This is a genomic window from Leclercia sp. AS011, from assembly GCF_037152535.1.
GTDB lineage: Bacteria > Pseudomonadota > Gammaproteobacteria > Enterobacterales > Enterobacteriaceae > Enterobacter.
Genome location: NZ_JBBCMA010000001.1, coordinates 686,424 through 1,147,796 on the forward strand (window position 1 = coordinate 686,424; position 461,373 = coordinate 1,147,796).

General features: G+C 57.6%; 417 protein-coding genes, 2 tRNA genes, 1 other RNA gene, 6 pseudogenes and 1 other annotated feature (2 of these 427 running past the window's edge). Of the genes and pseudogenes, 260 read left to right on the plus strand and 166 right to left on the minus strand.

Annotation, left to right across the window (positions count from 1 at the left end; translation table 11 throughout):
- From WFO70_RS03210 to rlmA, 5 genes and pseudogenes are all read left to right on the plus strand, one after another.
- On the plus strand, positions 1-311 hold the 3' portion of the coding sequence (locus WFO70_RS03210) for an MBL fold metallo-hydrolase (protein WP_337014633.1). It extends 679 nt beyond the left edge of the window; the window shows 311 of its 990 coding nt (coding positions 680-990); its start codon lies beyond the left edge, outside the window; its stop codon occupies positions 309-311.
- 527 nt (positions 312-838) lie between these two features.
- Positions 839-983: pseudogene (locus WFO70_RS03215) on the plus strand (DUF2627 domain-containing protein).
- Positions 984-995: 12 nt separating this feature from the next.
- Positions 996-1,205 carry a transcription antiterminator/RNA stability regulator CspE gene (gene cspE / locus WFO70_RS03220; RefSeq protein WP_001062678.1) on the plus strand — a complete coding sequence of 70 codons (210 nt, stop codon included), beginning with the start codon at positions 996-998 and terminating at the stop codon, positions 1,203-1,205.
- A 217-nt stretch (positions 1,206-1,422) separates the two neighbouring features.
- The gene (gene ftsI, locus WFO70_RS03225; protein WP_337014634.1) at positions 1,423-3,141 is read left to right on the plus strand and encodes a peptidoglycan glycosyltransferase FtsI; all 1,719 of its coding nucleotides are present in this window, start codon (positions 1,423-1,425) and stop codon (positions 3,139-3,141) included.
- Between the two features lie 63 nt (positions 3,142-3,204).
- Positions 3,205-4,020, plus strand: a complete 816-nt coding sequence (rlmA, locus tag WFO70_RS03230) for a 23S rRNA (guanine(745)-N(1))-methyltransferase (protein WP_337014635.1) — start codon at positions 3,205-3,207, stop codon at positions 4,018-4,020.
- Here rlmA and mntP read toward each other — a convergent pair.
- From mntP to manX, 5 genes are all read right to left on the minus strand, one after another.
- Positions 4,017-4,580: a manganese efflux pump MntP gene (mntP, locus tag WFO70_RS03235; protein ID WP_337016583.1), complete on the minus strand. Its 564-nt coding sequence runs from the start codon at positions 4,578-4,580 to the stop codon at positions 4,017-4,019. The two genes, rlmA and mntP, sit on opposite strands and share 4 nt — an antisense overlap.
- A 389-nt stretch (positions 4,581-4,969) precedes the next feature.
- Positions 4,970-5,428, minus strand: a complete 459-nt coding sequence (locus tag WFO70_RS03240) for a DUF986 family protein (RefSeq protein WP_337014636.1) — start codon at positions 5,426-5,428, stop codon at positions 4,970-4,972.
- Between the two features lie 57 nt (positions 5,429-5,485).
- A complete protein-coding gene (locus WFO70_RS03245) occupies positions 5,486-6,337 on the minus strand; it encodes a PTS mannose transporter subunit IID (protein ID WP_039030789.1) in 852 nt (283 codons plus the stop codon).
- A 12-nt stretch (positions 6,338-6,349) separates the two neighbouring features.
- Positions 6,350-7,147, minus strand: coding sequence for a PTS mannose/fructose/sorbose transporter subunit IIC (locus tag WFO70_RS03250; RefSeq protein WP_032611504.1), 798 nt, complete (start codon positions 7,145-7,147; stop codon positions 6,350-6,352).
- A 46-nt stretch (positions 7,148-7,193) separates the two neighbouring features.
- On the minus strand, positions 7,194-8,162 hold the full coding sequence (gene manX, locus WFO70_RS03255; RefSeq protein ID WP_337014637.1) for a PTS mannose transporter subunit IIAB: 969 nt from the start codon (positions 8,160-8,162) through the stop codon (positions 7,194-7,196).
- 317 nt (positions 8,163-8,479) lie between these two features.
- On the opposite strand from manX, the gene WFO70_RS22460 reads away from it, so the two are divergent.
- Entirely contained in the window at positions 8,480-8,638 is a 159-nt protein-coding gene (locus tag WFO70_RS22460; protein WP_442913346.1) for a protein YoaL, read from the plus strand.
- Entirely contained in the window at positions 8,626-10,185 is a 1,560-nt protein-coding gene (gene yoaE, locus WFO70_RS03260) for a CNNM family cation transport protein YoaE (RefSeq protein ID WP_337014638.1), read from the plus strand. The genes WFO70_RS22460 and yoaE overlap by 13 nt, the downstream gene beginning before the upstream one ends.
- Here the strand turns inward: yoaE and WFO70_RS03265 are convergent, their stop codons facing one another.
- The 4 genes from WFO70_RS03265 to pabB form a co-directional block, all read right to left on the minus strand.
- Positions 10,186-11,778: an EAL domain-containing protein gene (locus WFO70_RS03265; protein WP_337014639.1), complete on the minus strand. Its 1,593-nt coding sequence runs from the start codon at positions 11,776-11,778 to the stop codon at positions 10,186-10,188. It abuts the gene before it with no gap.
- Between the two features lie 163 nt (positions 11,779-11,941).
- The gene (gene sdaA, locus WFO70_RS03270) at positions 11,942-13,306 is read right to left on the minus strand and encodes an L-serine ammonia-lyase (protein ID WP_333849163.1); all 1,365 of its coding nucleotides are present in this window, start codon (positions 13,304-13,306) and stop codon (positions 11,942-11,944) included.
- Positions 13,307-13,489: 183 nt separating this feature from the next.
- A complete protein-coding gene (locus tag WFO70_RS03275) occupies positions 13,490-14,068 on the minus strand; it encodes a CoA pyrophosphatase (RefSeq protein ID WP_337014640.1) in 579 nt (192 codons plus the stop codon).
- Between the two features lie 3 nt (positions 14,069-14,071).
- Positions 14,072-15,424 carry an aminodeoxychorismate synthase component 1 gene (gene pabB, locus WFO70_RS03280; RefSeq protein WP_337014641.1) on the minus strand — a complete coding sequence of 451 codons (1,353 nt, stop codon included), beginning with the start codon at positions 15,422-15,424 and terminating at the stop codon, positions 14,072-14,074.
- Positions 15,425-15,485: 61 nt separating this feature from the next.
- Between pabB and WFO70_RS03285 the strand changes: the two genes are divergently transcribed.
- The gene (locus WFO70_RS03285; protein ID WP_142489930.1) at positions 15,486-15,671 is read left to right on the plus strand and encodes a YoaH family protein; all 186 of its coding nucleotides are present in this window, start codon (positions 15,486-15,488) and stop codon (positions 15,669-15,671) included.
- A gap of 5 nt (positions 15,672-15,676) precedes the next feature.
- On the opposite strand, the gene WFO70_RS03290 is transcribed toward WFO70_RS03285, so the two are convergent.
- Positions 15,677-16,021, minus strand: coding sequence for a RidA family protein (locus WFO70_RS03290; RefSeq protein WP_337014642.1), 345 nt, complete (start codon positions 16,019-16,021; stop codon positions 15,677-15,679).
- Positions 16,022-16,148: 127 nt separating this feature from the next.
- Between WFO70_RS03290 and WFO70_RS03295 the strand changes: the two genes are divergently transcribed.
- The 5 genes from WFO70_RS03295 to rnd all read left to right on the plus strand — a co-directional run bounded on the left by WFO70_RS03295 (position 16,149) and on the right by rnd (position 22,545).
- Positions 16,149-18,059 (plus strand): ATP-dependent DNA helicase, encoded by a 1,911-nt coding sequence (locus tag WFO70_RS03295; protein WP_337014643.1) that lies wholly within the window; start codon positions 16,149-16,151, stop codon positions 18,057-18,059.
- Positions 18,060-18,125: 66 nt separating this feature from the next.
- Positions 18,126-18,821 (plus strand): tRNA (adenosine(37)-N6)-threonylcarbamoyltransferase complex dimerization subunit type 1 TsaB, encoded by a 696-nt coding sequence (tsaB, locus tag WFO70_RS03300; protein ID WP_337014644.1) that lies wholly within the window; start codon positions 18,126-18,128, stop codon positions 18,819-18,821.
- 38 nt (positions 18,822-18,859) lie between these two features.
- A complete protein-coding gene (locus WFO70_RS03305) occupies positions 18,860-19,453 on the plus strand; it encodes a Slp family lipoprotein (protein ID WP_337014645.1) in 594 nt (197 codons plus the stop codon).
- 204 nt (positions 19,454-19,657) lie between these two features.
- Positions 19,658-21,343, plus strand: a complete 1,686-nt coding sequence (gene fadD, locus WFO70_RS03310; protein ID WP_337014646.1) for a long-chain-fatty-acid--CoA ligase FadD — start codon at positions 19,658-19,660, stop codon at positions 21,341-21,343.
- A 74-nt stretch (positions 21,344-21,417) separates the two neighbouring features.
- Positions 21,418-22,545 (plus strand): ribonuclease D, encoded by a 1,128-nt coding sequence (gene rnd, locus WFO70_RS03315; protein ID WP_337014647.1) that lies wholly within the window; start codon positions 21,418-21,420, stop codon positions 22,543-22,545.
- Between the two features lie 57 nt (positions 22,546-22,602).
- Here the strand turns inward: rnd and minE are convergent, their stop codons facing one another.
- The 3 genes from minE to minC are packed head-to-tail and all read right to left on the minus strand — an operon-like array spanning position 22,603 to position 24,404.
- Positions 22,603-22,872, minus strand: a complete 270-nt coding sequence (gene minE / locus WFO70_RS03320) for a cell division topological specificity factor MinE (RefSeq protein WP_032611475.1) — start codon at positions 22,870-22,872, stop codon at positions 22,603-22,605.
- Between the two features lie 3 nt (positions 22,873-22,875).
- Positions 22,876-23,688, minus strand: a complete 813-nt coding sequence (minD, locus tag WFO70_RS03325) for a septum site-determining protein MinD (protein ID WP_142489923.1) — start codon at positions 23,686-23,688, stop codon at positions 22,876-22,878.
- A 23-nt stretch (positions 23,689-23,711) separates the two neighbouring features.
- A complete protein-coding gene (minC, locus tag WFO70_RS03330) occupies positions 23,712-24,404 on the minus strand; it encodes a septum site-determining protein MinC (protein WP_337014648.1) in 693 nt (230 codons plus the stop codon).
- Positions 24,405-24,529: 125 nt separating this feature from the next.
- Between minC and WFO70_RS03335 the strand changes: the two genes are divergently transcribed.
- The 3 genes from WFO70_RS03335 to WFO70_RS03345 all read left to right on the plus strand — a co-directional run bounded on the left by WFO70_RS03335 (position 24,530) and on the right by WFO70_RS03345 (position 26,046).
- Complete coding sequence (locus WFO70_RS03335; RefSeq protein ID WP_142489921.1) at positions 24,530-24,805, plus strand: YcgL domain-containing protein; 276 nt, start codon at positions 24,530-24,532, stop codon at positions 24,803-24,805.
- A gap of 47 nt (positions 24,806-24,852) precedes the next feature.
- Positions 24,853-25,512 (plus strand): fumarylacetoacetate hydrolase family protein, encoded by a 660-nt coding sequence (locus WFO70_RS03340; RefSeq protein WP_337014649.1) that lies wholly within the window; start codon positions 24,853-24,855, stop codon positions 25,510-25,512.
- Between the two features lie 93 nt (positions 25,513-25,605).
- Positions 25,606-26,046 carry a YcgN family cysteine cluster protein gene (locus WFO70_RS03345; protein WP_337014650.1) on the plus strand — a complete coding sequence of 147 codons (441 nt, stop codon included), beginning with the start codon at positions 25,606-25,608 and terminating at the stop codon, positions 26,044-26,046.
- Between the two features lie 64 nt (positions 26,047-26,110).
- On the opposite strand, the gene dsbB is transcribed toward WFO70_RS03345, so the two are convergent.
- Positions 26,111-26,641, minus strand: a complete 531-nt coding sequence (dsbB, locus tag WFO70_RS03350; protein ID WP_337014651.1) for a disulfide bond formation protein DsbB — start codon at positions 26,639-26,641, stop codon at positions 26,111-26,113.
- A gap of 142 nt (positions 26,642-26,783) precedes the next feature.
- On the minus strand, positions 26,784-28,322 hold the full coding sequence (gene nhaB / locus WFO70_RS03355; RefSeq protein ID WP_337014652.1) for a sodium/proton antiporter NhaB: 1,539 nt from the start codon (positions 28,320-28,322) through the stop codon (positions 26,784-26,786).
- Between the two features lie 197 nt (positions 28,323-28,519).
- On the opposite strand from nhaB, the gene fadR reads away from it, so the two are divergent.
- Positions 28,520-29,239, plus strand: a complete 720-nt coding sequence (gene fadR, locus WFO70_RS03360; protein ID WP_337014653.1) for a fatty acid metabolism transcriptional regulator FadR — start codon at positions 28,520-28,522, stop codon at positions 29,237-29,239.
- 89 nt (positions 29,240-29,328) lie between these two features.
- Here fadR and WFO70_RS03365 read toward each other — a convergent pair whose 3' ends face one another.
- The gene (locus tag WFO70_RS03365) at positions 29,329-30,861 is read right to left on the minus strand and encodes a SpoVR family protein (RefSeq protein WP_337014654.1); all 1,533 of its coding nucleotides are present in this window, start codon (positions 30,859-30,861) and stop codon (positions 29,329-29,331) included.
- 323 nt (positions 30,862-31,184) lie between these two features.
- Between WFO70_RS03365 and WFO70_RS03370 the strand changes: the two genes are divergently transcribed.
- Together WFO70_RS03370 and dadX are read left to right on the plus strand one after the other, a co-directional pair.
- Positions 31,185-32,483 (plus strand): D-amino acid dehydrogenase, encoded by a 1,299-nt coding sequence (locus WFO70_RS03370; RefSeq protein ID WP_337014655.1) that lies wholly within the window; start codon positions 31,185-31,187, stop codon positions 32,481-32,483.
- A gap of 12 nt (positions 32,484-32,495) precedes the next feature.
- Complete coding sequence (gene dadX / locus WFO70_RS03375; RefSeq protein WP_337014656.1) at positions 32,496-33,566, plus strand: catabolic alanine racemase DadX; 1,071 nt, start codon at positions 32,496-32,498, stop codon at positions 33,564-33,566.
- Positions 33,567-33,640: 74 nt separating this feature from the next.
- On the opposite strand, the gene WFO70_RS03380 is transcribed toward dadX, so the two are convergent.
- Entirely contained in the window at positions 33,641-35,374 is a 1,734-nt protein-coding gene (locus WFO70_RS03380; protein WP_337014657.1) for a potassium/proton antiporter, read from the minus strand.
- Positions 35,375-35,472: 98 nt separating this feature from the next.
- On the minus strand, positions 35,473-36,387 hold the full coding sequence (gene ldcA, locus WFO70_RS03385; RefSeq protein WP_337014658.1) for a muramoyltetrapeptide carboxypeptidase: 915 nt from the start codon (positions 36,385-36,387) through the stop codon (positions 35,473-35,475).
- Between the two features lie 113 nt (positions 36,388-36,500).
- Between ldcA and emtA the strand changes: the two genes are divergently transcribed.
- A complete protein-coding gene (emtA, locus tag WFO70_RS03390) occupies positions 36,501-37,112 on the plus strand; it encodes a membrane-bound lytic murein transglycosylase EmtA (protein ID WP_337014659.1) in 612 nt (203 codons plus the stop codon).
- Between the two features lie 36 nt (positions 37,113-37,148).
- On the opposite strand, the gene ycgR is transcribed toward emtA, so the two are convergent.
- Positions 37,149-37,880, minus strand: a complete 732-nt coding sequence (ycgR, locus tag WFO70_RS03395) for a flagellar brake protein YcgR (protein ID WP_337014660.1) — start codon at positions 37,878-37,880, stop codon at positions 37,149-37,151.
- Between the two features lie 206 nt (positions 37,881-38,086).
- On the opposite strand from ycgR, the gene WFO70_RS03400 reads away from it, so the two are divergent.
- Positions 38,087-38,341, plus strand: coding sequence for a GlsB/YeaQ/YmgE family stress response membrane protein (locus WFO70_RS03400; RefSeq protein WP_337014661.1), 255 nt, complete (start codon positions 38,087-38,089; stop codon positions 38,339-38,341).
- A 101-nt stretch (positions 38,342-38,442) separates the two neighbouring features.
- Here the strand turns inward: WFO70_RS03400 and treA are convergent, their stop codons facing one another.
- Positions 38,443-40,260: an alpha,alpha-trehalase gene (treA, locus tag WFO70_RS03405; RefSeq protein WP_337014662.1), complete on the minus strand. Its 1,818-nt coding sequence runs from the start codon at positions 40,258-40,260 to the stop codon at positions 38,443-38,445.
- A 228-nt stretch (positions 40,261-40,488) separates the two neighbouring features.
- On the opposite strand from treA, the gene WFO70_RS03410 reads away from it, so the two are divergent.
- The 3 genes from WFO70_RS03410 to WFO70_RS03420 all read left to right on the plus strand — a co-directional run bounded on the left by WFO70_RS03410 (position 40,489) and on the right by WFO70_RS03420 (position 43,013).
- Positions 40,489-41,277 (plus strand): OBAP family protein, encoded by a 789-nt coding sequence (locus WFO70_RS03410; protein ID WP_337014663.1) that lies wholly within the window; start codon positions 40,489-40,491, stop codon positions 41,275-41,277.
- Positions 41,278-41,298: 21 nt separating this feature from the next.
- Entirely contained in the window at positions 41,299-42,135 is an 837-nt protein-coding gene (locus tag WFO70_RS03415) for an MBL fold metallo-hydrolase (protein WP_337014664.1), read from the plus strand.
- Positions 42,136-42,263: 128 nt separating this feature from the next.
- Positions 42,264-43,013: a phage antirepressor KilAC domain-containing protein gene (locus WFO70_RS03420; RefSeq protein WP_337014665.1), complete on the plus strand. Its 750-nt coding sequence runs from the start codon at positions 42,264-42,266 to the stop codon at positions 43,011-43,013.
- Positions 43,014-43,029: 16 nt separating this feature from the next.
- On the opposite strand, the gene WFO70_RS03425 is transcribed toward WFO70_RS03420, so the two are convergent.
- On the minus strand, positions 43,030-43,986 hold the full coding sequence (locus WFO70_RS03425; RefSeq protein ID WP_337014666.1) for an AraC family transcriptional regulator: 957 nt from the start codon (positions 43,984-43,986) through the stop codon (positions 43,030-43,032).
- 115 nt (positions 43,987-44,101) lie between these two features.
- Here WFO70_RS03425 and WFO70_RS03430 point away from each other — a divergent pair, with 115 nt between their 5' ends.
- Positions 44,102-45,298 carry an MFS transporter gene (locus WFO70_RS03430; protein ID WP_337014667.1) on the plus strand — a complete coding sequence of 399 codons (1,197 nt, stop codon included), beginning with the start codon at positions 44,102-44,104 and terminating at the stop codon, positions 45,296-45,298.
- A 92-nt stretch (positions 45,299-45,390) separates the two neighbouring features.
- On the opposite strand, the gene hpaX is transcribed toward WFO70_RS03430, so the two are convergent.
- On the minus strand, positions 45,391-46,776 hold the full coding sequence (gene hpaX / locus WFO70_RS03435; RefSeq protein WP_337014668.1) for a 4-hydroxyphenylacetate permease: 1,386 nt from the start codon (positions 46,774-46,776) through the stop codon (positions 45,391-45,393).
- A gap of 278 nt (positions 46,777-47,054) precedes the next feature.
- Here hpaX and WFO70_RS03440 point away from each other — a divergent pair, with 278 nt between their 5' ends.
- The 17 genes from WFO70_RS03440 to catA all read left to right on the plus strand — a co-directional run bounded on the left by WFO70_RS03440 (position 47,055) and on the right by catA (position 60,985).
- Positions 47,055-47,519 carry a MarR family winged helix-turn-helix transcriptional regulator gene (locus tag WFO70_RS03440; protein ID WP_337014669.1) on the plus strand — a complete coding sequence of 155 codons (465 nt, stop codon included), beginning with the start codon at positions 47,055-47,057 and terminating at the stop codon, positions 47,517-47,519.
- A gap of 335 nt (positions 47,520-47,854) precedes the next feature.
- Positions 47,855-48,979 carry an amidase gene (locus tag WFO70_RS03445; RefSeq protein ID WP_337014670.1) on the plus strand — a complete coding sequence of 375 codons (1,125 nt, stop codon included), beginning with the start codon at positions 47,855-47,857 and terminating at the stop codon, positions 48,977-48,979.
- A 106-nt stretch (positions 48,980-49,085) separates the two neighbouring features.
- Complete coding sequence (locus tag WFO70_RS03450; RefSeq protein ID WP_337014671.1) at positions 49,086-50,213, plus strand: acyl-CoA dehydrogenase family protein; 1,128 nt, start codon at positions 49,086-49,088, stop codon at positions 50,211-50,213.
- A 21-nt stretch (positions 50,214-50,234) separates the two neighbouring features.
- Positions 50,235-50,591, plus strand: a complete 357-nt coding sequence (locus WFO70_RS03455; RefSeq protein ID WP_336997108.1) for an IacB protein — start codon at positions 50,235-50,237, stop codon at positions 50,589-50,591.
- A gap of 11 nt (positions 50,592-50,602) precedes the next feature.
- Positions 50,603-51,154, plus strand: coding sequence for a nuclear transport factor 2 family protein (locus WFO70_RS03460; protein WP_337014672.1), 552 nt, complete (start codon positions 50,603-50,605; stop codon positions 51,152-51,154).
- Positions 51,144-52,457, plus strand: coding sequence for an aromatic ring-hydroxylating oxygenase subunit alpha (locus WFO70_RS03465; RefSeq protein WP_337014673.1), 1,314 nt, complete (start codon positions 51,144-51,146; stop codon positions 52,455-52,457). The genes WFO70_RS03460 and WFO70_RS03465 overlap by 11 nt, the downstream gene beginning before the upstream one ends.
- Entirely contained in the window at positions 52,457-52,936 is a 480-nt protein-coding gene (locus WFO70_RS03470; RefSeq protein ID WP_337016585.1) for an aromatic-ring-hydroxylating dioxygenase subunit beta, read from the plus strand. The genes WFO70_RS03465 and WFO70_RS03470 overlap by 1 nt, the downstream gene beginning before the upstream one ends.
- 10 nt (positions 52,937-52,946) lie before the next feature.
- Positions 52,947-53,687, plus strand: a complete 741-nt coding sequence (locus tag WFO70_RS03475; protein WP_337014674.1) for an SDR family NAD(P)-dependent oxidoreductase — start codon at positions 52,947-52,949, stop codon at positions 53,685-53,687.
- Positions 53,688-53,696: 9 nt separating this feature from the next.
- Positions 53,697-54,629, plus strand: coding sequence for a PDR/VanB family oxidoreductase (locus tag WFO70_RS03480; protein ID WP_337014675.1), 933 nt, complete (start codon positions 53,697-53,699; stop codon positions 54,627-54,629).
- Positions 54,630-54,639: 10 nt separating this feature from the next.
- Positions 54,640-55,134 (plus strand): flavin reductase, encoded by a 495-nt coding sequence (locus tag WFO70_RS03485; RefSeq protein WP_337014676.1) that lies wholly within the window; start codon positions 54,640-54,642, stop codon positions 55,132-55,134.
- Between the two features lie 24 nt (positions 55,135-55,158).
- Complete coding sequence (locus tag WFO70_RS03490; protein WP_337014677.1) at positions 55,159-56,484, plus strand: MFS transporter; 1,326 nt, start codon at positions 55,159-55,161, stop codon at positions 56,482-56,484.
- The gene (locus WFO70_RS03495) at positions 56,481-57,167 is read left to right on the plus strand and encodes a 3-oxoacid CoA-transferase subunit A (protein ID WP_337014678.1); all 687 of its coding nucleotides are present in this window, start codon (positions 56,481-56,483) and stop codon (positions 57,165-57,167) included. Before WFO70_RS03490 ends, WFO70_RS03495 begins: the two co-directional genes overlap by 4 nt.
- A gap of 9 nt (positions 57,168-57,176) precedes the next feature.
- Positions 57,177-57,839, plus strand: a complete 663-nt coding sequence (locus WFO70_RS03500) for a 3-oxoacid CoA-transferase subunit B (RefSeq protein ID WP_337014679.1) — start codon at positions 57,177-57,179, stop codon at positions 57,837-57,839.
- A complete protein-coding gene (gene pcaD, locus WFO70_RS03505; RefSeq protein WP_337014680.1) occupies positions 57,840-58,613 on the plus strand; it encodes a 3-oxoadipate enol-lactonase in 774 nt (257 codons plus the stop codon).
- Positions 58,597-59,712: a muconate/chloromuconate family cycloisomerase gene (locus WFO70_RS03510; protein WP_337014681.1), complete on the plus strand. Its 1,116-nt coding sequence runs from the start codon at positions 58,597-58,599 to the stop codon at positions 59,710-59,712. Before pcaD ends, WFO70_RS03510 begins: the two co-directional genes overlap by 17 nt.
- 11 nt (positions 59,713-59,723) lie before the next feature.
- Positions 59,724-60,011 (plus strand): muconolactone Delta-isomerase, encoded by a 288-nt coding sequence (gene catC / locus WFO70_RS03515; protein WP_337014682.1) that lies wholly within the window; start codon positions 59,724-59,726, stop codon positions 60,009-60,011.
- Between the two features lie 47 nt (positions 60,012-60,058).
- Positions 60,059-60,985 (plus strand): catechol 1,2-dioxygenase, encoded by a 927-nt coding sequence (gene catA / locus WFO70_RS03520; RefSeq protein WP_337014683.1) that lies wholly within the window; start codon positions 60,059-60,061, stop codon positions 60,983-60,985.
- A gap of 130 nt (positions 60,986-61,115) precedes the next feature.
- On the opposite strand, the pseudogene WFO70_RS03525 reads toward catA, so the two are convergent.
- Positions 61,116-61,208: pseudogene (locus WFO70_RS03525) on the minus strand (glyoxalase); the annotation flags it as partial.
- 731 nt (positions 61,209-61,939) lie between these two features.
- Between WFO70_RS03525 and WFO70_RS03530 the strand changes: the two are divergent.
- The 9 genes from WFO70_RS03530 to WFO70_RS03570 all read left to right on the plus strand — a co-directional run bounded on the left by WFO70_RS03530 (position 61,940) and on the right by WFO70_RS03570 (position 82,478).
- On the plus strand, positions 61,940-63,127 hold the full coding sequence (locus WFO70_RS03530) for a TolC family protein (RefSeq protein WP_337014684.1): 1,188 nt from the start codon (positions 61,940-61,942) through the stop codon (positions 63,125-63,127).
- A complete protein-coding gene (locus WFO70_RS03535) occupies positions 63,127-65,352 on the plus strand; it encodes a peptidase domain-containing ABC transporter (protein WP_337014685.1) in 2,226 nt (741 codons plus the stop codon). Before WFO70_RS03530 ends, WFO70_RS03535 begins: the two co-directional genes overlap by 1 nt.
- A complete protein-coding gene (locus tag WFO70_RS03540) occupies positions 65,342-66,592 on the plus strand; it encodes an HlyD family efflux transporter periplasmic adaptor subunit (RefSeq protein ID WP_337014686.1) in 1,251 nt (416 codons plus the stop codon). Before WFO70_RS03535 ends, WFO70_RS03540 begins: the two co-directional genes overlap by 11 nt.
- Before the next feature lie 59 nt (positions 66,593-66,651).
- Positions 66,652-76,671 (plus strand): beta strand repeat-containing protein, encoded by a 10,020-nt coding sequence (locus tag WFO70_RS03545; protein ID WP_337014687.1) that lies wholly within the window; start codon positions 66,652-66,654, stop codon positions 76,669-76,671.
- Positions 76,668-79,358 carry a sulfotransferase gene (locus WFO70_RS03550; protein WP_337014688.1) on the plus strand — a complete coding sequence of 897 codons (2,691 nt, stop codon included), beginning with the start codon at positions 76,668-76,670 and terminating at the stop codon, positions 79,356-79,358. The genes WFO70_RS03545 and WFO70_RS03550 overlap by 4 nt, the downstream gene beginning before the upstream one ends.
- A gap of 344 nt (positions 79,359-79,702) precedes the next feature.
- On the plus strand, positions 79,703-80,770 hold the full coding sequence (locus tag WFO70_RS03555) for an FUSC family protein (protein WP_337014689.1): 1,068 nt from the start codon (positions 79,703-79,705) through the stop codon (positions 80,768-80,770).
- A 167-nt stretch (positions 80,771-80,937) separates the two neighbouring features.
- Positions 80,938-81,672, plus strand: coding sequence for an AzlC family ABC transporter permease (locus WFO70_RS03560; RefSeq protein ID WP_337014690.1), 735 nt, complete (start codon positions 80,938-80,940; stop codon positions 81,670-81,672).
- Between the two features lies 1 nt (position 81,673).
- Positions 81,674-81,997, plus strand: a complete 324-nt coding sequence (locus WFO70_RS03565; RefSeq protein WP_337014691.1) for an AzlD domain-containing protein — start codon at positions 81,674-81,676, stop codon at positions 81,995-81,997.
- Between the two features lie 79 nt (positions 81,998-82,076).
- Positions 82,077-82,478, plus strand: coding sequence for a YybH family protein (locus tag WFO70_RS03570; RefSeq protein ID WP_337014692.1), 402 nt, complete (start codon positions 82,077-82,079; stop codon positions 82,476-82,478).
- Positions 82,479-82,487: 9 nt separating this feature from the next.
- Here WFO70_RS03570 and WFO70_RS03575 read toward each other — a convergent pair whose 3' ends face one another.
- From WFO70_RS03575 to WFO70_RS03590, 4 genes are all read right to left on the minus strand, one after another.
- Positions 82,488-83,177 (minus strand): RES family NAD+ phosphorylase, encoded by a 690-nt coding sequence (locus tag WFO70_RS03575; RefSeq protein ID WP_337014693.1) that lies wholly within the window; start codon positions 83,175-83,177, stop codon positions 82,488-82,490.
- The gene (locus tag WFO70_RS03580; RefSeq protein WP_337014694.1) at positions 83,174-83,581 is read right to left on the minus strand and encodes an MbcA/ParS/Xre antitoxin family protein; all 408 of its coding nucleotides are present in this window, start codon (positions 83,579-83,581) and stop codon (positions 83,174-83,176) included. The genes WFO70_RS03575 and WFO70_RS03580 overlap by 4 nt, the downstream gene beginning before the upstream one ends.
- A gap of 94 nt (positions 83,582-83,675) precedes the next feature.
- Positions 83,676-85,949 (minus strand): FdhF/YdeP family oxidoreductase, encoded by a 2,274-nt coding sequence (locus WFO70_RS03585; RefSeq protein ID WP_337014695.1) that lies wholly within the window; start codon positions 85,947-85,949, stop codon positions 83,676-83,678.
- On the minus strand, positions 85,942-86,514 hold the full coding sequence (locus WFO70_RS03590) for a HutD/Ves family protein (RefSeq protein WP_337014696.1): 573 nt from the start codon (positions 86,512-86,514) through the stop codon (positions 85,942-85,944). The genes WFO70_RS03585 and WFO70_RS03590 overlap by 8 nt, the downstream gene beginning before the upstream one ends.
- A gap of 267 nt (positions 86,515-86,781) precedes the next feature.
- Between WFO70_RS03590 and WFO70_RS03595 the strand changes: the two genes are divergently transcribed.
- A complete protein-coding gene (locus WFO70_RS03595; RefSeq protein ID WP_337016587.1) occupies positions 86,782-88,167 on the plus strand; it encodes a purine-cytosine permease family protein in 1,386 nt (461 codons plus the stop codon).
- A gap of 45 nt (positions 88,168-88,212) precedes the next feature.
- Here WFO70_RS03595 and WFO70_RS03600 read toward each other — a convergent pair whose 3' ends face one another.
- Complete coding sequence (locus WFO70_RS03600; RefSeq protein ID WP_337014697.1) at positions 88,213-88,608, minus strand: rhodanese-like domain-containing protein; 396 nt, start codon at positions 88,606-88,608, stop codon at positions 88,213-88,215.
- A 109-nt stretch (positions 88,609-88,717) separates the two neighbouring features.
- On the opposite strand from WFO70_RS03600, the gene ftrA reads away from it, so the two are divergent.
- Positions 88,718-89,680 (plus strand): transcriptional regulator FtrA, encoded by a 963-nt coding sequence (gene ftrA / locus WFO70_RS03605; protein WP_337014698.1) that lies wholly within the window; start codon positions 88,718-88,720, stop codon positions 89,678-89,680.
- A gap of 35 nt (positions 89,681-89,715) precedes the next feature.
- Here ftrA and WFO70_RS03610 read toward each other — a convergent pair whose 3' ends face one another.
- Positions 89,716-90,729 carry a LacI family DNA-binding transcriptional regulator gene (locus tag WFO70_RS03610; protein ID WP_337014699.1) on the minus strand — a complete coding sequence of 338 codons (1,014 nt, stop codon included), beginning with the start codon at positions 90,727-90,729 and terminating at the stop codon, positions 89,716-89,718.
- 318 nt (positions 90,730-91,047) lie between these two features.
- Between WFO70_RS03610 and WFO70_RS03615 the strand changes: the two genes are divergently transcribed.
- A complete protein-coding gene (locus WFO70_RS03615) occupies positions 91,048-92,280 on the plus strand; it encodes an oligosaccharide MFS transporter (RefSeq protein ID WP_337014700.1) in 1,233 nt (410 codons plus the stop codon).
- An 11-nt stretch (positions 92,281-92,291) separates the two neighbouring features.
- A complete protein-coding gene (locus WFO70_RS03620; RefSeq protein ID WP_337014701.1) occupies positions 92,292-94,352 on the plus strand; it encodes a beta-galactosidase in 2,061 nt (686 codons plus the stop codon).
- Between the two features lie 68 nt (positions 94,353-94,420).
- Here WFO70_RS03620 and gap (WFO70_RS03625) read toward each other — a convergent pair whose 3' ends face one another.
- Both gap (WFO70_RS03625) and WFO70_RS03630 read right to left on the minus strand, forming a co-directional pair.
- Entirely contained in the window at positions 94,421-95,431 is a 1,011-nt protein-coding gene (gene gap / locus WFO70_RS03625) for a type I glyceraldehyde-3-phosphate dehydrogenase (RefSeq protein ID WP_337014702.1), read from the minus strand.
- Between the two features lie 78 nt (positions 95,432-95,509).
- The gene (locus WFO70_RS03630) at positions 95,510-96,481 is read right to left on the minus strand and encodes a GlxA family transcriptional regulator (protein WP_337014703.1); all 972 of its coding nucleotides are present in this window, start codon (positions 96,479-96,481) and stop codon (positions 95,510-95,512) included.
- Positions 96,482-96,646: 165 nt separating this feature from the next.
- On the opposite strand from WFO70_RS03630, the gene WFO70_RS03635 reads away from it, so the two are divergent.
- Together WFO70_RS03635 and WFO70_RS03640 are read left to right on the plus strand one after the other, a co-directional pair.
- On the plus strand, positions 96,647-97,606 hold the full coding sequence (locus tag WFO70_RS03635) for a fatty acid desaturase (RefSeq protein ID WP_337016589.1): 960 nt from the start codon (positions 96,647-96,649) through the stop codon (positions 97,604-97,606).
- On the plus strand, positions 97,599-98,399 hold the full coding sequence (locus WFO70_RS03640; RefSeq protein ID WP_337014704.1) for a phosphate/phosphite/phosphonate ABC transporter substrate-binding protein: 801 nt from the start codon (positions 97,599-97,601) through the stop codon (positions 98,397-98,399). Before WFO70_RS03635 ends, WFO70_RS03640 begins: the two co-directional genes overlap by 8 nt.
- A gap of 56 nt (positions 98,400-98,455) precedes the next feature.
- On the opposite strand, the gene ychF is transcribed toward WFO70_RS03640, so the two are convergent.
- Together ychF and pth are read right to left on the minus strand one after the other, a co-directional pair.
- The gene (gene ychF / locus WFO70_RS03645) at positions 98,456-99,550 is read right to left on the minus strand and encodes a redox-regulated ATPase YchF (RefSeq protein WP_032611353.1); all 1,095 of its coding nucleotides are present in this window, start codon (positions 99,548-99,550) and stop codon (positions 98,456-98,458) included.
- Positions 99,551-99,676: 126 nt separating this feature from the next.
- Positions 99,677-100,261, minus strand: coding sequence for an aminoacyl-tRNA hydrolase (gene pth, locus WFO70_RS03650; RefSeq protein ID WP_333849247.1), 585 nt, complete (start codon positions 100,259-100,261; stop codon positions 99,677-99,679).
- A gap of 274 nt (positions 100,262-100,535) precedes the next feature.
- Here pth and ychH point away from each other — a divergent pair, with 274 nt between their 5' ends.
- Positions 100,536-100,811 (plus strand): stress-induced protein YchH, encoded by a 276-nt coding sequence (ychH, locus tag WFO70_RS03655; RefSeq protein ID WP_337014705.1) that lies wholly within the window; start codon positions 100,536-100,538, stop codon positions 100,809-100,811.
- Positions 100,812-100,932: 121 nt separating this feature from the next.
- On the plus strand, positions 100,933-101,976 hold the full coding sequence (locus WFO70_RS03660; RefSeq protein ID WP_337014706.1) for a MerR family transcriptional regulator: 1,044 nt from the start codon (positions 100,933-100,935) through the stop codon (positions 101,974-101,976).
- Here the strand turns inward: WFO70_RS03660 and dauA are convergent.
- The 4 genes from dauA to lolB form a co-directional block, all read right to left on the minus strand.
- Complete coding sequence (dauA, locus tag WFO70_RS03665; protein ID WP_337014707.1) at positions 101,962-103,638, minus strand: C4-dicarboxylic acid transporter DauA; 1,677 nt, start codon at positions 103,636-103,638, stop codon at positions 101,962-101,964. The two genes, WFO70_RS03660 and dauA, sit on opposite strands and share 15 nt — an antisense overlap.
- Positions 103,639-103,758: 120 nt before the next feature.
- Positions 103,759-104,706, minus strand: a complete 948-nt coding sequence (prs, locus tag WFO70_RS03670; RefSeq protein ID WP_003856663.1) for a ribose-phosphate diphosphokinase — start codon at positions 104,704-104,706, stop codon at positions 103,759-103,761.
- A gap of 123 nt (positions 104,707-104,829) precedes the next feature.
- Positions 104,830-105,699, minus strand: a complete 870-nt coding sequence (gene ispE, locus WFO70_RS03675; RefSeq protein ID WP_337014708.1) for a 4-(cytidine 5'-diphospho)-2-C-methyl-D-erythritol kinase — start codon at positions 105,697-105,699, stop codon at positions 104,830-104,832.
- Positions 105,696-106,307 carry a lipoprotein insertase outer membrane protein LolB gene (gene lolB, locus WFO70_RS03680; RefSeq protein ID WP_337014709.1) on the minus strand — a complete coding sequence of 204 codons (612 nt, stop codon included), beginning with the start codon at positions 106,305-106,307 and terminating at the stop codon, positions 105,696-105,698. Before lolB ends, ispE begins: the two co-directional genes overlap by 4 nt.
- A gap of 221 nt (positions 106,308-106,528) precedes the next feature.
- Between lolB and hemA the strand changes: the two genes are divergently transcribed.
- From hemA to kdsA, 6 genes are read left to right on the plus strand one after another with little or no spacing between them, the layout of a single operon-like run.
- Positions 106,529-107,785, plus strand: a complete 1,257-nt coding sequence (gene hemA / locus WFO70_RS03685; RefSeq protein ID WP_337014710.1) for a glutamyl-tRNA reductase — start codon at positions 106,529-106,531, stop codon at positions 107,783-107,785.
- A 42-nt stretch (positions 107,786-107,827) separates the two neighbouring features.
- Positions 107,828-108,910 carry a peptide chain release factor 1 gene (prfA, locus tag WFO70_RS03690; RefSeq protein WP_337014711.1) on the plus strand — a complete coding sequence of 361 codons (1,083 nt, stop codon included), beginning with the start codon at positions 107,828-107,830 and terminating at the stop codon, positions 108,908-108,910.
- Positions 108,910-109,740, plus strand: a complete 831-nt coding sequence (gene prmC, locus WFO70_RS03695; protein WP_337014712.1) for a peptide chain release factor N(5)-glutamine methyltransferase — start codon at positions 108,910-108,912, stop codon at positions 109,738-109,740. Before prfA ends, prmC begins: the two co-directional genes overlap by 1 nt.
- The gene (gene sirB2, locus WFO70_RS03700; RefSeq protein WP_337014713.1) at positions 109,737-110,129 is read left to right on the plus strand and encodes an invasion regulator SirB2; all 393 of its coding nucleotides are present in this window, start codon (positions 109,737-109,739) and stop codon (positions 110,127-110,129) included. Before prmC ends, sirB2 begins: the two co-directional genes overlap by 4 nt.
- A gap of 3 nt (positions 110,130-110,132) precedes the next feature.
- Complete coding sequence (gene sirB1 / locus WFO70_RS03705; RefSeq protein ID WP_337014714.1) at positions 110,133-110,942, plus strand: invasion regulator SirB1; 810 nt, start codon at positions 110,133-110,135, stop codon at positions 110,940-110,942.
- A 35-nt stretch (positions 110,943-110,977) separates the two neighbouring features.
- On the plus strand, positions 110,978-111,832 hold the full coding sequence (kdsA, locus tag WFO70_RS03710) for a 3-deoxy-8-phosphooctulonate synthase (RefSeq protein ID WP_337014715.1): 855 nt from the start codon (positions 110,978-110,980) through the stop codon (positions 111,830-111,832).
- Positions 111,833-112,016: 184 nt separating this feature from the next.
- On the opposite strand, the gene chaA is transcribed toward kdsA, so the two are convergent.
- The gene (gene chaA, locus WFO70_RS03715; protein WP_337014716.1) at positions 112,017-113,117 is read right to left on the minus strand and encodes a sodium-potassium/proton antiporter ChaA; all 1,101 of its coding nucleotides are present in this window, start codon (positions 113,115-113,117) and stop codon (positions 112,017-112,019) included.
- A 327-nt stretch (positions 113,118-113,444) separates the two neighbouring features.
- On the opposite strand from chaA, the gene chaB reads away from it, so the two are divergent.
- Both chaB and WFO70_RS03725 read left to right on the plus strand, forming a co-directional pair.
- Complete coding sequence (gene chaB, locus WFO70_RS03720) at positions 113,445-113,675, plus strand: putative cation transport regulator ChaB (protein WP_337014717.1); 231 nt, start codon at positions 113,445-113,447, stop codon at positions 113,673-113,675.
- 185 nt (positions 113,676-113,860) lie between these two features.
- Positions 113,861-114,556, plus strand: coding sequence for a gamma-glutamylcyclotransferase (locus tag WFO70_RS03725; protein ID WP_337014718.1), 696 nt, complete (start codon positions 113,861-113,863; stop codon positions 114,554-114,556).
- Between the two features lie 33 nt (positions 114,557-114,589).
- On the opposite strand, the gene WFO70_RS03730 is transcribed toward WFO70_RS03725, so the two are convergent.
- From WFO70_RS03730 to ychN, 3 genes are all read right to left on the minus strand, one after another.
- Complete coding sequence (locus tag WFO70_RS03730; protein WP_337014719.1) at positions 114,590-114,832, minus strand: hypothetical protein; 243 nt, start codon at positions 114,830-114,832, stop codon at positions 114,590-114,592.
- Positions 114,833-115,043: 211 nt separating this feature from the next.
- Positions 115,044-116,828 carry a methyl-accepting chemotaxis protein gene (locus tag WFO70_RS03735; protein WP_337014720.1) on the minus strand — a complete coding sequence of 595 codons (1,785 nt, stop codon included), beginning with the start codon at positions 116,826-116,828 and terminating at the stop codon, positions 115,044-115,046.
- A gap of 106 nt (positions 116,829-116,934) precedes the next feature.
- Complete coding sequence (ychN, locus tag WFO70_RS03740; protein WP_032611323.1) at positions 116,935-117,288, minus strand: DsrE/F sulfur relay family protein YchN; 354 nt, start codon at positions 117,286-117,288, stop codon at positions 116,935-116,937.
- A 71-nt stretch (positions 117,289-117,359) separates the two neighbouring features.
- On the opposite strand from ychN, the gene nasR reads away from it, so the two are divergent.
- The 7 genes from nasR (at position 117,360) to WFO70_RS03775 (ending at position 129,764) form a co-directional block, all read left to right on the plus strand.
- Positions 117,360-118,514 (plus strand): nitrate regulatory protein NasR, encoded by a 1,155-nt coding sequence (nasR, locus tag WFO70_RS03745; RefSeq protein ID WP_337014721.1) that lies wholly within the window; start codon positions 117,360-117,362, stop codon positions 118,512-118,514.
- A gap of 227 nt (positions 118,515-118,741) precedes the next feature.
- Positions 118,742-119,989: a CmpA/NrtA family ABC transporter substrate-binding protein gene (locus tag WFO70_RS03750; protein WP_337014722.1), complete on the plus strand. Its 1,248-nt coding sequence runs from the start codon at positions 118,742-118,744 to the stop codon at positions 119,987-119,989.
- Position 119,990: 1 nt separating this feature from the next.
- The gene (gene ntrB, locus WFO70_RS03755) at positions 119,991-120,869 is read left to right on the plus strand and encodes a nitrate ABC transporter permease (protein WP_337014723.1); all 879 of its coding nucleotides are present in this window, start codon (positions 119,991-119,993) and stop codon (positions 120,867-120,869) included.
- 9 nt (positions 120,870-120,878) lie between these two features.
- Positions 120,879-121,667: an ABC transporter ATP-binding protein gene (locus WFO70_RS03760; protein WP_225758598.1), complete on the plus strand. Its 789-nt coding sequence runs from the start codon at positions 120,879-120,881 to the stop codon at positions 121,665-121,667.
- Positions 121,668-121,678: 11 nt separating this feature from the next.
- Positions 121,679-125,659, plus strand: coding sequence for a nitrite reductase large subunit NirB (gene nirB, locus WFO70_RS03765; protein WP_337014724.1), 3,981 nt, complete (start codon positions 121,679-121,681; stop codon positions 125,657-125,659).
- Positions 125,656-128,166, plus strand: a complete 2,511-nt coding sequence (locus WFO70_RS03770) for a nitrate reductase (RefSeq protein WP_337014725.1) — start codon at positions 125,656-125,658, stop codon at positions 128,164-128,166. Before nirB ends, WFO70_RS03770 begins: the two co-directional genes overlap by 4 nt.
- Before the next feature lie 194 nt (positions 128,167-128,360).
- Complete coding sequence (locus WFO70_RS03775; protein ID WP_337014726.1) at positions 128,361-129,764, plus strand: YchO/YchP family invasin; 1,404 nt, start codon at positions 128,361-128,363, stop codon at positions 129,762-129,764.
- Positions 129,765-129,766: 2 nt separating this feature from the next.
- Here WFO70_RS03775 and narL read toward each other — a convergent pair whose 3' ends face one another.
- Positions 129,767-130,417, minus strand: a complete 651-nt coding sequence (gene narL / locus WFO70_RS03780; protein WP_039030700.1) for a two-component system response regulator NarL — start codon at positions 130,415-130,417, stop codon at positions 129,767-129,769.
- Positions 130,410-132,206: a nitrate/nitrite two-component system sensor histidine kinase NarX gene (gene narX, locus WFO70_RS03785; RefSeq protein WP_337014727.1), complete on the minus strand. Its 1,797-nt coding sequence runs from the start codon at positions 132,204-132,206 to the stop codon at positions 130,410-130,412. Before narX ends, narL begins: the two co-directional genes overlap by 8 nt.
- A 309-nt stretch (positions 132,207-132,515) precedes the next feature.
- Here narX and WFO70_RS03790 point away from each other — a divergent pair, with 309 nt between their 5' ends.
- From WFO70_RS03790 to narI, 5 genes are all read left to right on the plus strand, one after another.
- On the plus strand, positions 132,516-133,910 hold the full coding sequence (locus tag WFO70_RS03790) for a NarK family nitrate/nitrite MFS transporter (RefSeq protein ID WP_337014728.1): 1,395 nt from the start codon (positions 132,516-132,518) through the stop codon (positions 133,908-133,910).
- Positions 133,911-134,290: 380 nt separating this feature from the next.
- Complete coding sequence (locus tag WFO70_RS03795) at positions 134,291-138,034, plus strand: nitrate reductase subunit alpha (protein WP_337014729.1); 3,744 nt, start codon at positions 134,291-134,293, stop codon at positions 138,032-138,034.
- Entirely contained in the window at positions 138,031-139,566 is a 1,536-nt protein-coding gene (narH, locus tag WFO70_RS03800; protein WP_337014730.1) for a nitrate reductase subunit beta, read from the plus strand. Before WFO70_RS03795 ends, narH begins: the two co-directional genes overlap by 4 nt.
- On the plus strand, positions 139,563-140,273 hold the full coding sequence (gene narJ, locus WFO70_RS03805) for a nitrate reductase molybdenum cofactor assembly chaperone (protein WP_337014731.1): 711 nt from the start codon (positions 139,563-139,565) through the stop codon (positions 140,271-140,273). The genes narH and narJ overlap by 4 nt, the downstream gene beginning before the upstream one ends.
- Complete coding sequence (gene narI / locus WFO70_RS03810; protein ID WP_337014732.1) at positions 140,273-140,950, plus strand: respiratory nitrate reductase subunit gamma; 678 nt, start codon at positions 140,273-140,275, stop codon at positions 140,948-140,950. The genes narJ and narI overlap by 1 nt, the downstream gene beginning before the upstream one ends.
- Here narI and WFO70_RS03815 read toward each other — a convergent pair.
- The gene (locus WFO70_RS03815) at positions 140,947-141,843 is read right to left on the minus strand and encodes a DMT family transporter (protein WP_337016591.1); all 897 of its coding nucleotides are present in this window, start codon (positions 141,841-141,843) and stop codon (positions 140,947-140,949) included. The genes narI and WFO70_RS03815 overlap by 4 nt on opposite strands.
- A gap of 107 nt (positions 141,844-141,950) precedes the next feature.
- Between WFO70_RS03815 and WFO70_RS03820 the strand changes: the two genes are divergently transcribed.
- Entirely contained in the window at positions 141,951-142,394 is a 444-nt protein-coding gene (locus WFO70_RS03820; protein ID WP_337014733.1) for an Lrp/AsnC family transcriptional regulator, read from the plus strand.
- 160 nt (positions 142,395-142,554) lie between these two features.
- On the opposite strand, the gene WFO70_RS03825 is transcribed toward WFO70_RS03820, so the two are convergent.
- The 5 genes from WFO70_RS03825 to WFO70_RS03845 all read right to left on the minus strand — a co-directional run bounded on the left by WFO70_RS03825 (position 142,555) and on the right by WFO70_RS03845 (position 144,438).
- Positions 142,555-142,639, minus strand: a tRNA-Tyr gene (locus WFO70_RS03825).
- A gap of 35 nt (positions 142,640-142,674) precedes the next feature.
- Positions 142,675-142,806, minus strand: a non-coding RNA gene (locus WFO70_RS03830) — RtT sRNA.
- Positions 142,807-142,849: 43 nt separating this feature from the next.
- Positions 142,850-142,934 (minus strand) — tRNA-Tyr (locus tag WFO70_RS03835).
- 156 nt (positions 142,935-143,090) lie between these two features.
- Positions 143,091-143,933 carry a formyltetrahydrofolate deformylase gene (gene purU / locus WFO70_RS03840; RefSeq protein ID WP_142489837.1) on the minus strand — a complete coding sequence of 281 codons (843 nt, stop codon included), beginning with the start codon at positions 143,931-143,933 and terminating at the stop codon, positions 143,091-143,093.
- A 46-nt stretch (positions 143,934-143,979) separates the two neighbouring features.
- Entirely contained in the window at positions 143,980-144,438 is a 459-nt protein-coding gene (locus tag WFO70_RS03845) for a YchJ family protein (RefSeq protein WP_337014734.1), read from the minus strand.
- 115 nt (positions 144,439-144,553) lie between these two features.
- On the opposite strand from WFO70_RS03845, the gene rssA reads away from it, so the two are divergent.
- From rssA to galU, 3 genes are all read left to right on the plus strand, one after another.
- The gene (gene rssA / locus WFO70_RS03850; RefSeq protein WP_166182707.1) at positions 144,554-145,456 is read left to right on the plus strand and encodes a patatin-like phospholipase RssA; all 903 of its coding nucleotides are present in this window, start codon (positions 144,554-144,556) and stop codon (positions 145,454-145,456) included.
- 92 nt (positions 145,457-145,548) lie between these two features.
- A complete protein-coding gene (gene rssB, locus WFO70_RS03855) occupies positions 145,549-146,562 on the plus strand; it encodes a two-component system response regulator RssB (protein ID WP_337014735.1) in 1,014 nt (337 codons plus the stop codon).
- A 201-nt stretch (positions 146,563-146,763) separates the two neighbouring features.
- Positions 146,764-147,672 (plus strand): UTP--glucose-1-phosphate uridylyltransferase GalU, encoded by a 909-nt coding sequence (gene galU, locus WFO70_RS03860; protein WP_337014736.1) that lies wholly within the window; start codon positions 146,764-146,766, stop codon positions 147,670-147,672.
- A 204-nt stretch (positions 147,673-147,876) separates the two neighbouring features.
- Here the strand turns inward: galU and hns are convergent, their stop codons facing one another.
- Positions 147,877-148,290, minus strand: a complete 414-nt coding sequence (gene hns, locus WFO70_RS03865; RefSeq protein WP_337014737.1) for a histone-like nucleoid-structuring protein H-NS — start codon at positions 148,288-148,290, stop codon at positions 147,877-147,879.
- Between the two features lie 548 nt (positions 148,291-148,838).
- Between hns and tdk the strand changes: the two genes are divergently transcribed.
- A complete protein-coding gene (tdk, locus tag WFO70_RS03870) occupies positions 148,839-149,453 on the plus strand; it encodes a thymidine kinase (protein WP_285111319.1) in 615 nt (204 codons plus the stop codon).
- Between the two features lie 82 nt (positions 149,454-149,535).
- Here tdk and adhE read toward each other — a convergent pair whose 3' ends face one another.
- The gene (gene adhE, locus WFO70_RS03875) at positions 149,536-152,220 is read right to left on the minus strand and encodes a bifunctional acetaldehyde-CoA/alcohol dehydrogenase (RefSeq protein WP_337014738.1); all 2,685 of its coding nucleotides are present in this window, start codon (positions 152,218-152,220) and stop codon (positions 149,536-149,538) included.
- Between the two features lie 477 nt (positions 152,221-152,697).
- Between adhE and WFO70_RS03880 the strand changes: the two genes are divergently transcribed.
- The 6 genes from WFO70_RS03880 (at position 152,698) to oppF (ending at position 159,704) form a co-directional block, all read left to right on the plus strand.
- Positions 152,698-153,345, plus strand: coding sequence for a YchE family NAAT transporter (locus WFO70_RS03880; protein ID WP_103179918.1), 648 nt, complete (start codon positions 152,698-152,700; stop codon positions 153,343-153,345).
- 772 nt (positions 153,346-154,117) lie between these two features.
- Positions 154,118-155,749, plus strand: coding sequence for an oligopeptide ABC transporter substrate-binding protein OppA (gene oppA, locus WFO70_RS03885; RefSeq protein WP_337014739.1), 1,632 nt, complete (start codon positions 154,118-154,120; stop codon positions 155,747-155,749).
- 85 nt (positions 155,750-155,834) lie between these two features.
- Positions 155,835-156,755 carry an oligopeptide ABC transporter permease OppB gene (gene oppB, locus WFO70_RS03890; protein ID WP_032611266.1) on the plus strand — a complete coding sequence of 307 codons (921 nt, stop codon included), beginning with the start codon at positions 155,835-155,837 and terminating at the stop codon, positions 156,753-156,755.
- Positions 156,756-156,769: 14 nt separating this feature from the next.
- Positions 156,770-157,678, plus strand: coding sequence for an oligopeptide ABC transporter permease OppC (gene oppC / locus WFO70_RS03895; protein WP_337014740.1), 909 nt, complete (start codon positions 156,770-156,772; stop codon positions 157,676-157,678).
- 11 nt (positions 157,679-157,689) lie between these two features.
- Positions 157,690-158,703 (plus strand): ABC transporter ATP-binding protein, encoded by a 1,014-nt coding sequence (locus WFO70_RS03900; protein ID WP_337014741.1) that lies wholly within the window; start codon positions 157,690-157,692, stop codon positions 158,701-158,703.
- Complete coding sequence (gene oppF, locus WFO70_RS03905) at positions 158,700-159,704, plus strand: murein tripeptide/oligopeptide ABC transporter ATP-binding protein OppF (RefSeq protein ID WP_106993178.1); 1,005 nt, start codon at positions 158,700-158,702, stop codon at positions 159,702-159,704. Before WFO70_RS03900 ends, oppF begins: the two co-directional genes overlap by 4 nt.
- A gap of 56 nt (positions 159,705-159,760) precedes the next feature.
- Here the strand turns inward: oppF and WFO70_RS03910 are convergent, their stop codons facing one another.
- Together WFO70_RS03910 and cls are read right to left on the minus strand one after the other, a co-directional pair.
- Positions 159,761-160,090 (minus strand): HI1450 family dsDNA-mimic protein, encoded by a 330-nt coding sequence (locus WFO70_RS03910; RefSeq protein WP_337014742.1) that lies wholly within the window; start codon positions 160,088-160,090, stop codon positions 159,761-159,763.
- Between the two features lie 37 nt (positions 160,091-160,127).
- Positions 160,128-161,588, minus strand: a complete 1,461-nt coding sequence (gene cls / locus WFO70_RS03915) for a cardiolipin synthase (RefSeq protein ID WP_337014743.1) — start codon at positions 161,586-161,588, stop codon at positions 160,128-160,130.
- A 142-nt stretch (positions 161,589-161,730) separates the two neighbouring features.
- Here cls and WFO70_RS03920 point away from each other — a divergent pair, with 142 nt between their 5' ends.
- Together WFO70_RS03920 and leuE are read left to right on the plus strand one after the other, a co-directional pair.
- The gene (locus WFO70_RS03920; protein WP_098946243.1) at positions 161,731-161,904 is read left to right on the plus strand and encodes a YciY family protein; all 174 of its coding nucleotides are present in this window, start codon (positions 161,731-161,733) and stop codon (positions 161,902-161,904) included.
- Positions 161,905-161,974: 70 nt separating this feature from the next.
- On the plus strand, positions 161,975-162,610 hold the full coding sequence (gene leuE, locus WFO70_RS03925) for a leucine efflux protein LeuE (RefSeq protein ID WP_337014744.1): 636 nt from the start codon (positions 161,975-161,977) through the stop codon (positions 162,608-162,610).
- 35 nt (positions 162,611-162,645) lie between these two features.
- On the opposite strand, the gene WFO70_RS03930 is transcribed toward leuE, so the two are convergent.
- Entirely contained in the window at positions 162,646-162,942 is a 297-nt protein-coding gene (locus WFO70_RS03930) for a YciI family protein (protein ID WP_337014745.1), read from the minus strand.
- Positions 162,943-163,163: 221 nt separating this feature from the next.
- On the opposite strand from WFO70_RS03930, the gene tonB reads away from it, so the two are divergent.
- Positions 163,164-163,895: a TonB system transport protein TonB gene (gene tonB / locus WFO70_RS03935; protein WP_337016593.1), complete on the plus strand. Its 732-nt coding sequence runs from the start codon at positions 163,164-163,166 to the stop codon at positions 163,893-163,895.
- A gap of 44 nt (positions 163,896-163,939) precedes the next feature.
- Here the strand turns inward: tonB and yciA are convergent, their stop codons facing one another.
- The 4 genes and pseudogenes from yciA to WFO70_RS03955 all read right to left on the minus strand — a co-directional run.
- On the minus strand, positions 163,940-164,335 hold the full coding sequence (gene yciA, locus WFO70_RS03940; protein WP_337014746.1) for an acyl-CoA thioester hydrolase YciA: 396 nt from the start codon (positions 164,333-164,335) through the stop codon (positions 163,940-163,942).
- Between the two features lie 55 nt (positions 164,336-164,390).
- Positions 164,391-164,930 (minus strand): septation protein A, encoded by a 540-nt coding sequence (locus WFO70_RS03945; protein WP_337014747.1) that lies wholly within the window; start codon positions 164,928-164,930, stop codon positions 164,391-164,393.
- A 56-nt stretch (positions 164,931-164,986) separates the two neighbouring features.
- Positions 164,987-165,730: a YciC family protein gene (locus tag WFO70_RS03950; protein ID WP_337014748.1), complete on the minus strand. Its 744-nt coding sequence runs from the start codon at positions 165,728-165,730 to the stop codon at positions 164,987-164,989.
- A gap of 25 nt (positions 165,731-165,755) precedes the next feature.
- Positions 165,756-165,836: pseudogene (locus WFO70_RS03955) on the minus strand (YkgJ family cysteine cluster protein); the annotation flags it as partial.
- Between the two features lie 234 nt (positions 165,837-166,070).
- Between WFO70_RS03955 and ompW the strand changes: the two are divergent.
- Entirely contained in the window at positions 166,071-166,703 is a 633-nt protein-coding gene (gene ompW / locus WFO70_RS03960) for an outer membrane protein OmpW (protein WP_337014749.1), read from the plus strand.
- Between the two features lie 31 nt (positions 166,704-166,734).
- Here the strand turns inward: ompW and WFO70_RS03965 are convergent, their stop codons facing one another.
- The 9 genes from WFO70_RS03965 to trpL all read right to left on the minus strand — a co-directional run bounded on the left by WFO70_RS03965 (position 166,735) and on the right by trpL (position 175,383).
- Positions 166,735-167,007, minus strand: coding sequence for a DUF883 family protein (locus tag WFO70_RS03965; protein ID WP_337014750.1), 273 nt, complete (start codon positions 167,005-167,007; stop codon positions 166,735-166,737).
- Positions 167,008-167,112: 105 nt separating this feature from the next.
- Positions 167,113-167,346 (minus strand): sulfurtransferase-like selenium metabolism protein YedF, encoded by a 234-nt coding sequence (gene yedF / locus WFO70_RS03970; protein ID WP_039030671.1) that lies wholly within the window; start codon positions 167,344-167,346, stop codon positions 167,113-167,115.
- Positions 167,343-168,554 carry a selenium metabolism membrane protein YedE/FdhT gene (gene yedE, locus WFO70_RS03975; RefSeq protein ID WP_337014751.1) on the minus strand — a complete coding sequence of 404 codons (1,212 nt, stop codon included), beginning with the start codon at positions 168,552-168,554 and terminating at the stop codon, positions 167,343-167,345. Before yedE ends, yedF begins: the two co-directional genes overlap by 4 nt.
- Positions 168,555-168,711: 157 nt before the next feature.
- The gene (gene trpA / locus WFO70_RS03980) at positions 168,712-169,521 is read right to left on the minus strand and encodes a tryptophan synthase subunit alpha (protein WP_337014752.1); all 810 of its coding nucleotides are present in this window, start codon (positions 169,519-169,521) and stop codon (positions 168,712-168,714) included.
- Positions 169,521-170,714: a tryptophan synthase subunit beta gene (gene trpB / locus WFO70_RS03985; protein WP_337014753.1), complete on the minus strand. Its 1,194-nt coding sequence runs from the start codon at positions 170,712-170,714 to the stop codon at positions 169,521-169,523. Before trpB ends, trpA begins: the two co-directional genes overlap by 1 nt.
- A gap of 10 nt (positions 170,715-170,724) precedes the next feature.
- Entirely contained in the window at positions 170,725-172,083 is a 1,359-nt protein-coding gene (gene trpCF / locus WFO70_RS03990; RefSeq protein WP_337014754.1) for a bifunctional indole-3-glycerol-phosphate synthase TrpC/phosphoribosylanthranilate isomerase TrpF, read from the minus strand.
- A 3-nt stretch (positions 172,084-172,086) separates the two neighbouring features.
- Positions 172,087-173,682 (minus strand): bifunctional anthranilate synthase glutamate amidotransferase component TrpG/anthranilate phosphoribosyltransferase TrpD, encoded by a 1,596-nt coding sequence (gene trpD, locus WFO70_RS03995; protein WP_337014755.1) that lies wholly within the window; start codon positions 173,680-173,682, stop codon positions 172,087-172,089.
- The gene (locus WFO70_RS04000) at positions 173,682-175,244 is read right to left on the minus strand and encodes an anthranilate synthase component 1 (protein ID WP_337014756.1); all 1,563 of its coding nucleotides are present in this window, start codon (positions 175,242-175,244) and stop codon (positions 173,682-173,684) included. Before WFO70_RS04000 ends, trpD begins: the two co-directional genes overlap by 1 nt.
- A gap of 23 nt (positions 175,245-175,267) precedes the next feature.
- Positions 175,268-175,362 (minus strand) — a sequence feature (Trp leader region).
- On the minus strand, positions 175,339-175,383 hold the full coding sequence (trpL, locus tag WFO70_RS22465; RefSeq protein WP_442913365.1) for a trp operon leader peptide: 45 nt from the start codon (positions 175,381-175,383) through the stop codon (positions 175,339-175,341). Its footprint overlaps the feature before it by 24 nt.
- 138 nt (positions 175,384-175,521) lie before the next feature.
- On the opposite strand from trpL, the gene rnm reads away from it, so the two are divergent.
- The 3 genes from rnm to rluB all read left to right on the plus strand — a co-directional run bounded on the left by rnm (position 175,522) and on the right by rluB (position 178,001).
- The gene (gene rnm / locus WFO70_RS04005) at positions 175,522-176,403 is read left to right on the plus strand and encodes an RNase RNM (protein ID WP_337014757.1); all 882 of its coding nucleotides are present in this window, start codon (positions 175,522-175,524) and stop codon (positions 176,401-176,403) included.
- A complete protein-coding gene (locus tag WFO70_RS04010; RefSeq protein ID WP_337014758.1) occupies positions 176,400-177,020 on the plus strand; it encodes an L-threonylcarbamoyladenylate synthase in 621 nt (206 codons plus the stop codon). The genes rnm and WFO70_RS04010 overlap by 4 nt, the downstream gene beginning before the upstream one ends.
- Positions 177,021-177,122: 102 nt before the next feature.
- Complete coding sequence (gene rluB / locus WFO70_RS04015) at positions 177,123-178,001, plus strand: 23S rRNA pseudouridine(2605) synthase RluB (protein WP_337014759.1); 879 nt, start codon at positions 177,123-177,125, stop codon at positions 177,999-178,001.
- A 32-nt stretch (positions 178,002-178,033) separates the two neighbouring features.
- On the opposite strand, the gene cobO is transcribed toward rluB, so the two are convergent.
- Both cobO and WFO70_RS04025 read right to left on the minus strand, forming a co-directional pair.
- A complete protein-coding gene (cobO, locus tag WFO70_RS04020) occupies positions 178,034-178,624 on the minus strand; it encodes a cob(I)yrinic acid a,c-diamide adenosyltransferase (RefSeq protein ID WP_337014760.1) in 591 nt (196 codons plus the stop codon).
- Entirely contained in the window at positions 178,621-179,382 is a 762-nt protein-coding gene (locus WFO70_RS04025; RefSeq protein WP_337014761.1) for a YciK family oxidoreductase, read from the minus strand. The genes cobO and WFO70_RS04025 overlap by 4 nt, the downstream gene beginning before the upstream one ends.
- 249 nt (positions 179,383-179,631) lie before the next feature.
- Between WFO70_RS04025 and sohB the strand changes: the two genes are divergently transcribed.
- Positions 179,632-180,678 carry a protease SohB gene (sohB, locus tag WFO70_RS04030; protein ID WP_337014762.1) on the plus strand — a complete coding sequence of 349 codons (1,047 nt, stop codon included), beginning with the start codon at positions 179,632-179,634 and terminating at the stop codon, positions 180,676-180,678.
- Between the two features lie 34 nt (positions 180,679-180,712).
- Here the strand turns inward: sohB and WFO70_RS04035 are convergent, their stop codons facing one another.
- Positions 180,713-180,964, minus strand: coding sequence for a YciN family protein (locus WFO70_RS04035; protein WP_337014763.1), 252 nt, complete (start codon positions 180,962-180,964; stop codon positions 180,713-180,715).
- Between the two features lie 396 nt (positions 180,965-181,360).
- Here WFO70_RS04035 and topA point away from each other — a divergent pair, with 396 nt between their 5' ends.
- The 6 genes from topA (at position 181,361) to acnA (ending at position 188,771) form a co-directional block, all read left to right on the plus strand.
- Entirely contained in the window at positions 181,361-183,955 is a 2,595-nt protein-coding gene (gene topA / locus WFO70_RS04040) for a type I DNA topoisomerase (protein WP_337014764.1), read from the plus strand.
- Between the two features lie 187 nt (positions 183,956-184,142).
- A complete protein-coding gene (gene cysB / locus WFO70_RS04045; protein ID WP_106993152.1) occupies positions 184,143-185,117 on the plus strand; it encodes an HTH-type transcriptional regulator CysB in 975 nt (324 codons plus the stop codon).
- Between the two features lie 268 nt (positions 185,118-185,385).
- A complete protein-coding gene (locus WFO70_RS04050) occupies positions 185,386-185,526 on the plus strand; it encodes a YmiA family putative membrane protein (RefSeq protein WP_337014765.1) in 141 nt (46 codons plus the stop codon).
- 2 nt (positions 185,527-185,528) lie between these two features.
- Positions 185,529-185,699: a hypothetical protein gene (locus WFO70_RS04055; protein ID WP_337014766.1), complete on the plus strand. Its 171-nt coding sequence runs from the start codon at positions 185,529-185,531 to the stop codon at positions 185,697-185,699.
- A 129-nt stretch (positions 185,700-185,828) separates the two neighbouring features.
- Positions 185,829-185,927, plus strand: coding sequence for a small membrane protein YmiC (ymiC, locus tag WFO70_RS04060; protein ID WP_337016595.1), 99 nt, complete (start codon positions 185,829-185,831; stop codon positions 185,925-185,927).
- Between the two features lie 168 nt (positions 185,928-186,095).
- On the plus strand, positions 186,096-188,771 hold the full coding sequence (gene acnA / locus WFO70_RS04065) for an aconitate hydratase AcnA (RefSeq protein WP_337014767.1): 2,676 nt from the start codon (positions 186,096-186,098) through the stop codon (positions 188,769-188,771).
- A 45-nt stretch (positions 188,772-188,816) separates the two neighbouring features.
- Here acnA and ribA read toward each other — a convergent pair whose 3' ends face one another.
- Positions 188,817-189,407, minus strand: coding sequence for a GTP cyclohydrolase II (gene ribA / locus WFO70_RS04070; protein WP_106993149.1), 591 nt, complete (start codon positions 189,405-189,407; stop codon positions 188,817-188,819).
- A gap of 197 nt (positions 189,408-189,604) precedes the next feature.
- Here ribA and pgpB point away from each other — a divergent pair, with 197 nt between their 5' ends.
- The 5 genes from pgpB (at position 189,605) to yciH (ending at position 193,252) form a co-directional block, all read left to right on the plus strand.
- Positions 189,605-190,369, plus strand: coding sequence for a phosphatidylglycerophosphatase B (pgpB, locus tag WFO70_RS04075; protein WP_337014768.1), 765 nt, complete (start codon positions 189,605-189,607; stop codon positions 190,367-190,369).
- 151 nt (positions 190,370-190,520) lie between these two features.
- Positions 190,521-190,829: a LapA family protein gene (locus tag WFO70_RS04080; protein WP_032611172.1), complete on the plus strand. Its 309-nt coding sequence runs from the start codon at positions 190,521-190,523 to the stop codon at positions 190,827-190,829.
- Positions 190,830-190,835: 6 nt separating this feature from the next.
- Complete coding sequence (gene lapB, locus WFO70_RS04085; protein ID WP_337014769.1) at positions 190,836-192,005, plus strand: lipopolysaccharide assembly protein LapB; 1,170 nt, start codon at positions 190,836-190,838, stop codon at positions 192,003-192,005.
- A 183-nt stretch (positions 192,006-192,188) separates the two neighbouring features.
- Positions 192,189-192,926: an orotidine-5'-phosphate decarboxylase gene (gene pyrF, locus WFO70_RS04090; RefSeq protein ID WP_337014770.1), complete on the plus strand. Its 738-nt coding sequence runs from the start codon at positions 192,189-192,191 to the stop codon at positions 192,924-192,926.
- Entirely contained in the window at positions 192,926-193,252 is a 327-nt protein-coding gene (yciH, locus tag WFO70_RS04095; RefSeq protein ID WP_337014771.1) for a stress response translation initiation inhibitor YciH, read from the plus strand. The genes pyrF and yciH overlap by 1 nt, the downstream gene beginning before the upstream one ends.
- 115 nt (positions 193,253-193,367) lie before the next feature.
- On the opposite strand, the gene osmB is transcribed toward yciH, so the two are convergent.
- From osmB to yciZ, 3 genes are all read right to left on the minus strand, one after another.
- Complete coding sequence (osmB, locus tag WFO70_RS04100; RefSeq protein ID WP_032611163.1) at positions 193,368-193,586, minus strand: osmotically-inducible lipoprotein OsmB; 219 nt, start codon at positions 193,584-193,586, stop codon at positions 193,368-193,370.
- A 261-nt stretch (positions 193,587-193,847) separates the two neighbouring features.
- Entirely contained in the window at positions 193,848-194,603 is a 756-nt protein-coding gene (gene yciT, locus WFO70_RS04105) for a DNA-binding transcriptional regulator YciT (protein ID WP_337014772.1), read from the minus strand.
- Positions 194,604-194,671: 68 nt separating this feature from the next.
- Positions 194,672-194,854 (minus strand): protein YciZ/DeoL, encoded by a 183-nt coding sequence (gene yciZ / locus WFO70_RS04110; protein WP_337014773.1) that lies wholly within the window; start codon positions 194,852-194,854, stop codon positions 194,672-194,674.
- 192 nt (positions 194,855-195,046) lie between these two features.
- Between yciZ and WFO70_RS04115 the strand changes: the two genes are divergently transcribed.
- Positions 195,047-195,916 (plus strand): crotonase/enoyl-CoA hydratase family protein, encoded by an 870-nt coding sequence (locus tag WFO70_RS04115; protein WP_337014774.1) that lies wholly within the window; start codon positions 195,047-195,049, stop codon positions 195,914-195,916.
- On the opposite strand, the gene pdeR is transcribed toward WFO70_RS04115, so the two are convergent.
- The 10 genes from pdeR to pspF form a co-directional block, all read right to left on the minus strand.
- The gene (gene pdeR / locus WFO70_RS04120) at positions 195,913-197,904 is read right to left on the minus strand and encodes a cyclic di-GMP phosphodiesterase (protein ID WP_337014775.1); all 1,992 of its coding nucleotides are present in this window, start codon (positions 197,902-197,904) and stop codon (positions 195,913-195,915) included. The two genes, WFO70_RS04115 and pdeR, sit on opposite strands and share 4 nt — an antisense overlap.
- Positions 197,905-198,228: 324 nt before the next feature.
- A complete protein-coding gene (locus tag WFO70_RS04125; protein WP_337014776.1) occupies positions 198,229-200,166 on the minus strand; it encodes an exoribonuclease II in 1,938 nt (645 codons plus the stop codon).
- Between the two features lie 88 nt (positions 200,167-200,254).
- Positions 200,255-201,262: a CMD domain-containing protein gene (locus WFO70_RS04130; RefSeq protein WP_337014777.1), complete on the minus strand. Its 1,008-nt coding sequence runs from the start codon at positions 201,260-201,262 to the stop codon at positions 200,255-200,257.
- Between the two features lie 161 nt (positions 201,263-201,423).
- Entirely contained in the window at positions 201,424-202,212 is a 789-nt protein-coding gene (gene fabI, locus WFO70_RS04135) for an enoyl-ACP reductase FabI (RefSeq protein ID WP_337014778.1), read from the minus strand.
- 122 nt (positions 202,213-202,334) lie between these two features.
- Positions 202,335-203,141 carry a putrescine export ABC transporter ATP-binding protein SapF gene (gene sapF, locus WFO70_RS04140; RefSeq protein ID WP_333849328.1) on the minus strand — a complete coding sequence of 269 codons (807 nt, stop codon included), beginning with the start codon at positions 203,139-203,141 and terminating at the stop codon, positions 202,335-202,337.
- Position 203,142: 1 nt separating this feature from the next.
- Positions 203,143-204,135 carry a putrescine export ABC transporter ATP-binding protein SapD gene (sapD, locus tag WFO70_RS04145; RefSeq protein WP_333849329.1) on the minus strand — a complete coding sequence of 331 codons (993 nt, stop codon included), beginning with the start codon at positions 204,133-204,135 and terminating at the stop codon, positions 203,143-203,145.
- Positions 204,135-205,025 (minus strand): putrescine export ABC transporter permease SapC, encoded by an 891-nt coding sequence (sapC, locus tag WFO70_RS04150; protein ID WP_337014779.1) that lies wholly within the window; start codon positions 205,023-205,025, stop codon positions 204,135-204,137. The genes sapD and sapC overlap by 1 nt, the downstream gene beginning before the upstream one ends.
- Positions 205,012-205,977: a putrescine export ABC transporter permease SapB gene (gene sapB, locus WFO70_RS04155; RefSeq protein WP_337014780.1), complete on the minus strand. Its 966-nt coding sequence runs from the start codon at positions 205,975-205,977 to the stop codon at positions 205,012-205,014. The genes sapC and sapB overlap by 14 nt, the downstream gene beginning before the upstream one ends.
- Positions 205,974-207,614, minus strand: coding sequence for an ABC transporter substrate-binding protein SapA (gene sapA / locus WFO70_RS04160; RefSeq protein ID WP_337014781.1), 1,641 nt, complete (start codon positions 207,612-207,614; stop codon positions 205,974-205,976). The genes sapB and sapA overlap by 4 nt, the downstream gene beginning before the upstream one ends.
- Positions 207,615-207,702: 88 nt before the next feature.
- On the minus strand, positions 207,703-208,695 hold the full coding sequence (pspF, locus tag WFO70_RS04165; RefSeq protein ID WP_337014782.1) for a phage shock protein operon transcriptional activator: 993 nt from the start codon (positions 208,693-208,695) through the stop codon (positions 207,703-207,705).
- A gap of 151 nt (positions 208,696-208,846) precedes the next feature.
- Here pspF and pspA point away from each other — a divergent pair, with 151 nt between their 5' ends.
- The 7 genes from pspA to tyrR all read left to right on the plus strand — a co-directional run bounded on the left by pspA (position 208,847) and on the right by tyrR (position 214,610).
- Complete coding sequence (gene pspA / locus WFO70_RS04170) at positions 208,847-209,515, plus strand: phage shock protein PspA (RefSeq protein WP_337014783.1); 669 nt, start codon at positions 208,847-208,849, stop codon at positions 209,513-209,515.
- 54 nt (positions 209,516-209,569) lie between these two features.
- Positions 209,570-209,794: an envelope stress response membrane protein PspB gene (pspB, locus tag WFO70_RS04175; RefSeq protein ID WP_337014784.1), complete on the plus strand. Its 225-nt coding sequence runs from the start codon at positions 209,570-209,572 to the stop codon at positions 209,792-209,794.
- Positions 209,794-210,153, plus strand: a complete 360-nt coding sequence (gene pspC, locus WFO70_RS04180) for an envelope stress response membrane protein PspC (protein ID WP_337014785.1) — start codon at positions 209,794-209,796, stop codon at positions 210,151-210,153. Before pspB ends, pspC begins: the two co-directional genes overlap by 1 nt.
- A 14-nt stretch (positions 210,154-210,167) precedes the next feature.
- Positions 210,168-210,386 carry a phage shock protein PspD gene (pspD, locus tag WFO70_RS04185; RefSeq protein ID WP_285125832.1) on the plus strand — a complete coding sequence of 73 codons (219 nt, stop codon included), beginning with the start codon at positions 210,168-210,170 and terminating at the stop codon, positions 210,384-210,386.
- Between the two features lie 111 nt (positions 210,387-210,497).
- Positions 210,498-211,895 (plus strand): YcjX family protein, encoded by a 1,398-nt coding sequence (locus tag WFO70_RS04190; protein WP_337014786.1) that lies wholly within the window; start codon positions 210,498-210,500, stop codon positions 211,893-211,895.
- Positions 211,892-212,941: a YcjF family protein gene (locus tag WFO70_RS04195; protein ID WP_337014787.1), complete on the plus strand. Its 1,050-nt coding sequence runs from the start codon at positions 211,892-211,894 to the stop codon at positions 212,939-212,941. The genes WFO70_RS04190 and WFO70_RS04195 overlap by 4 nt, the downstream gene beginning before the upstream one ends.
- A gap of 127 nt (positions 212,942-213,068) precedes the next feature.
- Positions 213,069-214,610: a transcriptional regulator TyrR gene (gene tyrR, locus WFO70_RS04200; RefSeq protein WP_337014788.1), complete on the plus strand. Its 1,542-nt coding sequence runs from the start codon at positions 213,069-213,071 to the stop codon at positions 214,608-214,610.
- Between the two features lie 38 nt (positions 214,611-214,648).
- Here the strand turns inward: tyrR and tpx are convergent, their stop codons facing one another.
- Positions 214,649-215,155: a thiol peroxidase gene (gene tpx / locus WFO70_RS04205; protein ID WP_032611112.1), complete on the minus strand. Its 507-nt coding sequence runs from the start codon at positions 215,153-215,155 to the stop codon at positions 214,649-214,651.
- Between the two features lie 105 nt (positions 215,156-215,260).
- On the opposite strand from tpx, the gene ycjG reads away from it, so the two are divergent.
- Positions 215,261-216,226 (plus strand): L-Ala-D/L-Glu epimerase, encoded by a 966-nt coding sequence (gene ycjG, locus WFO70_RS04210; RefSeq protein WP_337014789.1) that lies wholly within the window; start codon positions 215,261-215,263, stop codon positions 216,224-216,226.
- Here the strand turns inward: ycjG and mpaA are convergent.
- Positions 216,217-216,930, minus strand: a complete 714-nt coding sequence (gene mpaA, locus WFO70_RS04215; RefSeq protein WP_337014790.1) for a murein tripeptide amidase MpaA — start codon at positions 216,928-216,930, stop codon at positions 216,217-216,219. The two genes, ycjG and mpaA, sit on opposite strands and share 10 nt — an antisense overlap.
- Positions 216,931-217,115: 185 nt before the next feature.
- On the opposite strand from mpaA, the gene WFO70_RS04220 reads away from it, so the two are divergent.
- From WFO70_RS04220 to WFO70_RS04370, 31 genes and pseudogenes are all read left to right on the plus strand, one after another.
- The gene (locus WFO70_RS04220) at positions 217,116-218,732 is read left to right on the plus strand and encodes a peptide ABC transporter substrate-binding protein (protein ID WP_337014791.1); all 1,617 of its coding nucleotides are present in this window, start codon (positions 217,116-217,118) and stop codon (positions 218,730-218,732) included.
- A 355-nt stretch (positions 218,733-219,087) separates the two neighbouring features.
- A complete protein-coding gene (tssB, locus tag WFO70_RS04225; RefSeq protein ID WP_337014792.1) occupies positions 219,088-219,579 on the plus strand; it encodes a type VI secretion system contractile sheath small subunit in 492 nt (163 codons plus the stop codon).
- Between the two features lie 41 nt (positions 219,580-219,620).
- Entirely contained in the window at positions 219,621-221,156 is a 1,536-nt protein-coding gene (gene tssC / locus WFO70_RS04230) for a type VI secretion system contractile sheath large subunit (RefSeq protein ID WP_337014793.1), read from the plus strand.
- A 13-nt stretch (positions 221,157-221,169) separates the two neighbouring features.
- Positions 221,170-222,510, plus strand: coding sequence for a type VI secretion system baseplate subunit TssK (gene tssK, locus WFO70_RS04235; protein WP_337014794.1), 1,341 nt, complete (start codon positions 221,170-221,172; stop codon positions 222,508-222,510).
- Entirely contained in the window at positions 222,507-223,181 is a 675-nt protein-coding gene (gene tssL / locus WFO70_RS04240) for a type VI secretion system protein TssL, short form (RefSeq protein WP_337014795.1), read from the plus strand. Before tssK ends, tssL begins: the two co-directional genes overlap by 4 nt.
- Positions 223,181-224,854 (plus strand): OmpA family protein, encoded by a 1,674-nt coding sequence (locus WFO70_RS04245; protein WP_337014796.1) that lies wholly within the window; start codon positions 223,181-223,183, stop codon positions 224,852-224,854. The genes tssL and WFO70_RS04245 overlap by 1 nt, the downstream gene beginning before the upstream one ends.
- A 5-nt stretch (positions 224,855-224,859) precedes the next feature.
- A complete protein-coding gene (gene hcp, locus WFO70_RS04250) occupies positions 224,860-225,351 on the plus strand; it encodes a type VI secretion system effector Hcp (protein ID WP_337014797.1) in 492 nt (163 codons plus the stop codon).
- A gap of 169 nt (positions 225,352-225,520) precedes the next feature.
- On the plus strand, positions 225,521-228,163 hold the full coding sequence (gene tssH, locus WFO70_RS04255) for a type VI secretion system ATPase TssH (protein ID WP_337014798.1): 2,643 nt from the start codon (positions 225,521-225,523) through the stop codon (positions 228,161-228,163).
- Positions 228,160-230,562: a type VI secretion system Vgr family protein gene (locus tag WFO70_RS04260; protein ID WP_337014799.1), complete on the plus strand. Its 2,403-nt coding sequence runs from the start codon at positions 228,160-228,162 to the stop codon at positions 230,560-230,562. Before tssH ends, WFO70_RS04260 begins: the two co-directional genes overlap by 4 nt.
- 9 nt (positions 230,563-230,571) lie before the next feature.
- Positions 230,572-232,917: a glycoside hydrolase family 19 protein gene (locus tag WFO70_RS04265; RefSeq protein ID WP_337014800.1), complete on the plus strand. Its 2,346-nt coding sequence runs from the start codon at positions 230,572-230,574 to the stop codon at positions 232,915-232,917.
- Positions 232,917-233,636 (plus strand): hypothetical protein, encoded by a 720-nt coding sequence (locus WFO70_RS04270; RefSeq protein ID WP_337014801.1) that lies wholly within the window; start codon positions 232,917-232,919, stop codon positions 233,634-233,636. Before WFO70_RS04265 ends, WFO70_RS04270 begins: the two co-directional genes overlap by 1 nt.
- 983 nt (positions 233,637-234,619) lie before the next feature.
- Positions 234,620-234,976, plus strand: coding sequence for a lysozyme inhibitor LprI family protein (locus tag WFO70_RS04275; protein WP_337014802.1), 357 nt, complete (start codon positions 234,620-234,622; stop codon positions 234,974-234,976).
- Between the two features lie 204 nt (positions 234,977-235,180).
- Positions 235,181-236,584 (plus strand): hypothetical protein, encoded by a 1,404-nt coding sequence (locus WFO70_RS04280; RefSeq protein ID WP_337014803.1) that lies wholly within the window; start codon positions 235,181-235,183, stop codon positions 236,582-236,584.
- A gap of 285 nt (positions 236,585-236,869) precedes the next feature.
- A complete protein-coding gene (locus tag WFO70_RS04285) occupies positions 236,870-237,133 on the plus strand; it encodes a PAAR domain-containing protein (RefSeq protein ID WP_337014804.1) in 264 nt (87 codons plus the stop codon).
- Positions 237,134-237,135: 2 nt separating this feature from the next.
- Positions 237,136-238,341: a hypothetical protein gene (locus WFO70_RS04290; RefSeq protein WP_337014805.1), complete on the plus strand. Its 1,206-nt coding sequence runs from the start codon at positions 237,136-237,138 to the stop codon at positions 238,339-238,341.
- Positions 238,334-241,705: an ImcF-related family protein gene (locus WFO70_RS04295; RefSeq protein WP_337014806.1), complete on the plus strand. Its 3,372-nt coding sequence runs from the start codon at positions 238,334-238,336 to the stop codon at positions 241,703-241,705. Before WFO70_RS04290 ends, WFO70_RS04295 begins: the two co-directional genes overlap by 8 nt.
- Positions 241,706-241,724: 19 nt before the next feature.
- Positions 241,725-243,332, plus strand: a complete 1,608-nt coding sequence (gene tssA, locus WFO70_RS04300) for a type VI secretion system protein TssA (RefSeq protein ID WP_337014807.1) — start codon at positions 241,725-241,727, stop codon at positions 243,330-243,332.
- Positions 243,333-243,363: 31 nt separating this feature from the next.
- Positions 243,364-245,133, plus strand: a complete 1,770-nt coding sequence (gene tssF / locus WFO70_RS04305) for a type VI secretion system baseplate subunit TssF (protein WP_337014808.1) — start codon at positions 243,364-243,366, stop codon at positions 245,131-245,133.
- Entirely contained in the window at positions 245,097-246,179 is a 1,083-nt protein-coding gene (gene tssG, locus WFO70_RS04310; protein WP_337014809.1) for a type VI secretion system baseplate subunit TssG, read from the plus strand. Before tssF ends, tssG begins: the two co-directional genes overlap by 37 nt.
- A gap of 35 nt (positions 246,180-246,214) precedes the next feature.
- Positions 246,215-246,739, plus strand: a complete 525-nt coding sequence (tssJ, locus tag WFO70_RS04315; RefSeq protein ID WP_337014810.1) for a type VI secretion system lipoprotein TssJ — start codon at positions 246,215-246,217, stop codon at positions 246,737-246,739.
- Positions 246,740-246,743: 4 nt separating this feature from the next.
- The gene (locus WFO70_RS04320) at positions 246,744-249,065 is read left to right on the plus strand and encodes a type VI secretion system Vgr family protein (RefSeq protein ID WP_337014811.1); all 2,322 of its coding nucleotides are present in this window, start codon (positions 246,744-246,746) and stop codon (positions 249,063-249,065) included.
- Positions 249,062-249,565 carry a DUF4123 domain-containing protein gene (locus WFO70_RS04325; RefSeq protein WP_337014812.1) on the plus strand — a complete coding sequence of 168 codons (504 nt, stop codon included), beginning with the start codon at positions 249,062-249,064 and terminating at the stop codon, positions 249,563-249,565. Before WFO70_RS04320 ends, WFO70_RS04325 begins: the two co-directional genes overlap by 4 nt.
- On the plus strand, positions 249,559-249,903 hold the full coding sequence (locus WFO70_RS04330) for a hypothetical protein (protein ID WP_337014813.1): 345 nt from the start codon (positions 249,559-249,561) through the stop codon (positions 249,901-249,903). The genes WFO70_RS04325 and WFO70_RS04330 overlap by 7 nt, the downstream gene beginning before the upstream one ends.
- Positions 249,903-250,673, plus strand: a complete 771-nt coding sequence (locus WFO70_RS04335; RefSeq protein ID WP_337014814.1) for a Tox-REase-5 domain-containing protein — start codon at positions 249,903-249,905, stop codon at positions 250,671-250,673. The genes WFO70_RS04330 and WFO70_RS04335 overlap by 1 nt, the downstream gene beginning before the upstream one ends.
- On the plus strand, positions 250,670-251,443 hold the full coding sequence (locus WFO70_RS04340) for a hypothetical protein (protein ID WP_337014815.1): 774 nt from the start codon (positions 250,670-250,672) through the stop codon (positions 251,441-251,443). The genes WFO70_RS04335 and WFO70_RS04340 overlap by 4 nt, the downstream gene beginning before the upstream one ends.
- Before the next feature lie 13 nt (positions 251,444-251,456).
- Positions 251,457-252,235: pseudogene (locus WFO70_RS04345) on the plus strand (contractile injection system protein, VgrG/Pvc8 family); the annotation flags it as partial.
- Positions 252,236-252,912: 677 nt separating this feature from the next.
- The gene (locus WFO70_RS04350; protein ID WP_337014816.1) at positions 252,913-253,293 is read left to right on the plus strand and encodes a hypothetical protein; all 381 of its coding nucleotides are present in this window, start codon (positions 252,913-252,915) and stop codon (positions 253,291-253,293) included.
- Between the two features lie 13 nt (positions 253,294-253,306).
- Positions 253,307-253,698, plus strand: a pseudogene (locus WFO70_RS04355) (type VI secretion system tip protein VgrG); the annotation flags it as partial.
- Between the two features lie 871 nt (positions 253,699-254,569).
- Positions 254,570-255,022, plus strand: coding sequence for a type VI secretion system baseplate subunit TssE (gene tssE / locus WFO70_RS04360; RefSeq protein ID WP_337014817.1), 453 nt, complete (start codon positions 254,570-254,572; stop codon positions 255,020-255,022).
- Positions 255,023-255,044: 22 nt separating this feature from the next.
- Positions 255,045-256,268 carry a VasL domain-containing protein gene (locus WFO70_RS04365; protein WP_337014818.1) on the plus strand — a complete coding sequence of 408 codons (1,224 nt, stop codon included), beginning with the start codon at positions 255,045-255,047 and terminating at the stop codon, positions 256,266-256,268.
- A gap of 27 nt (positions 256,269-256,295) precedes the next feature.
- A complete protein-coding gene (locus tag WFO70_RS04370) occupies positions 256,296-256,775 on the plus strand; it encodes a hypothetical protein (RefSeq protein ID WP_337014819.1) in 480 nt (159 codons plus the stop codon).
- A 27-nt stretch (positions 256,776-256,802) separates the two neighbouring features.
- On the opposite strand, the gene WFO70_RS04375 is transcribed toward WFO70_RS04370, so the two are convergent.
- Both WFO70_RS04375 and WFO70_RS04380 read right to left on the minus strand, forming a co-directional pair.
- Positions 256,803-257,369 carry a DJ-1/PfpI family protein gene (locus WFO70_RS04375; protein WP_337014820.1) on the minus strand — a complete coding sequence of 189 codons (567 nt, stop codon included), beginning with the start codon at positions 257,367-257,369 and terminating at the stop codon, positions 256,803-256,805.
- A gap of 43 nt (positions 257,370-257,412) precedes the next feature.
- Complete coding sequence (locus WFO70_RS04380; protein WP_337014821.1) at positions 257,413-258,645, minus strand: sensor domain-containing diguanylate cyclase; 1,233 nt, start codon at positions 258,643-258,645, stop codon at positions 257,413-257,415.
- Between the two features lie 499 nt (positions 258,646-259,144).
- Here WFO70_RS04380 and WFO70_RS04385 point away from each other — a divergent pair, with 499 nt between their 5' ends.
- The 4 genes from WFO70_RS04385 to dbpA all read left to right on the plus strand — a co-directional run bounded on the left by WFO70_RS04385 (position 259,145) and on the right by dbpA (position 263,125).
- Entirely contained in the window at positions 259,145-260,113 is a 969-nt protein-coding gene (locus WFO70_RS04385; RefSeq protein ID WP_442913347.1) for a methyl-accepting chemotaxis protein, read from the plus strand.
- Between the two features lie 169 nt (positions 260,114-260,282).
- Complete coding sequence (gene zntB, locus WFO70_RS04390; protein ID WP_337014822.1) at positions 260,283-261,266, plus strand: zinc transporter ZntB; 984 nt, start codon at positions 260,283-260,285, stop codon at positions 261,264-261,266.
- Positions 261,267-261,547: 281 nt separating this feature from the next.
- The gene (ynaL, locus tag WFO70_RS04395; RefSeq protein ID WP_333850480.1) at positions 261,548-261,721 is read left to right on the plus strand and encodes a proline-rich small protein YnaL; all 174 of its coding nucleotides are present in this window, start codon (positions 261,548-261,550) and stop codon (positions 261,719-261,721) included.
- A 30-nt stretch (positions 261,722-261,751) separates the two neighbouring features.
- Positions 261,752-263,125 (plus strand): ATP-dependent RNA helicase DbpA, encoded by a 1,374-nt coding sequence (gene dbpA / locus WFO70_RS04400; RefSeq protein WP_337014823.1) that lies wholly within the window; start codon positions 261,752-261,754, stop codon positions 263,123-263,125.
- Between the two features lie 45 nt (positions 263,126-263,170).
- Here dbpA and ttcA read toward each other — a convergent pair whose 3' ends face one another.
- Positions 263,171-264,106, minus strand: a complete 936-nt coding sequence (gene ttcA / locus WFO70_RS04405) for a tRNA 2-thiocytidine(32) synthetase TtcA (protein WP_337014824.1) — start codon at positions 264,104-264,106, stop codon at positions 263,171-263,173.
- Between the two features lie 212 nt (positions 264,107-264,318).
- Between ttcA and WFO70_RS04410 the strand changes: the two genes are divergently transcribed.
- From WFO70_RS04410 to WFO70_RS04420, 3 genes are all read left to right on the plus strand, one after another.
- The gene (locus WFO70_RS04410; RefSeq protein WP_225759512.1) at positions 264,319-264,396 is read left to right on the plus strand and encodes a hypothetical protein; all 78 of its coding nucleotides are present in this window, start codon (positions 264,319-264,321) and stop codon (positions 264,394-264,396) included.
- Between the two features lie 239 nt (positions 264,397-264,635).
- Positions 264,636-265,142 carry a hypothetical protein gene (locus tag WFO70_RS04415; RefSeq protein WP_337014825.1) on the plus strand — a complete coding sequence of 169 codons (507 nt, stop codon included), beginning with the start codon at positions 264,636-264,638 and terminating at the stop codon, positions 265,140-265,142.
- Positions 265,143-265,239: 97 nt separating this feature from the next.
- Positions 265,240-265,662, plus strand: a complete 423-nt coding sequence (locus WFO70_RS04420) for a GFA family protein (protein WP_337014826.1) — start codon at positions 265,240-265,242, stop codon at positions 265,660-265,662.
- Here WFO70_RS04420 and WFO70_RS04425 read toward each other — a convergent pair.
- The 4 genes from WFO70_RS04425 to nifJ all read right to left on the minus strand — a co-directional run bounded on the left by WFO70_RS04425 (position 265,659) and on the right by nifJ (position 271,180).
- Positions 265,659-265,784 (minus strand): hypothetical protein, encoded by a 126-nt coding sequence (locus WFO70_RS04425; RefSeq protein WP_337014827.1) that lies wholly within the window; start codon positions 265,782-265,784, stop codon positions 265,659-265,661. The two genes, WFO70_RS04420 and WFO70_RS04425, sit on opposite strands and share 4 nt — an antisense overlap.
- A 29-nt stretch (positions 265,785-265,813) precedes the next feature.
- Complete coding sequence (locus WFO70_RS04430; protein WP_337014828.1) at positions 265,814-266,026, minus strand: KTSC domain-containing protein; 213 nt, start codon at positions 266,024-266,026, stop codon at positions 265,814-265,816.
- A gap of 112 nt (positions 266,027-266,138) precedes the next feature.
- Entirely contained in the window at positions 266,139-267,257 is a 1,119-nt protein-coding gene (gene ompC / locus WFO70_RS04435; protein ID WP_337014829.1) for a porin OmpC, read from the minus strand.
- A 398-nt stretch (positions 267,258-267,655) separates the two neighbouring features.
- On the minus strand, positions 267,656-271,180 hold the full coding sequence (gene nifJ / locus WFO70_RS04440; protein WP_337014830.1) for a pyruvate:ferredoxin (flavodoxin) oxidoreductase: 3,525 nt from the start codon (positions 271,178-271,180) through the stop codon (positions 267,656-267,658).
- Between the two features lie 267 nt (positions 271,181-271,447).
- On the opposite strand from nifJ, the gene WFO70_RS04445 reads away from it, so the two are divergent.
- The gene (locus WFO70_RS04445; RefSeq protein ID WP_337014831.1) at positions 271,448-271,714 is read left to right on the plus strand and encodes a putative hemolysin; all 267 of its coding nucleotides are present in this window, start codon (positions 271,448-271,450) and stop codon (positions 271,712-271,714) included.
- Here the strand turns inward: WFO70_RS04445 and hslJ are convergent, their stop codons facing one another.
- Both hslJ and WFO70_RS04455 read right to left on the minus strand, forming a co-directional pair.
- A complete protein-coding gene (gene hslJ, locus WFO70_RS04450; protein ID WP_337014832.1) occupies positions 271,715-272,128 on the minus strand; it encodes a heat shock protein HslJ in 414 nt (137 codons plus the stop codon).
- A 136-nt stretch (positions 272,129-272,264) separates the two neighbouring features.
- The gene (locus WFO70_RS04455; protein WP_337014833.1) at positions 272,265-273,254 is read right to left on the minus strand and encodes a 2-hydroxyacid dehydrogenase; all 990 of its coding nucleotides are present in this window, start codon (positions 273,252-273,254) and stop codon (positions 272,265-272,267) included.
- A gap of 406 nt (positions 273,255-273,660) precedes the next feature.
- On the opposite strand from WFO70_RS04455, the gene WFO70_RS04460 reads away from it, so the two are divergent.
- The 4 genes from WFO70_RS04460 (at position 273,661) to WFO70_RS04475 (ending at position 277,181) form a co-directional block, all read left to right on the plus strand.
- On the plus strand, positions 273,661-273,825 hold the full coding sequence (locus WFO70_RS04460; protein WP_166182623.1) for a hypothetical protein: 165 nt from the start codon (positions 273,661-273,663) through the stop codon (positions 273,823-273,825).
- Positions 273,826-274,025: 200 nt separating this feature from the next.
- Positions 274,026-276,665 carry a YdbH family protein gene (locus WFO70_RS04465; RefSeq protein ID WP_337014834.1) on the plus strand — a complete coding sequence of 880 codons (2,640 nt, stop codon included), beginning with the start codon at positions 274,026-274,028 and terminating at the stop codon, positions 276,663-276,665.
- On the plus strand, positions 276,662-276,853 hold the full coding sequence (locus tag WFO70_RS04470) for a YnbE family lipoprotein (protein WP_337014835.1): 192 nt from the start codon (positions 276,662-276,664) through the stop codon (positions 276,851-276,853). The genes WFO70_RS04465 and WFO70_RS04470 overlap by 4 nt, the downstream gene beginning before the upstream one ends.
- 7 nt (positions 276,854-276,860) lie before the next feature.
- On the plus strand, positions 276,861-277,181 hold the full coding sequence (locus tag WFO70_RS04475) for a YdbL family protein (RefSeq protein ID WP_337014836.1): 321 nt from the start codon (positions 276,861-276,863) through the stop codon (positions 277,179-277,181).
- Here the strand turns inward: WFO70_RS04475 and feaR are convergent, their stop codons facing one another.
- Entirely contained in the window at positions 277,182-278,087 is a 906-nt protein-coding gene (gene feaR / locus WFO70_RS04480; RefSeq protein WP_337014837.1) for a transcriptional regulator FeaR, read from the minus strand.
- A 235-nt stretch (positions 278,088-278,322) separates the two neighbouring features.
- On the opposite strand from feaR, the gene WFO70_RS04485 reads away from it, so the two are divergent.
- Entirely contained in the window at positions 278,323-279,822 is a 1,500-nt protein-coding gene (locus tag WFO70_RS04485; RefSeq protein WP_337014838.1) for an aldehyde dehydrogenase family protein, read from the plus strand.
- A 114-nt stretch (positions 279,823-279,936) separates the two neighbouring features.
- Here WFO70_RS04485 and WFO70_RS04490 read toward each other — a convergent pair whose 3' ends face one another.
- From WFO70_RS04490 to paaZ, 3 genes are all read right to left on the minus strand, one after another.
- Positions 279,937-280,659 (minus strand): DUF6216 family protein, encoded by a 723-nt coding sequence (locus WFO70_RS04490; RefSeq protein ID WP_337014839.1) that lies wholly within the window; start codon positions 280,657-280,659, stop codon positions 279,937-279,939.
- A gap of 194 nt (positions 280,660-280,853) precedes the next feature.
- Positions 280,854-283,121 carry a primary-amine oxidase gene (gene tynA / locus WFO70_RS04495; protein ID WP_337014840.1) on the minus strand — a complete coding sequence of 756 codons (2,268 nt, stop codon included), beginning with the start codon at positions 283,119-283,121 and terminating at the stop codon, positions 280,854-280,856.
- 176 nt (positions 283,122-283,297) lie between these two features.
- The gene (gene paaZ, locus WFO70_RS04500) at positions 283,298-285,343 is read right to left on the minus strand and encodes a phenylacetic acid degradation bifunctional protein PaaZ (protein ID WP_337014841.1); all 2,046 of its coding nucleotides are present in this window, start codon (positions 285,341-285,343) and stop codon (positions 283,298-283,300) included.
- 282 nt (positions 285,344-285,625) lie between these two features.
- On the opposite strand from paaZ, the gene paaA reads away from it, so the two are divergent.
- The 13 genes from paaA (at position 285,626) to paaY (ending at position 296,808) form a co-directional block, all read left to right on the plus strand.
- Positions 285,626-286,555 (plus strand): 1,2-phenylacetyl-CoA epoxidase subunit PaaA, encoded by a 930-nt coding sequence (gene paaA, locus WFO70_RS04505; RefSeq protein WP_231600397.1) that lies wholly within the window; start codon positions 285,626-285,628, stop codon positions 286,553-286,555.
- A gap of 11 nt (positions 286,556-286,566) precedes the next feature.
- Positions 286,567-286,854: a 1,2-phenylacetyl-CoA epoxidase subunit PaaB gene (paaB, locus tag WFO70_RS04510; protein ID WP_032611057.1), complete on the plus strand. Its 288-nt coding sequence runs from the start codon at positions 286,567-286,569 to the stop codon at positions 286,852-286,854.
- Positions 286,855-286,862: 8 nt separating this feature from the next.
- On the plus strand, positions 286,863-287,609 hold the full coding sequence (paaC, locus tag WFO70_RS04515; RefSeq protein WP_337014842.1) for a 1,2-phenylacetyl-CoA epoxidase subunit PaaC: 747 nt from the start codon (positions 286,863-286,865) through the stop codon (positions 287,607-287,609).
- A gap of 14 nt (positions 287,610-287,623) precedes the next feature.
- The gene (paaD, locus tag WFO70_RS04520) at positions 287,624-288,118 is read left to right on the plus strand and encodes a 1,2-phenylacetyl-CoA epoxidase subunit PaaD (RefSeq protein ID WP_337014843.1); all 495 of its coding nucleotides are present in this window, start codon (positions 287,624-287,626) and stop codon (positions 288,116-288,118) included.
- 7 nt (positions 288,119-288,125) lie between these two features.
- A complete protein-coding gene (gene paaE, locus WFO70_RS04525; RefSeq protein ID WP_337014844.1) occupies positions 288,126-289,196 on the plus strand; it encodes a 1,2-phenylacetyl-CoA epoxidase subunit PaaE in 1,071 nt (356 codons plus the stop codon).
- Positions 289,193-289,960, plus strand: a complete 768-nt coding sequence (paaF, locus tag WFO70_RS04530) for a 2,3-dehydroadipyl-CoA hydratase PaaF (protein WP_337014845.1) — start codon at positions 289,193-289,195, stop codon at positions 289,958-289,960. The genes paaE and paaF overlap by 4 nt, the downstream gene beginning before the upstream one ends.
- A 2-nt stretch (positions 289,961-289,962) precedes the next feature.
- Entirely contained in the window at positions 289,963-290,748 is a 786-nt protein-coding gene (gene paaG / locus WFO70_RS04535; protein WP_337014846.1) for a 2-(1,2-epoxy-1,2-dihydrophenyl)acetyl-CoA isomerase PaaG, read from the plus strand.
- A gap of 1 nt (position 290,749) precedes the next feature.
- Entirely contained in the window at positions 290,750-292,174 is a 1,425-nt protein-coding gene (gene paaH, locus WFO70_RS04540; RefSeq protein ID WP_337014847.1) for a 3-hydroxyacyl-CoA dehydrogenase PaaH, read from the plus strand.
- On the plus strand, positions 292,164-292,586 hold the full coding sequence (gene paaI / locus WFO70_RS04545) for a hydroxyphenylacetyl-CoA thioesterase PaaI (RefSeq protein ID WP_337014848.1): 423 nt from the start codon (positions 292,164-292,166) through the stop codon (positions 292,584-292,586). The genes paaH and paaI overlap by 11 nt, the downstream gene beginning before the upstream one ends.
- Positions 292,586-293,791 carry a 3-oxoadipyl-CoA thiolase gene (gene pcaF, locus WFO70_RS04550; protein ID WP_337014849.1) on the plus strand — a complete coding sequence of 402 codons (1,206 nt, stop codon included), beginning with the start codon at positions 292,586-292,588 and terminating at the stop codon, positions 293,789-293,791. Before paaI ends, pcaF begins: the two co-directional genes overlap by 1 nt.
- A 70-nt stretch (positions 293,792-293,861) precedes the next feature.
- Positions 293,862-295,178 carry a phenylacetate--CoA ligase PaaK gene (gene paaK, locus WFO70_RS04555; RefSeq protein WP_337014850.1) on the plus strand — a complete coding sequence of 439 codons (1,317 nt, stop codon included), beginning with the start codon at positions 293,862-293,864 and terminating at the stop codon, positions 295,176-295,178.
- Between the two features lie 87 nt (positions 295,179-295,265).
- A complete protein-coding gene (paaX, locus tag WFO70_RS04560) occupies positions 295,266-296,201 on the plus strand; it encodes a phenylacetic acid degradation operon negative regulatory protein PaaX (RefSeq protein ID WP_337014851.1) in 936 nt (311 codons plus the stop codon).
- Positions 296,202-296,211: 10 nt separating this feature from the next.
- Positions 296,212-296,808: a phenylacetic acid degradation protein PaaY gene (paaY, locus tag WFO70_RS04565; protein WP_333849407.1), complete on the plus strand. Its 597-nt coding sequence runs from the start codon at positions 296,212-296,214 to the stop codon at positions 296,806-296,808.
- A 636-nt stretch (positions 296,809-297,444) separates the two neighbouring features.
- Here the strand turns inward: paaY and nadS are convergent.
- The 9 genes from nadS to WFO70_RS04610 form a co-directional block, all read right to left on the minus strand.
- Entirely contained in the window at positions 297,445-297,729 is a 285-nt protein-coding gene (gene nadS, locus WFO70_RS04570; RefSeq protein WP_337014852.1) for a NadS family protein, read from the minus strand.
- A gap of 1 nt (position 297,730) precedes the next feature.
- Positions 297,731-298,063, minus strand: coding sequence for a type II toxin-antitoxin system RelE/ParE family toxin (locus tag WFO70_RS04575; protein WP_337014853.1), 333 nt, complete (start codon positions 298,061-298,063; stop codon positions 297,731-297,733).
- Between the two features lie 241 nt (positions 298,064-298,304).
- Positions 298,305-300,509, minus strand: a complete 2,205-nt coding sequence (locus WFO70_RS04580; RefSeq protein WP_337014854.1) for a glycoside hydrolase family 2 protein — start codon at positions 300,507-300,509, stop codon at positions 298,305-298,307.
- On the minus strand, positions 300,499-303,174 hold the full coding sequence (locus WFO70_RS04585; protein ID WP_337014855.1) for a hybrid sensor histidine kinase/response regulator: 2,676 nt from the start codon (positions 303,172-303,174) through the stop codon (positions 300,499-300,501). The genes WFO70_RS04580 and WFO70_RS04585 overlap by 11 nt, the downstream gene beginning before the upstream one ends.
- Before the next feature lie 2 nt (positions 303,175-303,176).
- Positions 303,177-303,611, minus strand: coding sequence for a globin (locus WFO70_RS04590; protein ID WP_337014856.1), 435 nt, complete (start codon positions 303,609-303,611; stop codon positions 303,177-303,179).
- Complete coding sequence (locus tag WFO70_RS04595; RefSeq protein ID WP_337014857.1) at positions 303,608-305,002, minus strand: DUF3131 domain-containing protein; 1,395 nt, start codon at positions 305,000-305,002, stop codon at positions 303,608-303,610. The genes WFO70_RS04590 and WFO70_RS04595 overlap by 4 nt, the downstream gene beginning before the upstream one ends.
- A complete protein-coding gene (locus WFO70_RS04600; RefSeq protein ID WP_442913348.1) occupies positions 304,987-306,534 on the minus strand; it encodes a DUF3131 domain-containing protein in 1,548 nt (515 codons plus the stop codon). The genes WFO70_RS04595 and WFO70_RS04600 overlap by 16 nt, the downstream gene beginning before the upstream one ends.
- Positions 306,531-307,862, minus strand: a complete 1,332-nt coding sequence (locus WFO70_RS04605; protein WP_337014858.1) for a DUF3131 domain-containing protein — start codon at positions 307,860-307,862, stop codon at positions 306,531-306,533. Before WFO70_RS04605 ends, WFO70_RS04600 begins: the two co-directional genes overlap by 4 nt.
- On the minus strand, positions 307,859-309,673 hold the full coding sequence (locus WFO70_RS04610) for a glycosyltransferase family 2 protein (protein ID WP_337014859.1): 1,815 nt from the start codon (positions 309,671-309,673) through the stop codon (positions 307,859-307,861). Before WFO70_RS04610 ends, WFO70_RS04605 begins: the two co-directional genes overlap by 4 nt.
- A 285-nt stretch (positions 309,674-309,958) precedes the next feature.
- Here WFO70_RS04610 and opgC point away from each other — a divergent pair, with 285 nt between their 5' ends.
- The 5 genes from opgC to WFO70_RS04635 are packed head-to-tail and all read left to right on the plus strand — an operon-like array spanning position 309,959 to position 314,096.
- Positions 309,959-311,176, plus strand: coding sequence for an OpgC domain-containing protein (opgC, locus tag WFO70_RS04615; protein WP_337014860.1), 1,218 nt, complete (start codon positions 309,959-309,961; stop codon positions 311,174-311,176).
- A 10-nt stretch (positions 311,177-311,186) separates the two neighbouring features.
- Positions 311,187-312,086: a hypothetical protein gene (locus tag WFO70_RS04620; protein WP_337014861.1), complete on the plus strand. Its 900-nt coding sequence runs from the start codon at positions 311,187-311,189 to the stop codon at positions 312,084-312,086.
- 9 nt (positions 312,087-312,095) lie between these two features.
- A complete protein-coding gene (locus WFO70_RS04625) occupies positions 312,096-313,304 on the plus strand; it encodes a PP2C family protein-serine/threonine phosphatase (RefSeq protein WP_337014862.1) in 1,209 nt (402 codons plus the stop codon).
- The gene (locus WFO70_RS04630) at positions 313,301-313,639 is read left to right on the plus strand and encodes an STAS domain-containing protein (RefSeq protein WP_337014863.1); all 339 of its coding nucleotides are present in this window, start codon (positions 313,301-313,303) and stop codon (positions 313,637-313,639) included. The genes WFO70_RS04625 and WFO70_RS04630 overlap by 4 nt, the downstream gene beginning before the upstream one ends.
- A gap of 1 nt (position 313,640) precedes the next feature.
- Positions 313,641-314,096: an ATP-binding protein gene (locus tag WFO70_RS04635; RefSeq protein WP_337014864.1), complete on the plus strand. Its 456-nt coding sequence runs from the start codon at positions 313,641-313,643 to the stop codon at positions 314,094-314,096.
- Between the two features lie 12 nt (positions 314,097-314,108).
- Here WFO70_RS04635 and azoR read toward each other — a convergent pair whose 3' ends face one another.
- A complete protein-coding gene (azoR, locus tag WFO70_RS04640) occupies positions 314,109-314,714 on the minus strand; it encodes an FMN-dependent NADH-azoreductase (protein WP_337014865.1) in 606 nt (201 codons plus the stop codon).
- A 203-nt stretch (positions 314,715-314,917) separates the two neighbouring features.
- On the opposite strand from azoR, the gene hrpA reads away from it, so the two are divergent.
- Positions 314,918-318,820 (plus strand): ATP-dependent RNA helicase HrpA, encoded by a 3,903-nt coding sequence (hrpA, locus tag WFO70_RS04645; RefSeq protein ID WP_337014866.1) that lies wholly within the window; start codon positions 314,918-314,920, stop codon positions 318,818-318,820.
- A gap of 81 nt (positions 318,821-318,901) precedes the next feature.
- On the opposite strand, the gene WFO70_RS04650 is transcribed toward hrpA, so the two are convergent.
- The 5 genes from WFO70_RS04650 to WFO70_RS04670 all read right to left on the minus strand — a co-directional run bounded on the left by WFO70_RS04650 (position 318,902) and on the right by WFO70_RS04670 (position 325,274).
- Positions 318,902-319,561 (minus strand): O-methyltransferase, encoded by a 660-nt coding sequence (locus tag WFO70_RS04650; RefSeq protein WP_337014867.1) that lies wholly within the window; start codon positions 319,559-319,561, stop codon positions 318,902-318,904.
- 96 nt (positions 319,562-319,657) lie between these two features.
- Positions 319,658-321,037, minus strand: coding sequence for an efflux transporter outer membrane subunit (locus tag WFO70_RS04655; protein ID WP_337014868.1), 1,380 nt, complete (start codon positions 321,035-321,037; stop codon positions 319,658-319,660).
- Positions 321,034-322,113 carry an HlyD family secretion protein gene (locus WFO70_RS04660; protein WP_337014869.1) on the minus strand — a complete coding sequence of 360 codons (1,080 nt, stop codon included), beginning with the start codon at positions 322,111-322,113 and terminating at the stop codon, positions 321,034-321,036. The genes WFO70_RS04655 and WFO70_RS04660 overlap by 4 nt, the downstream gene beginning before the upstream one ends.
- Positions 322,114-322,146: 33 nt before the next feature.
- Positions 322,147-323,799: an MFS transporter gene (locus WFO70_RS04665; RefSeq protein ID WP_442913349.1), complete on the minus strand. Its 1,653-nt coding sequence runs from the start codon at positions 323,797-323,799 to the stop codon at positions 322,147-322,149.
- Between the two features lie 152 nt (positions 323,800-323,951).
- Positions 323,952-325,274 carry an MFS transporter gene (locus WFO70_RS04670; protein WP_337014870.1) on the minus strand — a complete coding sequence of 441 codons (1,323 nt, stop codon included), beginning with the start codon at positions 325,272-325,274 and terminating at the stop codon, positions 323,952-323,954.
- A gap of 390 nt (positions 325,275-325,664) precedes the next feature.
- On the opposite strand from WFO70_RS04670, the gene WFO70_RS04675 reads away from it, so the two are divergent.
- Together WFO70_RS04675 and aldA are read left to right on the plus strand one after the other, a co-directional pair.
- Positions 325,665-326,468 carry a YdcF family protein gene (locus WFO70_RS04675; protein WP_337014871.1) on the plus strand — a complete coding sequence of 268 codons (804 nt, stop codon included), beginning with the start codon at positions 325,665-325,667 and terminating at the stop codon, positions 326,466-326,468.
- A 198-nt stretch (positions 326,469-326,666) separates the two neighbouring features.
- Positions 326,667-328,106, plus strand: a complete 1,440-nt coding sequence (gene aldA / locus WFO70_RS04680) for an aldehyde dehydrogenase (protein ID WP_337014872.1) — start codon at positions 326,667-326,669, stop codon at positions 328,104-328,106.
- Between the two features lie 603 nt (positions 328,107-328,709).
- On the opposite strand, the gene WFO70_RS04685 is transcribed toward aldA, so the two are convergent.
- Both WFO70_RS04685 and gap (WFO70_RS04690) read right to left on the minus strand, forming a co-directional pair.
- Positions 328,710-329,636, minus strand: coding sequence for an alpha/beta hydrolase (locus WFO70_RS04685; RefSeq protein ID WP_337014873.1), 927 nt, complete (start codon positions 329,634-329,636; stop codon positions 328,710-328,712).
- Between the two features lie 103 nt (positions 329,637-329,739).
- Complete coding sequence (gap, locus tag WFO70_RS04690; protein ID WP_337014874.1) at positions 329,740-330,741, minus strand: type I glyceraldehyde-3-phosphate dehydrogenase; 1,002 nt, start codon at positions 330,739-330,741, stop codon at positions 329,740-329,742.
- A 183-nt stretch (positions 330,742-330,924) separates the two neighbouring features.
- Here gap (WFO70_RS04690) and cybB point away from each other — a divergent pair, with 183 nt between their 5' ends.
- Both cybB and WFO70_RS04700 read left to right on the plus strand, forming a co-directional pair.
- A complete protein-coding gene (cybB, locus tag WFO70_RS04695) occupies positions 330,925-331,452 on the plus strand; it encodes a cytochrome b561 (protein ID WP_337014875.1) in 528 nt (175 codons plus the stop codon).
- Positions 331,453-331,461: 9 nt separating this feature from the next.
- Positions 331,462-332,730 (plus strand): MFS transporter, encoded by a 1,269-nt coding sequence (locus WFO70_RS04700; protein ID WP_337014876.1) that lies wholly within the window; start codon positions 331,462-331,464, stop codon positions 332,728-332,730.
- A 66-nt stretch (positions 332,731-332,796) separates the two neighbouring features.
- Here the strand turns inward: WFO70_RS04700 and WFO70_RS04705 are convergent, their stop codons facing one another.
- The 3 genes from WFO70_RS04705 to WFO70_RS04715 form a co-directional block, all read right to left on the minus strand.
- The gene (locus WFO70_RS04705) at positions 332,797-333,015 is read right to left on the minus strand and encodes a hypothetical protein (RefSeq protein ID WP_337014877.1); all 219 of its coding nucleotides are present in this window, start codon (positions 333,013-333,015) and stop codon (positions 332,797-332,799) included.
- Between the two features lie 117 nt (positions 333,016-333,132).
- Entirely contained in the window at positions 333,133-333,315 is a 183-nt protein-coding gene (locus WFO70_RS04710; RefSeq protein WP_039028538.1) for a general stress protein, read from the minus strand.
- Positions 333,316-333,603: 288 nt separating this feature from the next.
- Positions 333,604-334,938: an aminotransferase-like domain-containing protein gene (locus WFO70_RS04715; protein WP_337014878.1), complete on the minus strand. Its 1,335-nt coding sequence runs from the start codon at positions 334,936-334,938 to the stop codon at positions 333,604-333,606.
- A gap of 90 nt (positions 334,939-335,028) precedes the next feature.
- On the opposite strand from WFO70_RS04715, the gene WFO70_RS04720 reads away from it, so the two are divergent.
- From WFO70_RS04720 to WFO70_RS04730, 3 genes are all read left to right on the plus strand, one after another.
- On the plus strand, positions 335,029-335,907 hold the full coding sequence (locus WFO70_RS04720) for a DMT family transporter (protein WP_337014879.1): 879 nt from the start codon (positions 335,029-335,031) through the stop codon (positions 335,905-335,907).
- A 466-nt stretch (positions 335,908-336,373) separates the two neighbouring features.
- Positions 336,374-336,835: a hypothetical protein gene (locus WFO70_RS04725; protein WP_337014880.1), complete on the plus strand. Its 462-nt coding sequence runs from the start codon at positions 336,374-336,376 to the stop codon at positions 336,833-336,835.
- Between the two features lie 233 nt (positions 336,836-337,068).
- Complete coding sequence (locus tag WFO70_RS04730; RefSeq protein WP_337014881.1) at positions 337,069-337,488, plus strand: translesion error-prone DNA polymerase V autoproteolytic subunit; 420 nt, start codon at positions 337,069-337,071, stop codon at positions 337,486-337,488.
- 101 nt (positions 337,489-337,589) lie between these two features.
- Here WFO70_RS04730 and WFO70_RS04735 read toward each other — a convergent pair whose 3' ends face one another.
- Positions 337,590-338,519 carry a LysR substrate-binding domain-containing protein gene (locus tag WFO70_RS04735; RefSeq protein WP_337014882.1) on the minus strand — a complete coding sequence of 310 codons (930 nt, stop codon included), beginning with the start codon at positions 338,517-338,519 and terminating at the stop codon, positions 337,590-337,592.
- Between the two features lie 159 nt (positions 338,520-338,678).
- Here WFO70_RS04735 and WFO70_RS04740 point away from each other — a divergent pair, with 159 nt between their 5' ends.
- Positions 338,679-339,455, plus strand: a complete 777-nt coding sequence (locus WFO70_RS04740; RefSeq protein WP_337014883.1) for an SDR family NAD(P)-dependent oxidoreductase — start codon at positions 338,679-338,681, stop codon at positions 339,453-339,455.
- A 40-nt stretch (positions 339,456-339,495) separates the two neighbouring features.
- Here the strand turns inward: WFO70_RS04740 and WFO70_RS04745 are convergent, their stop codons facing one another.
- Positions 339,496-340,389, minus strand: coding sequence for a dihydrodipicolinate synthase family protein (locus WFO70_RS04745; protein WP_337014884.1), 894 nt, complete (start codon positions 340,387-340,389; stop codon positions 339,496-339,498).
- Between the two features lie 180 nt (positions 340,390-340,569).
- On the opposite strand from WFO70_RS04745, the gene WFO70_RS04750 reads away from it, so the two are divergent.
- Entirely contained in the window at positions 340,570-341,007 is a 438-nt protein-coding gene (locus tag WFO70_RS04750) for a GNAT family N-acetyltransferase (protein ID WP_337016601.1), read from the plus strand.
- A gap of 10 nt (positions 341,008-341,017) precedes the next feature.
- On the opposite strand, the gene bdcA is transcribed toward WFO70_RS04750, so the two are convergent.
- Positions 341,018-341,731, minus strand: coding sequence for an SDR family oxidoreductase (gene bdcA / locus WFO70_RS04755; protein WP_337014885.1), 714 nt, complete (start codon positions 341,729-341,731; stop codon positions 341,018-341,020).
- Between the two features lie 37 nt (positions 341,732-341,768).
- Between bdcA and WFO70_RS04760 the strand changes: the two genes are divergently transcribed.
- Complete coding sequence (locus WFO70_RS04760; protein ID WP_442913350.1) at positions 341,769-342,398, plus strand: TetR/AcrR family transcriptional regulator; 630 nt, start codon at positions 341,769-341,771, stop codon at positions 342,396-342,398.
- A 17-nt stretch (positions 342,399-342,415) separates the two neighbouring features.
- Here the strand turns inward: WFO70_RS04760 and WFO70_RS04765 are convergent, their stop codons facing one another.
- Complete coding sequence (locus tag WFO70_RS04765; RefSeq protein ID WP_337014887.1) at positions 342,416-343,171, minus strand: SDR family NAD(P)-dependent oxidoreductase; 756 nt, start codon at positions 343,169-343,171, stop codon at positions 342,416-342,418.
- Between the two features lie 158 nt (positions 343,172-343,329).
- Here WFO70_RS04765 and WFO70_RS04770 point away from each other — a divergent pair, with 158 nt between their 5' ends.
- Positions 343,330-344,208: an AraC family transcriptional regulator gene (locus WFO70_RS04770; protein WP_337014888.1), complete on the plus strand. Its 879-nt coding sequence runs from the start codon at positions 343,330-343,332 to the stop codon at positions 344,206-344,208.
- A gap of 22 nt (positions 344,209-344,230) precedes the next feature.
- On the opposite strand, the gene WFO70_RS04775 is transcribed toward WFO70_RS04770, so the two are convergent.
- Complete coding sequence (locus tag WFO70_RS04775; protein ID WP_337014889.1) at positions 344,231-345,160, minus strand: aromatic alcohol reductase; 930 nt, start codon at positions 345,158-345,160, stop codon at positions 344,231-344,233.
- A 139-nt stretch (positions 345,161-345,299) separates the two neighbouring features.
- Here WFO70_RS04775 and WFO70_RS04780 point away from each other — a divergent pair, with 139 nt between their 5' ends.
- A complete protein-coding gene (locus tag WFO70_RS04780) occupies positions 345,300-346,199 on the plus strand; it encodes a LysR family transcriptional regulator (RefSeq protein ID WP_337014890.1) in 900 nt (299 codons plus the stop codon).
- Here the strand turns inward: WFO70_RS04780 and WFO70_RS04785 are convergent.
- Entirely contained in the window at positions 346,184-347,125 is a 942-nt protein-coding gene (locus WFO70_RS04785) for a LysR family transcriptional regulator (RefSeq protein ID WP_337016602.1), read from the minus strand. The two genes, WFO70_RS04780 and WFO70_RS04785, sit on opposite strands and share 16 nt — an antisense overlap.
- A gap of 80 nt (positions 347,126-347,205) precedes the next feature.
- Between WFO70_RS04785 and WFO70_RS04790 the strand changes: the two genes are divergently transcribed.
- Positions 347,206-348,060: an MBL fold metallo-hydrolase gene (locus WFO70_RS04790; protein WP_337014891.1), complete on the plus strand. Its 855-nt coding sequence runs from the start codon at positions 347,206-347,208 to the stop codon at positions 348,058-348,060.
- On the plus strand, positions 348,060-348,971 hold the full coding sequence (locus WFO70_RS04795) for an NmrA/HSCARG family protein (protein ID WP_337016604.1): 912 nt from the start codon (positions 348,060-348,062) through the stop codon (positions 348,969-348,971). The genes WFO70_RS04790 and WFO70_RS04795 overlap by 1 nt, the downstream gene beginning before the upstream one ends.
- Here the strand turns inward: WFO70_RS04795 and WFO70_RS04800 are convergent.
- Positions 348,961-349,863 carry an SDR family oxidoreductase gene (locus WFO70_RS04800; protein ID WP_337014892.1) on the minus strand — a complete coding sequence of 301 codons (903 nt, stop codon included), beginning with the start codon at positions 349,861-349,863 and terminating at the stop codon, positions 348,961-348,963. The genes WFO70_RS04795 and WFO70_RS04800 overlap by 11 nt on opposite strands.
- Positions 349,864-349,963: 100 nt before the next feature.
- On the opposite strand from WFO70_RS04800, the gene WFO70_RS04805 reads away from it, so the two are divergent.
- Positions 349,964-350,830 (plus strand): helix-turn-helix transcriptional regulator, encoded by an 867-nt coding sequence (locus tag WFO70_RS04805; protein WP_337014893.1) that lies wholly within the window; start codon positions 349,964-349,966, stop codon positions 350,828-350,830.
- Here WFO70_RS04805 and WFO70_RS04810 read toward each other — a convergent pair.
- Entirely contained in the window at positions 350,769-351,674 is a 906-nt protein-coding gene (locus WFO70_RS04810; RefSeq protein WP_337014895.1) for an AraC family transcriptional regulator, read from the minus strand. The genes WFO70_RS04805 and WFO70_RS04810 overlap by 62 nt on opposite strands.
- 97 nt (positions 351,675-351,771) lie before the next feature.
- On the opposite strand from WFO70_RS04810, the gene WFO70_RS04815 reads away from it, so the two are divergent.
- A complete protein-coding gene (locus tag WFO70_RS04815) occupies positions 351,772-352,518 on the plus strand; it encodes an SDR family oxidoreductase (protein WP_337014896.1) in 747 nt (248 codons plus the stop codon).
- 77 nt (positions 352,519-352,595) lie between these two features.
- Entirely contained in the window at positions 352,596-353,072 is a 477-nt protein-coding gene (locus WFO70_RS04820; RefSeq protein ID WP_181368352.1) for an SRPBCC family protein, read from the plus strand.
- Positions 353,073-353,095: 23 nt separating this feature from the next.
- Here WFO70_RS04820 and WFO70_RS04825 read toward each other — a convergent pair whose 3' ends face one another.
- A complete protein-coding gene (locus tag WFO70_RS04825; protein WP_337014897.1) occupies positions 353,096-353,473 on the minus strand; it encodes a RidA family protein in 378 nt (125 codons plus the stop codon).
- Positions 353,474-353,753: 280 nt separating this feature from the next.
- Complete coding sequence (locus WFO70_RS04830) at positions 353,754-354,548, minus strand: AraC family transcriptional regulator (protein ID WP_337014898.1); 795 nt, start codon at positions 354,546-354,548, stop codon at positions 353,754-353,756.
- Between the two features lie 87 nt (positions 354,549-354,635).
- On the opposite strand from WFO70_RS04830, the gene WFO70_RS04835 reads away from it, so the two are divergent.
- Positions 354,636-355,826, plus strand: coding sequence for an MFS transporter (locus WFO70_RS04835; protein WP_337016606.1), 1,191 nt, complete (start codon positions 354,636-354,638; stop codon positions 355,824-355,826).
- A gap of 77 nt (positions 355,827-355,903) precedes the next feature.
- On the opposite strand, the gene WFO70_RS04840 is transcribed toward WFO70_RS04835, so the two are convergent.
- Positions 355,904-356,836 carry a LysR family transcriptional regulator gene (locus WFO70_RS04840; protein WP_337014899.1) on the minus strand — a complete coding sequence of 311 codons (933 nt, stop codon included), beginning with the start codon at positions 356,834-356,836 and terminating at the stop codon, positions 355,904-355,906.
- 128 nt (positions 356,837-356,964) lie between these two features.
- Here WFO70_RS04840 and WFO70_RS04845 point away from each other — a divergent pair, with 128 nt between their 5' ends.
- The 10 genes from WFO70_RS04845 (at position 356,965) to pgaD (ending at position 369,992) form a co-directional block, all read left to right on the plus strand.
- Positions 356,965-358,362: an amidohydrolase family protein gene (locus WFO70_RS04845; protein ID WP_337014901.1), complete on the plus strand. Its 1,398-nt coding sequence runs from the start codon at positions 356,965-356,967 to the stop codon at positions 358,360-358,362.
- A gap of 14 nt (positions 358,363-358,376) precedes the next feature.
- Positions 358,377-358,841, plus strand: coding sequence for a DMT family transporter (locus WFO70_RS04850; protein ID WP_337016608.1), 465 nt, complete (start codon positions 358,377-358,379; stop codon positions 358,839-358,841).
- Between the two features lie 60 nt (positions 358,842-358,901).
- Entirely contained in the window at positions 358,902-359,762 is an 861-nt protein-coding gene (locus WFO70_RS04855) for an SMP-30/gluconolactonase/LRE family protein (protein ID WP_337014903.1), read from the plus strand.
- Between the two features lie 352 nt (positions 359,763-360,114).
- A complete protein-coding gene (locus WFO70_RS04860; protein WP_337014904.1) occupies positions 360,115-360,729 on the plus strand; it encodes a hypothetical protein in 615 nt (204 codons plus the stop codon).
- A 469-nt stretch (positions 360,730-361,198) separates the two neighbouring features.
- Positions 361,199-361,942 (plus strand): Slam-dependent surface lipoprotein, encoded by a 744-nt coding sequence (locus WFO70_RS04865; RefSeq protein WP_337014905.1) that lies wholly within the window; start codon positions 361,199-361,201, stop codon positions 361,940-361,942.
- Between the two features lie 52 nt (positions 361,943-361,994).
- Positions 361,995-363,410, plus strand: coding sequence for a porin family protein (locus tag WFO70_RS04870; protein ID WP_337014906.1), 1,416 nt, complete (start codon positions 361,995-361,997; stop codon positions 363,408-363,410).
- A gap of 326 nt (positions 363,411-363,736) precedes the next feature.
- Positions 363,737-366,202 carry a poly-beta-1,6 N-acetyl-D-glucosamine export porin PgaA gene (gene pgaA / locus WFO70_RS04875; RefSeq protein ID WP_442913351.1) on the plus strand — a complete coding sequence of 822 codons (2,466 nt, stop codon included), beginning with the start codon at positions 363,737-363,739 and terminating at the stop codon, positions 366,200-366,202.
- 9 nt (positions 366,203-366,211) lie between these two features.
- On the plus strand, positions 366,212-368,227 hold the full coding sequence (pgaB, locus tag WFO70_RS04880; RefSeq protein ID WP_337014908.1) for a poly-beta-1,6-N-acetyl-D-glucosamine N-deacetylase PgaB: 2,016 nt from the start codon (positions 366,212-366,214) through the stop codon (positions 368,225-368,227).
- Positions 368,224-369,558, plus strand: a complete 1,335-nt coding sequence (gene pgaC, locus WFO70_RS04885) for a poly-beta-1,6-N-acetyl-D-glucosamine synthase (protein WP_337014909.1) — start codon at positions 368,224-368,226, stop codon at positions 369,556-369,558. Before pgaB ends, pgaC begins: the two co-directional genes overlap by 4 nt.
- Complete coding sequence (gene pgaD / locus WFO70_RS04890) at positions 369,555-369,992, plus strand: poly-beta-1,6-N-acetyl-D-glucosamine biosynthesis protein PgaD (RefSeq protein WP_337014910.1); 438 nt, start codon at positions 369,555-369,557, stop codon at positions 369,990-369,992. The genes pgaC and pgaD overlap by 4 nt, the downstream gene beginning before the upstream one ends.
- A gap of 197 nt (positions 369,993-370,189) precedes the next feature.
- On the opposite strand, the gene WFO70_RS04895 is transcribed toward pgaD, so the two are convergent.
- Together WFO70_RS04895 and WFO70_RS04900 are read right to left on the minus strand one after the other, a co-directional pair.
- Entirely contained in the window at positions 370,190-370,522 is a 333-nt protein-coding gene (locus tag WFO70_RS04895) for an EmrE family multidrug efflux SMR transporter (protein ID WP_337014911.1), read from the minus strand.
- 136 nt (positions 370,523-370,658) lie between these two features.
- Positions 370,659-371,711 carry an NAD(P)-dependent alcohol dehydrogenase gene (locus WFO70_RS04900; protein WP_337014913.1) on the minus strand — a complete coding sequence of 351 codons (1,053 nt, stop codon included), beginning with the start codon at positions 371,709-371,711 and terminating at the stop codon, positions 370,659-370,661.
- Between the two features lie 112 nt (positions 371,712-371,823).
- Here WFO70_RS04900 and WFO70_RS04905 point away from each other — a divergent pair, with 112 nt between their 5' ends.
- Together WFO70_RS04905 and WFO70_RS04910 are read left to right on the plus strand one after the other, a co-directional pair.
- Positions 371,824-372,210: a winged helix-turn-helix transcriptional regulator gene (locus tag WFO70_RS04905; RefSeq protein WP_337014914.1), complete on the plus strand. Its 387-nt coding sequence runs from the start codon at positions 371,824-371,826 to the stop codon at positions 372,208-372,210.
- 132 nt (positions 372,211-372,342) lie between these two features.
- Positions 372,343-373,608, plus strand: coding sequence for a Y-family DNA polymerase (locus WFO70_RS04910; protein ID WP_337014915.1), 1,266 nt, complete (start codon positions 372,343-372,345; stop codon positions 373,606-373,608).
- 438 nt (positions 373,609-374,046) lie between these two features.
- Here WFO70_RS04910 and WFO70_RS04915 read toward each other — a convergent pair.
- Positions 374,047-374,166: pseudogene (locus tag WFO70_RS04915) on the minus strand (SOS response-associated peptidase); the annotation flags it as partial.
- A gap of 73 nt (positions 374,167-374,239) precedes the next feature.
- On the opposite strand from WFO70_RS04915, the gene WFO70_RS04920 reads away from it, so the two are divergent.
- On the plus strand, positions 374,240-374,539 hold the full coding sequence (locus WFO70_RS04920; protein WP_337014916.1) for a type II toxin-antitoxin system MqsR family toxin: 300 nt from the start codon (positions 374,240-374,242) through the stop codon (positions 374,537-374,539).
- Positions 374,540-374,541: 2 nt separating this feature from the next.
- Positions 374,542-374,943: a type II toxin-antitoxin system MqsA family antitoxin gene (locus WFO70_RS04925; RefSeq protein ID WP_337014917.1), complete on the plus strand. Its 402-nt coding sequence runs from the start codon at positions 374,542-374,544 to the stop codon at positions 374,941-374,943.
- Positions 374,944-374,986: 43 nt separating this feature from the next.
- Here WFO70_RS04925 and WFO70_RS04930 read toward each other — a convergent pair whose 3' ends face one another.
- A complete protein-coding gene (locus WFO70_RS04930) occupies positions 374,987-375,664 on the minus strand; it encodes an SOS response-associated peptidase (protein ID WP_337014918.1) in 678 nt (225 codons plus the stop codon).
- Positions 375,665-375,744: 80 nt separating this feature from the next.
- On the opposite strand from WFO70_RS04930, the gene WFO70_RS04935 reads away from it, so the two are divergent.
- Entirely contained in the window at positions 375,745-376,575 is an 831-nt protein-coding gene (locus tag WFO70_RS04935) for a DMT family transporter (RefSeq protein ID WP_337014920.1), read from the plus strand.
- Here WFO70_RS04935 and WFO70_RS04940 read toward each other — a convergent pair.
- Positions 376,550-378,352 carry a glycoside hydrolase family 15 protein gene (locus WFO70_RS04940; protein ID WP_442913352.1) on the minus strand — a complete coding sequence of 601 codons (1,803 nt, stop codon included), beginning with the start codon at positions 378,350-378,352 and terminating at the stop codon, positions 376,550-376,552. The genes WFO70_RS04935 and WFO70_RS04940 overlap by 26 nt on opposite strands.
- A gap of 206 nt (positions 378,353-378,558) precedes the next feature.
- Positions 378,559-379,146 carry a DUF4142 domain-containing protein gene (locus WFO70_RS04945; RefSeq protein ID WP_337014922.1) on the minus strand — a complete coding sequence of 196 codons (588 nt, stop codon included), beginning with the start codon at positions 379,144-379,146 and terminating at the stop codon, positions 378,559-378,561.
- Between the two features lie 242 nt (positions 379,147-379,388).
- On the opposite strand from WFO70_RS04945, the gene WFO70_RS04950 reads away from it, so the two are divergent.
- Positions 379,389-379,880 carry a DinB family protein gene (locus tag WFO70_RS04950; protein WP_337014923.1) on the plus strand — a complete coding sequence of 164 codons (492 nt, stop codon included), beginning with the start codon at positions 379,389-379,391 and terminating at the stop codon, positions 379,878-379,880.
- Between the two features lie 94 nt (positions 379,881-379,974).
- Positions 379,975-380,499: a GNAT family N-acetyltransferase gene (locus WFO70_RS04955; protein ID WP_337014924.1), complete on the plus strand. Its 525-nt coding sequence runs from the start codon at positions 379,975-379,977 to the stop codon at positions 380,497-380,499.
- Positions 380,500-380,529: 30 nt separating this feature from the next.
- On the opposite strand, the gene WFO70_RS04960 is transcribed toward WFO70_RS04955, so the two are convergent.
- Positions 380,530-380,928, minus strand: a complete 399-nt coding sequence (locus WFO70_RS04960) for a helix-turn-helix domain-containing protein (protein WP_337016610.1) — start codon at positions 380,926-380,928, stop codon at positions 380,530-380,532.
- A gap of 78 nt (positions 380,929-381,006) precedes the next feature.
- Here WFO70_RS04960 and WFO70_RS04965 point away from each other — a divergent pair, with 78 nt between their 5' ends.
- On the plus strand, positions 381,007-381,486 hold the full coding sequence (locus WFO70_RS04965; protein ID WP_337016612.1) for a DUF2938 domain-containing protein: 480 nt from the start codon (positions 381,007-381,009) through the stop codon (positions 381,484-381,486).
- 57 nt (positions 381,487-381,543) lie between these two features.
- Here WFO70_RS04965 and WFO70_RS04970 read toward each other — a convergent pair whose 3' ends face one another.
- The 4 genes from WFO70_RS04970 to WFO70_RS04985 all read right to left on the minus strand — a co-directional run bounded on the left by WFO70_RS04970 (position 381,544) and on the right by WFO70_RS04985 (position 384,709).
- Entirely contained in the window at positions 381,544-382,566 is a 1,023-nt protein-coding gene (locus tag WFO70_RS04970) for a methionine synthase (protein ID WP_337014925.1), read from the minus strand.
- 27 nt (positions 382,567-382,593) lie between these two features.
- Positions 382,594-383,577 (minus strand): DUF1852 domain-containing protein, encoded by a 984-nt coding sequence (locus WFO70_RS04975; protein WP_337016613.1) that lies wholly within the window; start codon positions 383,575-383,577, stop codon positions 382,594-382,596.
- A gap of 153 nt (positions 383,578-383,730) precedes the next feature.
- Positions 383,731-384,510, minus strand: coding sequence for a hypothetical protein (locus WFO70_RS04980; protein WP_337014927.1), 780 nt, complete (start codon positions 384,508-384,510; stop codon positions 383,731-383,733).
- Between the two features lies 1 nt (position 384,511).
- Positions 384,512-384,709, minus strand: coding sequence for a hypothetical protein (locus WFO70_RS04985; RefSeq protein WP_142489601.1), 198 nt, complete (start codon positions 384,707-384,709; stop codon positions 384,512-384,514).
- A 175-nt stretch (positions 384,710-384,884) separates the two neighbouring features.
- Here WFO70_RS04985 and WFO70_RS04990 point away from each other — a divergent pair, with 175 nt between their 5' ends.
- From WFO70_RS04990 to WFO70_RS05025, 8 genes are all read left to right on the plus strand, one after another.
- Positions 384,885-386,258, plus strand: a complete 1,374-nt coding sequence (locus tag WFO70_RS04990; RefSeq protein WP_337014929.1) for an FAD-binding oxidoreductase — start codon at positions 384,885-384,887, stop codon at positions 386,256-386,258.
- A 315-nt stretch (positions 386,259-386,573) separates the two neighbouring features.
- Positions 386,574-386,816, plus strand: a complete 243-nt coding sequence (ycgZ, locus tag WFO70_RS04995) for a regulatory protein YcgZ (protein ID WP_337014931.1) — start codon at positions 386,574-386,576, stop codon at positions 386,814-386,816.
- Between the two features lie 40 nt (positions 386,817-386,856).
- Positions 386,857-387,189 carry a hypothetical protein gene (locus WFO70_RS05000; RefSeq protein ID WP_337014933.1) on the plus strand — a complete coding sequence of 111 codons (333 nt, stop codon included), beginning with the start codon at positions 386,857-386,859 and terminating at the stop codon, positions 387,187-387,189.
- Between the two features lie 18 nt (positions 387,190-387,207).
- A complete protein-coding gene (locus tag WFO70_RS05005; protein WP_337014934.1) occupies positions 387,208-387,486 on the plus strand; it encodes a biofilm development regulator YmgB/AriR family protein in 279 nt (92 codons plus the stop codon).
- Between the two features lie 183 nt (positions 387,487-387,669).
- A complete protein-coding gene (locus tag WFO70_RS05010; RefSeq protein WP_032610935.1) occupies positions 387,670-387,945 on the plus strand; it encodes a metal/formaldehyde-sensitive transcriptional repressor in 276 nt (91 codons plus the stop codon).
- Positions 387,946-387,974: 29 nt separating this feature from the next.
- Positions 387,975-389,093 (plus strand): S-(hydroxymethyl)glutathione dehydrogenase/class III alcohol dehydrogenase, encoded by a 1,119-nt coding sequence (locus tag WFO70_RS05015; RefSeq protein ID WP_156263865.1) that lies wholly within the window; start codon positions 387,975-387,977, stop codon positions 389,091-389,093.
- Positions 389,094-389,266: 173 nt separating this feature from the next.
- Positions 389,267-390,958, plus strand: a complete 1,692-nt coding sequence (locus WFO70_RS05020; protein WP_337014935.1) for a methyl-accepting chemotaxis protein — start codon at positions 389,267-389,269, stop codon at positions 390,956-390,958.
- Positions 390,959-391,118: 160 nt separating this feature from the next.
- Positions 391,119-391,568: an energy transducer TonB gene (locus WFO70_RS05025; protein ID WP_337014936.1), complete on the plus strand. Its 450-nt coding sequence runs from the start codon at positions 391,119-391,121 to the stop codon at positions 391,566-391,568.
- A 41-nt stretch (positions 391,569-391,609) separates the two neighbouring features.
- Here the strand turns inward: WFO70_RS05025 and WFO70_RS05030 are convergent, their stop codons facing one another.
- Together WFO70_RS05030 and WFO70_RS05035 are read right to left on the minus strand one after the other, a co-directional pair.
- Entirely contained in the window at positions 391,610-393,988 is a 2,379-nt protein-coding gene (locus WFO70_RS05030) for a glucose/quinate/shikimate family membrane-bound PQQ-dependent dehydrogenase (protein ID WP_337014938.1), read from the minus strand.
- 280 nt (positions 393,989-394,268) lie between these two features.
- A complete protein-coding gene (locus WFO70_RS05035; RefSeq protein WP_337014940.1) occupies positions 394,269-395,192 on the minus strand; it encodes a LysR substrate-binding domain-containing protein in 924 nt (307 codons plus the stop codon).
- Between the two features lie 274 nt (positions 395,193-395,466).
- Between WFO70_RS05035 and hglS the strand changes: the two genes are divergently transcribed.
- The gene (gene hglS, locus WFO70_RS05040; protein WP_337014941.1) at positions 395,467-396,810 is read left to right on the plus strand and encodes a 2-oxoadipate dioxygenase/decarboxylase HglS; all 1,344 of its coding nucleotides are present in this window, start codon (positions 395,467-395,469) and stop codon (positions 396,808-396,810) included.
- Between the two features lie 42 nt (positions 396,811-396,852).
- Positions 396,853-398,361 (plus strand): carboxylesterase/lipase family protein, encoded by a 1,509-nt coding sequence (locus WFO70_RS05045; RefSeq protein WP_337016615.1) that lies wholly within the window; start codon positions 396,853-396,855, stop codon positions 398,359-398,361.
- On the opposite strand, the gene WFO70_RS05050 is transcribed toward WFO70_RS05045, so the two are convergent.
- Complete coding sequence (locus WFO70_RS05050) at positions 398,348-399,190, minus strand: LysR substrate-binding domain-containing protein (RefSeq protein ID WP_337014942.1); 843 nt, start codon at positions 399,188-399,190, stop codon at positions 398,348-398,350. The genes WFO70_RS05045 and WFO70_RS05050 overlap by 14 nt on opposite strands.
- A 110-nt stretch (positions 399,191-399,300) precedes the next feature.
- Between WFO70_RS05050 and WFO70_RS05055 the strand changes: the two genes are divergently transcribed.
- The 4 genes from WFO70_RS05055 (at position 399,301) to rimL (ending at position 403,776) form a co-directional block, all read left to right on the plus strand.
- A complete protein-coding gene (locus tag WFO70_RS05055; RefSeq protein WP_337014943.1) occupies positions 399,301-400,470 on the plus strand; it encodes a pyridoxal phosphate-dependent aminotransferase in 1,170 nt (389 codons plus the stop codon).
- Between the two features lie 11 nt (positions 400,471-400,481).
- Positions 400,482-401,255 carry an ABC transporter substrate-binding protein gene (locus WFO70_RS05060; protein WP_285111808.1) on the plus strand — a complete coding sequence of 258 codons (774 nt, stop codon included), beginning with the start codon at positions 400,482-400,484 and terminating at the stop codon, positions 401,253-401,255.
- Between the two features lie 251 nt (positions 401,256-401,506).
- Positions 401,507-403,162: a glucan biosynthesis protein D gene (locus tag WFO70_RS05065; RefSeq protein WP_337014944.1), complete on the plus strand. Its 1,656-nt coding sequence runs from the start codon at positions 401,507-401,509 to the stop codon at positions 403,160-403,162.
- 65 nt (positions 403,163-403,227) lie between these two features.
- Complete coding sequence (gene rimL, locus WFO70_RS05070) at positions 403,228-403,776, plus strand: 50S ribosomal protein L7/L12-serine acetyltransferase (protein WP_337014946.1); 549 nt, start codon at positions 403,228-403,230, stop codon at positions 403,774-403,776.
- Here rimL and ydcK read toward each other — a convergent pair.
- Positions 403,771-404,751, minus strand: coding sequence for a YdcK family protein (ydcK, locus tag WFO70_RS05075; RefSeq protein WP_337014947.1), 981 nt, complete (start codon positions 404,749-404,751; stop codon positions 403,771-403,773). The two genes, rimL and ydcK, sit on opposite strands and share 6 nt — an antisense overlap.
- A gap of 122 nt (positions 404,752-404,873) precedes the next feature.
- Between ydcK and tehA the strand changes: the two genes are divergently transcribed.
- Positions 404,874-405,878, plus strand: coding sequence for a dicarboxylate transporter/tellurite-resistance protein TehA (gene tehA / locus WFO70_RS05080; protein ID WP_337014948.1), 1,005 nt, complete (start codon positions 404,874-404,876; stop codon positions 405,876-405,878).
- Positions 405,875-406,471 carry a tellurite resistance methyltransferase TehB gene (gene tehB / locus WFO70_RS05085; RefSeq protein WP_337014949.1) on the plus strand — a complete coding sequence of 199 codons (597 nt, stop codon included), beginning with the start codon at positions 405,875-405,877 and terminating at the stop codon, positions 406,469-406,471. Before tehA ends, tehB begins: the two co-directional genes overlap by 4 nt.
- An 80-nt stretch (positions 406,472-406,551) precedes the next feature.
- Here tehB and pepT read toward each other — a convergent pair whose 3' ends face one another.
- A complete protein-coding gene (pepT, locus tag WFO70_RS05090; RefSeq protein WP_337014950.1) occupies positions 406,552-407,781 on the minus strand; it encodes a peptidase T in 1,230 nt (409 codons plus the stop codon).
- A gap of 114 nt (positions 407,782-407,895) precedes the next feature.
- On the opposite strand from pepT, the gene WFO70_RS05095 reads away from it, so the two are divergent.
- A complete protein-coding gene (locus tag WFO70_RS05095) occupies positions 407,896-409,488 on the plus strand; it encodes an ABC transporter substrate-binding protein (protein ID WP_337014951.1) in 1,593 nt (530 codons plus the stop codon).
- Between the two features lie 140 nt (positions 409,489-409,628).
- Positions 409,629-410,300: a DUF3313 domain-containing protein gene (locus WFO70_RS05100; protein ID WP_337014952.1), complete on the plus strand. Its 672-nt coding sequence runs from the start codon at positions 409,629-409,631 to the stop codon at positions 410,298-410,300.
- A gap of 37 nt (positions 410,301-410,337) precedes the next feature.
- On the opposite strand, the gene WFO70_RS05105 is transcribed toward WFO70_RS05100, so the two are convergent.
- Positions 410,338-411,234, minus strand: a complete 897-nt coding sequence (locus WFO70_RS05105) for a DMT family transporter (protein WP_337014953.1) — start codon at positions 411,232-411,234, stop codon at positions 410,338-410,340.
- A 186-nt stretch (positions 411,235-411,420) separates the two neighbouring features.
- On the opposite strand from WFO70_RS05105, the gene WFO70_RS05110 reads away from it, so the two are divergent.
- Positions 411,421-412,293 (plus strand): AraC family transcriptional regulator, encoded by an 873-nt coding sequence (locus tag WFO70_RS05110; RefSeq protein ID WP_337014954.1) that lies wholly within the window; start codon positions 411,421-411,423, stop codon positions 412,291-412,293.
- On the opposite strand, the gene WFO70_RS05115 is transcribed toward WFO70_RS05110, so the two are convergent.
- Complete coding sequence (locus tag WFO70_RS05115; protein WP_337016617.1) at positions 412,273-413,460, minus strand: benzoate/H(+) symporter BenE family transporter; 1,188 nt, start codon at positions 413,458-413,460, stop codon at positions 412,273-412,275. The genes WFO70_RS05110 and WFO70_RS05115 overlap by 21 nt on opposite strands.
- 68 nt (positions 413,461-413,528) lie before the next feature.
- Between WFO70_RS05115 and WFO70_RS05120 the strand changes: the two genes are divergently transcribed.
- Together WFO70_RS05120 and WFO70_RS05125 are read left to right on the plus strand one after the other, a co-directional pair.
- The gene (locus WFO70_RS05120) at positions 413,529-414,056 is read left to right on the plus strand and encodes a helix-turn-helix domain-containing protein (RefSeq protein WP_337014955.1); all 528 of its coding nucleotides are present in this window, start codon (positions 413,529-413,531) and stop codon (positions 414,054-414,056) included.
- 80 nt (positions 414,057-414,136) lie between these two features.
- Positions 414,137-416,101: a peptidase U32 family protein gene (locus tag WFO70_RS05125; protein ID WP_337014957.1), complete on the plus strand. Its 1,965-nt coding sequence runs from the start codon at positions 414,137-414,139 to the stop codon at positions 416,099-416,101.
- On the opposite strand, the gene WFO70_RS05130 is transcribed toward WFO70_RS05125, so the two are convergent.
- From WFO70_RS05130 to WFO70_RS05145, 4 genes are all read right to left on the minus strand, one after another.
- Positions 416,102-416,332 carry a DUF2554 family protein gene (locus WFO70_RS05130; RefSeq protein WP_337014958.1) on the minus strand — a complete coding sequence of 77 codons (231 nt, stop codon included), beginning with the start codon at positions 416,330-416,332 and terminating at the stop codon, positions 416,102-416,104.
- Between the two features lie 522 nt (positions 416,333-416,854).
- Positions 416,855-416,983 carry a DUF2474 domain-containing protein gene (locus WFO70_RS05135; RefSeq protein ID WP_032610877.1) on the minus strand — a complete coding sequence of 43 codons (129 nt, stop codon included), beginning with the start codon at positions 416,981-416,983 and terminating at the stop codon, positions 416,855-416,857.
- Complete coding sequence (gene cydB / locus WFO70_RS05140; RefSeq protein ID WP_337014959.1) at positions 416,983-417,993, minus strand: cytochrome d ubiquinol oxidase subunit II; 1,011 nt, start codon at positions 417,991-417,993, stop codon at positions 416,983-416,985. Before cydB ends, WFO70_RS05135 begins: the two co-directional genes overlap by 1 nt.
- Complete coding sequence (locus tag WFO70_RS05145) at positions 417,993-419,387, minus strand: cytochrome ubiquinol oxidase subunit I (RefSeq protein ID WP_337014960.1); 1,395 nt, start codon at positions 419,385-419,387, stop codon at positions 417,993-417,995. Before WFO70_RS05145 ends, cydB begins: the two co-directional genes overlap by 1 nt.
- A gap of 340 nt (positions 419,388-419,727) precedes the next feature.
- Between WFO70_RS05145 and WFO70_RS05150 the strand changes: the two genes are divergently transcribed.
- From WFO70_RS05150 to WFO70_RS05160, 3 genes are read left to right on the plus strand one after another with little or no spacing between them, the layout of a single operon-like run.
- Positions 419,728-420,744 (plus strand): iron ABC transporter substrate-binding protein, encoded by a 1,017-nt coding sequence (locus WFO70_RS05150; protein WP_337014961.1) that lies wholly within the window; start codon positions 419,728-419,730, stop codon positions 420,742-420,744.
- A 22-nt stretch (positions 420,745-420,766) separates the two neighbouring features.
- Positions 420,767-422,341, plus strand: a complete 1,575-nt coding sequence (locus WFO70_RS05155) for an ABC transporter permease (RefSeq protein WP_337014963.1) — start codon at positions 420,767-420,769, stop codon at positions 422,339-422,341.
- A 1-nt stretch (position 422,342) separates the two neighbouring features.
- Positions 422,343-423,380, plus strand: coding sequence for an ABC transporter ATP-binding protein (locus tag WFO70_RS05160; protein ID WP_337014964.1), 1,038 nt, complete (start codon positions 422,343-422,345; stop codon positions 423,378-423,380).
- 74 nt (positions 423,381-423,454) lie between these two features.
- On the opposite strand, the gene WFO70_RS05165 is transcribed toward WFO70_RS05160, so the two are convergent.
- Complete coding sequence (locus WFO70_RS05165; protein ID WP_337014965.1) at positions 423,455-424,480, minus strand: LLM class flavin-dependent oxidoreductase; 1,026 nt, start codon at positions 424,478-424,480, stop codon at positions 423,455-423,457.
- 373 nt (positions 424,481-424,853) lie between these two features.
- Here WFO70_RS05165 and ymcF point away from each other — a divergent pair, with 373 nt between their 5' ends.
- The 8 genes from ymcF to WFO70_RS05205 all read left to right on the plus strand — a co-directional run bounded on the left by ymcF (position 424,854) and on the right by WFO70_RS05205 (position 433,884).
- Positions 424,854-425,042 carry a cold shock small protein YmcF gene (ymcF, locus tag WFO70_RS05170; RefSeq protein WP_142489569.1) on the plus strand — a complete coding sequence of 63 codons (189 nt, stop codon included), beginning with the start codon at positions 424,854-424,856 and terminating at the stop codon, positions 425,040-425,042.
- Between the two features lie 113 nt (positions 425,043-425,155).
- Positions 425,156-426,574 carry an aminotransferase-like domain-containing protein gene (locus WFO70_RS05175; RefSeq protein ID WP_337014966.1) on the plus strand — a complete coding sequence of 473 codons (1,419 nt, stop codon included), beginning with the start codon at positions 425,156-425,158 and terminating at the stop codon, positions 426,572-426,574.
- A 293-nt stretch (positions 426,575-426,867) separates the two neighbouring features.
- A complete protein-coding gene (gene ydcS / locus WFO70_RS05180; protein ID WP_337014967.1) occupies positions 426,868-428,013 on the plus strand; it encodes a putative ABC transporter substrate-binding protein YdcS in 1,146 nt (381 codons plus the stop codon).
- Between the two features lie 17 nt (positions 428,014-428,030).
- Positions 428,031-429,044 carry an ABC transporter ATP-binding protein gene (locus WFO70_RS05185; protein ID WP_337014968.1) on the plus strand — a complete coding sequence of 338 codons (1,014 nt, stop codon included), beginning with the start codon at positions 428,031-428,033 and terminating at the stop codon, positions 429,042-429,044.
- A gap of 1 nt (position 429,045) precedes the next feature.
- Positions 429,046-429,990: an ABC transporter permease gene (locus WFO70_RS05190; RefSeq protein ID WP_337014969.1), complete on the plus strand. Its 945-nt coding sequence runs from the start codon at positions 429,046-429,048 to the stop codon at positions 429,988-429,990.
- Positions 429,980-430,786: an ABC transporter permease gene (locus WFO70_RS05195; protein ID WP_337014970.1), complete on the plus strand. Its 807-nt coding sequence runs from the start codon at positions 429,980-429,982 to the stop codon at positions 430,784-430,786. The genes WFO70_RS05190 and WFO70_RS05195 overlap by 11 nt, the downstream gene beginning before the upstream one ends.
- Before the next feature lie 24 nt (positions 430,787-430,810).
- Positions 430,811-432,235: an aminobutyraldehyde dehydrogenase gene (gene patD / locus WFO70_RS05200; protein WP_337014972.1), complete on the plus strand. Its 1,425-nt coding sequence runs from the start codon at positions 430,811-430,813 to the stop codon at positions 432,233-432,235.
- 200 nt (positions 432,236-432,435) lie between these two features.
- The gene (locus WFO70_RS05205) at positions 432,436-433,884 is read left to right on the plus strand and encodes a flagellin N-terminal helical domain-containing protein (protein ID WP_337014974.1); all 1,449 of its coding nucleotides are present in this window, start codon (positions 432,436-432,438) and stop codon (positions 433,882-433,884) included.
- Positions 433,885-433,894: 10 nt separating this feature from the next.
- Here WFO70_RS05205 and WFO70_RS05210 read toward each other — a convergent pair whose 3' ends face one another.
- Both WFO70_RS05210 and WFO70_RS05215 read right to left on the minus strand, forming a co-directional pair.
- A complete protein-coding gene (locus tag WFO70_RS05210) occupies positions 433,895-434,077 on the minus strand; it encodes a DUF1869 domain-containing protein (RefSeq protein WP_337014975.1) in 183 nt (60 codons plus the stop codon).
- Positions 434,078-434,096: 19 nt separating this feature from the next.
- Positions 434,097-434,423: a DUF1971 domain-containing protein gene (locus WFO70_RS05215; protein ID WP_337014976.1), complete on the minus strand. Its 327-nt coding sequence runs from the start codon at positions 434,421-434,423 to the stop codon at positions 434,097-434,099.
- A gap of 387 nt (positions 434,424-434,810) precedes the next feature.
- Between WFO70_RS05215 and WFO70_RS05220 the strand changes: the two genes are divergently transcribed.
- Positions 434,811-434,984, plus strand: a complete 174-nt coding sequence (locus tag WFO70_RS05220) for a GhoT/OrtT family toxin (RefSeq protein WP_032610845.1) — start codon at positions 434,811-434,813, stop codon at positions 434,982-434,984.
- 124 nt (positions 434,985-435,108) lie between these two features.
- Positions 435,109-435,870, plus strand: coding sequence for an alpha/beta fold hydrolase (locus WFO70_RS05225; protein WP_337014977.1), 762 nt, complete (start codon positions 435,109-435,111; stop codon positions 435,868-435,870).
- Between the two features lie 72 nt (positions 435,871-435,942).
- Here the strand turns inward: WFO70_RS05225 and WFO70_RS05230 are convergent, their stop codons facing one another.
- The 3 genes from WFO70_RS05230 to WFO70_RS05240 are packed head-to-tail and all read right to left on the minus strand — an operon-like array spanning position 435,943 to position 442,428.
- Positions 435,943-438,105, minus strand: a complete 2,163-nt coding sequence (locus tag WFO70_RS05230; protein WP_337014978.1) for a virulence factor SrfC family protein — start codon at positions 438,103-438,105, stop codon at positions 435,943-435,945.
- A complete protein-coding gene (locus WFO70_RS05235) occupies positions 438,102-441,083 on the minus strand; it encodes a virulence factor SrfB (RefSeq protein WP_337016619.1) in 2,982 nt (993 codons plus the stop codon). Before WFO70_RS05235 ends, WFO70_RS05230 begins: the two co-directional genes overlap by 4 nt.
- A gap of 4 nt (positions 441,084-441,087) precedes the next feature.
- Positions 441,088-442,428 carry an SrfA family protein gene (locus WFO70_RS05240; RefSeq protein ID WP_337014979.1) on the minus strand — a complete coding sequence of 447 codons (1,341 nt, stop codon included), beginning with the start codon at positions 442,426-442,428 and terminating at the stop codon, positions 441,088-441,090.
- Positions 442,429-442,709: 281 nt separating this feature from the next.
- Between WFO70_RS05240 and WFO70_RS05245 the strand changes: the two genes are divergently transcribed.
- The 4 genes from WFO70_RS05245 to WFO70_RS05260 all read left to right on the plus strand — a co-directional run bounded on the left by WFO70_RS05245 (position 442,710) and on the right by WFO70_RS05260 (position 446,116).
- Positions 442,710-444,308 (plus strand): ABC transporter substrate-binding protein, encoded by a 1,599-nt coding sequence (locus tag WFO70_RS05245; protein ID WP_337014980.1) that lies wholly within the window; start codon positions 442,710-442,712, stop codon positions 444,306-444,308.
- Between the two features lie 96 nt (positions 444,309-444,404).
- The gene (locus WFO70_RS05250; protein WP_337014981.1) at positions 444,405-444,638 is read left to right on the plus strand and encodes a YdcY family protein; all 234 of its coding nucleotides are present in this window, start codon (positions 444,405-444,407) and stop codon (positions 444,636-444,638) included.
- 763 nt (positions 444,639-445,401) lie between these two features.
- Complete coding sequence (locus WFO70_RS05255; protein WP_337014982.1) at positions 445,402-445,716, plus strand: hypothetical protein; 315 nt, start codon at positions 445,402-445,404, stop codon at positions 445,714-445,716.
- 64 nt (positions 445,717-445,780) lie between these two features.
- Positions 445,781-446,116, plus strand: a complete 336-nt coding sequence (locus WFO70_RS05260) for a hypothetical protein (RefSeq protein ID WP_337014983.1) — start codon at positions 445,781-445,783, stop codon at positions 446,114-446,116.
- A 687-nt stretch (positions 446,117-446,803) separates the two neighbouring features.
- Here WFO70_RS05260 and WFO70_RS05265 read toward each other — a convergent pair.
- Positions 446,804-447,253, minus strand: coding sequence for a DMT family transporter (locus WFO70_RS05265; RefSeq protein ID WP_337014984.1), 450 nt, complete (start codon positions 447,251-447,253; stop codon positions 446,804-446,806).
- Entirely contained in the window at positions 447,250-447,768 is a 519-nt protein-coding gene (locus WFO70_RS05270; protein ID WP_337014985.1) for a GNAT family N-acetyltransferase, read from the minus strand. Before WFO70_RS05270 ends, WFO70_RS05265 begins: the two co-directional genes overlap by 4 nt.
- A gap of 152 nt (positions 447,769-447,920) precedes the next feature.
- On the opposite strand from WFO70_RS05270, the gene WFO70_RS05275 reads away from it, so the two are divergent.
- From WFO70_RS05275 to WFO70_RS05285, 3 genes are all read left to right on the plus strand, one after another.
- Positions 447,921-448,496 (plus strand): helix-turn-helix domain-containing protein, encoded by a 576-nt coding sequence (locus WFO70_RS05275; protein ID WP_337014986.1) that lies wholly within the window; start codon positions 447,921-447,923, stop codon positions 448,494-448,496.
- A gap of 65 nt (positions 448,497-448,561) precedes the next feature.
- Entirely contained in the window at positions 448,562-449,602 is a 1,041-nt protein-coding gene (locus tag WFO70_RS05280) for an NADP-dependent oxidoreductase (RefSeq protein ID WP_337014987.1), read from the plus strand.
- Between the two features lie 252 nt (positions 449,603-449,854).
- The gene (locus WFO70_RS05285) at positions 449,855-450,523 is read left to right on the plus strand and encodes a GntR family transcriptional regulator (RefSeq protein ID WP_337014988.1); all 669 of its coding nucleotides are present in this window, start codon (positions 449,855-449,857) and stop codon (positions 450,521-450,523) included.
- A gap of 151 nt (positions 450,524-450,674) precedes the next feature.
- Here the strand turns inward: WFO70_RS05285 and pqqU are convergent, their stop codons facing one another.
- Positions 450,675-452,789, minus strand: a complete 2,115-nt coding sequence (gene pqqU / locus WFO70_RS05290; protein WP_337014989.1) for a TonB-dependent receptor PqqU — start codon at positions 452,787-452,789, stop codon at positions 450,675-450,677.
- 264 nt (positions 452,790-453,053) lie between these two features.
- On the opposite strand from pqqU, the gene yncE reads away from it, so the two are divergent.
- A complete protein-coding gene (yncE, locus tag WFO70_RS05295) occupies positions 453,054-454,115 on the plus strand; it encodes a 7-bladed beta-propeller protein YncE (protein ID WP_337014990.1) in 1,062 nt (353 codons plus the stop codon).
- A 111-nt stretch (positions 454,116-454,226) separates the two neighbouring features.
- Here yncE and ansP read toward each other — a convergent pair whose 3' ends face one another.
- Both ansP and WFO70_RS05305 read right to left on the minus strand, forming a co-directional pair.
- Complete coding sequence (gene ansP / locus WFO70_RS05300; RefSeq protein ID WP_337014991.1) at positions 454,227-455,723, minus strand: L-asparagine permease; 1,497 nt, start codon at positions 455,721-455,723, stop codon at positions 454,227-454,229.
- 302 nt (positions 455,724-456,025) lie between these two features.
- Complete coding sequence (locus WFO70_RS05305) at positions 456,026-456,931, minus strand: LysR family transcriptional regulator (RefSeq protein WP_337014992.1); 906 nt, start codon at positions 456,929-456,931, stop codon at positions 456,026-456,028.
- A gap of 111 nt (positions 456,932-457,042) precedes the next feature.
- Here WFO70_RS05305 and WFO70_RS05310 point away from each other — a divergent pair, with 111 nt between their 5' ends.
- Positions 457,043-457,441: a (R)-mandelonitrile lyase gene (locus WFO70_RS05310; protein ID WP_337014993.1), complete on the plus strand. Its 399-nt coding sequence runs from the start codon at positions 457,043-457,045 to the stop codon at positions 457,439-457,441.
- Here WFO70_RS05310 and WFO70_RS05315 read toward each other — a convergent pair.
- The 3 genes from WFO70_RS05315 to WFO70_RS05325 form a co-directional block, all read right to left on the minus strand.
- Complete coding sequence (locus WFO70_RS05315; protein ID WP_337014994.1) at positions 457,413-458,720, minus strand: HdeD family acid-resistance protein; 1,308 nt, start codon at positions 458,718-458,720, stop codon at positions 457,413-457,415. The genes WFO70_RS05310 and WFO70_RS05315 overlap by 29 nt on opposite strands.
- 2 nt (positions 458,721-458,722) lie before the next feature.
- On the minus strand, positions 458,723-459,970 hold the full coding sequence (locus WFO70_RS05320; protein WP_337014995.1) for an MASE1 domain-containing protein: 1,248 nt from the start codon (positions 459,968-459,970) through the stop codon (positions 458,723-458,725).
- Positions 459,971-460,045: 75 nt separating this feature from the next.
- Positions 460,046-461,373 carry the 3' portion of a methyl-accepting chemotaxis protein gene (locus tag WFO70_RS05325; RefSeq protein WP_337014996.1) on the minus strand. It continues 208 nt past the right edge of the window, so 1,328 of the gene's 1,536 nt are visible here — the last part of the coding sequence; its start codon lies beyond the right edge, outside the window; it ends in the stop codon at positions 460,046-460,048.

The following is a 461,373-nucleotide window of genomic DNA, read 5'->3' on the forward strand; positions in this document are numbered from 1 at the left end:
ATACTGGCTACACGCCGGAGCTGCTGACCATCCCGCAACGGCTGGGGAAACTGGATACCATCGCGATACCCGTCGGGGCCTATGCGCCACGCTGGTTCATGTCGGTTCATCATATGGATCCGCAGGCGGCGGTGTCACTGTGGCAACAGCTCGGCATGCCGCGCGCGATCCCGATCCACTGGGGCGTGTTTGAACTGGCAGATGAGTCGTTGGATGAGCCGGTCAGAGAGCTTTCTCAGGCGCTGAGGGATTTATCGCTGCCGGGCGAAAACTTTCAGCCTTTGCGTATTGGTCAATATTTATCCATATAAACTATTCTTTGTTCGGTTAGTACTTATTCCTTATTAAACCGAGGTTGATCATATTTTATTTTAATCGAAACGTTTTGATTGCTTTTTTTTGAGCCAGGTTCATAAAAATATCATTATTTTGGTGCATGGCGACAATCAGGGTTGCGGTGTATATAACTTAAACAAGCGAAGCGCTGAATGTTGTTTTTTTTCAAAGAAACACATGCCTGCCGTTGCGATTAAATCAGCATAACTTTGTACCAAATGTTCTAACGGAAATAACCGCCGCACGAAATCGTCTTCGCTTGCTGGACGACATGAAGTTATTGGTCTAAGGTAAAAAAGTCTTTGATAACAGCGTCTACCCTGACGGTTACTGATCGAGCAACATACGGGCTATGTATACACGTAAGTGCATTACTGTGCAGATTGTGGCAAATCAGTCCCTGAATTTGTGCGGCTGATCGAGACACGTTTAAAAATGGCTTGCCATTATTTAAGTTGTGTGTGATAACACGGTTTGGGTCAAACGAGGTACAGTTCTGTTTATGTGTGGCATTTTCAGTAAAGAAGTCCTGAGTAAACACGTTGTCGTTGAATACCGCTTCTCTGCCGAACCTTATATTAGTGCCTCATGCAGTAATGTCTCAGTTTTATCTCAGTGAATGCCCGCGGGCTAAGAAAACATTCTAAGGAATTTTGCAAATGGCAAAGATTAAAGGTCAAGTTAAGTGGTTCAACGAGTCTAAAGGTTTTGGTTTCATTACCCCTGCTGACGGCAGCAAAGATGTGTTCGTACACTTCTCTGCAATCCAGGGTAACGGCTTCAAAACTCTGGCCGAAGGCCAGAACGTTGAGTTCGAAATTCAGGACGGCCAGAAAGGTCCGGCTGCTGTTAACGTAACCGCTATCTGATCGAACCCCTGCCTGGTCTGAAGCGTTCCGACGTTTCAGTTGCAGAGTTAAAGCCTCGCGATTGCGGGGCTTTTTAATGCAATTTTTTCAAAGTGTTACCACCTGCGTCTCTGTTTGCAGTTTGTTGCAAAGCTGCGAGAGTATTAGCATTGTTTTCCCCCTCAGCAATAAGATTTGCCGTTAAATCAGGGCGTTGTTATTGAGCCCTGGAGCCCTGGTGAAAAAGAAACCCGTCAATCCCGCAGCAAACTTCACTCCGATACGTTTTGCACTTCTGTGTGCGGCCATTTTAGGTAGCCTGGTCTTTCTGTTGGGGCGTGTCGCCTGGCTACAGATTGTGAAACCGGACCCCCTGGTCAAGCAGGAGGATATGCGTTCGCTGCGCGAGGTAGCGATAAACGCCCCGAGAGGGATGATTGTTGACAGGGAAGGGCGGCCGCTGGCGGTGAGCGTGCCGGTGCAGGCGGTATGGGCCGATCCGAAAACGGTGCTGGCGAAAGGCGGGGTCGGGTATGACGATCGCTGGCAGGCGTTAGCCAGCGCCCTGCATCTGTCCCTCACCAATCTGGCCGCGCGGATTAACAGCAATCCGCAGGGACGTTTTATCTATCTGGCCCGCCAGGTGGATCCCGCTCAGGCCCAGTGGATCGAAAAACTCCATCTGCCGGGTATCAGCCTGCGCGATGAGTCACGGCGTTTCTACCCGGCCGGACACGTGGCGGCCAACCTGATTGGCTTTACCAATATCGACGGCCAGGGTATCGAAGGGATCGAGAAAAGCTTTAACGCGCAGCTCACCGGCAAACCCGGCCTGCGGCGCGTCCGCGAAGACCGTTACGGACATGTGATCGAGAATATTACCGAGGTCCCGCCCGTTCCTGCCCACAACATTCAGCTGAGCATTGACGAGCGGCTGCAGACGCTCACCGAGGATGCGCTGGATAACGCCGTGGCATGGAACAAAGCGGAGTCGGGCGCGGCGGTGCTGATCAACATCCAGACCGGGGAGATCCTGGCGATGGCCAGCTTCCCGGATTTCAACCCGAATAACCGCGACGGCGCTACCCTGAATGATTTCCGTAATCGCGCCATCAGCGACACCTTTGAACCGGGCTCCACCGTCAAGCCGCTGGTGCTGATGACCGCCCTCCAGCAAGGGCTGGTGCAGCCCGACAGCGTAATCGACACCCATCCCTACACCCTGGCCGGACACCGCATCCGCGACGTGGGTTACTATCCGGAGCTGACCCTGACCGGCATTCTGCAAAAATCGAGCGACACCGGGGTGTCCCGCCTCTCGCTGGCGATGCCGATCCAGCGGCTGCTGGATACCTATCACGGCTTCGGCTTTGGCCATTCTACCGGCCTCGGGTTAACCGGGGAGAGCAGCGGTCTGCTGCCTGAGCGTAAATTCTGGAGCCAGCTCGATCGCGCCACTTTTGCCTTTGGTTATGGTCTGATGGTGACTCCGCTCCAGCTGGCTCATGTCTACGCCACCATTGGCAGCTATGGCCTGGAGCGTCCGCTCTCCATCACCCGCATTGATCCGCCGGTCATTGGCACCCAGGTGATGCCCGCCTCTATTGTGCAGGAGGTGGAGCACATGATGGAGAGCGTGGCGCTGCCGGGCGGCGGCGGGGTGAAGGCGGCCGTGCGTGATTACCGGGTAGCGGTGAAAACCGGCACCGCGAAGAAAATCGATGATGCCGGTAACTATGTCGATAAATATGTGGCCTATACCGCCGGCGTTGCGCCCGCCAGCCGTCCGGTATTTGCCCTCGCGGTGGTGATCAACGATCCGCAAAACGGAGCCTATTACGGCGGGGCGGTTTCGGCGCCGGTGTTCAGCCAGATTATGGGTGACGTGCTGCGCATCGAAAACATCAAGCCTGATGGCTTACCGGCGGATTCCAGCCATCTCATCGTAATGCGTTAAGGCCGTTTTATAGCGGGGCGATTAGCGGTACACTTTCGCCCTTTATGATTGCCCGGAGTTACCATGACATTCTGCTGTCCTCTTTGCCACGCGCCCCTGACGCACACGGATAAAAGTTACGCCTGCCCGCAGGGGCATCGCTACGATATGGCGAAAGAGGGCTATGTCAATCTGCTCCCGGTGCAGCATAAGCGTTCCCGCGATCCGGGCGACAGCGCGGAGATGATGCAGGCCCGCAGAGCCTTTCTCGATGCTGGCCATTATCAGCCCCTGCGCGACGCGGTTGCCGGTAAGCTGGCGGCCTTACTCCCTGACGGGGCGACGTCGATCCTCGATATCGGCTGCGGGGAAGGGTATTACACCGCCGCCTTTGCAGACACCGCACGGGAAAAGGGGGCCGCGACCTTTGGTCTGGATGTCTCTAAATCTGCCATCCGTGCTGCAGCCAAACGCTATTCGCAGGTGACCTTTTGCGTGGCATCCAGCCACCGTCTGCCGTTCGATGAAAGCAGCATGGATGCGGTGATCCGCATTTACGCGCCGTGCAAAGGGGAAGAGCTGGCCCGGGTGGTGAAAGAGGGCGGCTGGGTGATCACCGTCACGCCAGGTCCGCGTCACCTGATGGAGCTGAAGGGGCTGATTTACAGCGAGGTCCTGCTGCATGCGCCGCACTCGGAGCAGCTGGCAGGCTTTGCGCTCCGGGAGGAGCAATCGCTGGCGTATAACATGTCGTTGAGCGGAGCAGAGGCTGTGGCGCTGTTGCAGATGACACCGTTTGCGTGGCGGGCAAAACCGGAGGTGTGGGAGACGCTGGCGAAACAGGAACTTTTCAGCTGCCAGACCGATTTTAGCCTCCACTGCTGGCAGCGCGTCGGTTAACCGGCGAAGTGGCTCCACATAATTTGCGCGCCGATACCGATTAACACCAGGCCGCCGAGGATCTCGGCGCGTTTGCCTAACAGCGGGCCGATAAACCGGCCAATCATCATCCCGAGGGTGGACATGATTAAGGTCGCGCAGCCAATCGCCAGCGCGGTGGCAATGATGTTTACCTGCAGGAATGCCAGCCCTACGCCAACGGCCATCGCATCAAGACTGGTGGCGATGGCGGTAGTGACCAGCAGCCAGAAGCCGTGACGGTGGACGGGCTGGTCCTCATCGACATCATTACGAATGCCTTCGATAACCATACGGCCGCCGAGGAAGGTCAGCAGGATAAAGGCGATCCAGTGGTTCCACTCCAGCACGAACTGGCTGGCAAGCATCCCCAGACCCCAGCCGATCAGCGGCGTCAGGGTTTCGATAGCACCAAAGATAAGACCGGTACGCAGGGCTTCAGAGAACTTAGGTTTATGCAGCGTGGCGCCTTTACCCATGGAAGCAGCAAATGCATCCATCGACATACCAAAGGCCAGAAGAAGTGTTGCAGAGAGGTTCATCAGCGCGTCCAGACCGGGAATATCCATATGACACATCACTGCCCCCAGTAAACAGCAGTTGATGCGTCTATGGTCTCGCCTGATCGCTCTGCCTGATGCAGAAACAATCCGTACGTGCCACGTTTTGCAACGAGTATGTTGACACGTACATTTCCGGCAAACCGGAAATCGGCTACTCCCCAACGACGGGCGCAACCTTAACATATTTTGAGAAGTTAAAACAACAACCGGAAAGTATTATTCTGCAGGTTAGTTGATAACGATTTTCATTTAGATTTTAGTGTGAAAATAACGTTAATAATATGGCGTGTATTCGCGAAGAAATATAGCTTTGGCTATATGACAGGGTGATTTTCCCATCAAAATATAGCCAATGCTATTATTTTATCTTATTGAGTTTTAACGAGTAATTTGTATATCTTCTCCAGGTCGTCAATATTTTTCACCCGGACAAGCAGGCGACGCTGCTCTAATTGCATGACCAGCACACCGTCTTCCGATAAATTCATCTCTTTAATACGGTTATATTCTATCCAGACATTGGCGAAAAAGAATCCACTGGCTTTGAAGATTATTTTTGGCACCCGCATCCAGAACAGATAAAACGCCATTAATGCCAGGGCACATAATAGCCAGGTGGTTAATAACGCACCCTGGCTCATCACGTTGTTATAAATCAGGATCATCAGCAGGCCGGCAAAGATGACGGCATCGACGCGGCCGCGGCGCAGCAGGGGGATCGTCAGCAAGGTCTTGCCGTTGCGGCGGGGCATGATCAATTCGTCGTAGATGGCATACGCCAGAAGGGCAACAATAAAGACAACCAGTACGATGTCCGTGACCGTCATTCATCCTCCGGATAAAAAAACGGGGGCTTACATGCCCCCGGTGTATTCAGTAAAACCTTACAGACCCAGCAGACCGATAGCGTAACCCACGATACCGATAACGAAGAAGCCGACGATGATCCACAGCGCATTGACCTTCTTACGCAGCAGCCACATACAGGCGAAGGTTAACAGCAGCGGCACCAGGCCTGGCATCAGCTGGTCAAGGATGGTTTGCACGGTGGTGACGCGCGTCTGACCATCCTGGCCGGTGATGGTGGACACCACCAGCGGGATGTTGACGTGCGTCCACTTGTTCACCAGCGCCCCCATCACAAACAGGCCGAGGATTGACGCCCCCTCAGTCAGTTTCTGCAGGAAGCCGCCGCCCATATCCTGAACGATATCCACGCCTTTACGATAGCCATACGCCACGCCGTAGTAACGGGTCGCCAGACGCACCACGTTGAACAGAATAAAGAACAGCAGAGGACCGAGCAGGCTACCGCTCATGGCGATACCCGCACCCAGCGCCGCGAAGACCGGACGCACGGTACCCCAGAAGATTGGGTCACCGACGCCTGCCAGCGGCCCCATCAGACCCACTTTGATACCGTTGATGGCACCATCGTCGATCTCGGCCCCGTTTGCACGCTGCTCTTCCATCGCCAGGGTTACGCCCAGTACCGGGGCCGCAACGTAAGGATGGGTGTTAAAGAATTCCAGGTGACGCTTAATCGCCTGACGACGCGCTTCGTTATTTTCCGGATACAGGCGTTTGATCGCCGGTACCATCGAGAAGCAGAAGCCCAGCGCCTGCATACGTTCGAAGTTCCATGAACCCTGGAACAGGTTTGAACGGATGAACACGCCACGAATATCCCCTGGAGTCAGTTTTTTCTGAGGGGTAGTTTTAGTCATATCAACCATGTCGCTCACCTGCTAGTCCAGTTCGTTATCGAGATCGTTATTACCAGCAACCTGTGCACCACCGGCTACGCGATTATATTTCGGGCTCAGCTGGATGTAGAGGATAGCCATTACCGCACCAATCACACCCAGGGCGACCAGGTTGAAGTTGGTAAATGCCGCGGTAACAAAGCCGAGGTAGAAGAACGGCATCAGGTAGCCTGCGCGCATCATGTTGATGACCATCGCATAACCCACCACCACAATCATGCCGCCTGCGATGTTCAGACCACCGGTAACCACCTCAGGGATGGCGTTCAGCATGCTCTGGACTTCGCTGGTACCGACAGAAATCGCCACGATCACCGCCGGGATAGCGATACGCATCGCCTGCAGGAACAGGGACGAGACGTGGATCCAGGAGAGTGCGGTCAGGTTGCCATTCTCCGCCGCCTTGTCAGCCGCATGCTGGAAGGCCACGGTGATGGTACGCACGATGATGGTCAGCACCTGGCCTGCCGCGGCCAGTGGGATAGCCAGCGCGATACCGGCACCGATATTCTGATGACCCGCAATAACCAGAACGGTAGAGATAATGGAGGCGAGCGCCGCATCGGGTGCAACCGCAGCACCGATGTTCATCCAGCCGAGGGCGATCATTTCAAGGGTACCACCGATGATGATACCGGTTTTCATATCCCCGAGAACGGCGCCGATTAACGTACAGGCAACCAGCGGACGGTGAAACTGAAATTCATCAAGTACGGATTCCATACCCGCTATACAAGCGACGACGAACACCAGCACAATCTGAAGAGTGGTAATCTCCATTGTACTTCTCCTATGACATAAGCTTTATGTGAAAATCAGCGCAGGGTTATTTCCCGACTTTGCCGATCAAATCCATCATTTTCAGTTTCGGGTCGGTGGAAACCTTACGGGCTTCCAGTTCAATGCCGCGTGCATTCAGCTTTTTAAAGGCTTCGATATCCTTCTCATCGACTGAAATCGCGTTGTTCACCTGAGTTTTCCCCTGGCGGAACGCCATGCCCCCAATATTGACGGACGTGATGTTCACGCCGCCTTCGACAACGCGTTCCACGTCGGTCGGATTGGTAAACAGCAGCATGATGCGTTCGCCGGCATATTTCGGGTTGTTATACACGCGGATCATTTTGGCGACGTCCACCACGTGGGCGGTGACGCCCGGAGGGGCGACCTGAGTAAGAAGGGTTTTACGGACCGTGTCGGCAGCCACTTCATCGCTGACCACAATGATGCGCTGGACGTTGGTCTCTTTGGTCCAGCGTGTCGCGACCTGACCATGGATCAGACGGTCATCGATACGCGCAAGGCCAATCTGCATGTAATCGTTCGGGCCCATCGGCTTAAGCGGGGCGGCGGGTTTCGCAGCCGCAGCAACCGGGGCGGGTTTTGCCACTTCAACCGGTTTCGCTTTCAGCGCTTTCACACCTTCACGCCCGGTTTCGACCGCCAGCGCCACCAGCTCGTCAAAGCTCGGGTTGTCGTCGCGTGCCATCAGGGTCTCGACCAGCATCGGAATATTGACCCCGGCGACCACTTCATACCGATCTTTATCGACCACAATGCGGCTGGCGGCGTTAAACGGGCTGCCACCCCATGTGTCAACAAGGAACAATACGCCGCTGCTGGTATCCAGTCTGGACAGTTGAGCCGTGTATTTCTCTATCAGTGTCTCGGCGTTTTCACCGGGAACGAAATCGATCCAGCCGACGTTTTCCTGTTCGCCTAAAAGCATTTCTGCGGTTTTAAGTAACTGCTCTGCAGCCCAACCATGTGTGCCTATAACAATAGCAATAGTCACTTGCTACCTCCTTTTATTATCGTTAATGCCCAAAACGCGTCAGGACATTAGTGATCTTCTTCGAAAGAACGAATCGATTCAGATAAGGGTTAGAGTTCAATTAACGAATTCTTACGCGATTTATTTTAGACAGTGAAAAAATAATTTATGTGATGAAGATCCGTAATTTAGCCTAAGCCAATGAGATATTTCTGTGATCAAAAAAAGCGCTGAAACATCTGTTTGCAAAGGAAAGTAAATCTTTGCCATAAAGCCCAGGTCTCTGATATGTTTAGCGTCCGTTTACTTGTCAGGAGTATTGGGCAGTAGCCCACTGTATGGACCGTCACCGACGCCAGTCACACACCCGGCCAACTCTGGCCAGCCTTACCGGCGATTCGCGCCACTCACTGTTTACGCCTTTTACCGTTTCGCCCGATATTACCGCGGCGCCGTTTTGCCATTCCTTTAGCAGGAGCTTGTCATGGAATTCTTAATGGACCCGCAGATCTGGGTGGGATTGCTTACGCTTGTCGTGCTTGAGATCGTACTCGGCATCGATAACCTGGTGTTTATTGCCATCCTTGCGGATAAATTGCCCCCTAAACAACGGGATAAAGCACGTTTAATCGGTCTGTCACTGGCGCTGATCATGCGTCTTGCGCTGCTGTCGGTCATCTCCTGGATGGTGACGCTGACCCAACCGCTGTTCACCGCATTCGATTTCACCTTCTCAGGGCGTGACCTGATCATGCTGCTGGGGGGGATATTCCTGCTCTTCAAGGCCACAACCGAGCTCCATGAACGGCTGGAAAACCGCCAGCATGACGATGGACACGGTAAAGGCTACGCCAGCTTCTGGGTGGTAGTGCTGCAAATTGTGGTGCTGGATGCCGTCTTTTCCCTCGACGCGGTGATTACCGCCGTCGGTATGGTGAACCATCTGCCGGTGATGATGGCCGCCGTGGTCATTGCGATGGCGGTGATGTTGCTCGCCTCGAAGCCGTTGACACGATTCGTCAATCAGCATCCGACCGTGGTGGTGCTCTGTCTGAGCTTCCTGCTGATGATTGGTCTCAGCCTGGTAGCAGAAGGTTTCGGCTTCCATATTCCGAAAGGCTATCTGTACGCCGCAATTGGTTTCTCGATCATTATAGAGATGTTTAACCAGATTGCCCGCCGCAACTTTATCCGCCAGCAGTCGAACCAGCCGCTGCGTGCCCGTACCGCTGATGCGATTCTGCGTCTGATGGGCGGCCGCCGTGAAGCCAAAGCGCAGCAGGACAGCGAGAACCATGTTCCGGTGCCGGTTCCGGAAGGCGCCTTTGTGGAAGAAGAGCGCTATATGATCAACGGCGTGCTGTCGCTGGCCTCGCGCTCCCTGCGCGGGATCATGACGCCGCGCGGTGAGATAAGCTGGGTAGATGCCCGCCTGAGCATGGAAGAGATCCGCCAGCAGCTGCTCTCCTCTCCGCACAGCCTGTTCCCGGTCTGTCGCGGCGAGCTGGATGAGATCATCGGCGTGGTGCGTGCCAAAGAGATGCTGGTGGCGCTGGAAGAGGGTGCTGACGTTGAAGCCATTGCGGCCGCGTCGCCTGCCATCGTGGTGCCGGAAACGCTTGACCCGATCAACCTGCTTGGCGTGCTGCGCCGTGCCCGGGGTAGCTTTGTCATCGTCACCAACGAGTTTGGTGTGGTGCAGGGCCTGGTCACGCCGCTGGACGTACTGGAAGCCATTGCCGGTGAGTTCCCGGATGCCGATGAAACGCCGGAGATCGTCAACGATGGTGACGGCTGGCTGGTAAAAGGCACCACCGACCTGCATGCGCTGCAGCATACGCTGGGTCTGGAGCATCTGACCAACCACGACGACGATATCGCGACGGTGGCCGGTCTGGTGATTGCCGTTAACGGGCAGATCCCGCATACCGGTGACGTGCTTGAAGTCCCGCCGCTGAAGATAACGATCGTCACCGCCAATGACTACCGCGTGGATCTGGTGCGCATTGTCAAAGAGCAGTCTGACCACGACGAAGAAGAGTAATCAGGGTAACGACGGCATCATGTTCCCGTTGTGAGGGGGTGGCGGAGGTGAACTCTCCGCCAGCCACCGCGGGAAATCCCGCAGCGGCATCGGCCGCGCATACAGGAACCCCTGCAGAATTTCGACGCCATGCAGGCGCAGATGCCTCGCCTGATCGCAGGTTTCCACCCCTTCGGCCACCAGCTCGATGTTCAGGCGCTGAGCCAGAGCAATAATAATATCCGTCACCGTCGAGTTAACGGCATCGGTGCCAATCGCGGCGGTGAAGGATTTATCAATTTTCAACACTTCCGGATTGAGTTTCTCCAGCCACGACAGCGAGCTGTTGCCGGTGCCGAAATCATCGATCGCCAGCTTGACCCCCTTCTGATGCAGGGCCTCCACAATGTTGTAATCCATCTCCAGCAGGGTATCGCGCTCGGTGAGTTCAATCACCAGCTGCTGTGCGGGCTCGGCGCTGAACCAGACGTGGTTCAGGTCATGGAGAAGCATCCCGTCGCGAAAATGTTTGGCCGCCACGTTGATACCAATATGGAACCCCGATGCGGTGGGAAACATCGCCAGATGGCTGACGGTTTCGATCAGCACGTAGCGGGTCAGGGGAACTATCAGGTTGTGCTCCTCCGCCAGCGGGATAAAAATATCCGGCGCGATCCACCCCTGACGCGGGTTATTCCAGCGCAGAAGAATTTCCACCCCCACGCAGTCCTGCCTTTTGGCATCGATCAGCGGCTGGCAGAACAGCTCGAACTCACCGGCAGCAAGCCCGTAATTAATCTCGTGGGTGAAACTCATGCGGCTGGCGGTGGCAAGCCAGGCGATATAACCCACCAGCATGGTAAATATCACCGCCAGCGGCAGCTGGGAGGGCAGCTCTCTCAGTGCCAGCGCCGCCGGGCCGGGACCATTAACGGTAATGGTGAACGGGAAATTACTGGAAGCCTGCTGATACACCGCTTCGTCGCGGTCAAACACCAGCGCATCCGTTAGCTGGCGGTCATGGTTCAGATGTTTGCCGCCCACGCTGAGGTTAACGTCGTTGATGATTGGCTGTTGGGGCTCAAGCAGCAGCCTGGCAATGAGATCGATATTCACAATCTCCATCACCCCATCGTCACCCTCGCCGGGCACCGGATACCACTGGATAAGCACCGGACTACCTTTCAGCAGCGCCTGGTCAGTGGTCAGGAGCAGTAACGGCTCAGGGGTAGGGAGTTGAGGCTGGAACTGGCTGATGGGGATATCGCGATTACCGAACATGCTGGAGCAGTAGAGAATACCGTCCTTAATCAGGCCAATGGATCGCACGGTTTGCAGGGAGGCGGCCTGTTTACGCAGTAAAAAATTGACCTCCACGCAGGGCAGGCCGATCAGCGACTGAACCACGTCGCGCCCGGTCTCCAGCGGCTCCAGGATTTTATCCAGCGTCTCGACAGCGTGCGACACGAAGGCGGCGGTGGACTGCTGATTTAAATTTCGCTGTGAAATAAAGCCAATAATAAGCGTGCAAACGAGGGTAGAAAGTGACAGCGCCAGGCAGACGATAATCCGTTTGCGGCGATAATTGGTAATCATCCTGTGAGCTGTTTGCATGCCACGGCCACCCGAAAAGCCACTGGCGCGAATGCCCGTGGCAACTCAGGTAGTGTAGTGGGCATTATTTCAGCTAACGAGAAAAGTTCATAAAATTCGCCCATCCTTATCAGATGGGCGAAAGAGGTATGAAAGACGAAAGTCGCAGAGGACAGTCAGAGGATTAGTCGCACTGCACCTTGATCGCCAGGCCGCCGCGGGAGGTCTCGCGGTATTTGGCGTTCATGTCTTTGCCGGTTTCGTACATGGTTTCGATGACCTTATCCAGCGAGACGCGCGGTTCGCTGGTACGGCGCATCGCCATACGTGAGGCGTTAATCGCTTTCACCGAGGCGATGGCGTTACGCTCGATGCACGGCACCTGCACCTGACCGGCAACCGGGTCGCAGGTCAGACCGAGGTTATGCTCCATGCCGATCTCCGCCGCCACGCACACCTGCTCCGGGCTCGCGCCCAGCAGTTCTGCCAGACCGGCCGCCGCCATTGAGCAGGCCACGCCCACTTCACCCTGACAGCCAACTTCGGCACCGGAGATGGAGGCGTTCATCTTATAGAGCGCGCCCACCGCGCCCGCGGCGAGGAAGTAGCGAATATAGATATCCGGGCTTACCGATTCGATGAAGTGATCGTAGTAGGCCAGCACCGCCGGAACGATCCCGCAGGCACCGTTGGTCGGGGCTGTCACCACGCGACCACCGGCGGCGTTCTCTTCATTCACCGCCAGCGCAAACATGTTGACCCAGTCGATGACGTTCATCGGATCGTTGGAGTACTTATCGGTCGTCACCAGCATCCGGCGCAGGGCAGAGGCACGACGCGGCACGCGCAGCGGGCCAGGCAACACGCCTTCGGTGTTGATGCCGCGATCGATACAGGCGCGCATGGTCTGCCAGACGTTGGCGAAATAGTCTTCAATCTCTTTCTTGCTGTGCAGCGCCAGCTCGTTCTGCATCACCATGCCGGAGAGGGACAGGCCGGTCTCGTGACAGTAATCCAGCATCTCTTTCGCCGATTTGAACGGGTAAGGTACCTGCACGTCGCCCGTCGCATCCTGGCCGAAGTGCTCTTCGTCGACAATAAAGCCGCCGCCGATGGAGTAATAGGTTTTGCTGTAGACCACTTTGTCGCCGCTGAAGGCGTGGATCTGCATCCCGTTTTCATGCAACGAGAGGTTGTCGCTGCGAAAACGCATGCCGTCGTCCTGTGGGAAATCCACTTCCTGCCGGCCATTCGCCAGCAGCAGACGACCGCGCGTTTCCACGTCGCGGATAAACGCCGGAATGGCGTCAATATCTACGGTGTCCGGCATATTTCCGGCCAGACCCATAATAATGGCGATATCGGTGTGGTGGCCTTTACCCGTTAATGACAGTGAACCGTAAACGTCCACCGCCACGCGGGTAATGCTGTCCAGTAATCCTTTTTCGACCAGGTCATCGACGAACTGTTTACCGGCCTTCATCGGCCCTACAGTGTGGGAAGAAGAGGGACCAATCCCCACTTTGAACATGTCGAATATACTAATCACTTTAACACTCCTGACAGGGTTACCGGGTTTCCAGTAACGATGTAATAACTTCGCATAGTGTAAGAGGGAAGCCCGCCGTCAGCTTAACTATTCACATGAATTAAACTAATGCCTGAGGCGGGATAAACTAATAGCGGGAGGCAGATCGCAAAGGCGCAAAAAAGAGGCGAATGTAAAGTATAGTCAAGGTTTCAGGCCGATCTGCAGCGCCAGCTCGCGAATAATTCCCGCGGTCATGCCCCAGACAAAATAATGCTGATACCAGGAAAGCCACACCCGATGATCGTGGCCACGGCGTTGAATATCCAGCGGATGATAACGGCCCAGACGCAGGGCTTCCGCCAGCGGCATTTCGAACACCGACTCCACTTCGTCCACGCTGGCGTGATAGTGCAGATCCGGCGGGATAATACCCACCACCGGCGTCACCTGAAAACCGGTCACGCTGTCCACCGGGGGCAGGACGCCAATCACCTCCACCTTGTGCGGCGGGATCGCTACCTCCTCCTCGGCTTCCCGTAGGGCGGCGGCAATTAACGAGGCGTCGGTGCTGTCCACCGCGCCGCCGGGAAACGCCACCTGTCCGGCATGCTTACGCAGCGTCGCCGAGCGCCGGGTCAACAGCAGGCCCGGCTGCTCCCGACGCACCACCGGGATCAACACCGCCGCCTGACGCTGGTTCAGGGACGTGCTGTTCACCTGCGGACGCAGAAGCTGAAAACGCGATAAAAAGTTGTCGAGAGTCAGGTCGCGGGTATTCATTCGTTAGTGCTCCAGTTGGTGCAGAATACGATTCACTTTATCAAAGGTTTCCTGATATTCCGCCGCGGCCTGGCTGTCAGCCACGATCCCGCCGCCTGCGGAACAGTAAATGTGTCCGGCCACCGCCGTCAGGGTGCGAATAGTGATGCTGGTATCCATCCCGCCACACAGGCTGAGATAGCCGATGCTGCCGCACCAGGCGTTGCGACGATGGGGCTCCAGCTCGTCGATAATCTCCATCGCCCGCACTTTTGGCGCACCGGTGATCGACCCGCCCGGGAAGGCAGCACGCAACAGATCGCACGCGGTCTGCGTGGGCGGCAGACGGGCGGTAATGGTGCTCACCAGGTGGTGCACGGCAGGGAAGGGCTCCACCACGAACAGCTCCGGTACCCGCACGCTTCCCGGCTCCGCCACCCGACCAATGTCATTGCGCATCAGATCGACAATCATCAGGTTCTCGGCTCTGTCTTTCGGTGAGACAGCCAGTTTCTCTGCCTGCTGGCGATCGGCATCCGCATCTGCCAGCCGCGGCAGGGTGCCTTTGATGGGCCGGGTCTGGATGGTGCCTTCCGCCAGATGGATAAAACGCTCCGGCGACAGGCTCAGGATAGCCCCCTCCTCAAGACGCAAAAAGGCGCTGAACGGGGCGCGGTTGTTGGCATTCAGGCGGGTAAAGGCCTGCCACTCGTCACCCTCATAGCGGGCCTGAAAACGCTGGGCCAGATTGACCTGATAGCAGTCCCCGCTGTGCAAAAACGCCTGCACGCGATCGAATTTTTCATGGTACTCCGCCGCGGTCATATTGGCCTGCCAGCCGGAGGTGAGGCGGAACGCAGGCTGATTGTCGGGCGCGCGCTGCGCTTCGAGCCACGCCAGCCGGGCCTCTGCATCGCCATGACAGACCAGCGACACCTGCTGCTTGTGGTGATCGACCACCACTGCCCAGTCGTACAGACCCACGGCCATGTCCGCCAGAGTGATGTCGCGCCCGGCCCGTTCCGGCAGCTGTTCGAAGCGGCGACCGAGATCGTAGCCGAACAACCCCAGCGCCCCGCCCTGGAAGGGCAGATCCGGGTCTGGCGTGCAGGGCAGGCCCATCGCATCAATGGCCTGCCGGAGCAGACTCAGCGGACAGGCGTCAGAATGAACCCCGTCGATCAGCGTATCCGTCCCGTGGGTCACCAGCGTGGAACGCGGGTCGGCCACCAGAATGTCAAAGCGGCTGTAGGGGTGATCCGCATGGCCGGAGTGCAGCAGCATCGCCCAGGGCAGATGGCTGATTGGCGCAAACCAGAATTCTGCGGCGTCAGGACGCCAGGGTAATGTCAAAACAGTGGGGGATAACGGGTTCATGGGTGGTAGACTACCGGGCAGCGTGAAATAATTAGCGCTGATAATTTAGCAGGAGTTGACGATGTTTGCAGGTTTACCTTCACTGAGCCACGACCAGCAGCAAAAGGCCGTCGAGCGCATTCAGGAGCTGATGTCCCAGGGGATGAGCAGCGGACAGGCTATTTCCCAGGTGGCAGAAGAGCTGCGCGCCACCCATACCGGCGAGCGGATCGTGGCGCGTTTTGAAGATGAGGATGAAGAGGAGTAACGCCCTTACACCGCGGCGATAATCTTAATCTCAACCTTATACTGCGGTTTCATCAGCGTCGCCTGTACCGTGCAGCGTACAGGCGCGTGACCTGCGACCACCCACTCATCCCAGGCTTTATTCATTGCCGCGAAATCCTCTTTATTGGCCAGGAAGAGAGTCGCATCCAGAATGCGCGACTTGTCGCTGCCCTGTTTTTCCAGCACCGCGTCGATCTGCGCCAGGGTATTGGCGGTCTGCTCATACGCGTCAGCCTCCAGATTGGCCGGTACACCGGTGTAGTACAGGGTCTGGTTGTGGATCACCACATCTGACCAGCGGGCTTCGGCATCAATGCGCACAATTGTCATTTACGTTTCCTCGTGAGTGTCTGTTTCAGCAGGAAAGACTGCCATATTGTTTTGCCTGCGTCACTCTCGACTGGCGCGAGGAGCAGCGGCCTGACATAATCCCCTGTGCAAAAATACAGGGGGCAGAGTGGCAGACGATTTCGCAGCAGACGGACAGTTAGCAAAGGCAATTCCCGGCTTTAAGCCGCGCGAGCCGCAGCGCCAGATGGCGCACGCGGTGGCCGAGGCTATCGACAGCGCCCAGCCGCTGGTGGTGGAAGCCGGTACCGGCACCGGTAAAACCTATGCCTATCTCGCGCCCGCACTGCGCGCCAAAAAGAAGGTGATCATCTCCACCGGCTCGAAGGCGTTGCAGGATCAGCTCTACAGCCGTGACCTGCCCACCGTCGCTAAAGCCCTGAAATACAAAGGCCGTCTGGCCCTGCTGAAAGGGCGCTCCAACTACCTCTGTATTGAACGTCTCGAACAGCAGGCGCTGGCGGGGGGCGATCTGCCGGTGCAGACCCTCAGCGACGTCATCATCCTGCGCAGCTGGGCCAACCAGACCCTCGACGGGGATATCAGCACCTGCGCCAGCGTGGCCGAAGACTCCGCCGCCTGGCCGCTGGTCACCAGCACCAATGACAACTGCCTCGGCAGCGACTGCCCGCTGTACAAAGACTGTTTCGTGGTCAAAGCGCGTAAAACGGCGATGGATGCCGACGTGGTGGTGGTCAACCACCACCTGTTCCTCGCGGATATGGTGGTGAAAGAGAGCGGCTTTGGCGAGCTGATCCCCGAGGCCGACGTCCTGATCTTCGATGAAGCCCATCAGCTCCCGGATATCGCCAGCCAGTACTTTGGTCAGTCTCTCTCCAGCCGCCAGCTGCTGGACCTGGCGAAAGATTTCACCATCGCCTACCGCACCGAACTGAAAGACACCCAGCAGCTGCAGAAGTGTGCCGACCGCCTGGCGCAAAGCACGCAGGATTTCCGTATGCAGCTCGGCGACCCGGGCTATCGCGGCAACCTGCGCGAACTGCTGGCCGATCAGCATATTCAGCGCGCGCTGCTGTTGCTCGATGACGCCCTGGAGCTCTGCTACGACGTGGCGAAGCTCTCCCTCGGCCGCTCGGCGCTGCTGGATGCCGCCTTCGAGCGCGCCACGCTCTACCGCGCTCGCCTCAAGCGACTGAAAGCCTTTAACCAGCCGGGCTACAGCTACTGGTACGAATGCAACTCGCGCCATTTTACCCTCGCGCTGACGCCGCTCACCGTGGCCGATAAGTTCCAGGAGGTGATGGCGCAAAAACCGGGCAGCTGGATCTTTACCTCCGCCACGCTGTCGGTTAACGACGATCTGCATCACTTTACCGAACGCCTTGGCATCACAGAGGCCAAATCCCTGCTGTTGCCGAGCCCGTTTGATTACGCCACCCAGGCGCTGCTCTGCGTGCCGCGTAATCTGCCGCTGCCTAATCAGCCCGGTGCCGCCCGCCATCTGGCGGCGATGCTCAAGCCGATGATCGAGGCCAACAACGGCCGCTGCTTTATGCTCTGCACCTCCCACGCCATGATGCGCGACCTGGCGGAGCAGTTCCGCGCCACTATGACCCTGCCGGTGCTGTTACAAGGTGAGACCAGCAAAGGCCAGCTGTTGCAGCAGTTTGTCTCCGCGGGGAATGCCCTGCTGGTGGCGACCAGCAGCTTCTGGGAAGGGGTGGACGTGCGCGGCGACGCCCTGTCGCTGGTGATCATCGACAAGCTGCCCTTTACCTCCCCGGACGATCCGCTCCTGAAGGCGCGGATGGAAGACTGCCGCCTGCGCGGCGGGGATCCCTTTGACGAGGTGCAGCTTCCGGACGCGGTGATCACCCTTAAACAGGGGGTAGGCCGTCTGATCCGCGACGTGGACGATCGCGGGGTGCTGGTGATCTGCGATAACCGGCTGGTGATGCGCCCGTACGGGGCCACCTTTATCGCCAGCCTGCCGCCAGCACCGCGTACCCGGGATATCGATCGCGCGGTGCGTTTCCTGGCGGCGTCTGAGGCGGAGTAATTTGCGCACGGGTGTGTTAAAATGCGCGCCTTTTTGTGACTGACCCTTGCGAGAGCGCGACAACACATGCGAATTCTGGCTATTGATACCGCCACAGAGGCCTGCTCTGTTGCCCTGTGGAACGACGGTAAACTCTGTGCTCATTTCGAAGAGTGCCCCCGGGAACATACCCAACGTATCCTGCCTTTGGTGAAGATGATCCTCACCGAGGGCGACACCTCCCTGAATAACCTCGATGCCCTGGCCTATGGCCGCGGCCCGGGCAGCTTTACCGGCGTTCGCATCGGGATCGGCATTGCCCAGGGGCTGGCGCTGGGCGCGGAACTGCCGATGATCGGCGTCTCGACCCTCGCCACTATGGCTGAAGGCGCGTGGCGCAACACCGGCGCCACCCGCGTGCTGGCCGCCATCGACGCCCGGATGGGCGAAGTCTACTGGGCGGAATACACCCGGGATGAGCAGGGCGTCTGGCACGGGGAAGAGAGCGAAGCCGTGCTCACGCCGGACGCAGCAGGCGAGCGCATGAAGCAGCTTACCGGCGAGTGGGCCACCGTCGGCACCGGCTGGCCAGCCTGGCCAGCGATGGCAAACGACAGCGGTCTGACCCTGGTGGACGGTAAAGTTCTGCTGCCTGCCGCGGAAGATATGCTACCTATTGCCCGCCAGCTGCTGGCCGCAGGTAAAACCGTGGCGGTCGAGAAGGCCGAGCCGGTTTATTTGCGAAACACCGTAGCGTGGAAGAAACTTCCGGGCCGGGAGTGAATCTCAGTATCAGAATCTGAGAAAAAAGGAGTCGCATCATGGCGGTTCAAAAATATGTTGTTCGCCTGCTGACCGTCGGGGCGCTGGCCCTGGCATTGACAGGATGTGTCTCTGTGCCTGATGCCATCAAGGGCAGCAGCCCAACGCCGCAGCAGGATCTGGTCCGGGTGATGAACGCCCCGGAACTGTACGTCGGCCAGGAAGCGCGCTTCGGCGGCAAAGTGGTGGAGGTGATGAATCAGCAGGGGAAAACCCGTCTGGAGATCGCCACCGTTCCGCTGGACAGCGGCGCGCGGCCTGTTCTTGGGGAAGCCTCACGTGGGCGCATCTATGCCGATATTAACGGTTTCCTCGACCCGGTGGATTTCCGTGGTCAGCTGATCACCGTGGTCGGTACTATCACCGGCACGGAGCAGGGCAAAATTGGCAACACGCCCTATAAATTTATGATCCTGCAGACCAACGGCTACAAACGCTGGCATGTGGTGCAGCAGGTTGTGATGCCGCCGCAGCCTATCGATCCCTTCTACTGGGGTCCGCATCCGTGGCGCTATGGATACGGTTACGGCTACGGCGGCTGGCCAGGTTACGGTCCCGGACCGGCTCAGGTTCGGACGGTGGTAACAGAGTAACTCCCTGTTATAACTGAAGAAGAAACAGCGGCTCTGCCGCTGTTTCGTTTTTTTTACCGCTATAACAAAAATAAATAGTGACGCGCTTCGCAACCTTAAATCCGGACAATTAATAAACTGGTACGCTGAGTTAATATTATGTTAACGACTTGTTTATTAACCGGGGCTGTGATGACGACGAACACGCATTTCAGAGGTGATGTAGTGAAGAAGGTTTGGCTTAACCGTTATCCTGCGGATGTTCCTGCAGAGATCAATCCTGACCGTTATCAATCCCTGGTTGAACTGTTTGAAAACTCTGTGACCCGCTACGCCGATCAGCCGGCGTTCGTGAACATGGGCGAGGTGATGACCTTCCGCAAGCTGGAAGAGCGCAGCCGGGCATTTGCCGCCTACCTGCAACAGGGTTTGGGCCTGAAGAAAGGCGACCGCGTGGCACTGATGATGCCTAACCTGCTGCAATATCCGGTGGCGCTGTTTGGCATCCTGCGCGCCGGGATGATCGTGGTGAACGTCAACCCGCTCTACACCCCGCGTGAGCTGGAGCACCAGCTGAACGACAGCGGTGCCTCGGCAATTGTGATTGTCTCCAACTTTGCGCACACCCTGGAAAAAGTGGTCGACAAGACCCAGGTGAAACACGTCATTCTGACGCGAATGGGCGATCAGCTCTCCACCGCCAAAGGGACGCTGGTTAACTTTGTCGTTAAGTACGTCAAACGTCTGGTGCCGAAATACCATCTGCCGGACGCCATCTCCTTCCGCCGGGCGCTGCATAACGGCTACCGCATGCAGTACGTGAAACCGGAAGTGGTGCCGCAGGATCTGGCCTTCCTGCAGTACACCGGCGGCACGACCGGGGTGGCGAAAGGGGCGATGCTGACCCACCGCAACATGCTGGCGAACCTCGAGCAGGTGAATGCCACCTACGGCCCGCTGCTCCATCGCGGCAAAGAGCTGGTGATCACCGCGCTGCCGCTCTACCACATCTTCGCCCTGACCATGAACTGCCTGCTGTTTATCGAGCTTGGCGGGCAGAACGTGCTGATCACCAACCCGCGCGATATTCCGGGGCTGGTGAAAGAGCTGGCGAAATATCCTTTTACCGCCATGACCGGGGTGAACACCCTGTTCAACGCCCTGCTGAACAACAAAGAGTTCCAGCAGCTCGACTTCTCGACCCTGCATCTGTCGGCGGGCGGTGGGATGCCGGTGCAGCAGGCGGTAGCCGAGCGCTGGGTCAAACTCACCGGGCAGTATCTGCTGGAGGGCTATGGCCTGACCGAGTGCGCCCCGCTGGTGAGCGTCAACCCGCACGATATCGACTACCACAGCGGCAGCATCGGCCTGCCGGTGCCCTCCACCGAAGCCAAACTGGTCGATGACGACGATAACGAAGTGCCGCACGGCGAGCCGGGCGAACTGTGCGTGCGCGGGCCGCAGGTGATGCTGGGCTACTGGCAGCGTCCGGATGCTACCGACGAAATCATCAAGGACGGTTGGCTGCACACCGGGGACATCGCGGTGATGGATGACGAAGGCTTCCTGCGCATCGTCGATCGTAAGAAAGACATGATCCTGGTCTCCGGGTTCAACGTCTATCCGAACGAGATTGAAGACGTGGTGATGCAGCACAACGGCGTGCTGGAAGTGGCCGCGGTGGGCGTTCCGGCGGGCAGCAGCGGCGAAACGGTGAAGATCTTTGTGGTGAAAAAAGATCCGTCCCTGAGCGAAGAGGCGCTGATCACCTTCTGCCGTCGCCAGTTGACCGGCTACAAAGTGCCGAAACTGGTGGAGTTTCGCGATGAACTGCCCAAATCAAACGTCGGGAAGATATTACGACGAGAATTACGTGACGAAGCGCGCGCCAAAGTAGACAATAAAGCCTGAGCTTCGTGTTAGTCACCCAAAGACGCTGGCCACGCCGGCGTTTTTTTATGGGCGCAAACCAAAGAGAATATGATTTGAATTACCAGATGATCACTACCAACGACGAGCTGGCTTCGCTGTGTGAAGCCACCCGTGACGCAACCGCCATCGCGCTGGATACCGAGTTTGTCCGCACCCGCACCTACTACCCGCAGCTGGGTCTGATCCAGATGTATGACGGAAAAAATGTGTCGCTTATCGACCCGCTGGGGATCACCGACTGGGAGCCGATGCGCGCGCTGCTGCTGGATACCGCCATCACCAAATATCTGCATGCCGGAAGTGAAGATCTGGAAGTTTTCCTCAATACCTTCGGCATCATGCCGGAGCCGCTGATCGACACCCAGATCCTCGCCGCCTTCGCCGGACGCCCGCTGTCATGGGGCTTTGCCGCCATGGTGGAGGAGTACACCGGGCTGGCGATCGACAAGAGCGAATCCCGCACCGACTGGCTGGCGCGCCCGCTGACGGAGCGTCAGCTCGACTACGCGGCGGCAGATGTGTTCTACCTGCTGCCGATTGCCGGTCAACTGATGAAAGAGGCCGAAGCCTCCGGCTGGCTGCCTGCCGCCCTGAATGAGTGCCGGATGACGCAGCTGCGTCGTCAGGAGACTACCGATCCGAAAGAGGCGTGGCGCGACATCAGCAACGCCTGGCAGCTGCGCACGCGTCAGCTGGCCTGTCTGCAACTGCTGGCCGAGTGGCGACTGCGTAAGGCGCGCGAGCGCGACCTGGCGGTGAACTTTGTGGTGCGTGAAGAGCATCTCTGGGCCGTGGCGCGCTATATGCCGGGCAGCCTGGGCGAGCTGGACAGCATCGGCCTTTCCGGCTCGGAGATCCGCTTCCACGGTAAAACCCTGCTGGCGCTGGTGGCAAAAGCGCAGGAGCTGCCGGAAGAGGCATTGCCGCAGCCGCTGTTGAACCTGATGGATATGCCGGGTTATCGCAAAGCCTTTAAGGCGATTAAAGCCCTGGTGCAGGAAGTGGCAGCGGAGAGTAAAGTCAGCGCCGAGCTGCTGGCCTCACGTCGTCAGATCAACCAGCTGCTGAACGCGCACTGGAAGCTGAAACCGCAGAACGGTACGCCGGAACTGGTGGCAGGCTGGCGCGGGGAGCTGATGGCCGATCGCCTGAATGCGTTACTGGCAGAGTATCCGCAGTAATCACGGTGAGAAATCCGTAGGCCGGGCAAGCATAGCGCCGCCCGGCAACAACCACGGTTAAGAACGCGACTCTTCCGCTTCCGGCAGGGTCACGTTGAGCTCCAGAATCGAGATATCCCCGTCCTTTTGCTCCAGCTGTACGGTCACCATTTCCGGGTCAATCTGCACGTACTTGCAGATCACTTCCAGAATGTCTTTACGCAGCTGCGGCAGATAATGCGGTTCCGCATCGCTGCGGCGGCGTTCTGCCACGATGATCTGCAGACGCTCTTTTGCGATGTTGGCGGTGCTTTTTTTCCGTGAGAGAAAAAAGTCCAGTAATGCCATAACTTATCCTCCGAACAGGCGTTTGAGGAAACCTTTCTTCTCTTCTTCGATGAAGCGGAAAGGACGTTCTTCTCCGAGCAGACGATCTACCGTATCCGCATACGCTTTACCGGCGTCTGCGTTAGCGTCGAGGATAACCGGTTCACCCTGGTTAGAGGCGCGCAGCACGGATTGATCTTCCGGGATGACGCCAACCAGTTTGATGCGCAGGATCTCCAGCACGTCTTCCATACTCAGCATATCACCTTTATTGACGCGACCCGGATTATAACGGGTCAGCAGCAGGTGCTCTTTAATCGGTTCTTCGCCATTTTCCGCACGACGGGATTTCGAGGCGAGGATCCCTAAAATACGGTCGGAGTCGCGCACGGACGACACTTCCGGGTTGGTGGTGATGATCGCTTCATCGGCGAAGTAGAGCGCCATCAGCGCGCCGGTTTCGATGCCTGCCGGTGAATCGCAGACCACGAAATCGAACTCCATCTTTTTCAGCTCATCGAGCACTTTTTCCACGCCTTCACGGGTCAGCGCATCCTTGTCGCGCGTCTGTGAAGCGGGAAGAATGTAGAGATTGTCGGTACGTTTATCTTTAATCATTGCCTGATTCAGCGTGGCATCACCCTGAATCACGTTCACAAAATCGTACACCACACGGCGTTCACAACCCATGATCAGGTCAAGGTTACGCAGGCCGATATCGAAATCGATAACGACGGTTTTCTTTCCCTTCTGGGCCAAACCAGTAGCGATGGCCGCGCTGGAGGTGGTCTTGCCAACGCCTCCTTTACCCGAAGTAACAACAATAATGCGTGCCATAGAAATTCCTTGTTAAAAAGGGATCAATTCAACGGTTGAACGGTCAAAGCGTTGTCTGCCAGCCGCAGACGGGCCGCTTTGCCAGAAAATTCGGCCGGGATGTTATCACTCAGCCAGTAAACACCTGCGATGGAGACCAGCTCCGCCTCCAGATGGGTACAAAAAATTTGCGCATCGCGATCGCCGCTGGCCCCCGCCAGCGCGCGGCCTCGCATTGAGCCATAAATATGGATATTGCCATCCGCGATCAGCTCAGCCCCCGCGCTGACGTGGTTGGTCACAATCAGGTCACAGTTTGGCGCATAAATACGCTGACCGGAACGCACCGGCAGATCAATCAATCGCGTTTTTGTGACAGGGGTAACAGGAACTTCTGGCGGGGCAGGGGGCTCTGCGCGTGGGGCTTTGTCTTTGCCTTCGTTCAGCAGCGGAAGACCCGCCCGGTCGATTTCGGCTTTCAGCTCAGCGTCTTTGCAGCCGCTGATGCCCACAATCCGCAGGCCGGTGGCGGTGACCGCCTGTTGCAAATGGTGCCAGTTAACCGGCGCGTCGAGGTCGCTTACGTTAATGACCACGGGCGCATGTTTCAGAAATGCGGGTGCCTGGGCGATTTTGTCTTCTAACGCCTGACGAATAACCTCGGGTTTTGCTTCATGCAAATGAACCACTGATAAGGTGAAGCTACTGCCTTTAAGCTCGATGGGCGTGTTTGACATCCTGGCCTTACTCAATTTGCTTTTACCACGACCTGTGCGCCGTGATATTCCGAAGAGTATCAGGCATGTTATAGTCACAATTATATTGAGGCAAGTCACCCTCCCGCTTAATTCAGAGTAAATATATGTTTTGTGTGATCTACAGAAGTACCCAACGCGACCAGACCTACCTGTATGTCGAAAAAAAGGACGATTTTTCCCGCGTGCCTGAAGCGCTGCTGAAAAGCTTCGGTAAGCCGCAGCTGGTGATGCTGATGCCCCTCGACGGGCGCAAGCAGCTGAGCAACGCCGATCTGGAAAAAGTCAAAACCGCCTTAACCGAACAGGGCTATTATTTACAACTCCCGCCGCCGCAAGAGAATTTACTCAAACAGCATCTTGAGGCGCAGGGGAAAAAATAGTTTAAGAATTATCTGTCAGCGTCACATTAACCGTTCAGGGGACGTATATGTATCAACATCATAACTGGCAAGGAGCCTTACTGGATTATCCGGTAAGTAAGGTCGTCTGCGTAGGAAGTAATTACGCAAAGCATATTCAGGAAATGGGAAGTGCGGTCCCGGATGAGCCGGTGCTGTTTATTAAACCGGAAACGGCGCTCTGCGATATCCGCCAGCCGCTGGCGTTACCCCAGGGGCTGGGCTCGGTTCACCATGAAGTGGAGCTGGCGGTGCTGATTGGCGCCACGCTGCGCCAGGCCTCTGAAGATCATGTACAGAAGGCGATTGCCGGTTATGGTGTGGCGCTGGATCTGACCCTGCGCGACGTGCAGGGCAAAATGAAGAAAGCGGGCCAGCCGTGGGAAAAAGCTAAAGGCTTCGATAATTCCTGCCCGATCTCCGGGTTTGTCCCGGTGGCGGAATTCCATGACGATCCGCAGAACACCACCCTGAGCCTGAAGATCAACGGCGAGGTGCGCCAGCAGGGCTCTACCGTCGACATGATCCACAAGATTGTGCCGCTGATTGCCTATATGAGCCGTTACTTCACTCTGAAGCCGGGCGACGTGATCCTCACCGGCACCCCGGAAGGGGTAGGCCCACTCTCCGGCGGCGACGAACTGGAAGTGGCCGTTAACGGCCTGTCACTGAAAACCCGCGTGCTGTAATCCCCGCTTGCCGCCCCTTTTGGGCGGCAAAACTTGCATCGAGGTGCCAGACTGGTTATAAGGTGCGCTTTATTTTGACGTGTGGACATCCTTATGAGCGAAATCCCTTTCTGGCAAAGCAAAACTCTCGACAACATGACCGACGCCGAGTGGGAATCGCTGTGCGATGGCTGCGGGCAGTGCTGTCTGCATAAGCTGATGGATGAAGACTCGGACGAAATCTATTTCACCAATGTTGCCTGCAATCAGCTGAACATCAAAACCTGCCAGTGCCGCAACTACGAGCGCCGTTTCGAGTTAGAGCCGGACTGCATCAAGCTGACCCGCGACAACCTTCCCACCTTCGAATGGCTGCCGCCGACCTGCGCGTATCGCCTGCTGGCGGAAGGGAAGGATCTGCCGAAGTGGCACCCGCTGCTGGCCGGTTCGAAAGCATTGATGCACGGAGAGCGGATCTCGGTGCGCCATATAGCGGTGCGTGAATCTGAGGTGCGGGACTGGGAAGACCATATTCTGAATCATCCCAATCGCTGATATTAAAAAACCCGCCGAGGCGGGTTTTTTATTGCCGGGTAAGCGCAGCGCCACCCGACGTTTTTTATCTGCCGAACAAATCGCGTTTCTTGGGTTTAAACGGCTGGGCAATCACCACCAGCAGCGCCACGATCAGGTAGGCCGCAAAAATGCCCACCAGCCACTGGGGCATCTCGAGGGACAGGAACTCCCACTGACGCACAGAGCAGTCGCCGGTTGCCACGAAGACCTGCGGCAGCCACTTGTCCAGCGGCAGCCAGCTCGGGAAGCGGGCGGCGAAATCACAGGTCTGAAACGGCGATGGATGCAGCTGGATCATGGTGTGCTCCCATGCCAGCTGGAGGCCTTTTCCGGCGCTGTAGAGCCAGATCGCCATCGCGCCATAGCGCAGCGGACTTTTCGGCGCGATGGCACCGACCAGACCTGCGCCCATCACGCCAAACAGCGCGCTGCGTTCATAGATACACAACACACAGGGCTTCAGCAACATCACGTGCTGGAACCACAATGCCACCATTTCGAGCGCGAAGGCGGTGAGGGCCAACAGCAACCACGCTCCGCGTCCACGCGAGCACTGGTTCAAAAATTTCAACATAATCATTTCCCTGGAACAGGTATAGAAAGCGCAGTGTAAACGAAAACAATTCGCGCGCCAGCCTCAGCGCGCAAAATATAACGTAATCGGATATTTATCATTCGAAAGTACAACCGGGCAATAAACTACCCGGTTGCCTCACTTAATGCGCCGTCAGTATACCCGTCTGCAACATCCATTGGGTAAAAGGAATGAGGGTAATTTTGACGCACAGCAAACCGACGCAGGTTAATACTACCGTGTAGGGCAGCGCCATCCACACCATCCGGCCATAAGAGAGTCTTATCAGGGGGGCCAGCGCCGAAGTGAGCAGGAACAGGAACGCCGCCTGGCCGTTTGGCGTGGCGACGGAGGGCAGGTTAGTCCCGGTGTTGATCGCCACCGCCAGCAGCTCAAACTGCTGCTGGTTTATCGCGCCGCTCTGTAGCGCGGATTTGGCTTCATTGATATAGACCGAGCCGACAAACACGTTGTCGGAGATGGCTGACAGCAGGCCGTTAAACAGATAGAACAGCGACAGCTGGGCATCCGGTTCGGCCTGTAGCACGTAGCGGATGATCGGTGCGAACAGCTGCTGATCGACAATTACCGCCACCACCGCGAAAAACACCGCCAGCAGGGCCGTAAAGGGTAGCGCTTCGGTAAAGGCTTTGCCGATGGCGTGCTCGTCCGTCACCCCGGTAAAGGAGGTCGCCAGGATAATGACCGACAGACCGATTAACCCCACTTCCGCCAGATGAAAGGCGAGGGCGAAAATCAGCCAGACGCCAATCAGCCCTTGAAAAATCAGCCCCAGCTTCTGTTGCCGGGTCCGCTTGCTGCGGCTCTCATCATCATACCGCCGCAGTACCTCGCGCACCTGGCCCGGCAGCTGCGTGCCGTAGCCAAACCATTTGAACTTCTCCACCAGCCAGCAGGTCAGCAGGCCGCACACCAGCACCGGCACGCTGACCGGGGCAATGCGCAGGAAGAAGTCGGTAAAATTCCAGCCGACGGCTTTAGCGATGATCAGGTTCTGTGGCTCGCCGACCATGGTCATCACCCCGCCCAGCGCGGTGCCTACACCGGCGTGCATCATCAGGCTGCGCAGGAAGGCGCGAAACTGCTCCAGCACTTCGCGCTGTTGGGTATCGACCTGGCTGTCATCATGCAGGTTATCTTCCGGCTGCGCGGAGGCCACCCGGTGATAGATCCCGTAGAAGCCGACGGCGACGCTGATGACTACTGCCACCACGGTCAGTGCATCGAGGAAGGCCGATAAAAAGGCGGCCGCGATGCAGAAGGCCAGCGACAGCAGCGTTTTCGACGGGATGCTCAGCAGCAGGCGGGTAAAGATAAACAGCAGCAGCTGCTTCATAAAGTAGATCCCGGCCACCATAAACATCAGCAGCAGGAGCACTTCCAGATTGGTCGCCAGCTCTTCCTTCACATGTTCGGCGCTGGTCATGCCGATCGCCACCGCCTCGAAGGCCAGCAGGCCGCCCGGCAGCAGGGGATAACATTTCAGCGCCATCGCCAGGGTAAAGATGAACTCCGCGACCAGCAGCCAGCCCGCGGCGAAGGGATCGATAACGAAGATAAGCGGGTTAAGAACCAGAAAAACAACCAGGGTGACTTTGTACCAGTCGGGGGACTGGCCTAAAAAATTGCGCCACAGGGCGCGGCTATAAGACATTTCCACAACAGATTTCCTTGCCCGTCACATAATTACGGCATAAGTATACGCAAACCGTGCCGGGCAAGGGGCGCAGGCCCGACTTTTAAATGATAAAAATAAAACGGCGATCCCTTTTTTCTCGTCTCGCTGCGCTATCTGCCTCTGTCTGCCTCTGGTATGATGAGTGAATTTTGTAAAAAGCAGTTAATGGAAAACTCACTATGGTCATAAAGGCGCAAAGCCCGGCGGGTTTCGCGGAAGAGTACATTATCGAGAGCATCTGGAATAACCGTTTCCCGCCTGGCTCGATTCTTCCCGCAGAACGCGAACTCTCTGAACTGATTGGCGTCACACGTACCACCTTACGTGAAGTGTTGCAGCGACTGGCCCGCGATGGCTGGCTGACGATCCAACACGGCAAACCGACCAAAGTGAATAACTTCTGGGAAACGTCGGGTCTGAATATTCTTGAAACGCTGGCGCGCCTCGATCACGAGAGCGTACCGCAGCTGATCGATAATCTGCTCTCCGTGCGTACCAATATCGCTACCATTTTTATCCGTACGGCGTTCCGCCAGCACCCGGACAAGGCGCTGGAAGTGCTGGCCCGGGCGACAGCGGTGGAAGATCACGCCGACGCTTTTGCCCTGCTGGATTACAACGTCTTCCGCGGCCTGGCCTTTGCCTCCGGCAACCCGATTTACGGCCTGATCCTCAACGGCATGAAAGGGCTCTACACCCGCATCGGTCGTCACTACTTTGCCAACCCGGAAGCCCGCAGCCTGGCGCTCGGTTTCTACCATAAGCTGAGCGAGCTCTGCGCTGAAGGGTTGCATGACCAGGTGTACGACACCGTGCGTCGCTACGGTCGTGACAGCGGCGAGATCTGGCACCGGATGCAGAAATCCCTCCCGGGCGACCTGGTGATCCAGGGGCGCTAAAATAAAAAACCTCTCAAGCGAGAGGTTTTTTTTCGTCCGGTATGTGGGTTTTGTAGGCCGGGTAAGCGCAGCGCCACCCGGCAAACAGGCTACAACATATTCCCCTTCACCGGGCACCGTTCCAGCAGCTCCACGCTGCCGTCTTCGTTCTGCTGCTCAAGCATAATGTCAAAGCCCCACAGGCGATGGACATGCTTCAGCACTTCCTTGCGTCCTTTATCCAGCGGCGCGCGGTTATGCGGGATATAGCGCAGCGTCAGGGAGCGATCCCCGCGCAGATCCACATTCCAGACCTGAATATTCGGCTCCAGATTGCTTAAGTTGTACTGGGCCGAGAGGCGGGAGCGGATCTCACGATACCCCTCCTCATTGTGGATCGCCGAAATCTCCAGATAGTTGTTGTGATCGTCATCCAGCACCGTGAACAGGCGGAAGTCACGCATCACTTTCGGCGACAGGAACTGGCTGATAAAGCTCTCGTCCTTGAAGTCGCGCATGGCGAAGTGCAGGGTTTCCAGCCAGTCGGATCCGGCAATATCCGGGAACCAGTATTTATCCTCTTCCGTCGGGTTCTGGCAGATACGCTTGATGTCCTGGAACATGGCAAAGCCCAGCGCATACGGGTTAATGCCGCTGTACCACGGGCTGTTGTAAGGCGGCTGGAACACTACGTTAGTGTGGCTGTGCAGGAACTCCAGCATAAAGCGTTCGGTCACTTTGCCTTCATCATACAGGTGGTTCAGGATGGTGTAGTGCCAGAAGGTCGCCCAGCCTTCGTTCATCACCTGCGTCTGTTTCTGCGGATAGAAGTACTGGCTCACCTTGCGCACGATGCGCAGGATCTCACGCTGCCACGGCTCCAGCAGCGGGGCGTTCTTCTCCATAAAGTAGAGCAGGTTCTCCTGTGGCTCAGAAGGATAGCGGCGCGCTTCCACGACCGTTTTTTCCTCTTCGCGTTTCGGCAGAGTACGCCAGAGCGTATTCACCTGGCTCTGCAGATACTCTTCCCGGCTTTTCTGCCGGGCTTTCTCCTCCTGCAGGGAGATTTTCTGCGGACGTTTGTAGCGATCCACGCCGTAGTTCATCAGCGCATGGCAGGAGTCGAGCAGCTTCTCCACCTCATCCACCCCATAGCGCTCTTCGCACTGGGTGATGTAGTTACGGGCAAAGATCAGGTAATCGACAATCGAACTGGCATCGGTCCAGCTGCGGAACAGGTAGTTATTTTTGAAAAAGGAGTTGTGTCCGTAGCAGGCGTGCGCCATCACCAGCGCCTGCATGGTGATGGTGTTCTCTTCCATCAGATAGGCAATGCAGGGGTTGGAGTTGATGACGATCTCATAGGCCAGCCCCTGCTGCCCGTGCTTGTACAGCCGTTCGGTTTCAATGAATTTTTTGCCAAACGACCAGTGGGTATAGTTAATGGGCATCCCGATGCTGGAGTAAGCGTCCATCATCTGTTCGGAGGTAATCACTTCGATTTGATGGGGATAGGCATCCAGACGGTAGAGTTTCGCCACCCGGTCAATTTCTGCCAGATAGGTGTCCAGCAGCTCAAATGTCCAGTCGGGTCCATCGCTCAGACGTGTGGTGTCCTTATTCATGGAATCAATAGTAGCCATTAGCGCGCCCTCATTGTTGGTAGCTCTCTCTGTCTGGAGAACCTCTTTTCAAGCATAGAACACGCCATTCAAAAGCGTGCTGGCACGCTATTTTTTTCTTTGCGATTTCCCGTTTTTCCCGTGGCGAAAAAGGGGTGTCTCGCAGAATAAAATGCTGGTTAAAAATGCCGCGCAGCAGGAGATGCCAAAACCGCGCTACCCGCGTCAGCAGGGGAAGGTGTGAGATATGTCACCATAAAAAAGGCCTATGTTGAATAATATTTTCGGCTGGGTTATCAATATGTAATCAGAAGATTGTTCTTTTGCTTATTAAGGGAGTGGCTATGCGTGTTGTCATACTGGGAAGTGGCGTCGTTGGCGTAACCAGCGCCTGGTACTTAAGTCAGGCCGGGCACGACGTGACCGTCATCGATCGTGAGCCGGGTCCGGCGCTGGAGACCAGCGCCGCCAATGCCGGGCAAATATCACCGGGCTATGCGGCGCCCTGGGCGGCACCGGGTGTCCCGCTTAAGGCGATTAAATGGATGTTCCAGCGCCATGCGCCGCTGGCGATCAGTCTCGACGGCACGCCGTTCCAGCTCAAGTGGATGTGGCAGATGCTGCGCAACTGCGACACCTCGCACTACATGGAAAACAAAGGGCGGATGGTGCGCCTGGCGGAGTACAGCCGCGACTGCCTGAAAGCGCTGCGCGCCTCCACCGGTATTCAGTATGAGGGCCGCCAGGGGGGCACCCTGCAGCTTTTCCGCACCGCCCAACAGTACGAAAACGCCACCCGGGATATCGCCGTTCTCGAAGATGCCGGGGTGCCGTATCAGCTGCTGGAGGCCAGCCAGCTGGCGCAGGTCGAACCGGCGCTGGCGGAAGTGGCTCACAAGCTGACCGGTGGTCTGCGCTTGCCGAATGACGAAACCGGCGACTGCCAGCTCTTCACCCAGAATCTTGCCCGGATGGCGGAGCAGGCGGGGGTAAAATTCCGCTACAACACCTCAGTCGATAAGCTCCTGTACGAAGGGGAGAATATCTACGGCGTGCTGTGCGGTGACGAGGTGGTGAAAGCCGACGCCTACGTGATGGCCTTTGGCTCCTATTCGACCGCCATGCTGAAGGGCATTGTGGATATTCCGGTCTACCCCCTTAAGGGGTACTCCCTGACAATCCCGGTGAAAGAGGACAGCGGTGCCCCGGTTTCAACTATCCTTGATGAAACATACAAAATCGCGATCACCCGTTTTGACAACCGGATCCGCGTGGGAGGGATGGCGGAAATCGTCGGCTTTAACACCGAGCTGCTGCAGCCGCGTCGGGAGACGCTGGAGATGGTCGTTGGTGACCTGTTCCCGCGGGGCGGCTTTATCGAACAGGCGACCTTCTGGACCGGGCTGCGCCCGATGACCCCGGACGGCACGCCGGTCGTGGGCCGCACGCCGTTTAAGAACCTGTGGCTTAACACCGGACACGGCACGCTGGGCTGGACGATGGCCTGCGGTTCAGGGCAGTTACTCAGTGATTTGATCTCCGGGCGCACACCCGCTATTCCGTTTGATGATTTAAGCGTCGCGCGCTACCGTCCGGGGTTCACTCCGTCACGTCCACAACATTTACACGGCGCGCATAACTAACAAGGAGTCGTCATGTCCCGTCCTGTTCTGGCTCAGCTGGATCTGCAGGCCCTGAAGGATAACCTGCAAATTGTCCGCCGCGCTGCGCCAGCTTCACGCGTCTGGGCGGTGGTCAAAGCCAATGCGTATGGCCACGGTCTGGATCGCATCTGGAGCGCCTTAAGCGCGGCAGATGGCTTTGCGATGCTCAATCTGGAAGAGGCGATCCTGCTGCGCGAGCGCGGCTGGAAAGGGCCGATCCTGATGCTCGAAGGCTTCTTCAACAGCGATGAGCTGCCGCTGTTTGATAAGTACCGCCTGACCACCAGCGTGCACAGCAACTGGCAGGTCAAGGCGCTGCAAAATGCGAAGCTGCACGCTCCGCTCGATATCTACCTGAAAGTGAACAGCGGTATGAACCGCCTCGGTTTCCAGCCGGAGCGGGTGCATAGCGTCTGGCAGCAGCTGCGGGCGGCGAAGAACGTCGGCGGGATGACGCTGATGGCCCATTTTGCCGATGCGGAAAAAACCGACGGCATCCAGGAGCCGATGATGCGCATTGAGCAGGCGGCGGAAGGGCTGGACTGCCCGCGCTCGCTCTCTAACTCGGCGGCTACTCTCTGGCATCCGGAGGCGCATTTCGACTGGGTCAGACCGGGGATCGTGCTGTACGGTGCGTCACCGTCCGGGCAGTGGCAGGATATCGCCAACAGCGGCCTGAAGCCGGTGATGACCCTGCGCAGTGAGATCATCGGCGTCCAGACCCTGAAAGCGGGGGATACGGTGGGCTACGGCAGCCGCTATCGCGCTTCGGGCGAGCAGCGGATCGGTATTGTTGCCGGTGGGTATGCGGACGGTTATCCGCGTATCGCCCCGTCGGGTACCCCGGTGTGGGTGGACGGCGTGCGCACCGGGACGGTGGGCACCGTATCGATGGATATGCTGGCGATTGACCTGACCCCCTGTCCGCAGGCCGGGATCGGTACGCCAGTTGAGCTGTGGGGCAACGAGGTGAAAGTGGACGATGTCGCCGCCGCGGCGGGGACCATCGGATACGAGTTATTAACCGCGTTAGCCCCGCGCGTACCGGTTATTACGGTGTAGGCCGGGTAAGGCGAAGCCGCCACCCGGCATGAACTCCGGAGCCAAACGCCGGGTAGCGTTAACGCCTACCCGGCTTACTCTTCGCTATCCTCCGCTACGCGGACGCCCACTTTGCGCACCGCGTTATCCTCTTTCTCCGCCACCGTCCAGATCATCCCGGCAAACTCCACCTGGTCACCGACCACCGGCGCGGCACCGAGCAGCTTCTGGACAATCTCGCCCAGGGTCTGCTGGTTATCCCGGTACTCCAGCCCTTCATCCAGGCCGTAGATCAGGGCTACGTCGGCAAACTTGGCGCTGGCCTCCAGAATAAAATCACCAAAGAAGCGCTGGTCCAGCGCTACCGGCGGCGACTGGCTGAACAGCTTGCCCAGCGCCGGGAGGTCACGCTCGCGACCAATCACGCAGAGAATATCCCCCTCGCGCAGCCGGGTGCTCCCGGTCGGGTGCAGCAGGGCGTTATCGCGGAACAGGGCGGCAATGCGCGTCTCTTCAGGCATATGCAGATCGCGCAGCGAGGCACCCACGCACCATTTGTCGGCGCTGAGCTGGTAGACAAACTGCTCCCACGGATTTTCCGGGTGAAGGTCCAGCCCCACGCGCGAGACCGGCCAGCCCACCGGGGGGATCACCACTTTGGCCTTTTTCGCCGCCCACGACAGGGACGTGCCCTGGAACAACAGCGACACCAGCACCACGAAAAACGCCACGTTAAAGAACAGCCGCGAGTTATCCAGCCCGGCCATCATCGGGAACACCGCGAGGATGATCGGCACCGCGCCGCGTAACCCCACCCAGCTGATAAACACCCGCTCGCGCAGGTTAAACCCCTTGAACGGCAGCAGGCCGGCAAACACCGACAGCGGACGGGCAAAGAAGATCATCCACAGCGACAGCAGCAGCGCCGGAACGGCAATCGGCAGCAGGTCCGACGGCGTGACCAGCAGCCCCAGCACCAGGAACATGCCGATCTGCGCCAGCCAGGCGAGGCCGTCAAAGTTTTGCAGAATGCCAAAGCGGTTGCGGATCGGGCGATTTCCCAGCAGGAAGCCGCACAGGTAAACCGCCAGAATGCCGCTGCCGTCCATCGCGGTGGTCAGGGCGAAAATCAAAATCCCGCCGCTCAGGGCCAGCAGCGGGTAGAGCCCGGCCGGCAGCGAGATACGGTTGATCATCTGTTGCAGCAGATAGCCCCCGGCGAGACCGATGATGATCCCAAGGCCGAACTGCTGAATGATGTGCCAGGCAAACATCCAACTCAGGCTGGTCTCATGCTGCTGGATCATCTCAATCAGAGTAATGGTCAGAAACACCGCCATCGGGTCGTTACTGCCGGATTCGATCTCCAGCGTCGAGCCGACACGTTCGTTCAGCCCTTTGCCGCCCAGCAGGGAGAAGACCGCCGCCGCATCGGTGGAGCCGACAATGGCACCGATCAGCAGCCCTTCCATGATGTCCAGATGGAACAGCCATGCCGCCATCATCCCGGTCAGGCCGGAGGTGATAAGCACCCCGACCGTCGCCAGCGACAGGGCCGGACCCAGCGCCACGCGAAACGAGCTGGCCTGGGTACGCATGCCGCCGTCCAGCAGGATCACCGCCAGCGCGAGGTTACTGATCATGTAGGCAAAGGGGTAGTTATCGAAGGGGATCCCCCCGACGCCATCAACCCCCGCCAGCATGCCGATGGCGAGGAAAATAACCAGAATGGGGATGCCAAGACGAGAAGAAAATGAACTCAATAAAATACTGCAGGTTACAAGAACTGAACCCAGGATAAAAAGACTGATTATTGCTGCGGCATCCAATGTGTGCGTACTCCCTGCGTGACGCGGTGACTGTTACTAAAACCCTACCATATTAACGCCCCTTGCAGCGTGCTAATCCGGCGCTTAAGGGGCTTTTTTTATGCCTGCAGCACCGGATGACCGCTCAGAGTTAAAGAGGTCTTACCTGCGGCGTGAACAAGCGAAGCCTGCGCGCCAAGGGGCAGGGTGACGGTTCTTTGCTCATGACCGAAATCGAGCCCGCTGATAATCGGCACCGCGACCCGGGATCGCAGGTAGTCGATCATGGTCGCCAGATCGTATCCGGCATCGTAATCATTGGCCGCCGATCCGCTAAAACTGCCGAGCACGATCGCCTGCTGGCGGTCGAGAATGCCTGCGTGGTGCAGCTGCAGCAGCATGCGCTCCACGCGGAACGGGTGCTCGTTGATATCCTCCAGCACCAGAATGCCGTTCTCAATAGCGGGCAGCCAGCGGGTGCCGATCAGCGACACCACCATCGCCAGATTGCCGCCCCACAGCTGGCCTGCACGTTCACAGGCCGGGCCTTCGCCCTGCCACGCCACCGAGTAGGTGCTGTTTTGCAGCGCGCGCCAGAAATGATCCAGGGTGAAGGCGTTCAGCTCGGGTGCGCCAAAGTTACCCGCCAGCATCGGGCCGCTAAAGGTGATGACGTTATGCAGCGCCAGCAGGCCGAGCTGGATGACGGTGAAATCGCTGTGGCCGCAGATCAGCAGCGGATCCTGCTGCTGGCGCTCGGCCAGTCCCTGCCAGTCGATCTGCTCCAGCAGACGGCTGGCACCGTACCCCCCGCGCACCGCGAGTACAATCTGATTAGCACCCGGCAGCCGGGCGAGGGCGTTAATATCGTTCAGGCGCTGCGCCTCGGTACCGGCAAACCGCTGCTGGCGGCGGGGTATAATCGTCTGATTTTGCACCTGATGCCCGTCGTCCAGTATACGCGCAACGCCCCGTTGGGCCGCTTCCTGGTTAGTGCAGTAACCTGATGGTGCGATGAGATGAAACTGAGACATGGCATTTCCTTGCTGACTTATAAATCTAAATGTATATATCATGCCGCCTGAGCGCATCCTTCATCAAGCGGAGGATAGGGTAACAGCGATGAATGACCATAAGGACAGATGACGTGAAATTGAGATGGTTTGCTTTTTTGATTGTGTTGCTTGCAGGATGCAGTTCAAAGCAGGATTACCAGAAACCGGAATGGAACCCGGAAGTCCCGGTGAAACGGGCGATGCAGTGGATGCCGATCAGCGAAAAAGCCGGTGCCGCCTGGGGCGTCAGTCCGCGTCTGGTGACCGCCATCATTGCGGTGGAGTCGGGTGGGAACCCGAACCTGGTCAGTAAATCGAACGCGGTGGGGCTGATGCAGCTGAAAGCCTCTACCGCCGGACGGGAAGTCTACCGGCATATGGGCTGGAGCGGACAACCGTCTACCAGCGAGCTGAAGAACCCGGAGCGCAATATCTCGATGGGTACCGCTTACCTGAGCATTCTGGAGCACGGGATCCTGCAGGGGATTGAGGATCCGGAAGTGATGCAGTATGCGCTGGTGGTCTCCTACGTTAACGGGGCAGGCGCGCTGCTGCGCACCTTCTCCTCCGATCGCAAAAAGGCGATTGCCGAGATCAACGACATGGACAAAGACGAGTTCTTTGAGCACGTCGTTAATAATCACCCGGCCCCGCAGGCACCGCGCTATATCTGGAAAGTACAGAAGGCGATGGACGCCATGTAATCCGTTGCCGGGCAGCCACGCGCTGCCCGGTCGCGATTAACGCACCTTGTTGGCGCGCTCCCGCGCTTCACGCTCCAGCGAGTAGATAATCCGCTGCAGTTCCCGCTCCGGGCCCGGCCCGACATTGAGAAAACGGAAGCTCAGACGCGGCGTGGTGATGGTTTCGTTTTTGCTGTCCACCACCTTACGCTCGCTCACCGTGACCAGCTGCGCGTCGAAGAAGAAGCGACCCCAGCCGCCCATATCCAGCTCGATTTGCGAGAAACGCATCCCCTCGACCAGCCCCTCTGGCCTGGCGCTATCCATCAGCGCGCCCATGCCGCCCAGCGACAAATCGTGGAGGCGAAAACGGAGCACGCTCTTGTCCGGCATTTTGGCTTTGCAGAAGTAGGCTGGATGCAGCGGGGCGTTGATACGGAAAAATTCCCGGCGCTGGATACACCATACCGATGCCGGCAGCGCGGTGATAAAGGCGGGCAGCCCCTGGTAAGTTCCCTGTTCCAGCTGCGGCAGGTCGAACTCTACTTTCGCCCCCTGGGTATCGGCGGCGACGGTGATGATTTCTGCGCGCAGTACCGAGCGGTTATCGTACTCCTGACTGCCCAAATCCATCACCAGCCGCTCCGGCGTTGCTTCCAGAATTTTACTGATGAACTGGTTGTTCCCCCAGCTGATACGCACGGGAACGTCCTGCTTTTGCAGATCGCGTATGACCCCTAATACAGCCAGCGGATTAGTTTTCAGGAACTGCTCACTGTAATTACTCACGCCCCAAGGCTCCTGGATAGATGACAGTCTGTGGATGCGTTATCGGCACCGGCCTGCGGAACTTAATACAAACCAGCAATTATTTTTTTGTCAGAGCCGCAATTAAGTCAGTGTACGCAAAATGGTTTTCCGGCTATTGCCTATACTTATATAACTCGCGCGGACAGGTGTTCTGCGCAAGCTTAACTCTGCAAGAGGGCATCGCTATGGGTATCATCGCCTGGATTGTATTTGGTCTGATTGCTGGTGTTATCGCCAAGTTCATCATGCCTGGACGGGATGGTGGCGGCTTTATTGTGACCTGTATCCTTGGGGTCGTAGGTGCGGTTGTCGGCGGCTGGCTGGCAACGATGTTTGGCATCGGCGGCAGTGTATCCGGATTTAACCTGCAAAGTTTTCTGGTCGCCGTGGTTGGCGCCATTCTCGTGCTTCTTGTCTACAGGATGGTACGACGCGCCTGACAGGCGTAAAAACGGCTCTTATAAAGAGCCGTTTTTTTTGGCCGGTTTCGGTACTGCCGGGTGGCGGCTACGTCTTACCCGGCCTGCGAAACGTCAAAACCTTACTGCCCGACACTCTTCTGGGTTTGTGCCGGTTCATCATTCGCCGCTGGCTGTGACGTGGACGGGGTACTGGCCGCCGGTGGCGTGGTTACCGCTGGCTGGTCACTGGTAGCCGGAGGTGTTGTTGCCGCCGGTTGATTACCGGTGGCCGCTGGGGTCGTGGTCGCCGGTTCATCGTTGGCCGCAGGCTGCTGGGCCGGTACTTTGTCGCAAGGGTTGGCCTGCGGGCAAACCAGGTCCAGCATCTTCAGCGTCACGCCGTTGGTCCAGCCAAAGCCGTCCTGCAGCGGATATTCGCCACCTCCGCCGCCCGTGCCGGTAGTGGAAACATCATATTTCTCCACCAGCTTCTGCTCGCGATCGTAGGTGTGCTGCACGTTGGTGAGGAAGCGCCAGGTGACGTCCATCGCTACTTTTTTATGACCGTAGTTCTGCAGGCCTTCGGTAGCTACCCACTGCAGCGGTGCCCAGCCGTTGGGTGCATCCCACTGCTGGCCGCTGTTGACGTTGGTGGTCGCAATCCCACCGGCTTTCAGCAGCTGCGCTTCGGCGGCAGAAGCCGTTTTATCCGCACGCTCCTGCGAGGCCGCCTGCACGTACAGCGGGAACAGCGCCGCGGCGGTCAGCTGATCGCGCACCTGTTTGGTTTTCAAATCGTAGTCCGCATACCAGCCCTGTTTGTCGTTCCACAGATAGCGCTCCATCGCTTTCTGACGGTCGGCTGCCAGGCCCTCGTAACGGCTGGCCGCCGCGCTGTCCCCGCCGTCCTGGCTGGCTTTCGCCAGCAGTTTTTCCATCTTGAACATCAGGGCGTTCAGATCCACCGGTACGATGCTGGTAGTGCGGATCGTTCCCAGCTGCTGCGGATCGTCCATCCAGCGCGAGCTAAAGTCCCAGCCGGAGGCTGCAGCGGAGCGCAGATCGCGGTAGATCTCTGTTGCCGGGCGGTTCGGGTATTTTTTCGCGGTGTTGATGTCATCCAGCCAGGATTCCGGGCGCGGCGTGTCGCGATTGTCCCAGTAGCGGTTAAGCACCGCACCATCGTCCAGCTTCACCACCCGCTGGCTGGCCTGACCCGGCTGGAGGGCATCCACCCCTTCCATCCAGTAGGCGTACTCTTTTTCCATCTGCGGACGGTATTTTTTCAGCGCCTCGCTGTCGTGGGTCGCCAGCAGTTCAACCATCAGAGAGAAGAACGGCGGCTGGGAGCGGCTCAGGTAGTAGCTGCGGTTGCCGTTAGGAATATGGCCCCAGCTGTCCAGCTCCCAGGCGAAGTTAGCCACCATATCGGCGACTTTGTCCCAGTGGCCGCTTTCAGCCAGCCCCAGCATGGTGAAGTAGCTGTCCCAGTAGTAGATCTCACGGAAACGCCCGCCCGGCACCACGTAAGGTTTTGGCAGCGGCAGCAGCGAATCCCACTTCCCGGCGGAAGAGGTGGTGCGGGTCAGCACCGGCCACAGGCCGTCGATATGCGCCCGCAGGCTCTGCCCGGCAGGCGGAACGTATTTTTCTTTTTCCGTCGGCAGGGTGAAGTTCATGTCCACAAAATGCCGCAGGTCGAAGCCGGACTGTTTGCGCTGCATGTGGTAGTCGGCAAGGATCGCCTGGGGATCGTTTTTCGGTACCGCATCGGCAAAGGTTTTCTGGTCAGGGAAAAGTTTGGCGCTTTGCACATCGTTAAACAGCGGGCCGAACAGAATATCCGGGGGCTGTTTCTGGCTGCTGGACGTGTCGTCCGCATAGCTGAAGGCGGTGATCCCAAGCAGGATGCCGCCAATCGCCAGCCGCAGTGTAGGGTGGCGTTGAGGTCTCATCATGGTTGTTCTCCTAAGTTCGCTGGGCAGCGTGGCCGCTGTCATCAATCACCTGAAAACCTTAGACGAATCTTAGCCACTTAGCGTGTCGGATAGCGCATTTTGCGCATAACCAGACAATTTACCGTTGCGAACGAACCACAGCGAAGCCGCTGTTTTTTCTGATATATGCCGGATCAATCCCGGCATCTGCACTACCTTCATAACCAGGCTAAGTGAAAGGGAGTGCCAATGAAATCCTTACCGTTGATCGTTCCAGCTATCCTGCTTCTTGTCGGCTGCGGGGCAAACAACACCCCGCCGCAGACACCTCTCCCCGGTGAAAGCACCTCCGCCAAAATGCGCACCCTGGAGACGGGTGCCCAGGTGATTCAGTCCCGTCCGCCGGTGGAGGCCATCAGCGCCTATCTCGACGGCTTTCATTTCTACAGCGGGGATAAAAACGGGCAGATGGAGGCCCACCACTACGTGACGGTGCTCAATGAAGAGGTCATGCAGGCGGTCATTTATGACGGCAATACGAAGGATGCCCGGCTGATGGGCGTCGAGTACATCATCAGCGAGCGCCTGTTTAACACCCTGCCACCGGAGGAGAAAAAGCTCTGGCACAGCCACCAGTACGAAGTGAAATCGGGCAGCCTGGTCGCGCCCGGCCTGCCAGCGGTGGCGGACAAGGCGCTGATGAGCAAAATCGTCAACACCTACGGCAAGACCTGGCACACCTGGCATACGGATCGCGACAAAACCCTGCCGCTCGGCATCCCGGCCCTGATGATGGGCTTTACCGGGGAAGGGCAGCTCGATCCCGCGCTGCTGGCAGATCGCGATCGCCGTCTGGGGATCGATACTCAGGAGATAAAACGCCAGCGCGCGGATATTGTTGCCCACCCGGTAGCGAAGGGTGCCAATGCCTGGCAGCAGGGCGAGGTGATTCAGCTCCGGCGCGGGCAGGGCAGCGGTGAACACGGTCACGGCGACACCGCCCATTTTGGCACCTCCGAGCAGAGCCAGCAGAAGTAATCACGTTGATGAGGAGGCGAGATGAAGATCCATCACCTTAACTGCGGGTGCATGTGCCCGCTGGGCGGCGCATTTTACGACGGTTTCAGTAAGGGGCTGCATGCGCACCTGGTCTGCCACTGCCTGCTGATTGAAACCGAGCGCGATGGACTGGTGCTGGTGGATACCGGCTTCGGGCAAGGGGACGTGCGCGAGCCCTCCCGGCTGTCAGGCTTTTTCCGGGTGTTGAATAACATTCAGCGCCGGGAGTCGCTGACGGCGCGCGCGCAGGTTGAGGCGCTGGGCTTCAGCGTGGCGGACGTCCGCCATATCATTCTGACGCACCTGGATTTCGACCACGCGGGCGGGCTGACCGACTTCCCTCACGCGCGCATCCATTTAATGCAGCAGGAGATCGACACGGCGCAGCAGCGCCACAGCTGGCTGCAGCGGGAGTGCTATCGCCCCGGGCAGTGGAGCGCCACCTCCGGCTGGGAGGGGTATCAGGTGCAGGGCGAGCGCTGGTTTGGCTTCGACGCGGTGACGGCCCTGAACGGACTGCCGCCGGAGATCCTGCTGGTGCCGCTGGCCGGACACACGCCGGGTCACGCCGGGATTGCCATCCAGCAGCCGCAGGGCTGGCTGCTCCACGGTGGCGACGCCTGGTTTTACCGGGATGAGATGCGTCAGCCGCAGCGCCACTGCACCCCCGGTCTGCGCTTTTATCAGTGGATGATGGCGATGGACAACGATGCCCGGCGTCGCAACCAGCAGCGGCTGCGCGAGCTCTCCTGTTCGCACGCCAACGACATCACTTTTTTCTGTAGCCACGATGCGCGGGAACTGGAAAGCCTGGCGACGGTGCCAAAACCGTCCTGATTACCGGAACTTAGGCGTGGCCTGCTTTTCAAGGGAGACGCTTAAAAATTATACTGGATATTTGAACAGGTATTTGTATACTATTAGAGCAAATTACCCGAGTAATGTATGAGTGAGGGGTGAAACCTATGGTAATTCCTGTTCAAACTTTCCAGTCCAACAACCCGCTTGCCACTATCAGCAGCCGCGAAATCGCGCAGATGACCGGTATTGCCCATACCGAGGTGAAGCGCATGGTGAAAAGCCTGGAAACAGCGCAGCGTCTTTCGCAGCCGGTAACGGCCAGTCTGTACGAGCGCGAAGGTGAAACGCGGCAGGAGTTTTTGCTCAACAAACGAGACTCCCTGCTGACGGTTTCACGCATCTCCCCGGGCTTCACGGCTGCCATGCTGGATCGCTGGCAGGAGCGTGAAAGAAACGCCAATCTCCCGGATTTCACCAACCCGGCAGCGGCGGCCCGCGCCTGGGCCGAGCAGTATGAAAAATGCCACCGGGCGGAGGAGCAGCTTGCGCTCTGGGCCCCAAAGGCGGTCTTTTTTGACCAGTTCGTCAGAGTGAAAGAGGCGATGGGTTTCCGTCAGCTCTGTAAAATGCTCAAGGCCAAAGAGCCGCAGTTCCGCGAGTTCCTGCTGGAGCGCAATATCATGCAGCGCGTCGGCGGCAATCTGGTGCCACCGCAGCACCATATCGACGCGGGCTACTTTACGCTGCACAGCGGCGTGGGCGAAAACCAGCACACCTGGTCTCAGGCGCGCTTTACCGCCCGCGGTGTGAAATGGGTGGCCGATCTCTGGTCAAAACACCTCTCCACGCTCACCATCGAGCTGCCGCGTGAGGAGCGCAGCGAGGGAACCCCCTCGCAGCAGAGCTGGCTTTAACCGCGCATCAGTCCGGTCAGATCTCCTGTGGGATCTGACCGGCTTCGCGTAACGCCCCCGGCGACTGGCCGACAATCCGCTTAAACGCCCGGCTGAACGCCGCCAGCGAGCCGTAGCCAAGGCGCAGCGCCACGCTCTCAATCGCCTGATTCTCTTGACTGATATACTGGATCGCCAGCCGCATCCGCAGCTCGGTCAGGTATTTTGCCGGCGTCGTGCCGGTGGCCGACAGAAACCGCTCGGCAAACACCGACCGCGAGGTGCCGGCCTCTTTTGCCAGCTCCGCCACGCTCCAGTTCACCCCCGGCTGCTGGTGCATGGAGTAGATCGCCCGGCTGAGGCGCGGGTCGCGCAGGACCTGGATCCAGCCGGTGGCTTTTCCGCACCCGGCTTCCACCCAGCCGCGCACAATCAGGGCTGCCACCACGTCCGCCAGCCGGGCGAGGATCCCGGCAAAGCCTACCTGACGGGTCATGGACTCGCGCTCCATCGCCTCCAGCAGAGGGTGGATCTCCGGCCAGGTGCTCATCAGGCGGCTGACCATCATCACCTCCGGCATCGCCTTGATCAGCGGCTGCATCCCGCCGAGATCGAAATCCATACACCCACTGAATATCACCACGTTGTCGCTGTCCGGGCAGGCGTCGCAGTGGATATCGCTGACGCTGCCGCAGATGGGCTCGCTGGGAAAGGCGGAGACCGGCGCTACCGTCGCGTCATCCCCGGAGAGCAGGGCGTGGGCATCGCCGTTGGGGATAAACACCGCATCGCCGCTGTTCAGCGCGAACCGCGCCCCGCTGTGCATCCGCAATACCGCCGGACCGCGACTGATAAAGTGGAACTGGGCTTTTCCCGCCGCCGCGCTGAAGGCCACGCCAAAGGGCGCGCTGGCCTCAATCCGGCGGTACTTCACCCCTGACAGGCGCATTCCGCGCAGCAATTCACTGATCAAATCAGGCGACTGGAGCGTCATTTCTCTATTCCCGGACGAATAATCAATAAGTGGAGATTATATGTCATAGATCGTCCGCGGTGAACTGCCTATGCTTTGCGACATACGTCACATTTTCCTAACGGGAGTATTACAAATGCATTCATCCATCGCCGCAAACGAGGCCAGCGCCCCGGCCAGACCCGCCTGGCGCGCGGTCTGGTCGCTGGGGCTGGGGGTATTCGGCCTGATCGTTGCCGAGTTTCTGCCAGCCAGCCTGCTGACCCCCATGGCCGCCAGTCTCGGCGTCACCGAGGGGGTTGCCGGGCAGTCGGTGACTGCCACCGCGCTGGTGGCGCTGGTCACCGGCCTGCTGATCACCTCCGCCACCAAAAGCATCGACCGCCGCTGGGTGCTGATGTTCTTCTCGGTGCTGCAAATTGTCTCCAGCCTGCTGGTCGCCTTCGCCCCCTCGCTGCATGTCCTGCTGATGGGACGCCTGCTGCTCGGCGTGGCGATTGGGGGCTTCTGGGCGATGTCCACCGCCACCGCCATGCGCCTGGTTCCCGCCAGCGACGTGCCTAAGGCACTGGCGATTATCTTCTCCGGGGTGTCGATTGCCACCGTGGTGGCAGCCCCGCTGGGCAGCTATCTCGGCAGCCTGATCGGCTGGCGCAACGTCTTTATTCTGTGCGTCGTGCCCAGCACGCTGGCCCTGCTGTGGCAGCTTTGGGTACTCCCGTCGATGCGCCCGGAGAACAGCGGCAGCCTCAGCACTCTGTGGCGCGTCCTGCGTCGCCCGGGAATGGTGGGTGGCCTGCTGGCGACCATTCTGATCTTCAGCGGCCATTTCGCCTTCTTTACCTATCTGCGTCCCTTCCTTGAGACGGTGGGGCAGGCGAGCGTTGAAACCATCTCGCTGATCCTGCTGGGCTTTGGCGTGGCGAACTTCGTCGGGACCTCTATCGCCGGGCATCTGCTGGCGCGCAACCTGCGTCTGACCCTGGCGCTGGTGCCCTTTGCGATGGGGATCCTGGCCCTGCTGATGGTGGCCTTTGGGCATCTGGCGCTGGTCGACGCTCTGCTGGTGAGCCTGTGGGGCTTTGCCTTCGGTCTGGTGCCGGTAGGCTGGTCAACCTGGCTGGCGACCACCGTCACCGATGAGGCCGAAAGCGCGGGTGGCCTGATGGTTGCGGCGATCCAGTTGGCGATCGGTGCCGGTGCGGCAGGGGGCGGGGCGGTGTTCGATCTCAACGGGGCGAGCGGCGTATTCACCGCCAGCGGCGTGCTGCTGGTGGCGGCGATGGTGATGGTCTTTGCCGGGGTACGGGTGAAACCGGTAGCCGCTGAGTAAATTAGTCTGCCCGACGGCGCTAACGCTTGCCGGGCCTACGATTTTTGTTATTCGTAGGCCGGGTAAGGCGAAGCCGCCACCCGGCAATGTTGCTACTGCTGCGCTGCTTTTTGCATCGGAATCAACGAAATCACCACCGCGCCCAGCACCAGGAACCCGGCGACCATAAAGATCCCGGCGTTGAAGTTGCCGGTGATATCTTTCATCAGCCCCATCAGCAGCGGCCCCAGCGCGGCACCGGTCATGCCGGTGGCGTTGATCACCGCAATCCCCAGAGCACGCGCCCGGAGCGAAATCGCGCGGTCCGGCGTTGTCCAGAAGATCACCATCGCCGCAAAGGCACCCGACGAAGCCATCACGATCCCGGTGAACTGCAGCATCGGATCCTGGCTGGTGGCCGTCAGGATCCAGCCTGCGGCGGCAAACAGGTACGGCAGCAGGGTGTGGACTTTGCGCTCGTTGCGCTTGTCGGAACGCTTACTCCACCAGACCATCGCCACAATGGTACAGACCTGCGGGATGGCGCTGAGGATCCCGATGGTGACGTTGCTGCTCTCCTCGCTGATGCTGCGCAGGATCAGCGGCGTCCAGACGCTCAGGGCGCTCAGGGTGTTGGTCAGGCAGAAGTAGGCGAGGGTGTAGAGCATGATGGTTGGGGTGAACAGCTCCCGCATCAGGCTGCCCTGCTTCGGTGCCAGCGCCGCGGCCTGCTCCCGCTCCCGGGTGCTGATAGCGTTCAGGCGATCCGCCTCCAGCATCTCCTTCAGGCAGGCTTTGTCGTCCTGGGTCAGCCAGCGGGCTTTATCCGGGCTGTCGTCCAGCCAGAACCAGACCACGAAGCCCAGGATCACCGACGGGAAACCCTCCAGCAGGAACAGCCACTGCCAGCCCTTCAGGTTCATCACCCCATCAAGGTTCAGAATATACCCCGACGCCAGCGAGCCCAGCGCCATCGTCACCGGCATGGCGATCATAAACAGGGCGTTGGCGCGGGCGCGGTAGTGCGCCGGGAACCAGAAGGTTAAATAGAGCAGCAGGCCCGGCAGGAAGCCCGCCTCGGCGATCCCCACCAGCATACGCAGCACATACAGACTACCAGGGCCGGTGGCGAACATGGTGGCGGTGGAGGCAATCCCCCAGATCACCATCAGAATGGCGATCCAGCGCCGCGCCCCGACCATGCTCAGCATCATGTTGCTGGGGATCCCGCAGATAACATACATCACGTAAAACAGGGTGGTCGCCAGGCCAAACATGGTGCTGGTGAGGCCCAGATCTTTGCCCATCGTCAGCCCGGCAAAGCCGATATTGATACGATCCAGGTACGAGAAGACGAACAGGATGAACAAAAAAGTGATCAGCCTGCGAAATAACTTTTTGATCACCCGCTGTTGCCGCGGGTCGAGCGTGGCGTCAGCAGGCGAAGGTGGAGCCAGCACGTCGGTGCGTGTCTGTTCCAGCGATGGACTCTCGTTCATGAAAAGCTCCACATTGCGGTTATCGGTATTGTTGTATCGTGCAACCTGAACACGTGCGCTAACGTATAGGAAATCGCACATATAAACGTCAATGTTATGTTTGAAAAATGATACGCAATTGTTAATCACGTAGCGTTTTCGAATCATATTGCGATATCGATCGGCTTTCGTGGCGCAGAGGTAATAAGAGAAGACATCGTGGGAAGTGAAGAGGCTATAGCGGGGGGAGAATAGCGGGTATAATTGCCGCCATTGCTTCACTTTCGGAACCTCATTTCATGAGTCAAACCACTACATCGTCAGACAGCGGCTCCTCTTTTCATCGCGAAGAGTTCCCGTTCTACTGGATCGTTAATGTCTATGCGCGTTACACGCAAGTGATGGAAATCACACTGAAAAAGGTGCAGCTCGATGTATCCCGCTTTCGGGTGCTGATGATTACCGAGCAGTACGGTAAGGCCAGCATCTCGCAGATCTCCGAATATGCGATGACCAAGATGCCAACCGTGACCAAAATTGTCGGTCGCCTGCGGGATGACGGCCTGGTAACCACCGCCAGCAGCGTCCAGGACGCCAGAGTCACCCAGGTGATGCTCACCGAGGCCGGACGTGAAAAAGTGGCCGAGGCGCACCGCCTTACCAGCAAGGTTTTTGAGAAGGGTTTTAAGGGCATGACCGCCGCCCAGATGGAAAAAATGAACCTCTCCCTGGCGAAAGTGCTGGATAATCTCAACGAGCTTTGAGACCAGCGTCGGGAGAATTGCGGTTTTGTGACAGCCTTAAAAATTCCAGATAAAACATTTTAAAACAACAACTTACCAATCAGCCGCCCTGAACCCCAGCGCGGCTTTTTTTTCATTTCCGTACCCTGTTTATTGTTATTTATCATCATCATAACCCTCCCTTCCGCAAGTGTTACAAAAATGTTTCCATGTTATTTTTACGTAAAATTAACGTGAAAAATTACTTGAATATTCATCTAAATCTTCCATGATTGACCTGAGTTCACGTGGGTCGAATCGCAGCGAAGACTGCTCCGCCCGAATATGATTCGTTTTTTCTGGTTAAGGTGCGAATTATGCAACCTGTTACTGAGAGCAATGGTTACGTAGAACGGTTTACCCTCGGCGAGGGCGACCTCCGCTTCGCGGTAAAAGATACCCTCGACATCGCAGGCTACCCGACCCGTGCCGGCTGTCCGGCGCTGGCCGCCAACCCGGCGGCGGAACAGCATGCCGACGTGGTGGCGACCCTGCTCGGACAGGGCTGCATTCTGACCGGAAAGACCACCCTGCACGAACTGGCGTTTGGCGTTACCGGGATCAACCCCTGGAGCGGCACGCCGGTTAACCCCCGATTTCCTGAGCTGATCCCCGGCGGCTCCTCCAGCGGCTCGGCCGCGGTGGTGGCCTCCGGTGAGGTGGATTTCGCCCTCGGCACCGACACCGGCGGCTCGGTGCGAATGCCCGCCGCCTGCTGCGGCATTCCCGGCCTGAAACCAACCTACGGCACGCTGAGCCGGGCAGGGGTGATGCCCGCCCACAGCTCGCTGGACTGCGTGGGCATCTTCGCCCGCAGCCCCGGCGTTCTGCGCCAGGTGCTGACCCGTCTGGCTATTCCGGTCGACGCGCCGCTGACCGCGCTGCCTGCCGTCGGCTTTGTCACGACCGCCACCGTCGAAATAGACTCCCTGCTGCTGAGTGCCCTGGCACAGCTCGACCTCTGCCCGCAGCAGACGGATCTGCCCCTGCTGGGGGACGCCCACCGCGCCGGGCTGACCATTATCAGCCATGAGAACTGGCAGGCCTTTAACCCGTTATTACGCGATGGCCGGGTCTCTGACGACGTGGCAACCCGCATTCGGGCAGGGGCCGATATCGGGGCTGACGCCCTGAATCGCGCAGAAGATATCCGCCGTCAGTTTACCGCTCAGGTCGATGCCCAACTGGCGAAAACCCCGCTGCTGGCGCTGGCAACCCTGCCGGAACTGCCCCCGACCCTGGAAGAGGCGCAGGATCCGCTTACTGTGGTCAACCTGACCCGGCTGGTACGCCCGTTCAATCTCAGCGGCCATCCGGCGCTGACCCTGCCGATGGGTGAGCTTCGCGGTCGCCCGGTGGCGCTGCAACTCGTCGCCGCCAAAGGCCAGGAGGGGCTGCTGGTGCAGGTCGCCGAATGGCTGGCTGAACGACGACGCCGCTGACCATCCCGCTTTAGCGAATACCGTTTCAACACTAACTCAGTGAGTACCACTCATTGCGGCAGCGCTCGTCTTGCTGCGGGCCGCACACTCTTTTCGGGAGAAAGCTATGTCAGCCGTTCATGTTCGTGAGGAGCTCGTTCCACTGCTGAATGAGGTTGCGGCCCGCAGCGCCGATTTTGAGCAACAGCGTCATATCTCTGACGACATCATCGCCCGGTTTAAGCAGGTCGGCGTCTACCGCGCGCTGGTCCCCAAAATCTACGGCGGGGAGGAGTGCTCCCCGGCGCAGTTCTGCGAGCTGATCGAGCAGATCGCCACCGCCGACGGCTCCGCGGGCTGGGTCGCCAGCTTCGGCATGAGCCCGTTTTATCTCGGCGCGCTGCCGCCTGACACCCTGAAAGAGCTCTACCGTGACGGCCCGGACGTGGTTTTTGCGGGGGGCATCTTCCCGCCGCAGAAGGCGGTGCTGGCCGACGGCGGCTACCGCGTCAGCGGACGCTGGGGCTTTGCCAGCGGCAGCATGGGGGCGTCGGTGTTTGGCGTTGGCATCCTGCCGGAGAGCGGCGAGCCGTTGCCGCGGATGGCGGTCCTGCCGCGCGAGAGCGTGCAGATCGACCCGGTATGGAACACCGTCGGCCTGGCCGGAACCGGCAGTCACGACCTGGTGGTCAACGACGCCTTTGTCCCCCGGGAGTGGACCTTTGTCCGCGGCGGCGCGTTAAACCTCGAGGGGGCGCTCTATCGCTACCCGGTACTGTCTCTCGCCACCCAGGTGCTGTCGGTGGTGGCGCTCGGCGTCGCCCGCGCCGCCCTGAATGAAATTTATGCCATCGCCCATCGTCAGCAGTCGGTGACCGGTGCTCCGCGACTGGCCGACCGGCCGCAGGCGCAGATGCAGATTGCCCGCTGCGAAGCGGATCTGCGCTCCGCCCGGGCCTGGTTCTACGATGCCATCGACGATGTCTGGCAGAGCATCCTCGCCGGGGATGAACCCGCCAGCCAGCAGATCAACGCCCTGCGGCTCTCCTCCACCCACGTCACCCGCGTGGCTGCCGAGGTCACCCGTCAGGCGCTGGCGCTGAACGGCATGGGCGGCATCACCATGAAGAGCCCGCTGCAACGCTACGTGCGCGACACCATGGTGATCACCCAGCACGCCTTTATGGGCGACCTCTCTTATTTCAACGCCGGTACGGTCTATTTCGGTGGCCAGCCTCTGCCGGGTTATTTGTAATTTTGACGAAAGGAGCAACAGATGAGCCAGACAACAACCTTACGCGTGCTGTTTTGCATCGGCGTGAACCAGAACTTCTTTGATGCCACCCCGGCGGAAGCCAAACAGGTATGGGGCGCGTTCGGCGTGATGATGAAAGGCATCGACGAAACCCAGGGCATCCGCGTCATCGGCAACATGGATGACGACCGTCTGATGGTCGGCCCGTCCACCACCTCCCCGTGGACCACCTACGTGCTGGCGGATGCCGACAGCCTCGACAGCGTGGTGGCCGCCTGCAACCTGTTCCGCACCACCCCGGTGGGCGACGGCGAGAGCAAGCTGTGGAAGTACTGCAAGATCGAAGCCCGCGTCGGGCGTGAACTGATCATTCAGTAGCGGAGCCCATCATGAGCCCACAGGATGCGCTGCGTTTACAGCAGCTTGAAGATCAGCAGGCAGCCCGGGTCTGTATCAGCAACTACATGCGGCTGTGCGATCGGCTGGACAGCATGGAGACGGTGCAGGCTATCGGGGCCCTGTTCAGCGCAGACGCCTGCTGGGAAGGGGTGGGTGAGCCCTACGCCACCCGGCTGGGCAAGCATCAGGGGCGCGAGGCGATTAAAGCGATGATGGCGGGCTACGTCCGCCAGCCCGCGCACTTTGCCCTCAATGCCCATTTTCTCTGTTCCGAAGCGCTGTATCAGGATGCCGACGGCGAGCTGCATGGCCGCTGGCTGATGCTGCAAACCTCCGAATTTACCGCCGGAGGCGCGCACCTGAACGCGGCAGAGATCCAGATTACTTTCCGTCGCGAGGCGGGGGAGATGACCATGCACCATTTCGCCACCCGCAACCTGTTCAGCAGGCCGGTAAGCCACTGGCATGCGGCGGATGTGCTCCCGGTACCTGACAACAATGAGAACCTCGACGACGAGCAGGAGACAGATTATGCAGTGTGACCACCTCATCAATGTCAAAAATATCGATACCACGGCGCAGCCCGTCCCGAGCCGGGAAGAGATTGCGGCCCTGGTCAAATCTGACCGCGTCCATACCTCGCTCTACACCTCCGAGGCGCTGTTCCAGCTCGAGCTGGATCGTATTTTCACCAAAACCTGGGTCTGGGTGGCGCACGTCAGCGAGATCCCGGAGACCGGCAGCTTCAAAACCACCGAGATCGGCACCCAGCCGGTGATTGTGGTCCGCGACCGCAAAGGGGCGATTCACACCCTGCTGAACCGCTGCCGCCACCGCGCGGCCACCGTCTGCGAACACCGCAGCGGCAAAACCAACAGCTTCGTCTGCCCGTACCACGGCTGGGGCTATGCCCTCGACGGCAGCCTGCGCGGCGTGCCGCACCCGGAAAGCTACGCCGACCAGCTGGAGAAGAACGAACTGGGGCTGGTATCGCTGCGTACCGAGCAGTACGCGGGCATGGTCTTCGCCACCTTTAACGAAGAGATCGAACCGCTGGAGGATTTCCTCGGCGCGGCGAAGAAGTGGATGGATCTGTTTATGAAGCAGGGGGCGGGCTACCCGATCAAGACCGGGCCGGCCCACCGCTTCCGCTTCCCGGGCAACTGGAAGATCCAGCTGGAGAATACCACCGACGGCTACCACTTCCCGGTGGTTCACCGCTCCTTCCTGAGCTCCGTCGATAAGCAGACCGAAGAGATGCTCAATTTCGTCGACGGCAGCGGCTATGTGGAAGATCTCGGCAACGGCCACAGCGTGATGGTGATGATCCCCGAGCTGGTGGATCTGGAGGCTAACCTCGATGCGCCGATCCCCGAGCGCTTTGTCGAGCTGGCGGACGAACTGCGCAAAGAGCACGACGAGCAGCAGGTGCGGCGCATCGTGCGGGCGGTGGGCGGCTCCGGCTTCAACCTCAACCTGTTCCCGAACATCGCCTGCTCGATGGCCTTCTTCCGGGTGCTGCAGCCGATCTCGGTGATGGAGACCGAAATTCACCACGCGGTGATCACCATGGACGGCGGGCCGGAGATTGCCAACCAGGCGCGTCTGCGTCTGCACGAACACTTCCAGGGGCCGATGGGCTTTGGCACGCCGGATGACTCCGAAGCCTGGGAACGCGTCCAGCGCGGAGCCACCGCCGGGGATGACCTGTGGATCATGCTTAACCGCGGCCTGGCCGGGGAGTACCGCACCGACGACGGCCTGCGCAGCGACGTCAGCGCCGAAACCGGGATGCGTGCGGCTTACCAGCAGTGGAAAACGTTAATGACGGAGAGCGAAAAATGATGACGCCAGATTCTGCGCTGTTTGCGGCGATGTCCGTAATTAATCTTGAAGGCGATCTGCTGGACCAGGGCGAGTTCAACGCCTGGCTGGATCTGTGGCAGCGCGACGGCCTGTACGTGGTGCCCATCGACCCGAACGAGAACGATTTCAAAAACACCCTCAACTATGCCTGCGACGATCACCACATGCGCGAGCGCCGGGTGAAGCGCCTCTACAGCGGGGAGTCGATCTCCACCACCCCGCGCGCCAGAACCCTGCGCACCCTGTCGCGCTTCCGCCTGCTGGAGTCCAGCGAGGATCTGATCGTGGTGCGCGGGGCGCAATCCCTGTGGGAGCACCGCAAAGGCCACAGCCGCCACTATGCGGCGGACATCACCTGGCACCTGAAGTCGCAGGACGGCAGGTTGCTGATTACCCGGAAGGTGATCCGCCTGGTCAACAGCGACGATGTGCTGCACAGCATCGGCTACATCCTCTGAGGAGCTGTCCATGACGCAAACCGTATTAGTGACCGGCGCGGCCGCCGGTCTGGGCAACGCGATAGCCGCTCATCTGCTGAAGCAGGGTTATCAGGTGGTGCTCACCGATGTCGATGTGGCTCGCGCCCGGGAAGCTGCAGATCGTCTCGATGACGGTCAGGGCAGGGTGCTGGCGCTGGGGCTGGATATCTGCCAGCCGCAGGATTTCGCCCGCGCGCTCGACGCCACCCTTGAGCGCTTCGGCAGCCTGCAGGTGCTGGTTAACAACGCCGCCCTGACCCTCGCTACTCCGGTGATGGAGATAGCGGTGGAGGAGTTTGACCGGGTGATTGCCACCAACCTGCGCGGCACCTTTGTCGGCTGTCAGACCCTGGGCCGTTACTTCACCACCCGCGGCTACGGCCGGATCATCAACCTCGCCTCCCTGGCCGGGCAGAACGGCGGCACCGCCTCCGGGGCGCACTACGCGGCCTCGAAGGGCGGGATCCTGACCCTGACCAAAATCTTTGCCCGCGAGCTGAGCAAATCCGGCGTGACGGTCAACGCCATCGCCCCGGGGCCGCTGGATCTGCCGATGGTTCACGCCCTGGTGCCGGAAGAGAAGATGGCCGGGCTGCTGGCGATGATCCCGGTAGGCCAGTTAGGTGAAGCCGAATTTGTCGCCCAGGCCGTGGCCCTGCTGGCATCTGAGCAGGCGTCGTTTGTCACCGGGGCCACCTGGGACATCAACGGCGGTCTGTTTATGCGTTAAGGAGTCAACATGTTGACATTACAGGTTATCAGGCGGGAGTTGCAGGGCGAAGTGGTCCTGCTGACCCTGGCGCATTCTGAGGGTATCGACCTCCCGGCCTTTAGCGCGGGGGCACATATCGATCTGCATCTGGCAGACGACCTGGTGCGTCCGTACTCCCTGTGCGGCGACCCGCAGGATCGCCGCCATTACCAGCTCGGCATTCTGAAAGAGACACAGTCTAAGGGCGGTTCGCTGGCCGCCCATACCCTGAACGTGGGGGATCGGATCCAGGTCAGCGTTCCGCGCAACCTGTTTGCGCTGGACGAGACGGCCAGCCACAGCCTGCTGATTGGCGGCGGGATTGGTATCACCCCGATGCTGGCGATGGCCGCCGAGCTGCACGCCGCCGGGCGCTCCTTCAGCCTGCACTACTGCACCCGCACCCGCGAAGGGGCGGCCTTTATTTCTCAGCTGGAGCAGGCGGCCTGGGCCGACCGCGTGCAGCTGCACTTCAGCGACACCCAACGCCTGAACCTGGCGGCGGTACTGACCGACGTTCCGGCCAATACCCACGTCTACACCTGCGGCCCGACCCGGCTGATGGAGGCGGTTACTGCGCAGGCCACGGCGAGCGGCTATCGGCCGGAGCAGGTGCATCAGGAGTGTTTCAGCGTCGACGTGGACACCGGCGGCGCGGCCTTTGAGGTGTTTGCCGCTGCCAGCGGCATCACCGTGCAGGTGCTGGAGAACCAGAGCATCGTCGAGGCGCTGGCGCAGGCCGGGCTGAAGGTATGCGTCTCCTGCAAACAGGGGATCTGCGGCAGCTGTTTGACCGACGTGCTGGAAGGCGAGCCGGACCATCGCGACAGCTACCTGACCGACGAAGAGAAAGCCGACGGCGACCAGATTTTGTTGTGTTGTTCCCGGGCCAAGAGCGCCCGTTTAGTTATCGATCTGTGAGGAAAACCTTATGACACTGCAAACCGAATTTCGTAATGCCATGGCGCAGTTGGGGAGTGCGGTCTCGGTGATCACCACCGACGGCCCGGCGGGCAAGTTTGGCTTTACCGCCTCCGCCGTGTGCAGCGTTACCGACTCGCCGCCGACGCTGCTGTTCTGCATGAACCGCAACTCCTTTGCCCACGCCCCCTTCAGGCAGAACGGCGTGCTATGCGTCAACGTGCTCTCTAGCGACCACCAGGATCTCTCCGGGGTATTTGCCAACGCCAGCCTGCGCTCCGAGGAACGCTTTGGCTATGACTCCTGGCAGGTGATGGCCAGCGGCGCGCCGGTGCTCAGCTCGTCGGTCGCCAGCTTCGACTGCCTGATCGACACCTGTCATGAAGTGGGCAGCCACAGCGTGTTCTACTGCCAGGTGCAGGCGATCCGCATCAGCGACGCTCCGCGCGGGCTGGTCTACTTCAACCGTCGCTACCATGCCGTCGGGCATGACCTGGAAGCGTAACACCCACAATAAAAGGTAACGCGGATGAGCCATGTTGAGACTCAAACAACCGCCGCTCCGGCGGCGGGTACGCAGGATGCCGGGCAGCTGCGCAAGCTGGTGATCGCCTCGGTGCTGGGCAATGCCCTGGAGTGGTATGACTTCTTCCTCTACGGCACCGCCGCGGCGCTGGTCTTCGGCCCGCTGTTCTTCCCGGTGGGCGGCGACCCGATGCAGGGCACGCTGCTGGCCTTCTCCGGCTTTGCGGTGGGCTTCCTCGCCCGTCCGCTGGGGGGGATCGTCTTCGGCCATATAGGGGATCGCTACAGCCGCAAGATGACGCTGATCATGACCCTGACCCTGATGGGGGCCACCACCTTTATCATCGGCCTGCTGCCGACTTATGCGCAGATTGGCATCTGGGCACCGATCTCGCTCATCACCCTGCGCTTTTTACAGGGCGTGGCCTCCGGCGGGGAGTGGGGCGGCGGGGTGCTGATGCTGAGCGAGAACGCCCCGGCGTCGCGTCGCGGCTACTTTACCGCCTGGAGCCAGATGGGGGTCTCCGGCGGGTTTGTCCTCTCGGCCTTCGCCTTTTACCTGGTGCAGAAGCTGCCGGAGGACGAGCTGATGAGTTGGGGCTGGCGCGTGCCTTTCCTGCTCAGCATCCTGATCTTCCTGGTCGGGGTCTATATCCGCAAAAACATCCGCGAGAGCAAGGCCTTCAGTCAGGCGAAACCGGAGGCGAAGCACGAGAAGATCCCGCTGATGGTGCTGATCCGCGAGCACCCGAAGGCGCTGTTGCAGGCCATCGCCCTGCGCCTGCCGGAGAACGGGGCCTCCTATATCTTCTTCACCTTCTCGGTGGTGTACGCGAAACACATCGGCATCGGCACCGGGGAGATCATCAGCGCCGTGACCCTGGCGATGCTGGTGGAGTTCTTCTCGATCCTGTTCTGGGGTGCGCTCTCGGATCGCATTGGCCTGAAGCCGGTCTACTACATCGGCGTGATTGGCCTGCTGGTGATGGCCTTCCCGTTCTTCTGGCTGCTCTCCACCGGGGAGTACGGCTGGATCATGCTGGCAATGTTCCTCGGCCTGCCGTTCTGCCACGGGGCGATGATCGGTACCCAGCCCTGCATCATGAGCGATCTGTTCCCGGTGCGGGTGCGCTACTCCGGCCTGGCGCTGGGGCATGAGGTGGGCTCGATCTTCTCCGGCGGTCTGGGGCCAATGCTGGCGGTGGCGCTGCTGATGCATTTCGACGCCTCCTGGCCGGTCTCCCTGCTGCTGATGGCCTATGCGTTGCTGGCGTGGATCGCCCTGCGCAGCCTGCCGTCCACCAATAAAAACAACGAGGTAAGCAAATGATTGATAAACGGTTTTCCGCCACCGATGCCGCCGTGGCCGATATTTTCGACGGCGCGGTGGTGATGGTGGGCGGCTTTGGCGCGGCCGGACAGCCCGCTGAGCTGCTGGATGCCCTGATCCGCCGCCAGCCGCGGGATCTGACCCTGATCAGCAACAACGCCGGGAACGGTGACTACGGCCTGGCGGCGCTGCTGAAGGCGGGCTGCGTGAAGAAGGTGATCTGCTCCTTCCCGCGCCAGACCGACTCCTGGGTGTTTGACGACCTCTACCGCCGGGGCGATGTGGCGCTGGAGTTGGTCCCGCAGGGCAACCTCGCGGCACGTATTCAGGCGGGGGGCAGCGGGCTGGGGGCGATCTTCACCCCTACCGGGTTCGGCACCGAACTGGCGGCGGGCAAAGAGACCCGCCATATCGACGGCAAAGACTATGTTCTCGAGTACCCGCTGAAAGCCGATTTCGCCCTGATCAAAGCCCTGAAGGCCGACCGCTGGGGCAACCTGGTGTATGACAAAACCGGGCGCAACTTCGGGCCGATCATGGCCGCTGCTGCCAGCTGCACCATTGCCCAGGTCAGCGAAATCGTCGCCCTCGGCGAGCTCGACCCTGAAGCGGTGGTCACGCCGGGGATTTTTGTGCAACGCGTGGTGACGGTCGCCCCCGCTCGCCTGCCGCAAACGGCATAAGGAGATCCCGTGAATAAACTGACCCATCAACAGCTGGCCGAACGCATCGCCCGGGATATCCCGGAAGGGGCCTACGTGAATCTCGGCATCGGCCTGCCGACCCGGATCGCCAACTACCTCCCGGCGGATCGCGAGATCTTCCTCCACAGCGAAAACGGCATTCTCGGCATGGGGCCTGCGCCTGCGCCGGGAGAAGAAGATCCCGAGCTGATTAACGCCGGCAAACAGCCGGTGACCCTGCTTCAGGGCGGCTGCTATTTCCACCACGGCGACTCCTTCACCATGATGCGCGGCGGTCACCTGGATATCTGCGTGCTGGGGGCCTATCAGGTCTCCGAACGCGGTGACCTGGCGAACTGGAGCACCGGCGAACCCTCCGCCATTCCGGCCGTCGGCGGGGCGATGGACCTGGCGATTGGCGCGAAGCGGGTGTATGTGATGACCGAACATCTGACCCGCCAGGGCGAGTGCAAGATCGTTAAAGCCTGTACCTATCCGCTGACCGGCATGGCCTGCATCGACCGGATCTACACCGACATGGCGGTGATGGATATCACGGCGGACGGCATTGTGGTGCGCGAGCTGTTTGGCGACGTGACGGCGGAATACCTCCAGTCCGTCACCCCGGTGGCGCTGACCTTTGCCCTTAACCCCGAAACCGAGGAGGCGTGAATGGATCTGGAATATCGCCTCGATGGCCCGGAGCAGGCCCCGGTGCTGGTGCTTTCTAACTCGCTGGGCACCCGCTGGCAGATGTGGCAGCCGCAGATGGCCGACTTCACGCAACACTTCCGCGTGCTGCGCTACAACACCCGCGGGCACGGGCGCTCGCCGCTTCCGCCAGGGGGCATCACCCTCGAGTCGCTGGGTAAGGACGCGATCGCTCTGCTGGATCATCTGGATATCGAGCGCGCCTTTTTCTGCGGCATCTCCCTGGGCGGTATGACCGGGATGTGGCTCAACCGCCACGCCCCGTCACGCTTCCCGCGCATCGTGGTCGCCAATACCGCGGCGAAGATCGGCGAGGCGAAAGGCTGGTTGCAGCGCGCCGCCACCGTGCGTCAGCAGGGGATGGCCCCGGTGGCCAGCACCGCGGCGGATCGCTGGTTCACCCCGGCTTATCGCCAGCAGAACCCCGGCACAGTTCAGCTGCTGATTGACGATCTCGCCGATACCTCACCCGAAGGCTACGCCGCCTGTTGCGAAGCGCTGGCCGCGGCGGATCTGCGCGATGAGGTCGCCGCCATGCTGCGCCCGATGCTGGTGATTGCCGGAGCAGAGGATCCGGTCACAACCGTGCAGGATGCCGGGTGGCTTGCCGCCCAGGCGAAGCAGACCGAATGCGTCGTCTTGCCCGCCTCACACCTGTCGAACCTGGCCTGCCCGGACGCCTTTAATCAGCATGTGCTGACCTTTTCAGGAGCATTACATGACCATCACCATTGAATCCCTGGCCTGCTGGCTGGTGGATATCCCGACCATTCGCCCGCACAAGCTGTCGATGGCGACCATGGGGTGCCAGACGCTGACTATCGTCCGCATGGCGTGCGCGAACGGCATCACCGGCTGGGGCGAAGCCACCACCATCGGCGGCCTGAGCTACGGCGCCGAAAGCCCGGAGGCGATCAAATCTGCCATTGAAACCTATCTGTCCCCGCTGCTGTGCGGCCAGTCGTTCCACGGCGTGGCCGACCTGGCGGAGAAGATGAACGCCAGCGTGAAGGGCAACACCTTTGCCAAATCCGCCCTCGAAACCGCGTTTCTTGATGCCCAGGGCAAGGCGCTCGGCCTGCCGGTGAGTTCGCTGCTGGGCGGGGCGCTGACTCAGCGCCTGCCGGTGCTGTGGACCCTGGCGAGCGGCGACACGCAAAAAGACATCGAAGAGGGCCAACGCCTGCTGGCGGAAGGGCGGCACAACACCTTCAAGCTGAAGATCGGGGCCCGCGGGCTGGATGTGGACGTTCGCCACGCCCTGGCGATCAAAGCCGCGCTGGGGGATGAGGTTAGCGTACGGGTCGACGTCAACCAGGCCTGGGATCTGACGACCGCCATCAAAGGGATGACCCGGCTACAGGACGGCGGCATCGACCTGGTGGAACAGCCGATACCGCTGTGGGATCGCCAGGGGCTTATCACCCTCAGCCAGCGTTTTGCGGTGCCAATTCTGGCCGACGAAGCGGTGGCGACCAGCCATGACGGCTACGCCCTGGCGAGCGGCGGTTTTACCGGCGCGTATGCCCTGAAGATCGCCAAAGCGGGCGGCCCGGCGCAGGCCCTCAAGCTGGCGCACGTGGCGCAGGCGGCGGGCGTGGCGCTGTATGGCGGCACCATGCTGGAGGGCACCCTCGGCACGGTGGCCTCGTTGCACGCCTGGTCGACGGTGAAAATGCAGTGGGGCACCGAGATGTTCGGCCCGCTGCTGCTGAAGGATGACATCGTGGTACGTCCGCTGGCGTTCAGCCAGGGCGAAGTGACGTTACCGCAGGGGCCTGGATTGGGCGTCGATATCGACGAAGACAAGCTGCGTCATTACGCACGTAACTAAAGGAAAACGCGATGCTTTTTAAAGTGGAAATGACGGTCAACATCCCGTCGTCGCTGCCTGCGGCAGAAGTTGACGCGATCAAAGCGAAAGAGAAATCCTACTCCCAGCGCTTACAGCGCGAAGGCAAATGGCCGCACATCTGGCGCGTGGTCGGGCAGTACGCCAACGTCAGCATTTTTGACGTGGCGGACAACCAGGAGCTGCACGACATCCTGACCGCGCTGCCGCTCTACCCGTGGATGGAGATCAGCGTGCAGCCCCTGTGCATGCATCCGTCCTCCATTCATAACGAACACTAATCGTCGCAATAACTACAACAAACGTACCCTACAAAGAGGAAGATGCAATGTCTCAGAATCCTGTACACCAGACCGAACTGGACACCTTACTGGCGATCAGCAGCGGCTTAAACTCCACCGGCGGCAACGATCGGCTGAAAAACATCATGCACCAGTTGCTGAGCGACCTGTGCAAGACCATCAAGCAGTTCGACGTGACCGACGAAGAGTTCTGGGTGGCGGTGAACTACCTTAACGAGCTGGGCGGACGCCAGGAAGCGGCGCTGCTGGCAGCCGGTCTGGGCCTGGAGCACTATCTGGATATGCGTGCCGACGAGAAAGAGGCCGCATCCGGCGAGAACCAGGGTACCCCGCGCACCATCGAAGGCCCGCTGTATGTGGCGAATGCGCCCCTGAGCGAGGGTTTTGCCCGCATGGACGACGGCAAGGAGCAGGCGGAAACCATGTGGCTGCAGGGCCAGGTGACCGATCTGCAGGGTAAGCCTGTCGCCGGGGCGATCGTGGACATCTGGCACGCCAATACCCTCGGCGGCTACTCGTTCTTCGACCAGTCCCAGAGCGAATACAACCTGCGCCGCCGCGTGCGTACCGGTGATGACGGTCGCTATGCGGTGCGCAGCATCGTGCCGTGCGGCTACGGCTGTCCGCCGGATGGCCCAACCCAGAAACTGCTGACTGCCATTGGTCGCCACGGCAACCGCCCGGCACACGTGCATTTCTTCGTGTCGGCACCGGGGTATAAACACCTGACCACCCAGATCAACCTGAACGGCGATGAGTACCTGTGGGATGACTTTGCCTTTGCGACGCGTGCGGAACTGATTGCGGATCCGGTGAAGATTACCGATGCGGCGGTGGCGAGGGCGCGGGATCTTGACGGGGAGCATACGGAGGTGAACTTTAGTTTTACGCTGGTGGAAACTGCTGAAAGTAATGAAGAGCAGAGAGGGAAGCGGGCACGGGTTATGGAGTGATCGTTAGAGATTGATTGGGTCGGGACCGCCTGGCGGTCCCGATTTTTTATTTCAAAGTCGTATCCCGGATATTACCGAGTGTTGAAATGTCTGGTTTGACAATCTGCTTTGTGCCAGGGGCATACATTGTTTAACCACGAAGCCAGGGAGTTTTCGTAAGCCCTGTGAGCAACCTTTCAGGGCTAAGCAGACGAGTAACTGTTTGTCCCCAGGGCTCTATGCGAATAACTTCCGCTCCTCGCCCATATGGGACAACCATAATTACATCTCCTGACCCGATGGAGAGTGAACATGACAATAACCACCGGAACAAAAGCCGCATTATCGGCCAGAAACGGCCTGTTCACTTTGAACTGACTAAGTGAACCAGAGAGTCTGCCATCCGCCAGAAAACGCTTTATAACAGTCTTGCTTTGCCATACATCGTCATTTCCTTTCAGGACAACGACATTCTCTTGAGTCACCGAACAATCAACACCTCCCTCTGCCACTTTTCGCTAGTGAGATATTATCCACTGCCTTATCGAATATTCCGTCAATAATGTTTTTACCTACTCAGCCTGTATTTGAGTTAAGTGAATTTATCGTCTCAATTAATGATGTTTTACAGCTTTTATTACACGATTACACATATTGACATGAATGTTGCCTATCGGTAATTATTACGTAAAACAATAAGTATTTTCTTATTTGTACTTGCTATTCCGGCCGTGCCATTTATCAAATCATTGTTATGTCGGGATAACCTGAGAAAAATCGTGATCGGTGGGCCTTTTACTCTTTCTTAAATACAGGGCTCTTCAGACAATGGGGTTTCTTCCAGGTCGACACGTTTGTCACATCCTTTCGGCATTCATACTTTCTTTACCCTTTGTCATTCCTGCAACGATGGCTCAGGCGAGGGAACCTTCGTCTTCCTCGCCGGGCGGTTTGTTTGCCGCACTGCGGAGCACAATGCTCCATCACCCCGGTCTGGCCAGTCAGCAGGCTCTTGTGCGTTCCAAAGAGGCCAGCGCCGACAGCGCCCGTGCGGCACGTTTGCCCACGCTTGGGGCCAGCGCAGGGACGGGGCAAATCTCGGGTTACAATGATTCCAGTACGACCACGCTGAGCGTATCGCAACCGCTATGGGCTTTTGGGCGTATCGACAGTGCCATTGACTACGCCGACAACGACACCCTCGCTCAGCAAGCCACGGCCTGGGCTACCCGTCGTGAATTGCTGGAAGAGACCGCAGTGGCCTACGCCAATGTGCAGGGTGTTCGCGAACGTCTTGCCGTTGCTGAATCGAACGTTAGCAACCATCAGGCGTTGCAGGAACAGATCCAGCGCCGTGCGCAGGGGGGACTGGCGTCTTCGGCTGATGTCAGCCTGGCGAAGGCCCGGTTGTTACAGGCACGTTCCTCGTTCGAACAGGCCAAATCGGACCTGATTACCGCCGAGTCCACGCTGTTATCTTTAACTCAGGAGCCGATCGCCAGCGAACTGCCGGTTCCTGTGAGCGTTCTCCAGTTACCTGCCGACCGGTCTGTACAGGAACAAATCCTTGCGCAGAGTGCTACCGTGCGTGCCCGCGAAGCGGGGGTCACGCTTGCCGAAACGGATGTAGAACGTCAGCGCACCTCATCGATGCCGACCGTGTCCCTGCAAGCCTCGCGCAACGACTACTCAGGTATCCCCAACCAGAGAAATAACAATACGATCAATGTCGTCGTGACCGGCACGATGGAAGGACTGGGGCTGGTGACCCGCGGCCTCCAGAACGCGGCACTGGAGCGCGTGGAGTCCGCACGACAGGATCTGGCCCAACAACGCCACAGCGAAGACATTCAGACCCGCCAACTGCTTGATCAGCGTGATGCTAACCAGACGCTGATAGCCGGTTATGAGCAGTCCGTCATTGAACTCAGCGACACGCTGGCATCGTTCCGACGCCAGTACGAATCAGGTTACAAGAGCTGGCTGGATGTCCTCAACGCCGTGCGCGAATTAACCGAACAACAACAAGCGCTGGTATCGGTACGATCGGCATGGCGGGTGGACTCTCTGCGCCTGGCCGCCCGCACGGGACGTATGGACGATACCTCTGGCGCCCTGCCCACGGGCACACAATTAGCTAACACGTCTGCGAGCCATCCCTGATGAAACCTGTTCCTCTCTCTGAATTACTGGCTTTGCTGGACACGCTACGCGCCCCGGTGAATAAAGCGGCATTAACGCAGGCGTATGCCCGCGCGCAAACCGTTCCTCCGTTAACCGAACGCCCCCAGGACCATGTGCGTAATTTACTGTCGGACGCGGGGATGAAAGACGTCCGGCTGGCGTTGCTTCCCTGGCGGCGTTTTGATCCCCGCCATCTCCCGGCTCTGATGTGGCACGAACAGACATGGTGGCTGGCCGAACGACACAGTGAGGGAGGGAACACCGATACCCTGACGCTGACCCGTGAAGGTGCCGAATCCCGAACGCTGTCGGTAGACGACATTGTGACCGGTGCGCCGGGTACGGTTACGGGTGACGAAACGGCTGTGCTGTGGTTCAGCCTGCCTTCACACGTACAGTCAGAGAACCTCGCTGAAAGCGAAAACCCGGCCATGCGCCTGGTCTGGCGAGAACTGTTGCGCGACCGCCGCTGGGTATTCCGGGTCGTCGCCGCCACGCTGCTGGTGAACATCCTGGCTATTCCCACCTCGCTCTTCGCGATGCAGGTCTACGATCGCGTGGTTCCCACTCTGGCCTGGGCAACACTGACCACGCTGGTGGTGGGGATGGTGCTGGTTGTCGGACTGGACTGGCTGCTCAAAACACTGCGTGCCCGCGTCATGGACAGCGTTGCCAGCAGTGTCGATAAACGCCTTTCCCAGCATGTTTATGAACACCTGCTGCACCTGCAACTCGACCAGCAGCCCGGCAGTCTGGGCACGCTGGCCGCCCAGGTGGGAGCTCTGGATTCGGTACGGCAGGTTGTCTCTGCCGGCCTGGTCTTCGGTATCGTGGATCTGCCGTTTGCCATTCTGTTTATCGGGCTTATTGGTTTGATCGGTGGACCCGTTGGCTGGGTTTACCTCGGAATGTTACCTGTCGCGCTGGCGCTTGGCCTGTTCACTCGTCTGCGCTTACGTCGTCTCACGCGCCAACAGATGCTTCGCAGCAATGAGCGTCTGGGCCTGTTGGTGGACAGTATTCGCGGTGCCGAGACGCTGCGCGCCAGCCATGCTGGCTGGCGTTTTGCCCAGGACTGGCAGACGCTCAGCAACTCCATCGCGGGCTACAGCATTCAGCAAAAATCGCTCAGCCAGTTCTGTATCACCACTACCGGCAGTCTGTCGACGCTGGCCTATGTCATGGGGATTGTGGTAGGGGTCTGGGGCGTCGAGGCTGGCTATTTGACCACCGGGGGGATGGTCGCGTGCAGTATTCTGGGAGGACGCGTCATCGGGCCGGTGAGCCAGGGCGTTCAGTACCTGATGCAGTGGCAGCAGGTCAGAGAAGCGCTGGATATGGTGAACAACCTGCTGCGTAAACCGACGGAGCGTCGCCCGGGACAGACTCTGTTGTTGCCCGATCGCCTGCCAGAACATATCAGTGTGGAAAAGCTGCGCTTCGCCTTTCCGCAGTCTCCGGTTCAACAACTCAATATTCCCGCACTTCACTTTCACGCCGGTGAACGCGTGCTGCTGTTAGGGCCCGTTGGCGGCGGTAAATCGACGTTGCTGAAGATGCTGGCTGGGCTGTATCGCCCCAGTGAGGGCCGCGTTCGCCTGGGCGATGTCGATTTATGGGAGATTGATCCCCAGTTGGTCAGTGCTCAGGTTGGCTATCTGCCCCAGGCGGTGCAGCTCTTCAAAGGTACGCTGCGAAGCAATCTTATGCTGGCAGGTGCAGTCAGTGATACCACGTTGACGGATGTCACCCGCGATCTGGCACTGGATCAGGTGGCTGCCAGTAATCCGCTGGGTATGGATATGGCGATCAGTGAAGGTGGCTCGGGTCTTTCTGGCGGTCAGCGCCAGCTGGTAGGCCTGGCGCGTGTGCTGATGTCGCGTCCACGTATCTGGCTTCTGGATGAACCGACGGCCTCGCTTGATGGCGAAGCGGAGGCCCGTGTCTGGAAAGCATTACAAGCCAGGCTGCAGCCAGAAGATATCCTCATCGTCGCCACACACCGTCCGATGGCTGCCGTTAATTTTGCTACCCGCGTACTGGTGGTGCAGGAAGGCACCATCGTACGTGATGGCACTCCTGACAAGCTGTTGCCAGGCCTGATGGCCCGCACTACCGGCTCGCGGCCCACCGTTGAGGTAATGAACGTGAAAACACGTATGGCAGAAGCATCAAATACAGCAGGAGCACTTAATGGCCGTTGAACTGTTTGACGATGAAGTCGCTGACGCCGCTCGCGTGCAACGGCTGGAAAACTACCACCGTAGCCGAATTTCCGCCGGACTGATCTGGAGCAGCGTCGTACTGATCCTGGGTTTTGTCATATGGGCGATGTATTTTCACATTGATGAAGTCGCCCGGGCACACGGGGAAGTTATCGCCAGCAGCCGGGTGCAGATAATCCAGACCGTGGACGGTGGCGTGCTTTCCGAGCTGCATGTCAAAGAGGGTGACCATGTTAAGGCGGGGCAGATTCTGGCTCGCCTCGACCCAACCCGCGTTGAAGCCGCGGCGGGTGAAGTGGACGCCCGTATCATCGGTCTCAGGGCGCGTATTGCCCGACTTCGCGCAGAATCAACGGGACAGTCGACTCCGCGGTTCCCCTCAGATCCCGACCCGGCATTGCGCGAGCAGGCAGACATTGAGCGCGCACTGTTTGTGCAACGTCGTCAGAGCCTGCAGGAAGATATCACCGCGCTGCAAACCGCCGTGAATTTAGCCAATCAGAAGCTCAACCTGGTGAACGGGCTTGAACGCTCCGGCGATGTCAGCACCAGCGAGCGGCTTAACGCCCAGCGCGATCTCAATGAAGCCCGTGCCCGCCTGCTGGGTCGGCGCAATAAGTTTTTGGATGACGCGCGAGCCGATCTCACCAAGGCTGAAGATGACCTGGGCCAGACACTGCAACAGATGGCCGGTCGGCGCCAGCAGGTGCACGATACGGTCTTTACAGCAATGGGGCCGGGGATAGTCAAAAACGTCCGCGTCACCACGCTGGGCGGGGTATTACGTGCCGGGGATGAGATCATGCAGATTGTCCCGTCAGATGATGCCCTCATCATCGAGGCAAAGGTTCTGCCTGCTGATATTGCCCGCGTTCAGGTTGGGCTGCCGGCCACCGTACGCCTTGATCCCTTCGATTACACCATTTATGGCGCATTGCAGGGGGAGGTGATTTATGTGTCGGCCGACACTCTTAAGGAAAACACACCTCGTGGCGAGGAGATTTACTACCGCGTCCATGTTCGTTTGAAAAGCCATGCAGAAGGCCAGTCAGACCCTCAGGAAGAAGGGCAGTTTGTGCGCAGTACGACGGGGCGTCAGCTTGACATCCTGCCGGGCATGACATCCCAGCTCGACATCCGTACCGGCGATCGCACGCTGATGGACTTCTTATTAAAACCTTTACGTAAAACACTCAGTGAATCATTCCAGGAGCGATGACACCGCAGGTGGTCGTTGCAACCCGATTTTCCTGTTCGCCCAAATGGATACAACACACAATGAACTCCGAGACCCAGATGAAGCCACGCCAATACACGCTTAATACCGGTAAAACCCGTATCACCCTGCAGGCCGGGCAGACCAACATTCACAAGGCCGCGCCGGGTGAAACTTACCGGGTGCTCAAGCGCCAGGGCGAAGACGATCGGGAGAAGCTGGCCGATGACGTCGTGGCTTCGCGTCACGGACAAGATCTGCACCTGGACTATGCCGATGGCACCACCCTGACCCTGCAGGACTGGTTTACGCAGAGCGATACCAGCGTAACCCTGCCTGCTGATGGTACCTCTACACAGGTGATGACGCCCGGTAGCACCGAAGGGGCGGCGTTGGCCGACGGCAGTCATGTTTTCTATGCGCACGGTTCTCCGGATGCGCTGGCCAGCATGACCTCAGGCCACCCGGGGCTGGAAAGTCTCTTATCCGGCCTCCAGAATGGGTCGGTAGTGTCTGGCCATCCGATCACCTATCTGCCTCAATCGCACTCTTACGTGGGCTACCTTGCCGGCGCCCTCGGACTGGGGGGGGTGATCGGGGTTGCCGCGGCGAGTGGCCATAGTGGGAGTGACAATGGCAGCAAGCACGATAATGGTGGAGGAGAACCCGCTGTACAGAACGCCGTCGAGCTTAATTTTGTCGGGGGCCCGGCGCTCAGCACTAACGATTTGAATGTGGAAATTTATCAGGCCGATGGCAAAACGCTGATTGGCACGGGAACGCTGGGGCCCAACGGCTCGGTAACTGTGTCTGCTGGCAGTTACAGCGGCGTGGTGATTGTTAAGCTCGTCAACAGCGGCAGTGCTGCTGACTACATGGACGAAGCGACTGGCGTGGGCAAAGACCTCTCTGCTCAACTCTGGAGCATGGGCGTGATCTCCGGCGATAACAGTACCCTCGTTCTCAATATTAACGTGTTGACCACCCTCGCATATCACAAAGCCCAGGAAGCCCTCGGCGGCACGACCGACAGTCCAGCCACCCTGAGCGCGACGCAGGTGGCTGACACCTCTGCCGCCATCAGCAGCCTGTTTGGTGTGGATGACATTCTGAACACCACGGTCGTCGCAACCAACGGCGGCAGCTATGATGCGACCGATGGCCTGAGTGCCGGTGAAAAATATGGCCTCCTGCTGGCGGCATTCTCCGGCGCGGAAGCCAACGCCGGCGCATCCACCCAGACCATCCTTGACGCCGTCACTGCTGGAATTACACTCGGCGGCAGTAGCGGTCTGTCCGATGAGGTGCAGTCGTTGCTGATTAAAGGCGCCGCGGCCGCCAGTGACACCTCCGGTGGTCTCAGTCACATTATTGACACCCATGCTCCTGTCTTCACCAGCGCCACTACGGCCAGCGTGGATGAGAACATCGGGGCAGGTCAGGTGGTGTGGACTGCTGTCGCGACCGACCCCAGCCAGTTTAGTTACAGCCTGAGCACCACCGGTGATAGCGGGCTGTTCAGCATCAATGCCTCCACCGGTGCGGTCACCCTGACCGGCAACCCGGATTTTGAGAGCAAAGCCAGCTACAGCTTCACCGTTGTCGCCACCGATGCGGCGGGTAATGCCAGTAGTCAGACGGTTACGCTGGGGATCAACAACCTCGACGATGCCGCCCCGACCATCACCAGCGGCGCGACGGCCACGGCGATCGACGAAAACAGCGGCGCGGGTCAGGTGATTTACACCGCCACGGCCACCGACACGGCGGATATCAGCGGGGGCGTCACCTTCTCGCTCAAGGCGGGCAGCGACGCGGGTCTGACCATCGACCCAATCACCGGTGCGGTCACCCTGACCGGCAATCCGGATTATGAGAGCAAGGCCAGCTACAGCTTCACCGTTGTCGCCACCGATGCGGCGGGCAATGCCAGCAGCCAGAAGGTGACCCTGGATATCAACAACCTCGACGAGGTTGCTCCAACCATCACCAGCGGCGCGACGGCCACGGCGATCGACGAAAACAGCGGGGCGGGTCAGGTGATTTACACCGCCACGGCCACCGACACCGCGGATATCAGCAATGGTGTCACCTTCTCCCTGAAAGCGGGCAGCGACGCGGGCCTGACTATCGACCCAATCACCGGCGCGGTCAAACTGACCGGCAACCCGGATTATGAGAGCAAGGCCAGCTACAGCTTCACCGTTGTCGCCACCGATGCGGCCGGTCACGCCAGCAGCCAGAAGGTTACCCTGGGGATCAACAACCTCGATGAAGTCGCTCCGACCATCACCAGCGGCACAACCGCCCCGGCGATCGACGAAAACAGCGGTGCAGGTCAGGTGATTTACACCGCCACGGCCACCGACACGGCGGATATCAGCAACGGCGTCACCTTCTCCCTGAAAGCGGGCAGCGACGCGGGTCTGACTATCGATCCGATCACCGGCGCGGTCACCCTGACCGGCAACCCGGATTTTGAGAGCAAGGCCAGCTACAGCTTTACCGTTGTCGCCACCGATGCGGCCGGTCACGCCAGCAGCCAGAAGGTGACCCTGGGGATCAACAACCTTGATGAGGTTGCCCCGACCATCACCAGCGGCGCAACGGCCACGGCGATCGACGAGAACAGCGGGGCGGGTCAGGTGATTTACACCGCCACGGCCACCGACACCGCGGATATCAGCAATGGTGTCACCTTCTCCCTGAAAGCGGGCAGCGACGCGGGCCTGACCATCGACCCGATCACCGGCGCGGTCACCCTGACCGGCAATCCGGACTTTGAGAGCAAGGCCAGCTACAGCTTCACCGTTGTCGCCACCGATGCGGCCGGTCACGCCAGCAGCCAGAAGGTTACCCTGGGGATCAACAACCTCGATGAGGTTGCCCCGACCATCACCAGCGGCGCAACGGCCACGGCGATCAACGAGAACAGCGGTGCGGGTCAGGTGATCTATACCGCCACGGCCACCGACACCGCGGATATCAGCGGGGGCGTCACCTTCTCGCTCAAGGCAGGCAGCGACGCGGGTCTGACCATCGACCCAATCACCGGCGCGGTCAAACTGACCGGCAATCCGGACTTTGAGAGCAAGGCCAGCTACAGCTTCACCGTTGTCGCCACCGATGCGGCCGGTCACGCCAGCAGCAAGGCGGTCACGCTGGGGATCAACAACCTCGATGAAGTCGCCCCGACCATCACCAGCGGCACAACCGCCCCGGCGATCGACGAAAACAGCGGGGCGGGTCAGGTGATTTACACCGCCACGGCCACCGACACCGCGGATATCAGCAATGGCGTCACCTTCTCGCTCAAGGCGGGCAGCGACGCGGGTCTGACTATCGATCCGATCACCGGTGCGGTCAAACTGACCGGCAATCCGGATTATGAGAGCAAAGCCAGCTACAGCTTTACCGTTGTCGCCACCGATGCGGCGGGCAATGCCAGCAGCCAGAAGGTAACGCTGGATATCAACAACCTCGATGAGGTTGCCCCGACCATCACCAGCGGCGCGACGGCCACGGCGATCGATGAAAATAGCGGCGCGGGTCAGGTGATTTACACCGCCTCGGCCACCGACACCGCGGATATCAGCGGGGGCGTTACCTTCTCGCTCAAGGCGGGCAGCGACGCGGGCCTGACTATCGATCCGATCACCGGTGCGGTCACCCTGACCGGCAATCCGGATTATGAGAGCAAGGCCAGCTACAGCTTCACCGTTGTCGCCACCGATGCGGCCGGTCACGCCAGCAGCCAGAAGGTTACCCTGGGGATCAACAACCTCGATGAAGTCGCTCCGACCATCACCAGCGGCACAACCGCCCCGGCGATCGACGAAAACAGCGGTGCAGGTCAGGTGATTTACACCGCCACGGCCACCGACACCGCGGATATCAGCAACGGCGTCACCTTCTCCCTGAAAGCGGGCAGCGACGCGGGTCTGACTATCGACCCAATCACCGGCGCGGTCACCCTGACCGGCAATCCGGACTTTGAGAGCAAAGCCAGCTACAGTTTCACCGTTGTCGCTACCGATGCGGCCGGTCACGCCAGCAGCCAGAAGGTTACCCTGGGGATCAACAACCTCGATGAGGTCGCCCCGACCATCATCAGCGGCGCGACGGCCACGGCGATCGACGAAAACAGCGGCGCGGGTCAGGTGATCTACACCGCCACGGCCACCGACACCGCGGATATCAGCAACGGCGTCACCTTCTCGCTCAAGGCGGGCAGCGACGCGGGCCTGACTATCGATCCGATCACCGGTGCGGTCACCCTGACCGGCAATCCAGATTATGAGAGCAAGGCCAGCTACAGCTTCACCGTTGTCGCCACCGATGCGGCGGGCAATGCCAGCAGCCAGAAGGTGACCCTGGATATCAACAACCTCGACGAGGTCGCCCCGACCATCACCAGCGGCGCGACGGCCACGGCGATCAACGAAAACAGCGGGGCGGGTCAGGTGATTTACACCGCCACGGCCACCGACACGGCGGATATCAGCGGGGGCGTCACCTTCTCGCTCAAGGCGGGCAGCGACGCGGGTCTGACCATCGACCCAATCACCGGTGCGGTCACCCTGACCGGCAATCCGGATTATGAGAGCAAGGCCAGCTACAGCTTTACCGTTGTCGCCACCGATGCGGCGGGCAATGCCAGTAGTCAGACGGTTACGCTGGGTATCAACAACCTTGATGAGGTTGCCCCGACCATCACCAGCGGCGCGACGGCCACGGCGATCGACGAGAACAGCGGGGCGGGTCAGGTGATTTACACCGCCACGGCCACCGACACGGCGGATATCAGCAACGGCGTCACCTTCTCCCTCAAGGCGGGCAGCGACGCGGGTCTGACCATCGACCCGCTCACCGGTGCGGTCACGCTGATCGCCAACCCGGATTTTGAGAGCAAAGCCAGCTACAGCTTTACCGTTGTTGCCACTGACGCTGCGGGTCACGCAACCTCGCAGACCGTTACCGTCAATGTCACCGATGTGGACGAAATCGCACCGACTGTCACCCTCGACGGCAGCTCGTCGGGGCCAGTAATGTTAAGCCCGGCGACCTACTCGACTTACCCCAACGGTTTTGACACCACCGCGCTGGGTGACGGCAGCTTCCTGGTGACATGGGCAGGCAACAACAATGGCAGCTACGGGATCTATGCGCAGCGCCTTACCGCTCAGGGTGTGGCGCTGGGTGAACCGGTACAGCTCGCATCAGGTGCGACCAACACGATCTACAACTGGTCAGACAGTGTTGTCAGCGTGACGGCCATTAATGATGCCGGGGCTTACGCCGTGGCCTGGATCGGCCAGGACGATGGCAGCAATGACACCAGCATTTATACACAGTTGTTCAACGCTGACGGCATCTCATTATCCGCAGCCGTGAAACTTGATGGGTTCGCTTCTGCGCAGGACATCGCTCCGCAGATCGCGACGCTGGCCGATGGCGGCTATATCGTGACCTGGTACATTAGCGGCGGCGACGGCATCTACGTGCAGCGCTTTGACAATACTGGTGTTGCAGTGAGCAACACCCTGCCACTGGCTGTGCCTGGCTCTTATAGCAATGCCAGCCCGCAGATCACCGTGCTGGACAACGGCGGCTACGTGGTGACCTGGCAGGCCTATACCTCCGGCGATTACCACATCTACGTGCAGCAGTTCGACGCTACCGGCACTGGTTCCTCCCCGGTGGTGCTGGATGGCATCACAGGAAACAGTTCCAGCTACGAAACCCAGCCGCAGATCACGGCGCTGACTGGCGGCGGCTATGTCGTCACCTGGTCGGGCTTCGACTACAACAGCTCGAATTACGACAGCAGCACCTGGGTGCAGCAGTTCGATGCCACTGGCGCTAAAGTCGGCACCGCCGTCGAACTGGACGGCTTGAGCAACGGCAGTAACGGTGGCAACTATACCTATCCGTATGTTGCAGCGCTTGCCGACGGTGGCTACGCCATCACCTGGATGGAATACGACACCACCAACGGCTCCTGGGATTACACTGTCTATGTGCAGCAGTTCACTGCGGGTGGCAGCAAAGTGGGCGCTGCCGTGCAACTGGATGCACCGCACAACAATACGAGCAATAACTACGACGAAAACCCGCGCATCACGGCGCTGGGCGATGGCGGCTACGTCGTCACCTGGATGGGTAATAACGGCTCAAGCCCGGACATCTATGTGCAGAAATTCAATGCCAGCGGTGTCGCGGTAGGCGATATCGTGCGTATGGAAGCTTCCGGCGGCGCGATTGACCAGTTCCCACAGGTCACCGCCGTCGGTGTAGACGGCGAATATATGGTGACCTGGTACGCATTCAATCCTGCCAGCGGTATGTTTGACTTCCGCCTCTACGTGCAGAAATTTAATGCCGACGGCAGCACCTACGAAAACCTCGTCGTGCTGAATCATGACGGTCACGCCACCGTGCAAAGCAGCGAAAGCGGCACCGTCTACCTCGTCAACGACAATGTGGTGGTTAGTCAGCTCAGCGACATTACCGGCGCCGCCAGCGATAAGTGGGCTAGCACTGTTGTCGCAGCAAATACTCCTGCAGCGATCTCCGCTGCCAACCTCGCTGAAGGCACCTACCATGCCTGGGCTGTTGATGCGGCAGGTAATATGTCCGTCATTTCCGGCAGCAGCGTGATGGTGGACAACACCGTGCCGGTCTTTACCAGCGCGACCACCGCTGCCGACATTACGGACAGCACCGTCGCTGGCGACAGGGTCTACACTGCTGCCGCCACCGACGCGCACGGCGTCACCTATAGCCTGGACGACACCGCGCACTTCCGAATCAACGCCAGCACTGGCGTCGTGACGCTGATTTCCAGCCCGGGCCAAGCCAGCGGTGCGCAATTTATTGTCACCGCCACCGACGCTGCCGGCAATCAGACCACCCAGACCGTGACCTACAACGTCGTCGACACCACGCCGCCAGGCGTCACGCTCGTCAGCGACGCGGATGGCGTGGAGCACAACGGCCAGACTATTATCGTGCAGAGCTCCGAGGCGGGTACGGTATACCTGGTCAGCGACAGCGTGACGGTGACGGATCTGAACAGCCTGATCAACGCTGCCGACAACCTGGCGAACAGCGTTGCCGTCACGGCTAACGCCGGCACCGTGCTGGCGCTGAACGGCCTTGACGAAGGGACTTACCACGCTTACGCCGTGGACGCGTCCGGCAATGTTTCCGCAATCTCCGGCAGCAGCGTGATCGTGGACAACACCGCGCCCGTCATCTTAAGCGGCGCCACCGGCACCACCCTCACCAGCGGCGCAGCGGCGGGCACCCCGGTGTACGACGCCAACGCCAGCGATGCCCACGCCATCACCTACAGCCTGGACCCGGATAGCCTCGGCTTGTTCAACATCAACGCCACCACCGGTGTCGTTACGCTGAACAGCTCTGCCGTCGCCGGTAGCTACAACTTCATCGTGACCGCCACCGATGCGGCGGGTAACCACAGCAGCCAGACCGTTACCGTTGAGGTAGCAGTCGGTAACAACCTTGATGGCAGCGCGATGGTTTCGGGCAGCACCACCGACACCGCCACCGAGATGACCGTCAACGTCGGTCTTGAGAAGCTGAGTAACGGCTACACGGTCGTCGAGTACATGAGACAGACCGGCGGCGACAATCTCACCTGGGATCCGACCGGCGCGCTGTACGACGGCGTCGTCAGGGTGCTGGACGCGAGCAATAACGTCGTCAAGACCCTGGATATCAGCGTTCCTGCTGGCTACACCATGCTGGATACGCAGATCAAGGCGTTGGCCAACGGCGGCTTCGTCGTGGCCTGGTCGCAGGTGGATACCCTTAACTGGAATGACTATAGCGTCCACTACGCTATCTATGACAATAGCGGCAACCTGCAATCCAGCGACACGCTGGCGTCGCCGGGATCCGGTGTCACCATTGCCGCGCAGAGCAGTGCGAATGGCGGTGATTTCGCGATCGCCTACCAGACGATGGGCCCAGGGACCGACCAGCAGGAAGCCATCTCTGTCTTCCACTACAACGGCAGCGGATCCAGTTTCACACCGGGCACGCAGACCCTGATCGGCGGCAACAGCGCGAGTCAAAACTTCGGCGGCGTCGCCAGCCCGGCAGTTCAGTTGCTGAAATTCCAGCTGACACCAGGTGTGCTGACGGCACTGAGCGATGGTAGCTATGTCCTGGCCTCCGAGGTCTACGACTGGATAGGCACGCCGGGTCAGGCCGCGACAAGTACGCCTATCGGTGCCTTTATCTTCAAGCTCGACGCCACCGGCACGCTGGCCAATTTCGACAGCGGCACCACCTGGGCGCGCGTTAACTGGAATGACGAGCAGGGCTCTCCGACCAACGTCATTGCTTTCGACGGCGGTTTTGCCGTCTTTAGCCAGGAATACCGCTCCGCGACCTGGGAAGTCACGCTCTACAACAACAACGGGACGCTGATCACCACCAACATCCAGAGCAATACCGTTTACGGCATGGGGAGCCAGAGCTATCACGCCGTGGACGTTGGCGCGATGGACAAAACGCTCCATGACGAGTTGGCGTGGATCGGCAACGGCTCTGTAGCGGCATCGGCTACGGCCTATGACAACGGCACCGATCTGGTGTTTGTGTTCCCTGACGGCAACGGCGGCCTGAGCCAGGTCACCCTCTCCAAAACCACCGGCGAGCTGACCAGTGCCGTGACCGACAGTGGTATCACGGTGCCTCAGGGCGGGCAGCTGTATAACCCGCGAATCGTCTCCGATGGCGCAGGGGGCTATGACATCACCTATTCTGTGCTGTTTGATTCCGATACCAGCGATGGTGGCAAAAGCGGCTACGCAGTCGGTGGTATCTACCAGATTGGCCTGACTGCGCCTGCGGCACCGACAGTGACCGATGCCCATATCGCCATCACCTCCATGCCAGGTGGCGCAGACGGCAATACCTACAAGGTCGGCGACACCGTTACCGCCGTGTGGGACAACTCGGCCAGCGGCGATGCCAATACCAGCACCGTGACCAGCGTCACCATGGATTTCAGCCAGTTTGGTGCCAGCACGCCGACGACCGCCTGGGACGACGGCACCCACGGGGATGCCATCGCGGGCGATGGGAAATACACGGCGCAATACACCCTCACCGCCGGTGCCATTAACAACGTAGACAGTCGTAACGTCGCCGTCACGGTCACCACGGCGAACCACGGCATGGCGACTACGGCGGACAGCACCGGACTGACGGTAGACAACACTGCACCTGTGCTCACCGGCAGCACGCCGCAGGACAACGGCTTCAGCGTTGCCGCAGGCGATAACCTGACGCTGACCTTCAGCGAGAACGTGCTGGCCGGCAGCGGCCATATCACCCTCGTTAATGAGAGCAACAGCAGTCTGAACAAGGTTATCGACATCACTGACAGTTCGCAGATCAGCATCAGCGGCAACACGGTGACGGTTAACCCGACAACGGATCTGGCGGCTGGCGCAAACTACCACGTCCAAATCGACAGCACCGCGCTGCATGACACGGCGGGAAATAACTATGCCGGTATCAGCACCTCGACGGGTCTGAACTTCACCACGGCGTCTGCCGGGATGGGGGATCCGTCCATCGTTGTGTTCGATCTGACAACGGGCCAAAGCTCCGATCACAACGGGCGCGTCTTTGATGCCAATATCTCGTATACCCTCTATATCCAGATCGCCAGCAATTATGGCCCGCTGGTTGGGCTGGATAGCAATGAGATGTGGTCGGGTGCGCAGAATCTGGGTCTGGACGACAAGATTGTGCTGGTGGGCACGGGCAGCGATGTTCGGGGACAGTATGGCGACCCAGTAATGGATATGAATCACGGTGGGAATGCCGTTAACTGGCTGGCGGGGTTCTCTATTTCGTTTTCTTCTTACAACGTCGCCGGCGTTGACGCAAACGGCCAGTTCACTCGTGGAGGTAATAATGTGGATCTCTGGAACGGCAACTGGACAGTAAACCCGAATGGGGACAATACGTTTGCTCAGGCCTATCTGCCGGCGATGCCTGCAGGCATCCTCACCTCGCAAGGGCTGGCGATGCCATGACAGGTTCTCTGACATTGCTACGCCGTCTGGTGGAAATGCAGCAGTTCGACGCGCTGCAAGAGGCCTGTTATAGCCTGCCGGTGATTTCACCAGCAGAACAGGTGCTGCTTGGCCTGGCCCAGGCCCATCTGGGTCAGCCAGAGGCGGCGCGCCGGGCGCTGATGTTGCTGGACCCGGTGGCACTGGAGGTCGACGTTCGCGTCGACCTGGCCGCCATACACCTGTTTCTTGGGGAATTTGACGCGGCGCAGGCGCTGCTGGAAGCCACCCGCACAGCGGCACCAGACGACCCGCTTCTGCTGGCCCGTCTGGCTGCCTGTTATGTGGAGCATCAACGGGGGGAGGAGGCTATCTCCCTGTATGAATCCAGTCTGCGCCTGCAACCCGCTATCGCAGTCTATCAACAACTGCTGCGTCTCTACCTGCAACGAGCGGACTTGCCGCAGGCTGAAGAGACGCTGGCCGCCGCCGACCTCTTCTGGGCAGGCGAGCGGGAGCACTGGCCCGTACGGCTGGCGGCCCTGCACGACCAGCAGCTGCGCGGCCTGCGCCTGGAACTGTGGCTGGCCCGTGACGACTTCGCCCGCGCTGATGCCTGGCTGGACTCACGACATGCTGAACTGGCTGAGGAGGATTACTGCGGCCTGCTGACTGGTTATGCACAGCGTCTGGCCGAGCGTGGACGCCATGCTCAGGGCGAGGATGCGCTGCGTCGTGGTCTGCGCTATTACCCGGATCATCCGGGCCTGTACCAACAGCAGGCTGAGCTGGCGGAGTTACAGGGGCACCTGCCTCAGGCCATCTCGTTGCTGCACCGAGCCATCTATCTGGCAGGGCAGCAGCACAACAAGACGATCCCTTTGCGCCTGAAGCTGGCCAGCCTTGCCACCCAGGGCTATCCGGCGCTGGCACGTCAGATGGCCGAACAGGCTATCGAGGAGGCCGGGGCGTTGACGCCATCACCCGCTATGGACGCCGCGCAGATTGGCCAGTGGCTGGCCCAGGCGCAGGTGGCACTCGCCGGAGCGGATGCGCAGGAGCAGAACTACACCGAAGCAGAGGCACGATACGTCGAGGTACTGGAAGCACATCCGCGCCTTGTACTTGCCCTGCAGGGGCTGGGGCAGTTGTATATGCAACTGGGGCGTATCGACGAGGCCGTCGCGCTATTCGAGCAGGTTTTGGCTGTCGACCTTGCCCGCGGTCATGCGGCCCTGATCAACGCCCGGCGTTTTCCGCAGGACGAAGAGACGTTGATTCGCCTGGAAACCCTGGCGCGGCGGCCGAGCCTGTCCGGCCCGGTGCAGCCTGGATTGCTGCTGCAACTGGCTGCGGCCTGGGAAAAGCGCAAGGACTACACCAAAGCTTTCACCCTGGCCAACGAAGCCAATGCCGCCAGCTGCGCGCTTCTCAGCTATGACCCGGTTGCACACCGACAAAGCAGCGCGCGTATCCGTCATGCGTTCAGCCGTTCGCTATACGAGCATCGACGCGGTATCGGCAACGATTCAACGCTGCCCGTGTTCGTACTGGGGATGCCGCGTTCCGGTACCACGCTGGTCGAACAGATCCTGGCAGGACACAGCCAAATCCACGGCGCAGGCGAGCTGGGGGTGATCCCCAGCACCATCGCCCGGCTGGAACGCTGGGAACGTCATACCGGGTCTGGGCGCCATTACCCGGACTGTGTGGACGATCTGTCGGCCGATGTCGTGGCGGGCATCACCACCAGCCTGCTCAAGGAGCTGCGGGAAACCGTGCCAGACAACGCGCCTGAGATCCGTCATGTAGTGGATAAGCTGCCACACAATTTCGAAAACATTGGTCTTATCAAGCTGCTGTTCCCGAACGCGCGGATCATCTCAGTGCGTCGTGACCCACGCGATATCGCGATCTCCAATTACTTCACCGACTACGCGGCGAAGCACGGCGGGATGGGCTTCGCCTATGATCTGCAGTGGATTGGCGAACAGCTGGCTGACCACAACCTCATGATGCACCACTGGAATCAGCTGTTCCCTGGCGACATTCTTGAGGTGCGCTATGAGGACGTGGTCTCTGATCCGGAGCGAGAGGCGCGTCGCATGCTGGATTATGTCGGTGTGCAGTGGGAGCCGCAGGTGCTCGACACCGCTGAACTGGACAGGCCGGTCAAGACCGCCAGCGTGTGGCAGGTGCGTCAGCCTATCTATCAGACTGCGCGCGAACGCTGGCGGCGTTACGCGGACTTTCTGACGCCACTGATCGCGGGGACGAATGGGAAGATCGTGCATGAGCCTGTGGAGATGGTGAGCCTGCCAGTACCCGGCATGCAGACCGATGGCATCGCCCGCTATCGTCAGGGGAAACTTGATGACGCCGAGATGCTCTTCAAGCGCCTGTTGCACCACGTGCCCGAACACGCTACCGCGCATTTTATGGTGGGCCTGATTTACGTGCGTAAAGGACACCTGGCTGATGGCATTGAGCACATGGAAAAAGGACACCAGGCCTGCCCGTGGAATGGCAACTGGCGACGCGATCTGGCGCAGGCATACGACTTAGCGGGGCAACCGGAAAAAGCACAGAGGTTAAGGGGGCGTCACGTCGGTACGAATGACAGAGTGGTGAGCGCAATGGATATTGACAAGGCTGATGCACTTCCTCTTGGCTATTCCATTCGCACCTCCGCGACGAGGGTGTTTTAGTCAGCATCGGCATTAGCGGGCAGGGAGGCCCGCAAACGTCTAAACGGGCCATACTCGTAGGCGTTATCAACACTGCAAACGCTCTTTAATCCTGCGGTTCAGGGATTTTTGGTCAATGCGTTTTCATATAATCCAGACCATCTCATTTCCAACATTTCGAACCCCATCTAGTGCTACAAGGGCAACGCGATCTTCAGGTAAAAGAAACAGATGCAAGACTGCTTATTACATAAGGTTACTTGAGGCTTTGCGAGGCGGCTTCCAGAAAGGTCATACCGGGTGATTGGCTTGCCCTGTGCGTATTACTACACTCCCCAGTAGCCAGATAAAAAAAGGGGTAGATCGTGAACACCAGCTTTCCTTCACCGACCGCTCAACGCAAACATTGGCTGAGTCGTCTGGCTGCCGCCACCCTGAAAGAACTCTTCGCAATCCAGGTTATCGCTGCCGTGCTGGTGTCGGTAATTTTATCGGATCTGGCGGGATTTGATTACCCGGGCTGGGCAGCACTGAGTAGCTATGCAGTCATGAATACCTCAGTAAAGGCCTCGACGGTTCGGGCGTTCAACCGGGTGACAGGCACGGTGCTCGGCGGCGTGCTGGCGCTCTTGCTCTCTACATATCTCATCCAGGATGCGGCGTTTCTGGTTCTGTTCTGCACGATTGTCGGGGGAGTAGCGGTATGGCGGGCAGACGTCTCCCGCTGGTCCTACTCCTGGGTGCTGGGGGCGGTCACATCCATGATGGTCATGGCTGAAGCGCAGAAGAACAGCGCGTTGCGCCATCTGCTGCGGTTTACCTTTGAGCGCATCGAGGAGGTGGTCCTGGGTTGCGCGGTCTGTATTGCGGTGACTGTATGCTTTTATCCGTTTAACAGGCGCAGACAGGTTGATACGCTGCATCAGAATGGTCATCCTGAGCCACCCCGACGACCGCTGTTACCTTTACAGGCCGGGATCACGCTGTTACTGGTGACGCCGGTATTGCTCGCTTTCCAGCTGACGGGGTTCTGGCAGGCGATGATGACTGTACTGGCGGTTTTTATCCTTCCGGCCTCCGCTCAGCCCGCACAGCCGCAGATCGGCCAGCGAATGCAGCAACGTTTGTACGGCTGCCTGGCCGCCACGCTGCTGAGTTTGATCCTGTTACCTGTCCTGCACCATTATCCCCCGGTTTATCTTGCCGCGCTGGTCGCGGGGTTATGGCTGGGGTGTCATCTGCAACAGCGAAAACCGGCCATCAGCTATTTTGGTCGGCAGTTTACCGTGGCCTGGATTATCGTTTTTATCCAGGAGACGTTATGGCTGACCGCGCCAACTCAGGCGGTTATGCGCTGTGTCAGCATACTGATCGCCATTATGATCATCGGTATGGTTATGACGGTATTTCGCTGGTTAAAACTGAGTTTTTGATGCTGTGGCACGGGCAGTGCCGGGGGCGCTTCGCTGGCCCGGCCTACAACGCTCCCTGACTCCCCCCGCAACCTGAGTAAATTTCACGGCTGAGCAGGATTTTACTGTAGCTATCGTTATTGATTATTAAGATGATTATCGGACTAAGACATTTAAGGGAAGAAACGATGTTGACGAAGATAAATACCGGGCACCCCGCGTCCGCGACGGGCGAATTTCGGGCCGGTATTGCTGCCTGTATTCCGACCATTGCGGGTTACTGGAGCATTGGCTTTGCCGCTGGCGCGATTGGTACGCTCTCGGGTTTTACCCCCGGACAGATAGCCCTGCTGGCCAGCGCCCTCTACGCCGGGTCGGCGCAGTTTCTGTTTTACTCCCTGTGGGCGGCAGGGGCAGAGATGGCGTCCGTGGTGCTCAGCGTGCTGCTGGTTAATCTGCGTTACCTGCTGATGAGCTCATCCATGAGTGTATTTTTTCGCGACTACACCACGCTGCAAAAAGTGGTCAGCGGGCTGCTGCTGACGGACGAAACCTTCGGCGTGGCGGTTCAGCGCGCCAGCCCGCAGGGCAAAATCAGCTATGCCTGGATGCTGGGTCTGAACGTGACCGCCTGGCTGAACTGGATCATCGCCTGCGTCACCGGGGCCTGGCTGGCGACCACGCTGCCCGCATCGCTGATGGAAGGTTTAGGCTTCAGTCTGGTGTCGATGTTTATCGGCCTGATCCTGATGATGTGGTTCGCCAGCCGCAAAAAGGTGCTGGAAACCGTCAATATTGCCGTCGCGGTGGGGATCACCCTGCTGATGGCCGGGAGTGGCTCGCTCAGCCTGGTGGTGATTGTGGCCGCTTCCCTTGCCGCCACCCTGGCAACGCTGCTGTTACGCACCCGGAAAGGACAATAAGATGGAACGACATATTCTGCTGACCATTCTTGCCTCGGCGCTTGTCACCGCCCTGATGCGTACCGTGCCGGTGCTGCTGCTGTCCCGCTTTCGTCTGCCGGAGGTGCTGCTGCAGTGGCTGAGCTTTATCCCCACCGCCATCATGGCCGCCCTGGTCGCCGCCGAACTGCTGAGTAAGCCCGCGATGACCGACTCCGGGATCAGCATCTCGCTGCTGGCGGCAGGGGTTGCCACGCTGGTGGGGATCCTGACCCGCGGGCTATTTGCGACGGTGATTGCCGGAGTAGTAGCGTTCTGCGCGGCGGGGTATTTTTTGGTGCACTAATCTTCATAGAGCAAAGGCATGCCGGGGGCGCTGCGCTTGCCTGGCCTACAAATTCAGTCACTCATCAGGAGAAATACGCATGAACGACCATCCGCTGCACCAGATCATTAAGGCCTGTGACCGGGCGATCTCCGCCAAAGATTTTGACTCGCTGATGGAGTATTACGCTGAAGACGCCGTGCTGGTGGTCAAGCCCGGGACGATTGTCAGAGGCAAAAACAATATCCGCAGCGCGTTTATCTCCATCTCTGACTATTTTCAGGATCGACTGATCGTGAAGCAGGGCGAAATGCAGATTATCGAAGGCGGCGGAGATGCGCTGGTGATCATGGAAACCCAGCTTTTTTATCCGGACGAACAGGGTGGAACCGCTGAGTTAACGCGTCGGGCAACCTATGTTTTCCGCCAGGAAAACGACCGTTGGCTCTGCACTATCGACAACTCTTACGGCACTTCGCTGTTAGATGGTGAAAATACCTGAAGGTCGTGCTCAGGTGGGGGTCACCAGGCCGATGCTGACAATGCCTTTGTCCCAGATGATCTGGTGCAGGGAGGTCTGAATAATGCTGGTGATGGTTTTCGGGGTTAACAGCGCCCAGCAGATGCCCTCCTGGTGGCGAACCGAGCGGTAAGTCACTCCGGTCTCACCCGCCACGCGCAGGCTCGCGCCCAGCCGTTGCGGTTCACTGTAGTCCGTCGGATGGTACCAGGGGTGCGTATCCGGCAGGCCGGTGATATCGGCAAATGACGAGCCGCTCAGCTCCGTCTCCAGACAGCGGTACTCGAATCGTTCGAACTTCAGTTCAGGCACGTTCCGCCAGTAGCGCTGGCAGTGGTAGACCACTTCCGCCAGCGCCGTTTCCCGGCTGTCGCCAAGGTAATAGACGCCAAAATCGCCATTCGAAAAGCGGCTGCCGTCGGGGTTGATATGGGTGAAAGCCGCCATCGCATAATGCGCGCCGCGGATCCCCAGCACCCACTCTTTGCGGGGCAACAGGTCCAGATTACCCACTTCCTGCGTCAGGCGCGGGTTGGTTAATTTCTGAATGTCATAGAGAACGTCAAACTCCTCCGGGGTGGCAACGTCCTCGAACACGTAAATGGCAGGGTACTTGGTATGCAGCAGGCGGTAGCCGGTGACGGGCGTCAGTGCCGTTCTGGGGATCCCGGGATAGATCATCCGGACAGGCCTCCGCGCAGCACGTCCACCCGCTTGGCGACTTCATGCAGATTGCCAAACTCGCCATCCTCAATCAGGGATAACGGCGTGGCCCCATTGAAGTAAGCATTGTGGTTTGCCATGGACATAAACCCGTAGACGTTCTCCGGATTGCTGAAGACGATCCGCAGTGCTGAGTGCATATTCAGCAGGTAGCTGATGCGGGTTAGCTGATCGTGGGTCAGCGAGGCCGTCTTCGTCTCTTTCTGGCGGTATTTGTACAGCGCTGCTCTGGAGAGTTGCAGAATGTTCTGCTGTTGCTCCGTCGAGCAGCCCCATTTATCCAGAATGTTCATGGCGGCTCTGATGGCGATCAGATCGCGATCGCCCCGGGCTTCAGCGTCAAGGTTCAGGTGCTTCGTCATGTGATTACTCCCTCGGCTCTGCGTGACTACTATTGTCTTAGCATGAACCAAATAAGGTAATTTGTCTATGCGAAGACAGCTTCACACTGCCGCGCTATACCATGCGGATCTCTTTTGAACGCAGGGTGATGCGTACGGGCACCGATTTATACGACGGCGTGCCGCTCTCCTTATCAAGATAATTCAGCGGCACCAGCACGTTAGCCTCCGGGTAGTAGGCGGCCACCGTGCCCGGCGCAATGCAGTAGGCCACCAGGGTGATGTCGTCGAGGCGCTGCTGGCTGTCGGGCAGGGCGGTGGTGATGTCCACCCGATCGCCATGCTCCAGCCCCAATTGCTGCATGTCCTCTTCGTTCATAAACAGCACGTCGCGACGGCCAAATACACCGCGATAGCGGTCATCGAGGGCGTAGATGGTGGTGTTGTACTGGTCGTGGCTGCGCAGGGTGACCAGGCGCAGGACGTTTTCACCTTCCCCCGGGCTGTTCTCCGCGACGCCGTCAAACAGAGAGAACATCGCCTTACCGCTGGCGGTCGGCCAGACCCGCTCGGTCGGCGGCAGCGGCATGCGGAACCCGCCGGGCACCCGGATGCGGGCGTTGAAGTTCTCAAAGCCGGGTAGGGTCTGTTCGATGCGTTCCCGGATGCGGTCGTAATCGTCAACCAGCGCCAGCCAGTCGGTGTTGCTGTTGGTCAGGGTGGCGTGGGCAATCCCGGCGACAATCGCTGGCTCTGAGCGCAGCCACGGCGAGGCCGGTTTCAGCTTCCCGCTTGAGGCGTGCACCATCGACATGGAATCTTCGACGGTGATCGACTGCTGGCCGCCGCGCTGCATGTCCAGCTCGGTGCGGCCGAGGCAGGGCAGCAGCCAGGTCTCTTTGCCCACCAGCAGGTGAGTGCGGTTGAGCTTGGTGGCGATATGCACGCTGAGATCCAGCGTCTTCAGGGCCGGGAAGGCTTTATCGTGATCGGGCATCGCCACGGCAAAATTGCCCCCGAGACAGAGCAGCGCTTTGGCCTCGCCGTCGATCATCGCCTGAGCGGCCTGCACCGCGTCGTGACCAGGTGCAGCGGGCGGGGTAAAGCCAAACACCGAGCCCAGCCGGTCGAGGAAGGCGGCGGTCGGTTTTTCGGTGATCCCCACCGTGCGGTTGCCCTGCACGTTGGAGTGGCCGCGCAGCGGGCAGATGCCCGCCCCGGGCTTGCCGATATTGCCGCGCAGCAGCAGCAGGTCAGCAATCAGGCGTACGTTGGCGGTGCCCTTGTTGTGCTGGGTGATCCCCATCCCGTAGGTGATGATGGTGGCGCTCGATTTGGCGTAGATCTGCGCCACCTTCTCCAGATCGGCGCGGGTGAGTCCGGACTCGCGTTCAATGTCTTCCCAGGAGGTGGCGGCGATATCGGCGGCAAACGCCGCGAACCCCTGGGTCTGGCTGGCGATAAAGTCGTGATCCAGCGCGTCCAGCACCAGCAGATGCTTCGCGATCCCTTTTAACGCGGCGGCATCGCCCCCGGCTTTCACCTGGTAATAAGTAGAGGCGATGTCGGTGGCGCTGTATGTCGCCATCTCTCGGACGTTTTGCGGGTCGGCAAAGCGCTCCAGGGCGGTTTCACGCAGCGGATTAAAGACGATAATCGGTACGCCGCGGCGGGCAAGTTCGTGCAGGGTGCCCATCATCCGCGGGTGGTTGGTGCCCGGGTTGTGGCCGATAGAGATCACCAGTTCGGTGTGGTCAAAATCCTCCAGCGAGACGGTGCCTTTACCAATGCCGATGGAGCGGGGCAGACCGACGCTGGTGGCCTGATGGCACATGTTGGAGCAGTCAGGGAAGTTATTGGTGCCCAGTTCACGGGCAAACAGCTGATACAGGAATGCGGCTTCGTTCGAGGCGCGCCCGGATGTGTAGAACTCCACCTGATTCGGTGCCAGGCCGCGCAGTACCTCCCCGATTTGGGCAAAAGCCTCATCCCACTCCACCGGGCGGAAGGTGTCGCTCTGCGGATCGTACTTCATGGGATGGGTCAGACGGCCATAGCCCTCCAGCTCAAAATCGCTCTTCGCCCACAGGGTACTGACGCTGTGCTCCGCGAAAAATGCCGGGGTGACGCGCTTCGTGGTCGCCTCCCAGGTCACCGCTTTGGCACCGTTCTCGCAAAACTGGAAGGTGGATTTGTGCTCTTTGTCCGGCCAGGCGCAGCCGGGACAGTCAAAGCCGTCCGGCTGATTGGTACGCAGCAGGGTGGCAGGGGCGTCAAATGCGTCCATCTGCGTGCGCACGGCAATCGCCGTGGCTTTTAAGGCTCCCCAGCCGCCTGCCGGCCCGGCGTAATGGTGGATCCCCGGAACCGCTCTTCTGTTGTTACTCATCTGAACTCCTGTGTGGTATCTCGTCATGGCGGTGGATCTCCGCCAGCAGCAGCGACGCCTGCTCAGAGTGTGGCACAAGCTCGCCCGGCGTCTCCCCCTGCCACCAGATCCCGCTGGCGGGTGAATAGTTTTTTCCGGCTAACCGCCAGTGGCCATTAAGCACATACGCGATGCCTTCCGCGCCGGGCCGCAGAGTACTGCTGGCAATACTCACCTGCGCGCTGGCCCGGCTGCGCTGGGTCATCACGTTAAAGTCCATGCCCGGCCCGGTGCTCCCCTCGCTGGCAAGCGGCCACTCCCCCGGAAAAGCCCAGGGCACGCCGGGCTCAAGGCGGTGGAGCAGATCCTCGCCGCGCAGCCACAGCCCGGACCCGGCGAGCAACATAATCACCCGGTCAACGCCGGGGAAGAGGGAGAAGGGGCCATCCTGGCCGAGCGTGGCGATGCTGGCTCGCCACAGAAAGGGGGCATCCGCCGAGGGGATGCGGAGGATCTCCCGGGTTTCGCCCGCCCCGTTTTTCCACGGAGTGACCGGCAGGGAAGCAAGCGTAAAGGGGGTAATCATATCCGTTTGACCCTGATTGTGGGGGGTTAAGGATTCATCTGTGCTACAGATGCTTTTCAAAATAATTACAAATTATTCACAGTTCAGTTCACAAATCCATCATCAGATCCGTGTCGGCAGATGTCAATGGTTGTATATACATGAGCTGTCAGGTGGCATTTCCTGACGCAGGCAGGGTGTCTGACGGCCATTAATCATCCATTCAGAGAGGAAACTATGTCGTCTTTTTCGTCTTCAGAAGCGCAGTCAAAGAAAAACGGGACGCGGTTGTCGGAAACCCGCTCCATCGATTACATCCCGGATAATGAACGCCACGGCCACCCTTTCAGTCAGTTTACACTGTGGTTTGGCGGCAACCTGCAGATCACCGCCATTGTGACCGGGGCGCTGGCAGTGGTGCTGGGCGGCGATGTGGTGTGGTCGATTATTGGCCTGCTGGTGGGGCAGATACTCGGGGCGACGGTGATGTCGTTCCATGCCCTGCAGGGGCCGCGTCTGGGTCTGCCGCAGATGATCATCAGCCGCGCCCAGTTTGGCGTGCTCGGCGCGGTGATCCCGCTGGTGCTGGTGTGCGTGATGTACGTCGGTTTCTCCGCCAGCGGCACGGTGCTGGCCGGACAGGCGATGGCGAAACTGCTGTCGGTGTCCAACGTGGCGGGGATGATCCTGTTCAGCGCGATCATTATCGTGATTGCGGTGCTGGGCTATCGCGTGATCCACAAGCTCGGCAAGGTGGCGAGCGTGGTGGGGGTGCTGGCGTTTATCTATCTGTTTATCGCCCTGCTGATGTCCAGCGACCTCGGCGCAATTGCGCAGAATAACCACTTCTCAATGCCGATGTTCCTGCTGGCGGTGTCGCTCTCTTCCTCCTGGCAGATCGCCTTTTGCCCCTACGTGTCGGACTACTCACGCTATCTGCCGTGCGACGTCTCCGGGGTGAAAACCTTCTTCTCGGTCTTCAGCGGCACGGTGCTGGGCACCCAGGCCTCGATGACCCTCGGGGTGATCACCGCCGCGATTGCCGGCAGCGCCTTCAAAGGGCATGAGGTGAGCTATATCGTCGGGCTGGGTAAAAGCGAAGCCATGGCGATGGTGATCTATTTTGCGATCTGCTTCGGCAAAATCACTTTCACCACCCTCAACGCCTACGGCAGCTTTATGTCGCTGACCACCATCGTGTCGGGTTTCCGCAACCAGACCACCCTGAGCCAGAGAAGCCGGGTGATCTTTGTGGTGCTGATGGTGACTATCTCCTGCGTGATTGCGCTGCTCAGCGAACCGGCATTCCTGAAACACTTCACCCATTTCCTGCTGTTCCTGCTGGCGTTCTTCGTGCCCTGGAGCGCCATCAGCCTGACCGACTACTTTATTATCTCCCGTAAAGCGGTGGATATTCCGGCGCTGTTCGACCCGCGGGCACGCTACGGTTACTGGAATATGTTTGGTATCACCGTCTATGCCATCGGGGTGCTGATCCAGCTGCCGTTTATTGAGAACCCGCTCTATCACGGTTCCCTGACGTGGATTTTTGCCGACAACGACGTGTCGTGGATCATCGGCTGGTTCTGCACGGCGGCGCTGTACTATGCGTTCCGGCGTTTTGACCGTCGGGTGCTGCCGGCACAGACGATCTATCCGGCGACGGGCAGGTAAGGGGAGTGCCCGCGACCCCACAGGTTATACGGGGTCGCGGTTGTTTTACCGATCGTTAAACGCAAAACCTTCGTCGGCCCATCCGGTCATGCCACCAATCATGATTTTCACCGGGCGACCCAGCTGCGCCAGCTTCAGCGCTGCCCGATCGGCGCCGTTGCAGTGCGGCCCGGCGCAGTAGACCACAAACAGGGTATCGGCTGGCCACTCTGCCATCCGCTGGGCGGTGATCTCCCGATGGGGCAGATGCAGGGCTCCGGGGATATGGCGGCGGGCGAAGGTTTCCGGGCTGCCCACCACGTGCAGCAGCACAAAATCCCTGTCCCCCTCCTGGAAGGCGCTCCAGACATCGGCGCAGTCGGTCTCCACGCTCAGGCGTTGTAAAAAATGGTTCGCTGCAATCTCTGCTGTCGCCGCCGGGTAATCAGTCACATAGCTCATAATTTCCTCCTCGATTGAGGTTTTACTCTACGGCGGCAACGCGGTTTTGACAGCTGGCAGAAATGCCATATACCATCGAGATCATGACAAAAATCCTCTGAGAGCGGTGATGAATAATCCTCTGGTGGTGGCGCTGGCCTATGACGGCTTATGTACGTTTGAATTCGGCATTGCGGTAGAAATCTTTGGCCTGGCCCGCCCTGAAATGGGGGATAACTGGTATCGCTTCGCGGTGGCGGGTGTCGAGCCGGGAGAGTTGCGCGCCACGGGGGGCATCCGGCTGATGGTCGACGGCGGGCTGGAACTGCTGGATCAGGCCGGAACCATAATCGTTCCCGGCTGGCGGGGCGCGGATGTCCCGGTGCCCGCCGCGCTGTGCCAGCAGCTTGTTGCGGCCCATCAGCGTGGGGCGCGGATCCTGTCCATCTGCTCTGGGGTCTTTGTGCTTGCCGCCGCAGGGTTACTCGACAACCGTCAGGCCACTACCCACTGGCGCTACACTGACCTGCTGCGACAGCGTTATCCCGCCATTCAGGTGACACCTGACGTGCTGTATATCGATAACGGGGATGTGCTGACCTCCGCCGGGAGCGCGGCGGGTATCGACCTGTGTCTGCATCTGGTGCGTCGGGATTATGGCAGCGTGGCGGCAAACCAGGTGGCGCGTCGGCTGGTGGTGTCGCCGCATCGCGATGGCGGCCAGGCCCAGTTTATTCAGCAGGCGGTACCCGTTGCCTATGAAGGCCACCGGCTTGGCGCGCTCTTTGATTATCTGCTTGAAAACCTTGCAACTCCGCACAGCGTCGAGTCGCTGGCGAAATTTGTTGGCATGAGTCCACGTACCTTTTTGCGCCGTTTTGCGGCGACCACCGGTAAAACCCCTGCCCAGTGGCTGTTGAACGCCCGCCTGAGCCGCAGCCAGGATCTGCTGGAGAACAGCCAGCTGTCGATAGAGCGGATTGCTGAGCAGGTGGGGTTTGGCAGCGTGGCGACCATGCGCCATCACTTCAGAAATCAGCTGGCGACGACGCCTGCAGCGTACCGGAGAGGGTTTGCTGAACCCGCGCGGTGAACCATTGAGACAGGGCAGCCGCAGGCGCGGCTGTTTTATCCCTTTCCATTCACCGTCACCGAATCACGTAAAATAAACTCCGCAGGCATAACGCAGCTGTCGGGAGTGCTATCCGGGGTTGCCGCGAGCACTCTCGCCACCGCTTCCTGACCCTGGGCATCTAAATCAAGCCGCACCGTGGTGAGCGCAGGAATAAAAAACGCGCTTTCATAACTGTCATCGTAGCCAATGACGGAAACCTGCCGGGGGACCGCGATGCCCGCCTTATTCAACGCGCTTAGCGCGCCCAGCGCCATCTGGTCGTTCCCCACCAGCAGGGCGCTAAATGCCGTTTTATCGTCGAGGAGCTCGCGTGCACCGTCGTAACCGCTTTGGGCATCCCAGGTACCGAAAATAACGGCCGCAGGCGTTATGCCGAAAGTTGCCAGGCTGCTCAACCAGTTTTCCAGACGCAATGTAGCCGAAACAGAATTCTGCGGGCCAGGCATCAGCGCAATGTTGCTGTGTCCCAGTTCGCATAGGCGTTTAACGCTCTCCTGAGTGCCGTTGGCGGGATCAAAGATGACATGAAACACCCCGCTGTCCGGTGCCACATCGAGAAACAGGCAGGTAACATCGCAATTATGCTCAGCCAGCTCCCGGGCGGGCGGGGTCTCCAGCGGAACGTTAATCAGAATTTTTTCGATAAACTGCGATTTGAAGTCGTTAATGGATTGCTGAATGGCCGTGGGGTCAGCGTCATCAATCATCGAAATCAGAACCTGGTAGCCCGCCTCACGGGCGTGCTTTTTCACGGATGCGGCGATTTGCGATGGCGCATGCAGCGCAAGGGAGGTGGTCACTAACCCCAGCGTCTGGGTGCGTTTCCCCACCAGCTGTTGCGCCAGGCGATTTGGAACGTAGCGCAGATCTTCAATCGCCTGTTCAACCCGGATACGCGTTTTCTCAGCCACGTTCACCGATTTATTAAGAACCCGGGAGACGGTCTGATAAGAAACCCCCGCCTGGCGAGCGACATCTTCCAGCGTCGCATTTCTGTTTTTGTTCACCCTCAATCCTTTCTCATAACCACCCTGTGAGCGAACAGTATATCAAAATGTCATACGTTCACATGGCGTAATTTGGCGACATTGATCACCTTTTCCCGCTTTAAAAATTGCGTTCTGTGATGTTGATTGCAGTTTTCAGCAAGGAGAGTTGTTCGCGTCTTTTGTCAGGTATTGTATGTAACGCATTGATGTGAACGTCATACATTTTAAGGGCGACAACCCTGCGTCCTGCATAACTGTATTGAGATGAACTAAAACAACGCCACTCGCTGAGCCTTCAGCGAAGCACCGATCCTGTTCCTTGTTGAGGAAGAAAATATGGTTACCGGTAAAAGGAACTACATCCTTTTAAGCATTTTCGATTTTCTCTACCTGTTTGCCTGGTCGTCAACGATGGCCTTTTTTGTTATCTGGACGACCCAGCATTTAGGCATCAGCGCCACCCAGACGGGGTGGTTATATGCGATAAATGCCTTTATTGCGCTGACCATGCAGCCGTTCTTTGGTTATATCTCTGATAAATTTGGCACCAAAAAATCGCTCATCTTTTTAATTATTGCGCTGCTGCTGCCGGTCGGACCCTTCTTTATTTATGTCTATGCTCCCTTGCTGGTGAGCTCATTCTGGCTGGGGGCAATTCTGGGCGGCATCTATCTGGGGGTGATTTTTAACTCCGGGTGCGGCGTTATCGACTCCTATATCGATAAAATATCCCGCCGTTATTCCTTCGAATATGGACGGGTGAGAATGTGGGGCTCCCTGGGTTGGGCCGCCGCGGCCTATATTGTCGGGCGAAATATTAACGACAATCCTGATCTCTCGTTCTGGCTGGCCAGTATTGCCATCGTCTTAGCGGCTGGCTGCTTTATGCTGACCAAAATTACGGTCACGCTGGAAGAAGAAAAAATGACCTCGTCATTAAAAGCGGGTCATGTTCTTGAATTGATGAAAGACAAGCAGTTCTGGATGCTGATTATTTTTACGCTGTTCGTTACGCAAATTTATGACACCTACGACCAACAGTTTGCGCAGTATTTCTCTCTACAGTTCCCCACCGTTGACGAGGGCAATAAATGGTATGGCACCCTGGCATCAATTCAGGTGTGTGGCGAAACCTTATTCCTTGGGCTGATGCCATGGTTTGTGAACCGCGTCGGCGCGAAGTGGGCGCTGGTAATTGCCGGGACCATTATGTCGGTGCGTATTCTGGGATCTGCAATTCCACTGGGTCCGGTCTGGATCGCCGCAGTCAAAATGATGCACGCCATTGAGAAACCCTTAATCCTGATCTCCGTCTTCAAATTTATCGCGCAGAATTTTGACCATAAGCTGTCGTCCACCATCTATTTACTGGTGCTGTTTGCGGCTTCTATTGCGACAACGGTCTACTCCCCGGTGGTCGGGCATTTATATGACACTATTGGCTTTGCCAATACCTATATCATTCTTGGCGTTGTCTCAGGACTCTTTACGCTGTTCTCCGTATTTTCTCTGCGGAATAAAAAAGACAAGGTTATTGCGCTTTCTCCAGAGAGAGAGTCTTTAGCATAAGGGAGGTGGTGATGGGCAGGTTATTTACGCAACTCAATTTTCTGCACGGTGCGGACTATAATCCGGATCAGTGGCTCGGTCAGCCCGATATTCTTGAGAAAGATATCGCGATGATGAAGGAAGCCAAATGCAACGTGATGTCAGTAGGGATATTTAGCTGGTCTAAACTTGAGCCTGCTGAAGGGGAATACCAGTTTGGCTGGCTGGATAGCGTTCTGGATACGCTTTATGCCAACGGAATATATATCTTTCTGGCAACACCCAGTGGGGCAAGACCTGCCTGGGTATCGGAAAAATACCCTGAGGTGTTACGGACCAATAGCGATTTAACGAAAAACCTGCACGGGGAACGCCATAATCACTGTGTTTCATCCCCCGAATATTTACGCCTGACCGGTAAAATTAACACCCAGCTGGCGAAACGTTATGCGCATCATCCTGCGGTACTGGCCTGGCATATCTCCAATGAGTATGGCGGCGACTGCCACTGTGAGATCTGCCAGCAGGCCTTCCGTGACTGGCTGAAAAAGAAGTATCAGACGTTAGAGAACCTGAATCAGCGCTGGTGGAGTGCATTCTGGAGCCACGAATATTCCAGCTGGAGCCAGATCCATTCCCCAGGGCCGCTGGGGGAGCAGTCCGTTCACGGGCTGAACATTGACTGGCGGCGCTTTATGAGTGAGCAGGTGGCGCTATTTTGTCGCCATGAGATTGAGGCGGTCAAACCCTTCAATCCTGCGTTACCCGCCACCACAAACTTCCATGGGGCGTTCAGCGATTACGATTACTGGCGTCTTGCGCAGGAGGTGGATTTCATCTCATGGGACAGTTATCCGGAGTGGCACAAGCCGCAAAAGCAGCAGGAAACCGCAGGCTACACGGCCTTTACCTTTGACCTGATGCGAAGCCTTAAACCCGGGCTGCCGTTCCTGCTGATGGAGTCCACGCCCGGCACTACCAACTGGCAGGCCGTCAGCAAGTTGAAAAGGCCCGGGATGCACCTGCTCTCGGCGATGCAGGCGGTGGCTCACGGTTCCGACTCGGTGCAATATTTCCAGTGGCGAAAAAGCCGCGGTTCGGTCGAAAAATTACACGGCGCGGTTGTGGATCATGTCGGCCATCTCAATACCCGCGTCGGGCAGGATGTGAAGCAGGTAGGGGCGGCGCTGGAAAAACTGGCACCTGCAGCAGGGGCGGATTACCGGGCTGAAGTGGCGATGGTCTATGACTGGGATAACCGCTGGGCGGTAAACGACGCCGCCGGGCCGCGTAACTGTGGCATTAAGTTTGAAGAGACGGTGCAGCAGCACTATCAGGCGCTCTGGCAGCAGAGTATCCCGGTGGATATCGTTTCCCAACAGTCCGATCTCAGCCCATACCGGGTGATCGTCGCCCCGATGCTCTATATGGTGAATGAGGCTTTCGCCGAACGTGTGAGCCAGTTTGTGGCGGCGGGCGGGGTATTTATCGCCACCTACTGGACCGGTATCGTCAACCCGGATGACCTGTGCTTCACCACCGGGTTCCCCGGTCCTTTACGGGATGTATTAGGTATCTGGTCGGAAGAGATCGACGGTCTGTACGAAGGCGAAACGAATCAGATCGCTATCACGTCATCCACCTGGAGCCGCACGGGACGGGCGTATGAATGTCGGGAACTGTGCGATCTCATTCACGCGGAAACGGCAGACGTGCTGGGCGTATATCAACAGGATTTTTATGCGGGCAGGCCAGCCGCCACCCGTAACCTGTATGGCAAAGGGCAGGCGTACTATCTCGCGGCCAGAACCGGAAGCGACTTCCTGCAAGATTTTTATCAGATGATTGCGCATGAGTACGGTATTACTGCCTCCACCACTATGCAGCTGCCGGAAGGGGTGGTCGCCACAGCAAGATACCGCGAAGGGCAGGCGTATATTTTTGTACAGAACTATAGCGACCAGGCCGTCACGCTTGATTTGAGCGAAGAGAGTCGGGAGCTGACACCCTTACTTAAGGGCGACGTGCTCAGGGATCATCGCTATCCACTGCCTGGGTTTGGCGTTGAGGTGTTTATGGCGGGAAACAAATAAGCGGCTTCCCTGTAACAAAAAAATCCACGCTTAGGCGTGGATTTTTAGTGGGGCGCAGGTGCGTCAAATTATACGCCTTTGCGGTCCATCAGCAGGGCCAGATCAACCAGCCGATTCGAGAATCCCCATTCGTTGTCATACCACGCGAGGATCTTCACCATCTTGCCGCCTATCACCAGGGTGGATAGCCCATCGATAATGGAGGAGCGCGGATCGCCCTGGTAATCGCTGGAGACCAACGGCTCATCGCTGTAGCCCAGGATCCCTTTCAGTGGCCCGCTCGCCGCCGCGCTGCGAAAGGCATTGTTAACCTCGTCGACAGTCACGTCCCGGCTCAGGGTAACGGTCAGATCGACGATGGAAACGACCGGTACCGGCACGCGCAGCGAATAGCCCGTCAGTCGGCCATCAAGCTCCGGAATCACTTTACCCAGCGCCTTCGCCGCCCCGCTGGAGTAGGGCACAATCGACAGCGCCGCCGCACGGGCACCGCGAAGATCTTTTTCCGGCTGGTCGTGCAGCGCCTGGCTGTTGGTGTAGGCGTGGGTGGTATTCATCAGCCCGTGCTCAATGCCAAACTGCTGGTGCAGCACCTGCGCTGCGGGTGCCAGGCCGTTAGTGGTGCAGCTCCCGTTACTGACCACGTAATGTTGCGCCGGATCGTACAGGGTGTCGTTGACTCCCATGACTACCGTCAGATCGTCGTTTTTACCCGGTGCGGAGATGATGACGCGCTTTGCACCGCCGCTGTGAATATGGACCGCCGCCTTCTCGCGCTCGGTGAAAAAGCCCGTGGCCTCGATAACTACCTCTACGCCTGCCTCAGCCCAGCGGATGTTTGCCGGGTCGCGTTCGCTGAAGACGGTGATACGTTGACCATCCACCTGCAGCGCCCCTTCACCGGCTTCGACGGCTACCGGCAGGGTGCCGAGCAGGGAGTCGTATTTCAACAAGTGGGCGAGGGTTTTGCTGTCCGTCAGATCGTTAATCGCTGCAATATGAATATCCGGATTGCCCAGCGCAGCGCGTAAGAAATTACGTCCGATCCTGCCGAAACCGTTAATACCGACCTTAACCATGATTCACTCCTTCTCTGTGATCTCTGGAGTTACTGTAGGCGGCAGGTGTAATGGCGTAAATGACAAAAAAGGATCACATTACGCCATTTTGCGGCTATGAAAACGCTGGCGGTACTCGCCCGGTGTCAGGTGGAGCTGTTTTTCGAATACCCGCCGCAGGTTGATGCTGGTGCCAAACCCGCTCTGCTCTGCGATGCGCTCCAGCGGCTCTTTGGTTTGCTCCAGCAGGTGTCGCGCCGCAGCCAGACGCGCCTCGGTGACGTAGCGGGCCGGGGATGCGCCGGTGTCGCGGGTGAATACCCGGGTAAAATTACGCGGACTCATCGCGGCCTTTTCCGCCAGCTTTTCCACGCACAGATCCGCCGTGAGGTTTTGCAGGATCCAGCCCTGCAGCTCTGCAATCGGGCCAGAGGCACCGGGCTGCGGCAGATGATAGCGGCTGAACTGCAGCTGTCCGCCGGGGCGGCGCAGATACATCACCATGTCCTGCGCGACGTCCCGGGCGAGGCTAAAGCCGTAGTCCTCCTCAACCAGCGCCAGCGTCAGATCGAATCCGGTGCTGACGCCACCGGAGGTCCAGATCGGGCCGTCCTGGATATACAGCGGGCCGCTTTCCACTTTTACCTGCGGCCAGCTGTTTTGCAGGGTTTCCAGCAGACGCCAGTGGGTGGTTGCCCGTCGGCCATCCAGCACGCCGGCCTGCGCCAGAAGCAGTGCGCCTCCGCAGACCGAAGCAATACGCCGCGCGTGTGGCGCAGCGAGATGCAGCCAGTCGACCACCGCCGTGCTCTCCTGCGCGTTGAGCCCGCGTCCGGTAATGATGATGGTGTCGAGCGGCTCGCGCGGATCAAGCTCCGGCAGGCGATAGTCGGCCAGCAGGTTCAGGCCGGACTGACCGTGGATCACCTGATGGGGCTGGGTTGTGGCGATAATTATCCGATAGCAGGGGCCTTCCGGACGCAGCAGGTTGGCCTGGGTCAGAATGTCGGCGATACCGGCGGCCTCAAACAACATGCCGCCGTCGGGTACGATAATCAGGATCTTCTTCATGTCCTGAAAAGTACCTTTATTACAGAATAAGTCAATCTCTGTTGTGCAGGCCTGGGCTTGTCGTGCCTGTTTTGTGGCAAAGCAATGCGATTTAAGTTCGTTGTCATTTCAGGCGGGATGCCGGAGGGTTACAACATCTTATCTATGACGGTGGCGTCTGAAGGAATGGCCCTCTATTTACACTCACAACAGCGCGAGCAGATCCGTCGCCTTTCCACCAGCCTGCTGTGGCGCAGCGAAATGCCGACCTGGCTGCTGATGGTGGCGATTTATGGCGGCTGGTTTACCACGCTGGCGTACTGGCAGACGCTCGGTCTGCTGCCGGCGACCCTGCTGCTGATCCTTTTTAGCACCTGGTACATGTCGCTCCAGCATGAGCTAATCCACGGCCATCCCACGCGTTTTCCCTGGCTTAACCAGCTGTTTGGCACCTTGCCGCTGGCGGTCTGGTACCCCTATGGCCTCTATCGGGATTCCCATCTGGCGCACCATCGTCAAGACAGTCTGACCGTACCGGTGGATGATCCCGAATCCTATTACTTTACCCCGGCGAGCTGGGCGCGCATTTCACCCTGGCACAGGCGGGCGATCCAGGCCCGCAATACCTTTGGTGGTCGGCTGCTGCTGGGGCCGCTGATGGATATTGGCCAGACGCTCGGCAGCGCGCTGTCGGCATTTCGCCAGCTGCAGTATGCGGCGATGACGATGTGGCTGGTGCACGGGGTACTGCTTGCTGCGCTTTTCTGGTGGATGGCGCATCAGGGATTCTCGCCGCTCTGGTTTGTGCTGGCGGTAAGCTACCCGGCGCTGGCCCTGACCAAAGTGCGTTCTTTTCTCGAGCACCGGGCGGCGGACGATCCCCTCGCGCGTTCGGTCATTAACGAGGCCGGGGCGTTCTGGCAGCTGCTGTTTTTAAATCTCAACTACCATTCAGTACATCACGATCTGCCCGGCGTGCCCTGGTACGGACTGAAAGCCATCTATCGGCAACATCGTGAGGCGTATCAGCAGCGAAACCAGGATTTTGTGGTCCAGGGCTACGGCCAGTGGTTGCGCCATTTCTGGCGGACACCGGTGGATGTCACGGTCCATCCCGGCATTGAAGGAGGTGAAGGCCATGAGTGAGACGCTGGCGTTTCCCATGTATGACATTAACCACGCGGACACAGAGGCCCTCTACCGGGCGGTGCAACAGCTGCTGATAGCCCACGGCGTGGCGGTAACCGAACAGGCACCCTCGTTTCCCGGGGACGAGCTGCTGGCGCACTGGCGAAATCCCGGCCTGGTGCTGAGTCAGACCTGCGGCTTTCCGCTGGTGACTGCGTTGCCGGAGGTGCAGGTTGTGGGCTGTTTTCACTACACTGCGCCAGGCTGCGAGGGAGAGTTTTATCGCAGCCTGCTGGTGGCACGGGCACAGGATAGCGCTAAAACGCTGGCCGATTTTCGCGGCCAGCGGGTGGTGTGCAACGCTCCTGATTCGCAGTCAGGGTACAACGTACTGCTGAAGATGGTGGCTCCGCTGGCAGAGCAGGGCCGTTTTTTCTCCGGCGTAACCTTTAGCGGCAGCCATCGCCAGTCGCTGATCGCGCTCCGGCGCGGTGAGGGCGATATCGCCGCCATCGACTGCGTGACCTGGGCCCTGTTGCAGCGCCATGAACCTGAGCTGCAGGCCGGGCTGGCGGTTATTGGCCGCAGCCCGCTGGCACCGGGTCTGCCTTTGATAACCGCTGCCAGTACCTCATCGGATACCCTACGGGCCATACGCGCCGCGCTTACGGACCTGGTGAGCGCGCCGCACTATCGGGAGATCTGTTCGGCCCTGTTTATTGGTGGCTTTAGCGAAGCGACACGCCAGTTATGGGAGGTATTGCTGGACTGGCGTCGGCAGGCCGCAGAGGCGGGTTTGCATCAGCTTTGAGCGCGATATAAAAAAATCCACGCCGGGGCGTGGATTTTTTGTCTGTCTGGCAGCGATTAGACGTTAAACAGGAAGTTCATCACATCGCCATCTTTAACGATGTAGTCTTTCCCTTCAGCACGCATCTTGCCCGCTTCTTTCGCGCCTTGCTCACCCTTGTAGGTGATGAAGTCTTCAAAGGCGATCGTCTGCGCACGGATAAAGCCTTTCTCGAAGTCGGTGTGGATCTTGCCTGCGGCCTGTGGAGCAGTCGCGCCAACAGGGATGGTCCATGCACGCACTTCTTTCACGCCCGCGGTGAAGTAGGTCTGCAGGTTCAGCAGTTCGTAACCGGCGCGGATCACGCGGTTCAGACCTGGCTCTTCCAGACCCAGCTCGGCCATGAACTCTTCACGGTCGGCATCGTCCAGCTCGGCGATATCAGATTCCACCGCGGCACAAACCGCTACCACCACAGAACCTTCGGCAGCTGCGATCTCACGCACTTTGTCGAGGTACGGGTTGTTTTCAAAACCGTCTTCGTTGACGTTAGCGATATACATGGTTGGCTTCAGGGTCAGGAAGCTCAGGTATTTGATCGCCGCTTTGTCTTCTTCGGTCAGGTTTTTCAGGGCGCGCAGCATGCCGGCGTTTTCCAGCTGTGGCAGACATTTTTCCAGCGCAGCCTGTTCCGCTTTCGCGTCTTTGTCGCCGCCTTTGGCTTTCTTCTGCACGCGGTGCAGAGCGCGCTCGCAGGTGTCGAGGTCAGACAGCGCCAGCTCGGTGTTGATCACTTCGATATCGTCAGCCGGATCCACTTTGTTGTTCACGTGGATGATGTTGTCGTTTTCAAAGCAACGAACAACGTGGCCGATGGCTTCGGTTTCACGGATGTTGGTCAGGAACTGGTTGCCCAGGCCTTCACCTTTGGACGCGCCTTTTACCAGACCGGCGATGTCCACGAACTCCATGGTGGTGGGCAGAATACGCTGCGGCTTAACGATCTCCGCCAGCTGGTCCAGACGCGGATCGGGCATTGGCACGACACCGGTGTTTGGCTCGATGGTGCAGAACGGGAAGTTAGCCGCTTCGATGCCCGCTTTAGTCAGCGCGTTAAACAGGGTGGATTTGCCAACGTTAGGCAGACCAACGATACCGCATTTGAATCCCATTTCTGAATCACCTTAATGTCTTGATATTCAACACGTTAACATTAACGAGTCGAAGAAAAGTAAATAACTTCGCCTATTATACACGTAACCCGCAGCCTGCGGGGCAAAAAAGGCGTGACGCGCCGGTTATTGCGCTTTGAAAGCGTGCAGACGGTTGGTGGCTTTGGTTAAGCCATCCTGCAGCCAGATTTCAGTGCAACGCACCGCTTCGTCTACCGCTTCGTCGATCAGTTTCTGTTCCGAAACCGGCGGCTTACCCAGCACAAAGCCGACAACTTTGTTTTTATCGCCCGGATGACCAATACCGACGCGCAAACGGTGAAAATTGGGGTTATTGCCCAGCTTGCTGATGATGTCTTTTAAACCGTTATGCCCGCCGTGACCGCCGCCGAGTTTGAATTTTGCCACGCCCGGCGGCAGATCCAGTTCGTCGTGGGCGACCAGGATCTCGTCCGGGTTGATCCGGTAGAAGGTCGCCAGGGCAGCAACGGCTTTGCCGCTTAAGTTCATAAACGTGGTCGGCACCAGCAGACGCACATCGGCTCCGGCCAGGTTCACGCGGGAGGTATAGCCGAAGAACTTCGGTTCCTCGCGCAGGGGCGCGCGCAACCGCTCGGCCAGCAGATCAACATACCAGGCACCCGCATTGTGGCGGGTCGCCGCATATTCCGCGCCAGGGTTGGCCAGGCCGACAATCAGTTTAATCGTCACGTTTTTGTTCCTGAAAGTGCTAAGTCTGGCGCGTAGTGTACTGTCTGCCGCGTCGCTTGACAAAATTCTGCGCGCCGTCGCGTTGAATCTGAATAATACCGTGCCTGAACCATTAGAATTTCATGCTACTCAAAGGCTTATTTGTAAAGTTTTGTTGCCCCGATGTGCGTAAATGTGATCCCTCACGCAATCACTAAAAGGGGTGGTGTCTATACTTTACACACAAGGATTAGGGAGATTATTTCCCTGCAACCCAAAGCTCCGGAGGTGACACATGAAACGCAGAAACGCTTCGTTACTCGGTAACGTGCTAATGGGGTTGGGATTGGTGGTCATGGTTGTTGGCGTCGGTTACTCCATTTTAAACCAGCTGCCGCAGCTTGACCTGCCGCAATACTTCGCACATGGTGCGATCCTGAGCATCTTCCTGGGGGCCGTATTGTGGCTGGCGGGTGCCCGCGTCAGCGGTCATGAGCAGGTTTGCGACAGATACTGGTGGGTACGCCACTACGATAAGCGCTGTCGTCGCGATCAGCATAAACACAGTTAATGCGCTGACCCAAAGAACACCGAAACGGCTCCCTCTGGAGTCGTTTTTTTTTGCATCGCGTATTGACCCTCACGTAACGTAAGGCTCCAGAGTGACGCCACTGGCATAAGAAGGAGCCGTTATGTTAATTCAGGTCGGGGAACTGGCGAAACGCGCCGGGATCACCGTGCGCACCTTGCACCATTATGAGCAAACAGGATTGTTGCTGCCTTCTGCCAGAAGCGCGGCAGGGTACCGGCTTTACAATCTGGCCGATGTACAGCGTCTTCATATGATACAGGCGCTGGCAAAGGCAGGGCTGGAACTTGCTGAAATCAGGGATTTTCTGGAAAAAGATTCACTGTCGTTATCGGAACTGATCGGGGCGCAAATCCGTCTGCTGGATAAGCAGGTGCGCAGCATCACCACGCTGCGCGACCGGCTGGTGGATTTACGCGCCGGGCTCGATGCCCATGAGGATCTGGATCTGGAATCCTGGCTACAGACTCTGGAGTTAATGAATATGTACGATCGCTGGTTTAGCAAAGAAGAGTTACAGCAGTTGTCCTTTGCGACGGATAAAGAGGCGCTGGCCGATATCTGGGACGCTCTGGTTAAGGAGGCGAAATCCCTGCTGGAGAACAACGTTGCGGTCTCCGATCCCCGGGCACTGGATTTGGCCACGCGCTGGATGGTGCGTCTCGAGCAGGACACGGCGGGCAAACCGGAGTTTCTCACCCGACTCAACGAGATGCACAGCGTTGAGCCGCAGATGCGCGAACAAACGGGCATCACGGCGGAGATGACGGATTACATCACCCGGGCGTTTGCCGAATCGAAGCTTATCATCTGGGAAAAGTACCTCTCGCCGGAGGAGATGGCCTTTACCCGGGCGCACTATTTTGATCGCATGATGGAGTGGCCGCCGCTGGTGGCGAAGCTGCATCAGGCCCTGTCACAGGGGCTGGATCCTGCCTGCGATGCCGCACAACAGCTGGCCGAAAACTGGCTGGCGCTGTTCCAGTCTTACGCCGGAACCAGCCCGGCGACGCAGCAAAAATTCCGTCAGGCGATGCAGCAGGAGCCGCATCTGATGAAGGGAACCTGGATGACGCCTGCTGCGCTCGGGTGGCTCCAGCAGGCGATTGGTATCATGATGCAGCGGCGGATGTCACAGATCCGCTAATGCTGCCTCGCGGTTTGGATAGAACGCCAGACGACCAGGAATAGGTTGCACCCCTGCGCGCGCCATGGTGCGCAGGGGCTGGAACTCGAGATTGCTCACCCGCAGTTCACAGCCTTCCGGCAGACGTTGTACAAAGCGCTGGAAGGCGTCCAGCCCGCCCGCGTCCAGCACCGGGACCGCGTCCCACTTCAGTACCACGATCCGTTTACCCGCAATACGCGACTCCAGCTCGCTGAACAGCCCTTCGGCGGCGGCAAAGAACAGCGGGCCGATCACCCGCAGCACCAGCACATCGTCCGGCACCGCGACGTTGACCGTCGCCAGACGCGTCATGCGGGCAATGCGGCGCATAAACAGCAGCGAGGCCAGCACAATCCCGACGCTGATGGCAATCACCATGTCAAACAGCACGGTCAGCGACATGCAGATCAGCATCACGATGATGTCGTCTTTCGGCGCGCGACGCAGCAGGTTGACCACTTTATGCGCCTCGCTCATGTTCCATGCCACCATCAGCAGCAGAGCGGCCATAGCCGACAGCGGCAGCCACGAGAGCAGGGGAGCCAGCACCAGCAGGGCGAGGATCACCAGCACCGAGTGAATGACCGCTGAAACGGGCGAGGTCGCCCCGGCGCGAACGTTCGCCGCCGAGCGGGCAATGGCCGCGGTGGCGGTAATGCCGCCGAAGAACGGGGCGATGATATTCCCCAGCCCCTGGCCGACCAGCTCGCTGTTGGCTTTGTGTTTGGTGCCGGTCATACCGTCCAGCACCACCGCGCAGAGCAGGGACTCAATCGCCCCCAGCATCGCCATCGAAAAGGCTGCTGGCAGCAGCGCGCGCAGGGAATCCCAGCTTAAAGTGAAACTGGAGCCGGGCAGATTCCAGGGCAGCACCAATTGGGGCAGAAGCTGCGGGATACCGTTCCCCTGGGAGCCATCCGCCAGCACATAGTGGAACTGGGAGCCGATAGTGGCGACGTGGCCGCCCAGCAGGTTCACCACGCCCATTACCGCACAGCCCAGCAGCAGGGCGGGCAGATGCCCCGGCAGGCGAATGCCCAGACGCGGCCAGAGGATCAGCGTGCCCAGCGTCACCACGCCGATTGCCGCATCGCCCAGGTTTGCCGTCGGCAGCGCCATCACCAGCGCCCCCACTTTTTGCAGGTAGTGCTCCGGCACATGGGTCATCTGCAGGCCGAGGAAATCCTTAATCTGCATCGTCCCGATGGTGATACCGATCCCCGAGGTAAAGCCCAGCGTCACGGAGAGCGGGATGTACTCAATCAGCCTGCCAAAGCGCGCCAGACCGAACAAAATCAAAAATACCCCTGACATCAGGGTCGCCACCAGCAATCCGGCGAGGCCGAACTGCTGGGAAACCGGATAGAGGATCACCACAAAGGCCGCGGTCGGCCCGGAGACGCTAAAGCGCGATCCGCCGGTCAGGGCAATCACAATCCCGGCGACGGCGGCGGTGTACAGGCCGTACTGCGGTGCCACGCCGCTGCCAATCGCCAGCGCCATCGCCAGCGGAATGGCAATGATGCCAACGGTGATCCCGGCGATCAGGTCACGGGTAAAGCGTGACAGGGTATATTTCTCTTTCCAGCAGGCGTCGATGAGGGCGCGGAAGGGCAGAACATGAGAGGAAGCGTTTTTCACAATCATCATCCATGTGCGCATCATCTGTCATATCAATGGCAGGTGAAGGAGGCATTAATCATACAAATACATTTCACAGACAAAAAAACCCGCCGTAGCGGGTTTTCAGACTGCGTCCGATTAGTGTTCGAACATTGCAGAGATGGATTCTTCGTTGCTGATACGACGAATCGCTTCGGCCAGCATCCCGGAGAGGGTCAAAGTACGCACGTTTGGCAGCGCTTTGATTTCGTCGCTCAGTGGGATGGTGTCACACACCACAACTTCATCAATGACGGAGTTGCGCAGGTTGTTCACTGCATTGCCGGAGAAGATCGGGTGGGTGGCGTAAGCGAATACGCGTTTTGCACCACGCTCTTTCAGCGCTTCGGCGGCTTTGCACAGAGTGCCGCCGGTGTCGATCATGTCGTCAACCAGCACGCAGTCACGGCCAGCAACGTCACCGATGATATGCATCACCTGAGAAACGTTAGCGCGTGGACGACGTTTGTCGATGATCGCCATGTCGGTATCGTTAAGCAGTTTGGCGATAGCGCGTGCGCGAACCACGCCGCCGATGTCCGGAGAAACTACAATCGGGTTGTCCAGGTTCAGCTGCAGCATGTCTTCCAGCAGGATTGGGCTGCCGAATACGTTATCAACCGGAACGTCAAAGAAGCCCTGGATCTGCTCGGCATGCAGGTCAACCGTCAGAACGCGGTCAACGCCAACACTGGAGAGGAAGTCAGCGACAACTTTAGCGGTAATTGGCACACGTGCGGAACGGACGCGACGGTCCTGACGGGCATAACCAAAGTAAGGAATAACAGCAGTGATACGGCCAGCGGAAGCACGGCGCAGGGCATCGACCATAACAACCAGTTCCATCAGGTTGTCGTTAGTTGGAGCACAGGTGGACTGGATGATGAAAATATCACCACCGCGTACATTTTCGTTAATTTGTACGCTGACTTCGCCATCGCTAAAGCGACCTACGGCGGCGTCGCCAAGAGAAGTGTACAGGCGGTTGGCAATACGTTGTGCTAGTTCCGGGGTGGCGTTACCAGCAAAAAGCTTCATATCAGGCACGAGAAGAACCTCAGGCATGCGTCCAGTGGTGGATAGTTCGCCGTAAACTGTGCGGGCCAGGCGAATGCTATCCAGGCGGTGTATTAAAGAGCGCGATGCAACGTCTGGAACAGGGTGACGTTGTCACCGAAACTCAGATTGCGCCAGAATGGCCTGCTGCAGCGGGGAGACGTTCATACCACGCGCTACGAAACCATGCAGCCACTCTGGAGCCAGCTCGAGCACCTGACGTGCAGCGGATTCCGTATCAAATTCAGCAAAGACACAGGCCCCTGTGCCAGTCAGGCGCGACGGCGCGTATTCTAACAGCCAGGAAAGCGCGACATCAACCTCGCGAAAACGTTTTCTTGCGATATCCTCGCAATCGTTGCTGAATTCACAGTTTAATAACGTTTCTATTGACCTTACTGGGGTATCGCGCGGCAGGTCCGGATCCTTAAAGATAACCGGGGTCGGAATGCTGACGCCCGGATGGGCTACCAGATACCATTTTTCCGTCGGTTCTGCCGGAGAGAGGATCTCGCCCACACCCTCGGCAAACGCCGCATGTCCACGGACAAACACCGGCACGTCGGCCCCGAGCGTCAGCCCGAGGGCGGCCAGTTCATCCACCGACAGGCCACATCCCCACAGGTGGTTGAGCACCACCAGCACGGTGGCGGCATTCGACGACCCGCCGCCGAGCCCGCCGCCCATCGGCAAGCGTTTCTCGACGCGGATATCCGCGCCGCTGCCGGCCGGCAGACGCCCGGATCCTTCTGCGGCGCACATCAGCAGGCGGGCGGCGCGCACAATCAGGTTATCCTCATCGGCCACACCTTCGACCGGCGTCAGGAGCCGGATCTGCCCATCGTTGCGCAGCTCAATGGAAATAGTGTCGCCATAGTCAACAAACTGAAACAGCGTCTGCAGGGTGTGATATCCGTCAGCACGCTGGCCGGTGATGTATAAAAACAGGTTCAGTTTCGCGGGCGAAGGCCAGTGGGTCATCATTTGACGATCCAGTTATCCATTTTCAGCTTGATGCGCTGGCTGCCTTCGGTCAGTTCCAGGCTGGACGGCAGGGCTGGCTTGCTGTCGCTGTCGTAGCCGCCGTACACCACTTTCCAGTTTTTGCCGTTCTGGCTGTAGTTCACTTCGCTCAGGCGATACTGGTCGTCGAGTTTATAGTCGGTGGCATCGCCCGGCAGGCCGAGGATCCACTGGCGCAGGCTGGTAATCGGAATAGGCATCCCGGTCAGCTTGCCGATCATCTCCTCGGCGTCGATACCGGTATATTTCTTACCTTTATTGTCAGTGACCTGGGCGCTGCCCGGCTGGGCAATCAGCTCCATCTCGGTGCTGCCAAGCGGGTTCAGCAGCAGCAGGCGATAGCGATCCTGGCCAGTCTGCTGCCAGAAGAAGCGGGCGTAGACTTTCTGCTGATCGGACAGATAAGCAAAGGCCCCGCGGGTCTGATACTGATTTAATGCGCGCACGTCTTGCTGATGCTGACGCCACTGTGGCGCATCCGGGCTTTTGCCTGGCCCTTTAGGCGGCGTAATGGAACATGCGGTCAGCACCAGCGCGGCCAGGGGCAGCAGGCGAATGAGTCTGGTCATAATGAGGACAAATCCTTGAGATACGTGGCAGTTATATCGCTTAATGCTAGCGTCGGTATGAAGCAGCGTCTACGCTCAAGTTGTCCTAAATCATCAAATTAGCGGTTAATAACAATTGATAACCTATTACTCCGAAAGGGGGCAGTCTCTTTTATTGATCTCGTGCATCCTGTATGATGCGGCCTGCTAACCTTATTAACGCTGGTACTACTCCCGCTCATATGACCCTTTTAGCACTCGGTATCAACCACAAAACAGCCCCGGTATCACTGCGAGAACGCGTGACGTTTTCGCCGGACACGCTCGACCAGGCGCTGGAAAGTCTGCTTGCCCAGCCGATGGTGCAGGGGGGCGTGGTGTTGTCAACGTGCAACCGTACTGAGCTCTATCTCAGCGTTGAAGAGCAGGATAACCTGCACGAAGCGCTGGTCCGCTGGTTATGCGAGTACCACAATCTGAACGAAGAAGAGCTGCGCAACAGCCTGTACTGGCATCAGGATAACGATGCGGTCAGCCATTTGATGCGCGTGGCCAGCGGGCTTGATTCGCTGGTGCTGGGCGAGCCGCAGATCCTCGGCCAGGTGAAAAAAGCCTTTGCCGATTCGCAAAAAGGCCACCTTAAGGCCAGCGAACTGGAACGCATGTTCCAGAAATCCTTCTCCGTCGCCAAGCGAGTGCGAACCGAAACCGACATTGGTGCCAGTGCCGTTTCAGTTGCTTTCGCTGCCTGTACCCTGGCGCGACAAATTTTTGAATCATTATCGACGGTTACTGTGCTGCTGGTGGGCGCAGGTGAAACCATCGAGCTGGTCGCACGCCATCTGCGCGAACACAAAGTTAAAAAGATGATGATCGCCAACCGCACCCGCGAGCGTGCTCAGGTGCTGGCGGATGAAGTGGGGGCGGAAGTGATCGCTCTGAGCGACATCGACGCCCGTCTGAGCGAAGCGGATATCATCATCAGCTCCACCGCCAGCCCGCTGCCGATCATCGGCAAAGGCATGGTGGAGCGCGCCCTGAAATCCCGCCGTAATCAGCCGATGCTGCTGGTGGATATCGCCGTTCCGCGCGATGTCGAACCCGAGGTCGGTAAACTGGCGAACGCCTATCTTTACAGCGTGGACGACCTGCAAAGCATCATTTCGCACAACCTTGCCCAGCGTAAAGCGGCGGCGGTGCAGGCCGAAACGATTGTCGAGCAGGAAACCAGCGAATTTATGGCCTGGCTGCGCGCGCAAAGCGTCAGCGAGACTATTCGCGAGTACCGCGGTCAGGCGGAACAGGTCCGTAATGAACTGACTGCCAAAGCGATGGCGGCCCTTGAACAGGGCGGCGATCCGCAGGTCATCATGCAGGAACTGGCATGGAAACTGACCAATCGCCTGATCCATGCCCCAACCAAATCACTTCAACAGGCCGCCCGTGACGGGGACGACGAACGCCTGAATATTCTGCGCGACAGCCTCGGGCTGGAATAGCGCGCCATACCCATTTTATTATTATAAGGTGCACTTACGCCTATGAAGCCCTCTATCGTCGCCAAACTGGAAGCATTGCACGAGCGCCATGAAGAAGTTCAGGCGCTGCTCGGCGATGCCGCAACCATTGCCGACCAGGAACGTTTTCGCGCCCTGTCGCGCGAGTATGCCCAATTAAGTGATGTTTCAAAATGCTTTACCGACTGGCAACAGGTTCAGGAAGATATTGAAACCGCGCAGATGATGCTCGGCGACCCGGAAATGCGCGAGATGGCGCAGGAAGAGTTACAGGACGCCAAAGTCCGTGCGGAAGAGCTGGAGCAACAGCTACAGGTGCTGCTGCTGCCAAAAGATCCGGACGATGAACGCAACGCCTTTGTCGAAGTTCGCGCCGGGACCGGCGGGGACGAAGCGGCCCTGTTTGCCGGGGATCTGTTCCGCATGTACAGCCGTTATGCCGAATCCCGCCGCTGGCGCGTGGAGATCATGAGCGCCAACGAAGGCGAACATGGCGGCTATAAAGAAGTGATCGCCAAAATCAGCGGCGAAGGCGTCTATGGCCGCCTGAAGTTCGAATCCGGCGGCCATCGCGTACAGCGCGTCCCGGCTACCGAATCTCAGGGGCGTATCCACACCTCCGCCTGCACCGTGGCGGTAATGCCCGAGCTGCCGGAAGCCGAGCTGCCGGACATCAACCCGGCGGATCTGCGCATCGATACCTTCCGCTCCTCCGGCGCGGGCGGTCAGCACGTTAACACCACCGACTCCGCCATCCGTATTACCCACCTGCCAACCGGCATCGTGGTGGAGTGCCAGGACGAACGTTCCCAGCACAAAAACAAAGCCAAAGCGCTGTCGGTGCTGGGCGCGCGTATTCACGCCGCGGAAATGGCGAAACGCCAGCAGGCGGAAGCCTCGACCCGTCGTAACCTGCTGGGCAGCGGCGATCGCAGCGACCGTAACCGCACCTATAACTTCCCGCAGGGCCGCGTCACCGATCACCGCATCAACCTGACCCTCTACCGTCTGGATGAGACCATGGAGGGCAAGCTGGACTCCCTGATCGAACCTATCGTGCAGGAGTACCAGGCCGATCAACTGGCGGCGCTGGCAGAGCAGGATTAATGGATTTTCAGCACTGGCTACAGCAGGCGATAAGCGCGCTGGCGGGAGGCGAAAGCCCCCGTCGCGATGCGGAGATCCTGCTCGGTCATGTGACCGGCAAAGCGCGCACCTTTATTCTCGCCTTTGGCGAGACGCCGCTGACCCCCGACCAGCAGGCGCAGCTTGATGAACTCCTGGCCCGCCGCAAAACCGGCGAGCCGGTGGCGCACCTGGTGGGCGAGCGCGAGTTCTGGTCGCTGCCGCTGTATGTCTCCGCAGCCACCCTGATCCCCCGTCCCGACACCGAATGTCTGGTGGAGCAGGCCCTGGCGAGACTGCCCGCCACGCCCGCGCGTATTCTCGATTTAGGCACCGGCACCGGGGCCATTGCCCTGGCGCTGGCCAGCGAACGCCCGGATTGTCAGGTCACCGCGGTGGATGTGATGCCCGATGCGGTAGCGCTGGCACAGCGCAACCTTGAACGTCTGGCGCTGACTAACGTGACGGTGCTACAGAGCAGCTGGTTCTCCGCCCTTGGCGACCAGCAGTTTGAGACGATCGTCAGTAACCCGCCCTATATTGATGAAGCCGATCCGCATCTCGCTGAAGGCGACGTGCGCTTCGAGCCGCGCAGCGCGCTGGTTGCCGCCGAACAGGGTCTGGCCGATCTCAGCCATATCATTACTCAGTCTCGTCAGCATCTGGTGAGCGGCGGCTGGCTGCTGCTGGAGCACGGCTGGACGCAGGGTGAAGCGGTGCGCGCACTCTTTTTGCAGGCCGGTTTTGAAGGCCTCGAAACCTGTCGTGACTACGGCGGCAATGAGCGCCTGACGCTGGGCAAACTGCCATGAACAGCTTCCAGGTGCTGATCACCCTGCATGTGGCTGCCGTCACCCTGACCATCAGTTTTTTCGCGCTGCGTTACTGGTGGCGTTACAGCAATAATCAGCTGATCAACGCCCGCTGGGTGCGGGTGCTGCCGCACTGCATCGATACCCTGCTCTTTGTCTCGGGGGCGGGGTTGATGTGGGTGACCGGCTATCTGCCGTTCACCGATGACGGTGCATGGCTGACTGAGAAGCTGTTTGGCGTTATCATCTACATCGTTTTGGGTTTTATTGCGCTGGGACGACATCGTCCGCGCAGCCAGCAGGTGGGGTTTATCGCCTTTCTGCTGGGGCTGGTGGTGCTGTACATCATCATTAAACTCGCCACCACAAGAATACCGTTACTGGGGTAAGTCATGGAGTCCTTGGCCGATTTCGAATTTAACAAAGTGCCGTTGTGCGATGGAATGATCAAAGTATCAGAGATGATCCGCGATGATTTCGTTTCGCAATACGTCTACGACGAGCTGGAGAATCTGGTGAGTCTGGCGCGTGAAGAGATAAGTCAGGCGCGCCCGCAGGACTGGCAACTGGAGAAACTGATTGAGCTGTTCTACGGCGAATGGGGCTTTTGCGATACGCGTGGCGTGTATCGACTCTCCGATGCGCTGTGGCTCGATCAGGTACTGAAAAACCGTCAGGGTAGCGCTGTCTCCCTGGGGGCCATTTTATTATGGGTGGCGCACCGCCTGGATATTCCGCTGGTGCCGGTCATCTTCCCGACGCAGATGCTGCTGCGCGCCGAGTGGCTGGACGGTGAAATGTGGTTAATCAACCCGTTCAACGGCGACACCCTCGACGATCACACGCTGGATGTCTGGCTGAAAGGCAACATCAGCCCGATGGCGGAGCTGTACAACGAAGATCTGGACGAAGCGGATAACGCCGAAGTGGTACGTAAGCTGCTGGACACCTTAAAATCGGCGCTGATGGAAGAGCGGCAGATGGAGCTGGCGCTGCGTGCCAGCGAGGTGCTGCTGCAGTTTAACCCGGAAGATCCGTATGAGATCCGCGATCGCGGTTTGATCTACGTCCAGCTTGAGTGCGACCACGTCGCGCTGACCGATTTGAGCTATTTCGTTGAGCAGTGTCCGGAAGACCCCATCAGCGAGATGATCCGCGCGCAGATTAATTCCATCGCGCATAAACAGATTACACTGCATTAATCTTAACTCCGATTCACCCTGAATAAGGCGATCCTATGAAACAAAAAGTGGTTAGCATTGGCGATATCAACGTGGCGAACGACCTGCCGTTCGTGCTGTTCGGCGGCATGAACGTTCTGGAATCCCGCGATCTCGCGATGCGTATCTGCGAACATTACGTGACCGTGACCCAGAAGCTGGGGATCCCGTATGTGTTCAAAGCCTCTTTTGACAAAGCCAACCGCTCCTCTATTCACTCTTACCGTGGCCCGGGCCTGGAAGAGGGGATGAAGATTTTCCAGGAGCTGAAGCAGACCTTTGGCGTGAAAGTGATCACCGATGTCCACGAAGCAAGCCAGGCACAGCCTGTGGCTGACGTTGTCGACGTGATCCAGCTGCCAGCGTTTCTCGCCCGTCAGACCGACCTGGTCGAAGCGATGGCGAAAACCGGCGCGGTTATCAACGTGAAAAAACCGCAGTTCGTGAGCCCTGGCCAGATGGGGAACATCGTCGATAAGTTTATCGAAGGCGGTAACGACAAGGTGATCCTGTGCGACCGTGGTGCCAACTTCGGTTACGACAACCTGGTGGTGGACATGCTGGGCTTCAGCGTGATGAAGAACGTCTCTAACCAGTCGCCGGTGATCTTCGACGTGACCCACGCCCTGCAGTGCCGCGACCCGTTTGGCGCAGCCTCCGGCGGCCGTCGTGCCCAGGTTACCGAACTGGCGCGTGCCGGTATGGCAACCGGTCTGGCCGGTCTGTTTATCGAAGCGCACCCGGATCCAGCCAACGCGAAATGCGACGGCCCATCTGCACTGCCGCTGGATAAGCTGGAGCCGTTCCTGAAACAGATCAAAGCGATTGACGATCTGGTTAAGAACTTCGAAGAGCTGGATACCAGCAACTAAGCCAGTAAATAAAAAACCCGCGAAATAAAAGCAAAAAGGCAACGTAAGTTGCCTTTTTTTGTATGTGCTCCCTATTCCAGTGGGAGAGGGGCATCATGCCGCACCGTGCAATGCCCAGCGGCGCTGCGCTTGCACGGGCCTACGGGTTCTGTAGGCCGGGTAAGCGACAGCGCCACCCGGCAATTTACGCAAATATCGTCATCAAATACGCTGCAAACAGCGCCATATGCGCCGCGCCGTTAAGCACGTTGGTGCGCCCGGTTGAAAACGAAATCTGGCACAGCAGCAGCGACGCCACCATCACAATCATCTCCGGAGCGCCCAGACTAAACACCAGCTCATTGCCAGTGAGGAAGGCAATCAGCGTCACTACCGGAACGGTCAGGGAGATGGTTGCCAGCACCGAACCAAAGAACAGGTTCATCGCACGCTGCACCTGATTGTTCAGCACCGCACGCAACGCCCCCAGCCCTTCCGGGGAGAGGATCAGCAGCGCCACCAGGAAGCCGGTAAAGGCCACCGGCGCGTTCAGCTCGGTCAGCAGGGCTTCCAGCGGGTTGGCATTCATCTTGGTGACCGCGATAACCGCAATCAGATGCACGATCAGCCAAATGGTATGCCATACGCTGCTGTGCGCGGACGGTTTGCCGTGGTGCGGGTCGTCGTCGTCACCCTCGTCTTCATGCTCATACACGAACAGGCTCTGGTGCGTTTTGGTCTGGATCAGCAGGAACACGCCATACATCGCCGCGGAGATCAGCGCCACCAGCAGGGCCTGACCGGTGGTGAAGTTGGCACCCGGCAGCGCCATCGGGAACACCAGCACGATAATCGCCAGCGGGAAGAGGGCGATCAGGTACTGCTTAATACCAAACAGGTTCATGTACTGGGTAGCGAATTTGCGCCCGCCGAGCAGCAGCGAGAAGCCGACCAGCCCTCCGGTCACAATCATAATGATGGAGTAGAGCGTATCGCGCATCAGGGTAGGAGCCGCGTCACCGGTCGCCATCAGCGCGGAAATGAGGCTTACTTCGAGAATAACGACGGAAAGACTTAAAATCAGCGAGCCGTAGGGCTCTCCCAGACGGTGGGCCAGCACGTCGGCGTGACGGACAACGCTGAAGGCGCTGCTGAGAATACCCACAAGTGCCAGAATATTAATGCCGATGACCACTGGCAGTGACTGACTACTTCCCCAGAAGAGCAGCACGGCCAGGGCCAGCACCGGGAAAATGAGAGACGTCTCCTTATGACGGGTTTTCACCGTCTCATGTGCAGTTGTCATATGGTTCTCCAGAGTTGCAGGTGCTTATAATTGTATACGCTTCATCCTTCAAGCAGCCTCTGCGCTGGCTGCAACATGAATGATTTTGCGTAAAGATAGAAAAAGAGGACGTTAAATTAACAGATTAGAATTACATTCTGATGATATTTTACTTAATTTTACGGTATCTAGTAATTATTGTCTGAGAGCACCATAATAGCCACTCTTTGCTAAATATATCCTTAATAACAGTCAATTAAGAAAAATCATTATCCGATAATCAATTTGACTGGAAGCCTCCGGCATTGTCTACCACACTTACTAATTGATTAAAAAGAGGGGTTTGCTATGCCATACAAATCGAAAACTGATTTACCAGACAACGTTAAGCACGTCCTGCCAGCCCACGCGCAGGATATTTATAAAGAAGCCTTCAACAGTGCCTGGGATCAGTACAAAGATGAAGAGGACCGCCGGGGCGATGCCAGCCGGGAGGAGACCGCACACCGCGTGGCCTGGGCGGCCGTGAAGAATGACTACGAGAAGGGCGATGACGACAAGTGGCACAAGAAGAAATAGCGCTTGCCTGTGCTTAATAGTTTGCACCCTGCGCTTTGACTTTTGTGGCGGTTGATCCGTCGTTCTGTTGCACCCGGCGAAATTATTGCATATCGTCACGGTACTGCTTTCTAATTGAGCAGCAAAAAGACCCGGAAGGTTCAAAAAAGCGTGAGCAGGGAAGCAGGCAGTGGCGGAGGTGCAATATGTTAACGCGTGATTTTCTTATGAAGGCCGACTGCAAAACGGCCTTTGGTGCGATTGAAGAATCGCTTCTGTGGTCAGCCGAGCAGCGGGCGGCATCGCTGGCTGCCACGCTTGCCTGCCGTCCGGACAGCGGTCCGGTGTGGCTCTTTGGCTACGGTTCGTTGATGTGGAACCCGGCGCTGGAGTTCGTCGAATCGGCAACCGGCACCCTGCCGGGCTGGCACCGCGCTTTCTGTCTACGCCTTACCGCCGGTCGCGGCAGTGCCTGTCAGCCTGGACGCATGCTTGCACTAAAAGAGGGCGGACGCACCACGGGCGTGGCCTATCGCCTGCCGGATGCGACGCTGGAAGAGGAGCTGGCTCTGCTGTGGAAGCGTGAGATGATCACCGGCTGCTATATGCCGAGCTGGTGCAAGCTGGAACTCGATGACGGACGCACCGTTAACGCGCTGGTGTTCATCATGGATCCCCGCCATCCGCTGTTTGAAGCCGATACCCGGGCGCAGGTCATTGCCCCGCTGATTGCTGCGGCCAGCGGCCCGCTTGGCACCAACGCGCAGTATCTCTTCTCCCTCGATCAGGAGCTGACGCGGCTGGGTATGCAGGATGATTGTCTGAATGAGCTGGTATCGCGCGTGCGGGCCTTGCTTGATGGATCTCAGCCCGATAGCCCGCTGAACGCGAGCTTTGCCTGAAAAAACGCCCGGCGACCGCCGGGCGTTTTAATCTTATGCTGCAACGTAGCTGATGGAGTGCTCAAGCGACTGGCTGTGGCTGTCGATGAGTACCTCCCAGGTGCCGGTGTAGGGCACCGTGAGCCAGGCGCTGTCCCGGTTCTGTACGCTCAGAATATCCGCCTGCGTTTTACGCGGCGCTTTGTTATTCATCAGATGAATATGACAACGCTCTGAGCAGCGCACCACCACCGTATCCCCGCCAAACAATGTCAGACTTGCTTTTACCAGTGCCATTTTTTACCCCGTATCCAGAAACAACGCTCTCCCTGCGGCCAATCCTGAGCGTGATGTTGTTCACAATTCACTCATGGCATAACATCAAAGGGGAAGGTCAGGGGTGCTGATTTTGATCAAAAAATGGCATAAGCCTTAAACAAAAATGACAATATGCCTGAAAGCGTTCAGCGAACGTCGCTTTACACCGCGTTCAGGCACCGGGTTAACATTAAATGCGGAAATGTCCGGCGGTTTCAGCCAGCTCGCCTGCCTGACCCTGCAGGGCGCTGGCGGCGGCGGCGGACTGCACCACCAGCTCGGCGTTCTGCTGCACCATGCTGTCGAGGGTCGTCACCGCGCGGTTGATCTCCTGAATGCCTTTCATCTGCTCGCTGGTCGCTACGGTGATCTCGCGCATGATCCCCGACATGCTGCCGATGCTGGTGACAATCTCATCCATGCTCTGGCCGGCCAGGTGCACATAGCGTGAACCGGTCGCCACGCTGTCGGTGGTGGAGTCGATCAGGCTTTTGATCTCTTTTGCCGCCTGGGCGCTGCGGCTGGCGAGGCTGCGCACTTCACCGGCGACAACCGCAAAGCCACGACCCTGCTCACCCGCGCGCGCCGCTTCAACCGCCGCGTTCAGGGCCAGGATATTGGTCTGGAAGGCAATACCGTCAATCACGCTGGTGATATCGCCAATTTTGGTTGAGGCAGCTTCGATGGACTGCATGGTGGTGATCGCCTGAGAGACCACGCTCCCGCCGCGGGTGGCGGCCTCGGAGGCCTTGCCCGCCTGTTCGTTGGCGATAGCGGCCGATTCGGTCGACTGGGCGACGGAGGCGGTGATCTGCTCCACGGCGCTGGCGGTTTCGCGCAGGCTGGAGGCGGCCCGCTCGGTGCGGCCAGAGAGATCCTGGTTCCCGGCAGCGATCTCCTGGGCGGCGTTTTTCACCGAGGCGCTGGCGTCGCGGAGCTGCACCATCACCACCGAGAGTTTGTCGCTGAAGGCGTTAAAGGCATGGGCGATCTGCGCCACCTCATCCTCACCTTTCTCCGGCAGACGCTGGGAGAGATCGTTGGTGCCGTTGGCGATGGCATGCATCGCGTCGCGGATATCCGACAGGCGTTTCAGCAGTCGGGCAATCACGAAATGCACTACCACAGCGCTGAGCAGAACCAGGATCACCAGCGACAAGGAGGAGGCCTTCAGCAGGGTGCGCATCCCGGAGGTGGCGTCATCGCTGTCGAGGGCGACAATCAGCTGCCACTGGGTCCCGGCAATCGGGGTGGCGGCAAAGGTTTTGGCCGCGTCGTTAAACTGGCCGTCGGCGCTCTTGCCGCGCTTCAGGACGTTCAGATCCACGCCATGAATGACATCGGTAAAGGCTTTCAGGGTCAGGGCAGGGTCGTTGGCGGCGATCACCGTCCCGTCGCTGTCAATCAACAGCCCGCTGCTGGCCGGGGTTGGACGAATACCGCGCACGTTGGCAATCACGCTGTCCATCGCCACGTCACCCGCCAGTACCCCTTTCAGCTCGCCGTTCTCTTTCACCGGGACCGCAAAGGTGACCACCAGCTTTTTGGTGCCGGTATCGACATAAGGCGCGGTGACGATGGCGCGATCCTCTTTCACCGCCTGCTGATACCACGGGCGCACCGTTGGATCGTAGTCGGCAGGTACGCCGTCAGGATTGGAGAACTTCGCGGTTTTGCTGGCATAGCCCATATAGACGTTAATAAAGCCCCCCGCCTGGGCGAGCTGTTTGAACATCGGCACCGGATCCTCGCTCAGGGCGACGCTCTGCAGGGAGTTGATAATGGTGGTTTTGCTGTTGACCCAGTCAGCTATCGCCAGGCTGTGGCTGGCGCTGGTGCTGGCCAGCATGTCGCGTTGCGACTGTTGATTGTCCTGGCGCGTGACCTGGAAATTAATCACGGTATTCAGAAGAAGCGCGGCGATCAGACATCCGACCGTCGCCGCAATAATACGAGCGCGAATTGACCTGAACATAATGTAATACCTGCTGTGTTGTTGTAAGAAGCCTATCGGCATCGGGCAGGCAAACTTGATGCTGGAACCGCGCTCATAAGAAAAAAATATTTCAGTTAAATCATTATTAGAAAGTTAATAGTTTATCCGCGGACAGCGTCCATTGCGCCAGTTCCACCAGCGTGCCGATTTCCACCCCGTCGATCAGCGGCAGGGCGCTGATGCCGCGGCCGTCGGTGCAGGTCTTGCACAGCTTGACCGGCACGTTCTGTGCGGTGAGGATCTCCAGCATCTGCTGAATGTTATAGCCTTCGGCGGGCTTCTGGCCGCGCAGCCCGGCGGTGACCGCATCGGACATTAAAAACAGGCGCAGATCCAGCTCGCTCTCCTGCTCGCGTAAGGCAATCGCCAGCCGCAGGCTGTTAAACAGGGATTCACTGCCATAGGCCGCGCCGTTGGCGACTATCACGATCTTCTGCATCTTGACTCCTGAAAGGTATAAAGGCATGAAAATTGCTTCTCTCTGTCAAACACTGACCCGGGAGAGGAAGCATGACCAACATCACCGGTGCCACCAAATGGTTTCAGCACGCCAGACTGATGCGTAAACAGCAGCTGTGCAAGCTGGCGCAGCTGGGCCAGCTTGTCAGCCGGATAAGCCATCTTGCGCACATGCTACAGTGCGAGCGCGGGGCTTCCAACATCTGGCTCTGCTCGCAGGGCACCTTGTACGCCCTGGAGTGTAGAGCCAGCCGCGCGCTGGTGGACGATTGTCTTCAGGGGCTGCACCAGGCGCTCGGCACCCCGCTGACGGCCAGCGGTGCCCTCAGCGAGCGGGTGGCAAATGCCCTGCACAGCCTGGAGCAACTCCCCGCGCTGCGCGAGGAGATCAGCGCCTGCACGCTCTCCGCCGATGCGGCGATGGCGCGCTACAGCCGCACCCTGCGCAACCTGCTCAGTATCGTGCCCCAGCTCAATGACAGCATTGACGATCCGCAACTCGCCGGCAGGTTTGTTGCCCTCTACAGCCTGATGCAGGGCAAAGAGCTGGTCGGCCAGGAGCGGGCGCTGGGGGCAATCGGCTTTACCCAGGGCTTTTTCAGCGATGAGATGCGCCAGACCCTGGTGGATCGGATCGACGGACAGCAGGCCTGCTTTGAGGTCTTTCTCTCCCTGACCCCCGCCAGCGTGCACGATCATTTCAGTCTCAGCGTGCCGGGTGCTGAAACCGAACAGCTCCGGCGGCTGGCCTGTACCCGGCAGCCCGCTGCCGATAAGGGCGTGCTGGCCCTGCACTGGTTCTCGCTGCAAACCGAACGTCTGGAACATCTGCGCGGTCTGGAAGAGATGCAGATTGCCGATCTGATGCTGGCCGTGGAGGCGTTGATAAACCGGGCCGACGACGACCTGCCGGAGGATCCCTCCACAGAAGAGCCGCTGGCCCTCTATCCGCAAAAGCCGCTCCTGCCGCTGGTGCGCCAGCAGGCGCGGGAGATCGAACAGCTCTCCCGCCAGCTGGCCTCGATGCGCGACACCCTGGAGGAGCGCAAGGTGATCGATAAAGCCAAAAGCGTGCTGATGACCCATCAGCAGATGAGCGAGGAGCAGGCCTGGTGCCAGCTGCGTAAGATGGCGATGGACAAGAACCAGCGGATGGTGGATATCGCCCGGGCCCTGCTGACGGTGAAAGCACTCTGGCAGCAGTAGCTGCACCTCAGACGGGCAACGCCTGCATGGTTGAGGTGCGTTTTAACGGCGGGCTAATAGAAAAGGCCTGCAAACCAGGGCCTTAAAAGCTGGCATTCCCTTTGCATTAATACATTCACAACGTGAGACGACGCGCCAACGGCGGTGCGATGGTCTTCTGGATAAAGGCGTCCTGCAGTGCTTCGGCACTGCCGGGCGCTTTTTTTTGGCTTTTTTCAGGAGTGAGCATGGTGGAATGGACAAGGCGGCGTTTTTTACAGGCCAGCGCGCTGGCCGGCGGGGCGCTGATGTTGCCGGGCGTCATGCAGGCCGCATGGGCCGCAGGCTCCGATAAACCGGAACTCGATACGGTGCGGGTGGGCTTTATCCCGCTCACCGACTGCGCGCCGCTGGCGATCGCCGCGTACAAAGGGTTCGACAAAAAATACGGCTTTACCCTGGTGCCCACCAAAGAGGCCAGCTGGGCCGCGGTGCGCGACAAGCTGGTGGCCGGAGAGCTGGATGCGGCGCACATTCTCTATGGCCTGCTCTACGGCCTGGAGCTGGGCATCGCCGGGAAGCCTAAGCCGATGGCTAACCTGATGACCCTCAACCAGAACGGTCAGGCGATCACCCTGTCGAGCGATCTGGCGGAGCAGGGCGTGCGCGACGTCGAGGGGCTGAAAAAGCTGATCGGCCAGCAGCCTCCGGGCACTTACACCTTCGCCCACACCTTTCCCACCGGCACCCACGCCATGTGGCTCTACTACTGGCTGGCCAGCGCGGGCATCAACCCCTTTGACGACGTGCGCACCGTAGTGGTGCCCCCGCCGCAGATGGTGATGAACATGCGCATTGGCAATATGGTCGGTTTCTGCGTCGGCGAGCCGTGGAACGCCAGGGCCATCAATGATCGTATCGGCTTTACCGCCGCCACCTCCCAGTCCATCTGGCCGGAACACCCGGAAAAGATCCTCGGCACCCGCAAAGAGTGGGTGGATGCCCATCCCAACACCGCCCGGGCGCTGGTCAGCGCATTGCTGGAGGCCCAGCGCTGGATCGACGCCTCGCCGCAGAACAAACAGGAGACCGCTCAGCTGCTGGCCCGTCGCGCCTGGCTCAACACCAAAGAGCAGTACCTCACCGGCCGTATGCTCGGCGAGTACGACAACGGCGTGGGCCAACGCTGGCAGGATGCCCATCCGATCCGCTTCTTTGCGGACGGGGCGGTCAGCTACCCCTGGCACTCCGACGGGATGTGGTTCTTAACCCAGTTCCGCCGCTGGGGATTGCTGAAAACCGACCCGGACTACGCCGCCATCGCCCGGCGCATCAACCGCACCGATATCTGGCAGGACGCCGCCACCGCGGTAGGCGGCATTACCGCGCCTGCCTCGCCGCTGCGCAGCAGTCGGCTTATGGACGGCACCGTCTGGAACGGCACCGATCCTGAGGGTTACGCCAACCGTTTTGCTATTCACCGTACAGGGGTCTGATATGAAAAAAGTGAACACCAAAGCAGCTCCCGCCGCGCCGGTCAGCGGGGAAGTGATAACGCTGCCGCCGGTGCAGGTGCGCCGCCGCACGCCGGCGTTTGCCCGCCGGATCAACGACCTGCTGCAGCGCCTGATCCCGGCTCTGCTCGGCCTCGGGCTGCTGGTCATCGCCTGGCAGCTGGCGGCCATCAACAGCAAGGGCTTCCCGACGCCGCTCAGCACCCTGGATTCGGCCATCACGTTGTTTGCCGATCCCTTCTACCGCGACGGCCCGAACGATATGGGGGTGGGCTGGAACGTGCTGGCCTCGCTCCAGCGCGTTGCCATCGGCTTTGGCCTGGCGGCGCTGGTGGGGATCCCGCTGGGCTTTATGATTGGCCGCTTCACCTTTCTGGCCCGCATGTTTAACCCGCTGATTGCGCTCCTGCGCCCGGTCAGCCCGCTGGCCTGGCTGCCGATTGGCCTGCTGCTGTTTCAGAAGGCAGAACCCGCCTCCAGCTGGACCATTTTTATCTGCTCGATCTGGCCGATGGTGATCAACACCGCCGAAGGGGTGCGCCGCATTCCGGAGGACTACCTCAACGTGGCGCGGGTGCTGCAGCTCTCCGAGTGGACGGTAATGCGCCGCATTCTGTTCCCCGCCGTGCTGCCCGCGGTCCTGACCGGGGTGCGCCTCTCCATCGGCATCGCCTGGCTGGTGATCGTCGCCGCCGAGATGCTCACCGGAGGCCTGGGGATCGGCTTCTGGATCTGGAACGAGTGGAACAACCTCAACGTTGAAAACATTCTCATCGCCATCGTCATTATCGGCGTGGTGGGTTTGCTGCTGGAGCAGGGGCTGATGCTGATCGCCCGTCGTTTCAGCTGGCAGGAAAAATAAGGAGCGCACATGAAACCCTTAATTCAGGTCCAGGCCGTCAGCCAGCGTTTTTCCACCGCCAGCGGCGAGTTTCTGGCGCTGCAGAACGTCTCTTTTGATATCCACGAGGGGGAGACAGTCAGCCTCATCGGCCACTCCGGCTGCGGCAAATCGACGCTGCTGAACCTCATCGCCGGTATCACTTTGCCGACGGAAGGCGGGCTGATCTGCGACAACCGCGAAATCGCCGGACCGGGCCCGGAGCGGGCGGTGGTGTTCCAGAACCACTCCCTGCTGCCCTGGCTCACCTGCTTCGACAACGTGGCCCTGGCGGTGGATCAGGTCTTCCGCCGCAGCATGAGTAAAGCCGAGCGCCGGGAGTGGATCGAACACAATCTCGACCGGGTGCAGATGGGGCACGCCATCCACAAGCGCCCGGGGGAAATTTCCGGCGGCATGAAGCAGCGGGTCGGCATCGCCCGCGCCCTGGCGATGAAGCCGAAGGTGCTGCTGATGGATGAACCCTTCGGCGCGCTCGACGCCCTGACCCGCGCCCATCTGCAGGATTCGGTGATGAAAATCCAGCAGGAGCTGAACACCACCATCGTGCTGATCACCCACGACGTCGACGAGGCGGTGCTGCTCTCGGATCGGGTCCTGATGATGACCAACGGCCCGGCGGCGACGGTGGGCGAGATCCTGCGCGTCGACCTGCCGCGCCCGCGTAACCGGGTGCAGCTGGCAGAGGAGAGCCGCTATCACCATATGCGCCAGCAGATCCTCCATTTCCTCTACGAAAAACAGCCGAAAGCGGCCTGAGGAGTAGCCCTATGCGCCTGGTCATCATTGGAAACGGTATGGCGGCAACGCGGCTGATTGAGTCGTTGACCGACCGCGCTCCCGGGCGCTTTGTCATCACCGTCATAGGTGATGAGCAGGCACCGGCCTACAACCGTATTCAGCTCTCCCCGGTGCTCGGCGGCGAGAAACAGGCCGCCGCCACGCAGCTCCATGATGAGGCCTGGTACCGTGCGCGCGGCGTGACGGTGCTGAGCGGCGAACGGGTGCTGGCGGTGGAGTGCGACGCGCGGATGTTGCGCACCGATAAACGTCTGATGGGGTGGGATGAGCTGGTGTTTGCCACCGGATCCCAGCCCTTCGTGCCGCCGATCCCCGGCGTGGGTCTGCCCCACGTCTTTACCTTCCGCACCCTCGATGACGTCAACGCCATTCTGGCTACCCCCGGCCCGGCGGTGGTGCTGGGGGGCGGGGTGCTCGGCGTGGAAGCCGCTGCGGCGTTACAACGTCACGGTGACAACGTCACGTTAGTCCATCGTGGCCCCTGGCTGATGGAGCAGCAGCTGGACCAGCAGGCCGGGCTGTTGCTGGAGCAGGCGCTGGCGGAGCGGGGCATTGGCTGCGAGCTGAACGGCGGCCTGACGGCGATTGCTGCCGACCGCATCACCCTCAGTAACGGCCGCACGCTGGCCGCCACGCGGGTGGTGCTGGCAACGGGCGTGACGCCAAACATCGCCCTCGCTCAGGCCAGCGGCGTGCCCTGCGGGCGCGGCATCCGGGTGGATGGCCAGATGCGCACCGCCCTGGAGGGCATCAGCGCCATCGGCGAGTGCTGTGAAATTAACGGCCAGACCTGGGGGCTGGTGGCTCCATGCCTGGCCCAGGCGGAGATCCTCGCCGCCCGTCTGGCCGGAGCAAACGTCACCCCCTTTACCCCGATGCAAAACGGCATGCGCCTGAAGGTGACCGGCGTGGAGCTGTTCAGCCTCGGAGAGGTCACTGCGCAACCGGATGATACGGAATGGACCAGCTGGGATCCGCTCACCCGCCACTACCGCCGCCTACTGGTTCGCAACGGCACGCTGGCAGGCGTACTGCTGATGGGGGAGTGTCGCAGCGCGGCCACCCTTACCGATTTACTGACGACGTCAGCACCCGCCCAGGCGGACTGGCTGTTCGATCGATTCACTACGCAGCCGCAGGTTGCAGGACAAAACGCGATGACAAAACCTACTCTGATTGTGGTTGGGCACGGTATGGTCGGCCACCATTTTCTTGAAGACTGCGTGAACCGCGGTTTGCATCAGCAATACCAGATTGTGGTCTTCGGGGAAGAGCGCTATGCCGCCTACGACCGCGTCCATCTCTCGGAATACTTTGCCGGACGCAGCGCCGATTCGCTGTCGATGGTGACCGGGGATTTCTTTGCCGATCACGGCATTGAGCTGCGCCTGTCGCAGCAGATTGTCGCCATCGATCGCGATGCGAAAGTGGTGCGCACCGCCAGCGGGCATGAAACCCACTGGGATAAGCTGGTGCTGGCTACCGGGTCGTACCCCTTTGTGCCCCCGGTGCCGGGGCGTGAGCTGCCGGGCTGCTTTGTCTATCGCACCCTTGACGATCTGGACCAGATTGCCGCCCACGCCAGAGGATCCCGCACCGGCGTGGTGATCGGCGGCGGCCTGCTGGGGCTGGAGGCGGCGAACGCCCTGAAACAGCTCGGGCTGGAGACCCACGTGGTGGAGTTCGCCCCGAACCTGATGGCGGTACAGCTGGATAACGACGGGGCGGCCATGCTGCGGCGCAAAATCGAAGCCCTCGGGGTGGGGGTGCATACCAGCAAAGCCACGACTGAGATTGCCGACACCGGCGCGGGCAAGATCCTGCGCTTCGCCGACGGCAGCGAGCTGGCGACCGACATGGTGGTCTTCTCTGCCGGGATCCGCCCGCAGGATGCGCTGGCCCGGGGCTGCGGCCTGGCGCTGGGCGAGCGGGGCGGGATCGCCATCGACAACCAGTGTCGCACCTCCGACGAGGACATCTTCGCCATCGGGGAGTGCGCCCTCTGGGAAGGCAAAATCTACGGCCTGGTAGCCCCCGGCTATCAGATGGCGCGGGTGGCGAGCGCCGCGCTGGCCGGGGAGGCGAACGCCTTCACCGGGGCAGACATGAGCACCAAACTCAAGCTGCTCGGCGTGGACGTGGCCTCGTTTGGCGATGCGCACGCCCGCACCCCGGGGGCGCAGAGCTACCAGTGGACCCACGGCCCGCAGCAGATCTACAAGAAGATCGTGGTTAGCGCCGACAACAAAACCCTGCTCGGCGGGGTGCTGGTGGGGGATGCCAGCGAATATGCCACCCTGGTGCAGATGATGCTCAACGACATCCATCTGCCAAAAGATCCCGAGACCCTGATCCTGCCCGCGGTGGCAGGTAGCGCCCCGAAAGCGCTGGGCGTGGCGGCCCTGCCCGAGAGCGCGCAGATCTGCTCCTGCCACAACGTCAGCAAAGGCGATATCTGCCAGGCGGTGAGCAACGGCGCTACCGACATCGGGGCGGTTAAACAGTGCACCAAAGCGGCTACCGGCTGCGGCGGGTGCAGCGCGCTGGTGAAGCAGGTGATGGAGTTCCAGCTGGCGGCCCAGGGCGTGGAGGTGAAAAAGGACATCTGCGAGCACTTCGCGTATTCGCGTCAGGAGATCTACCACCTGGTGCGCGTCAACCGCATCCACACCTTTGAGCAGCTTATCAACCGCTACGGTCAGGGCCACGGATGCGAAATCTGTAAGCCGCTGGTGGGCTCGGTGCTGGCCTCCTGCTGGAACGAATACCTGCTGAAACCAGCCCATCTGCCGCTGCAGGATACCAACGACCGCTACTTTGCCAACATCCAGAAAGACGGCACCTACTCGATTGTGCCGCGCATGGCCGCCGGAGAGGTGACTGCCGACGGGCTGATCGCCATCGGCCAGATCGCCAAACGCTACCAGCTGTACAGCAAAATCACCGGCGGGCAGCGCATCGACCTGTTTGGTGCCCGGCTGGAGCAGCTTCCGGAGATCTGGCAGCAGCTGATCGACGCCGGGTTTGAAACCGGCCACGCCTACGGCAAATCCCTGCGCACGGTGAAATCCTGCGTCGGCTCAACCTGGTGCCGCTACGGCGTGCAGGACTCCACCGGGCTGGCAGTGGTGCTGGAGAACCGCTACAAGGGGCTGCGCGCCCCGCACAAAATCAAGATGGCGGTGTCGGGTTGTACCCGCGAGTGCGCCGAAGCCCAGAGCAAGGACGTGGGGGTGATCGCCACCGACAAGGGCTGGAACCTCTACCTGTGCGGCAACGGCGGCATGAAGCCGCGCCACGCGGATCTCTTTGCCAGCGATCTCGATGACGCCACGCTCCTGCGCTACGTCGATCGCTTCCTGATGTTCTACATCCGCACCGCCGATCGCCTGCAGCGCACCAGCACCTGGCGGGACAATCTCGAGGGCGGGCTGGAGTACCTGCGGGAGGTGATCATCGACGACAGCCTCGGCATTGCCGACGAGCTGGAGCAGGAGATGCAGCGGGTGGTGGACAGCTATCAGTGCGAATGGCAGACCACCCTGCAGGATCCTGGCCGGCTGGCGCAGTTCCGCACCCTCGACGCCGCGCCGGTGGCATCGAAACGCTGGCAGGCGGTCTGTAACCTGGAGGAGATCCCCGAGGAGGCCGGGATCGGTGCCCGTCTGGGCGAGCAGCATATTGCGCTGTTCCGCTTTGGCAAATCGGTCTATGCCCTCGAAGACCGGGAGCCGGGCGGCAGCGCCAGCGTGCTCTCCCGCGGCATCCTCGGCGATGCGGGCGGCGAGCCGGTGGTGATCTCCCCGCTGTACAAAACGCGGATCCGCCTGCGCGATGGGCGGCAGGTCGACACCGGCGAAGTGGCGGTCCGCGCCTGGCCGGTGAAGCTTGACGGCGACCGGGTGCTGGTGGGCAGCGAGGAGCTGGTGATGCGTGCGGAGGCCTCATGAGTGAAACCCAAACCACCTGTCCTTACTGCGGCGTCGGCTGCGGGGTGATCGCCCGCGTCGAAAACGGCGAGGTGAGCGTGCGCGGCGACGACAACCATCCGGCCAACTTCGGGCGGCTGTGCGTCAAAGGTTCGGCATTAGGGGAGACCACCGGCCTGGCGGGCCGCCTGCTGCAGCCGGAGGTGGACGACCAGCCGGTGAGCTGGGCGCTGGCGCTGGACACGGCGGGGGCGCGCCTGCGGGAGATCGTCGATACCTACGGGCCGCAGGCGGTGGCCTTTTATGTCTCCGGCCAGCTGCTGACCGAGGACTACTACGCCGCCAACAAGCTGATGAAGGGCTTTATCGGCGCCGCCAATATCGACACCAACTCCCGGCTCTGCATGTCCTCGGCGGTGGTGGGCTACAAGCGCGCATTCGGGGAGGACATCGTTCCGTGCAGCTACGAAGACGTGGAGCAGACCGACCTCGTGGTGCTGGTGGGCTCCAATGCCGCCTGGACCCATCCGGTGCTCTATCAGCGGCTGGTGCAGGCCCGCGCCGCTAACCCGGCGATGAAGGTGGTGGTGATCGACCCCAGACGCACCGCGACCTGCGATATTGCCGATCTGCATCTGGCCCTGACGCCGGGCAGCGATGCCGGGCTGTTTGTCGGCCTGCTGAACGCTATCGACCCTGCGCAGGCCAGCGACTGGCCGCTGGAGCGGGTGGCGGCGTTCTGCGGCCTGCCGCCCGACGAGATTGCCACCTTTTATGCCTGGTTTAACGCCGCCCCGCGGGCGGTGACGCTCTACACCATGGGGATCAACCAGTCCACCAGCGGCAGCGACAAATGCACTGCCATTATCAACGTCCACCTGGCGAGCGGCAAAATCGGTCGCGAAGGCTGCGGGCCCTTTTCGCTGACCGGTCAGCCCAATGCGATGGGCGGGCGCGAGGTGGGCGGGCTGGCGAATCAGCTGGCGGCGCACATGAACTTTACCCCGGACGATCTCAGCCGGGTGGCGCGCTTCTGGGGGACGGAGCGGCTGGCGCAAACGCCGGGGCTGATGGCGGTGGAGCTGTTCGACGCCATTGCCCGCGGCGCGGTAAAGGCGGTGTGGATCATGGGCACCAACCCGGCGGTGTCGCTCCCGGACAGCCATGCGGTCTGTCAGGCCCTGGCCGCCTGTCCGCTGGTGATGGTCTCGGAGGTGATGCGCGACACCGACACCAGCCGCTTCGCCCACATCCGCTTTCCGGCGCTCGGCTGGGGGGAGAAAGAGGGCACCGTCACCAACTCCGAACGCCGCATCTCGCGCCAGCGCGCCTTTCTGCCCGCGCCCGGCGAGGCGAAACCCGACTGGTGGATCATCGCCCGTATGGCGGAGCGGCTGGGCCACGGCGCAGCCTTCGCCTGGGATCATCCCCACGCCATCTTTGCCGAGCACGCCGCGCTGACGGCGTTTGAGAACCACGGCGAGCGGCAATTGAATCTTGCGGCATTGTCGCAGCTGACCCGCGCGGAGTGGGACGCCCTGACGCCCTGGCAGTGGCCGATTAACCGCGAGGCATTAACCCGCGCCCGGCAGGTGCCGGTCATCCCGCAGTCGCACGGCGCAACGGTGGATCTGCTCTATCCCTTTCTGCTCAACAGCGGCCGACTGCGCGACCAGTGGCACACCATGACCCGCACCGGCTATGTCCCGCGCCTGATGCAGCACTGCGCCGAGCCGACGGTGGAGATCTCCCGGCAGGACGCCGCCCGGCTGGGGGTACAGGACGGACAGCTGGCGCGCATCAGCGCCCCGCGCGGGGTGATGGTGGCCCGGGCACGAATTAACGACGGGCAGCGCGCCGGGGAGCTGTTTGTCCCGATGCACTGGAACAGCTGCTTTTCGCGTCAGGGCAAGGTGAATGCCCTGGTGGCGGGGCGCTGCGATCCCGATTCCGGCCAGCCGGAGAGCAAGCAAACCGCGGTGCGGCTGATGCCGTGGCAGCCGGCGTGGCAGGGGGAGCTGTACAGCCGGGAGGCGCTGAGCCTGCCGACGCACGTGCACTGGTGGCGCAAGGCAACCGCCGGGGCGTTGCGCCTGACCCTGGCGGGAGACAAGCCGCTGATGGAGTGGTTGATGGCGCACTGCGCCGGGCAGGGCTGGCAGCTGCAAATCGCGCAAACCGACGAGCGAAGCAGCGTCCTGGCCTGGCATGACGGGGCATTGATGCTGGGGTTCTGGCAGGGCACCGGGTTGCCGACGCTGGCGCATGGGGTTATCGAAGAGGCGTTTCGCACCGCGCCGACGCAGCTGGCCGAACGTCACGCGTTGCTCAACGGGCAGAGTCCTGGCGAGCGTGTGGAGCCCGGGCGCATCATTTGCAGCTGTTTCAGCGTCGGCGAAAACGCCATCCGTGGGGCGATAGCGGAAGGGTGCGACTCGGCGGCGGCGCTGGGGGCGAAACTGCGCTGCGGGACTAACTGCGGCTCCTGCGTCCCGGAGCTGAAGGAGATGCTTTCGGTGCGGGTGTAAACGCCTGATGGCGCTGCGCTTATCAGGCCTGGGAAGGCACGGACCCCAGGTCGGGTAAGCGCAGCGCCACCCGGCAATCAGGCACCCTATTTCAGGTTATTCCTGAAATTTCCCTTAGGGCTGAAATTTTTCCTCAATCAGGCTAAGGTGTTAACTCTGTTTTCATTCAACACAGGCGCCCTTTCACGACGGTGATGGTTGTTTCTCCCCGCATTCGCTGGCTGTTCCTCCTCCTCTGTACCCCCGGAGCCGTTCATAGCGCCCCGAATTCCTTTATCCAGCAGGCGCAAAACCCCTTCGACAATAACGGCGACAGCCTGCCGGACTTAGGCATGGCGACCCCGACGGGGGAGGGTGAAAAGCATCTGGCGGAGATGGCGAAAGCCTTCGGTGAAGCCAGCATGACCGACAACGGCCTCACCACCGAGGAGCAGGCCCGGCAGTTTGCCCTGAGCCAGGTGCGGGACGCGGTCAGCCAGGAGGTTAATCAGCACATCGAGTCGTGGCTCTCCCCCTGGGGCAACGCCAGCGTCGATCTGCTGGTCGACGACGAAGGGCGATTCACCGGCAGCAAGGGTAACTGGTTTATCCCCTGGCAGGATAACAATCGCTATCTGACCTGGAGCCAGCTCGGGCTGACCCAGCAGGAGGACGGCCTGGTCAGTAACGCGGGCATCGGCCAGCGCTGGGTGGCGGGCAAATGGCTGCTGGGCTACAACACCTTTTACGACAATCTGCTGGATGAAAACCTGCAGCGCGCCGGGCTGGGGGCCGAAGCCTGGGGCGAATACCTGCGCCTGTCGGCCAACTACTATCAGCCCTTTGCCAGCTGGCGCGACAGCTCGGCGGTCGAAGAACAGCGCATGGCGCGCGGCTACGACGTCACCGCCAAAGCCTGGCTGCCGTTCTGGCATCATCTCAATACCAGCGTCAGCTTCGAGCAGTACTACGGCGACAACGTCGATCTGTTTCACACCGGGACCGGCTATCGCAACCCGCTGGCGGTCAATCTGGGGCTCGATTACACCCCGGTACCGCTGGTGACCTTCTCCGCCGCGCACAAGCAGGGAGAGAGCGGGGTGAGCCAGAATAACCTCGGCCTCAAGCTCAACTACCGCTTCGGGGTGCCGCTGAAAAAACAGCTCTCCGCCAGCGAAGTGATGGACAGCCGCTCCCTGCGGGGCAGTCGCTACGATCCGCCGGAACGCGAGAGCCTGCCGGTGCTGGAGTTCCGCCAGCGCAAGACCCTGTCGGTGTGGCTGGCAACGCCGCCGTGGGATCTTAAGCCGGGTGAGACGGTGGTCCTGAAACTGGATATTCGCAGCCGTCACGGGGTGAAGACGCTGCACTGGCAGGGCGATACCCAGGCGCTGAGTCTGACCTCACCGGCGCAGGCCAGTGACAGCGATGGCTGGAGCATTATTCTGCCGGCGTGGGATAACCGCGAGGGGGCGAGCAACCGCTGGAAGCTGTCGGTGGTGGTGGAAGATAAAGCCGGGCAGCGCGTCTCTTCCAATGAGATCACGCTGGCGCTGACGCAGCCGCTACTGGCCCTGCCGGAAGAGGATCCGCGCTGGGCGTTGCTGCCGGACGAGTAAACTCAGAAAATGCGTTCCTGATGCACCCACACCGCGGCTTCTACGCGGGATTTCAGCTTCATCTTCTTCAGCATATGTTTCACATGCACTTTGACCGTGCTCTCGGTGATGTCCAGACGACGGGCGATCATCTTGTTCGGCAGGCCCTGGGCAATCAGCTTGAGGATGTCGCGCTCGCGCGGGGTCAGCTGGCTGACGTCGCGGTCGGAGGTGGCGCGGTTGGCCCGCAGGCTGGCCGCCAGCACCGGGGTGAGGGCTTCGCTCAGCACCATGTCACCGGCCGCCGCCTGTTGCAGGGATTTCAGCAGCTCTTCCGGCTCCATGTCTTTCAGCAGGTAGCCATCCGCGCCGCGTTTCAGGGCGGTAACGACATCCTCTTCATGGTTGGAGACGCTGAACACCACCACGCGCCCGGAGAGCGATTTCTCGCGCAGCTTATCGAGGGTCTCGAGGCCGTTCATGCCGGGCATATTCAGGTCGAGCAGGATCAGATCGGGATCGAGCGCCTCGGCCAGCTCAATGCCCTGTTCGCCGTTGCTGGCTTCGCCCACCACGGTGATATCCGAGGCCATGCTGATAAGTTGTTTTACGCCGGTGCGCAGCATCGGATGGTCGTCGATCAGCAGGATTGTGGCTGGCTCCTGATTAGACATGGTGTTCTCCTTGGGCAGTGAAAAGAGGCTTTTCGGGAATAAAGGTGACGATGACGTCCGTTCCGCCTGATTCGCCTGGGCGAACCTGGCAATCTCCACGCAGACTTTGTGCGCGGTCGCGCATAATAATCAGACCATAGTGGTTACTTCTTTCGGCGTTGGCCGGTAGCCCGCAGCCGTTGTCGCGCACTACCAGTTTGACCTGGTTATCGTGCTGGGTGACGGTGAGCGAGACCGCCGTCGCCCCGGAATGTTTCAGCGCGTTGCTCAACGCTTCGCGGGCAATCTGCAGCAGATGGATGGCCTGGTGCGAGGGCACGAACCGCGGCGGCAGCTGGTAGTCCAGGGTTACGGTAAAGCCGAGCCGGGCGCTGAACTCCTGGCAGCTGGCCTCCAGCGCCGGACGCAGGCCGGGCTCGGTGAGCTGCAAACGGAAGGTGGTCAGCAGCTCGCGCAGCTGCACCCAGGAGGTGTTCAGCTCGTTGCGGATCTGGCTCAGCAGCTGCTTGTGGCTCTCGGGCAGGTCGGCGTCCTGCATCTGCAGACAGCTGACCTGCATCTTCATGCAGGAGAGCGACTGGGCGATGGAGTCATGCAGCTCCCGGGCAATGGTGGCGCGCTCTTCCATCACAATCAGCTGCTGCTGTTTTTCCTGATGGCGGTCGAGCGCCAGGGTGGCGGTCAACTGCTCGACAAGGGTATCGACCAGCTGCTGCTGATCGTGGCTCAGGTGGCGTCCGGCGGGCAGAGTGGCCAGTAAAATGCCGTATTGCGTCAGATTATCCGCCAGCCGCCATTTCAGGGTCGTGCCGCTGGTGGTCAGCGGCGGCAGGCCGCGTGGACAGAGGTGGCAGCCGATCTCATCGCAGCTCATATCTGACTGACAGGTAAATTCCTGGTGATTATCTTCATCTTCCTGGTCATACACCCGCAGCTCGATATCGTGCAGCAGGGTCAGATTCTGCAAACCGTTAAGCACCGGCGAGAGCCGCTCGCACAGCGGCACCTGGGAGTGCAGGCGGCGGTTGGCCTGCCAGAGGAAGGAGAGGATCTCGTTTTTCTGCTCCAGCCCGGCGGTTTTCTCCCGCACCCGCTGCTCCAGCACCGCATAGCTTTCGGCCAGCTCGCCGGACATGGTGTTCAGCGCTTCGCCGAGCATCGCCATCTCATTGCGGCCGTTGATATGCGTGCGTTGGCTAAAATCACGTTGGGACACGGCGCGGGCCATCGCCAGCAGTTGCCGCCAGGGGTGGAGCAGCCTGGCGCGTAGCCACAGGATGGTGAAGACCAGCAGCAGCGCCATAAATACCGCCATCAACTGTTGCAGCACCACCACCCGCTCAATACGTTGTTCGGTGCTACTGTCAAAGGCGGTGACCAGATTATCGATGCGGGTGACGAAACCGGAGATATCACTGGCGACCGCGTCAGGGTTTTGCGCCTTACGCAGCCCCGGTGCCAGCTGGTTTTGCCAGTAATCCTGCAGGGCTTTTAGCTGCGCCTGCTGATGATCGCGCTGTGCCGCGCTCTGCAGCACCGGGCTGAACGCCGTGGCGTTCATTTCGTCGAGCAACGCCTCATCTTTGGCTTCCAGCGGGATCGCCGCCAGCAGACGATAGCTCTGCATACGCAGCGAGCCGGCTTTATTAATCGCGTGGGCGCTGCCCTGAACGCCCTGCACCAGCCAGCCGGAAATTGCCATTCCCGTCACCCCGATGGCGGTAGACAGCATGACAATCAGCACCAGTTGGTTAACCAGCGTTAGCGGTGAAAAACAGCGTTTAAACATAGGGCAGTCTGGCTCCTGACAATGCCTGAACTCGGCAAGGGCTCCATTCTCAGGCATACCCTGGAGTATACCCATACCCCAAAAGGATTACCTCCTAATTGCCATATGTCGGATGAATGGGAGGAGGGGGTAGACGGGGCGTAGCAGCACAGTGAAAAACCACACCTTTTTTAGAGAATTTAGCTACTCATCAGGGAGTATGGCAACTTTTGCCCGCGGAATTTGCCCGCCTTCCCCTTGATTTATATCAACTTCCTGTCTGCTTAAAACCCTGATCTTTGTAGCATCTTTTAAGAATCAGAGGTGTCTATGAGTCACTCAACTACCCCCGAAAGGGATTCCGGCCCGGTTATTACGGAGTGGCGTCCGGAAGATCCGGCGTTCTGGCAACAGCGCGGCCAACGTATAGCCAGTCGTAATCTATGGATCTCCGTTCCCTGTCTGCTGCTGGCGTTCTGCGTCTGGATGTTGTTCAGCGCCGTCGCCGTCAACCTGCCAAAAGTGGGCTTCAAATTTACCACCGACCAGCTGTTTATGTTAACGGCGCTGCCGGCACTCTCCGGAGCGCTGCTGCGTGTGCCTTATGCCTTTATGGTGCCGCTGTTCGGCGGTCGCCGCTGGACGGCGTTCAGTACCGGGATCATGATTATCCCGTGTGTGTGGCTGGGCTTTGCGGTGCAGGATACCTCCACGCCGTTCAGCGTCTTTGTCATTATCTCTCTGCTGTGCGGCTTTGCGGGGGCGAACTTTGCCTCCAGCATGGCGAACATCAGCTTCTTCTTCCCGAAACAGAAGCAGGGCGGGGCACTGGGGATCAACGGCGGTCTGGGCAACATGGGCGTCAGCGTGATGCAGCTGATTGCGCCGCTGGCGATCTCGGTCTCCATCTTTGCCGCCTTTGGCGGTGCAGGCGTTGAGCAGGCCGATGGCTCGTACCTGTTCCTGCAGAACGCGGCCTGGATCTGGGTGCCGTTCCTGGTGGTCTTAACCCTGGCCGCATGGTTCGGCATGAACGACCTGGCGGCGTCGAAAGCCTCCCTGAGCGAACAGCTCCCGGTGCTCAAGCGTGCCCATCTGTGGATCATGGCGCTGCTCTATCTGGCAACCTTCGGCTCCTTTATCGGCTTCTCCGCCGGGTTTGCGATGCTGTCGAAAACCCAGTTCCCGGACGTGCAGATCCTGCATTATGCCTTCTTCGGCCCGTTCATTGGTGCCCTGGCGCGCTCCACCGGGGGGATGATCTCTGACCGCCTGGGCGGGACCCGCGTCACGCTGGTGAACTTTGTGGTAATGGCGATCTTCTGCGCCCTGCTGTTTATGACCCTGCCGGTTAACGGCGTGGGCGGCAACTTTGGTGCCTTCTTCGCAGTGTTTATGGTGCTGTTCCTGACCGCCGGGCTGGGTAGCGCCTCGACCTTCCAGATGATCTCGGTGATCTTCCGTAAGCTGACGATGGATCGCGTCAAAGCGCAGGGCGGAAGCGAAGAGCAGGCGATGCGTGAAGCGGCCACCGACACCGCCGCCGCGCTGGGCTTCATCTCTGCAATTGGCGCAATTGGCGGATTCTTTATCCCGAAAGCGTTCGGTATCTCTCTGGACCTGACCGGCTCACCGGCGGGAGCCATGAAAGTGTTCCTTGTTTTCTATATCGCCTGCGTGTTTGTCACCTGGCTGGTATACGGACGGAATTCTAATAAAAAATAAGTAAGTTGATTATCCGTTTGCGCGGCCCGGTGCCGCGCTTTTTTTGCCCGGTATTTAGTTACAACATACTCTTCACGATGGCCCCGTCGCCGCCTGGACACTGCGATCGCCATCGCTAAACAGGAGGCTCTACCCCTTAATACCCCTCTGCGTCTCTTCCCCACACTCTTTTGTACGATAATTTAAAAATATCCATATAAAACAATATATTGAAATGATACGTCTTGTACCGCTTTAGGGGTAGTGACGTATTAGCCACCCTTAACATCCCCTGTTCCTCTTGATCGTTATCAATTCCCACCATCTTTCATGGCGTTACCTTCGCTGCAAATCAGCAATGTCGATTTAGAGAGCCACAGGCTCCACACAGGAGATACCCGATGAGCAAATTTTTGGACCGGTTTCGCTACTTCAAACAGAAGGGTGAAACTTTTGCCGATGGGCACGGCCAGGTTCTGGAGACCAACCGGGACTGGGAAGACGGATACCGTCAGCGCTGGCAGCATGACAAAGTCGTCCGTTCCACCCACGGCGTAAACTGCACCGGCTCATGTAGCTGGAAGATTTTCGTGAAAAACGGTCTGGTGACCTGGGAAATGCAGCAGACTGACTACCCGCGCACCCGTCCGGATATGCCGAACCACGAACCGCGTGGCTGCCCGCGTGGCGCCAGCTACTCCTGGTATCTCTACAGCGCTAACCGCCTGAAATATCCGCTGATGCGTAAACGCCTGATGAAAATGTGGCGCGAAGCGAAAGTACAGCACAGCGATCCGGTTGAAGCCTGGGCCTCTATTATCGAAGACGCCGACAAAGCCAAAAGCTTCAAGCAGGCCCGCGGTCGCGGCGGCTTCGTCCGCTCCTCCTGGCAGGAAGTGAACGAGCTGATTGCCGCCTCTAACGTCTATACCGTCAAAACCTATGGCCCGGACCGCGTGGCGGGCTTCTCGCCGATCCCGGCGATGTCGATGGTCTCCTATGCTTCCGGCGCACGCTACCTGTCGCTGATCGGCGGGACCTGCCTGAGCTTCTACGACTGGTACTGCGACCTGCCGCCTGCCTCCCCGCAGACCTGGGGCGAGCAGACCGACGTGCCGGAATCGGCTGACTGGTACAACTCCAGCTACATTATCGCCTGGGGCTCTAACGTTCCGCAGACCCGTACCCCGGACGCCCACTTCTTTACCGAAGTGCGTTACAAAGGCACCAAAACCGTAGCGGTCACCCCGGACTACGCCGAAATCGCCAAGCTGTGCGATCTGTGGCTGGCACCGAAACAGGGTACCGATGCGGCGATGGCGCTGGCGATGGGCCACGTCATGCTGCGTGAGTTCCACCTCGATAAACCAAGCCAGTACTTCACCGACTACGTACGCAAATACACCGACATGCCGATGCTGGTGATGCTGGAAGAGCGTGACGGCTACTACGCCGCGGGCCGTATGCTGCGTGCCGCCGATCTGGTGGATGCCCTGGGTCAGGAAAACAATCCTGAGTGGAAAACCGTTGCCTACAACAGCAATGGCGACATGATTGCGCCGAACGGCTCCATTGGCTTCCGCTGGGGCGAGAAGGGCAAGTGGAACCTCGAGCAGCGTGATGGCACCACCGGCGCTGAGGCCGAGCTGCGCCTGAGCATGCTGGGCAGCCAGGACGAGATCGCCGATGTCGGCTTCCCGTACTTTGGCGGCGAAGGTTCTGAGCACTTCAACAAGGTTGAACTGCAGAACGTCCTGATGCACAAACTGCCGGCGAAACGCCTGCAGCTGGCCGACGGCTCCACCGCGCTGGTGACTACCGTTTACGACCTGACCCTGGCGAACTACGGTCTGGAGCGCGGTCTGAACGATGAAAACTGTGCCACCAGCTATGACGACGTAAAAGCCTACACCCCGGCCTGGGCTGAGCAGATCACCGGCGTACCGCGGGCGCACATCATCCGTACCGCACGTGAATTTGCTGATAACGCGGATAAGACTCACGGCCGGTCGATGATCATTGTGGGTGCCGGTCTGAACCACTGGTATCACCTGGATATGAACTACCGTGGCCTGATCAACATGCTGATCTTCTGCGGCTGCGTTGGTCAGAGCGGCGGTGGCTGGGCACACTACGTGGGCCAGGAAAAACTGCGTCCGCAGACCGGCTGGCAGCCGCTGGCGTTCGCCCTCGACTGGCAGCGCCCTGCGCGCCACATGAACAGCACCTCCTACTTCTATAACCACTCCAGCCAGTGGCGCTATGAGACAGTGACTGCCCAGGAACTGCTCTCCCCGATGGCGGATAAATCCCGCTATAGCGGTCATCTGATTGACTTCAACGTGCGCGCAGAGCGCATGGGCTGGCTGCCGTCTGCACCTCAGCTGGGCACCAACCCGCTGCGCATCGCGGAAGAGGCGAAGAAGGCGGGCATGTCCCCGGTGGATTACACCGTTAAATCCCTCAAAGACGGCTCAATCCGTTTCGCGGCAGAACAGCCGGAAAACGGTAAAAACCATCCGCGCAACCTGTTTATCTGGCGTTCCAACCTGCTGGGCTCGTCCGGTAAAGGCCACGAGTACATGCTGAAATACCTGCTCGGTACCGAAAACGGTATCCAGGGTAAAGATCTCGGCAAGCAGGGCGGCGTGAAGCCGGAAGAGGTGGAGTGGAAAGACAACGGTCTCGACGGCAAGCTGGATCTGGTGGTGACCCTCGACTTCCGTCTGTCCAGCACCTGCCTGTACTCCGACATCGTGCTGCCAACCGCGACCTGGTATGAAAAAGACGACATGAATACCTCGGATATGCATCCGTTTATTCATCCGCTGTCTGCGGCCGTTGACCCGGCGTGGGAATCGAAAAGCGACTGGGATATCTACAAGGACATCGCGAAGAAATTCTCTGAAGTCTGCGTGGGACACCTCGGCAAAGAGACCGACGTGGTGACGCTGCCTATTCAGCACGACTCCGCTGCCGAACTGGCGCAGCCGCTGGACGTGAAGGACTGGAAAAAAGGCGAATGCGACCTGATCCCGGGCGTGACCGCGCCGCACATTATTCCGGTGGAACGTGACTACCCGGCAACCTACGAGCGCTTTACCTCTATCGGCCCGCTGATGGAGAAAATCGGTAACGGCGGGAAGGGCATCGGCTGGAACACCCAGACCGAAATGGATCTGCTGCGCAAGCTTAACTACACCAAAGCGGACGGCCCGGCCAAAGGCCAGCCAATGCTGAACACGGCGATTGATGCGGCAGAGATGATCCTGACCCTGGCGCCGGAAACCAACGGCCAGGTGTCGGTGAAAGCCTGGGCGGCGCTGAGTGAGTTTACCGGGCGCGACCATACGCATCTGGCCTTAAACAAAGAAGACGAAAAGATCCGCTTCCGCGATATTCAGGCCCAGCCGCGCAAAATCATCTCCAGCCCGACCTGGTCTGGCCTCGAAGATGAGCACGTGTCCTATAACGCCGGCTATACCAACGTGCACGAGCTGATCCCATGGCGCACCCTGTCCGGCCGTCAGTCGCTGTATCAGGATCACCAGTGGATGCGCGACTTCGGTGAGAGCCTGCTGGTGTACCGTCCACCAATCGACACTCGCTCGGTGAAAGCCGTGATGGGCAAGAAATCCAACGGCAATCCGGAGAAGGCGCTGAACTTCCTGACGCCGCACCAGAAGTGGGGGATCCACTCCACCTACAGCGACAACCTGCTGATGCTGACCCTGTCGCGCGGTGGCCCGATTGTCTGGATGAGCGAAACGGACGCTAAAGATCTGGGTATTGAAGATAACGACTGGATCGAAGTGTTCAACAGCAACGGTGCCCTGACGGCGCGAGCGGTGGTGAGCCAGCGTGTCCCGGCCGGGATGACCATGATGTACCACGCGCAGGAACGTATCGTTAACCTGCCGGGTTCAGAGATCACCGAGCAGCGCGGCGGGATCCACAACTCCGTGACCCGTATTACGCCGAAGCCGACCCATATGATCGGCGGTTATGCCCAGCTGGCCTACGGCTTTAACTACTACGGCACCGTAGGATCGAACCGCGATGAGTTCGTGGTGGTACGTAAGATGAAGAATATTAACTGGTTAGACGGCGAAGGTAATGACCAGGTACAGGAGAGCGTAAAATGAAAATTCGTTCACAAGTCGGCATGGTGCTGAATCTGGATAAATGCATCGGCTGTCATACCTGCTCGGTCACCTGTAAAAACGTCTGGACCAGCCGCGAAGGTATTGAGTACGCCTGGTTCAACAACGTGGAAAGCAAGCCGGGCACCGGCTTCCCGACCGACTGGGAAAACCAGGAGAAGTGGAAGGGCGGCTGGATCCGTAAAATCAACGGCAAGCTGGGGCCGCGCATGGGTAACAAAGCGCTGCTGCTGGGTAAAATCTTCGCTAACCCGCATCTGCCGGGCATCGACGATTACTACGAGCCGTTTGATTTTGACTACCAGAACCTGCACAACGCGCCGGAGAGCAAACACCAGCCGATTGCCCGTCCTCGCTCGCTGATCACCGGTCAGCGGATGGACAAGATCACCAGCGGGCCAAACTGGGAAGAGATTCTGGGCGGCGAGTTCGAAAAACGCGCCAAAGACCAGAACTTCGAGAACATGCAGAAGGCGATGTACGGCCAGTTCGAAAACACCTTCATGATGTATCTGCCGCGTCTGTGCGAGCACTGCCTCAACCCGGCATGTGTGGCGACCTGCCCGAGCGGTGCCATCTACAAGCGTGAAGAGGACGGTATCGTCCTGATCGACCAGGACAAGTGCCGCGGCTGGAGGATGTGCATCACCGGTTGCCCGTACAAAAAGATCTACTTCAACTGGAAGAGCGGCAAGTCTGAGAAGTGCATCTTCTGCTATCCGCGTATTGAAGCCGGTATGCCGACCGTCTGCTCCGAGAGCTGCGTAGGCCGTATCCGCTACCTCGGCGTGCTGCTGTACGACGCGGACGCGATTGAAAACGCCGCGAGCACCGAGCACGAGAAAGATCTCTATCAGCGTCAGCTGGACGTGTTCCTCGATCCGAACGATCCGAAAGTGATCGCTCAGGCGCTGAAGGACGGCATTCCGCAGAGCGTCATTGACGCCGCGCAGCAGTCTCCGGTGTACAAAATGGCGATGGACTGGAAGCTGGCCCTGCCGCTGCACCCGGAATACCGCACCCTGCCGATGGTCTGGTACGTGCCGCCTCTGTCACCGATTCAGTCAGCCGCGGATGCGGGCGAGCTGGGCAGCAACGGCATTCTGCCGGACGTGGAAAGCCTGCGTATCCCGGTTCAGTACCTGGCAAACCTGCTGACCGCAGGCGATACCCAGCCGGTACTGCTGGCGCTGAAACGTATGCTGGCGATGCGCCACTTCAAACGTGCCGAAACCGTGGACGGCGTGACCGATACCCGCGCGTTGGAAGAGGTTGGTCTGACCGAAGCCCAGGCGCAGGAGATGTACCGCTACCTGGCGATTGCAAACTACGAAGACCGTTTCGTGGTACCGAGCAGCCACCGTGAGCTGGCGCGTGAAGCCTTCCCGGAGAAAAGCGGGTGTGGCTTTACCTTCGGCGACGGTTGCCACGGCTCAGACAGCAAATTCAACCTGTTCAACAGCCGCCGCATCGACGCCATGGATGTGACCAGTAAAACGGAGCCGCACTCATGATTGAACTCGTCATTGTTTCGCGTCTGCTCGAGTACCCGGATGCTGCCCTTGTGCAGCATCAACAGGAACTCTTTGATGCACTCGCGTCATCGGAAAACCTGGATAAAGAGGATGCCCAGCGGCTGGGCATTTTCCTCCGCGACCTGTTAGCGCGCGATCTTCTGGATGCGCAGGCGGACTACAGCCAGCTGTTTGACCGCGGTCGCGCCACCTCGCTGCTGCTGTTTGAACACGTTCACGGCGAATCCCGCGATCGTGGTCAGGCGATGGTTGACCTGATGGCGCAGTATGAGCAGCACGGCATGCAGCTCGACAGCCGCGAGCTGCCGGATCACCTGCCGCTGTACCTGGAATATCTGGCGCAGTTGCCGAAAGAGGAGGCGCTGGGTGGTCTGCATGACATCGCGCCGATCCTGGCGCTGCTCGGCGCACGTCTGCAGCAGCGCGAGAGCCGCTACGCGGTGCTGTTCGATCTGCTGGTGAAGCTGGCCAACGCGTCGGTCGACAGTGAAAAAGTGGCGGAGAAAATCGCCGATGAAGCCCGGGATGATACCCCGCAAGCGCTGGATGCCGTCTGGGAAGAAGAGCAGGTGAAGTTCTTTGCTGACCAGAGCTGCGGCGAGTCGGAAATCTCGGCTCACCAGCGTCGTTTTGCCGGTGCCGTGGCCCCGCAATATTTGAATATCTCTAACGGAGGACAGCAATAATGCACTTCCTGAATATGTTCTTCTTCGATATCTATCCGTATATTGCGGGTTCGGTCTTTCTGATTGGTAGCTGGCTGCGTTATGACTACGGCCAGTACAGCTGGCGCGCCGCCTCCAGCCAGATGCTGGATCGCAAAGGGATGAACCTGGCCTCGAACCTATTCCACATCGGGATTCTGGGGATCTTTGCCGGTCACTTCCTCGGAATGCTGACCCCGCACTGGATGTATGAATCCTTCCTGCCGATGGACGTGAAGCAGAAGATGGCGATGATTGCCGGCGGTGCCTGCGGCGTGATGACCCTGGTGGGCGGCCTGCTGCTGCTTAAGCGTCGCCTGTTCAGCCCGCGCGTGCGGGCCACCACCACCGGGGCGGATATTCTGATCCTCTCCCTGCTGATGGTGCAGTGTGCGCTGGGTCTGCTGACTATTCCGTTCTCCGCGCAACACATGGACGGCAGCGAAATGCTGAAGCTGGTGGGGTGGGCGCAGTCGGTTGTCACTTTCCACGGCGGGGCGTCTGAGCATCTGGACGGCGTGGCCTTTGTCTTCCGCGTGCACCTGGTGCTGGGTATGACCCTGTTCCTGCTGTTCCCGTTCTCCCGTCTGGTGCATATCTGGAGCGCGCCGGTGGAGTACCTGACGCGCAGATATCAGATTGTTCGCGCCCGTCGCTAATCCGCTGTTTTAATCGTAACCCCGCTCTGGCGGGGTTTTTTTTCGCCCCAGCCGAGGTTGTTGCCCGCCGCTGCCAGCAGAATCAACGCCCCGCCCGCCAGCTGAGTGAGATTCAGGGCGTGGCCAAACACCAGATTATCGACAATTAGCGCCACCACCGGATAGATAAAAGACAGCGAGCCGATGATGGGGGTAGGGAGCTTCTGAATGGCGCTGTACAGTAGCTGATACATGATCCCGGTGTGAACAATGCCCAGCGTCAATAAAATCACCCACGGGAAATCACCTGATAAAGCGGGCAGATGCGCCAGTGGCAGAAGCATCACCACGCCGGTCAGGACCTGAATAAAGGCGATATGCTGCGGCGCGATTGTTTTTAACTTCCGGGTGATGATGGCGGTGAGGGCATAGAAGAAAGCCGCGCCCAGCGCCAGGCCGATTCCCGCCAGCCATCCTGTTTCATGCCCGCCGGTCAGCTCGCTGGAGAGCAGAATCACCACGCCGCCAAAGGCGATGAATAACCAGCCCCATTTCACCAGGCTCACTCGCTCGCCCAGCAGCATGCCCATCAGCACCAGCATAAAGGGCTGGGTGTTATAGACCACCGTCGACAGGCCGATAGAGATACGCTCAAAGGCGGCAAACAGCAGCAGCCAGTTCACCACCAGCGCGACGCCGCCGAGAACGGCGAGGCCCAGCGTGACTTTGGTTAACGGGCTGAAAGGCTGTTTACTGAAACGAATAAAAACAAACAGCGCCAGGGCACCGATCAGACAGCGCCAGAACACCACTTCCGTTACCGGTAAGCCCGAGAGCAAAACAAACGCGCCGATAGAACCGGATATCAGCATCGCCAGGCTCATTTGCCAGACGCCCTGTTGAATGTCACGCATCATACACCTCCTGATTAATGGCCTTATTGTTGAAAAAAAGTGTCCGGTTTTACAGCGCTGAATTAAGGTAGGAGGGGTAAATGGCTTTTATAAATTAGGTGAAGGTGATGAATTACCTTATCGATGAGATCGACCGTGCGATTGTGGCCTGTCTGGTGGAGGATGCACGCATGTCGCTGAAGGTTTTGAGCGGTCGGGTGGGACTTACGTCACCCAGCACGGCAGAGCGCCTGAAAAGGCTGGAAGAGCGCGGTGTGATTCAGGGGTATGGCGCACGGATAAACCTGGCAGCGTTAGGCTATAGCCTGCAGGCCCTGGTGCGCGTGCGGCCGTTGCCGGGGTTATTGCATAAGGTGGATAAATATATCCAGGCGATGCCCGAGTGCATCGAGAGCGACAAAGTGACCGGCGAGGATTGTTTTGTTATCCGGCTGGTGGTGCGCTCGATAGAGCAGTTGGATGTGTTGCTGGACGGGCTGGCGGAACACGCCCAGTGCAATACGTCGATTGTGAAGAGTTCACCGGTGACGCGTCGGTTGCCACCGTTGTAGCGTTTTTTGCCGGGTGGCGGCGATGCCTTACCCGGCCTACAAATGTGGCGCGGTTTTGTCGTTTTGTAGCCCCGGTTAGCGCAGCGCCACCGGGGAAAACAAGTGCGCGGAATCGGAGGGATTTGTCTTTATCTGGAATTGATTTTTTACTAAGAAGAGATGGTGGTGGGGGAAGGATTCGAACCTTCGAAGTCGATGACGGCAGATTTACAGTCTGCTCCCTTTGGCCGCTCGGGAACCCCACCAGGGGTAATTCACATTTTGAGGTAAAGCTTGAAGATGGTGGTGGGGGAAGGATTATTCGTCGCTTCGCTCCTCACCCTGCGGGCCGTTGCCTTTGGCAACGTTGTCTCGCTTTCGCTCGACCCGAACCTTAATCGAAGGTTCTCACCCTTCCCGATAAGTGCAAACTTCACGACATCTTATCGGTATTACCACATCGCTGTGGTGAATAATGGTGGTGGGGGAAGGATTCGAACCTTCGAAGTCGATGACGGCAGATTTACAGTCTGCTCCCTTTGGCCGCTCGGGAACCCCACCACGGGGTAATGCTTTTACTGGCCTGCTTCCTTGCGGGAAGCGGGGCGCATCATATCAAATGACGCGCCCCTGTAAAGCCTTCCTTTGCTAAATTGAATCGTTTGCCTGATTTTTACGCATAAAGACGCAAAGCTAATCGATTCATTTTATAAAGGATTAAAGAATAATGGTTCGGTTGCCGTAAACGAATACCCGCTGCGCCAGTACCTGATACAGCGCCCGGCTTAACACATTCTTCTCGACGTCGCGTCCGGCACGCATCATATCTTCCGCCGTGTAGGTGTGATCCACATGAATCACGTCCTGCATGATGATCGGACCTTCGTCCAGATTGTCATTCACGTAGTGCGCAGTTGCCCCGATGATCTTCACGCCGCGCTCGTACGCCTGATGATACGGACGCGCACCAATAAAGGCCGGCAGGAACGAGTGGTGAATGTTGATAATCTTATTCGGGAAGCGGGCAACGAAAGATGGCGTCAGGACGCGCATGTATTTCGCCAGCACCACGTAATCCGGATTGTGCGCTTCGATGGCCTGCGCCATTAAATTGTCATGCTCTTCGCGGGTATGGCCTTCATGACTGACCAGCTCAAACGGAATATCAAAACGTTCAACCAGGGTGCGCAGCGTCTCGTGGTTGCCAATGACCGCGGCGATCTCCACATCCAGGCCGCCGTAGTTGGCTTTCATCAGCAGGTCGCCCAGGCAGTGCGCCTCTTTGGTGACCAGAATTACGACCCGGCGACGACCGGCAGGGGTCAGCTCGCGGACGGATCCTTCCGGCAGCGCACCGTCCAGATCGGCCAGCAGCGTCACGTCGTTGAAAATCCCTTCCAGCTCTGTACGCATAAAGAAGCGACCGGTACGGTGATCAACAAACTCGTTGTTCTGCACGATGTTCAGTTCATGCTTGTAGCAAATGTTGGTAATACGGGCGATCAGCCCTTTCTGGTCGGGACAAATGGTGCGCAGCACTTTGCGTTGTGTTGATTGCATTGCCGGAAAATCCTTTGCGAGTTTGCTAAAACGGTGTTGTCAGGCCTTATTGCCCGCAACACTTTTTAAATTTTTTACCTGAACCACAGGGGCAGGGGTCATTACGACCGAACTGCGGACGTGTACCGTCAATATAGTACCACCGTCCCCCTTCCTTTAAGAAACGCGAGCGTTCGATGATGGCACCCGTTTTCCCCTGCTCGGTAAAGCGGGCAACAAAACTGACGAACCCTTCGTTCTCATCTTTGCCTGCTGCAGTTTCGTACTGGGTCAGCCCGGCCCATTGCGTGTTCGCAAATCCGGCCTCGATCTCCTGACGAAAATCAGCAGCCTGACACGACGGATGCCAGGTCTTAATCAGGTAGTCTGCGTCCCGCATCACAAAAGCGGTGTATCGGGACCGCATAAGTGAGGCCGGGTCCGGTGCAACCTGTTCTCCAGTAAGATATCGCAGGCAACATAGGCTATACTCGAGAGCGCTACCGCAGGGACAGAGTTGAGACACGATTCTCTTCCTGAAACTAAAAAATGAATGGCGCGTAACGCCAGGGTGGCACTATGTTAACTGAGCGGTTGCAATGACGCTATGCCAGGAATCCAGGGGACTATAAACAGGGCTAATGAGAAAAGTTAAAATCGGACTGGCGTTGGGCTCAGGAGCAGCCCGGGGCTGGTCGCATATTGGTGTGATCAACGCCTTACAACGTTTAGGTATCGAAATAGACATTGTCGCAGGCTGTTCAATAGGTTCTCTGGTGGGGGCCGCCTACTCGTGTGGCAAACTCCCCGAGCTGGAAACCTGGGTACGATCCTTTAGCTACTGGGACGTCCTGCGCCTGATGGATCTCTCCTGGCAACGTGGCGGGTTATTACGTGGTGAACGCGTATTCAACCGTTTCCGCCAGGTCATGCCCCTGACCGAATTCTCCAGCTGCCAGATGCCTTTCGGTGCGGTTGCTACCAACCTCAGCACCGGTCGGGAAATCTGGTTTACCGAAGGCGATATCCATCTTGCCGTGCGCGCCTCCTGCAGCATGCCGGGCCTGATGGCACCGGTGCCGCACAATGGCTACTGGCTGGTGGACGGCGGCGTTGTCAACCCCGTGCCCATTTCTCTGACCCGCGCGATGGGGGCCGATATCGTGATTGCGGTCGATCTCCAGCATGATGCCCATCTGATGCAGCAGGACCTGATGCCGGTGAATACCCAAACGGATGACGGCGCACTCGACGATCTCGCCTGGCATGAAAAGCTGCGCGGACGTCTGAGCCGGGTGGCGACGCGTAAACGGGTCGCCGCGCCGACCGCCATGGAGATTATGACCACCTCGATTCAGGTGCTGGAAAATCGCCTGAAACGCAATCGAATGGCGGGAGATCCGCCTGATATCTTGATCCAACCATTTTGTCCACAGATTTCAACGCTCGATTTCCATCGCGCTGAGGCGGCGATAACCGCAGGTGCGCAGGCGGTCGAAAAGAAAATGGATGAATTATTACCTTTGGTGCGGGCTTCTGCCTGAGCACCCTTTTTTTGATTACTTCAGCAAAATCTGACAGGCGATAGTACCGATAGCATGCCACTATTGATCTATTGTCAGCGCCGGGAGAGACCATGACACAGCCATTAGCCGGGAAACAAATTCTGATAGTTGAAGACGAGCCTGTTTTCCGCTCACTACTGGATTCGTGGCTTTCATCACTGGGAGCAACAACAGCACTCGCGGGGGATGGTGTAGACGCCCTCGAAAAAATGGCGGGCCTGAAGCCCGATCTGATGATTTGCGATATTGCCATGCCGCGGATGAATGGCCTGAAGCTGGTGGAGCATCTGCGTAACGCCGGGGACCAGATCCCTATCCTCGTTATTTCCGCCACCGAGAATATGGCCGATATCGCCAAAGCGTTACGTCTGGGCGTGCAGGATGTCCTGCTCAAGCCGGTCAAAGATCTTAACCGCCTGCGCGAAACCGTTCTCGCCTGCCTCTATCCCAACATGTTTAATTCGCGGGTAGAAGAAGAGGAGCGACTCTTTCAGGACTGGGATGCGCTGGTTAATAACCCTACTGCCGCAGCGAAGCTTCTGCAGGAGCTACAGCCGCCGGTGCAACAGAACATCTCCGGGTGCAAAGTGAATTACCGTCAGCTGGTTGCTGCCGATCAACCTGGCCTGGTGCTGGATATTGCCCCGTTATCCGATAACGATCTGGCGTTTTATTGTCTGGACGTGACCCGGGCGGGGGATAATGGCGTGCTGGCGGCGTTATTATTACGCGCCCTGTTTAATGGTTTGCTTCAGGAACAACTTTCTCATCAGGGACAACGCCTGCCAGAGTTAGGGAGTTTACTTAAACAGGTTAACCAGCTGCTGCGTCAGGCAAGTTTGCCCGGGCAATTTCCGTTGCTGGTCGGTTATTATCACAGCGAGTTGAAAAATTTGATTCTGGTCTCTGCCGGACTTAATGCCACGCTTAATACTGGCGAACACCATATTCAGGTCAGTAACGGCGTTCCGTTAGGAACCTTAGGCAACACCTATCTTAATCAAATAAGCCACCGCTGCACCTCATGGCAATGCCAAATTTGGGGGACAGGCGGGCGGTTGCGCTTAATGTTGTCCACGGAATAATCAGTTGGAATTTAAACGGTAGATAGCTTTACCGCCGTTTCCGCGGCAATGCTACTATCGTTGCAAGTTATCATTCGTATTTATCCTAATTAAGCGGTAGCGCGTCCTTTTCAGACCCGGACTTCATCCTCCGACTGATATACTGAACGCGTTATTAATGCAGACTAAAGTTCAAAACATGAACAGTTCAGGAGAGTTTCAATGGCTGCCGTAAATTCGAAAGTGACAAAGGCCGTTATCCCGGTTGCCGGGTTGGGAACCAGGATGCTGCCCGCAACGAAGGCAATTCCAAAAGAGATGCTGCCACTCGTTGATAAGCCTTTAATCCAGTATGTGGTCAACGAATGTATTGCCGCCGGTATTACTGAAATTGTACTGGTAACGCATTCATCCAAAAACTCTATCGAAAACCATTTCGATACCAGTTTTGAACTCGAAGCCATGCTGGAAAAACGTGTTAAGCGTCAGCTTCTGCAGGAAGTGCAGTCTATTTGCCCGCCGCACGTGACTATTATGCAGGTCCGTCAGGGTCTGGCTAAAGGTCTGGGTCATGCGGTGCTGTGTGCCCATCCTGTTGTCGGTAACGAGCCGGTGGCCGTTATTTTACCCGACGTTATTCTCGATGAGTTTGAATCCGATCTGTCCCAGGATAACCTGGCAGAAATGATTAAACGTTTCGACGAAACGGGCAGCAGCCAGATCATGGTTGAACCCGTTGAAGACGTAACCGCATACGGTGTTGTCGACTGCAAAGGCGTCGAGATGAAGCCTGGCGATAGCGTGCCTATGGTAGGCGTGGTAGAGAAGCCAAAAGCCGACGTAGCGCCATCTAATCTGGCTGTAGTAGGGCGTTATGTCCTGAGCGCAGAGATTTGGCCGCTGCTGGCGAAAACGCCTCCAGGCGCGGGCGATGAAATTCAGCTGACCGACGGCATCGATATGCTGATCGAGAAAGAGACCGTTGAAGCTTACCATATGAAAGGTAAGAGCCATGACTGCGGTAATAAACTCGGTTACATGCAGGCTTTTGTTGAATATGGTGTTCGCCACCAGACCCTGGGTGAAGAATTTAAAGGCTGGCTGAAAGAGACGCTGGGCATTAAAAACTAACCAGGCGCTGATGCGCTAAGCAAAAAAACCGGTGATAGCCTGGCTACCACCGGTTTTTTTATGGGCCTTTTCCGCGAAGCTGGCTAGACAGGGGAATAAGGGCGCCTGAAGGTTATATGACAGCATGTTACTGAATGTCACACCGTATAAAATACAGGCATAAAAAATCCCGCATTAAGCGGGATTTTCGAATAACGCTCTGGCTTATTCCTTAATCAGGAAGTCGTCCAGTTGTTTACCTTGCTCTTCCATGGCTTTTTTGATAACAGCTGGGGTGCGACCCTGGCCGGTCCATGTTTTAGATTCGCCGTTCTCATCGATGTAGCTATATTTAGCCGGGCGCGCAGCGCGTTTAGCTTTGGTGCCGGTTTTAGCAGCAGCCATGCTGTTCAGCAATTCGTTAGGATCAATACCATCAGCGATCAGCATTTCACGATATTGCTGCAGTTTACGAGTACGTTCTTCGATTTCAGCAGCCGCGGCGTTTTCTTCTTCACGACGCTCGTTAACAACGACTTCTAATTTCTCCAGCATTTCTTCAAGCGTTTCCAGAGTACATTCTCTCGCCTGGGCACGAAGAGTACGGATGTTGTTCAGAATTTTAAGTGCTTCGCTCATTGTAGTAATCTCAAACTTATAATGTGGGGGGTTTGTTGAAGTAATAATAGAGGCATAAATTGATATATGCAATAGGTCATAATGTAAGGAATTCAAAAAATACCTAATATTTGGCATTATTATTTATAACGCTAACTTAAATTCCGGCGGCGAAAAGCGGGGCTGGTTATCAAAAGATGTGCCATAAACCTGACGGCGAACTCATTTTTTGTGGGCAATTTTCTCCAGGATTATTGTTAGCCAGGATAAATATCAACCTTTCGTATTAGTAATGAAAACAGGGTTTCTTGCCGAAAGTGTTAATTATTCCTGCTCCATTCCTGACCTCGTTGCGGCAATAAAATAACAGATTTTTCCTGAACTTACCGTTATGAAACCATAATTCATTTCATCATTTTATCTGCGGTCATCACCGCAGAATCTATATCCTGACAGAGGAGTGAGTGGCCTGGAACCGCCGTAAAGCGCGCTACAGCACGGAAGACCAGACAAAATATGGTACAATCGCGCATCGGTAATAATACACATTGATTAGGGTTTAACGGCCAATGGCACAACTGTATTTCTACTATTCAGCAATGAACGCAGGTAAGTCGACCGCATTACTGCAATCCTCCTACAATTACCAGGAGCGCGGGATGCAGACCCTCGTTTACACCGCAGAGATCGATGACCGTTTTGGTAGCGGCAAGGTTAGCTCGCGAATTGGTCTGTCATCACCGGCAAAGCTATATAACCCGCAAACCAATCTGCTGGAAGAGATCCGCGCCGAGGTTGCCACTCAGGCTGTGCATTGCGTGCTGGTAGATGAGAGCCAGTTTTTAACGCGTCAGCAGGTGCATGAGTTATCAGAAGTGGTCGATGAGCTGGATATTCCGGTGCTCTGTTATGGCCTGCGGACGGATTTTCGCGGCGAGCTGTTTATTGGCAGTCAGTATTTACTGGCCTGGTCAGATAAACTGGTTGAATTGAAAACCATCTGTTTCTGCGGGCGTAAAGCGAGTATGGTGCTGCGCCTGGATCAGGCAGGTAAACCCTATGCGGAAGGCGAGCAGGTGGTAATTGGCGGCAATGAGCGCTATGTCTCCGTGTGTCGTAAACATTATAAAGAGGCGCTGGTGGTAGGCTCTCTGACGGCCATACAGGACGCCTGTCGTCGTTAAGGACGCTATTTCCGCTCTCTGTTCAGCCTTTATCACAGACATAAAAAAACCCGCCGGAGCGGGTTTTTTATTGAGCGATTAATTAAGCGCTTTTCTTCGCTTTCTTATCCGCTTTTACCGGCACCACTACAGCAGCAGGTGTTGCTGATGCAGGTACGCCTTCAGAGTATTCACGGCCGTAGTAGGTATCCAGCAGAATCTGTTTCAGCTCTGCGATCAGTGGGTAGCGCGGGTTCGCACCAGTACACTGGTCATCAAAGGCATCTTCAGACAGCTTGTCTACGTGTGCCAGGAAGTCAGCTTCCTGAACGCCCGCTTCGCGAATAGACTTCGGAATACCCAGCTCAGCTTTGATGCTTTCCAGCCATCCCAGCAGTTTCTCGATCTTCGCAGCAGTGCGGTCACCAGGTGCGCTCAGGCCCAGGTGGTCAGCGATTTCTGCGTAGCGACGGCGAGCCTGCGGACGGTCGTACTGGCTGAATGCAGTCTGCTTGGTCGGGTTGTCGTTAGCGTTATAACGGATAACGTTGGAGATCAGCAGGGCGTTCGCCAGACCGTGAGGAATGTGGAACTGAGAGCCCAGCTTGTGCGCCATGGAGTGACACACACCCAGGAAGGCGTTAGCAAACGCGATACCGGCGATGGTGGCAGCACTGTGCACACGCTCACGGGCAACCGGGTTTTTAGAGCCTTCGTTATAGGATGCTGGCAGGTTCTCTTTCAGCAGTTTCAGCGCCTGCAGAGCCTGACCGTCAGAGAACTCAGACGCCAGTACAGAAACGTAAGCTTCCAGGGCGTGAGTTACCGCATCCAGACCACCGAACGCACAGAGTGATTTCGGCATATCCATCACCAGGTTGGCATCAACAACGGCCATGTCTGGAGTCAGGGCATAGTCAGCCAGTGGGTATTTCTGGCCGGTGGTGTCGTCGGTTACAACGGCAAACGGCGTAACTTCTGAACCAGTACCGGACGTGGTGGTGATCGCCACCATTTTGGCTTTGACGCCCATTTTCGGGAACTTGTAGATACGTTTACGGATATCCATAAAGCGCAGCGCCAGTTCTTCGAAGTGAGTTTCCGGGTGCTCGTACATGACCCACATGATTTTGGCTGCATCCATTGGGGAGCCGCCGCCCAGGGCGATGATCACGTCTGGTTTGAAGGAGTTAGCCAGCTCTGCACCTTTGCGAACAACGGACAGGGTTGGGTCAGCTTCAACTTCGAAGAACACGTCCACTTCTACGCCAGCAGCTTTCAGCACAGAGGTGATCTGGTCTGCATAGCCGTTGTTGAAGAGGAAACGGTCAGTCACGATGAGCGCACGTTTGTGGCCATCAGTAATCACTTCATCCAGCGCAATTGGCAGAGAGCCACGGCGGAAGTAGATAGATTTCGGAAGTTTATGCCACAACATGTTTTCAGCTCGCTTAGCAACGGTTTTCTTGTTGATCAGGTGCTTAGGACCAACGTTCTCAGAGATGGAGTTACCACCCCATGAACCACAACCCAGAGTCAGGGAAGGCGCGAGTTTAAAGTTATACAGGTCACCGATACCACCCTGAGAAGCAGGGGTGTTAATCAGGATACGTGCGGTTTTCATCATCTGGCCGAAGTGCGCCACACGCTCAGGCTGGTTATCCTGGTCGGTGTACAGGCAAGAGGTATGACCGATACCGCCCATGGCGACCAGTTTTTCTGCTTTGATGACCGCATCGTCGAAATCTTTCGCACGGTACATGGCCAGCGTTGGAGACAGTTTCTCGTGAGCAAACGGCTCGCTTTCATCGACATCGGTCACTTCACCAATCAGGATCTTGGTGGTTACCGGTACGGTGAAGCCTGCCAGTTCAGCGATTTTATACGCTGGCTGACCTACGATGGCTGCGTTCAGTGCGCCATTTTTCAGCAGGATGTCCTGAACGGCTTTCAGTTCCTGGCCCTGCAGCAGATAGCCGCCGTGGCTGGCGAAACGTTCGCGAACGGCATCGTACACGGAGTCAACAACGACAACGGACTGCTCGGAAGCACAGATAACGCCGTTGTCGAAGGTTTTAGACATCAGTACGGAGGCAACGGCACGTTTGATATCGGCAGTTTCGTCGATAACAACCGGCGTGTTACCTGCACCTACGCCGATAGCCGGTTTACCGGAGCTATAAGCGGCTTTAACCATGCCTGGACCACCGGTCGCGAGGATCAGGTTGATGTCAGGGTGGTGCATCAGGGCGTTAGACAGCTCCACAGAAGGCTGATCGATCCAACCGATCAGATCTTTCGGTGCACCTGCAGCGATTGCCGCTTGCAGAACGATATCGGCCGCTTTGTTGGTCGCATCTTTAGCACGTGGGTGTGGAGAGAAAATGATTGCGTTACGCGTCTTCAGGCTGATGAGCGATTTGAAGATAGCAGTAGAAGTTGGGTTGGTTGTTGGAACGATACCGCAGATGATGCCGATAGGCTCTGCAATGGTGATGGTACCGAAAGTGTCATCTTCAGACAGGACGCCGCAAGTCTTCTCATCTTTATAGGCGTTGTAGATATACTCAGAAGCAAAGTGGTTTTTGATCACTTTATCTTCAATGATACCCATGCCGGATTCGGCAACGGCCATTTTAGCGAGAGGGATTCGAGCATCTGCAGCAGCCAGAGCGGCGGCGCGGAAGATTTTATCAACCTGTTCTTGGGTGAAATTGGCATATTCACGCTGGGCTTTTTTTACGCGCTCTACAAGTGCGTTAAGCTCTGCGACATTAGTAACAGCCATAATGCTCTCCTGATAATGTTAAACTCTTTTAGTAAATCAGCTGCCCGACAAGAAAGTAGTATAGTCAGCGTCATTGCCACGTGCTTAACCTACATAAAAACAAGGTGTTAACGTTTCTTTCGTTCCCCTGATTTACTAAAAGAGCCTCCAATCAGTAGCCTGGGTTCAGATACTGAATCTCCGTGGTGGCGTAATCAAGATTACTCACTTCTGAGTACGGAAAACATGATCTGTATCAATTTATCCATAAGCTGATACCTTTCAGCAGGGGTATTTTGGGGTGTTTCATCAAATGTTAAATAATTGCAAAAGCAATTGAACCACAGGAAGGTATTTAGTACACAAATATTTTACATCGTCAAATCACCATAATTCGCAATATTGTGATGAAGTGCATGCGTAAAAAGCGTATCTTCTGCGCGGTTATTGGCATTGCCATCTCTTTATCCTGATTCTTGTTTATCAGCGGAGCTAACTGTGAGCCTATCGCTCTTTGATTTCCCAACCTATTTCAAATTCTTTATCGGTCTGTTCGCGCTGGTCAACCCGGTGGGGATAATTCCCGTCTTTATCAGTATGACCAGCTATCAGACCGCGCTTGCCAGGAATAAGACCAACCTGACGGCAAACCTGTCGGTCGCTATTATCCTGCTGACCTCTCTCTATCTTGGCGACTCTATATTGCAGATTTTTGGCATCTCTATTGATTCGTTCCGCATTGCCGGTGGGATCCTGGTGGTGACCATCGCCATGTCGATGATCAGCGGCAAGCTGGGTGAGGACAAACAAAACAAGCAGGAAAAATCAGAGACTGCTATCCGCGAAAGCATTGGCGTGGTGCCCCTGGCGTTGCCTCTAATGGCCGGGCCGGGTGCCATTAGTTCTACCATCGTCTGGGGGACGCGCTACCACAACCTGATGCATTTGATTGGCTTCTCGATCGCCATCGCGCTGTTCGCATTCTGCTGTTGGGGGGTATTCCGCATTGCCCCCTGGCTGGTGCGACTGCTTGGCCAGACCGGAATCAACGTCATCACCCGTATTATGGGTTTACTGCTCATGGCGTTAGGAATTGAATTTATTGTGACCGGCCTGAAATCAATATTCCCGGGGTTGTTGGGGTAATCATTTCAAATGAAAGCGCGGCGCCAATGGCGCCGTTTTTTTTGTCATTATCAGCAAATCATATAATGAAAGTTGAAAATCGCTTTAACTATAATAAATTTTACTAATAATTTTGTTTTGTTAACTATCAAAGACTTGCCGCATACCCTCGCATCATGCTGTTCACATTCCGCCCAACAAAACTGTTATTTTACTCACACCATACTCTGGGGCTTGCTGCGGGATAACTGAGATGATATTAGTAATTTGGTGAATGATTTAGATGAATGTGCTAAATAATAGACAGTTGTTAATTTTTTGTACAAACAACGCCTGGTCTCCAGCACAACAACGTCATCGTTAAGGACATTTTCTACATCCCATTGAATAGCGGATACATTTTCCGCTTTTGATGCGCGGCAGGGTAGCCCACATCGTTACGGTAACTTCCGTAAAAGAGAATTGGTTAACAAATTTGCAAAATGTATTGGCACCCAGGAAAGCCATTTGATACTTTCCGGCCTTATATTTTCCGCAGAAATTTTTTAGATGAGAATCTTTTTCATTAACGGTTCTGACCTAAAAGAATTAAGACAGGCCTCGACAGGGGAGGACTGTTAAGAATCGACGCAAGGCGGCCAGACGAGCCGTTAGTAATAGTAAAGTCGGTGATAGCGAGAAGTAAAAACGCCTGACAGCAGCATAAACTCCTACGTTGTCAGGGAACCCCAAAAAGGGGAATTAAACAGGCTGGTAAAAAACCAGTAATTATAAAGAGTGGAGTATCAACACAATGTCCATCATCACAAAAAAAAGTCTGGTCGCGGCGGGGATTTTAACTGCGCTAATCGCGGGCAACGTTGCAATGGCTGCTGACGTACCTGCTGGAGTACAGCTGGCGGAGAAGCAAACGCTGGTGCGTAATAACGGTGCTGAGGTTCAGTCTCTGGATCCGCACAAAATTGAAGGTGTACCGGAGTCGAACGTTAACCGCGACCTGTTCGAAGGTCTGCTGGTAACTGACGTAGACGGCCACCCGGTTGCCGGGGTTGCTGAAAAATGGGAAAACAAAGACTTTAAAGTCTGGACCTTCCACCTGCGTAAAGACGCAAAATGGTCTGACGGTTCTCCGGTGACCGCACAAGATTTCGTTTATAGCTGGCAGCGCCTGGCGGATCCAAACACCGCTTCTCCGTATGCGAGCTATCTGCAGTATGGCCATATCGCCAATATCGATGACATCATCACCGGCAAAAAACCGGTTACCGACCTCGGCGTAAAAGCGATTGATGACAATACCTTTGAAGTCACCCTGAGCGAGCCAGTTCCTTATTTCTACAAACTGCTGGTGCACCCGTCCGTTTCCCCTGTTCCAAAAGCAGCGGTTGAAAAATTCGGCGAGAAGTGGACTCAGCCTGCCAATATCGTCACCAACGGCGCTTATAAGCTGAAAGCCTGGGTGGTAAACGAACGTATCGACCTGGAGCGTAATACCAACTACTGGGATAACGCGAAAACCGTTATCAACCAGGTCACTTACCTGCCAATCTCTTCTGAAGTGACTGACGTTAACCGCTACCGCAGCGGCGAAATCGACATGACCTACAACAACATGCCGATCGAACTGTTCCAGAAGCTGAAAAAAGAGATCCCGACTGAAGTTCACGTTGATCCGTATCTGTGTACCTATTACTACGAGATCAACAACCAGAAAGCGCCATTCACTGACGTTCGCGTCCGTACCGCGCTGAAGCTGGCCCTCGATCGCGACATCATCGTCAATAAAGTGAAAAACCAGGGCGACCTGCCGGCTTACAGCTACACCCCGCCGTATACCGATGGCGCGAAGCTGACCGAGCCAGAATGGTTCAAAATGACCCAGGAACAGCGTAACGCTGAAGCGAAGAAACTGCTGGCCGAAGCCGGTTATACCGCTGACAAGCCGCTGACCTTCAGCCTGCTGTACAACACCTCCGATCTGCATAAAAAACTGGCTATCGCCGTCTCCTCCATCTGGAAGAAAAACCTGGGTGCGAACGTGAAGCTGGAAAACCAGGAGTGGAAAACCTTCCTGGACAGCCGTCATCAGGGCACCTTTGATGTGGCGCGTGCTGGCTGGTGTGCGGACTATAACGAACCGACCTCCTTCCTGAACACCATGCTGAGCGACAGCTCGAACAACACCGCGCACTATAAGAGCGCAGAGTTCGATAAGCTGATCGGCGATACCCTGAAAGTCACAGACGAAGCGCAGCGCGCTGAGCTGTATTCGAAAGCAGAACAGCAGCTCGATAAAGACTCTGCGATCGTGCCGGTTTACTACTACGTGAACGCCCGTCTGGTGAAACCGTGGGTAGGTGGCTATACCGGTAAAGACCCGATGGATAATATCTACGTTAAAAACTTGTATATTATCAAGCATTAATGGCAATGAGTGGGGCGGGCAATGCTCGCCCCACGGTGTCTACTCATCGTAATACTATATAGGCACACGCCAGAAGGTACGGGCAATGTTGAAATTTATCCTACGTCGCTGTCTTGAAGCGATCCCAACGCTATTTATTCTCATAACGATCTCCTTCTTTATGATGCGTCTCGCGCCGGGTAGTCCATTTACCGGTGAACGTACGCTGCCGCCAGAAGTGATGGCGAATATCGAAGCGAAATATCATTTAAACGATCCGATCTCCACCCAGTATTTCAATTATCTGAAACAGCTGGCCCACGGCGATTTTGGACCGTCATTTAAATATAAAGATTATTCCGTAAACGATTTGGTGGCCTCGAGCTTCCCCGTTTCGGCTAAATTAGGCGCCGCGGCATTTTTACTGGCCGTTATTCTTGGCGTCACGGCGGGCGTGATTGCCGCGCTGAATCAAAATACAAAATGGGATTACGCTGTAATGGGGGTGGCAATGACCGGGGTCGTCATACCGAGTTTTGTCGTCGCACCCTTGCTGGTAATGATATTTGCCATCACCCTGAAGTGGCTGCCCGGGGGCGGCTGGAACGGCGGGGCGCTGCAATACATGATCCTGCCGATGGTGGCGCTGTCCCTGGCCTATATTGCCAGCATCGCGCGTATCACCCGTGGTTCGATGATTGAAGTGCTGCACTCTAACTTCATCCGTACCGCACGCGCGAAAGGGCTACCAATGCGGCGGATTATTTTCCGTCACGCGTTAAAGCCTGCGTTATTGCCGGTTCTCTCTTATTTAGGCCCGGCGTTCGTCGGTATCATTACCGGTTCAATGGTTATCGAAACCATCTATGGTCTGCCGGGTATTGGCCAGCTGTTCGTTAACGGCGCGCTGAACCGCGACTACTCCCTGGTATTGAGTCTGACCATCCTCGTCGGTGCGCTGACCATTTTCTTTAACGCGATTGTTGACGTGCTCTATGCCGTTATCGATCCGAAAATCCGCTACTGACACTGGAGCTCGCCATGATGTTAAGTAAGAAAAACAGCGAGGCGCTGGAAAACTTCAGTGAGAAACTGGAAGTCGAAGGACGCAGTCTCTGGCAGGATGCCCGCCGTCGCTTTATGCATAACCGCGCGGCGGTTGCCAGCCTGATTGTGCTGGTAATTATCGCCCTGTTTGTGACCTTAGCGCCTATGCTGTCGCAGTTCAGCTACTTCGATACTGACTGGAGCATGATGTCCAGCGCGCCGGATACCGAATCGGGCCACTATTTCGGCACCGACTCCTCCGGGCGTGACCTGCTGGTGCGCGTGGCCATCGGCGGACGTATCTCGCTGATGGTGGGCATCGCCGCAGCCTTCGTGGCGGTGATCCTCGGGACACTGTACGGATCGCTGTCCGGCTATCTCGGCGGCAAAGTGGATTCGGTCATGATGCGTATCCTGGAGATCCTCAACTCCTTCCCGTTCATGTTCTTCGTGATCCTGCTGGTGACCTTCTTCGGTCAGAACATCCTGCTGATCTTCGTGGCTATCGGCATGGTCTCCTGGCTGGATATGGCGCGTATCGTGCGCGGTCAGACCCTGAGCCTGAAGCGCAAAGAGTTTATCGAAGCGGCGCAGGTCGGCGGGGTCTCTACCGGCAGTATCGTGGTACGTCATATCGTGCCGAACGTGCTGGGCGTGGTGGTGGTGTATGCCTCCCTGCTGGTGCCGAGCATGATCCTGTTTGAATCCTTCCTCAGCTTCCTTGGTCTCGGTACCCAGGAGCCACTGAGTAGCTGGGGTGCGTTGCTCAGCGATGGTGCGAACTCGATGGAAGTATCACCGTGGCTGCTGCTGTTCCCGGCAGGTTTCCTGGTCGTGACACTGTTTTGTTTCAACTTTATCGGCGATGGCCTGCGTGATGCCCTCGATCCGAAAGACCGTTAAGGAGTGCCGCCATGACCATTATTGAAACGGCTTCTGCGCCACAAACCCATCAGCAGGGCAATGCGCTGCTGGATGTGAAAGATCTGCGCGTCACCTTCAAAACACCGGATGGCGACGTAACTGCGGTAAACGATCTCAACTTCAGCCTGCGGGCGGGTGAGACGCTGGGGATCGTAGGGGAATCCGGTTCCGGTAAATCCCAGACGGCCTTCGCGCTGATGGGCCTGCTGGCGCAAAACGGCGTCATCGGGGGTTCCGCCACCTTTAACGGCAGACAGATCCTCAACCTGCCGGAGAACGAGCTGAACAAGCTGCGCGCCGAGCAGATCTCGATGATTTTCCAGGATCCGATGACCTCCCTGAACCCCTACATGCGTGTGGGCGAACAGCTGATGGAAGTGCTGATGCTGCATAAAGGGCTGGGGAAAGCCGCCGCTTTTGAAGAGTCGGTGAAGATGCTGGATGCGGTGAAGATGCCGGAAGCGCGTAAGCGCATGCGCATGTTCCCGCACGAGTTTTCCGGCGGCATGCGCCAGCGTGTGATGATCGCCATGGCCCTGCTGTGCCGACCAAAACTGCTGATTGCCGATGAACCGACCACCGCGCTGGACGTCACCGTTCAGGCACAGATCATGACCCTGCTGAACGAGCTGAAGCGCGAGTTCAACACGGCGATCATCATGATAACCCACGATCTGGGCGTGGTCGCCGGGATCTGCGACAAAGTGCTGGTGATGTATGCCGGTCGCACCATGGAGTACGGTAAAGCGCGCGACGTGTTCTATAACCCGGCGCACCCATACTCTATCGGCCTGCTGAACGCCGTTCCGCGTCTGGATGCGGAAGGGGAGTCGCTGCTGACTATTCCGGGCAACCCACCGAACCTGCTGCGTCTGCCGAAAGGCTGCCCGTTCCAGCCGCGTTGTCCGCACGCGATGGAGATCTGCAACAGCGCGCCACCGCTGGAAGAGTTTGCCCCAGGCCGTCTGCGTGCCTGCTTTAAGCCGTACGAGGAGCTGGTATGACTGTCATTGACGAAAAACGTAATGTCCTGCTCGAAATCGCGGATCTGAAAGTCCACTTTGATATTAAGGATGGCAAGCAGTGGTTCTGGCAGCCGGCAAAAACTCTGAAAGCGGTAGATGGCGTAACCCTGCGCCTCTACGAAGGGGAGACCCTGGGCGTGGTGGGAGAGTCGGGCTGCGGTAAGTCCACCTTTGCCCGCGCGATTATTGGCCTCGTAAAAGCCACCGACGGCAAAGTGGCCTGGCTGGGTAAAGATCTGCTGGGCATGAAGCCTGACGAGTGGCGCGCTGTGCGTAGCGACATTCAGATGATTTTCCAGGATCCGCTGGCCTCCCTGAACCCGCGCATGACCATCGGGGAGATTATCGCCGAGCCGCTGCGCACCTATCATCCTAAGATGCCGCGTACGGAAGTGCGTGACCGCGTCAAAGCGATGATGATGAAGGTGGGCCTGCTGCCTAACCTGATCAACCGTTACCCGCATGAGTTCTCAGGCGGCCAGTGTCAGCGTATCGGGATTGCCCGCGCGCTGATCCTCGAGCCGAAACTGATTATCTGTGACGAACCGGTCTCGGCGCTGGACGTATCCATCCAGGCACAGGTGGTTAACCTGCTGCAAAAACTGCAGCGTGAGATGGGGCTGTCGCTGATCTTTATCGCCCACGACCTGGCGGTGGTGAAGCACATCTCCGATCGCGTGCTGGTAATGTATCTCGGCCATGCGGTAGAGCTGGGCACCTATGATGAGGTGTACCACAATCCGCTGCATCCTTACACCAAAGCCCTGATGTCTGCGGTGCCGGTCCCGGACCCGGATCTGGAGAAGAATAAACAGATCCAGCTGCTGGAAGGGGAACTGCCGTCGCCGATCAATCCGCCGTCCGGTTGCGTGTTCCGTACCCGCTGCCCGATTGCCGGGCCGGAGTGCGCGAAAACGCGTCCGGTACTGGAAGGCAGCTTCCGCCATGCGGTCTCCTGCCTGAAGGTCGATCCGCTCTGAGGGGATAACAGGTAATAAAAAAGGCTGCATTCGCAGCCTTTTTTTCGCGCCAGATATTATTCACGCCAGAGTATGTGGCACAGCTTATGGTCTTTCTCACGACACATCAGCACGCGGGCGAAGATGTCATTAATCTCACCGCCGTCGGTATCCGCCAGACCAATCACCACCTCAGCGAAGAAGTCCGGGTTCAGGTCATAATCGACGTGCTCTTCCCAGTCTTCGGACGGGTCGAACAGCTCGGCACCGCCGCGCTCTTCAAACTGGAGGTTGAAGAGGATCACATCTGCCGGATCGAGATTATCGACGGCCAGTTCAAGAAAGATATCGTAGGCCTGCTCGAGCGTTTCGTCTTCGGTCAGGCGATTGTTCAGATCCATTTCCATGATGACTACCTGTTTAACATCGTTGGTTGGGCACGTTTTACAGCAACGGACTAAAGAAGTAAAACAGTCGTTCGGTAATTCGCTGCCACAGCGGCCGTTTCACCCACAGTTGCGCGTCCAGCAAGCGGGAGCGGGAGATATAGTCGTCCTGTACGGCGGCCAAATCGCCACCAAAACCGGCGTCATCGATCACCAGGGTGATCTCAAAATTGAGCCACAGGCTGCGCATGTCCAGGTTAACCGTTCCTACCAGACTCAGCTCTCCGTCCACCAGCACGCTCTTGGTGTGCAGCAGCCCACCTTCGAACTGGTAGATCTTCACCCCGGCGGCCAGCAGTTCGCTGAAGAAGGCCCGGCTGGCCCAGCCCACCAGCACCGAATCGTTCTTGCGCGGCAGGATGATGCTGACGTCCACCCCACGCTGGGCGGCGGTACAGATGGCATGCAGCAGATCGTCGCTCGGCACAAAGTAGGGGGTGGTCATGATCAGGTATTCCCGGGCGGAATAGGCCGCGGTGAGTAGCGCCTGATGAATGAGGTCTTCCGGGAAGCCAGGACCGGAGGCAATGGTGTGGATGGTGTGTCCGCTGGCCTGCTCAAACGGCATAATGTTAGCATCAGGCGGCGGGGGCAGAATGCGCTTGCCGGTTTCGATCTCCCAGTCGCAGGAGTAGACCACGCCCATCGCGGTGGCGACCGGGCCTTCCATACGCGCCATCAGATCGACCCACTGGCCGACACCGGCATCCTGTTTAAAGAAGCGCGGGTCCACCATATTCATACTGCCGGTATAGGCGATGTAGTTGTCGATCAGCACCATTTTGCGGTGCTGGCGCAGGTCCATCCTGCGCAGGAACACACGCAGCAGATTAACCTTTAACGCTTCGACCACCTCTACGCCAGCATTGCGCATCATCGACGCCCAGTTGCTGCGGAAAAAGGTCACGCTGCCGGCGGAGTCGAGCATCAGACGGCAGTGAATGCCCCGACGTGCGGCGGCCATCAAGGACTCTGCCACCTGATCGGCCATCCCACCCGGTTGCCAGATGTAGAACACCATCTCAATGTTATGCCGCGCCAGCTGAATATCGCGGATCAGCGCATTCATCACGTCATCCGACGTCGTCATCAGCTGCAGCTGATTGCCCTTAACCCCGGCAATGCCCTGGCGGCGCTCGCAGAGCTGAAACAGGGAGGCGGCGACGTCGCTGTTCTCTTCGGCAAAGATATGTTTGCAGGATTTCAGGTCGTTCAGCCATTTAGCCGTTGAGGGCCACATGGCGCGGGCACGTTCTGCCCGACGTTTACCGAGATGTAGTTCACCAAAAGACAAATACGCAATAATGCCAACCAGCGGCAGGATAAAAATAATCAACAGCCATGCCATGGCGGAGGGAACGGCCCGACGCTTCATCAGGATGCGTAATGTCACCCCCGCGATAAGCAGCCAGTATCCCAGAATGAGCAGCCAACTCACCACGGTGTAGAAGGTTGTCATAATAAAAAATCCTTTTGAAAGCGTATTGTTAAGAGTTTACGCGTCAGGATTTTTCTGGCAAATAAAAACGCCAGATAAAAGCGCTGGTTTGCCGCAGGCAAGGGTCTATAATGAGCGCTCTGTTTTGGGAAGAGTTGTTAACATGAAGCGCAGTAGAACAGAAGTAGGGCGCTGGCGCATGTTGCGACAGACAGGTCGTCGCAAAGCGCGTTGGCTGGAAGCACAATCCCGCCGTAATATGCGTATCCACGCCATCAGAAAATGCAGTATGAACCGTCATCGCAATGCGTTACTGTTCGCCGTTCAGGATTACTGAATGACACAAGGGCACCCTCTGAGGTGCCCGATGTTTTTTAAAGATTCGCTATTTCAAAAAGGAGGATGAGGTGTTTGCGGATTTTGGTGTACTTAATTTCTGGACCTATGTAGTTGGGGCCATTTTCATCGTTCTGGTTCCGGGTCCCAATACCCTGTTCGTCCTGAAAACCGGTATTGGTCACGGCGTGAAAAAAGGCTACCTGGCGGCCAGCGGCGTGTTCATTGGTGATGCGGTGCTGATGTTTCTCGCCTGGGCAGGCGTGGCGGCGCTGATTCAGACCACCCCGGTGCTGTTTAATATTGTTCGCTATCTCGGGGCGTTTTATCTGTTATGGCTGGGCGGCAAGATGCTCTGGTCCGTGATCCGGCATAAACAGCAGGGTGAAGCGGGCGGTATCGAACCGGCAAAAACCATCATGAAACGTTCGCTGGTACTGAGTATGACCAACCCGAAAGCGATCCTGTTTTATGTCTCGTTCTTTGTGCAGTTCATTGACGTTCAGGCTAATAACACCGGCGTGGCCTTTATGATCCTCGCTATCACGCTGGAGATTATCAGCTTTATCTATATGAGCTTCCTGATTTTCTCCGGGGCGTTCGTCACGCGCTACCTGAAGACTAAAAAGAAACTGGCGAAGCTGGGAAATGGCTTGATCGGTTTGTTGTTTGTCGGGTTCGCGGCGCGGCTGGCGTCGCTGCACTAACGAAAAAGGCTCCTGATAAGGAGCCTTTTTTTATCCTAGAAAACTTTTTTAAACGGCTTCACCACGACGTTATCATACACGCCTGCCGCCACATACGGGTCGTCCTGCGCCCAGGCCTGTGCGGCTTCGAGCGATTCAAACTCAGCAATCACCGTTGAGCCGGTAAAGCCGGCCGCACCCGGATCGTTGCTGTCGACGGCAGGCATTGGCCCTGCGGTCAGTAATCTGCCTTCGTCATGCAGCAGTTGTAAGCGCGCCAGATGGGCAGGGCGAACGGAAAGGCGTTTTTCAAGAGAATCAGCAACATCTGTAGCAAAAATCACGTAAAGCACAGCGGAGCTCCTTAACCGATAAAAGTGTGAATTACGTTATGTGAAAGTGCAGGTGACTGCAATGCAAAGATGGCAACATTGTTAAAACCCTGCTCGTTGCGGGTCTTTTTTCGCCTGATGGACGGTTAATTGGGGCGAAGTGTAACTGGCTTATTGAATATGATTGCTATTTGCATTTAAAATCAGGGCCTGGCTTTTTAACTGAAACGATTATGACTTCAATGACCCTTGAACTCCCTCGCCGCTTTCCCTGGCCGACGCTGTTATCCGTCGGAATTCACGGAGCCGTCGTGGCGGGTCTGCTTTACACATCGGTACATCAGGTTATTGAAATGCCAGCGCCCGCGCAGCCGATTTCTGTGACCATGGTAACGCCTGCGGAGCTGGAGCCCGTGCAGGTCGCGCCACCACCGGAACCTGTTGCAGAACCCGAGCCGGAACCGGAACCAGAAATCGTTCCTGAGCCGCCAAAAGAAGCGCCTGTGGTGATCCATAAACCGGAGCCCAAGCCAAAACCGAAGCCGAAGCCAAAGCCGAAGCCAGAGAAAAAGGTGGAAGAGCGTCCGAAGCGTGAAGAGCGCCCGGTCGAGCCTCGCACCACCCAGCCGGTTGAGAGAGCGGCCCCGACTCGTCCGGTGATGAATACTTCCCCGACGACCACTAAGCCGGTCGCCGCTGCCCCTGCGGGTCCGCGCGCGCTGAGTCGCAACCAGCCACAATACCCGTCCCGTGCGCAAGCACTCCGCATCGAAGGGCGTGTTCGCGTGAAATTTGACGTGACCGCAGACGGGCGGGTGGATAATGTCCAGATTCTTTCCGCCCAGCCATCGAATATGTTTGAGCGTGAAGTAAAAAATGCGATGCGTAGATGGCGTTACGAAGCCGGTAAGCCAGGCAGCGGGCTGGTGGTGAATATTGTTTTCCGCATGAACGGCGGGGCGCAGATGGAATAAATAAGAAAGCCTCCTGACGGAGGCTTTTTTTTGCGGCCTGTATCTCAAATCTGAGGCAGGGGACGAGGCTTCCCGTCGTTATCCACGGCGACATAGATAAACAGTGCTTCGGTCGCTTTGTAACGCTGACCGATAGGCTCAGAAGAGACCTTTTTCACCCACACCTCAATGTTAATCGACACCGAGGTATTGCCGCGCTTTACGCAGCGCGCGTAACAGCAGACGACATCCCCCACCGCGACAGGGCGCAGGAAGGTCATGCCATCGACCCGGACCGTCACCACCCGTCCCTGAGCTATCTCTTTGGCGAGGATCGCCCCGCCCATATCCATCTGCGACATCAGCCAGCCGCCAAAAATATCACCGTTCGCATTGGTGTCGGCGGGCATTGCAAGCGTGCGTAAAACCAGTTCGCCCTGAGGAGCGTCTTGAGTTGTCATTATTATCTCAGCTTATAACGAAGTGGCCAGCGCCTGAGGTGCGCTGGCCGGGGGATCAATTCTTGTCGTCCTGCGGCATGTGGCGGTAAATGTAGACGCCGCTCAGCAGGGTGAAAATCAGCGTTAAGGCGGTCAGGCCAAAGACTTTGAAGTTGACCCAGATATTCTGCGGCAGCCAGAAGGCGATATAGATATTCGCCAAACCGCAAAGAATAAAGAACACCGCCCAGGCAATATTCAGGCGCGACCAGACGCTCTGCGGCAGGGCCAGCTCTTTACCCAGCATGCGCTGAATGAGCGGCTTTTTCATCACCCACTGGCTGAACAGCAGGGCCCCGGCAAACAGCACGTAGATAACGGTCACTTTCCACTTGATGAACTCGTCGTTGTGGAAAAAGATGGTTAACCCGCCAAAGAAGGCCACCAGCACGAAGGTGATCAAGGCCATCTTTTCGACCTTGCGGTAGCGCACCCAGCTGTAGATCAGCACTATTGCGGTGGCGACGATCAGCGCGGTGGTTGCCGCATAGATGTCATAGAGCTTGTAGAAGGCAAAAAAGACAACCAGGGGTAAAAAATCAAGAAACTGCTTCATTCTTCGATTCCATCATCTGCGACGGCCTGGGCGTGGTGCTCAGGCCATCAGAAAAATTACTGACGAATTAGCGTATACAGGCGGAACAAGTAGACGAGCAATACCGCTGAGATCAGGTTGCTCACCGTATTTGCCACTACGGCACCGACGTTCGGGGTCAGTACGGCCAGGTTCGGGGCAAACAGCAGCAGCAGGGTTTTAGCCAGCAGCCAGCTCATTACCGCCGGGGCAACCAGACGCATATTAGACCATGCCAGGCGGATGCTGCTACGCATGGCGACAAAAATGCCCATTCGGTCCTGTACGACCATAATCGGCGCGAAGGCGAGCACAATCGCTAACAGTACCCCCGGCACCACGACCAGCATAATCCCTAACTGCACCAGCATGGTGGTTAAAAAGATCAGGATGAACAGCTTCGGCAGCAGCGGTGCGCTGGCACCAATCGCCCGCAGGGCGCTGACGCGATGGCCGGCCGAGACCAGCTGGATCATTAACAGCACGCCACCCGCCAGAATGGCATTGCCAATCAAACCGGAAAAGGTGGTGGCGGCAGAGGCGCGCAACAGGATCTGCTGCTGCTCTGGCGTCATATTCTGCACCATCTCAAACAGCCCGACGCTGCTGGCGATCTGGTCGCCCTGGCTCAGGCTGGCAATCTGCTCCTCACTCGGCGAAAAGGCATGACCAAGTACCACCGTGATTAATGCGCACAACAAGGCGATCAGTAAAAAGGTAATGAACTGATTGCGGAAGAAATTCCCCGTGTCACGGTAGACAGACTTCGCCGTGATAGACATGCACTCTCCTTGAGTATTGCAGGTATTAATTAGCGGGCAATTGTACCCTGGATAACTCCCCGGTGGCAGTATCAAGCCTTGTATGGAAAAGCATATCTTTGTAAAGCACCCGCAATGCCCCGCTGTAATTTTGTGCGGTTGCTATCCCGCTGCGCTGTATTGACCCGAAACGGCAAAATTGATCCAGATGACCACTACCAATTTTTGCCGTTTGTTGGAAAAATTAATTTAGATCAATGAATGTTAAATTGCTGAATCTAATGTGATCCCAACGAGATCACTTAGTAATCATTTATAGGTATATTCCGTTCCTCAATAAAACCATAACGAGGGAATGGATATGAAAAAAGCAGCGATGGCAGCCCTGATTCTGAGCACGCTTTCCGGCGGCGCAATGGCCCACGAAGCAGGCGAGTTCTTTTTCCGTCTGGGGACCGCCACGGTACGTCCTACCGAAGGCTCGGACAATGTTCTGGGGCTGGGCGGTTTTAACGTCAGTAACAATACCCAGGCCGGAATGACCTTTACCTGGATGGCCACCGACAACGTCGGCGTTGAACTGCTGGCGGCCACGCCGTTTCGTCACAAGGTAGGTACGGGCCCGACCGGGGATATCGCCACCGTACATCATCTGCCCCCTACGCTGATGGCCCAGTGGTATTTTGGCGATGCGGGCAGCAAGGTTCGCCCCTATATTGGTGCCGGGGTTAACTACACCACCTTCTTTGATGAAAAGTTTAACGATACCGGTAAAGCGGCGGGTCTGTCCGATCTGAGCCTGAAAGATTCATGGGGCGCAGCGGGGCAGGTGGGGCTGGATTATCTCATCAACCGCGACTGGCTGATTAACATGTCGGTCTGGTATATGGATATCGACACCGAGGTGCGCTTTAAGGCGGGGGATCAACAGCAAAATATCAGCACCCGTCTGGATCCGTGGGTGTTTATGTTCTCGGCGGGGTACCGCTTCTGATGAAAAGAAGGCCCCGAGGGGCCTTCTGTATTTATCGACGACCCAGCAGCAGGCCGAGGACAATGCCCACTGCGCCTGCGGCAATAAGGCCGGTAAGAGGATTATTTTTTACCGCGTCGGTAACATCAGTCACTACGTCACTGGCCTGCGCGGCATATTTGCGCCCGGCACCTTTCAACTGATGTTTTGGTGAATCAACAAATTCGCCAAACTGCTGCTGGGCAGCACCAGCCGCTTCGTTCAGCTTGTTCTTCGCTTTATCACCAGCATATTGTGCATCATTATCAAGATTTTGTTCTGACATAACGTTCTCCTTTTGTAGTCAATGTAAAGCATAGACTCCATAGAGATATCCTGAAGAAAATGGGATTAATACTTAAGAAACGGGTGGCCAGTCGCCACCCTGGTGTTACTTCTGGATCAGATAACGGATGGTGGGACCATCCTGCTGAATATCCAGCACTGTATAGCCGTGGTTTTTGGCATCCAGCGGAATATTGTTGATGGATTGCGGACAGTCACTCACCACCTCGAGGATCTCGCCTTTTTTCAACTGCGGCATCGCCTCAAGGGTTGCGACGGCCGGGTAGGGGCAAGGTTCACCCACCATATCGAGGCGGTAATCGGGAACGATCTCTTTCATGCGGCTTCCTCACGTCTTTCAGTATTCACGGCAGCGCGACGGAAGAAGCGTTTCTCCTGCGCCAGCACCAGTAAAAAGGCGATCAACAGCAAAAGGTAGGTCACCAGCAGCCCGCCCAGCGGACCGAAGGTATTGAGAAGATTGACCTTATCCCAGTTGGTTGCCAGCGCCGGGGCAAAATCATCCCAGTAATATGCCAGCAGGGTTGAGCCAATCACGTTACCCAGACCGACCCACCAGTAGTGAACCTGACCTTCAACCGCACGGTACATCCAGCCCGTTTCGCAGCCGCCCGCCAGTACAATCCCGAAGCCAAACAGCAGCCCGCCGATAATAGCGTTCGGCCCGGCCCACATGATTTTGGGGGCCACGCCCAGCTGGACGTAGCTAAAAATGCCGATGGCGCTCACCGCCATCCCGGCGATGATCGCTTTCGCCATCATGGTGCGCCCGGTGATCCACATATCCCGGAAGGCCGAGGTAAAACAGATCTGCGCCCGCTCAATCAGCAGACCAAAGCCGACCCCGAACAGCATCGCCAGCCCGAGTTTGGGCTGATCCAGCGCGGTACAGAGCGCCCAGGCCAACATCCCAAAGAGCACCAGCATCCCGAAACGAAAGCGGCGGCGGGCCTGATCGGGCTTCTGGGTCAGCGGCGAGGCGGCGCTCACCTTTTGCATGTTGACCGGGATACGGAACAGCGGCAGCAGCGTGAAGCGTGCGCCAAAGTACGAGCCCACGGCGGTAGCCAGGGCGAAGAACCAGGCGTGCAGGGAGAACTGGGGAATGCCGGTGAAGAAGGCGGCCAGGTTACAGCCCATCGCCAGACGCGCGCCAAACCCGGCGATGATGCCCCCGATGACCGCCTGAGCGATGCGGATCCGGCTCTTCGGCATGCGCAGTTTGACGTTGTTGGCCCACAGTGCGGCAGCGAAACAGCCGCCGAACATACCGATGATCATCATCCCGTCGATACGGGTGAGCGGTGTGCCTTCGAGATGGATCAGTTTGAAATAGCCCCACTCTTCGGTATGCACGCCCGCCAGCTGCAATAGCTGACCGCCCCAGCGGGTGAATTCGCCAGTGACGGCCCAGAAGGTGCCGGTGATGCCGAAGTAGTAGGTAGAGAGGATGCCTGCTGCAATAACCGCAGGAACGGGGGACCAGAACTTAATCAAATAAGTCTGTTTAAAGTGTTGCCACGACATAGATAAGCCTCTGAACTCAGAAGGTTTAAGGAGTAAGAATGAAAATACGGGGGGGATAATACGCCGGGAAACACATTTGAACAGCGTTAAATGCACGAAAGCTCGAAGGGATCAATTTACGCAAGATGCCGCCTGGCAAAACCAGACGGCGGTTGTCTTACTGCGGACGGGTCGCCGCTTTCATGGCGCTAGCGAAGGTTTTCAGCTCGCTCAGCATCTGCTCAGGCTTATCGACGTTGTTTTCGATAATTTTCACGATCGCCGAACCGGAAATCGCCCCGGCAGCACCGGCCCCCAGTGCCGCAGAGACCTGCTCCGGGGCCGAAATACCAAAGCCCTGCAGCGGTGGTGCGGCATTGTACTCTGCCAGTTTCTCTACCAGATGGTGCAGCGGCAGGGCGGCTTTGTTCTCCGCGCCCGTCACCCCGGCGCGGGACAGCAGGTAGGTATACCCGCGTCCGTGGGAGGCGATCTGACGCAGCAGTTCGTCGTCGGCGTTCGGCGGGCAGATAAAGATCGGCGCGACGTTATGACGCATCGCCGCCTGGCGGAACGGGGCTGACTCCTCGACCGGCACATCGGCCACCAGCACGGAATCCACCCCCACGCGCGCGCACTCGGCGTAAAACTCGTCGATGCCGCGGTTAAACACCAGGTTGGCGTACATCAGCAGCCCAATGGGAATGGTCGGGTATTTCTGGCGAATCGTCGCCAGCATCTCAAAGCACTGGGACGGGGTCACGCCTGCGGCAAACGCGCGCAGGGTGGCGGCCTGGATGGTCGGGCCGTCGGCCAGCGGATCGGAGAAGGGAATACCCAGCTCCAGCGCATCGGCACCGGCTTCAATCAGGGTGTCGATAATTTTCAGCGACTGCTCCGGAGAGGGATCCCCCAGGGTAACGAAGGGAACAAAAGCGCCTTCCTTGCGAGCCTTCAGCTCAGCAAACACGTTATCGTAACGTTCCATCAGATTTCCCCTCGTGCTTTCAGAATATCGTGAACGGTAAAGATGTCTTTATCACCGCGACCGGAAAGGTTCACCACCAGCAGCTGCTCTTTTTCCGGGTTGTCTTTGATCATTTTCAGGGCATGGGCCAGCGCGTGCGAGGACTCCAGCGCAGGAATAATCCCCTCTTTACGGCACAGGGTTTTAAACGCTTCCAGCGCTTCGTCATCGGTGATCGATACGTATTCGGCGCGACCGATGCTGTTCAGATAAGCGTGCTGCGGCCCGACGGACGGGAAGTCCAGCCCGGCAGAGATGGAGTACGACTCTTCAATCTGGCCTTCGTCGGTCTGCATCATTGGCGCTTTCATACCGAAGTAGATCCCCACGCGGCCATGCTTCAGCGGCGCACCGTGTTCACCGGTTTCAATCCCGTGACCGGCCGGCTCCACGCCAATCAGGCCCACGCTGGTATCGTCGATGAAGTCAGCGAACATACCGATGGCGTTAGATCCGCCGCCCACACAGGCGATAACTGCATCCGGCAGACGCCCCTCTTTTTCGAGGATCTGCGCTTTGGTCTCTTCACCGATCATCCGCTGGAATTCACGCACGATAGTCGGGAACGGGTGCGGACCCGCGGCGGTACCCAGCATATAGTGGGCGTTTTCATAGTTACCGGACCAGTCGCGCAGCGCCTCGTTACAGGCATCTTTCAGCGTGGCAGAGCCGCTGTAAACCGGGATCACTTCCGCGCCCATCAGACGCATACGGAAGACGTTTGGCGACTGACGCTCAACGTCCTTGGCACCCATGTAGATACGGCATTTCAGGCCGAGCAGGGCGCTGGCCAGCGCCGAGGCCACACCGTGCTGACCGGCACCGGTTTCGGCGATGATTTCAGTTTTACCCATCCGTTTTGCCAGCAGCGCCTGACCCAGCACCTGGTTGGTTTTATGTGCGCCGCCGTGGAGCAGATCTTCACGCTTAAGATACAGCGTGGTGTTGGTGCCCTCGGTCAGGTTACGGCATTTGGTCAGGGCCGTCGGACGACCGGCATAGTTTTTCAGCAGGTCGGTAAATTCAGCCTGGAAGAGCGGATCTTTTTGCGCGCTCACGAACGCCTCTTCCAGCTGGCGCAGGGCGGGCATCAGGATCTGCGGCACATACATGCCGCCGAATTCGCCAAAGTAAGGGTTTAATAATGTGGTCATCTTCTCTTCCTTAATATGCACGCAGCGTTTTAAACACCGAAGCCAGCTTGCCGGCATCTTTGATGCCCGGCTGCGACTCAACGCCTGAATTGAAATCGAGACCTGCGCAGCCAGATTTGGCGGCTTCAACGCAGTTGTCCGGGCTTAAGCCCCCGGCGAGCAGGACGTTATCCAGCGTCTCACCGTTGAGCAGCGACCAGTCAAAGCGCTGCCCGGTTCCGCCCTGGCCATTATCCAGAACATATTTATCAACATGATTAAGCGTGCGCGGCGGCAGGGTGTCGGCCACGCTCAGCGCTTTCCAGATCTGCACCTGCGGAGGCAAGGTTTCACGCAGGGTATCGATATAGCGCTGGTCTTCGCTGCCATGGAGCTGAACGGCGGCAAGAGAAAGGGCCTCTGCCGTGGCAACTACCTTGTCGATGGCCGCATTGCGGAATACGCCCACGTACTGCAGCGGTGCGGCAGCGATCACCTCGCGCGCCTGGGTTTCGCTGACGTTGCGCGGGGAGGATTCAACAAAGATCAGCCCGCCGTAAATAGCACCCGCTTCATGGGCCGCCGCGGCATCCTGAGGACGGGTCAGGCCGCAGACCTTGTTTTCACCCAGCAGGACGCGACGCACTGCCGCGCTGAGATCGGCCTGCTCCATCATCGCCGAACCAATCAGGAAGCCGTTGGCGAAGTGGCTCAGCTCGCGAACCTGGGCATAAGAATTGATGCCGGACTCGCTGATCACCGTTACGCCTGCGCCCAGACGCGGCGCCAGCTGGCGGGTGCGGTTGAGGTCGATAGAGAGGTCGCGCAGGTCGCGGTTATTGATCCCCACCACTTTCGCCTCCAGGGCGATGGCGCGCTCCAGCTCCTCTTCGTTGCTCACCTCGGTCAACACGCCCATGTTCAGGCTGTGCGCCACCGCGGCAAGCTGGCGGTACTGCTCATCATCCAGCACCGAGAGCATCAGCAGGCAGGCGTCGGCCTGATAAAAGCGTGCCAGCCAGATTTGATACGGGTCGATAATAAAGTCTTTGCACAAAATCGGCTGCGGGGCGATCCCGCTGACGATCGGCAGAAAATCAAAGCTGCCCTGGAAATACTTCTCATCGGTCAGCACCGAAATGGCCGAAGCGTGGTGCTTATAGATGGCGGCAATTTGTGCCGGGTCGAAATCATCGCGGATCACCCCTTTCGACGGAGAAGCCTTTTTGCACTCCAGGATAAACGCGGTTCGCGCGCCCCGCAGGGCCTCATAGAAACGACGGCTGCTCGGCACCACCTCATTCTGGAAACTGGCGAGCGGTTGCTGCGCTTTACGGGCTTCAACCCAGATGGCCTTATCGGCAACGATTTTCGCTAATACGGTCTGCATTGTTTACCCTCTTGCCGCAAGTGCGGTCACTCGGTCGTAGGCTGCGCCAGAGCGCAACACGTCCATCACTTTTTGTGCATTAACCTGGAGATTTTCTTCGCCGTGCAGACGCATCAGCATGGCGACGTTAGCGGCCACGGCGGCCTCATGCGCAGGCTCACCTTTACCTTGTAACAGGCGCGTCAGAATGTCACGGTTTTCTTCCGGGGTGCCGCCTGCCAGCTGCTCCTGGTGATACGGCGTCAGGCCAAAGTCGGCGGCCTCAAGCTGATAGCTTTTGATTTCGCCGTTATTCAGCTCGGCCACCAGGGTCGGCGCATGCAGGGAGACTTCGTCCATCCCGCCGCTGTGCACCACCGCGGCGCGCTGATAGCCGAGCACGCGCAGGGTTTCGGCAATCGGCAGCACCAGCTCCGGGCTGTAGACGCCAATCAGCGCCAGCGGCGGGTGCGCCGGGTTGATCAGCGGGCCCAGCACGTTAAACAGGGTGCGGGTTTTCAGCTGCTGACGCACCGGCATCGCGTGACGGAACCCGGTGTGATACTTCGGGGCGAACAGGAAGCAGACCCCCAGCTCGTCCAGCGCATCGCGGGATTTCTCCGCGTTCATGTCCAGATTGATGCCGAAAGCGGCCAGCAGATCCGACGATCCGGAACGGCTGGAGACGCTGCGGTTGCCGTGCTTCGCCACCTTCAGCCCACAGGCTGCGGCCACGAAGGCGCTGGCGGTAGAGATGTTGATACTGTTGCTGCCGTCGCCACCGGTGCCGACGATATCCGCGAACAGATAGTCCGGACGCGGGAACGGGGCGGCGTTTTCCAGCAGGGCGGTGGCGGCCCCGGCGATCTCCTGCGGCTGCTCGCCACGCACTTTCATGCTCACCAGCGCGGCGGCCAGCTGCTCCGGCTTCAGCTCGCCGCGGACCACGGCGGAGAAGAGCTGGTGGCTCTCCTGCTGGCTCAGGGTTTGCGCCTGATAGAGTTTTTCCAGAATCGGCTGCAGGGTGTTGGTCTGCTCCAGCTTCTGCAGCGCCCAGTTGAGGGTCTGCTCCAGCAGGCGTGCGCCCTGGGAGGTGAGAATGGATTCCGGGTGGAACTGCATGCCGCACACCCGGTCTGCATCGTGACGCACCGCCATCACCATCCCGTTGAAATGGGCGTTGATAGTCAGGCCTGCCGGAATATTACTGCCCACCAGCGAGTGATAGCGTGCCACCGGCAGCGGGTTCATCAGCCCGGCAAACATCGCCTGGCCGTCATGTTCAATACTGGAGGCTTTCCCGTGCAGGATCTCACCGGCCTGACCAACGTAACCGCCGTAGGCCTCGACAATCGCCTGATGACCCAGACAGATGCCGATGATCGGCAGCTTGCCGCGCATGCGGGTCAGCAGCTCCGGCATACAGCCCGCTTCACTTGGCGCGCCCGGGCCCGGGGAGAGCATCAGCACCGGGTTTTGCATGGTCGCCAGGCGGTCGATTAAGGTCTGGGCCGGAACATGGTTACGGTAAATCACCACGTTGTGACCGTTTGCACGCAGCTGATCCGCCAGGTTGTAGGTAAATGAGTCGATATTATCGAGCAGCAGAATGTCAGCCATCAGAAAATCTCCTGTGCGTGATGGGCAGTCGCAATTGCGCGCAGTACCGCGCGGGCCTTATTGCGGGTTTCGTCAGCTTCAGACTGCGGAACCGAGTCGAGCACGATGCCTGCGCCCGCCTGGACGGTGGCAATGCCTTCTTCAACGTAGGCGGAGCGGATCACAATGCAGGTGTCCAGATCGCCATGGGCGGTAAAGTAACCCACCGCACCGCCGTAGCTGCCGCGGCGGCGGCCTTCGGCCTGAGCGATAAGCTGCATGGCGCGGACTTTCGGCGCGCCGCTCAGGGTGCCCATGTTCATGCAGGCGCGGTAGGCGTGCAGCACATCCAGATCCTGACGCAGCTCGCCCACCACGCGGGAGACCAGGTGCATCACGAAGGAGTAACGGTCCACTTTGGTTAAATCCGCCACGTAGCGGCTGCCCGGAGTGCAGATGCGCGCCAGATCGTTACGCGCCAGATCTACCAGCATCAGATGCTCAGACATCTCTTTCTGGTCGGTGCGCATCTCCAGTTCAATGCGGCTGTCGAGATCGCGGTCCAGAGAACCGTCGGCGCGGCGACCGCGCGGGCGGGTTCCGGCAATCGGATAGATTTCAATCTGACGGCTGGTGGCGTCGTACTTCAGGGAGCTCTCCGGCGACGCGCCGAACAGCGTAAAATCGTTATCCTGCATAAAGAACATGTACGGGCTGGGGTTGCTCTTCTTCAGCACATCGTAGGCTGCCAGCGGCGAAGGGCAGGGCAGGGAGAAGCGACGGGACGGTACCACCTGGAAAATCTCGCCCGCGCGAATCGCTTTCTGCATCTGGCGAACCACCACGCCGTACTCATCGTCCGTCTGGCTGACGTCGCAGCGCATCTGCTCTACGCGCTGCACCGGCAGTTCTGGTGGGGCTTCATTCATCTGCGCCTGCAGCTGGGCGATACGTTGCTCCAGACGCTGTTTTTCTGCCAGCAATGGCGTAAACAGGCTGGCCTGAATGCGGGTGTATTTTTTCTGGTGGTCGATCACCAGTAAGGTTTCCGCCAGGTAGAAGCAGTAGTCCGGGCAGCGGTTGCCCTGTTCAAGCTCCGGAAGCTCTTCAAAGCCGGCGACCAGGTCATAGGCAAACAGCCCGCCGAAGAACATCGCTTCGCGCTCATGTTCCGGGACATTCACCAGGCCCTGTAACAGACGGAAGGCATCAAATACCGACAGCGAGCAGAGGCGGGCATCTTCGTCCAGCAGCTGGCTGACCGGCGGGAAGTGCAGGATCCGCTGGTCCGGGCGATGTTCATTCTCAATGCCTGCCGGCAGCACGCCATCCAGTAAACAGAGCAGCGCTGCGCCATTTTCAGAAAGCGCCTGCAGGGTGACGGTGTTACCCATAGCGGTGATGCGCAGCGCACTGTCGACCAGCAGCAGGCTTTTCAGGTCATCCTTACTGTCGATATCCGCCGACTCCAGCAGCAGCGTGGCAGGGCGTGCGCCGCAGACCTGATGGAACAGGGCGGTAGGGTTGTGGCGATACGCCGCCTCACGGGTCAGCAGTTCAAGGGTCGGTTTGGCTGTTTGCATTTTTTGTTCTCTTTATTCTGTTCATAAAAAAGCCCGCTCAGTGGCGGGCCAGGTATCTGTTTGCATGACGCAGACGTACGACACTGCCCGATAATCAGGAAGTGCGCCACCATCTGTGCAGAGTGAAATGTGCAGTCATTTTCAGATACCTCGTTGAGTGAACTTGCGTACTAGTTAACTAGTTCGATGGCGTAATGTCAACCCCCCGATTTCAGAATTTCACCACATACCGCTATTATGGCGGCGCAGATATTGAAGATGAGTGACGGGAGCCGCTTTGAGCGACACGAATTACGCAGTGATTTACGACTTACACAGCCATACTCAGGCCTCTGACGGCCTGCTTACGCCCGAAGAACTTGTCCATCGCGCCCATGAAATGCGTGTCGGGACGCTGGCGATCACCGATCACGATACCACCGAGGCCATTGCGGCCGCGCGGGCGGAAATTGCCCGCAGTGAATTGCCGCTTACACTGATAGCAGGGGTGGAAATTTCCACCGTCTGGGAAAATCATGAGATCCATATCGTCGGGCTGAACATCGATATTGAGAACCCGACCATGTGCGCGTTTCTGGATGAGCAAAAGACGCGTCGCGTTTTGCGCGCAGAACTGATAGCCGAGCGGCTGGATAAAGCCCATATCCCCGGTGCCTGGGAAGGGGCGCTGCGTCTGGCTAACGGCGGTGCGGTAACCCGGGCGCACTTTGCCCGTTTTCTGGTCGAGGCCGGGAAGGCGAATAACATCGCGGATGTATTTAAAAAATACCTTGCACGGGGGAAAACCGGATACGTTCCTCCCCAGTGGTGTACAATAGAACAAGCTATTGATGTCATTCATCATTCTGGCGGTAAGGCAGTGCTGGCCCATCCCGGGCGGTATGATCTTTCTGCCAAATGGCTGAAACGTCTGCTGGCATACTTCGCCGAACACGGCGGAGACGCGATGGAAGTCGCGCAGTGCCAGCAGGCACCCAACGAGCGCAGTCAACTGGCTGAGTATGCCCGCCAGTACGGCCTCCTTGGCTCCCAGGGCTCTGATTTTCATCAGCCTTGCCCCTGGATCGAGCTGGGACGCAAGCTCTGGTTACCCGCAGGCGTCGAGCCGGTGTGGGGACTCTGGGAGCAGCCAACGTCAATTGAAGAGAGGGAAGTATGAGTCAATTTTTCTATATCCATCCTGACAATCCGCAGCCGCGTTTGATTAATCAGGCCGTGGAGATCGTGCGTAAGGGCGGAGTTATCGTCTATCCAACCGATTCGGGTTATGCGCTGGGTTGTAAAATCGAAGACAAAAGCGCGATGGAACGTATTTGCCGGATCCGTCACATCCCTAACGGGCATAACTTTACCCTGATGTGCCGCGATCTCTCTGAGCTATCGACCTACTCCTACGTGGATAACGTGGCGTTTCGGTTGATTAAAAATAACACGCCGGGTAACTACACCTTTATCCTCAAGGGGACGAAAGAGGTGCCGCGTCGCCTGCTGCAGGAAAAGCGCAAAACGATCGGGATGCGCGTGCCGTCGAACCCAATAGCGCAGGCGCTGCTGGAGACGCACGGCGAGCCGATGCTCTCGACGTCGCTGATGCTGCCGGGCAGCGAGTTCACCGAATCCGATCCGGATGAGATCAAAGAGCGCCTGGAGAAGCAGGTGGATTTGATAATTCACGGCGGCTATCTCGGCCAACAGCCGACTACGGTCATCGATTTAACGGAAGATGCGCCAGTGGTGCTGCGTGAAGGGGTGGGTGACGTAAAACCTTTCTTGTAACGATGTAAGCCGCTATACTACGCGGCCATCAGTTTAGCGGTAATTTCTCCGCTATAATGACCCTATTCGACGCCTGTGAAGGCGACACCTGAAGGAAGCTCAATGAGCGAGAAATTACAGAAAGTGCTGGCCCGCGCCGGCCACGGCTCACGCCGTGAAATCGAAACCATCATCGAAGCAGGTCGTGTCAGCGTGGACGGTAAAATCGCCACCCTGGGTGACCGTGTGGAGATCGTGCCAGGCCTGAAAATCCGTATCGATGGCCACCTGATCTCAGTGAAAGAGTCTGCCGAGCAAATTTGCCGCGTGCTGGCCTATTACAAGCCAGAAGGCGAGCTTTGTACCCGTAACGATCCGGAAGGCCGTCCGACCGTGTTCGACCGTCTGCCAAAACTGCGCGGTGCGCGCTGGATCGCCGTCGGTCGTCTGGACGTTAACACCTGCGGTCTGCTGCTGTTCACCACTGACGGTGAGCTGGCAAACCGTCTGATGCACCCAAGCCGTGAAGTCGAGCGTGAATACGCGGTTCGCGTATTTGGTGAAGTGGACGAGAATAAAATCCGCGATCTGTCTCGCGGCGTGCAGCTCGAAGATGGCCCGGCCGCCTTTAAAACCATCAAATTTACCGGTGGTGAAGGCATTAACCAGTGGTACAACGTGACCCTGACCGAAGGCCGTAACCGCGAGGTGCGTCGTCTGTGGGAAGCCGTTGGCGTGCAGGTTAGCCGTCTGATCCGCGTGCGTTACGGTGACATTCTGCTGCCGAAAGGGCTGCCGCGTGGTGGCTATACCGAGCTGGATTTAACCCAGACCAACTACCTGCGTGAGCTGGTGCAGCTGACCCCGGAAACCACCTCGAAGGTGGCGGTAGAAAAAGATCGTCGTCGCATGAAAGCGAACCAGATCCGCCGGGCGGTCAAACGTCACAGCCAGGTCAGCAGCAATAATCGCCGCTCTGGTAGCCGTAACAACAACGGCTAAAAAAACAAAACCCGGCATCGCCGGGTTTTTTCTTAATAGTCGATACCGATTTGCGCCTTCACGCCAGCATCAAAGGCATGTTTGACCGGGCGTAACTCGCTCACCGTATCCGCCATCTCCAGTATATCCCGATGACAGCCGCGCCCGGTGACAATCACCGTCTGGTGCGTCGGACGGTTGTTAAGCGCATCCACCACCTCCTGCAAGGGCAGGTAGTCGTAAGCCACCATGTAGGTGATCTCATCCAGCAGCACCAGGTTGAGCGACGGGTCTGCCAGCATGCGCTTCGCCTGCTCCCAGACGGTCAGACAGGCGGCGGTGTCGGTGTCGCGGTTCTGGGTATCCCAGGTAAAACCGGTCGCCATCACCTGAAACTCCACTCCATGAGGCTCGAGCAGATTACGCTCACCATTCGGCCACTCACCTTTGATGAACTGGATCACGCCCACCTTTTGCCCGTGACCGACGGCGCGGGTCGCCGTACCAAAGGCGGCAGTGGTTTTGCCTTTACCGTTGCCGGTAAAGACAATAATAATCCCACGCTCATCCTGTGCGGCGGCAACGCGGGCATCGACCTGCTCTTTCAGGCGCTGCTGGCGCTGCTGATGACGTTCATCACTCATTGCGATATTCCTGGTTTACGGCCGGGTTGGGCATCAAAGGTCATGCCGGTTTTGCGGCGACTGTCATCGCCCATCAGCCACAGATAGAGCGGCATGATATCGGCAGGGGTTTTTAGTTTAAGCGGATCTTCTGTCGGGAACGCGCTGGCGCGCATGCCGGTGCGCGTGCCGCCAGGATTAATGCAGTTCACGCGCAGGTGGCGGCTTTGATACTCCTCGGCCAGCACCTGCATCATCCCTTCGGTGGCAAATTTCGAGGCGGCATAGGCACCCCAGTTGGCCCGTCCCTGGCGCCCTACGCTGGAGGAGGTGAACACCAGCGAGCCGGAATCGGACTGCAGTAATAAAGGAAGCAGTGCCTGGGTGAGGAAAAAGGTGCCATTGACGTTGACCTGCATCACCTGCTGCCAGATCTCCGGAGTCTGCTCCTCCATCGGGCGCACTTCACCAAGGAATCCGGCATTGTGCAACACCCCGTCCAGACGCGGATACTCTTCGGCGATACGCCGGGCAAGCTGCTGGCACTCCTCCGGAGTACAGTTTAACAGGTCGAGAGTATATTCACGCGTCGGTGCACCGCCCTCGCTGGCGATCGCCTGCGCGACGTCGCGCAGTTTTTCTTCATTACGCCCCAACAGAATGACGCGAGCGCCATGGCGGGCGTAGGTCAGCGCCGCCTCACGGCCTATACCATCGCTGGCACCGGTGACCAGGATGATACGGTTTTGCAGTAAATCTTTTTTGGGTTGATAGTGCAAGGTCACTCCTCGGGCGCGCGTTGGCGCGGCCCATGCTGTGCGGTCTCTTTTCGGCTTTATGCCCGAAAGCGCGCCTGATTACAATCAGTCTACCGGTGAGTTCGCTGTAAAATTAACAATTTGCAAAGATTTCATTCATAAATAAACATTCCTGAAGACGCCTCGCAAGGTTATCGTCAGGTGCGAGACGCCTGGCGGAGGCTGTTGTACACTGGGTGAGAAAACAAGTGGTTAAACCAAGGTGGATGCGTGGAATTACTTTCTGAATACGGTTTATTTCTGGCCAAAATTGCAACGGTAGTGATTGCCATTGCGGTGATCGCCGTGCTGATTGTCAACCTGACGCAGCGCAAACGTCAGCGCGGCGAGTTGCGGATTACCCGGTTAAGCGAGCAGTACACGGAGATGCAGGAAGAGATGTCGGTGGCGCTGCTCGACCCACATCAGCAAAAACTGTGGCACAAAGCGCAGAAGAAAAAGCACAAGCTGGATGCCAAAGCCGCAAAGCAGAAAGCAAAGCTGGAGCAAAGCCCGGAGGCGGCAAAACCGCGGGTCTACGTGCTGGATTTTAAAGGCAGCATGGATGCGCATGAGGTCTCATCCCTGCGCGAAGAGATCACCGCCGTGCTGGCTGTGGCCAGAGCTGAAGATCAGGTTGTGCTGCGTCTCGAAAGCCCCGGTGGGGTGGTGCACGGCTACGGGCTGGCTTCCTCGCAGCTGCAACGTCTGCGTGATAAGCAGATCCCGCTGACGGTGGCGGTGGATAAGGTCGCGGCCAGCGGTGGCTATATGATGGCCTGCGTGGCCGATAAAATCGTTGCCGCGCCTTTCTCTATTATTGGTTCGATTGGCGTAGTGGCTCAGATCCCGAACTTCAATCGTTTCCTGAAAAACAAAGATATTGACGTTGAGCTGCATACGGCGGGTCAGTACAAGCGTACCCTGACGCTGCTCGGCGAAAATACTGAAGAAGGGCGGCAGAAGTTCCGCGAAGATCTTAATGACACCCACCAGCTGTTTAAAAGCTTTGTGCACCAGATGCGTCCTTCGCTTGATATTGAGCAGGTGGCAACGGGTGAACACTGGTACGGCACTCAGGCGCTGGAGAAGGGGCTGGTGGACCAGGTCGGGACCAGCGACGATCTGCTGCTGGGGCTGATGGAGGGCCGCGAGCTGGTGGGCGTGCGCTATACCCGGAAGAAAAAGCTGATGGATCGCTTTACCAACAGTGCCGCGGAGAGTGCGGATCGGCTGCTGCTACGCTGGCTACAGCGTGGACAAAAACCCCTGCTGTAACTAAAAACGCGAGGCCAGTGCCTCGCGTTTTGTTTTAATCGACCAGGTGATACTTTTCTGAGAGCGCATGGGCCAGGTATTTAAACATGTTGAATACCGCCGTGCTGCGTGGGGTAGGTAACCCCTGCTCATCAAGAAAGTACTCGCCGCTGAACACCAGCACGCCGTTGCGCTGTTCCACTCCAGTGGCTTCGATCCCTGCAAGGGTGTCTTCGTGTTCACGAATGAGTTTATTTGCTTCAACAAGCAGCGTTGCGCGGTCAATGGGTTGGGTAGTTTGCTGCATTATCCCCTCCTTAAACAGTGATATTAGTCTACGCCGACGCGGTCCCGGGAGCAAATTTTCCCCGTTTTCAGGCATGCAGGGCAAGACGGACAGCGCTGGCGTGATTTGCTTTTGCATGCTAATAAAGTTGCGTAACGGATTTTATCAGGTAGAGTGTGCGCTTTCGTCATTCTGGCAATAGATTTGCTTGACATTCGACCTAAATCTCGTCGTGCAGTCACACCGGAGCGAGAAAAAGCCCGTAAACTCAACCACCTGGCTGAGGTCGTTTTTGGCGACTGGTTCGAATGGGGGTTGATATCCACTGATGGCGTCGTTATATAGATGTCTCGTCGCCAGTGGAAGGTGAACTCACGCGACGTATTCCTGGAAGAAACAAATTAGGTAAAGGTGAATATGGGTAAAGCTCTCGTTATCGTTGAGTCCCCGGCAAAAGCCAAAACGATCAATAAGTATCTGGGTAGTGACTACGTGGTTAAGTCCAGCGTCGGTCATATCCGCGATCTGCCGACCAGTGGCTCAGCCAAGAAGAGCGCCGACTCTACCTCCACCAAAGGGGCCAAAAAGCCTAAAAAGGATGAACGTAGCGCGCTCGTAAATCGCATGGGGGTTAACCCGTGGGATAGCTGGCAGGCACAGTACGAAGTGCTGCCGGGTAAAGAGAAAGTCGTCTCCGAGCTGAAACAGCTGGCGGAAAAAGCCGACCACATCTATCTCGCAACCGACCTTGACCGCGAAGGGGAGGCCATTGCATGGCACCTGCGGGAAGTGATCGGGGGAGATGACACCCGCTACAGCCGCGTGGTGTTTAACGAAATTACTAAAAACGCGATCCGTCAGGCTTTTGAAAAGCCAGGCGAGCTGAATATCGACCGCGTTAACGCACAGCAGGCGCGCCGTTTTATGGACCGCGTCGTGGGTTACATGGTCTCTCCACTGCTGTGGAAAAAGATTGCCCGTGGCCTGTCTGCAGGCCGCGTACAGTCTGTGGCCGTGCGTCTGGTGGTGGAACGTGAACGCGAAATCAAAGCGTTTGTGCCAGAAGAATTCTGGGAAATTGACGCCAGCGTGACCACTCCGGGTGGCGATACCCTGCCGCTGGAAGTGTCGCACCAGAACGATAAGCCGTTCCGCCCTGAAAACCGTGAGCAGACGATGGCTGCGGTGGCACTGCTGGAGAAAGCCCGTTATCAGGTGCTGGATCGTGAAGACAAACCGACCAGCAGCAAGCCGGGCGCGCCGTTTATCACTTCCACGCTGCAGCAGGCGGCAAGCACCCGTCTGGGTTACGGCGTCAAGAAAACCATGATGATGGCTCAGCGTCTGTATGAAGCGGGTCACATTACTTATATGCGTACTGACTCCACCAACCTGAGCCAGGACGCAGTGAACATGGTGCGCGATTACATCGGCGATAACTTCGGTAAGAAATATCTGCCGGAGAGCGCCAACCAGTACAACAGCAAAGAGAACTCGCAGGAAGCGCACGAAGCGATTCGTCCTTCTGACGTGGCTGTGCTGGCGGAATCCCTGAAGGATATGGAAGCCGATGCGCAGAAGCTGTATCAGCTGATCTGGCGCCAGTTTGTCGCCTGTCAGATGACGCCAGCGCAGTACGACTCCACCACGCTCACCGTCGGTGCGGGTGATTTCCGCCTGAAAGCGCGTGGCCGTATTCTGCGTTTCGATGGCTGGACCAAAGTGATGCCAGCGCTGCGTAAGGGTGATGAAGACAAAACCCTGCCAGCGGTCAACGCCGGAGATGAACTCTCCCTGGTTGAACTGACGCCGGCCCAGCATTTCACCAAGCCGCCGGCACGCTTCAGCGAAGCCTCGCTGGTGAAAGAGCTGGAAAAACGCGGTATCGGTCGTCCGTCCACCTATGCGTCGATCATTTCGACCATTCAGGATCGTGGCTATGTACGTACGGAAAACCGCCGTTTCTATGCCGAGAAAATGGGTGAAATCGTTACCGATCGTCTGGAAGCTAACTTCCGCGAGCTGATGAATTACGACTTCACCGCGCAGATGGAAAACAGCCTTGACCAGGTGGCTAACCACGAAGCCGAGTGGAAGAAGGTGCTCGACAGCTTCTTCGGCGACTTCACCAAGCAGCTGGAAAAAGCAGAGAAAGACCCTGAAGAGGGTGGCATGCAGCCGAACCAGATGGTGCTGACCAGCATCGACTGTCCGACCTGCGGTCGCAAGATGGGTATCCGTACTGCCACCACCGGCGTGTTCCTCGGCTGCTCAGGGTATGCCTTATCGCCGAAAGAGCGCTGTAAGACCACCATCAACCTGGTGCCGGAAAACGAAGTGCTGAACGTGCTGGAAGGCGACGATGCGGAAACCAACGCATTACGCGCTAAGCGCCGCTGTAATAAATGCGGCACAGCAATGGACAGCTACCTCATCGATCCGAAACGTAAGCTGCATGTCTGCGGTAACAACCCGACCTGCGACGGTTACGAGATCGAAGAGGGCGAGTTCCGCATTAAGGGCTATGACGGTCCGATCGTGGAGTGTGAAAAATGTGGTTCTGAAATGCACCTGAAGATGGGGCGTTTTGGTAAGTACATGGCCTGCACCAACGAAGAATGCAAAAACACGCGTAAGATCCTGCGTAACGGTGAAGTGGCACCGCCGAAGGAAGATCCGGTTCCCTTGCCGGAGCTGCCGTGCGAGAAGTCCGACGCCTACTTCGTCCTGCGTGACGGTGCGGCGGGGGTCTTCCTGGCGGCTAACACCTTCCCGAAATCGCGTGAAACCCGTGCACCGCTGGTAGAAGAGCTGTTCCGCTTCCGCGATCGCCTGGCTGAAAAGCTGCGCTATCTGGCCGATGCGCCACAGCAGGATCCGGAAGGTAATAAAACGGTTGTGCGTTTTAGCCGTAAAACCAAGCAGCAGTATGTTGCTGCTGAAAAGGACGGTAAAGCGACCGGTTGGTCAGCATTTTATGTTGACGGGAAATGGGTTGAAGGCAAGAAATAAGCCTTAATTACCGCGACTTACCTTTGAAAGGGCCGGACTTCCGGCCCTTTTTTATTGCCCTGTTATTATTTTTTGTTACGGGCTATACAGCAATGATATAAATGATATAGTGGTTATAGTTAACCCTTTTCTTATTATCAAATCGTCTTAAGCGATTGCCCGTGTGCGCTCAATCGGATGGTCCGGCATGAAACTACAGCAGCTTCGCTATATCGTTGAGGTGGTCAACCACAACCTTAACGTCTCTTCGACCGCAGAAGGTCTTTATACTTCGCAACCCGGTATCAGTAAGCAGGTTCGTATGCTTGAAGATGAGCTGGGGATCCAGATTTTCGCCCGCAGCGGTAAACATCTTACCCAGGTAACGCCAGCGGGGCAGGAGATTATCCGTATCGCCCGCGAAGTGCTGTCGAAGGTTGATGCCATCAAATCCGTGGCGGGTGAGCACACCTGGCCTGACAAAGGCTCGCTCTATATCGCTACCACTCACACCCAGGCGCGCTACGCTCTGCCAGGCGTGATTAAAGGGTTTATCGAGCGCTACCCTCGCGTTTCGCTGCATATGCATCAGGGCTCGCCGACGCAGATTGCTGAAGCGGTCTCCAAAGGCAATGCGGACTTCGCTATCGCCACCGAAGCGCTGCATCTTTACGACGATCTGGTGATGCTGCCTTGCTATCACTGGAACCGTTCGATCGTGGTGACCCCGGAACATCCGCTGGCGGCCAAAACCTCGGTGTCAATCGAAGAGCTTGCTCAGTATCCGTTGGTGACCTACACCTTTGGCTTTACCGGCCGTTCGGAATTGGATACCGCCTTCAATCGCGCAGGCTTGACGCCACGCATCGTCTTTACCGCCACCGATGCCGACGTGATCAAAACCTACGTGCGGCTGGGGCTGGGAGTAGGGGTGATTGCCAGCATGGCAGTGGATCCGATAGCCGATCCCGACCTGGTGCGCCTGGATACCCAGGGTGTGTTTGGCCACAGCACCACCAAAATAGGTTTCCGCCGCAGCACCTTCCTGCGTAGCTATATGTATGATTTCATTCAGCGATTCGCACCGCATTTAACCCGCGATGTGGTGGATACGGCAGTGGCGCTGCGCTCTAACGAAGACATCGAAGCGATGTTTAAAGATATTAAGCTGCCAGAAAAATAATCCCATCCGGTATCTTTCCTGCGGGAAAGATACCGTTATTGCCGTTTTGTCAGACCCGGTAACAAAAAGGCAACTAAAATAGAAAATAAATAGCCGCTACGCAAATCCCTCGTTTCATTTATATATATCCGCTCAAAAGATTAAATATTTCCCCGTATACGATTCGTAAATTCGCTGGATTTTCAACTAAAGTTTCTTTAGGATTTATCTCAGTGATGATTACTTATACCAATTGTTTGGTAGCCAAATGATAAGCAAAGTCGATTGTATGGGGTTAGCAATGCCGTCAGGAAGTCATGAGCCGCAACGGGATCCAGGGCTCAAGCGCAAAGCCTGGCTGGCGGTGTTTCTCGGTTCCACGCTGTTTTGGGTGGTAGTGGCGTTACTGATCTGGAAATTCTGGGGTTAACTATGACGGTACAGGGGCGCAGTGAAGCAGTGAAACCTATGTGTCAGCAACGTGACACTCGCCGCAAAGTCCGTAAAGAAGTCACCGCTCAGGTACCTGCTTCCTGGACGCTGTCACCGCAGCAGCAAGCTTTCATTGATTCGTTCGCAGAAGACGATAGTAAAAAACAATAATTATGCCGTTCGGGCGTAGTGCATTAATAATCCGGTGCGCTTTTGTACTCTTTAATAAATACACTTCAGCAATACCGAACTGAGCCAGACTCAGCCGTAAACAAATAAATAAAGACGGGTGTCACAATGATGAATAATATATCCGGAGTCAAATACTGGTCGTGGATCGCCGCCTTCTCTCTGTCGATTCTCTTCTGGTACCAGCTTATCTGGCTCACCCTACACTGAAAAATACAGCCTCGCGAATGCGGGGCTTTTTCTTTTTGACCTCTCCTTTTCTCTGCAAATTTGTCCATTTGGGTTGTTATCAAATCGTTACGGTGACGATGTGTTATCTTTAATTACGGCCCTGATAAAGGTCAGGGTATCGCAATCCCGGTAATTAAGGAGGAGCTTATGTCGTTAACCTTACGCGAAGCCAGTAAGGACACACTGCAGGCCGAGAATAAAACCTATCACTACTACAGCCTGCCGCTGGCCGCCAGGGAACTTGGAGACATCGACCGTTTACCCAAGTCGCTTAAAGTGTTACTGGAAAATCTCCTGCGCTGGCAGGACGAGGTCTCTGTCACCGCTGAGGACATTCACGCCCTCGCCGGATGGCTGCAAAATGCCCATGCCGACCGGGAGATAGCCTATCGTCCGGCCAGGGTCCTGATGCAGGATTTTACTGGCGTCCCGGCGGTGGTCGACCTGGCGGCGATGCGCGAGGCGGTCAAACGTCTTGGCGGGGACACCGCCAAAGTCAATCCGCTTTCCCCAGTGGATCTGGTGATTGACCACTCGGTGACCGTGGACCACTTTGGCGACGATGAGGCGTTTGAAGAGAACGTTCGCCTGGAGATGGAGCGTAACCACGAGCGTTATGTCTTTCTGAAGTGGGGCCAGCAGGCCTTCAGCCGCTTCAGCGTTGTTCCACCCGGCACCGGCATTTGCCACCAGGTCAATCTTGAATACCTCGGCAAGGCGGTGTGGAGCGAACTGCAGGATAAAGAGTGGGTGGCCTACCCGGATACGCTGGTCGGCACCGATTCGCACACCACCATGATCAACGGGCTTGGCGTGCTGGGCTGGGGGGTAGGGGGTATCGAAGCCGAGGCCGCCATGCTTGGCCAGCCGGTGTCGATGCTGATCCCTGATGTGGTCGGCTTTAAGCTGACCGGCAAACTGCGCGAAGGGATCACCGCCACCGATCTGGTGCTCACCGTAACCCAGATGCTGCGCAAGCACGGTGTGGTGGGCAAATTTGTTGAATTTTACGGTGACGGGCTTGATTCGTTGCCGCTGGCGGATCGGGCCACCATCGCCAACATGGCGCCGGAATACGGTGCGACCTGCGGCTTCTTCCCGATTGACGGCGTGACGCTGGAGTATATGCGCCTCAGCGGGCGCAGCAGCGAACAGGTCGAGCTGGTCGAAGCCTATGCTAAAGCGCAGGGAATGTGGCGTAACACCGGTGATGAACCGGTATTCACCAGCACTCTGGCACTGGATATGGGAGAAGTTGAAGCCAGCCTCGCCGGGCCGAAGCGTCCTCAGGATCGGGTAGCCCTGCCGGACGTGCCGAAGGCGTTTGCCGCCAGCAATGAGCTTGAGGTTAACAGCGCGCAGAAAGATCGTCGGCCTATTGATTATGTTATGAACGGCCATCAGTATCAGCTCCCGGATGGCGCGGTGGTGATCGCGGCCATTACCTCCTGCACCAACACCTCTAACCCCAGCGTGCTGATGGCGGCCGGGCTGCTGGCGAAAAAAGCCGTTACCCTCGGCCTGAAACGCCAGCCGTGGGTCAAAGCCTCGCTGGCCCCGGGCTCCAAAGTGGTCTCAGATTATCTGGCCCAGGCCCGATTAACACCCTACCTGGACGAGCTGGGCTTTAACCTGGTCGGCTACGGCTGTACTACCTGTATCGGTAACTCCGGGCCACTGCCGGATCCTATCGAGACGGCGATCAAGCAGGGCGATCTGACGGTCGGGGCGGTGCTGTCGGGCAACCGTAACTTTGAAGGCCGTATTCATCCGCTGGTGAAAACCAACTGGCTGGCGTCACCGCCGCTGGTCGTGGCTTATGCGCTGGCCGGTAACATGAATATCAACCTCGCAACCGAGCCGCTGGGTCACGATCGCAAAGGGGATCCGGTTTATCTGAAAGATATCTGGCCGTCGGCGCAGGAGATCGCGCTCGCGGTGGAAAAAGTCTCCACGGACATGTTCCGCAAAGAGTATGCCGAAGTGTTCGAAGGTACGCCGGAGTGGAAAACCATTGAGGTGGCGCGCTCGGATACCTACAGCTGGCAGGATGATTCTACCTACATCCGCCTGTCGCCTTTCTTCGACGAGATGCTGGCAGAACCCAAACCGCTGGAAGATATCCATGGCGCGCGGATGCTGGCTATCCTGGGGGACTCGGTGACCACCGACCACATCTCCCCGGCGGGCAGCATTAAAGCGGACAGCCCGGCAGGACGGTATCTGCAGAGCCGTGGCGTGGAGCGACGTGACTTCAACTCCTACGGTTCCCGTCGCGGTAACCATGAGGTGATGATGCGCGGCACCTTTGCCAATATTCGCATCCGCAACGAAATGGTTCCCGGCGTTGAAGGTGGGATGACCCGTCATCTGCCGGGCACGGAAGTGATCTCGATTTACGATGCCGCCATGAAGTATCAGCAGGAAGGCACCCCGCTGGCGGTGATTGCCGGGAAAGAGTACGGTTCCGGTTCCAGCCGCGACTGGGCAGCAAAAGGGCCAAGGCTGCTGGGCGTGCGCGTGGTGATCGCCGAGTCGTTTGAACGTATTCACCGTTCGAACCTGATCGGGATGGGGATTTTACCGCTGGAGTTCCCGCAGGGGACATCACGTAAAACGCTGGGGCTGACCGGGGAAGAGCGTATTGATATTGCGGATCTGCAAAATCTGACGCCTGGCGCCACCGTGCCGGTCAAACTGACGCGAGCGGATGGGCAAACTGAAGTCGTGAACTGTCGCTGTCGTATTGATACCGCGACGGAGCTGACCTACTACCAGAACGACGGCATCCTGCACTATGTCATTCGTAATATGCTGAATTAAGGCTGTGACCAGCCCGGCACGCGTGGCGCTGCCGGGCTGTTTTTTTTACTCGCTGAGCAGATGCCCAAGCTTCGCCGCTTTGGTATCCAGATAGTGCTCGTTGTTTGGGTTACGACCTACGATCAGCGGCACACGTTCGACGATGTTGATCCCCGCTTCGGTCAGGATCTCGACCTTACGCGGGTTATTGGTTAGCAGACGCACTTCGTCCACGCCCAGCAGCTTGAACATATCGGCGCAGAGGGTGAAATCACGTTCGTCGGCAGCAAAGCCTAACTGATGGTTAGCTTCCACGGTGTCGTACCCCTGATCCTGCAGGGCATAGGCGCGGATCTTGTTCAGCAGGCCGATATTACGCCCTTCCTGACGGTGATACAGCAGAATGCCACGGCCTTCTTCCGCAATGTGCGACAGGGCGGCTTCCAGTTGAAAACCACAATCGCAGCGCAGGCTAAACAGGGCGTCACCCGTCAAACACTCGGAATGGACGCGGGCAAGCACTGGCGTCTGCCCGGAGGTATCCCCGAACACTAACGCAACGTGATCCTGCCCGGTTGCCAGTTCTTCAAAACCCACCATCAGGAAATCGCCCCAGGGGGTTGGCAGATTAGCTTCTGCCACACGTTTAAGCTGCATGTGATTCTCCAGAAAATGCTGACACGCCTTGTGTCTGTTGCCTGTTTGGCTGTCGGTATTGTCTTATTTTGCCACAAGCTTCACAGGTTCACCTAATCACCGCCGGCTTAACGAACGTTAAACGCACAATCCGACATTTTTACGCAGGGCTGATTTTTCGGTTATGATTGTGAGGCTTATCGAAAAAAGGAGATGACATGCTTTCAATTGCCCGCCGTACGGCGGTTGGCGCAGGGGTACTGCTCATTATGCCTGTCGCTGTGTGGATATCCGGCTGGCAGTGGCAGCCGGGCGCAAATAGCGGATGGTTGAAGGCGCTGTTCTGGATCACGGAGACGGTCACCCAGCCCTGGGGCATCATTACGCACACGCTGTTGTGCGGCTGGTTTTTGTGGTGCCTGCGTTTTCGTCTGCGGGCGGCCATTATGCTCTTTGCTATTCTTGCGGGGGTGATCCTGATCGGCCAGGGCCTTAAATCTCTGGTGAAAGATCGGGTTCAGGAGCCGCGTCCGTTTGTCGTCTGGCTGGAAAAAACGCACCATGTCCCGGTCAACGACTTCTACAATTTAAAGCGTAAAGAACGCGGTGAGCTGGTAAAAGAACAGCTTACTGAACAACAGGCTGTGCCGACATTTTTACGTAAGCACTGGCAAAAAGAGACTGGTTTTGCCTTCCCCTCCGGACACACGATGTTTGCCGCCAGTTGGGCATTACTGGGGGTAGGGCTGCTGTGGCCGCGTCGGCGCACCTTGACCATCGCCTTCCTGCTGGTCTGGGCGACGGGGGTGATGGGGAGCCGCCTGCTGCTCGGCATGCACTGGCCGCGTGACCTGGTGGTCGCCACTCTGATGTCATGGCTGCTGATCACCTGCGCCACCTGGCTTGCTCAGCGCGTCTGCGGACCACTTACGCCGCCGACAGAAGAGAAGCGGGAAATCGCCGACAGAGACCAGGAAAGCTGACAGCGGTTGAAAATCTCATATTTAGCCGCAGATCTAAGGGCGGCGCGATGCTTTTTCCGTTTCGCGCCCGTCCTGAAAATGGTAGTTTATAAGGCTGGCTACGCTATGTTGAACACTCTTTATTCGCTCAAACCACATAACGGGAAGTAATGTGAAATATTTACTCATTTTCTTACTGGTGCTGGCGATTTTTGTCATTTCCGTCACATTGGGTGCGCAAAACGATCAACAGGTAACCTTCAATTATCTGCTGGCGCAAGGCGAATATCGGATTTCCAGCCTGCTGGCAGTACTCTTTGCGGCAGGATTTGCGATCGGCTGGCTCATTTGCGGCCTGTTCTGGCTGAAAGTTCGGGTATCACTGGCCCGCGCCGAACGTAAAATTAAACGTCTTGAATACCAGATTGCGCCTCCGACCGACGTTCCGGTAAGTTCAGGTGTGCCGGTAGCGAAGGAATAATCGAAGATGCTGGAGTTGTTGTTTCTGCTTTTGCCTGTAGCCGCAGCCTATGGCTGGTATATGGGCCGCAGAAGTGCGCAACAAACAAAACAGGATGAAGCTAACCGCCTTTCACGCGACTATGTCGCCGGGGTTAACTTCCTTCTGAGCAACCAACAGGATAAAGCGGTAGATCTGTTCCTTGAGATGTTGAAAGAGGACACCGGCACCGTTGAGGCCCATCTCACTCTCGGCAATCTGTTCCGTTCCCGCGGGGAAGTTGACCGCGCCATTCGCATCCACCAGACCTTAATGGAAAGCGCCTCATTAACCTATGAGCAGCGTCTGCTGGCCGTACAGCAGCTCGGTCGTGACTACATGGCGGCAGGGCTGTACGATCGCGCCGAAGAGATGTTTAACCAGCTGGTGGATGAAACCGATTTTCGCATCAGCGCCCTGCAACAACTCCTGCAGATTTACCAGGCCACCAGTGAATGGCAGAAAGCAATCGACGTTGCCGAACGTCTGGTGAAACTGGGCAAAGACAAACAGCGCGTTGAAATCGCCCATTTCTACTGCGAACTGGCTCTGCAGCAGATGGGCAATGAAGACATGGATAAAGCCATGGCGCTTCTGCGCAAAGGCGCTGCCGCCGATCGCAGCAGCGCGCGCGTCTCCATCATGATGGGGCGCGTGTACATGGCGAAAGGCGATTACCAGAAAGCGGTAGAGAGCCTGCTGCGGGTTATCGATCAGGATAAAGAGCTGGTCAGCGAAACCCTTGAGATGCTGCAAACCTGCTATCAGCAACTGGGCATGGCGGAAGAGTGGGTAGCCTTCCTGCGTCGCTGCGTGGAAGAGAATACCGGGGCCTATGCGGAGCTGATGCTGGCGGATGTGGTCCAGCAGCACGAAGGCAGTGACACGGCGCAGGTCTACATCACGCGCCAGCTGCAGCGTCATCCCACCATGCGCGTGTTCCACAAGCTGATGGATTACCACCTGCACGATGCGGAAGAGGGGCGCGCCAAAGAGAGCCTGATGGTGCTGCGTGACATGGTCGGCGAGCAGATCCGCAGCAAGCCACGCTATCGCTGCCAGAAGTGCGGTTTTACCGCCTATACGCTGTACTGGCACTGTCCGTCATGCCGCGCCTGGTCCACCATTAAGCCGATTCGCGGCCTCGATGGGCAATAATTTTTAAAAAAAACTCATTTTAGTTACAACATACTGATGGGTGGGCTTTAAGCCTGGACGGTGCGCGCTGCGGTCTGGCAGGAATGTAAATGGAACCTGTTCATTTCGGTGACGCACAGGTAGAATGCACGCCGTTTACCATTCCCGCGCCGATGCGGCGCCCATCGACGAGAAGGTCCGGTCATGACGTCTGTAGCTCCCTCTTCTTCCCGCGCAGTTACTGAATCTCCTGTTGTAGTCGCTCTGGATTACAACAATCGCGATAACGCGCTTGCGTTCGTTGATCGTATTGACCCGCGCGACTGCCGCCTGAAAATCGGCAAAGAGATGTTCACGCTCTTTGGCCCGCAAATTGTGCGTGACATGCAGCAGCGCGGTTTTGATGTCTTTCTTGATCTGAAATTCCACGATATTCCTAACACCACCGCCCATGCGGTTGCCGCGGCGGCCGAGCTGGGCGTGTGGATGGTCAACGTTCATGCTTCTGGTGGGGCGCGGATGATGACCGCAGCCCGTGAGGCTCTGCTGCCCTTTGGCAACGATGCGCCGTTACTGATTGCTGTTACCGTGCTTACCAGTATGGAAGCCAGCGACCTGCTGGATCTTGGCGTGACGTTGTCACCGGCAGAGCACGCCGAGCGTCTGGCGCGCCTGACGCATAGCTGCGGGTTGGATGGTGTGGTGTGCTCAGCTCAGGAAGCGGTGCGCTTCAAAAGCGTTATCGGTCAGGACTTCAAGCTGGTTACGCCAGGCATTCGTCCCCAGGGTAGCGATGCCGGCGATCAGCGCCGCATTATGACCCCGGAGCAGGCGCTGGCGGCGGGTGTGGATTATATGGTTATTGGTCGCCCGGTGACCCAGTCTGCGGATCCGGCACAAACTCTGAAAGCCATCAACGCATCACTGCAAAAGGGGGCGTAATGCGCGATACCAATAGTCGCCTGGTCTACTCGACCGACACCGGGCGCATCGATGAACCAAAAGCAGCCCCTGAGCGCCCGAAGGGCGACGGCATCGTACGCATTCAGCGTCAGACCAGCGGACGTAAAGGGAAGGGCGTATGCCTGGTGACCGGCATTGATGCTGACGATGCTACCCTGGCTTCTATTGCCGCCGAGCTGAAGAAAAAATGCGGCTGCGGTGGGGCAGTTAAGGATGGCGTCATTGAAATCCAGGGCGACAAACGGGATCTGATTAAATCCCTGCTGGAAGCCAAAGGGATGAAAGTGAAATTAGCGGGCGGTTAACGCGGCTCAGAAACGAATAAGCCACGGCCTGAGCCGTGGCTTAATAATCTATTTTCTGCTAAGACCAGATACTACAAGTGTCTTATAAAGGATTGCAGTGGCAATCGGTATTTATTTACTTACTCACCTCGTGACCGATAATACCACCCACAGCGGCACCACCTAAGGTCCCCAGAGCACTACCATCAGTTAAAACAGAACCACCAATTGCGCCAGCACCGGCACCAATCGCGGTGTTACGACTCTGTTTGCTCATGCCAGAACATGCGCTCAATGATAGCGCCAGCGTGACAGCCAGCATAGCAGCGGATAATTTTTTGCTGTTAATAGACATAACTCATTCTCCTGAAATAGTGATCCACGGAAATAGCTCTGCTTAATAAGTGTAAAACTCTTAAGCCAGTTTTCCATGAAACTGTTCGCGCAGGCGTTACGAAATCACGCAGGTGATAGTCACTTCCTGTTATATCGCTAACATTAATTCTACGTCTTTATCACTGATCCAACAGGTAAATAGTCTTAAAGGAATGGTCAGAATAATCTCAGAGCGGCAGAGCAGGGGAGAACGCCCGACGAGGCGGGCGTAGGAGACGTTTCAGGCAGGTTTTTTGACAATATCGACGATCAGGCCGTCGCGCTGCAGCGTCTCGCTGTGAGCCGCTTTGATGGCCTCGTCGGTGATCACCCGGCTGAAGCGGGAGAGAGGCCCCATGGTATAAGGATGCACTGCGCCAAATTTGGTGCTGTCGGTCAGGACAATGGCCTCTGCGCCTTTCTCAAGCACCGCGTTCACCACGTCCGAACGCATCATATCCCGTCCGGTAAAACCGGTCTCCGGCTGCCAGCCATCGATACCGATAAAGGCTTTGCTGAAATGAACCTGCTGAACATACTGGCGCGTCAGCGGGCCAACCATGCTTTCGCTTTTTTTCTGATAGATGCCGCCCAATAAAATCACTTCGCTGCGCGTCTCTTTCAGAAGATGAGCGATATAGCTGCTCACTGTCACGATGGTGACATCCTCTTTCTGCTCGGCCAGGGTACGCGCCAGCAGGGCGTTGCAGCTGCCGTTCTCGATAAACACCGTTTCGCCGCTGTTGACCAGGGATGCAGCGAACTCCGCCAGTTCACGTTTCAGGGCGTAGTTATTCATCATGCGCGTTTCGACATCTTCGCTGTCGAGCGGCACGGCATACCCATGCGCGCGGCGCAGATAACTCATTTTTTCCAGAAGATTAAGGTCCTGGCGGATGGTGACTTCAGACACGCCGGTGCTTTTAGCCAGATCAACGACGCTCACACGTCCTGTGTCGATCACCATCTGTAATATTATTTGTTGTCGGGAATTCATAGCATCCATATTAAAACGGCTGAGCCGTTAGTTGAAAACTGACATAACCACGCGAGCAGCAGCGACCTTTAAACTTCCCACGGCGATTTAGAACGATCTGCACCGACGTTTTTCTGCGCGCCAGCCTGAGCCAGTAATTCTGATTTTAATATCTCAAGATTACGCAGAGCAGAGTTCACATCACCTGCAACCAGAATATCCAGCACAGTATCAATACGTTGGGCAACTTGCAGTGCATCGATATCAGACATAATCTCATCCCTAAATGAAAAGTGAATAAATTCAATGATGCAGAAATTACGGGCAAAAGAGAAGGGAAAAAGTGTGCTAACGAAAGTACATTAATAGTAGTGATATTTTCATACATCTTTATACAGAGGACTTGGGTAGTGGATTAGTCTACTTCTGCGCGCAAGGCGCTTTTTTCTATGAGGAATTAGGCTATGACAATTATCAATCAGGCTACCTGTAAACTGTTCACTGATTCTGTACGATTCACCCAACTCGCAGCTTACTATGAAGAGGAAAGACGCACCGTGTGGATGATGCTGCGAGCTCAGCCACGCCCATGCTTCAATCATGCCTTGATTGAAGAGATCATGAACCTCTCCTGGCTGGTAAGACAGTCCGGGTTTGAGGTCGATTTTTGGGTAACCGGATCGCTGGTACCGGAGATGTACAACGCCGGCGGCGATCTGCGCTTCTTTGTCGAGTGTATTGAGAATGGTCGTCGCGAAGCGCTTCGGGCCTATGCCCGCGCCTGCGTGGACTGTGTCCACGCTGCGTCACGTGGCTTCGATACCGGGGCAATTACCCTGTCGATGGTGGAGGGCAGTGCGCTTGGCGGCGGATTCGAGGCCGCGCTGGCGCACCACTTCCTGCTGGCACAGCGTGATGCGCGTATGGGCTTCCCGGAAATCGCCTTTAATCTCTTCCCGGGGATGGGAGGTTACTCGCTGGTGGCCCGCCGTTCAGGCATGAAGCTGGCCGAGGAGCTGATCTACAAAGGGGAGTCACACACGGCGGAGTGGTATCAGCAGCAGGGGCTGGTGGATGTGCTGTTTGAACCCGGTCAGGGATACGTCGCCACACGAACCTTCATCGACACGTTACAGCCTAAAATGAACGGCGTCAGGGCCATGCTGCGCGCCCGTCAGCGGGTGTTGCAACTGCCGCGCAGTGAGTTGATGGACATCACGGAAGACTGGGTGGACGCCGCATTCTGTCTGCAGGCGAAGGACGTGGCCTATATGCAGCGGCTGGTTCAGCTCCAGGATCGCCACACCGCATCAGGCCTGCGTAAAGCCAGCTAACGCGCGTTGCGTGACTGATAGCGTTTAAACCATCGCTCGAATGCGACAGCGGGCATGGGCTTAGCAAAAAGAAAACCCTGTCGTTCGTTGACGCCATTCTTTGTCAGAAAGGCGTCTTCTTTCGCGCTTTCGACCCCTTCGGCAATCACCTGTAAATTAAGCGCCTGGGCAACGGCAACAATCGCGCGCACCAGAGACTGCGACACCGACTGCTTATGAATATCCCGGACAAAAGCCTGATCGAGCTTGATGGCATCGATGGGGAATCGGGCCAGTTGCGACAGGGACGAATAACCGGTACCGAAGTCATCAAGATGGATCTGCGCCCCCAGCTTGCTAAACTGCTGGATGACCGACAGCGCCAGCTCTTCGTTTTCAATCAGACAGCTTTCCGTCAGCTCAACATCAACCGGGCAGTACTCAAAATTGAGATCTTTCAGCGCCTGTTTCAGATCGCTGAATATGGTCTGATCCGCCAGCTGGCGGGCAGAGACGTTGACCGCCACGCGCAGGTTGATGCCTTTATCACGCCATTTCGCCACCTGGCGCACCACATCCAGCATTACCCAACGGCCCAGCGGCACGATGAGCCCCGACTCTTCGGCATAAGAGATAAACTCCAGCGGCGGGATCAGGCCGCGCTCTGGCGACTGCCAGCGAACCAGCGCTTCGAGGGTTTTCACCTCGCCCCGCCAGGTAATTTTCGGCTGGTAGTGGATCACCAGCTGGTCATTATCCAGCGCCTTGCGCAGGTTGGTGTCCAGCCACAGGTATTCAAAGACGCGCTGATTCATCTCCGGGGAGAAGACGCAAAAGGTGCCGCGCCCGTTCTCTTTGGCGGTATACATGGCGGTATCGGCATTGCGGATCACGCTTTCACGATCGGTCCCGTGCTGCGGGGCGAGGGAGATCCCTAGCGAACAGCCGGTATAGACTTCGATTAAACCAATCCGGAAAGCCTGGCGCAGCCGGGTGAGAATGCGCGAAGCCATCGCTTCCAGCGCGCCCTGCGAGGTGCCGGTGGCCAGCACGATGAACTCATCCCCGCCCAGACGGGCCAGCACCTGACCATCTTCCAGACAGCTGAGGATCGCCAGCGCCACGGCCTGTAAAAGCTGATCGCCAAACATATGCCCGTAGGCGTCATTCACTTTTTTGAAGTTATCGAGGTCAAGATAGACCACGCCGACCTGGGTGTCGCCGCGCGAGTCGATCGCTTCGCTGATCATATCGTGGATGGCGTTGCGGTTTGGCAGCCCGGTGATGGTATCAGTATTGGCGAGCACCCGGAGTCGTTCCTGAGCGCGACGCTCTTCGGTGATATCCGTCCCGGAACAGATAAGGAAAATTTCATTTTTGCCGCTGCCGCTGTGCACAAATTTGTTACGAAACAGAAACAGTCTTTGGCCTTTACGGGTTTTGATCCAGCGCTCCACTTCATAGGAGCTACCGTCCCGGAAAAAACCGCTGATATTGCGGCGCGAGGCAGCGGCTTCGCTGCGGCTCATAAAGAGTTTGAACACGTTCTGGCCGATAACCTCGTGCTCTTTCATCCCGGTGTATTCTTCGCTCAGGCGGTTAAAGCGTTGAATGTTGCCGTGCCGGTCGAGGATGACGATAACCGAGTTGGCTTCAGAAACCACCTGCTCGGCAAAGGAGAGACCCTGCGCCAGGTCGCGGGCGACAGCGGAGGTGTCGTGCCAGGCGGAGGCGGTGCCGGCCCACTCTTTTTTCGTGATTTTACGGCCCACCAGATGCACGGGTACCTCGGTACCATACAGGGAGAGCGTCATGGTAATGCTGGAGGTGATCACCGTCATCTGGCGGATATGACTGGCCTGCTCGTCGGTCAGAGCGACAACTTGCGTCGTATCGGCGCTTTCACTGGCCGCAAGATGGAGAGCATTGCTGTCCGCCGTCAGCCGCCACCAGGGACTGTGGGTGCCCATGTAACGAAACAGCAAATTTTGCTCCAGATCGTCAATCATGCTCTCTCCCAGGCGCACTTAATTGCACAGATTGTGCATTTCCAGTCGGTTAAATCGCGCTAAAACGGCGGTGATGCCGAGCTAAACTTATTGTTTTTTCCCGGTATTCTTATATTAGAACGAGAATGGCTAAAAAGGATACAGACGAATGAATATTCCTGTAACCCATTATGACGGCTATCGGCCCGTCGCTAATAATTGTGATCGCTTTTTGCCATTTGTGGGAGGAAAAGGTAAGGAAAAATAATGAGTGGGAGGTTTCAGCAGTAATAAAAAAGTCGGATCGCCCGTGAGGGCGAATCCGACGTGTATTGCAGGGGACAATCAGACGGCAGGGCGGGCAATAACGCTGCGTGTTTCCATGCGTACTTCAGCGATAGTGACGTCGATAACTTCTGTCACCTTATAAGCCACTTCGCCTTTGATCTGAACGGTGCCGTTCTCCTGGCTGCAAACCAGTTCGTCACGCACGGCGTGCAGGAACGGGGCCGGAATGAATGCCACGGCGCCGTTATCCACCAGGCGAACGCGCATCCCGCCACGGCTGATATCGATGATCTCGGCCGCGAAACGGGTGTCAGTCCCGGCTTTGTCTTTCAGGAAGCGGGCATACAGCCAGTCACCCACATCGCGCTCCGCCATGCGGTTAAGACGACGACGCTCCGCCATCTGCATGGTGGTCTCGTCCTGCGGACGGGCGATGGTTTCACCCTTGACGATCGCTTTCAGCAGGCGGTGGTTAACCATATCGCCATACTTACGGATCGGGGATGTCCAGGTTGCATAGGCTTCCAGACCCAGACCAAAGTGCGGACCCGGTTCGGTGCTGATCTCAGCGAAAGACTGGAAACGACGAATGCGGCTGTCGAGGAAACCGGACGGCTGTGCATCCAGCTCACGGCGCAGCTTGCAGAAGCCGTTCAGGGTCAGGACTTCCTGCGGATCGACGTGCACGTCGTGGGTCTTCAGCAGGGCAGCCAGCGCTTCGCTGTTGGCCGGGTCGAAGCCGGTGTGCACGTTGTAAATACCGAAACCGAGTTTGTCGCGCAGCACGCGGGCCGCGCAGATGTTCGCCGCAATCATCGACTCTTCAACAATGCGGTTAGCAATACGACGCGGTTCGGCAACGATATCCAGCACTTCGCCTTTTTCACCGAGAATGAAGCGGTAGTCAGGGCGATCCTTGAACACCAGCGCGTGGGTCTTACGCCACTCGCTGCGGCTCAGACAGACGCGCTGCAACAGACGGATCTGTTGGGCGATGGCGTCGTTTGCAGGCTGCCAGCTACCGCTGTTTTCCAGCCAGTCAGACACCTCGTCATACACCAGCTTGGCTTTCGATTCGATAGTGGCAGCGAAGAATTCGATGTTCTCTTCGATGGTGCCATCGGTGGCAATGGTCATGCGGCAGGCGAGAACCGGACGCACTTCATTGGCACGTAGCGAGCACAGGTTGTCAGACAGTTCGCGCGGCAGCATCGGGATGTTGAAGCCCGGCAGATAGTTGGTGAAAGCGCGGATTTTGGCAGACTCGTCCAGCGGGGTGCCTTCAGCAATCCAGGCCGTTGGATCGGCAATCGCCACGGTTAACAGCAGCTTGCCGTCAGCCTGCTCCTCCACATACAGCGCATCGTCCATATCTTCGGTGCTGGCGCTGTCGATGGTCACAAAATTGAGGGCGGTGAGATCGCGACGCTCCAGACCTTCGTCCAGCATCTCAGCAGCCGCGCCTTCCGGAGCTTCTTTTTCCAGATTATGGCGTGCCAGGGTGACCCACCATGGCACGAAGTGGTCGTCGCCAAAGGTAATAAACTGGGTCAGCTCGGCATAGAAACCGCGGTCGCCCTTCAGCGGGTGACGGCGCATTTCAGCCACGGCCCAGTCACCTTCTTTAAAATCATGCGCAACGCCGCGCTCGGCGCGGCAAGGGATGGCGTCTTTCAGCAGGGGATGGTCCGGGATGATGGACAGACGGTCATCTTTATTACGCAGCACCTTACCCACAAAGCGGGTCAGGAAAGGTTCGATCAAGGCTTCAGGCTCGGCAGATTCACGATCCTTTTCGCTGTGGATCACGGCGGTAATACGATCGCCGTGCATCACTTTCTTCATCTGCGGTGGCGGAATGAAGTAACTTTTCTGTGCATCGACTTCAAGGAAGCCAAAGCCTTTTTCCGTGGCTTTTACGACCCCTTCAGCACGTGGCGTCTGGGAATGCAGTTGCTGTTTAAGCTGCGCTAGCAGCGGGTTGTCCTGGAGCATAGTGATCTATTTTCGTAGCCATTGAGCGGCTGACAGTTTTACGCGAATCTCACTGCTACAGCAAGCGCTCTTTAGGTAATGAGTAGGGTTATTCGCCTTTGCCGATGGCAATTTTGAGACGGGTCAACCAGCCGCAAAAAGCGCTCCAGGTCAGCAGGTTGATAGCCTGATCCGTGGGAAGACCCTCCTCCGTCAGCGGGGTAAACTGCGCGGCGCTGAACCGATCCGGGGAGCGTGCCAGCTGCTCTACGGCGCGTCTCACCGCCTCATCCGGCGCATCGGCTGGCTGCGCAGCATGGAGCCCGCTGACCAGGATTTCACCGGTGTAATCGAGGATCGCCGGCTCATGGCACAGCACCGGTGTGAGCTGCTGCAATAGCGGCTCGGCCTGCCAGCGCTCAAGCGAGGCCAGCTGTTGCGCGCTGGCGTTCCGTTGCTCAACGCCCGGCACTGCAGCTTCCCAGGTGTCCATGTTCAGCGCGTTATCGTCAATCAGGGCGTGCGGTGGGATGTGGTGGCCGGGCAGCCAGCGAACAGGGTGTCCGAGCAGGGCCTGGAACACGGCCACCACCCGCGCCTGAAAACCGACAAAGCCGATAATCTGGTTAATGGTCACGATGTCATACACGGTCAGGCCGACCTCATCGAGCTCCTGCTGCGCCTTGCTGTCGATGACGTCGGGTGAACTGGCAAGCTGGCGGGCATACTGGGTGATCTGGGCGAGGCGGCGATTACTTTCCCGGGAGGAGTCAGGACCGGGGAGCGGGGCGAGAAGGGCAGCGTAGTGATTACACAGACGCTGCACGCCACACACCTGGGCGACCGTCAGGGCGGTGCTGAAACGGTCATACGCGCTCAGCGTGCGCAGGCGATTTACCGGTACGGCGCGCGGGAAAAAGAGGTCACACAGCGCCCGGGCGGGGGTTAACCAGCGCTCACAGGCCGCCAGCAGCGATGCCGGTAAAGTGAGGTTCAGCAAAAAACGATCCGCAACCTGTGCGGCTTCGGGAACCAAAGGCAGGACTTCCGTCGGGCTGCTACTGGACTGGGTCTCATGATACCAGTGGCCTTTGCCAGAAATACGGCGTTGTTCCATGTGCTTTCCTTGATCTCAAAATGGCGATCAATATCCTGGCGTAAGGCGGATAAGCGGAAAAATATTGTTAGGTGATAACAAATAGCGGAACGGAATAACGAGGGCAAAAACGGGACGGAACGGCAGGCAAACCTTCCCGCCGCAGCGGGAAGGTAACGAACTTATTTGATTTCCAGCTCGTTCATTGCAGCGATGTTGAAACCGCCGTCAACGTGAACCACTTCGCCGGAGATGCCCGCAGAGAGGTCAGAGCAGAGGAAGGCCGCAGAGTTACCCACGTCTTCGATGGTGACGGTACGACGGATTGGAGTAACCGCTTCGCAATGCGCCAGCATTTTACGGAAGTCTTTGATGCCGGACGCGGCCAGGGTACGGATTGGACCCGCAGAGATCCCATTTACGCGCACGCCTTCCGGACCCATCGCGTTCGCCATGTAGCGCACGTTAGCTTCCAGAGAGGCTTTCGCCAGACCCATCACGTTGTAGTTCGGGATGGCGCGCTCAGCACCCAGATAAGAGAGGGTCAGCAGGGCGGAGCCCGGGTTCAGCATGCTGCGGCAGGCTTTTGCCATCGCCACGAAGCTATAGGAGCTGATGTCGTGAGCAATTTTGAAGCCTTCACGGGTGACCGCATTCACGTAGTCGCCATCCAGCTGATCGCCCGGAGCAAAACCGATTGAGTGAACGAAACCGTCAAATTTCGGCCAGGTTTTTGCCAGCTCAGCGAACATGCCATCGATGCTTTCATCTTGCGCAACGTCGCATTCCAGAACAATGCTGGAACCCAGTTGCGCGGCAAACTCTTCTACACGGCCTTTCAGCTTGTCATTCTGGTAGGTGAATGCCAGCTCAGCGCCTTCGCGATGCATCGCCTGTGCGATACCGTAGGCGATAGACAATTTGCTGGCAACGCCAGTCACCAGAATGTGCTTACCGGAAAGAAAACCCATAGCTCTAATCCTTTTATTCATTGTTGTGGCGGTCGTCACCTGCGCGGACAACCGTCGTTAAATCGCGGCGATAATAGCATGTGTCGCGTAGGGTGCAATCCGACCACTCTGTGTAGGGCAGGTCAGCGATCTTTGCGCCATGCATCGGCGGTTAAGGCTTCGCCAAAATGGCCGGCGATTAAGCGTTTGGTCAGATCGTGCAGCGGCGAGGCCAGCACCGACGCGGTACTGCCGCGCTCTACCACCGAGCCTTCATGCATCACCATCACCTGATCGCTGATGTGCTTCATCATCCCCAGATGCTGGGTCACGTAGATATACGAGATACCCTGTTTCTCCTGCAACTCCAGCATCAGGTTGATTAACTGTGAACGCATCGACATATCCAGCGAGGCCAGCGCTTCGTCAGCGATAATCACTTTTGGTCGCAGGATCAGGGCGCGGGCAAGGCCGAGACGCTGTTTTTGCCCGGGGGCCAGCATGTGCGGATAATAGCTGACGTGATCCGGCAGCAGCCCGACCATCCGCAGGGTTTCAATGATCTGCTTACGTCGCGCTTCAAACTCGAGATCGGTATTCAGACGCAGCGGGAAATCGAGGATCTGTGAGATACGCTGGCGCGGGTTCAGCGAGGTCGAGGGATCCTGAAAAATCATGCGGATCCGCTGACTGCGGAACGAATAGTCGCCAAATTTCAGCAGATGGTCGTCAATCAAGACTTCGCCATCGGAGGGTTCGATCATCCCCGCCAGCATTTTCGCCAGCGTCGATTTCCCGGAGCCGTTTTCACCGATGATCGCCAGGGTCTGCTTTTCCCGCAGGGTAAAGCTCAGCGGCTTTACCGCTTCGACGGTCTGGCGATGGAACAGACCGGTGCGATAGCGAAAGGTCTTACTCAGGTTGCGCACTTCCAGCAAGGTTTCGACCATGTCACTCTTTCTCCATGTTCAGCGGGAAATGGCAGGCAAACAGATGGTTTCTCGGGCCGGCAAGGCGCGGGGTTTCGATACATTTCCGCTGCGCATAGGGGCAGCGCGGCCCCAGGCGGCAGCCGATCGGTAACTGCTCCAGCAGCGGGATCGCCCCCGGCAGGGTGTTAAGACGGCTTTTATGCGGCATGGAGCTGCCAAAATCGGGGATCGCACGGATCAGCGCCTGGGTATAGGGGTGATGCGGCATGGTCACCAGCTCCTCGCTACCGGCGGTTTCGACGGTCTGACCGCAGTACATCACATCGATCTTATCCGCCCACTTGCTCAGCATCTGCAGGTCATGGCTGATCAGCAAAATGGTGGTGTTGTTGTTCTGATTAAGGCGCGTGAGCAGGCGGAAAATTTGCGCCTGGGTGGTGGGCTCCATTGCGTTGGTCGGTTCGTCGGCAATCAGCAGGCGCGGCTGGTTGGCGAGCGCAATGGCGATCATCACTTTCTGGCACTCGCCGTCGGTCAGCTCGTAGGGGAAGCTGCGCATGGCGTCTTTATGATCCTTGATCCCCACCCGGTGCAGCAGCTCGATGGCGCGACGTTTACGCCAGCCAAAACGCTGCCACCAGCGACCTTTATAGGTCCAGGCGGGGATGTTCTGCATCAGCTGTTTGCCGACCCGTTCTGACGGATCGAGACAGGACTGCGGCTCCTGAAAAATCATCGACACGTTGTGGCCCACCAGCTTGCGTCGCTCGCGGACCGAGAGGCGCAGCAGGTCGATATCATCAAAGCGCATGCGGTCGGCGGTGACGCGCCAGTTATCTTTTGCCACGCCGCAAATGGCTTTGGCGATTAAGCTCTTGCCCGAGCCCGACTCGCCCACCAGGCCGCGGATCTCGCCTTCGCTCAGGGTGATGCTGACCCGGTCCACCGCTTTCACCCAGCCTTCGCCGGTTTTAAATTCAATCGTCAGATTGCGAATATCCAGTAACGGCATTATTCCACCCCCGCCACAATGGCGCGACGAATGCCGTCGCCAAGCAGGTTAACCAGCAGCACGCTGATCATGATCGCCGCCCCCGGCAGCATTACCGTCCAGGGCGCCACGTAGATCAGCTCCAGCGCGTCGCCCAGCATTGCTCCCCACTCCGGGGAAGGAAGCTGCGCGCCCAGATCGAGAAACCCGAGGGCGGCAATATCGAGGATCGCCATCGACAGGGCGCGGGTGATCTCGGTGACCATCCCGGAGGCGATATTGGGCAGCACCGCGAACCACAGAATATTTAAGGTGGTGGCACCATCCAGACGGGCGGCGACCACGTACTCTTTTTCCAGCTCATCGTGAACCAGGCTATAAACCGAGCGCACCATGCGCGGCAGCAGCGCCAGCCATACCGCGAACATGGCGTGGATCAGGTGCGGCCCGGAGAAGGCCACCACGATGATGGCCAGCAGCAGCGACGGGATCGACAGCAGGGTATCGAGAATATGGTTTGTCACCGCCGAACGCAGGCCGTGGGTTGACCCGGCGACAATGCCCAGCAACAGACCGCACAGCGTCGCCGCCAGGGTGACAATAAAGGCACCGCCTACCGTGGGGGCTGCGCCGCTCAGCAGGCGGCTCAGGACATCGCGCCCGAGGTCATCGGTGCCGAGGAAGAAGGAGACTTCGCCGTAACGCGACCAGGAGGGCGGTAACAGCTGATAGCCGAGGAACTGCTGGTCGATGCCGTAAGGGGCAAACCAGGAGCCCAGCAGGCACAGCAGCACCAGGCCGCCGCAGCCATACAGGCCGATCATCGCCGTGGTGTCACCATAGAAATTACGCCACGCGGTGCGCAATGCCCCGGGTGTGCGCTTTTCACTGTATACGCTATCGTAAGGCATACCATTCCTTATGTTTCAGCGGGTTAGCCATAGCGCCCAAAATATCTGATATCACGTTCACAATAATCACCAGCGCGCCAATGACCATCACCCCAGCGGAGATGGCGGCGTAGTCCTGCTGGCGGATGGCGTTGATCAGCCAGCGCCCCAGCCCCGGCCAGCTAAAGACCATCTCGGTGATCATCGCCAGGGTCAGCATGGTGGAGAACTGCAGGCCAAGACGCGGGATCACCGGCGGCAGGGCATTATGCAGGACGTGGCGACGTAAAATCGTCAGCCGCGACAGCCCGCGCGTGGCGGCGGCTTTGACATAGTTCTGATCGAACACCTCGATGGTGCTGATGCGCATCAGGCGGATCACTTCGGTGGTCGGCGCAACGGCCAGCGCCAGCACCGGCAACACCATGTGGCGCACGGCGCTGATAATCATCTCATGGCGCCAGACCGAATCTGAGAGCCAGGCGTCAATAATCGCGAAACCGGTGACCGTCTTTACCGCATACAGCAGGTCGAAGCGTCCGGATACCGGCAGCCAGCCAAGCGTCAGCGAGAAAAAGAGCGTCAGCAGCAGCGCCAGCCAGAATACCGGCACCGAAAAGCCAAGCAGGGCGAGGGCGCTGATGAGCTTATCCTGCCACTTGTTGCGGGTGATCCCGGCGAGCATCCCTACCGGGATCCCCACGACCAATGCAAAGCCGAACGCCAGGATGCACAGCTCCATGGTGGCGGGGAACACCTCCTTCAGCTGCTCGGCGATGGGCTGGCCGTTAATGCTCGAGACGCCAAAGTCCCAGTGCAGCACGCCTTCAAACCAGAACCACCAGGCATTCCACAGAGAGGCGCCCTGCAGCGGCGCATGGGGCGTGAAATAGCTCAGACTGAAGCCGACAAAGGTCAGAAAGAAGAGGGTGATCAGCAGCAACAGCAGCCGACGTAAGGTAAAAATAATCATGGTTTTTTCACCTCTTCTTGCGGCTCGCGGGAGACGCCGGCAAAGGACGCGTTACCAAACGGGCTGAGCACCAGGCCTTTAATGTCGTAACGGTAGGCCTGCAGACGCAGGGAGGAGGCCAGCGGCAGCACCGGCAGCTCTTTGGCCAGAATAACCTGCGCTTCGTCATAGGCATCAATGCGCGCCGCTAGCTGCTGCGTCGACAGCGCTTTACGCAAAATGTCGTCAAACTCGCGGTGGCACCAGTGGGCGTAGTTGGTCTGGGAGTCGATCGCCGCGCAGCTCAGCAGCGGCCGGAAGAAACTGTCCGGGTCGTTACTGTCGGTTGCCCAGCCTGCAAGCGTTAAATCATGATTCATGTCCATCAGGCGCGCCTCCTGAAAACGGCCTTCTACCGGGATGATCACCACCTTGACCCCCACCTGCGCGAGGTCGGCCTGCAATAGCTCGGCGGTCTTCAGCGGACTCGGGTTCCAGGCCTGGGAGCTGGTGGGCACCCACAGCTGCAGGGTAAGGTTCTCCGCCCCCAGCGCCTTGAGCTGCTCCCGTGATTTATCCGGATTGTATTCGGTAATTTTAGCCTCGCTATCGTAAGCCCACGAGGCGCGGGGCAGGATGGAGGCGGCGGTTTCTGCGGTACCGTAATAGATGGACTGCATCAGACGCTGGTTATTGATCGCCAGCGCCAGAGCGTGACGCACCGCCGGGTTGTTCAGCGGCGGCTTATTGGTGTTAAACGCCAGGTAGGCGATGTTCATCCCCGGACGCAGGGTCAGGCGCAGGCGCGGATCGTCGCGCAGGATGGTCAGCTGGCTGGCGGCGGGCCAGGCCAGCACATCGCACTCGCCGGTGAGCAGCTTCGACAAACGACCTGTGCCGCCGGAGCCTAAATCCACCACCACCTGCGGCATCAGCGGCTTGCCGCGCCAGAATTTTTCATGACGCTGCAGGCGCACATACTGCCCGGCGCGATACTCTGCCATCTGGAAGGGGCCGGTACCTACCGGCTGTCGATCCATCAGCTCCTGCTTATCCTGCAGGGTCAACTGGGTGGCATATTCGGAGGACATCACCGAGGCGTAGTGCGTCGCCAGATGCCACAGGAAGGAGGCATCCGGACGGGCGAGGGTAAACTCCACCGTGCGGTTGTCCAGCTTGCGTACGTTTTTTACCGTATCGGCAAACTGCAGACTGTCGAAGTAGGGGAAGCTGCCGCCGTTAACGTAGTGCCACGCATGGTCGCGGTTAAAAATACGCTGGAAGGTGAAGACCACATCGTCCGCATTGAGTTTGCGGGTAGGTTTAAACCACGGCGTGGTCTGGAAGTTCACATCGTCGCGCAGACGGAAACGGTAGGTGGCACCGTTGTCCAGGACTTCCCAGCTCTCGGCCAGCTCCGGCACCAGGCGGTACGTGTAGGGGTCGACATCCAGCAGACGGTCATACAGCTGTGCGGCGAGGGTATCGACGATCAGGCCGCTGCTCGCTTTTTGCGGGTTGAAGGTGTTGACCTGCCCACTGACGCAGTAGACAAAGCCGCTGTCGCGAATATCGGCGCGATCTGCAGGCGTGGGCGCAGCAAAAGCCTGGCTACTTAACAGACCGAGCGCAATCAGGGACGAGAAAACCAGACGCATAATTTTTAAGGTTTTTAGTGACGATCTGCAAAGTGTATCGCACTTACACCTGCTTCGTAAAAATGTCTGCGGATAAGTGCTGATATTGTCAGCGCATTTGATGCTTTTTGAGCAATGCCCTTAACTGATGGTAGGTCAGCCCCAGCAGCTCAGCCGCGCGTTTCTGATTAAATTTCGCCTCCCGCAGACTCTGCTCCAGCAGCTGCTTTTCCTGCTCATGCTGGAACTGGCGCAAATCCAGCGGCAGGGCAGGCGAAGCTGCGGCGCGGGGCTTCTCCACGGGCGAGTGGGTGGGACGATTAAAGGGATCGATTACAATCTCATCCAGCTCGGTCTCGCTGCTGCCGTGGCGATAGACGGAACGCTCCACCACGTTTTTCAGCTCACGAATATTGCCCGGCCAGCGGTAGTCGAGCAGCGTTTCGCGGGCGCGCGGGCTGAAGCCAGGGAACAGCGGCAGGCCCAGCTCGCGGCACATCTGGATGGCAAACTGCTCCGCCAGCAGCATGATATCGCTGCGCCGCTCGCGCAGCGGCGGCAGGTTGACAACGTCAAACGCCAGCCGATCCAGCAGGTCGGCGCGAAACCGCTCCTGCTCGACCATCTCCGGCAGATTGGCATTGGTGGCGCACACCAGCCGCACATTCACCTGTAGCGGCTGACTGCCCCCCACGCGTTCCAGCTCGCCATACTCAATGACGCGCAGCAGTTTTTCCTGCACCAGCATCGGGGCGGTGGCCAGCTCGTCGAGGAACAGCGTCCCGCCGTCGGCGCGCTCGAAGCGCCCGGGGTGACGCCGCTGTGCGCCGGTAAAGGCCCCCGCCTCATGGCCGAAAAGTTCGGTATCAAGCAGATTCTCGTTCAGTGCCGCGCAGTTCAGGGAGATAAAAGGCCCATCCCAGCGGCCAGATAAATAGTGCAGGCGGTTGGCAATCAGCTCTTTCCCGGTGCCGCGCTCGCCGATGATCAGCACCGGTTTATTCAGCGGTGCCAGGCGTGAAACCTGCTCCAGTACCTCGAGAAAGCTATTAGCTTCCCCGAGTAATGTATCTTTAAATTCAGCCATGATGAAATTAACCATTTATTGGTGTGATTCACTAAGCGAGAGTAGGGTGTAACGGGCGAAAAAGCAATCACCTTACGTAAAATCAATAAGATAAAAACCTGGCACGGGATTTGTATTAGCTAAACAGCAGGGCTTAGCCCGATAACAGAAATGTGAGGATTCAATTATGGGTATTTTTTCTCGTTTTGCCGACATCGTGAACGCCAACATCAACTCGCTGCTGGAGAAAGCAGAAGACCCGCAGAAGCTGGTACGTCTGATGATTCAGGAGATGGAAGATACGCTGGTCGAAGTGCGTTCCACCTCTGCCCGTGCGCTGGCGGAGAAGAAGCAGCTCTCGCGCCGCATTGAACAGGCTACCGCTCAACAGAACGAATGGCAGGAAAAAGCCGAACTGGCGCTGCGTAAAGATAAAGACGATCTGGCCCGCTCTGCGCTGATCGAAAAGCAGAAGCTGACCGACATCGTGGCAACCCTGGAGCAGGAAGTTACGCTGGTGGATGAAACTCTGGCCCGCATGAAGAAAGAGATCGCGGAGCTCGAGAACAAACTGAGCGAAACCCGCGCCCGTCAGCAAGCCCTGACCCTGCGTCATCAGGCGGCTAACTCTTCCCGCGACGTGCGCCGTCAGCTCGACAGCGGCAAGATTGACGAGGCCATGGCCCGTTTCGAATCCTTTGAGCGCCGGATCGATCAGATGGAAGCGGAAGCCGAAAGCCACAGCTTTGGCAAACAGAAGACGCTGGATCAGCAGTTTGCCGATCTGAAAGCGGATGATGAAATCAGCGAGCAACTGGCCGCGCTGAAAGCCAGAATGAAACAAGACAATCAATAATAATACCTGCGGCGTCGGCTGGCGCCGCCACTCATCGTAAGACAAGGAGTAGACATGAGCGCGCTTTTTCTTGCCATTCCGCTGACCATTTTCGTGCTGTTCGTATTGCCGATCTGGCTGTGGCTGCATTACAGCAACCGTTATTCCCGGGGGGAGTTGTCCCAAAGCGAACAGCAGCGTCTGGCGCAGTTAACCCAGGACGCGAACAAAATGCGTGAACGTATTCAGGCGCTGGAAGCGATCCTGGATGCAGAACACCCGAACTGGAGGGAGCGTTAATGGCCAAACTGAACCTGAATAAAAAATTGTGGCGTATCCCCCAGCAGGGGATGGTGCGTGGCGTCTGTGCCGGGCTGGCGCACTACCTCGACGTGCCGGTTAAGCTGGTGCGCGTGGTGACGGTGCTCTCCATTTTCTTTGGCCTGGCCTTTATTACCCTCGTAGCCTATATCATTTTATCCTTCGTGCTGGACCCAATGCCGGACAGCGCGATGGGGGATGAAAATGCTCCGACCAGCAGCGAACTGCTGGACGCGGTGGATGCCCAACTGTCAGCAGGCGAGCAACGTCTGCGTGAGATGGAGCGGTATGTCACCTCTGATACCTTCTCGCTGCGAAGCCGTTTTCGTCAGCTTTAATAGAGAGATCTGATATGAATCAACGCTGGCAACAGGCCGGGCAGCAGGTTAAGCCGGGCCTGAAATTCGCAGGGAAGCTGGTGTTACTCACCGCACTGCGTTACGGCCCGGCAGGCGTGGCGGGCTGGGCGATCAAATCCGTTGCGCGTAAGCCGGTCCGGATGCTGCTGGCGGTGGCGCTGGAGCCGATGCTGAAAAAGCTCGCTAACCGGCTCTCCGGTAAACTGAAATAGACCGCAACGGCACAGCGCTGAACGTGCCGTCGCGGCGCTTTTATTCCCTTCTCCTTGTCCCCATGTCATATTTCTCAGAATAATAATTCCTTCAGGCAGAACAGGATGGCGATGAAGCGATTTAAAAACGAACTCAATTCTCTGGTTAACCGTGGGGTTGACCGTCATTTGCGCCTGGCGGTCACCGGACTGAGCCGCAGCGGCAAAACCGCCTTTATCACGGCGATGGTCAATCAACTGCTTAACCTGCATGCCGGGGCGCGTTTACCCCTGCTGAGCGCCGTGCGCGAAGAGCGTCTGCTCGGCGTGAAGCGCGTGCCCCAGCGCGATTTTGGCATTCCCCGTTTTACCTACGACGAAGGGCTGGCCCAGCTGTATGGCTCCCCGCCCACCTGGCCGACGCCGACCCGTGGGGTGAGCGAGATCCGCCTGGCGCTGCGCTATCGTTCTAACGATTCGCTGCTGCGTCACTTTAAAGAGACCTCCACCCTCTATCTGGAGATCGTCGATTATCCCGGCGAATGGCTGCTCGATCTGCCAATGCTGACGCAGGATTACCTGACCTGGTCCCGGCAGATGACCGGCCTGCTGCAGGGGCAACGCGCTGAGTGGTCTGCCCGCTGGCGCGCGCTGTGTGAAGGGCTGGATCCGCTGGCCCCCGCCGACGAAAACCGGCTAGCGGCCATCTCGGAAGCCTGGACTGATTACCTGCATCAATGCAAAAAAGAGGGACTCCACTTTATTCAGCCTGGCCGCTTTGTGCTCCCGGGGGATATGGCGGGGGCCCCGGCGCTGCAATTTTTCCCCTGGCCGGACGTGGATGCTTTTGGCGAATCGAAGCTGGCTCAGGCGGACAAACACACCAACGCCGGGATGCTGCGCGAGCGTTTCAACTACTACTGCGAAAAAGTGGTCAAGGGGTTCTACACCAACCACTTTTTACGCTTCGATCGCCAGATTGTGCTGGTGGATTGCCTGCAGCCGCTCAACAGCGGGCCGCAGGCCTTTAACGACATGCGTCTCGCGCTTACTCAGCTGATGCAGAGCTTCCACTACGGGCAGCGCACGCTGTTCCGTCGCCTGTTCTCCCCGGTGATCGACAAACTGCTGTTTGCCGCCACCAAGGCGGATCACGTCACGGTGGATCAACACGCCAATATGGTGTCGCTCCTGCAACAGCTGGTGCAGGATGCCTGGCAGAACGCGGCCTTTGAGGGCATCAGCATGGACTGTCTGGGGCTGGCCTCGGTGCAGGCCACCCAGAGCGGGCTGATTGACGTCAACGGGGATAAGATCCCGGCGCTGCGCGGCCACCGTCTGAGCGATGGTGCCCCGCTGACGGTCTATCCCGGCGAAGTCCCCGCCCGGCTGCCCGGTCAGGCATTCTGGGAAAAACAGGGTTTCCAGTTCGAAGCCTTCCGTCCGCAGACAATGAATGTTGACCAGCCGCTGCCGCATATACGCCTCGACGCCGCGCTGGAGTTTTTAATTGGAGATAAATTGCGATGACTGAACCCTTAAAACCGCGCATGGATTTTAGCGGTACGCTGGAGCAGGAGCAGCATGAGGCCTTTAAGGCGGCTCAGACTTTTGATTCAACTCAGGCCGGGCAGTTTTCCCCGGTGGTCACCGACATGCTCCCCGCCGAAGAGGGGCAGGCCGAAGCGGTGGTTGAGGCCGCCCTGCGCCCTAAACGCAGCCTGTGGCGCAAAATGGTCAGCGCCGGGCTGCTGCTGACCGGCGTCACGGTAGTGGGGCAAGGCGCGCAGTGGGCGATCAATGCCTGGCAAACCCAGGACTGGGTGGCGCTGGGCGGCTGCGCGGCCGGGGCCCTGATTGTCGGGGCGGGCGTGGGCTCCATCGCCACCGAATGGCGTCGCTTATGGCGACTGCGCCAGCGCGCGCACGAGCGTGACGAAGCCCGGGATCTGCTCCAAAGCCACGGTACCGGCAACGGGCGGGCGTTTTGCGAAAAGCTGGCGAAACAGGCCGGGCTCGATCAGTCGCACCCGGCGCTGCAGCGCTGGTATGCCGCGATCCATGAAACCCAGAACGATCGTGAGGTGGTCTCGCTGTATGCCCATCTGGTGCAGCCGGTGCTGGACAGCCAGGCGAGGCGGGAGATCAGTCGCTCGGCGGCAGAATCGACCCTGATGATCGCCGTCAGCCCGCTGGCGCTGGTGGACATGGCCTTTATCGCCTGGCGCAATCTGCGTCTGATCAACCGCATCGCCACCCTCTACGGCATTGAGCTGGGCTATTACAGCCGCCTGCGTCTGTTCCGCCTGGTGCTGCTGAACATGGCCTTCGCCGGTGCCAGCGAGGTGGTGCGCGAAGTGGGGATGGACTGGATGTCGCAGGATCTTGCCGCGCGGCTCTCGGCCCGTGCAGCCCAGGGGATTGGTGCCGGACTGCTCACCGCACGACTGGGGATCAAAGCCATGGAGCTGTGCCGTCCTCTGCCGTGGACAGCGGACGATAAACCGCGGCTGGGGGATTTCCGTCGTGAATTAATCGGCCAGCTAAAAGAAACCCTCAACAAAAAACCGCAGTAGCTATTTTGCCTCGCACATAATTCCGCCACTCGCTTCACAGGCTGTCAATATTTGTTGACAGCCTGCTTCCCGATTGCCGATATCTGGCTTATCATTTCAGAGTTACTGTTTATAGAGTGATTTTCCCATGCGTCTGGAAGTGTTTTGTAAGGACCGTATCGGCCTGACTCGCGAGTTACTCGATCTCCTTGTTTTGCGTAGCATTGATCTGCGCGGGATTGAGATCGACCCTATCGGGAAGATTTACCTGAACTTTGCTGAAATTGCTTTCGATACATTCAGCAGCTTAATGGCTGAAATCCGCCGTATCGCTGGCGTTACGGACGTGCGCACCGTCCCCTGGATGCCCTCCGAGCGTGAGCATCTGGCCCTGAGCGCGCTGCTGGAAGCGATGCCGGAGCCGTTCTTATCCCTGGATCTGAAGGGCAAAATTGACCGGGCCAACCAGGCAAGCTGCCAGCTGTTTGCCCAGGAGCCGGACAAGCTGAGCAGCCAGAATGCCGCCCAGCTGATCCCCGGCTTCAACTTCCCGCGCTGGCTGGAGAGCAACCCGCAGTCGACCCACAGCGAACATGTGATCATCAACGGGCAGAACTTCCTGATGGAGATCACCCCGGTCTACCTGCAGGGCGACAACGACGACCGCACCCTGACCGGGTCGGTGATTATGCTGCGCTCGACGGTACGTATGGGGCGTCAGCTGCAAAATCTGTCGAGCCAGGATGTGGGTGCCTTTAGCCAGATTATTGCCGTCAGCCCGAAGATGCGCCACGTGGTGGAGCAGGCGCGCAAGCTGGCAAACCTGGCGGCACCTCTGTTGATCACCGGCGATACCGGCACCGGGAAAGATCTGCTGGCCCATGCGGTACATCAGGCGGGGCCGCGCGCGGCGAAACCTTATCTGGCGCTGAACTGCGCCTCTATTCCGGAAGATGCCGTCGAAAGCGAGCTCTTCGGCCACGCGCCGGAAGGGAAAAAAGGCTTCTTTGAACAGGCCAACGGCGGTTCGGTGCTGCTGGACGAGATTGGCGAAATGTCGCCGCGCATGCAGGCCAAACTGCTGCGTTTCCTCAACGACGGTACCTTCCGTCGGGTGGGGGAAGATCATGAGGTCCATGTGGATGTGCGGGTGATTTGCGCCACCCAGAAGAATCTGGTGGAGCTGGTGCAGAAGGGCGTCTTCCGCGAAGATCTCTATTATCGTCTCAACGTGCTGACGCTGAATATCCCGCCGCTGCGCGATTGTCCGCAGGACATCATGCCGCTGACCGAGCTGTTTGTGGCGCGCTTTGCCGATGAGCAGGGGATCCCGCGACCGAAGTTCTCAGCCGATCTCAATACCGTGCTCACCCGTTACGGCTGGCCGGGCAATATCCGTCAGTTGAAGAATGCGATCTATCGGGCACTGACTCAGCTTGAAGGCTATGAGCTGCGGCCGCAGGATATCTTGCTGCCGGATTATGACGCCGGTACGGTGGCAGTAGGCGAAGAGGCGATGGAAGGGTCGCTGGACGACATCACCAGCCGCTTTGAACGCTCGGTGCTGACGCAGCTCTATCGTAACTATCCCAGCACGCGTAAGCTGGCGAAAAGGTTGGGTGTTTCGCATACCGCTATCGCCAACAAGCTGCGCGAGTACGGTCTGAGCCAGAAGAAGGGTGACGAGTAAAAAAAAAAAGCCTCCGCAGGGAGGCTTTCTTTTTGCGCTTACGCTTTCAGCGCTTCAAGCGCCGCAGCGTAATCCGGCTCGGTGGTGATTTCATTCACCAGGTGGCTGAACACGACGGTGTCGTTTTCGTCGATCACCACAACCGCACGGGCGGCCAGGCCTTTCAGAGCACCTTCAGCGATACCCACACCGTACTGCTCCAGGAATTCCGGGTTGCGCAGGGTGGAGAGGGTGATAACGTTGCTCAGACCTTCAGCACCGCAGAAACGGGACTGGGCGAACGGCAGGTCGGCGGAGATGCACAGCACAACGGTGTTGTCCATTTCAGTCGCCAGCTGGTTGAATTTACGCACAGATGCGGCACACACGCCGGTATCGATGCTTGGGAAAATGTTCAGCACTTTACGCTTGCCGGCAAACTGGCTCAGCACGACGTCAGACAGATCTTTTGCCACGAGCGTAAACGCCTGCGCTTTGCTGCCAGTCTGAGGAATGGATCCTGCAACAGAAACCGGGTTGCCCTGGAAATGAACGAGTTGTGACATAGTTATCTTCCTGTTTACATATAGTTAACGTCGCCGTTAGTGTATGTCATCAGCCAATAACACAGCAAACCCTATTTACGCGAAGCCGCTATACAGGAGTGAGTGATGAGAACCCTCAAGGTATATGAAGAAGCCTGGCCATTGCATACGCCGTTTGTGATCTCCCGGGGCACCCGGAGCGAAGCCTGCGTGGTGGTGGTGGAAATAGAGGAAGAGGGTGTCAAAGGGGTCGGGGAATGTACTCCTTATCCGCGGTATGGTGAGAGCATTGCCTCGGTGATGGCGCAGATTATGGCGCTGGGGCCGGAACTTGAGCAGGGGCTTAGCCGGGAAGCGCTACAGACGCTGCTGCCCCCCGGGGCGGCGCGCAACGCCATTGACTGCGCCCTGTGGGATTTAGCCGCGCGCCAGCAGGGGATCCCGCTGGCTGCCCTGACCGGCGCGACGCTGCCGCAAACGGTAGTGACCGCGCAGACGGTGGTGATCGGCGAACCCGCCCAGATGGCCGCCAGTGCCAAAGCCCTGTATGCCGCCGGGGCGCGCTTGTTGAAAGTGAAGCTGGACGATCATCTCATCAGCGAACGTATGGTCGCTATTCGCAGTGCGGTTCCTGAGGCCACACTGATTGTCGATGCCAATGAATCCTGGCGTAGCGAAGGGCTGGCTGCCCGCTGTCAGCTGCTGGCGGATCTGGATGTCGCGATGCTCGAGCAGCCTTTGCCGGCGGGCGACGATGCCGCGCTGGCGAATTTTATCCACCCGCTGCCCATCTGCGCTGACGAAAGCTGTCACACGCGTGAGAGCCTGCCCGCCCTGAAAGGGCGCTACGAGATGGTGAATCTTAAGCTGGATAAAACCGGGGGGATCACCGAAGCGCTGGCGCTGGCTACCGAGGCGCGGGAGAAGGGTTTTGCGCTGATGCTCGGCTGTATGCTCTGCACCTCGCGGGCAATTAATGCGGCGTTGCCGCTGGCGAGCGAGGTGCAGTTTGCCGATCTGGATGGCCCGACATGGCTGGCGGTGGATGTCTCACCGGCGCTGCATTACACCACCGGTGTGGTTCATCTCTGAGGTTCCCAGCGCAGCAGATCGGTCATTGCTCTCAGGTACTTCTCGCTGGCCTCGTCTGACGAGATCGGCGGGAACTCGGCGGTGATGCAGTGCAGGCTTAAATCCGCGCACCAGCTGCCGAACGATCCCGGGGTCTCATAGCCGACGCTGGTCACCAGCGGCAGCGAAAAGGCCTCCGCCAGCCAGCGCCCCAGTGCGGTATGGTCAGGGTCTTCGATGCAGGCCAGCGGATCGTGAAACGACACCACCCATGCCGGATGCAGCTTGTGGATCAAATGACACAGCGCTTCCGTTTCCGGTTCTGAGCCGGGTTTATCCCCGGTCAGCAATACCACATCCCGATCCTGTGCAGCACTGTTCCAGCGATAGACCGTCTCGCCCTCTCGCCAGTTGGCCGCCGGGAAGTTACGGTTCAAATCCACGCCACGGGCATTGGCGCGCAGCCCCAGCTGACAGCCGTCCGGATTGACGGTTAACACCACATGGTGACGACGCAGCTCAGGTGCCAGGGTGCGCAGGGCGCAGGAGAGGGTCACAATGGAGGAGTTTTCATCGCCGTGGGTGCCGGCAATGATCAGGCCGCTGTTGCGATCGGCCTGCGGCGCAGGGAACCAGATCAAGGGCGCGCCGAGGAATGACCGGCCATAATGTTCGGTTCCAGGCGGGAAAGCGCCACGCTCCGTTCTTGGGCGAGTGAGGGACATAGACGTTCCTGAATCAGAGTTATACTACTGGCAGTGTTGTGCAAAACACGCGGTTAATCAAATAGTTTCAGCGCCGGGGCAAAACCGGCAGAGTTCAACTTTCCGACGGAAGTTGTTTGCATTTCCCTGTTCTGAAACAAATAATTACGCATCTGCTCGTTACCCATCATTTTAAAGGGGATCTCATGAAGCATCCGGTTTCGTTGATTTGTTCTGCCCTGTGGTTGTGTGGCCTCTCTTCTTACTCCTTTGCTGCGGATGTTCCCTCCGGGACGACCCTGGCACCAAAGCAGGAGCTGGTGCGTCATATTAAAGATGAACCTGCTTCACTGGATCCCGCCAAAGCGGTGGGGCTGCCCGAGATTCAGGTGATCCGCGATCTGTTCGAAGGCCTCGTTAACCAGAACGAAAAAGGTGAACTGGTGCCGGGCGTTGCCACCCGCTGGCAGAGTAACGATAACCGCGCCTGGACCTTCACCCTGCGCGAGAACGCCCAATGGTCGGACGGCACCCCTGTCACGGCGCAGGATTTTGTCTACAGCTGGCAGCGCCTGGTTGATCCGAAAACCACGTCGCCATTCGCCTGGTTTGCCGCGCTGGCGGGGATCAGCAACGCCCAGGCCATCATCGACGGCAAGGCTACGCCGGATAAGCTGGGCGTGACCGCAGTGGATGACAGAACCCTGCGCGTCCAGCTGGATAAACCGCTGCCGTGGTTTGCCAACCTGACGGCCAGCTTCGCCTTCTACCCGGTACAAAAAGCCAACGTCGAGAGCGGCACGGAGTGGACCCGCCCCGGTGCGCTGGTGGGCAATGGGGCATACATCCTGAAAGACCGCGTGGTCAACGAGAAGCTGGTGGTTGAGCGCAACAGTCATTACTGGGATAACGATAAAACGGTGCTGCAGAAAGTGACCTTTATCCCGATCAACCAGGAGTCATCCGCCACCAAGCGCTATCTGGCGAACGATATTGATATCACCGAATCATTCCCTAAAAACCTCTATCAGAAGCTGCTGAAGGACATTCCGGGCCAGGTCTACACTCCGCCGCAGCTGGGTACCTACTATTACGCTTTTAACACCCAAAAAGGGCCGACGGCGGATGCCCGGGTGCGTCTGGCGCTGAGCATGACCATCGACCGGCGGATCATGGCCGAGAAAGTGCTGGGTACGGGCGAAAAACCGGCATGGCACTTCACGCCGGACGTAACGGCAGGCTTCACCCCGGAGCCATCACCCTTTGAACACATGAGCCAGGAAGAGATGAACGCGCAGGCCAAAACGCTGCTGCAGGCGGCAGGCTATAACGCGCAGAAACCACTCAAGCTGACGCTGCTGTACAACACCTCGGAGAACCACCAGAAGATCGCCATCGCGGTGGCATCAATGTGGAAAAAGAACCTCGGTGTCGACGTGAAGCTGCAAAACCAGGAGTGGAAAACCTATATCGACAGCCGTAATACCGGTAATTTCGATGTGATCCGCGCCTCGTGGGTGGGAGACTATAACGAGCCGTCGACCTTCCTCTCGCTGCTGACCTCCACGCACACCGGCAATATCTCCCGCTTCAACGATCCGGCGTATGACAAGGTCATGAATCAGGCGTCGCTGGAGACTACCGTCAAGGCCCGCAATGCGGACTACAACACGGCAGAGAAAATCCTCGCGGAGAAAGCACCGATCGCGCCGATCTATCAATATACCAACGGGCGCTTGATTAAACCCTGGGTGAAAGGCTATCCGATAAACAACCCGGAAGACGTGGCGTACAGCCGCACGATGTATATCGAGAAGCATTGACAGCGTAAGGCTCTGCTAACACTCTCACTGGCGCGGTTCTCCGCGCCAGTTTTCATTTCTCCGGCTGTAAATTCATTACTGTCATTTATTTCAGTTAAAAGAATGATTGGATATTAATATAGTATTCGTCCCGCAAACAAATGCATTTCATTTTATTTGGGTGCGAATGATCAGAATTACGAATGTATTTTGGTGTTTAATATTGTTCGCTGGCGGTAATAAAAGATAACTCTTTGAGTGAAGTCTACTTTTGGACCATCTGTTAGTTGATCCATTGCAATTGTTTGTTTTAATATCGCCTTTGCAAAAAATGTAGTTTTACTTAATAACTCTTCCTTAAGGAAAAGGGACTGCTATGGCTGATACATTTCAGAATGAAGTGCCCAAGGCACGCATAAATTTAAAGTTGGCTCTGCATACGGGGGGTGCACAAAAGAAAGTTGAATTACCGCTTAAGCTCCTTTCCGTGGGTGATTTCAGTAATGGCAAAGAAAATCGGCCGTTATCGGAACGCGAAAAGGTTAACGTCAATAAAAATAATTTCGATAGTGTACTTTCAGAATTTAACCCGGAAATTAATCTCGCCGTACAAAATACGCTGGCTGGCGAGGTTTCGGAAGAAAATATCCGACTGCAATTTTCCAGCCTCAAAGATTTCGAACCTGAACAGGTTGCCCGCCAAATTCCTCAACTCCGCGCCATGCTGGCGATGCGTAATTTATTACGCGATCTGAAATCCAATCTTCTTGATAACGCCACTTTCAGAAAAGAACTCGAGAAAATCCTTAGGGATCCGGCGTTGTCTCAGGAATTACGTGACGAAATGAGTGCGCTTGCCCCGAAATAAATACGGGCATCTCTTTTAATGGATTAACCGGGAATATGCTGATGTCTGTAAATACTGAAACTGGCTCTGCGCAGGGGCAAACTACTGTACTGGAAAAAGAGGGCGTTTACGCCTCCCTGTTTGAAAAAATCAACCTTACCCCGGCGTCCAGCCTTGGGGATATTAATGCGTTTCTGGATGATGCTGCACTGGCTGATGCGCCGGCCGGCGAGCGCCTGACGGCTGCGATGCAGGTCTTTATGGACTGTATCCGTAAATCCGGCCAGCAGGTGGAAAAGCTCGACAAAACGCTGATTGATCACCATATCGCCGAGCTGGATTTTCAAATCAGCCGCCAGCTGGATGCGGTGATGCATCATCAGGAGTTCCAGAAGGTCGAGTCTCTCTGGCGCGGCCTGAAACAGCTGGTCGACAATACTGACTACCGCCAGAACGTGAAAACCGAAATTCTGGATGTATCCAAAGATGATTTGCGCCAGGACTTCGAGGACGCGCCGGAGCTGATTCAGAGCGGTCTTTACTGGCACACCTATACCGCGGAGTACGACACCCCGGGCGGTGAACCTATTGGCTCGGTGATCTCTGCCTATGAGTTCGATGCCAGCCCGCAGGACGTGGCGCTACTGCGCAACATCTCCAAAGTCTCAGCTGCGGCGCATATGCCGTTTATCGGAGCGGTCGGACCAAAATTCTTCCTGAAAGAGTCGATGGAAGAGGTGGCGGCCATTAAAGATATCGGCAACTATTTCGACCGGGCCGAGTACATCAAATGGAAATCCTTCCGCGACACCGACGACTCCCGCTATATCGGTCTGGTGATGCCGCGCGTGCTTGGACGCCTGCCGTATGGCCCGGACACTGTGCCGGTACGCAGCTTTAACTACGTTGAGCAGGTGAAGGGCCCGGATCACGAGAAATACCTCTGGACCAGCGCGTCTTTTGCCTTTGCCTCCAACATGGTGAAGAGCTTTATCAATAACGGCTGGTGCGTGCAGATCCGCGGTCCGCAGGCCGGTGGCGCAGTGAAAGATCTGCCGATCCATCTGTACGATCTGGGTACAGGCAACCAGGTGAAGATCCCGTCTGAGGTGATGATCCCGGAAACCCGCGAGTTCGAATTCGCCAATCTCGGTTTCATTCCGCTGTCGTACTACAAAAACCGCGACTACGCCTGCTTCTTCTCCGCTAACTCAACCCAGAAACCGGCGCTATACGACACCGCTGATGCGACAGCTAACAGCCGCATTAACGCGCGCCTGCCTTATATCTTCCTGCTGTCCCGTATCGCGCACTATCTGAAGCTGATTCAGCGCGAAAACATCGGTACGACCAAGGACCGTCGCCTGCTGGAGCTGGAACTGAATACCTGGGTACGGGGTCTGGTGACCGAAATGACCGACCCGGGCGATGAACTACAGGCCTCCCATCCGCTGCGCGACGCGAAGGTGGTGGTGGAAGATATCGAGGATAACCCGGGCTTCTTCCGTGTCCGACTGTACGCGGTGCCGCACTTCCAGGTCGAAGGGATGGATGTGAATCTGTCCCTGGTTTCCCAGATGCCGAAAGCGAAAGCGTAAGGCGGGCGCAGGGATGAAAATTTATCGTCCGCTGTGGAACGAGGGGGCATTGTTGTCCCCTCAGCAGTTCCAGCAACAGTCAGAATGGGAATCCTTCCGAAGCACAGGCGTTGCGGCGCTCGCCTCACCGTTTGCGTGGGGCGTAGAGCGGGCAGAGTTTGATGAAAGGCTGCTGGGATCGGGCCTTCTTCAGATTACCCGACTGCGACTCTGGCTGCCTGATGGCACGCTGGTAGATACAGGCACCAGCGATCTGCCGCCGGAACCACGCGAACTGGAGTTATCACAACGTTCAGACGTGGTTACGGTGATGCTTGCCCTGCCGCTTATGCAGTCCGGGCTGAATAACGTGCAGCAGGAATCCGTCATGGCGGATCGGCCGCTTCGCTACCGTGAGGAGTGGGTCAGTATTCAGGATGCGTTTGGGAGTGAGGAGGAATCTGTCGCTGTCGCGCGCTTTAACCTGGCGATCCGTTTTGAACATGAGGATAACGCGTCGTGGCAGTGCTGCCCGGTTGCGCGTTTGATCCGTGACGGACAGGAATGGCGTCAGGATCCGTCATTTATTCCGCCGATGGCATTATTTTCGGCAAGCCCGGCGATGCGGGAACGACTGGTTTTACTGAACCGCCAGCTTCGCTCCCGTCGACAGCGCCTGATGTCCATGCGCCGCGAAAGCAACGAGCGTCTGGCCGATTTCGCGGTGGCAGACGTCTCTCTTTTCTGGCTGCTCAATGCGCTGAACTCCCATGCGCGGGTATTAACGGAGTTTGAACGTTTCCCGGACCGACATCCAGAGCAGGTGTGGGCGGAGCTCGCGCGTCTGGCCGGCAGTATGCTGACGTTTTCTCTCGACAGCGATCTGGATGTTATTCCCGGTTATGACCATGCCGAACCAGAAAAAACATTTCCGCCACTTTTTGAACTGATTACCGTCTTACTGGAAGCAAGCCTGCCTTCCCGCGTGATCGCCCTGGAGATGTCTCGCCCGGACGATCAGACATGGAAAGCCTCTCTGCATGATATCCGTCTGCGCGAAGAAGCCGACCTCTACCTTTCCGTCAGGTCTGATGTTCCCGCCTGGCAGGTAGCAGACAAGTTCCCAGCCTTATGTAAAGCAGGTTCACCGGATGATGTGAATTCGATTTCCACCGTCGCATTGCAGGGGATCCCGCTAATTGCTGTTAACCGCGTTCCGGCAGCGCTGCCGGTGCGGATGGAAAACCAGTACTTCGCGCTGGATATGGACTGTGCTGCAGCTCGCGACATGGTGGATCAGGGAGTCTGCATGTTTTACGTGCCTGCGCTGCTGGGACGGCTTGAACTCGAACTGTTTGCGGTACTGCGATCATGACAAAAGACATTGATATTGATGAATTAATGGCGGAAACCTGGCTCATCGTCACCTTGCTAAAGCAAGGTGCGACAACGACCGATGGCGATGTGCTGTATGCCACCTGCTGTAAACACGTAGAGCGCGTGCGCGAGGCGCTTGGTCGTGCCGGATATGATGAAGCCAGTATTGATCATATCTCTTATGCGCAGTGCGCGCTGCTTGACGAAGTGGTGATGAGCGGAACGCCGCGAGAAGGCGCCCAAGCTGACGCGGGTCGGGCAGCGTGGCGAAAGGTGCCGTTGCAGGCGAGCTATTTCGGGTCGTTACACGCAGGCGAAGCGCTCTGGGATCGTATTGCCGAGGTCTTACGCCAGCCTGCGCCGAATATGGCCGTTCTGACTTGCTACCACCGGGTGATCGCGCTGGGTTTCCGCGGGTTATACAGCATGAGTTCTGTCAGCCAGTCTCAGCGCGAAGAGGTGATTAAAGCCCTTGCCGAGCGAGTCCCCCCTCTGGATGCGGACATCTCTCTGGTTGTGCACCGGACCGGAAAGCATCGCAATAGCCTGCTGCGTTCCGTCTGGTTCTGGATCGTGGCGGCGGTTGTGGTTACTGGCATTGCCTGGTGGGGAGGGCACCTCTGGCTTCAGGCACTGTTGTCAGAGCAGTTACTGGAGCTACCCCACTAATGCGTAAATCAGCCCTGGTCTCTCTGATATTTCACGTTCTGGCGGTTGTCGCGGCGCTTGTATGGCTACTGTGGGGATTCATTCCGGCTGGCACACTGTTTAAAGGGATGATGACGGCAGGTATTGCCGCACTGACTGTCTGGTGGGTCCGGAGAAAAAACCGTTCCAGCCAGATAAAGGCAGAGGGAGAAACGTCCGTCGGCGAACTGCAGCTTTTTGATGCCGGGGGGCCTGTTGTTCTCGTCTGCGGGGATGAACTGGACGCCTTATTCGTGGGGCAAACCCTGCGCAAAACCGCACAGGGTTGGTGGCTGCGGGTGAACGACGTCAACAGGCTGAGCGAGATGGTTCGAGATATTCACGAACAGCAGCCGCGCCAGACCGGACAGCTGGCGGTGATGTATGTCTGCCAGCCCGAAAGACATCAGGATGAAGCGGTGCTGCGCGCCTCCCTGAAAACGTTGCGCCAGCAGATGAAGCAACTGAGCCAGATTGCCGGATTCTCTTTGCCGTTGATGCTGAGCGGCGAGTTTTCCGGCCCCTCCACCCCTTGGCTGGTTGTGCGTGGCGATAAAACGGTGGTTTATCCGACTGATGCAACGCCACAGGCGCTGGATGACTGGCAACAGGACGAACATCTGGCGCTGATGCCCGTCCTGCGGGAGGCCTTTTCTTTTATGCGTACTGTTCTGGTGGATGAGCTGGCAAAAGAGGACCGGTTATTCCCGGCGGTTCATCCATTTGCGGTGGCGTTCAGAAGCGCTTTAGCACATGCCGACACGGCTTCGCTTTGGTCGCAGCACCTGTATCGGCTGACGCATCTGATTTTACCGCAGGCAGCCAGCGCGACAGAGGTATCAGGGCGTTTTCCGGATGCGGTATTACCGATGCTCGCGCCTTACTGCGCGCCCGTACAGGGGGGGCAGCGCTCCCGACGTCTCGTCATATGGATTCTGGCATGTGTTCTGACCGCGCTGGCTTTTTCTGCCCGGAATAACGCTGTGCTTATCCGTCACGTAGGGATGGATTTGCAGCGCTGGTATGCCATCCCTGAGAACCATTATGAGCCAAAAGCGCAGTCGCTGGAGACGCTGAAACAGGATGCCCTGCTGCTGGAGCGCTGGCAGCGTCAGGGGGAGCCGCTCAGGTATGCACTGGGTTATTACCCGGGACAGCGCCTGTGGCTGGCGTTACAGAAAGCGATTGATTCCTATGTTCCCCCTCCGGCTCCAGCGACTAAAACGCAACCGAAAATCATCAGCCTGGACAGCATGTCGCTATTCGATACCGGCAAATGGGCGCTGAAACCGGGGTCGGTAAAACTGCTGGTCAACTCGCTGGTCGGTATCAGGGCGAAGCCCGGCTGGCTGATAGTAGTAACGGGCCATACCGACAGCACGGGGGATGACAAATCCAACCAGGTGCTCTCCCTTAAACGCGCCGAATCGGTGCGCGACTGGATGCGTGACACCGGTGACGTGCCGGAAAGCTGTTTTGCGGTGCAGGGCTATGGCGAAGGCCGTCCTGTCGCCACTAACGACACGGCAGAAGGCCGCGCGCTGAACCGCCGTGTCGAAATCAGTCTGGTGCCGCAGGCGAATGCCTGCCGGCTGCCGGGCAACACCCCCGCGTCATCGCAGGATGATGGCGCGTCAAAAAATGAAATGGAGTAATTAACATGGCAATTCCTGTTTATCTGTGGCTGAAGGACGACGGCGGCGCGGACATTAAAGGTTCCGTGGACGTGAAGGACCGTGAAGGCAGCATCGAGGTGGTGGCGCAGGAGCATAAGCTGTACATACCGACCGACAACAACACTGGCAAGCTGACCGGCACGCGTATTCACACGCCGTTCCTGTTCACTAAAGAGATCGACTCCTCCAGCCCGTATCTGTACAAGGCTGTGACCACTGGGCAGACCCTGAAATCTGCGGAATTCAAGTGGTACCGAATCAACGACGCGGGTCAGGAAGTGGAGTACTTCAATACGAAGCTTGAGAACGTGAAGCTGGTGAAAGTGAATCCGAAGATGCACGACATCAAGGATCCTGCTTTCGAGAAGCACAACCACCTTGAGCAGATTGAACTGCGCTACGAAAAAATCACCTGGACCTACAAAGACGGCAACATCATTCATTCCGATTCCTGGAACGAACGTACCACCGCGTAATCCTGATGCGGGCAGGTTTTTCCTGTCCGCAGTTTTTTGCTGAGCACCTGAAATGCGGGTGTTCAGCAAAGAGAAAACACAATCTGCCTGCCTGACCCAGTGCGCTTTGGGTTCCTTTATGGAAAAGCGATGGGCGGTAGCGTGTCCGGAACTAATAAGAGAATATCTCATGGAAAATCCAGCCATCCTGTTACGTCGACTTAATCCTTATTGTGCCCGTGCGATGGAGAGGGCGGCTTTCCTTTGCCAGACTCGCGCGCATGCGGAAATTATGCCCGAGCACTGGCTACTGAAACTGCTGGAGCAGGGTGAGGGCGATCTGACGGTGTTGGCCCGTCGCTATGAGTGGGATATGGATGCCATATGGCAGGACTTACTGGCGTTTATGGACGCATTACCCCGCTCTGTACGCAACCGCCCACAACTCTCGGATAATATTCAGACACTGATGCAGGATGCGTGGCTGACAGCCTCGCTGGCAGGCGAAGAACAGATCCGCAGTATTCACCTGCTAATGGCGCTGGCAGATAAACCAAAACTGGCGCGTTGCGACGGCCTGTGGCCACTACTGACGCTGGCGCAGAGCCAGCTTGAGCGCCTGCGCGGGCTTCTCGACGCCCAGTCGGACGAGCGTCCGGAGATACAGCAGGAGGCGGAACTGGCGCATGGCGGTGAGGTGGAGTTTGTGGGCCGGCCAGTGGGTGTTGAGATAAAGGAAGGGGAGCTGAGTCCTGCACTTCAGAACGCGCTGGACAAGTTCACCCTCGACGTCACCGCCCGCGCCCGGGACGGCAAAATCGACCCTGTTTTTGGCCGTGACACCGAAATTCGCCAGATGGTGGATATTCTTTCCCGTCGCCGTAAGAACAACCCGATTCTGGTCGGCGAACCCGGTGTCGGCAAAACCGCGCTCGTGGAAGGTCTGGCGCTCAGAATCGCCGAAGGAAATGTACCGGACGCGCTAAAGCCAGTATCTGTGCGCACCCTGGATCTTGGCCTATTGCAGGCGGGCGCAGGAGTAAAAGGTGAGTTTGAACAGCGCCTGAAAAACATCATTGAAGCGGTGCAGCACTCACCGCTGCCGGTGTTGCTGTTTATCGACGAGGCGCACACTATCATCGGGGCAGGCAACCAGGCGGGTGGCGCAGATGCGGCCAACCTGCTGAAACCGGCACTTGCCCGCGGTGAACTGCGGACCATCGCCGCCACCACCTGGAGCGAATACAAGCAGTACTTCGAGCGTGACGCCGCGCTGGAGCGCCGGTTCCAGATGGTGAAGGTCGACGAGCCGGACGACGAAACCGCCTGCCTGATGCTGCGTGGCCTCAAGTCACGCTACGCTGAGCACCATGGTGTACACATCACCGACGAGGCCGTTAAGGCCGCCGTCACGCTTTCAAGGCGCTACCTTACCGGACGGCAACTGCCGGATAAAGCGGTGGACCTGCTGGATACCGCCTCTGCCCGCATCCGCATGAGCCTTGATACCGTGCCTGAGCAACTGACCCGCATGAAGGCGCAGCTAACGGCGCTGGATATGGAGAAGCAGGCGCTGCTAAAAGATATTGCGCTGGGTAGCAATACCCACGGTGAGCGTCTGGCGAGCATCGAACAGGAAGAGATCCATATTATCCTGGAGCGCGATACACGGGAAACCCAGTATGGGCAGGAACTGAAGCTCACTGAAGAACTGCTGGCCTGCCGCGCGGACATATCCCGTCAGGCAGACATTGTTAATTTGCAAAACCAGCTAAGCACCGTTCAGCAAAATAACCCTTTACTGGGTTTGGATGTGGATGCGCGCACTGTCGCCACCGTTATCTCCGACTGGACTGGGGTGCCACTCTCTTCCTTGATGAAGGATGAGCAGACAGAGCTGTTGAGCCTCGAACAACACCTGGCGAAACGCGTGGTGGGTCAGGACGGGGCGCTTAATGCCATTGCGCAGCGACTCAGGGCCAGCAAAACCGGGCTTGCGCCAGAGAACGGCCCGCAGGGCGTGTTCCTGCTGACCGGCCCGAGTGGCACCGGTAAGACCGAAACCGCACTCGCACTGGCCGATGAACTGTTTGGTGGCGAAAAATCGCTGATTACCATCAACCTTTCCGAGTATCAGGAACCGCACACTGTTTCTCAGCTAAAGGGTTCGCCGCCGGGCTACGTCGGCTACGGCCAGGGCGGCATTCTCACCGAAGCGGTGCGCAAGCGCCCGTATAGCGTGGTGCTGCTCGACGAAGTGGAGAAGGCGCATCGCGACGTGATGAATCTGTTCTACCAGGTCTTTGACCGGGGCTTTATGCGCGACGGCGAAGGGCGTGAGATTGATTTTCGCAATACCGTTATTCTCATGACTTCCAACCTCGGTAGCGACCACATCATGCAGATGCTGGACGAACAGCCGGAGGCGACGGAGCCGGACCTGCAGGAACTGCTTCGTCCGCTGCTGCGCGACCACTTCCAGCCAGCCTTACTCGCTCGTTTCCAGACGGTAATTTATCGTCCATTGGCACAGGAGGCCATGCGCACGATTGTCGGAATGAAGCTGAAACAGGTGAGCCAGCGCCTGGCGCGTCACTACGGTATGCAAACCACTATCGATGAATCCCTGTACGTCCAGCTCACGGATGCCTGCCTGCTGCCGGATACCGGGGCGCGAAACGTCGACAGCCTGCTGAACCAGCAGATACTACCGGTGCTGAGCCAGCAGTTGTTAAGTCATATGGCGGCGGGGTTGAAACCGCAGCATCTGCAGCTGGGCTGGGATCAGAGCGAGGGGATTGTGATGTCATTTGACGAAGGTGCGGACGTATGAGCGATTCTTTGTTAACTGATACGCTGAACCAGGTGCAGAAACTCCTGGGCCAGTCCCGCTACCGGCTGGACGTTCATGACTGTAGTGAGTTTTTTGATGTGCTGAAATTCAGCTCGGTGGAGTCGCTGAGCAAGCCCTGGCGATATGATATCTCCGTGACCTGTGCCACGCCGGATATCGCCAGTACCGCCGTACTGTTAAAACCAGCGTCCTTTACGTTCCAGAACCCGGTATATGACGGGACGCCGGCTATCCCTGTGCGTACCGTCTATGGAGTGGTGGCGTCATTTGAACGTGTTTCAACCTCAAAAGAGGACACGGTCTACACTCTGGCGCTGGTGCCGCGTATTGCCCTGTTAGCGAAAACGAAGGGCTGCGATATTTTTCTTAATCAGTCCGTGACGGAAGTCGTGGAAAAGGTGCTGCGCAGGCACGGCCTGGAAGGCGCTGACTTTGAGTTCCGTCTATCCCGCGAGTATCCGGCGCGGGAGCTGATTACCCGGTGGCGTGAAACCGACCTTGAGTTTATTGAGCGCCTGCTGGCTGAGGTAGGGATTTTCTGGCGGTTCGAGATGGACAACCGCCTTGAGCAGGATGTCATCATTTTTCAGGACTCCCAAGAGCATTACCAGTTTGGTGTGAACCTCCCGCTACGAAATCCTGCCGGAATGAGTGACAACGGCAGGGAAAGTGTCTGGGATATTCACACCGCTTACCACGTTGTTAGCGGCAGTGTTTCGACCCGGGATTACAATTACCGGGAAGCACTGACGCCGCAGGATAGCACGGTAAGTCTTGGCGGGCTGGAAGACATCACAACCGGTGAAACCTACCACTACGCAGAGCCGTTTCTAACAGCCGGTGATACGGAAAGTCCTGAGTCCGGCGCGTTCTTTGCCCATCTGCGCCACGAGCGCATCCTGAATGAGCAGTACACCGTCAGCGGGCGCACCTCTAGCGCGCATCTGACGCCGGGACAGGTGCTGGAAACCGATGCCGGCCTGCCGGATGTGGTGAAGGACGGCATAGTTATCGCCACGGTAAAAGCCAGTGGCTCGCGCCAGGACAGCTTTCAGATGGCGTTCAGGGGTATCCCCTATAGTGAAACCGTCTGTTTTCGCCCTGAATCTCTTAATCGCCCGGTGATTTCCGGTGCTCTGCCTGCGCGCGTGGAGAGCATGCAGAAAGGGGATACCTATGCCTGGCTTGACCCGCAGGGTCGTTATCGGGTGAAGCTGGACTTTGACCGCAACCACAGCGAACAGGGATACGCTTATCTGTGGCTGCGGCTGGCGAAACCGTATGCCGGTGACACTTACGGCTGGCATGCGCCGCTGATTGACGGCACGGAAGTGTCGGTGATGTTTGAAAGCGGAGACCCTGACCGACCGTATATTGCGTATGCGCAGCATGACTCTGAACACCCTGACCACGTCACCAGTGATAACCACACGCGTAATATCCTGCGCACCCCGGCGAATAACAAACTGCGGCTGGAAGACAAACGCGGTGAGGAGCATATCAAGCTCGCCACGGAATACGGGAAGAGCCAGCTCAATATGGGGCATCTGGTTAACGAGCATCGCGAACGTCGCGGTACCGGTTTTGAACTGCGTACGGATGAGTATGGTGCCGTTCGTGCAGCCAGGGGTCTTTTACTGACCGCGCATGTACAGCCAAAAGCCCAAGGGCAGGTGCTGGAAATGACTCCGGCGGTGAATCAGATTACTCAAGCCAACAACCAGATGCAGGCGCTGAATGGTGCCGCCGAAGCGGCCGGGGCGCTGGTCTCCGATATTAGTACCCAAGTGAACCTGGTCAGGGACAGGCTGAAAGATTTGCAATCCTCTGTGCTGCTGGCAAGTGCCCCGCATGGCGTAGCGCTGACTTCTGGCGAGCACCTTCAGCTGACCAGTACGAAGAACACCATGATTAACGCCGGTGAGCATCTCGATATTGGGGCAATGCAGAATCTGTCCGTGACGGTTGAAAAGGCGCTGGGGCTGTTTGTGCATAAAAAAGGGGCGAAGCTGGTTGCGAATCAGGGGGATGTTGAGATTCAGGCACAGCACAACACAATGGCGTTGTTCTCTGAAAAGCAAATGACCGTGACGAGCAGCGAAGACGAAATCATTATTTCCACGCCGAAAATCTTAACGCTAAACGGCGGCGGGTCATATCTGAAGCTGAGCAAGAACGGGATAGAGCATGGCTCTGAAGGGATGATGATAATGAAAGTAGCTGATTACCTGGTGCCTGGAACCGGAGCGTCAATGAAAAATGTCACGCAAGTGTTCGAGAGAACCAGCCTCAGACAGGTCCCTGTTTCCCCGGTGGAAAAACAGCAAGGTGAAAATTCACAACCACCACTGCAGCGGCGCGGAAAATTTTCCCGATAAGGAGTATCTATGAAAATTTGCTATCCCATCAGGAACACCAATGGCCAGGAGTTTCGCTCGCTGGATGAAGTCATGCGTCTTGTCGACGATGAAGCTCACGGAACATGGCTACTGGGTGCAAATAGACTGTGGCATGGCGGGATCCATATCAGTGATGTCTCTAATCCCTTTTCGGCCCTGAACCCGGATGCACTCAATACCGGAGAGCTTGTACCACTCCAGTTTATGGCTGACGGTACTGTGGTTGCGTACCGATTAAATAATGAGTATCTCACTGCCCCATACTGTGGGCAACAGCTACGTTACAGCAGCAGCTTTGTGCTGGTTAAATCGCTGTGTAAACCGGATCCGCAAAAAGAAAAAAGCTGGCTGGAATTTTACAGTCTGTACATGCATCTTGCCCCGGTTGCCGATTATCCGGCTTCTCCCTGTTATAAAGTCAGGGACGGGCACAGCGGCATATTGTTACGTCAGTATAAAAACGGGCAGAACGGTTTGCCGGAGGGGGAGCCGGACAACGGTGAGGCCGAAAAATATCCAGCGCCAGTCAAAACGAAGAAGATCCTGAAGGCAGATGACCGTTTTTTCTCTTCCCGGACGGGGCGTTTTTATGTCACGAAGAAGGGAAAAACAACCCTGACAACTTTTGGGCTGGTCCGTTTACTGAAAAATAATATTCCGGGAAAAGAGCAGTACTGGGTAACGCTGGATCCTGAACTGATGGAACCGGACGGAGAAATACAGGGGCTGATGCCTGAATGGATGCAGAAGGCGAAGCAAAAAGGTGTTTTTGATTCTGTAGAACTGACAGGGGAAACGGAAGAATGGAAGGTCAGCGCCGGAGCGCCTGTCGGATTTATGGGGTGTACGGAATCCCCGGGAGAGGGAAGTCGGCTTGTGGACAGGGAATGGTTTGTTCATCTGGAAGTGCTGAGTACAGACAGCAGGATGCCCGGTTTTTTGGCCAATCCGGAATGCGTGAAGGGCGATAAAAAGTCAGTTCTGGCATCAAAAGGAAAGCTCCTGTTTACCCGGCAGGATGCAACAGGCCAACCGGTATTTACCCCGATATCAGCCAGACTGAGCGCGCAGTGCCTGCTCACACGGGGAGCAACAACACCCGTTGCGGATGAATCACAGAAATGGTGGTACAAAATTACCGGGAGTGGCTGGTTACCGCAAAGTGATGTTGAAGAAGTGAATCAGTATGATTTACTGAAGCTCGGGTTTCAGGCGCTGGAGGAAGACTGCGGCGGTGATGTGATGGACAGCCCGTATGAAAGCTGGGTGCCTCAGTCCTTTGAGGCAATAAGCCGTTCAGCAGAACAGGGCGCGGGATATCAGTACGGTCTGGTGCCGCCGTTTTATCGTGATCTGATGGCGGAGATGGACAGCAACTGTGACGGGAAAATTACTGCAGAAGAAATCAGACAGGCGCTGGCAGTGCGCGATCCGCTGGTGAAGAATGTGGTGAATCGTCTGGCGGTAAAACATCACAGCGAATGGAGTAAGGGGCGTTCAACCGGACGCTGGGAAGGCTTTTATAAAGATCTGGATACGTTGGAAGTGGAGTACTGTGAAAAATGGCAGGCGGATCTGGAGTGGATGAGCAGGGTGCCACCGTTTGATAAAGATGAGGCGGTATGGCATTTTCATCCGATGGTGTTTTTGGATGCGATCAAGGATGTATCAGAGTATGAGATCACTGTAATATTAATTGAAAAATTGCTTGGGCATACAGGGCCTTGGTTTACAGGCAAGCGTGGTGGGAAATTTTTTGCTGAAAACTTTAGAAAAAATTATTCTAATGTTTTTGAATTTGATAAACAAAATTTTGTCAACCTGCTTAATAATGAGCTTATGTTTTACGGAATAACAGGGCCTTATCATAAAGCTCATTTTCTTTCTCAATGTTTACATGAGTCAGCACATCTTGACACTACACTAGAATTTGGTTCGGGGGAGAACTATGATCCAGGTAGACATAAAGATGCTATTAAAAATGGAAACACTGCAGTCGGCGACGGTCCAAAATATAAAGGTCGGGGCTTGATTCAACTTACATGGAAAAATAATTACAAGCGTTTTAGTACGTTCTCAGGTGTCAATTGTTTAGCAGATTCAGATTTGATCGCTTCTGACATGAGTAATGCAATTAAAGCTTCATGTTGGTACTGGCGCAATAATGGTACTATTCATACGAAATATAGCGCAAAAGGGGATATTAATGTATTGATTGATAACGAGAGGGATAATGTCCAATTAATAACCCTTGCAGTTAATGGGGGGGGGAATGGTTTGTCGGAGCGAGAGGGTTATTTTTCTGCCATTAAGAAAGAATGGGGGTTGACGTAATGAAGTCTAAGTTTAATTATGTTTCAATAATGTTATTTATTACGGTGCTTAGTGGTGATAGCCTTGCTGGAACATGTGATATCCATACTTGCAATGGCTATGATATACCAGAGTCAGCGAAAAACTTCATTATCAATGGATATTCTGAAATAAAAGTTGCACATTTGCAAAAAGAAACTTTTTTGTTTTTAAATAGTGTGGGGGATATAAATAACTGCTTTGTATTGTTCAAAATCGAAGATGAAAAGATTGATAAAGAACCTGTAATAGGTCAGAATGGGAATTTTTGCAATGTTACTCAAGTGGGTGATGCTATAATAAGTACTTGGCGAGAGCAGGGAGTATGGAATAGTAATGTATATCGGATCAATTCATTAGGTAAATTTGAGTTACTTTATAATGATTCGTGTATAGATTGCCAGCAAGTGAAAAGAACATATTTCAATAATGGGGATGTAACAAGAAAAATCCTTTTATCCAAAGGCGATGGATACTTGTCGAGGAAGGAGCTTGAAGGATATATAGTCATCCCAAAGGCTTCGTTATATCAGAAACCTGATGTAAGACAAAAAACAAAGGCATACCTTATTAAAGGCGATTCTTTTTTTCTGATTGATATGTCTAATGATGGTTTTTTTTATGAAATAGATTATAAATCTTCATCTGGAAATTGGGCGCAATATTGGATTAAATCTGACGATTTTGAGATTAAAAAATAAAATAATACATTATCCCTGTCCTGATGTTTATTACAGGTTAGTGCAACAGGGGAAGATAACGTAAAGATTATTCTTTGTACAACTCAATGACTGCGTATGGAACGATTCGTAATGGTGGAACCAGAGAAAATGCTGCACGTGATCTATATACTAAACCTTATGGGAAAGTGGTAGCAATTTGTGATGATAAGGTTTTTGGTGAAAATTCCTTATACAATGGAATGAGTGAGATAGTTATTATTCATATGACAACAGACCGGCGTAAATTTATTGTCAGATAAGGAGGGTTTGATCCACGGAGCATTTAAGTAAATGTTGGGTTAGTAAAACAAGGGCAACATATAGGTAATACAGGCAAACTAATAAATCCGATGGCTAGTCAACCAACATACTTATCCAGACGTCCACACGTGCCAAATAACAATGGTGTTGTTATTGTTATTTCTGATGTGACATTTGGACGAAGCATAGACCTTGGGCAACAATCGAGAATATATAAATAGTCCTTTTTTAGAATTGGAAAAAGATGCCAAGCCATTATCTGACTCATTGAAATAGTGGCTTTTAGACAGCATGATGAAACAAAGTCCCTCAGTTTTACATCTTGCAATGAAATAAACTATAAAGTACCTAAATATGAAAAAACACTCACCCGAAAGCAACAGTACTTTCTTTTTAAAACAGTATGCGAGCATCAATATAAGGCTAAAAAACGAGTTCTTGCCAATGGGGTAGATATTGACAATGTATGAATCACAGTCGATCTCGATTCTTTTGAACAAAAATTACACATCATTCACAGTTCCATCAGTAGCAGCTAGGGTTGAAATGAAAAATATACAAACAGATTTTAAACAAGGTAATTTCGCTGATATTCCTGTGCGGATTAGGTCAATGAAGAGACTTTTGGTAGGGAAAGAATTGGACGGGTTAATTAAGCGGAGATAAGGTGAGTCGAAACTATTTGAAGAAGGATTGGCGCAATGAAAGTTTTTGTTTTACTTATCTTAACTAGCTTTTCTGCCTTCTCATTTGAGAATTGCAAAAGTGAAAATATTAAAATTTTAGAGCGATGCGCTTTTGATAACTATAAAAAGGAATATGCGTATTTGAATTATTTGTATAACACCATAATTACGACATATCCTGAACTAAAAGAAGATATGAAAAACACGCAAAGATTCTGGGTTAATTCTAGAGATAGTATGTGCACATATACGTCAGTAGATGGTGAGGAATTACCAATTTATAAAAACTCTTGTCTGTACGAACAGACATATGAACGCAATCGAGAATTAAAAGCTATCTTATCAAAACAGGAAGTTGCAATTTCACATTAAAGTAGCACCTCAAACTCCTTTTGGGATGAGTATGTGAAACAGCATTGTACCTTTATGAAGGGCAAATTTTCTGATAATGATTGTATGAAAAGAAATGAATTCCTTCATTATCATGAGTGAGATTAGTTGTCACAATGGATATAAGCCATATATCTGGCGCCCTATGTTGCTTATAAACAACAGGGAAGTTAGTCAGACAGAAATGTGGCAGGCATCCAGCGTTACTACACCAGCGCGGAAGATTTGCAGGCGGGGCGCGCAGCCGGAAAACTGGCTAAAGACACGCCCGTCACACTGAGTGACACCATAGTGACCCGCAGTCGCGATCAGCGTCAGTTTACTGAAGTGGCCATTACCAGTGACACGAAAAATGCTGCAGGAGAAACGCTTACAGCAGGGACGAAAATCTGGACAGTGTCTGACCGGGGCTCACTGAAAGCGGCGGCGTCAGCGCCCGTTCCCTCCTGGTGGGCAAAATGCGCGCCGGCTTACACCACTCAGTCAGAAGGAATGGTGAACTGCACCTCGCGTACAGACTGGTCATACTATCTGAGCCGTGAAGACGTACTGCAATATAAAAATGCAGGCAGACTGACGGCAGATTTCCCGCTTTCTTACGAGCCCGGTAATACCGCACAGCAGGTCATTCGCCCCGGTAAGAACGCCGGCGATGCAGCAAGAACATTCAATTTGGTCACTCTGGGCCGGGATAAAGATAAGCTGAAAAAGGGCGACCGGGTGTGGGTGGTGTCAGATGGTGAGAGCCTGACGGCTGCCCCAACGGCATCAGGTAGTGAGCCTGTTTTCAATGATGTGCATGTCCCCTCCACGCCTGTGCCCGTCAGTGCCGGAGACAGTCTCGGGCATATGGGCTTTTACCAGCTACCGGAAGAAAATGGCAAACGCTCGCGCTACCAGGTGCACATCGAGTGCCTGAGCATGGATGATATGGAGACGTTTATCACCAATCCCGTAAAGGCGGGAGAGGATGCCCCAGCATACCTGACCTGGCAGAAGGATGCGCCATTATCTGACAAGAGCGATACCGGAATAACAGCCGGCAGCCGTAAAACAAAGGCCCCGGGTATTCTGACGCTTGCAAATGTGCCCGGTGCTGATGCAGCAGGAAATACGCTGACCGGTAATCAGGACGCGGCGTATTATCAGATACGCCCTGAGGGTGGATGGTTGTCCGCAGCCAGTGTGAAGAAAGTGTCGCAGTATGCGTTAGGCGAGCTCGGGTTTGTCACGCTGGACAAGGCATCTGCAAGTTTTGAACTGATTGATGGCATTCAACAACCGAACAACGTGGTGAAGGGCATTCTGGAGCAGCTGTATAAAGCGGCGCAGGATGAAACGCGTACGACTCACGCACTGAACAAATATAACTACCAGCGGTTGCTGGAGTTGATTGACAGCAACCATGACGGTTGTTACTCGGAGCAGGAGTACCTTCAGGCGGTGCATAATGTCTCCTACCGCGACCGCTTATACCGTGTGATTGCGAAGCACGGGAGTGAATGGTACTACGTCAAAGATGACCCACCGTGGAAGAAGTATCTGCGTAAGATTCCGGGGATGAATATGACAGTACAAAAGGGCATTTAGTTAGCGTTCGAGTCATAGCATATGCATCTGGCGGTAATTTAAATACCGTCTCTAACGAACAAAGAGTGATTGTATTTCCGCTTGAGGATAAATCGAACGCTAATATTAGCGAGATGTGAAGTGATTATTACCAGGATGCCATCTTCAAATAATGGCTTTTTCATTATCTCATTTTGAAGTTTTAAAAAGCTTACGAAGAATAAGTGTGGATACCAATTTTTTTTGCGACATAGTCGATTGATGTGTTGTTATTTTTTTTTTAACAATTAATTACTGAGGTTGTAAATGCAGCAAATAATTCGAAAAGGCGACAAAACTACTCACGGTGGTTCAGTAATGACCGCTTCCGAAACGATGAAATTCGGCGGTATCGGTGTTGCCCGCAAAGGCGATAAGGTTTCCTGCCCAATTCCGGGACATGGTCCAACAACTATCATCGAAGGCAACCCAAATTATCTTGATAACGGGATCCCGGTTGCCTTTCATGGGCATAGATGTGGGTGTGGCTGCACATTGATAAGTTCTTTTACTCCTGCAAAGGTTGCCTGATTATGCCCGTCTGGCTGGATGCCATTCCTGAAAAGGCTGAAAAAGTTGTACGGCCAAATACCCGCCGCTGGTTACTATTCCTGGCGTTCATAATGCTGGCTGGTATTACCCTGACGCTCTGGGGATGGACCTCTGAGCGTACGGGGTTTGTATTCTGGTTTACTGCACTGGGTCTGCCATTCTGCTCATGGGGGCTTATTTTTGGGCTTCGCCGGTTCGCCTATAAGGCGGAACAGACTGGAGCGGAATCCCGCAATGTAGAGCGTGAGCTTTTGATTGAGAGTGAAATTCAGCGGGGTCAGCGCTGTGCGTGGATACTGGGTACCTGCGTTCAGCATATTGCCGGAAATAAAACGAGTGTACTGATTAAAGCTGTAGCGAACTCTACCCCAGCGGTACAGATTTCAACCCCTCGGGGGAGTGTTTCTGCTGTCAGGTATGCAGCTTTGAACGCCTTCCAGACTGATCCAGATGCAGAAATCATCTCTTCTACGTCAACACTTGTCGCCCGGATACAGAAGATAACGGAAAGGCTCCCAAAAGATATTCCCTGCTGTCTCATGCTGGACTGTGACGATGATATTCGCCCCAGGGTTGCTGAACACTTTAGAAATGAACTCTCAGCCCAAACTGGACGCTTTTTCAGGCTTCTGGCTGGCAAAGACCTGGCGGCATTTGATGTCTGGCTCGACCAGTGTTGGGAGCAACCGGGCATTTTTGTGGCAGTGACGTTTTCGTTGCCAGCGCAACCAGATGAAGGAGATGCCGATGCCATCACGATGCTGGTACTCAGCAACCGAAAGGCTGTCGCCTGGCCTGAGGCTGTGTGTCTCCATCGTCCTGAAAAGGGGCAGGAAGCCGGGCTTGAAAAAACCCTAAATCGGGCGCTGTTATGGGCTGCAACAAGCGCTGAGACATTGAAGGCAGGCTGGCATACAGGCCCAGCGATAGCCAGCGGAAGTGGCTGGAATATGGCCTGTGAGAATAATGGGGTGGCATTCAGTTTGTCGAAAGATAACCGCAGTATTGATATTGCGCTGGGATATGCCAGGCGTGCTGCGCCATGGCTTGCCATTATTCTTGCTTCTGCTGCCTGTAACGACAATGGCCCGCAGGTTATCGCGGCGCAGCCTGCCTCAGATGAAGATGATGTCTGGGTCACCATAATCACTAAAGAAGTTCGCAAGGGATCATCAGGGAATGTCTAAGGTCAAAGTCAAAACACTCATCGGCTCTGTTGTTACTGTCATTTTTTTCCTGACAGTCATCGTTGCATTTTTGTTTTATGCCTTTCCGGAAAATGTGGCGTCGTCCACTGGGTTGGGTCCATATGACGGACAACGGATCCTCTCATTTTGTGCGGTGCTGGTGGCGGCATTGTTACTCCTGGGCTGGCTGGTCGAAAGGGCATTCGATTTTGCGGGTAAATCAGGTCTGTACCTCCAATGGAATCAGAATAAAAAGCAGATTATCACCCCTGTAGCGCAGGTTATTGCAGGGGCAGAGGATGACAGTGAGCCTGTTTTCCAGCATGAACCGGTAGCAGAGCATCTTCGCCTGCGGTACGGCCGTCGCTGGCAGCGTCAGGTCAGGATACTGCTCGTTATGGGAAATAAAGATGAGATTCATAAGGTGGCTCCAGGGCTCTCCTGCGATCTCTGGCAGGAAGGTGACGGCAATGTGCTTATCTATGGTGGCGATGCGCAGTCACAGCCGGATGAACTTTTCCTGACTCAGGTAAAATACCTGCGTTCGCGTAAACCCGTTGACGGCATCATCCAGGTAATAAACACCTCAGCGTTACCAACCGACGCTGAGCGTGACGCCTTCTTACGTTGTCGCCAGAAGGCCGATCATCTCCTGGGCTGGCAGGCTCCCGTCTGGTTATGGCTGACCGACAAAGAAACGGCTACCGATGATAAGAGTGAACCGGTAGCCACCGGCGCGCTGTTCGGTCCCGGCGCCACCCCGCAGAATGCATTCGCTACACTGGATACGTTGATACCGCATTTACGTCAGGCCGGGATGTCTCAGGTGCTCAATAATCCGCAGCACAACTGGTTGCTGCAACTTTCCTCCCACCTACAGGGCGAGCTGAAAGCTGGTCTGAACGTGCTGTTGAATGGGCTGATGCAGGGAACGGCGGCATACCGTTTGCGGGGAATGATGTTCAGTCCTGAACTGGCGGTTGCCGGTTCGGTGCCTAATACCCGGATCGATACGTCTGGCTGGAAAACCGTTATTGATGACTGTACCGCCGTGCGCGCCAGAAAATTGACCTTCGACTGGCTTAAGGGGCTGCATTTGCTGCTGCTTACCTTGATTATCCTCTGGGGGACCGGAACGTTCGTGTCTCTCGCCGTCAACCGGGCGCAGATTTACCAGGCGCAGAGTACCGCCCGTCTTGCCGCCGATACAAAACAACCGTTGACTGAACGTCTGCGTAACCAACTCGTGCTCCAGCAGGCCATTGCCCGGCTGCAGAACCGAGAGACGACCGGTGCACCCTGGTACACCCGCTTTGGACTTAATCAGGACCGCGACACGCTGGCGGCGTTCTGGCCGTTATATGCCCGCAACAATGCCCTGTTAATGCGTGATGCCACCGCAGCACACCTTAAGCAGCAACTGAACATCTATGTGCAACTCCCACCAGCCAGTGACGCCCGCGCGCAGGGAACACAACGGGCTTACGATGTGCTGAAAAGCTATCTAATGCTGGCCCGGCCAGACAAAGTAGATGCCGGATGGCTGGCGAAAAGTGTGCTGAAGGCGTGGCCGAAGCGTCAGGGTGTACCGGAAGGTGCCTGGCATCAACTTGCCCCAAAACTGCTGGGCTTTTATGCCCAGAACCTTCCGGAGCATCCTGAATGGAAAATTAAGCCCGATGCTGAACTTGTCACGACCGTGCGACAGATCCTGCTCAAACAGATTGGCCAACGCAATGCTGAGTCCGGGCTGTATCAGGACATGCTGAAGCGTGTGGCCAGTAACTGGCCGGATTTAACGCTGGCGGATATGACCGGCGACACAGATGCTTCGACGGTTTTCAGCACGGACGAAGTAGTGCCTGGGATGTTTACCCGCCAGGCCTGGGAAGAACAGGTACAGGATGCGATTAACGACGTGGTCAAAACCCGCCGGGATGAGATCGACTGGGTACTGACGGATAAAACACGTCAGCCAGGGAGCGATATCGCACCTGAAGCCCTGAAAGCCCGGCTGACCGAACGATACTTTACCGATTTTGGCAATGCCTGGCTGAATATGGTCAACAGTATTCAGTGGCAGGATGCAACCTCGCTGTCAGAAGCCATAGCTCAACTCAATTTGATCGGCGATGTTCGCCAGTCGCCGCTGGTGGCGCTAATGAACACCCTTAACTACCAGGGCAGCACGGGAGAGAAGGGCGAAGCGCTGGCGGATTCGATAGTGGATTCGGCGAAAAAACTGGTTGGCCGAAAAAAATATGCCCGACAGTTCATCGAACAGGCGCGGGGGCCGAAAGGACCGCTGGATGACGTGTTTGGCCCGCTGACGGGATTTATGGAGGGAAAAGAAGGCACCGGACGTAACGGTAACCTGAGCTTCCAGTCGTGGCTTGCCCGCGTGACGCAGGTGCGACTCAAACTTCAGCAGGTCACCAGCGCGCCGGATCCTCAGGCGATGTCTCAGATGCTGGCCCAGACGGTCTTCCAGGGCAAGGCTGTCGATCTGACCGACACGCGTGATTACAGCAGCCTGGTGGCGGCGAGCCTGGGGCAGGAGTGGAATGGATTCGGTCAGTCGCTGTTTGTGCAGCCGCTGGATCTGGCCTGGCGGCAGGTACTGGCTCCGGCGGCGGGAAGTCTTAATACCCGGTGGCAAACGACCATTGTCGATCAATGGAACAAAGCCTTTGCCAGTCGCTATCCGTTTAAAGCCACCGGCAGTGATGCTTCACTGCCTCTGCTGGCGCAGTTCCTGCGCAGCGATTCTGGACGCATTGCTACGTTTCTGAAAACCAGCCTTGGCGGCATTCTTCACCAGGAAGGGAACCGCTGGGTGGTTGATCCTTCAGCAAGTCAGGGGATGGAAGTGAACCCTGACTTCCTGCGGGCAATCAACCAGTTAGCTGAACTGTCGGACATCGTTTTTGCCCAAGGTGATGCGAATATTCACTTCGAACTGATGGCGCGTCCTTCCCGTGATGTGGCCCGCATGCAGCTCACAGTAGACGAGCAAAATCTGGACTTTTTTAATCAGATGGAAAGCTGGCAGAGCTTTACCTGGCCGGGAAACACGTACTACCCGGGGGTGAACCTCCGCTGGCGCAGCGTTAACAGCGGGATGCAGCTCTATGACAGTAACCAGGGGAACTGGGGATTCATTCGGCTACTGGATAAAGCCCAGATCACGCCACTTGACGCAAGCCGAACGCAGCTGGTGTGGATAGCGGCGGACGGTAATCCCCTGAAGTTTGTGATGCGCAGCGAGCTGGGCGACGGTCCGCTCGCCCTATTGAAGCTTCAGGGATTTACGCTGCCTGACGCCATATTCACGGTCGCGGCCAGCGCTCAAGACGCCGAATAATGATGAGATAAGGAATAATATGAGTTCACCGGAAGCCCTGTTATCGGCATGCACCACAAATCAGGAAGAACAGCAGCAACTTATCGAAAAAGCCTCGAGTGCCCTGTCACTGTGGGATAACTGGTTAAAGCCCATCAATCCCGAAACGGAAGCGGGCGATGATCCGGCTTATGACGACAATTTCCAGCTGATGCGCGAAGAGATCAATAAGCTCTCGGGAACCGATCCAGACCTGCTCTGTACGCTGGCGGAAAAGCTACTCTGCGAAACCGCCAAGGATATCCGCGTCGTTACCTGGTATACCCTGGCCCGGCTGAGCCGCGACGGTGAGAAAGGTCTGGCAGAAGGGCTGTTACTGCTGATCGCAATGATTTCCCGCTATGGCCAACATTGTCATCCGCTGCGCGCTAATGCGCGAAAGGCCGCCCTGGAATGGCTCAATGGTACAAAGATCCAGGATACGCTTTCGCTCTGGCCAGAAGTGGAGCGGGATGATGCCGGTCTGACTGCGGGAGCCATTAGCCTTCTGGCAAAACGCGTTGCCGGGTGGGCTGAAAATGAAAAACCTGCCTTTGCAGGTCTCTGTTGCGCACTGGAAAACCGCCTGGCGCGATCTGGCGGGGTGGATGCACTGATCCCCCAGAACAGCAGCGCGCAGGAAACCGGGCGCGACGCCATCCTTTCTCCGTCGCCACAGCTGACCGCTGTGAAGTCCGGGCGTGATTTGCTCGATCAGGCAAAATTACTTTCCGGCTGGCTGGGTGAGCAACCGCAGGGATGGCTGGCCTCTCACCGGCTGATGAAAACCATTCGCTGGGATACGGTCGATCAGATTCCGCCGCTGGACAGTGTTGGCCGTACCCGTTTGCTTCCCCCTAAACCTGAGTACAGGGCGCAGCTTAAGCGTCTGTATCTGCAGAAAAACTGGACTGAGCTGGTCGAGCAGGCCAGCCAGATGTACTGCGAAGCGGTGAACCATTTTTGGCTCGATCTCCAATGGTATCTGTGGCAGGGGCTCAGCCATGCTGGGCAGCCGTGGGAGAACCTGGCGGAATCAATCCTGTTGGATCTCCGGCTGCTCCTCAAACGTCTGCCAGGACTTGACGGTCTGGTATGGAATGATGGTACCCCGTTTGCCGATGAAGTGACCACGGGCTGGATAGCAGAAAAGGTGAATGAGGAGGGACTGTCATTTGGCAGTGAGCCGGTCAAACTTCCCCCCGGACACGAAAACGACGTGTTGTCGCTGGAAGCCGAAGCGATGGAAAAGGGGGACAGGGAAGGGCCAGAAGCCGTGCTCGCCTGGCTCCAGTCTCGACCAGGAATGGATACCCCGCGTCAGCGCTGGCTGGTTCGTCTGCTGATGGCCAGAGTAGCCGAGCAGTATGGTCGCAACGACATGGCGCTGCATCTGCTGGGAGAGCTGACGACTTCCGCCCCGCGAATGACGTTGGGGGATTGGGAGCCGGGCCTTCTGTTCGAAGTCCAGGCCCGCCGCCTGAAGCTTCTGCGCATGAAAGCCAGCCGCAGCGAGTCCGATAAAACGCGGCTGATGCCCGAGATGGATGCGCTGCTGGCGGGGCTGATTGCCATCGACCCGGCCCGGGCCATGGTGCTGTGTGGCTAAAATATATTGTTAACAATCAGGACGACCGTACATGGATGACCTAACACTGCGTTATTACGAGGCCGAAATGCGCTATTTGCGCGAAGCGGGTAAAGAATTTGCCCGGGCCCACCCGGATCGCGCGGCGATGCTCAACCTGGATAAACCCGGTGCGCGTGATCCCTACGTTGAGCGTCTGTTCGAAGGCTTTGCCTTCCTGATGGGCCGGCTGCGTGAAAAGCTCGATGACGATCTGCCGGAGCTGACCGAAGGGCTGGTTAGTCTGTTATGGCCGCACTACATGCGGACTATTCCTTCGCTTGCCATCGTTGAGTTTATGCCAGACTGGCGGAACCTCCGGCAGGCAGAAACGCTGGCTGAAGGGTTTTCGGTGTTGTCGCGCCCTGTAGGGCCGCACAAAACCGTCTGTCAGTACCGTACCACGCGAGATGTTCCCTTACAGCCCCTGCACCTTACCCGCGTGCATCTGCATACCGAAACGGACGGGCGTTCTGCCATTCGCCTGCGTTTTGAATGCCCGGAAAAAGTTGACTGGAGCAAGGCCGGACTCGAGAAAGTCGCCCTTTTTCTCAATGCCGAAAGCCCGGTCAGCTCAGCCTTGCATCTGGCGATGACTCGCCATGTACACGCGATATATGCCCGTCACGCCGAAACCGGAACTGAACGTCATAAGTTTGATGGCTGGTGCAGGCCGATGGGCTTTGATGACCATGACGGCCTGTGGAAGAAAAGTGACACGGCTTTTAGCGGCTACCAACTGCTACTGGAGTACTTCAGTTTCCGTCCGAAGTTTATGTTTGTGGAACTGTGCGGTCTCGACGCTATAGGGCTTACTGCGGCCAGTAGCTGGTTTGAGGTAGACATGGTGCTCAGCGAAGCATGGTCACCCGATCTGCCGTTTGAGACGGATAATTTTCGCCTGCACTGTGCACCGGTGATCAACCTCTTCACGCTTGAGGCGGACCCACTGACGCTCAGTCCGCTGGAGAATGAGTACCTCCTACGGCCGCTGCGCCTTCAGGACGGGCACACCGAGATTTACAGCGTGGATAATATCCATGGTGCGGTGAAACTCGGTAAGCACCAGTATGTCCCGTTCGCCAGCTTCCGGCACCGGGGTGGCATGATGCGCCACGATGCGCCAGAGCGTTACTATCACACGCGTGTGAAGCGCGGCGCATCCGGTCTCTATGACACATGGCTTATCCTCGGCGGACGTTCATTCGAGCTGGATCAGTTGTCTGAAAAACCGGAATCCCTCTCAATGCGGATCACCGGCACTAACGGCCAACTGCCGCGTAAAGCTCTGGAAAGTACCCTCCTGGACAGGGTGGTTAAAGCAGGCAAGGTTCCGGTCAGGATACTCAACGTCACGGCTCCCACGATGCCCCTTTATCCCCCGGCTAATGATCGGTTCCACTGGCGAGTCATGAGCCATCTTGGCTCAAACTTCCTCAGCATGATGGATAATCCGGAAGTGCTGCGCGGAACGCTGGCGCTTTACGACTGGACTGATGATGAGATGAACCGACGTCGCCTTGAAGCCATCGTTGCAGTGAAACACACGCTGGTCCGCCGCTTTGAGAAAGGCTTTATGTTACGGGGTGTGGATATCGAGGTCACGCTGAATATGGACAACTTTGCAGGCGAGGGCGACGTGAACCTGTTCGGTGAGATGCTGCACCGGTTCTTCGCGCTCTATGCCGATATTCACCTCTTTAACCAGCTCACGCTGGTGCTGCAACCTACAGGGAAACGACTGAGATGGCGCGAGAATCACAGCCAGCACGTACCGGGCTGACGCTGGCTCTTAACAAAGATATCTGGCGAGCCAATTTCTATCGATTCTGCCAAATGCTGGAACAGGAAAATCCGGACGCACCTAAACTAGGTTCCACCAGTTATCCGGGCGACGATCCGATACGATTCAGGCCCTGGCCAGGTATGGGCTTCCCGGTCAGTACCCTGAAAACGGTTGAGATCGACGAAGACCATCCGTCATTACCACCAACTGTCCGCACGACATTTCTCGGGATGTATGGGGTGGACTCCCCTCTGCCGACGTCCTACCTGGATGACATTGCGCAGCGCCGTGAAGGACACGAGGCGATCACTTCGTTTCTGGACATTTTCAGCCACCGGATCACCACGCAGTATTACCGGATCTGGCGAAAATACGCGTATCCGGCGACCTTCGAGGCTGGTGGTCGCGATGCCACATCACAGTGTCTGTTGGGGCTGGTGGGACTCGGTATACCTGGCACGGCGGAGCAAGTAGCCACGCCGGTTTCCCGTTTCCTGGCTCTGCTGGGCACCATGCGATTACCCACCCGTAATGCCGAAGGCATTCGGGCCCTGGTGAGCCTGCTGGCGCCGAATACCCGGGCAATAATCACCGAACCCGATCCGGTTAAGGTCCATATCGATAATCGCAATGGGCTGGGGGCCGGAAGCCGTATCCGCCTTTCGCAGCGAGCCACGCTGGGTAAAACGGCAAAGGAAGCATGCAGCCGGGTACTGATGACGCTGCAAACAGAGGATCCGTGCGAGGCGGAAGGCTGGTTACCCGGTGGTGTCCTCCATACCGATTTGCTGGTTCTGCTGCGTGTCTATCTCGGCTACCGCAGTGACACCCGACTGCGTCTCACTGTACCCGTGCGGTTATTGCCTGAGCCTCGCCTTGGCAAAGGTAGGCGTATCCAACTGGGCCGTACCGGTTTGCTGGGCCTGAAAGCAGGCAAGCTTAGCAATGGCCGGGATAGTCTGACCGTCATCCTGGGCTGCTATGAAGGGCTGCAATGTTCTGCATTAACCCCTGCTGAAGACGCCCATTACCGCTTCGAATAATCACGTACACCCACTCTCAATAAAGGAACTTTTGAATGGCAACAGTAACCCGCTGTCGGGCGCTGACGCTTATTGCCTGCGGTCTGCTCGCAGGCTGCGGTCTGACCCAGACCGTCACGGACGGTACGGTCAGCATCACAAAATCCCTCTTCTACAAGAAAATTAAAACGCTGCATCTTGATTTTACCCCGCGCACGGCCATTAACGCCGATGGCGCGCAGACGCCACTGGCGACAATGGTGCGGGTTTATCAGCTCAGGGATCGTAAAGCGGTTGATGCCACCGATTACCAGACGCTGCTGCGCAACGCCGATAAGGCACTTAAGGACGACGTGCTGGCATCAAAAGAGCTGCTGGTGATGCCCAACGGTAGCGTGACGCTCAACGTGCCCATGGATGAAGACGCTCAGTTCGTGGCTGTGGCGGGGTTGTTTAACCGACCTGATCTGCAAGACAACCGCTGGCGTCTGGTATTGACGCGTGATGACCTCGATCCGGACAACCCCCGCACTATTGAGCTGGGTGATGGCTGGCTCAGACTTGTGCCGGTAAAGGAGTGACGTGATGGATAACTGGTCAGCGCTTTTTGACGGACAGACGCGCTATTTTCTGGATATCAATGACAGCACAGTGAAACCGGATGTTTTGCGCTTTCGCGGCAGGGAAGCGCTGAGCAGGCCATTCAGATGGGACATCGAGTTCACCACGCCGCAGGCGAACATTGCCCCGGAACAGGTGCTGATGAAATATGCGTCGTTGCGAATGCGAAGCGGCAAAAATGTCCACGGCATAGTGACCTGCCTGGAATGGCTGTCCACATCAAAGGACCAGTCCCACTACCGCCTCACGCTCAGTTCCCGCCTGGCGCTCCTGGGATACACCCGGCAGTGCGCCGTATTTCAGAACCAGTCCGTCCCGGAGGTGGTGGAGCAGGTGCTGCGCAAACACGGGCTGGAGGGGCCTGATTTTGAATTCAGACTGGAGCGCACCTACCCGTCGCGTGAAATTATCACCCAGTGGCAGGAAACGGACCTGCAGTTCATCCAGCGCATTCTGTCTGAGGTGGGAATTTACTGGCGCACGGAAATGGATGACACCCGCGAACTGGATGTGTACATCCTGGCCGACAGCCAGCTGAACTACCAGTTTGATGTGCGCCTGCCGTACAGCGAGCCATCGGGCCTGTTCGACGGCGCGGCAGAATCGGTCTGGGATGTGCGGACCTGGCACAACGTTGCCACCGGCACCGTCGCCACGCGGGATTACAACTACCGGACTGCCAGTGCGCCGATGGATTCGACGGTCAGCGTGCGTAATGATGCGGTCACCACCGGGGAGCATTACCGCTACGCGGCACCGTATCGTGAAGCGGGTGATGACGCGAACCCGGAGCCGGAAACCGAATCCGGCGCGTTCTACGCCCGAATTCACCATGAGCGGGAGCTCAACAGGTCGGCCCGCATTCACCTGTTCAGCAATGCTTCCGGTCTGACGCCCGGGCAGGTGCTGGAGCCGCAGGGCGATGTCATTACGGCCCTGAAAGAGGGCGTTATCCTAACGCTCGTGACCTTTCGGGGGGCCCGTGATTCTCGTCTGCACGTGTCGGCCTGGGGAATGCCTTACACCGAACGTTACTGTTTCCGCCCGGCGGAACTGCCGCGTCCGGTCATCCCGGGTACGCTTCCGGCGCGGATTGAGAGCCGGGAGAAAAACGATATCTACGCTCACCTGGATGAGCAGGGGCGCTACCGGGTGAAGCTGGATTTCGACCGGGAAGGAACAGCGCCGGGCTACGGCTACCTGTGGCTGCGGATGGCGAAACCTTATGCCGGTGAAACGCTGGGCTGGCACACGCCGCTCATCGACGGCACCGAAGTGGCGATAGCGTACAGCAACGGTGATATCGACCTGCCGTACATCGCGTATGCGCTGCACGACTCTGAGCACCCGGACCATGTCGCCCGCGACAACCACACCCGCAACGTGCTGCGCACGCCCGCGAACAACAAGCTGCGGATGGAAGACAGGCGCGGTGAGGAGCATATCAAGCTCGCGACGGAGTATGGTAAGACACAGCTTAACAGCGGGAATCTGGTGGACAGCAAAGGCCAGCTGCGCGGTAAGGGCACAGAGCTGCGCACCGATGAGTGGGGAACCCTGAGAGCCGGGAAGGGGCTGTTTGTCAGCGCGGATGCGCAGGCGAAAGCACAGGGTGAGGCGCTGGATATGAGCGCCGTGCTGAAGGAAATCGACCGGCTTAACCAGCAACTGCAGCAGCTGGAAATCGCGGCGGAGCAGGCGCAGGCGCTGAAGGCGGATGTTGACAGCCAGATAGCGATGTTTGAGCAGCGGCTGAAACCGCTCAATGAAGCCGTGCTGTTCTCGGCACCTGAAGGCGTGGCCCTGACCAGCGGGGAGCATATGCAGATGACAGCCACAAAAAACGTTGCCATGAATGCCGGAGGCGATTTCAGTGCTGGCGTCATGGGTAACATGACCGCCCTCGCTGGAGAAAAGCTCGGTCTGTTTGCCCGCACCGGCCAGTTGAGTCTGAAGTCCGGAGAGGGACCGGTAGAAGTGCAGGCGCAGAACGCCAGTATGCGTCTGTTCGCGGAGAAGAAAATGACACTGAGCTCGGCGAGTGACATCTCGTTTGCCGGTAAGAAACGCATCACGCTGATTGGCGGCGGGAGTTACCTGCGACTTGAGGCGGGAAGGGTTGAGTACGGCACGACAGCGACGTATATACGCAAAGTGAAGCGGACGATGGCGGCGGGTGCTGCATCAATACCAGTTAAGGCGACAACGGGTGGCGGTATCTGCCTCAGTTGTCTGATGAAAGCGGCGATGAATGGTGACACTTTTGTTGTAAGAGGTGAATCATGAGCAGTGTCAGCTTTTGCCTCGCAATGCAGTTCCTGATTCATTCATCAGACGTCTCAGTGTTTGCTTTAGTTGATGGCCTGCAGTATGAGCGCTTCACCGGTTATGAACTGAAAATAAAACAGGATGTTTGTTTGCCCTTATTTGATACCTGGCCGGATTCGCGTATTGCCTTTGCCGGACCGTGGCTAATCAGGATGAATGAAACAATGGCAATGAGGGAGCAACTGGAAGCTCTGGAAATCGCATTACCCGGCGTGTCCTGGATAGTGTCAGACTCCCCGCCGGAGGAACTGGTTGCGCATTTACAGAGATATATGAACACAGGACTTCCGGACGGACAGGCTGCTTTACTGCGTTTTCAGGATCCGCGTGTTCAGGTTCGTCTGGGGACGATGCTGAACAGTCAGCAGCACCGGGAAATGACAGGTTTAATGCGTGAATGGCTGACAACAGTGAACGGGAAAGTATGGTCATTTAAACAAAGGGAATTCATATGCTGAAGCTGTCTGAAGAGCAGTGTGCCGGTGTGGACAAAATGGAAGATGATGATTTTGTTCGCGATACCGCGCAAAGACTGAAGAGGAAATTTCCTGGGATTAACGAACCGGATGGCACGTTCCATGTTCGCCTGAGAAAGGCACTGGATCATGCCAATACTCTTCCGCTGAAAGAAAAGAATGTGAAGCGAGATTTTTTGTTTCTGGAAGCGTTCTGGCCGGGTTTTTATCTGAAGCCCGAAGTGGATAAATGGCTGAGAACCCCGAATGGTTATTCAGTTGATCAGCGGGTTGAAGATTATATGCATGTGATGATAAACAGGGAAAGGAGGGGACTCTGATGGTTATGATCCCACCGGTGGTGACAGGGGGAATGGGCGGGGCTGCAACCGGAAGTGTCGGTGTGGCTGGAGGTTCAACCGGAACAGCAACATTTCCCGGAGCAGGAGGCAGCCGTGGCGGCTGGGAAGATGAGAATATGTCATATCCAGGTTCAGGAAATGCGCAGTCCCGGAGCCTGGGGGGATTTGATTATCAGGGAAAACAGTATGATCCGATACTGAATGACCCCATGGCGGTCAGTGCAGAGACGCACGGTGATTTCTGGGAAGATGATATGGATTACTCAGAAACGGTAAGTTATGAGGGCGTCGATACCAGAGCAGGAGCACAGGCGAAGACGGATGAAAAAACCTGTGAGAACTGCCCTCCGGAAGGGAAGGTGATGCCGATGATCAGGCGTTGTTCGCGATGGAGTATGGTGACAATCAGCTACCAGACGCGTATCTGCGGTACATTTTATAATCCGGAAACGCAGCAGATCCAGGAGTTTAAATACTGCGGTGTATCGTTTGATGGGTGGAAAAATAAACTTTGCCAGTTCTGGGAGGCCAAAGCGCGGTATGATCAATTTTTGATTAGCTCTCGACAAAAAAAACATTGGTGGAAAGGTGATAGGAGTGCAGTGAAACAGGCTGCCCGACATCAGGCTGTTGCAACAATAAATCAACCATTAAAAGTGGTTTGGATTTTTATGCAACCGATTAGCTTTGCCTACTTTCAAAGGATATTTATTGGATTTAAAGACATAATTGTAAGGTATCAGCCATGAAGTTAGATTTCAGAATAGAACATGAGTTTGACCGCTGTGAATCAATAAAACCAGTAGAACTTGCAACTCTTTTTCAAGGAGTTACCAAACAATTAGATGAACTTTTAGGGACTAAAAGATCATGGTACGAACAAGGATATTCAAGAAAGCAGGCCCTGCAATACAAAATATTCACTGAGGATGGGCTATCCGAAGATGTTCTTAGCCGTTGGGAGAATGAGTATAAAAAAGACTATCCGAATTGGACCGCTGGTATTTGGGATGGTGGGTCTGATGAAGATAGTGCAGGAGTGGATTGTTATCAGTCATATTCAAGTACTCACCGCAGGAAAAATCCTCTAAGCTTGGTTGTCAGTTTTTCTGTAGAGTTGAATCAAACAAGTATTAACGCTGAAAAAATGATTGATTTTTTAACTTTTTTGTTACATTCATCCGAAGGCTGTACTTATTCTTGTGTGGAATCTGGTGGTTATAGTTTTACCGAAATAATCCCTAAAGAAAATGGATACGATGAAGTATATAAAAAAGTATTTCCTGACAGGATATCTTGCGGGTGGATGTTATTCATGCCTGCCATTATTTTACCTGACTTGATTCCAGATGCTGCCAGAGTTGTTCCTGTCCGAAAGGGTGGTAAACAGATTGGAACAATCGTTGTTTCCACGGAACAAATATTTGATGGAAATAACAAAGAACACATAGGCAAAGCTAACGATATTGAAATTAAGCTTCTGGATCTTGGCTTGTTGCCACTGATGACAGAGCTTTAATTCTGACAGTCGCGAAGTAGGAATTTACTGGCGCACGGAGATGGACGACACCCGTGAACTGGACATGTACATTTTTACCGACAGCCAGTTTAACTACCGGTTTGACGTACGCTCCCCTACAGCGAGCCATCAGGCCTGTTTGACGGCGCGGCAGAATCGGTCTGGGACGTGCGGACCTGGCACAACATCGCCACCGGGACCGTCGCCACGCGGGATTACAACTACCGGACAGCCACTACGCCGATGGATGCGACGGTCAGCGTGCGTAATGATGCGGTCACCACCGGGGAGCATTACCGCTACGCAGTGCCATATCGTGAAGCAGGTGATGACGCGAACCCGGAGCCGGAAACCGAATCCGGCGCCTTTTATGCACGCCTTCACCACGAGCGGGAGCTCAACAGGTCGGCCCGCATTCATCTGTTCAGCAACGCGGCACTCCTCGCACCCGGGCAGGTGCTGGAGTCGCAGGGTAATGTCATTGCAGCCCTGAAAGAAGGTATCGTCCTCACGCTGGTGACCTTCCGGGGAGCCCGTGATTCCCGTCTGCACGTGTCGGTATGGGGCATGCCCTACACCGAACGGTACTGTTTCCGCCCGGTGGACATCCCGCGCCCGGTAATTCACGGCACGCTTCCGGCGCGGATAGAGAGTCGGGAGAAGAACGACATTTACGCTCACCTGGACGGGCAGGGGCGCTACCGGGTGAATCTGGATTTCGACCGGGAAGGAACAGCGCCGGGCTACGGCTACCTGCGACTTGAGGCCGGGAAGGTCGAGTACGGTACGACAGCGATGTATGTGCGCAAAGTGCGGTGGACTATAGCGGCAGGTGCAAACGGCCTACCAATTGCGTCATTGAAGCAGTTGATAATGATCATTTAGTTTTACGACAGAACGTTTAGTTTCTCTTCAAATGTCAACTATCGTGTTGAAACAGTGGATGGAGAGGAATTACTTTTTGGCTCGGGTACAAATGGATATATCAAGCCGGACGTCATCAAGCTGTTGCGGCAGTAAATAAACCATTAAATGTAGTTTGGATTTTTATGCAGCCAATGAGTTATTACTATTTTTCAAAAATATTCATAAGGTTTAAAGCTATTATTGTTAGATGGGAGCCTTGATTATGGGTACACGTTTTGTTGTAAACTTTGATTATCGTACCAAAAATGATGACATTCAGTTTTCACAAATAATTGAACACTTTACATTTATCATAGCGCAACTTGATAAGTTAACTCAGGTGAAAAAGAATTGGTATGAAACGGGTTATTCCAGAAAAGAAGCTATAAATCAGATAGCTTTTCAGAATGGAAGTATCACGGATACCACTCGTTTGAAATGGGAACGCCGATATAAAAAAATATGCCGATGTTTGTAGATAGCGTTTGGGATGCCAATGATGATGAACATAGCTGTGACATCTCTTATAGAAAAATGTTCTACGAGGAAAAAATAGAGTTTCCGTGGAGTTAAATTTAGTTTTAAATAATGAAGAGAATTCATTGCTCCGATTTATAACGCTCATATCAAGTTTGGCTCTGTCTTTTGATTGTTCACATATAAGCATCGATTCAAATGGATATAATTTGTTTGGGCGAAACGTATTCCCTGACAGATTGGCTGTAGGTTGGATGCTATACGTCCCCCACATAGTCTTAACTGAATTAATTCCAGAAGCAGCCAGAGTTGTGCCAGTAAAGGATGGCGAGAATCAGAAAGGCACCATTATTGTGTCTACTGAGGAAATATTCGATGGAAAAAAAAGAGAACACATTGGTAAAGCTAACGACATTGAAATTAAACTTCTGGACCTTGGCTTATTGCCTCTTATGACCGAACTTTAATTTTAGCAGTTAAGAAGTTGGGATTTACTGGCGTAAGGAGATGGACGACGTGCGTGGTCTGGATACCTACATACTCGCCGGGTCCGTCACCACGTGTGATTACAACTACCGGATTGCCAGCGTGCCATTGGATGCAACGGTCAGCGTGCGTAACGATGCTGTTACCACCGAAGAGCATTACCGCTACGCGGCACCCTATTGTGACGCGGGTGATGGCGCCAGCCCGGAGCCGGAAACCGAATCTGGCGCGTTCTACGCCCGAATTCACTATGAGCGGCAGTTCAAAGGTCGGCCCGCATTCATCTGTTCAGCAACGCAGCGCACCTCGCACACGGACAGGTAATGGAGCCGCAGGGTAATGTTATAACAGCCCTTAAAAAAGATGTTATCCTTACGCTCGTGACCCCGTTAATATTCCGTATTGGACTGATGCAGTAGGCCAAATTCCGTTCGTGGTTGGTACCTATCGAACTTTCCGCACGATAAAAGCAACAGTTGAAACAGGAATGACATGGGCTACGGGAGAACCGTTGGATGCATTAAAGCAGAAATCGGATTCAACTAATGAGTACGATAATTTCTTTGTGCCTCGAGGGGCTTTGTATTCTAGCCAAAAATTTACATATAGTGTTAACCCTACAGGTAAAACCTATCCAGCCGTTGAAGTTACAGAATCATCGGTTGATGTAAATGCTTAAATGCCAAGGAGAAGCATAACCAAAGAGGAGTTGGAACGGTGTGGAGTTTGCAATAAACAGTTAAATTGCTTTAAAGATATTTATCTTCATTTGTTCGGTCATTGTAATAAAGAAGGTTGTAAATCATGATAAATTTCTCATTTGTTATAAGTTTAAGGGGTTTGGACAAGATATAGTAAGGGTTATCACAAATGATAATGAATTTATTAAATGTCTTTGTGAGGAAGGTTTAGAACCTACAGGGCCAGAAAGTGTATTTCCTGATAAAAGTTTCAGTGATTATGCTAGTCTGCAAGGAAAGATGTCGTTCTGGTGGGATGTATATTGGGAACCATTTTGGAGAGTTTGAAAGTGATCTGAATGAAAATAAACGCTGAGCAACTCGCATTGTTTAGAGCGTATGACGGTAAATAATTCTAGTGCGGTGATAGCCATTCTTTATTTTTCCAGGACCGATTGGCTATGGTACATACGAATTTACTAAGCGACAAAACCCCATAGGCATTAAAATCATAGGGTAAAACACATGAATTCTAAAAATATAAGCCAATCATTTCGGTAAGATTCCTGAGGTCAACATGCCCGATAGAACATCACCATCTTTATACGAAATTCTTACAGGCAACTTCACAGGGGACCTTCCCGTTGAAGTTGTAAACGAAGCAGACCAGGTCATTCTGTCCGTGCTGGATAATATCCAGCGTATTTTGAACGCCCGGGCCGATACCGTATCCCATCTTCCAGATTATGGTTTACCGGATATGACCAAAATTTTACAAGGCATGCCTGGGACAGCCCATGAGTTGATTGATACGCTAGCCAGCGTAATACTCAAGTATGAACCCCGTTTGCAGTCACTCAATATCACTTTACTCGAACAGAAAGTGCCCGGCGAGCTGCGTTACGCCATAGACGCGGAACTCAAAGGCATCGGCCTGGTGCGTTACGGCACCGAATTTATGCCCGAAGGCCGGGTGCTCATCCGCCATTTAAAACAGCAGCAGTATCTGGACGCCCGCTCCGCAATCTAGTCTTTATTCTGGCAGAACCCTCATGACAACACTCTCTGAACGCCGCCTTAAAACCGGCGATGACCCGCGCACGCTTGCGGATTATGCTGCGCTGCGTAATGAAACCAACAAGCTGACCCATCCCGCGCGTCCGGACGTGAACTGGCTGCTGGTGGAAAATCTCTCCCTGTCGCTGTTTGAACACAACGGCGTGGAACTCCAGACCGCCGCGTGGTACTGCCTTGCTCGCACGCATCTGGCCGGACTGCCTGGACTGAATGAGGGCCTGGCGATTTTGACCACGCTGGTCACTCATCAATGGAGCAGCCTGTGGCCGCAACCGGTACATGCCCGAATAGAAATCTTCAGTGCCCTCAGCAAACGACTGCAGCAGGTCCTGCGCGCCCGGACTCTGACACCCGCCGATCTCAGCCAATTGAAGCGGATGCAGGAGTACCTGCACGTTCTGGACGAGGTATTACAGCGCATGGAATTAAAGCCTGTCAGCCAACTCGATACGCTACGCGCCCAGATAGATAGCGCGGCGGTCCGACTGGAGGAGAGCAAAAGCGGGCGGGATCAGCCGGCTGAAATGTTGCCCCCCCTCAGTGACGCTCCCGGTGAGGCAGTTGAGTGCGTTAAAAGGGTGTATGTGCCGGAGTTTAAACCGCTGCAGGCGTACCCGCCGCGAGCAAAACCCTGGAGGCCTTTTGCCGCCGGTATGGCGAGCATGCTGGTGCTGGTCGGGATCCTGGCGGGAGGATGGCTGGCAATGCAACAACCCCATCCATCGCCTGAAACTGATATTCCCCAGACGCAGCAGCAGCTAGCGAAACTATTGCATTTGAAGCCAGACTGGGCTCTCAGCGATGGCGATCGCCTGGTCCAACAAACACTCAGGATGTGGCCCGAGCAGAGCAAACCTATGGCGCAGCAGTGGCAACGGCAGAAGGCGGCCATTGCCCTGGCGCCAGAAAACCTGAACGGCTGGCATGAGGGAGTGACGCAGCTTGAGCAGCTGGCGAACCGGCTAAACGCTCTGGATGAGCAGAAGGGTAAGTACATGACCGTCAGCGAACTGAAATCGGCGGTTTTCGCTATCCTGCAGTCGCTTAATCGCACCGTGCCGGTGGAGGAGCAGTTGCGCCAGCTCTCGGTTATCCCCGCAGAGCAAGAGGGTAAGACCGTCCGGCAGCGCCAGGTGGAACAGCATCTACAGCAGTTAATAGCCACCTATTCGGCGCTGAAACACTCCCCGACGGAATAATCGTTAAAAGATCACAGGGACCACAACGTGTCAGCCAGAGAACGCTTTTTTAACAAAGTACAGCACAATAACAACAGAGACTCTTCCGGCATAAAATCCGCTGACGCAGAAGTCAGGGCATTCAGCTCAAGAATGGATGAACTGGCGCAGCAAATCAGCATGTGGTTTGCGGGATCCGGCATTGAGGTGACGTTATCCACCAGACATCTCCACGATCTGAGCGCGGTGGGTTACAGCCTGAACAGCGGCATATGCCGTTATGACATCACCGCCATTCGGTTGCAAAACGGCGACCGTAGCGTCCGTGTTCTTCCGGAGCAGCTCTGGAATGGCACCGAGACAGGTATTGTGACCCTGCATGTCGATGTGCCCGGAATCAGGCAGGTATTTTATCTGAGCATGGCGCCTGAAACGGGCTGGTTTATCCGACGTGATTATCAGAACGCAAAAGAGAACGCGATCATGACCGAAGATCGCTTTTTTGATGCAGTGGACAGGCTGGCGTAAAAACACCCAGCCTGTTCACTATCTGCCTTACTTCTGCAACAGTTCGGCAAATTTCGCCAGCCACTGCGGATGCGCAGGCCAGGCGGGAGCCGTAACCAGATTGTCGTCAACGTACGCCTCATCAATACCGATCTCCGCATAGTATCCGCCGCTGAGCCGGACTTCAGGCGCACAGGCAGGATAGGCACTGCAGGTACGTCCTTTCAGAACATCAGCAGCGGCAAGGAGTTGTGCGCCGTGGCAAACAGCGGCAATCGGCTTACGCGCCTGGTCAAAAGCCCGTACCAGTTCGAGTACCTTTTCATTCAGGCGCAGATATTCCGGTGCCCGTCCGCCCGGAATTAACAGGGCGTCATAATCCTCTTCTTTCACCTCAGTGAAATCGGCGTTGAGAATAAAGCGGTGGCCGGGTTTTTCGCTGTAGGTCTGGGCACCGTCAAAATCATGGATCGCCGTCATGATAAAGTCGCCTTTGGCTTTATCAGGACAGACCGCGTCCACCTGATGACCAATCATTTGCAGAGCCTGAAACGGCACCATGGTTTCGTAATCTTCAGCGTAATCCCCGACCAGCATCAAAATCTTCTTGCTCATCTTATCCACTCCTCAAGGAATAAATTGGAAGACAAAGGCGGCATCACGCCGCCAGCACTTTATTACGACCATCATTCTTTGCGCGATACAGCGCATCGTCCACGCGCTTAAACAGATCGTCGATACTTTCCTCCGGGTTATGCCTCGCCACTCCGATACTCACGGTGAAGCGGGGCAGGCCGGAGATGGCAATGCGGGCGATAGCCGCTCGCAGGGTTTCTGCGATCTGCATTGCTGCGTCCAGCGACGTGCGGGGCAGCAGCAGCACAAATTCCTCGCCACCCCAGCGGAAAACGTAATCGTCTTTCCGGCAACAGCTCTCCAGCATCCGCGAGAGGGCAATCAATACCTCATCACCTTTCTGATGGCCAAATACATCGTTAATGCGCTTAAAGTGGTCCGTATCCACCAGCAGCAGGCTGAACTCCTGCTGGGCCGGAAGATGATTCGGCGAGGCCCGATCGGTAAGGTTATAAAACTGACGGCGATTGAGCAGACCGGTTAACGAATCACGCAGCGCGGCGTGCTCAAGTTCCTGTTCCAGCCGTTTTTGCTCGGTAATATCGTGAATGATGCACAGCATCAGTTTATCGCCGTAAATCTCAATCGGGCCGGCATAGGTCTGTACATGTCGGGTAGAGCCGTCAGCCAGGCGATGAACAAAGTTGAGCGGCTTATGGCCGCCGGGCAGACGCGCGATCTCCGTCATCACCGGCAGAATATTGCGCCCGAGGGTGTTGATCTCCCAGGTATGCTTGCTGCACATCTCCTCATGGGTATAGCCATAAAAAGTGAGCGCCGCGAGGTTGGCATCAACTATCTGACCGTCCCGGGCGGGATCGATTAACAGCATGGGGGCACTGTTGGTCTGGAAGAAACGGGCGTAGAACCCCTGTTTTTTGCGCTGGTAGGTGCCAGAGCTGGTGGCTTTGAGGCCGGATACCGGCTGTCGGGCAATGCCCTCAAAAATAATGACCTCGCCGCAGGTGTCAAAAGCGGCCAGCGAGAGCCGACAGCTGAGGCTACCCGGCTGATTATTTACCGGCACGCTCCAGATTTCGATAATCTCTTGTTGGGTTTTCAAGTCGGGTATATACATCGCAAGCCTGGCCTGCGCATGTGCCGAGCAGACGCCTTTACGCAGATCGTCCAGCGTCGCGTCCTGCATAATCTTTTTTGCTGCTGTATTGGCGTACAGAATATCCTCCGGGATCGGGGATACGACCCAGACGGGCGTTTTAAGCATATCCAGCGCAGCAAACCCTGTAGGCGACATAGCTCAGTCTCATTTATCGGCACATCAAATGTCTGAGATCCACGACGAAGCGGCACGCGTGGGCTTCTTTGAACATACTCTACTTCCCACCGTCAGGCAGAATTTTTTTGTGATACTCGTATGAAATTCGTATTAATTTTACCAACTGGAATAGTTTTATTCTTCACTGGCGCAACAGCAATTAATGAATCATTTTTACCATCCGATCAGCGGTGAAGAAGCACTGTTTTGAGCGAAAATGTGTTTAGTATCGGATTAACGATGAAAAACATGAGCGCTTTTTTTAATAAAATCTAAAAAAACTAATCAATATTGATTCATTTAAGCCCGGCTAAAGAATACCGGCTCAGAGAGGGTCTGTAGCTTAACTTTGAAATTTTTCGGTGCAACGCTTTTTCTTTTAATCGATGGGTTAGTCATTTTTTTAGCACCACAAACCTTTCTGTTAATTTTACTTAATAGTTTATTTGTCATCGCATTCCTGTTCCTGCTGTTCTACATGACCCAATACCTGGTTGTTCCCATCAATACGGTAAAAAGAAGCATCGAAGAGGTGGTCTCGGGCAATCTGGGCGTCACCATCCCCGAATTTGGTGATAACTGCGCGGGGCGACTGATCCCAGGTATTAACACTCTGTCGAGCAACATCGCCACCCTGGTGCGTGAGATCCGCTCCTCCTCCGCAACCGCCATGAGTCTGTCTGACCAGCTGGCTGCCCGCAGTACGGCGCTGGCGGCGAAAACAGAGCTCCAGTCCGCATCGCTGATCCAGACCTCAGCCAGCATGGAGCAGATGGCCGCCACCACGAAAAACACCGCTGACAACACCCGCCTTGCCAACGAGAAGGCCAACGTGGCGACCCGGCAGGCACAAAAGGGCGGCGAACTGATGGGCCAGGTTGCCAATAACATGCACTCCATTACGGAATGTGCCCAGCAGATGACCGAGATCATTACCATGATTGACGGTATCGCCTTTCAGACCAATATTCTGGCGCTCAACGCAGCGGTCGAAGCGGCCCGGGCGGGCGATCATGGCAAGGGCTTCTCGGTCGTGGCCGGGGAAGTGCGCAGCCTGGCGCATCGCAGTGCCGAGGCGGCAAAAAGCATCAAATCCCTGATCGCGGTGACCAGCAGCAACGTCAGCCAGGGGGCGATGGTGGTGGCGGAAGCCGAGAAGAATATGCAGGAGATCGTCAGCGGATCCGGCCAGGTCAGCAGGCTGATGGATGAGATCTCCACCTCAACCTATGAACAGGAGAAGGGCATCGCGCAAATAACTCAGGCGTTGTCCGATCTGGAAAACGTCACCCAGAGTAATGTGGGGATGGTGGAAGAGCTGTCCGGCTCTTCGGCAGTGCTGAAAAATCAGGTGGTTGAGCTACAGACCCGCACGCGTAACTTCCATCTGGAACCAGCATCCTCTGCGCCTTTATACGACGGGCAATCTTTCCCGGCGCGTGCCTGACCCGCCTTCAACCCTGAAAGCCTGGTTCGCCAGGCTTTTTTATGCGCCGCGTTTGCGTCAGGAATAGTCTCTTTTATGAGCAAATTCAGCGCGATGGCGGGGGAAATGGTTGCTTAACCTGCCAGGGTGGCTAGACTGACTGCAAAGAACAGCTACTGGCGGAGGCGCTGTGGAAGGCATAAAAGGATCGGAAGTTAACGTTCCTGACGCAGTTTTTGCGTGGTTACTCGACGGGAAGGGCGGGGCAAGACCCCTTACCAACGACGATATTATCGATCAGCAACATCCCTGCTGGCTGCACCTGAACTATACCCAGCCGGAGAGCGCCCACTGGCTGGCCTCGACCCCCTTATTGCCCAACAACGTGCGCGACGCGCTGGCCGGAGAAAGCCTGCGCCCGCGCGTGACCCGCATGGGGGAAGGGACACTCATTACCCTGCGCTGTATTAATGGCAGCACCGATGAGCGGCCGGATCAGCTGGTGGCGATGCGCCTCTATATGGATGAGCGGCTGATCGTCTCGACCCGTCAGCGAAAGGTGCTGGCGCTGGACGACGTTGTCGGGGATTTGAAAGAGGGCACCGGGCCGGAGGATTGCGGTAGCTGGCTGGTGGACGTCTGCGACGCGCTCACCGATCACGCCAGCGAGTTTATCGAAGAGTTGCACGATAAGATTATCGATCTGGAAGATAACCTGATCGATCAGGTTATTCCGCCTCGCGGATTTCTGGCGCTGCTGCGTAAACAGCTGATCGTGATGCGCCGCTACATGGCCCCACAGCGCGATGTTTATGCCCGTCTGGCGAGCGAACGGCTCCCCTGGATGAATGACGATCAGCGTCGCAGAATGCAGGATATCGCCGACCGGCTTGGGCGCGGTCTCGATGAAATTGACGCCTGTATTGCCCGTACGGCGATCCTGACCGACGAGATCGCCCAGGTCATGCAGGAGTCGCTCTCCCGCAGAACCTACACCATGTCCCTGATGGCGATGGTCTTTCTGCCCAGCACCTTCCTGACCGGGCTGTTCGGCGTCAATCTGGGCGGGATCCCCGGGGGAGATTTCCGCTTCGGCTTTTCGCTGTTTTGCATCATGTTAGTGGTTTTAATCGGCGGTGTTGCGTGGTGGTTGCATCGCAGTAAATGGTTGTAAATTTGCGCTATTTTGACGTTCTGTTGCGCCTGAAACGCCATTTTAATTGAGCGAAGTCAATAAACAGTTTAGCCATAAGGTGCACTATCTCTCCCGCAGGTGAATGCAACGTCAAGCGATGGGCGTTGCGCTCCATATTGTCTTACTTCCTTTTTTGAATTACTGCATAGCAAAATTGATTCGTACGACGCCGACTTAAATAAGTCGGCTTTTTTTTGCCTGCAACCCAGCAGCGACTACCCTAAAAGAGACAACCTGATGCCCAGGAGGGTAATATGGCCATGCTCTTAACACTGCTGCTGCAAACGCGGCAATCGGACCCGGTACCTACCGATCCGGTGCCCGTTCCTGAACCGATCCCACGCCCGCAGCCGATGCCGGATCCGCCACCTGATGAAGTCCCGATTAAAATGTCGCATCAGAGGCGCAGATCTGCGAGGATACGCGCCTGCTGACTGTGAGCCTTTTTTACCGCGAGAATAACTGTGACTGCTTTTTCAACGCTGAACGTACTGCCTGCCGCCCAACTCGATAACCTTAACGAGTTGGGTTATCTGACGATGACCCCTGTACAAGCTGCCGCGCTGCCAGCGATCCTGGAAGGACGTGACGTCCGCGTGCAGGCTAAAACCGGCAGTGGCAAAACGGCGACCTTCGGCCTTGGGCTGTTACAGCATATTGACGCCACCCTTTATAAGACCCAGTCGCTGGTGCTTTGTCCGACGCGCGAGCTTGCGGATCAGGTGGCTGCTGAGCTGCGTCGTCTGGCGCGTTTTCTGCCGAACACCAAAATTTTGACCCTCTGCGGTGGCCAGCCGTTTGGTGCCCAGCGTGACTCTTTGCAGCATGCGCCGCATATCATCGTCGCCACGCCGGGCCGTCTGCTCGATCACCTGCAAAAGGGCACGGTCTCTCTCGATGCGCTGCAAACTCTGGTGCTGGACGAAGCCGATCGGATGCTGGATATGGGCTTTAGCGAGGCCATCGACGAAGTGACCCGTTTTGCCCCGCCATCGCGTCAGACCCTGCTCTTTTCTGCCACCTGGCCAGAGGCGATTGCCGCTATCAGCGGTCGCGTACAGCAAAACCCGCTTGCCATTGAAATTGATACCGTCGACGCGCTGCCAGCGATTGAACAGCAGTTCTTCGATACCACCCAGCGTGGCAAAATCCCGCTGCTGCAGAAGCTGCTCAGCGTCCACCAGCCCGCCTCCTGCGTGGTGTTCTGTAACACGAAAAAAGATTGTCAGGCAGTGTGCGATGCCCTGACCGAGGCGGGACAGAGCGCCCTGTCGCTGCATGGCGACCTCGAGCAGCGCGATCGCGATCAGACCCTGGTGCGTTTTGCCAACGGCAGCGCCCGCGTGCTGGTCGCGACCGACGTCGCCGCCCGTGGTCTGGACATTAAATCTCTGGAGCTGGTGGTCAACTACGAGCTGGCCTGGGATCCGGAAGTACACGTTCACCGTATCGGCCGTACCGCTCGTGCCGGTAACAGCGGCCTGGCGATCAGCTTCTGTGCCCCGGAAGAGGCCCAGCGCGCCAACATTCTGGCGGAAATGCTGCAAATCAAACTCAACTGGGTGGATGCTCCGGCTAACGTCGGCATTGTGCCGCTGGCTGCCGAGATGGCAACGCTCTGTATCGACGGCGGTAAAAAAGCCAAAATGCGTCCGGGTGATGTGTTAGGGGCGCTGACGGGTGATATTGGTCTGGATGGGGCTGATATTGGCAAAATTGCGGTGCATCCGGCGCACGTGTATGTGGCGGTGCGTCAGTCTGTGGCGCAGAAAGCGTGGAAACAGCTGCAAAACGGCAAGATTAAAGGCAAAAACTGCAAGGTTCGTCTGCTGAAATAAGCGGGCTGAAGAGCGTCTCAGCGGCATCGCCGAGACGCTTTCAAATTACTTCACTTCAATCACGTTCAGACGCATCTCGTCCAGCTGAGTGTCATCTTCTTCCGGCTGCCAGCCCGCAGGTTGCATCGGGATCTCTTCACGATCGAAGGCCAGATCGCCGCCATTCACCACTTCCGAACCGTGCTTAATGCCTTTGAAATCAAACAGGTTGATATCGCTCAGGTGAGAAGGCACCACGTTCTGCATCGCGCTGAACATGGTCTCGATGCGGCCCGGGTAGCGTTTGTCCCAGTCGCGCAGCATGTCGCCAATCACCTGACGCTGCAGGTTCGGCTGGGAGCCGCACAGGTTGCACGGAATGATCGGGAAGGCTTTCGCCTCGGAAAAACGCTCAATGTCCTTCTCGCGGCAGTAGGCGAGGGGACGGATCACGATATGTTTCCCGTCGTCGCTCATCAGCTTCGGCGGCATGCCTTTCATTTTGCCGCCGTAGAACATGTTCAGGAACAGCGTCTGTAAAATGTCATCGCGGTGGTGGCCGAGGGCGATCTTGGTCGCGCCCAGCTCGGTGGCCGTGCGGTACAGAATGCCACGACGCAGGCGAGAGCAAAGCGAGCAGGTGGTTTTCCCTTCCGGGATCTTCTCTTTAACGATGCCGTAGGTGTTCTCTTCGACAATTTTGTACTCAACGCCCAGCTGCTCAAGGTATTCCGGCAGGATATGCGCCGGGAAGCCTGGCTGCTTCTGATCCAGGTTGACGGCCACTAACGAAAAGTTGACCGGCGCGCTCTGTTGAAGATTGCGCAGGATCTCGAGCAGGGTGTAGCTGTCTTTGCCGCCAGACAGGCAGACCATGATGCGGTCGCCTTCTTCAATCATGTTGTAATCCGCAATGGCTTCACCGACGTTGCGGCGCAGACGCTTTTGCAGTTTGTTGAGGTTGTACTGGTCTTTCTTGGTAATTTCTTGATTTTGCGACATTTAATAGTGGCTCAATTCGTTTGTGGCTACTGCCGCCCAGGCGGCCCACCGTTAAGATGGGGGGCAGCGGGTCAACATGAAAAAGTATGGCGTGTATGGTACGGATTACGGCGGTGAATGTCAGCACGTTTTACAGCAAACGCCTGCCGCCTGGCTGGTTTTCAGCAACACCGTCTATAGTTGTAGTCCATCCATAAAAACGGGAGGTAGTCATGCAGTATGTTGAAAAAGATGACCCGCGCGAGGCCCCGGAGTCGGGCGATAAAAAGCCCCAACCCGTGAAAAAATAGCTGACCGTGCGTCATGCCCACGCCACCGGCAGTCGCTGGTGGCTTTTTCATGGCTTTATCCCGGTCCGTTCCACCCTAACATCGTTCCTTGCTGGCTCAGTAAGTAGTGCTGTATCAGCCTTGCGCACTCACCAAAAAGGCGCATGTGTTGTTGAAGATCAATTCTGTACGATAAAGACGAGACAGGTACTGAAGACGATGGTCAGCAAAAACAAGACTGATACGATGAGGTGCTAACGATGAGTAAACAGTGGCAATTACTACTGGGTATGTTTGTTTTAATGGCAGTGTTTTCCTCTGCCAGAGCGGACACTACGGCGATGGGGCTGACGTTAGGGAAAACCACGCTGCCGCAGTTCACCAAAGCCTATCCTTCCGCCCAGCATGAGGGGCGCAGTAAGTGGAGCGACGGCGATATTTTCTCAATCCCGAATAACGAGTTGGGATTAGAGGGCGCAAAAAATAACGCGGTTATCTTCAATCAGTCGGGAAGGATCACCGCCATTATGCTTGAGCTGGATAAGAACCGCTTCGATGAGATTCAGAGCATGCTGGAGCATAAATATGTGGCGGTTAAAAAACAGATCTCCTTCGCCGGTGATAAATACGCCAAATACCAGAACGAAAATGATTTAATTGAACTCGATGCCCCGTATCTGTCGCCGGTAATGAAACTCACCTACTCGGAACAACTTTTTCAGGAAGCCTGGCTGAAAAAGAGTGCCGAGGAATTTAGCCGCCGCTGATGGCTGCGCAGAGGGAAAGGCTGATTTACACTTAGCCGGTACGCGGCGTGCTGACGCGCCGCCCGTTTGGGTTATCCCTTTCGAAAAGGAGCCTGTTATGGCGAATAAACTCTCTGCCCAGTGTCACTGCGGTGCGGTCAGGTTTACCGTTGAACTGTCGGATGGATTTAACACCATCCGGCGCTGCAACTGCTCATTTTGCCGGATGCGCGGGGCAATTGCGGTCTCTGCGCCGTTAGCCGGGATCGACATTATTCAGGGCAAATCACTGCTGACCGAATATCGTTTTAACACGCAGGCGGCGGTGCACTATTTTTGTTCAGTCTGCGGAATTTACACCTTCCACCAGCGACGTTCCCGTCCGGATCAATATGGCGTTAACGTCGCCTGTATTGAGGGCGTCTCGCCGTTTGATTTTCCGGAGGTGCTGGTGATGGAGGGAAGGCATCATCCCAATGATGGTGGTGGGGGCGTGGCCGGGGTGTTGAGCTATCGTGCTACGGATACGTCAGAGAACTAATCGGTATCCAGATGCAGCAGGATATCTCCAAGATGGCCGACGATGTTGGCAACATCAAAAATAAGGGCGAACCACAGGCAGGTCAGGAGAGCCAACGCAAAAAGTGCGAAACGATTGATCATTGGATTCTCCTCCTGTATGGGATGCGCAATCAGGCAATTTTTCTCTCTTTAAATTTGCCTTTTACCACGCCGTCATAAAAACGCCCTTTTGAAACCACATTCAGGAAGTCATTAAAGATACGTGCAGGGACGGGCTGATATTGCCAGGCACTATGGTCACGAAAACGCACTTCAAGCGTTTCGTTGCAGGTGTCGTAGGCAATCGAGGCGATGCGCGAAGATTTAACAGCATGATGGTTCACGATAGCGAATCCTCTACAGCCGGGCAAACATAAGATTTATCTTGTATCAGATCCTCCGGTTGGCGCAACCAAAATAAAGCGTTAGCCCGCGCCGAAGCGCGGGCTAATTGCATCAGAACTGGTAAACCAGACCGAGCGCAATGGTGTCATCGGTGCCGATGCCATTGTCTTTGTAGAACTGGTCGTCTTCATCCAGCAGGTTGATTTTATAATCAACGTAGGTGGACATGTTTTTGTTGAAGTAGTAGGTCGCACCCACTTCAGCGTATTTAACCAGATCCTGAACGCCCTGGCCGTTCAGGTCTTTCCCTTTAGACTGCAGGTAAGAGACCACCGGACGCAGACCGGAATCGAACTGGTACTGAGCCGTTACTTCGAAGTTCTGGGTTTTGTCAGCAACAGTATTTTCTTTATCACCGTTACCGTAAGGGGTCATATTACGGGTTTCAGAGTACATGGCCGCCAGATAGATATTGTTGGCGTCATACTTCAGGCCGGTGGTCCAGGCGTCCGCTTTGTCGCCGTGAGCCGTTGTATTTTTCACCTGATCGTTGGTACGGTCAGAAGAGGTGTAAGCCGCCGCGGCGCTGAAGCCCATGCCGAAGTCGTAAGAGGTGGAGATACCGAAGCCGTCACCGTTCTCATTACGCACGCCACGACCATTGCTGTTGTTGGTGCCTTCGTTGCCGTTACCGGTGCCTTCGTTGTTGCCCTGATACTGCAGGGCGAAGTTCAGGCCCTGAACCATGCCGAAGAAGTCAGTGTTACGGTAGGTCGCCACGCCGTTCGCACGGCCGGTCATGAAGTTGTCTGCTTTGGTGTAGGAGTCGCCGCCGAACTCTGGCAGCATATCGGTCCAGGCTTCCACGTCGTACAGCACGCCGTAGTTACGACCATAATCGAATGAACCGTAGTCACCGAATTTCAGACCGGCAAACGCCAGACGGGTCCAGGACTGGTTAGAAGACCCTTCGGTGTTGTTTGCCTGAATATTATATTCCCACTGGCCGTAGCCGGTCAGCGTATCGCTAATCTGGGTTTCGCCTTTAAAGCCGAGACGCATATAGGTCTGGTCGCCGTCAGCGCTGCTGTCGTCAGAGAAATAGTGCAGACCGTCAACTTTACCGTAGAGATCTAATTTGTTGCCGTCTTTATTATAAATTTCTGCGGCATGTGCAGCGCCCGCCATTAACAGAGCAGGGATCATTAAAGCCAGTACTTTTCTTTGCATTGTGACTATTCCTTATGCTGTTTTTATATTAAATATTTTTAAACTTTCCGTGGAACTTTCTACGTTGGAAAGAGGTCTCATGCTAAATCACTCTTCCTTGCGGAGATAAAGCATAATTGTTACCAATTAAGTAAAATCTAAAGGATTTACTGCCAGCGAAACAGTCATAATTTTGGTGAATGTATTAATTAAATCTATATAAAACAAAAATTACTCATTTCCTCATAAAATCAGTAGACTCAGCCTTGTTATATGCCTGTAGTATTTTAATCCGTATATTTAATGATCAGGTTTGAAATTCGCAACTGTTATTTATTGCTGAACAGGATTGCCCGCCAGAATATTACTGGCGGGTTTTTTTATGCCCAAAGAAAAGCCCGGACATGCCGGGCTAGACGCTATTCGCTGGCGGTTTTTTCCGCCTTTCCGGCTAATTGCGCCAGGAAATCGTAGCGTTTTTGCAGATCGGCCGCGGCATCTTTCCACAGCTGCTCTGCCACTTCGGGCTGCTGGGCATTGAGGCGACGGAAGCGTTGCTCCTGCATCAGCGTCTCGGCCAGCGCATCTGACGGCGGACGGGAATCCAGCGCCAGCGGCAGTTTACCCTCATCGGCACGACGCGGGTCGAAGCGGTACAGCGGCCAGAAGCCGGTCGCCGTCAACTGGCGCATCTGATCGTGGCTCAACGCCAGATCGTAGCCATGCTCCTCGCACGGGCTGTAGGCGATGATCAGCGATGGGCCAGGGTAGGCTTCCGCCTCCTGAATCGCTTTCACCGTCTGGTTCAGCTGCGCCCCCAGTGAGATCTGCGCCACATAAACATGACCGTACATCATCATGCTCACGCCCAAATCCTTGCGCGCCTTGCGTTTGCCGTGCTCGCCAAACTTGGTTACGGCCCCCAGCGGGGTGGCTTTAGAGGCCTGGCCGCCGGTATTGGAGTAGCACTGGGTATCCAGCACCAGAATATTGACGTTCTCGGTCAGGCTAAGGACATGATCGAGGCCGCCAAAGCCGATGTCATACGCCCAGCCGTCACCGCCAATCAGCCAGATCGATTTCTCGACCAGCGCATCGGCATCGGTTAACAGCTGTTCAGCGCCTTCAACGCCCGTCAGATGCTGACGCAACTCCGCCACCTGCTGACGGCGCACGTCCGGGGTTGCCTCGCTGTGCAGGGCGCTGTTCAGCTCTGCCGGGATCTTATCGGCAAACTGCTCCAGCAGGCGCATCACGCGGACCCGGTGCTGATCCACCGTTAAGCGGAAGCCCAGGCCAAACTCGGCGTTATCCTCGAACAGTGAGTTCGCCCAGGCCGGGCCGCGGCCGTTGGCGTCGGTGGTATACGGCGTGGACGGCAGGTTGCCGCCGTAGATCGACGAACAGCCGGTGGCGTTGGCAATCAGCATCCGGTCGCCGTAGAGCTGGGTCAGCAGCTTGATATACGGCGTTTCGCCGCAGCCGGAACAGGCACCTGAGTATTCGAACAGCGGGGTAATCAACTGCGAGGTACGGATATCAATACGCTCAAGGCTGTTGCGGTCGATCTCCGGCAGGTCGAGGAAGAAGTCGTAATTCACTTTCTCTTCTTCCACATGGTCAAGGCGCGACATCATATTGATGGCCTTGATCTCCGGGTTCTGGCGATCTTTCGCCGGGCAGACTTCCACGCACAGGTTACAGCCGGTGCAGTCTTCCGGTGCCACCTGCAGGACATATTTCTGGCCGCGCATGTCGCGGGATTTCACATCCAGCGAGTGCAGGCTGGCCGGGGCGTTCTCCATCGCCTCAGGAGAGACAACTTTGGCGCGGATCGCCGAGTGCGGGCAGGCCGCCACGCAGTGGTTACACTGGGTGCACAGCTCCTCTTTCCAGATCGGGATGGCTTCGGCGATGTTGCGTTTTTCCCAGCGGGTGGTGCCCATCGGCCAGGTCCCGTCCGGCGGCAGGGCAGAGACGGGCAGGGCATCCCCCAGACCGGCAAGCATTGCGGCGGTCACGGTTTTGACAAAGTCCGGGGCGGCATCGGAGACCACCGGCGGACGGTTCGGGCTCTGCGCGTTCACCGGCTGCAACGGCACCTCTGCCAGCGACTCCCGGGCCAGCGCCAGGGCCTGCCAGTTACGCTCCACCAGCTCCTGACCTTTGCTGCTGTAGCTTTTGGCGATCGCCCCTTGCAGCTCAATCAGGGCGCTATCGCCCGGCAGGATCTGCGTCAGGTGGAAAAACGCCATCTGCATGACGGTATTGATACGCGCCCCCAGGCCGCATTCGCGGGCGATTTTCGCCGCGTTCACAACATAGAACTTCGCTTTTTTCTGGTTCAGCACCGCCTGCACTTCCTGCGGCAAACGTCCCCAGACCTCATCGGCGCTGTACGGGGTATTGAGCAGGAAAATCCCGCCCGGCTTCAGGCGCTCGGCCATCTGGTACTTGTCGATAAACTGCAGCTGGTGGCAGCCGACGAAATCGGCCTGAGAGACCAGATACGCCGAACGGATCGGTTGCTCGCTGACGCGCAGGTGCGAAACCGTCAGACCCCCGGCTTTCTTCGAGTCATAGACGAAATAGCCCTGGGCATACCACGGGGTGGAGTTACCGATGATCTTGATGTTGTTCTTGGTGGCCGACACGCTGCCGTCGCTGCCCAGGCCGTAGAACAGCGCTTCCAGCTTCGCGGTGGAGGGCAGGGTATTTTCCGGCAGCGACAGAGAGAGATTGGTCACGTCGTCATAGATGCCAACGGTGAAGCGCGGCTTCGGCTTCGCAGCGCTCAGCTCGTTGAAGATGGCCAGCACGCACTCGGGGCCAAACTCTTTGGACGACAGGCCATAACGTCCGCCAATCACCCGCGGCAGGGTTTCGCGCTCGCCGCCGTTAAAGGCCTCGGCCAGCGCGGTCATCACATCCAGATAGAGCGGCTCGGCCTGAGCGCCAGGCTCTTTGGTACGATCCAGCACCGCCACTGATCGGGCACTCTCCGGCAATACCGCCAGCAGGTGTTTCGCGGAGAAGGGGCGATAGAGGCGCACTTTCAGCACGCCCACTTTCTCGCCCCGGCTCAGGAGTTCATCCACCACCTCTTCACAGGTGCCAATGGCCGAACCCATGATCACAATCACGCGCTCTGCCTGCGGATGGCCGTAATACTCGAAGGGTTTGTACTCGCGTCCGGTGGCGGCGGCAAAATCAGCCATCGCCTGCTCAACATGGTCATACACCGCGTTGTACCAGGGGTTGGTGGCCTCACGGGACTGGAAGTAGGTGTCCGGGTTGGCGGAGGTGCCGCGGATCACCGGATGTTCCGGGTTCAGCGCCCGGGCGCGGTGGGCGTCGATCTCCGCTTGCGGAAGCAGGCTGCGGATGGTGTCATCGGAAATCGACACAATCTTATTAATTTCGTGCGAGGTGCGGAAACCGTCGAAAAAATGGATAAACGGCACCCGGCTTTTCAGGGTCGCCATGTGGGAGATCAGGGCAAAATCCTGCGCCTCCTGCACGCTGGCAGAGCAGAGCAGGGCGCAGCCGGTCTGGCGCACGGCCATCACGTCGGAGTGATCGCCAAAAATCGACAGCGCATGGGTGGCGATGGTGCGCGCCGCAACGTGCAGTACGAACGGAGTCAGCTGTCCCGCCAGCTTGTACAGCGTCGGGATCATCAGCAGCAGACCCTGGGACGAGGTAAAGGAGGTGGACAGCGCCCCGGTCTGCAGTGCGCCGTGAACGGTGGCAATCGCCCCGGCTTCAGACTGCATTTCGACCACGCGAGGCACATCACCCCAGACGTTTTTCAGCCCGTTTCCGGCCCAGGCATCGGCCTGTTCAGCCATCGTGGAGCTGGGGGTAATGGGATAGATGGCGATCACTTCACTGGTGCGAAACGCGACGGACGCGACTGCGCCATTCCCGTCAATAGTTTGCATATGACACCCTTACATTGCGCAAAGAAAGAGGGACCCGTGATACATCGACGAGTCCTGTAATTATCTTTTTATTTTAGCAAAGGCCCGCTGAAACGATTTTCGCTTTTGTGTCCTGCTTATTAATGCCATCAATGGTTTGATCAAACTTTTGCCTGAAAATAGTCGGTAAATGTTTTGACAGCGCAGAAAACCGCGCTTCGGATCTCGACGGCAGGGCGTGGGATGCCTATTATGCATAGGTTTTGCAATTCAACATGGGGAGAGATTATGCGCGCAGCATTTTGGGTTGGGTGTGCCGCTTTGTTACTGTCGGCCTGCAGCAATGAACCTGTTCAGCAGGCCACCGCCGCGCACGTCGCGCCGGGGATGAGGGCGGCAATGTCCAGTTCCGGGCAGGCAAATTGCGCCATGGTGGGCGGGTCGCTGTCCGTTGCGCGTCAGCTGGATGGCTCGGCCATCGGCATGTGTGCGCTGCCTAACGGCAAACGCTGCAGTGAACAGTCGCTTGCCGTAGGATCCTGCGGAGCTTACTGATTACTCTGCGCGTTTAAAGACCAGCGTCGTCTCAGCCGTCGCCAGGGTTAACACGTCTTCCGTCAGGTCGACCTGCGTCCCGTTACGCAGCATGGTGCCGATCGCGTGATCGAGGTCATTGAGCTGTGGCTCGGTACACAGCTTGCGCGTCATGGCGAGCGCTTTCACCTTAAGCTCGCCGTCAGATAGCTTGCCCTGGCCGCTGAAGCGGTTACACATTACGCCTGATACCGCCAGGTCTTCACCAAAGGCGATCTCCGGCGGCGTGGTCGCCGGGTTGATGGCGGTGCCGTTCATACTTTGCAGCACAAAGCGGTGCTGCTCGAGCTGTTCTTCCTGAACAGAGGCCTTTCCTGGATTAACACAGCCTGCCAGCGCCATGCTGAGGATCGTTACTGCGACGAGCGTTTTCATGGTTCTTCTCAATTATTCACTTCATAAATAGCTTATGCATAGTCTATTGCGCTGGCGGGGATTGTCTTGCGGGATAATCTGAAAACAGGGCGGGCTTAATTCCCTCTCCCATCAGGGAGAGGGGAAATGACGTCAATCAGAACAGCGCGTTCGGGCACGCTTCGCCTTTTTCGATCTGGCTGAGGTTACCCAACGTGGTCTCCGAAATGCTGATCAGCGCCTCGGCGGTCAAAAACGCCTGGTGCCCGGTAAACAGCACGTTGTGGCAGGCGGACAGGCGACGGAACACGTCATCCTGAATTACGTCGTTCGACTTATCTTCAAAGAACAGATCGCGTTCGTTCTCGTACACGTCCATCCCCAGCGCCCCGATTTTTTGCGTTTTCAGGGCCTCAATAGCCGCCTGGGAATCCACCAGGCCACCGCGGCTGGTATTGACGATCATCACGCCATCTTTCATCTGGTCGAACGCGCTCTGGTTCAGCAGATGGTAATTGTCTGCGGTCAGCGGGCAGTGCAGGGAGATCACGTCTGACTCGGCGTACAGGGTTTTCAGGTCAACATACTCCACACCCAGCTCCAGCGCGGCGGCGCTCGGATAGGGGTCAAACGCCAGCAGGCGCATACCAAAGCCCTTCAGGATCCGCAGCGTCGCGACGCCGATTTTACCGGTGCCGATCACCCCGGCGGTTTTGCCGTACATGGTGAAACCGGTCAGCCCTTCCAGCGAGAAGTTGGCGTCACGGGTGCGTTGATAAGCACGGTGAATACGACGGTTCAGCGACATCATCATGCCGATGGCATGTTCCGCTACGGCTTCCGGGGAGTAGGCCGGGACGCGCACCACCTGCAGACCCAGCTCTTTGGCCGCGTCGAGATCGACATTGTTAAAGCCCGCGCAGCGCAGGGCGATGTACTTCACGCCCTGTTTTTTAAGTTCTTCCAGCACGGGACGACTGCCGTCGTCGTTAACGAAAATACAGACCGCATCAAAGCCATGCGCGGTTTTGGCCGTTTTCTCGTTAAGCAGAAAGTCGAAAAATTCAAGTTCGAAGCCATAGTCCTCGTTAACATGTTGCAGATACTTTTTGTCGTACTGCTTTGTGCTATATACCGCGAGTTTCATAAGACTTTCTCCAGTGATTTTGGAACTACGTTAGCATGATTAAAATAATCATACAAATATTAAAATATTATTGAATTCAATAAGTTCTGAGAATGATTCTACACTATCCCGCCTGCCGAAGGTGAGTCAGAGAGAGTGTGCTTTTCATCTTGCGATAAACCGATATAAAACATCAGCATAAAATTAATCTGTTGCCGTCCCGCTCGATATAACTATAAGCGTAACTTATAGTTTCAGGGTGGCGATTTGCTGCATCTACAACCGGAGTTTCAACATGAAATCCACCGTACAGAACGTCTCAAAAGACCAACCTAAGCAGCCGCAAAAAAACCAAAAAGATGACCAGAGCAAACAGAAACCGGGTAAATCGAAATAACCTCTCTTAACGCAGTTTGACGGAGGCTTTATGGCTGATCGTCCAGATTATATTGATCCCATTCCTGATGATGAACCGCTTCCTGGTGGCAGCGATCCCCTTCCGGGTGACACAGATCCTCTTCTCCCGGGTGATGACATACCTGATGTGAATGACCCGCTGGATCCTGATGACCCCGACGTGATCAGAAGATAGGGTTAGAACGACTTTTTTAAACCGCCTTCGGGCGGTTTTTTGTTGCCCTGAAGAAGGGTAAGCGCACAATAAAAACGCTTACATTCAGCAGCATCACATCTATCCTTAAACAGGCCTTCGCTTCACCTGCCAGACGAAACATGCCACACTATTCGATACTATCGGCTAATTTTTTCGCTAAATCAGGATATTAACTGCCCATGAGGGGTAAATACAAAGCCGCCATCGCGCTACTGCTGCTGATCGTTCTATTGCCGCTGACGCTGCTGCTGACCCTTGCGCAGTGGGTACCCACCCTTGCCGGTATCTGGCTCCCCGCAGGGACCCGGATCGCCTTCGAAAAAAGTCCGCGTCTGACCCGTAATGCCCTGGTGATCGCCGATCTGCGCTACCTGGTGGACGACTGCGAAATCGCCCGCATCGAGGACGCCACGCTCAGCCACCCGAGCCGCTGGAAAATCGACATCGCCGGGCTGGATCTCAACAGCGCCTGCCTGAGTAAAATCCCTGCCAGCGAGCCCACGCCCGCGGCACCGCGTACTCTGGCGGAATGGCAGTCGCTGCTGCCCAATACCTGGCTGACCATCGATCGCCTTACGCTCTCGCCCTGGCAACAGTGGCAGGGGAAGTTAACCGCCTCGCTGACCCCGGCGCGACAGGACATTAGCTATCATGGGGATCAGTTTAGCCTGCGCGGCACACTTCGTGGGCGTTCCCTGACCGTCAGCGACGTCACGCTCAACCTGCCCGATAACCCGCAGCCGGTAACGCTGGTGGGGGATTTTACCCTGCCGCTGGTGCCGGACGGCCTGCCGGTGCAGGGACATGCGGTGGCGACCTTCTCGGTGCCGCAGCTTCCATCGCTGGTGGATGCCGATCTGGCGTGGCAGGACAATCAGGGCCAGCTGGTATTGGTTGAGCGGGAGAGCCGCGAACCGCTGCTGGATCTCCCCTGGCAGATCACCGCCCAACAGCTGACCATCAGCGACGGGCGCTGGCGCTGGGATCAAGCTGGTATTCCCCTGAGCGGACGCGTGGGGATAAAGATCGACAACTGGCAGCAGGGCACGGAAAACGCCGTCATCAGCGGGCGCATGAATGTCCTTACCCAGGGCGATGCCGGGAAGGGTAACGCGGTACTGACCTTCGGCCCGGGCAAGCTGAGCGTGGATAACAGCGCCATGCCGCTACAGCTTACTGGCGTCGCCAAACAGAACGATCTCATCCTCTATGCCGGGTTGCCCGCTATGCTGACCGGCAGCCTCGCCGAGCCCCGGCTGGCGTTTGCGCCGGGGGCGCTGCTGCGCTCCCGCGGACGGATCATTGATTCTCTCAATATTGACGAGGTGCGCTGGCCGCTTGCTGGCGTGGCCCTCACCCGCAAGGGTATCGATGGTCGTCTGCAGGCCATTTTGCGCGCGCATGAAAAGGAGATGGGTGATTTCACCCTGCACCTGGATGGCCGGGCGAATGACTTCCTGCCGGATAGCGGCCTGTGGCAGTGGCGCTACTGGGGAGAGGGCAACTTTACGCCGATGCAGGCCCGCTGGGACGTGGCGGGCAGGGGCGAGTGGCGCGATAGCGTGATTGAACTGAAGGCGCTCTCGACCGGATTTGACCAGCTGAAGTACGGCACTATGCATGCCAGCACGCCGCGGATGGTTCTGGACAGCCCGATCCGCTGGCAGCGCGATCCCGCCCACCCACACTTTAGCGGCGCACTCTCTTTTGACGCCGGAGAAACCACCTTCACCGGCGGCAGCGTATTACCGCCCTCGACGGTCAAATTCAGCGTCGAGGGCAGCGATCCGACCCTGTTCCAGTTCAAAGGCACCCTCAATGCCAGAGCGATCGGCCCGGTGCAGCTGAACGGGCGCTGGGACGGGGAGCGTCTGCGCGGCCAGGCCTGGTGGCCGAAGCAGTCCCTGACGGTCTTCCAGCCGCTGGTCCCGCCGGACTGGAAGATGACCCTGCGCGACGGGGACTTGTATGCTCAGGTGGCCTTCTCCGCGGCGGCCGATCAGGGCTTTGAGGCCGGAGGCCACGGGGTGGTGAAAAGCGGCAGCGTCTGGATGCCGGATAATAAAGTGAATGGCGTCGATTTTGTCCTGCCGTTCCGCTTCAGCCAGGGCACCTGGTCGCTGGGGACCCATGGCCCGGTGACGCTTCGCATTGGGGAGGTGATCAATCAGGTCACGGCCCGCAACATTACCGCCGATCTGCAGGGGAACTACCCCTGGAGCGAGGCGAACCCGCTGCTGCTGACCGACGTCAGCGTGGATCTGCTGGGCGGCAAAGTGTCCATGCAGCAGCTGCGGATGCCACAGCACGACGCGGCCCTGCTGCGGGTGAGCAATATCTCCTCCAGCGAGCTGATTAGCGCCGTGAATCCGAAACAATTTGCGCTGTCCGGGCCGTTCAGCGGGGCGCTGCCGTTCTGGCTGGACAACGACAAGTGGATCATCAAAGATGGCTGGCTGACCAACGCCGGGCCGATGACCCTGCGCCTCGATAAAGATACCGCCGATGCCTTGGTCCAGGAAAACCGCTCGGCGGCGGGGGCGATCAACTGGCTCCGCTATATGGAAATTACACAGTCGTGGACGACACTCAATGTAGATAACCTGGGGGAATTAACCCTGGCGTCAACCCTGCGTGGCGCCAGCCGCGTCGAGGGCCAGACGCAGGCCGTTAACCTCAACTACACCCATCAGGAGAACCTGTTCACCCTCTGGCGCAGCCTGCGTTTTGGCGACAATCTGCAGACCTGGCTGGAGCAACATGCAGCATTACCGGATAACCGCTGCCCGACAGGCAAGGAATGTAAGGAACAACCATGAAAAAGCTGGCCGGTGGTTTCACCGCGATTGTCATACTGACGCTGACAGGCTGCACGCCAAGGATCGAAGTGGCGGCGTCGAAGGATCCGATCACCATCAACATGAACGTCAAAATTGAACATGAGATCCATATCAAAGTGGATAAAGACGTGGAGACGCTGCTGAAATCACGCAGCGATCTGTTCTGAGGCTGCCATGAGAAAACGCATTTTACTGATGATGTTAACGCTGGTGCTCTGTGCGCCCGCGCTGGCGCTGACCCTCAACGAGGCCCGCAGTACCGGGCGGGTCGGTGAAACCCTGAGCGGCTATATTGCCCCGCGGAGCCAGGATCGCGAGACCCTGGCGCTGGTGGAGCAGATCAACAAAGCCCGCACCGACAGCTATCAGAAGCTTGCCGACAGCAATAACATTCCGGTTGATGAAGTGGCAAAAATGGCCGGGACAAAGCTGGTCGCGCGCGCCAACCCCGGGGAGTATGTCCAGGGGATCAACGGCAGGTGGATGCAGAAGTGATCAGCGGTGGCGTTTACGGTATTCGCCGGGTGAGACGCCAAAACGCTGCTTGAACGCCGTGGAGAAGTGGCTGTGATCGGTAAACCCCCAGCTATAGCCAATACCGGCCAGCTTCTCATCGTCCCGGGCACCGCGCAGCATCTGCGCGCACAGATCCAGACGCCGATTTTTAATGTACTGCGCCACCACCAGCCCTTTCTCGGCAAACATCCGGTACAGGCTCCTCACTGACATCCCACACTCCGAGGCGATCCACTCCGGGCGCAGGTGTTCGGCCTGAATATGGTCGTCGATCAGGGCCAGCACATTGGTAAACTGTCGCGCCTTGCGCGGCTGCACGCTTTCCCGCTGCTGCAATACCGGGCGTAGCAGGCAGACCATCGCCTCCAGCGCGGCTTCGCTTTCCGTTTCGCTTAATGCCGGGTTGTTCATGCTGTCCTGCAGCAGACGGTAGCTGAGCTGGACGGTGGGCAGACTGTGGGAGAGTTTTTGCGCGCAGGTCACTTCCTGAAAACGAAAGTGCTGCTCGAGGATCTGACGCGGCAGCAGGAGCGAAATCTGACGTGATTTTTCCGGCCAGTAGATCGAGCAGGGGCGGGAGGCGTCAATCAGGGTGATATCCCCGGCGTTGAGTACAATCTGCCTGTCGTCCTGCTCCAGTCCTGCTTCTCCTTCAAGCTGGAACACTGTGTAGAACCAGGCGTCGTTGCTGGTTTTGATCTCCTGACGGGTACGAAACAGGTTCACGCCGCCGGCGGTGACGGTGCTCAGTTTCAGATTGCCGGTCCAGGTGGATTCCAGCTCGCCATAAAACTCGCCGCTCATGGGGCGGGCGGCAAAACTGCCGCAAACCTGGTTAATCTGCGCCAGCCAGTGCTGATATTTGTCCTGTTCGTTTGCACACATGTCTTACCCGCTACGTCACCAATGTTTAAACATTGTTGCATTTATGTTGCTAATTGCCCGTGACCTGGGGCGAAATCCTGCAAAAAACTCCGCCGGACACCAGAGCGAAACGGCGTTATTGTCGCGTTTTGCGGCGCCTGTCACAGCGGGCAAAGCGAATGTCACAGAGATAAAAGCGCATTCGGCAAAGCCATCTTAGACTGCGTTGACACCCTGCGAATAATAAGGAATCGCTATGTCTGATACACAGGTCGCCGTACTGCACAGCGTGCAGCAATTTCTGGATCGCCAACATGGCCTCTGGATTGAGGGACGCCAGTCCGCCTCCGACAGCGAAAAGCGTCTGGAGATCTTTAACCCGGCCACCGGTCAGGTGATTGCCTCGACGGCCGATGCCAGCGCGCAGGATGTGGACCGCGCGGTGATGTCCGGCTGGCGCGCCTTTGTTGCCCGTAGCTGGTCAGGCAAGCTGCCTGCGGAGCGTGAACGCATTCTTCTGCGCTTTGCCGATCTGGTGGAGCAGCACACCGAGGAACTGGCCCAGCTCGAAACCCTGGAGCAGGGTAAATCCATTAACATCTCCCGCGCCTTTGAAGTGGGCTGCACCCTGAACTGGATGCGCTACACCGCCGGGCTAACGACAAAAATCGCCGGTAAGACGCTGGATCTCTCCATTCCGATGCCGCAGGGGGCCCGCTATCAGGCGTGGACCCGCAAAGAGCCGATTGGCGTGGTGGCCGGGATCGTGCCGTGGAACTTCCCGCTGCTGATCGGCATGTGGAAAGTGATGCCCGCCCTGGCCGCGGGTTGTTCTATCGTGATTAAACCGTCGGAAACCACGCCGCTGACGTTGCTGCGGGTGGCGGAGCTGGCTAGCGTCGCCGGGATCCCGGACGGCGTCTTCAACGTGGTGACCGGCAGCGGGGCGGTGTGTGGGGCCGCGCTGACCAACCATCCGCATATTGCCAAAGTGAGCTTCACCGGCTCCACCGCCACCGGGAAACAGATTGCGCGCTCCGCCGCCGACCGCCTGATGGGCGTCACCCTCGAGCTGGGCGGTAAAAATCCGGCCATCGTCCTGAAAGATGCGGATCCGTCATGGGTCATCGAAGGGCTGATGACCGGCAGCTTCCTTAACCAGGGCCAGGTCTGTGCGGCAAGCTCGCGGATTTACATCGAAGCGCCGCTGTTTGATACCGTCGTGAGCGGTTTTGAGCAGGCGGTGAAATCCCTGAGCGTCGGGCCGGGTATGTCCCCGGAGGCACACATCAACCCGCTGGTCTCCCGCGCCCACTGCGATAAGGTGCAGACCTTCCTCGACGAGGCGCAGTCGCGTCAGGCCGAGCTGATCGCCGGTAATCGCGGTCCGAACGGTGAGGGTTACTACGTGTCGCCGACCCTGGTGGTCAACCCGGACGCCAGCCTGCGTCTGACCCGCGAAGAGGTGTTTGGCCCGGTGGTGAACCTGGTGCGCGTCGCCGACGGCGAAGAGGCTCTGCGCCTGGCGAACGATACCGAATACGGTTTGACTGCCAGCGTCTGGACGCAAAACATCAGCAAAGCGCTGGAGTATACCGATCGCCTGCAGGCCGGCACGGTGTGGATCAACAGCCACACCCTGATCGACGCCAACCTGCCGTTCGGCGGCATGAAGCAGTCCGGCACCGGCCGTGATTTCGGCCCGGACTGGCTGGACGGCTGGTGCGAAACCAAATCGGTATGCGTACGGTATTAATGCCCGGCGGCGCTGCGCTTGCACGGGCCTGGGGTTTTGTAGGTCGGGTAAGCGCAGCGCCACCCGACGTAATCTCCCGACTGACGCTTATCCTGACCGTACTGGTACCCTAATCTACGCAACATAACTTAATGCGATTTGGTGTTCATTAATAATATATTTGCGAATCCTTGCTTTGTAGATAATGGTTATAATTAAGCTCATTAAAATCCATAAAAAAGAAAATTCCAGCACACCTAACAGGACATAAATGACAGGCTTGTCTTTCTTGAACTTCTCAATAGATTTAATAATCTCACTTTTATACTCTTCATTGTTAAATGCTTCGCACAGAAATTTTACTAAACCTACAGACGGCGTTAAGGGCAGATCCTGAGGGGCGGTGCATTTTTCAGGTGTGACGGTCCATGCTTTTTCTTTGTTAATGGCAACAGCTTCTGAGGCGGCCTGAAGCGATAAATAAAAATTTTCACCTGTTGCTTTAAAGTAGAGCGACGTTGAGTGTTCAGGGGTATTAGCAACTTTCAGGAACATATTCCCGCAAAATAGCGTGGCTGTTAAAGATGTTATTCCTATGAATAATAAAAATATAATATCGACTTTTGTTATATCAGGAGTTTTGTTCAAAGGGATCTTGATGGCAAAGAAAGACATAATCCGTGTGCTGATACCATTTTTTATGAAAATGTCATCAGGGGCGTTGACTTTCTTACCAACAGAGGCCCTTATCAGAAGGATAATTTGTGCCAGGATAGTAATGGCGGCTGCAATGGTGGCAATTGGCGAGTCAACCATTTCTTTGATAATGAGTTCGGTGACGGGAAGATTATTCATCATATAGACCTTATATATTTTCTTAATATAACCTTCCTTTATTTTGTACCAGTGGTCGTAAGTATTTCAAAGTTTTTATTGCATACCCATAATTAATAATGAGAACCCTATCCAAATTTAAGCGCAGCGCCGCCACCCGACAATACAAACCGCACAGGCCAAAAAAAAGCCGGGCAATCTGCCCGGCTTTTTAACGCTTACTGCGCCTCTTTCTTCTTACCTAACGACGGGGTTTCGTCGAAGAAGTTCCAGGGCTTGAGCAGGGTATGCACCCATTCGGTAGGCATGATGGGCCACTCTTCCGCACGCGCCACGTGGGTGGTGCCGGTGGTCATCCACACCACGTTATCCTGATTATCCAGCGACTCGTTATCCTTGCTGAACTGGCCCAGACCAGTGTCCTGGGTAGAGCGGTTCGGGAATTTCCCTTCCGGGTACATCTCGTTCGGATGGTAGCGGGTCACCCACAGCTGCTTGTCCATAAAGCTCAGGCGGTGGTAGATCCACTCGTCCGGGGCGAATTTCGCGCCGGTCGCCACCGGGTGCGTACCGCCCGCGTACGGGATGATCTGATAGGAGACCGGGTTGCCCATGCGGTTCTCTTTGCTGGTGTTGCTCAGCAGACGAATAGTACCCGGGTCAAATTTCTGCGCCGCCTGCTGCTCGGTATCAATATTGTACTGGTTGATCTGCAGGCTACTGGTGCGCGGGCCCCCGGCGGTGTTCGGTTTGACCTCCGGATCCATCGCCACCAGACTGTTACTGGTGCCATCCACGTCCATATCCAGACGGAAGTTATAGATGTGCTGGTGGGTGGTGCCGACGATGTTGTGGTCGATCAGGGTCCCGTACTTCGTATCCTCTTTCGCACTCGGATCGTGCATGGTTTTCGCCGTCACCCCTTTCACCGCTTCGATACCGGTCGCCCCGGCATCGATGCCGATGGTACCGTTTTCGTGGAAGATCCAGTCAAAGATATAATCGTAGTTCCCGACGGTACTGATCCAGCGCACCACCAGCTCGCGACGTTCGGTGCTGACGTTCGGCTGATTCATCTCCTGGTGCTTATACTCCGGCCCGGCGTAGCGTTCGAAAATCGCTATCGCCCGCGGGATCTCCATCGGCGCACCGGTGTAATCCGGGATGGTCTGATTCAGCAGCACGGCGTTGGACGGCACATCTTTGCCGCGCACCAGCGGGGAGGTCAGGGTGCCCATACCGTAATCGCCCGAGTCCAGATAGGCCTTGAAGTACCAGCCCACGTCCGGGTCGCCGTAAGGGACGATCATTCCGCCGAGCGATCCCTCGTACATCACCTGGCGTTTTTTGCCGTTGTCGTTAAAGGTGACGGTGGAGATGATCGGCCCGACGCGGGAGTCGAGGCTCAGGTGGAAGTCCCAGTTCTGCCAGTGGATCATATTGCCGGTGATGGTGTAGTTCTTGCCCTCAGGCTCAACGATCTCCAGCGGCTTATGGGCGACCGGCTCGCGGTCGCGGCCGTCATACGGACGGGGCTCCATTGGCACCGGAACGATGGCCCCTTCTTCGATTTTGATGATTTTCTTCCCGACCAGATCCACCACTGCGACCAGGTTTTCAATCGGATGCGCCCAGTAGTTACCGTCGCCGGTATCCAGATAGCTCACCACTTTCAGCAGGCGATCTTCCTGTTTCAGGCCATCTTTGCCGTCAAAGTAGCCGACGGTCAGCGGGGTGGTCATCACCTTGCTCGGGTCGTTGATGCCGCGCTTTTTCAGCGCGTCAATATACTCCTGGCTGCCGATGACGATCTTCTGCACCGCCATAAAATCATCCAGCAGCACCATGCCGTGGGCGTCCTTGATCGGCTCCCAGTGCATGATTTTCTTATCCTTCAGATCCACCAGCGCTTCGATCACGAATTTGCCGTCCAGCATGGTGATACTGGCCTGACGCGGCGCATCCACCGCCGTGCCGTTGAGCACAAAGTCCCACACTTTGGCTTTATCCGGCTCGGCCAGCGCGATCTGGGTAAAGCGGGTGTTCGGTTTGAAGTCCGGCGAGGCTTTCACAATCTCGACGGCCTGTTTAATTTCATCTGCGGACAGGGCGTTCAGCGGGTGTGGGGTCTTCTCTACCTGGAAGGTCTGGTCGAGGCCGAACTGGAACACATCGTTAACAAAGGTATCGGAGATCCAGGCCTTGTTGTCTTTCATCACCACCGGCACCTGCAGGGTCAGGGATTTGCCGTTGACGATGGCGGTTTTGGCACCCGGCTTCACTTTGATGAAGGCCCCGTCTTTGGTGATGGTGTAGATCTGGGCGTAGTCGTCCCAAGCCACATCCGCACCAAACTCGGTCAGGGTTTTATCCATCTCGACCATATGCGCTTCACCACCGTGAGCCTGCACCTGACCGGAAAAGAGACAAGCAACGGCCAACGCCAGCACCGTTTTACGTGGAGAAAATATTGAGGAGCTTCCCATGATTAACCTCTGTTGTATGTGTTGTTATCCACTCGGGACCGCTGTTCTGCGCGCGGTTTATTCATTGCCAACATAGCAATAACGCTGTGCGTACCGTTTGCCTGCATTTGCCAGATGTTTTGTCAGATGTGCCAGAAGCCGGGTAACGTGCGCGACGTTACCCGGAGGGAGGGGGATCAGGCGTCAAAATCTCCGTGCTGACGGGAGACGAGGGTCAGGATCGAGTAGAGGGCTACCGGTTGCTGATGCTGGTTGAAGATCTCCACCGACCATTCCACCACGCCGGTCGGCTTCTCTTCCGCCGTGCGCTGCTTCTTCAGAGTCTTGCGCTTACAGGTCAGACGCACCTGAATGGTATCGCCCGGTTTCACCGGCTCGATAAAGCGCAGGTTCTCCATGCCGTAGTTGGCGATCACCGGCCCGACGCCCGCGTCAACGAACAGCCCGGCGGCAGCGGAGATCAGGAAGTAACCGTGCACCACGCGCTCGCCAAAAATCGACTCCGCTGCACCAATCTTGTCCATGTGGGCGTAGAAATGATCTCCACTCAGGCAGGCAAAGTTAACGATGTCGGTCTCGGTCAGGGTGCGGCGCGGGGTCAGCAGGCTGTCGCCCGGCTGCAGCTCCTCGAAATATTTACGGAACGGATGGACGCGATCCTCCTGCACCTGCGCACCGCGCACCCACTGCTGGCTGATGGCGGCCAGCATGCTCGGGCTGCCCTGAATTGCGGTGCGTTGCAGATAGTGTTTCACCGCCCGCAGGCCGCCCAGCTCTTCACCGCCCCCGGCGCGACCCGGCCCGCCGTGCACCAGCTGCGGCAGCGGGGAGCCGTGGCCGGTGGACTCTTTGGCCGACTCTTCGTTAAGGATCTGGATACGCCCGTGGGCCCGCGCGGCCCCGGCGATAAACTGTCGCGCCAGGCGCAGATCGGCGGTGACCAGGGTTCCGGCGAGGCTACCTTCCCCGGCGCGGGCCAGGGCCATCGCGTGTTCGCGGGTCTGATACGGCATCAGGGTGGCGACCGGGCCAAAGGCTTCGGTGGCGTGTACGGCCGGGGTTTCGTCCGGCTGCGGGCAGAAGAGCAGCGTCGGCGGGAAGAAGGCCCCGGCGGCGTTCAGATCGGCTTTGCCGCCCAGACGGACCTGACAGCCCGCCGAGACTAAGGCATCCACCTTCTCCTGCACGTCGGCACGCTGATCGGCATTGACCAGCGACCCCATCTTGATCCCTTCCTGAGCCGGGTCGCCATAGGGCACTTTTTCCAGCCGGGCGATCAGCGCCTGGCTCACGGCCTCTACCTGCGCCTGCGGCACAATGATGCGACGGATGGCGGTGCATTTCTGTCCGGCTTTGGCGGTCATCTCCCGCACCACCTCGCGGATGAACAGGGCAAACTCCGGCTGCTCCGGGGTGACGTCATCCCCCAGCACGCAGCAGTTCAGGGAGTCGGCTTCCATGGTGAACGGAATCGAGCGGGCGACGATGTTCGGATGGACGCGCAGCATCTGGCCGGTGACGGCGGAACCGGTAAAAGTCACCACGTCCTGGCTGTCGAGCTGGTCGAGCAGATCTCCCGCACCGCCGCAAATCAGGCTGATGGCACCGTCCGGCACCAGGCCGCTGTCGACAATCGCTTTCACCATCGCCTGGGTCACCTGGGCGGTGGCGGTGGCCGGTTTGATGATTGCCGGCATTCCGGCAAGCCAGGTTGGGGCCAGTTTTTCCAGCATCCCCCAGCAGGGGAAGTTAAAGGCGTTGATATGGACCGCCACGCCGGACTTCGAGGTCAGAACGTGACGCGCGGCAAAACCGCCCTCTTTCGACAGGGGGATCAGCTCATCTTCCGGCCACAGGGTGTCGTCCGGCAGTTCGCGGCTGCCGAGACTGGCGAAGGTGAAGAGGGTGCCAATCCCACCCTCGATATCCACCCAGCTGTCGGCGCGGGTCGCGCCGGTCTGCGCGGAGAGGGCATAGAACACCTCTTTCTGGCTCAACAGATGTTTTGCCACCGCTTTCAGCATCGCGGCGCGCTCGATGAAGGTCATGGCGTGAAGGGCTTCACCGCCTTTCTCAATGGCGTAACGACGCGCGGCGGCCATATCCAGCCCTTCGCTGGTGACCTGCCAGAGGGTTTCGCCGCTGATGGCGTGCTGAATTGTGCGCTCACGGCCCCGGCCAGACTGCCAGGTGCCGGACAAGAAGCTGGCTAACTGCTGCATCTTTCTCTCCAGATGGTTCGTGATTTCACTATAGATAGTTCGTTTGTGAATCATAAAAAGCAAGTTTCTTGTTAATGATTTATTAACATTGTGATCTCGCCATATCTTCTTCTGTGCGACATGCCGCGCCACATCGGGGCTTGAGAAATGTCTTGCGAGCCGCATCACAAAATAAACAAACACTCCTTGGGGTTATATTTAACCTTTGTGTAACTTTTAAGAAACGAAGTGATTCATCATTGAATGAAATTTACGAGTTAAACGAATCATAAGGGTGATGACGTGACCGAAGAACAACGCTTTGAACAGCGAATCGCGCAAGAGACGGCCATCGAGCCGCAGGACTGGATGCCTGACGCGTACCGCAAGACGCTGATCCGCCAGATTGGTCAGCATGCCCACTCCGAAATTGTCGGCATGCTGCCGGAAGGCAACTGGATCACCCGCGCCCCGACGCTGCGCCGCAAGGCCATTCTGCTGGCGAAAGTGCAGGATGAAGCCGGACACGGTCTCTATCTCTACAGCGCGGCCGAGACGCTGGGCTGCGCCCGGGAAGACATCTATCAGAAGATGCTCGACGGCAAGATGAAGTACTCCTCCATCTTTAACTACCCGACCCTGAGCTGGGCCGATATCGGCGTGATTGGCTGGCTGGTGGATGGCGCGGCCATCGTTAACCAGGTGGCGCTGTGCCGCACCTCCTACGGCCCCTATGCCCGGGCGATGGTGAAAATCTGTAAAGAAGAGAGCTTCCACCAGCGCCAGGGCTTTGAAGCCTGCATGGCGCTGGCCCAGGGGAGCGAGGCCCAGCGTCAGATGTTGCAGGACGCCATCAACCGTTTCTGGTGGCCGGCACTGATGATGTTTGGCCCGAACGACGACAACTCCCCGAACAGCGCCCGCAGCCTGGCCTGGAAGATCAAACGTTTTGGCAACGACGAGCTGCGTCAGCGCTTTGTCGACAACACCGTCCCGCAGGTGGAGATGCTGGGGATGACCGTCCCGGATGCGGATCTGCACTTCGATGCCGAAAGCGGTCACTACCGTTTTGGCGAGATCGACTGGCAGGAGTTTGACGACGTCATCAATGGCCGCGGGGTCTGCAATCACGAGCGCCTGGCCGCCAAGAATAAAGCCTGGGAAGAGGGGACGTGGGTGCGCGAAGCCGCCCTGGCGCACGCAGAAAAACAACACGCCCGCAAGGTTGCGTAAGAGGAATCACGATGAGCAAAACATACTGGCCGTTATACGAAGTTTTTGTCCGCAGCAAACAGGGACTGTCCCACCGCCACGTGGGCAGCCTGCATGCCGCTGACGATCGCATGGCGCTGGAAAACGCCCGCGACGCTTACACCCGTCGCAGCGAAGGCTGCTCCATCTGGGTGGTGAAGGCGAGCGAAATCGTCGCCTCACAGCCGGAAGAGCGCGGTGAGTTTTTCGATCCGGCGGAGAGCAAGGTCTACCGTCACCCCACTTTCTACACCATCCCTGATGGCATCGAGCACATGTGAGGTCAGGGATGAAAACGTTAACGCAATATGTTCTGCGCCTCGGTGATAACGGCCTGGTTCTCTCCCAGCGTCTGGGGGCCTGGTGCGGCCACGCTCCGGAGCTGGAGATCGACCTCGCGCTGGCCAATATCGGCCTCGACCTGCTGGGCCAGGCGCGCAACTTCTTAACCTACGCCGCCGAGCTGGAAGGGGTGGGCGACGAAGATACCCTGGCTTTCCAGCGCGACGAACGCCAGTTCAGCAACCTGCTGCTGGTGGAGCAGCCGAACGGCAACTTCGCCGACACCATCGCCCGGCAGTACTTTATCGACGCCTGGCACGTGGCGCTGTTTACCCGTCTGACGAACAGCCGCGATCCGCAGCTTGCCGCCATCGCCGCCAAATCCCTTAAAGAGGCCCGCTATCACCTGCGCTTCAGCCGCGGCTGGCTGGAGCGCCTCGGTAACGGCACCACCGTCTCCACGCAGAAGATGCAGCAGGCGGTTAACGACCTGTGGCGCTTCACCGCCGAACTGTTCGAGGCCGACGAGATCGACCTGACCCTGGCGGCGGAAGGTATCGCCGTCGATCCGCGCAGCCTGCGCGAGGAGTGGGAAGCGGAAGTCTTTGCCGGGCTGAACGCGGCGACGCTGGGCGTGCCAGAGGAAGCGGCCTACCGCAGCGGGGGCCGTAAAGGGCTGCATACCGAACATCTGGGTCCGATGCTGGCAGAGATGCAGTATCTGCAGCGCGTTTATCCCGGACAGCAGTGGTAACCCAGGAGAGCACCATGCAACACGTCGAACTCGCACCCGCCGCCGTCCCGCAGATCTGGTCCCTGTTGAGCCAGATCCCGGACCCGGAGATCCCGGTGCTGACCATTACCGATCTGGGCATGGTGCGCAGCGTAACTCCGCAGGGTGAAGGCTGGGCCATCGGCTTTACGCCGACCTATTCCGGCTGTCCGGCTACCGACCATCTGATGGGGGCGATCCGCGACACGCTGACCGCCCACGGCTATGCCCCGGTGCAGATCACCATCCAGCTCGACCCGGCGTGGACCACCGACTGGATGACCCCGGATGCCCGGGAGCGCCTGCGCCAGTACGGCATCAGCCCTCCGGCCGGACACAGCTGCCATGCGCATCTGCCCGCCGAGGTGACCTGTCCACGCTGCGCCAGCACCCGCACCACGATGATCAGTGAATTTGGTTCTACGGCCTGCAAAGCGCTATATCGCTGCGACAGCTGCCGGGAACCCTTCGACTATTTCAAATGTATCTGAGGTCGCCATGACAACGTTTCATTCCTTAACGGTGGCAAAAGTAGAACCCGAAACCCGCGATGCGGTGACCATCACCTTCGCGGTTCCCCAGCCTTTGCAGGAGGCGTATCGCTTCCGCCCGGGCCAGCACCTGACCCTGAAGGCCCATCTCGCGGGCGAAGAGCTGCGCCGCTGTTACTCCATCTGCCGCAGCGTACAGCCCGGTGAGATCAGCGTGGCGGTGAAAGCCATCGACGGCGGGCGCTTCTCACGCTATGCCCGGGATGAGATCAAACAGGGGATGGCGCTGGAGGTGATGGTGCCCCAGGGCCACTTTGGCTATCAGCCGCTGGCTGAGCGTGAAGGCTGCTACCTGGCGATTGCCGCCGGTTCTGGCATCACCCCGATGCTGGCCATCATCTCCAGCACCCTGAAAACCGAACCCAACAGCCAGTTCACCCTGATTTACGGCAACCGCAGCAGCCAGAGCATGATGTTCCGCCAGGCGCTGGCCGATCTGAAAGACAGCTATCCGACGCGTTTACAGGTGGTCAACATCTTCAGCCAGGAGACGCTGGACAGCGAGCTGCTGCACGGGCGCATCGACGGCGAAAAACTGCAGGCGCTGGCAAAACACCTGATCGACTTCAGCCAGTTTGACGAAGCCTTTATCTGCGGTCCGGCGGCGATGATGGACGAAGCCGAAAACACCCTGAAAGCGCTGGGGATGCCGGAAAAATCCCTGCATCTGGAGCGCTTTAACACGCCGGGCACCAGCGTTAAACGCGCCCACAGCGTGCAGGTAGACGGGCAAAAAGTGACGGTGCGCCAGGACGGACGCGACCGTGAGATCACCCTTACCGCCGACGACGAAAGCATTCTCGACGCCGCCCTGCGGCAGGGGGCGGATCTGCCCTACGCCTGTAAAGGCGGAGTCTGCGCCACCTGCAAATGCAAAGTGGTGCGCGGAAAAGTGGACATGGTCACCAACTACAGCCTCGAGCCGGATGAGCTGGCGGCGGGCTACGTCCTGAGCTGTCAGGCGCTGCCGCTGACCAGCGACGTGGTGGTGGACTTTGACGCGAAGGGGATGGCATGAGCGATCTGATTGTCACCCGTCAGGGTCGGGTGCTGCTGCTGACCCTCAACCGCCCGGCGGCCCGTAACGCCCTGAACAATGCGCTGCTCGGCGAGCTGGCCACCACGCTGGAAGCCGCGGCAACCGATAGCGAGATCTCGGTGTGCGTGATCGGCGGCAACGAACGTTTCTTTGCTGCCGGGGCCGATCTCAACGAGATGGCCGAAAAAGATCTCGCAGCCACCCTCAACGACATTCGCCCCCAACTGTGGGCGCGGATCAACGCGTTCAGCAAACCGCTGATTGCCGCCGTCAACGGCTACGCGCTGGGCGCGGGCTGCGAACTGGCGCTGCTGTGTGATGTGGTGATTGCCGGGGAGAACGCCCGTTTCGGCCTGCCGGAAATCACGTTAGGCATTATGCCGGGCGCGGGCGGCACCCAACGCCTGATCCGCAGCGTCGGCAAATCCCTTGCCAGCAAAATGGTGCTGACCGGGGAGAGCATCACCGCCCGTCAGGCGGTGGCCGCAGGCCTGGTGAGCGACGTTTACCCCGAAGCCCTGACGCTGGAATATGCCCTCCAGCAGGCGGCGCTGATGGCGCGCCACTCGCCGCTGGCATTGCAGGCGGCGAAGCAGGCGTTACGCCAGTCTCAGGAAGTGACTTTGCAGGCCGGGCTGGCCCAGGAGCGTCAGCTCTTTACCCTGCTGGCGGCCACCGAGGATCGCCGGGAAGGGATCGATGCCTTCCTGCAAAAACGTACCCCCGAATTCAAAGGACGCTAACCATGGATTTCATTCTGAGTCACCTTGAGCAGGGCGTAATGACGATCACCCTGAATCGCCCGGAGCGTCTCAACAGCTTTAACGAGGAGATGCATCTGCAGCTCGCCGAGTGCCTGAAACAGGCCGAGCGCGACGACAGCGTGCGGTGCCTGCTGGTCACCGGGGCCGGTCGCGGGTTTTGCGCCGGGCAGGATCTCAACGACCGCAACGTCGACCCGAACAGCCCCGCGCCGGATCTGGGGATGTCGGTGGAAAAATTCTACAACCCGCTGGTTAAGCGCCTGGCAAAACTGCCGAAGCCGGTGATCTGCGCCGTCAACGGCGTGGCCGCCGGAGCCGGGGCCACCCTGGCGCTGGGGTGCGACATCGTTATTGCCGCCCGCTCGGCGAACTTCGTGATGGCCTTCAGCAAGCTGGGTCTGGTGCCGGATTCCGGCGGGACCTGGCTGCTGCCGCGCCTGACCGGCCGCGCCCGGGCAATGGGCCTGGCCCTGCTGGGGGAGAAGATCGGCGCCGAGCAGGCCCACGCCTGGGGGATGATCTGGCAGGTGGTGGATGATGCCGAACTGACCGACACCGCCCGCCAGCTGGCCGTGCATCTGGCCGCGCAGCCGACCTTTGGCCTGGGCTTAATCAAGCAGGCGATCAACGCCGCCGAAACCAATACCCTCGATGCGCAGCTGGATCTGGAGCGCGACTATCAGCGCCTGGCCGGACGCAGCGCCGACTACCGCGAAGGCGTCAGCGCCTTCCTCAACAAACGCGCGCCGCAGTTTACGGGGAAATAAGATGACAACCATTCATACCGTGGCGGTGATTGGCAGCGGCATCATGGGGGCCGGGATCGCCGAAGTGGCGGCCAGCCACGGCCATCCGGTGCTGGTGTATGACATCAATGCCGACGCCATCTCCCGCGCCATCGACGGGATCCGCACCCGTCTTGAATCCCGCGTGACGCGCGGCAAGCTGAGCGCGCAGACCTGCGAACAGACGCTCCAGCGTCTGCTGCCGGTGACCGACATTCACGCCCTGGCGGCAGCCGACCTGGTTATCGAAGCCGCCTCCGAGCAGATGGCGGTCAAAAAGGCGCTGTTTGCCGAGCTGGCGGCGATCTGCCCGGCAACCACGCTGCTGACCAGCAACACCTCCTCGATCTCGATTACCGCCATTGCCGCCGACCTGAGCCACCCCGAGCGGGTGGCCGGGCTGCACTTCTTTAACCCCGCGCCGGTGATGAAGCTGGTGGAAGTGGTGAGCGGGCTGGCGACCTCCGGGGAAGTGGTGGAACAGCTGAGCCAGCTGGCGGTGAGCTGGGGTAAACAGCCGGTGCGCTGCCAGTCCACGCCGGGCTTTATCGTTAACCGCGTGGCGCGTCCTTACTACGCCGAAGCCTGGCGCGCGCTGGAAGAGCAGGTTGCCGCCCCGGAAGTTATCGACGCCGCGCTGCGCGAAGGCGCGGGCTTCCCGATGGGGCCGCTGGAATTGACCGACATGATCGGCCAGGACGTCAACTTTGCCGTTACCTGTTCGGTATTTAACGCCTTCTGGCAGGAGCGCCGCTTCCTGCCGTCGCTGGTACAGCAGGAGCTGGTGCTGGCCGGGCGCTTCGGCAAGAAGAGCGGGCAGGGCGTCTACAACTGGCGCAGCGAGAAACCCACCGTAAGCTGGCTGGAGCCCGTTGGTGACAGCTGGAGCGCCATGAACGTGCAGAGAAGAAGTGACGGTGTCACTGAAATCGACGGTCTGCTGCTGATCGAGACCCAGGGCGAGACCGCCCAGGCGCTGGCGAACCGTTACGGTCAGCCGGTGGTGGTGTGCGATCGCCAGGAAGGGGATGTGGCCGTTATTGCCCCCGCGGCCAGCAACCCGGCCTCCGCCACCCTGAAAGCGGTCCGTCACCTGCAACAGCAGGGCAAGCGCGTGTTGCAGGTAGCGGATTATCCCGGCCTGCTGATCTGGCGCACGGTGGCGATGATCGTCAACGAAGCCCTCGACGCCCTGCAAAAAGGGGTCGCCAGCGAACAGGATATCGATACCGCCATGCGCCTCGGCGTGAACTACCCCCGCGGTCCGCTGGCCTGGGGAGAACAGCTTGGCTGGCAGCGTCTGCTGCGCCTGCTGGAAAACCTGCAACGCCATTACGGCGAAGAGCGTTACCGTCCGTCATCCCTGCTGCGCCAGCGCGCGCTTCTGGAGAGTAGCTATGAGTCATAACGCCTGGCGCAACGCCCGCGCCATGTATGAAAACGATGCCTGCGCCCAGGCCTATGGTATCGACATTATTGAGATGGACGAGGGCGTGGCCGTGTTGACCATGACCGTCACGCCGCAGATGCTCAACGGCCACAAAAGCTGCCACGGCGGCCAGCTCTTTACCCTCGCCGACACCGCTTTCGCCTACGCCTGCAACAGCCAGGGGCTGGCGGCGGTGGCCTCGGGCTGCACCATTGATTTTGTCCGTCCGGCCTTTGCCCACGACAAGCTCACCGCCACCGCGCAGGTGCGCCATCAGGGGAAACAGACCGGCGTGTACGACATTGAGATTGTTAACCAACAGCAAAAAACCGTTGCCCTGTTCCGTGGGAAATCCCACCGCATCGGCGGCACTATTACAGGAGAAGCATAATGCGTGACGCCTTTATTTGTGACGGGATCCGTACCCCCATTGGCCGCTATGCCGGGGCCTTGTCCGGCGTACGCGCGGACGATCTGGGCGCTATCCCCCTGCGCGAGCTGCTGGTGCGTAACCCGGGTCTGGATGCGGAACGCATTGATGACGTGATTTTTGGCTGCGCCAATCAGGCGGGTGAAGACAACCGCAACGTGGCGCGCATGTCCCTGCTGCTGGCCGGGCTGCCGCAGACCGTTTCTGGCACTACCCTGAACCGCCTGTGCGGCTCCGGCCTCGACGCGCTGGGCTTTGCCGCCCGCGCCATCCGCGCCGGTGATGGCGATCTGATGATCGCCGGTGGCGTGGAGTCCATGTCCCGCGCCCCCTTCGTGATGGGCAAAGCCACCAGCGCCTTCCAGCGTCAGAATGAGATTTTCGATACCACCATCGGCTGGCGTTTTGTGAACCCGCTCATGGCCCAGCAATTTGGTTCTGACAGCATGCCGGAAACGGCAGAGAATGTAGCGGAATTGTTAAATATTTCCCGCGAAGACCAGGACGCCTTTGCGTTCCGCAGCCAGCAGCGCACCGCCCGGGCTCAGGCCAACGGCATTCTGGCGCAGGAGATCGTCCCGGTGATGATCAAGGGCAAAAAAGGGGCGGTGACCGAAGTGGTGCATGACGAGCATCTGCGTCCGGACACCACCCTTGAGATGCTGGCGGGGCTGAAAGCGCCGTTCCGCGCCGGTGGCGTGGTCACCGCAGGCAATGCCTCTGGCGTGAACGACGGTGCCGCAGCGCTGATTATCGCCAGCGAAGAGATGGCAGCAGCGCAGGGCTTAACCCCGCGGACCCGCATCGTGGCGATGGCGACTGCCGGTGTTGAACCGCGTCTGATGGGGCTGGGCCCGGTGCCTGCCACCCGTCGTGTGCTGGAGCGTGCCGGGCTGAGCATCAACGATATGGACGTTATTGAACTGAATGAAGCCTTTGCTTCGCAGGCGCTGGGCGTGCTGCGCGAGCTGGGGCTGCCGGACGATGCTGCGCATGTGAACCCCAACGGTGGGGCCATTGCTTTAGGCCATCCGCTGGGCATGAGCGGAGCCCGTCTGGCGCTGGCCGCCAGCAACGAGCTGCACCGTCGGAAAGGGCGCTATGCGCTCTGCACGATGTGCATTGGTGTCGGTCAGGGCATTGCCATGATCCTTGAGCGTGTCTGAACAATTATAAAAATGTGAGTACCCTACTATGACAACGACAACGACAACGACAACGACAACTGCAACGACAATGACATCGACAACAGCGCTTGATGCCATCGAAACCGCGTCCCTGGATGAACTGCAGGCCCTGCAAACCCGGCGCATGAAGTGGACGCTGGAACACGCTTATAACAACGTCCCGATGTATAAACGCAAGTTTGATGCCGCGGGCGTGCATCCTGACGATTTCAAAGAGTTAGCGGATATTCGCAAGTTCCCGTGCACCACCAAACAGGATCTGCGCGACAACTATCCATTCGACACCTTTGCGGTGCCGATGGAGCAGGTGGTGCGTATTCACGCCTCCTCAGGTACCACCGGAAAACCGACCGTGGTGGGCTACACGCAAAACGACATTGATAACTGGGCCAACATTGTGGCCCGCTCCCTGCGTGCCGCCGGTGGCAGCGCGAAGGACAAAATTCACGTTGCCTACGGCTACGGGCTGTTCACCGGCGGGCTGGGTGCCCACTACGGTGCCGAGCGCTTAGGCGCGACGGTGATCCCCATGTCCGGCGGCCAGACCGAGAAACAGGCCCAGCTGATCCGTGATTTCCAGCCGGACATGATCATGGTGACGCCGTCCTACTGCCTGAACCTGATCGAAGAGCTGGAGCGCCAGATGGGTGGCGATGCCAGCAAATGCTCCCTGCGCGTCGGCGTCTTTGGTGCCGAACCCTGGACCCTGGCGATGCGGCGTGAAATTGAGAAACGTCTCGGGATCACCGCCCTCGACATCTATGGCCTGTCCGAAGTGATGGGGCCGGGGGTGGCGATGGAGTGTATCGAAACCGCCGACGGCCCGACCATCTGGGAAGATCACTTCTACCCGGAGATCGTCAACCCGAACGACGGCACGCCGCTGGCCGACGGCGAGCAGGGCGAACTGCTGTTCACCACCCTGACCAAAGAGGCGCTGCCGGTGATCCGCTATCGCACCCGCGATTTGACCCGCCTGCTGCCGGGCACCGCCCGCACCATGCGCCGGATGGATCGCATCAGCGGCCGCAGCGACGACATGCTGATCATCCGCGGGGTGAACGTCTTCCCGTCCCAGCTGGAAGAGGAGATCGTCAAGTTCGAGCACCTGTCGCCGCACTACCAGCTGGAGGTCAACCGCCGGGGCCATCTTGATTCACTTTCGGTGAAAGTGGAGCTGAAAGAGAGCAGCTTAACCCTGACTCACGAACAGCGTTGCCACGTATGCCATGAACTGCGCCACCGCATCAAATCAATGGTGGGGATCTCCACCGACGTGACGATCGTCAACTGCGGCAGTATCCCCCGTTCCGAAGGTAAAGCCTGCCGCGTCTTTGACCTGCGTAAAGTTGCCGCCAACGGCTAACCCCGTCCTGCTGACCCTCTCCGTATTGGGGAGGGTCGCGCCTGGGGTGCTATGCTATGATTCATCCGGAAAAATAATCACAACAGAATGAATCACATGAGTAAACTCGACGCCTTTATTCAGCATGCGGTCAGCTCCGTTCCCATCAGCGGCACCTCGCTGATCTCCTCCTTGTACGGCGATGCGCTCTCCCATCGCGGCGGCGAAGTCTGGCTGGGCAGCCTGGCGGCCCTGCTGGAAGGGATGGGATTTGGCGAACGCTTCGTGCGCACCGCGCTGTTCCGCCTCAACAAAGAGGGCTGGCTGGACGTGGTGCGTATCGGCAGACGCAGCTTTTACCGGCTGAGCGACAAAGGGCTGCGCTTGACCCGACGGGCAGAGGCGAAAATTTATCGCGCGGAGCTTCCGGCCTGGGACGGTAAATGGCTGCTGCTGCTCTCCGAGGGGATGGATAAAGCCACACTGGCGGATGTGAAAAAGCAGCTGGTCTGGCAAGGCTTCGGCACGCTTGCCCCCAGCCTGATGGCCTCGCCGTCGCAACAGCTGGCGGACGTTCAGACCCTGTTACACGAAGCGGGTGTGGCCGAAAACGTCATCTGCTTTGAGGCGTATTCGCCGCTGGCGCTCTCCCGCGCCGCGCTGCGCGCCCGGGTGGAGGAGTGCTGGCAGCTCAGCGAGCAGAACCTGATGTATGAATCCTTTATCGACTCCTTCCGTCCGCTGCTGCCCCTGCTGCGGGAAGCCACCCCGGAGGAGCTGACGCCGGAGCGCTGTTTCCAGATCCAGCTTTTGCTGATCCATTTTTATCGCCGGGTGGTGCTGAAAGATCCGCTCCTGCCGGAAGAGTTACTCCCGTCGCACTGGGCAGGCCAGACGGCCCGCCAGCTGTGCATCAATATTTATCAGCGCGTCGCGCCGGGTGCGCTGGCGTTTGTCAGTGAAAAAGGGGAGACCAGCGTCGGGGAGTTACCTGCGCCGGGCTCCTCCTGGTGGCAACGCTTTGGCGGCCTGACGCCTCCCTGAAGGAGATAATATGCCTGTGTATCAAATCGATGGAATGACCCCGGTTGTTCCGCCTGAGAGCTATGTTCACCCGACTGCGGTGCTGATTGGCGATGTGATCCTCGGCAAGGGGGTCTACGTAGGCCCCAACGCCAGCCTGCGCGGCGATTTTGGCCGGATTGTGGTCAAAGACGGGGCCAACATTCAGGATAACTGCATCATGCACGGTTTCCCGGAGCAGGACACGGTAGTGGAGGAAGAGGGCCATATCGGTCACGGCGCCATTCTGCATGGCTGTATCATCCGCCGGAATGCGCTGGTGGGGATGAATGCGGTGATCATCGACGGGGCGGTGATTGGCGAGAACAGCATCGTCGGCGCGGCCGCGTTTGTGAAAGCGAAAGCGGAAATGCCGGCGGATCATCTGATCATCGGCAGCCCGGCGAAAGCGATCCGCGTGCTGAGCGAGCAGGAAAAAGCGTGGAAGCAGCAGGGCACCCGGGAGTACCAGACGCTGGTGGAACGCTGCAAACAGACGATGCATCAGGTCGAGCCGCTGCACGAGGTAGAACCGGATCGCAAGCGGCTGGTGTTTGACGAAAACCTGCGGCCAAAGTCGTCCAGCTGAGCGGCAAACCCGCTCGAAAACGAGATCGCGATCACCTAATTATCTGTTTTCATGATATTAAACAATAAAATATAACAGTGCCTGATTAGAGTGTTGACAGTGCAGCTATAATGAGTAAATTAGAACTCAGCACCACAGAGAAATAAATGTTTCACGGTGCGGTAATAAAGCAGTAAAGAGATGCGATAAAGGCCACGAAGTAGTGTAGTTTGGGTCCTGGTAATAAGTAAACGCCAGTGTGAACACGCTTTCAGGCCATGCAGTAAATCAGTACGATCGCATAATGGGGAAGTCAACGCGATGATGTAAGGCCTTGTTTCAAAGAGTAATGGTCGCGATCTGGGGACGTAAGTATGGCGTTAAGAAAATCGCGACGCAATTAAGGCAACGCATCAAGAGTATATATCGCGTGGGTGATGTACACGACAGGAAATGATGTTATTTCACATACTTATCAAAGGAGGTAGCGTTAACTTGTTTTATCGGTAATCCTGTGAGAATACGTACATCTTAGAAGTTGTAGTGTAATTAAGTTGATGAATGTTAAATATTAAATCGGTAGTACCCTAAAAGCCCCGGCAAAATATATTGCTGGGGCTTTTTCATTTCCGCTGTTCGCTGCGTTAAAACAACCATTTAATGCGCAGCCAGCTCGTAAAAGAATGCCGGGTTCGCCTGGATCGTGGCCAGCACTTTTGCCGCCAGGCCGGTTGGGTTACGCCGTCTGGATTCCCAGCTTTTGATGGTGTCCACGCTGGTGCCCAGCGCTTTTGCCATCTCAGCCTGGGAAACGTTGAGCTGCTCTCTGATCGCTTTCACATCAGCAATCTCATAGCGGGTCATGCGGGCAGGGGCCTTTTTCCCGCTTTTGATCTCCACCGCCTCTTCGAGGGAGGTTTTGAGTTCGTCAAAAAAATCCATTTCACACCTCGTTTTTTAGTAACGTTGTCAGCTTTTTAAGTTCAGCTTTTTCCGCATCAGTCAGATTCTCTTTGGCGCTTTTCGGATAAGCGAGCACCAGCCAGATAATCTCGCGTGTCGCCAAAAGGTAAATCACCCTGGCGCTGCCGCTTTTACCCTGGGTACCCGTTGCCATCCGGATTTTTCGAAGCCCTCCAGTATGTTGGATGACATCGCCTTTGTCCGGAAATGCAATTAGCTCTCTCTGTAGCGCCAGGAGTTCATCATCAGTGGCGATCTGTTTAATCTGCCGCGTAAAGAGTGATGTCTCGATAAATTCTATCGCATGGCACACTGTTCTCTCTCCATGTAAGGTACCATGTACACCTGTTGGTGTACATAGTACAGGTCCGTAATTTTTCCGCTGCCAGAAAACGCATCAACTGAAATGGCCTCTGGTATCCGTCGGCATTGTATGAAGTGTGGGGATATCGTGCTGTAAAGCGTGCTGAATCTACGAGGCGTCCCGTAAAGTTCCAGGCTATGACCTGAGGAGTAGCCCTCTCAGTCGAGAGGGCTGGCAAGAAGAGGGTTGTTTACTTCCCGGCTGACGACGCGACGACAGGCTCTTCGCGCCGGTTTTTACCCACCGTTTTCCCGGCTTTATTCTCAATACGATACTCGATAGTCACCGGTTCGCGGCTGGATGGCGTGACGGTAATTTCCTTCACCCTGTTGCCCGAGTCGGGCGGCAGGGTCATGACCATCCTGCCTTCAGCAAGCCGCTGTCCGCTTTGCTTCACCCGCCACGTCAGTTGGCAATCCTCGCAGGCGGACCAGGTATCGTTGATAGCCCACAGGCGTACCGTCGCCTCGCTTCCCTGACGCCAGACGGCGGTCACGGGCTCGATGGAGGGCAGGATCGGCTGATAGGCTTGTTGCAGAGCGTAGTAGCCCGCTTTTGGCTTGCGCAGGTAATCTACCACCCCCCAGTTGATCGAGGGCCAGGTCTCGACAAACATAAAGTGGAAGAGGGCGGTGACGGGCTGATAGCGCTGGCGGCGATAGCTCTCTGCCGCCGTAGCAACCAGCTCCGCCTGATAGCCCTGGGTATTCTCAATCATCTCCTGAATGTTCTTACCCCGCGGGATATTGGCGAACTTAAAGGTCTGGAAAGGCTGAAAGTTGTGGTACTTCCAGAGCGTCCAGCCGGGGTCGTCTGCCGCGGTACTCTTCGGCCATATCAGATGCGGGGGCACAATGGTTTTTAGCGTCGACAGGCGCGGCAGCGCCTGGGCACCAAACTCGGTGATAATGCCGGTTTTGGCCGGGCCGAGCAGGTCGCGCAGGGTGCCGAAATACCACCCCGCCCAGTAGTGCTCTTCCACTGCGGAAAAGCGATGCACGATCCGGGAGGTGTCTTCCGCCAGGGTATCGCCTACCCGTTTCGTCAGGGACTGGTTTAAGTTTTTATTCCAGTCGGGGAAGCGTTTCTCCATCCACGGCGAGTTCCAGGGCGGCTCGTTGTGTCCGCCCCAGACAATAATGGCCGGGGAGTTACCGAACTGATCCATCATTTCACGGGTCTGCCGCACCGCATTGTCGGCAAAGGCGACGCTGTCATCGTAGCCCCACTGGAGGGGGACATCCTGCCAGATCATCAGCCCCATCTCATCCGCCACCTGATAAAGGGCGCGGCCTGCCACATGCCCGTGAACCCGGATCGCGTTGGCGTTCATCGCCTCTACCAGCTCAAAATCCCGACGATACTTACTTCGCGTCATGGTCCCGAGCCAGGGGGAGCCGATGTAGTTGCTGCCCTTAATAAACAGTCGCCGGTCGTTGATGCGCCAGCCTTTGTTGTCCGGCTGCTCTTCCAGCTTGCGTAAGCCGGTTCGCGTCACTGCGGTATCCATCACTCCACGATCGTCCACGAGAGTGGCGCGGATCCGGTACAGGTTCGGCCTGCCATAACCCACCGGCCACCAGAGTCTGGCTTCTTTCATTGGCAGCGTGACGCGCAGGCTCTGCACCTTATCGTCGGTCTTCACCAGGTTAACCGGGAATTCCTGCTGAAAGCGCTGGCCGTTAAAATTATCCGGCGCAGCCGACAGGCGCAGGGTCGCGGGCCCGGTGGCCCGCGCCCGGTAGCGGATTTCGGCGTGAAGGGCCGGGTTTTCCAGCCCCCCGCGCCAGTCAGGGCGCAGGATCACGTCGTCGACAGTCACACCGCGGCTCAGGTGCAGCTTCACCGGGGCCCAGATGCCGCCCGAGTTGGCATCCTGGCCGTGCTCCGACCAGGCTCCGCCGGGGCGGGTATCGTGTTGGTTAAGCACCCCTTTAACCAGCGTTTTGTGCAGTGGCCAGATGGTTTTGGGATCTTCCCAGGGGCTGTCTACCCGAACGGCGAGCTGATTGTGACGGTGTAACGCCTCGCTGACGTCCACAGCGAAGCGCTGGAAATAGCCCTCGTGGCGGCCGAGAGGGGTGCCGTTGAGCGTCACCTCCGCAAAATAGTCCACGCCGTCAAATACCAGGGTTGCCATGGTGTCCGGCGCGCGTTCGGGCAGCGTAAATTCGTGCCGGTACCACAGCGCCCCCTGATGATCGTATCCGGCGCTGTACCAGTTGGCAGGAACCCGAAGCGTACGCCAGTCGTGGTCCGGAGCGCTGGCACCGTTAAAGGCCGTGTCGTTGGCGTCATGTACCCGCCACTGCCCGGCCAGAGACCAGCTTACCGGCTGGCTCGCCAGCGCCAGCGGCGTGGTGAACAGCAGCAGCAGACCCAGTTTAGGGATCATACTTTACCTCCTGCGCTCTGCGGCGTAGCCAGGCTGCGCTGCGGTCGACCTCAGCGAAAAGCGCGCGGCGCAGCATGTTAAGCCCGGCCTGGTCCAGGGATGTCGCCTCACTTTCCAGCTGCTGTAACTGCCCGGCAAGATCGCTGAAACCAAGGGTAATGGCTTCACCGCGCAGCCGGTGCGCAGCCCGGCGCAGGGCCTCGCGGTCGTCATGATCGATGGCCCGGGCGAGGGTCGCTGTTGCCTCGTCGAGCCCCTCCCCGAACAAGGCCAACAGCTCCTGAACCAGGCTGGGATCGTCCGCGCACTGTTGTAAAAGACGCGCTTCGTCCGGCAGGCCCCGGTCTTGCGGCTGACCGACGCGGGTAATTTCATCCTGCAACGCCGCCTGGCTTACCGGCTTGGCAATATAGCCGTCGAAGCCCATCGCCAGACAGCGCTCTTTGTCGCCCTGCATGGCGTGAGCGGTCATGGCAATGGCGGGCTGGTGGCTAAGACCCCGTGCCAGCGTCTCCTCCCGCAGCAGGTGGATGGCGGTTTCCCCGTCCATCTCCGGCATTTGCAGGTCGATGAGCAGCACATCCCAGGGCTGCTCACGCCAGCGCTCCAGCGCCTCACGGCCGTTGTTCACCACCTCGCACTGGTGGCCGAGCCGCTCCAGCAGGCGTCTGGCAACTTTCTGATTCACCAGATTATCCTCGGCCAGCAGCACGCGCAGCCCGGCCTGAGGTGTGGCAGGGGTAATGAGGGGAGCAGGTACCGGGTCCGGAAGCGGGGCGGGTGCAAGGACGCTGGCAATGGTCTGGTGCAGTTCGCGCTGGGCAACCGGCTTGTGCAGATAGTGGTCGATGCCAATACGTTTGAGCATGTTGGCGTCAAAATGGCGGCTCATGGAGCTGAGCATGATGATATGGCTCTGCCCGGCCTGGGGCAGAACCGAAAGCTCAAGGGCGAGCGAAACACCGTCCATATCCGGCATCTGGGCATCCAGCAGGATCAGCGGCCAGTGCGCCCCTTCGGCGACACGCCGCAACACCTCCCCGGCGTTGTTTACACAGGTCGGGGTCAGGCCCATCTGGCGAAGCATGGTATCAAGCAGGCGCAGGTTGGTGCTGTTGTCATCCACCACCAGCACCGGTTCGCCGTTGAAGCGAACCATCGGGGTGCCTGCCGCTGCGGCTGTCTGCTGGTTCTCCAGCGGCAGGGTGAAGGCAAACTCGCTGCCGGTTCCGGGCTCGCTCTGCACCCTCAGTTCTCCGCCCATCAGGCTGACCAGCCGGGCGGAGATGGTCAGCCCCAGGCCGGTGCCGCCGTAGCGGCGGGTGGTGGAGCTGTCGGCCTGGCTGAAGGCCTCGAAGATGGCCTTTTGCTTCTCCGGCGGGATGCCGATGCCGCTGTCGCGGATGCGAAAACGCCACTGCCCCTCGCCGTCGGCGGGCTCTATCGCCAGCAGGACTTCGCCCTGATGGGTAAACTTGAGGGCGTTGCCCAGCAGGTTGGTGAGGATTTGACGCAGCCGGGGGCCATCCACGATGAGCACCTCCGGCACCGCAGGCGAGATATCCACCAGCAGCTCGATACCTTTTTCGCTGGCGGCGGGCATATGCGGGCGGATCAGTGACTGAACGAAGGGGCGGATCTCCAGCGGCTCTACGTCCATCGACATCTTGCCCGACTCGATGCGGGAGAAGTCGAGAATGTCATTGATAATGTGCATCAACGACTGGGCCGAGTTCATCACCAGGGAGAGATATTCCCGCTGCTCCGGGCTGAGCTGGGTGTCCAGGCACAGCTGGGTCATGCCAAGGATCCCGTTCATCGGGGTGCGGATCTCATGGCTCATATTGGCCAGGAAGGCGCTTTTGGCTTCGTTGGCCTCGCGGGCGACCTTCGCCGCCTCGATGGCCAGCAGTTCGGCCTCCTTGCGGCGGGTAATATCCTGCAGGGTGCCAATCACCCGTTCGGCCTGCTGCTGCATACTGAGGGTCACCACCTGACCCGAGATCAACATCCAGCGCCAGCCCTGGGTCGGGTGCTGGACGCGGATCTCACACTCAAACACCGGCATATGATCCTGCTTGGAGGCGACCATCGCCTGGCGCAGGGTTGTGCGATCCTCCTCGTGAACCAGATTGAGCAAAAAGCGTAGCGGATAGTGCAACTGCACACGCGGCTGGCCCACCATCGCCAGCAGGGTATCGTTCACCTGCAGGCTGTCGTGAGAGACCTGCCAGTCCCAGATGCCGATCTGGATCGACTCCGCGGTCAGTAAAAAATCGTCATGCAGCTGGTGGCGGGAGCGCTGCGCCTCATCAAGCTCGGTAATGTCCGTATGCAGGCTGACAATGCCGCCGTCCGCCAGCCGTTGATGCTGCACGTAGAGCCGCCGTTTTCCCGAGTGGCGCACTTCACGATGGTTCGCCTGACGGCAGTTGCGGATAATCGCCTCGCGCAGCGTCTGGCGACGGGCCGGGTCGATGTTATAGCCCGCATCAATAAATTTCTCCGCCAGACTCTCCAGCGTTGCACCGGCAGCCAGCCAGGGGGCAATCACCGGATAGAAGCGCGTCACCTGGTCATTCCAGGCCAGCAGGCGCTCGGCCCGATCGTAGATCATCACGCCCATCGGCAGCGCGTTAAGGTCGAAATGGGATGAGGATGGCATAGCTAATCGCCTCCGGGCTGATAGTGCAGCTCTGCCTGGCGACGCAGATACTCCAGGCCGGGCGCAATCGCCATCGCCCAGGCGGTGAGGATCTCCTCATCGCAGAGCGGATCGCAGGTGCGGACGGTTCTGAGCATCGCCTCCCGCCAGAGGGCAAAGAATCGGGGCGGCAGACGCAGACCTTCATCGCTCTGCTCCCGCGCCAGGCGCTCAAGGAAGTCCGGCACGAACAGCACGCCGTCAACGGTGAGCATGGCGAAAAAACTCTTGAAGATCATCTGCTGGCCTTCTTTACCCGGACGCCGGGCGAAGTGCTGCTCTGTTTCGGGGGAGATATGGCTAAAGGTGTCCCAGAAGGCATCGAAAAAGCGCGTTTTGTCGTGCCCGGGGATCACGCGGTTCAGGCTTGCCTCGAAGAGATCGCGATAAAATTTCATGGTGCGGTCCTCACGGCTCGTTCGCCCGGCAGGCAAAGACCCGGCGGGTTAAATTGATCCGTCGTGCGGCGGGAGAAATAGCTGTTGTCATCCGCCAGACCCTTTTCAAACAGCGGCCCGGCGTTGTGTTTGTACAGCAGGGCTTCCAGCACCATGGCGTTGGTGGAGAGGGTAAGGGTTGGGTTGATGTCCCCGGTCGCCTCCACCCGTCCCTCAAACCAGCCCTGCTCCGGGTTGTTCAGATGGGTGGTCACCGCCATCAGGGCGTCGGTGTAGTCGGTATCCCACAGCGTCCAGAGGACAAACACCGCTTTGGTGGAGACCTGCGCCAGCCGGGGATAATATCGACCATCGTCGCCCAGCGTATTCCACGCATAGCCATTCCCCCAGACGGTGTCCTCCACGTGCCAGGGTGCCTGCGGGAGATAAAAATCGGCGCGCGCGGTCAGCACTTTGTCACGCTCCCAGCGCGTTTTCTGACTGAGCCAGACCCCTTCAGCCCGCTCGCGTAACGTCTTTTGTACCTCCGGAGGCACGCCGGGCGGCTGCCAGCCGAACTCCAGCCCTGGCAGCATGGCGGGCAGGGTGGTCAGCAGCGAGGGCTGCCAGGTGGTGCGCGGATCCCGGGCGTCAACGGCCAGGCTGCGCTGATAGATAATGACGTTGCGGGAAGGGGGAATAATCGCCTTACCCACCGGAAAACCCCACAGGCGGAAGGCGCTGGCGGCGTACTCGCTCTCACCCAGCCGCAGCTCGTCGCGTACCACCGGCTGGCCGTCCTGTAGCGATGCGGATCGCAACTCCCCCTCGTTATCCATCACCGGGCAGAAGTTCCAGCGCAGGATAATTTTATCCAGGTACTCCCGATACTGGGGAGCACGTTCCGCGGTGAGGCGCAGGGCCAGCATCAGCCGCGCCATATCCTTTGCTGACCAGCCGCTTTTCGCCGGTTTGCCGCTGAAGTCTATGGGGGTTGCCGTCCGGCTGGAGTAAAGCCGCCCCGGGGTGCGGGTGTCGGTGAGCGTCAGGCGATTCAGGGTGCCGAGCAGGCGGGTCAGCCGGGCATCAAACTCGGCCTCGTTGATCAGATCCATCTCCCGGGCGGCGAGCAGGGCGATCAGGGTATCGCCCATTTGCCACAGGGTTACGCGCGGCTGCTTGTCGCTGCCGTTGACCAGCCCGGTCTGCGGCTGGGTGTTGTTCTCGAAATAGCGCCAGGCGGTGCGCGCCCACGCCTGCTCCTGTGGCGACAGGCTGCTGATGCGTGCGGTGGTGTGCCAGCCGCCCTGGGTCAGCCAGCGCCACCCGGCACCTTCCCGGCTGAACAGGGCGAAGGCGACGAGCAGCAGGAGTGCGGCGACGGCCAGCCAGCGGGCTAGGGTTTTAAGCATTGCGCGGTCACCGGCGGCAGTTTAACGGGCTCATCCGCGTTGCAGGTGGCGCACTGGCAGGCCTGGCAGGCCGGTCTGGTGCGCTGCGTGGTCCCGGTCTGTTCACACCAGGTTTTAACGGCTGGCGTGCTGTTCAGGAAAGGACGGTTACGCGGGGTGTTATTCGGCTCAAAAAGATCCACCAGCTTTTTGTCCCACAGGGAAGGGGCGAAATCGCGGTTTTTGGGATTGTCGGTGTTGAAGCGCAGCAGCTTGCCCCCTTTTTTGAACAGCAGCGCTTCCAGCATGATGCCGTTGTTATTGGCGGTGAACTCTTTGATCGGGCCGTCGCCGTTTTCATACAGCCCCTCGTAGTAGCCTTTCCCCTCCTCGTTGGCGTTTTCGATGGCGTCCAGCAGACGGTCAGTGTAGGGCGAATCCCATAGCACCCACATCCCCAGCGCGGCTTTCAGCGATACGGCGGCGGTATTAGGTACAAACTGGCCTTTATCGGTGATGGTGTTCCAGTTAAAGCCGTCGCTGAACACGGTGTCATAAACGAAGTAAGGAGACTTATCGAGCTGGTGCTCGGAGCGGGCAGTCAAAATACCGGTGATGGCGTAGCGATTCTCCTGAGCCTGATAGACCCGGTCGGCGAAGTTTTTCATCCACGGATGGGAGTAGTCGCGCGGGCTGTTATCCCGGTCTGTCGGATTATCAAAACCAAACTCCATGCCGTACAGGACGTAAGATTCGCTCACCACGTAGTTATGCTGGCTGGTCTGGCGCGGATCGCGCGAATCATAGGGCACCATCACGCAGTAGATTTCCGCCAGCTCATAGGGCTGGGGGCGGCTGGCCTGGCAGGTGCTGAACCCCCACAGGGAAAAGCCCGCCGCGCCATACTCCTCATAGCCCAGACGTCCCTCCTGCACGTACTTCGGCTGGCCGTTTTCCAGATAAGCGCCGTACAGCGTGCCGCAGGGATCGACCGCGTGGCTAAAATCCCAGCCCAGCACCACGTTGTCGATGCTGTTGCTGTACTCGGGATAGCGCTCTTTTATTACCTTCAGCCATACCAGCATCCTGCCGATGTCCAGCGCCGAAAAACCGATCTCGCCAGGCTTGTTCTGGTAGTTCACCTTCTGGCCGGACATGGTGTTGTAGGCTTTGTTGGGCAGCTCGTTGCGGAACAGATCCAGCTTGTTCAGGGTGGCGAGTAATTTCAGCATCCTGCGGTCAAACTCGGCTTTATCAATAATCCCCAGCTCCCGCGCCGCGGTCATGGCGGCCATGTAGGAGGCACTGTCCCACATGGTGGTGGAGGGGTATTTGTTTACCGCGTTGACCAGCCCGGTGGTGGGCTGAAAGTTAGAGACGAAGTATTGCCAGGCATTTTTGGCAATCGCCATCTCCCTGGGACTGAGTTCGCCGCTGCGCGGCTCGTACCCGGAGGCTGGCAGCCCGGTTGCGGCCTCCGCCGCAGTGAGCGAAAGCCAGATCGCCATGAGCCCGGCCAGAAGAGGAAAAAAGAGTAGCGATTTCAGCTTCATGGCTTAGCTCCTGCTGATGAAGTGGGTGGGGTTGTGGGGCCGAGGCAGGCCAGACACAGCATCTGCCCCCGGGCGATATAGGCCAGGCTTTCGAGGACGATGGCGTTGGTATCGGCGTCGACCACGTCGTTGACGCTGCTGTTAAGGTTCAGCCCGCGCTGCCAGCCCTTGCCGGGAACCTGCAGTTTCTGAACCTGCAGGCGCAGCGCTTCGCTCCAGCCGTTGCGGAACAGGGCATACCAGGCAAAGGCGGTGCGGGTGGAGGTGATGGCCGACTGCTCCGGCGGGTCATCGCGCAGGGCGCTGGTTTGCAGCGGCTGACGGTCAGGCAGATCGTTGACGTAATCCGGCGCGGGCTCGGCGTAGTCGGTGCTGATGGGGGGCTTGCTGACCCGAAGACCGTGGCGGCGCTGCTGGATCTGCATTATGCGCCAGGCGACCTCCGCGCTCTGGGCGTCAAAGCCCAGTTCAAGACCGGTCAACAGCCAGGGAAGGCTGATCAGCGAGGGCTGTCGGCCCCATGGCGTACGCAAACCTTCGTCAGGCACCATAATGCCGTCGATATCGATCATCTGTTGCCCTTCCAGCGGGTTAGTGACCGCCAGGCCCGCCGCGCTGTCGATCAGCCGAAGGGTGTGGCTGGCATACAGGCGATAACCGAAGCTGTTGCGCGGTTCGTCCACCGCCAGCGCCCAGTGGTGGAGCGGGGCCGCGGCCTGAGTGGCCGTGCTGCTGGTGACAAGAGCGCCCAGTGTCCACTGATTAAAAAGATCCCGCACGGCGGGAGCATGCTGAGGGTAACGCCACAGCAGGGTTTGCAGGGCGTTGAGCAGGCGGCCCATTCCGATAGCGGAGGAGTCGGCTTTACCCAGAATTTGCAGGGTATCCGCGTGGTAATAGGCGGCGGGCAGCCCCTCGGCATTGAGCGGGAGCCGTCCCAGGGTATAAAGCGCGGCGGTGATCCGCTCGTCAAACTCGTCGGTTGTCAGAATAGTGAGCTGTTTTGCCGCCACCAGCGCAAACAGGTAGCTGCCGGTGCTCCACAGGCTGAGCCAGGGCTCGCCATCCTGGGCGTTAGCCAGCCCGTTCGGCTGGGTATTGTTGACGTAGTACTGCCAGGCCACCCGCGCCCAGATCGCCTCGTCGAAGGTCAGCTCGCGCGAGGCGGGCAGGGGCGGGAAATCCTGACTTAACGTCATGCCCGTGGTGCTCTCTACGCGCGTGGGCATCTGCTTCTCGACCCAGACGACGATGGCGAAACCCAGCAGAAAACCGATCAGAATAGTGAGATAGCTGCGGGCCGACAGCAGCGCGTCGCGGGTTCTCATTGGCTCGCCTCCTCTTCGGCTGGCGTCCAGATAGCGGCGAGGATCAGCGGCAGCATGGCGGCGATATTTACCGCCCCCCAGAAGATATTGATGACGTAGCCGGAAGGGTCATCAACCTGCCCGCGCGCCACCTGGATGCCACCCCAGATCAGCCCCGCCAGGGTGAGCACGACGATGGCGATCTGCGGTTTGACGAGATAGAGAAAACGGCCCGTCTGGCGCTCTTTCGGGGTCACGTGAAACTTGATCTGCTCCCCTCGCAGAACGGTGTCCAGCGCCTTCAGGTTCATGGAGAAGAAAGAGAGATAAGATGCCCTGCCATCCCAGGCTGAAATCCCCCAGGTACCGAACATAAAGGCCAGCTCGGACACTATAAAAAAGGGCAGAAAATGCAGGTAAAAGGGCTCGGACCAGGCCGACACCGGGGGAATACCGGTGAACAGGTAGATAATGGGCGAAACGAGGAAAATGGTATTCCATACGCAGGCCATATAAGACCAGAAGGTGGTGGCGTACATCAGCGTCTGCGGCAAAGAGAGCTTAAAGCGACGACGGCTGAAAATGTTGTCGTGGAACAGAATATCCAGCGACCCTGCGGCATATTTAAAACGCTGGATCATCCAGGTCAGCATATCCTGCGGGGAGAGCATTTTGGATTCGATCCGCGGGTGCATCACCGAGCGCCAGCGGCGGGCGGCATCCCCGTGTAGCAGGATCGAGGTATAAATATCTTCCGAGACGTGAAACTTATAAGGGGTCAATTCGGTGTCGAAGGCCACATGAGGACGCATGGCGTCCTGCAGGCTTTCGCGCATGGCAGGGTCGCGAATGTCCCGGGTATGGCGGTCGATCTCCTCTTCGACGGTCCAGACGTAGCTGCGCAGGGCCGCCTGCATCACCGCCTCGCGCCGGTGAATGGAGGCCGCGCCGCAGCAGAAGGCGGCGTTAGCCCAGTTGCGGCGGCGTAAAATGACGTCGTAGAACATGCGCGGATCGTTGAAGAAGGGATCACGCCCGAGGGTCACCGGCCCGATGAACTTCTGGGCCAGCCAGCCCAGCCCGTATCCCGCTTTGCCCGCCCTGCGCCCGAGCCAATGCGGCAAACTTTCCCCTTCTGGCAGGTCGAAAAACCACTGCGGAGTCTGGACCCAGGCTACGTCCGGGTCGCGGAAATAGCCCAGCGTATGGCTGAGCAGCGTGGGGAAGACGCGGGTATCGGCATCGCAGATCACCAGGAAGTCACCGTCGGTCTGCTCCAGCCCGTTACGCAGGTTGCCCGCCTTGTAGCCGATGTTGGTCTGGCGGGTAATGTAGTTGGCACCTTCCTGCTCGCAGACGGCTTTCATCTCCGGGCGGCGACCGTCATCCAGCACGTGGACCTTAAAGTCCAGCGGCCCGGGGTAGGCCATTTTCATGGCGTCGCGAATGGAGAGCCTGACCAGCTCCACGTCTTCGGAATAGGTGGCGATAAAGAGATCGACCTTTATCGGCCTCGACTCCTCCGCGTCCTCCGGTCTCAGACAGTCGTTGATCTCCGTCGGGGGCGGGTTTTGCGGCGGATCCTTTTCCTGCCACAGATTGATGGTGAACAGCACCGTGCCGATCCAGGCCAGGGTTTCCGCCAGCACCAGCGGAATGGCATACCACAGCGCGTCGGTATTTAACGATGCGGTCCAGCGCCAGTAAATATAATTGGCACCCAGAATCAGGGCCGCAACCGCTAATACCTGCCAGGTCATCATTACCCAACGCGGCGTCTTTAGCGGTTCAGGCGGCTGCCGGTGTTCAAAACGGGAAAAATAAAAATCCATAGTGAAGGATATCCTGATTCCACGATGACAATTAATTAAAAGCCTGCTACCGGCGGTGAAGGCGTCACGGAAAATAACGTCCACAAAAACATAATTTAAGGTAAGTGTAGAACGCGTAAAAAAATATTCCAGCAGGTTAAATTGCGATAGTTTAGGGCGGCTTAAATAAAACTTAATTAATGGTAAGGTTTATTCACGGATGCCGCAATAATTGCCAGATGAATGCATTTACGCTATCTAAATAATTGGCACGATGCTTTTTCAGGATCATTAACAGGACTCACCATGAGCCAGATTGCGACTGATATACCGCAGAAAGAGAGCGTAAAATCAACGGCATGGCGCTATTCCCTGGCCGGGAATCGCGATCTGCGTATTGATTTTATGCGCGGCATTGCGCTGGTGATGATGGTGGTGGCGCATACGGAAGTGATGTCGATATTTAATATATTTACCTGGGAGCGTTTTGGCCTGACGACGGGTGCGGAAGGCTTTGTTATTCTTTCCGGATTTATGCTAGGGATGTTAAATCGCGCCAGATTACAAAAGGCCGTATTACTCACTATTTCCTGGGGGCTTTACCTCAGAGCATGGAAAATATACCGGGTTAATATTATTATCATTGTGTCCTTTCTGTTGTTGGGGTATTTGCCTTTTATTAACGTCTTTGAGGTGACCCATTTTACCGATCGCTTTTCCGGGACAAGCTGGTCGCTCTATCCGGTAACGCCGCAAATAAAAGAGACCTGGTTTAACATTATTCTCTACCTGCAAATTGGCCCTCACCAGACGCAAATCCTCGGTCTCTATATTTTTCTGCTGCTGTTAAGCCCCCTGTTTTTAGGGATGCTGCAAAGGGGCTACGTCTACTGGCTGCTGGGCTTATCGCTGCTGGTTTACGGCTGCTGGCAGCGCTGGCCGGTGCGGGTCACCCCCTCCGAATTCGAGTTCGCCTTTCTGCTGATGGCGTGGCAATTTATTTTTGTGCTGGGCATGGCCTCCGGCTGGTACAAAGAGGAGCTGCTCTCCTTCGCCCGCACGCCCCCGGGCAAAGTCGTGGTGATAGCGCTGGTGATCGTCGCGCTCGTCCTCGGCTTTGTCGCGCAGAACCATACCAACCCCTTTATGCCGCCCGCGCTCCTGATGCACGTTATCCCGCCGGCAGAGTTTAATGCCTTTTACCATACCTGGGCGGGGAAGAACGGCCTCGGGCCGATACGCGTCCTGAACGATATCTGCCTGATGGTGACGGTCTACCTGCTGCTGACCTGGTTCTGGCAGCCCCTTTACCGGCTGGCAGGCTGGTTTCTCATCCCGCTCGGCCAGCGCTCGCTTTATACCTTTATTTTGCATGTCTACATCGTGCTCGCGGTCAGCCAGTTCGTGACCTTCGATCTCTGGCGGCAGGACTGGATTGTGAACACCTTCGTTCACGCGGCAGCGCTGGGCGTACTGTGGTTACTGGCGAAATATAACGTCGCCGCACGCTGGATACCTAACTAAGGAAAGGCAAATGCGGGAGAAACATTTACTGGCCTGCGTGCTGTTATGCGCCGCCGCGGGTGCCCAGGCGGCTCAGAAAGAGGGGGAGGAGCCGCTACGGGACAAAAACGGCGAGCCGGTGCAGGCGGGGGTCTTCACCAGCCGCTGGGGACGGCTTTTCTCGGGCAATGACGATGTCTTTTCCGGTGCCCTGAGCTTTAGCTCTGGTTTGAAGGAGCAGTGGATGTCCATCCCCAACAGCTCCGATAGCGCAGAGCAGAAGCGCAAATATAACCAGACGCTGAACCTCAGCCTGCAATATTCCCCCTACAGCTACTGGTTTGCCAACGTCACATCGCGCCTGCCGGTGACCGACACCAGCCGCTACACGGCCGATTTCCGCTACAGCTTCGGCTACGATGACTGGCATGCCAACACCCTGAGTCTGGTTTACAGCAACTACGGCGATAACCGTTTCTGGACCTCCGGTAACCAACGCCACACCTACTTTGAGCAGGGGGCCGTGACCCTGGCGTACAAGTTCTCGCTGCCGAAGCCCCTGGAGAACAGCCTGCTGATCAACAAAGGTGACTCTATCATCTGCCAGGTGGGCTACAGCTGGGTTCCGCGCTATTACGATCTGGAGAGCAACGATATTCGCAGCAATAAAAACCTGATGCTGGGGGGATGTGGGTACACCTTCAAGCAACATTTCTTTGTGCGTGCCACGGCCTTCTGGTACCCGGACAGCAGCCAGCAGCAGCCCTGGAACGGCGACTACAGCTACAGCTTTGGCTACGCGGGCTATACGCCCGGATCCTTCTCCGTTCAGTACGCCAACTACTCAGGCACCCGTTATCCCGGCCACCAGAGCGGCAACGGCAAGTTTCGTGAAGGCACGGTCAGCCTTATCTGGTTCTTACCGCTTTAGGGGGGCGTTATGTCAGCACAGCACGTCCTGATTGTTGAAGATTCGCCGGTCTACCGGCGGCTGCTGGCGCGGATGCTTGCCCAGTGGGGCTATAGCGTCAGCGAGGCGGAAAACGGCGTCGCCGCGCTGCAGATCCTGGCAAACCAGCCGGTAAGCCTGGTGATCAGCGACTGGGAGATGCCGGAGATGGACGGCCTTACCCTGTGCCGGGAGATCCGCAGCCGTCAGTTTGGGCACTATGTTTACGTCATTCTGCTCACCGCCCGTGAAGCGCCGGACGATTTGACGCTGGGGTTTGACGCCGGGGCAGATGATTTTCTCAGCAAGCCCGTGGAGCAGAGCGAGCTGCGGGCGCGGCTGCACGCGGGGGCGCGGGTGCTCTCCCTCGAGGCGACGCTTGCCGCGCGTAACGCGCGTCTGAGTGAGGCCCTGCGCCAGATTGAACAGGATCTGGAGGTGGCGGCGCGTATCCAGCAGTCGGTATTGCCTGCGCACCAGCAGCGCTACCGGGACTACTTTTCCGACTGGATCTTCCTGCCGTCGGCCTGGGTTTCCGGGGATATTTTTAACGTCTTCCCGCTGGATAACCATCTGGGGTTCTACTGCGTGGACGTCTCCGGTCACGGGGTCGGCGCGGCGATGATGTCCCTCGCCGTGGCCCGCCAGTTTCTGCACGGCAGGGCGGTGGAGCGTTTTCTGTTTACGGCTGATAACGAGGTGGCGTCTCCCGCCGAGGTCGTGCGGATCCTTAACGGCCGCTTTTGCAGCGATGAAGTGGAGATCGTCAGCTATTTCACCATGATTTACGGCGTCATCGATCTGGCGACCGGCCAGGGCAAGCTGTGCCAGGCGGGGCACCCGACTCCCTTTATTGTCACGCCGGACGGCGAGGCAAGGACGGTGGGCAATGGCGGCGCGCCGGTGGGGCTGATGCCGGATCTCGGCTGGGCGGATGTCAGCTTCTCGCTGGCCCCCGGCGAGCGGCTGTGCCTGTTCAGCGACGGGATTACCGAATGCGAAAACCTGGCTGGCGAACAGTTCGGCCAGATGCGGCTCCAGGCGGCGCTACAGGCTGGATCGGGCCTCGCGCTGAACGCGCTTCTGCCGCAGTTCGCCCGGCATCTCATTCACTGGCGCAGTGGGGAAAACAGCGAACCCCATGCGATGGCCGATGATGTCTCACTTTTAGTCATTGAGCGTACAGGAGAAAAACAATGAATATTGCTACAGAGCGGCAGCCCAACGTGAATATTATGACACCCTCGGTGCGCCGACTGGATGCCTCGGTGGCGGCGGCCTTTAAGGAGGCCATCACCCGCGAGACGGGTGAGGATCGCAAAGCCCTGATTATCGACTTCAGTAAAATTGATTTTATCGACAGTAGCGGGCTGGGGATGCTGGTGTCCCTGCTAAAAATGATGAACGGTAAAGGCGACATGGTGCTCTGTGCCCTGAACCCGGGGATCCGCAATATGTTCACCCTGACCCGGATGGACCGCATTTTCCGTATCTGTCCGGATCGCGCCGCGGCGCTTGCGCAGCTGAATCCGTGATATGTCCGTGACTAACGATATCGCGCTCCCGGCCACCTTAACCTCGCTCTCGCCGCTGGCGGAGTGGCTGGCACACCAGCTTGATCCGCTGCCCGTCGACGAGGCGTGGCGCTTTGCGCTGGATCTCGCCGCCTGCGAGACGGCGACCAATATTATTCGCTATGCGCTGCACGAGGATACGCGCGCGCTTTTCAGGGTGGAATTTATCGCCAGCGACGCGGGGGTGCGGCTGCGCTTTACCGATGCGGGGGCGATCTTTCCGGCGGAACGCCTTGCTGCGGCGCGTAATGAGGCGTTTGAGGACGACGCGCTACTGGCGGAAAGCGGCCGGGGGCTCAGGCTGATCCTGCTGTCGGTGGACCGTTTTGATGTACAACGTCGGGACGGGCAGAATATAGCTACCCTGGAAAAAGGGTGGTCAGAGCAGAAAAGCAAAAACCCTCCCACCGGGCGGTGAGAGGGGGAAATCTTATGCAGCCACCAGGCTGTCGATTGCTGCTTTCGCGTCGGACTGCGCTTTGGTCGCCACTTCCGGACCGTAAGCGATACCTTCAGCGAACACGAAGTTCACGTCGGTGATGCCGATGAAGCCCAGGAACAGGCTCAGGTACGGAGCAACCAGGTCGGTTGGGGTATCTTTGTGAATACCGCCGCGGCTGGACAGCACGATAGCGCGTTTGCCTTTTACCAGACCTTCAGGGCCGTTCTCGGTGTAGCGGAAGGTTACGCCCGCACGCGCCACCAGGTCGAAGTAGTTTTTCAGCTGCGTCGGGATGTTGAAGTTGTACATCGGGGCGTTAATCACGATCACGTCGTGCGCCTGCAGCTCGGCAATCAGCTCATCGGACAGCGCCAGGGCTTCCTGCTGACGTGGGGTCAGTGGCGCATCGCTCGGACGCAGGGCACCAACCAGTTCACCATCCAGTACCGGGATTGGCTGAGCGGCCAGATCGCGGACGGTGATTTCGTCACCGCTGTGCTGTTCACGCCACTGCTCAACGAAATAATCAGACAGCTGACCAGACTGAGAGTACCCTGCCAGAATACTGGATTTAAGAACTAATACTTTGCTCATGGGTGATTCCTTTTATGTATTTGATGAGGGGGGTTGCCCCGTTGCTTGCTGACACTCTATTCACAATCCTGCCGCAGGGATAGCGCAATATATCGAAGCCTATGTTCGAAATTTTTGAATAAGGCGCAAAAACCATCGATGTGGTACTCTATATCAATCATTAAAAAGAGATTTTATCCGGCAGTGCACTGCCCGTTAACGCTATGACAGAACAACAGAAATTAACCTTCCCGATGCTGATGCAACAGCTGGATCCGCTGATGCTGCGTGACAAACAGCGGTTTGCCCGCCGTCTGCACGGGGTGAAGAAGGTTAAAAATCCTGATGCACAACAGGCCATTTACCAGGAGATGGCGAAAGAGATTGAACAGGCAGCGGGTAAGGTTGTGCTGCGCGAAGCCGCGCGTCCGGCTATCACCTACCCGGAAAACCTGCCCGTCAGCCAGAAGAAACAGGAGATCCTCGAAGCCGTGCGCGATCATCAGGTGGTGATTGTGGCGGGGGAGACTGGCTCCGGTAAAACCACGCAGCTACCAAAAATCTGTATGGAGCTGGGGCGCGGGATCAAAGGCCTGATCGGCCATACCCAGCCGCGGCGTCTGGCGGCGCGTACCGTGGCGAACCGTATTGCCGAAGAGCTGCAAACCGAGCCGGGCGGCTGTATCGGCTATAAGGTGCGCTTCAGCGATCACGTCAGCGACAACACCATGGTCAAGCTGATGACCGACGGTATTCTGCTGGCCGAAATTCAGCAGGACCGTCTGCTGATGCAGTACGACACCATCATCATCGATGAAGCGCACGAGCGCAGCCTGAACATCGACTTCCTGCTGGGCTATCTGCGGGAGCTGCTGCCGCGTCGTCCGGACCTGAAAGTGATCATCACCTCGGCCACCATCGACCCGGAACGTTTTTCGCGCCACTTCAACAATGCGCCGATCATCGAAGTCTCCGGCCGTACTTATCCGGTGGAAGTGCGTTACCGTCCGATGGTGGAAGATGCCGACGACACCGAGCGCGACCAACTGCAGGCCATCTTCGACGCGGTAGACGAGCTGGGCAATGAAAGCCCGGGCGATATCCTGATCTTTATGAGCGGCGAGCGCGAAATCCGCGATACCGCCGACGCGCTCAGCAAGCGCGACCTGCGCCATACCGAAATCTTGCCGCTGTACGCCCGTCTGTCCAACAGCGAGCAGAACCGCGTGTTCCAGTCCCACAGCGGCCGCCGCATCGTACTGGCGACCAACGTGGCGGAAACCTCCCTCACCGTGCCGGGCATTAAATATGTGATTGACCCCGGCACGGCGCGCATCAGCCGCTACAGCTACCGCACCAAGGTGCAGCGTCTGCCGATTGAGCCGGTGTCGCAGGCCTCGGCGAACCAGCGTAAGGGCCGCTGCGGGCGTGTATCGGAAGGGATCTGTATTCGTCTCTATTCTGAAGACGATTTCCTGTCGCGTCCGGAATTTACCGACCCGGAAATTCTGCGCACCAACCTGGCGTCGGTCATTCTGCAGATGACGGCGCTGGGGCTGGGCGATATCGCCGCCTTCCCGTTTGTTGAAGCGCCGGATAAACGCAATATCCAGGACGGCGTGCGCCTGCTGGAAGAGCTGGGGGCGATCACCACCGACGAGCAGGCCACCGCCTACAAGCTGACTCCGCAGGGGCGTCAGCTCAGCCAGCTGCCGGTGGATCCGCGTCTGGCGCGGATGGTGCTGGAGGCACAAAAACACGGCTGCGTGCGCGAGGCGATGATCATCACCTCGGCGCTCTCCATTCAGGATCCGCGCGAGCGCCCGATGGACAAACAGCAGGCCTCCGACGAAAAACACCGTCGCTTCCACGATAAAGAGTCCGACTTCCTCGCCTTCGTGAACCTGTGGAACTACATCGGCGAGCAGCAGAAGGCGCTGTCGTCGAACCAGTTCCGCCGCCAGTGCAAGCTGGACTTCCTCAACTATCTGCGGGTCCGCGAGTGGCAGGATATCTACACCCAACTGCGCCAGGTGGTGAAAGAGCTGGGCATTCCGGTGAACAGCGAACCGGCGGAGTACCGCGAAATTCACATCGCGCTGCTGACCGGGCTGCTGTCGCATATCGGGATGAAAGATGCCGATAAGCAGGAATTTACCGGCGCGCGTAACGCCCGTTTCTCCATCTTCCCGGGTTCCGGTTTGTTCAAGAAGCCGCCGAAGTGGACGATGGTGGCCGAGCTGGTTGAGACCAGCCGCCTGTGGGGCCGTATTGCTGCGCGTATCGATCCGGAGTGGGTCGAGCCGGTGGCGCAACACCTGCTGAAACGCTCGTACAGTGAACCGCACTGGGAGCGGGCGCAGGGCGCGGTGATGGCGACCGAAAAGGTCACCGTCTACGGCCTGCCGGTGGTGGCCGCGCGTAAGGTCAACTACAGCCAGATCGACCCGGCGCTTTCACGCGAGCTGTTTATCCGCCACGCGCTGGTGGAGGGGGACTGGCAGACCCGTCACGCCTTCTTCCGGGAAAACCTGAAACTGCGCAGCGAAGTGGAAGAGCTGGAGCACAAAACCCGTCGCCGCGACATCCTGGTGGATGACGAGACGCTGTTCGAGTTCTACGACCAGCGCATCAGCCACGAGGTGGTCTCGGCCCGCCACTTCGACAGCTGGTGGAAAAAGGTCAGCCGCGACACCCCGGATCTGCTCAACTTTGAAAAGAGCATGTTGATCAAAGAGGGGGCGGAGCAGGTCAGCAAGCTCGACTACCCGAACTTCTGGCATCAGGGCAACCTCAAGCTGCGCCTGAGCTACCAGTTTGAACCGGGTACCGATGCCGACGGCGTGACCGTCCACATTCCGCTGCCGCTGCTCAACCAGGTGGAGGAGAGCGGGTTTGAGTGGCAAATTCCCGGCCTGCGCCGCGAGCTGATTATTGCCCTGATCAAATCCCTGCCGAAGCCGGTGCGCCGCAACTTTGTACCCGCCCCGAACTACGCCGAGGCGTTTTTAGGCCGCGTCACGCCGCTGGAGCTGCCTCTGCTGGATTCGCTGGAGCGTGAACTGCGCCGGATGACGGGCGTGACCATCGACCGGGAAGACTGGCACTGGGATCAGGTGCCCGATCACCTGAAAATCAGCTTCCGCGTCGTCGACGAGAAGAATAAGAAATTGCAGGAGGGCCGTTCCCTCACCGAGCTGAAAGACGCCCTGAAAGGCAAGGTGCAGGAGACGTTGTCTGCCGTGGCCGACGACGGTATCGAGCAGAGCGGGCTGCATATCTGGAGCTTTGGTCAGCTGCCGGAAAGCTACGAGCAGAAGCGCGGCAACTACAAGGTGAAAGCCTGGCCGGCGCTGGTGGACGAGCGCGACAGCGTGGCGATCAAGCTGTTCGATAATCCGCAGGAGCAGCAGCAGGCGATGTGGCGCGGGCTGCGCCGTTTACTGCTGCTGAACATCCCGTCGCCGATCAAGTATCTGCACGAGAAGCTGCCAAACAAAGCCAAGCTGGGGCTCTACTTTAACCCGTACGGCAAGGTGCTGGATCTGATTGACGACTGCATCTCCTGCGGCGTGGACCAGCTGATCCACGCCGCGGGCGGCCCGGTGTGGACCGAAGCGGGCTTTGCCCAGCTGCACGAAAAAGTGCGTGCTGAACTCAATGAGACGGTGGTCAACATTGCGAAGCAGGTCGAGCAGATCCTCACCGCGGTGTTCAATATCAACAAGCGCCTGAAAGGGCGGGTGGATATGACCATGGCGCTGGGGCTGTCGGACGTTAAAGCCCAGATGGCCGGGCTGGTCTATCGCGGATTTGTCACCGGCAACGGCTACAAGCGTTTAGGCGATACGCTGCGTTATTTGCAGGCGATTGAAAAACGTCTCGAGAAGATGGCCGTCGATCCGCACCGCGACCGGGCGCAGATGCTGAAGGTGGAGGCGGTGCAGCAGCGCTGGCAGCAGTGGCTCAACAAGCTGCCGCCAGCCCGCCGCGATGACGAAGACGTGCAGGAGATCCGCTGGATGATCGAAGAGCTGCGCGTCAGCTTCTTTGCCCAGCAGCTCGGGACGCCGTATCCCATCTCCGACAAGCGTATTGTGCAGGCGATGGAGCAGATTTCGGCCTAGAAAAACGCCGGGCGGCGCATTCGCTTGCCCGGCCTATGGCGTCCTGTCGGTCCGGTAAGCGCAGCGCCACCGGGCGTTTCCTCAGCCGTTGACCATCGCCAGCGTAAATCCATCCCACCCCTTCACGCCCACCGTTTGCAGCGCCGTTGCGGTGAGGCGTGGGTTCTCGCCAATCATCTCGATAAACCGCCGCACCCCGTGTACCCGGGCATCGTCGCTCTGGCCGTTAACCACCTCCCCGTCACGCACCACGTTGTCGCCGATAATCAACGTCCCTGGCCGGGAGTAGTGCAGCGCCCACTCCAGATAGCCCGGATTATTCGGTTTGTCGGCATCGATAAAGATCAGATCGAAGGGCGGGATGTTATCTAAACGTTCAAGGGAGAGCAGGGCCGGGCCTTCAATCAGCTCAATGCGCTGATCCAGTCCCGCCAGATGGATGTTCTGACGCGCTACTTTCGCGTGAACCGGATCGGCCTCAAGGGTAATCAGCTCTCCGTCCGGCGGCAGGGCGCGCGCCATCCAGATGCTGCTGTAGGCTCCCAGGGTGCCAATCTCCAGAATGCGCCGGGCCTGGGTCATGCGCACAAACAGCGCCAGCAGCTGGCCCTGATTGGCGGCGACGTCGTGCGCCGGTAAACCCGCCCGCTGGTTATTCTCAAGCACCTGCTGGAGCACCTCATCCTGAGGAATAAGCTCGGAAATCATGTAATTATCGACGGCAGACCACTGTTGTTGCATAGATTGACCCCTTAGTGAGAGCGTTGCCCGGCGGCGCTACGCTTGCACGGGCCTACGAAACCTGTAGGCCGGGCAAGCGCATGCGCCGCCCGGCGTTTACGATGCCGACCAACCCCCACCCAGCGCCTTGTACAGATCGATCTGCGCCAGCAGCAGGTTGTTTTTCGCCTGCACCACGCTGGTCTGCACCGAGAACAGTGTGCGCTGGGCGTCCAGCACGTCAAGATAGGACGAATAGCCGTTGTTATAGCGGTTCTGAGCGATCCGCAACGTCTCCTGGGCGACCTCCTGCTGGGCCACCAGCTCGGTCAGCTGCTCGCCGTAGCGGGTGATGGCATCCAGGCTGTCATTTACCTCTTTGAAGGCGTTGCGCACGGTTTTTTCATAGCTGTAGAGCGCCTGATTACGCTGCGACTGGCCGATATCCACCTGGGCGTTCAGCGCCTGCCGGTTCAGCAGCGGGGCCAGAATACTGCCGCCGATGCTCCACAGCTCCAGCGGGTTGTCCAGCAGGCCGGGCAGGGTGCGATCCTGGATCGAGCCGGTGGCGGTCAGGTTGATCGACGGCAGCAGGCTGGCGCGCGCGGAGGCCAGCGAGGCATCGGCGGCGATCAGCTGGCGTTCCGCCTGCACAATGTCCGGACGGCGATTAAGCAGCGAGGAGGGCAGCTGCGACGGAATACGCAGCGGCGTCAGGCTGTCGAAATCCGCGCTGCGGGCGATGGCTCCCGGGGTGCCCCCCAGCAGCAGAGTGAGCGCATTCTCCTGACGGGCAATCTGATTCTGCACCTGCGGGATCTGCGCCCGGGTCGAGCGCAGCTCGGAGTCGGACTGCATCAGCTCCAGGCGCGAGCTGTACCCGGTCTGATACTGCCGCTGCGCCAGGTTAAAGGCCTCCTCCCGCGCGTTGAGGGTCGACTGCGTCACCCGGAGCTGCTCGTCCAGCGCCAGCAGGGTGACGTACCCCGAGGCCACCGACGAAGCCACGGTCAGATCCGCAGCGGCCGCGGCGGCTTTTTGCGCCTCGAGGGTCGCCTGGGCGGCATCGGTGGTACGGCGGTTTACGCCCCAGATATCCACGTCATAGCTGGCGGTCAGGCTGCCTTTGTACAGCGCCCCGTAGGTGGGCAACCCGGTAGCCGCCGACTGGGAGCGGGCGCGTCCGGCACTCAGATCGGCATCGAGGCTGGGAAACAGGTTGCCCTCGCTGGCATAGACCCGCGCCTGATACTCGTTGATGCGCTCCCGGGCGATCAGCACGTCGCTGTTGTTGCGCAGGGCCTGATCCACGTAAGCGTTGAGCTGGTTGTCGTGAAAATTACGCCACCACAGCTGTTCTGCCGGGCTGGCGGGGCCGGTGCTGGCCCGCCACTGGGCGGGGATCTGCAGGGTCGGTTTGGCTGGCGTGACATCCACCGACTGGCAGGCGCTCAGGGCGGCGGCAATCAGCAGGGCGGTAAGCGGGCGGCGGATCATTCTGCCTCCCGGGTATCAATCGTCACCTGCACCGACATCCCCGGGCGCAGTAGCGCTGCGTCCTCTGCCTTACCCAGCACCTCAATGCGCACCGGAATACGCTGGGCAATCTTGACGAAGTTGCCCGTGGCGTTATCCGGGGTAATGGCACTGAACTCCACCCCGGTGGCCGGGGAAATGCTCTGCACCCGGCCTTCATAGGCTTTATCGTTCAGGGCATCGACGGTGAATTTCACCGGCTGGCCGACGCGCAGGTTCGCCAGCTGGGTCTCCTTGATATTGGCAATCACCCAGTGCTGCGGCGGCACCAGGGTGGTGAGGTGAGTCCCGGCGGTGACGTAAGCCCCCAGACGGACGGCAATCTGTCCGAGCTGGCCGTCGCGCGGAGCCACGATGCGGGTGTTTTGCAGGTCGATCTGCGCCAGCTCCAGCGCCGCCTTCGCGTTTTTCACATCGGCCTCCAGCGCGGCGCGGTTGACGATGGCGGTCTGCAGATCCTGGCGCGACATCTCCAGCGTGGCTTTCGCCTGCTCAATATTGGCGCTGCCCTGGGCGGCGCCCGCCAGGGCGGCATCCCGCTCGCGGATCGACAGGGAGCCGTCGGCGGTTAAATCTTTCACCCGCTTCAGGTCGGCCTGGGTTTTCAGGCTCTGGGCGCGGGCGTTTTTCAGCGCCGCATCGTTACGCTGGATCACCGCTTCGGCGCTTTTACGCTGTTGCAGGTTGTTGTTCAGGGCGGCGATTTTCATCGCCAGCTGGGCCTCGGCCTGGTGCACCCGCTGGCGGTAGATACGGTCGTCGATCTGCAGCAGCAGGTCGCCTTTCTTTACCTGTTCAAAATCCTGCACCTTCACCTCGGTGATGTAGCCGTTCACCTGGGGGCTGATAAAAGTGGTCTGGCCGCGCACGTAGGCGTTATCGGTAAACTGCACGTGGCGGGTAAAGGGCGGTAGCTGCCAGGCGTAAAGGATCACCAGCACCCCAACGATGCCGATCGCGGCGGCGGCGAATATTGACACCACGCGCAGATTATTACGGGTATGGGCCTGCTCTTTGGCGGCATCCTGCTGACTCATAACTTCTCCAGAAACATCATTAATTATTATCCGTTACTGATTGCCGGTGGCCTTTCTCAGCGCCAGACGGGCAGTAATGCGCAGGCGCAACAGGCGCCATAAGATCCAGACCAGCGTGGCGGTGGCAATCCCCGCGGTCAGAAGATAAGTATCATTGTAAGCGAGAATATTTGCCTCCAGCGTGCTGACGGTCTGCAACTGGAGCGCCGACTGGGTGCTCAGCAGGGCGCTGTCGCCAATCTGGCTCTGGTACATCTGGCTGTAGAGCTGCAACCGCTCATTGACCAGCGGGTTGAGGCTGGTGAGCTGCTCGGCCAGCAGGCTGGAGTGGTACTTCTCGCGCCAGGTCTGAAAGGTGCCAAGAATGGCGGAACCCAGCAGGCCGCCGATGTTCTGGCTCATGCCGAACAGTACCGAAAAGCTGACCAGGTTGCGCGGGTCGGCAATGACCCCGCCAATCCCGGCCAGCATCGCCGGGGCGAGGAAGAAGGCGCTGCCGAACCCGAGCAGGAACTGGCTCAGCATCAGCTGATCCGGGCGAGTGAGGCTGGTGGACTGGCTGTCCAGCAGCGAGGCGATAATCATCAGCACCAGCGAGGTGACAATCGGCCAGGCAAGTTTAGTCGGTTTGATGGTCAGGCAGCTGGCAACGATACCGCAGAGGATCCCGGCAAAAATCGCCCACGCCAGATGGGTCATCTGCTCATTTTGCAGGCCGACATACTGTAGCCAGCCGATCACCCCGGTGTTCTGCTCCGCCAGCACGATGCGGATCAGCAGCATAATCAGCCCCAGGCGCAGGATACTGCCGCTGGAGAGCCAGCGGGTATTCAGCAGCGGGTTGCTGCGGTTGTGCTCAAAGACTACCGCCGAGACAATCAGCACCAGCGAACCCGCCAGCGCCCAGCCGATCCACGGCGCTTCAAACCACCAGTCGAGCCGCCCGAGCGACAGCACCGCGCACAGCAGCGCCATCCCCGGTGCCAGCAGGATGAAGGTGATGAAATCTTTCTTCTCGAACACCTTACGCCGATCGCCGGGGGGCAGCTTGAGGGCGATCACGCAGCCCAGCGAGATCAGGGCCAGGCCCAGCTCAAAGAGGTAGAGCCCGCGCCACTCGTCGAGCTGCAACAGCTCGGTGGAGAACAGCCGCGCAATGGGGATCGCCAGCGACGAGCCGGTGATGCCGATGGTCAGGGCTTTCAGGCGATGTTTCGCCGGCCAGGCCTGGATCTGATAGTAGATCCCCAGCGAACTGAGGGCCGCAGCGACCATGCCGTGGGCGGCGCGTACCATCAGGGCCGAGCTGAGATCGTTGACGAACAGGTGAAAGAAGGTCACCAGCACATACAGCACCAGGAAGCCTTCGGTGAAGGCGCGCAGGCCAAACTGCTGGCGAAACTTCACCAGCAGCAGGTTGATCGACACGTTGGTCATCACGTACACCGCCGGTAGCCAGGCGATCTCGGTGGACCAGGCGGAAAAGGTGCCCTGCAAATTTTGCAGGTTGGCGGCGACCATCGCATTGCCCAGCGCCCCGGTCAGACAGACCAGCAAACCCACCACCCCGTAGGCGATGCGTTTCGGGGTGCTGTGCACCGGCGTGGACGGGGAGCCTAACAGCATCGGCTTTTCGTGAGGCTGCCACTCGCGAGGAGCATAGGGGTCGCGTTGAGGCAGGCGCATAGCTGTCATTACCTATTGAATTAATGAATAGTTAGAGGGCTAACGATTCTACTTCTGCCGCAAAGTATCTTTCAAGTGAATATGATAATAGCCGGTTAAGCAAATGTGAGCGGTAAGCAGGAGAGCGGCCAGCGATGCTGGCCGCCTGGGGATCAGCGTTCGCTGGTCTGGGCGTTGATGACCGGGGCGCGTTTCACCCGGCTGGCGCAGAAGATGGCAATCAGGGAGATGGTCACCGTGACCGCCAGATACCAGGCCACCGGCACCCAGTCGCCGTGATATTTCGCCAGCAGGCCGGTGGCAATCAGCGGCGCGGTGCCGCCCGCCAGCGCCGCGCCCAGCTGATAGCCGAGGGTGATGCCGGTGTAGCGCACGTTGGCAGTGAAAATTTCTGAACAAAGCGTGCCGAGCACCGCGGTCACCGGCGCCCAGAGCACGCCGAAGGCGATTACGGTCGCCAGCACGATGCCCCAGGTGGTGCCGGTGTTGAGCAGCATAAACCAGGGCACGATAAACAGGCCGAGGACAAAGACGCTGACGGCATACATCCGCTGGCGACCAACCTTATCCGACAGCAGCCCCATCAGCGGGATCATGATGGTCGCCACCAGCGCCCCAAGGGTGACCGCCTCAAGCGCCTGGGATTTTTGATAGCTGAGCGTGGTGGTGGCGTAGCTGACCACAAAGGTGGAGAAGATATAGAACGGCGCGGTCTCAACCACCTTCAGCCCGGCGGCGATCAGCACTTCGCGCCAGTGGTATTTCAGGGTGTCGCGCAGCGGGGCTTTCGCCACCTTGCCGGAGGATTTGACCTTTTTAAACTCCGGCGTTTCGTCGATATCCTTGCGGATCCACAGGCCCAGCAGCACCAGCACCGAACTCAGCAGGAAGGGAATACGCCAGCCCCAGGAGAGGAAATCCTCCTCGCTGAACAGGGTCATCAGCGAGACGATAAAGGTCGCCATCAGCATGCCGATCGTTACCCCCGCCTGCGGAATACTGCCGAAGAACCCTTTGCGCTTCTCCGGCGCGTACTCATAGGCCAGCAGCAGGGCACCGCCCCATTCGCCGCCGATCCCCATCCCCTGAATAATGCGCATCAGGATCAGCAGGGCCGGAGCCCAGAGGCCAATCTGCTCATAGGTGGGTAACAACCCAATCATCACGGTTGCACCTCCCATCAGCGACAGGGTTAACACCAGCGTTTTTTTGCGCCCGATACGGTCCCCGATGTGGGCGAAAATCACCCCTCCGATGGGGCGGATAAAGAAGGTTAATGAGAACGACAAATAGGACAAAATCAGGCCGATGACCGGGTCGACCATCGGGAAGAAGATCTTGTTAAAGACCAGCGCGGCGGCCGTGCCGTAAAGAAAATAGTCAAACCATTCAATGGCGCTGCCGGTGAGGCTGGCGACCAGCACCTTCTTATTTTTGCGTAAAACTGCGGTACTGCTTTCGTGTTGTTGTGTCATACCCGTGATCCCGCCCAGTGGATGATGAAGCGGGTGACACCCGGCGCGCTTCGGGTGCAACCCAGAAACGAAAAAGGTTGTCGAATTGTTAAGCAACTTAGGGAGGGCTGTTACTTTTGGCAAGCAGGGAGCGGCAAAAACTGGTCAGATCACGCTGAAATAAGCAGCAATCGCTGCTTTTTCTGTGGATTTTTCTGGCGCTTAATTTTTTTAATGGCTTAAATTGCAGCACATAATGCAGGTGCAACCGCCTGATTTTTGGACGTTTCTGGTTATTTCAGTTTAATGGCTATTCTTATAAGGTAACTGCCGATTTGGCTTTCAGAGGGATCCTCTGTTAACCGACGGTCCCCGCGTTACCCTGAACATCACTGCTGGAAGGAGGTAACGATGAGTCTCACAATCTTCCCGTCTCTGCCCGATAAAACCCTGGCCGCGGTTAATACCCTTGGAGCCTGGCTCGCTGAAGATAATCTGCCCTACAATCCGCCCGCGCTGCAGGCGGATCTGGTGGTGCTGGCCGGTAATGCGGTGATCCCGGCCATCGAAGCGGCCTGTCGTCTGGCGTCGACGCTCGCCATTCCCTTGCTGATTAGCGGCGGCATCGGCCATTCGACCACCTTTTTATACGCCGCCATAGCGCGACACCCGCGCTACAACCGGGTGCGTACCACCGGCAAAGCCGAAGCCACCATCCTGGCGGAGATCGCCCGGGAGTTCTGGCACATTCCGCCCGAGCGCCTGCTGGTGGAGGATCAGTCCACCAACTGCGGGGAAAATGCCCGCTTCAGCGCTGCGACCCTCCACCATCATCAGCTGCGGGTGAAACGCGGGATTGTGGTCCAGGACCCGACCATGCAGCGCCGCACCATGGCGACCTTTGCCCGGGTCTGGCGCGATAAGCCGGATGCCCCGGCATGGACCAGCCATCCGGGCATCGTCCCGCTGCTGCAAAACAGCGAGGACGGGCTGGTGTTTCGCGGCGGCGGCGAGGGGCTGTGGCCGGTGGAACGCTACCTGTCGCTGGTGCTGGGTGAGCTCCCGCGCCTGCGCGATGACATCAACGGCTATGGCCCGCAGGGCCGCGATTTTATCGTTCATGTGGATATTCCTGCCGAGGTTGAGGCCGCCTGGCAGATCCTGCGTAACGACGCCATCCTCACCGAGGCCCTGACCAGCCGCTCTCTGCTGTAGTCTCTTGCCCGTTTGCGATGACTTTCCCGCAAACGGGCACTCTTTGTTGTGGAAATGTAATTATTTCCGCCTGCTGACCCGTTTCTTTTATGAGATGTCTCACAAAAACAGCGCGATAGGCTGGGATTGCGGATCGGGAACTGTAGTTTTTAACAATAATTTTACTTGTTAAAAACAGTGCAATTACAGGAGCAGGTCATGACAGTACCCGTACAACATCCTATGTATATCGATGGACAGTTTGTAGCCTGGCAGGGTGATGCCTGGATTGATGTGATCAATCCGGCCACCGAAGAGGTCATTTCCCGTATTCCCGACGGCAGCGCCGACGATGCCCGCAAGGCCATCGACGCCGCCGAGCGTGCCCAGGCCGACTGGGAGGCGCTGCCCGCTATCCAGCGTGCGGGCTGGCTGCGCAAAATTTCCGCCGGTATTCGTGAACGCGCCAGCGAAATCGCCGCCCTGATCGTGGCCGAAGGCGGCAAGATCCAGCAGCTCGCGGAGGTGGAAGTGGCGTTCACCGCCGACTATCTCGACTACATGGCCGAGTGGGCGCGTCGCTATGAAGGCGAAATTATCCAGAGCGATCGTCCGGGCGAAAACATCCTGCTGTTCAAACGCGCGCTCGGCGTGACCACCGGCATTCTGCCGTGGAACTTCCCGTTCTTCCTGGTTGCCCGCAAGCTGGGCCCTGCGCTGCTGACCGGCAACACCATCGTCATTAAGCCGAGCGAGTTCACCCCGAATAACGCCATCGCCTTTGCCAAAATTGTCGACGAGATTGGCCTGCCGAAAGGGGTCTTTAACCTGGTGCTGGGCCGCGGCGAAACCGTGGGTCAGGAGCTGGCGGGTAACCCGAAAGTGGCCCTGGTCAGCATGACCGGCAGCGTGGGGGCAGGCGAGAAGATCATGGCCGCGGCGGCGAAGAACATCACCAAAGTGTGCCTGGAGCTGGGCGGTAAAGCCCCGGCTATCGTGATGGACGATGCGGATCTGGAGCTGGCGGTAAAAGCCATTGTCGACTCCCGGGTGATCAACACCGGGCAGGTCTGTAACTGCGCCGAGCGCGTCTATGTGCAGAAGGGGATCTACGACCGCTTTGTGAACCGTCTGGGCGAGGCGATGAAGGCGGTGCAGTTTGGCAACCCGGCCGAGCGCAACGACATCGCCATGGGGCCGCTGATCAATGCGGCGGCGCTGGAGCGCGTGGAGCAGAAAGTGGCGCTGGCGGTGCAGCAGGGGGCAAAAGTGGTGCTGGGCGGTAAGGCGGCCGAGGGGAAAGGCTATTACTATCCGCCGACGCTGCTGCTCGACGTGCGTCAGGATATGACCATCATGCACGAAGAGACCTTCGGCCCGGTGCTGCCGGTGGTGGTGTTTGATACCCTGGAAGAGGCGCTGAAGATGGCCAATGACAGCGACTATGGCCTGACGTCATCCATCTACACCCGGGATCTGAACGTGGCGATGAAAGCCATCAAAGGGCTGAAGTTCGGCGAAACCTACATCAACCGCGAGAACTTTGAAGCGATGCAGGGCTTCCACGCGGGCTGGCGGAAATCCGGGATCGGCGGGGCGGATGGTAAGCACGGCTTGCATGAGTACCTGCAGACCCAGGTGGTCTATTTGCAGTCCTGAGCCTGAAGATGCCGGGTGGCGGCTACGCCTTACCCGGCCTACCACACCCACACCGAACACGTAGGTCGGGTAAGCGCAGCGCCACCCGGCGATGCGGTGCGGCCTGATGCCCTTACCCACAGGGCTGTGGTATCCCCGGTAATCGCTTGCTCTTAACGCAATGAAATAATTACAGGATTATAAAAGACTTACCGCGGCTCCCTGGTCCGGCTGAAAATCGCTGAGGCGTTGACCGCAGGCCGGGGCGAGGCGCACGGATGCGCCGAGAGGGCGTGACCTACATGGATGTAGGATCACGCCCGACCCGAAAGCCGAAGGGAATAAGCCGAAGGCACCGCGAAGCGGCGATTTTCTTTGCCGGGAGCCGGGATTGTTAAGGGGCGGCGGCAAGCCCCTTAACACGTTCACGGGTGACGCGGTTGACAGAGAAGCACAAAACATAAAGTGAACGGAACCACCTCCACAGCCGCATGTTCCCCCTCACCCCAGCCCTCTTCCTGAATGGAGAGGGGGCCGATCGTGCCAATATTTTTTGTGGGGGTCCCTCAACCCACAGGGAGAGGGTGCAAACACTAAAAATGGCAACCCGGGTTGCCGTTTTGCTTATACCTTTGTCTCAATCCAGTTCATCATCAATTCCGGCCAGAGGGCGACCGGCAACCCCTGGGCATCGCGGATGCCAAATCCGTGCTTTCCACGCTCGAAGATATGCATCTCAACCGGCACCCCCAGGCGGCGCAGGGCGCTGAACATCGCCAGGCTGTTCTCGACTTTTACGGCCGGATCGTCGGCGGCATGCAGCAGGAAGGTCGGCGGCGCGTCGCGGGTCGCGCGCTCCTCCAGCGAGTAGTGGCGGATCTGCGCTTCAGTCGGGCTATCGCCGATCAGTTCATGGCGCGAACCCGAATGATGATGCGCATCGCCCATGGTGATCACCGGGTAGACCAGCGCCATAAAGGCCGGACGGGCAGGGAACTCGTCGGCGGCGTCCTCCGGGGCATACACTGCTTCATCGTGCCGGGTGCCGAGGCTCGCCGCCACGTGCCCACCAGCGGAGAATCCCAGCACGCCAATGCGGGCCGGATCCAGCTTCCACTCCGCTGCACCGGCGCGGATCACGCGCATCGCCCGCTGAACGTCGGCCAGCGGCGCGTCGGCTCCCTCTTCATGACCGTCTCCCGGCATGCGGTAGGTCATCACAAACAGGGTATAGCCGCGGGCATTAAAGAAGGAGGCCAGCGCGCTGCCCTCTTTATCCAGCACCACACGACGGTAGGAACCCCCAGGTGCCACCAGAATACCCACGCCGTTCGGGCGGGCAGGGGCGTAAACGGCGATCTCCGGCGCGCGGATGCCGGTGACGGCGCGATCGTAGTCTGAGGTGCCCGTGTGACGGGGTTCTGGGGTAAAAACGGCGTCGCTGGTGCGTGCGCCAGGGGCTTCAGGATCGGGCCAGATGGCAAAGGTGGTCGAGCGGCCAACGGCGTGCGCCATCTGTTGTTCTAGTGTTTCGCGGCTCAGTGCTTCCATGATAACGCTCCCTCTCTGGAAAGCGTTTGTTATAACAGGGTTAACAACATGAAAACCTGTGCCGATTCACAGGTTGCGGACAGCAGGGCTGTCCGCGGTGAGATTACAGGGCAGCGAACTTATCCAGGGTGCGCACCAGCTGGGTAACGAACCCGTACTCGTTATCGTACCAGGCCACGGTTTTCACCAGCTGGACGTCGCCCGCGTCGGTCACTTCCGTCTGGGTGGCATCGAAGATCGAACCAAAGTGCGAGCCGATCACATCTGACGAGACAATCTCTTCGTCGGTATAGCCAAAGGACTCATTGCCCTCGGTGGCCTTTTTCAGCGCCTGGTGGATCTCATCCACGCTCACTTTCTTCTCCAGAATCGACACCAGCTCGGTCACGGATCCAGTTTTGACCGGCACGCGCTGGGCGTGACCCTTCAGCTTGCCGCTCAGTTCCGGGATCACCAGCCCGATGGCCTTCGCCGCGCCGGTAGTGTGTGGGATGATATTTTCCGCTGCGGCACGGGAGGCGCGCAGATCTTTGCCGCGCGGACCATCCACCAGCGCCTGGGTGCCGGTGTAGGCGTGGATCGTGGTCATGGTGCCCGCCCGGATGCCAAACGAATCGTGCAGCACCTTCGCCAGCGGTGCCAGGCAGTTGGTGGTGCAGGAGGCGACGGAGATAATGGTGTCGCTGGCGTCGATGGTGTCGTCATTGACGTTAAAGACGATGGTTTTCATCTCGCCCGCTGGCGCGGAGATAAGCACTTTTTTTGCCCCGGCATCCAGATGCGCCTGCGACTTCTCCTGGGAGGTATAGAACCCGGTGCACTCCACCACCAGATCCACTCCGGCCGCTTTCCACGGAATGTGTTTTGCCTCTTTTTCGGCATACACCGAAATGGATTTGCCGTCGACAATCAGGGCGTCTTCCGTAAAGTCCACGCTCCAGGGGAAAGGGCCGTAGTTGGAGTCATGTTTTAGCAGGTAGGCCAGCACTTTCGGTGAGGTTAAATCGTTGATTGCCACAACGCTGTTACTGTCCTGCGTTTCCAGTAACCGACGAAGAACCAGTCGGCCAATACGACCAAATCCGTTAATGCCAATCTTACTCATGGTGTTCTCCTGGATGATGTACGGGACGTTGAACTCATCCAGGCTTAGACCATGAAGCCGAGCGAGGCAATTGAAGAAGCCTCATCTGCGCGGAAGTTTTTGAAAAGGCGGGGACAAAAGTTAATGAATTTTTAAGGAAAGCTGGTTATTTTAAATTTTTTTTAGCCTTTATCAGGAAAGACTATGCGCAATAAATACACCGGCCTGCAAATTGCTATTCACTGGCTGGTTTTTCTGCTGGTGATCGTGGCCTACTGTGCCATGGAGTTTCGCGGCTTTTTCCCCCGCACTGACCGCCCGCTGATCAACATGATCCACGTCTCCTGCGGTATTTCGATTCTGGTATTGATGGTCGCGCGTCTGCTGGTGCGCCTTAAGTATCCCGCGCCGCCGATCGTCCCTAAGCCAAAACCGATGTATATCGGCTTATCTCATTTAGGCCACCTTGCCATCTACCTGCTGTTTATTGCTCTGCCGCTGATTGGTCTGGTGATGATGTACAACCGGGGCAACCCCTGGTTTGCCTTTGGCCTGGGGATGCCCCACGCCGCCGAGGGCAATTTCGATCTGGTGGACACCCTGAAAGCCTGGCACGTCACCCTGGCGAACCTGGGGTACTTCATTATCGGCATTCACGCCTTTGCCGCGCTGCTTCATCACTACTACTGGAAAGACAACACCCTCCTGCGCATGATGCCGAAAAAGCGTTAAGGGCAGCCCGTGTCCCGCAAACTGCGTAAAGTGCTGCTCGCCACCGGGATCGGCCATTTTGTCGAATGGTTCGATTTCGGGCTTTACGGTACCCTGGCGACCATCATCGGCATGCAGTTCTTTCAGACCGACGACCCGGCAACGGCGCTGCTCTCCTCGTTCGCGGTGTTTGGCGCCGGATTCGTGGTACGCCCGCTCGGCGGGTTGTGGTTTGGCTCCCTCGGCGACCGGATTGGACGGCGTAAGGTGCTGGTCACCGTGATCCTGCTGACCTCCGGCACCACCTTTACCATCGGGTTACTGCCCACCTATGCCCAGGCCGGGCTGCTCGCCACGGTTCTGCTGGTGCTGGTGCGGATGCTCCAGGGATTTGCCGCCGGGGGTGAAAGCGCAGGGGCCACCACCTTTCTGGCGGAATATGCGCCCGCCGACCGTCGGGGCTACTTCACCTGCTGGACCGACAGCTTCGGCTTTATGGCCTTTGTCGCCGGATCGGGTCTGGTGCTGCTGCTCACCGCTCTCCTGGGGGAGGCGGCGATGAACGACTGGGGCTGGCGCATTCCGTTCCTGCTGGCCGGGCCGCTGGGCTGGATTGGCATCTGGCTGCGCAACAATCTTGAAGACTCCCCTGAATTTCAGGCGCTGCTGAACAGCCGACAAACGGAGCCTGCGCCGCTGCACAGGGCCCTGACCACCGGCAGGCGGGCGCTGGGCTTCTGCATCGGCTTTGTCGCGATCAAGGCGGTGGTGCACTGGATGCTGCAAACCTTTATTCCGGCTTATCTGGTGGCGACGCTGCACTACCCGGCGCTGGATGCCTACACCATCACCACCCTCGGGCTGTTGGCCGTCACGGTGCTGGTGCCTTTTATGGGCTATCTGTCGGACAGGGTAGGCCGTAAGCCGCTGATGCTGATGGGATGCCTGGGGTTGATCCTCTTCGCCTGGCCGGCGATGAAGATGATGGCCAGCGGGGAGGTGCTTTTTGCCGGGGTGGGACTGCTGCTGGTGGGGCTGTGCATTGCCGCCTTTGACGGTGCCAGCAACGCGGCGATGGCTGAGCTGTTTCCCACCCGGATCCGCTATGGCAGCATGGCGATTGCCTATAACCTGGCGGTGGCGCTTTTTGGCGGAGTGACGCCGTGGCTGCTGGCCTGGCTGCTGACCGCCACCGGCGATCCGCTCTCGCCGGCGCTGTATGTGATGGCGGCGGCGCTGATTACCCTCCTGACGGTGCTGCGTGCCAGAGAGACCGCCGGACTGCCGCTGCAGAGATAAAAAAGCCCGGCGGGGAAGGCCGGGCAAATAACAAAGCACAACACGTTTGCATCACTTAACAGTTGCTTACTTCAGGTCGCGGTTCGCCATAGCGTTGACCAGATATGACTGACGCTGGCTGAGCCTCACCTCACTGCTGGCGTCATTTTCTCTTCTCAGCTGGAGGGCAGGGCCACTGTCCGGCGAACGGGTACGCTCTGCGTCTCCCGGAATAATCCAGCCGACATCATCACTGGTGCGATGATTATTACGTGCGTTGCGAACTCTTCTTCTCAAATGCAGCATATAACCTCCGCATAATTCATCGAACTGCCTGTTAATGGCGGGGATATTAATACCCCGGTCGCCGTCTCACTATATTGTCTGACAAAAAAGCATCAGCAAGAGAATATATTTTGAAGCTTATGCCGCTGGTTTGCGACCGCCGCCCCGGCTATTTTGCCCGCCTTTTTTTCCGGCTTCGGATGCGCGCTGCGGGTCATTTTTAAAATTCCCGCCGCTGCTCTGCCCACCTTTGCGGCCCGCCTGGGATGCACGTTCCCGGTCTTCAGCGAAATTGCCGGAACCGCCTCGATGTTTAGTCATAACATGTCTCCAGTGTTTCGTTGAGAATATCTATTAAGAGAAAATAACCTCTTCAAATGTGTGCACAAATAAATGTAGACAGAACGGCAGAAACTGCAATAAGCCTTTCGGCGCGTTTTTGTGCTCCGTCTGAATATATTTTAGGCATTTTTTAGGGAGGGGGAGGATATATCCACGCTAATAAATAAGTTAGCAAAAGTTACATGTGGCACGAATAATTTCAGGCGCAATATTTACCGTGATCAAGCGCCAGAAAAATAGACTTTTCTGGCGAAATTAAGACGAGTCTTAACGGCTCTGCTCCAGTTCTATTGCCGCTCTCACCTGCACTAACGCCTGGCGTAAATCCTCCATCGTCACCGACCCAAGGGCAATGCGGATCGCCTGCGGCACCGTGCCGGAGGTGGAGAAGGGCTCCGCGGTGGAAACGGAGACGTTGTTATCCATCAGCTCCCTGACTACCCGGTCGGCTCTGGCTTCGTCCGCCAGCGGCAGCCAGGCAAAGTAGGAGTTGGGATGGGTGATGCAGGGCAGATCCCCCAACACCGTTTTCAGGACGGCCTGTCGCTGTCGGGCATCGTCTCTTTTCAGGGTTTCAAAGCGGGCCACGGTGCCGTCCTGGATCCAGTGGCACACCATGGCGGTCATGACCGAAGGGGTATTCCAGGTGGTGGCCCGGATGGCTCTCTCGAGGGCCGGGCGCAGGTCAGGCGGGCAAATCACCGCCCCGACCCGCAGACCGGTCGCCACATTTTTGGAAAAGCCGGTGACGTACACCGTGCGTTCCGGCGCGAAGCTGGCGACGGGCGGAGGTGGACGGCGGATCAGCCAGCCGTAGGCGGTGTCTTCGATAATCAGGAGATCGTGCTGACGGGCAATCTGCGCCAGGGTTCTACGCTGCTCGCGATTGAGAACCCAGCCCAGCGGGTTGTGCAGCGTCGGCATGGTGTAAATCGCCCGCACGTGACGCCGCTGGCAGAGCTGGCGTAACGCCGCCAGATCCGGGCCCGTTTCTGTGCAGGGAATGGCGAGCAGCTCCAGATGATAGAGCGCCGCCAGGGCCTTAAAGCCCGGGTAGGTGAGGGCGTCCACCGCCACCACGTCGCCGGGCCGGAGCAGCCCCATGACCGCGACGGTCAGGCCATGCTGGGCACCGTTCACGATCAGCACGTTCTCCGCCAGGGGGTGAAACTGCGGTCCTGCGAGGTGCGCGGCGACGATCTCCCGCTCGGTCAGCCTGCCGGCATGGGGCTGATAGCGCAGATGCGATTCGATATCGCCCCCGGCGGCGACCTGTCTGAGCGCCTCCCGCAGCAGCTCCCCCTGGCCCGGCAGGGCGGGATAGTTGAAGTTCAGATCCAGCACATCGGTGGCGACCGCCTGCTGGTCGATCCCCTGGCCGGACGGTAACAGGATCTCCCTGACGAAGGTTCCGCGCCCGGTTTCGCCGCTGACCAGCCCCATCTTCTCCAGCTCGGCATAGACCCGCGTCGCGGTGGCGAGGGAGATATGCTCCCGGACGGCGAGCGTGCGGTGCGTGGGCAGGCGGGTACCTGCCGGGATCCGGGCCGAGCGAATCTGTTCAGCGTAGCGATCGACGATCCCTTTATAGCGGGCTTTCATCAAATGTATCCATGACAATAATTTTATTGTATCAGATTGGCGAGACTACCATCCGCTCAACAGAGGCTCAAGAGCGGGAAGGTAACGGGAATGGATGTTGCGGTAGAGAAAAACGTGTTTTCAGGCTGGCTCAACGGCCTGCTGGGGGTGGTGATTTTCAGCGGCTCGTTGCCCGCCACCCGGGTCGCGGTGCAGGATTTTGATCCCTTTTTCCTGACCTTTGCCCGGGCCTCCCTTGCCGGAGTGCTGGCCCTGCTGCTGATCCTCGGGCTACGGGAAAAACGCCCGCCCGCCGCGCATGTTGTGCCGCTGCTGGTAGTCTCGCTGGGCGTGGTGGTCGGTTTTCCACTGCTGACCGCCCTGGCTTTACAGCATGTCACCGCCGCCCACTCGATTGTGTTTCTTGGTCTGCTGCCGCTGATGACCGCCATTTTCGCGGTGCTGCGCGGCAAGGAGCGTCCGGCCCGGGCCTTCTGGATCTTCTCGGTGCTGGGCAGCCTGCTGGTGGTGGGGTTTGCCCTCTCGCAAGGCGCGGCGCTCTCCCTGACGGGCGATCTGCTGATGCTGGCGGCGGTGATAGTCTGCGGCCTGGGCTATGCCGAAGGGGCCGCGCTCACCCGCGAGTCGGGCGGCTGGCAGGTGATCAGTTGGGCGCTGATCCTGGCGCTGCCGTTTATGGTGCTGGCCTCCCTGCTGACGATGCCGGCATCGTTTGGCGGCATCGGGTTTTCGGCCTGGGCCGCGCTGGGTTATGTGTCGCTGTTCAGCATGCTGATCGGGTTTATCTTCTGGTACAAAGGGCTGGCCCAGGGCGGGATCGCCGCAGTGGGGCAACTGCAGCTGTTACAGCCGTTTCTGGGGTTGGGGCTGTCGGCGACGCTGCTGCATGAGAGGGTGAGTCCGCTGATGATGGTCATTACGTTGGGGGTGATTTTGTGTGTGGTTGGCTCGCGGAGATATGGCCGGTGAAGGTAGAGGATTTGCACGAACTGTTCCCTCTCCCTTGAGGGAGAGGGTGAGGGGGAGGGGGAACATGCGCCTCGCCCCGGCCTGCGGTCAACGCCTCAGCGATTTTCAGCCGGACCAGGGAGTCGCTGTAAGTTGCTTATCTTTATGATATTTCTCTATTGCGGTAAATTTTTTGCGAGGCGGCTTCCGGGAATGACTTTGCTGGCTTGTCGCCTCGTTCTCACCGCAGTATCTTCCTGTTGCGCCTGCAAAATCAGGCGTCGGGATTGGAACCCTGGCTGACTTTATCGATGACATAAGAGACCTTATGTCGTACGCTTTGCTGCACTTCAATGGTGGGCTGGCGGGGGCATCGTAAGATGCGCCGGTATCCGATAAAGCCGGTAGTTCCAACCTCGCTCAGTCCACCGCCATGAGATTGGAACCTCTAACGGTGGGTTTAAAAAATTTATCGGAGGCTGCCACTATGGCTACAACCCCAACTCTTGATCACGCTTTATTTACCACACCGTTCTCCCATAACACCGACTTCACCGAGCTGGCGAACCACTGCGAACGCTTTGCCCATACCCTGCTGGAAAGTGACGATCCCGCTGAAAAGCTGGCGCTCTGCGCCCGACTTTCTGCCTGTCTCGCGTTATTGCAGCCAACGCTCAACGAGCCTATCCCACTGCACCTGGTGGAGCGCTTCACCCTTAACGATCTGCCCTCGCGCCTGCCTGCATTCGAACCGGAAAGCGACCAGCTTGGCCTGTATTGTCAGATCCTCACGCAACTGTTGATCGGCAACGCACTGCCGCCGGAGATGGCGCGCGTGATGGAGGGGCTGCTGTATGAGCTGGTTAACTTCTACGCCGACACGCTCAACGCGCCACGCTGGCTGCAAACGCCGGACGGGCGCGTGGCGATTGATGCGTTGATTAACTGAGGAACACGTAGGCCGGGCAAACGCAGTGCCGCCCGGCGTTTTTCCCCTCTCCCGCAAGAGAGAGGAAGCCGTCCATGCAACGTCCTGAAATATTTACAAAAACAATATTCTCAAACACATTAATCACTTATAAGCGAAGCGGTTACGCAATAAACAGCCGCCGCTGCCTCGTGACTTGCCTGCGCTCCTCGCTACGACTACTGTATATAAAAACAGTATTCGAGGAACGAATCATGGTGTTTTACCAACTTGCAGCGCTGCGCGAGGTGATCGCGCTACCCCTTTTCAGCGATGTCGTGCAGTGCGGCTTCCCCAGTCCGGCGCAGGACTATGTGGAACAGCGTATCGACCTGAACAAATTGCTGATCCAGCACCCCAGCTCAACCTATTTCGTCAAAGCGGCCGGGGATTCAATGATTGATGCCGGGATTGGCGATGGCGATCTGCTGATTGTCGACAGCGCCAGAACGGCGCAGCACGGGGATATTGTGATTGCGGCGGTGGAGGGAGAGTTCACGGTAAAGCGCCTTCAGCTCAGACCCCGGGTGCAGCTTAACCCGATGAACAGCGCTTATTCGCCGATACTCGTGGGCAGCGAAGATTCGCTCGATATCTTTGGCGTGGTGACCTACATCGTTAAGTCGGCGGATTAGCCTGTATGCGCCGGTTAATGCATAACATGCAGCGCAAACATGCCGTGAACAGGGTAACCTGTCGCCCACAAAATAATGAAGAGGCAAAAACATGACTACTTTCAGGCCGTCGGAGGCTGCGCGCTACTGGTCAGCACGTCCTGCACCAGCCAGTCATGAAAAATCTTTACTTCGCTGCGGATCACCGACTGCTGGGGTGTAACGACGTAGTAGGACCATTTCAGCGGCCAGCGGTGGTCAGGATGCAGCTGAACGAGTTGTCCGGTCTCAATCAGCTGGCTGACCAGAGCCCGACGAACAATGGCGACGCCACGACCGCTGAGGGCCGCGAGGATCACCGCGGAGGTGGAATTAATATGCAACCGGCTTTCCCGGACGTCGGGGGCATTCACCGCCTTGAGCACCGCCTCCCAGGAGGGAAAATCTGCGCCGGGGTGGGGCGTGTCGTCATGGATTAATTTTTGCGTAGCGAGCCACTCACCGCAGGCGACTTTCCCGGGCGGCACCAGACGCGGGCTGCAGACCAGCACGGCTTCTTCATCCATCAGCCAGGTTTTGTTCACACCGGGCCAGTCCCCCTGACCACAGCGGATGCCGATATCGGCTTCGCCGTGGGCGACATCCATCAGCTTTTCGGTCACGTTAAGCCGCAGATCGATAGTTTCATGGCTTTCCGCAAAGCGGTTGAGGCGATCCATCAGCCAGTTCATCACCAGCACTTGTGACGCGGTCACCACCACCACCGACCGCGCCCGGCGGCCTCGCAGCTTAGTTAACCCCGCTTCCAGATTGTCCAGCCCCTGGGTAATGTCCTGTAGCGCCTCCCGGGCGTCATCCACCAGGGTAAGCCGCTCTTTGCCCGTGCGGGTGCGGTTTAGCAGCGGGTGCCCGACCCAGGCTTCCAGCGAGCGGACAAGCTGTCCTACGGCGGCAGGCGTCACGCCCAGCTCCTGCGCAGCACCGGTAAAGCTGCCGTGCCGCGCGGTGGCCTCAAAGGCGTGCAGCCATTTCAGACGGTTAAGCGATCGCATTTTTAAATCCCCTTAGCGTAAAAGCCCGCTCATTATACGCCAGCAAGATAGATTTTCTTTCCCGACCCGTCATTTCTTCTGAGTCGTCAACCTGGACGCGCACTGGCATTCTGCTGCCACAGGATCCTTATTCATAACATCATTTCAACGAGGTTAACGATGAACGCGTCTTTTGCGGGTAAAAAGCTGTTAGTGGTGGGTGGGACAAGCGGTATGGGGTTTGCGACCGCGAAACAGGTGCTGAAAAACGGCGGCAGCGTGGTGCTGGTGGGCAACCGTCAGGACAAGGCCGAACAGGCTCGTCAGGCGCTGGCGGCTGAGGGTCAGGTGTCACTGATCGTGGCCGATCTGATGACCGAAGCGGGCATGAAACACGTCACTGAGGTGATTAACGCTGAACATAAAGACATCAGCCTGCTGGTGAACGCAGCCGGAGTCTTCTTCCCGAAACCCTTCACCGAACATGAAATGGCTGACTACGATCTCTATATGAACCTGAACCGCGCGACCTTCTTTATTACCCGCGATGTGGTGCGCAATATGGTTGAGGCCGGGATCAAAGGCGCCATCGTTAACATCGGTTCCATGTGGGCGCAGCAGGCCATCGGGGCGACGCCATCGTCCGCCTATTCCATGGCGAAAGCGGGGCTGCACGCGATGACCAAAAACCTGGCCATCGAGCTTGGCGGGAAAGGTATCCGCGTGAATGCCGTCTCTCCGGCGGTGGTGCATACCCCGATCTACGAAGGCTTTATTGCAAAAGACGACGTAAAAGCGGTGATGAACAGCTTCGACAGTTTCCATCCGATCGGCCGCGTCGGTACGCCGGAAGATATCGCGGAAACCGTGGTCTTCCTGCTCTCGGACAAGGCGGGCTGGGTCACCGGGGCTATCTGGGATATCGACGGCGGGGTGATGGCGGGGCGTCACGCCTGATCTGACACAAGGACCGGCTAACAGCCGGTCCCGGAGGGGGTTATTTCAGGTCCAGCTCGGCTATTACCTGGGCAATCTCCGCGATATCGTCCGCTGGCAGCGGCAGCAGCGGGCGGGGCAGACAGTCGATATCGGTCAGCCCCAGCACGCCTGCCGCGGCGGCCATCACCCGGATGCTTCTGCCATGCTTACGGAAAAGCGCCCATAAAGGTTCCAGACGATCGCTCAGGGCGGTGACGCGGACAGGATCGTTACTCGCCGCGGCCTGGGTGATCTGTTTCGCCGTTTCCGGGAACAGTCCTCCGCAGACGGAATACCACACCTCACAGCCAGCATTTAATCCCAGCCCGGCAAAGGGATCTCCGCTGATCCCAATCGTTACGCCGGGGCGAAGATGGTGGCGTAACGTCGCGACGCGATCGACAGCAGCGGCTGGCGTATCCGGAACGCCCGGGATTTTGACCGAACGCACGCCATCCAGCGACCTCTGCCGTCCATGCAGTTCATCGGTAAAGGTAAAATGGGTAGTGCCCGGATTGTCATAGACGCAGACCGGAACCGAAGCATGTCGGGTAACGGTTTCAAAGAGGCCAAAAACCTCGTCATCCGTGAGCGTCTGATAGCTGACCGCCGGAAGGAGCAGGGCATCCGCGCCTGCCGCCTGCGCATCCTCCGCCAGATGCAAAACAGCATCGGTGCTGACCGCGCCCACGCAGACCATCATCGGAATATCCCCGGCATGCTGCTTTGCCAGGGTGGCAACACGCTGGCGCTGCTCCCGGGTCAGGTAAGCGTAGCTTCCGGTTGAACCCAGAATGCCCAGCGAATCCACCCGGGCTGCCGTCAGGCGGGCCAGAAGTTTACTGAATCCCTCTTCATCAATGCCGCCGGCAGTGAAGGGGGTTAACGGGAAAGCACACAAGCCGGTAAACATGCTGTTTCTCCTGAATGATCCCGAGCCGTCAGGGCTCCGGTGACCGATTTATTTCAGCATATCGACCGCTGGCAAACAAAGTCAATCTCATGAATACAGGCGATTTGTTGGCGCGCGAACTTGCGTTGATGAGTGATGTTCGGATAGTTTCATTCCACTTAGCTGAATGAGTTGATGACGATGACCTTAATAAGGGCAGCAGCGTTAAACGATATTCCCTCTCTGCACACGCTTTTTATGCAGTTGGGCTACCAGACAGATCCTGAGAACCTGAAACGACACATTAACGATGCAAATACCAGTTTCACTATGTTAGTGGCGGAAGCCGAGCAGCAGGTGTGCGGCGTGATTGTGGTGAACTTTATCACCCCGGTGCATGAGAATGGCCTGTGGGCATTGATCTCCGCCCTGGTGATCAACGAGTCGGCAAGAGGAACAGGGATAGGTCAGAAACTCCTTATCGCCGCTGAGCAGCACGCCCTTGATAAAGGCTGCACGCAGATCGAGCTTTCAAGCAGTGAGAAAAGGGTCCGGGCGCACAATTTTTATGAAAATAACGGCTATAAGGAGGTCAGGAAGCGCTTTGTTAAGCGCCTCGCCGATCCTCCTGCTGTGTGATCCCGGACGGTTATGCTCCAAACGCGCCGTCAATCGTGTGCATGGCCCCGGTCACAAAGGAGGCCTCCGGGCCTGCCAGCCAGGCGACCATGCCCGCCACCTCTTCCGCACGCCCGTGCCGTTTGATGGCCATAAAGCTGTGCATCAGCTCCTTCATCGGGCCACTCTCCGGATTGGCATCGGTGTCGATGGGGCCGGGCTGGACGACGTTGATCGTAATGCCGCGCGGGCCAAAGTCACGCGCCAGACCGCGCGCCAGCCCCTGTAGCGCGGATTTGCTGAGCGCATACGCGGCCATCCCCGGAATGGGCATACGATCGCCATTCACTGAACCGATCACAATAATGCGGCCACCGTCCGGCATCTGGCGGGCAGCCTCGACCGCAGCATGGTAGGGCGCGTGGATGTTGATGCGGAACAGACGATCGATGGCATCGCTGTCCTGCTCCAGGGCATCACCGAAGAGCGCGATACCCGCGTTAACCACCAGAACATCCAGCGGCCCGCTGTCCCGCACCAGTTTTATCACCGCATCCCGGTCGGCGCTGTCGGTCTGGATCGCCACACTTCCGGTTTCAGCGGCCAGCTGCGCGGCGGCGTCTGGCGATCCGGCGTAGCTGAAGACCACCGACGCGCCATCGGCAGCAAAGCGCCGGACAATAGCCGCGCCAATCCCACGACTGCCGCCTAAAACCAGTACCGATCTCTTTTGTAATGCAGCCATAACCTGTTCCTCATGATATTGTAGTGAGGATTACAATATGCGTCGGCAACGCGTGCCGTCAAGGAGTAATGTAGTGGTCACTACAAAAAATAGCCGGGCCCCGGGTCGGCCTCGTCGCTTCGATCCCGAGCAGGCCGTTGAAACCGCACAATATCTCTTTCATTCACGAGGGTATGACGCGGTGAGTATTGCGGATCTGACTAAAGCGTTCGGCATCAATCCGCCCAGCTTCTATGCGGCATTTGGCAGTAAATTCGGCTTATATACCCGGGTTCTGGCGCGTTATAGCCACACCGGGGCGATCCCTTTTGCGGCGCTGTTACGCCAGGATCGCCCGGTGGCTGATTGTTTGATGGACGTTCTGAACGAGGCGGCCAGACGCTATGTCGCCGATCCGACGGCTGCCGGGTGTCTGGTGCTGGAAGGCACCCACTGCAACGATCCCGAGGCGCGCGAGGCGGCGTGCGACTTGCATACGGCGGCTGAAAATAGCATTCGGGCCTATATTGCCGAACAGTACCCGCAGGACGCTGTTCGGCTGACGGACTTTATGAGTACGCTGATGTCCGGCCTCTCTGCGAAAGCGCGGGCCGGAGATAGCCTGGCGCGTCTGCAGGAAACCGTGCGGCTGGCAGGTCTGGCGCTACAGCAGCTCCTGCCGCGCTGAGGCCAGACCCTGTTCGGTCAGATGGTCTGTCCGCCCGACACCTCGATACGCTGGGCGGTCACCCACCGGTTGTCGTCACGCAGCAGGCTGGCGACCATCGGCCCAATATCGTCGGGCACCCCGACCCGCCCGAGGGCGGTCATGGCGGCAAACTGAGCGTTGACGTCGGCATTGTCGCGGACCAGCCCGCCGCCGAAATCGGTCTCAATGGCTCCGGGGGCGACGGTATTGACGGTGATACCGCGCCCGCCCAGCTCGCGGGCCATGTAAAGGCTCAGCATTTCGACTGCCGCTTTGGCGGCGGCATAGGCCGAGAATCCAGGGTAGGAGACCCGGGTTAATCCGGATGAAAAGTTGACGATCCGCCCGCCGTCCGCCAGCAGCGGCAACAGCGTCTGGACCAGGAAGAACACCCCTTTGACATGGACGCTGAACAGCCCGTCGAACTGGGCTTCGGTCGTATCGGCCAGGGTGGCAAACTCCCCGTGACCGGCGTTGTTTATCAGGTGATCGAAGCTGTCCCGCCCCCAGACCTCAGCAAGCTGTCCGCGTAAGGTGTCGGCAAAAGCCGGAAAGCTTGCCGTCTGCGTCATATCAAGCTGGAGGGCAACCGCCTTGCGGCCCAGCGCCCGGATCTCCGCCACCACCGCTTCAGCCTGATCCGTATTGCCTCGGTAAGCGACGATGACATCTCCTCCCTGGCGTGCGATGGAGAGGGCGGTATTACGACCGAGGCCACGGTTGGCGCCGGTGACGAGTGCGATTTTGTTCATGATAGTTCCTTGCTGTTGGATGGTGTCCTTACAATAGGGGAAGCCCACCCGCCCGCATTGCCCGATCCTTGTTAATTTTTGCTCATTTCTCTTTCCGGGGTATGTTTCGTCGCCAGATATCGCATACTATCGCTTAAAAACTTGCCTGAAAGGATCCTATGCCCACTGCACTGCTTGAGCTTTGCCGCCGCTATGCGGATACCTGCGCCGACCCGAGTGGGGTGGCCGTTACCCCGGTTCCGGGGTTAACCATTGTCCGCGCGTTGCATCCCGGCGACCTGCAGGCGGCCATCAACAGACCGTTGATTGCCATGCTGTTGCAGGGTCGCAAATGCGTGACCACCGGTACGGAACGGTTTGAGTATGGGCCGGGCGAGGCGATGGTGATTGCGGCGGATGTGCCAACCACCAGCCAGATCGTTCAGGCCAGCCTTCGCCATCCCTACTACGCCCTGGTGCTCGAGCTGGATACCGCTATCCTGCGTGAGCTGCAGGATGCCGTCCCCGCAGAGCAGCAGGACGGCCCCTGTGTCGGTATTGAGCCGATGAACGCCGAGGTCACGGATGCGGCCTGCCGGCTGGCAAGACTGTTTGACCATCCCCACGCGCTGGCTGTGTTGGGCGAGGGGTTGCGCCGGGAACTGCACTACTGGCTGCTGCGCAGCGTGCATGGGGCGGCTATTCGCGCGCTGGGCGCAGTGGATAGTTACGCCGGGCGAATCAGCCGCGCGGTGGCGGTGTTGCGTAAGGATTTTACCCGCACGATAAGCGTGGAGGAGCTTGCCGACGTGGCGGGGATGAGCGTCTCCGTGTTCCATCAGCATTTCCGGGCGATTACCACCACCTCGCCGCTACAGTTTCAGAAACAGCTGCGCCTGATCCACGCCCGGCGACTGATGCTGGCGGAGGGAACGGGCATCGCCCAGGCGGCTTACAGGGTGGGCTATGCCAGCGTGTCGCAGTTCACCCGGGAATATGCCCGGATGTATGGCGTGCCGCCGGGGCGTGACCGGCGGATGGCAAAAGTGAGCGTGTGAAGCGGGACGGCTCCGTTGTTAACTAACGGGCGGTTTTGAGCCAGGAGGCAATATCCTGAGTGGGCAGACTGTTTTTCGCGTTCCAGGTTTCGGACATCGGCCACCACATTCCGTCCCCCCGGGCGAAGGCGGCGCGATAGCGCAGCATCAGGTCATCCGGCTGATTTCGCAGTTCCTCCAGTAACGCGGGCAGGGTCAATACGTGTTTCGCAAAGGTCTGCCCGGTTACGCGTTCAACCGTCTCCGCCAGTTGGCCATAGGAGGTTGTTTCGCCTGCAACAAAGACCACTTCGTTGACGATACGCGGCTGCTGTAAATAGATGGCGGTGGTCAGTCGGCCAATATCCGCCGGGGACGTCACCGTGACCTGGGTGTCCCAGCCCCCGAGCGCATGAATCGTTTTTTGCGATAAATTCACCACATCAAATGCCGGCTCGAAGAGAAAGCTGGTAAACATCCCGGTTGATACAATGACCCATTCCGTTGCGCGCTGTTCCCGCAGCAGGGTTCTGACATCATACTGTTCGTCCCAGACGGGCTGGCCGCTTTCTTTGCCGACCACATCGTAATTGACGCCAAACTGCCAGGGGAAATAGCGCCTCACGCCTGCCTCCAGCACCGCGCGGGTAATTTTTAGCTGCGTCCCCGCGCCCGCCACAAAGCCCATGCAGTTGATCACCGTATCAAAGGCCGCAAAAGAGATTTTTAACACGTCAACCGTGCTGGTCGCCACGTCAACCGGGATAAAGGTTGCGCCCAGATCGGCCAGCTGTTGATGGGCAGCGGAGAGCAGGTTGCCCTGCGTATCGAATGAGCCGGGGGAGACCATGACGCAGACGCTGCCCTGTCGCGCCGTCACCGCCGGGATCAGCGCGTCCAGCACGGCGGCACCCAGTTGTCCCGCCCCCAGCACCAGTACATTTTCGCCTTTGACGATATTATGTTCTTTCATTTTTCTACCTCAGGTGAGTAAGCAGCGTGTTTGCTACGTTAAAGGCAAGTTTATGGCAGGGGGCGGGAATCGATAAGAGGCTGCGGGTGGGTTAGACTGTTCGTTAAAATGGCATAATCAACCTGTTCGGGGGAAGGAGATGGACAAGCTGGCGTCAATGCAGGTCTATGTCTGTGTGGTGGATACCCGTAGCTTCGCCAGGGCGGCCGAAGTGCTTGGCGTGCCGCGTTCCACGGTATCCCGGGTGGTGAAGGCGCTGGAAGCCTGGCTGGGGATCCAGCTTCTGCAACGTACCACCCGCAAACTCAGCGTGACCGCCGAGGGGCAACGCTATTACGCCGAGTGCAAGCGGGTGCTGGCGGATATTGCGACTATGGAGTCGTCCTTTCCCGGTCGGTCGGCACAGCCCAAAGGGCGTTTTAAAGTGGGGATGCCCCAGTCGCTTGCCCGGCATTGCATTCTCCCGAGGCTCCCCGACTTTTTGCAGCACTATCCTGAGCTGGCGCTGGTGCTTTGTTCCAGTGATAACGTGGAGGATATTATTCAGGAAGGGTATGACTGCGTGATTCGGACCGGCAGGATCGATGACTCCACAACGCTGGTGGCGCGGCCTCTGGCGAACTTTACGTGGGCGGTGCTGGCCTCTCCGGCCTATATTGCGGCCCACGGCATGCCGGAGAGTATTGATGACCTCGAAAGGCATCACGCCGTGGGGTATCTCAACCACCGCACCGGGCGCACCACCGACTGGCTTTTTACGCTTGCTGATGGCGATTGCGCGATCCGGATGAAGGAGACCCTGGTGGTCGATGACACCGACGCCTATATTCAGGCCGGTATTCAGGGGCTGGGACTCATTCGCGTCGCCAGCTATCTGGCTGCCCCCTGGCTTCGAAGCGGCGCGCTCGTCTCCTGCATGGAAAACTTCTCGTATGATTTGCCCCTTTCGCTGGTCTATCCGCAAAACAGGTATCTTCCCCCTGCGGTGCGCGCGTTCTATGACTGGAGCCGCGCGGTGCTGCATCAACCGGCAGACTGAGGGGTAAAGCGCAGCATGGCGGTTTTTAACTCTGCCATCAGCCAGTTCAGCGCGGGATCCTGCGCCCGGCGCTTGTGGCGCAAAATGCACAGCGTAAACCTGGGGTAATTGACGGGCGTCGCGCTGGATCGTAACGCAAAATGCTGCTGCCAGCGTTGGGCCAGCCCGTCGGGAACGGTGGCGAAAACGGGGAGGGTGGTGAGCAGCAGCGGAAAGGTCGAAAAATTCCCGGTAACGTAACGCACGCGCCGTTGCAATCCCTGGCTGGCGAGCTGGCGGTCAATTTCGCTGTGGCTGGATTCGCGATACGACACCATGACGTGCTCATGGGCGGTAAAATCGGTTATCGACAAGGGCTCCTCACAGGGGATCTGACTCGCCGACCAGAGCGTGGAGACGCCCATGGTCATCACGGGCTCGCTCAGGATCTCCCCGGTACTCTGCTTGTTCAGCGAAACGGCAATATCAATGACATCCTCTTCCAGCAACCGGCGAACCTGATAGGGATCGGCGGCAACCGTATGCAGCCCCACGCCGGGCGCGTGATGGGCGATGGTGGGCAGCAGATCCGGCATCAGCCAGTGCTCGCTCCAGTCGCTGATGCCCAGCCGAAAAGTGTGCTTTGCCGTGGCGGAAGAAAACTCCTGCGCGCCAAACATCACGCTGTGCAGGTTCTCCATCAGCGGCTGCATATGGACCATCAGCGCGTCGGCGCGCGGGGTCGGCAGCATCCCTTTGGCACCGCGCACGAACAGCGGGTCATTAAACATCTCCCGCAGCCTTTTCAACGCCCCGCTAATAGCCGGTTGCCCGAGATGCAGCACCTCCGCGGTACGGGTGACGCTGGCTTCCCGGTACAACACCAGGAACACCGTCAGGAGATTCAAATCTATCCGGCTAAAATCATTTTCAATGATTTTCTTCATCATATTAATCAATTTGAATGTTAGTGGTGCCAGCAGCATAGTGAGTCTGATCCTGATAAATCAACCCCAGAGAGGCCGTTATGCAAACTTACCGGATGGGCGACACGGTTATTTTTAAGGTGCTGGAACGCGAGATGAGCATCCCCAAAGCGGAGTTATATCCTGATTATCTCCAGCCCGAGGAGGACGACCGGGCCCGGCAGAAGGTTCCGCTTTCGATCCATAGCTGGGTCATACGTACCCCCGACGATATTATTGTGATTGATACCGGCACCGGTAATGGCCGCGATCGCGGCGGTAATCCGTTCTACCACCAGGTGCACTCGCGCTATCTGGAGAATTTTCTGGCCACAGGCATTAAGCCGGAAGAGGTGACGCTGGTCTTAATGACTCATCTGCACACGGACCATGTCGGCTGGAATACCCTCTGGCGGGATAACCGCTGGGTGCCGATGTTTCCCAACGCGCGTTATATCTGCTCTGAGAAGGAGCTTATCCGGGTAAAAAACAGCGAGCGCTACCGCAATTTATGGCTCGACAGCCTGTTGCCGGTCATTGACGCTGGTCTGCTGGAAACCATTGATGTGGCGGCGCAGCCGGTATTCGGCGGCAGAATCACCTATACGCCGACGCCCGGACACAGCCCCGACCATGCGTCACTGATCCTCTCCGCTGGCGGCGAATATGCCTTTTTTGCCGGCGATATCGCGCATTCTTCGCAGCAGTTCAGCCACCCGGAATGGAATTCGGTGTTTTGCGGCGACCATACGCAGGCAGAAAAATCACGGCGTCAGGCGATGGCCTGGTGTGCGGAACATCGCGCCCTGTGGTGCAGCGCCCATTTCTCCGGCTCCTCCTGCGGCTGGCTGAACCTCGATGAAGAGGGACAGTATCACTGGAGTGAGGCAGCCTCTTTTTCCGGGAGTACACAATGATGAATAAGACGTCTACGATTCTGGTTTTTGGCGCAACGGGGCAGCAGGGCGGCTCGGTGGCGAATGCGTTGCTTAACAACGGTTGGTCGGTGCGCGTGATGGTGCGCAACCCCGCCTCGCCGGCTGCACTGGCCCTGCGGGATGCCGGGGCGGAAGTGGTAACCGGGACCTTCGATGATATTGCTGCCATGAGAGGGGCGATGACGGGGGTATACGGCGTCTTCAGCGTTCAGCCCAGTTCGCCCGGCGGGACGGTAACCGACGACGATGAAGTGCGCTATGGCAAAACGATCGCCAGCCTTGCCGTCGAGTGCGGCGTCCAGCATCTGGTTTACTCTTCAGGCAACGCAGCGGGTGATACGCCAACGGGGGTGGCGCACTTTGACACCAAGGCGGAGATCGAACGGCATATCCGGACTTTGCCCCTCACCGCCACCATCGTGCGGCCAGCCGCATTTATGGAGCTGCTGGTGATGCCCGGGTTTGGGCTTGATGAGGGGCACTTTCACTTCTTCATGCAGCCCGAAGGGGCGATGCAGGTGATCGCCGTGGAGGACATCGGCAAAATTGTCGCCGCCGTCTACGCGCAGCCGGCGCGGTTCAAGGGCAAAACCCTGGAAATCGCCAGCGATGTCGTCACCGGTCTGCAGCTGCAGGAGCTCTTCTCCGCCGCGGCGGGGCGGCCCATTCCCTATTCGCGTTTTTCCGATGACGAACTGGCCGCCAGTCCTTTCCTGCAACAGCTGACCGCGCTGGTGGATGACGGGCAACTGACAGGCCAGGCCGATCTGGACGCAATGCGGCAGATGAATCCGCACCTGCAAACCATGGCGTCCTGGCTGGCGGGAAGCGGGCGGGTCGCTTTTGAAGATGCCCTGGCGACCTCTGCCAACTGGGCGTTTAACCGGTAGCCAGCGTCGCGTAATCCATATTCTGTAGATCCTCGAGCAGGCCGGGGCCGGCAGGATGCCAGCCCAGCTGCTGACGCGTCCAGGTGGAGGAGGCGCGCAGGTCCATGGCGGCAAAAATGGCAAACCAGCCAAAATGCGCTTCCGCCTCTGAAGGTGAGAGCGATATCAGGGGCAGATTGAGCTTACGGGCCACGATTTCCGCGATCTGCCGGAGGGGAACGCCTTCTTCGGCAACGGCATGGTAGCGCTTCCCGTTTTCACCCTCTTCCAGCACCCGCCGGTACAGCACGGCAACATCGCTGATGTGCGCCGCCGACCAGCGGTTGTCGCCGTCCCCGATGCAGGCCACAACGCCTTTCTCCATCGCGTGCTGAATGTACCAGGTGATGAGGCCCTGACGCCGGGTGTCATGCACCTGGGGCAGACGCACGACCCGGACATTCACCCCTTCCGCCAGCAGCGCATTGCCCTCAAGTTCGGTAGCCACCCGGGGATTAGCGTTCCCGGCCTTGAATTGATGTTCCTGCGCAATGGCCGTAGCACCGTCATCGCCGATGCCGGTTCCTGAGGTGACGATCAACGGGCGATCGCTGCCTTTCAGCGCCTGGCCCATGGCATGGATAACCCGTCGGTCCTTGTCACAATTCTCGGCGAAACGGTGAAAATCATGATCAAACGCCGTATGGATCACCGCATCAGCACGCTCTGCGCCTGCGGCTAAGGTTCCGGGATCGTCCAGCGTACCGCGATGAACCTCGGCACCCGCACGGCTGAGCGCCTGCGCGCTGCTCTCCGAGCGGGCAAGGCCGATGACCTGATGTCCGGCCGCCAGCAGTTCAGTGAGGATCCGGGAGCCAATAAAGCCACTTGCGCCGGTAAGGAAAACTCGCATAACACACCTCCAGATTAGGGTTCCGGAACAGAGTAGCGCTATAGTCAGACGAGAAAAGTAGAGACATTATCAGGGTATAAACCTTAACAGGATAACGGCGATGCAAACGGCAATGCAGTCACTGGGCGATTTCCTGCGGGCACGGCGTTTGCGCCTCGATCCCGCTGCGTTTGGCTTTATCGCGGGCAGACGCCGCACCCCCGGTTTGCGGCGTGAAGAGGTGGCTCAGCTCGCCAGTATCAGCCCGGTCTGGTACACCTGGCTTGAGCAGGGGCGCGGCGGTGCTCCGTCGCGGGAGGTGCTTAACCGTATCGCCAGCGGGCTGCGCCTGACCTCTCCGGAACGTGAGCACCTGTTTATTCTGGCCTTCGGGCACCCGCCCGGGACGCAGTTCACCGTCTCTGCCGATATCACGCCGCGTTTGCAGCGGGTTCTGGATGCTTTCAGCATCCCGGCAATCGTCAAAACCCTCACCTGGGATGTGATCGCCTGGAATCGTGCCGCCGCCTGCGTGTTAACCGATTATGCGCAGCTCTCCGCGGCGGAGCGTAATGTGCTGCGCCGGTTGTTCACCGATCCGCAGGTCCGCCGGGCGCAGGCTGACTGGCAGGCAATCGCCCGGCTGGTGGTTAACGCGTTTCGGGCTGACGTGGCGCGGGCAGGGACCTCAGCGGAAACCGACAATCTGATTGCCGAGCTGTCCCGTCAGAGCCCTGAATTCGATGGCTGGTGGCGCAGCAACGATGTCGCCAGTCACGGGGAGGGGGGGAAACGTATTTATCATCCCCAGGCCGGGGCGATAGACCTGGAGTTTTCGACCTTTGCGGTGGAGGGGCGACCGGATCTGACGATGCTGGTGTTTAACCCGGCGACAGAGGAGAGCAGCCAAAAAATAGCGTCACTGGTCAGGCTGTCCCTGCCCGATGCCGGGCATATTTCCCCGGCGGAACACCCACATAGCGGGTAAAGGCCACGCTGAAGGCGCTGGCCGAGCCGTAACCAATGCGCTCTGCGACCTCCGCGACCGTGACGCCGGTATGACAAAGCTGCTGCATGGCCAGCGTCATGCGCCAGGAGAGGAGGTAGCCCATCGGGGTGACGCCGGTCAGTTCCGTAAAGCGCTCAAACAGCGTCGAGCGCGATAGCGCGCAGCTGCTGGCCAGCGCGTTCACCGTCCACCGCCTGGCAGGATCCTGATGTATCAGCCGTATCGCCTGGCCGATCCGCGGATCGGCCAGACCCCGCACCAGCCCGGGCGTGGCGAGGGGCGTGGCAGAGCGGATGGCCTCGATAAACAGCAGCTCAATGATACGCGCCAGAACGAAGGCTTTTGCGGATCGCTGGGCCTGCGCTTCATCTTTTAACAATCCCACCAGCAGCGAAAGCCGCTGTTCATCGCGCACAAACACAAACTCCGGCAACAGGGAGACCAGCAGCCCCGCATCGGGGGATTCAGACATGCAGTGGCCGACCAGCGCCAGCATTTCCGGGGCAGCGTGCGTATCCCCCAGCCTGAAATGCCTGTCGGCTATTTCGACGGGGGTGGTGTTCACCTCCAGCGACGCAGGAGGAACAAGGCTCGTCAGGGCAAAGTGATACGCAGCGGGTATCAAAATAAAATCCCCGGCGTGAAGCGGGAGGGGGTCATGCCCTTCAAGCTCAAGGCGACACCCACCTTCAAGCACCGCGCAGTAGAAGGATAACCCCTCGTCAGAACGGCGGATCCGCCAGCTTCCTGCACCTGTCACCGTTTTGGTCAGCACCGCTTTGAGCTTTAGCATGGCGATGGCTTCGGCTAACGGGTCGCTCATTTCCGGACTCCGGCTAATGAATAATGGATTTTTGAATATAGTCCGTCCGGCCTGGGCTGTCTATTATTTGCTCAGGTCAACCCCATCAGGAGTAAATATGAAAACGGTTATGATTACGGGCTGTTCATCAGGTTTTGGTCTGGAAACCGCACGCTATTTTCTGGAGCAGGGCTGGAAGGTGATAGCGACAATGCGTACCCCGCAGGAGGGGCTCCTCCCGCAAAGCGAACGTTTACGCCTTCTGGCGCTCGACGTCACCTCTCAGCAGAGTATCGAACGGGCTGTCGCAGACGCAGGCGATATCGATGTTCTGGTCAACAATGCCGGGGTGGGCATGTTGAACGCCCTGGAAGGCGTCTCCCCGGAGGCGGTGAGGGAGGTTTTTGAAACCAACACCCTTGGCACCCTCGCCATGACCCGGGCGGTAATCCCGCAGTTCAGGCAGCGGCGTTCAGGCACCATCGTCAACGTCACTTCCGCTGTCACCCTGCAACCGCTCCCGCTGCTGGCGGTGTATAGCGCCAGTAAGGTGGCGGTCAATGCGTTCACGGAATCACTGGCGCTTGAGTTGGCTCCCTTTAATATCCGCGTGGGGCTGGTCTTGCCCGGACGCTCGCCAGCGACCCGTTTCGGTGAAAATGCGCAGCGGATCATGGGGGAGATCCCCGAGGCGTATGCCGCCTTCAGCCAGCAGATCCTACATGGCATGCGGGATGCGCATGCGAAGGTGACGCGTCCCGAGGAGGTGGCCCACGCCGTCTGGCAGATGGCAACCGATCCGGATACGCCGATCCGTCTGCCAGCCGGAGAGGATGCATGGGAGATGGCCGGTCAACGCCGGTGAGTCTTCTCCAGACCGGGTCAGCATCTTTAGCGGATATCCGACATACTTACTCTGTACCCTGACGGGAGAGTAGCGCTATGGCTGACTATCGGTTTTCCACCATCTGGCGGGTTGAAGCGTCGGTTCAGGAGGTCTGGGAGATCCTCTCCCATCCGGATTTATGGCCCGAATGGTGGGGAAGCCTGGTGCAGGTTATCGAACTAAAGAAAGGAGATGTGCGGGGGATTGGTGCCCTGCATCGCTATACCTGGAAAGGGGCGCTTCCGTATCGCATCACCTTTGATATCCATGTCTTAACGATCGAGCCCTTATCTCTGCTGGAAGGTGAAGCCAGCGGCGAGGTGGAAGGGCGCGGCCTGTGGTCCTTGACCGCTCGGGGGCGGGAGACCATCGTCCGCTATGACTGGGATATCCGCACCACCGCCCGCTGGATGAACCTTCTTGCGCCGCTGGCAGGCCCGGTTTTTCGCTGGAATCACCACCGGGTGATGCGCGACGGCGCAAAAGGGTTAGCCCGGCGATTAGGCACACGGGTGGAGGTGTGTACCGGTTAAAAGAGCAGGGCGTGAGTAAGGCCTCAAAGGCCGAACAGAGCTTCTATTTCAATTGAGAGATCCGCGGAGAAGAGGCGGCTGACTTCCACCAGCGAACTGGCCGGCAGGTGCTCGCCATAATTTTGGTACAACACTTTACGTAGCGCGTCGATCTCCGCAAAAGAGGTGATGAATATAGTCACTTTAATAAGAGCCGAAAAGTCAGTGCCTTCTGCGCTGGCGATTTTCCTGATTTGGCTGAATATTTCTTCAGCCTGCTCACAAATACCTTGATGTTGAGCCGCAGTGCCAAAGGCAGTAAGACCGGAAATATAGAGCGTGTTGCCATGCTTTACTGAATGGACGTAAGGCGCCTTAACTTCACCTAATTCAGGATAATTCGTTCGAATCACATTACTCATTTCACAGGCCTTTTTTAACGTAAATAAACCACCACCTTACAATATTATCTCCAGATTAGTGACGATTCGGTGGCACCACGGGAAGGGTATATGTAAATGGCATAGCTCGCGCCCGAGCAGCTTATGGTTCGGACAGCCCGCCATTCGACATTGTTCTGAGTCAAACCCACCGTGAGCGACGATACAGAGGTAATGCTTTCTCAAATGCCCAAGGGGTAAGACGTCTGCGAGGAGCGGACGCTGGCGTTCTTTATAAAAATCCGGTTTGTGTTGTTTTGCATTAGTTTAGAGACGAAAAATATTGCGTCGGTGATTTACCCAGTGCTTTTCTGAACATCGTAATAAACGCGCTGACCGAATCATATCCCAGTGTTCCGGCTACGCGCTGCACGGACTGACCTTCAGACAGATGGCTCAGGGCAATCATCAAATGCAGTTGCTGACGCCAGCGACCAAAGCTCATTCCTGTCGCCCCTTTTATCAGCCTGGCCAGAGATCGTTCGCTGATGGCCAGATGAGCAGCCCACTGCTTTAACGTTCGCCGATCATCAGGTTCATTGAAGAGTGCCTCAGCCATATTCCGGATTTTAGGATGGTCGGATACGGGAAAATGGAGCGCTTCAACCGGCACATCCGGAATATGCTCCAGCAACACCGCTGCGAGCCTGGCAGTTTTACTGTCAGGAGAATAAGTCTGTTCCTGCTCTGCCAGAAAAAGAACAAGCTCGCGGACAAGAGGGGTCATAGCAAGAGTACAGCAGGTTTCCGGCATTGCTGCCGCTCCGGGTTCGATAAACAGAAAGCAGGTATCTGCATTCCTCGTGACCCGGCAACTATGAGGGATTTCACCCGGAACCCAGACTGCATGTCCCGGTGGAACAAGCCACAGCGCATCCTCAACCTCACAGCTCACTGCACCGCGCAAAGAGAGAATAAGTTGTCCCTTGCGATGAGCGTGCGGACTCTGCCCGACATATTCACCTGACGATGATACATGCAGGGCAATAGCAGCCTGACTGAAAGCATCGGCGTTAAACTCCTCCGGCGAGGTCACAGGTTTTTTATTAAATGGCATGATTTAGTTATATGTTGTCAGGTTATCTATATTCTGTAACTCATGCGTTCTTTAAAGTCTTTCTTTTTTCCAGAGAAAGCAAAATTTATGTCCCACACTACGAACAAGTGGTCTTCAATCATACTTGTGACCGGCATCCTTTTTATCGCCATTAACCTGCGTGTTCCTTTTACCGCTATCGCACCCGTTTTAGAGTCTATTCGCCATGATTTTGGGCTAAGTATCACAGCCGTTGGGTTGCTTAACTCACTGCCATTACTGGCCTTTGCCGCCTTTTCTCCCGTGAGCGCATCCATCTCCCGCAAGTACGGTCTGGAACGCACCCTCTTTGGTGCCCTGGTCTTAATTTCAGCGGGCATCCTGCTTCGCTCCACAGGCAGCGTCTGGGCGCTTTATGGCGGAACCATATTAATAGGTATCGGGATTGCCCTGGGCAATGTCCTTCTGCCAGGTCTTATCAAACGTGACTTTTCCGGCAACATGGCTTCCGTGACGGGGGCGTATTCCATCACTATGGGTGCCGCTGGCGCCATTGGTTCAGCCATTGTCATTCCTCTGACGCAGAGCTGGGGCTGGAACATCGCATTAGCCATGCTGGTTATAGCACCGCTGCTTGCGTTGCTTTTATGGTTGCCTCAGTTAACGAACAAGCATCAGTTGCCAGCAGCGGGTGAGAAACAAGCGGCGTCCGTCGCGGTCTGGCGCTCGCCTCTGGCATGGCAGGTCACCCTGTTTATGGGCCTGAATGCGATGCCGTTTTATGTTGCGGTGGGCTGGCTGCCGGCCATTCTTACGGACAGTGGACTCTCCTCAGCTCAGGCTGGCGAGGTACACGGCATCCTTCAGCTGACCACCGCCATTCCCGGCCTGATTCTGGCGGCCACGCTGCGTCGTCTCAACGATCAGAAATTAGCTGCTGCTGGCGTCAGCCTGTTAACCGCGGTGTCCTTTATCGGCATCCTGTATTTGCCGAATATGGCGATGCTGTGGGCTGCGCTTCTCGGCTTCGGCTCCGGTGCCAGCATGATGCTGGGTCTGACATTCATCGGGCTGCGTACTAAAAACGCCGGTGATGCTGCCGCCTTGTCAGGCATGGCGCAGAGTGTCGGTTATCTGATGGCGGCGATGGGTCCGCTGTTGCTGGGCAAAGTACAGGAGTTGTCCGGAGGCTGGACGGTGCCATTACTGATGACCGCAGCAATCGCAGTCGCAGGTGCCTTCACCGGAATGGCTGCCGGACGAAACGCTCACCTGGAACCTGCACTGCAGCCGGGCTGAATTCACAGACACAGCAGGGGAACGTTCGGTTCCTCTGCTGAGGGGGTTATTAATTGTCGTACTGAAGAGCCGTCCTCTTACCGGAGCCGTCTTTTACCGGAAAGACCTTTCTCAACTGCGCCTTCGTTGAAAAGTCCGGAGACCCAGTCAGCAAAAGCACGCACGGCGGGAGAGAGAAAACGCTGATGCGGATAGAGCATCGTTACCGGCACGGAGGGGGGCTGCCAGTCCGCCAGAACCTCGACCAGTTTGCCTTGCTGCAGATTCTCCGAAATCACATTCTCAGCAAGCTGAGCCAGCCCAAAACCCTCAAGACACAGTCTGATGTAGAGTCCCGTTTCGTTAACGGCTGCATCCCCCTCAACCGGAACAAAGAAGGCCTCAGTGCCTCGTGTAAAGCGCAGTTCACTAGTACGTCTTCCAGAACCGGAAAAGTAATGAATCGCCCGATGCTGAGACAACGCTTCAGGCGTCTCAGGGACACCGAACTTCCTGAGATAGTCCGGCGAGGCGCAGGTCACCCAGCGAAACCGGCCAAGCGGACGGGCGACCAGTGTGGAGTCCGTTAATTCACCGGTTCGTATGACGCAATCCACCCCTTCCTGCACAAGGTCGACCTGCCGATCGCTCACGCCAATCATCAGGTAAATATCCGGATAAAGCCGGTAAAAGTCTTTCAGGTTGGGCATGACGATGAAATGGGCGATCCCACCAGGCATATCAACCCGCAGTCGCCCCTGAGGGCGTCTGAGGGAATCAGTCAGGCTGGATTCACTATGTTCAATCAGCGACAGGATCTCACGGCACTGCGCCAGATACTGCAAGCCTTCAGGAGTAAGGCTGACCCGTCTTGTCGTCCGGTTAAGCAAACGCACCTGCAGGTATCTCTCCAGGTTTTTAATCGTGCTGGTGACGGTGGAAGAAGGCAGTGAAAGCGTTTCTGCCGCGCGAACAAAACTCCCGGCTTCAGCAACCCGCGTGAAAACCTGCATAGCCTGAATCCGATCCATCGTTCTGCTCCGGGTAAAAGTGAGTCTGATTATTCGCGAATTATGAATTATGAAAACACTTTACGCATCTTTTTCAGGCTAATGGCGTGGCGTATCGTTTCCTCATTGATCAGGAAAGAGGCAAGTTTATGGCCGGTTACATCAGAAATATTGTTAACAACCAAAATGTCACTTCACAGGCTACGTTGATTCGTGGGGCGACGATACTGAGCATGGACGAGAGCGTCGGTAACATTGAGCGTGGTGATATTCTCATCAACGGCTCAACGATTACCGCCGTGGGCCAGAACCTTGATGTGCCGGGTGCGCATGTCATTAATGCAACCAATATGATTGCTATGCCGGGAATGGTCGATTCTCATCGTCATGCATGGGAAGGGCAGCTGCGCCGTATTAATCCAAACGCCACCTGCCTGGACGACTACAGCAACGCCACACATTTCTCGTTCGCAAAATATTACCGTCCTGCCGATATCTATGTCGGCAACCTGTTGACGGCGCTGGGCGCTATTGACGCAGGCATCACCACGATGATTGATAACTCGCACAACAGCCGAACCGCAGCGCATTCCGATGCCGCCGTCGAGGCCCTGCTTGATACCGGTATTCGCGCCATTCATGCTTCCGGCGCACCGGTAGCCGGCGAATGGGATAAAGCGCACTGGCCGGGAAACTGGCAGCGTCTGCAGGAGAAGTATTTCACCGACAACCCTGAAAGCCTGGTCTCTCTCGCCGTAATGGCCCAGTTGGAGCCAGAGTTGTGGGCCGAGGCCCGCAGGCTGGGGCTGTCGATTGTCACGGAGTTCTTTGGCGCTGAGATGGGGGCTGAACTTGAGTCGCTGCATCAGCAGGGGCTTCTGGGGCCGGACAATATTTTCAATCACTGCACGGCGCTGCCTGACCGGGGATGGGAAATTCTGCGGGAAGCGGGTGTGCGGGTAAACGTCTGCCCACGCTCAGATTCGCACTATGGCATCGAAAGCGGGATGTTCGCCATTGAGGCCGCACAGCGTCATGGCATCAAGCCTGGCCTGAGCGTGGACAATGAAACGTCGTACAGCACCGACATGTTTATGGAGATGCGCGTCGCCTTTTACCTGCAGCGGGTAATGGGCATGCATCAGCAGCAGTGCTGCGATGCTGAACAAACGCTGAAAACGCTTCCGGCGGCGCAACTCCTTAAAGCCGCGACTCTTGATGGTGCGGCCTGTGCAGGGCTGCAGGAGAAAGTGGGCAGCCTGACGCCAGGCAAGCAGGCTGACCTGGTGCTGATTAACGCCAGTGATCTCAACCTGTACCCGTCCGGAAATGCCTTTGGCACGGTGGTACATGCCGCCGAGCGCAGCAACATCGATACCGTCATGATCGGCGGGCGCATCGTTAAACAGAACGGTAAGGTGCTGGGCGTAGACAGCGCGCGACTGCGTGCGGCGATTGATGAGTCGCGTGAGCACCTGTTTGCCGCCTCTGGCTACCAGCCTGACATTTTTGCTGACGCCTTCCTGCCGCTGGAGCAGGCAGACTGACCGGGATGAAAAGCATGATTTATTACGTAATCGCGTTTGCCGCCGGTCTGGGGATCACCCTGCAGACAACCCTGAACAGCCAGCTGGCAAGGGGACTGGAAGGTGATCCGGTCACTGCGGCGCTGTTTTCCTTCACGGCGGGCGCGTTCAGTCTGGGGATTTACGCACTGCTCAGAGGCGGGTTAATGACATCGCTGGCGGCGATCCCGTCACAACCCCTCTGGAGTCTTGCGGGCGGCCTGATAGGCGCATGTGCCCTGTTCAGCTATGTCGTGCTGGCGCCGAAAATCGGATTTTCAGCTCTGCTCGGACTGGCGATTGTCGGACAGTTGCTTTCCTCGCAGATGATTGACCATTTTGGCTTGCTGGGCGCTGTGCAGCGCCCGGTTTCGATAGTCAGGCTGGGGGGAGTGGTTGTCATGCTACTCGGACTTGCTGTCATGCTTTTCGGCGATCGGCTCTCTGCACGTTTTCTGTAGTAACTGCGTTACCCACTTTTGCCATCGTGCAGTACGATCTTTTATATCCGGAGGATTAACATGTTTTCAATTGCAGCTGAGGTCAGGAATACGCTGGGAGAATGCCCGCTGTGGTGTGAAAGAACCCGCAGGCTCTACTGGACTGACATTGAAGCCAGTGAACTTCTCGCCATAGAAGAAGGTATTGATGTTGTGATGCGCTGGTCGCTGCCTGAACGTCTTGGCTCCTTTGCCCTGACTGAACAGGATCACATTCTGCTGATGGGATTCGCGACAAGGCTGGCTTTCTATGATCTCAACAGCGGATTAATTACCCCAGTGGACACTTCACCTGGAAACATCGGTACCCGCATAGGTGATGGACGGTGCGACCGTGCCGGTAATTTTTTCTTCGGGACGATGGATGACGATTATCCCGTTAAAGTCATCGGTAAGTTTCATCGACTCAATGCGGCAACGCTGACTGTTGAGACGTTTGCATTGCCCGATGTCGCTATACCGAACAGCATCTGTTTCAGCCCCAATGGTGGCACGCTCTATTACTGTGACTCGATGCAGGGTCGGATTATGTGCTGCGATTACCCCTCGCTGCAAAACCAGCGCGTGTTCACCAAAATCGAAGGTGGCGGCGCGCCTGATGGTTCCTGCGTTGATGCGCAGGGCTATCTGTGGAACGCAGAATGGGGCGGCAGTCGGGTTGTCCGATACAGTCCGGGGGGAGAAATACACAGCATTCTTTCTGCTCCAGCCCTCCAGACAACCTGCCCGGTGCTTGGTGGTTCGTCACTCAACACACTTTTTTGTACCAGTGCCCGGGTAGGACTCGCAGAGCCAACCGCTTATGACGGTGCGCTTTTCAGCATTCGGTCACCTTTTTTTGCCGGCTTACCAGAAAGCCGATTTGCAGCGCACAAAATATAACTTCTGGCATTTGATCTGATTCAGGCTGAGAGACAGCGTCCGCCTCTGGCGCAGGGCTGATGTTGCAGCCTTACAAATTAAACTTCAATAGACTCAGTTATCTCTAGAGTATCATCCACTTCAATACCGAGATAACGGACTGTACTCAAATAATGTAAACAAGAATATTCTTAATGCACAAAGTATGACCTAATAAGTTTATAAGTAAGTAACATAATTAAAAGAAAATAATGGCCGCAGTATGCTCTCACATTCATAATCAACTTGATGAGAATTTATCCCATTAAGTTGCATAGCAAACTCTGATGATGTAAATTAAAATCTTAAATTCATTGCAATTATCAGAGGGAAAATGAAAATTCGCCTGCAATACCCCTTATATTTAGTAGTTTTATCTTCTTCACTTATGTCTCTATCAGCTAATGCTATTCCTCCTGTTAAGGCCGTAGACGTTAAATCATTTGATGTTGGCGGTGTTAAAACAGGAATGAGTATTGAGGAAGCGCAAGCTGCAATGCAGAAAAACTTTGGTATAAAGCCTGCTCAAATAAGAGCATCAAAGTCGATGGAAAGTCAGACTCCAAGTATCATTACAGGGAGTCAGCAGATTATGCATCTGGTATACGAAGATAAAGGTACCCGCATGCAGGTGAATTTCCAGCCCCGTGTTCCTTATAACAAATCTAATCCGATGGCTGTTTCGCAGGTTCTCTATGAAATACCATGGACCAAAGAAAATGAAAACAATATGGTCGAAGCAGCCTTGAAAAAGTACGGGCCGGTATCGACGGGTGGTGTATTTCCTGTGTGGTGTGAAAAACCAATGCCTACTTCAGGAATGGGCTGTGAGAGCGGTACGGCAAGTCTTTCTATGGGAAACACGAAAATTGAGCTGATTGATCCTACATGGCAAAATGCTGTCATAAATTACATGGATCAACAAAAAAAGACTAAGCCTATGTTGTAAGAAATGAATCCGGATTCATTCTAACTTTATTTTAGTTAGTCACTGAATCCGGATTCACTAAGCCACGAATCAAACACTCGTCATAGCATTATCCACTCCTTTTGGTGCCTGAACATCGCATTGAGTATCGTTATGTATTTTCTGATGTAGGCTGTAATAGCGACTTTTTGAGGCTTTCCACCTGTAATACGATGTAGTGAAGTCGTTGTATTAAGCCGGAGAGAGATTGAATAAGAGCACCTGATAGAAAGCCTGTGGCAAAAGCGCTAATTATTCGACTTAAGTAAAATTAATGCCGTTTAACAACCTCCCAGCCGCAACGATGTATAAGTGCTTGTTAAGATTAATCTTAGAATTGGCAAAAATAAGGACTAATCATTAGAGATGCTGAATGTTTTGGCGTAAATTTATTCGAAAAAATTATGTTACAAATCCTACGAATTTATTCACAACCAAGGACGTTTAGCGTATGGGGATCTTAAAACCTGGTTTATTACTGACCGCTTTTGTGCTGACTGCGTGTGGCGGCGGAGGCGGAGGCGGTGGTGGCGGTAGCGACAGCACGCCCCCGGAAACCACTGCACCTGTGCAAACGGATAACGGCAATACGGGCACCACGCCGGAAACGCCTGCCACGGCACCGACCAGCCTGACCACCGGCGGTACCCTTTCTGGTTGGACCTACACCACCCCTGAAGGCCGGGAATATGTTATGCGCGGCACCGGGATCTCTGCGGGTCTGGTGCAAACCCAGCGGCTTACCCGTGACGACCGCTCCCCGGTCTCCTCAACGTCATGGTGCTGTGGCCGTATGAGTTACACCACGTTCGGTACCTGGACCCAGTATGAAAAAGGTCAGCATGACGTCTTCTACACCGGGGATGCCACGCTTGCGGCTAATGTGCCAACCCAGGGAACGGCGACCTATGTGGGGCACGGTATGCGCGAAGATGTCCTGAGTGATGCTCGCTTTAACATTGATTTCGCGGCGAAAACCATCAACGGCACCATTACCGGAAATGATACCTTCGGTAGCGAAATTGCGATGCAGGGCAACATTGCCAACGGTGGTTTCACCGGTAATGCGCAATCCGGCGGGGAGGCGGGGACATTCACCGGACATTTCAATGGTCCCACGGCTGAAGAGTTAGGCGGTCTGGCGCAGTTTGCCGACACCACTAAAAACGCATCCTTTGGCGCGACACGTCAATAAATCGTTTTCCGGTCAGCCTTGCTGACCGGACCTTCAGATGGTAAGCCTTTCTATGAATATTTTGCGTACTGGCGCACTGAGTTTGCTGTGCCCGCTCAGCGTTGCGTTTGCTGCGCCGCCGGAAACCGACTCGATTCCTGCTGCTCCTCACTTTGAACGACTGACCACGCCGGACAAGCGCACCGATCCTGGCGATAAGACGCTGCATGTTACCAATGCTCAACTGGCGGAAAAGCCAGAGCTGGCGATGGCGCTGCTCGATCAGGCTATTCGTGAAGAAAAGTGGCCGATGGTTCGTGCCATTTTGCCTGTCTATGCGGCGTCGCCCAATCCGGATCCTACCCTGATTCATTTTGCAAAAGCCGGGCTGGCGCGCAGTCAGGGACATTATGCAGAGGCGATTGCACACTATCGCGCTATTCTGAGCAGTCATCCTGACTTTGCTGCGGTGCGTCTGGATTTAGCGCGTGCCATGTTTGAAAACCGTCAGTTTGACGCGGCTGAATATCAGTTTCGTCGGGTATTACAAAGCAATCCGCCTGAGAATATTCAGCAGGTCATTGCACGCTATCTTGAGCGTATTCAGAAAGGCAGCGCATTAACGGGCTCATTCAGCGTGAGTTATTTGAATGACAGCAATGTGAATAATGCTTCATCTGGTAAAACCATTCGGGTTGGCGATCGTCTGTTTATTCGTAATAAGGATAGTTTCCCCCAGCGCGGAGAAGGTTTCTGGTTCAATGGCGCATTACAAAAAGATGTTCAGCTCTACGATCAGCATGGCCTGCGATTTCTGGGTACGGTAAACGGTAAGAGTTTCTGGAATAATCATGATTTTGATGATATTACCACCCGTGCTTATGCTGGATATCAATGGCGTAATTTCCGACAACAATTTGCCCTGTTGCCATTTTATGAAAAAAGATGGTACGGCACCGACGCGTACTCTTCTGGCCCTGGCGTTCGCGCCGAATACAGTTATTTACTGACGCCCACCTGGCAGGTGAGTCAGGCGCTGGAATATCAGAAACTGGATTATGATAATGAAGATTATCGATTCTTGCGCGGGCAAAACCGTTACTCTTCCACCACCCTGTCCCATGCCTTCAGTAACCGGGTGTCAGGATTTGCCGGCTTCGATTTGCTCGATCAGCAGACCTTCACGCGCAGTGAATCTAACCATCGGGTAGGGTTGCGCAGCGGGGTGCAGGTTGATATGCCCTGGCAACTCTCTTTTGCCGCTACCACGGCCATTGCCAGACGCAATTACCAGGCCGACAGTGATATCTTCTTGACGCGACGGAAAGATAACGAACAGATCTATAACCTCTCGCTCTGGCATCGCGACCTCTATTTCTTTGGGGTGATGCCGAAACTGAATTTCACCTATAAGCGGGTCGATAGCAATATCGATTTCTATGATTATCGACAGAGAAATATCACACTTTCTATGGATAAGAATTTTTAACAGACTTTTACCAGGCCATTCTACTGAGTGGGCAAAAAAGTCTGATACGAAAGAATGAAATTAACCTGAAAAGCACGCTCCGGCGTGTTTTTTTTAATTCTTGAGTTGGTAAAAGGTAAACGTGGCTGCTAACTTTTTTGAGCGGTATTCAGGTATTTTTTTTGCGAATACGTAGCCCTTGAATGGGTAATGATAAATACGAAAAAAGCATGATATTTTAAATTTAATTGTGCTTTTTTGTTTCTTGTTTAGCTATTAAGTTTTCGTCATCCTGTCGTCATGAATAAATGAAAAGCTCACGTTAAAACAGAGATAAAGGGATAGCTATGTTCAGAGTTTCCTGCTCCTCTTGCGTTATGAAACCTTTACGTTCAGGACGATACTTATTAATGGTGAGCATGTTATTCCCGACATGGGTATATGCCCAAATGTCTACCTACGACGAACTTATTATTCAGGCACGGGATGGCGACCGCCAGCCTTTATTGCAATACCTTGCCGATCGGGAAAAGCAGACACAGTTAACGCCGGGAGAGATTGCTGACTGGCTTCAGGTTTCCTCATGGTCCAATAACGACGTTGAGACGCTGGCGGTATGGGATCGTTATCGCCAACGCATGGCTATCCCTGCCAGAGGGCAGGTCGCTGCCGCCCGCGCGCTGCGTAACCAAAAGCAGTGGAATGCCTCGCTGGCCGCCTGGGAAAGCGTTCTGCAAGATGAGCCCGGCAATAGCGACGCCCGCACCGGCTGGATAATGACGCTCGCAGATGCCCATCGTAACGAGCAGGCCGTCACCGAAGCCCAGCGCTGGGCAGAGGAGGAGCCGGGGCCAGAGAGAGAGGCGCTGCTGGCTTATGTCTATCATGCTCAGGGGAAAAACTGGGATTCCGTAATGGCGGCCAGCCAACTCGATACCGATTCAGACCGCAACAAAAACGTGGTGCCCACGCTGTTGGCTGCCATGTCGGCCAACCGCATTGCCGGCCCCGCGCTGACCCTTTCAGAGCGCTACCCGCAGCCGGATGCCATTACGCGTCGCCTTGAACTGGATGCGGCAGCGCAAACCGTGCGCGCTGCGTTCACGCCCACCCGCAATGAAGAAGAACGCTTTCTGGTTGCAGATAAAGCACTGGCTCGCTATGACGCGCTGATTGCCGAGTGGAAAAAAGATCCCCAGGCGCAAGCGGACGTGCGACGCGCCAGAATCGACCGGTTGGGGGCGCTGGTTATCCGTAAGCACATGGATAAAGCGATCGCCGAATTTGAATCGCTCGAGGCGGACGGAACGCCTGTTCCTGACTACGCCAGAAGATGGGTCGCTTCTGCCTATCTTGCGCAGAAGCAGCCGGACAAAGCCGAGTCGCTGCTTGAAAGCATCTATTTTCCGCGTGGCTCGACCCTGGCATCCACGCCGCTGACCATGGACGATCAGCAGGAGCTGCTGTATGCCCGCCTCGATAACAACCATTTCGATGAAGCGAAGCAGCAACTGGATACATACCTTAAAGAGAGCCCTTACCTGCAAAAGGTCTATGGTTCTCCCACGCCGCAGCCCAATGACAACTGGCTGCTGGCCAGAACCTTACAAACCGAATATCTGGTCTCCATCAATGATTTGCCTGCCGCTGAGACGCATGCGGAGCGGTTGGCGCGTACAGGAGGGGGTAACCAGGCACTGCGTATTGCCTATGCGTCAGTGCTGCTGGCGAGAGGATTACCTCATGCCGCAGAGCGCGAACTCAAGCTTGCCGAAGTCCTTGAACCCAGCAACCTGACGCTGGAAAGGCAACAGGCATGGACGGCGATGGAGCTCCAGGAGTGGCGGCAGGCCGACGAACTGACGAAAGATGTGATCAGCCGCAGCCCGGATGACGCCGCCACGTTGCAGCTTGAGCGACTGATGGCGGTGCATAACAAAGCGGAACTGCGGATATCCGGGTCTCAGGGTATCTCCTCCGACAGTCCGGTCAGCGGCAAAAATGATTTTACCCTCAACACTGCGCTTTATAGCCCACCGATTAACCAAAACTGGCGACTGTTTACCGGCTACAACTTTGCCCGTGGCGATTTTGAGGAGGGCAAGGGAATCAGCCGGGACCTGCTGGCGGGCGCGGAATGGACATCAAGGGATATCTGGGCCGAAATGGAGATCTCCGGGCGCAACGATGGCAGCGATCAGAAAATCGGCGGACGCCTCTCTGGCTGGTACGATTTCAGCGACAACTGGCGGGCCGGGGCTTCGGCGGAGCGGTTATCCCGTAACACCCCGCTGCGTGCCCTGCGCAATGGGGTAAACGCCAACGGTGGCGATCTGTGGTTACGCTGGTATCAGAATGAACGACGCGAATATCAACTGTCGCTTTCCGGCGCCCATTTCACCGACGGCAACGATCGACTGGAATACGGCATCAGCGGTAAAGAACGTCTCTGGACCCTGCCACTGTTTACCCTGGATTTTATCCCCGGCATCGGCGGCAGCCATAACAGCAAAGAAAATGTGCCTTATTACAACCCCAAACGCGATCTTTCGGCGGTGGCCGGGCTGCGCGCCGAACAGGTGCTGTACCGCCATTATGACACGGTCTGGAAGCAACAGTTTGAGGCGGGGGCAGGCGGTTACTGGCAAAAAGGGCACAGCGCTGGGGCCATCAATCAGTTGGGTTACGGGCAACGTATTCAATGGAATAACGTAGTGGATGCCGGGGTGAAACTGACCTGGGATAAGCGTCCTTACGACGGGAAGCGAGAGCGCAATATTGCCCTCGCATTTGATCTGAATGTCAGGTTTTAAGGGCGCTTGATGATGAAAGGATGGTTTCTCGCCGCGAGGGTAATAGTCGGATGGATGATGATGAGCATGTGTGCATTGGCTGCGGCACCGCGCTATCTTCCTCCCGCCGAGCGGCCGCCGCTGTATGCGGACCAGCGCTGGCCCACAAACAGTTTTCTTGTGCTGGCCTGGCATGACGTGGAGGACGGTGCCGCCGATCAGCGCTATCTGTCCGTGCGCACCAGCGCCCTGAACGACCAGTTTGCCTGGTTGCAGGATAACGGCTACCACCCGATTAGCGTGCAGCAGGTGCTGGATGCCCATGCCGGGAAAATTACATTGCCTGAAAAGGCGGTGATGCTGACCTTTGATGATGGATACAGTAGCTTCTCGACGCGCGTTCTGCCGCTGCTGCGGTTGTTCAATTGGCCTGCGCTGTGGGCGCCTGTCGGCAGCTGGGTGGATGCACCGGAACATTCGCTGGTGGATTTTGGCGGACTCAAAACGCCGCGGGGAAAATTTGCCACCTGGAAGATGGTACGCGAGGCCAGCGAGTCGGGGCTGGTGGAAGTAGGGGCGCACACCTGGGCATCCCATTACGGCCATCAGGCCAATCCGCAGGGCAGTCAGGAGCCCGCAGCCGCAAACCGTTTATACGATAAAGCCAGCGGGCAGTACGAAACGGATGCGCAGTTTGAACAGCGTATGAATGCCGACCTGTCGCGCATTACGGGCAAAATCAAAGAGGTCACCGGGAAAGCGCCGCGAGCCTGGGTTTGGCCCTACGGTGCGGCGAGCGGGACAACGCTGAAGCTGGCGCATCAGCAGGGCTACCAGATGGCTTTCACCCTCAATCAGGGGCTGGCGAATGCCGCAAATCTGGAAGATGTTCCCCGGGTGCTGATTTCCAACAACCCTTCGCTGCGCAACTTCGCCAGCCAGATAGCGCAGGTCAGGGAACCTGAAACCATGCGGGTTATGCATGTCGATCTCGACTATGTGTACGACAAAAACCCCGCTCAACAGCGTAAAAATATCGATCTGCTCATCCAGCGTGTTTTCGATATGCAGATAACCCATGTCTTTTTACAGGCCTATGCCGATCCGAAAGGGGACGGCAACGTCAATGCGCTCTATTTCCGCAGTCGCTGGCTACCTATGCGGGCGGATCTGTTTAACTTCGTTTCCTGGCAGTTGCAGACCCGCGGCGGGGTGAGGGTTTACGCCTGGATGCCGGTACTGGCGTTTGGGTTAGACCCCTCGGTACCTCGCGTGGCGGCGTGGTCGCCAGACAGCGGACGAATTGCGCCAGATAACCGCGCTTATTTGCGCTTATCCCCCTGGAGTGCGGTTGCCCGCCAGAGGATCAACGACATCTACGAGGACCTGGCGCGTCATGCCAACTTCAATGGCATTCTGTTCCACGATGACGCTTTTTTGACCGACTTTGAGGATGCCTCCCCGGATGCGCTCAAAGCCTATCGTGCAGCAGGCTTCCCGGATAACCTCGCGCAGATCCGCGGCAACCCGCAACTGCTGGCGCGCTGGACGCGCTTTAAAAGTCGCGCCCTGATTGATTTTACCCGCCAGCTCACGCAAACCGTGCGTGCCGTGCGTGGCCCGCAGATCAAAACCGCCCGCAACATTTACGCCATGCCGGTACTGGATCCGCAGAGCGAAACCTGGTTTGCGCAGAATATGAATGATTTTCTCGGTACCTACGACTGGACAGCGCCAATGGCGATGCCGCTGATGGAAAATGTTCCGGTCAACGATGCCAATGCCTGGCTGGACAGACTCGTCGGGCAGGTCGCCCGTTACCCTGGCGCGCTGGATAAAACGGTTTTTGAACTTCAGGCGCGCGACTGGCGTAAGAGGGCAGGGCAGGACGAAATTAGCGGTGAAATGCTTAACGGGTGGATGCGGCAGCTCAAGCTGAGCGGCGCCAGAAACTATGGCTACTACCCGGACGATTTCATTAACGATCAACCCCGGATGGCAGAGATCCGTTCTGCTTTTTCCTCCTACTGGTATCCGCAAAAATGACCGATCGCCTCATCGCCTTTCTGATCCTTTGCCTGATGTTCAGTTTTCCGCTCGGCGTGGCGGTGGTTTTTACCGGTGAAGTGATCCTCGATTTCGTCTTTTTCTGGCCGCTGTTTATGTCGGCCCTCTGGATAAGCGGTGGAATTTACTTCTGGTTTCACCGCGAGCGCCACTGGCCATGGGGGCCGGGCACTCCGCCGCCTGTACTGGCTGGCAATCCGCTGATTTCCATTCTTGTGCCGTGCTTTAACGAAGGGGTGAACGCGCGTGAGACTATCGAAGCGGCGCTGGCGCAACGTTATGAAAATATTGAAGTGATTGCTATCAATGACGGTTCTATCGACAACACCGCGGCCGTGCTGGAGCAGTTAGCGAGTGAATATTCGCGGCTGCGGGTGATTCATCTGGCGGAAAACCAGGGAAAAGCGGTGGCCCTGCAGGCAGGTGCCGCGGCGGCGCGCAGTGACTTTCTGGTCTGTATTGATGGTGATGCGCTGCTGGATAAAGATGCGGCGGCGTATATGGTCGCACCGCTGCTCAACCACCCGCGCGTGGGGGCCGTGACCGGTAATCCGCGTATCCGCACGCGTTCAACGCTGATTGGGCGAGTCCAGGTGGGGGAGTTTTCATCTATTATCGGCCTCATCAAGCGTACCCAGCGCGTCTATGGTCAGGTCTTTACCGTTTCCGGTGTTATTGCCGCTTTTCGCCGTCGCGCCCTGGCAGAGGTGGGGTACTGGAGCCCGGATATGATCACGGAAGATATTGATATCAGTTGGAAGTTACAGCTGCGCCACTGGTCAATTTTCTTCGAGCCGCGTGCGCTGTGTTGGATTTTGATGCCCGAGACGCTGAAAGGGCTTTGGAAGCAGCGTCTGCGCTGGGCGCAGGGGGGCGCGGAGGTGTTTATTGTCAATATGCGTCGCTTGTGGGGCTGGGAGTACCGGCGCATGTGGCCTCTGTTTCTTGAGTTTTGCATGTCAACCGCATGGGCCTTTGCCTATGCCGTCAGCATTGTGTTGTTTCTCATCGGGCGGCTTATTCCGATGCCCGATTCCTTATATGTTCAGCACCTTTTCCCACCGGCTTTTACTGGCCTGATGCTGGGCGTGGTCTGTCTGGTGCAGTTCGCGGTCAGTCTGTTTATTGAAAGACGCTACGAGAAAGGTATTGCGGCGTCACTGTTCTGGGTTATCTGGTTTCCGGTGGTGTACTGGATGTTGAGTTTGTTCACTACGCTTGTGGCTTTCCCGAAAGTCATGCTGCGCCGCAAACGCAGCAGAGCTCGCTGGGTAAGTCCCGATCGCGGTATTGGGAGATTAAAACCATGATCCAACCTTTAATTTTTACTGAACAACGGCTGCTTCCACGCACGCTGGATTCCCTGTTAACGATCGTTGCCTGGCTGGGGTTTGGCTGGCTGATTTTCAGTGGGCTGATAAACGCGATTGAACATGATCCTTTAATGGGAACCAGGCCGTTCTATACCACGCTCCTTACGTTACGTATCTACCTGCTGGTGGCCGGTCTTATCGTTCTGGCGCTGGTCGGCTGGGCAAAATACAACCAGCTGCGCTTTCGTATTGAACGTCGTAAGCGTCGGCCCGGACTTGAGCAGCATGAAGTTGCGGCCAGTTTCAATATCACCTCCGAACTGGCGCTAATGATGAGTCAGGCCCAGGTCTTTACCCTTGCCCATTACGACACGGGGGCCATTGACCGCGTGTGGATGGCGAAAATCCTCGCTAACGTGCAGAGCGAGTAACGAACATCTCATATAAATTGAAAAATGGGCTGACTATTCACGCAAACAGGTGATTTCACCACCATGAACCGGCGCTTTTGCGCCGTTCTTGCATCTGAGGTTCATAGTCTAAGCGTGACTAAACCAGGACTCTGCTCTTTTTGGTTAGTCCTTCTGAAGGAGCAAAATGGGCCATATCTGACGCGCCTGAAAGAGATTTAATGAGGCGAGGATTTTGAAAAAATATTAATAACCAGAACGCCAGCGATAATCAGGAACATGCCTGCCAGTGCCGGGAAATCAAGCTTTTGCCCACTTACCACCCACCCTAAAAGGCTAATCAGTACGATTCCGGCACCTGACCATATTGCGTATGCAATGCCTGTAGGTATGGTCGACAGCGTCTGGGCGAGGAGGTAGAAAGCGGTACAGTAGCAAAAAATGGTTCCTACAGATGGCCATAGGCGTGTAAATCCGTCAGCGTATTTCATTAAGGTTGTACCGATAACTTCAGCTACGATGGCCCCACCAAGTAACAGGTATGTATTCATAATCCGCCCTCATGCTTTAAAGCAAATAATCATTATATCATATAGGGTTAGCTATGTTGAAAGGACGCAATGGGGCAGTACAAACACGTCCGCTCCTGGCACAAAGCGGCCCGAAATGGCCGCCCCAGATTTCGCGTTACTGCCAGCTCGTCCTCTGCATATCAATGACAAAGCGATACTTCACGTCCCCCTTAAGCATACGGGCAAAGGCGGCCTCGATATCCTCGCCAGCAATCATTTCAATATCGGCAGTAATATTGTGCTCACCGCAGAAGTTCAACATCTCCTGGGTTTCCTGGATGCTGCCAATCGACGAACCGCTGATGCTTAAACGTCGGAACACCATGGGCGTAATATCCGGCGCGTCGTGCGGCTGGTCCGGAATGCCCACCAGCACCAGACGGCCATTGGTTTTCAGCGTGGCCAGATAAGGATCCAGATCGTGCGGTGCCGCTACGCAGTCAATGATAAAATCCAGCGAGGTCTGGCAGGCGGCCATTTGCGCAGCATCGCGCGATACCACGACCTGTTTAGCCCCCAGGCGGCGGGCATCGTTTCCCTTCTCCGGCGAGGTGGTAAACAGCGTCACTTCCGCCCCCATCGCACTGGCAAGCTTCACTGCCATATGGCCTAATCCCCCCAGCCCCACGACACCAACACGATCGCCTGCTTTAACATTGAAATGGCGCAGCGGCGACCAGACGGTGACGCCCGCACATAACAGGGGGGCAACCCCGGCCAGCGACAGGTTTTGCGGTACAACAACAACAAAATGCTGATCGACAATGACGCTCTGCGCATAGCCGCCCCGGGTTCTTTCGCCGGTATATTTATCCAGGCCGTTGTAGGTTGCCGTAAAACCCGCTTCACAATACTGCTCTTCGTGGTGCTTGCAGAAATGGCACTCGCGGCAGGAATCAACCATCACGCCCACCCCGACGATATCACCGGGTTTAAAACGGGTGGCTTCGTCGCCAACTTCCATGACGCGTCCGACTATTTCATGTCCCGGCACCAGCGGATACTGACTAACCGCCCATTCGTTACGCGCCATATGGAGATCGGAGTGGCACACGCCGCAAAAGAGGATCTCGATTTTGACATCCTGCTTTTGCAAGGCGCGCAGTGAAATCTGGCCTGGTGTTAAGGGTTGTGCCGCGTCATGTGCGATCAATGCGTTGATTTTCATCTTACCTCAGGAATCTGCTGGTTCTGGCTAACTCAAGGGGGCAGACTATAGACAACAGGATCCCATATTGATAGTAGTCACCATTTGGTGACCATAAGCAGAGGACAGAACAATGCCAGCCTGGGTTGAGGGTAAACTCTTTTTCTATGCGGACTCTCCGCCGCGCCGCCTGATGGAGCTCTTTTCAGTTAAATGGAGCACAATGGTGCTGCACGCGCTGTATCACTGGCCGGATGAACGCGCCCGTACCGGTGAGTTACAGCGTAGCCTGCAGGGGATTTCCAAAAAAATGCTGTTCCAGACGCTGAAAGAGCTGGAGATGCGGGGTTTGATTGCCCGCCATGTGTATGACGTGATCCCACCCAAAGTCGATTACCGTCTGACCCCACTTGGCAGAACCTTTGCCGAACCCATTGAACAAATGTATCAGTGGGGGTTAGATAATCAGTCCGCACTGGATGAAATGGAGGCCTGTTATCAGAGGGCATCGTCTGGCTGATACGGCTACTGTCAGCGCCTTGATTTCTCCCGGAATTCATAGATACTGTATAAATATACAGTTAAATGGATTTGTTTCTATGCCATTCATCCTTCCGCGCGTTACCGCACTTGTTAGCGAGCGCCAATAATCATGTTTGCGCTTGTGGACGTGAATAGCTTCTATGCCTCTTGCGAAACCGTGTTCCGCCCGGATCTGAAGGGGCGCCCGGTAGTGGTGCTGTCGAATAACGATGGCTGCGTCATCGCCCGCAGCGCCGAAGCGAAAGGGCTGGTGACCATGGGGGCACCGTATTTCAAACAGAGAGACATTTTTCGCCGTCACGGCATTGTGACCTTCAGCAGTAACTACGAACTGTACGCCGATATGAGCCTCCGGGTGATGACCACCCTGGAGGAGATCGCTCCCCGGGTCGAAATCTACTCCATCGATGAGGCCTTCTGCGATCTTACCGGAGTCAGCAACTGCCTCAACCTGGAGGCCTTTGGCCGTGAAATCCGGCAAACGCTGCTGCAACGCACGCACCTGACCGTCGGGGTCGGCATTGCCCCCACCAAAACCCTCGCCAAGCTGGCAAATTTCGCGGCGAAAAAATGGCAGCGGCGGACCGGCGGCGTGCTCGATCTCTCCAGCGTCGAGCGCCAGCGTAAACTGATGGCGGCGCTGCCCGTCGAAGAGGTGTGGGGCGTCGGGCGGCGGTTGAGTAAAAAGCTCAATGCCCTGGGAATTAACACCGCGCTGGATCTGGCCGATAGCCATATCGCTGTTATCCGCAAACATTTCAGCGTGGTGCTGGAGCGTACCGTCCGGGAATTGCGCGGCGAGCCCTGTCTCGGCTTTGAGGAGTATCCGCCGCACAAGCAGGAGATCGTCTGCTCCCGCTCATTCGGCGAACGGGTCTCTGACTACGAGGCAATGCGCCAGGCCATCTGCAGCTATGCGGCTCGCGCCGCCGAAAAGATGCGGGCCGAGCACCAGTACTGCCGGTTCATCTCCGCCTTCGTCAAGACCTCGCCCTTCGCCCTGAATGAGCCTTACTATGGCAACAGCGCTTCAGTCAAACTGCTGACGCCCACCGAAGACAGCCGGGACATTATCAACGCGGCAACGCGCTGTCTGGACGCCATTTGGCGGGAGGGGCTGCGCTATCAGAAGGCCGGGGTGATGCTGGGGGATTTTTACAGTTCCGGCGTCGCGCAGCTCAATCTGTTTGATGAAAATCCCCCCCGGCGCAACAGTGCCGGGCTGATGGCAGCCATCGATACCCTCAATAAAAAAGAGGGGCGCGGCACCCTCTGGTTTGCAGGGCAGGGCATCGAACAGCAATGGCAAATGAAAAGAGAAATGCTCTCTCCCCGATATACCACGCGGTTCTCTGATTTATTGCGGGTGAGATAAGCCTTAATAGCTGAAATAATCGGGATAGCGAAATGAAATAAAGGCGAAATGAGAGATTTTTATACGATATATCCCTGGTGGATTGATATTTACGTTAAGGTAGTGGTTCTACTCACCTGCCCGGAGGGGCTATTCCCAACCTAAAATTTGAGTGCCCGGTTTGCACAAGTAGACGCTTTCGTTTTACCACGTTTAGCCCAGAGCAAACCCAACCTCATGGTGCTGTATGTTCCGTCTGTGGAACCCGACTCACCTCCCACTCATGCGTGCCGCTCCCGAAAAGGAGACGCTGGCCAAAACAGGTTGTATAAGCGTAAGCGGGGGGCCGACCTGGCCCCTCCTTAGATATTATTTTACCGCTTCGCTTACCCGTCTTTTATATTTTCTGAGTTTCAGTAAGTTCCAGAAAATAACGGTTATCAGGATCATCGACTTATTTTACGAGCCGCTGATTTTACTGATAAGTTCTGCGTTTTGATTCTTCACATTCCCCACCGCCCGGGTAACGGCATGCCAGTGGAACTGGTCTGCGGGAACTGCGGCAATCCTCGCATTTTCAACACCCACTATCTTTACTTGCTACCTCCGTAAATTTAACCTGTTTGCATAATTTGGCATTTAGGTTAATCTTATGGAAAAGAGAACACCGCATACTCGCTTACATATCGTTAAGGCGATGGTACGAGCTGGATTGACTGCAATAACCCACTCTGCATTGACTGGCGCAGCCCAGATGGGTTTTTGTTCCAGACAGGAGATTTTTGAAGTGATCCTAAAGCTGGAACCTGCTGATTTTTACAAAAGTATGACCGCCCACCATGATCATACGTGCTGGCACGACGTGTACCGGACTGGCTACAACGGCCAACAGATTTACATGAAGTTTATTGTGACCGATGGCGTACTGGTGGTGTCATTTAAGGAGTTATGAAGATGAAATGTCCTGTTTGCGGTGGCGCGGAGTTACTACATGAAAGCCGCGATATTGCTTATGAATACAAAGGCCAGAAGACGATCTTTCATGCCGTTAAAGGGCAGTTTTGCGATGCATGTGGCGAAATTATTTTCGGCAACGGGGAAGGCGATGAGTACTTTGCCGACATGCTGGCATTTAACCGTAAGGTAAATGCCGAAGAGGTGGATCCCACTTTCATCGCGAAGGTGCGCAAACGCCTGAACCTGGACCAACGCCAGGCGGCTGAAATTTTCGGCGGCGGGGTCAATGCCTTTAGCCGTTATGAAACGGGGCGTGTTGCGCCGCCACGGCCATTAGTGTTGTTGTTTAAAGCGCTGGATAAACATCCTGAACTTCTGGAAGAACTGAAACAGGCTTAACCGGCCACGCCTTGCCAGAAGCGATTCTCAGGTGATGCAGCGTTTAAGATGCACTGATTTCATCAATCAATTCTGGCCCTTGATTCTTCACATTCCCCACCGCCCGGGTAACGGCATGCCAGTGGAACTGGTCTGCGGGTACTGCACCGGTCCGGGCGATCTCTTCTGCCTCTTGCCCGCTGACCGTCTCACGCAGCCATTCCCGCGCCGCCTCCGGCGTTAACACCAGCGGTCGCCGGTCGTGGATATCCACCAGCCCTTTATCCGCCGCGGCGGTGACGATCAGAAATCCTTCCGCCTCATCCCCGCGTTCAAACGGCGTGCTGCCGATGGCGGCCATAAAAATGGGTTGCCCGTCGGCGCGATAGATAAAGTAAGGCTGCTTTTTATCCTGCTCTTTTTTCCACTCGAACCAGCCGTCGGCAAAGACAATCGCCCGGCCATGATGCCACAGCGGTTTAAACATCCGGCTGCTGGCGGCAGTCTCCAGGCGGGCGTTAATCAGCGGAGCCTTGTCCCACCAGCCGGGGGCGTAGCCCCAGAAGACCGGGTCGAGATGCAACAGATCGTCGCGCTCGCTGAGCACGAGCACTTTGGTGCCGGGCGCAACGTTGTAGCGCCCGATAGGTTGCGGGTCGTAAGGAATATCGCAATCCGCTTCATCGGCAAGAAAGGCCAGATACGCTTCCCGAGTCTGCGCCTGGGCGAAACGTCCACACATAGTCACCTCCAGAGGTTAACTTTACTAGTATAGGTTGTGTAGTTTCCGGAAACGGGCTGGTTGCACTTATGAGAGAAGGTATGACAGGAAAAATAATACTCACCATGCTGGCGTTTGCCGCGAACTCCGTCCTGTGCAGGGTGGCGCTGACCGGTGGATACATCGATCCGGCCTCCTTCAGCGATGTGCGGATCGCCAGCGGTGCCCTGTTCCTGATAGTTCTGATGAGCCTCCGAAAAAAACCGGCATCGAAAATACATTACGACTGGCGCAGCGGCCTGGTCCTGACGCTGTATGTCCTGGCGATGTCCTGGTCCTATCTGCAGATCGATACCGGAACAGGGGCGCTGCTGCTGTTCGGCACGGTACAGACGGCCATGGTCATCTACGGTTGGCGACAGGGAGAAAAAATAGGTGTGCTGAAGGGAACGGGGCTGGTTCTGGCAGTGGCTGGGACCGGGCTGCTCCTGCTGCCCGGCGCACATGCCCCGGAACCGGCCAGCGCGCTGATGATGATTGGCTCCGGGCTGGCCTGGGCCTACTACTCGGTGAAAGGGAAAAGCATGCCGGAGGCCATCCCGGCGACGACGGGGAATTTTATTCTCGCTGTCCCTTTCACGCTCATTCTCTCGCTATTGCCGTCCGTGAACAGATTTGCCAGCGCGCCCGGCCTGGTGTTTGCCATAACGTCCGGGGCGCTGGCTTCAGGCGCGGCCTACGCCCTGTGGTATACGCTGTTGCCGAAGATGAAAGCCATGACCGCAAGTACCGTGCAGCTCAGCGTCCCTTGCCTTGCCACCCTGGGCGGGGTGGTACTGCTTGGGGAGACATTCAGCCTGCGTATGCTGCTGTCGATGTGCGCCGTGCTACTCGGGATTACGATGGTTATTCGGGCCCGTGATGCTCGCTGATGGCCTGCGCGGCGCAGATCAGCGCAAGGTGGCTCAGACCCTGGGGCATATTGCCGACCCACTCACCGGTGCGGGTATCAAACATCTCGTTGAAGGTTTCTACGTTACCACGGTGGCACAACGTTTTGAGTATTTCCTCCATACTCTCTGCGGCAACCGCCGGTTCACCCATCGATGCCCAGGCCTCTGCCAGCCAGAATGAGCAGGCAATAAAGGTGCTCTCCTCCTGCTCAACGCCGCTGTAGCGGTAGACCATCGCGCTGTTATGGCCCAGCTCGCGGTGGATAGCCTGATAGGTCAGCTTCATGCGTTTCGGGTTCACTTTCACACCGTAGCGTGAAACCAGCGCCAGCGAGGCGTCGAGCTGCCCGCCGTCCCCGACGTAGAAGCAGTAGGACTGATGGGTTTCCGACCAGCAGTGCTCCTCAACCCAGTCGCGGATCCGGTCCCGCTCGCGTTCCCAGCGCGCCTTCCAGGTGGGTTCGATATGGCTGTGCTCCGCCAGCACCACGGCGCAGTCCAGCGCCAGCCAGCAGGACATTTTCGAGTGGGTGTAATGTCGCTCTTCCGGCAGCTCCCAGATCCCGGAATCCTTCATGCGCCAGCGGTCGGCGCACTGATTGGCAAGGTGCCCGAGGAAACGTGAGGTGCCCGTATCCAGAATATGGCCCGCTTCAACAAACAGCTTTGCCACCCCAAGCATATCGGCATACATACTCAGCTGACGCTGGTTGCGGGCGTTATTGCCAATGCGCACCGGCTGCGAATCCCGGTAGCCCTGGAGCTCCGCGTACTGCTCTTCCGGAACCAGCTCCCCTTCGAGGGTGTAGCAGGCCTGCATCTCCGGGCCGTGTTTGATAATGGTTTTCGACAACCAGGAGAACGCCGCCTTACACTCTTCAAGTGTGCCCAGATAGGTAAAGGCTTTGATGATCAGGCACGCATCTCTCACCCAGGCAAAGCGATAGTCGTAGTTTTTCTTGCCGCCGATCCCTTCCGGCAGGGAGGTGGTGGCCGCCGCGGCCAGCGCGCCGGTTGGCGAGTACCAGAGGAACTTCAGCGCCAGCGCCGAGCGGATCACGTGATCTTTATAGAGGCCATCGTATTTCAGCCCCTGCACCCAGTCCCGCCAGGCGGTATGGCTGGTTTCGATGCGGTTATCAATCGCCTGAATATCCGGCACCGCCAGCGGTTCACTCTGGGTGACCAGCAGGGCGACCACCTCCCGGCTGCCCTTTTTAAGGGTGATCTCCGCCTCGATCTCCTCGTCATCGGCGTGGGTAATCACGACGTTTTCGCTGGTATGCAGCATCGCCATCAGGTCGCCGATATGATAAACGCTGCCCTTGAAGGTGTCGGAGCGCCAGGGCGAGCGGGTTTCGATCATGGTTCCGAAGCGCAGATGGAGCCGGAAAGGCACCGTGCCACGCACCCCTTCCAGCCGCCGCGCCAGTTCGCTCCAGGGCAGACGCCCGGCCAGTGTGCTGTTGATGGATTCGGTTAATAACACCACGCCGTCAGCCGTCTCATACCGGGTTTCCAGCACGTTGCTGTCCTCGCGATAGGCGCGGGAGACGGTGTAGTCCGTCGCGGGCGTGAGGCTGAAAAATCCGCCGATCTTCGGATCAAGCAGGCGGTCAAACAGGGGCGGGGAGTCGAGATTGGGCGCGCTCCACCAGTCAATCGAGCCATCCGGGGCGATGAGCGCTACAGAGCGGCCCTCGCCGATGGCGGCATAATCACCCAGACCAATAAACCCTTCCTCACGTACAGGCATCGTGTATTTAGCATTTTTCAAATGAGTCATCCCTTTAGTCTGGCGCAGCAGGCCGCGTTATCGTCACCTTGTGGTCAGGCCCATAAAGCCTGGCATACTGTGACGGATATCGCGCTTAGAGGGGGAACATTTGAGAATTCAGGTCGTTAACGGGCGGGTTTTAGCGGTGGGCGACAGCATCAACGCTGAGCCCACCGGACACCTGATTACTTGTCTGCGGGCATCTTCATCTGCTCGGCTGACTTCAGGTGCTGCTCAACGACCGGCGTATGCGCATCGGCCAGGGCCTTCACATCGGGATCCTTGATGTTTTTGGCGTCACTCTGCAGTTTCGACAACACCATTTTGTGGTCTTTGTTACCAGCGTTTTCCATGTACATCTTGTCAAAGGCATCGCCGCTCTCTTTTTCCAGCTTGTCGGCCATGGCCTTGTGTTTAGCGTCCGGCTCGGTCGGCAGCGTCACATCCTTTTGCTTAGCCACCGTCTGGACTTTGGTTAAAGCATCGCCGTGATCATCGACCATCTTCTGCGCGAAGGCTTTGACTTCGCTACTTTTCGCCTTGCTCAGGGCGATCTTCCCGGCGGCAACTTCATTGATGTTGGCCTGCGCCATGTCCTTTAACGCTTTTTCGTCACCGGAGCTGAGTTTAGCCATCGATCCGGTCGAACTGGTCTGGGCTGAGGCGTCACTTTGCGCGGCGCTCGTTGACTGGGCCTGCACGCCGACAGCGCTGAACATCGCTGCGAGTGATGAGGCAAGCAGCAGTACTTTCAGATTGTTACGCTTTTGCATGTTGTTCTCCTGATGGTCATGGGTAGGGTAGGTATCAGGTCATTAACCGTGCATATCCTGCTGACTAAAATACAACTGCAATGGTCAGTATAGTGGATGGGCAGGTTGCGACAGCAGATTAAGCTATTATCCTGGTGGAAGGGCGGCAGGAAATGATGCAGGGGAGGAGCCAGAAGCAAAAGTGAGTGGAGTACCCTGGTATGTTGCTGATATGATAGAAAAATGTATAAAAGAGGTGGCGTATGAGTACAGACAAGATAGCTACGTTGTTTAGATATAAGCGCTGGATAGACAGTGAAACTTTACAAGCGATTAAAAGAGTTGATGTTTCTGCTAATGCAGAAAAGCGCCATCTGACGCTCAGATTGATGAATCACATCTATGTCGTTGATATGATTTTTCGAGCTAACATTACCGGCCAGAAGCACACCTACACGGCCCTGAATACGCCAGAAACCCCCTCTGCAGATGAACTTTTGACAAAGATGAGTGAATGCACTGAGTGGTATATTCACCATGTCGATTCAATGACCCCCGCAGAGCTTGTAGAAACCATAAAATTCCAGTTTGTCGATGGCGGACAGGGAGAAATGAAAGCGGTCGATATGCTCAATCATGTGCTGTTTCATGGGACATATCATCGGGGTGCAGTGGGCTGGCTGCTTTCAGAAAGTGGCATCACCCCTCCGAAGGATGTACTGACCGTTTTTCTCAGAGATCATAACCACGATTAAGAAGAGACGTTAAGTATCGCTTTGTCATCGATATGCAGGCTACGCGCGGGTAGCGCACAGGCATAATGTTCTCTTATTGAGTAGGAAGGATCGTATGGATAACCCGGGCCTGGACATCACTATCAGCCCTGCACAGCCTGAACATTTTGCTGCATTACGTGCCATTGAATTAGCTGCTTTTGAGACACTACGCGAAGCAGGGGCGGTAACAGGTCAGGCTGTCGCAAATCGGCTGGAGGATTTTTGTGATTTCAGCCGCGACGGTTTGCTGCTCGCCGCGTTTACTCCAGATACTACCCCCGTAGGCTTTATAGCTGGCAAAATCGAAAACAGATGGCTGCACATTGCTGAAATGGATGTGCATCCACACTGGCAGCGCCGCGGGATCGGCAGAGTGTTATTGCAGACAATGCTCTCTTACGGGCAGCAATGCGGCCTGGCCGGTGCCACATTGACAACAGATAACATAGCCGCCTTCAACGCAAAATTTTATACCACGCTGGGTTTTGCGGTAGTGGAGGGCGAATCGTGCCCGCTTCACCTGATAAGCCAGAAAGAAGAGGAAGTTGAAATGGGGTTCGATCCGGCGCGGCGCGTAGGGATGCGGTTGGACTTTTAAGGTTGCGAGGGGCTTAGGGTAAGAAAGGGTTTATCCGACCAGCTTTAGCCCTTTCGCAATTACTCTTTTAAACTCTTCGCAATCGGTATGCACTGGCTGCGTACACTGTGCAACATGCTTAAGCCCACGGCTTAACAGCTGTAGTTTGCGAATGGTCGCGTCAATCTCCCTCGAGCGTTGGCTAAGACGCTCGCGATCCAGGGCTATTTTACCTTCCGTCCCGAACATCGACGCAATCTCATCCAGAGTAAATCCTGCCGCCTGTCCCAACGTTATCAGTTGCAGTTTACTAAGCACATTTTCGTGGTACTGCCGTCTCAGGCCATTACGGCCAACAGGTTTGATTAACCCTTTCTTTTCGTAATACCGCAGCGCTGAGGCTGTCACCCCGGCAAGCTCCGCGACTACTCCGATATCCAGTTCCTTCATCATTGACTTAAACCGCGCTTTAAGTTGCACACTGGCGACCAGCTTATCATTTCACGGAAAAAGGGGCAGTCATTGGATATGTTTATTGTTTTGAAAACGGTCCTGACAGGCATTGGCGCAACGCTGGTGATGGATGTGTGGTCAGGGTGTCAAAAGCACTTCCTCAGGATCCCACCACTCAACTATGCCCTGGTGGGGCGCTGGATATTAAGTTTGCCCGGGGGAAAGTTTTACCATCATACGATTAACTCGACGCCGCGAATGCGGGGTGAGTTGATGACTGGCTGGGTATTTCACTATCTGACCGGGATAGTTTTTGCTTTCATACCCCTTTTACTGAAGGGTGCAGTTTGGTTCAGTGAACCCTCTCTTTCAGCAGGCCTGCTGGCAGGTGTAGTAACGCTATTTGCGCCGTTTATGATCCTGCAGCCGGCGTTGGGTTTTGGCATCGCTGCGTCGCGCACGCCTCGCCCGTGGCTGGCTCGCCTGCTGAGTCTGCTCACGCACATGGCGTATGGATTCGGGCTTTATGTCGCGGCCTTTGCGATCGCTGAGTGACTTTCTGGGGAAAGGCCGGGCGCGCGTCGCTTGCCCGGCCTGGGTAGAGGCTAAAGCTTATAGCTCTCTGCGAATAATCTCCGCCCCGGCGCTTAAGGCATTCAGTTTGCCGTTAGCAACCTGACGGGACAGGGGAGCCATCCCACAGTTGGTCGACGGATAGAGCTTGTCGGCATCAACGAACTGCAATGCCTTGCGTAAGGTGCTGGCCACTTCTTCCGGCGTCTCGATGGTGTTGGTGGCCACATCAATGGCACCTACCATCACTTTTTTACCGCGGATCAGCTCCAGCAGATCCATCGGCACGCGGGAGTTATGGCACTCCAGCGAGATAATATCGATATTCGAGGTCTGGAGTTTAGGGAAGGCCTCTTCATATTGCCGCCACTCGGATCCCAGGGTCTTTTTCCAGTCGGTGTTGGCTTTGATGCCATAGCCGTAGCAGATGTGTACCGCCGTTTCACACTTCAGCCCTTCAATGGCGCGTTCCAGCGCGGCGATACCCCAGTCATTCACCTCATCAAAGAACACGTTAAAGGCAGGCTCATCAAACTGGATAATATCCACACCCGCCGCCTCTAACTCTCTGGCTTCCTGGTTGAGAATTTTGGCGAACTCCCAGGCCAGTTTTTCACGGCTCTTATAGTGATTGTCATAGAGGGTGTCGATCATGGTCATCGGACCCGGCAGCGCCCATTTGATCGGCTGGGTGGTGAGCTGACGAAGATATTTCGCGTCGTCGACAAACACCGGCTTCTGACGGGCGACGGCACCTACAACGGTCGGCACGCTGGCATCATAGCGATTACGGATCTTAACCACTTCACGCTTCTCAAAATCGACGCCGCTGAGGTGTTCAATAAAGGTGGTAACGAAGTGCTGACGCGTTTGCTCACCATCGCTGACGATATCAATACCCGCCCGCAGCTGATCGTCGAGGGATAACCGCAGCGCATCCTGCTTACCGGCGAGTAATTCCTCATTTTCCAGCTTCCAGGGAGACCACAGGGTCTCAGGTTGCGCAAGCCAGGACGGTTTTGGCAGGCTGCCAGCCGTAGAGGTGGGGAGCAATGTTTTCATAACAGGTGACCTTATAGTTTTAATTAATCAGAACGCGTACTGAGCAGACCATTGCTCAAGAATATTCTTGTACGGTTTGATGAAGTGTTTCTCGGTAAACTTCCCCTGCTCAATGGCTAACTGGCTACGCTCTTCGCGATCGTAAACAATTTTGGTCAGGGAGTGATCCTGGTTCGTCAGGCTGGGCTGATAGTGTTGCCCGGCGACCGAGTTGGCGTTGTAAATTTCAGGGCGATAAATTTTCTGGAACGTCTCCATGGTACTGATGGTGCCGATCAGCTCAATAAAGCTGTAGTCATTCAGTAAATCGCCGATGAAAAAGAACGCCAGCGGCGCAGCGCTGTTTGGCGGCATAAAGTAGCGAACCTGCAGGCCCATTTTTTTGAAGTAGGCTTCGGTCAGCGACGATCCCTGCTGCTGGTATTCGATGCCTAATACCGGATGTTCATTCCCGATGCGCTGATAGACATTTTTATTGGAGACGCTGAGGCAGATCACCGGCGGCTTGCTGAAGTTCTGCTGGTACGCTTCGGAGTTCACAAAGTGTTTGAAGATATTGCCGTGTAATGCGCCAAAATCCTGCGGAATGCTGAACTCAGCCTGAGCTTTATTGTGATCCGGCAGCAATACGCTGAAATCATAATCCCGCACGTAGGAAGAGAAGTTATTCCCGACAATCCCTTCGATGCGCTCGTTGGTCTGTTTATCAACAATAGTGGTTTTCAGTATTTCAATGGCCGGGAAGGTGAAGCGGTTATCTTCCGCCTCAATATTCATCTCAACAGAGATAATATCCAGCTCAACGGTGTAACGATCGCCTTTGGGGTTATCCCAGTGCGCCAGGGCGTTGAATCGGTTGTCGATCATCACTAACGTATTACGCAGGTTCTGCTGGCGGTTATCGCCGCGGGCCAGATTGGCAAAGTTAGTGGTAATACGCGTGTTTTCAGAGGGGTTATAATTCTCGTCGAAACGGCTGCGTTTGATCGTAAAGGTAAAGTCTTTATTCATCGTCATCTCACTTCCTGAGCGCTGGCATAAAGACGGAAGCGTTATCATTTCCGTCTTTATGTTGCTGATACGTTAATGCATCTTTTATGCCAGAGCCCCTGGACGAGTGAAAGCGACTAAATTTCACTACAACATGAACCTTCTTCATGATCGTTACAGCGATGAGTCAATTTTCTCAGCACGCTGCTCCAGATCCAGCGCGCTGGCGCTGGCGGGATCGAAGAGTGAAAGACTTTCAATTTGATCGAGCATTATCACCTTTCGGAAGGCCATCGCGCTTCTCGGCTGCGAATCGAGAGTGATGTCATGATCGGCATACCACTTGCTGTAGTTGTGCTCAATGCACAGGTTGAGCGTGGTGCCATCACGATAGCCGCTGAGCATCGGGATCAGCACGATGTTGGCCGTCTTCTCATATTCCAGGGTCGCGGTATGGATCATGCCGACATAAATGCGCCGCGACTTCAGGGTCACCAGCGCCAGCTCGCCTTCCTCCATGCATTGATACAGCAGCTGCTCGATACCGCTGGATTGCGACAGTCGCTTATATAGCTGCTTGCGGCCTTCACCGTCCAGCCTGGCGCTGCCCGCCCAGTTTGAGCGATACAGGCAAAAGAGGATGGCAAAAGCCAGCATCACCACCACCGGGGCCTGAATGCCGAGAAAGCTCCAGTTCATGAAATCCACTTGCCAGTTGGCGTTGGCCTGGGCGGTTAAGTGGAACGTATTGGCCGCATAAGACAATCCGAGCAGCAGCAGCCACAGCAGGCCGGTGGCGATCACCCCCTGCAACACGAAGATACAGCCGTACAGCGCCACCAGGAAATAGACATCCCAGCCAAAGGAACGCTTGATTTTAAAGCGGGTGGAGAGGTCGCGGCTGGTGTACCAGTATCCGCACACCATCAGCACCATAAATATCGCGGTTCCCATCTCAGGCCCTCTTCAGCGCGTTAACGTGGCGCAGAAAGTCCTGTCGCACCTCTTTGCTTTTGTAATTGACCGAGGCGTTGCCGTCCTGATCGATAATAATGCGGTCTCCGTCCTCGACGGCTTCAATAATTTCCTGCTGACTCATCACCTGCAGCAAGGACTCCGGGCTGGAGAAGATCGACATCACCAGACGTCTCATCGCGTGGCATCCTTATAAACAAAAAGGTTAAGTCTGGTCGATCCCCGTCGGCGCTGCCTTAAGGTTATGCTGAAAATGTTTTACTTAAGGAGACGCAGAGAAGGGTGAATTAACCTGCCAGGGTGCGCAAAAACCCACCATAATTAGTAGGGTTAAATAACACCAGGGGATAATCATGAAGGGCAATATCGACGAATTTAAACGGCACTTCCAGGGGGAAGTGCTTCTTCCGGACGATGCCGGGTACGACGAGGTGCGCCAGATCTGGAATGCCATGATCGACCGCAAACCCGCGTTAATCGCACGCTGCACGTCAACCGAAGATGTTATCCGCGCCGTCCAGTTTGGTCGCACGCACCATCTCCTTATTTCTGTTCGCGGGGGCGGGCACAACATCGCGGGCAACGCCGTCTGCGACGACGGCCTGATGATCGACCTGTCGCTGATGAAGGACGTGCAGGTGGATGTGACCACCCGCACCGCCAGCGTCGGGCCCGGCTGCACCCTGGGCGACTTTGACCAGGTGGTGCAGGCCCATGGTCTCGCCACGCCGCTGGGCATTAACTCGACCACCGGCGTGGCGGGCCTGACGCTCGGCGGCGGGTTCGGCTGGCTGAGCCGCAAGTACGGCATGACCATCGACAATCTGCTCTCAGCCGAAGTCATTACCGCCGACGGCCAGCAGCTGAACGCCAGCGAAGCGGAAAACGCGGATCTCTTCTGGGGGCTGCGGGGCGGCGGTGGCAACTTCGGGGTGGTGACGCGTTTCGACTTCCAGCTTCATCCCGTCGGGCCGAACGTGCTGAGCGGGCTGATCGTCTTTCCGTTTGAGCAGGCCAAAGCGGTGATTACGCAGTTCGCCCGCTTCACCGAAACCATGCCGGAGGAGCTGAACGTCTGGATGGTGACCCGCAAGGCACCGCCGCTGCCGTTCCTGCCCGCAGAGGTGCACGGCAGGGAGATGATCGCCCTGGCCCTGTGCTATGTGGGCGATCCGGAAGAGGGCGAAAGGCTGATCGCGCCGCTGCGTGAGTTCGGCACGGTGCTCGGCGAGCACGTCGGCGTCCAGCCCTATACGGCGTGGCAGCAGGCCTTCGATCCGCTGCTGGCGAAAGGGGCGCGCAACTACTGGAAGTCGCACAACTTCGCGCAAATCAGCGATGGGGTGATCGAGGCCATCATCGACTATGCGGCCCGACTGCCGTCACCGCACTGCGAAATCTTCATCGGGACCATTGGCGGCCAGACGACCCGCGTCGCGCCCGAGGCCATGGCTTACTCCAGCCGGGATGCGAATTACGTGATGAACGTGCACGGCCGCTGGGAAACCGCCGCCGAGGATGAGCGCTGCATCGCCTGGGCCCGGGAGTTCTTTGCCAGGTCACAGCCTTTTGCCAGCTGCGGAGCATATATTAACTTCCTCACGCAGGAGGAGACCGACCGCATCGCCTTCGCCTATGGGGCGACCTGGAACCGACTGGTGGAGCTGAAAAGTAAGTACGACCCGACAAATCTGTTCCGGATGAACCAGAATATTAAGCCGGTATAAGACAGAGTATTGCGCCTGGCAAGGGTGTATCGCCATATATAGCGAAGGTCAGGCGCAAGAATATATTCTCATCCTCTCTCCCCGCTTTTTCTCAAATACTAAAATTTCACTAATCAATGACCTGTACAGCGCCGGGAAATTATTTTTACCTCGCCACAAATAATATATACCATTGATATTAAACAAGATGCTTAAAATTGTGTGTTTAAAATTCAAAAATATTAAACAAGTTGTACAATGCGTGTGTACAAGTATGACGTTTTAGTATATTTTTTTAGCATATCTTTAACTCACTTATATCATCACGGAGCATGTATGCGAGGGAACAGTTCGCACCAGGGGTCAGCCCAGACAATTGCGGCTTATTTCAACAAGGCCAGCCTGCGTAGCCAGCAGGAGACGCTGGGTTTAATTGTGGGAGAGATCCTGAAAGAGGGGCGTAATCTGAGCCGACTGGCTATCTGTACCAAACTACTGCGTCGTGTTGAACAGACCGATGATGAAGCAGAAATTGCTCACTATAACGAACTTATTGCGCTGTTCTTTGAACGCGAATAAGTCGAGCGCGTCCATCGTTTCAGACAGTCGATATAGCAAGATGCTGGCTACCGACAGCAGTGTGAGAACGGTTATGCATAGAACGAGACTTGAAAAACTGAAAGACGACCTTATTGGCGAAGCTGTGCTGTTAATTTTGAAAGAGAAAGGTGCAATAAACTTCAGGACACTGGCAGTCAAACTGAAAAATATGGCCAGTACCGAGCAGGACGCGGAAAGACGAAGCGCGCTTTCTGTGGCGGTTGTGGAGATAGAACAACGGATTGAAACCAATGCTGGAGAGCATTCACAGCTACGAGGGAATTACAACATCGATTATATGCACCGTCTTTTCAAGCGCAGTGACAATCACAATACCATTAAGAAACATTAATATTTTTGAGTGGACGATATGAAAGCCAACATTACTCAGCACACACAGCATTTCAATGCCCTACACGATCGGTCGTTGGCATCCTGGTTTCATTCCGCAGGCGCTGCCATGCCTGAGGAGTGTGCCGTATTAGGTTCCGCCATCAGATGCATCTTGCTCAGTGGAGATAATCTGACTAATAAAGAGATTATTCTTCAGTTGATTCATGCGCTTGAAGTAACGACGGATCACGCGGCTGCCGAGGTGATCCGCAATACCCTGGAGATCGTTGTCGGTTTCACCCGGGATGATATCTAAACCCTGCTCACTGCCCGCCAGTCACCTCCGCATCCAGATTACTCATACCTGAAATAGTTCGTTCTGACTGCCCTTGATAAGGGCAGCCAGATCGCCTGTCCTGAACCCCCATAAACATTGCCGTTTACAGCCCGCCATAAAATCAAATAGTATACCCCCCTACAGTATCCAGGAGCTCCTCCCATGCCACATTCCCCCGAAGATAAAAAACGCGTTCTGACCCGTGTGCGCCGCATTCGCGGGCAGGTCGATGCCCTGGAGCGGGCGCTCGAGTCCGGCGAACCCTGTCTCGCCATCCTGCAGCAGATCGCCGCGGTGCGCGGGGCGGCTAACGGGTTGATGGGCGAGATGGTTGAAATTCACCTCAAAGATGAGCTGGTGACCGGCGAGACCACCGCCGATCAGCGGGCCGTCAGAATGGCAGAAGTCGGTCATTTGCTGCGCTCTTATCTAAAATAAAAACCTGACATCACTAAAAGGAAAGCAAGATGAAATCACGTGCTGCTGTTGCATTTGGCCCAGGCCAGCCGCTGAAAATTGTTGAAATTGACGTGGCACCACCAAAGAAAGGTGAAGTGCTGGTCAAAATCACCCACACCGGCGTGTGCCACACCGACGCGTTTACTCTGTCGGGTGACGATCCGGAAGGCGTTTTCCCGGCGGTGCTCGGCCATGAGGGCGGCGGCGTGGTGGTGGAAGTGGGTGAGGGCGTCACCAGCCTGCAGCCGGGCGATCACGTCATTCCGCTGTACACCGCAGAGTGTCGCGAGTGTAAGTTCTGTAAATCCGGTAAAACCAACCTCTGCCAGGCGGTTCGCGCCACTCAGGGCAAAGGCCTGATGCCGGACGGCACCACCCGTTTCTCTTACAACGGCGAGCCGATCTACCACTACATGGGCACCAGCACCTTCAGCGAATACACCGTCTGCGCCGAAATCTCCCTGGCGAAGGTGAACCCGCAGGCGCCGCTGGATAAAGTCTGTCTGCTGGGCTGCGGCGTGACCACTGGCATTGGTGCAGTACACAACACCGCCAAAGTGAAAGAGGGCGATACCGTGGCGGTATTCGGTCTGGGCGGGATCGGTCTGGCGGTTATCCAGGGCGCGGTGCAGGCGAAAGCCGGTCGTATTCTGGCGGTGGATACCAACCCGGAAAAATTCAAGCTGGCCGGTGAGATGGGCGCGACCGATTTCATCAACCCGAACGACTACGACAAGCCGGTGCAGGACGTGATCGTTGAACTCACCGACGGCGGCGTGGACTTCAGCTTTGAGTGCATTGGTAATGTCAACGTGATGCGCGCGGCGCTGGAGTGCTGCCACAAGGGCTGGGGCGAAAGCGTGATCATCGGCGTAGCCGGGGCCGGGCAGGAGATCAAAACCCGTCCGTTCCAGTTGGTCACCGGTCGCGTATGGCGCGGTTCCGCCTTTGGCGGCGTCAAAGGCCGCACCCAGCTGCCGGGCATGGTCGAGGACGCCATGGCGGGCAAAATTCAGCTCGATCCGTTCATTACCCACCGTCTGCCGCTGGAGCAGATCAACGAAGCCTTCGACCTGATGCACGAAGGGAAATCCATCCGCACCGTTATCCATTTCGGCGATAACTAATCAATAATCTCTCCCGCGGCCCGTAAGGCGCTGCGGGAGAGACATTTCGTTGAAAATCATTACGAAAGTGTGACCCGTGTTGCGATTTTAGCCGTAATCAAATTCAGTGTAGTGCCGATGACTATTTTACAGGCGTGTTTCCACGCATCTTACCTATGAGAGAGTCAACGGCTATGGACACAACAACAACAGTTCGGGCGCAACATAAGCTTGGCTTCCTGCATCACATCAGGCTGCTTCCACTTTTCTCCTCGATTTTGGGTGGTATTATTCTGCTGTTTGCCCTGAGCGCCGGGCTGGCAGGTTATTTTCTGTTGCAGGCTGACAACGATCAGCAGGATGTCACCGCTGAAATCCAGGTGCGTACCGGGCTATCAAACAGTTCTAACCATCTGCGCACGGCGCGTATCAACATGATCCACGCGGGTGCCGCCAGCCGTATTGCCGAAATGGACGCGATGAAAAAGAACATCGCGGAAGCCGAACAGCGTATCAAACAGTCTCAGGACAGCTTCGCTATCTATATGAACCGTAACGTTCGTACCCCGGCAGACGAAGCGCTGGATGGCGAGCTGAAGTCAAACTATCAGGCCTACATTGATGGCATGCAGCCGATGCTGAAATATGCCAAAAACGGCATGTTTGAAGCCATCATCAACCATGAAAATGAGACCGCACGTCCGCTGGATGACGCCTATAACGACGTGCTGCTGAAGGCGATCAAGATCCGTACCGACCGCGCCAATATGCTGACCGAACAGGCGCATACCCGCACCCAGCTCGGGCTGATGTTTATGATCGGTGCCTTTGGCCTGGCGCTGGTGCTGACGGTAATCACCTTTGTGGTGCTGCGTCGCACGGTGATTAATCCGCTACAGCGCGCGGCGAACCGTATTGCCCATATCGCCAAAGGCGACCTGACCCTCGCCGAAGATCTGACCGGACGCAGCGAAATTGGCCGTCTGACCCACGACCTGCAAACCATGCAGCGCTCGCTGGTGGGCACCGTAGGCACGGTGCGTCAGGGTGCGGAAGAGATCTATCGCGGCACCAGCGAAATCTCTGCCGGTAACACCGACCTCTCATCCCGCACCGAACAGCAGGCCGCCGCCATTGAGCAGACGGCTGCCAGCATGGAACAGCTGACCGCCACCGTGAAGCAGAACGCCGATAACGCTCATCACGCCAGCAAACTGGCGGAAGATGCCTCCGGTAAAGCCAGCCGTGGCGGCCAGATGGTCTCCGGGGTGGTGAAAACCATGGGGAATATCTCCAGCAGCTCGAAGAAAATCTCTGAAATCACCGCGGTAATAAACAGCATCGCCTTCCAGACCAATATCCTGGCGCTGAACGCCGCGGTGGAAGCCGCCCGCGCCGGTGAGCAGGGGCGCGGGTTTGCCGTGGTCGCCAGCGAAGTCCGGACCCTGGCCAGCCGCAGCGCCAACGCCGCGAAAGAGATTGAAGGGCTGATCAACGAATCGGTGACGCTGATTGACCAGGGCTCCGGTGAGGTGGTTGCCGCAGGGAATACCATGAATGAGATCGTGGAAGCGGTTAAACGCGTTACTGACATCATGCTGGAGATTGCCGCCGCCTCTGACGAGCAGAGCCGTGGCATCGTGCAGGTCAGCCAGGCGATCTCGGAGATGGATAAAGTGACCCAGCAGAACGCCTCGCTGGTGGAAGAGGCCTCTGCCGCAGCGGCCTCGCTGGAAGATCAGGCTGCCCGTCTGACCGAAGCGGTCGGCACCTTCCGTCTGCACGGCATGACCCAGGCCCGCAGCAGCAACAAAGCCGCTCCGGCCACGCCTGCCGCACCGCTGCGTCCGGCGGTTGTGGATGGCGATAACTGGGAAACCTTCTGATCCTCACCCGTATCCTGCCGGGTGGCGCTGCGCTTACCCGGCCTACAAATCCGTAGGCCCGTGCAAGCGAAGCGCTGCCGGGCAAAAAAGGGTTCATGTTTCGACATGAACCCTTTTTTATTCCCCGCTATGCTGGTTGTAAGGGCTGATGAGGAACAGGATGATGAAACAATTTATGCAGGTAGTGTGCGCCGCAGGGTTACTGGCCGGGTGTGCGTCCGGCGGCAGCGTGGGGATTGGCGGTGTCGGAATTGGCGGTGGCAGCAGCGGCGTGGGGGTCGGCCTCTCTTTTCCGGTAGGAGGCAGCACGTCGGCTGCGGAGAGCGGCCAGGCAGACTGCGACGGCGACGTATACCGCGTACAGCCGCGCTATCCCGAGCAGGCGGCGGCGCAGAACTACTCCGGCAGAGTCACGGTGTCCTTTAACGTCAAGCTGAATGGCCGTGCGGCGGACTACGAGGCGGCAGGGGATAAACCCTTCTTCGACGAGACGAAGCGGGCGGTGATGCGCAGCTGCTGGCCAGCCGGCGTCAGACAGAGTTGGGTGGTCAATTACCAGGGCGGCAAGACGGCGACCTGGGTGCAGAATGCCTTATCCGGCATGCCATAAAGACAAAAAAAACCGGCCACACAGGGTGGCCGGCTGGGTTATTACTGCTTATCAGGCAAAGCGTACGCGATGATGTAATCCCCGCGATCCGGTGACTGACGTGCGCCACCCGCATTGATGATGATGTACTGCTTCCCGGTTTTCGGTGACACGTAGGTCATCGGGCCGGACTGGCTGCCTACCGGCAGACGGTCTTTCCAGATCTCTTTCCCGTTGGCGGTATCGAACGCGCGCAGGTAGAAGTCCTGAGTCCCGGCGAAGAACAGCAGGCCGGACTGGGTGGAGAGCGACGCGCCCAGGGTCGGCATGCCGATCGGGATTGGCATATGCATGCGGATCCCCAGCGGGCCGGTATCTTCCACGGTGCCCACCGGCACCTGCCACACCAGTTTGCCGGACTTCAGATCCACGGCTGACATGGTGCCGAACGGCGGTTTCTGGCACGGAATGCCCAGCGGCGACAGGAAACGCTCGCGCATGGCACCGAACGGGGTCCCGTCCATTGGCACAATCCCCATCTCAATCCCGCTGGCGTTTTTAGCCACATTGGCGCGCGGCACCATGTAGTTCGCCAGCCCCAGACGCATATCGTTAACGAACATCAGGCTGTTGTTCGGGTCAACGGAGACGCTGCCCCAGTTCATCCCGCCCAGCGAGCCCGGGAACTGCAGGGAGCGATCCAGACCCGGCGGGGTAAAGACGCCCTGATGACGCATCTCTTTAAACTGAATGCGGCACAGCAGCAGATCAACCGGCGTCGCGCCCCACATATCCGACTCTTTCAGGGTCTGGTTGCCAATCATCGGCATACCCACCGAGTACGGCTGGGTCGGCGAGTAACGCTCGCCCTCGACATTCCCGGCAGGCACCGGGCGCTCTTCCACTTTCGCGACCGGCTCGCCGGTTTCGCGGTTAAGCATAAAGATCATGCCCTGCTTGCTGGTCTGCACCAGCACCGGCGTGGTACCGCCTTTGTCATCCGGCAGATCGTACAGCAGCGGCTGGGAAGGCAGGTCGAAGTCCCACAGATCGTGGTGGGTGGTCTGGAAGTGCCAGCGTACCTGACCGGTAGCCGCATCCACCGCCACAATCGAGGAGCTGTATTTGTCGTCCAGTTCGGTACGTTCACCGGCCCAGAAGTCCGGGGTGGCGTTACCGGTCGGGAGGTAGATCAGGTTCAGCTTCGCGTCATAGGACATCGCTGACCAGACGTTCGGCGTCCCGCGGGTGTAGATCTGGCCTTCCGGCGGCAGGCCGGTGAGGTTCGGGTTGCCCGGATCCCAGGCCCAGGCCAGTTTCCCGGTGCGCACGTCATAGGCACGTACCACGCCCGGCGGTTCGCCGGTGGAGAAGTTATCCGCCACGCGGCCGCCTACCACTACCACGTTGCCCGCTACCAGTGGGGTGGAGGTCTGCTGATAGTAGCCCGGCTTCACTTCGCCCATGCCCACGCTCAGGTCAACCACACCGTGGTCGCCAAAGTCTTCGCACAGCTTGCCGTTGTCGGCGTTAAGCGCAATCAGACGAGCGTCGGTGGTCGGCAGGAACAGACGGCGCGCACAGGCGGCAGGCTGGGTCGCGGTTGGTGACGTTGTCACGCTGGTGGTGTCTTCGAAATAGCCCAGGCCACGGCAGCGCTGCCAGTTTGGCGCGGTGGCTTTCGAATCATAACGCCACTTCTCTTTCCCGGAGTCCACGTCCAGCGCCAGAACCTTGCTGTACGGAGTACAGACATACAGCGTGTCGCCAATCTGCAGCGGGGTGTTCTGGTCTTCCGCGCCGGAGCCGTTGCTCTGCGGGATGTCGCCGGTATGGGCAACCCAGGCCACTTTCAGATCGTTAACGTTCTGCTTGTTAATCTGGTCCAGCGCGGCAAAACGGTCGCCGTGGGTGGTGTTACCCCAGTGCTCCCAGTTCTTCTGCTGCTGACCTTCGGCCACCGGTTTAACCGGGACAGGTTCGTTAGCGGCAACCAGGGTTTGCGGCTTAAACATCCAGCCGAAACTCACCAGCATCGCCACCGCAAGTACGGCAGCAATGCCGAACGCCGGGGCCTTATTGACCGGCTGACCCGCGCCACGCAGGAACGGCCAGACGAGGGCGGCGAGGAAGGCCAGTACCGCAAAGGTGAACAGGCGCGAGAACAGCGGCCAGAAATCCCAGCCCGCGTCGCTGACGGCCCAGATCGCAGAGGCGATAAAGGCCACCGCGTAGAGGATGATGCCGCTGGCGCGGTGACGCGCAATGAGGAATGCGGCGATCAGCATCACCACGCCCATGATCAGGAAGTACCAGCTTCCTCCTACGGTGGCGAGCTTAAAGCCCAGCCCACCGACGGCCAGCCCGATGAGCGTCATCAGACCAACCAGCAGCCACAGCAGGATCCGGGGGAACCCACGTAGCGAATTACCAATAGCCATTTCTGTCTCCTGAAATAATCTTGTCTTCTCTGGACAGGCAGAATCCGGCCTGAACCAAATGGGTAACAGAAGATAAGATCCATGATGAAAAAGTCGGACATGACGCGGTTATTGCGTCAGAGAAATCACCGCTGCGTTATTTGAATGAACCATTTGGTGAATTCGGTGGGTATGATAAATCTGTTAAATTGTTTAGCGCAATTGTTAATGAATGATTTCGCATTATTTGAGTAACGGAGACAAAAAGCCCGTCATCAAGACGGGCAGAGCGGAAGTGTGATTAAACCGGCATGGATTTACGTATCGCGCTGAGCAGCGTCTGGGTGGCGGTGGAGAGCGGGGCTTCCACGCGGGTTAATACCCCAATGGGTTCGCCGGGGCTGGAGGTGGTCACCGGCAGCGCCACCAGCGTGCCCTGGCGCAGATCTTCTTTTACCGCACCGGAAGGAACAAACCAGACGTAGTCATAATCCACCGTCAGCTGGCGCGACAGGGAGGCCGACAGGGTTTCGATGCAGCCCGACGGCAGCTTGCACCCCTGGGTTTGCAGCAGCGTTTCTGCGGTCTGGCGCGGAACGGTGCCTTTCGGGGAGACCACCACCGGCCACTCCATCACCCGGCTGAGGGTGACGGTATCATTGAGGATCGGATGGCGCGGGCGCACCACCAGCTTCAGGGATTCCAGGAACAGCAGCTCATAGTTGAGGCCGCTCATCAGCTCCGGGTCCGACATGCGGCCGATCCCGATATCCAGCTCCCCGGACTTCAGCCCCGCCAGCAGCATGGTGTTATTCATGGTGGCAACCTGCAGCGTGATATTGCGCTGCTGCTTATGGAACTGGCCGATCACCGCAGGCAGAATGCCCAGCGCCGCGGTGGGGAGGGCACCAATACGCACCACATCGCCCGGCACGTCGTTGCGCTTCGTCAGTGACTGGCCTGCGGTGTTAAGCGCATCGAGGACTTTCACCGCGTGGGTCAGGAACTGCTCGCCCACCAGGGTGAGCTGTGCCCCCAGTCGTCCCCGGTCGAACAGGCGGGTACCGGTCAGTTGCTCCAGCTCGTTCAGCGTTTTTGAGAGCGCAGGCTGGCTCAGGTTGAGAGTTTCAGCCGCGCGCCCCAGCGTTCCCTGTTGAGCGACGGCCACAAAAGTGTGCAGATGGCGCAGACGAATGCGCTGACTAAACAAACCATTTTTTTCCATAGGCGATGTTAAAAACAGAGACAGAGAGGTGACAAGTAAAGTTGTTTAATTTTGATAACCTGCTAGCAAATTATTATTAACATTCAATCTAATTGAGTAACAAGCATTTTTTAGATCTGCCTGAAAAGCGCTGTGCAGGTGCCTGAATCCTTTCACGTCACGGCTTGTCATAAAATGAGCGCCTCTCCACCTGGATCACAATTCGTAAATTCTTCCAGACGGCCTCAATGGCCTTCTCTACACTCCAGGTAATATTCACTGGAGGCATTACATCATGGCGAACAACATCACGGCTGATGATATTCGGGAACACTTTTCACAGGCGATGTCGGCAATGTACCAGCAGGAAGTTCCGCAGTACGGGACGCTGCTGGAGCTGGTGGCGGATGTGAATCTGGCGGTACTGGAAAACAACCCGAAGCTGCATGAACAACTGGCCAACGCGGATGAACTGGCCCGCCTCAACCTCGAACGCCACGGCGCGATCCGTGTCGGCACGGCCCTGGAGCTGTCGACCCTGCGACGGATGTTCGCCATTATGGGGATGTTCCCGGTCAGCTATTACGACCTCTCGCAGGCCGGGGTGCCGGTCCACTCCACCGCGTTTCGTCCGGTTGACGATGCCGCCCTGTGCCGCAATCCGTTTCGCATCTTCACCTCGCTGCTGCGCCTGGATCTGATTGATAACCTCCCTCTGCGCGAGAAGGCGGCGGCGATCCTTGCTAAACGCAATATATTCACCCCCCGCTGTCTGGAACTGATTGACCTGCACGAAGCGGAAGGGGCATTCACCCCGGCGCAGGCCGAGGAGTTTGTTCAGGAGGCGCTGGAGACCTTCCGCTGGCATCGTCATGCCACGGTCGATCATGAGACCTACCAGGCGCTGCACAACGAACACCGGCTGATTGCCGACGTGGTCTGCTTCCCGGGCTGCCATATCAACCACCTCACGCCGCGCACCCTGGATATCGACCGGGTGCAGGCTCTGATGCCGGAGTACGGCATTGAGCCGAAGATGGTGATTGAGGGGCCGCCACGCCGGGAGATGCCGCTCCTGCTGCGTCAGACCAGCTTTAAGGCGCTGGAGGAGCCGGTCCTGTTTGCCGGTGAGGAGCGGGGCACTCACACCGCGCGCTTCGGGGAGATCGAACAGCGCGGGGTGGCCTTAACCCCAAAAGGGCGCGAACTCTACGATCGCCTGCTTAACGAAGCCGGAACCGGCAAGGACAACCTGACTCACCAGCTGCATTTGCAGGAGGTGTTCCAGGCGTTTCCTGACAGCGATATCTTCCTGCGCCGTCAGGGTCTGGCATGGTTCCGCTACCGCCTGACCCCGGCCGGGGAGTCGCACCGTCACTCCTTTGGCCCCGGGGACGATCCGCAGCCGCTGATTGAGCGCGGCTGGGTGGTGGCGCAGCCCATCACCTATGAAGATTTCCTCCCGGTCAGCGCCGCCGGGATCTTCCAGTCGAACCTCGGCAACGAGACCCAGGCCCGCACCCACGGCAACGCCAGCCGGGATGCCTTTGAGGAAGCCCTGGGCTGTCCGGTGCTGGATGAGTTCACCCTTTATCGGGAGGCGGAAGAGCGCAGCAAGCGGCGTTGCGGTTTGCTCTGAAAACGGTACTCTGCGGGGATGGAACAGTCATTTAAGGTCAGTATGGAAAACGCTTTATCCCCGATCATTACCACGCGTCAGGGGGCGCTTTGTGGCATCACGGACGGCGATGTGCAGGTCTGGCGCGCCATTCCCTACGCCGCCCCGCCGGTGGGCCCGCTGCGCTGGCGTTCACCGCAGCCGGTTACAAGCTGGCAGGGCGTGCGTCAGGCCACCGCCTTTTCGCCGTCGAGCTGGCAGAGCAGCGAGTACTGCCAGCAGCTGGGCGGGGGCGATCCGGGGCGCTTCTCGGAGGATTGCCTCTACCTGAACCTCTGGTCGCCGGTTCAGCGCCCGGAACCTCTCCCGGTGATGGTCTGGCTGCACGGCGGCGGGTTTACTATCGGTGCAGGCGGCTTACCGCCCTATGACGGAAAAGCCCTGGCGCAGCGCGGGGCGATTATCGTCACGCTCAACTACCGGCTGGGCCATCTGGGCTTTTTCGCCCATCCGGCGCTGGCAGGGGAAGAGGATCGGGTGGTGCATAACTTTGCTCTGCTCGATCAGATCGCCGCTCTGGAGTGGGTGCGAGACAACATTGCGCAGGTTGGCGGCGACCCGAACAACATCACCCTGTTTGGTGAATCCGCCGGGGCACGCAGCGTGCTGTCACTGCTGGCCTCGCCGCTGGCAAAGGGGCTGTTTCATAAGGCGATTATCCAGAGCGGGTACACCCTGCCGGATACCCCCCGGGAGCAGGCGCTTAAAAAAGGCGAGGCGCTGGCGGCCCATTTTGGGCTGGAAGATGCCACCCCAGAGCAACTGCGGGCGATCCCGCCCGAGGCGTTCTGGCCACTGACGGCCCCGCTGAACGTGGCCCCCGCGCCCATCGTCGGGGATTGCGTCCTGCCGGAGCCGATGCTGGAGGTCTTCTTTGCTGCCCGCCACCATCCGGTGCCGATCATGGTGGGCTCCAACAGCGATGAAGCCAGCGTGATGGCGGTGTTTGGTATCGATCTCGCGGGGCAGATCCACAAGCTGCGTCGGGAGCGACGCCTGGGGCTGGGGCTGATCAAGCTGCTCTATCCCGGCATCAAGGACGATGCCGAGTTAGGCCGCCAGGTGTGCCGGGATATGGCCTTCACCACCCTGGGGTTTGTGGTGATGCAGGCCCAGCGGCGGGTAGGGCAGCCGTGCTGGCGCTACTGGTTCGACTATGTGGCCGAAGCCGAGCATGCCACCTACGTCAACGGAGCCTGGCATGGCAACGAGGTGCCGTACGTGTTTGATACGCTCACCCTGGCCGAGCCCGCCCGGCGCTACGTGAATGATAACGACCTGGCGTTTTCAGCCCAGGTGGCCGATTACTGGGTCAACTTCGCCCGCCATGCCAGCCGGCAGTGCGACACGTTGCCTGGCCCGACGCGCTGGCCTGCCTGTCACCACGGGCGGGACGTACTGCTGCGCATTGGAGTGAATAAACATGCGGGATTTAAGCTTGAAAACCGCTTTATGCGCGCCCGCATGGCGCTGTTTAAACGGGTGATGAAGCACCACGTCAGTCTGGATTGAGCAGACACTCCCGAAAGGCGGCCAGCCCGGCCGCTTTGCCCCGCGACTCCCGCAGCACCAGCCGGTAGCTGGCGCCGGTTCTGACGCTGCTGGCGTAAGGCCGCACCAGCCGCCCGGCGCGGATATCCTCGGCCACCAGCGTCTCGTCGGCGATGGCCACGCCAAGCCCCTGAATGGCGGCGGTGATCGCCAGATCCATGGTGTCGAAGTGTTGATTTTTGTGCATAACAGGCGGCTGCGCGGTCTGTTTCTCCAGCCACAGCGACCAGTCGGTCTTATCCCGGGTCGGGTGCAGGAAAGTCAGCGACTCCACCGCTGAGCCCTGGCGCAGGGGGCTGACCACCGGGGTTAACGCCTCCTCGAACAGCAGATCCCCGGCGCTGAGCTGGGTGCCAAACACGATGGCGGCATCATAGGATTCGGTTTTGAAATTGACGCTGTGTTCGTTGGTGGTGGTCAGGGCGATCTGCAGCTCGGGCTGTTCGCGCTCCACCTGCAGCAGCCGCGGCACCAGCCAGCGCATGGCGCAGGTGGGGACTTTAAGGCGCACCACGGTTTGCTGGGCGCGGGCCTGGTCGGCTACCGTCAGCAGGTGTTCATACGAGGCGCGCAGGTCCGGCAGCAGGGCGCTGCCCTGGGAGGAGAGGCGCAGCCCGCGAGCGTGACGCTCAAACAGCGGAAAGCCGAACCAGCTTTCGAGGGCGGCGATCTTGCGGCTCACTGCCCCCTGGGTCAGGCACAGCTCCTTGGCGGCATGGGTCAGATTCAGATGCCGCCCGGTGACGATAAAGGCCTCAACGGCGGTAAGGGGGAACGAACGTCGCGACACAGAACCTCCAGGCATGATTTTTTGTCATGGCTATTATGACAACAATTCGATTGTCGCTACAACAGGCTTCGGGTTGAATAGTTATGCACTCTCCACCAGAGGATTTTCCGATGACGCTGCGTACCCCGATACAACCCCGTTCCAAACTGCCGGACGTTGGCACCACGATTTTTACCGTTATCGGCCAGCTTTCCGCTGAACACAATGCCATCAACCTTTCTCAGGGTGCGCCGAATTTCGAATGCGATCCGGCGCTGATTGCCGGCGTGCAGCGCGCCATGCAGGCGGGTCACAACCAGTACGCGTCCATGACCGGGCTGGCACCGCTGAAAGCGCGTATCGCCGATAAAATCGCCTCGCTGTATGGCACCCGGTATGATGCTGCCAGCGAAGTGCTGATCACCGCCAGCGCCAGCGAAGGGCTCTACTCGGCCATCAGCGGGCTGGTCCACCCCGGCGACGAGGTGATCTACTTTGAGCCCTCGTTCGACAGCTATGCGCCCATTGTGCGTTTGCAGGGCGCAACGCCGGTCGCCATCAAGCTGACGGTGCCGGATTTCGCGGTGAACTGGGATGAAGTGCGCGCCGCCATTAACTCGCGCACGCGGATGATCATCATCAACACGCCGCATAACCCGAGCGGGCAGGTCTTCTCTGCCGACGATCTGGAACAGCTGGCGGCCATCACCCGCAACACCGATATCATTATTCTCTCTGACGAAGTGTACGAGCACGTGGTGTTTGACGACGTGCCGCATCACGGTATGGCGACCCATCCCGGGCTGGCGGAGCGCAGCGTGATCGTCTCGTCGTTCGGCAAAACCTATCACGTCACCGGCTGGCGCGTCGGCTACTGCGTGGCCCCGGCGGAGCTGATGGACGAGATCTGCAAGATCCATCAGTTTTTAATGTTTTCTGCCGATACTCCTATGCAGTACGCTTTTGCCGAGCACATGGCCGATCCGCAAACCTGGCTGTCGCTGGCGGCGTTTTATCAGCGCAAACGCGATCTGCTGGTCAACCTGATGGCCGATTCACCTTTCCGTCTGCTGCCGAGCGCAGGCTCGTTCTTCCTGCTGGCGGATTACAGCCACTTCAGCGACGAGCGCGACAGCGAGATGGTGAAGCGGCTGATCGTTGACTACGGCGTTGCCACCATCCCGCTTTCGGCGTTTTATACCGACGGGACAGATAACAAATTCATCCGTCTCTCTTTTGCGAAAGATGAGGCAACATTACGGGCAGGTGCGCAGGCCCTGTGTCGGGTAACACCACGCTAAGGAGTTCAGTCATGAAATTAAAAGCCTTCGTTGTCGGCCTGGGATTGTTGTGTTCGTTCTCTTCCTTCGCAGCAACAGAGTTACGTTATGGCGTTGAAGCCGAGTACCCGCCCTTTGAGAGCCGCAACGCCTCGGGTGAACTTGAAGGGTTTGATATTGAGCTGGGTAACGCAATTTGCGCCGCCGCTGCGCTGAAATGCAGTTGGGTTGAAACCTCGTTTGACGCGCTGATCCCGGGGCTGGTGGCGAAGAAGTTCGACGCCATCAACTCGGCGATGAACATCACCGAGCAGCGTCGTCAGAGCATCGACTTTACCCAGCCGATCTACCGTATTCCGTCCCAGCTGGTGGGCAAAACCGGCAGCGCGGTAGACGCCACGCCGGAAGGGCTGAAAGGCAAGACCATTGGCGTGTTGCAGGGTTCGATCCAGGAGACCTACGCCAAGGAGCACTGGGAAAAACAGGGTGTGACCGTGGTGTCGTACAAAGATCAGAACATGGCCTGGGGCGATCTGCTCAATGGCCGTATCGACGCCTCGCTGGTGATGTCTGCCGCCGGGCAGGCTGGGTTCCTCAGCAAGCCGCAGGGCAAAGGCTTCGGCTTTATCGGCAAGCCGGTGTCGGATGACACTATTCTCGGCAGCGGGATCGGCTATGGCCTGCGTAAAGGCGATGAGGCCACCAAAAAGCAGCTTGATGCCGCCATTGATAAAGTCCGCGCTGACGGCACCATCGATAAGCTGGCGAAGAAGTACTTCCCGGGTATCGATGTCAGCGTAAAATAACAACAATTCGCTCTTTTAGCCCCAGCCGTTGATGTCCGGCTGGGGCTTTTTTATACGTATCTTTACCGCCGATTCGGGCAATTCTCCTCGACATTAAAATCTTTCCCCCTTTGCGCAGATTCTCGCCTGTCAATAATTGGATTCTTAACCGTTTTTGTTTAGGCTGTGCCCTCTTAATGATGTTCTTTCTTGCCGTTGTTTCGCCTTAAGCGAAACCCACACCCCACGACCATAAGGACGTTTTTCCAGGCATGAATCGCAGACGTTTTTTAAAAGGCTCCCTCGCCGTTGCCGCACTGAGCGGGACTTCCGGACTCGCCGCGCTCTTTTCCCGGGCGGCCAGTGCGGCTGAATCGGATATTGCGGACGGTTCGAGCCGTCGTTTCGACTTTTCCGTGCTGCAATCCATGGCGCACGACCTGGCGCAAACACCGTGGGGCGGGGCGCCGCGTCCGCTGCCGGATACCTTAGCGACGCTGACGCCGCAGGCCTATAACAGTATTCAGTACGATGCGAAGCAGTCCCTGTGGAACAACATCGAAAACCGCCAGCTCGACGTGCAGTTCTTCCACGTCGGGATGGGGTTCCGCCGCCGGGTGCGTATGTTCTCGCTGGACAGCCAGACCGCGCAGGCGCGGGAGATTCACTTCCGCCCGGAGCTGTTTAACTACCACGACGCGGGGGTTGATACGAAGCAGCTGGAAGGGCAGAGCGATTTAGGCTTTGCCGGGTTCCGCGCCTTTAAAGCGCCCGAACTGGCGCGCCGGGATATCGTCTCTTTCCTCGGGGCGAGCTACTTCCGCGCGGTGGATGATACTTATCAGTACGGGCTTTCCGCCCGCGGTCTGGCGCTGAACACCTACGCCGACAGCCAGGAAGAGTTCCCGGACTTTACCTCGTTCTGGTTTGAAACCGTCAAACCGGGCGCGACCAGCTTTACCGTCTACACCCTGCTCGACAGCCCGAGCATCACCGGGGCCTATAAGTTCGTGATCCACTGCGAGAAGACCCAGGTGATCATGGACGTCGAAAACCACCTCTATGCCCGCAAGGACATTCAGCAGCTCGGGATCGCTCCGATGACCAGCATGTTCGCCTGCGGCAACAACGAGCGCCGCGTGTGCGACACTATTCACCCGCAGATCCACGACTCCGACCGTCTGGCGATGTGGCGCGGCAACGGCGAGTGGGTCTGCCGTCCGCTGAATAACCCGCAGAAGCTGCAGTTCAACGCCTATACCGATAAGAACCCGAAAGGTTTTGGTCTGTTACAGCTCGATCGTGATTTCTCGCACTATCAGGACATCATGGGCTGGTACAACAAACGCCCAAGCCTGTGGGTCGAGCCGCGTAACCAGTGGGGCAAAGGCACCGTAGGGCTGATGGAGATCCCCACCACCGGCGAAACCCTGGATAACGTGGTCTGCTTCTGGCAGCCGGAAAAACCGGTCAAAGCGGGGGATAAGCTCGACTTCCAGTATCGTCTCTACTGGAGTGCGAAGCCGCCGGTGCGTTCTCCGCTGGCGAACGTGCTGGCCACCCGTACCGGAATGGGCGGCTTCCCGGAAGGCTGGGCCCCGGGCGAAAACTACCCGAAGGTGTGGTCCCGCCGTTTCGCGGTCGATTTTGTTGGCGGCGATCTGAAAGCGGCCGCGCCGAAAGGTATCGAGCCGGTCATCACCCTCTCCAGTGGGGAAGCAAAGCAGATCGAGATCCTTTACGTGGAGCCGTTCGACGGGTATCGCATCCTGTTTGACTGGTACCCGACCAGCGACTCTACCGATACGGTGGATATGCGGATGTTCCTGCGCTGTCAGGGCGAGGCGATCAGCGAAACCTGGCTGTATCACTACTTCCCACCGGCAGCGGATAAACGCCAGTACGTTGATGACCGGGTAATGCGTTAAGGCGCCAGACACAGACCGTAGGCCGGGCAAGCGCATGCGCCGCCCGGCATTGCCGAGGAAGCACAATGACCACACCAACCGAAGAAATCATCCCCGTTAACGAGCGACTCGAACTGCGCGCCGCCGACGAGTGTTACACCACCGAGCTGCACCATCTGGTGGTCAAAAACCGGGCGTATTTGCAGGACTATCTCAACTGGCCGCAGTTTGTCGGCACCGAAGACGATACCCGCCAGAACATCCTCAGCAACCAGATGCTGCACCAGCGCGGTTACGCCAAAATGTTTCTCATCTTCAGCGATAACGTGCTGGTGGGCGTGCTGTCGTTCAATTCCATCGAACCGCTGAATAAAACCGGCTACATCGGCTACTGGCTGGATGAAGCGCATCAGGGGCAGGGGATTTTATCTCAGGCGCTGGAGGCCTTTATTAGCTATTACGCCGGACGCGGGGAGATCCGCCGCTTCGTGATTAAGTGCCGCGTCGACAATGCCGCCAGTAACCAGGTGGCGCTCCGCAACGGCTTCCTGCTAGAAGGGTGCCTGAAAGAGGCCGAGTTCCTCAACGGGCGCTATGACGATCAGAATATCTACGCCCGGATCTGTACCTCATAATGCCCCGAGCAGCGGCGTGCGCGTGATGTGCTGCGCGCCGTTGATCATCTTCTCGCCGCGCAGGTGAATCACCTCGCCCTCAGACGCCTCGATCACCGCATCATCGGTAATTTCAATATGATGCTCGATCAGCACTTCGCCGCGAATGCGCGCCCGCCCCTGAATCACCACTTTATCGTCAATCAGAATGGGGCCGCCGCGCAGCCAGGCGTCGCCGCCAATCAGGACGTGATGTTTGATCACGCAATTCCCCTCCACCAGGGCGTTTTCCGCCACCTGGGAGCTGTAGCGCAGGGTGGGGATGGCATCCTCTTCCAGCCCGGCGAGCAGGCGGGCGTTGCCGTACACTTTGGCGCAGTCGCACACCCAGACGTTATTCACTTCGTTGCCTTCGAGCAGGGCATTCTCGAACACTTCAGCGCGATGCTCGACAAAGGCGTAGCTGACGATGGCATTGCCATAAATCTGCGCCTGATGCACCACCCGGGACTGGCTCACCGTCGCCTCGCCGAAAATGCGCAGGATCTGATTCGGGTCCGGGGTCAGTCCCCTGGCGGCGATCACCATGCTGTTGTGCAGGATGCGGGCGTTGTCGAACAGATGGCACTCGCCGCGCACCACGGAGGCCTGTACCGTGACGTTGTCACTTAACCGCGCACCGTAGCCGATCTGCGCCCCGTCGACCCAGACGTTATCGCTCACCGACGCCTGATGGCTGATGATACAGGGTTGGGTGATCCGTGCATTGCCGCTAACCTGCGCACCCCCGAACACCACGCTGTTCTCATCGTAGATCCAGCAGTCATTCTCCTGCGACAGCGCTGATTCGTCATCGATCCAGCCGCCCCGGGTACCGATCTTCACATCACTGAAATCACGCTCGGCGATAATTTGCCGCACTTTTACCGCCGTTTTTGTCTCGCCGTCCTGCCAGTGGTGCAGACGGCTTTCATCGCTAAGTCGATATTTTGTCATCAGTGTGCCCGCAGTTGTCCTCTCCACTAAACGTAGCAAACTTTAGCTTGATCGAAAGGGTGGCATCCGCAAATGAAACTCCGTAAACTAGTATTTAAAATATATTTTATAGATTAAAAAATATGTATAAAACGCAATCGACTGAGCGCGTGCTTAATTTGCCCGCGGGCTACTACGGCATGGTGCTGGGGACCATTGGGATGGGCTTTGCCTGGCGTTACGCCAGCACGATTTGGCCGGTGACCCGCTGGCCGGGCGATATCCTGGTGACGCTGGCGATGGTGATATGGGCCTTGCTGACCGTGGCGTTTCTGACGCGCGCGGTGCGGTTTCCGCGCAGCGTGCTGGCGGAGATGCGCCACCCGGTTATGAGCAGTTTTGTCAGCCTGTTTCCCGCCACCACGCTGCTGGTAGCGATTGGCCTCGTGCCCTGGTATCGCCCGTTGGCGCTAATCCTTTTTAGCGTCGGCGTGGTGGTACAGCTGAGCTATGCGGCATGGCAGTCTGCCGGACTGTGGCGCGGAAAACACCCGGAAGAGGCCACCACGCCGGGCCTCTATCTGCCGACGGTGGCGAATAACTTTATCAGCGCCATGGCCTGCGGCGCGCTCGGGTTTCACGATGCCGGGCTGGTGTTTCTCGGGGCCGGTGTTTTCTCCTGGCTGAGCCTGGAGCCGGTGATTTTGCAGCGTCTGCGCAGCGCGGGGGAACTGCCTCCGGCGCTGCGCACCTCGCTCGGGATCCAGCTGGCACCCGCGCTGGTAGCCTGTAGCGCCTGGTTCAGCGTCAACGGCGGCGAAGCCGATACCTTCGCCAAAATGCTGTTCGGCTACGGCCTGCTGCAACTGCTATTTACCCTGCGCCTGATGCCCTGGTATCTGTCGCAGCCGTTTAATGCGTCGTTCTGGAGCTTTTCGTTCGGCGTTTCGGCGCTGGCGACGACCGGCCTACATCTGGGGCAGAGCAGCCCGTCCGGTTTTTTCCATGCCATCGCCATCCCGCTGTTTATTTTTACCAATGCCATCATTGCGCTATTACTGGTGCGCACCTTTATCCTGCTGATGCAGGGAAAACTGTTGGTACGTGCAGACAAAGCCACGCTTATGCAAGCTGAGGAAAGAGAATGACTGTGTTTGATGAGAACTACTTTACCGAAAAATATGGTATGACCCGCACCCACTCCGAGGTGCTGTATAGCGCAGGGATTGTTAAACCGGGCAAAACCCTGGATCTCGGCTGCGGCAACGGGCGCAACAGCCTCTACCTGGCGGCAAATGGCTTTGATGTCACCGCCTGGGATAAGAATGCCAACAGCATCGATAATATCGAGAGCATTAAGGCGCAAGAGGGCATCACAAACCTGCAGACCGCCATCAAGGATCTCAACACCCTGCGCTTTGACGGCGAATACGATTTTATCCTGTCCACCGTGGTGCTGATGTTCCTGCAGGCGGAAACCATTCCGGGCCTGATCGACAACATGCAGCGCTGCACCAAACCGGGCGGCTATAACCTGATCGTCGCGGCAATGGATACCGAAGACTATCCGTGCAACGTCGGCTTCCCGTTTGCGTTTAAAACCGGGGAGTTGAGCGGCTACTATGCGGGCTGGGAACAGCTGAAATACAACGAGGACGTCGGCGAGTTACACCGCACCGACGCCCAGGGGAATCGCATCAAACTGCGTTTTGCGACGCTGCTGGCGCGTAAACCAGCTTAACCACTTTTGCCCGGCGGCGCTTCGCTTGCCCGGACCAGGGGTTTAGAGAGTAGGCCGGGTAAGGCGAAGCGCCACCCGGCTTAACGTGCCGCCAGAAGGCAAAGTTGCAGCGCCGTATTATACGAGGCCTCGAACGATTTCAGCGGTAAAAACTCAAACTTCGAGTGGAAGTTATGCGCCCCGGTGAAGAAGTTCGGGGTCAACAGCCCTTTCGCTGAAAGCGCCGCGCCGTCGGTGCCGCCGCGCATCGGCGTCGGTTTTGGCGTGATGCCTAAACTCTCCATCGCCTCGAACATCAGGTCGATCGCGCGACGATCTTCTCCCACCGCATTGCTGATGTTGCTGTAGGTATCTTCGATGTGCCAGCTTACCTTCGCCGTAGGGTGCTGGGCGGCGATCTTCTCCGCTACTTCGCTAATCTGCGCCTTACGGGCGGCAAAGCTGTCGCGATCGAAATCACGAATGTTGGCCTTCAGCACCGCTTCGTTTTGCCCGGCCTGTATGCCGTTAAACCAGATATAGCCTTCGCGGCCTTCGGTATGCTCCGGGGTTTGCAGGCGATCGAAGTGGCTGATGTAATCGGTAGCCATCAGCAGCGGGTTCACCAGCACGCCTTTCGCCGACATCGGATGCGCCGTCACGCCGGTAAAGCGAATCTCCGCCGCCGCCGCGTTAAAGTTCTCATAAACAATCTCCCCAAGCTCGCAGCAGTCGATGGTCCAGGCAAAATCGACGTCAAAACGGGCCAGATCCAGCGCTTTTGCCCCGCACAGGCCAATCTCTTCATCTGGCACAAAGGCCACCACGATATCGCCATGGCGATGCTCTGGGGTGAGATTTTCCAGCAGTGTCATCACCACGGTCACCGCCGACTTGTTGTCAGCCCCCAGCACGCTGGTGCCGTCGCTGAAGATGATCTCTTCGTTGGGGTAGGCCAGGATTTCCGGGTGCTCGCTGACCCGCAGCCAGATATTTTTTTCCGCGTTGAGACAGAGATCATCTCCGGTAAAAGTGAGGATCTGCGGATAAATGTCCGGTGACAATCCCACGTCGACGGTATCGATATGGGTGATGAAACCGATCCGCGGCGCGCCGGGGACATTGCCCTTTTTGACGGCGGTGACGGTGGCAAATTCGTCGATCACAATATCGTCCAGACCCAGGGTTTGCAGCTCCATCGCCAGCGCCCGCGCCATCTCGTGCTGGCCAGGGGTGGAGGGCAAGGTTTTCACCTTCGGATCGCTCTGGCTGGTGATGGCCAGGTAGCGGAAGAAGCGTTGGGTTAATTGTCTGGCGAGGGCTGAAGCCATGGTGGATCCTTCTTTATTTGAGTTATCAGGTGTTTGCAAAATCACTTTAGTGTTATTTATGGTTTGGCACGACAAAAATTCATTAGCCGTCAAATTAAAAGACAGGAAAACGCGATGAAAAGCAACCTCACAACCCTGGCACTGACCGTTGCCGCGCTGACGGTCAGTTCCACCGTTGCCGCGAAAACGCTGGTCTATTGTTCGGAAGGATCGCCGGAGAACTTTAACCCGCAACTCTATACCTCGGGCACCAGCGTGGATGCCAGCGCCGTACCGGTGTATAACCGGCTGGTGGATTTTACTCCGGGCACGACCCATCTGGTGCCGAGCCTGGCCGAAAGCTGGGACGTCAGCGAGGATGGCAAGGTGTATACCTTCCACCTTCGCAAAGGGGTCAAGTTCCAGAGCAACAAGCTGTTCACGCCGACGCGGGACTTTAACGCTGATGATGTGATCTTCTCGTTTATGCGCCAGAAAGACGCGAACCATCCGTATCACAACGTCTCCAACGGCAACTACTCCAACTTCGAGAGTCTGGAGTTCGGGTCGCTTATCACCGCCATCGATAAAGTCGACGACCATACGGTGCGCTTCACCCTGGCCCACCCGGAAGCGCCGTTCGTGGCCGACCTGGCCTGGTACTTTGCCTCGATCCTGTCAGCGGAATATGCCGATGCAATGCTGAAAGCGGGCACCCCGGAGAAGGTGGATATGGATCCGATCGGCACCGGGCCGTTTACGCTGACGAAATACCAGAAGGACTCGCGGATCCTGTTTACCGCGTTCCCGGAGTACTGGCAGGGCAAAGCGAAGCTGGATCGCCTGGTGTTTACCATTGTTCCGGATGCCTCGGTGCGCTTCGCCAAGCTGGAGAAAAACGAGTGCCAGGTGATGCCGTTCCCGAACCCGGCGGATCTGCCGCGAATGAAGGCCAATACCGATCTCAACCTGATGAGCAAAGCGGGGCTGAATACCGGTTTCCTGTCGTTCAACACCCAAAAACCGCCGCTGGATAACGTCAAGGTACGCCAGGCGCTGGCGATGGCGATCAACAAACCGGCGATTATCGAGGCGGTCTTCCAGGGCACCGGCACGGCGGCGAAAAACCTGCTGCCGCCAGGCGTCTGGAGTGCCGACAGCGAGTTAAAAGACTACGATTACGATCCGGAAAAAGCCAAAGCCCTGCTGAAAGAGGCCGGGTTTGCCAACGGGATGACCCTCGATCTGTGGGCCATGCCGGTGCAGCGCCCCTATAACCCCAATGCCAAACGGATGGCGGAGATGATCCAGGCTGACTGGGCGAAAGTCGGTGTGCAGACCAAAGTCGTTACCTATGAGTGGGGGGAATACCTCAAGCGGGTGAAGGGCGGTGAGCATCAGGCGGCGTTGATGGGCTGGACCACGGCTACCGGCGATCCGGATAACTTCTTTGGCCCGCTCTTTACCTGTACCTCGGCGAATGGCGGCTCTAATTCCGCGAAATGGTGTTATCCGCCGTTTGATAAAATCATTGCCGAGGCTAAATCAATTACCGATCAGAATAAAAGGGTGGAGTTATATAAACAGGCGCAGCAGATGATGCACGATCAAATGCCAGCGGTCATGATTGCGCACTCAACTATTTTTGAACCTGTTCGCAAAGAAGTCACAGGCTACGAAATTGATCCGTTCGGTAAACATTTATTCTGGCAAGTGGATATAAAATAAACGTTTAACACTGCCCGTCGTTATGGCGGGCAGTCTTTTTTCAATTTGTGCTGTCTTCCTCATTTTTTGTCACTTTTTTTTCATCCAACTTTTGCTATAACTTCAATTGCATATTTGCACTTAACAGGGATACACCCATTATGCGTACTAATACTTTATTTAAAGTTGCCGCGCTCTCCGGCCTGTTGCTGCTGGCGGGTTGTGCGTCAAAAGTGGCTGCGCCTGAACAATATTCAGGTTTTTTAAAAGACTACTCCGGGCTGAAAGAAACCACCTCTGCTTCGGGTAAACCGACGCTGCGCTGGGTTGATCCGTCTTATAACGAAGCAAACTACGACTGCATTATCTGGAACAATATCACCTATTATCCGACACCAAAGCCCACCACCCAGATCGGTCAACGTACCCTGGATGAACTGTTAAATTATACCAACACCAAAATGAAAACCGCGGTCGGTCAGCGTAAGCCGATTGTGGCCTCACCCTGTCCACGCAGCCTGATCTTCCGCGGCGCCATTACTGGCGTGAGCTCGCAGAAAGAAGGCCTGCAGTTCTATGAAGTTGTCCCTGTTGCCCTGGTCGTTGCGGGCACGCAGATGGCAACCGGCCACCGTACCATGGATACCCACCTCTTCTTTGAAGGCGAGCTGATTGATGCCAAAACCAATAAGCCGGTCATCAAAGTTGTACGTAAGGGTGAAGGTAAAGAGCTGAGCAACGAAAATACGCCAATGACCTTCGCCACCCTGAAGCAGGTTGTTGATGATATGGCGGCTGATGCCACCATGTTTGATGTGAATAAAACGAAATAACAACAGTCCGGCCTGCATCGCGCAGGCCGGTTTTTTTTTACGCCATTCGCAGCCGCTTAAACCAGTTCTCCGGTCGGGCAAACATCACCAGATTCCCGGTTAAAATCAGCAGTAGCCCCGCAATGCCGTTGCTGTGCCAGACATACCCCTCGTACACCGTCGAAAACGAGAGCGCCACCAGCGGGAACAGCAGGGTGCTGTACGCCGCTTTGCCCGCGCCAATGCGCCCGACCAGCGTGAAGTACGCGCCAAACGCAAGCACCGAGCCAAACAGCGCCAGATACAGCAGAGCACCCATATAGCTCACCGACCAGACCGGCATAAAGTCATCTCCGCGGATCAGCGCAATCGCCCCCATCACCAGGGTGCCATACAGCATCGCCCAGGCGTTGGTGGTCATGGTCTCCAGCCCGTTGCGCTGGTGGCGCAGGCTGATCATATTCCCGAGTGAAAAACCGTAGGTGCCCAGCGCCGAGAGGGCAATGCCGAACAGCAGCCCGGCGCTCCAGCCGCTGGCTAACAGGTCGTGCCAGAACAGGGTGATAATGCCGAGCAGGCCCAGCGCCGCCGCCAGATAAAAGCGTGTCGGCGGGCGCTGGCCGAAGAACAGAAAACTGTTCAGGGCGTTATACAGCACCGCCATCGAAAAAATCACCGATTCGAGGCCGGTATTGATATAAGCCGCTGCCGTGTAAAAACACCAGAAATTAAAGCAGAAGACGCAGCAGCCCTGCAGGGCGCAAAACAGATGATCGCGCAGGGCGAGCGGGCGCAGGCGGCGCAGGATCAGCAGCACCGTCATGATGGCGGCGGTGGCGACGGCGAAGCGCCAGAAAATAGAGACCGGTGCAGGCACCGGCCCCTGTTGTAAGAAGATGGCGATCCAGGTGGTTCCCCAGATCACCACCACCAGCGCGTACAGTAATGCATTCATGGTTATTTCTCTTATCAGCAAAGTCTGGGGTCAGTATGGCGAGAGAAGGAATGGCCTTCTTTCACAGACTTGCGGTGGACTTGCATATTCTTGCGCTTTTTTCCCGTCGGGCGGTTCACAGGGCTGGCACTGAAGGACAGATCTTTTTAGACTTGTTGATTCTTATTCATCAGTGTGTGAGTGGTTATGGCTGAGATGTACGGTGCCTTTGAAAATCTGCGCAGACATAAAGCGGTATTGCACAATGCCGTGGCGTTGAATTCGGGGATCCAACTCGCGGCCTGGTCAAATAAACGCGACACCATTACGCAATATTGCGATCATCACACCCTGAGCCTCTATATTGCCGACGGCTACGAGAGCTATCACAAAACCAGCGCGGGCTGGAAAAACGGCGGCGGTCCGGATCGTTTCTGTCTGATGCCAAAAGAGAGCGAGTCCAGCTGGGATATCCGCGACGACCTGTCGTTTATCCACCTCTACTGTACCGACGATCACCTGCGTAAGGTTGGGGAGCAGATCTGGGACAAAAGCCCCTACAGCCTGACCCTCGATGAAAATCTGTTTGGCGACGACGCCAGCATTACCGCGCTGTATCGCCATTTTATTCTCGGCTGCGACTGGCAGCAGTCGGCTAACCAGCTCACGCTCAGTACCGCCTCGACGCTGCTGCTGACTCATCTGGTGCAGCACTACAGCAACGTGCAGTGGACGCTGCCGACGGTGACGGGCGGCCTGTCGCCATACGTGCTGCGTAACCTGCTGGGCTTTATCGAAGAGAATCTGGCCCAGCCGCTGACCCTGGCGGATCTCGCGGCGCAGGCGAGCCTGAGCGAGTTTCATTTTGCCCGTATGTTCCGTCAGTCGATGCAGATGGCCCCGCACCAGTATGTGATGCAGCGGCGCATGGAAAAGGCCAAAACCCTGGTACGCGCCACCCGCAAGCCGCTGACCGAAATCGCCCTGGCCTGCGGATTCAGCTCCGCCAGCCACTTCAGCAACCGCTTTCGCGCCGCCACGGGGCTGACGCCATCCCAGCTACGCGCGTCGGGTGCGTAACAGCAGGGCGTAGCAGACGCCGCCCGCCACTAACCCCCAGAACGCCGAGCCGATCCCGGCCAGCGTCGCGCCGCTGGCGGTGAGCAGAAAGGTGACGATGGCGGCATCGCGTTCAGCCTCGTTGTGCAGCGCCTGATGCAGACTGCCGCCGATAGTGCCCAGCAGCGCCAGGCCCGCCAGGGTCTGGATCCAGCTTAACGGCAGGGCGGCCATCAGCCCGCTGATCGAACCGCCGAAAATCCCCGCCAGCAGATAAAAGACGCCCGCCGCCGCCGCGGCCAGCCAGCGTTTCCCGGCATCCGGGTGCGCATCCGGGCTCTGACAGATGGCTGCGGTGATTGCCGCAATGCAGATCGAATAGACCCCAAACGGCGACAGCAGCAGCGCCAGCCCGCCGGTGAAGACGATCAGCGGCGAGACGGCAACGGGATAGCCGGAGGCTTTAAGGGTGGCGAACCCCGGAGCATTTTGCGAGGCCATGGTCACCAGGAAAAAGGGCAGACCGATACTGATCAGCGTGGTCAGGTTGAAGGTCGGGGCGATAAATTCCGGCATCACCACCGCAAAGCTCAACTTATCTGTGACAACGTCACCTTTCAGGGCCGCCACTGCACCGCCCACTAACAGGGTGGCGACAATTGCGTAACGCGGGGCAACGGCTTTGGTGATAAGCCAGGCCAGCAGCATACTTCCGCACAGCAGCAGATGCCCCTCCAGATTGCTGAAGGCCTGCAGCCCGAAGCGCAGCAGCACTCCGGCCAGCATCGCCGCCGCCAGCGAGTGGGGAATGATCTTCATCAGCCGGGCAAACAGGCCGCTCACACCGCAAATCAGAATCAGGGCATTGGCAAAGATAAAGATGCCGATGGTCTCCGACAGCGTCACCCCCTGTAAGCTGGTCGCCAGCAGGGCGGCACCGGGCGTCGACCAGGCGGTGAGCACCGGGGCTTTATACCACCACGACAGGGCCAGGGTGCTGATCCCCATGCCGATCCCCAGCGACGTCATCCAGCCGGCAATCTGCGGGGCCGTCGCGCCTGCCGCCGCAGCGGCCTGCCAGATGATAGCGGCGGAGCTGGCGTAACCCACCAGCACGGCAACAAAACCCGATAACAGGGTAGGAAAAGTGAGCGAGGATGGGCGCATGAAAACTCCGTTGTGCGTTATAACAGCCGCAAATGTAGCACTGTGCGTTATAGCATACAAGTGCTACACTCGCGGTAACGGGAGGGACCATGGACATCACACAACATCTTGCCATTACACTGAAAACCCTGCGTCAGGCGCGCGGCTGGAGCCTGTCGAAGCTGGCCGAAGAGACCGGCGTGTCGAAAGCGATGCTCGGCCAGGTGGAACGTAACGAATCCAGCCCGACGGTCTCCACGCTGTGGAAAATCGCCACCGGGCTGAACGTGCCGTTCTCAACCTTTATCACCCCCGAAGCGGAGCACCCACCGGTATTTGACCCGCAGCAGCAGGCGATGGTGGTCAAACCGCTGTTCCCCTGGGACGAGACGCTGAAGTATGACCACTTCTCGATTACCCTCGCGCCGGGTGCGATCAGCGAATCCACCCCGCACGAAGCCGGAGTCATTGAACACGTGGTGGTGATCAGCGGAGAGCTGGAGATGCAGATCGACGGCGTCTGGCAGACGCTTGTTCCCGATACCGGCCTGCGTTTTGCCGGAGATAAACCGCACGCCTACCGCAACAGCAGCGGCCAGACGGTGCACTTTCACTCGCTTATCCATTATCCCCGCTAAAGGCACGCAAAACTGTTTCACTGGCCCATACTTCTGACTACAATAGCCGCCATTTTGACCATAACGGATAACGACGAAGTATGCGCCTGCCATCCCATCATCTTGAACTCTTAAGCCCGGCTCGTGATGCCGCCATTGCCCGTGAAGCGATCCTTCATGGTGCCGATGCGGTCTATATCGGCGGCCCTGGATTTGGCGCCCGCCATAATGCCAGCAACAGCCTGCGCGATATCGCCGACCTGGTGCCGTTCGCCCACCGTTTCGGGGCGAAGGTGTTCGTGACCCTGAACACCATTCTTCATGATGATGAACTGGAGCCCGCGCAGCGTCTCATTACCGATCTGTACCAGACCGGCGTCGATGCGCTGATCGTGCAGGACATGGGTGTCCTCGAAATGGACATTCCGCCGATTGAACTGCACGCCAGTACCCAGTGCGATATCCGCAGCGTGGAGAAAGCGAAGTTTCTTTCGGATGCCGGTTTCACACAGATCGTGCTGGCACGCGAGCTGAACCTCAACCAGATCCGCGATATCCGCCAGGCAACCGACGCGACTATCGAATTCTTTATTCACGGTGCCCTGTGCGTGGCCTATTCCGGCCAGTGTAATATTTCCCACGCCCAGACCGGGCGCAGCGCCAACCGCGGCGACTGCTCCCAGGCCTGCCGTCTGCCGTATACCCTGAAAGACGATCAGGGCCGGGTGGTGGCTTTTGAAAAACACCTCCTGTCGATGAAAGACAACGACCAGACCGCCAACCTGGGTGCGCTGATCGACGCGGGCGTGCAGTCCTTCAAAATTGAAGGGCGCTACAAAGACATGAGCTACGTGAAAAACATCACCGCCCATTATCGTCAGATGCTCGATGCCATCATTGAAGATCGCGGCGGCCTGGCGCGCAGCTCCGCCGGGCGCACCGAGCACTTCTTTATTCCGTCCACCGACAAGACCTTCCACCGCGGCAGCACCGACTACTTCGTGAACGCGCGTAAAGACGATATCGGCGCTTTCGACTCCCCGAAATTCATCGGCCTGCCGGTGGGGGAAGTGTTGAAAGTGACGAAAGAATATCTCGATGTGGAAGTGACCGAACCGCTGGCGAACGGCGATGGCCTCAACGTGATGATCAAACGTGAAGTGGTGGGCTTCCGCGCCAATACGGTGGAGAAAACTGCTGAAAATCGTTACCGCGTCTGGCCAAACGAGATGCCGGCAGACCTGTATAAAGCGCGTCCGCATGCGGCCCTGAACCGCAACCTCGACCATAACTGGCAGCAGGCGCTGCTAAAAACTTCCAGCGAGCGCCGCATTGGGGTGGATATTGAGCTGGGCGGCTGGGAAGAGCAGCTGATCCTCACCATGACCAGTGAGGACGGCATCAGCGTGACCCATACGCTCGACGGGCAGTTTGAGGTGGCGAACAACGCCGAAAAAGCGCTGAACAACCTGAAAGACGGTATCGCCAAACTGGGCCAGACCATCTATTACGCCCGGGATATTCAGGTCAACCTGCCTGGCGCGCTGTTTGTGCCGAACAGCCTGTTAAACCATTTCCGTCGTGAAACGGCGGAGATGCTGGATGCGGCGCGTCTGGCAAACTACCCGCGCGGCAGCCGCAAGCCGGTTTCCGTACCGCCGCCGGTCTACCCGGACACGCATCTGTCATTCCTGGCAAACGTCTACAACCACAAGGCGCGGGCGTTCTACCAGCGCTACGGCGTTGAGCTGATCGATGCCGCCTATGAAGCGCACGAAGAGAAGGGCGACGTGCCGGTGATGATCACCAAGCACTGTCTGCGCTTCGCCTTTAACCTCTGTCCGAAGCAGGCCAAGGGCAGCATCAAGAGCTGGAAGGCGACCCCGATGCAGCTGGTGAATGGTGATGAGGTGTTAACCCTGAAGTTCGACTGCCGTCCGTGCGAGATGCACGTTATCGGCAAGATGAAAAACCACATCTTCAAAATGCCGCAGCCGGGCAGCATTGTCGCTTCTGTCAGCCCTGACGATCTGCTGAAAACGCTGCCGAAGCGTAAAGGCAGGTAATCAAAGAAAGTGAGTATCGGGTTTGCGCGATTTCTGCCAGTGATGGTGTTCGCGCAAGCCTTCAGCTGACTCCTCCGCCACGGCGCGCAGTTCGTCGCTGTCAGCCTCGTGGCGCAGCTGCTGATCGGCGTTTTTCACCCAGAAAAATTCATGTCCCGCATGTCCTGCCATCAGCTGACCGGAAAATAACGCACAGGTCAGTAACACTACCGATAACGCTTTCGTAAACATTCTGCCACCACCCGGTTACGTTGAGCGGTCATCATGCCGATAGTTTCGTTAGTTTATTATTCAAGAGTTCAAAGGCGGGAAAGGTTTTGTCAGAATTTGTACGTAATAAGTAACTCTTACTTTGAGTCTGAGGAAATGATTATGTTTTTTTGTTCTTAAAGCAATACAGTAACCCAAGGAAATCAGTGGCTTACAGCGGCTCCCTGGTCCGGCTGAAAATCGCTGAGGCGTTGACCGCAGGCCGGGGCGAGGCGCATGGACGCGCCGAGAGGGCATAGCCTGCATGGATGCAGGCTGGTGCCCGACCCGATAGCCGAAGGGAATAAGCCGAAGGGACCGCGAAGCGGCGATTTTCTTTGCCGGGAGCCGGGGTAGCCAGGGGGGAGGCGGCGAGCCCCCTGGCACGTTCACCGGTTCGGGCGTATCAGAGAAGCAAGGAACGTGAGGTGAACGGAACCACCACTTCAGCCGCATGTTCATCCTCACCCCAACCCTCTCCCTAAGGGAGAGGGGGCCAGGGTCTTAATGCGACTTAAACCCCGCCGCCGTCATCAGCACGCGGAAGAACATCCCCACCAGCGCCAGGGCCAGCACGCTGCCCCCCCAGATAATTACCATCCACATCAGACGTTTCCAGACAGGTTGATTCATCAGTGATAGCCCTCCCCAGGCTGGACTTTGCCGCGAAACACATAGTAGCTCCAGAAAGTGTAGACAAGGATGATCGGGATAATGAACAACGCCCCCACCAGCATGAAGCCCTGACTCTGCGGCGGAGCCGCGGCCTGCCACAGGGTAATCGACGGCGGAATGATATGCGGCCAGATGCTGATCCCCAGCCCACTAAAGCCAAGGAAGATCAACCCGAGGGTCAACACAAACGGCAGATGGTGGCTGTGCGGGTTATTCAGACTGCGCCACTGCCACAGGCCTAATACCACCACCAGTAGCGGTACCGGCAGCAGGAAGAACAGGTTCGGCAGGCTGAACCAGCGGTCGGCGATGGCGGGCTGGGAAAGCGGCGTCCAGAGACTAATAATCGCGATAATCCCCAGCAGCGCCAGCAGCAGACGTTTCGAGACCTGGCGCATCCGCCCCTGTAGCGGGTCTTCACTTTTCATCACCAGCCAGGTGGCACCTAAAAAGGCATAAGCCACCACCAGCCCCACACCGCAGAACAGGTTGAACGGGGTGAACCAGTCGAACGGGCCGCCAGCAAAAGCGCGACCGCTGACCGTAAAACCGTTGATCACCGCACCCACTACCACGCCCTGGGTAAAGGTGGCCAGCAGCGAGCCGCCGATAAACGCCTTATCCCAGAAGGGGCGGTGCGCGGGCGTCGCCTTGAAGCGGAACTCAAACGCCACGCCGCGGAAAATCAGGCCGATCAGCATCAGGGTCAGCGGGATGGTCAGGGCATCGATGATCACCGCATAGGCCAGCGGAAAAGCACCAAAGAGCGCGGCACCGCCCAGCACCAGCCAGGTTTCGTTCCCGTCCCACACCGGGGCGACGCTGTTGACCATCACATCCCGGTCGTCGGCGTCCTGGATGGCGGGAAACAGAATGCCAATACCTAAATCAAACCCGTCCATCACGATATACATCAGGGTGGCGAAGACGATAATCACAAACCAGATCAGGGAGAGATCGATACCCATTATGGTGTCTCCTGAGAAGTCACTGCTGAGAGCGGACGCGCCGGGCGACCATCATGTTCTGTGGCAAAGGATTCATACTCCTGCGGCCCTTTTTTAATCAGGCGCACCATGTAGCTGTAGCCCACACCAAACACCGAGGTGTAGACCACAATAAAGGCCAGCAGGCTGACGCTCATATGCAGATCGCCATGCGCCGAGACTGCATCTTTAGTGCGTTGCAGCCCGTACACCACCCACGGCTGACGGCCCACTTCGGTAGTGACCCATCCGGCGAGAATGGCAATTAACCCTGACGGCCCCATCAGCAGGGCAAACCACAGGAAAGGCCGGGAGTGATAGAGCCGCTGTTTGTAGCGCAACCACAGGGCAACCGCGCCCAGCAGCAGCATCAACATCCCCAGCCCGGCCATAATGCGGAACGACCAGAAGACGATGGTAGAGTTAGGCCGATCCTCTTTCGGAAACTCCTTCAGCGCTGGCACCTGCTTATCCAGACTGTGGGTGAGGATCAGGCTGCCAAGCGCCGGGATTTCGAGCCCGTAGCGGGTGCGTTCCTGCTCCATATCCGGCCAGCCAAACAGCAGCAGCGGGGTCGGCTCGCCGGGCGGGTTCTCCCAGTGGCCTTCAATGGCGGCAATTTTCGCTGGCTGATGCTTCAGGGTGTTGAGGCCATGCATATCCCCAACCATCGCCTGAATGGGGGCGACGATCAGCGTCATCCACAAGGCCATAGAGAACATGCGGCGAATAGCGGGGGTGTCGTTGCCGCGCAGCAGGTGCCAGGCCGCCGAGGCCGCGACAAACAGCGCGCTGCTGAGAAACGCGGCAATCGACATATGCAGCAGGCGATACGGGAATGAAGGATTAAACACCACCGCAACCCAGTCCACCGGCACCACCTGGCCGTTGACGATCTCAAAGCCCTGCGGAGTCTGCATCCAGCTGTTGGAGGCGAGGATCCAGAAGGTCGAGATGATAGTACCCAGCGCCACCATGCAGGTGGCAAAGAAGTGCAGCCCCGGTCCGACTTTGTTCCAGCCGAACAGCATCACGCCAAGGAAACCGGCTTCAAGGAAGAAGGCGGTCAGCACTTCATAGGTCAATAGCGGGCCGGTAATACTGCCGGCAAACTGGGAGAAACCGCTCCAGTTGGTGCCAAACTGGTAGGCCATCACCAGCCCGGAGACCACCCCCATGCCAAAGTTGACGGCGAAAATCTTTGACCAGAAATGGTACAGCGAGCGCCAGACAGGGTTTTTGCTTTTCAGCCATAACCCCTCCAGCACTGCCAGATAGCTGGCGAGGCCAATGGTGATCGCCGGGAAAATAATGTGGAAGGAGACAGTAAAAGCAAACTGGATCCTTGCCAGATGAAACGCATCTAAACCAAACATGCACAACCTCAAGGTAAAACGGTGTGGCTGTTATGGTAAAGGGAAGGGAAATGCAGTATCAGAGACAGAAAAGGGGAATTTAGCTATAACAGTTTGATGAAATAAGATGAAATAACCCTCCTGTTATGGTCTTGAAGCGAAGCCTTAAGGATTTCTTAATCTTAATGAGACCCATGGTTTCGATTCAGGATTTTTATGGAAGTAAAATCGCAATCCACCGCATTTCTTACCAATATTAAAAAACGGTAATCATATTCATTATCATTTCCATGCCGTTGTGATTTAATCCGCCCGCTGTCCACTCTGGTGTTATGTGCTCATTTCTGTGAAGGATTAACGTATGAAATATGGCTTATCGTCTTTTTGCACGCTTGCTGTGATGATTTCCTCTGTTTTACTCACACCCATTGCCGGTGCGGCGGAGAACAACGACGGGATCGTGGTCTACAACGCCCAGCATGAAAATCTGGTCAAATCCTGGGTGGACGGTTTCACCAAAGAGACCGGCATCAAAGTGACGCTGCGTAACGGCGGCGACAGCGAACTGGGCAATGCCCTGGTGCAGGAGGGCAGCGCGTCCCCGGCCGACGTCTTCCTGACCGAAAACTCTCCGGCCATGGTACTGGTCGATAACGCCAAACTCTTTGCTCCCCTGGATAAAGCCACCCTCGACCAGGTTGCCCCGGCATATCGCCCGGAACATGGCCGCTGGATCGGCATCGCTGCGCGCAGCACGGTGTTCGTCTATAACCCGGCAAAACTGAATGAATCCCAGCTGCCGAAGTCTCTGATGGATCTGGCGAAGCCGGAGTGGAAAGGGCGCTGGGCGGCCTCCCCATCCGGGGCCGATTTCCAGGCGATCGTCAGCGCAGTACTGGCCCTGAAAGGCGAGCCGGCCACGCTGGCGTGGCTGAAAGGGATGAAAACCAACTTCGTGGCCTATAAAGGCAACAGCACGGTAATGAAAGCGGTCAACGCCGGTCAGATTGATGGTGGAGTGATCTATCACTACTACCGTTTTGTTGACCAGGCCAAAACCGGTGAAAACAGCAAAAATACCCAGCTGCACTACTTCAAACACCAGGATCCAGGCGCTTTTGTCAGCATCTCAGGGGGCGGCGTGCTGGCCTCCAGCAAGCATCAGCAGCAGGCTCAGGCCTTCGTGAAGTGGATCACCGGCAAAGCGGGTCAGGAGAGTCTGCGTACCAACGATGCCTTTGAATACGCGGTTGGCGTCAATGCCGAATCTAACCCGAAACTGGTACCGCTGAAGGATCTGGACGCGCCGAAGGTGGAGCCTTCCACGCTCAACAATAAAAAAGTCATCGACCTGATGACCCAGGCCGGTCTTCTTTAATTAATGCAGTGGTGAGTGCCTGATGTCAGTTGTCAATATTACCCGCACGCCGGACATCCGGCGGCGTGAGGTACAACGCCGCCCGGCGTTGATGATGATTATGTTCGCGATACTGTTCTCCCTGTTATCGCTGATCCCCCCGGCCTTTGTGGTGGTCATTGGTTTTGATACCGGCTGGGAGACGGTCAAGGCACTCATATTCCGCCCGCGTGTGGCTGAGCTGCTCAGCAACACGCTGCTGCTGGTGATTATTGCGGTCCCCCTCTGCGTGCTGGTGGGGGTCATGCTCGCCTGGCTTACCGAACGCACGACGCTGGCCGGACGACGCATCTGGTCGATGCTGGCCGTCGCACCGCTGGCGATCCCCGCCTTTGTCCAGAGCTATGCCTGGGTCAGCGCGGTGCCGTCTCTGCACGGCCTGGGTGCCGGGGTGTTTCTCTCGGTACTGGCCTACTACCCCTTTATTTATCTTCCCGTCGCGGCGGTGTTGCGCCGCCTCGATCCGACGCTGGAAGATGTCGCCGCCTCGTTAGGCACCCCGCCGTGGGCGGTCTTTTTCCGTATTGTGATGCCGCAGCTCAGGCTGGCGGTCTGGGGCGGGGCTCTGCTGGTGACGCTGCACCTGCTGGCGGAGTACGGTCTCTATGCGATGATCCGTTTTGATACCTTTACCACCGCCATTTACGATCAGTTCCAGTCCACCTTCAGCGGCCCGGCGGCCAATATGCTGGCAGGGGTGCTGGCGCTGTGCTGTCTGCTGTTCCTCACGCTGGAAGGGACGACCCGCGGCAAAGCGCGTTACGCGAGGGTCGGCTCAGGCGCGCCGCGCGAGCAGCATCGTCTGCCGCTGAATCTGCCTCTGAGTCTGGTCAGCCAGCTGTTCTCCCTGGCGGTGATTGGGCTGGCCTTAGTGGTGCCGCTGGCGATACTGGGGCGCTGGCTGTGGCTGGGCGGTATCGGGAACTGGAATCAGGCCGATCTCTGGCTCTCCCTGCGCCAGACGGTGGTGCTGGCCTCCGGCGGGGCCCTGCTGATCATGCTGGCCGGGATCCCGATCACCTGGCTGACGGTGCGTCATCCGCGCCCGCTGTTCCGGATGCTGGAAGCGTGCAACTACTTCACCAGTTCGCTGCCGGGGATCGTAGTCGCCCTGGCGCTGGTGACGGTCACTATCCATTATTTCCGTCCTCTCTATCAGACGGAGATCACCCTGTTTCTGGCCTACCTGCTGATGTTTCTCCCCCGCGGGCTGGTGAACCTGCGCGCCGGGATTGCCCAGGCACCGCTGGAGCTGGAGAACGTCGCCCGCAGTTTAGGCAAAACCCAGGCCAGCGCCATCTGGGGGATCACCATGCGACTCGCCGCCCCGGGCGCGGCAGCGGGTGGGGCCCTGGTGTTCCTCGGGATCACTAACGAACTCACCGCCACGCTGCTGCTCTCTCCTCTGGGGACACGCACCCTTTCCACCGGTTTCTGGGCGCTGACCAGTGAGATCGATTATGTCGCCGCAGCGCCTTATGCTCTGTTGATGGTGCTGATCTCGCTGCCGCTGACCGGAATATTGTATGTACAGTCGCAAAAATTAGCGGGCCTGTAAGATGATTGAATTAGCGAACATTTCCAAAAAATTTGGCCAGACCCCGGTACTGGAAGGGCTGGATCTGACGGTGATGCCGTCATCCCGGACGGTGATTGTCGGCCCCTCCGGCTCGGGCAAAACCACGCTGCTGCGTATTCTTGCCGGGTTTGAATCACCGGACAGCGGCCACATTGTGCTTAACGGTAAAACGCTGTTTGATGAGCACACGTTTATTCCGGCGCATCAGCGCGGGATCGGCTTTGTGCCGCAGGAAGGGGGGCTTTTTCCGCACATGAAAGTGGGGGATAACATTGCCTACGGCCTGAAGGGATCGCGGCAGGAAAACCGCCGTCGCGTAGCGGAGCTGATGGATCTGGTTTCGCTCAGCTATGACCTGGCGGATCACTGGCCGCATGAGATCTCCGGCGGGCAGCAGCAGCGTGTGGCGCTGGCGCGCGCGCTGGCTCAGGAGCCGGTTCTGATGCTGCTCGATGAACCCTTCTCGGCGCTGGATACCGGTCTACGCGCCGCCACCCGCAAAGCCACGGCGGACCTGCTGGATCACGCCGGGGTAGCGTCGATTCTGGTGACCCACGACCAGCAGGAGGCGCTCTCCTTCGCCAGCCAGATCGCGGTGATTCGTGAGGGGCGTTTCGCCCAGGTCGGGTCGCCGGTTGAGGTTTACTCCCATCCGGTGGATGAGGCCACGGCGCTGTTCCTCGGCGATGCGCTGATTTTCAGGGCTCAGGTGAGCGGCGGGGTGGCAAGCTGCCCTCTGGGTAACATCCTGGTGGATAACCCGCTGGCCAGCGGAGAGAAGCGCATCATGCTGCGGCCTGAACAGGTACAGATTACGCCTCTGGCAGCAGGCAGCGACCCTGCACAGGTGGTGATTATTACCGGGGTGGATTTCACTGGCTATCTCTCGACCCTAATGCTCTCCTCGCCGGGCTGGCCCGGGGCGCTACAGGTGAAAACGGTCAGCCAGCAAAACTGGCAGGTCAATATGCCGGTGCAGCTGGCGATTAACGGGCAGGCCTGTGTGTTAGCGGGGTAAAAAAATGACGGGGCTATGGCCCCGTAACATCAGGTGGGTTACAGGTTTGTTTTCAACCAACACCCATAAACGTCTTAGTCGCGCCAGCCCATAGCCGGAGCCACATGCTTCAGAATCGACTCAATTACATGCACGTTGTACTCCACGCCCAACTGGTTTGGCACGGTCAGTAACAGCGTATCCGCTTCGGCGATCGCTTCATCCCGTTTCAGCTGGTCGATCAGCTTGTCAGGCTCGGCGGCATAGCTGCGCCCGAAGATGGCGCGCGTTTTCTCATCCAGATAGCCCACGCTGTCGCTTTCATTACGACTGGCACCGAAGTACATCCGATCCCGATCGTCCATCAGGGCAAAAATGCTGCGACTGACCGAGACGCGCGGCGTGCGGGTATGTCCCGCTTCGGCCCAGGCTTCGCGGTAGGCACGGATCTGTTTTGCCTGCTGGATGTGGAACGGCTCGCCGGTTTCGTCGTCCTTCAGGGTGGAGCTTTGCAGGTTCATCCCCAGCTTCGCGGCCCACACGGCGGTAGCGTTCGAACCTGCACCCCACCAGATGCGGTCCCGCAGCCCTTCGGCGTGCGGTTCAACGCGCAGCAGTCCCGGCGGGTTAGGGAACATCGGCTGCGGGTTGGGTTTGGCAAAACCTTCGCCGCGCAGGACGTCCAGCAGCACTTCGGTGTGGCGGCGCGCCATATCCGATTCGTTTTCACCCTCGCCAGGCACATACCCAAAGTAGCGCCAGCCGTCGATCACCTGTTCCGGCGAGCCGCGGCTGATGCCCAGCTGCAAACGTCCACCGGAAATTAAATCGGCTGAACCGGCATCTTCCGCCATATAGAGCGGGTTTTCATAGCGCATATCGATAACGCCGGTGCCGATCTCAATCTTGCTGGTTTTGGCCCCAATCGCTGCCAGCAGCGGGAAGGGGGAGGCGAGCTGGCGGGCAAAATGGTGCACGCGGAAGTAGGCCCCGTCTGCGCCCAGCTCTTCGGCGGCCACCGCCAGATCGATGGATTGCAGCAGGGCGTCCGCGGCGGTGCGGGTGCCGGACTGCGGCGACGGGGTCCAGTGACCAAATGATAAAAATCCGATCTTTTTCATGGCGGGATTTCCTGGTTAAAGAGAGGAGGCATAACCTCTACTTTACGGATTCACAGCCGGGAATAAATGCCCTTTCTTTCACAGAAGTGGTCAAAAATTTTGAACGAATACAGAGGCTCTGCGTAACCAGTGTAATTTTACGGTTAAAATCACTTGCATCCTGTTCGAAGCCGTGCGTTAATGATCTATCGGTTTGAATCCAAAAAATATCCGTCGCAGTCCCTTAAAGCATCTCTCAACACGTTGTGCCTCTCCGCAGCCTCTCTTGGGTTTTATCTTTACGCTCTGAACGCTCTGATTAGTTTTGTCTCAGACCTCTAATGCCTCAAAGGCCCAATTTAGTATTTAACGTTTTTACGTTCAGGAGATTTACATGAGTTCTACTATCCATTTTCGTTGCCCGTGCTGTCATGGTTCGCAGTTCCGTACTTCCATTTTCGACGTGTCTGAAAAAAATCCACACGGCGCGAAGTGCATTTTCTGCAAATCATCGATGATCACGCTTGACCATTTAGCGGCCTCACGCCATGCGCGCCAGGTGCCGTTTGAGTTCCGTAAGTAAGCCAGTCGGGCGCCGTCACGCCTGCTGAAATTCCTCTTACAACCTATAACAGTTTATTGTTCCTGCCTTTTTTCTCCTGCTGATATACACTGTGATGCAGCAAGGAGAACCCGATGAAAAAATACCAGCGCCTGGCGCAGCAAATCATTTCGCAGATCGAGCTTGGTGTCTGGCAGCCCGGCGATAAGCTGCCCTCCCTGCGTGAGCAGGTCACCAGCAGCGGAATGAGCTTTATGACCGTCGGTCATGCGTATCAGATGCTGGAGAGCCAGGGGCGCATTGTCGCGCGTCCGCAGTCGGGCTACTACGTCGCGGCCCGTCCCACCGGGCAGCAGCCGATGCCGCCCGCGCAGGTGATGCGCGACGAAGCGGTGGATATCAACACCTATATCTTCGATGTGTTACAAGCCAGCCGCGATCCCTCGGTGGTGCCTTTTGCCTCGGCCTTTCCCGATCCGCGTCTCTTTCCCTTACAGCAGCTGAACCGTTCCCTGGCGAACGTCAGTAAAACCGCCACCGCCATGAGCGTGATCGAAAACCTGCCTCCAGGCAACGTCGATCTGCGCCACGCCATCGCCCGCCGCTATGCCCAGCAGGGGATGAACATCTCCCCGGATGAAATTGTCATTACCGCCGGAGCCCTGGAAGCGCTGAATCTCAGCCTGCAGGCGGTCACCGAACCGGGCGACTGGGTGATCGTGGAAAACCCCTGTTTCTACGGGGCGCTTCAGGCACTGGAACGTCTGAAGTTAAAGGCGCTGTCGGTCGCCACCGACGTGCACGAGGGGATCGATCTCAACGCTCTGGCGCAGGCGCTTAACGACTACCCGGTGAAAGCCTGCTGGCTAATGACTAACGGACAAAATCCGCTGGGCTTTACCCTCAGCGCCGACAAAAAGGCGCAGCTTATTGCCTTGCTCACCGAACATAACGTCACATTGATCGAAGACGATGTTTACAGCGAGCTCTATTACGGGCGCGAAAAGCCGCTCCCGGCCAAAGCCTGGGATCGCAGCGACATGACGCTGCACTGCTCCTCCTTCTCCAAATGCCTGGTCGCCGGGTTCCGCATAGGCTGGGTGGCCGCCGGGAAACATGCCCGCCGCATCCAGCAGCTGCAGTTGATGAGCACCTTATCCACCAGCTCACCGATGCAGCTGGCGCTGGTGGACTATCTCGCCACCAAACGCTACGACGCCCATCTTCGACGCCTGCGCCGCACGCTGGCGGAGCGCAAGCAGCAGGCGTGGCAGTCGCTGCTGCGCCATCTCCCTGCTGAGGTGAAAATCCACCACAGCGACAGCGGCTACTTCTTATGGCTCGAGCTGCCCGCGCCGCTGGATGCCGGGGAGCTTAGCGCCCAGGCGCTGGTGCATCACATCAGCATTGCGCCGGGCAAGATGTTCTCCACCTCCGACACCTGGACGCCGTTTTTCCGCTTTAATACCTCCTGGGCCTGGGGAGAGCGGGAGGAGCAGGCGGTGATCCAGTTAGGGCAGATAATTAGCGGAATGTTAAAAACGCAAAAATAGTCATTTCTTACTATTGCTTGTCATGCCGGAATAATCATTTCTTATCCCGTTAATAACGCCGCAATTAATATGCGGCGTTTTTTTATTATCGCTCATAGGAAATATGCATAACGCCTGCGCCTGCTAACCCCTTGTCTATAATCCAGTTACCGGGGAATGCGCCCCCGGTCACAACCTGGTGAAATTTCTTCAGCCCGCCGGGTGCGCGGCAATAGCGCGGTCTACGTTTAATTCAGGAGATATTCTTACCGGCACGGCTGCCTTCTGATTTCATTTCGACAGGAGTAATAGGTATGAGCAAAAAATTTGCCCGTAGCAGCCTGTGCGCGCTCGGCATGACCGTTTTAACTGCGCAGGCGGCAGAGCCGCCAAAAGAGATCGGTCAGGGTGAAGGGCGACTGGATATCATTGCCTGGCCGGGCTATATCGAACGCGGCGAGACCGATAAAGCTTACGACTGGGTCACCGCCTTTGAAAAAGAGACCGGCTGTAAAGTGAACGTCAAAACCGCCGCCACCTCCGACGAGATGGTCAGCCTGATGGCGAAGGGCGGTTACGACCTGGTGACCGCCTCCGGCGACGCCTCCCTGCGCCTGATCATGGGCAAACGCGTTCAGCCGGTTAATCCCGATCTGATCCCCAACTGGAAAACCCTCGACCCGCGCATCGTCAAAGGGGAGTGGTTTAACGTCGACGGTAAGGCCTACGGCACGCCCTATCAGTGGGGGCCAAACCTGCTGATGTACAACACCAAAACCTTCCCGACGCCGCCTGATACCTGGGGCGTGGTGTTTAAAGAACAAAACCTCCCGGACGGCAAAACCAACAAAGGCCGGGTTCAGGCCTATGATGGCCCGATCTATATTGCCGATGCGGCGCTCTACGTTAAAGCCACCCAGCCGGAGCTGGGGATCACCGACCCCTATCAGCTGACCGAGCCGCAGTATGCGGCAGTCCTGAAAGTGCTGAAAGATCAGCACGCGCTGATCCATCGCTACTGGCACGACACCACCGTCCAGATGAGTGATTTCAAAAACGAAGGGGTGGTCGCCTCCAGCGCCTGGCCGTATCAGGCCAACGCCCTGAAAGCCGAGAATCAGCCGATTGGCACCGTCTTCCCGAAAGAGGGGGTAACAGGCTGGGCGGACACCACCATGCTGCACGCCGATGCCAAACACCCGATGTGCGCCTACAAGTGGATGAACTGGTCGCTGACGCCGAAAGTGCAGGGCGATCTGGCGGCGTGGTTCGGTTCATTGCCGGTGGTGACGGAAGGCTGTAAAGCCAGCACCCTGCTGGGCGACAAAGGCTGTGAAACTAACGGCTACACCTATTTCGACAAGATCATGTTCTGGAAAACGCCTGTCGCCAACGGCGGCAAGTTTGTGCCATACAGCCGCTGGGTGCAGGACTACATCGCCATCATGGGTGGTCGTTAAGCGCCAGGGAGCGGACTATGACGTACGCAGTAGAGTTTAACGATGTCTCACGCCTGTATGGCGACGTGCGTGCGGTGGACGGGGTAACGATTCGGATCCGTGACGGTGAGTTTTTCTCGATGCTGGGGCCTTCGGGCTCCGGCAAAACCACCTGCCTGCGCCTGATTGCCGGTTTCGAACAGCTGAGCGGTGGCACCCTCTCGATCTTTGGTAAAGACGCCAGCGAACTTCCGCCCTGGGAGCGCGACGTCAATACCGTGTTTCAGGACTACGCCCTGTTTCCCCATATGTCGATCCTCGAGAACGTGGCCTACGGGCTGATGGTGAAAGGGATCAACAAATCCACCCGTCAGGCCCAGGCGCGGGAGGCGCTGGAGAAGGTCGGTCTCGGCTTCGCGGAAAGCCGCAAACCCTCCCAGCTCTCCGGCGGCCAGCGTCAGCGGGTGGCGATTGCCCGGGCGCTGGTCAATCAGCCCCGGGTGCTGCTGCTGGATGAACCTCTCGGGGCGCTGGATCTGAAACTGCGCGAGCAGATGCAGTTTGAACTGAAAAAACTGCAGCAGGAGCTGGGCATCACCTTTATTTTCGTCACCCACGATCAGGGCGAAGCGCTGTCGATGTCGGATCGGGTGGCGGTGTTTAACAACGGGCGGATCGAGCAGGTGGATACCCCGCGCGAGCTCTATCTGCGTCCGCGCACGCCATTTGTCGCCAGCTTCGTCGGCACCTCTAACGTCTTCACCGACGCCCTGGCGCAGCGCGTCTGCGGCCTGACGGGAAGCTACTCCCTGCGCCCGGAACATATCCGCCTCGACGGCGAGGGCGACATTCAGGTTCAGGGCCGGGTGCAGGCCGTGCAGTTCCAGGGGGCGGCGACCCGTTTCGAGCTGCGGCTTGACGGGGGCGAAAAGCTGCTGGTGAGCCAGGCGAACCTCGCAGGCGGCGGGCTGGTTGCAGGTGTCGAGCCCGGGCAGATAGTGACCGCTTCGTGGGCGCGGGATGCCATGGTGCCGCTGCATGAGGAGGGGTGATATGGACATGAGCGTGGCACCCACACCGACGCCGCCCGGCCTGGCTGGCCGCCTGTCGGCGCTGTTCTGGCGCAGACCGGCGCTGGGGCTGTTCTTACTCCTGCTCGGCCCCCTGATGTGGTTTGGTATTGTCTATCTCGGATCGCTGTTTGCCCTGCTGTGGCAGGGGTTCTACACCTTCGACGACTTCACCATGTCAGTGACGCCGGATCTGACCCTGGCCAACATCCGCGCGCTGTTTAACCCCGCCAACTACGACATCATCCTGCGCACCCTGACGATGGCGATTGCCGTTACCATTGGCAGCGCGATCCTCGCCTTTCCGATGGCCTGGTATATGGCGCGCTATACCCGCGGCAAATGGAAAGCCTTTTTCTACATCGCGGTGATGCTGCCGATGTGGGCCAGCTATATCGTCAAGGCCTACGCCTGGACGCTGCTGCTGGCGAAAGACGGCGTGGCGCAGTGGTTCCTCAGCCATATGGGGCTGGAGCCGGTGCTGACCTCGCTGTTGACGGTGCCCGGCATTGGCGGCAGTACGCTCTCCACCTCCGGGCTGGGGCGTTTCCTGGTGTTCGTCTATATCTGGCTGCCGTTTATGATCCTACCGGTGCAGGCGGCGCTGGAGCGTCTGCCAGCGTCATTGTTGCAGGCCTCGGCCGATCTGGGTGCCCGCCCGCGGCAGACTTTTCGCTACGTCGTCCTGCCGCTGGCGATCCCGGGCATCGCCGCCGGGTCGATTTTCACCTTCTCCCTGACGCTGGGCGACTTTATCGTCCCGCAGCTGGTCGGCCCGCCGGGGTTCTTTATCGGGCAAATGGTTTACTCCCAACAGGGGGCGATAGGCAATATGCCGATGGCGGCAGCCTTTACGCTGGTGCCGATTGTTCTTATCACTGTCTATCTGGCGTTCGTGAAGCGCCTGGGAGCCTTTGATGCACTCTGAACGCGCGCCGCTGTTCCTGAAAATTGCCACCTGGGGCGGGGTGATCTTCCTGCACTTCCCGCTGCTGATCATTGCCATCTATGCTTTTAATACCGAGGACGCGGCGTTCAGTTTTCCGCCACAGGGGCTGACGCTGAAGTGGTTTAGCGCTGCAGCGGGGCGCAGTGACATCATCGAATCGGTGACGTTGTCACTTAAAATCGCCGCTCTGTCGACAGTGATTGCGCTGGTGCTCGGCACCCTGGCCGCCGCGGCACTGTGGCGGCGGGCGTTCTTCGGTAAAAACGCGGTGTCGCTGATGCTGATCCTGCCCATTGCCCTGCCGGGGATCATTACCGGTCTGGCGCTGCTGACGGCCTTCAAGACCATCAATCTGGAGCCCGGTTTCTTCACCATCATTCTCGGTCACGCCACATTCTGCGTGGTGGTGGTGTTCAATAATGTGATTGCCCGTTTCCGGCGCACCTCGTGGAGCCTGATCGAGGCGTCGATGGATCTCGGTGCCAACGGCTGGCAAACCTTCCGCTACGTGGTGCTACCCAATCTGGGGTCGGCGCTGCTGGCGGGGGGCATGCTGGCCTTCGCCCTGTCGTTCGATGAGATTATCGTCACGACCTTTACCGCCGGACATGAGCGCACTCTGCCGCTGTGGCTGTTAAACCAGCTCGGCCGCCCGCGCGATGTTCCGGTGACTAACGTGGTGGCCCTGCTGGTGATGCTGGTGACCGCGATACCCATTCTGGGGGCCTGGTGGCTAACCCGCGACGGCGAAAGCGTTGCCGGAGACGGGAAATAACGTTGATTTCTACAGGACAATACTATGCAAACTCAACTGCTGATTAATGGTGAACTGGTAACCGGCGAAGGGGAAAAGCAGCCGGTCTATAACCCTGCGACCGGCGAGGTGCTGCTGGAGATCGCGGAAGCCTCGGCCGCCCAGGTCGATGCTGCCGTGCAGGCTGCCGACCGGGCCTTCGCCAGCTGGGGGCGCACCACGCCGAAAAGCCGCGCCGAGTGCTTGCTCAAACTGGCGGATACCATCGAAGCCAACGCAGACGCCCTGGCCCGGCTGGAGTCGCAAAACTGCGGCAAACCGCTGCACTGCGTGCTGGGGGATGAGATCCCGGCTATCGCCGATGTGTTTCGCTTCTTTGCCGGGGCGGCGCGCACGCTTAACGGCTCGGCGGCGGGGGAATATCTGGAAGGGCACACCTCGCTGATCCGCCGCGACCCGGTGGGGGTTGTGGCCTCGATTGCCCCCTGGAACTATCCCCTGATGATGGCGGCGTGGAAGCTGGCTCCGGCGCTGGCCGCCGGCAACTGCGTGGTGCTCAAACCCTCAGAGATCACGCCGCTCACCGCCCTTAAGCTGGCGGAGCTGTCACAAGGGATCTTCCCGACCGGGGTGCTTAACGTGCTGTTCGGCCGGGGTAAAACCGTCGGCGACCCGCTCACCGGGCATGAAAAGGTGCGGATGGTGTCCCTCACTGGCTCCATCGCCACCGGGGAACACATCATCGGCCATACCGCCTCATCGATTAAGCGCACCCATATGGAGTTGGGGGGCAAAGCGCCGGTGATCGTCTTTGATGATGCGGATCTCGACGCGGTGGTGGAGGGAGTTCGCACCTTCGGTTTCTACAACGCCGGGCAGGACTGCACCGCCGCCTGTCGCATCTACGCGCAAAAGGGCATTTATCCGGCGCTGGTAGAAAAGCTGGGTGCCGCGGTCGCCAGCCTGAAGATCGGCTCCCCGGATGACGAGAGCACCGAGCTGGGCCCGCTCAGCTCCCAGGCGCACCTCGACCGGGTGAGTCAGGCCGTAGAAGAGGCCAAAGCCCTGGGGCATGTGCAGGTCATCACCGGTGGCAGCAAGCACGACGGAAAAGGCTATTACTTCCAGCCGACCCTGCTGGCAGGGGCAAAGCAGGAGGACGCCATCGTGCAGCGGGAAGTGTTTGGCCCGGTGGTGAGCGTGACCGAATTTGACGACGAGGAGCAGGTCCTGGAGTGGGCCAACGCGTCGCAGTACGGGCTGGCCTCGTCGGTCTGGACGAAAGACGTGGGCCGCGCGCACCGCCTCAGCGCGCACCTGCAGTACGGCTGCACCTGGGTCAACACCCACTTTATGCTGGTGAGTGAAATGCCGCACGGCGGGATGAAGATGTCGGGTTATGGCAAGGATATGTCGGTGTATGGCCTGGAGGACTACACCGTTGTTCGCCACGTGATGATTAAGCACTGATTTCTGCTCCCGCCGGTTGTCCAGACGATAACCGGCGGATTTTTAATATCTTTTATTTCTTAATATATTAAATAAAATATATCCCCGCCGACGCACATCACGCTGCAAGAATATATTGTTTGGTTTTAGCAAATATTTCCTAAATAAAATTTCGAGCGCGCCGATAGAGTAGTCAGACCAGACAAACGGCCCTGTTCATCATGCTTGCAATTAATCATAACGAGATTGCCGGGCTCTCGCTTAAGTCCCGGAAAGCTAACAGTACTTTGTTATCTCAGACCATTGAGCGGCTCTCATCCGGCTTGCGTATTAATAGCGCGAAGGACGATGCTGCCGGGCAGGCGATTGCCAATCGGATGTTCTCCAATATTAATGCGGACAAGGCCATCACGCGTGGGCTGGATGACGCCATCAGCCTGGCGCAGACGGCAGAAGGGAGTCTGAGCGACATCGGCACAATGCTGATCAAAGCCAAAAGTCTCGCCATTCAGGCGGCGAATGGCACCCTGTCGCAATCCGACCGGGACAGTATTAACCAGGAATATCAGCAGATTCTGGCGACCATTACGCAGGTCTCGGAACAGACGGAGATCTTTGGTCAATATCCGCTGGCGACCGATAAGCCGGTATTACCGCCGCAATTAATTGGTGACGTGGCACCGCTGAATACCAAATTCCCGGTGGCCGGAACCGATTACTCTTTCAGTTCAGGTATTATTCCGCTGGCCTATATTCCGGCCGGGGCAACCAATATCACCATTACCATTGATTCGCTGGGTCTGGACGACGATATACAGCTTTTTACCCGGGACGGTAAACATCTGGCGGGCACGCCGTTATCCGGCCCGGAGGCGGATTATACATGGGTCAGTCGCGGCATTACCGACGACGCCAAAGCCACCGCGTCGGTATTGACGGCCAAAAACGGCTTCAGCAGCGGGGCAGTGTATGACGACTCGCAGCTGATTTCCGGCGATACCAGCTGGAGCTACAGCGGAGAAACGCTCAACTATAACGGGATGACCATTACCTATAGCGGGGATGGCGATCGTTATGAAGATAAAGCCTCCGGGGCCTGGAACGACGGTGCCAACGGCTCAAACCGCATCGAGCGCGTCACCCTGAATACCGTGACGGAAGATTTGCTGGTGATGGTGGTGGGCAGCGGTTCCTTTACCAGCAACATCACCTGGGGAACCTTGCCGACCCCGACCATTACCCCGGCGGTTCCGCCGAAGCAGAGCCGTCCCGTCGAGGTGGTGACCAGCGCCAATTTCGGTGAAGAGATGCAGTCCGTGACCATTGAGCCGACGCCGACGGATCTGAAGACGTTGCAGCTGGACAATACCGACATGATCACCGAGGCGGGGGCGCGAAAGTGCATGGGGTTACTGGATTCCGCACTGGAGAAAGTGAGCGGCTATCGCGCGCAGTACGGGGCCACAATCAACCGCTTCGAATCGAGCAAAGCGGTGCTGTCGCAACAGAGCATCTCCCTGCAAACCGCCCGCAGCCGCATTCAGGATGCCGACTACGCCGCCGAGGCCAGCCAGCTTGCCCGGGCGCAGATCCTGGAGCAGAGCCAGAATGCGGCCCTGAAGATGGCCAATCAGGTACCGCAGACGGTATTAGAACTGCTCAAAATGTAACGGGTGGCGGCTACCAGCCGCACACCTCATGCTCATTCTCGGTGTCATAAGCGCGCACGGTATTCACCAGGTCTTTCACCACCTGAGCGGCGACGTCCGGGATCATCAGCTCCATCGGGGTCTCCGTCTCGTAATCCACCGACACGCCGTTGCTGTTGTTGGTCACTGTGACGGTATAGGTTGCTTTGCCCATGATGTTACTCCTTCAGAATTTACGACTTCAGTAACACGTCGCGTTCAACAAAAAAGTCGATATTGAAATACGTATCGTCGGTCATCACTTCGATGTGGTGCCAGCGCTCGGGCGGGAATACGCCAAAATGGCCGGCTTCAATGATCAGTTCGCTATCGGGCTCGGGCGAGGTTTCGTCAGCATAGCCAAGATAGCGCACCGCACCCTGCATCACGCTGAGGCGCGGATAGACGCCGGGCCGGGTGCCGGTATCCAGATGACGTTTGAAAATCCCCGGCGGGGCGGTGTCTTTGGTCCAGAAAGGGGTGGAGCGGGTGTGGATACAACTTTGCGGAATACGCAGCATAACGTCCTCCTAGTAAAAAGTGAGGATATTACAGCACGTATGATTAACCCTGGCTTGTCAAAAAATGCATTTAAAATACGACTTTAAAGTGGTACTCCTGAGGTAGGCTATACTTACTTATTCCGAAGGTCACAAAGGAGCGTCTTATGCCAGCAGTCGATAAAGACAAATCCCGCAAAGTGCCCGACTCGGGGAATAAAAAGCCTCAGCCGGTGAAGAAGTAGTCCCGGAAACCAGGGCCGCAGACGCGGCCCTTTTTGTTATAAAACTACTCAGTTGTTATTAACCTTAAGATATATGTGGTTAATATGTAACAAAAAACTTGATCTCGCTCAACATTTGCCGCATATTGCGCGCGGTTATTGAACAGCAGATTGGGTGAATGGGATGACGTTGTACCAGAAGATGTTAATGTTTTACGCCGTCATGGCAGCTATCAGTGCGCTTATCACCTGGTTTCTCTCCAAAGATCGCAAACGCATCCGCTTTCTCAGCGCCTTTCTGGTGGGCTCCACCTGGCCGATGAGTTTCCCGGTCGCGCTGCTGATTTCTCTCTTCTGAAAGCCGCCCCTGCGCGGCTTTTTGCCGGATGCGGTGCAGGCACCTTATCCGGCCTACAAAATCTGGCAATGGCATTCCTCTTTGATGGGCTGTATAAATACACAGTCATCTGAAAGGAGTGCTTATGAACAGCTTTTATTCCCACCAGGCCCGTTGCACGGTGCGTTGGCAGGAGCTTCCCGGGCAGGGCGAACCGCTGGTCTTTATTCACGGTCTTGGCTGCGCCTCTTCTTACGAATACCCCCGCATTGTCTGCGACCCTAAGTTCGGTTCCCGCCGGGCGATCCTTATCGATCTTCCAGGCAGCGGTTACAGCGATAAACCCGAAACCTTTAGCTATCAGACCTCGGCGCAGGCGCAGGTGGTCATCGAGCTGCTCAATCATCTAGCGATAACCTCATTCTGGCTGTACGGGCACAGCATGGGCGGCAGCATCGCGATAGAAACGGCAGAGCTGGCCGGGAGCCGTCTGCGGGGGCTGATGGTGTCAGAACCTAATTTCCATGCCGGAGGGGGCGCGTTTAGCCGGGGCATTGCCGCCCAGACGGAAGACGATTTTATTCGTAGCGGCTATCAGGCCATGCTGGAGGCTGAAACCTCACCCTGGAAAGGATGCCTGCAAAACACCGCTCCCTGGGCGGTATGGCGCGGTGCCGCGAGCCTGGTTAAAGGGGTAGAGCCCGACTGGGGCGAGCGTTTTGTCCAGTTGCCTTGCCCGGTATGGCTGATTTTTGGCGAGCTTTCGCTGCCCGATCCCGATCTGGATGAGATGCGCCAGCAGGGGATTCAGGTAAAAATCATTCCCGCTGCCGGCCATTCCATGTCGTGGGAGAACCCGTCTGCGCTGGCGCTGGCGTTGGCTGAATGTATCCAGCAGGGCCGGTGAGATAGCACCTTATCCGGCCTACAAACTGCTCTGACCCTAGGCCTGATAAGCGTAGCGCCATCAGGCCTCTTTTCAGGCGAGCAAACCCTGCAACGCCTGACGATCGTCCATGGTCATATCATGCGGATGCTGATACCCGATGTTATCGATCGCCTGGGTGTACAACGCCACCAGCCAGTCATACACATAGGCCGTGGCCGCATGCACCGGCTGTTCGCCCAGACGGGTCAGGCGCGGGGCGCTGCTGGTGACCGTTGGCGTGACAAATACCGGCTGACCCTTGCGGATCCGGCTGGCCGGGCGCTCAGCGGCGGGCGTCTGTGCGTAACCCACCCAACCCACAAAGTTACCCAGCGCGGCATGTAGCTGCGCGGCGCTGCTCTTATCGGTATCGACAATCTTTTTCAGCTGAGCAAGCAGGTTCAGACGGTAGCTGGCGATCACCAGCACATCGCTAATCTGCTGCAGCACCGCATTGTCCAGACCCAGACGGCTGGCGACAGCTTCATCGCGGCTCCACTGGCGCAGGTGATTCACCCACACCTGATGGGCGAGACGGGCTTTGTCCGTCGGCTGCCAGATCTCGTCCGTATCCTGGGCGCTGTCGGCAAACAGATCGATGGCGTCGGTAAACAGGCCGTTGACCTGCTCTTCGCGCGGCTGTTGCACGGCGAGCAGCGTTTCAAAGGCGCGCAGCGGCGGGAGTAACCCTTCCAGCAGCTCCCCGTGACGGGCGGCGCTCCCCTGCAGGGCGCGCACCATCGCTTCCGCGGCACTGCGCTGGGCGGCAGGATCCTGCGTTAATGGCGTCAGATACCCCTGCATCAGCTGATGCAGGTCGCGCTGATGACGCTGGCGTAAGGCCAGCAGACGCGTCTGGCGCTGGGATGGCAGGGTCGCCTGCGACAGCCACTCGATCACCCGCTGCATACTGCTGCTGTCCAGCGCCTGCAGGGTGCCCCAGTGCTGACCGGGTTTGCCGAGCAGCTGCTGCACCGCTTCGTCGAGATTGATCCGGCGGGTAAAGCGCGCATCCTGTGGGGTAATGGCCCACACCAGCCCCGGCAGAGCAGCGTCGTTGCCCGGCTGGGTTTCTTTCACCCAGTTAAGCAGCGTTTTTGCGGTCTTTGCCGTCTGACCATGGTGGGCAGTGGCGTTGCAGATCACCAGCACGTCAGGCTGGAGATGCTGGCGATAGTGTTCCAGCAGCCACTGCTGTTTGGCCTGGGCCAGAGGCAGATCCGGCTGGGCCGACGGGGCCGGAATATCAATGATATCCACCCCGGCCAGGGCGCTGTTTTCGACCGGCAGGATCAGCTCCCGGGTCAGCAGGGCCAGCACGTCCAGCGGAATGCTGATGGCGTTCATAAGCTCGCCGTTGTGCAGCGGATGCAGCACCGCCTGCTGCACGTCCGGCAGGGCGATATCCCCCCGGGTGAGGAACCCTTCGGTCGGCAGGCCAAAATTATCCACCAGCAGGCTCAGCGGCGCGGCCAGTTCTGGCGCGTGACTGGTCTGGTGCAGAATATGCGCCAGCTTCAGCCACTGCTGGGTCAGCTCCTGCTGTTCGCCCCACAGCAGCGACCAGACGCTGGCGCGGGTGCTCAGATCCAGCGACGGCAGCAGCAGGGCAAACTGATGCCACAGGGCGTCGTCCATCTGCTGCTGTGCAGCAGGTACCGTATCGCGCCAGTAGTCGGCGATGGTGCCCACGTCGGCGGGGGTGATCCCCGGGACGCTCTGGGGCTGACGCAGGGCGCGCCACTTCTCCAGGCGGGCTTCAATCACGGTTTTGTCCACCGCCGGCAGCGTGGCGCGAACCAGGAAGACCTGCACCAGCTCGGCCTCGGTGAGCAGGCTCAGACGCAGCGGAAAGGCGTCGTCAGCGACCTCTGCCGCGTTCGGGGTAAAGCGCAGCGCCATGTTGGTCAGGGCGTGGCCCGGGTTGATATGCGAAAAATAGTCAAAGGTCCGCTGGCCGACAATCACGTTCATCCGCTGGTTGTCGCTGCCGCACAGGGTGGCGAGCAGGTGGGCCTTCGCCGCCTGGGCGTGACCATACAACCCGATGGTGCTCCCCGCGCTCAGCGCTCGCGCAATGGCGTGCTCCCGCGCGTCGGCCACTGCCAGTCTCGCCAGCAGGGCGTCGGCGTCGTTGTCGAGGATCGGGGCGTGCTGGCGCGTTGTGTTGATCCACCCGATTAACGCCTGAGTTGTGGTCGTCGTGGCTGTCATTTCAGGTATACGCTCCCGCTGTCGATCCAGTAGTGGCTGCCGCTGTGTCGGCGGTCGGCCAGGGTATTCAGTTTAAAGGTCAAGGCATCGGGCGGCACCGGCGTGCCGTCCTGCAGCCAGGCATCGCTCAGCTCAAAGGCCTCCGGGCCATCCTGTTTATTGCCGCCGCACAGCTTCAGGCGCACGTTCAGCACCCCGTCTCCGGCGATGGATTTCGCCAGCTCCGCCGAGTTAATGCTCAGCGTATAGAGCGGGGTGGCAGGCCAGCGGGCGTTCGCCAGCTGCCGGAAGCCGAGAGTCACGTTGCCGCGCAGCGGGAAGTGCAGACGAGTGTCGAGCTTCGCGCCCGGCTTGTCGAGGTCGATATCCTGATACCACACGTTCTCGTCGCGCAGGGTGTTAACGGTGTTATCCAGCACGCCCAGGTAGCGCACGGTGGAGTAGGCTCCGATATCCGCCGCCTTAAAGTTAAAGCGCGGCAGGCGCAGATCCAGCGCCAGGCTACAGAGCATCGCCCCGACCGCCGCGGTGGATTTCGGGTTGCCGATGCGCCCCTGCTGGCTAAACGGATACCACTCATGCACCCGGTACTTATCCAGCCACACCATCCGGCTGACCGGCACCGGCTGCAGGTGGCGGATCAGCGCCTGGACGCCCGGCAGACAGCCCGGACGGCCAGTGATCAGCAGAATATCGCAGGCATAGTGGGAAATGGCTTCCGCCACCGCGTGCAGCGGCGCGGCGAGGGTGAAGTGCCCGGCCAGCATCGCATCCTGCATCTCGCGGAAGTTAACGTGCAGCGGCACGGCAAACAGGTCGAACGGCTCCGACCCCGCAGGCAGGGCGTGTTCGATGGCCTGCTGGAGATAGTTCATCACGTTGCGGGTCGGCCTGCGGGTCAGCAGATCGCCAAAGGTGGCGTGCAGCCCGTCGAGCGGATCGTCGATATCGCTGGTTTCCCAGGCGGCGAGGATCGCATGACCAATCGGCATAAACAGCTGTAGTGCCGTCTGCTGGCGCAGCACCGCCTGGGTGTCGATGCGCCCGGAGTCGCCAAACAGCGAGGCCATCAGCAGCGAGGCGTCGGCAATGCCGGATTTCTGTAGCTGCGTTTGCAGGGCAGGCAGGACGTAACGCTGGATCACATCCAGCAGGGTGTCGTCGCCCGCTACCTTAAAGCCTTCGCGGAACAGCAGCTGCGGGGTGATTTTGACGTTGCTGCCGGAGCCATCGTCGAGCTGGTAATGGGTGATCGCCATATCGGTTGTGCCGCCGCCAATATCCAGCGAGGCCACGCGCAGGGCGCGGCCTGGGGCACAGCCTGGCTCCGGGTCACGATCCGGGCGGGCCACGGCGGCGAAGAAGGCTTCGGTCTGGCCGTTGTAATGGGAGATGGCTTCGTTATAGAGCCACACCAGCTGGCCGCAGCTGGCTTCGTCCCACTCCATCTGGATCTCCGGCACCGGCACCACGCTCTTCTCCTGCTGCTTGCGGCTGGAGAAGTCGTCATCCTGCGGGTGCCAGCCCATCGCTTTCCAGACGATGGCGATGGCTTCGAACATGCGGCGGCGGAAGATCTCCCGCTCCTGCTTGGGCATCGCCGAGGGCAGGGTGAGGATCAGGGTGCGCAGCTGGCGCGGTGAGGCCGGGAAGCCGAGACGCAGACGGGTGGCTACGCTGTTGATTTGCCCCAGCGCTTGCGCCAGCAGCTCGCAGAGCATATGGGTCATCAGGGTGCTGCGGCTGTACTGCGGCGAAAAGACCGGCAGACGCTCATCCTGTGGCAGGGTGAACAGCGGCTGGCCGTCATCGTTCATCAGGTTCATCAGCGGGAAAGCGGTCGCCAGCGGCTCGCGCTGGGTTTTGCTGTTCATCTGGCTGAAGCGCCAGTCCTGCACCACCGGGGTTTCATCCCACAGGTAGCGGCGCGGGCTGGAGATACCGCTGTTGCCTTCGGTGCCCAGACGCTGGGTGGCCAGCTTCCGCGCTTCGTCGCCGACGCGCACGATGGACGGCCAGACAAAGGCGTCTTCACGACCGCTCTCCACCGAGAAGTGCTGCTTGCCGAAACGGGCTTCGGAAAACTCCAGACGGCTGGTAAACAGCGGCTCGTTGAGGAACTGCGGTTCGCTCAGGGAGCGCACCTGCAATTCAGCGGTCTGGCGCAGGCCGTCGTTGGCATCGCCGTGGTCTTCGATGATCACCCCGCAGGTGTGGGTGTTGCCCACGTCGAGGATCAGATCCACCGGGATCGCCGGGGTGCTGAGGGTGTGGGTGACGAATTTCACTTCCGGCACCGTCAGCTGTTCGCCCAGCATCGCCATAATGTTCAGCCAGTGCGCCTGGTACTCAAAGTTACGCATCGCCAGCTGGAGATCGCGCTCGGCGCGGTTCTCCACGCCCGCGGCGTACTGGGTGAAGGCCTCACGCAGCCAGCCGTCGATCCAGGTCTGGTCGAGGAAGTTCGCCACCTCGTCATCGCGCCAGGCCAGCGCGAAGCGGGTGCCGTTGAGAATGTCGTTCTCCACCGGCGACAGGGGGCTGGTGGCGTGGGCGGCAATCTGGCTGTCCAGCGCCAGGGTCACCCGGTGGCTGTTCCCGGCGTTGTCCGGGGTCTCCAGCTTGCGCACCTGCACCCGGGCCCAGTTATCCGGGCCTTCAACAAAGGTACGCGGCGGGTTAAAGCGTAAAAACGGCACCGGCAGCCAGACGCCGTCCAGCACCGCCAGCGACTGCTGGAGCAAAATGGTGCTTTCGGGTTTGACCACTTCCGGCTGACCACCGCCCGCAGCTGGCAGGGTATAGCGGCCATTCACCAGATCAAAATCCAGGCGCAGCAGCGGGCCATTGGCGGTTTTACGCACGAAGCGTCCGCTCTGGGCGGAGTCCTGCGGCGTCAGGCCAAAATCGAGAAACTGAACGCCACTGTTGGCAATCAGGGTGACGCTCTGTTTGTAGTCGCAAAGGTTTACCAGCATAGGATCACGCACCTGCCTTCCTGAATGTCATTGGAACCACGGTTTTCGCGTCGTAGCGCGCGCTGCATTCTGCCACGTCGTTGGTGCCCGCTTTGCAGGTAATTTCCGGCATCGGGTAGCGGGAGCCGTCGGCGCAGCGGGCGTTGCCGCGGGTTTTAATCAGCAGCTCGCCGTTGCTGTGCAGCCCGGAGAAGACCTCCGCGCGGCAGACCACGTTGTCGCCGTGAACGACACGGGCCGTACCTTTATTGTTCTGGATCTGATAACGCAGTGACGGTGGCTTGCCGGTGATTGGATCGGTCACCTCCAGCATCACCCGCCAGCTGCCGTTAAGAAAACGGGTGGAACCGGACTTCACCTGACCGGCCTCCATCACCATTGCCTCTTTCGGGATCGCGGTTATCACCACCGGTTCAGCGGCGACCGGGGCCGGTGCTTTCACGGCGGCCACTTCCGCCTGGTGCAGCGGTAAATTCAGCGGCAGAGGTTCCACGGCGGCAACCGGTTTTGGCGCAATCGCCACCGGCGCGGCGGCGGCGACTTTTGCCGGTTCAACGGTGGCAGGCTGCTTCGGCCACAACAGCGGGGCGGCCACGGCGGCAACCACCACGGCAGCGACCGGCATCGCCCACAGCGGCACGCGACGTTTTTTCACGGCGACCATTACCGGGGCGGGCTCTGGCTCGGGCTCGCTGGCGGTCATTACCGGGGCGGGGTGCGCCTCGTACAGATCGTCGGCGGTGATATGCACCGTCGCCGGGGCGGCAACCAGCGGTTCATCGGCTTTTTCAAACACGATGGCCGGTTCTGGCTCGGGCTCGGATTCAGGCTCAACAACCGGGGCGGGCATCGGGACCGGCAGCAGGGAGGCGCGCAGGCAGTCGAGAATATCCTCACGGGCATTTTCATTGAGGTTCACAAAACCCCAGAAGGTGATCACCGGCTTGCCGTCAACCAGGAACAGGAAGTTTTCGCCGGGGAACTGAAACGCTTTAGACAGCAGGGAACCAAACAGCTGCTGGGCGGTTTTTGGCGACTGGAGCGATTTCTTGCTCAGGGATCCCACGCTGGACAGGGTGCTTTCCAGCAGGCGCAGCGCCCGGAAGCGCGCATCGTCGTCGGCGGCTTTCCAGCTGGTCACCACGCCTTCAACAGGCGAGTACCAGTCTACCCGGTCGCCTTCATCGTTGACCTGCGGGATCGCCAGACAATCGACGATAGACTGCTGTTTACGCAGGCGCAGGGCCTCGCGGATTTGCAATGCTGATTCAAATACGGCCTGTCCGCCGCCGCCAACGGCCTGAAAATCATCCAGATTGCCGCTGCGTAAAAGGGTTTTTGCCACGATTTGGTCCCATAGACTTTTTCACGCGTCTACTTTACGAAATCTGTCGGCAAGCAAACGGCAGAAGAGACGGCAAAAGGGGCGATTTCTTACAGCATTGAGGACGCGGAAAGTGCTTGACGCAGAATGTCCCTTAAGGCAAATCACTGTCCCGGAACGGGTGGAAAAATCAGCGGAAATAACTGCTTTAGAATAACCTGATAGTGTTTCGTTATTTGCCAGGGGAAGAGGGGTGTGCTGTTATTACTGTTCTTTATAATAAATCCAAACAGGTAATAACCATGTCTACAGGGAAAACTCTTCTCGCGCTGGCATTAAGCGCGCTGTTGCCGGCAGGGGCCGCATGGGCGGCTAATAACGATACCATTATTTACTGCTCAGAGGCCTCGCCTGAGTCGTTTAACCCGCAGATCGCCAGCTCCGGCCCGACCTTTGTCGCCAGTTCTCAGGTGCTGTATAACCGCCTGATCAACTTCGACCCGGTGAAGAACACCCCGGTACCGTCGCTGGCGGAATCCTGGACCATCTCTCCGGATGGCAAAACTTATACCTTTACCCTGCGCAAAGGGGTGAAGTTCAACAGCAATAAATTCTTTAAACCGACCCGCGACTTTAATGCCGATGACGTTATTTTCTCGGTGATGCGTCAGAAAGACCCTAAGCATCCGTATCACAACGTCTCCCAGGGTAACTATGAATACTTTAATGACGTCGGCCTGGATAAACTGATCCAGGAGGTGAAGAAGGTGGATGATACCCACGTCCAGTTTGTGCTGAGCGAACCGAACGCCGCGTTCCTCGCCGACTGGGGGATGGACTTCGCCTCGATCCTCTCTGCGGAATATGCCGACGCGATGCTGAAGAAAGGCACCCCGGAGAACGTCGATACCTGGCCGATCGGTACGGGTCCTTACGTGCTCCAGCAGTATAAAACCGACTCGCAGATCCGCTATCTGGCGAACCCGAACTACTGGGATGGCGCGGTGCCAACCAAACACCTGATCTTCTCCATCACCCCGAACGTCGAAACCCGCCTGGCGAAGCTGCAAACCAACGAGTGCCAGATCATTCCTGCGCCATCGCCGGTACAGTTTGACGTGATCAAGAAGAACAAAGATTTGACCCTGCACTCGGTGGATGCGCTTAACGTCGGCTATCTGGCGTTTAATACCGAGAAAAAGCCGTTTGATAACGTGCTGGTGCGTCAGGCGCTGAACTATGCCACCGATAAAAATGCCATCATCAATGCGGTGTTTATGGGCTCCGGCACGGTAGCAAAATCGCCGATCCCACCGAACATGATGGGCTTTAATAAAGACCTGAAGGACTACGGCTACGATCCGGAAAAAGCGAAAGCACTGCTGAAGCAGGCCGGGCTGGAGCAGGGGGCGGAAGTGACGCTGTGGTCGATGCCGGTGCAGCGCCCGTATAACCCGAACTCGCGCCGCATTGCCGAGATGATCCAGAACGACTGGGCCAAGGTGGGGATCAAGGCGAAGATTGTGTCCTACGAGTGGGGCGAGTATCTCTCCGGTATGCGCAAAGGCGAACACGACAGCGCGCTGTTTGGCTGGATGTCCGATAACGGCGACCCGGATAACTTCGCCGACGTGCTGCTGGGCTGCGACAGTATCAAGACTGGCTCCAATGCTGCACGCTGGTGCGACAAGGGCTATGATGACCTGGTCCAGAAAGCGAAGCTGACCAGCGATCAGGCTGCCCGCGCGAAGCTTTACAGCCAGGCGCAGGAGATCTTCTATCAGCAGGCCCCGTGGATTGCGCTGGCGAACGGCAAAACCTTCTACGCCACCCGCAGCAACGTCAGCGGGTACAGCGTGAGCCTGATGGGAAGCGACTTCTCGAAGGCGAAGCTCAATTGATCGAGTGCCGGGTGGCGGCTTTGCCTTACCCGGCCTGAACATGCACCCTGGGCCCGGCAAGCGTAGCACCGCCGGGCAAACTGAAAAGGAGTGACAATGTCACATCTGGATGAAGTTATCGCCCGCGTTGATGCCGCGGTGGCGGAAAGCGTGATTAGCCATATGAACGAACTGCTGATCGAATTAAGCGAAGACGCCGAATTAAGTCGGGAAGATCGCTATACCCAGCAGCAGCGCCTGCGTACGACCATTGCCCATCATGGCAAACACTATAAAGAGGAGCAGGAAGCCCGCGAGGAGAGCCTGACTAAAGGCGGGGTGATCCTCTGACTTCAGAATGAGCGCCTTGCCACCAGTACCATATGTTTGTTCTTTAACTTCAATAGCATGGCTCCATGTTTCGGGGAGCCTCACTTTCCTGTCTGCCTAAAAAATAATCCTGCTTTTTCATTGCGATTAAAAGCGTTTTGGGGAAAAACAATCATGCTTTTTTTGCTCGATTGCTTACCTCAACTCAATGTCATTTGCCTACAGGCAATTACACGCCCTTATTGAAAACTCCATCCAGTTAGCGCCGTATAGAGCGGTGAATTGCCCCGACGATGAATGCCAGATGATGAGAGCGTTAGGCAGCCCGGAAAGTTACCAGATAAGGATATCTTACAGAGAGAAAGTAAGGCTAAAACAGGTCTTCTGGCGAGTGAAGCGCATCGACAAATAGCGATAGTTGCATGACCAGCGTGAGCTCATGCTGGATGCGGAGCAAAAGGCGTTTCTTGAGGAGATGCGTTCTCTCAAGTTTGTATCCTCCAGAGGTACTCACACCGAAAACAGTTCGCCCAGAATGAGGGTGGAATTATGTCCCGCATCGTCGAGCGATTCAACAACCCAGCACTGAAAGACACCGCGTTCGCGAACCTCGCAGCCGTTGCATCCCGCGCTATTACATCAGCGTCAGCCAGACCTTTAACCTGGCATTGGTGCGCCGAACAACCTGGCGAACGGAGGGGTAGACCCACGCCTACCGTCTGGAACTGACTTGCCAGGGCACACTGCCGGTGGCCATCACCTTCACGATCAGGAAAACAGGCCGATGAATATTGCCGATAAAAAAGCCGCAGCTCTCGCTGCAGCTGCTGCACGCTCAAAAGCACTTCCCCGCCTGACCAGCTCGGCCAGTACCAGTAACCAGAGCGAAGTAACCCAATATCTGCAGAACCTTTACCAGCTCCCGAAGTTAAACACGCCACCCAATATGAAGTCCTGCGCCCGGCTGCTGCAGATTGAGCTCAGCAAGGTAGCGGAGAGTCAGTCCATCATGCTGATGGTCTGGGAGAAGTTTCAGGCGCAGAAGATGGAAATAGCGCAGCTAAAGCAAGAGCTAATATTGTTACAAAGCACGCAATGATCAGAGAGCACTCAGCAAGCCCGCGCAAAATGCGCGGGTTTTTTTATTGGCTAAGGAAATTAAAATGAAGTTTCAAAAAATAATTTTTGGCGTGGGATTGGTTGCGGTCATGGTTTCTTTGTCTGGTTGCGTGGTTGCGCCAGAGAATTACAGCAACGTTGAGCTTATCCAGTGTGCGCAGCGCGGTAAGGTGTTTATGCGCCATGACTCATTTGGGTTGTGCGGTGAAGAGTTGGCTACACGATTAAATGCTGGCAAGGTCACACAGAATGACTTGGTTGCTGGTGGTATGGGTACTGATGCGGCCATTGCAAGGATTCAGGCTTCCGGTAATGTCGCGGCCGCCGCGGTTGTGGCTAATGGGTTGCAGAATCAGTCTATTGGGGTGCATCGTGACTAAATACCTTATCGGCATGCTAATTGTGCTCATGACCTCTTCGGCGTTCGCCTGCCCCAAAGGCCAACATCCCCACGGAGGAACGGGAAGCCACCATAAAGGAGGGTATTGCTCTTATGAACAGTAAGGCCCTGCTATTACTTCCAGCTGTGCTGATTTTTCCTTTGGTGGGTCACGCGGAGATGGGGTGCACATCAAAGGATGGGGAGCAGTATATTCTTGACATGACTCTCGGCCCGCAAACTATCGAGGTTAATAGCGATTTTTTTGAATTACAGTCAGTGAGGGTTCAAAATGATGGTTCAAAGAAGATGACTTACGCTCAGAAGTATACTAGTGCGTCAAGGGTCACACTGGTTACGAAAGATGGCTATTATCCGCTTTTGGTTAGGGGTGGGAAATCTTACCCGTGCCAATAGTAAGTAGTTGAGTATCGGACAATCCCCCTCGGGGGATTTTTAAAGATGATCGCGAGCTGCTTACGTTCTACGAACAGCACTCACTTTTCGGTCGCCTTTACAATTCTCACGATCTGGATGTGCGAATGTTGTGGGGTCACAAAACAGGGAAAATGTCAGAACTATATCCTGGCGATCGCGCTGACGATTCGCAGATATTCTCCCTGTAGTTTTGGTGGGAGGGGGGAGGGATTTTGGATAAACATCAATTTTCCTAATATTCAATTATTTATCAAAAAGAACGCCTTGCCACCAGCCAGGCGCCAATCACCAGCAGCACCGCGCCGCACACCGGGCCGATCAGCGCCCTCAGCGGCACCCCCTGGCTGCGCACCACGTCCATCACCAGACCGCCAATCAGCTGGCTAGCGACCAGCACCGCGATAGTCGTTGCCGCACCGACGTACTGATAGCCGCTGATGCTGGCAAAGACAAAAAACGAGCCCAGCAATCCGGGGATCAAGGTCCACCATCTCACCGTATGCACCAGCTCGCTGAACCCGGCGACGCCGTTTTTAATCAGCAGGATCGACACAAACAGCACAATCCCCACCAGCGAGTTAAGCAGCATGGCGATCAGAATGGTGCTTGAGGTCTGGGTGATACGTACCATGAGGGTGTTCTGCACCACCAGGCCAATGCCTGCCGCCACCAGAAACACCAGCGTCAGCGACTGATTCATCCGATGGCATCCGGGTCGGTGCGCTCGTCGAGCTGCAATTGCATAAAGGTCAGGTCCAGCCAGCGGCCAAACTTGGTGCCTACCTGCGGCATCTGGCCGGTGGTGACAAAGCCCAGGGTCTGATGCAGATGAATAGAGGCGCTGTTCTGCGCTTCAATCCCCGCCACCATCACATGTTTACCGATGCGCTTTGCCTCTTCGATCAGGGCCTTCATCAGCGCCCGGCCAATGCCTTTACCCTGATGCGCCGGATGAACGTACACCGAGTGCTCTACCGTGTGACGAAAACCGTCAAAGGCACGCCAGTCACCGAACGAGGCGTAGCCTGTCACCACGCCATCTTCCTCGCTGACCAGCACCGGATAGCCCATCAGCTGACGTGCTTCGAACCAGGCGATACGGTTATCGGTATCGACAGTGGCGTCGTTCCAGATCGCGGCGGTGTGCAGTACCGCGTGGTTGTATATTTCACCGATGGCGGCGCAGTCCTCTTTACAGGCGTGACGAATAATCATGGTGGATCCTCTGGCTGTGGCTGTTCACTATAGTGGTACGTTTCGTCACAATATTACACAAAGCAACTGGCATAACGCTACGGCATAAGCCATATCTTTTCGTTATGAAAAAAGCACGTTGTAATCCATTACTTTCACTATAGTATTACGGGATGAATACTATGCCAGACGATATAAATCAACGGATCAGCCACCGCATCCGGCTGGAGCGCGAGTCCCGCGGCTGGTCCTTGAGTGAACTGGCGGAACGCGCCGGGGTCTCACGGGCGATGATTCACAAAATTGAACGCGCAGAGAGCAGCCCGACGGCCACGTTGCTGGCCCGGCTCTCCGGCGCGTTTGGCATCAGCATGTCTACCCTTATCGCGCGCGCTGAACTGCAGGAGGGCAAGCTGTTGCGCTTTGCCAACCAGCCGGTGTGGCGCGATCCGCAGACCCAGTATCTGCGTCGTCACGTGTCGCCGCGTTCCGATCTGCCCATCGACATGGTGCAGGTTGAATTGCCCGGCGGCAGCGACGTACCGATGCCTGCCTCTTCTTATGCTCTCGCCCGCCAGCTGATCTGGCTGCAGTCCGGCGAGCTGGTGTTTCTGGAAGGGGAGACCCGCCACGAAATGCACGCTGGCGATTGTCTGGAACTCGGCCCGCCTAACGACTGCCGGTTTATCAACGAGAGCCGCGAGCCCTGCGTCTATCTGGTCGTCAGGCTGAACCAGTCAGGCTCGTAATGTCAAAGCAGACAGGGGAAGATGCGGCTAGTCTCTAAGGACGTTTGTCTAAACAGGAGTAAGGTATGAGTCAATCTTCAACGCAGAATCGTCAATGGGTTCTGGCTTCTCGTCCTCATGGCGCACCTACCGCTGAAAACTTTCGCTTAGAAAACACCTCTGTTCCCGAGCCTGCCGACGGTCAGCTTCTGCTGCGCACCGTCTGGCTGTCGCTCGATCCCTATATGCGCGGTCGCATGAGCGATGCGCCGTCCTACTCGCCGCCGGTAGAACTCGGTGCGGTGATGGTGGGCGGCACCGTCAGCCGCGTGGAGAAGTCGAACCATCCTGATTATCAACCCGGTGAATGGGTGCTGGGCTACAGCGGCTGGCAGGACTATGAGGTTTCGGATGGCACCGGGCTGGTCAAACTGGGCGCTAACCCTGAACACCCCTCCTGGTCGCTAGGCGTGCTGGGGATGCCCGGCTTCACCGCCTATATGGGCCTGCTCGACATTGGCCAGCCGAAAGCGGGTGAGACCCTGGTGGTGGCAGCGGCTACCGGTCCGGTGGGAGCCACCGTCGGGCAGATTGGCAAGCTGAAAGGCTGCAGGGTGGTGGGCGTTGCCGGCGGTGCGGAGAAGTGCCGCCACGCCGTCGAGGTGCTGGGCTTCGATCGCTGTGTGGATCACCACGCCGCAGATTTTGCCGAACAGCTTAAACAGGCGTGTCCGCAGGGCATTGATATTTATTACGAAAACGTCGGCGGGAAGGTATTTGATGCGGTCCTGCCGCTGCTGAACACCGCGGCACGCGTCCCGGTGTGCGGCCTGGTCAGCGGATACAACGCCACCGACCTGCCGCCAGGGCCGGATCGCCTTGGGCTGCTGATGGGCACCATCCTGAAAAAGCGCATCCGCATGCAGGGCTTTATCATCAACCAGGACTATGGTTATCGCATCGAAGAGTTTCAGCAGGAGATGGGCGTGTGGGTCCGGGAGGGCAAAATCCACTACCGTGAGCAGGTCACGGACGGGCTGGAAAACGCCCCTGAGGCGCTGATCGGCCTGCTGGAGGGAAAAAACTTCGGTAAAGTCGTGATACGTGTCGCGAACAATAACTTATAGTACCGGCTATGGCGGATTATTCCGCCATAATTAGCTGGGCAAAACCCGAAATAACGTCTTTAATTATACCTACATAGATTCATCCAGTCGTCCTATACACAATGAGGTACACGAATTAACCAATTTATTTTGGTGCGATGAGGTGCTTTTTTAAAAAGTGAATCAGGCATGAAGATACAGGATATATCCAATCCGCAGCGGTTCTTTTATCACTGTGGAATATAAGTTAAGTGTTGGTTACAGGAATTGAACATGCTGGATTTGGACAATTTAGAAAAGGCTCAACGAATGAGCCTGACGATGCAGGTTGAGGTGAGTCTGAAAGGTGCCCTGATAGCAGGGGCCCTGAAGCCAGGCGCACGGCTCGTCACTAAAGAGATTGCGGATAAGTTAGGTACCAGTATCACTCCTGTTCGTGAAGCGCTGCTGCGGTTGGTCTCCGCTGGCGCGCTGCACGCTACCCCGGCGCAAGCGTTTCTGGTGCCGGAAGTCTCGCTTGAGCGTTACAACGAAGTCAATGCCATCCGTAAGGAGCTTGAGTGCATGGCCGTTGCCGCCGCCTGCGAGCAGATGTCTGACGAGCGGATCGCCACGCTGCGTACCCTCTCTGACAATTTTCATGATGCGATGAGCAACGGCGAAGTCGAGCGCGCGCTTCATGCTAACCGGGCGTTTCGCTTTACGCTGTATCACTATGCGGATATGCCCACCCTGATGGCGCTGATTGAGCAGCTGTGGGTGCGTATCGGGCCCTGTTTTAACTGTCTGTACGATCCGGACATTGTGCTGCCGTCCCGCTCTTATCGCTATGAGGAGTTACTGACGGCGCTGGAGCAGGGCGATAAAGAGGCCAGCCGCGCGGCGATTGATAAAGTCATTGACGAGGCGAATGGGATATTGATTAAGCAGTTTTTACCTTAATTTACGTAAACAAGCGAAGCGGTAATATCCCTGAATATCTCCTCTTATTATTTCCGGCAACAATTGTGCTGCCGGGTAAATAATTACCTGTGCAACATAATTACGCAGAGGACATTAAAAACCCGGCAGCCTGAGCTGCCGGGTTTTTTTATCACTCGAAGCGATACGAGACGGAAAGGCCGACCCCGTAATTACGCCCTGGTGCCGGTTCGTAGTAACGCCCGTTGGATTCGTTGACGATAACCGAGCCGACATACTCTTTGTCGAACAGGTTATCCACGCGACCAAAGACGTCCATGCCCCAGTTGCCGAGGTTCAGCTTATAACCGGTGTTCAGACCCACCAGGGTATAAGAGGGCGCTTTGGCCGTGTTTTCGTCATCGGCCTCGATGTCGCTCATGTAACGCACATCTGAACCCGCATACCAGCCCTCTTCAGGCTGCCAGCCAAAGGAGGCATAGCCCATGTTGCGCGCAATGCCCGGCATCCGGTTGCCGTTACAGTCCGCAGCGCCGCAAACGTTAGTGCGGTAGGTCGCATCCAGATACGTCCACGCCATCTTCAGCTTCCAGTTCTCGGCAAACTGCTGATCAAGTGAGAGCTCCACGCCCTGACGTCGGGTTTTCCCGGCATTTTTATAGCTGGTGCGACCGCCTGAGCTGGCATCGACGACAATCTCATCATCGGTATCGGTGCGGAACAGCGCCGCGGTGAACAGGCCGTTACCGACTCGCGTTTTGCTCCCCACTTCATAGGTATTGTTGGTCGACGGCTTGAGGCCGAAGTTCAGGCCGCTCTGGTTATCGGTCCGGTAGGAGAGTTCGTTGATGGTCGGGGTCTCAAAACCACGGCCCGCCGCGGCATAGACGTTCCAGGCGTCGGTGATGCGGTACTTCAGCGCGCCAGCCGGGAGCCATTTGTGGTAGCTGGCCTCGCCGCTGTCATCGCCGTTTGCCCCATGCACATAGTGGTCGTTCGAATCGAACCACACGGAGCTGTAGCGCACGCCCGCGTCCAGCGAGAGTTTATCCGTCAGCTGCCAGTTGGTTTGCAGGTAGGGATCGACGTTCCACATCAGGTTGCGCTCATCGCGGCGTTTCGCCCCTTTGACGCCATAATCCGGCACGCCGTTGTTCATCACGTAGTTTTCATATCCGCGACGATCTTCGCTCAGGTTTTCGTAATTCAGACCGGTGGTGAAGGTCATCGGCACCAGCAGCTCCCCGCGATGGGTCCAGCGGGTGTCGATCCCCTGGTAGTGGCGCTGCATGTCGATCACGCCGCCCGCGTGGGTCGGACGAAGCTGGGGCTGATACGGGATCGACTGGTACTGGGTCATCTCACGTTCACCGGCGTAGGCCATCACGCTGAGGTCGTCCTGCGCGCTCAGCTGACGCTCATAGCGCAGGCCCGCCTGGGTCTGCTTGATGGTTTTCCGGGTATTGTACTGATCCCCACGCGGAGACTGACGCGGGTTATCCCGCCACTCCTGATAGTCCAGTCCGCCGGGATCGTTGGCTTTCATGTCCACGCTGTTGAAAATCAGCGTCAGCTTGCTGACATCGTCGATGCGCACGCCCAGTTTGGCGTTGGCGAGGTTTTTCCGCGCGCCGCTGTGATCGCGATAGCCGTGGGTGGTGAAGCGGGTGGTGGAGACGGTGTAATCCACATCGCCAGGCTGGGTGCCGTCGCCCATCGCGCCGGTGGCCTTCATGCCGTAGCGCCAGCTGCCGTAGCTACCGTAGTAGCTGCTGGCCTCGACGGTGGTGGGCTGACGGCCGGTTTCGGTAGTCATGTTAACCACGCCGCCCGAGGCGTTGCCGTACAGGGCCGAGAAGGGCCCGCGCAGCACTTCAACGCTCTCAAGGCTGTTGATATCGATATTCGAGGTCTGCCCCTGACCGTCCGGCATGGTGGCTGGAATTCCGTCGACATACAGGCGAATGCCGCGCACCCCAAAGGTGGAGCGCGCGCCAAAACCGCGGGTTGAGAGCTGGAGATCCTGGGCATAGTTCTGCCGGTTCTGGATCTGCAGCCCCGGCACGCTGCCAAGGGATTCGGAGAGGTTAATGCGCGGCGTGGCCTGGCGCATATCGTCGCCGTTGACCACGCTGACCGCCGCCGGGGTATCCAGCTCAGAGAGCGTTTGCGGCGACGCACTGACGATCATGGTTTGCTCTTCGGCCGCCAGGGCGGCGACGGGCGTAAAAATAACAGGAACCAACAGCAGGGGAAGCGAAGCCTGACGGGCAGAAATGATTTTCATGGATAAAAGCCGGTTAAGGGAATGACGAACCAAATGGAACATGTGCCTGTATGGTAAATCTTTTGTAAATGTTTTGAAAACCATAACAGCACATAGCGTTAACCAAAGTGTAGGTTAATTCGGCGGATCGTCGTCTGGCGATCAAGAATTACTCCACATTGCGATAAATAATGATTACTATTCTCATCAAGAATCAGGCGAAGCCATGACTTTGCCAGCCGGAAGCGATGTCAGCGATACCATTTACGTTAAAAGGGAGTTGTTATGAATTTACGTCACCTGTGCTCGCCGCGCCTGCGGGGCTCACTGCTGTTAGGTTCTCTGCTGGTCGCCGGGACCTTTAATGTTCATGCCGCGGAAGAGATGCTGCGTAAAGCGGTTGGTAAAGGCGCGTATGAGATGGCCGTCAGCCAGCAGGAGAACGCCCTGTGGGTGGCCACCACCCAGAGCCGGAAAACTGATAAGGGCGGGGTGGTTTATCGTCTCGACCCTGTGACGCTGGAAGTGACGCAGGCGATTCATAGCGATCTGAAGCCTTTTGGCGCGACCATCAACAACGCCACCCAGACCCTGTGGTTTGGTAACACCACCAACAGCGCGGTGACCGCGATTGACGCGAAGACCGGCGACGTGAAGGGCCGTCTGGTGCTGGATGACCGCCAGCGTAGCGAAACCGTCAAACCACTGCAGCCGCGCGAGCTGGTGGCGGATGACACCACCAACACCGTCTACATCACCGGTATCGGTAAAGAGAGCGTGATTTGGGTTGTGGACGGCGAAACCCTGAAGCTGAAAGAGACCATTACCGGCACCGGCAAGTTCAGCACCGGCCTGGCGCTGGATGCGCAGGCGAAACGCCTGTACACCACCAACGGCGACGGTGAGCTGCTGACTATCGACACCGCGAACCACAAAATCATCGAGCGTAAAAAGCTGCAGGACGACGGGAAAGAGCACTTCTACCTGAACCTGAGCCTCGACGTGAAGGGCCAGCGCGCGTTCATTACCGACTCAAAACAGCCGGAAGTGCTGGTGATCTCCCTGAAAGACGGCAGCGTGCTGAGCAAAGTGGCGGCACCGGAATCTCTGGCGGTGCTGTTCAACCCGGCACGTAATGAAGCCTACGTGACTCACCGTGAAGCGGGCAAGGTGAGCGTGATTGACGCGAAAACCTATAAAGTGACGAAAACCCTCGACACCCCGACCTTCCCGAACAGCCTGGCGCTCTCCGCCGACGGTAAAACCCTGTTCGTGACGGTGAAGCAGAAGTCTTCCCGTCAGCAGGAAGCGACCCAGCCGGATGATGTGATCCGTATCGCGCTGTAAGGTTTGTGCCGGGCGGCGGCTGCGCCTTGCCCGGCCTACGGGTTTTGTAGGCCTGTGCAAGCGCAGCGCCGCCGGGCAAAAAAACGGTCACCGAGGTGACCGTTTTTGTTTTTATCTTGAGGTTTCCTCAACCAGCGGACCATCCCGCTTTGCATCGTCCGGATGAACCGGCGCGGTGCTGTGGATCTCATGCACGCGCTTACGCACGCCAAACCAGCCAACCACCAGCAGTACCGCCAGCAGCGGGATGGTAGCGATGGTGTAAGTCCCGTTCGGGTAGTCGAACGCCATCAGCACCAGCACGCTGAACAGGAACAGCAGGGTCAGCCAGGAGGTGACCGGTGCGCCCGGCATCTTGAAGCTCACGTCGGCCGCGGTGCCTTCTTTAATCGCTTTGCGCAGACGCATCTGGCACACCACGATAAAGGCCCAGGAGGCGATAATCCCCAGCGCCGCCACGTTCAGTACGATCTCAAACACCTGTGACGGCACCAGATAGTTCAGGAACACGCCAAAGACGTAGACCACCAGCGTTGCCAGAATGCCTGCATAAGGCACCTGCTGTTTGCTCATCTTCGACATAAACTTCGGCGCAGAACCGCCCATCGACATGGAGCGCAGTATACGGCCGGTTGAATACAGGCCGGAGTTGAGGCTGGAGAGCGCCGCAGTCAACACCACGATGTTCATGATGCTGCCCACGTAGGGCACGCCAAGCTTCGAGAAGAAGGTTACGAACGGACTCTGGCCCGCCTGATAGGCGTTCCACGGCAGGAGCAGAACCAGCAGCACCACGGAGCCCACGTAGAACAGACCGATACGCCAGATCACGCTGTTGATCGCCTTCGGTACCATGCTCTCGGGATCTTTACATTCGCCCGCCGCCGTACCGACCAGCTCGATGGAGGCAAAGGCGAACACTACGCCCTGGACCAGCACCAGGGCAGGCAGCAGACCGTGCGGGAAGAAACCGCCGTTATCGGTGATCAGGTGGAAGCCGGTCATGTTGCCGTCCAGCGGTTTGCCGCTGCCAAGGAACACCGTACCCACCACCAGGAAGATAACAATCGCCAGCACCTTAACCAGCGCAAACCAGAACTCCATCTCGGCGAACCACTTCACGCCGATCATGTTCATGGTGCCGACAATCGCCAGCGCGCCAAGGGCAAACACCCACTGCGGCACATCGCCGAACGCGCCCCAGTAGTGCATATACAGCGCGACTGCGGTGATATCGACGATCCCGGTCATCGCCCAGTTGACGAAGTACATCCAGCCTGCCACATAGGCGGCTTTTTCACCAAGGAACTCACGGGCGTAGGAGACGAAGCTGCCGCTGGACGGACGATGTAATACCAGTTCGCCAAGGGCACGGAGGATGAAGAAGGAGAAGATACCGCACACCAGATAGACCAGTGCGAGGGCCGGGCCAGCCATCTGCAGGCGGGCGCCTGCACCTAAAAACAGCCCCGTTCCGATAGCGCCGCCGATAGCGATCATCTGCACCTGACGGTTGCCCATCGCCTTGTGATAGCCCTCTTCGTGGGCGTTCAGCCAGCGACGTTTCGCAGCGTGATGATCGGCTGCGCTTTTATTGCTTGTTTTCATTGAGTTACCTGTTTACCTGTCTGAAACATGTTTCATGATGTCCTCTCCGGCAGGCTGCAATACAAACGATTGCTTTTGCGCGGAAATATGCTGCCTTTCCAGTCATTCTGCGTATGGATAAGGCAAAACATGGCGAAGCATCCTACCTGCAAATAGTAAGGGACGCAAAATATAACGGGCTGAAAGTGAGGTGGCTCTAAAGAATGGGTCGGAGCAGTGCTGTCGGGGGCTACAGGCTGTTGAGTCCGGTGTTTTTTTGAAACGGCTTTTCGCGTTTTAACCTCAATATCGATTAGTTTTGCTTAATTATTGCTCGATGGTAATACGCGCAGGGCGTCAACCAGCAGGGCGAAGGCGGTGGTGTGCTGGCGGCGGCTGGGGTAGAAGAGATGATAGCCGTCAAACGCCGGGCAGTACGCCTCCAGCACGCGCACCAGCCGCCCCTGGCTGACGGCCTCCTGCACGGTATCTTCCGGAACATAAGCGAGTCCCAGCCCGGCTTCGGCGGCGTCCAGCCGCTGGGGCAGATTATTGAGGGTTAACTGACCGTCCACCCGGACGCGAATCTCTCGCCCCTGAACGGTGAACTCCCAGGCATACAGCCCGCCGCGCGTCGGCAGCCGCATATTGATGCAGCGGTGATCCGCCAGCTGCTCAGGGGTTTGTGGCTCACCGTGGCGGACAAGATAGTCCGGAGAACCGACCACCGCCATCCGCATGTCCGGGGCAATTCGTACCGCGATCATATCTTTTGCCACCTGCTCGCCCAGGCGCACCCCGGCATCAAATCGCCCGTCGACGATGTCCGTCAGGCCGTTATCCACCGTCACTTCCACATGAATATCCGGATACTGAACCATAAAGGGTTTCAGCATCGGCCACAGCACCGCGGTCATCGCGTGTTCCCCGGCGGTGATGCGGATATTGCCCGCCGGTTTGTCGCGCATATCGCGCAGGGCGGTCAGCTCCTGCTCGATCTCCAGTAGGTGAGGGCTCAGGCGCGTGAACAGCTGTTCTCCCGCCTCGGTGGGGGCCACGCTGCGGGTGGTGCGGGTCAGGAGCCGCATATCGAGACGGGCTTCAAGGTTACGCATGGCATGGCTGAGGGCGGACTGCGATACGCCCAGCTGCGCTGCGGCGCGGGTAAAGCTGCGCTCCCGGGCGACCACCATAAACGACAGCAGGTCGTTAAAATTGTCTTTCAGCATCGCGGCGCTCCCCATATATGAATTTGGCTCATGGTTCCTTTCTGATTATGCACTCTAATCCTTGCCGTCTCCCTGCGCTACTGTTAACGCAACAGCAAACGAGGAGTCAGTATGAAAATTATCCGTAGTGGTTCATTACCATCCGTCCGTGGCCCTGAGGCCTGGTTCACCGGCACCGTGCGCATCGACGCCCCTTTCCAGGCCACCGAGCCGGCGAAAGTGGGCGGGGCGACCGTCACCTTTGAACCCGGCGCGCGCACCGCATGGCATACCCATCCGCTGGGCCAGACCCTGATCGTTACCCAGGGCCGGGGCTGGCTGCAGGAGTGGGGCAAAGCGCCCGAGGCGCTCAATCAGGGGGATATCGCGTGGATCCCGCCGGGAGTAAAACACTGGCACGGGGCCTGCGCGCAAACCGCGATGACCCATATCGCCATTGCGGAAGCGGTGAACGGCAGTCCGGTGGAGTGGCTGGAAAAGGTCACTGACGACCAGTATCCGCAGCCGTAAACCATCTCTTTTTAATCAGGGAGATCAGCGATACGTCGGTGGGATGAACCACCGCATGTAGCGCCCGGGTATAGTCCAGCACCAGCCCGGGCGTCCAGGCCATGTTGGTGGCGCGCTTGCGCAGTTGCGCGGCGATCCACAGCTCCGGAATAAACAGCAGCCGCATAAAGCCGCCCCGGGTACAGCGCTCTTTCAGGGCACCATCCATGGCGGCTTCGAGGGCATAGGCCACGCTGCTGGAGCAGTTGCGCCAGGTAAGGTTGTAGGTTTCGGTTTGCCGGTAGTGGCTCCAGAAACTGGTGAGGGATGCCGCATTAAAGGTGGAGAAGTGGATTTTGCGGTCGGACTCGCACCACATGGTGGCTTCAAAGCGATAATCCGGCTGATACTTGCCCGCCACGGTATTGGCTTCCACTGCCTTCAGCAGGTTGAAAAACTCCGACGGCGAGCGGTCGATCTCCGCCGCCGGGTAGAGGCTGATATAGAGCGTCGGCGGGAGTTCCAGCGCCGCATGGCCGGTGGAGATCACCCCGTTGGCATCGACGGCGGCGATGTAACGGTTGATCACCGGGCGCGGGAGCGTCTGTTGTTTTGCCGAACCTTCCGGGGTCCAGACGTGAACGATCAGCTGATTGCCCGGCGGGGTCTCATCCTCCTGCGGCAGCGCCTCGCCCGCGCCGATCCTCAGCGTCTGCGGGACGAGAATATCAAACACCGAGCGGCCATGGCGGACCTGACGCATCCGCAGGGAGAGGATCACCGACTGCAGCCCGCCGGTGAGCATCACCATACCGATAAACTGCGAGACGGTGCCGTCATGCTGTGTCGGAAAGGGCAGAAACAGGAAGATGGCAAACAGGATCTGGAGCACCCCGGAGAGCAGAGCGCGACGCCAGTGGGTAAAGCGCACCACCACCGCCGAGGCGATGGTGAACAGACCGGTAATGAAGTAGGCAATGCCAAAGACAATCGCCAGCGCCAGGGTGCCGTCGTGGCGACCCGATAAAATCAGAATGGCGATTAACAGAAATACGCCGCCCTTAAAGTAAAAAATCCCGCGCTGGGTGCCTTTGGCCGCCGAGCCCAGCGCCAGGGACACCAGGCTGTCGAGCAGCAGAAACAGGCCAAAAACATGGAGCGGGAAGTGCAGCCCGCCCTGTAAGCCATCAATAAATATGGCCAGCCCCAGCCCGCCCCAGAGCACTCCCGCCACCATAAAGAAGGGCGCGGCTTTGCGGACAAACGCCGCCCCGGCCAGCAAAAAGGCAATCTGCAACATGGTTAACCTTCCTCCTGCGGCGCGGACTGAAACAGGCTTGCCTTGTCTTCAGACCAGAATGCGACAATCACCGGGCGATCCCTGTCGCTCATCAGCAGCAGATTACGCTCGGCGATTGGGACTGGCAGCTGGCCTGGCAGCGCCAGGGTAAAACGAAATGCCTCTGACACGGGCTGGCCGTTGGCGACCGCCTGCCAGCGGGCGGCCATCTGCGCCTGCTGTTGCGGGTCGGGCACCCGGGCCAGCAGCGCTTCCCGGCTGGTGACAGAGGCTAACGCGGCGGCGAAGGCAGGGTCAGCAAGGGGATCCCAGATCAGGCTGCCCGTTTCAGGGTCGAGAGAGTAGGCCATCGCCCGGGGAGGAGGGTCGGCTGCGGTCTGTGTTTTCTGGGCGCGGATAAACACCAGCAGCAGGGCGGCGGCAGAGAGGTAGCATTGCGCCAGTAAAACCGACTCTTCCGCTGCCAGACGGGCGAAATAAAAGGGACCAGTTTCCCGCCAGGAGGCGTAGATCACCACCGCGCTAAAGAGGATAAACGCCACTGACGCCAGCCGATTGCCGCAGATCACGGTGGTCGCGGTGAGCAGAACCAGCGGCAGGCAGGCCAGGGCGTAAATCAGAGCAATGTTGTCGCTGCGGTCGGGCACGCCGTTAAAGATATACAGCGTTGCCAGCAGCACGGCAAACACCAGACATACGCCCGGGATTGACTCTCGCCGCGCCTCTTTATTGGACGAGGCCAGCAGCCCCATCAGCGGCGGGGTGACAAACAGCGTGCCGGTGACGTTGGCGCTCCAGACGATCCACAGCCACTGCATCTGCATGCTCCCGGCCAGCAGGGAGATCCAGCCGACCCCTGCCAGCGCCGCCAGCGCGCTGATGACAATCGTCGAGATAACCCAGGTGACGATTTTGTGCAGCCGGTCGTACCCCCGGGAAAAATCGCGCACGCACCAGGCGATGCCCAGGTGACTGGTCAGGGAAAACAGGGCCAGCACCAGCGAGACGTGCAGCGTATGCTGAAAAGTCATACCGAGGAACAGGCGGGCAAGAAAAAGGGTGATCCACAGCGCGAGCCACTGCTTTCGCGTGGTAATAAGGAAGGCGGTGACGGCCACCCCCGACGGTAGCCAGATAAAGGCTACCCGGCTTTCGGAGCCGTCGAGGAATAACGAGATCCAGCCCAGCAGATAGTAAAGCGCGCCCCAGGCGAGCAACGAGACCGATATCGTCAGTTTATCTGCTTTCATCAGGGCTCCCGGCAGCGACCGTCGCTTTAAAAAAGATATGACCTTTTCGCCGGGTTAGCCATTTTTGGGGATGCGTCAGCCGCCGAACACCGCAATCGCCTGTTGCAGGCGGGTGGTGCGCTGGGTGAGGTGGTTGGCCGCCTGGGTGACGTGCTCCACCATCCCGGTGTTGTTATGGGTCATCACCCCGATACGGGAAATGGACTCGTTAATCAGGGTCAGCGCCTGGGTCTGCTCCTGGGTGGCGTGGCCGATCTCTTTGATCAGAGCTGACATATTCAGCACGTTGCCAATCATGGTGGTTAACTGGGTTTCGGTCTGTTCCACCATATTCACCCCGGCATTGACGCTGGCAACGTTTTTCTCGATAAGCGCGGCGATCTCCTTCGCCGCTGACGCAGAGTGCTGGGCCAGATTACGCACTTCGGCGGCGACCACCGCAAAGCCGCGTCCGGCCTCACCAGCGCGGGCGGCTTCCACTGCGGCATTGAGCGCCAGAATATTGGTCTGGAAGGCGATACGGTCGATCACCGCGATGATATCGACAATCTGGCCGTTATCTTTCGAGACGGACTGCATCACGCCGATGGTCTGCTTCATCACCGCTTCGCCACTGTGCGCGCTGGCGCTGGTCTGGTCGGCCATGCGGATCGCCTCTTCCGCCGTCTGGGCGGTCTGTTTGACCGCGCTGGCAATCTCTTCCACCGCGGCGGCGGTCTGCTGCAAATCGCCTGAGGTCTCCTCCGAGCGGGCCTGCAGGGCATCGCCTTCTTTCGCCACCTGCTGGCTAATCGCGCGGATGCCGCTGATTTGCGTTCCGACGTCATCCACCAGCGAATTCAGGTTTAATCCGGACTGATTAACCAGCCGCATCATTAAACCAATCTCATCGACTCGATCGAAGTGGAAATAGTCGGTTTTGCGACCCGACACCACGCGCTGCATCTGTTTAACGATGGTTTTCACCGGGCGGCAGATTTGGGCATTGAGAAATATCGCCAGTAAAATAAACAGCAATGCGAGGCCGCCGGTTTGCAATAATCCGCCCGGGAATAATAAAGGCAGCGCCAGGGCGAGGAGGGCGGTAATGCCAAGGGCGTAATTAATCCGCTTTGCGGTGCTGAGCCGTTTAAACAGAGAAAGAAAAGAGAGTACTCCCCGGCGTACCAGCACCCCTTTATAAAAACGATGCCCTTTTAATTCGTTATTTCGCACCCGCTGATAAAGCGCCTCGCTGGCGTCTATTTCACTGCGCTCGGGAATATTTCGCACTGAAATATAACCGGTGAGGGTGTCATTCTGGTAAACCGGCGTAACGTTGGCCCGCACCCAGTAGTGATCCCCGTTGTGGCGGCGGTTCTTCACCAGCCCGGTCCAGCTCTCGCCCTGTTGCAGGGTAAACC

Excerpts from the sequence above, each read along its gene's own strand:
- WFO70_RS03900 (WP_337014741.1), top strand. The coding sequence starts at position 157,690 with ATGACCATTATTGAAACGGCTTCTGCGCCACAAACCCATCAGCAGGGC.
- tyrR (WP_337014788.1), top strand. The coding sequence starts at position 213,069 with ATGCGTCTGGAAGTGTTTTGTAAGGACCGTATCGGCCTGACTCGCGAG.
- cspE (WP_001062678.1), top strand. The coding sequence starts at position 996 with ATGGCAAAGATTAAAGGTCAAGTTAAGTGGTTCAACGAGTCTAAAGGT.
- prfA (WP_337014711.1), top strand. The coding sequence starts at position 107,828 with ATGAAGCCCTCTATCGTCGCCAAACTGGAAGCATTGCACGAGCGCCAT.
- paaE (WP_337014844.1), top strand. The coding sequence starts at position 288,126 with ATGACAACGTTTCATTCCTTAACGGTGGCAAAAGTAGAACCCGAAACC.
- prmC (WP_337014712.1), top strand. The coding sequence starts at position 108,910 with ATGGATTTTCAGCACTGGCTACAGCAGGCGATAAGCGCGCTGGCGGGA.
- WFO70_RS05130 (WP_337014958.1), bottom strand. The coding sequence starts at position 416,332 with ATGTTTACGAAAGCGTTATCGGTAGTGTTACTGACCTGTGCGTTATTT.
- WFO70_RS05005 (WP_337014934.1), top strand. The coding sequence starts at position 387,208 with ATGAAAGCCAACATTACTCAGCACACACAGCATTTCAATGCCCTACAC.
- WFO70_RS03285 (WP_142489930.1), top strand. The coding sequence starts at position 15,486 with ATGTTTGCAGGTTTACCTTCACTGAGCCACGACCAGCAGCAAAAGGCC.
- WFO70_RS03265 (WP_337014639.1), bottom strand. The coding sequence starts at position 11,778 with ATGCAAACAGCTCACAGGATGATTACCAATTATCGCCGCAAACGGATT.
- tsaB (WP_337014644.1), top strand. The coding sequence starts at position 18,126 with ATGCGAATTCTGGCTATTGATACCGCCACAGAGGCCTGCTCTGTTGCC.
- WFO70_RS03760 (WP_225758598.1), top strand. The coding sequence starts at position 120,879 with ATGAAACCCTTAATTCAGGTCCAGGCCGTCAGCCAGCGTTTTTCCACC.
- oppF (WP_106993178.1), top strand. The coding sequence starts at position 158,700 with ATGACTGTCATTGACGAAAAACGTAATGTCCTGCTCGAAATCGCGGAT.
- WFO70_RS03275 (WP_337014640.1), bottom strand. The coding sequence starts at position 14,068 with ATGAATACCCGCGACCTGACTCTCGACAACTTTTTATCGCGTTTTCAG.
- paaH (WP_337014847.1), top strand. The coding sequence starts at position 290,750 with ATGACAACCATTCATACCGTGGCGGTGATTGGCAGCGGCATCATGGGG.
- hslJ (WP_337014832.1), bottom strand. The coding sequence starts at position 272,128 with ATGAAAACGCTCGTCGCAGTAACGATCCTCAGCATGGCGCTGGCAGGC.
- WFO70_RS04900 (WP_337014913.1), bottom strand. The coding sequence starts at position 371,711 with ATGAAAATCAACGCATTGATCGCACATGACGCGGCACAACCCTTAACA.
- WFO70_RS04835 (WP_337016606.1), top strand. The coding sequence starts at position 354,636 with ATGTCCCACACTACGAACAAGTGGTCTTCAATCATACTTGTGACCGGC.
- cybB (WP_337014875.1), top strand. The coding sequence starts at position 330,925 with ATGCGCAATAAATACACCGGCCTGCAAATTGCTATTCACTGGCTGGTT.
- WFO70_RS04725 (WP_337014880.1), top strand. The coding sequence starts at position 336,374 with ATGGCTACAACCCCAACTCTTGATCACGCTTTATTTACCACACCGTTC.
- minD (WP_142489923.1), bottom strand. The coding sequence starts at position 23,688 with ATGGCACGCATTATTGTTGTTACTTCGGGTAAAGGAGGCGTTGGCAAG.
- pepT (WP_337014950.1), bottom strand. The coding sequence starts at position 407,781 with ATGGCTTCAGCCCTCGCCAGACAATTAACCCAACGCTTCTTCCGCTAC.
- WFO70_RS04760 (WP_442913350.1), top strand. The coding sequence starts at position 341,769 with ATGCGTCGGCAACGCGTGCCGTCAAGGAGTAATGTAGTGGTCACTACA.
- fabI (WP_337014778.1), bottom strand. The coding sequence starts at position 202,212 with ATGGGTTTTCTTTCCGGTAAGCACATTCTGGTGACTGGCGTTGCCAGC.
- WFO70_RS04325 (WP_337014812.1), top strand. The coding sequence starts at position 249,062 with ATGAGCAGTGTCAGCTTTTGCCTCGCAATGCAGTTCCTGATTCATTCA.
- WFO70_RS04470 (WP_337014835.1), top strand. The coding sequence starts at position 276,662 with ATGAAAAAGCTGGCCGGTGGTTTCACCGCGATTGTCATACTGACGCTG.
- WFO70_RS04375 (WP_337014820.1), bottom strand. The coding sequence starts at position 257,369 with ATGAGCAAGAAGATTTTGATGCTGGTCGGGGATTACGCTGAAGATTAC.
- WFO70_RS04925 (WP_337014917.1), top strand. The coding sequence starts at position 374,542 with ATGAAATGTCCTGTTTGCGGTGGCGCGGAGTTACTACATGAAAGCCGC.
- WFO70_RS04000 (WP_337014756.1), bottom strand. The coding sequence starts at position 175,244 with ATGCAAACAGCCAAACCGACCCTTGAACTGCTGACCCGTGAGGCGGCG.
- ychF (WP_032611353.1), bottom strand. The coding sequence starts at position 99,550 with ATGGGATTCAAATGCGGTATCGTTGGTCTGCCTAACGTTGGCAAATCC.
- WFO70_RS04750 (WP_337016601.1), top strand. The coding sequence starts at position 340,570 with ATGACCTTAATAAGGGCAGCAGCGTTAAACGATATTCCCTCTCTGCAC.
- WFO70_RS03775 (WP_337014726.1), top strand. The coding sequence starts at position 128,361 with ATGGTTGTTTCTCCCCGCATTCGCTGGCTGTTCCTCCTCCTCTGTACC.
- trpCF (WP_337014754.1), bottom strand. The coding sequence starts at position 172,083 with ATGCAGACCGTATTAGCGAAAATCGTTGCCGATAAGGCCATCTGGGTT.
- rssA (WP_166182707.1), top strand. The coding sequence starts at position 144,554 with ATGAGAAAAGTTAAAATCGGACTGGCGTTGGGCTCAGGAGCAGCCCGG.
- paaK (WP_337014850.1), top strand. The coding sequence starts at position 293,862 with ATGACATCGACAACAGCGCTTGATGCCATCGAAACCGCGTCCCTGGAT.
- tssF (WP_337014808.1), top strand. The coding sequence starts at position 243,364 with ATGGATGACCTAACACTGCGTTATTACGAGGCCGAAATGCGCTATTTG.
- WFO70_RS03430 (WP_337014667.1), top strand. The coding sequence starts at position 44,102 with ATGCATTCATCCATCGCCGCAAACGAGGCCAGCGCCCCGGCCAGACCC.
- pspF (WP_337014782.1), bottom strand. The coding sequence starts at position 208,695 with ATGGTTAATTTCATCATGGCTGAATTTAAAGATACATTACTCGGGGAA.
- dsbB (WP_337014651.1), bottom strand. The coding sequence starts at position 26,641 with ATGTTGAAATTTTTGAACCAGTGCTCGCGTGGACGCGGAGCGTGGTTG.
- WFO70_RS04905 (WP_337014914.1), top strand. The coding sequence starts at position 371,824 with ATGCCAGCCTGGGTTGAGGGTAAACTCTTTTTCTATGCGGACTCTCCG.
- WFO70_RS05205 (WP_337014974.1), top strand. The coding sequence starts at position 432,436 with ATGCTTGCAATTAATCATAACGAGATTGCCGGGCTCTCGCTTAAGTCC.
- WFO70_RS03460 (WP_337014672.1), top strand. The coding sequence starts at position 50,603 with ATGAGCCCACAGGATGCGCTGCGTTTACAGCAGCTTGAAGATCAGCAG.
- fadR (WP_337014653.1), top strand. The coding sequence starts at position 28,520 with ATGGTCATAAAGGCGCAAAGCCCGGCGGGTTTCGCGGAAGAGTACATT.
- WFO70_RS05035 (WP_337014940.1), bottom strand. The coding sequence starts at position 395,192 with ATGGAAAAAAATGGTTTGTTTAGTCAGCGCATTCGTCTGCGCCATCTG.
- paaC (WP_337014842.1), top strand. The coding sequence starts at position 286,863 with ATGAAAACGTTAACGCAATATGTTCTGCGCCTCGGTGATAACGGCCTG.
- WFO70_RS03370 (WP_337014655.1), top strand. The coding sequence starts at position 31,185 with ATGCGTGTTGTCATACTGGGAAGTGGCGTCGTTGGCGTAACCAGCGCC.
- yciA (WP_337014746.1), bottom strand. The coding sequence starts at position 164,335 with ATGACAACTCAAGACGCTCCTCAGGGCGAACTGGTTTTACGCACGCTT.
- ttcA (WP_337014824.1), bottom strand. The coding sequence starts at position 264,106 with ATGTCGCAAAATCAAGAAATTACCAAGAAAGACCAGTACAACCTCAAC.
- WFO70_RS04970 (WP_337014925.1), bottom strand. The coding sequence starts at position 382,566 with ATGAAAACATTGCTCCCCACCTCTACGGCTGGCAGCCTGCCAAAACCG.
- WFO70_RS04855 (WP_337014903.1), top strand. The coding sequence starts at position 358,902 with ATGTTTTCAATTGCAGCTGAGGTCAGGAATACGCTGGGAGAATGCCCG.
- tssC (WP_337014793.1), top strand. The coding sequence starts at position 219,621 with ATGTCTGTAAATACTGAAACTGGCTCTGCGCAGGGGCAAACTACTGTA.
- WFO70_RS03530 (WP_337014684.1), top strand. The coding sequence starts at position 61,940 with ATGCTCCATCACCCCGGTCTGGCCAGTCAGCAGGCTCTTGTGCGTTCC.
- WFO70_RS05145 (WP_337014960.1), bottom strand. The coding sequence starts at position 419,387 with ATGTTTGGTTTAGATGCGTTTCATCTGGCAAGGATCCAGTTTGCTTTT.
- WFO70_RS04585 (WP_337014855.1), bottom strand. The coding sequence starts at position 303,174 with ATGCCATCCTCATCCCATTTCGACCTTAACGCGCTGCCGATGGGCGTG.
- yciH (WP_337014771.1), top strand. The coding sequence starts at position 192,926 with ATGCGCGATACCAATAGTCGCCTGGTCTACTCGACCGACACCGGGCGC.
- sapA (WP_337014781.1), bottom strand. The coding sequence starts at position 207,614 with ATGCGTCTGGTTTTCTCGTCCCTGATTGCGCTCGGTCTGTTAAGTAGC.
- pgaC (WP_337014909.1), top strand. The coding sequence starts at position 368,224 with ATGACCGATCGCCTCATCGCCTTTCTGATCCTTTGCCTGATGTTCAGT.
- sirB2 (WP_337014713.1), top strand. The coding sequence starts at position 109,737 with ATGAACAGCTTCCAGGTGCTGATCACCCTGCATGTGGCTGCCGTCACC.
- WFO70_RS04420 (WP_337014826.1), top strand. The coding sequence starts at position 265,240 with ATGGCGAATAAACTCTCTGCCCAGTGTCACTGCGGTGCGGTCAGGTTT.
- WFO70_RS04930 (WP_337014918.1), bottom strand. The coding sequence starts at position 375,664 with ATGTGTGGACGTTTCGCCCAGGCGCAGACTCGGGAAGCGTATCTGGCC.
- WFO70_RS04320 (WP_337014811.1), top strand. The coding sequence starts at position 246,744 with ATGGATAACTGGTCAGCGCTTTTTGACGGACAGACGCGCTATTTTCTG.
- WFO70_RS03445 (WP_337014670.1), top strand. The coding sequence starts at position 47,855 with ATGCAACCTGTTACTGAGAGCAATGGTTACGTAGAACGGTTTACCCTC.
- pspD (WP_285125832.1), top strand. The coding sequence starts at position 210,168 with ATGAATCAACGCTGGCAACAGGCCGGGCAGCAGGTTAAGCCGGGCCTG.
- tssJ (WP_337014810.1), top strand. The coding sequence starts at position 246,215 with ATGGCAACAGTAACCCGCTGTCGGGCGCTGACGCTTATTGCCTGCGGT.
- WFO70_RS04960 (WP_337016610.1), bottom strand. The coding sequence starts at position 380,928 with ATGAAGGAACTGGATATCGGAGTAGTCGCGGAGCTTGCCGGGGTGACA.
- WFO70_RS04490 (WP_337014839.1), bottom strand. The coding sequence starts at position 280,659 with ATGATGAATAATCTTCCCGTCACCGAACTCATTATCAAAGAAATGGTT.
- yncE (WP_337014990.1), top strand. The coding sequence starts at position 453,054 with ATGAATTTACGTCACCTGTGCTCGCCGCGCCTGCGGGGCTCACTGCTG.
- WFO70_RS04245 (WP_337014796.1), top strand. The coding sequence starts at position 223,181 with ATGCGTAAATCAGCCCTGGTCTCTCTGATATTTCACGTTCTGGCGGTT.
- narJ (WP_337014731.1), top strand. The coding sequence starts at position 139,563 with ATGATTGAACTCGTCATTGTTTCGCGTCTGCTCGAGTACCCGGATGCT.
- WFO70_RS03545 (WP_337014687.1), top strand. The coding sequence starts at position 66,652 with ATGAACTCCGAGACCCAGATGAAGCCACGCCAATACACGCTTAATACC.
- WFO70_RS04910 (WP_337014915.1), top strand. The coding sequence starts at position 372,343 with ATGTTTGCGCTTGTGGACGTGAATAGCTTCTATGCCTCTTGCGAAACC.
- WFO70_RS03965 (WP_337014750.1), bottom strand. The coding sequence starts at position 167,007 with ATGTCAGAACAAAATCTTGATAATGATGCACAATATGCTGGTGATAAA.
- WFO70_RS04870 (WP_337014906.1), top strand. The coding sequence starts at position 361,995 with ATGAATATTTTGCGTACTGGCGCACTGAGTTTGCTGTGCCCGCTCAGC.
- lolB (WP_337014709.1), bottom strand. The coding sequence starts at position 106,307 with ATGACCAGACTCATTCGCCTGCTGCCCCTGGCCGCGCTGGTGCTGACC.
- WFO70_RS04710 (WP_039028538.1), bottom strand. The coding sequence starts at position 333,315 with ATGACTAAACATCGAGGCGGTTCCGGCAATTTCGCTGAAGACCGGGAA.
- oppC (WP_337014740.1), top strand. The coding sequence starts at position 156,770 with ATGATGTTAAGTAAGAAAAACAGCGAGGCGCTGGAAAACTTCAGTGAG.
- narI (WP_337014732.1), top strand. The coding sequence starts at position 140,273 with ATGCACTTCCTGAATATGTTCTTCTTCGATATCTATCCGTATATTGCG.
- WFO70_RS04455 (WP_337014833.1), bottom strand. The coding sequence starts at position 273,254 with ATGAAACTCGCGGTATATAGCACAAAGCAGTACGACAAAAAGTATCTG.
- adhE (WP_337014738.1), bottom strand. The coding sequence starts at position 152,220 with ATGGCTGTTACTAATGTCGCAGAGCTTAACGCACTTGTAGAGCGCGTA.
- oppA (WP_337014739.1), top strand. The coding sequence starts at position 154,118 with ATGTCCATCATCACAAAAAAAAGTCTGGTCGCGGCGGGGATTTTAACT.
- WFO70_RS03535 (WP_337014685.1), top strand. The coding sequence starts at position 63,127 with ATGAAACCTGTTCCTCTCTCTGAATTACTGGCTTTGCTGGACACGCTA.
- WFO70_RS03615 (WP_337014700.1), top strand. The coding sequence starts at position 91,048 with ATGGTTACCGGTAAAAGGAACTACATCCTTTTAAGCATTTTCGATTTT.
- trpD (WP_337014755.1), bottom strand. The coding sequence starts at position 173,682 with ATGGCTGACATTCTGCTGCTCGATAATATCGACTCATTTACCTACAAC.
- chaB (WP_337014717.1), top strand. The coding sequence starts at position 113,445 with ATGCCATACAAATCGAAAACTGATTTACCAGACAACGTTAAGCACGTC.
- chaA (WP_337014716.1), bottom strand. The coding sequence starts at position 113,117 with ATGACAACTGCACATGAGACGGTGAAAACCCGTCATAAGGAGACGTCT.
- ycjG (WP_337014789.1), top strand. The coding sequence starts at position 215,261 with ATGAGAACCCTCAAGGTATATGAAGAAGCCTGGCCATTGCATACGCCG.
- WFO70_RS03420 (WP_337014665.1), top strand. The coding sequence starts at position 42,264 with ATGGTAATTCCTGTTCAAACTTTCCAGTCCAACAACCCGCTTGCCACT.
- WFO70_RS04805 (WP_337014893.1), top strand. The coding sequence starts at position 349,964 with ATGCAAACGGCAATGCAGTCACTGGGCGATTTCCTGCGGGCACGGCGT.
- WFO70_RS05270 (WP_337014985.1), bottom strand. The coding sequence starts at position 447,768 with ATGATTATTCGTCACGCCTGTAAAGAGGACTGCGCCGCCATCGGTGAA.
- WFO70_RS03305 (WP_337014645.1), top strand. The coding sequence starts at position 18,860 with ATGGCGGTTCAAAAATATGTTGTTCGCCTGCTGACCGTCGGGGCGCTG.
- WFO70_RS03455 (WP_336997108.1), top strand. The coding sequence starts at position 50,235 with ATGAGCCAGACAACAACCTTACGCGTGCTGTTTTGCATCGGCGTGAAC.
- WFO70_RS04785 (WP_337016602.1), bottom strand. The coding sequence starts at position 347,125 with ATGAAGAAAATCATTGAAAATGATTTTAGCCGGATAGATTTGAATCTC.
- pspA (WP_337014783.1), top strand. The coding sequence starts at position 208,847 with ATGGGTATTTTTTCTCGTTTTGCCGACATCGTGAACGCCAACATCAAC.
- WFO70_RS04845 (WP_337014901.1), top strand. The coding sequence starts at position 356,965 with ATGGCCGGTTACATCAGAAATATTGTTAACAACCAAAATGTCACTTCA.
- narX (WP_337014727.1), bottom strand. The coding sequence starts at position 132,206 with ATGTTTAAACGCTGTTTTTCACCGCTAACGCTGGTTAACCAACTGGTG.
- WFO70_RS04650 (WP_337014867.1), bottom strand. The coding sequence starts at position 319,561 with ATGCAACAACAGTGGTCTGCCGTCGATAATTACATGATTTCCGAGCTT.
- WFO70_RS05220 (WP_032610845.1), top strand. The coding sequence starts at position 434,811 with ATGACGTTGTACCAGAAGATGTTAATGTTTTACGCCGTCATGGCAGCT.
- WFO70_RS03790 (WP_337014728.1), top strand. The coding sequence starts at position 132,516 with ATGAGTCACTCAACTACCCCCGAAAGGGATTCCGGCCCGGTTATTACG.
- WFO70_RS05265 (WP_337014984.1), bottom strand. The coding sequence starts at position 447,253 with ATGAATCAGTCGCTGACGCTGGTGTTTCTGGTGGCGGCAGGCATTGGC.
- WFO70_RS05110 (WP_337014954.1), top strand. The coding sequence starts at position 411,421 with ATGGCTGAGATGTACGGTGCCTTTGAAAATCTGCGCAGACATAAAGCG.
- WFO70_RS05055 (WP_337014943.1), top strand. The coding sequence starts at position 399,301 with ATGACGCTGCGTACCCCGATACAACCCCGTTCCAAACTGCCGGACGTT.
- ychH (WP_337014705.1), top strand. The coding sequence starts at position 100,536 with ATGAAACGCAGAAACGCTTCGTTACTCGGTAACGTGCTAATGGGGTTG.
- pgaB (WP_337014908.1), top strand. The coding sequence starts at position 366,212 with ATGATGAAAGGATGGTTTCTCGCCGCGAGGGTAATAGTCGGATGGATG.
- WFO70_RS04630 (WP_337014863.1), top strand. The coding sequence starts at position 313,301 with ATGAATATTGCTACAGAGCGGCAGCCCAACGTGAATATTATGACACCC.
- WFO70_RS04860 (WP_337014904.1), top strand. The coding sequence starts at position 360,115 with ATGAAAATTCGCCTGCAATACCCCTTATATTTAGTAGTTTTATCTTCT.
- WFO70_RS03640 (WP_337014704.1), top strand. The coding sequence starts at position 97,599 with ATGAGTGAGACGCTGGCGTTTCCCATGTATGACATTAACCACGCGGAC.
- WFO70_RS04590 (WP_337014856.1), bottom strand. The coding sequence starts at position 303,611 with ATGAAATTTTATCGCGATCTCTTCGAGGCAAGCCTGAACCGCGTGATC.
- WFO70_RS04670 (WP_337014870.1), bottom strand. The coding sequence starts at position 325,274 with ATGACACAACAACACGAAAGCAGTACCGCAGTTTTACGCAAAAATAAG.
- WFO70_RS03795 (WP_337014729.1), top strand. The coding sequence starts at position 134,291 with ATGAGCAAATTTTTGGACCGGTTTCGCTACTTCAAACAGAAGGGTGAA.
- WFO70_RS05105 (WP_337014953.1), bottom strand. The coding sequence starts at position 411,234 with ATGAATGCATTACTGTACGCGCTGGTGGTGGTGATCTGGGGAACCACC.
- ychN (WP_032611323.1), bottom strand. The coding sequence starts at position 117,288 with ATGCAGAAGATCGTGATAGTCGCCAACGGCGCGGCCTATGGCAGTGAA.
- WFO70_RS04660 (WP_337014869.1), bottom strand. The coding sequence starts at position 322,113 with ATGAGTCAGCAGGATGCCGCCAAAGAGCAGGCCCATACCCGTAATAAT.
- gap (WP_337014702.1), bottom strand. The coding sequence starts at position 95,431 with ATGGTTAAGGTCGGTATTAACGGTTTCGGCAGGATCGGACGTAATTTC.
- treA (WP_337014662.1), bottom strand. The coding sequence starts at position 40,260 with ATGATGAGACCTCAACGCCACCCTACACTGCGGCTGGCGATTGGCGGC.
- trpA (WP_337014752.1), bottom strand. The coding sequence starts at position 169,521 with ATGGAACGTTACGATAACGTGTTTGCTGAGCTGAAGGCTCGCAAGGAA.
- WFO70_RS05320 (WP_337014995.1), bottom strand. The coding sequence starts at position 459,970 with ATGAAAGCAGATAAACTGACGATATCGGTCTCGTTGCTCGCCTGGGGC.
- WFO70_RS05310 (WP_337014993.1), top strand. The coding sequence starts at position 457,043 with ATGAAAATTATCCGTAGTGGTTCATTACCATCCGTCCGTGGCCCTGAG.
- WFO70_RS03560 (WP_337014690.1), top strand. The coding sequence starts at position 80,938 with ATGTTGACGAAGATAAATACCGGGCACCCCGCGTCCGCGACGGGCGAA.
- WFO70_RS05255 (WP_337014982.1), top strand. The coding sequence starts at position 445,402 with ATGAATATTGCCGATAAAAAAGCCGCAGCTCTCGCTGCAGCTGCTGCA.
- pgaD (WP_337014910.1), top strand. The coding sequence starts at position 369,555 with ATGATCCAACCTTTAATTTTTACTGAACAACGGCTGCTTCCACGCACG.
- WFO70_RS03415 (WP_337014664.1), top strand. The coding sequence starts at position 41,299 with ATGAAGATCCATCACCTTAACTGCGGGTGCATGTGCCCGCTGGGCGGC.
- WFO70_RS05305 (WP_337014992.1), bottom strand. The coding sequence starts at position 456,931 with ATGCTGAAAGACAATTTTAACGACCTGCTGTCGTTTATGGTGGTCGCC.
- tynA (WP_337014840.1), bottom strand. The coding sequence starts at position 283,121 with ATGGGAAGCTCCTCAATATTTTCTCCACGTAAAACGGTGCTGGCGTTG.
- WFO70_RS03550 (WP_337014688.1), top strand. The coding sequence starts at position 76,668 with ATGACAGGTTCTCTGACATTGCTACGCCGTCTGGTGGAAATGCAGCAG.
- WFO70_RS04895 (WP_337014911.1), bottom strand. The coding sequence starts at position 370,522 with ATGAATACATACCTGTTACTTGGTGGGGCCATCGTAGCTGAAGTTATC.
- WFO70_RS05280 (WP_337014987.1), top strand. The coding sequence starts at position 448,562 with ATGAGTCAATCTTCAACGCAGAATCGTCAATGGGTTCTGGCTTCTCGT.
- WFO70_RS04920 (WP_337014916.1), top strand. The coding sequence starts at position 374,240 with ATGGAAAAGAGAACACCGCATACTCGCTTACATATCGTTAAGGCGATG.
- WFO70_RS04195 (WP_337014787.1), top strand. The coding sequence starts at position 211,892 with ATGACTGAACCCTTAAAACCGCGCATGGATTTTAGCGGTACGCTGGAG.
- sapD (WP_333849329.1), bottom strand. The coding sequence starts at position 204,135 with ATGCCGTTACTGGATATTCGCAATCTGACGATTGAATTTAAAACCGGC.
- WFO70_RS05185 (WP_337014968.1), top strand. The coding sequence starts at position 428,031 with ATGACGTACGCAGTAGAGTTTAACGATGTCTCACGCCTGTATGGCGAC.
- paaF (WP_337014845.1), top strand. The coding sequence starts at position 289,193 with ATGAGCGATCTGATTGTCACCCGTCAGGGTCGGGTGCTGCTGCTGACC.
- sapF (WP_333849328.1), bottom strand. The coding sequence starts at position 203,141 with ATGGTCGAAACCTTGCTGGAAGTGCGCAACCTGAGTAAGACCTTTCGC.
- WFO70_RS04485 (WP_337014838.1), top strand. The coding sequence starts at position 278,323 with ATGTCTGATACACAGGTCGCCGTACTGCACAGCGTGCAGCAATTTCTG.
- WFO70_RS05095 (WP_337014951.1), top strand. The coding sequence starts at position 407,896 with ATGAAAAGCAACCTCACAACCCTGGCACTGACCGTTGCCGCGCTGACG.
- WFO70_RS04620 (WP_337014861.1), top strand. The coding sequence starts at position 311,187 with ATGCGGGAGAAACATTTACTGGCCTGCGTGCTGTTATGCGCCGCCGCG.
- ymcF (WP_142489569.1), top strand. The coding sequence starts at position 424,854 with ATGAGTTCTACTATCCATTTTCGTTGCCCGTGCTGTCATGGTTCGCAG.
- nifJ (WP_337014830.1), bottom strand. The coding sequence starts at position 271,180 with ATGCAAACTATTGACGGGAATGGCGCAGTCGCGTCCGTCGCGTTTCGC.
- WFO70_RS05230 (WP_337014978.1), bottom strand. The coding sequence starts at position 438,105 with ATGACAGCCACGACGACCACAACTCAGGCGTTAATCGGGTGGATCAAC.
- nadS (WP_337014852.1), bottom strand. The coding sequence starts at position 297,729 with ATGGATTTTTTTGACGAACTCAAAACCTCCCTCGAAGAGGCGGTGGAG.
- WFO70_RS05275 (WP_337014986.1), top strand. The coding sequence starts at position 447,921 with ATGAATACTATGCCAGACGATATAAATCAACGGATCAGCCACCGCATC.
- hemA (WP_337014710.1), top strand. The coding sequence starts at position 106,529 with ATGACCCTTTTAGCACTCGGTATCAACCACAAAACAGCCCCGGTATCA.
- hpaX (WP_337014668.1), bottom strand. The coding sequence starts at position 46,776 with ATGAACGAGAGTCCATCGCTGGAACAGACACGCACCGACGTGCTGGCT.
- WFO70_RS03290 (WP_337014642.1), bottom strand. The coding sequence starts at position 16,021 with ATGACAATTGTGCGCATTGATGCCGAAGCCCGCTGGTCAGATGTGGTG.
- bdcA (WP_337014885.1), bottom strand. The coding sequence starts at position 341,731 with ATGGCTGCATTACAAAAGAGATCGGTACTGGTTTTAGGCGGCAGTCGT.
- WFO70_RS04825 (WP_337014897.1), bottom strand. The coding sequence starts at position 353,473 with ATGAGTAATGTGATTCGAACGAATTATCCTGAATTAGGTGAAGTTAAG.
- mpaA (WP_337014790.1), bottom strand. The coding sequence starts at position 216,930 with ATGTCCCTCACTCGCCCAAGAACGGAGCGTGGCGCTTTCCCGCCTGGA.
- rssB (WP_337014735.1), top strand. The coding sequence starts at position 145,549 with ATGACACAGCCATTAGCCGGGAAACAAATTCTGATAGTTGAAGACGAG.
- WFO70_RS05160 (WP_337014964.1), top strand. The coding sequence starts at position 422,343 with ATGATTGAATTAGCGAACATTTCCAAAAAATTTGGCCAGACCCCGGTA.
- azoR (WP_337014865.1), bottom strand. The coding sequence starts at position 314,714 with ATGAGCAAAGTATTAGTTCTTAAATCCAGTATTCTGGCAGGGTACTCT.
- WFO70_RS03725 (WP_337014718.1), top strand. The coding sequence starts at position 113,861 with ATGTTAACGCGTGATTTTCTTATGAAGGCCGACTGCAAAACGGCCTTT.
- cydB (WP_337014959.1), bottom strand. The coding sequence starts at position 417,993 with ATGGGTATCGATCTCTCCCTGATCTGGTTTGTGATTATCGTCTTCGCC.
- osmB (WP_032611163.1), bottom strand. The coding sequence starts at position 193,586 with ATGTCTATTAACAGCAAAAAATTATCCGCTGCTATGCTGGCTGTCACG.
- catA (WP_337014683.1), top strand. The coding sequence starts at position 60,059 with ATGTCTCAGAATCCTGTACACCAGACCGAACTGGACACCTTACTGGCG.
- WFO70_RS04385 (WP_442913347.1), top strand. The coding sequence starts at position 259,145 with ATGACCCAATACCTGGTTGTTCCCATCAATACGGTAAAAAGAAGCATC.
- yoaE (WP_337014638.1), top strand. The coding sequence starts at position 8,626 with ATGGAATTCTTAATGGACCCGCAGATCTGGGTGGGATTGCTTACGCTT.
- WFO70_RS04115 (WP_337014774.1), top strand. The coding sequence starts at position 195,047 with ATGACAATTATCAATCAGGCTACCTGTAAACTGTTCACTGATTCTGTA.
- ispE (WP_337014708.1), bottom strand. The coding sequence starts at position 105,699 with ATGATGACCCACTGGCCTTCGCCCGCGAAACTGAACCTGTTTTTATAC.
- cysB (WP_106993152.1), top strand. The coding sequence starts at position 184,143 with ATGAAACTACAGCAGCTTCGCTATATCGTTGAGGTGGTCAACCACAAC.
- WFO70_RS04655 (WP_337014868.1), bottom strand. The coding sequence starts at position 321,037 with ATGATCCGCCGCCCGCTTACCGCCCTGCTGATTGCCGCCGCCCTGAGC.
- ymiC (WP_337016595.1), top strand. The coding sequence starts at position 185,829 with ATGAATAATATATCCGGAGTCAAATACTGGTCGTGGATCGCCGCCTTC.
- tehB (WP_337014949.1), top strand. The coding sequence starts at position 405,875 with ATGACTGTGTTTGATGAGAACTACTTTACCGAAAAATATGGTATGACC.
- WFO70_RS04220 (WP_337014791.1), top strand. The coding sequence starts at position 217,116 with ATGAAGCATCCGGTTTCGTTGATTTGTTCTGCCCTGTGGTTGTGTGGC.
- WFO70_RS03365 (WP_337014654.1), bottom strand. The coding sequence starts at position 30,861 with ATGGCTACTATTGATTCCATGAATAAGGACACCACACGTCTGAGCGAT.
- WFO70_RS04975 (WP_337016613.1), bottom strand. The coding sequence starts at position 383,577 with ATGAATAAAGACTTTACCTTTACGATCAAACGCAGCCGTTTCGACGAG.
- WFO70_RS05045 (WP_337016615.1), top strand. The coding sequence starts at position 396,853 with ATGGAAAACGCTTTATCCCCGATCATTACCACGCGTCAGGGGGCGCTT.
- WFO70_RS04295 (WP_337014806.1), top strand. The coding sequence starts at position 238,334 with ATGTCTAAGGTCAAAGTCAAAACACTCATCGGCTCTGTTGTTACTGTC.
- WFO70_RS04035 (WP_337014763.1), bottom strand. The coding sequence starts at position 180,964 with ATGCAGCAAACTACCCAACCCATTGACCGCGCAACGCTGCTTGTTGAA.
- paaY (WP_333849407.1), top strand. The coding sequence starts at position 296,212 with ATGCCTGTGTATCAAATCGATGGAATGACCCCGGTTGTTCCGCCTGAG.
- WFO70_RS03410 (WP_337014663.1), top strand. The coding sequence starts at position 40,489 with ATGAAATCCTTACCGTTGATCGTTCCAGCTATCCTGCTTCTTGTCGGC.
- WFO70_RS04840 (WP_337014899.1), bottom strand. The coding sequence starts at position 356,836 with ATGGATCGGATTCAGGCTATGCAGGTTTTCACGCGGGTTGCTGAAGCC.
- tpx (WP_032611112.1), bottom strand. The coding sequence starts at position 215,155 with ATGTCACAACTCGTTCATTTCCAGGGCAACCCGGTTTCTGTTGCAGGA.
- WFO70_RS03575 (WP_337014693.1), bottom strand. The coding sequence starts at position 83,177 with ATGATCTATCCCGGGATCCCCAGAACGGCACTGACGCCCGTCACCGGC.
- WFO70_RS04705 (WP_337014877.1), bottom strand. The coding sequence starts at position 333,015 with ATGCTGCATTTGAGAAGAAGAGTTCGCAACGCACGTAATAATCATCGC.
- WFO70_RS03920 (WP_098946243.1), top strand. The coding sequence starts at position 161,731 with ATGAAGCGCAGTAGAACAGAAGTAGGGCGCTGGCGCATGTTGCGACAG.
- WFO70_RS04275 (WP_337014802.1), top strand. The coding sequence starts at position 234,620 with ATGAAAGTTTTTGTTTTACTTATCTTAACTAGCTTTTCTGCCTTCTCA.
- WFO70_RS03495 (WP_337014678.1), top strand. The coding sequence starts at position 56,481 with ATGATTGATAAACGGTTTTCCGCCACCGATGCCGCCGTGGCCGATATT.
- WFO70_RS04465 (WP_337014834.1), top strand. The coding sequence starts at position 274,026 with ATGAGGGGTAAATACAAAGCCGCCATCGCGCTACTGCTGCTGATCGTT.
- pspB (WP_337014784.1), top strand. The coding sequence starts at position 209,570 with ATGAGCGCGCTTTTTCTTGCCATTCCGCTGACCATTTTCGTGCTGTTC.
- ntrB (WP_337014723.1), top strand. The coding sequence starts at position 119,991 with ATGAAAAAAGTGAACACCAAAGCAGCTCCCGCCGCGCCGGTCAGCGGG.
- yedE (WP_337014751.1), bottom strand. The coding sequence starts at position 168,554 with ATGTCGTGGCAACACTTTAAACAGACTTATTTGATTAAGTTCTGGTCC.
- minC (WP_337014648.1), bottom strand. The coding sequence starts at position 24,404 with ATGTCAAACACGCCCATCGAGCTTAAAGGCAGTAGCTTCACCTTATCA.
- WFO70_RS05000 (WP_337014933.1), top strand. The coding sequence starts at position 386,857 with ATGCTGGCTACCGACAGCAGTGTGAGAACGGTTATGCATAGAACGAGA.
- hrpA (WP_337014866.1), top strand. The coding sequence starts at position 314,918 with ATGACAGAACAACAGAAATTAACCTTCCCGATGCTGATGCAACAGCTG.
- WFO70_RS05285 (WP_337014988.1), top strand. The coding sequence starts at position 449,855 with ATGCTGGATTTGGACAATTTAGAAAAGGCTCAACGAATGAGCCTGACG.
- WFO70_RS04055 (WP_337014766.1), top strand. The coding sequence starts at position 185,529 with ATGACGGTACAGGGGCGCAGTGAAGCAGTGAAACCTATGTGTCAGCAA.
- WFO70_RS03400 (WP_337014661.1), top strand. The coding sequence starts at position 38,087 with ATGGGTATCATCGCCTGGATTGTATTTGGTCTGATTGCTGGTGTTATC.
- WFO70_RS03820 (WP_337014733.1), top strand. The coding sequence starts at position 141,951 with ATGAATTACCTTATCGATGAGATCGACCGTGCGATTGTGGCCTGTCTG.
- WFO70_RS04625 (WP_337014862.1), top strand. The coding sequence starts at position 312,096 with ATGTCAGCACAGCACGTCCTGATTGTTGAAGATTCGCCGGTCTACCGG.
- WFO70_RS03630 (WP_337014703.1), bottom strand. The coding sequence starts at position 96,481 with ATGAAGAAGATCCTGATTATCGTACCCGACGGCGGCATGTTGTTTGAG.
- WFO70_RS04595 (WP_337014857.1), bottom strand. The coding sequence starts at position 305,002 with ATGCTTAAAACCCTAGCCCGCTGGCTGGCCGTCGCCGCACTCCTGCTG.
- WFO70_RS04815 (WP_337014896.1), top strand. The coding sequence starts at position 351,772 with ATGAAAACGGTTATGATTACGGGCTGTTCATCAGGTTTTGGTCTGGAA.
- WFO70_RS05190 (WP_337014969.1), top strand. The coding sequence starts at position 429,046 with ATGGACATGAGCGTGGCACCCACACCGACGCCGCCCGGCCTGGCTGGC.
- WFO70_RS03815 (WP_337016591.1), bottom strand. The coding sequence starts at position 141,843 with ATGCGTGACATTCAACAGGGCGTCTGGCAAATGAGCCTGGCGATGCTG.
- oppB (WP_032611266.1), top strand. The coding sequence starts at position 155,835 with ATGTTGAAATTTATCCTACGTCGCTGTCTTGAAGCGATCCCAACGCTA.
- WFO70_RS04985 (WP_142489601.1), bottom strand. The coding sequence starts at position 384,709 with ATGAGACGTCTGGTGATGTCGATCTTCTCCAGCCCGGAGTCCTTGCTG.
- WFO70_RS05175 (WP_337014966.1), top strand. The coding sequence starts at position 425,156 with ATGAAAAAATACCAGCGCCTGGCGCAGCAAATCATTTCGCAGATCGAG.
- hglS (WP_337014941.1), top strand. The coding sequence starts at position 395,467 with ATGGCGAACAACATCACGGCTGATGATATTCGGGAACACTTTTCACAG.
- yedF (WP_039030671.1), bottom strand. The coding sequence starts at position 167,346 with ATGAAAGAGATCGTTCCCGATTACCGCCTCGATATGGTGGGTGAACCT.
- WFO70_RS03465 (WP_337014673.1), top strand. The coding sequence starts at position 51,144 with ATGCAGTGTGACCACCTCATCAATGTCAAAAATATCGATACCACGGCG.
- WFO70_RS04765 (WP_337014887.1), bottom strand. The coding sequence starts at position 343,171 with ATGAACAAAATCGCACTCGTCACCGGCGCCAACCGTGGCCTCGGTCGT.
- nirB (WP_337014724.1), top strand. The coding sequence starts at position 121,679 with ATGCGCCTGGTCATCATTGGAAACGGTATGGCGGCAACGCGGCTGATT.
- WFO70_RS05165 (WP_337014965.1), bottom strand. The coding sequence starts at position 424,480 with ATGAAAAAGATCGGATTTTTATCATTTGGTCACTGGACCCCGTCGCCG.
- topA (WP_337014764.1), top strand. The coding sequence starts at position 181,361 with ATGGGTAAAGCTCTCGTTATCGTTGAGTCCCCGGCAAAAGCCAAAACG.
- tssG (WP_337014809.1), top strand. The coding sequence starts at position 245,097 with ATGGCGCGAGAATCACAGCCAGCACGTACCGGGCTGACGCTGGCTCTT.
- WFO70_RS03245 (WP_039030789.1), bottom strand. The coding sequence starts at position 6,337 with ATGGTTGATATGACTAAAACTACCCCTCAGAAAAAACTGACTCCAGGG.
- WFO70_RS03450 (WP_337014671.1), top strand. The coding sequence starts at position 49,086 with ATGTCAGCCGTTCATGTTCGTGAGGAGCTCGTTCCACTGCTGAATGAG.
- WFO70_RS05150 (WP_337014961.1), top strand. The coding sequence starts at position 419,728 with ATGAAATATGGCTTATCGTCTTTTTGCACGCTTGCTGTGATGATTTCC.
- ribA (WP_106993149.1), bottom strand. The coding sequence starts at position 189,407 with ATGCAGCTTAAACGTGTGGCAGAAGCTAATCTGCCAACCCCCTGGGGC.
- WFO70_RS04990 (WP_337014929.1), top strand. The coding sequence starts at position 384,885 with ATGAAGGGCAATATCGACGAATTTAAACGGCACTTCCAGGGGGAAGTG.
- WFO70_RS04775 (WP_337014889.1), bottom strand. The coding sequence starts at position 345,160 with ATGAAAGAACATAATATCGTCAAAGGCGAAAATGTACTGGTGCTGGGG.
- WFO70_RS04290 (WP_337014805.1), top strand. The coding sequence starts at position 237,136 with ATGCCCGTCTGGCTGGATGCCATTCCTGAAAAGGCTGAAAAAGTTGTA.
- galU (WP_337014736.1), top strand. The coding sequence starts at position 146,764 with ATGGCTGCCGTAAATTCGAAAGTGACAAAGGCCGTTATCCCGGTTGCC.
- narL (WP_039030700.1), bottom strand. The coding sequence starts at position 130,417 with ATGTCTAATCAGGAGCCAGCCACAATCCTGCTGATCGACGACCATCCG.
- WFO70_RS04415 (WP_337014825.1), top strand. The coding sequence starts at position 264,636 with ATGAGTAAACAGTGGCAATTACTACTGGGTATGTTTGTTTTAATGGCA.
- WFO70_RS05030 (WP_337014938.1), bottom strand. The coding sequence starts at position 393,988 with ATGGCTATTGGTAATTCGCTACGTGGGTTCCCCCGGATCCTGCTGTGG.
- ansP (WP_337014991.1), bottom strand. The coding sequence starts at position 455,723 with ATGAAAACAAGCAATAAAAGCGCAGCCGATCATCACGCTGCGAAACGT.
- WFO70_RS04285 (WP_337014804.1), top strand. The coding sequence starts at position 236,870 with ATGCAGCAAATAATTCGAAAAGGCGACAAAACTACTCACGGTGGTTCA.
- WFO70_RS04425 (WP_337014827.1), bottom strand. The coding sequence starts at position 265,784 with ATGATCAATCGTTTCGCACTTTTTGCGTTGGCTCTCCTGACCTGCCTG.
- WFO70_RS04795 (WP_337016604.1), top strand. The coding sequence starts at position 348,060 with ATGAATAAGACGTCTACGATTCTGGTTTTTGGCGCAACGGGGCAGCAG.
- tssL (WP_337014795.1), top strand. The coding sequence starts at position 222,507 with ATGACAAAAGACATTGATATTGATGAATTAATGGCGGAAACCTGGCTC.
- pqqU (WP_337014989.1), bottom strand. The coding sequence starts at position 452,789 with ATGAAAATCATTTCTGCCCGTCAGGCTTCGCTTCCCCTGCTGTTGGTT.
- WFO70_RS04380 (WP_337014821.1), bottom strand. The coding sequence starts at position 258,645 with ATGTCGCCTACAGGGTTTGCTGCGCTGGATATGCTTAAAACGCCCGTC.
- WFO70_RS05100 (WP_337014952.1), top strand. The coding sequence starts at position 409,629 with ATGCGTACTAATACTTTATTTAAAGTTGCCGCGCTCTCCGGCCTGTTG.
- trpB (WP_337014753.1), bottom strand. The coding sequence starts at position 170,714 with ATGACCACATTATTAAACCCTTACTTTGGCGAATTCGGCGGCATGTAT.
- sirB1 (WP_337014714.1), top strand. The coding sequence starts at position 110,133 with ATGGAGTCCTTGGCCGATTTCGAATTTAACAAAGTGCCGTTGTGCGAT.
- WFO70_RS05010 (WP_032610935.1), top strand. The coding sequence starts at position 387,670 with ATGCCACATTCCCCCGAAGATAAAAAACGCGTTCTGACCCGTGTGCGC.
- WFO70_RS05210 (WP_337014975.1), bottom strand. The coding sequence starts at position 434,077 with ATGGGCAAAGCAACCTATACCGTCACAGTGACCAACAACAGCAACGGC.
- WFO70_RS03620 (WP_337014701.1), top strand. The coding sequence starts at position 92,292 with ATGGGCAGGTTATTTACGCAACTCAATTTTCTGCACGGTGCGGACTAT.
- WFO70_RS03250 (WP_032611504.1), bottom strand. The coding sequence starts at position 7,147 with ATGGAGATTACCACTCTTCAGATTGTGCTGGTGTTCGTCGTCGCTTGT.
- WFO70_RS04365 (WP_337014818.1), top strand. The coding sequence starts at position 255,045 with ATGACAACACTCTCTGAACGCCGCCTTAAAACCGGCGATGACCCGCGC.
- gap (WP_337014874.1), bottom strand. The coding sequence starts at position 330,741 with ATGAGTAAGATTGGCATTAACGGATTTGGTCGTATTGGCCGACTGGTT.
- WFO70_RS04330 (WP_337014813.1), top strand. The coding sequence starts at position 249,559 with ATGCTGAAGCTGTCTGAAGAGCAGTGTGCCGGTGTGGACAAAATGGAA.
- cobO (WP_337014760.1), bottom strand. The coding sequence starts at position 178,624 with ATGAGTGATGAACGTCATCAGCAGCGCCAGCAGCGCCTGAAAGAGCAG.
- pcaF (WP_337014849.1), top strand. The coding sequence starts at position 292,586 with ATGCGTGACGCCTTTATTTGTGACGGGATCCGTACCCCCATTGGCCGC.
- WFO70_RS03510 (WP_337014681.1), top strand. The coding sequence starts at position 58,597 with ATGACCATCACCATTGAATCCCTGGCCTGCTGGCTGGTGGATATCCCG.
- WFO70_RS03770 (WP_337014725.1), top strand. The coding sequence starts at position 125,656 with ATGAGTGAAACCCAAACCACCTGTCCTTACTGCGGCGTCGGCTGCGGG.
- WFO70_RS04715 (WP_337014878.1), bottom strand. The coding sequence starts at position 334,938 with ATGAAAGCCCGCTATAAAGGGATCGTCGATCGCTACGCTGAACAGATT.
- paaB (WP_032611057.1), top strand. The coding sequence starts at position 286,567 with ATGAGCAAAACATACTGGCCGTTATACGAAGTTTTTGTCCGCAGCAAA.
- WFO70_RS05260 (WP_337014983.1), top strand. The coding sequence starts at position 445,781 with ATGAAGTTTCAAAAAATAATTTTTGGCGTGGGATTGGTTGCGGTCATG.
- ompC (WP_337014829.1), bottom strand. The coding sequence starts at position 267,257 with ATGCAAAGAAAAGTACTGGCTTTAATGATCCCTGCTCTGTTAATGGCG.
- WFO70_RS03540 (WP_337014686.1), top strand. The coding sequence starts at position 65,342 with ATGGCCGTTGAACTGTTTGACGATGAAGTCGCTGACGCCGCTCGCGTG.
- WFO70_RS04745 (WP_337014884.1), bottom strand. The coding sequence starts at position 340,389 with ATGTTTACCGGCTTGTGTGCTTTCCCGTTAACCCCCTTCACTGCCGGC.
- WFO70_RS04270 (WP_337014801.1), top strand. The coding sequence starts at position 232,917 with ATGAAGTCTAAGTTTAATTATGTTTCAATAATGTTATTTATTACGGTG.
- WFO70_RS03475 (WP_337014674.1), top strand. The coding sequence starts at position 52,947 with ATGACGCAAACCGTATTAGTGACCGGCGCGGCCGCCGGTCTGGGCAAC.
- WFO70_RS04050 (WP_337014765.1), top strand. The coding sequence starts at position 185,386 with ATGGGGTTAGCAATGCCGTCAGGAAGTCATGAGCCGCAACGGGATCCA.
- tonB (WP_337016593.1), top strand. The coding sequence starts at position 163,164 with ATGACCCTTGAACTCCCTCGCCGCTTTCCCTGGCCGACGCTGTTATCC.
- hcp (WP_337014797.1), top strand. The coding sequence starts at position 224,860 with ATGGCAATTCCTGTTTATCTGTGGCTGAAGGACGACGGCGGCGCGGAC.
- WFO70_RS03585 (WP_337014695.1), bottom strand. The coding sequence starts at position 85,949 with ATGAGTAACAACAGAAGAGCGGTTCCGGGGATCCACCATTACGCCGGG.
- mntP (WP_337016583.1), bottom strand. The coding sequence starts at position 4,580 with ATGAACCTCTCTGCAACACTTCTTCTGGCCTTTGGTATGTCGATGGAT.
- pgpB (WP_337014768.1), top strand. The coding sequence starts at position 189,605 with ATGCTTTCAATTGCCCGCCGTACGGCGGTTGGCGCAGGGGTACTGCTC.
- WFO70_RS04260 (WP_337014799.1), top strand. The coding sequence starts at position 228,160 with ATGAGCGATTCTTTGTTAACTGATACGCTGAACCAGGTGCAGAAACTC.
- WFO70_RS04410 (WP_225759512.1), top strand. The coding sequence starts at position 264,319 with ATGCAGTATGTTGAAAAAGATGACCCGCGCGAGGCCCCGGAGTCGGGC.
- WFO70_RS22460 (WP_442913346.1), top strand. The coding sequence starts at position 8,480 with ATGGACCGTCACCGACGCCAGTCACACACCCGGCCAACTCTGGCCAGC.
- rlmA (WP_337014635.1), top strand. The coding sequence starts at position 3,205 with ATGACATTCTGCTGTCCTCTTTGCCACGCGCCCCTGACGCACACGGAT.
- WFO70_RS04635 (WP_337014864.1), top strand. The coding sequence starts at position 313,641 with ATGTCCGTGACTAACGATATCGCGCTCCCGGCCACCTTAACCTCGCTC.
- WFO70_RS03590 (WP_337014696.1), bottom strand. The coding sequence starts at position 86,514 with ATGATTACCCCCTTTACGCTTGCTTCCCTGCCGGTCACTCCGTGGAAA.
- WFO70_RS03945 (WP_337014747.1), bottom strand. The coding sequence starts at position 164,930 with ATGAAGCAGTTTCTTGATTTTTTACCCCTGGTTGTCTTTTTTGCCTTC.
- WFO70_RS05155 (WP_337014963.1), top strand. The coding sequence starts at position 420,767 with ATGTCAGTTGTCAATATTACCCGCACGCCGGACATCCGGCGGCGTGAG.
- WFO70_RS03565 (WP_337014691.1), top strand. The coding sequence starts at position 81,674 with ATGGAACGACATATTCTGCTGACCATTCTTGCCTCGGCGCTTGTCACC.
- WFO70_RS04935 (WP_337014920.1), top strand. The coding sequence starts at position 375,745 with ATGACAGGAAAAATAATACTCACCATGCTGGCGTTTGCCGCGAACTCC.
- paaZ (WP_337014841.1), bottom strand. The coding sequence starts at position 285,343 with ATGCAGCAGTTAGCCAGCTTCTTGTCCGGCACCTGGCAGTCTGGCCGG.
- ynaL (WP_333850480.1), top strand. The coding sequence starts at position 261,548 with ATGCTCTTAACACTGCTGCTGCAAACGCGGCAATCGGACCCGGTACCT.
- WFO70_RS04605 (WP_337014858.1), bottom strand. The coding sequence starts at position 307,862 with ATGAGAACCCGCGACGCGCTGCTGTCGGCCCGCAGCTATCTCACTATT.
- WFO70_RS04130 (WP_337014777.1), bottom strand. The coding sequence starts at position 201,262 with ATGGAACAACGCCGTATTTCTGGCAAAGGCCACTGGTATCATGAGACC.
- pspC (WP_337014785.1), top strand. The coding sequence starts at position 209,794 with ATGGCCAAACTGAACCTGAATAAAAAATTGTGGCGTATCCCCCAGCAG.
- WFO70_RS03735 (WP_337014720.1), bottom strand. The coding sequence starts at position 116,828 with ATGTTCAGGTCAATTCGCGCTCGTATTATTGCGGCGACGGTCGGATGT.
- WFO70_RS03340 (WP_337014649.1), top strand. The coding sequence starts at position 24,853 with ATGTATCAACATCATAACTGGCAAGGAGCCTTACTGGATTATCCGGTA.
- ydcS (WP_337014967.1), top strand. The coding sequence starts at position 426,868 with ATGAGCAAAAAATTTGCCCGTAGCAGCCTGTGCGCGCTCGGCATGACC.
- yciZ (WP_337014773.1), bottom strand. The coding sequence starts at position 194,854 with ATGTCTGATATCGATGCACTGCAAGTTGCCCAACGTATTGATACTGTG.
- WFO70_RS03910 (WP_337014742.1), bottom strand. The coding sequence starts at position 160,090 with ATGGAAATGGATCTGAACAATCGCCTGACCGAAGACGAAACGCTCGAG.
- pcaD (WP_337014680.1), top strand. The coding sequence starts at position 57,840 with ATGGATCTGGAATATCGCCTCGATGGCCCGGAGCAGGCCCCGGTGCTG.
- WFO70_RS04850 (WP_337016608.1), top strand. The coding sequence starts at position 358,377 with ATGATTTATTACGTAATCGCGTTTGCCGCCGGTCTGGGGATCACCCTG.
- WFO70_RS04685 (WP_337014873.1), bottom strand. The coding sequence starts at position 329,636 with ATGGAAGCACTGAGCCGCGAAACACTAGAACAACAGATGGCGCACGCC.
- kdsA (WP_337014715.1), top strand. The coding sequence starts at position 110,978 with ATGAAACAAAAAGTGGTTAGCATTGGCGATATCAACGTGGCGAACGAC.
- WFO70_RS04600 (WP_442913348.1), bottom strand. The coding sequence starts at position 306,534 with ATGAAGCTGAAATCGCTACTCTTTTTTCCTCTTCTGGCCGGGCTCATG.
- hns (WP_337014737.1), bottom strand. The coding sequence starts at position 148,290 with ATGAGCGAAGCACTTAAAATTCTGAACAACATCCGTACTCTTCGTGCC.
- WFO70_RS05235 (WP_337016619.1), bottom strand. The coding sequence starts at position 441,083 with ATGCTGGTAAACCTTTGCGACTACAAACAGAGCGTCACCCTGATTGCC.
- WFO70_RS05195 (WP_337014970.1), top strand. The coding sequence starts at position 429,980 with ATGCACTCTGAACGCGCGCCGCTGTTCCTGAAAATTGCCACCTGGGGC.
- WFO70_RS03635 (WP_337016589.1), top strand. The coding sequence starts at position 96,647 with ATGGCCCTCTATTTACACTCACAACAGCGCGAGCAGATCCGTCGCCTT.
- WFO70_RS04665 (WP_442913349.1), bottom strand. The coding sequence starts at position 323,799 with ATGCGCCTGCCTCAACGCGACCCCTATGCTCCTCGCGAGTGGCAGCCT.
- WFO70_RS03730 (WP_337014719.1), bottom strand. The coding sequence starts at position 114,832 with ATGGCACTGGTAAAAGCAAGTCTGACATTGTTTGGCGGGGATACGGTG.
- pdeR (WP_337014775.1), bottom strand. The coding sequence starts at position 197,904 with ATGATTGACGATCTGGAGCAAAATTTGCTGTTTCGTTACATGGGCACC.
- cls (WP_337014743.1), bottom strand. The coding sequence starts at position 161,588 with ATGACAACCTTCTACACCGTGGTGAGTTGGCTGCTCATTCTGGGATAC.
- tehA (WP_337014948.1), top strand. The coding sequence starts at position 404,874 with ATGTATAAAACGCAATCGACTGAGCGCGTGCTTAATTTGCCCGCGGGC.
- WFO70_RS04265 (WP_337014800.1), top strand. The coding sequence starts at position 230,572 with ATGAAAATTTGCTATCCCATCAGGAACACCAATGGCCAGGAGTTTCGC.
- WFO70_RS03345 (WP_337014650.1), top strand. The coding sequence starts at position 25,606 with ATGAGCGAAATCCCTTTCTGGCAAAGCAAAACTCTCGACAACATGACC.
- WFO70_RS03425 (WP_337014666.1), bottom strand. The coding sequence starts at position 43,986 with ATGACGCTCCAGTCGCCTGATTTGATCAGTGAATTGCTGCGCGGAATG.
- ldcA (WP_337014658.1), bottom strand. The coding sequence starts at position 36,387 with ATGTCTCAGTTTCATCTCATCGCACCATCAGGTTACTGCACTAACCAG.
- catC (WP_337014682.1), top strand. The coding sequence starts at position 59,724 with ATGCTTTTTAAAGTGGAAATGACGGTCAACATCCCGTCGTCGCTGCCT.
- WFO70_RS03660 (WP_337014706.1), top strand. The coding sequence starts at position 100,933 with ATGTTAATTCAGGTCGGGGAACTGGCGAAACGCGCCGGGATCACCGTG.
- narH (WP_337014730.1), top strand. The coding sequence starts at position 138,031 with ATGAAAATTCGTTCACAAGTCGGCATGGTGCTGAATCTGGATAAATGC.
- WFO70_RS05250 (WP_337014981.1), top strand. The coding sequence starts at position 444,405 with ATGTCACATCTGGATGAAGTTATCGCCCGCGTTGATGCCGCGGTGGCG.
- WFO70_RS05315 (WP_337014994.1), bottom strand. The coding sequence starts at position 458,720 with ATGTTGCAGATTGCCTTTTTGCTGGCCGGGGCGGCGTTTGTCCGCAAA.
- WFO70_RS03480 (WP_337014675.1), top strand. The coding sequence starts at position 53,697 with ATGTTGACATTACAGGTTATCAGGCGGGAGTTGCAGGGCGAAGTGGTC.
- WFO70_RS05065 (WP_337014944.1), top strand. The coding sequence starts at position 401,507 with ATGAATCGCAGACGTTTTTTAAAAGGCTCCCTCGCCGTTGCCGCACTG.
- WFO70_RS03570 (WP_337014692.1), top strand. The coding sequence starts at position 82,077 with ATGAACGACCATCCGCTGCACCAGATCATTAAGGCCTGTGACCGGGCG.
- tssA (WP_337014807.1), top strand. The coding sequence starts at position 241,725 with ATGAGTTCACCGGAAGCCCTGTTATCGGCATGCACCACAAATCAGGAA.
- WFO70_RS04720 (WP_337014879.1), top strand. The coding sequence starts at position 335,029 with ATGGATGTTGCGGTAGAGAAAAACGTGTTTTCAGGCTGGCTCAACGGC.
- tdk (WP_285111319.1), top strand. The coding sequence starts at position 148,839 with ATGGCACAACTGTATTTCTACTATTCAGCAATGAACGCAGGTAAGTCG.
- WFO70_RS04445 (WP_337014831.1), top strand. The coding sequence starts at position 271,448 with ATGCGCGCAGCATTTTGGGTTGGGTGTGCCGCTTTGTTACTGTCGGCC.
- ycgZ (WP_337014931.1), top strand. The coding sequence starts at position 386,574 with ATGCGAGGGAACAGTTCGCACCAGGGGTCAGCCCAGACAATTGCGGCT.
- WFO70_RS05060 (WP_285111808.1), top strand. The coding sequence starts at position 400,482 with ATGAAATTAAAAGCCTTCGTTGTCGGCCTGGGATTGTTGTGTTCGTTC.
- WFO70_RS04610 (WP_337014859.1), bottom strand. The coding sequence starts at position 309,673 with ATGGATTTTTATTTTTCCCGTTTTGAACACCGGCAGCCGCCTGAACCG.
- WFO70_RS05215 (WP_337014976.1), bottom strand. The coding sequence starts at position 434,423 with ATGCTGCGTATTCCGCAAAGTTGTATCCACACCCGCTCCACCCCTTTC.
- WFO70_RS03440 (WP_337014669.1), top strand. The coding sequence starts at position 47,055 with ATGAGTCAAACCACTACATCGTCAGACAGCGGCTCCTCTTTTCATCGC.
- purU (WP_142489837.1), bottom strand. The coding sequence starts at position 143,933 with ATGCAATCAACACAACGCAAAGTGCTGCGCACCATTTGTCCCGACCAG.
- WFO70_RS04980 (WP_337014927.1), bottom strand. The coding sequence starts at position 384,510 with ATGGGAACCGCGATATTTATGGTGCTGATGGTGTGCGGATACTGGTAC.
- ompW (WP_337014749.1), top strand. The coding sequence starts at position 166,071 with ATGAAAAAAGCAGCGATGGCAGCCCTGATTCTGAGCACGCTTTCCGGC.
- WFO70_RS04790 (WP_337014891.1), top strand. The coding sequence starts at position 347,206 with ATGCAAACTTACCGGATGGGCGACACGGTTATTTTTAAGGTGCTGGAA.
- WFO70_RS04865 (WP_337014905.1), top strand. The coding sequence starts at position 361,199 with ATGGGGATCTTAAAACCTGGTTTATTACTGACCGCTTTTGTGCTGACT.
- ydcK (WP_337014947.1), bottom strand. The coding sequence starts at position 404,751 with ATGACAAAATATCGACTTAGCGATGAAAGCCGTCTGCACCACTGGCAG.
- pyrF (WP_337014770.1), top strand. The coding sequence starts at position 192,189 with ATGACGTCTGTAGCTCCCTCTTCTTCCCGCGCAGTTACTGAATCTCCT.
- paaX (WP_337014851.1), top strand. The coding sequence starts at position 295,266 with ATGAATCACATGAGTAAACTCGACGCCTTTATTCAGCATGCGGTCAGC.
- WFO70_RS04965 (WP_337016612.1), top strand. The coding sequence starts at position 381,007 with ATGTTTATTGTTTTGAAAACGGTCCTGACAGGCATTGGCGCAACGCTG.
- WFO70_RS03470 (WP_337016585.1), top strand. The coding sequence starts at position 52,457 with ATGACGCCAGATTCTGCGCTGTTTGCGGCGATGTCCGTAATTAATCTT.
- patD (WP_337014972.1), top strand. The coding sequence starts at position 430,811 with ATGCAAACTCAACTGCTGATTAATGGTGAACTGGTAACCGGCGAAGGG.
- WFO70_RS05225 (WP_337014977.1), top strand. The coding sequence starts at position 435,109 with ATGAACAGCTTTTATTCCCACCAGGCCCGTTGCACGGTGCGTTGGCAG.
- opgC (WP_337014860.1), top strand. The coding sequence starts at position 309,959 with ATGAGCCAGATTGCGACTGATATACCGCAGAAAGAGAGCGTAAAATCA.
- tssE (WP_337014817.1), top strand. The coding sequence starts at position 254,570 with ATGCCCGATAGAACATCACCATCTTTATACGAAATTCTTACAGGCAAC.
- WFO70_RS05135 (WP_032610877.1), bottom strand. The coding sequence starts at position 416,983 with ATGAATCAACCTGTCTGGAAACGTCTGATGTGGATGGTAATTATCTGG.
- WFO70_RS04335 (WP_337014814.1), top strand. The coding sequence starts at position 249,903 with ATGGTTATGATCCCACCGGTGGTGACAGGGGGAATGGGCGGGGCTGCA.
- WFO70_RS04190 (WP_337014786.1), top strand. The coding sequence starts at position 210,498 with ATGAAGCGATTTAAAAACGAACTCAATTCTCTGGTTAACCGTGGGGTT.
- WFO70_RS04735 (WP_337014882.1), bottom strand. The coding sequence starts at position 338,519 with ATGCGATCGCTTAACCGTCTGAAATGGCTGCACGCCTTTGAGGCCACC.
- WFO70_RS04475 (WP_337014836.1), top strand. The coding sequence starts at position 276,861 with ATGAGAAAACGCATTTTACTGATGATGTTAACGCTGGTGCTCTGTGCG.
- paaD (WP_337014843.1), top strand. The coding sequence starts at position 287,624 with ATGCAACACGTCGAACTCGCACCCGCCGCCGTCCCGCAGATCTGGTCC.
- WFO70_RS04010 (WP_337014758.1), top strand. The coding sequence starts at position 176,400 with ATGAGTCAATTTTTCTATATCCATCCTGACAATCCGCAGCCGCGTTTG.
- WFO70_RS04340 (WP_337014815.1), top strand. The coding sequence starts at position 250,670 with ATGAAGTTAGATTTCAGAATAGAACATGAGTTTGACCGCTGTGAATCA.
- dadX (WP_337014656.1), top strand. The coding sequence starts at position 32,496 with ATGTCCCGTCCTGTTCTGGCTCAGCTGGATCTGCAGGCCCTGAAGGAT.
- WFO70_RS04810 (WP_337014895.1), bottom strand. The coding sequence starts at position 351,674 with ATGAGCGACCCGTTAGCCGAAGCCATCGCCATGCTAAAGCTCAAAGCG.
- WFO70_RS03600 (WP_337014697.1), bottom strand. The coding sequence starts at position 88,608 with ATGAGCTATGTGACTGATTACCCGGCGGCGACAGCAGAGATTGCAGCG.
- lapB (WP_337014769.1), top strand. The coding sequence starts at position 190,836 with ATGCTGGAGTTGTTGTTTCTGCTTTTGCCTGTAGCCGCAGCCTATGGC.
- WFO70_RS05245 (WP_337014980.1), top strand. The coding sequence starts at position 442,710 with ATGTCTACAGGGAAAACTCTTCTCGCGCTGGCATTAAGCGCGCTGTTG.
- WFO70_RS05125 (WP_337014957.1), top strand. The coding sequence starts at position 414,137 with ATGCGCCTGCCATCCCATCATCTTGAACTCTTAAGCCCGGCTCGTGAT.
- sapC (WP_337014779.1), bottom strand. The coding sequence starts at position 205,025 with ATGCCTTACGATAGCGTATACAGTGAAAAGCGCACACCCGGGGCATTG.
- minE (WP_032611475.1), bottom strand. The coding sequence starts at position 22,872 with ATGGCATTACTGGACTTTTTTCTCTCACGGAAAAAAAGCACCGCCAAC.
- WFO70_RS05020 (WP_337014935.1), top strand. The coding sequence starts at position 389,267 with ATGGACACAACAACAACAGTTCGGGCGCAACATAAGCTTGGCTTCCTG.
- WFO70_RS03580 (WP_337014694.1), bottom strand. The coding sequence starts at position 83,581 with ATGACGAAGCACCTGAACCTTGACGCTGAAGCCCGGGGCGATCGCGAT.
- tssK (WP_337014794.1), top strand. The coding sequence starts at position 221,170 with ATGAAAATTTATCGTCCGCTGTGGAACGAGGGGGCATTGTTGTCCCCT.
- WFO70_RS04580 (WP_337014854.1), bottom strand. The coding sequence starts at position 300,509 with ATGATCCCTAAACTGGGTCTGCTGCTGCTGTTCACCACGCCGCTGGCG.
- WFO70_RS03335 (WP_142489921.1), top strand. The coding sequence starts at position 24,530 with ATGTTTTGTGTGATCTACAGAAGTACCCAACGCGACCAGACCTACCTG.
- WFO70_RS03950 (WP_337014748.1), bottom strand. The coding sequence starts at position 165,730 with ATGTCTATCACGGCGAAGTCTGTCTACCGTGACACGGGGAATTTCTTC.
- aldA (WP_337014872.1), top strand. The coding sequence starts at position 326,667 with ATGACAGTACCCGTACAACATCCTATGTATATCGATGGACAGTTTGTA.
- WFO70_RS03750 (WP_337014722.1), top strand. The coding sequence starts at position 118,742 with ATGGTGGAATGGACAAGGCGGCGTTTTTTACAGGCCAGCGCGCTGGCC.
- rimL (WP_337014946.1), top strand. The coding sequence starts at position 403,228 with ATGACCACACCAACCGAAGAAATCATCCCCGTTAACGAGCGACTCGAA.
- WFO70_RS04770 (WP_337014888.1), top strand. The coding sequence starts at position 343,330 with ATGCCCACTGCACTGCTTGAGCTTTGCCGCCGCTATGCGGATACCTGC.
- pgaA (WP_442913351.1), top strand. The coding sequence starts at position 363,737 with ATGTTCAGAGTTTCCTGCTCCTCTTGCGTTATGAAACCTTTACGTTCA.
- WFO70_RS04830 (WP_337014898.1), bottom strand. The coding sequence starts at position 354,548 with ATGCCATTTAATAAAAAACCTGTGACCTCGCCGGAGGAGTTTAACGCC.
- WFO70_RS03485 (WP_337014676.1), top strand. The coding sequence starts at position 54,640 with ATGACACTGCAAACCGAATTTCGTAATGCCATGGCGCAGTTGGGGAGT.
- WFO70_RS04740 (WP_337014883.1), top strand. The coding sequence starts at position 338,679 with ATGAACGCGTCTTTTGCGGGTAAAAAGCTGTTAGTGGTGGGTGGGACA.
- WFO70_RS04730 (WP_337014881.1), top strand. The coding sequence starts at position 337,069 with ATGGTGTTTTACCAACTTGCAGCGCTGCGCGAGGTGATCGCGCTACCC.
- tssH (WP_337014798.1), top strand. The coding sequence starts at position 225,521 with ATGGAAAATCCAGCCATCCTGTTACGTCGACTTAATCCTTATTGTGCC.
- WFO70_RS04800 (WP_337014892.1), bottom strand. The coding sequence starts at position 349,863 with ATGCGAGTTTTCCTTACCGGCGCAAGTGGCTTTATTGGCTCCCGGATC.
- WFO70_RS04940 (WP_442913352.1), bottom strand. The coding sequence starts at position 378,352 with ATGCCTGTACGTGAGGAAGGGTTTATTGGTCTGGGTGATTATGCCGCC.
- WFO70_RS04780 (WP_337014890.1), top strand. The coding sequence starts at position 345,300 with ATGGACAAGCTGGCGTCAATGCAGGTCTATGTCTGTGTGGTGGATACC.
- WFO70_RS04820 (WP_181368352.1), top strand. The coding sequence starts at position 352,596 with ATGGCTGACTATCGGTTTTCCACCATCTGGCGGGTTGAAGCGTCGGTT.
- paaG (WP_337014846.1), top strand. The coding sequence starts at position 289,963 with ATGGATTTCATTCTGAGTCACCTTGAGCAGGGCGTAATGACGATCACC.
- WFO70_RS04675 (WP_337014871.1), top strand. The coding sequence starts at position 325,665 with ATGAGTCTCACAATCTTCCCGTCTCTGCCCGATAAAACCCTGGCCGCG.
- WFO70_RS04945 (WP_337014922.1), bottom strand. The coding sequence starts at position 379,146 with ATGCAAAAGCGTAACAATCTGAAAGTACTGCTGCTTGCCTCATCACTC.
- nasR (WP_337014721.1), top strand. The coding sequence starts at position 117,360 with ATGACCAACATCACCGGTGCCACCAAATGGTTTCAGCACGCCAGACTG.
- WFO70_RS05015 (WP_156263865.1), top strand. The coding sequence starts at position 387,975 with ATGAAATCACGTGCTGCTGTTGCATTTGGCCCAGGCCAGCCGCTGAAA.
- sapB (WP_337014780.1), bottom strand. The coding sequence starts at position 205,977 with ATGATTATTTTTACCTTACGTCGGCTGCTGTTGCTGCTGATCACCCTC.
- paaI (WP_337014848.1), top strand. The coding sequence starts at position 292,164 with ATGAGTCATAACGCCTGGCGCAACGCCCGCGCCATGTATGAAAACGAT.
- WFO70_RS03490 (WP_337014677.1), top strand. The coding sequence starts at position 55,159 with ATGAGCCATGTTGAGACTCAAACAACCGCCGCTCCGGCGGCGGGTACG.
- yciT (WP_337014772.1), bottom strand. The coding sequence starts at position 194,603 with ATGAATTCCCGACAACAAATAATATTACAGATGGTGATCGACACAGGA.
- WFO70_RS04460 (WP_166182623.1), top strand. The coding sequence starts at position 273,661 with ATGGCTGATCGTCCAGATTATATTGATCCCATTCCTGATGATGAACCG.
- acnA (WP_337014767.1), top strand. The coding sequence starts at position 186,096 with ATGTCGTTAACCTTACGCGAAGCCAGTAAGGACACACTGCAGGCCGAG.
- ftrA (WP_337014698.1), top strand. The coding sequence starts at position 88,718 with ATGAATAATCCTCTGGTGGTGGCGCTGGCCTATGACGGCTTATGTACG.
- WFO70_RS04955 (WP_337014924.1), top strand. The coding sequence starts at position 379,975 with ATGGATAACCCGGGCCTGGACATCACTATCAGCCCTGCACAGCCTGAA.
- WFO70_RS05025 (WP_337014936.1), top strand. The coding sequence starts at position 391,119 with ATGATGAAACAATTTATGCAGGTAGTGTGCGCCGCAGGGTTACTGGCC.
- WFO70_RS05120 (WP_337014955.1), top strand. The coding sequence starts at position 413,529 with ATGGACATCACACAACATCTTGCCATTACACTGAAAACCCTGCGTCAG.
- pabB (WP_337014641.1), bottom strand. The coding sequence starts at position 15,424 with ATGAACCCGTTATCCCCCACTGTTTTGACATTACCCTGGCGTCCTGAC.
- WFO70_RS04125 (WP_337014776.1), bottom strand. The coding sequence starts at position 200,166 with ATGCTCCAGGACAACCCGCTGCTAGCGCAGCTTAAACAGCAACTGCAT.
- WFO70_RS04950 (WP_337014923.1), top strand. The coding sequence starts at position 379,389 with ATGAGTACAGACAAGATAGCTACGTTGTTTAGATATAAGCGCTGGATA.
- WFO70_RS03240 (WP_337014636.1), bottom strand. The coding sequence starts at position 5,428 with ATGACGGTCACGGACATCGTACTGGTTGTCTTTATTGTTGCCCTTCTG.
- rluB (WP_337014759.1), top strand. The coding sequence starts at position 177,123 with ATGAGCGAGAAATTACAGAAAGTGCTGGCCCGCGCCGGCCACGGCTCA.
- feaR (WP_337014837.1), bottom strand. The coding sequence starts at position 278,087 with ATGTGTGCAAACGAACAGGACAAATATCAGCACTGGCTGGCGCAGATT.
- tssB (WP_337014792.1), top strand. The coding sequence starts at position 219,088 with ATGGCTGATACATTTCAGAATGAAGTGCCCAAGGCACGCATAAATTTA.